Source organism: Bacteroidota bacterium, from assembly GCA_017303905.1.
Classification (GTDB): domain Bacteria; phylum Bacteroidota; class Bacteroidia; order B-17B0; family Aurantibacillaceae; genus JAHEYG01.
In genome coordinates, this window is record JAFLBH010000003.1 from 57,672 (window position 1) to 519,044 (window position 461,373).

Below are 461,373 nucleotides of genomic sequence, written 5' to 3' on the forward strand. Positions count from 1 at the left end.
TGGATAGAATTTGAGTTTCTGGAGGGAGTCATCGACGCTTTAAAATCATTAAACACTCGCTTCGGAACTATCGTTGTTGTAACCAATCAGCAAGGCATTGGAAAAGGTTTATATCGTACCGAAGATCTGGAACTCATTCATAAAAACATGATTTATGAAATTGAATATTTAGGCGGACGCATTGATAAAGTTTATTTTTCGCCTTATTTGAATTCAGAAAATCATCCAACACGCAAACCCGGAATTGGTATGGCATTAGCAGCTAAAAACGATTTTCCGAGTATTGATTTTACGAAATCCATCATCGTTGGTGATAGTTTAAGTGATATGGAATTTGGTAGAAATGCCGGCATGAAAACCGCTTTCATTTCCGAGGATAAAACAAACGATGCAAGAATAGATTTTCAGTTTTCTTCATTAGCTGAATTTAATAATGCCTTAATATAAATGAAGATTTCCATTATAACCGTAACCTACAACAGCGCGGCAACGCTCGAAGAGACAATTTTATCGGTTATAAACCAAACCTATCAAAACATAGAGTACATCATTGTGGATGGGAAATCAACAGATTCTACACTCTCCATTATTGACAAATATAAAAACCGTATTGCGAAATTTATTTCTGAAAAAGACCATGGCATCTACGACGCATTGAACAAAGGAATTAGTATGGCTTCCGGAGATGTTGTTGGCATTCTGCATTCGGATGATTTTTATACGTCCAATGAAGTGCTTCAGAAAATTGCAGAACGTTTCAATAAAGATAATTGTGAGGCTTTATATGGCGATTTGCTCTATGTGTCAAAAGACAACACAGACAAAATTATACGCAAATGGAGAGCGGGAGAATTCAAATCAAATTCATTTCTTTTCGGCTGGATGCCTCCTCACCCCACCTTCTTTGTAAAAAAAGAAGTTTACGAAAAACACAAAGCCTTTAATCTTGATTTTAAAACTTCCGCCGATTATGAGCTGATGCTTCGTCTGCTTTACAAGCACAAAATAAAAACTTCATACCTGCCTGAATTCATCGTTAAAATGCGCATGGGCGGACAAAGCAACGTAAGCACAAAAAACCGTATTATCGCTAATCTCGAAGACCGTAAAGCATGGGAAGTAAACGGAATAAAACCTTATTTCTTTACTTTATTTTTCAAACCGCTAAGGAAACTTTCGCAGTTTTTATAAAATAAAAAAGGCGAAGATTTTTCTTCGCCTTAATTACAACTCAAAAAATATCTATCTGAATAAGCTTAGGGATCCTTGCTTTTCAATCACTTTATCATCAAAGCCTGTAGCTTTTACGAAGTAGAAATAAGTTCCAGCTGAAGCTTCGTTACCAGGACCCATCATTCCATCCCACGCTGCTTTTGCACCGGTGAACTCATACATCTTCTGACCCCAACGGTTAAAGATTTGTAATGAGATTTCTTTTACTCCGGAAGATTTGATGGTAAACACATCGTTTACGCCATCGTTATTAGGTGTAAATACATTCGGAATTTCGATACTTAGTCCTTCGTCAACAATAATCACCATACTTGCCGTGTCGCTGCAAGAACCGGATGAAGCAATTAATGTTACGGTATAAGTTCCCCAAACATTAAACACTTGTGTAGGATTTGTTAAAGTAGAAGTACCAAACGGACCGAAGTTCCAGTTATAATTGATGGCTCCGGTACTTTGATTTGTAAAGTTAACCGTTAATGGATTTATACCCTGAGTTACGTCAGCAGTAAATGACGCTGTCGGAACTCCGTTAATAACAGCAACAGTACTTGTTGCCGTACAACCTGTTGTTGGATTGGTAACTGTTACAGTATAAATACCCGGCTGGTCAATAACCGGAGTTGCCGTATTTGAACCGGAAATAATACTTGGTCCGCCCCATGCATAAACCACTGTTGAAGGTGTAGCAGATGCATTTAAAGTTAAAGTTGTTGTAGTTGAAGAACAAGGTAAAACCACCGAAGCAGCTGTATTGATTGTTGGCGTTACAACACTATTATCTACGGTGTATTGTACCGCAACAGAACAAGAAGTGGAAACATCAGTTACTATTACAGTATAAACACCCGGAGCGGTAACTGAAATTGTTTCAGTAGTAGCGGATGTAGACCAATTATACGTTACGCCCGTACTTGGTGTAGCATTTGCAGTTAATACAATAGTTGAAGTAGAAGGTGTACATCCAATTCCAATAGAAGATGTTGATGTAACACTTAATGTTGGAGGGGTTGATGTTCCTACTACAGGAATCGTAATTGCTGTTGACGTACATCCGGTTAAGGTATTGGTTACGGTGACGCTGTAATTTCCATTTTGATTTACTGTAACACTTGCATCATTAGCAGTACCTACTATACCAGGACCAGTCCAAGTATAAGTTAATCCGGCAGAAGGACTAAATGTAGGGGCAATCACTACCGAAGGATTTAAACAAGAAATTGCAGAAGCTGTTCCTGTTCCTGCTACAACTGAAGGTGCAAGAGTTGCATCTGAAACACTTACAATCGCATTTGAAATACAACCGTTATTAGCAGTGATTACACCTGTATAGGTTCCTGCTGCAGTAAATGTAACAACGCTTGATGTTGAAGATCCGGAAATACCCGAAGCCGGTGTCCAAGAATAAGAAGTAATTGGTACAGTAGAAGTAATCGCCACACTTACTGTTGGATTACTGCTTAAACAAGTAATGCTTGGACTAGAATTACTTAATGTAAATGTAGGGGCGTCCGTGTTCGGAACAACTGTAGCTTCAGCTGCCGCGGAAGGACAACCGTTAGAACCTGCAACAATTACACTATATGTACCTGAACCGGAAATGCCGGCATTAGCCGTATTTGTTCCACTAATAATAGAGCCTCCTGAAGGAGCAATCCATGTGTAAGTGGTAGCACCGGTTGCTGTTGCTGTAAGCACAGTGGTTGGCGTAGCACAAGACAGCGTGAAAGTGGAAGGGTTAATAGCTACACCCGTTGGGGTTGCAGTATTAGTAGCTACAGAAACTGTTCCGGTACCTACACAACCATTTGATGTATTCGTAACAGTTACTGTATACAATCCGCCTAAACTTGCAGTTGCAGAAGATAATGTATTTGTTCCAACTACACCCGGGCCCGACCAATTATAGGTGTAAGAACCGGAACCGGCTGTTGTACTAATGTTAGCTGTTGTGGTTAAACAGGTGATTGTTGTAGATGCGGTAGTAGTAGGAGTTACGGCTGCATTATCAGCAGTAACACTATTTGTAATTGTAACCGAACAAGAGTTTGAAGTATTTAATAATACAAGCGAATATGTACCACCTGCATTTACGACAATTGTAGGAGTTGTGGCACCTGATACTATTCCTGTTCCTGTCCAGTTATAAGTAACAGGAGAAGAAGTTGAAGTTGCCACTACCTGAACCGTGGTTGTTGAACAAGTAATGGTTCCTGTATTTACCACTGTCGCTGAAGGAATAGAGCTGTTTGGCACTACTGTTGCAACCTGAGGTGTTGAAGGGCATCCATTCGCTGGGTTAGTAGCAATGTAAGTGTATGTACCCGGCGCACAGGCTGTAGCGATATAAGAGTTTGCACCTGCACAAACTCCACCTGTCCAAACAACGGTACAAGATGATGGGTTTGCACTTCCAATTAAAGTAACCGAAGGGCTTGCACACGTAATTGTTTGTGTTGCCACCGGCGTAATTGTTGGCGCAATTGTATTGTTTGAAACAGAAGTACTAATTGAAGCAGTACAACTGTTCGCTGTACTCTGAACTAATAATGTATAAGTTCCGGACTGATTTACGTTTACTGTTTGCTGATTAGATGCGCCAACAATTCCGGAACCTGTCCAAGTATATAATACACCGGAAGCAGGGCTACCATTTAAAGTAACCAAAGTGTTCGTACAAGTAATGGTAGGATTATTCGTTACTGAAGGGGTTGGAGCTGTTGTATTTGAATTAGCAACAACTGTTGTAGCAGTAGAGCAACCGTTAGTTGGATTTGTTATGGTAACAGAATAGGTTCCTGCTCCCGATCCAGTAGCGTTTTGTGAAGTTGCTCCTGAGGTGATAGATGAGCCTAATGGTGCGGTCCAGCTATAAGACATCGCTGCCGGAGAAGAACTTAAATTAATTGCTGTTGACGCGCAAGTTACAGTTCCGGTTGTAGATGCTGAAACTGGAGATGGTGTTACTGTATTAATGTTTGCTGTTACAGTTGCTGTACGTGAACATCCGTTTATTGGATCACGAACTGTTACAGTATATGTACCGCTTCCGTTACCTACTGCATTCTGAGAGTTTGTACCTGATGAAATAGAACTTCCAGCGGGTGCGGTCCAGGTATAATTCATACCGGCAGGCGCAGACGTTAAGTTAATGGTTGTTGTCGCACAAGTAACAGAACCGGTTGTACCTGCAGAAGATGAAGGTTGAACTGTGTTAATATTCGCTGCTACAGTTGCAGTTGCGGAACAACCGTTATTGGTATCTACAACTCTAATCGTATAAGTACCAACTCCGTTACCAACCGCATTTTGCGAGTTAGTACCTGAAGAGATGGAGCTTCCACCCGGAGCAGTCCATGTATAAGTCATACCGGCAGGACTTCCATTTAAATTGATTGTTGTAGTTGCACAGGTTACAGAACCGCTTGTAGCTGCAGCCGCAGCCGGCGCAGTAGTATTTTGAATAACAGCAACAGTTGATGCGGCTGAAATACAAGAAGCGGTGGTAACTGTTAAACTGTATGTACCAGGGCTGCTAACCGTTGGGTTTTGTAAGTTAGAAGAAAATGCGCCAGGACCTGTCCATGTATATGTTGTTCCTCCTGTTCCATTTATGATTGTTGTTGTTTGAACACAATTAATAGTTTTTGTTGAGCCTGCATTTGCAGTAGGTGTTGTATTTACAGTAATATTTCTTACTTGTGATGCTCCACAAGTTGCACTTATTCCTACAGAGTAAGTTACAGGAAATGTTCCGGCTCCTGAAGTACCAGGACAAAACTGATTCGAACTAACACCTGTACCACTAAATGTTCCGCCTGCCGTACCCGAAACCTGTGGATTTAAATTTAAACAACCAAATGCAGTACATTGAACCGTTGGTGTAGTCCAGGCAGCATTATATGGATTACCAACAACTACAGTTTGTGTTGCTGTTATAATCGGACATGCTGCATTTTGTGTATTGAAAGTATATGTTATAGTATATGTTCCCGCCGGCATAACCGAAGGGGTTATCGCTGCATAACCATCGCCGAAGTTAGTAATAGCACCTGCAATAGCAGGACTAATTGCAAAAGATGCAGTACCAATAGGACTATTAGCCGGAATGGTTACAGTTTGACAACCTAAAGTATTTGTAGTCCAGACACCGGTTGCTAAAGCAGCATTATCATAACAGCTGGAAACAGTATAGTTCATATTTGGAGTCCATGCAATCACATTACAAATCACATATTGGTGATTCAGTGTAGGATCCATATAAGAAGCAAACAACTGATAATTTGAATTATTAGGCATAGGTCCAATATTGGCAGTACAGGTTCCTACAGGCCCGGTACAACCAATCAGGTTCCCATTTTCATATAATGTAATTGAATTATCAGTTGAAGAAAAAGCATTGGTAGGATTAACCCGGAAGCGAATACATGGCGTGTTGTATTGATTAGTAGGACTCCCCCCACCTGGCTGATTCACTCTAATATAATACGGCCCTGTATTACAAGACATGCTAAAGCTTGGTACTGTAGCAAATGAACTGTTATACATCGTGAAATTTAACGCGCCCGTATACAAGTTAACACACTGTGAAAATACTGAGTTGAAACTCAGAACCACCATCAAAACACTTAAGTAAAAATATTTTTTCATGTTAAATTTTTCTAATGATTATTTCTGACTTTCTATTATTTTTTTTCTGAATTCAGGATTTAATAAATCGAGATTGCTTTTGTACCAAACATTTATTCTGTTTTTATATGCTTCAACAGATTCCGTTTTTTCATCAAACTCAGGAAAACCTGCCGGAATTTGTCGCTTTATCAAAGCATCAACAATCTCTTTCTCCAAATTGCCGTATTTTGAAACGACCACTTCGGATTTAACTGCCATTTGATTTGCTTTAAGAGCATTATGCTGCTCTTTTAACTCGCGTTCGTTTTGTGCATTCGCGCAAAAAAACGAGAAGAATGAAAAACTAAGAATTAAGGCTCTTTTCATTTTAAATTAAGGTTTCGACAAAGATATAAAATCGAGCGACGAAAAAAAGAAAAAAGTAGCGACTTGACAATTGATTATCAACAAAATAGGCATAAGAACTTCTAAAATAATTTAGATGCTAGCTACCAAGCCTTTTTATGGAATTTAACCTCCAAATCTGTCACAAAATCGTTCACAGTTTGGTTATTTGGGTTAATTGTCAAAGCTTGCTGGTAATATTTTATACTATTAAGTGTATCCCCGGCTTCAAAATAGGATTTCCCAAGTAAAACATTTAAGAATTCCTGGTGATACCCTTTTTGGAGTTCTTTGGTAAAATAGTTTACACCCTCATTTGGATTTGTTTTCATATACAAATCCTGTAATACTTCATATGGAACTGTAAACTCATGACGGACATCCAATTCAATAGCCTTGATAAGATATTTTTTAGCGTCTAGTGGTTTCCCTAATCTATACAAGGCAATACCAATATTACAAGCTGTTTCCTTTTTGGTGGAATCACGATTAAAACCTTCCATAAGATAAGGCATCGCTGAGGCAGGATCGTTTTCTACAGACAATAAAATATGAGCAATGTTATTATAGCAAACATCACAGGTAGGATCCACTTTAATTGCATTCAACAACACTTTCTCCGCATTTCTCACTTTCTGCAATTTCTGATTATCCGGAATAACATCACTCTTATCATTGATATGAATCATTACCTGAGCACTCGATAAGAGCGATAATTTTACTGAATTAGGATACTTTTTCACATCGCTTTCAAATAAAACTAATTTTGATTTCCACTCACTGTTTCTCTTCACTATCATGCCGGCGAAAATAAGTAAGCACACCAAACCAACTAACTTTTGGGTAGATTTTAAATCTTTGTGCTGTGTTACTTTGGCATTGGCATTCTTGTAAAAATATAGTCCGAATACTGCCATCAAACAAAAACCAATCGAAGCAAAGAAAACAAATCGATCGGCCACAATACCTGCTGCCGGCGCTACAATATTTAAGTACATGGAGATAGAACCACCAAAAAATAAAATACCATACCAAAGCATATCCGGCTTATGAAATCGCTTATAAAATTGCCAAAGCAACCATGCACCACCCACTATACCAACTAAAGCATAAACGGAAGTTAAATCATAAACCGGTATAGTATTGAAACCGTAATAACATGCCATTTTTATTGGTAAAAACAACATTAAGACATAAAAACCTAATGAATTAAACCCTGCTGTTAATCTATCTACAAACTCAAATTTGAAATAAAGAGGGTTTTCGAAATATTGATAAATTCTAGAGCCCTTCACTTGCTCTTTATCAAACATTAAATTCTTTGTGATTTTGTAAGAATAATAGGCAGCAACAAAAAACACAATTATCAAGGCAATAATCTTAAAGTCAATTTTATTTCTTACATATCCAACAAAAGGAATGATTGCCAGAAATGGCAACACATCGAATTTGCTCAAAAAGGCCAATGCCAAATATAAAAAGGCAAGCACTAAATGATACCACTTTTTTAAATCAAAAAATTTCAAAAAACAGATAAATGCCAAAACAGAAAAGATAAAACTTAGCATCACATCTCTGTTTTTTAAACTGGCAACAACTTCTGAATGAATAGGCAAAAATTCAAACACCAATACCACAGAAAATATCACAAACTCACTTGTATTTACGAGTATTAATTGCAGTAATTTGAAGAGTAACAGAAGACAAACTGCATATAACACAATATTCACTAAATGACTCATGAATACATTTTGTCCCCATAAACCACTTTCAATGGCAAAACTCACCTTTACCATCGGACGGTATTCGTATTTATTACCACTCTCATCAATAACGTGAAATGTTTTAAAAACACGAGGAATGGCTTGAAACCCCTTGGCCGTAATGTTTTTCGGACCGGTTACAAATTCATCATCTAAGCTATAACCATTAAAAAGAGTGTTACCGTATAAAACAAAGGCAAATAAAACCAATAATAGTTTATAGGGATGTTTTGAAAGAAAAGCCTTTATCATTTGCAGCTAAGTTACATTTTTTTTACTTTTGATAGACTATGGGACTCTCTATTGATAAAATAAGCATTCATTTACCGGAGCTTGTTTTATCAAATCAAATGCTTGCAAAAGAGTTTAATGTTTCTGAAAAAGAAATTTTAAAACGTACCGGTATCGAAACCAGATACATTTCAGGAAAAAACGAAACCGCTTCTGATTTAGCTTTTATGGCGGCGCAAAAGATTTTTGAGAAAGAGCCTGAATTAAAATCGAAAATTGATTTTCTTATTTTCTGTTCTGATTGTTTCGATTACATAGCACCTGCTACCAGTTGCATTTTACAACACCGCCTCGGATTACCACAAACCACTGCCTGTATTGATTTGCCTTATGGATGTTCAGGTTATGTTTACGGCTTAGGCATGGCTAACGGTTTCTTAAAAAGCGGCATGGCTAAAACAATTTTATTTTTAACCTGCGATACTTCAACAAAAACACTTGCACCGGATAACTTAGAACAACGTAGCATTTTTAGTGATGTTGCCACCGCAAACATTATCACCTATTCGGGCAACCTACCTGATAATGAATTTATTTTCGGAAGTGATGGAAGCGGTGCGCTAGACTTGTACATTGAGAACAGTGCCTTTAGAAAACCCATTGAAAAAAGTGCCTGCAGAAATGAAACAAATCCGTTAGGACAAATGGTCATGAATGGCACTAACGTATTTACATTCGCGTTAAAAACCGTTCCTAAACTAGTAAAAGAAACGCTGGATAAAAACAAATTAGGCATGGAAGATATTGATTTGTTTATTTTCCATCAGGCAAATGGCTTTATGCTTGAAACCCTTAGAAAAAAACTTAATATTCCGGAAAACAAATTTTACACCAACATTAAGGATTATGGCAACACCGTTGCTTCTACCCTTCCGCTAGCACTCTATACCGCTAAAGAAGAAAAAAAGCTGCAAAAAGGCATGAAAGTTCTGTTGGCAGGCTTTGGTGTAGGAAATAGTTGGGGTGCAACTGTAATAAATTATTAAATTTGTTCTATGTCGATAAACGAATTCATACAAAAACTGGAAGCCGAATTTGAAGATATGCCACAAGGCACTTTAAAACCGGATACAGATTATCGCAGCATCAAAGGCTGGAGCAGTATGCACGCACTTATCATTATCGCGTTTATCGACATAAACTTTAATATTACATTAAGCGGGGCAGATTTAAAATCAACTCAAACCGTACAAGACCTGTACAATCTCGTTCAACAAAAAAAATAAGCTTGAGCATTTTTAAAACATCGGGCATTTCCATCAAAGGTATTTCTGTTTGCGTACCCAAACAGATTAAAAGCACGTATGATTACAATCACATAAGCAAAGAAGAACAAGAACTATTTCATAAAACAGTTGGTATTAAAGAAAGAAGAGTTGCGGATGATAAAACGACCTGTAGCGATTTGTGTGAGAAAGCCGCCAATTATTTTTTCGAAAATAACATTACCAATCGCGAGAATATTGACATCATCATTTTTGTCTCGCAATCTCCCGATTATTTTCTACCATCGACTGCTATCATTTTACAAGATAAACTAAAGCTCAAAAAAAGTGTATTGGCTTTTGACATTACACTTGGTTGCAGCGGTTATGTATATGGTTTAAGCGTTTTGGCCGGCTTTATGCAAAGCGGACAATTCAAGCAAGCATTATTATTGTGTGGTGATAAATCTACCATCTCTACCTTTGAAGGCGATAAAAGCGCTTACCCTTTGTTTGGTGATGCAGGAACAGCCACATTAATCGAATACGATAAAAATGCCTCCGAGCTTACCTTCAATTTAAATAGTGACGGAAGCGGAAAAAATGCCATCATCATCGAGCACGGTCATTCTCGTCACCCTTACGATTCTTCCTCAGAAACTATATACGAACCAGAACCAGGTATAAAACGCGCTAAAAAACATTTAGCTTTAAACGGACAAGACATTTTTACATTTGCGTTGAAAGAAGTACCGCCAAACATTAATGAAACATTAACTGCGGCTGGTAAAAACAAAAGTGAAATTGATTTTTTCATCTTACACCAGGCTAACAAACTCATAAACGAAACCGTTCGCAAAAAGTTGGGAATTGAAAAAGAAAAATGTCCATCTTCCATAGAACTTTTCGGTAATACAAGCTCGGCCTCCATACCATTAACCATGTGTTTTGGATTAGAGCAACAACTTACGAAAGAAAGTTTAACTTTGTTATTGTGCGGCTTTGGGGTTGGTCTTTCGTGGGGAAGTGTTGTTATAAACACATCTGAATTAAGTTGCGCCAAAATTATTGAATTATGATCACCTTAAATAATAAAACAGTTTTGGTTACCGGTGCCTCATCCGGCATTGGCAGAGCCTGCGCTGTTTTATGTGATCAGTTGGGTGCTCAGGTTATTATTACTGGAAGAAATGAGGCTGAATTAAAGGCTACAGCTTCTCAACTAAAAAACAAGCATCAAATAATAGTAGCTGATTTAACCAATGAAAATCAATTATCGGAATTGGTAAAAAACTGCAACAACCTTGACGGATTAATTAACTGTGCAGGTATTGTAAAACCATTGCCTGTAAAGTTTATTAAGAGTAAGCATATTTCCGAAATGTTTGAAGCTAATTTCAACTCCACAGTAATCTTATGCAGCGAGTTAAGCAGTGCTAAAAAATTCAACAATCATGCTTCTGTTATTTTTCTCTCCTCTATTTCATCTTTGCATCCATACATAGGTGGAGCATTATACAGTGCTTCGAAAGCGGCACTGGAAGCATTTTGCCGTTCTTTTGCAATCGAACATGCTACTAAGAAAATTCGTGCGAACGTAATTGCACCTGCATTGGTAAAAACAAAAATATTTGATGAAACCGAGCTAGCCACGTCTGAAGAGGAAATGAAAAATTACGAGGCACAATACCCATTAGGTTTTGGCGAACCAATAGATATCGCAAATTGCGCGGCATTCCTTTTATCTGATGCTTCCAAATGGATAACAGGCACCACAATCAAAATGGATGGAGGTTTATTATTAAGCAGTAAAAAATGAATCCGGAATATTCTATAATTATACCTGCTTATCATGCAGCAAATAGCATTGAGAAATTGTATCTTGAATTACAACAGTTTTTTAATTCTATAAATACATCATTTGAAACCATTATTGTGGATGATGCAAGTGCAGATAACACATGGGATGTTCTTAAAGGTTTAAAAGCAAAAAACCCAAACATTAAAATCATTCGTTTTGCAAAAAACTTCGGACAGCATTCAGCTACGCTATGCGGTTTTTCATTTGTAAAAGGAAAATATGTTATCACAATTGATGATGATTTGGAAGTTCATCCTTCACAAATTTCAAAACTAATTGAAGAGCAAAAAAAATCCGACAACGATGTTGTGTACGGCGAATACAAAAAAATTAATCAATCCATACTTCGTTCTGCGCTTTCCGGTTTTTATAAATTTGGCTCTAAAATAGAAGGGAAGAATAAAGGAAAAGGTTCTTCATTCCGATTAATAAAAGCCGAATTAGCTTTAAAATTGGCAAAAGAACATCGTCATTTTACTTTCATTGACGAATTACTGCTTTGGTACACCGAAAGGATTAGCTTTTTAAAAGTAGAAGCCAACAAGAATTTTATTGAACGAAAACGCTATTCAATCGGAGGCTTGTTCAGAATGACCGGAAACGTGGTTATGTTTTCATCCACTGTTCCGCTCAGGTTTGTAACCCGTGTTGGTTCTACACTTGCAATTATCAATTTTTTAATTGGTTCATTTTATCTATTAAAGAAATTTCTATTTAAAACTCCGGTACCGGGATTTACATCCATCATTGTAAGCGTTTTATTCTCCACCGGTCTCATTGTTTTGAGTATTGGCGTGGTGGCGCAGTATATCAGTAAAATCCTGAAGGATGTAAACAACAAACCTTCCTATTATATTTCAGAGAAGTTTGCTGACGATTAAACAATATGGTGTTACGTTGAGGCGTATTACTCAAAACGACCTCGAACTATTACGCTACTGGCGCAACCAGCAGTCGGTAAAAATGTACATGGATTATCGCGAATACATTACACCGCAAATGCAGCAGAAATGGTTTGAGTCGGTTAACAATAAATTCAATTACTATTTTATCATTGAGTTCGAAGGAAAGCAAGTAGGATTAATCAATGCGAAAAATTTCAGTTATGAAAACGGCTTTGGCGAAGGGGGTATTTTTATTTGGGACAGCAATTACATTAATTCATTTGCTGCAGTGTTTAGCACCTTATGCTTGCTTAATTTTGTTTTCTTCAAAGTAAAATTATGCAAACTCTCACATGCCCGTATATTAAGCGATAACGATAGAGCCATTCATTACAATCAGCTTATTGGTTATAAATTAGCCGCCGGCCAGGAAGGAATATACAATCAGCTATACGAATTAAGTATGGAGGATTACATAAAAAACGGAAGTAAACTCAATAAAGCGGCTGAGCAATTAAATAATGGCGACGGTGAATTAATTTGTACAGGAACACTATCAGAAAACAATCTGGATGAAATAAATAATGTACTTAAAAATTAAAAGCTCATCAAAGGAAATTCTCCTTTAGAAAAAGCTTCCAACCATCTTTCCTTCGTTACCATCGACAACAAAAAAGGATCATCGAGATTTTCAATTTTATATTTAGAAATCTGATGCGCGGAGTAACCCCATAGCGGATTTGGAATGTCAAACATTAATACAACTCGATTTTTGTCGCTTTTATTCCAAGCCTCATGATCAAATGAATCATCAAACACCATGAGTTTACCTTCCTCCCACTTTCTTGTTTCGTCACCAATCCGGATGGCGCAATCACCTTCGGGAACAATCAGAGGCAAATGACAACGCAAAACCATGCGCGTGTAACCTTTATGTGGAAGAATATGTGTGTTAGGTTTTAGAAACGAATAATCACAGGAAATAATATCAGTAATAGAATAAATCAATTCAGCTGTCTTAGGACACAATTTAGCGTTTTCAGGAAATTTCATTGAGAAAAAAATGAAGGAAAAAACCTTCCAAGCCTTCTTGTTTTCCGACTCTACATAATTCGGAAACGTTTCGAGCCATTGATTTTCCTTATTCTTTTCAATTAGATTTAGTAATTCAGATTTTATAACTGCAAAATTTTCAACCAAGGGGTTTAAGAATGGGAAGTCCTTTGCCTCATAAAAAAATTGAGGATTCTTTTCAGTTATGTTATGCTGGCTCATTACTGACTAAAACTAGATATAATTTTATTTTGCACATACTGTGAACCTGAATAAATAGTAAACGCTAAGAAATCGCGGTAATCACGCTCAATACCGTTTTCACTTAAATAACCATAAGCTCCAGTAGCTTGTTGTAAGCTGCGAATCAACTTCTCACCATTATCGGCAACGAACGATTTAGCAATAGATGCTTTTAAAAACGATTGCTTAGGAAATTGATCCATAGCAATTGCGGCATCACTTATTTTCTCCCAGGCCTGAGTTAAAAACGAATTGGAATTATTCATCAGTGTAATAAATTCCAGTTGCTCATTCAATTTTTTTCCGCCCCTCGAATTTTCTTCTCCGAACTTATGAACTTTCTCTATTACTCTAATAACGATTCCAAGATTTAAAGCACTTAAAATGGTTCTTTCCCATGTCATGGCTTCATTGAACATTGCAGTAGCACTTCCCTCCTCACCTAACCTAGCAATAGCCTTCACATTTTTCAAATTCACGCCTCCCATTTGTGCTGTTCTCAAACCCATTTTATCAATCGGACCAAGCACTTTCACACCTTTTTCCTTTGCATCAACTAAGAATGCACTCAATCCCCCAATACTTCCTTTCTGTACATCGGTAAATGCGTAAATCAGAAAATAATCTGCAACGGGTGCATTCGTAATGTAATATTTAGAGCCGTTTAATATATAATCGCTTCCTGATTTAACAGCCGTGGTTTTCATATTATAGGCATCCGAACCACTTTCCCTTTCTGTAATTGCTGATGCAATTACAATCTCACCTTTAACAGATGGAATTAAAAACTGATTACAGAGAGCATCATTTCCATACTTCAACAAAGGAACATTTACAGAAAAAGCTTGTGCACCGACAGAAAAAGTTATACCATTGTTCTGACAAGATGCCCCTAATGCTAAATAAGCAACAGCTGTATCCATTGCTGATAATTTTCTACCTCCAAATGAATCCGGTATGTGCAGCGCATTAAAACCAGCAGCGTTTATTGCGCGAAAAGTATTTCTGTTGTATGCTGCAGCTTTATCCTCTTTCATAACATCAGCCTCAGAACAAATTTCTGCCGCCAGCTTATGGTAAGCCTTGTAAATCGATTGATGATTATGATTTAAATGATTGAGCATACATTTTTCTTAAAGCAGTTTGGTCAACTTTATGATTTAAATTTACCGGAATTTTTCGTAAAACCATTATTAAATCCGGCACCATATATGATGGTAAGTGGCTTAAGCAGAAAGATTTTAAAGCTAACTGAGATAAATCATCCGCTGATTCCACAAAAGAAACGATTTGACTATCTTCTTTTATAAATAAAGATTCGCATCGACCAATACTTGAATGTTTTTGCAATGCTTTATTAATTTCATTTAATTCAATCCGAAACCCGTTACGTTTAACGAGATTATCTTTTCGTCCAATAAAATTTAATAGGCCATTTTTATCGCAAGTAACAAAATCGCCAGTTTTATAAACCGAATTCCTTCGGAGCGCTTGATACCCCTTATCATTAATATAGCCTGACATCAAGAGTTTTCCCTTATATAACAGCTCACCTTGTTTGCTAAGTTTTATATTTCCTTTAATGATGGATTTACCAATCGGAATATACTCCCCGCTTAGCTTTTTAAAGTCAATTTTATATGCGCAGCAAACATTGGTTTCCGTTGGTCCGTATAAATTATAAAACGTTGCTTTTTTAAAATGCACTTTTAATCGCTTTACTAAATCAGATGATAAAGCCTCTCCGGCGATTAAAATAAGTTTAACGTGTTTGAAATCGTACGCAGATAATTTACCGGTTTGTTCCAGCAGATTCAAATATGAAGGTGTTGTATATAACGATTCGATTTTATGATCGTTCACATACTTTGCAAATAAGCGCGTGTTTGATATGATGGATGAAGCAGGAACAAACAAGGTGGATGTATTAACTATAGGATGAAAAACATCAAAGACCGACAAATCAAAATTGAGAGGTGCAATAGATACGTGGCGTTTAATTTTATAGCTTTTAAATTCCTTCAAACACCATTTCAAAAACGTGAATGCACTTTCATTCGTATGTACAATTCCCTTTGGATATCCTGTAGAACCGGAGGTAAATAAGATATAACTTAAGGCTTTGGGTAATCGGATTTTTCGGATTGATTTAAAGCTAAAAAGATAAAAGTTTCCGTCAATTCGAACCATGGTAAATTGTACTCCCATCTCATTCAACAGATCGGAAGCAATGGAGCATCGATTTTCATCCACAATTAACGTGGCGGTACCGGTATTTTCCAAAATAAATTTTACCCTGTCGGAAGGCCAATCATTGTTAATTGGAATGTATCCGTTCCCTGAAGATAAAATCGCTTGAATCATAACAATGGCATTTACTGATTTCTCAGTCCAAATTGCTATGCTTGAATTCTGCTTCTCTAATCCTAGTTGTGAAATATTCTCTTGAAATTTATTGACTGCTGATGCCAAATCAGAGAATAACACCATCTGCCCTTCTTCATTTATCAAGTAAGGGAGTGTACTCCTTTTTAATTGAGGACTCTTAATTATTTTGATAATTTCTTTAATAGGAAGTCGGCGATAATATTTACTGTATCTAAATTTTCAACGCTCACTTCGTGTGCCGCGAATTCAGTTTTTGTCTTTTCTTCCAAATAATTCACCATACTCAATACCACAATTGAATCAATGAGGCGTGAACTAATCAGCTTAGTATCATCCGTAAAATCACCGGGTAAATTTCCTTTAAACATTTTATTCGCAATAAAACCCCGAACCTCTTTCTTTAATTCATCTCTATTCATGTGATTGTTTATTTAATCCTGTTATTATTTGATAAAATCCACCAGCGATCAAGGTATGTCCTAACGCATTAGGATGAGAGTCAATTGAGCTAACCGCAAGCGTTTTTGGACTTCTGTTTCCGTAAATGTTTTGGAGAGAGTACACTTCAAACCCTGCCTTTTGAGCCAATTGCCTTAAATTCTCGTCTGCATTCACATCTGTTATGTTTTGCGTTGTCGTAGGTATAAAAACCCAAACCGCTTTCATATTGTTTTTATGACAGTAGTTTACCATTTCTTTATAGCACCATAAATACACAGTGTTAACATAAGGTTGCATCCGATATTTGATTTCGGGAGCACTCATTTCCTTTTTCACACCGGATTTCTGAATAATAAATTTAAGAAAATCTTCTTCAAAACTGAAACCACTCTTAACTAGACGTGAAAAACTATTAAGCATACGTTGCTCTTCATTTGTATGAGAAAACAACACAGCTACATCCACATCAAATTTCTTGATTTTATTTTCGCACACATACTTACTCTGCAAAATGGTGTACATGGGTACCGCGAAATTAATCAACTCATACTTTCTGCCTGAATACGCATTTAACCATATTTCAGTTTGCTGTTCAAACACATCTTCATCATTTACTCCGGTTCCCATTTCGTACGAACCTCCCAAAATAGCAATGCGCTGTACTGACTCATCCTTCTTTAACGCGTATTCTTTATCACGTTGTCCATGACTATTGGTGCTTATTTCAGTGCCATTAAAACTAATCAGCGTATTTGGTGCAAGTTCCTGCTGCAAGATGCTATTACTCTTAACACCCGCCTTTTCTAAGGGCCTCAATCGGTTTACACCCTCCTTACCCATTTTTGAATTATTACTTGAATTGAGAAGTTTGGCATAATACCCTTCTTCCTTGGCATCCGCATCACTTGTTGGTGCGTTGCCATAAAGCACATCAATAATTCGTCCGGAACTTGAATGTGGTAAAAAACTTACGGCAATTATTGTCGCTAAAAAACATACCGATATGATATTTACACTTTTTGAATTAAAAAGAATTTTCTCGATGTGAGGTCTTAAGAACAGGGCTATAATAATTATCAACCACAGCAGAATAAAATAAACAAAAATCGCTAAGTCAAAACTATTACCCTTTTTAAGAAAGAAGAAAAATTCACTCAAGCTATTGCAATTCCATAAAAAAAACAAAAAGGACATTACACTTTGCACAAGTAAAACATTCAATGAACGCTTTAACAAGCCCGGCTCGTGGATTACACCGTCATTCTTATTAAATGTTTTTTCAAACCTGATATTACTCCAGTAAACCAAAAAACCTAAACACATCCAATACACAATATCATTCAACTTCAAATGGAAATATCCTGAAGACAGGTATAGCTGATAAAAATGAAAAAAGCTTGAAAACAAAAATGTAACGATAACTACCGAAAAGGTTTTAAATGGCCAATTCGTTTTACGTAACTTAAAATACAAAGGATAATATATCAACTTCAATAAAAAATCACGCCAGTAGCGGTTTACATCCTTCCAATAATCTCTAAAACCTGCAGCTAATGGAAAAAAGCCAAAGGCTGAAGGTAAATCAATGCCGAACATGGTCAAAAATCCCAAAGAAAACATAAACAATCCGCAGATTTTGATGAGCACGGTTAACTTAAATAATACTGCCACAAACAAGTGACTTACTGTATACAGCTGCAATACATCCAGATTGGAATAAGCATCGGAAATTTTATAAACCGTAAACAAAAACAAACCGGTTACAAACTGACGAAATGCCTTTTGCCACAACACTGTAACATTAGTTGGGTTTGAGCCATTCACAAATAACTTAAAATCTATAATCGGCATGACAGGAAAAAACAACTGCGGAAAGGAAAACAAATAGGCAAAGGATGCAGCATAATTATTTACTACATGCGCATGTTTAAATTCATATAACAGTAAAATACCTCTAAACATGATAATGCTTAGCAGAAACGGAGCCATGAAATTTACAGGATACACCTGAACTACATCTGCTAACAGTAAAATCATGAAACCAAAAAACAACAAAGCGGAAATTAATTTTAAAAAGTATGAAGATTTTGTGAACATAACTGTTCCGAACAAAACGAGTGATACAATTAATACCAAAGCTGTGAGCGGAGTAAATACCATAAAAGCCAAGGTCATAAACAGAACCGGAAACACAAACATTTTATGAGCAGGCTTTAAAAAATACTGAACCATAAACAGTCCGATTAAAACCGGACTAAAAGCAGCCATATCAAGTGCTTTGTCGAAGTTAATAAGGTAAGCCGCATAAAACACCAAAGCATAAGCTAAAGAATAATACAACAACTTATTTATTGAGTCCTTATTTTGCAAACTGAAATTAATTAATAATTCATTTGCTAAGATATAATTAATACATTTGATAAGTAAATTTTAAAGGCAAAATGAGCGGGTTAAAAAAACAATTTCAGTTTGTACACATACCAAAAACCGCGGGTACAACATTCGCTCTTATATTAACTCGTCAGTTTAAGTGGGCTAAAAAATTATCCTTTTACTCGCCAAAAGCGCGTCTGAAATACCCCACTCTAACGCCGGAATACAAAAATAAATTTGATTTAAGTTACGGCCATATTGGCTTTACAGCTAATCAGGGATTAGAAAGAGGGATAGAATATTTTACTTTTTTGCGTTCAGCACGCGAAAGACTTCTTTCTTCCTATCGGCATATTAAAGGCGACGGTAATCATGTTATAAAAAAACAAATTAATGTAGATGATTACACCTTAAAAGATTTTTTGAAACAAGGTTTGGTAAGAAATTTCGATAATTTAATGGTACGTTATTTGTCAAATACCATTCAAAAAAATTTTTTAACCGTTAATGAAGAAGATCTGAAAACCGCAATCAAAAACTTTGACGAACATTTTCACATTTTCGGTTTAACCGAATATTTTGATGAAAGTTTAGTTTTACTCTCTGATTACATGAACTGGCCGCCTTTGTATTATGTAAAAGAGAATAAATCATCTTATAAAATCGACAAATCGGAACTGGATGCTGAAACTGAGGAGCTAATTAAACTTTGCAGCAAATATGATGAAGTTCTATTTCAACACGCTTTAAAAAAATTCAAAGCTCTAATGGAAGAAAAGAAAGAGGTGATTGAAAAGGGCTTAAAGGAATTACATGAGGGAAATAAAAAATACGCAACCATCATTAAAATACGTAACAATGTTAATTTAGCGTATGCCCGGTTAAGAAAGCTGTTTGCTACCATATGAAACAGGAACATATATTTATTCCGGAAGCTGTTTTTCCTATTGGTAAAAAACGATTATTAATGCAGTATTTGCGTTGGCTGCCGGCAAAACTTGGACTTATTAATAAAACTGCTTTTCTCTTTCAGATCAGAAAAATAAACCCCGACGACATTTTTTTGGTGTCTTATCCAAAATCAGGTAATACTTGGTTGCGCTTTATACTTGCCTACTTAAAAAACGGCACCTCCGCTACGATTAATTTTCACGAACTTGAAACTATAGTACCGGATGTTTATGTTTCAAAAGACATTATTGACAACCAATCTTCGGGAAGAATTATCAAAACGCATGACATCTTTTTTGAGGGATATCCGCGTGTGATTTATATACACCGTGATTATCGGGATGCTTTAATTTCCTATTATCATTTTGTATTGGCCTACAAATTTTTTAGCGGTACTTTCTCTGAATTCATCCGTAGTAATATTGTATTACGTCATGGCAGTTGGAAACAACACATTAAAGCCATGAAAATGTACCAAAAGCAACATCCCGATAAAATCCTTGTGCTTTCTTACGAATCGCTTTTAAATAATTTTAATGAAACCATTTTAAGTATTAATCGCTTTTGTGGTTTTAAAAATCCTGTAAATATTGAATTATTAAAAGAGAAAACCTCCTTTACTGAACTAAAAAAAATAGAAAATGAGTTTGGCAGTCGGTTTATGTCGAATACCAAACAAAATTTTGTTCGTGAAGGTAAATCCGGCGGATGGAAAAGCTTTTACAGTAAAGAAGATTTGGAATTTCTGTATTCCGATAAAGAATTGGTATCTTTAATGAACGAATTAGGTTATTCAGTTGAATGAGTTTTTCATTTGTCCATATAGTGAATGCTGTTTCAGAAAGTGAAAACAAATCACTTTTTGAATTACAAAATCTCACTTTGGCTTCCATGCAAAAAGCCAAATCTTACAGCAGTTATTCAATTGAACAAGTCTTGTGCTATCACAAAGACTATCCGGTGAAAAACGACGCATTTAAACAATATCCTCCACTTGAGAAAAGCATTCAGGATATTGGCACTTTTAGTAATAAAAAGAAATTACCACTGCTAAAAGATATCCTGAAGCTTGCGTACGAAAACAGTCAGGCCGATTACATCATTTATTCAAATGCGGATATTGGTTTAATGTTACCTTTTTACAATGCGATTGGAAAATACATTGAACAAGGGCATGATGCTATTGTGATTAACCGAAGAAGAATCAAAAGCACACTTAACAAACCTGAATACTTAGACCTTATCTATACAGAAACAGGAAAAGAGCATTTGGGATTTGATATGTTTGTATTCAAGCGTGATTTATTTCCGAAGTTTATTCTTAACAACACATGCATTGGTATTCCATTTGTAGGAAATGATTTATTCTACAATTTATTCTGCTTTGCACAGAATCCCATTTTACTGACAAAACAACATCTCACTTTTCATATTGGTTTGGAATTAATAAAAGATTGGGGCGGTGCTGATATGAAAAATCACAATTACAGAGAATTCAGAAAAACAACAAAAGCCCTTTTGCCACACATGCAAATCGCAAAATTTCCTGGTGCTGAATTGAGTTTTTTTAAGCGTCACATCAAGTGGCTTATGAATCCAACTCTTAGTTACCCTGAAATGTGTATCACCGATTTAAAACAATTGGGAGCTAAGCGTCATGCCAAAAAAGTATACGACCCCAATTACAAAAAGCAAAGCTATTACGAATGGCTTTTAAAGAAAGTTAATTTCGATTAAGCAAACTGCTTAACATCTTTATCGCTGATTTCCTTACCACCTAAAATCACTAAACGCTCAATTACATTACGAAACTCTCGGATATTTCCTGTCCAGCTGCGTTTTTGCAATTCCTTTATTGCTTCATTGGAAATCGACTTTACAGGCATGTTACCTTCCGTACAAATTTGATTTAAGAAATGTTTAGCCAAGAGAGGAATATCATCTAATCGTTCATTTAAAGACGGTACATGAATTGGGATTACATTTAAGCGATGGTATAAATCCTCTCTGAAATTTCCCTTTTCGATTTCGGATTTCAAATCCTTATTCGTTGCTGCCACCACTCGAACATTCACTTTAATCTCTTTATCGCCACCCACACGCGTAATTTTACTTTCCTGTAAAGCACGTAATACTTTGGCTTGTGCCGACTGGCTCATATCTCCAATTTCATCCAAAAACAAAGTACCGCCTTCAGCCATTTCAAATTTACCCTTACGTTGTGCGATGGCACTCGTAAATGATCCTTTCTCATGACCGAACAATTCGCTTTCAATTAATTCTGATGGAATAGCAGCGCAGTTTACCTCAACAAGCGGTCCGGCAGCACGATTGCTTTTCTCGTGTAACCAGCGAGCCACTAATTCTTTCCCGCTACCATTGCTACCTGTTATTAAAACACGGGCCTCTGTTGGAGCTACTTTTTCAATTATATCCTTGATATCCTTAATTGCTTTCGATTCGCCAATGATGTCAAAAGTTTTACTGATTTTTTTCTTTAACTGTTTAGTCTCCGTAACAAGACTCGATTTATCCATCGCATTTCTAACGGTCACCAGCAAGCGGTTTAAATCAATGGGCTTAGCTAAAAAATCGTACGCACCCTTTTTAACGGCTTCCACCGCGGTATCAATGGTTCCATGTCCGCTCATAATAATTAGCGCACTGCCCACCCCCGATTCAATAAGTTTATTTTGTAACTCCATGCCATCCAGTTTTGGCATTTTTATATCACTTAAAATAACATCGTAATTATTTTTCTGTGCCATGGAAAGTCCTTGCACACCATCTTCCGCTTCATCCACAGAATATTTTTCAAACTCCAGAATTTCCTTTATGCTTCTGCGAATGGCTTTCTCATCGTCTATTACTAAAACTTTAATCATAACTTATGTACTAAAAATCACTCCTTCTTTAAGAGAGTATGTTGAAACTCGTAACTGTTTTAAATTAAATTCACGGATTATGTAATTAACAAATAAACATGAAATAGCTATCATATCCACACGCATTTCTATTAGGCCTTTCACCTTTAAGCGCTCCTGGTAAGACATGCGGATAATTTTTTCTGATAGGGGGAAATATTTATCCAAGTCAATCAGATACTCCGTTTTATTTTCAGTAATGTTAGTGGTTTGATATTCGCCGGCCATCATTTCCACGATACTGTCAAAAGCCCCTGAAGAGCCTACCAATTCATAAACACCATGTTCACGAATGGATTGTTTAAGCGATCCGAGGGATTTATCAAAATGACCGTATAAACTTTTTATCTCGGCTTCCGATATCGGATCGGAGGGTTCGATGTATTCTAATAGACGAGCAGCGCCCAGTAAATAACTTTCCTTCCAGATTAAATCCGAATTATTGCCAATAATAAATTCAGTGCTTCCTCCGCCAATATCCATGATTAATGAATTACGGTGATCCATTTTCACAGCTGCGCGATTGCCAAAATAAATGAGTTCCGCCTCACGTAAACCATCAATTATTTCAATATCAATCCCGGTTTCAGCTTTAGCTTTTGCCACAAAATCCTTTCCGTTTGAAGCACTACGAATAGCTGAAGTGGCAAGTGCCAGCACCTTTTTTACTTCATTTTTATCAATGATTTTACGGTATTCCTTTAAAGCATTAATACCTCTGGCAAATGGCTTTTCAGAGATGAAACCCTTATTAATGCTCCCCTCTCCCAGCTTGACCGGAATCCGTGCTGATTCGAGCTTTTTATAGGTAAAATCGCCGTTTTTATCTACAATAAGCAGATTAAAAGTATTAGTCCCTAAATCGATAACGGCAATCCGCATACAAACCTAAATTTCTCTAAAAATAAGCTTCCTTCTACTTATTAACAAGCCAATTAATTTTGCACGGGGTATTGACTTTCATCAATTATTGAGCTATTTTTAATACTCTATAAACAAACACACGAACACTAAAACACACTAACAACATGAAAAAACAATTATTCTTCTGGATAACCGTTTTGAGCTTTTGCTTTTATAACGGCTATTCGCAAAACGCTGTGCCTGGTTGTGTAGATGGAGAAATCTACTTAAAATACAAACCGGGAACAGTGGTTAAATACAAAACACCAACCGATATTAACCCTATGGTGATGCCGGGAATGAAAACATTAATTGGGAAATATGGTGTAACAGCTGCACAAAAACCATTTTACCAGGCTATAGACAGTAAAGATTTACAATTAGTTTATAAAGTTGCTTTTTCAAATATTAATGATGTTGAAAATTTAATCAGCGATTTATCGTCACATCCTTCGGTAGAATATGCTGAGAAAGTTCCGTTATGTGTAACTTCTTATACTACCAACGACCCCCAAGGACCAACTTACAGTACAAATCAATGGTTTTTAAATACAATTGGTGCTCAAAACGCGTGGAATGTATTTAATAGTACTTCTAATGGGACTTCAACCATTACTGTTGCGGTAGTGGATAATGCCATTGCAAGAACCCATCCTGATTTGAGTGCAAATATTTGGACAAACACCGGAGAAATTGCAGGTAACAACATCGATGATGACGGAAATGGTTATGTGGATGATATAAATGGTTATGATGTGGGTGATAACGATAATAGTGTGTTACCCCCGAATACTTCTTGGAGTCACGGAACTCACTGTTCCGGAATTGTGGGCGCAAGAAATGATAATGCGGTCGGGATTTCATCCATTGGACATAACGTAAAAATAATTCCTGTTAAAGCAACTGCGAACTCTGCAGGGTCAAATGCTGTAACCAACGGATACGGTGGAATCGTTTATGCCGCTCGTTGTAATGCAAAAGTAATTTCATTATCGTGGGGTGGAACAGTTTCATCAATTACCGATCAATCTGTGATTAATTATGCCTGGGGAAGAGGTTGTATCATTATTGCTGCAGCCGCTAATGATGGTAATAATGTGTTACATTATCCAGCAGCTTATACCAACGTTTATGCTGTTGCCAACACAACACAAACTGATACCAAAAACTCTTCTTCCTGCTATGGAACATGGGTAGATATTTCAGCGCCCGGTACAAACATTTATAGTACAGTTCCGAACACCAGTTATAACTACTTAACAGGAACCTCTATGGCTTGCCCGTTAGTTGCTGGCCTAGCAGGTTTAATGCTTTCGAAAAATGCATACATGACGCCAACTCAGGTATTGAATTGTATTTCTTCAACAGCAGCTAATATTTATACCATCGCAGCAAATTCTTCTTACGCGCCAAATCAATTAGGTGCCGGACGTATTCAAGCATATCAAGCGATGTTATGTGCATCCGTTACGCCTGGAAATGCGCCAACAGCTGATTTTTACTCGGACATTCAAAGTACTTGTCCAGGACAACCAATTAAATTCTTTGATGTTTCTACATTATATCCAACCAGCTGGAGCTGGACTTTCCAAGGCGGAACACCTGCTACCTCAACTGTAAAAAACCCTACTGTTACTTATGCAGCAGCGGGAACCTATTCAGTTGCTTTAACAGCAACCAATCCATACGGTAATGGTTCGGTAACTAAGATTGCTTATATCACTATTACTAACCCGGGTTCTTTACCATTAGTGGAAGGGTTCCAGGGAGCTGCATGGCCTCCTGCAGGATGGGTTAATGATAACAAATTTCAAGATTCTATTAAATGGGAAAGAGCTACCAATGCCGGTGGATTCGGAACCAGCAGTGCCTCTGCCTTATTTGATAACTATTATCATGATGCCGGAGGAATTCGTGACGGTTTAATGGCGCCAAAGTTAAATTTTGGTACAGTTTCAAACGCTCGCTTACGTTTCGACGTAGCTTATTCACGATACGATGCTACATACAGCGATACATTAGAAGTTAAAATCTCTACTAATTGCGGTAATACCTGGACCAGCGTATACATGAAAGGCGGTACAGCTTTATCAACTGCACCGGATTACACTGTTGATTTATGGGTTCCTACTTCTACACAATGGAGAAGAGATTCAATTGATATCTCGACTGTAGTTGCCGGGCAAGGAAATGTATTGATCGATTTTGTAAATCATGGTCATTACGGACAAGGCATCTATATGGATAACGTCAATTTAGTTTACACTGTTTCTGCATTGCCTCCTGTAGCGAATTACAATTACCCAAGCAGTATTTGTACAGGCGCTTCAATTACATTTACTGACATTAGTACAAACGTTCCAACATCCTGGAGCTGGAATATGCCTGGAGCATCGGTTTCTACATCTACACTTCAAAACCCTACTGTGACTTATAATACCGGAGGAGTTTATAATGTAACATTAACTGCAACCAATGGTAGCGGAAGTAACAATAGCGTAAAAACCATAACAGTTACAAGCACACCTACTGTTACAACAGGTGGAACCAGCACTTTGTGTTCCGGAACTTCAGGAACAATTACAGCGAGTGGTGCTACAACGTATACTTGGCAGCCTGGTGGTTTAACAGGGTCGTCAGTTGTCGTTTCTCCGTCAGCAAATACAACTTATACAGTGACAGGTAAAAATGGTAATTGTTCAGGTAACAACACAAAAGTAATTACAGTAAATCCAACACCAACCGTTAACGTAAACAATCCAACTATTTGTACAGGTGGCACAGCTACTTTAACTGCAAGTGGTGCTACAACTTATTCATGGAATACCGGAGGTACTGGCGCAAGTATAAATCCTGCTCCTGCTTCAACAACAGTTTATACAGTTACCGGAACAACAGGAAGTTGTTCTAGTTCCAAAACTGCTACAGTTACCGTTGCTCCTGCACCTACAGTGGCAGTAAACGCTGCAACCATTTGCGCAGGAAGTTCTGTAAACTTAATAGCAACCGGCGCTGCTTCTTATACATGGAATACTGGAGCAACAACTTCATCCATTGCCGTTTCTCCAACAGTTAACACAACTTATACCGTAACCGGAGCAAATGGAACTTGTGTAAATACAAGAACAACTTCCGTTAATGTAAATGCTTTACCAAGTGTTTCGCTTGCCGCATCATCAAGCACTGCTTGTACAGCATCAACCGGCGGAATTAATGTGACGTTAACTGGTTCGCCATCCGGTGGTGTATTCTCAGGAGCCGGTGTTAGCGGCGGTACATTTACCGTGCAACCAACTGCCGGTACATATACTGCAACTTATACATTTACCAACTCCACTACAGGTTGTTCCAATAGTGCCGCTACAAACATTTTAGTGAGCGTATGTACAGGCGTTGGAGAAGTTAATTTATTAGACGATAATATTAATTTATTCCCTAACCCTAATTCAGGTATCTTCACTCTTCAAGCTAACATGGAGAATGCTTTTGATGTAACTATTTACAACAATATCGGACAATTAGTTTACAGTAAAAACGCATTGAAAGGTGCCAATGAAATTAACTTAAGCGAATTTGGCCGCGGTATTTACAACGTAGTAATTAAAGTAGATACCGATTACAAAACTATAAAGGTGATTATCGAATAATAATTGCCCATCCCCGAAAGAGGCCCTCGCAGTCCCGATAGCTATCGGAAGCGGGGGCTTTTTGCTTTATACATAGTAGAATATCAATGCTTCTCTTAACAAGAGTTGGATTAAGAGTCAATTCTAACAATGAGAATGCATCTAAAAAGGATCTACATCCACTTGCACCCAGAATTTTTCGTTACGATAATACAAATGCAGATTATTAATTTCATTATGCAGCATTTGACGAATTTGGTTTGGCGGACTAGCTTTATCTACTTTTAAAATGATTCGCTTATAGTAATTGTTCTTTATTTTACTCACCAATGGAAATTGCGGTCCCAACAAATCTTTTCCGAAAAAACTTTTTAATCGCTTAGCTAATTCGGTGCTGATGTTATTGACAAGATTCACATCCTTACTTACCACATTTAATTCAATTAAACGACTGAATGGAGGATAATGGTAATTTTTTCTTTCCATCAATTGGTTATTATAAAACAGGCGCATATCGCCATTCAATACATATTGCAACACCGGATGCGTTGGCTGAATGGTTTGAATATAAACCTTTCCATGCTTATGCTTACGCCCTGCCCTGCCACTTACCTGGGTAATTAACTGATACGCTCTTTCGTGAGAACGGAAATCCGGAAAACTCAACAAGCTATCGGCATTTAAAATCCCAACCACACTTACATGATCAAAATCGAGGCCTTTGGTTACCATTTGCGTACCAATTAAAATATCGATGTGCCGTTCTTCAAAATCATCAATGATTTGCTTGTAGGCATGTTTGCTTCGCGTCGTATCCAAATCCATCCGTCCCACTTTAGCCTCCGGAAACATTATCTCAATATCTTCCTCTATTTTTTCGGTACCATACCCTTTATATCGCAAATCGTTATGTCCGCATGCACCGCAAGATGATGGAGGGGCAATGGTATATCCGCAATAATGGCACATGAGTTTATTAGAGTGCTTGTGATAAATTAAAGCTACATCGCATTGGGTACAATGCGGCACCCAGCCACAAGCGGTACATTCGGTATAAGGCGCAAAGCCCCGACGATTCTGAAATAAAATAATTTGTTCTTTGTTATGTAAAGCTTGTTTGATGGCAGCATGCAATGGTGGCGTTAGAATAGATTTCTTTTGATGCTCATACTCCATCTGTTTGATATCACAAATAATGGTATCGTTAGCCACATTATGATGAAAGCGCTCTGCCAACTCTATAAAACCATATTTACCGGTTAAAGCATTTTGATACGATTCCATGGAAGGCGTTGCTGAACCTAACAACACTTTACAACTATGCAGAGTAGCTAAATAGATGGCGGTATCGCGTGCATGGTAACGCGGTGACGGATCCTGTTGTTTAAAAGAGTAATCGTGTTCTTCATCAATAATTATCAATCCTAAATTTCTAAAGGGTAAAAACAATGCCGAACGCGCTCCCATTACAACACTGTAGTGCTGATTTTCATTCTCAGGACTATTTAAAACTGCATTCCATATTTCAACACGCTCATTCTCGCTGAATTTACTGTGATACACGCCTACCTTATCACCGAAATAAGCCCGCATACGTGTAATGAGCTGTGTTGTTAATGCTATTTCAGGTAATAAGTACAACACCTGTTTACCGCCGGCGATGGTTTCTTCAATAAGCTTGGCGTAAATTTCTGTTTTACCACTTCCAGTGACACCATGTAATAAACTTACCTGATGCTGATCAAAACTCTCCTTAACTTTATTTAATGCTAATTGTTGTCCTGCACTTAGTTCCTTTTTATAGGTTTCTGAATGATGATGCATTAAGCGTCCAACTTCAAATTGCTGCTCCTCTAAAATTTCTTTTTTAATCAGCGCATTCACCGGATTGTTATCGAACCTTGCCAGTAAATCTGCTTTTTTTACCCATTCGTTGTTTTTTACCTCATCCGTTTTTGAGAGATGCAAAAACAACAATAAAACCTCAGCTTGTTTGAATGCCTTTTTCTCCAATGAATTTAAAAGATCCCTGAGTTTGTTTTCGTCTTTATAGGTTTCATAAAGCTTTACAAAGCTTAATAATTTAGGTTTGTATTTATCTTTTACTTCTTCATACACCAATACAACTCCCTTTTTAATTAAACTATTAATTAATCCGTGTGGTGTTTTAACTTTAAGAATAGAAGCCACGTCATCGAAGCTCAATGTTTCTTTGGCTAACAAGGCATCTATTACGGAATGTTCCCGCTCATTAAAGAAATCGTGTTCGCATTCTTCGAGATTAAAATCGGGATTTAACTGAATGTTAGAAACACTGCTCAATTTCAAAGAAGAAGGTAAAGCAGCATTCATTACTTCGCCGGGTCCGCACATGTAATAGTAGCTCATCCAATCCCACATCTTCAATTGCTTTTCGGTAACAATGGGCTTTTCATCAATGACTGAATCAATGTATTTAGCCGTATAAGCAGTGGGAGCCTGAGAATGTACGTTATGAATAATAGCTGAATAAAATTTTGATTTACCAAATTGCACAAGCGCACGCTTACCTATTCGCACCTCATCATTAAACTCCTGAGGCACGCGATAGGTGTACTTTTGGGGTAAAGCCAAAGGCACAATCACATCCACAAACAAATCGGTACGCGCTGCCATTTACTTTTTAAATATTAAAATTAAACGCTCGGATTTATCCGCGTCAAAAGAATTTAAATGATAATCCCCAAAAACATTCTGCAAACTCAGTCCGGCTTTTACAGCCATATCGGTGAAGTTTTCCTTATTCAGCAGTGCCACTTTCTCCTCAAAAAAGTAAGTTTCGCCCTTATCGTCAAACTCAATTCGCTTGACTATTTTTCCATCTTCCACTTTTTTAAAGATTTCGAAACGGATTCCCTCAATGGTTTTAATTTCATGAGGAATCAAACAATCTGTTACTTTTTTGCAATTAAAGAAATCAAGAACAAAGCATCCATCCGGTTTTAAAGCCTGTGCAACATTTTGAAAAACTTTGTAGGTATCTTGGGGTCTATCGAAATAACCGATACTGGTAAAAAGATTAAATACAAAATCGAAATAATTAATCCGGAAAGGTGTACGCATATCGTGCACAAAAAACTCCAGTCTTTCATTCGCCGATTTTAAAGCTTCTTCAATACTGTTTTCGGCCAAATCGGTACCAATAACCTGTATGCCCTTTGAATTTAGGTAAACCGAATGCCTACCTTTTCCGCAGGCCAAATCCCAAACTTTATGAGATGGATTTATGTGAAGGTTTTCAATGAGCTGACTAATAAATGCGGCGGCCTCTTTATCATCTCTATTTTTATACAAAACATGATAATACGGAGAGTTAAACCAGTCTTTATACCAAATCTTTTCGCCCATAGTACTCAAAGTTAGCAATACCCCAGCGAAAATAAAACCATTGTTAGTAACAAGAAGTAGCTACAGCTCACTGCATTTCGTAAAACAAAACACCCCGGCTAAACCGGGGTGCTTATTTATTGAACAATTCGTGCTTTTACGTATTGGTATTTTTCGAAGACCTGTCGGCGTTCAATATGGTCGTTATGCCATGCCGGTCCGCCAACTGAAGAATGCAGGGTGAACTTTAAACGCTTAACATTACCACCGCGAGCTTCTACAGCCTCAATGATTTTCTCTTTTGTTCTTGCAGCTCTACTAGCAGCAAGTTCTTTATTGTTTTTAAATGAAATCATGGTAGGCACTTTAGAAGCACTTGCTTCAATAGCAACAGTCACTGCTTTCTTTTTCGACACCATTACTAATTTATTAATAAAGCCATCCCATACCTCTTGTGCAGAATCCAGTTTGTTTTTATTGTAAGTGAAATAGTATTCGTATTTGTTTACAGTAAATGGTTTCGTGCTAACCGGAGCTCCTTCTAAGAACAAGGTTTTCTTGTAAACTTTATTAGCTTTAGTGTTATTGGTAGTAAATAAGCTTTTCTCAGAAGTAGCATCGCCTGATTTAGCGGTTAAATTGTAATTCACATCTGTTTCTAAAGCAATTCCGGTTAATTCACCTTTCTCGTTGGTTGTACCTTCATACTTACTGTTATCGTTACCAACTAAAATAATATTAGCGTTTGTAACAGGCGTTTTGTCGCTTTCACTTTTATAAACTACTACATCTAAACTAAGTGCGTAAGCAGATGTTTTTGTTTTGCCATCGAGGTATAAAATCTGAGATACTGTTTTGTTACCTTTGATGCCTTTAGTACTTACGGTAGCTTCTGTTTTCTTTCCGCCGAATTCCGTTACAATCGTATAATTATTATCCGGTTGTAAAATGATTCCATCTTTCTTTCCTTTATCATTGGTTGTGTAAGTTTGAGTTTTGCCATCTTTATCTTTCACAGTGATGGTTGCTCCTTCTACACCTTTTTTCTCTTTCGCATTATTCAATACAATTGTATTTAATAAAATACCTTTATCGCGAACTTTAATTTTACCAAGTAATTTAACCGGTTCAAGATTTACTTCACGTTTGATCTCTTGATAAGTTAATTCATTGGTTACATAAATATCTTCGTTATAAAACTCTTCTCCTTTTGGAGCCTGATAAGAGAAATTGTATTCTTTGCCGGGAGGTAAGATAACAGCGAAAGTTCCATTCGCCATTTTTGGTTTGTAGGTTCCGATGTTTTCACCGGTTAATTTATCTGTTACCACAATTACTAAATCTTCAGGTAAAGTTTCGCCTTCCGCAGGTACAATTTGTCCCTTAAATAAAGCTAATTGTTTTTCACCTACACCTTGAATAGATATCATGTAAATATCTTTTTCGCCATAACCTCCATCTTTTGCTGATGAGAAATATGCACGACGTCCATCCGGTGAAGTGGTATAAAACACGTCATCATCAGGCGTGTTAATAGGATGCCCTAAATTAAACGACTCAGAAAACTTTCCGTTCTCATCTACTAAACAAAACATTAAATCAAATCCACCCATTGATTTATGTCCTTTGGATGCGAAGAAAAAAGTTTTGCCATCCGGATGCATGAAAGGAGAATCCTCATCATATTCTGTATTGATGCTTGCTCCTAAGTTTAAAGCTTTACTCCATTTTCCATTCGGTAATTTCACACAACGATAAATATCGCGACCACCAAATCCACCAGGACGATCAGAAGTAAAGTATAACACCGTTCCGTCTACATTAAAACATGCATGTGGCTCCCAATGCTTAGTATTAATATCAGATCCAAAATCCTGCAAGCCACCCCAGGTTTTTCCATCCCATTGTGAGTAATAAATATTTCCATTACCACCATCATCCTTAAATACTATTAATGTTTGTCCGTCAGCGCTCAAAGCCACTGAAGCCTCATGACCGTTGGTGTTTACATAATCGCTTAAAGGTTTTGGAGAACTCCATTTACCATTATCATCTTTATACGAAACAACGATATCTTCGAAGAATTGTCCGTCAGGCGTTTTTTCTTGTCCGGTACTATTAGGACGACGAGTTGTATAAATAATTGTTCTTTCATCTGCACTTAATACCGGTGAGAAATCAGGATATTCACCGTTAATGCTGTCACCCAAATTTGTAATTTGTACGTTAATAGGTGTTGCAATTTGTTCCTTAGCGTAATTAGCCTGACGTTTATAATATTCGATTTCCTTTTTCCATTGTTTATCACCCTCCACATATTTTTCAAATTTTGCATAATTTGCTATTGCTTCATCGAATTTATAATTGATATGTAAAGCTTGTGCGTAATAGAAATAAGCTAAAGGAGGAGCGCTTTTTTCTGTAGGATCATCCATTCGGTAATTCTTAGCCACATTAGCAACCGCTTTTACTAATTTCGCTTCCGCATCCGCTTTTTTAGTTGGTGATTTTAAATAACACACCCCAACATTATAATTAATATTCGCTGAAGACGAATCTAACTCATAAGCGGATAAATAATTTTTCAATGCCAGTCCGTAGTTTTCTTCCAGCATTAAATAATTACCTTCTTTAAAATATTGAGCGTAGGTTCCATTTGCAATTTGTGCCTGTGCAAAATTTGCGACAAGGAACAGAATAAGCCCTAGAAGTTTCTTCATTTTTTACCTTTTTAAGAGAGCAAAATTATTCAAATAATAGACAAAAACTAGCTTTTTGCCGTTGAACCTGAGAATAATACAAACAAAAGCCCGTTAATAAACGGGCTTTATCTATTTAGTAAGATTTTGCTTTAGATTGAGCGAGTGGTATCCCATGTCTCAAGGTAATCAGCTACTTTACGTAAGAAGCTTCCGCCTAAAGAACCGTCTACAACGCGGTGATCGTATGAAAGGGATAAGAACATAAAGTGACGAACACCAATCATATCACCTTGTGGTGTTTCAATAACTGCCGGTTTCTTTTTAATTGTTCCAACGGCCATAATAGCCACCTGAGGTTGTAAAATGATTGGAGTTCCCATTACGTTACCGAAGTTTCCTACATTGGTTAAAGTAAAAGTACCACCTTGAATTTCGTCGGGTTGTAATTTATTGGCACGAGCACGTGTTGCTAAATCATTCACCGCTTTGGTAATGCCGATTAAGTTTTTCTCATCCGCATTTTTAATAACAGGCACGATTAAGTTACCGGTTGGTAAAGCTGCTGCCATACCAATATTAATATTCTTACGCTTAATGATTTTAGTTCCGGTTTGATCAACGGATACGTTAATCATTGGGAAGTCTTTAATGGCTTTAGCTACAGCCTCAATAAATAATGGAGTGAACGTTAACTTTTCGCCTTCACGCTTTTCAAATTCTTTCTTCGCTTTATCTCTCCATAATACCAAATTAGTTACATCCGCCTCTACATATGAAGTTACGTGTGGAGAAACATGCTTACTAATTACCATGTTATCGGCAATAATTTTACGCATGCGATCCATTTCGATGATTTCATCACCGGCACCTACTGAAACAGCAGGACGATTAACAATAATAGCGTTATCACCAACTGAAACTGATTTTGAAGTTTCACTGGTAGTAGTGGTAGTAGTGGCAGTTTTTTGAACCGGAGCAGTTTGCTTGTTACGGTTTGGTAAGTAAGCTAATATATCTGCTTTGGTTACTCGTCCGTCTTGTCCAGTTCCTTTGATGTTATCTAATTCTTCTAATGAAATTCCTTCTTCCTTAGCGATGTTTTTCACCAATGGAGAATAAAATTTATCCGATTTACTGAAATCAACATTCGCTGAAGCAACAGTTGCCGTTGCACTCTTCGTTTCAATCACAGCAGCGGTTTTTGTCTCAGCAACAGGAGCTGTTGAAGTAGATGTAGTTCCGGCTGCAGCATCAGAAGAAATATGAGCGATTACAGCCCCCACTTGAACTACGTCACCCTCTTTAAATAATTTTTTAACCAATACACCTTCAAATGGCGAAGGAATTTCACTGTCCACTTTATCGGTAGCGATTTCTAAAACTGTTTCGTCAGTTTTAATTTTATCACCTTCGTTTTTTGTCCATTTAATAATCGTCGCTTCTGCAACACTCTCACCCATCTTGGGCATAATTAAATCAAACTGAGCCATTTTGTATTGTTATAAGAGACGCAAAAATAACTTATATCTGCTTTTATGCAAAGTTATTTACCAATAAATAATTAGATTTTAACCCCAATAATGAGGATATCGTCGACTTGTTCGAGCGGACCGCGCCACGACTCGATGGTATTATCAAGATATTTTTTCTGTTCTGCCGGAGGCATAGAACTGATTTCCAGAAGTAAATTACGGAATGTTCCGGCCATAAATTTCTTTCCTTTTGGCCCACCAAACTGATCGGCATATCCATCGGAAAAGATATAAACCACATCGCCTTTTTGAAGCTGAACTGTATTATTGGTAAACTTTCTAGGCTCACCGATAAAAGCGCCAACAGGGAATTTATCGGCTTTATGCTGAATGAGCTGTCCGTCGCGGATGATATAAAGCGGATTAAACGCGGCAGCAAACTGCAATTCCATTTTTTTATAATTGATGGAGCACAATGTCATATCCATACCATCTTTCGCATCCTTTTCTCCTTGTCCAACATGCAAAGTACTGGCAACACCTTCATTCAATTTATCCATTATTTGTGCAGGAGAAGTTAAAGAAGGATTATTAAAAGCATCCTTTAATAAGTTAGAACCCACCAAACTCATAAATGCACCCGGCACACCATGACCTGTGCAATCTACGGCAGCAAAATACACGTCGTCGTTTTTAGTATCCATCCAGTAAAAATCACCGGAAACGATATCCTTCGGCTTATAAAGCACAAAAGAATTTGGTAAATGCTTTTGAATTAATTTATCAGGTGGTAAAATTGCTTCCTGGATACGTTTTGCATAATGAATACTATCGGTTACCTGCTTATAGAGACTTTCCAACTCTTGATTCTTATTCTCAATTTCTTCCTTTTGACGAACAACTTCCTCAGTACGTTCAATCACTTTTTGCTCGAGTGAACGCTCGTTTTCCGCTAAGTCATCACGCATTTTCACAAGTGCTTGTCCTAAACTGTCGTATTCACTTAAAGGTTTATAATAAGCATCGAAATTACCGGCACCCGTTTGTTTAGCAAATTCGGTGGTACGTTCCATCGACTCAATGAGATTATTAAGAGCAGTACCCATTTCACCGATTTCATCCGTGCGGTATTCGATACGTTCTTTTGGTAAGATACCAAGCCCCATGGATAAGAGCATTTTCTTCAGTTGCTGTACAGGCTTTACGATAGAGCGAACGGTAAATAATGCTACTAAAATTCCACCAAACACCAATGCAAAACCAATGTATTTTACAAAACGTTCTAAGAAATTAAATGAGGAGAACATCTGGTCACGAACATCCTCTGCGTTTTTTTGCTTCGATTGGATTAATTGATCTAAATCTTCATACAAAATCTTTAAATCATTTTCAGCTGTAGATAACGCATCCTGTGCGATAAAGTAAATAGAAGCATCTTCATAAGCTTCCAAGGAATTCAATGGAGCCATGATATCTTGCTGGTACGTAAAGAAAATTTTCTCTGTTTTATTTTTTATGTTTCTCCACGTTTGTAATTCCTTTTCGTTTGTCCACTTTTTCGAAAACTCATGAATCTCTTGACGCTTTTTAGGATAATCGACAGTAATTAATTTATGGAGCTTATCACGACCAGGATCGTTCACATTTTTACTATAATACCATTTCGATATTAACGTTTGTGAACGTTGCAACATAAAGTTGAACTCCTTCAATGCCGCTACAGATGGAGCTACCTGCCCTACCACTGTTTCGGTTTTAGTTTTGCTATCAGTTAAGGTAAAAAGTGTAAGTACAAAAGCCACTACCGTTAATGCAATTAACGTACCGAAGCCAGTGCCTATTTTTCTACCGATTGTAAACTTAAATGCCATACACCAATGCCCTACTACTTATCGCTTCCGCCGCGTGCGTCCAATAATTTTTTATTAAACTCTTCCTTCTTCGCGTCATCGTTTAAGGCCTGATAGATCTGACGAAGACTTTCTAATGCTTTAACGTTTTTAGGATCGAGCTGATAAACCTTAGTCATAAATGGTAATGACTGTTTAAATAATTTCACCGAATTATCCTGAATAGCCTCTAATTTATCCAGTGGCGTATCGATATCCATTGAATTAATAAGGTTTACACCTTGGTTATAATAAATGATACCCAAGTTAATGTTAGCACTTACGTTTTTAGGATCTAACTCAAGCACTTTCATTAAGGCAATCTTACCATTCTCTCCAAATTCTGTTTTCGTATTATTCGCATTAAATAAATCGGAGAAATGCGAACCTACAGCCGAATAATACTCGATATCCTTAGCCTGGAAGTTAAACGATGAATCAACCATTAAATACAATTGCTTATAGTTCTTATAAGACGCGCTTGAACGTTCGTAGTTTAATGAATCATACAAATATTTAATACACATATTATAGTACAACTCAGAATGTTTTTTGATGATAACTAAATCACCATCACGAATACCTGCATCCGGTTTTAATTTTAAGGATGTTTTTGCTGCGTTAATTGAAGTATCGCGGAAAGCCGACTGAATATTATACTTATCCTTTTTCGCTAATTCATAATAAACAAAGGCACGCATGTATTGTGCTTGTGCATCAGTATAAGCTTCTTTAGCGAGGAATACAGAATCGATACTTTGCTTAGCGCAAACAGCATCTTTAGCCTTTAAACACTCTTGCACGCGCTCTAATTTATCAAGCTGCGCAAAAGCATTGCTGCTTAGCATCAGGCTAAAAAGTAAAATCACATATGTAATATTTTTTACTTTCATGTTAATCTATCGCAATGGCAAGGGCTTTAAAATCCTCGCTGGTTTTTAATCCCGCCTTTACGGCACTTGTTTTACTGTATTCAAATTTTTGTTTATTGTCTATTACCACAAAGTTGATAGCGGCTCCTGTTTTGGCGGCTCCGTCTTTTTCGGCAATAATTAAGGCGCCTTTGCCTTTCATTTTAGCAACAATATCATTTAATGACTTACTGGCATCCGGTAAAATAAATAACATATGAGGTTTGGTTCTACCATCAAAAGTTGGCGTGTTAATGACCTCCATTTTTTGATTACCCACCATTTTGCTCTCTGCCATTTTATTGAGTTCTTTCAATAAGGCTTCGTTTTTACCCACCATGTGAATGATGAAGTTGCCGGTTTTCTTACCTTCCGGCCATTCAAAATAACGAGTAAAATTGTAAAGGAATACGGCTTTGATTTTGGCATTGGTGTCAAAGTTTTGCATAAAACCGAAGCTCACGGTTATGCACAATGCAACAATTAAATATTTACCAAATTTTGCCAATTAAACGTAATGACAGCAAACTTCCTGCCACAATAACCTACAAATATAACATTTGAGTGTTGCCTTTACAATTTAATAATTATTAAGTGAAAATTGTGTTAATTTCTTTGATAATTGACTAATTTAGATGTCGGATGCTATATAAAGCCGAATATAATCAACTAGATGATAACGAGCTAATTAGAAGGTATTGCGAGGAGGATAACACCAACTATTTAGGCATACTTTTTAAACGTTATTCGCATTTGGTATTAGGTTTATGCATTAAGTATCTTAAAAATGAGGATGAAGCACAGGATCTTGTGATGAATATCTTCGAGAAACTAACAGCCGACCTCAAAAAGCACAAAATCGAATTTTTTAAAAGCTGGCTTTACACTTATTCCAAAAACATGTGTTTGATGGAACTTCGTAAAAAGCAATCGCAGCTTAAAAAAGACATTGAACTTCAGGACAATAAAGTATTGTTTATGGATTCGGGTTCGGATTTACATCTCAATTCAAACGATGAGAAAGAAAACACGATCTCGCAATTGGAAACGGCTCTCAGCACTTTAAGTAAAGAGCAAAAACAATGCATCATCCTGTTTTACTATAAAAACAAATCGTATAACGAAATTGTGGATATAACAGGATTTAATGCAAATGAAGTAAAGAGTTATATACAAAACGGAAAAAGGAATTTGAAAAATAAAATAACAGAATTACAAAATGGCCAATAAGCTGAATAAACATACACCAAGCAGCGATGAGTTGTTGAAGCGTTTGGAAACAAACGACTCAGCCGGCCTCGATGATTTTGAGAAGGAGGCTCTCGAAGGTTTCGCTTCTCTCGAAAATCCGGAATTGGCTCGTTCTTTACAAGCTAAACTGGATGCGCGCATTAGTGAAGAATATTCTCAAAAGAAATCAGGGAACCGCACTTTCTTTTATTTAAGCATGGCGGCCGGATTAATTTTAGTCATAGGCCTCACCGTAATTTTTTACAACTCGCTTAATTCTAACAAAGCTGAATTAGCCCTTAGCGAATCGGCAGAACAAAAAGAAAGTGTTCCCGGAGAATTAGCACCGGTTGACGAATTAAAAAAGGAAGCTGATTTATCTCCAGCAACGGAAGAGACTGACGGTTCTTCAGCCACCGAAAAACCAGCTGAGAAAGAAAACAGACTTGAACGTAAAGGAAATGCTTCCGGAGAAACTGACACGAAACCTACGGATGTAACAACAAAAAGTACAGCAGCAACCGGAGCCGGCAGCGCCATGGATGATATGGTATTAGCTAATAAACAACAAGAATCGAATAACGGTCCGGTTACAGCGGCTGTTCCTCCTTCACCATCCGAAGATCAAAAAGATTACAGAAGAGATGAGAACCTTTCGGAAAAAGAAGCGGTGCAACCTGTTGTTTTGGCAGATAAAAAAGAAGAAGGCGTAAAAGCCCGCAGCACGGTAGGCGGATTAAAAAAGAAAGCAAAAGACAGTGAGTATAAAAACGAGCCCGGAAAAGCACCTGCTACTGAAGCTTTAGCAAGTGAACAAACAGCAAGTGCGCCAAAATCTTCATTTACTGAAGCTGCAGGAAAAGCGGATTTAGATAATTCGGGCGATATGATTTCTCAGCCTACATTCATTCAAAAACCATATGTAAACGCACAAGCATACATTAAATCGGAAATTGATAAGAATGCCACTTTAAAATCAAATGTAAAGGAGTTTAAAGCTAAATTATCGATTGATGAAAACGGTAAAATCACTAAAGTGAAATTTTTAAACTCTTTCGCTAATTGCACTAACTGCGAAAAAGATTTAGAATCGATTCTCTTAAAAATGCCGAATTGGAAACCTGCACAAAAAGGTGGTAAGGCAATTAAAGAAACGTTACACTTCGTGTATCCTTAAAACAAATCAATACCTACATTTAAAGTTTGTTGAAGGTACATGTCATTGTCGCCATTCTTTATTTTATAATCTAAGTGATCGGATGTAAAGCGACCCAATGCCATATTATATCCTATGTTAATATTATCGGTTAAATAATATTTAAAACCGAACCCAACATTAAAGGAATAATATCTTCCGGGCTGAACACACTTCATTTTCATTACATCTACAAGTTCTACTACCGAAGCACCGGCATAAATGTAAGGACGAACCGGGAAATTTTCATTCAACAAAAATCCATTAGCGAACTTAAACTTAGCCATTGCTCCTGCCGAATACAATCTTGCGCTTACGTTACCAATTCCCTTTCTTCCGAAGCATCCTGGACAACGGTCGTCTGATAAGACCTCCTTCATCTTTATATCATCAGGCTGACTAAAACCATAATTACCTGCAGTAAGAAAAACTCCACCGTCAAAATACTTATTCAAATAATAAGAAAACTGAGCACTGTAGGTACCGTACCAACAATTATTTTTTAGGGTAAAACCATTGCCTAAATCGCCTTTGTATTTTTGAGAACCAGCGCCAATAAAAATACCAAAACGATTATTTTTATTTTGAGAAGTAAGACTTATCGAAAAAGTAATTATTACAATAACAAGAATATTTTTTTTCATTTTATAAATTTTATATAAATAAATATAATGAAAAAAAACGAAACCGCTAATTAAGCGTAAATCTCTTTTTTAGCAGCTAATAGCGTGTTTTTTATTAATGAAGCTATGGTCATCGGACCTACACCACCTGGCACCGGTGTGATATAAGAACATTTTGGAGCGCAGCCATCAAAGTCTACATCGCCAACAAGTTTATACCCTTTAGGCAAACTCGCATCATCAACACGATTAATTCCAACATCAATTATTACAGCGCCCTGCTTTACCATATCCGCTGTTACAAAATTTGGTTTGCCAATGGCAGCAATAATAATGTCTGCATTTAAACAATGTGCTTTCAAATCTTTTGTACGACTGTGACAAAGGGTAACGGTGCAATTCGCGAACTTATCGTTTTTCGCCATCAAAATACTCATTGGCGAACCAACAATGTGACTGCGACCAATAACCACACAATTTTTACCGGAAGTTTCAATGTTATAGCGTTCCAATAACTGTGTAATTCCAAAAGGTGTAGCGCTGATATAAGTCGGTAAATCTAATACTAATCGCCCTACGTTAATCGGATGAAAACCATCAACATCTTTGCTTGGTTTTACGGCTTCAATAATTTTATGCTCATTGATGTGTTTTGGCAAAGGCAATTGTACAATGTAACCATCAATATCATTATCATTATTTAAAACATCCAACTCATGCAATAATTCAGCTTCTGAAATAGTTGCCGGAAATTTTTTGAGTGTAGATTTAAAACCCACTTTCTCACAGGTTTTTACTTTAGAACCAACATAAGCCATCGATGCGGGATCGTCGCCAACCAATATTGCCGCCAAATGAGGTACTTTACCTCCGCCTGAAACAAACTGTTTAACTTCTGCAGCAATTTCATCCTGAAGTTGCTGTGCGATTTTTTTTCCGTCGATTAGGCTCATGGCTTTAAATTTATTGTTTTGTATTTACATTTCTGATGGACTATCTGAAAACTAAAACAAAAGGAATAAGTAATTCTATTGTCCAGGCATTTTAGGCATATTACGCATTAATTTACTCATAGCGTTTTTATCGTTCATCATGCGCATCATTTTACGGGTATCTTCAAATTGCTTCAGTAATTTATTTACCTCACTGATGTTTTGTCCGCAACCCTTCGCAATTCTTTGTCTTCTGGAACCATTTATTAACTCAGGCTTACTCCTTTCGGCAGGAGTCATTGAATAAATAATTGCTTCAATGTGCTTGAAAGCATCTTCATTTATATCGGCATCCTTCACTGCTTTTCCAATGCCAGGAATCATGCCTACTAAGTCTTTGATGTTACCCATTTTTTTAATTTGTTGTAACTGACTTAAGAAATCATTTAAATCAAATTGATTCTTGGCAATCTTCTTCGATAATTTTCTTGCTTCCTCTTCGTTATACTGTTCTTGCGCGCGCTCCACTAATGTTACAACGTCACCCATTCCCAATATACGATCACTCATACGCTCAGGATAGAATACATCCAAAGCATCCATTTTTTCGCCTGTACCAATAAACTTAATCGGCTTATTTACCACCGATTTAATCGACAAGGCCGCACCACCGCGTGTATCACCATCTAATTTGGTTAAGATAACACCGTCAAAATCCAATCGGTCATTAAATGCTTTGGCTGTGTTTACTGCATCCTGACCTGTCATGGAATCCACCACAAACAAAATCTCATTTGGTTTAACTGCCTTTTTTAATTCGGCAATCTCCGTCATCATCACCTCATCCACCGCTAAACGACCGGCAGTATCTATCAGCACAACACTGTTTCCATTTTCTTTGGCTTGCTTAATAGCAGCTTCTGCAATTTTAATCGGATTCTTTTCTTCTTTATTGGAAAAAACCTCCACACCAATTTGCTCGCCTAATACGTGCAATTGATCAATAGCAGCCGGACGATACACGTCGCAAGCTACCATTAAAGGTTTTTTACCTTTTTTAGTTTTTAAATAATTGGCGAGCTTTCCTGTGAAGGTTGTTTTACCTGAACCTTGTAAACCGCTCATTAAAATAATAGTTGGACTTCCACCGAGATAAATCTCTTCTTTTTGTCCGCCCATTAATTGCGTTAACTCATCGTGTGTGATTTTAATGAGGAGTTGACCCGGAGAAATGGCTGTTAATACATTTTGTCCTAGCGCTTTTTCCTTAATGGTATCTGTAAACTGCTTAGCAACTTTATAGTTAACGTCAGCGTCTAATAAAGCTTTACGAACCTCTTTTAAAGTTTCAGCAACGTTTATTTCTGTAATCTTTCCATGACCTTTTAAAACTTTAAAGGCCCTGTCTAACTTATCACTTAAATTATCGAACATAATAGGTAAAAATAGAAGGTAAATTTACAAAATTAAGAGTGAAAAAGCCATCAAAAGATTTATTGTTGGTTAAATTTCAAATAATTCAGTAAAATTGAAGGACTTTACACATGCAAAACCACGATAAATACATGAAACGCTGCCACGAATTGGCCTTAAACGGACTCGGCTTCGTGGCTCCCAATCCAATGGTGGGATGTGTAATTGTAAAAGGAGGCGAAATAATTTCGGAGGGCTGGCACAAAAAATACGGCGAAGCCCATGCTGAAGTAAACGCCATCAAGAATTTACCCGATCATTTTGATTATAGTGACTGCGAATTGTATGTGAACCTCGAACCATGTTCGCATCATGGAAAAACACCTCCTTGCTCCGATTTAATAATTGATAAAAAAATCAAGAAAGTAATTATTGGAAACTTAGATACGAATCCTTTGGTGGCAGGAAAAGGAATTGAAAAATTAAAGAAAGCCGGTATAGAAGTTGTATCGGCCATTTTAGAAAAAGAAGGGCGTGATTTAAACAAACGCTTTTTTACTTTTCATGAGAAAAAAAGGCCTTACATCATCTTAAAATGGGCGCAAACAGCGAATGGATTTATCAGCCGATGGCCGCTTTCGGATATAAAAGAAGATAACTGGATTACGTGCCAAAACTCAAAATTACTGGTTCACGAATGGAGATCGCATGAACAAGCGATTATGATTGGAACTAATACGGCCATTAACGATAATCCCGAACTAACGGTGAGGCATGTAAGAGGCAATAACCCAATACGTATTGTTATTGACCGACAATTAAAATTGGACAGTCGGTTAAATGTATTTAATAGCGATGCAAAAACGATTGTGGTTAGCGAAAGAGAAAAGGAAAATCATAACAACATAAGTTATTTAACTTTAGACAAAGCTCATTTCAACGTCAAAAACATTTTTGAATCAATAGCAAGACAAAACATATCCAGTGTATTTGTTGAAGGTGGCGCCATGTTACTGGATTCAATTATTAAGTCCGGATTATGGGATGAAGCACGTGTTTTTGTAAATCCGAATTTAGAATTTAAAAACGGAATTGCTGCGCCTGAATTTGATTTAAGTAAAGGTGTAAAAAGTAATTCAGGAACAGACTTATTATTCTCTTTCACCAATAATTCATAAGTGATTTACATTCTACTAAATATTCTTGCCAGCGTAGTACTACTTGTCATTTTTAAACTGTTTGATAAGTTCAAAGTAAATTCGCTGCATGCTATTATTGTGAATTATATCACCGCTTCAGTAACCGGACTTTTATTCTCCAAACACAGTTTTGATTTAGAAACGCTCTATCATTCCAAGTGGATATTTGTAAGCATTCCTCTCGGCTTTTTACTCATTTCTATTTTTAACTTAATATCACTTACCACTCAAAAAATCAGCATATCAACAGCATCGGTTGCAAATAAAATGAGTGTAGCAATGCCTGTGTTATTCTCAGTTCTTGTATTAAATGTAGAGCTTACCATTATTAAGGTCGCTGGAATCGTATTGGCACTTGCTGCATTATATTTCGCTACACGGTCTCATGATGAAAACAAACATATCGATAAAAAACTTATTTGGTTGCCCTTGCTTGTGTTTTTAGGCAGCGGATTAATCGACACCGCCATAAATGCCACGAATGCGTTTTACATTCACAATGAACAAGACAGCGAGATGTTTACGATTTCTTCTTTTTTCTGTGCCTTTGTGATAGGTGTTTTTGTTTTAATCTTTACATTCTTTAGGCATAGATCACAAAAAAAAGAAACAACTTTCTTCGAACCAAAAAGTATTCTCGCCGGTATTATTCTTGGTATACCTAATTATTTCAGTATTTTTTTTATTATTAAAGCCCTTGAGTCGAATGTATTAAACAGCGCTCAATTGTTTCCGGTGCTTAACATCTCCAATGTAGTTCTTTCAGCTCTTATCGGTGTTTTGATTTTCAAAGAAAACTTATCGACTCAAAACAAAATAGGATTAGCGCTCGCTGTTGTCGCAATTTTCTTGATCACATTATAAATGAAAAAGCCGCTTCTTTTGGAAGCGGCTTTAAAGTTTTTATATCAATTATTTGATAAGTGTTACGTGACCTTTTAACTCGTGTGCTTTTCCAAATACACTCACTGCATTTATCAACCAGGTATAAGTTCCTTGCTCGCAAATATTATCTCCACGTCCCGCGAATTTTCCATCCCATCCCTTTTCAAATTCCTTGGTCTCAAACACTCTTTCACCCCAACGGTCAAATATTTGCAACTGGTATTTTACAACACCAAATCCTTTTGGCTGGAACACATCATTTAATCCATCGGCATTAGGCGTAAATGCATTTGGAACGTAAATTCCGAAGTCTTCACCTACCTCAACAATTCTCACTAATGTATCAATACAGCCTTTATCACTTGTAACAACCAAGGCTACTGCATAAGTACCCGGATCAGAATACATAAACGTTGGGTTTTGTTGTGTCGATGTATACTGTGCGGTATTCATGAAATACCATTGCCATTTAACAATCGAATCTCCATGTGAAGCATCTGTAAATGTTACTTCAGGATCAATATTAATGATTGGTTTAATTGGTGCATGGTTAAAGTCAGCAACCGGTTGAGGGAATACTTCAACGGTATAAGTAGCGCTATTGGTACATCCAATGGCATCAGATACAACTACATTCACTGTGTAAACACCGGTAGTACCGTAACATGTTTGTTGTGTGGCTGTATTTCCTGTGATTCCGTTTCCTAAATTCCAATTGTAGGTTTGTACACCCGGACTCGTACTTAAATTAAATGAAGTACAGAAAGGCGCACAGCCTCTGTTAGGAACTGCATTAATTGCTACACTCGGAATTGGATTAATAGTTGCTGCTGTTGTAGCAGAAGCTGTACATCCATTAGCATCCGTAATTGTAAGCACGTAATTTCCTGAGTAGGCTGTTGAACTTGCATTGAAGTTTGGATTTTGAGAAGTAGAAACAAATCCATTTGGCCCTGTCCAGCTATAGCTCACTCCACCCGAACCGCTTAAACTTAACATGTTGTTTACGCAAATTGGACTATTGTTATTAATTGTTGCTACAGGAGCAGGATTCACAATAATGGTTGCTACCGCTGTATTTGTACAAGTATTTGCGTCAGTTACTAATACTGTGTATTGTCCTGATACATTCAATTGCGCATTTGACAACATTGGATTTTGGCTATTAGAAGTAAAACCATTCGGACCACTCCATGAATAAGTTACTCCACCACCCGCGCTTAAAGTTGCATTGCCGTTTTCACAAACGGTAGCACCGGTTGCATTTACATTTGGTAATGGATTTACCACCACATTCTGAGTGGTTGAATTAGTACAATTATTTGCATCAGTAACTGTTAACACAAAGGCTCCATTATTAAACATTGTGGCAGCAGGAATTGAAGGGTTTTGTGTGTTATTAATGAAGCCCGGACCATTCCAGCTATAAGTTACACCACCACTACCGCTAAAGTTTAAAGCTTGTCCAACACACACCGGAGTATTCACTACGATTTGAGGAGTTGGCAGCGGATTAATAACAATAGTTGCAGTAGTACTTGCTGTACAGGTTCCTGAAGAAACCAATAAAGTATAAACGCCGGCTTCTGCCAATGTTACGTTTGCTATTGTTGGGTTTTGTTGAGCACTTACAAATCCATTCGGTCCGGTCCAAGCAAATGTTGCACCTCCACTTCCTGCTAACATTAACGCGTTACCCACACAAACAGGTGAGTTACTGTTGATTTGAGGATTAGGCAATGGTAATACTTGTGCGTTTGTGGTGGCAGTTGACACACAGTTATTCGCTGTAGTTACAGTTACCGTGTATACACCCGACATAGATGCCGCTGCATTGGTAAGAACCGCATTTTGCTGGTTTGAAGTAAATCCGGCAGGACCACTCCATGCATATGTTGAGCCACCAGTTGCAGATAAAGTAAATGAAGTATTCAAACAAGTTACAGGGCTGTTAACCGTTATAACAGGAAGCGGATTTACAACCACATTTACAGTTGTAAAGTTAACGCAGTTGTTAGCATCGGTTACCGTTAAAGTATATGTACCGGCATTTGCAGCAGTTGAAGAAGCTATTACCGGATTTTGTTGATTAGAGTTATAAGCAGGGCCAGTCCATGTATACGTTGTTCCGCCTGAACCTGTGAATGTAATTTGATCGTTCGCACAAACCGGACTATTACTAATTGCGTTTGGAACCGGCAATGCATTCACAACAACGTTGGTTGAAGCTGCTGCAGTACATGAACCAATTGAAACTAATAAATTATAAGTTCCACTCATTGCAGTTGTTGAAGCAGCAATAGTTGGGTTTTGTAAATTAGATGTAAATCCACCCGGACCTGTCCAGCTATAAGATGTTGCTGCACCACCATTTAATTGAATAGTTGCACCGGCACAATATGGTCCGGTATTAGTAGCAGTTGTTGAAGGCGTTAATACCGCAACGTTAGTTGTAGCTGTTGATGAACATCCTAGTGAAGTTACAGTTACTGTATAAACACCTGCATCAGCTGTTGTAGCGGCTGCAACCGTAGGATTTTGCAATGTTGAAGTGAAAGCGTTTGGTCCGCTCCATGCGTATGTTGTACCGCCACCTGAAGTTAAGTTTAGTGGTGCATTCAGACATATTGGACTATTACTATTAATTACAGGTACAGGCATTGGATTTACCATTACCTGAGTTGTAATCGTAGCCACGCAACCTAATGCATTAGTTCCACTAATGGAGTATACTGTTGTAGCAGCAGGGTTGGCAGTAACGGCCGGACCGTTAGTCGTATTTAATCCGGTACCCGGACTCCAAGTATAAGTTGCAGCACCATTAGCGGTTAAATTAACTGAGCTACCCGCACAAATGGTTCCGGCATTAGCCGTAATAGTTGGTCCTGAAGCCGCGTTAACTGCAACAGTTGCAGTTCCGGTTTTGCAACCTGTAGCGTCTTTTACATTTACAGTATAAGTACCTGAAGGCATATTAGTGATACTTTGCGCATTTCCACCGGCAGGGCTCCACGTATAAGAATAAGGAGCAGTACCGCCGGACACGTTAGCGGTTGCAGAACCGGCAGAACAAGAAGATGACGTAATAGCAGTAACTGTAAGATTAGAAATCGTACATACGTTACAAGCTGTTCGCCAATACATACCGGCAAACACCAGATTCCAACAGTCGCTTGTATTTTGAACACCGTAAGTTGCGGAGGTTTGTCCTGCTACAGCAGCGCCACCGGGTTGTTGAATGTAATCATATACTTGCTGACTTGCCACCGGCTGAGTAAAATTAGCGGTAGCTGAGTTAAGGTAAACAGGAGTAGCTGCGATTTTCTGTAAATCGGTAACAGCCATAAAATTTGTTGTTAAAGAAGTTGGTCCGCAAACATTAAAGCCGGTAAGATTAGCAGTTTTAGTTCCACCTTTCATTACCATACAACCATCACCAATCATAATACTGCCTGTGTAGGTTTGATTTGGATCAGAATAAATAATAAATAAAGTAGCGCCATCCATATCCATTGTTTTGGCAGTAGCATTTACCGGAACTCCGCTTATAACATAATTACCGTTCCCGGAAATCAAAGCAGTTACATCACAACGGTAATTGTATGTACCCGGGAAGCTCCAGCATTTGTCTACGTCACTTCCAATAATGGTAGCTGGAACTGTAGAAGCAGTTGCAGCCGGATTAGTAAAATTCACATTAAAAGCGCTACCGTTTCCGGAACCACCTATGTATAAAAATGCTTTTAAAACCTGAAAACATGCAGGCATCCCTGAAATAGCCATTGTGGCTGGTTGAGCAAGACCTGTTGCAGGTGTAACTGCACCAAACGAGCGGGCATGCAATCGAACACTCGCTGTCGTAAAGTTTAATCCGCAAGCTGTAGTTGTATAACTTGTCGCAATTGTTGCGTTTCCGTTTTGAACTGAAGCAGGAGAACCTTTTTGAGTATTCCCTACAGGCTCTAAACATTCTTTACATGGTGTACCCCAAAGCGGTTCACCTTTTGTTTGGGCATTTACCACGTTTACGGTTAACATAGTAAATACAATGGCCGAAAGTTTAATAAGATTCTTCATGGGATGGAGTTTTGCAATCATTGTATTAAATTTAGTGAAATAGAGGCGTAATAACCCTGTTTTCAAATAAGGCAAGCCTAGGTTTCACTCAATAGAATGGCTAGTCTGCTATAATTAACAGCTTATGAACAGAATTTGAAGGGGATTCTTGAACTATTCTACTGAAAATAAATATTTTAGTTAGGTGCTGCCCCCTTGCAGATTATTTACTGTTTCATGTGGCATTTATTGATAAAATTAACTTGCTTTGCGATATAAATAATGCTCTTCGACGACTCATATTTTACCATCCAAAAAGCATCAGAAGGAATTTATAAAGACAGAGGCAGTAAATTTTTAGGCTTTGTATTCCCGGTTAAAACAGAAGCTGAAATCAAAGAAATCATTAGTCAATTAAAAAAAGAACATCATGGGGCTAATCATCATTGTTATGCATGGCGATTAGGTGCCGATAAAGCTGCTTATAGGGCTAATGACGATGGTGAACCAAATAATTCGGCCGGTAAACCTATACTAGGACAAATACAATCCAAAGATTTAACGGATGTTCTGATTGTTGTTGCCCGATACTTTGGCGGAACATTACTTGGTGTTAGTGGTTTAATTAATGCCTATCGCGAAGCAGCGGCAGATGCTCTAAAAAATGCCGAAATCATTGAAAAGCATATTTTATTTCAATATAGAGTAGAGTTTAATTTCGAGCAAATGAATTCTGTAATGCGTATCTTGCGTGATAATCACTGTAAAATAATTTCAAATGAATACGAATCAAATTGCGTGATTATATTTGATGTAAGAAAAAGTTATAATGACCAAGTTGAAGAACAGATCATGAAGCTTACACCGATAAAATTTAAGTATCTAAAAACGCACTAATGACAAAAACAAAAAACTCCGATTACGAACTTGTAAAAACAATGTGCTCCATTCACGCTCCTTCTGGAAATGAAGTGGCCATGAAAGATTTTTTATTAGAGTACATCAAAAAAAATAAAAAAAACTGGAAGCATCAGCCTAAAATTTTTCACGGTAAAGGCTTTCAAGATTGTATTGTATTAATTTTCGGAAAACCACGTACCGCTGTTTTTGCGCACATGGATAGCATTGGCTTCACCGTTAGATATGGAAAACAGTTAGTAAAAATTGGCGGACCACTTTGCAAAAGCGGATTCAAATTAGTGGGAGAAGATTCGATAGGAAAAGCAGAAGTGGAACTCGATGTTAAAAAAGATAAGCATGGCTACTCTACTCTAGCTTATAAATTCAAACGCGATTTAGAAAGGGGCACCGAACTTACCTTTAAACCTAATTGGCGAGAAGATAAAGATTACATTCAGTGCTGTTACATGGATAATCGATTAGGAATTTACAACGCTTTAAAAACTGCCGAAACTTTAAAAGACGGAGCCATCGTGTTTAGTTGCTGGGAAGAACATGGCGGAGGCAGTGTTACATTTTTGCAAAAATTTTTAGCTGAAAAATACAATGTGTTTCAAGCGCTCATTTCAGATATATCATGGATATCCGATGGAGTTCATGCCGGTAAAGGCGCTGTTATTTCCATGCGCGATAGTTTGGTACCGAGAAGAAGCTTCGTCAACAAAATCATTCATATTGCTAAAAAACATAATATTCCGCATCAACTGGAAGTAGAAGGAAGCGGTGGCAGTGATGCAAAAGAATTACAAATGTCGGAACATCCATGGGATTGGTGCTTTGTAGGCGCCGGAGAGCAAAATGTACACACACCGGATGAAAAAGTACACAAGAAAGATATTGAGAGCATGTTATCGCTTTACAAAATGTTAATGAAAGAACTCTGATTTATTTCTTCTCGAGATTATTCAATGCCTCAATAGCCATCTCGTAATTTGGCGTAACTTGTAAACACATGTTATAGTCGGCTTTTGCATTTGAAATATCCTTCAATACTTCATAACAAACTCCTCTCGCAAAATAGGCTTCGGTATATTTTGGATCCACAGCAATGGCTTTTGAAAAATAATCAACCGCTTTCTCTGCATCTTTCTTTCTATCCAAATAAATAGCACCCATGTTATAAAGCACCATCGTATTATCTTTATTGATAGCCAACATTCTTTCATATTCAGCAATGGCTTCCGGAATTTTATTCATATCCTGCAAAAGTTTTGCCTTTGCATACATTACATTATCATTACCCGGCTTTAAGCGAAGGGCGTTATCGAAATATTGAAATGCGAGAGGATTTTTCTTCACTGCATAAAGCAACCCTACATCCACAAAAGCGTCAAAATATTTGTTATCCTGCTCAATGGCTGTTTGCATACTCGAGATGGCTTTGGTTGTATCGCCCATCTCTTTAAATACAGAACCTTTCAAATAATAGGCGCGAGCCATGTTCTCATCAATCTTCAATGCTTTATTAATTTGCGTTAACGCACTTTCATATTGGCGCACTAAAAAGAAGAGCTCTCCTAATTTTAAAAGACCTTCTATGTTATCAGGAAATTTTTTTGCTACTAACTCCAATGTTTCCTTTGCCTGACGCGTTTTGTTATCTGCAAAATAAGCATCTACCAACGTAAGGTGATAGTTGGCATTCGTACTATCAATTTTCAATGAGCGTTGTGCATCACCAATGGCCGCATCGAACTGCTTTAAACGAATATAAATCTTAGCGCGTTCATTATATAATTCGGCATTATTCGGATCGTTCTTTAATTTTTCATTCACTGCTTTTAATTCAGGTGAATTTAACTTGTCGATTAACGAATCTTTGATTTCTTGTTTAACTACTTCTTTGTTTTCGCCCGATTTACAGGAAAACATCAAGAATGCGGCAAGAATTACCGTAACTGATTTCAAAATTTTCATGCTATTAAAATTATATTGCCCGGGGAAAAGCAATTGGTTTTATAAATCGTTGGCAGTTGCGATAAGTTCAGCAACATCCAATACTTTTGTTTTATCCTCTTTATTAAAATGTTTAACGCCATCTGTCATCATGGTATTGCAAAACGGACAACCAACAGCAATTACATCCGGATTTAATGCTAAAGCCTCCTCTGCTCTTTCGGTGCTTACTTCCTTATTTCCTTTCTCTGCTTCCTTAAACATTTGTGCTCCGCCTGCTCCGCAACATAATCCTTTTGCTTTACTGCGTTTCATTTCTGCCAATTCTACGTCTAACTTTTGAATCACCTCACGCGGCGCTTCATAAACATCATTGGCTCTTCCTAAGTAACAAGGATCGTGATAAACAATTTTCTTTCCTTTAAATGAACCACCGTTCACTTTCAATTTACCTTGATTGATTAAATCCTGTACCAACTGTGTATGATGCACCACTTCGTATTTACCGCCTAATTCAGGATATTCATTCTTTAATGTGTTGAAACAATGCGGACAACCGGTTACAATTTTCTTAACATTATAATTATTAAGTACAGTTATGTTTTGGAAAGCCTGCATCTGAAATAAAAACTCATTGCCGGCACGCTTTGCCGGGTCGCCTGTACATGTTTCCTCAGTTCCTAAAACAGCAAACTTAATGTTAACATGATTCAAAATTCGAACGATCGCCTTCGTTATTTTTTTTGCACGATCGTCGAAACTTCCTGAACATCCCACCCAAAATAAAATCTCAGGCGTTTCACCATTAGCCATCATCTCGGCCATTGTTGGTACTTTAATTGGCGTATTGCTCATTGTAAAACTTTATTAATTCTGAAATACTTGAATCGTTGTTTCTTTCTCTACTAAGTCTGTAAATCTCCCAGTGTAACGTGTTGCACGCACCATATGGTTATCCACCCAATGATAATTTCCACCGCGAGGTTTTCCCATTAATAAACCATGGTATTTAAATCCGTTATCTTTCAACCATTGTTCAGTAACCGCTCTGTGTTCTTCTGTACGACTGGTAAAAAACGTAATGATATGTCCTTCTTCAAACCATTTGTTTAAAGTTATTAAAGCTTCGGGATATAATTGTGCGGTAGCCATTCTTTCCGGTTCTTCATTGGGAATATCATCACAAATAGTTCCATCGATGTCAATCAAATAATTTTTAATATGCTCAGGTAAAACCGGACTTAATTTCTTACCGTTCTCTTCAATTTCAATCAACTTACTCATATTCCTTTTTAATTCTCGTTAATCCAATTAGCGCGATCAGCAGGTGAAAACTGCCAAGGAGCGCCGTTATTTTCTAAGTTACTGAACATACCGTTTAATTCGGTTGGTGCAGAACTTTGTTCTAATACTAATTGATGTCTTAAATCCATGATGATAGATAATGGATCGATATTCACCGGACATTCCTGAACACAAGCATTGCAGGTGTTGCATGCCCAAATTTCTTCAGATGTAATATAATCTCCTAACAATGATTTTCCGTCATCTACAAATGTTCCGCCGTTCTTATCGATGTTCTTTCCAACTTCCACTAATCGGTCGCGGGTATCCATCATAATTTTACGTGGAGACAATTTTTTACCGGTGATATTCTGCGGACAAGAACTGGTACATCGTCCGCATTCGGTACAGGTGTACGCATCGAGTAATTGTTTCCATGTTAAATCGGTAACATCTTTAGCGCCGAATTTTACCGGAACATTAGGGTCTAATTGTGGTTGATAAGCAGGATCGAAATTTGGTTTCACCACATCTGTTACTTCAAATAGATTTTTGAAACTTCCCTTTGCTTTTAGATTAGAGAAAAATGTATTAGGGAAAGCCAATATAATATGGAAATGTTTAGAATATGGTAGCCAATTTAAAAACGCGAAAATTCCAATGATGTGGAACCACCAGCAGAATCGCTCAATGAAAATTAATGTACCATCCGATAAACCTGCAACGGCCGGAACTAAAATCTGACTTACCGGGAAAGAGCCGGCTTGGTGATAATGATCGTGTCCGCGAAATTGCAATACCTGATCTGCGGCGTTCATTAAAAACAATGCACTCATTAATAATGTTTCAGCTATCAAAATAGCATTGGCATCAAAACTTGGAAAACCTTTTAATTCATTATTAAGGAAACGTTTCACCTTCACCACATTTCTTCTGAACCAAAAAACAACGACACCAATAAAAACGCCAAGCGCTAAAATTTCGAAGAATCCGATTAAGAAATTATAAAAACCTCCCATGAAAGAGAACGCGCGGTGCTGATGAAAAATTCCATCTACAAACATTTCCAACACTTCAATGTTAATTAGAACGAAGCCAACATAAACCAAAATATGCATGGTAGCCGAAACCGGACGAGTTACCATCTTACTTTGGCCAAGGGCAACCATGGTCATTGTTTTTATACGCTCAGCGCGATTATCACTTAAGTCGATGTTTTTCCCCAGTAAAATATTACGGCGAACTTTGCGAGCATTGTAAATAAAAAAAGCTGTTGCGGCAACAAACAGAATAATAAAGGCAATAGAACTTATCATACTACTAGTCTTTTGGTTTGTTTTTTTCCTTCCTTCCGAATACTGAGAAGTGGATATAACGTTCCGGATTAATACGTAAATCTTTCATCAACTTATCTAAATCTTCACTGGCTTTATTTAAGTTATTATACAAAGAATCGTTTTTTGCTAATTTACCCAAAGTACCTTGTCCGGCATTGATTTGTGCTACCAAAATATTTAATTCCTTTAGAGTTTTATCGGCATTATCAATAGCATCTTTTAATTGTGCTTTCGCTAAACTATCGGAGAGATTATTAAAGTTGGTAAGAATATTATCAATCTTCCCGGTATTCTGTTCTAACATTCCTGCCACAGAATTTAATTTAGAAAGGATTGATGAAATTTTTGATTTTTCGGTAGCTACTAAATCATCTAACTTGTAACATGTTTGTTCTAAACTGGTGATTGCTTTCTTAATACTTTCGAATGACTTACTTAAGTTATCGCGTGTATTTGCGTTTAACACCGTTTCAACAATTACCATTACAGAGTCGATTGAAGATAATAATCCTTCCGCTTTCTTTTGCAAAGGTGTTAATCGTTTGTCAACGGCTGTTTTTAAATCTTCTTCTGACGCCGCCAACAATGTATCACCTGATTGAACAAATTCTGTTTCGTTACTGTAAATAATTTCAACCGCTTTTGATCCCAATAAATCGGAGCTCACCGCTTTTGCAATGGAATGCTTTGGAATCTTTACATCTTCGGTAATTAAAAATTTAACCAACACCTGATATTCTCCGTCTTTCTTAATCAAAGTAATTTGGTTAACCTGTCCGATTTTATACCCTTTCACCATTAAAGGATTGGCCTCAATTAAACCATCAATTTGAGGATAAACGGCATAAAGTACATTTTTGCGTGAAAGTATATCGTAACCCTTTAAGAAATTTAAACCCCATATAAATGCGGCAATTGCGCAAATAACTACGGCCCCTATTTTAAATTCTTTACTAATCTTCACAAATACAAATAATTAAATAGAAAATTAAAGCTTAAAGATAGCTATTTTTGCCCTATGCAAAAAATAAAAAACGAAGATTTAGGACGTAAAAGCATTGAGGAATTTAAACAGGCTGAGAAAACACCAATAATTCTGATATTGGATAACATACGCAGTCTCAATAATGTAGGTTCCGCCTTTAGAACTGCTGACGCTTTTTTAATTGAAGCTATCTATTTATGCGGTGTAACAGGAACTCCTCCTAACAAGGAAATTGAAAAAACAGCTTTGGGAGCTACGGAGACCGTTAGTTGGAAACATTATGATAATACCGTGGATTGCGTAAATGAATTACAGAAAAACGGTTATAAAGTTTACGCGATCGAACAAGTTGAAAATAGTACTTACTTGCAAGAATTCAGAAACACGGATAATTCCAAATTAGCGCTTGTGTTTGGCAATGAAGTTTACGGTGTTGAACAAGATGTAGTGAATATTTGCAATGGCAGCATCGAAATTCCACAACTTGGAAGCAAACACTCGTTGAACATTTCCGTTAGTTTAGGAATTGTTGTGTGGGAATTAGTAAAAAACAATTTAACTAATAAGTCTTCCAAGTAGTATCAACCCGCTACTTATAAAAAACCCATTTACTAAGCTCCTTCCAGCTAACTTTTTTACCGTACATTAAAATTCCGGTACGATAAATTTTACCGGCTAGCCATGTTGCTCCAACAAACGAAACATACAACAGAGTAACCGATAACGCGATTTGCCAGAGCGGAACTCCGAAAGGTAAACGTGCCATCATAACTATCGGGGAAGTAAACGGAATGATGGAACCCCAAAACGCCAATGCACCTTCGGGATTTGTCATCATTTTTGCCGCAATGAAATAGCCCGCCATCAATGGCAACATCACCGGCATCATAAATTGTTGCGCATCCGATTCGGCATCAACGGCACTTCCTATCGCCGCTAAAATAGAACTAAAGAATAAATATCCTCCAATGAAATAGAGCAAGAAACAAATCGCTATTTCCATGAAATTTAATTTTTGCACCTGCTGAAGAATTTCAAAGGTCTCTAGTTTATCCTGCATCTTATCGTATTTCTCTAAATCGGCACTTGCACCATTTTTAAAAACTTCTTGCTGCTGCTTCTGAAATTTAGCCAAGTCGGATTTCACATCCTTTAATAAAGTGGCTGATAAAGCAGTGGTGAGAATTGTGGTGATGATTCCCATAACGATAAACTGACAAATACCTAGAATGGCAATTCCCAATATCTTTCCAAGCATTAACTGAAAAGGCTTCACCGACGATACAATAATTTCCACAATACGATTGGTTTTTTCTTCCATTACACTTCTAAATACCATCATACCATACATAATGATAAAGATGAACATTAATGCGCCACTCAAAAAACCAAACAAGCTGGCAAATCCTGTTAATTGCTCGGCACTCTCCCCCTTTTCGTTTACCTTTTCCGTAATCATTTTTACGGATTGCTTAGCATTGTGAATAATAGTGGGATCAATGTTATTCGCTTTTAATTTATACTCGTATAACACCTTCTCAACTTGGTTCTTTATATCTGTTTGAACCGCAAAACCCGGAGCTTTCTTGTAGAAAACCTTTATTGTTCCCCCCGCTCCGCTAATTAAATTATTAGGAATGTAAAGAATACATGTGTTTTCGGAGGTATAGAAATCCGTGAGAGCATCATCTAATTTCCGATCCGAAAAAGTAAACGTGATGTAATCATTACCGGCTAATTTATCTCTGAAAAAAGTGGTTTCATCAATCACTAAAATTTTTTGATCTGCCTTATCACTCATGCTTAACCAAATAATCATGGCAAAAAAACCTGCAATTAGCACAGGAGCTAAAAAGGTCATGATAATGAAAGTTTTGTTTCTTAATTTGGAAACAATCTCTCGTTGTATAATTAATCCAATCTTTCCCATAATTATTCTGTAAAATTACTTTGAGTTCCAATGACACCATTTTCCGAATTTACCTTTGAGATAAATATATCATTCATGCTAGGTATGACTTCGTTAAATGAAACTATCTCGCAAACCGGCAATATTGATTGTAACAACTGACTTGATTTAACTTGCGGCGCAATTTTAATTAAAGCCCAATTTATCTCTTCATCATCTTTACCTTTATCTAACAATTCAGCGCCTGTCCATAATGCATTCGTAAACCCAAGCATATTTCCTTTGAATGAAATTTTGTAGGTATTACTTCTATGCGTTTTCCGAATTTCTTTAACCGAACCATCTAAAATATTTTTTGAACGGTTAATCAGAGCGATATGATCACACAATTCCTCAACACTTCCCATATTATGCGTGGAGAAAATAATGGTTGAGCCCTTTTTTCTCAATTCTAAAATTTCATTACGAATTAATTGCGCATTGATAGGATCAAAACCGCTGAAAGGCTCATCTAAAATAAGCAATGAAGGCTCATGTAATACAGTTACGATAAACTGAACTTTTTGCTGCATCCCTTTACTCAACTCTTCAATTTTTTTATTCCACCAGGTTTGCATTTCAAATTTCTCAAACCAGTAGAGTAAACGTTTCTTAGCTTCCGCTTTCTTTAACCCTTTTAATTGCGCTAGGTATAAAGCTTGTTCGCCCACCGGCATTTTTTTATACAATCCACGTTCCTCCGGTAAGTATCCAATTAAATCCACATGTTTAGGATTTAGCTTTTCTCCATTCAGAAACACTTCACCCGAATCAGGTGCAGTTATCTGATTGATGATTCGAATCAGTGATGTTTTACCCGCGCCATTTGGTCCTAATAGACCGAAAACAGACTGACGGGGGACAGTTAAACTCACATCATTTAAGGCAATGTGATTCGAATATTTTTTGGTAACATTTCTTACCTCTAAAATTGGCTCCATAATTTGATAGGTAAAGATAAGTTGTATTTGAATGCCATATTTTAAATTTTATGAACGGTTCCAATTGATTATTTCCCGCAGATTTCGCGGATTATCGCAAATGCTTAATTGTTGTAGCGATTCCAGAATTAGAATTTTTTAATTTGGCAGAATTAGATTTTCTTTGTGTTGATTATGGAAGGATATAATACCGAATTAACCCTACGCATTGATTGGAGCGAAATGGATCTTTACGGACACGTTAACAATGTGTCCTTCTTTAAATACATACAAGCTGCCAGGGTAAATTATTGGGAAAAAATCGGTTTGAATCATTTACACAATATGCAAAACCTTGGACCTATTCTTGCTTCTACCGGTTGTCAATTTAAAAAACCTTTGTTTTTTCCGGGGAATATTACAATTAAAAGTAAAGTAGGCTTTATAAAAAACACCAGCTTCTCCATTCAGCATGTTATCTTAAATGATCAACACGAAATAGCCGCCGAAGCAGAAGATATTATTGTAGTTTACGATTTTAACAAAAATGAAAAAGCCGGTATTCCCGGCTTTTTAAAAGAAAGTATTGAAAAAACGGAAGGAAAAACCTTCTAAGCGTTTTGTCTTAATTTATTCATTTCCTCAATTACCAATTTACGTTTGGCTGTGAAGTCTGCAATTTTTTGCTTCTCAGCATCCATCTTTTGATTTACATCTTTAAATAATGGATTATCACTTTTTGCATTTTTGAAAAAGCCCATATTGTTATCATAGGTTTTGATATTATTGTTTGCTTCATCGATTTGCTTTTTCAAATAATCCGCTTCGCGTTTTAATAATTCAGAAGCATTTTCGGCTGAAACAAGTCGTTCGATTTTATTTTTAAACTGCATCATGAGCTTCTCTGATTTATTCAGATTTAACTTCTCGTACAATTCATCTAATTTATTATAAAACGCTTCATTCAATCGTTTACGTTCTTTGAACGGAACTTGTCCGCCTGAATTCCATTGCGTAGAAAACTCCTTTAATTGCTTAAGGTTTTCAGATGCATCTTCACCTAAAGTGAATGCATTGATTTTTTCCACTAATTCTTCCTTAGCCTTTACATTACCTTCCATGGATGCGTTAATGGCATCATGATGCGCTTTTTTAGCATCAAAAAAAGTATTGCATGCTTTTCGGAAACGGAAAAACATTTTCGATTCTTCGCGTTCATTTACAAGATGATGTTTTTTCCATTCATCCTGTAAGCGAATCATATCCTGAGTAGTTTTTTGCCAATCAGTACTATTTTGAATAGCCTCAGCCTTTTCAATTAATTCATTCTTCTTTTGTTTTACAGAACCTTGTTGTTCATGCAACACATTGAAGTATTCCTTCTTTCTTGCGAAAAAAGCATCGCATGCCTCACGGAATTCCGACCAAACTGCATCATTCTCTTTTTGATTGGCACGCCCTATGGTTTTCCACTCATTTTGAGTTTCAATAATTTTGTCCGTGTTTTCATTCCAGGATTGAACCGACTTTAAATCCAAATCTAAAATAGCTTTTACTTTCTCCACGAGGGCTTTCTTAGCAGCTAAATTCTCTTCCTTAATTTCCTCAACCGAATTATAATATGCTTTAATCTTAGCATAGGTATCATCTAAAACAGCTCTATATTCACCTTTCAACTCTTCCCACTTTTCATTTGGCACCGGACCGATATCTTCCCAATCGTTGCGGTATACTTTTATCAATCGCTCAGCTTCTTTAATGTTATCAAGAGATTGAACGCCTTTCATTTTTTCAATGAGTTCTTTTTTCAATTCATAATTCTTTTTCAAATCATGATCCTGAAGCTCTCTGAAAATTTTAAGATTATAATAGATGTTTTCAACGGCCTTGCTGTACTCAGCCTGAATTTCCTTGTATTTATGTGAAGAAACTGCGCCTGTTTCTTTCCATTGCGTTTGTAACTCCTGCAGTTTTTTCACAACCGCACCTACATTACTATTCACTTCACTCAGGTCGTTTATCTTCGCTACAATTTCCTGACGTATTAGAAAATTCTTGTGTTGTTCTTGCGCCACCTTTTGCTCTTCATCTTTTTTCAGCTTATTGAATTTCTCAATAAGATCTCCGATGCGCTTATCTTCAGCACTCTTTTCGTAAATAAATTCTTTTGCTTTACCGCCCTCGTCGATAAATGCCTGCTTCGCGGTTTCAAATTCGGCGGTCCATAACTTTTGGTACTCCTTTTGCAGAGTTCGCACATCGTTAGCAACTTCACCTGCGCTTTTTGAAAGCAGCTCTTCTAATTTTGCAATAATTTCGTTCTTCATTTTACAAAGTTTCAAATAATCATCAATTTCATTTTTTATTATTAAACCAAATTTAACCGAATATTAAGTTAATTACAAACTCAAAATAAAATGAAATTACTTGTAAATAAGGAGAATAAAATTAGATTAGGGCCTTTAGAATTGGAAGTAAATAAACGGCTGCATTTCGTCGCTCATTAACTGGTATAAAACAAACACAACCGCGAATATCACTAAACCCATGGCATAAAGGGGTAAACCCGCAAACCATGAACGGTATTTCTCTTTGTAGTTAGCCGGAATCCAATGAATGAGGTAACCCAATAAAATTAACGATAACACTCCGGCATATCCCTGTAAAATTTGAAACGTTAATTCAATTCCGAAATGGTTACTCAAACGATCAAATAACAAAACTACCGTATCCATGGTTTCACTTCTAAAAAATACACGGGTGAAACTGATGAATAAAAGTGTTATCAAAACATTAAATGCTTTCATTAAAATGGATTTACGAGAATCCTTCGGAACTACTTTTAACCACAATTTATGTATGACTAATCCCAATCCGTTCAATCCGCCCCAAATAATGAACAACCAACTACTGCCATGCCACAAACCTCCGAGCAACATGGTTACCATCAAGTTGATGTTTGTATTAATGGATTTACGAAATGAAGCACTGAAATAAGCTATTAATGCGAATACAATAGCAACACCAAATAATACCAACAGCAACCATAATTTACCTGTTAACATAACTAACACTATCGATAAAATTGAGATAGCAATATAAGAGCCAACAGTACCTTGTCGGTTTCCTCCAAGAGGAATGTATAAATATTCCTGAAGCCATGATGACAATGAAATATGCCAACGCTTCCAAAAGTCACTTACGTTTTGCGCTTTGTAAGGTGAATTAAAATTAGTTTTTAAACGGAAACCAAGAAGTAAAGCAATACCAATCGCCATATCGGTATATCCTGAAAAATCTGCATAAATCTGAAGGGAATATCCTAAAGTACCAAGTACCACTTCTACACCTGAGTAGTAATTAGGATTATCAAAAATCCGATCGATGAAATTTATTGCGATATAGTCGGCGAGAATTTTCTTTGCTAAACCGTTTACAATCCAGAAGGCAGCCATTCCGAATTCTTTACGCTTTAAATCGTAAGGCAAATAAATCTGATAAACGAAATCATGCGCCTTTACGATCGGACCTGCCACTAAATGTGGGAAGAAGCACACGAAAAAGCCATAATCGAAAATGTTTTTTACTAGTGTAACATTTCCCCTGTATAAATCAACCGTATAGGAGATTGATTGAAAGGTAAAAAATGAAACACCAACCGGTAATATTAATTTATCTACTGAGAAATGTGTACCGAAAAATGTATTGGTGAAATGTGAAAAATGATTAAAGAATTCTATATCCGTACTAAATAACTGATTGCAACTGTCTGTGAAGAAATAAGCGTACTTGAAATAACTGAGCAGTAAGAGGTTTAAAGTAACACTTATGCCCATGAAGATTTTTTTGGCACGCTTGGTTTTGGCTTGATAGATTAATCGTCCCCAATTATAATCGCTGCAGATGGTAAAAATTAAAAGAATCAGAAAAACTCCGCTGGTTTTGTAGTAAAAGAAAAAACTAACCGCCAATAAGTAAATATTCCTTAGGGCAATTTTTTTATACACCAAAGAATAAAAAAGTAACACAACGGCAAAAAATCCCCAGAAAAATAATTGCGTAAACAACAGCGGCTTTCCTTCTGTGAAAGAAAAAACGTCGTGCAGATATTTCAATACGCTTTCTCCCAATTATTTCAATTTAGAATTGGCTTTATAACTTTTATCAATGGCATCAAACATCATTTGCCCTAATATTTGATATCCCCTCGGACTAAAATGTACTTTGTCTTTTGAGGCTAAACCAACTCTGTACCATTTGTAAATAGATTTATAACCTCCCATGATTGCATATAAATCCCAAACGGAAGTTTTATGCTTCTCCATCATTTCAAACATCGCATCTTGCGCTGTTATCGGACGCTTATTCGCTGTTTTTCTTCTGATATAATTATCACTGGTTGTTGTTAGAAGTATAGCACAATCGGGCGCTACTGCTCTAACAGCCGTAATTAAACTATCATAATTCTCAATGTAATCTGCCTTTGAGAAATCCTTTCCCTGAGTATCATTTACGCCTAATGAAAATATTACGAGATCAGGTTTAATTGTATTTAATTGGTCGGCGAACAAATTGCACTTTAAATACGAACTGCTAGATGCTCCATTTACACCAAAACTTGCATAATAAAATCCGGGTTTCGAATTTTCCAAACTAAATCCGTACAACATAAAATCTTTACGCAAGGTATCCTTTCTCCATAAAATAAAATTTACTGAATCAATAAAATCGTCGAATACAAATTTGGTAAATCCCTTCTCTACACTATCGGTGCGCGAACAAATTGAAATCCCCGGAGCTAAAACAAAATCGAAACTCTCGTTAAAATTATGATAAACTTTTACCGTATTAAATTTTTCATGATGTTTGTTCTTGGTCAATTGCACACCGAATGTATTGGCACTATCATTAGTTACAGCGGCAATTCCTGCCATGCCTAAGTTTACACACATTTCCTTATAGGTAGCGCAACGGAAACGTTTCCATTTACCTGTTGTGTAAGATTTAAAAAAATGCGGGCTATTTGTTTTTGCAATTTTATATGGAAATGCCCATATACCTCCGCCTTCAAAATTTCCCATTGACTGAAAATTAGAAATATATTTATCACCCCAGTTTCCCGCCTGAATGTGTGAACCTCCATAATGGGCAATAACTACTCTATTACGTTTACCACTTCTCAATTCATCCACTTTATTGTAAAAGCCCAATGTCAAACTACTATCTTTTGAATGAGACAAATAATTTTTATTGTAATTGATAAATGAATACGTTTTAACAGCACCACTTTGCTGCCCTTTCATAATCACGGTTCCTAATACATATAAACCGATTACTATTTTTAAAATCTTACTGTGCACTTCTTACAAATGTGTTATAATCGTTAATCAATGATGAATATAAAAGCGTGGCGATTTTACGCGCACCGCCCGGACTAAAATGAATATAATCCTTTGCTGCTATACCAGCCTCTACCCAACTTACCATACTGTTTCTGCCACCCATACAATCGTACATATCAAAAAAAGCGCAATCCATATCAAACGCTGCTTTACGAATAGCATCTCTCAAATCTTCGAGTAATGGATGTGTTACATATTCAGTTCCTTCCTTTACACTCATATCCGCCGGACCTATCACTAAAATGGATGCATTTGGAGCAATTTTTTTTACTGTTGCTATCTGGGCTTTTAAATAACCTCCATAACTTTCAGCCATGGCTTTGTCTTTTAAGTAAGGCAACGTGTTGCCACCAAATTGAAGAATTACTAAACGAACATTCAAATGATCATAGAATTGTTTTAACTGTCCGTAATTAATCTGATTAAAAAATGTTCCGGAACTCCCGCGTAAACCAACATTATCCACCATAACGCCTTTATTTCCCTCAAGTGATACGCCATAAAAATCCGGGCTATCTACCCCGCTAAACTGAAATTCATGATTTAAAGAGCCGGGAGTAACTGCATATTCTTTAATATTGAAATTTCCGCCTGCATTTAAACTATCACTGGCTTTAAAAACACCGCCGTCATAAAACTCACATAACACTTTTGTCTTAGCACCGCCATAATACATCTTTAATTTATTGTAAGCCGCTGCTTTTGGTCCGCCTGATTTAGTTGTTTGAATTTTTACCCAAGCTTGTTTTGTATTTGAGGCGCTATCTCCTACTTGCTTATAACTGCAATAACGACATAATTGCGCCATGGCTCCAAAATTATTATGAGGAACGCGCTTGTCTTTAAATGCAAATACGCCATAACGGTCCCAACCACTGCTACAGGTGATTTTATTAATGACACTTGGAGCAATTGGCATTAAAGAAATCAAACCCGGGCCTTCACCACCAAACTGATTTTGTAATTTCATTCGGAGATAATCACTGATGCGGTCGCCTTCAATTTGTGAATCGCCATAATGTAAAACACGAATACTTTTACTTTCACCCGCAATGTTATTCAATGAATTAAAAAAATTAATCATGGCAGTTTTAGCTGCATTTTTATACTGAATACTTGTATTTAATCGAACGGTAGAATCATTTCCATAAGGCGTATCATTAGGTACCGGGCCTTTTTTAGCAAACGACTTAATGCTGTCTGCTTTTTCTGGAAGATTAATTTTCGAAGTATCCACTGCCATCAGACTGTCGCTCATTTTATCCTCGGCATCAGCTAAAGCAATAATTTTAGAAATATCCGCCTTTTTGGTTTTCTCATTTTTGCCAAATAAGCTTTGAAGGGAAGGAAAATTGATAGCCATTCCGCTGCCCAGACTTAATCCTTCCTTCGGAAACACGAACGACACTATGCCCATAAAGGCAAATACCGCTACAAGAAAAAACAAAGTATGATGAGGGCGATGGCTCATATTAAGCTATAATATTAGCCAAAAGACTTACTGATAAGATAAATGAGATTTTAACTTTTTCACAATGGGATTTTGATAAGGTTATATTTTTACGTTACTTTTTGGTTCGCCAAAAGATATCTCCTTTACTTTTTTCCTTGATGAAAAAAGTAAACAAAAAAATCAAGACGCCGAAAGGCATTGCGGCGGGAGCCGCACCGTTCCAAAAAGCAGGCCCCAACTCGGCTGTGCCGAGCCGGGAGCCCCCCCTGCTTTTTGTTCACTATGCTGCCCGGCGTCGACTCCTCCGATTATCATTTTCCTCCATTTTGAGAAACCGTTCCCAATATTCTAACATACTCCATTCGGAGATGCCCTCGAAGACGATATCAACGAATGTCGGCCTCATTTTATACGGTTTTTTATGCGCAACAAATTGCGTTAAGCCAAATGGGAAGCTCCGCAGGCGGGCCAAGGAGATCACCCATTTGGTAGCAATTTGTAAGCATAAAAAATTATGACCGTAGGGAGTAAAGCATAAAATGAAGCCTTGATTTCTTTTGTTTCTTTTCTGCATCAAGGCAGAAAAGAAAAATTAAAATCCTTTGATGGCAGCAAAAAAGAAACTATAATTTAAAACCTTGACTTCTTTCATCAAGTAAAAAAGTAAAAGAAAGTAGTTACTGACGTAAAAGAAAGAAATAAAATTACAACTGTGATTTGATATCGTTCAACTTGTCTTTGATTTGCTTAAGCTTTTCGATCACTTCCAGTTTAACGCTATCAAGCTCCGGCGAGCCGTTTTTAAGTGCGTCTTTCGCTCCACTTAACGTGTAACCTTTTTCCTTCACGTAATGCACGATTAGACGAAGATTTTCAATGTCTTTTTGAGTGAAAAGACGATTTCCCTTCTTGTTTTTGGTGGGCTTTAAAATATCAAACTCCTTTTCCCAGAAACGGATGGTTGAAGCATTTACTTCAAACATATCAGACACTTCGCTGATAGAATAATATAATTTATCGGTTTGCTCTTTTTGTAAAGACATAACCAAATGTAAAATAATTAGCCAAGAAGGGCTAATGGAGTTATTAACAAGGTTTTAACTTAGCTCTACTTCTTCTTACTCGCGTAGATAATCACGTCTTTTTTGCTGCCCCAGTGGTAACCTAAATGGAATGGTAACTTACCGATTTTAGCACTGTCCTTTTGGTAGGCTTCTTCTAAAGGTTTTTGCATACTTAAATAAGTAAAATCACTCACAGGCTTGGTGTATTGTCCGTATAACTTCATCTCCCAATTATTATTCTCGGTAAAGAATTTATAAGGAATACCTGTGTCATCCTGTATCACATAACTTGAATTATTTAAAATCAAATCGCGCATGTTGCTCATGAAATTATTATGCAGCAAATAAGAAGCGCTCTTAATGTAAGTAACTACATTCTTGCTTTTGTTGATGTAATTATAAAAAGCACAGGTATCATTAAACTTTTTATTGCTTACGTCGTATTTAAAATAATACACCGATTTGTTTTTGCCATCCTGCACAAAATCCACTCTTACTCCGAATGGTTTTTTAGTACCTCCGTCTTCAATGTCGGGCATTTTTACATCATAAGGTCTTTCTACAATTGAATCTTGTTTATAACGGTATACATACTTAATATCGGAAATCTCATGACCTGTCTTACGAATAAAGAAAGTTAAAATGGGCAATAAACCATTTACTTTTTGAGAGCTGAAATCCTGTAACATTTTACGGGTAATAAAATAGCTCTTCACAAAAATATCGCCTAAAGATTGCTTAAAGTGTGCCGAATAAACTGTGTGATCACCCGGTTTGAATTTTTTGAATTCAGGTAATTTCCCAACGGGTTCCAATCCCAGCATAATGTATTTATCGGCATTAGGAAAAAATGTTGTCGCCGTTAAAAAATCAGGACCGGAGAAAGGATAGAAAACAGTTTTACAAATGGTGTTAGGTGTAGAAAACTCCGTAGCCGCCCAATTGCGCATAGCTTTTAATCGGCGTGCTTCTAGTTTTTTCCAGCTGCTGTCAACATAAAATTGATGGCGACTCCAGGCCACCGAATCAAACAAATAATTGAATTTGTGTGCCTGACCTTTTAGTCCGCTTAATACTGAAGTAACGTTATTAAAATAGTTGTCGGCGTTAAATGGAATATAATTTAATGCCGGCTCACTACTTACAACTTCATTCGTTTCTACGATTGAATCCTTAACAGGCTCAATTTCCTTTTGTGCAGGAATAACTGAATCTTTTTTTGAAACTTGATTTTTGTCTTTATCCTTCACTTCTTTGGATGTGCAGGAAAGAAATATGATAATGATAATGGCTAATAATGTTCTCATAAACAGGTGGCCAAAGGTATTGATTTTATCTAATGCCCGTCAAATAAATTAAACTCTTTTAAGTCGGGAATAACCTTTTTTTTACGTTGGCGTTCTAAATCGTATAAGCTAAGCGAAAGATCGCGCAAAAAAGGCAAACCCTTCAATTCATACTCGTACCTTCCGCCGCCAATATCATTACGCTGATTGACAAAAACAGCAGCAGTCAGCAAAAATTCAATCTTGTTTTTATAATCAACGATGTAAGCACAATCAATCAAAAATCCGTAAGCCCTACCTACGATGTTAAATATGCGTAGACTATCGCCTTTAATAGCGGCTACCGAACTTCCATAAATGAAATACTTTTTATAAGAATCATAATACTGCTTTTTGTTGTATAATGGCGACTCACTTTCTCTTGGCGTCATACCCGCTTGCTTTAAAACAAAAAGACGATCTGAGTTACTAATTGGAAATTGTTCTTCCGGTTTTAAATAAGGGTTAAAAACCAAACGCTTCATCATTTCATGCAGATCCTCGATGTGAAAATAGTTATGAAGGGAAAAATCTTTCGGACCAGCTTGCTTTTTACCTTTGGGGTTTCGGTGTGTGGTTCCTGCTTCTGATTTTGCGATAGGATGCGGTTCCTTATAGGCAGCGGGAATGAATGCCTGCTTGTAGATGGTATCGCCATTTGGAGACAGGAAAACTATTGGCGGTGAAATTTTCGCTGTATCTACCTCACAGGATATATCCAATTTATTATGGATACGTACATTTTTGAATCCATAATTACTTAACTGTTTATGCAGATAATCGCAACCCACAAATTCATACACACGTGCACAGGAAAGATTATCGCTAACCAACCACATTTTTTTCAGGTAGTTTTCTAATGACGGAAGTTTTGAGAAAGAGCTTGTATCCTTTGTAACTTTTCGATGGCAAGGGAAAATACTATCGGTAAACATGGGGCTTTGCAATGAAAGCTTCGTGTCTTTGAGTTCGTTTAACTTAATCAGTGCGCCTAATGTAACAGGTAATTTTACAGTGCTGGCGGGATAAACGTAAGCTTTGAAGGGAATGTAACTGTAAGTTTTAAATTCGGGTTGATTGTTTTCATCACGATTGATTTGCGTATAAACAATCTGCAATTTATGTGTCTTAGGATTATTCAGAATCGAGGCATGCTGCGATAATGTAGCCTTGAGATATTCTTGAAAATTAAAGGGCGATTGAGAATAAACGAATGCACAGTGAAAGCTGATGAAGCTTAAGAAAAATAATTTAGTTATCGTTTTGCTTGTATTTTTCACTAATCCAATACACTAAAAAACCAAAAGCTACAGTTCCTAATCCAAATAAGGATTCCATGGTTTTATTCTTAAAGATAAAAAATAAAATCCATCCGCTAATCAGTAAAAACAAAATAGGAGGTATCGGATACAAAGGTGTTTTATACGCGGTTTGAATGTCTTTATGTTTAGCTCTCAAAATAAAAATACCGAATACAGTGAGAAAAGTAAAAAGATTAAGCGTGAAACCTACATAAGTAATCAACGATTCAAAAGAAGAAGTGAGAACTAAAACAATTGAAATCACCGACTGAAATATTACTGCTACATATGGCACATTGTTTTTATTAGAAATAGAAAATATCTTTAATTGTCGGATGTCGTTGCCCATGGCATGCATGACTCTTGGTCCGGCTAAAATCATTGCGCTTACCGTAGAAACAAGCAGCAAGGCAATCACTAAACTCATGAATCTTCCTAAATCGGAACCAAAGATTTTATTGGCACTCAGATAACCAACTTCCACTACACCCTTCAATTCATTAATTGGCACCGAATACAAGAAAATAAAATTTAAAGCAGTATAAATCACCATCACAATGAGAGTGCCCCATATCAGTGCCTTTGGTAAATTTTTCTGCGGCTCACGTAAATCACCGGCAATATAAGCCGCCGCATTCCAGCCCGAATAAGCATACGTGACGAATACTAATGAAACAGCAAAAGCCGATGACATCATTTGCGAAAAGCTTTCACTAGTAGGAGAAAAAGAAACGCTGTGTTCGGGATGATGAAACAATCCAAATCCAACAAACATCACTATTATCACCACTTTGATAAGTGTAAACGCGCGTTGAACGGCACTTCCCAATTTTAAATTGATGGAGTGAACAATGGTAAGCAATAAAATTACCGATACTGCTAAAATTTGTGGATTTACCGAGCCGTAAATTTTATTTACATACAAACCTAATGCAGTGGATGCGGCAGCTACCGGCGCTGCAAATCCAACAGTAACGGAAACCCAACCCGATAAAAACCCAACCGAAGGGTGATATAATTTAGAAAGATAATTATACTCTCCTCCACTCTGCGGAAATGCAGAACCAATCTCTCCGTAAGTTAATGCACCGCATAATGACAGAATACCGCCTACAATCCACAACATCATAATAGCGAAACCAGATTCGATATCCAACACCTGAAATCCTAAACTTGTAAAAACACCGGTACCAATCATATTGGCAATTACCAATGAAATAGCAGTCGCAAAACCAATTTTTTGTGTATTTAAAGTATTCATGAAGTGAAGTTAAATTTGTTAACCAATAATTCATCTATGACAAATTTACACTTCACTTAGTCGAACGATTGGGTTGACTTAGAAGACATTTCGAGCATAATTTGATATTGCTCCGGCGTTAAGTCGTTATAGTAAAAGTTAATCGGATTCACTTTCTCACCATTTTTAATTACTTCATAGTGAACATGTGGCGCCGTACTTAAACCTGTGCTTCCCACATAACCAATGAGCTCTCCGCGTTTAACTGCCTTACCAACTTTCACTGCCATTTTACTCATATGACCATATAAAGTTTTATATCCAAAACTATGATTTATCACCACGTGATTACCGTAACCTTGTGCATTGGCATCGGCCACTTCCACTACACCATCACCGGTAGCGTAAATTGGTGTTCCCTGCTCAGCCGAGAAATCCATTCCCGGATGAAACTCCGGTGTTTTGTAAATGGGATGCGTTCTCCAACCAAATCCGCCCGCCTGGTGACGTAAATCTTTATTATTGATAGGCATTATGGCAGGAATAGAAGCTAAAAGTTTTTCCTTATCACGTGCCATTTTCACCACTTCGTCGAACGATTTGGATTGAATGTATAATTGCTTGGTGATTTTATCCAAACGCTCTGTGGTACGCTTTAATAAATCAGCATTTTCGTAATTTTCAAAAACCTCGTAACGCTCACTGCCTCCAAATCCCGCATTACGAATGGTATTCGGAATAGGTTCCGCTTCAAAAATCACACGGTAAATATTATCGTCCCTGTCTTGCATATCGTTTAAAACAACCTGCACCTGATTCATTTTTTTATGCAATAAATCATATTGAAGTTGTAAGGCCTCAATCTCACGACGAAGCATTTTTTCCTTTGGGGAGTCTAAAAATTTAAAAGCTAAAATAATAGTAACTGTAGCGAATACAAGTCCGATTGCCAAATACGACATAAAACGCCATAACCGTTCAGAAAAAGTAACTTTTACTTTCTCATAAGTGAGCGATTTGGTATTAAATCTATACTTAACCTTTGACATAATTTAAATGCGTGACAAAAATAATATTTATCACCTGCCTTAAACGTTAAAAAACCTTTACAATATAGGGCAAAAATCCCAATTAAAAGGTTTAAAATGTGGAAAATTTAGTCCTTAAAACCTATGCTTTTTGTTATCTTAGCACTCTTTTTCTAATACGCATGGAAGCAAGTAAAGTACGTCAGACATTCTTAGATTTTTTCAAAAGCAAACAGCACGAAATTGTGCCATCTGCGCCTATGGTTGTAAAGGGTGACCCTACTCTAATGTTCAACAATAGCGGAATGGCTCCGTTTAAAGATATTTTCTTAGGAAATGCGCCTATCAAATACCCTCGTATTGCGGATACTCAAAAATGTTTGCGTGTAAGTGGTAAGCACAATGATTTGGAAGAAGTAGGTGTTGACACCTATCACCACACTATGTTTGAGATGTTGGGAAATTGGAGCTTTGGTGATTATTTTAAGAAGGAAGCTATTGAATGGGCATGGGAATTATTGACCAAAGTTTATAAAATTGATCCTTTCCGCTTATACGTTACCGTTTTTGAAGGTGATGAGAAAGAAGGAATTCCATTTGACCAGGAAGCTTATGATACCTGGAAAAAATACATTTCTGAAGACCGCATTTTGCGTGGAAACAAAAAAGATAATTTCTGGGAAATGGGTGATATGGGACCTTGCGGACCATGCAGCGAAATTCATTGTGATATCCGTAAACCGGAGGATCGTATGTTGGTGCCGGGAAAACAATTGGTAAACACCGGACATCCGCAGGTAATTGAAATTTGGAACAACGTGTTTATGGAATTTGAGCGTAAGGCCGATGGATCCTTGGTTAAACTTCCGAAACAACATGTGGATACCGGTATGGGCTTTGAACGCTTATGTGTTGTATTACAGGGCAAACAAAGTAATTATGATACGGATGTATTCATGCCTATCATCAATAAGATTGAGGAGCTGTCCGGTCACCGTTATAAACCGGAAGAAGAAGAAAAACATAAGAAACAATTAATAATCAATATTGCCATGCGTGTGATTGCTGATCACATTCGTGCGATTTCATTTTCTATTTCTGACGGACAATTACCAAGTAATACAGGAGCCGGTTATGTAATCCGTCGTATTTTACGTCGTGCCATTCGCTACGGTTATCAGTCATTGAATTTAAAAGAGCCGTTCATGCACCGTTTGGTACCAACATTGGCGAATCAAATGGGACAAGCATTTCCTGAATTAGTAAGTCAGAAATTATTGATTGAAAAAGTAATTAAGGAAGAAGAAATTTCCTTCTACAAAACATTGGAAATCGGATTAAAGCGAATCGATCAGGTTTGTATTGATTCAGCCAATTCTAAAAAAGGGAATGTGATTGACGGGAAAATAGTTTTTGAATTGTATGACACCTTTGGTTTCCCGGTGGACTTAACTTCATTGATTGCGCGCAGTTATGATTTAACCATTGATGAAGCAGGTTTCAATAAATATTTAGAAGAACAAAAAAACAGATCGCGTGCTGCCACGAGTGTAGATACGGAAGATTGGATTTATACAGAATTTGGAAAAACACTGCAAGGCGAAAACGAAACCAATTTTGTTGGCTATGAAGAGCAGGAAATTCAGAGTAAAATTGTCCGCTACCGAAAAGTAAAAGCAAAAAACAAAGAACAATATCATTTGGTGTTAAACAAAACACCATTTTACGCAGAGAGTGGCGGTCAAGTGGGCGACACAGGTGTTTTAGAAAGTATCAACGAAAAAATAGTGATTAATGATACCAAAAAAGAAAATGGTGTGATCATACATTTTTGCGATAGATTACCTGAAAACATCAATGCAGAATATTTTTCGAAAGTTGATAAATCAAAACGTTTATTAACTACCAATAATCATAGTGCAACGCATTTGCTTCACGCAGCCTTAAGATCCGTATTAGGTACACATGTGGAGCAAAAAGGAAGTTTGGTTAACGACGAGCATTTACGTTTCGACTTTTCACATTTCTCAAAGATTACCGATGAAGAAATTAAACAAATAGAACGTATTGTCAATAATAAAATCCGCGAAAACATTGCTTCCAACATACAGTTGATGGGCATTGAAGACGCGAAGAAAACCGGCGCGATGGCTTTGTTTGGAGAGAAATATGGTGATGTTGTGCGCGTGGTAACCTTTGATAAAAATTACTCAATAGAACTTTGTGGTGGTACACACGTTCCGGCTACAGGACAAATTGGCTATTTCAAAATTGTAAGTGAAGGTGCGGTGGCTGCCGGTATACGCCGTATTGAAGCTGTTACCTCTGAGAAAGCTGAAGAATATTTTGAAAATCAAATTGCCGTTCTAAATGAATTAAAAACAGTATTAAAAGGCAGTAAAGATGTGGTGAAGAGTGTGAATGGTTTATTAGAAGAAAACTCTGAGCTTCAAAAACAATTACAGCAACTTTTAAAAGAAAAAGCCGGCATGATTAAAAAAGAATTGGTGGCTAAAATTCAAAAGAAGGACGGCATCAATATTATTACTGAAAAAATTTCGTTCGACAGTGCGGAAGAAATCAAAAATTTATTGTTTGAAATAAAGAACGAAGTAGAAAACTGTTTTGTTGTTTTAGGAGCAGAAGTAAAGGGTAAGCCAAGTATTTCAGTTATCATCAGCGATAATTTAGTAAAAGAAAAGAATCTGAACGCCGGAAATATTGTGCGCGAGTTAGCCAAAGAAATTAACGGCGGCGGCGGCGGACAAGCATTTTACGCGCAAGCAGGTGGCAGTAAAGCTGAAGGATTAGACAGCGCTATCAATAAAGCAAAAGCAATAATATAATGGCAAAAATCACCATCATAGGCGGGGGAAACTTAGGCACTGCCATCGCTGAAGGATTAATCAGCTCAAAGCATACTAAAGCAAGTGATATTACTGTTACCCGCAGAAATGTTTCCTTGCTAGATGCATTAAAAAAGCAAGGTGTAAAAATTGAAAGTGATAATAGTAAAGCGGTAAAGGGTGCCGAATTGATTTTGTTGTGTGTAAAACCATTTCAGATAAAAGATGTTGTAAAAGAAATTGCACCTTCCCTCCACTCTAAACAAATATTAATTTCGGTGGTTAGCAGTGTTAGCATTCAGGATATTGAAGACATTCTTCGTAAGAAACAAAACGAATCGGGCATGTCGATCTTCAGAGCTATGCCAAATACAGCAATAGCCATTTCGGAAAGCATGACTTGCATTTCTTACAACAACGCCAACTCCAAACAAATTCAAACTGTTTGTCAGCTATTCGATAAATTAGGTAAGACCGTGGTAATAGAAGAGAAATTAATGGAAGCTGCTACGATTATTGGTGCTTGCGGAACAGCCTTTGCCATGCGTTATATCAGAGCGAACATACAAGGCGGAATCGAAATAGGGTTTGATGCGAATACCGCAAGAACCATTGTTGCTCAAACAGTAAAAGGTGCTGCCGATTTACTCATCAAAAAAGGCACACATCCTGAGCAGGAAATCGATAAAGTTACAACACCAAAAGGCGTAACCATTACCGGATTAAACGAAATGGAGCATAACGGCTTATCCTCTTCTCTCATAAAAGGCATTACGGAAGCGTATAAAAAAATTGGGAAGTAATTCTTTTTTTTTATACTTTTATTAGTATGAAAAAAATAGTATTCCTTTTATTCAGCCTACTTTCGATTCATTCATTTGGACAATTCGCTAACAATTGGCAAGTTGGAAATGGTATTGGTATCAATTTTAGTGGGTCAACGCCTAGTTTAACAGCTTCTTCAATAACCGGACACCCGGATAATTCCAGTGCAATTTCAGACGCAAGTGGAAATCTCCTATTCTATACAACAGGAGTTAACGTATGGAACAAAAATCATGTTATTATGCCGAATGGAACAGGCTTACAAGGAAGTTACACTGGCGGACAGTGTGCGCTCATCGTTCCTATCCCCTGTAACCCGAATCGTTATGTAATTTTTCATACGACTCTGTTTTCTAATCCGGGATATTTATCCTACACAGTGGTGGATATGAGTTTAAATGGTGGATTAGGTGATGTTGTAACAACTCAAAAAAACATTTCTTTAGGTACAGGCTGGACAGAAAAACTTTGTGCTTATTACAATCCTGCCGGAAATTTTTATTGGCTTTTAACTCACAAGTGGGGGAACGATCAATTTGTGGCTTTTAAAATTGATGCAACGAGTATTGCAACAACATCGGTTGTAACGCCGATAGGCTCTAACCATACTTGTGGAACTTTAGGTGGTGCACATGATGCAATGGGTCAGTTAACTATCTCGCCTGATGGCAGCACAGTAGCTAACGCCTTAACCTGTCAAGATAAATATGAATTATTTCAATTTAATTTAGCAACAGGTGTATTATCAAATTCTATTGCTATCCCCGGAAATACCGGTAATGCCTGGGCAACGGCTTTCTCTCCGAACAGTAAAAAGCTATATACAAATACTATTTTTACAGGCGATATTTTCCAATATGACCTTACCAGCTACAATGCATCATCTGTGGTGAGCTCAAAAACGAATGTTTATTCAACTGGAGTTGGTGGTTATAATTTTGGGTATATGGAATTAGCAGCAGATGGGAAAATATACGTACCTAGACCAAATACAAATTTCTTTTCTGTAATTGGTTCTCCAAACAATTCTGCAGCAACCAGCGGATTTAATTTTAATGGTATTTCTTTAGGTTCTGGTACTGCACAATGGGGTACATCAAGAATTGCTTATAACATTCCTACTTCAGTTACAGTAACTCCTACCTTCTCGCTCACTGTATTTAGTAACAGTGCCACCTGTAACGGTTCTGCTAATGGCTCTGCCGCAGTTTTCGCCAGCCCTTCGGCATCTTATTTATATACATGGACGCCTGGAAACTATACTACTTCTGTGGTTAATAATTTATCTGCCGGTATATATTCAGTTCATGTTTCTGATGGAGCTTGCAGCAGTTTAACTACAACCGTTTCGGTTACTCAACCTTCACCCATATCAATATTTATTGATCCATTACAAATATGTTTAGGAAATCCCGGAACGCTTAATCCGATGGTGAGTGGCGGAACACCTGCATACACATACAGCTGGAGCCATGGAGCCAACACTCTTGGAACTGTTGTCAGCCCGAGTGTGACCAGTAATTTTACACTTTATGTTACAGATGCGAATGGATGCACAAGTAATGCATTAACAACAGTAACAGTTGATATTTGTAATGGCATAAATGAGTATGATAAAATCAGTTCAGGTATTTTGTTATATCCAAATCCTGCAAGTGATATAGTTAAAATTAAATCAAAAACGACTTACTCTCATGTTATCATCACTAATTTAATTGGTCAAAAAATTAAAACCGTATACACAAATGACGGTTTAATTACCATTTCTGATTTGACACAAGGAGTGTATTTCATCGAAGTTTTTGATAAAAACAAACTAATCGGAAATGCAAAATTGATTAAAGAATAAAATCAATTTTGTTTGTACACATCATTAAAGAGTTGTCCTACACTTTCTTCATTGTACTTTCTCGCTTGCTGCGCGATGGAAGCATGATCGTAGTTAACCTTTAATAATTGATTGAGGTTTTGTATCCAGTCTTCTATTGTGTTCTCAGTCACATATCCGTTAGTATTGTTGATCAATTCCGGAATCGCTCCAACATTCGATGCTAAGACAGGAGTTCCGGTAGCTAAAGCTTCGGCAATAACAATTGAAAAAGTTTCAATGGTACTGGCATGTAAAAAATAATCACTCTCTTGTAAGGTCTTTGCTAAATTTTCAGGCATTAAATTGCCAAGGTAATTTATTTCAAAATTCCATTTAAGTGGCTTCAACTTCTCTAATAAAATCCCTTCTCCTACCACATTCAGCTTAATATTCTTATTCGATTTTTTCGAAATCTCATTTAAAGCGTTAAATATTAAATCAGGTCTTTTCGGATTCGTCCAATGAGCAACGCAGGTAAACACAATGGAGTTTCCTTTTACCTTAGGAAGAAAAGTGAAAACTTTCTGATTAATAACATTTGGCACAATCTTAATACGTGACGTATCAGCGATATGTTTTGAAATACTTTTCTTCAAAAAATCAGAAACTACCGTAACGGATTTGGCATTATTGTAAGCTTTTTTACCAATGTAACTGAACAAACTTTGCGACATGAATTTATCCACTTTACTCCAGTGTTCAGTAATAACATGCGGTAAATTGTATCGCTTTGATAACTTATAGGCCAAAATTCCAGCAGGATAAAGCACATTGGAATGTATGAGCTCCGGCTTAAATGTTGGTATAACCGATTTCTCAACATACTTGCTAATGGCCCGATATTGAAAAAACAGATTTAAATGAATCCATTTATAAAACCTTGAGTTGATTTCGATATGGTGAGTTAAAATTCCATTTTCATCGGTTTCTGAATAAATTTTCCGTTCAAAGGTTTTCGATGAATCACTAATGGTAATGGCTACTACCTGAATTTCATTACCTGCTGCTTTGATGGCCGCCGCGTGCTTTTTTACGAAAATACCCTTTAACGGATGAACCGAATTAGGATACCAAGCCGAAATAAAAAGCACTTTCATTTAATCAGTCGTTTTTTTGTAAATTAGAGCCTTTAAGCAATTCAAATTTAAGCAATAAAGCCAATACTATGGGATTAAAGCAGGCCATTTTAGAAATACCCTTTGTTAAGAACTGGAAACGTAATCAGGAAAAGAAGAAATTTCAGGGATCTGAAAAATATTGGGACGACCGTTATCAACGCGGCGATAATTCAGGAACTGGTTCCTATGACCATCTTGCCGAACACAAAGCAGATGTGATAAATGATTTTGTTGCGAAGAACAATATAAAAACCGTGATGGAATTCGGTTGCGGAGACGGTAACCAATTAAAAATTGCAAAATACCCTCAATACATCGGATTAGATGTTTCTCCAACTGCCGTTAAATTATGTTATAATATTTTTAAGGCAGACAAAACCAAAAGTTTCTACGTTTATAACAGCATGGCTTTTGTAGATAACGCGCGTTTATTTAAAGCGGATTTAACCATGTCGCTTGACGTATTGTATCATTTGGTGGAAAGAGAAATATTCGAAAACTATCTAATACATTTATTTGCAGCCGCTGATAAATATGTGATTATTTATGCCTCAGATTACAATCAGGCAGAAGAACCTATTCATCAGCACGAGAACCGTAGAAGCTTTACCGACTTTGTAAACAAAAACATTACAGGATGGAAGCTTAAAGAAATTATAAAAAATAAATATCCGGTTTCAACGCACAAAGAAAAAGGTTCATTATCGGATTTTTACATTTACGAAAAGATTGCCTGATTAAGATACGGCAAAACCAATGATAAGTAAATCGTTTTTAAAATCATCTATTATTTACACCATTGGCGGAGCTCTACCAATGGCGGCAGGTTTAATTCTGCTACCATTCTACACCAATTACCTTAACGATTTACATTTTACCCAAGTCGCTTTTTACATCAGTGTGTCATTGCTGATGCAGATTTTATTTTCTTATTCAATTGAAAGCTATTTCGGGATAAAATACTCTAAACTTAAATCCGATCCGCAACAACAAAAACGCTTTATCGGAACTGTTGCTATTTTACTTTTAGTAATTGGTGCGGGTTTGCTCCTTATTTCAGCTGTAAGCGGCACTTACATTTTTTCAAAAGTGTTTAATCCCGCTTTTCAAATGGAATTTTGGCCGTTTGGATTTTACTCCGTTTTAACTGCCTTTTTTAATTCCTATTTTAAAGCCTCCACTAACGCGCTAATTTATTTAAAGAAACCGGGTTTATTCTTCACAGCAAACTTAATTAATTTCATTGCCACCATTGGTATTTCAGTGGGTGGTTTGTTCCTGTTTCCGGATACAATTATTGGTCCAATTTACGGACGATTACTTTCCGGCGTTATTATTTTTACAATTGCCAATTACATTTATCTGTCGAATGGTAAGTTTAAATATGAAAAAGATTTTATTGGCGATTTAAAAGCGTTTTGCACGCCATATGTAATTTATGTATCCTTTGTTTGGTTATTGAGTTACACTGATCGATACATGTTACAAGAATTCATTCCGAACACCGATCTTAATACTTACGATCTTGTATTAAAGTGCTTTTTCGGAATTGAATTTCTTCAGAATAGTTTAACCGCAATCATCTATCCGAAAATCTATGAAATATGGGCAGATCAAAAAGAGCTGCACACTTCTAAAGAAACGAACCGATATTTTAATGTATTTACAGCCATTAACATTTTGCTTCTCATTGTTTTTTGCATTACTATTCCACTCCTTTACAAACTCGTTATTAGCAACGAAAAGTTTTATGAAAGTGAGAAATACATAGGGATTTTAGCAGCAGGTTATGGTTTAAGAAGCATTCTGTACTTTTATTTGGCAACTATTCTCTATTCCAAGAATATTAAAATACTTCTCAAAATATTTGGGATTAGCGCAGCTTTTCAATTGGCCGTTACCTATTTTGTAGTGAAGGATTATGGTTTGATGGGCGCTATTTACACCGGATTAGGAGTAAAAGTGCTTCAGATAATACTCTCTTATTTATTCACTAAAAACATTTTCAGATATGAATTTAATGGAATGAAAATTATCGGAATACCCTTTTTATATCTTGCGTTAAACGTTGCCCTCTTCTACTTTCATCCTGAATACAGCTTAACGCTTTATATTGCACAACTGGCAGTATTCAGCATCATCTTCTTCTTAATTTTCAATAACGAGATTAAGGCAGTGTATAAACAATTTGCAGGAAAGAAAGCTTAGTTCTCGAACACAATATCAATTGTGTTTTTATTTAAATCGTAGGTTAATTTATCCTTTAGCACATTCATAAAATCATCGCCCCATTTTGCATAATGAGCCGCGAAGTTTTCTACACGCTCTTGAGGAACGCCGTTCGGATATAATTTTGATTTGATGTTTTTTATTTGATTCACTTCAGTATCGGATTTTGCCTTTATCGCACGCGTTGCTTTTTGCTCTAAAACCGATAATGAATTCAGGTTTTTTTGTTTCTCAGCTTCTGCCGATGAAACCAAAGTTTTATCAATCTTATTCATTTCAGATGAGATGCTCTGAAATAAATTTTCAATTGATTTTTTATACTCCTCCAGGTTAAAAGATTTGTTGTTTTTCTCTAAATACAACTTAATCATCTCTTGTTCGTTTTCCATGATATTCTCCATTTCCAACCCTAATTTACTTAATTTATTCAATGAATTTATATCCAAAATAGTAACAAATTTTCGAGGTGTTAACACCGGAAAAAACAGTCCTAATGCCTCAAACATTTCTTTATACTCTAACCAATAAGCCAACTCTCCGGGTCCGCCCACATACGATAAATTGGGCAAAATATACTGCTGATAACAGGGGCGCAAAACCACATTGGGACTGATTTTTTCGGGAGATTTGAAAATCAAGTCTTTAAGCTGAGTTTCCGAAAATGTAAGTGAAGTGTCAATTACCTTATATGAATTTCCTGACTTTTCTATACGGGCCCGAAGCCCATTTTCCATATAAAAACAATTGATTTCACGGGGATTCACCTGCGCTTCATACTTGCTTTGTGTTAATTTCTTTATACTGGAATCAACCTTTTGAAATGGGGTATTTTCGAAAATATCCTTTTCAAAAAAAGCAGCAAAACTCTTTTTTAAATCCGCACTGTTACCGTCCAAAACAATCAAACCGTACTTCCCAAAAAGTTCATTCACCAAAAAACGCGTGGCCAATGCCAGATTGGTGTGTTTTAAATAAGCTTCTTCAAACAGGTGAATTAATCGGGAGGCATTTACGCTATCACCAAGAATTTCTTTCAACTGCACAACCACTTCTTTTAGTCCGGCTGTAGAAAAATCACCCACGGCCCCTTTTTCATCTGAATTCCATTCCAGCTTTTTACCGTACACACTCAGATGATTCACCTCAGCAAAATCATGATCTTCCGAAGCCATCCAATATACCGGAACAAAATTATAAGCAGGGAATTCTGTTTTTAATTTTTCAGCCAGATTAATAACCGAAAAAATTTTATAAATAAAGTAAAGCGGACCAGTAAACAAACATAATTGATGTCCGGTAGTAATTGTAAAAGTTTTTTCGTTGAGTAATAAGTCTAAATTGGTTTTTGACTTTTCAGACGTATTCGCTACTGACTCGTTTTGCTTTTTTATTTCAGACACCAATAACTGACGATCGTATTTGAATGTTGATATTTGCTCAATAGCATTTTTAAAGCCGTCTTTATCGGGATAAAAAGAATAAAATTCCTTGAGTCCTTCATGGCGACTTAAATAATCATACATCAAACTGCTGAACAGTTCTTTTTTAATTGGTAAGGTTTTATGCGCTAGCATTTACTATAACTTATTTCCAAATGCCAAATCTCCGGCATCACCCAAGCCCGGAACAATATACGCGTGCGCTGTTAACTCTTCATCAATGGCACCACACCATAATGTAAAATTAGTATCCGGCATATGTGTTTTTACATAATCAACACCTTGCTTGCTTGCAATAAGCGAAACCAAATGTGTGTGCTTTGGTTTACCGCGTAATAAAAGTTGCTTATAGGTTAAAGTCATGGATGAACCTGTTGCCAACATCGGATCACATAGAATAAGTACCTTATCATTTATATCGGGAGCTGCAACGTATTCTAATGCAATTTCAAACGAATTATCCTTATGATGTTTGCGGTATGCGCTGATAAATGCATTTTCTGCTCTGTCGAAAAAATTCAAAATACCAAAATGAAGAGGTAAACCTGCACGCAAAATGGTAGCAATGATTGGCTCTTCCTTTAATTCGAATGATTCGGCTACACCAAGCGGCGTAGTCGTTTCGCAGGGAACATATTGCAATGTTTTAGAAATTTCATAGGCATAAATTTCGCCCATTCTCTCCAAATTCCTTCTGAAACGCATGGAGTCTTTCTGAATTTCTTTATCTCTGATTTCGTTAATGTAACGAGTAAACAGAGAGTTGGTTTGTGACATGTTGTGTACCATAAGTCTTACTTTTTAAGTTCAATTACTAAATTCTTTTGTGATTGATAAGATGATTTATCGTAAATCTGAATTGGTAAAGTTAAATTTTGGAAACCGGGAGCTTCCACATTTAAATTATATTTTCCGGGAGGTAAAATGATGATACATCTCCCATTCGCAGGATTTGGCATGTAATTACCGATGACCTCATTCGTTACCATATCATTCACGGTCATAAAAACATCACGGTAATTAATTTCTGATTTGTCTTTCGATGTGAGTTGTCCGATTACAACGGTATAATCTACATCTGCATCATTAAATGAAACGCGGTAAATATCGTTATCTCCCGTTCCACCTCCGCGAACAGAAGCTAAATAGCCATACTTACCTGATTTGGAAATACGGAAATTCATATCATCATAAGAGGTATTGATAGGATATCCCAAATTCCTTGGATTAACAAAGCGCTTTTGTTCCTCATCTAAAGTGGCTTTAAAAATATCGTAACCACCCATACTTGCATGGCCTTTAGAACTGAAATAAAGTGTTTTTCCGTCAGGAGATAAATTAGGAAAATCTTCATTCATGGGAGTGTTTACTCCTACTCCACAATTTTTAATATCACTCCATTTACCGTTTGGTAATTTACGACATACGTAAATATCGGTTCCGCCAAATCCTCCCTTTCGGTCGCTGGCAAAATAAATTTCGTTACCATCAGCCGAAATACAGGCAGCAATTTCATCACCTTGTCCATTAATTGGCTCAGGTAATAAATCCGGTTTAGAGAAATAACCCTGCGCATTCATTTTACTGATATAAATTCTTCCCTTGCCGCTTTTATCCGCTTTATAAATGAGCAATATATCTCCCTTGCCGCTCATGCCAATTACTTCTTCCCCGGTATTACCTTCACAAATCGGTTCACCAATAACAGTAGCCTCTGCATAAGAACCATTCACTACTTTCGATAAAAAAATGGAGTTTTGATATTGAGCATTCTCTAATTTCTGAGCATCTTTTTTTACGGGTCGCTTCGAATTAAAAACCATGTAAGCTTCATCATCGGTAACAAATGGATAATAATCTGAAAAAGGCGAATTAATGTTTTTACCTAAAGATTGAAACATCACATCCACTGGAAACTTAATAAGCTCCTTTGCATTTAAACAGTATTGAATTTCCTGCTCAACGGCACTTAAATTATCAGAAGAACCTTTTGATAATTCCTTGAATTTATTAAAACTCTGAATGGCATCCTCAAAACGATTTGCATATTGGTAAGCGCGTCCTAATAAAAAGTCGGCATTGGGATTATGCTTTTCCTTACGTGTCACTATTTCCAAATAAGGCACCGCCTTGGCTTTATTAATATTTGTATTTAGATAACATACTCCCGCGTTATAATTATAAATCTCGTTCTTCGCGTCGCCGGAAAGTAACTGTAAATAGTCTTCCAGGGCATCCTCGTAATTACCTGCCTTCATTTTTTCTTCTGCTTCCACTGCAAGAGACTTATCTTCGCCGCTCTGAGCAAACACATTTGCGGCAAATAACATCCCAACAAAAAAGCCAAATTTTCTCATCATTTTTCCGGTTTTTATTTATTTAAAATACCTTAGTAAATATACACTTTTACATAGACAAAAAGCCTCATTTTTGAAATAATAAGATTATCTTTATGAGCCGATTATATCTTGTTGAAATCTTTTAAATATGCAATTTGGGGAATAAGTGTATGCTTAGAGGAAAGGAATTTTAAAATTCATCTTATTGCCGCTACTTTAGTCATTATTGCAGGCACTTATTTTAAGGTAACTTCTTTTGAATGGCTGATTCTTATTTTAAATATCGGCTTAGTCCTTTCCCTCGAAATGATTAACACAGCTATAGAAAGATGGGTGGATTATGTAAGTCCGGAGAAAAACAAAATTGCAGGCCAAATAAAAGACATCTCTGCCGGCGCTACTTTAATCGGAGCTATTATTGCCGCGTTTTGCGGAACCATCATTTTCTATAAATACATTATTGATTTAATTAATACATAACATTATGAGATTTGCGGAAACCGAATTGATTTTAACGGAAGACAAACGTGTATATCACATCAATTTGAAAAATGAAGACATTGCCGATACGGTTATTGTTGTAGGTGATCAGGGACGCGTAGCTCAAATCAGCAGCTTCTTCAGCAAAATAGATTTTAAAACCGAACACCGCGAATTTATTACACATACCGGTTGGTTTAACGGAAAACGAGTTACCGTACTTTCAACAGGTATAGGAACTGACAATATTGATATTGTCATGAACGAACTGGATGCTGCTGTAAATATCAATCCGGAAACACGTGAACTAAACCCTACTCTTCGCAGTTTAAATATCATTCGCTTTGGAACCAGTGGGGCTTTACAGGGAAATATTCCGGTGAATGGAATTGTTGTTAGTTCGCATGGATTAGGATTAGATGGATTACTGAATTTTTATGAAGGCTGGGAAAATGTTTGCGAAAACAACATCAGTGATGCTTTTATTAAACATGTGAACTGGCAGAGTAATTTACCTTATCCTTATTGCGTGAAGGGCTCCGAAAAATTACTCGAACTTTTTAAAAGCGGAAACCATGTTGGTATAACCGCCACCGCGCCCGGATTTTATGGTCCGCAAGGTCGCGAGATTCGTTTAAAAGCCAGTTCCAAAAATCTGAATGACTTGCTTACTGCCTTTAATTATAACGGTTTGCAGATTACCAACTTCGAAATGGAAACCTCAGCTATTTATGGTTTAGGGAAGATGTTGGGTCACAATTGCCTAACAGCTTGCGTCATTATTGCCAACCGAGTAAGGAAAGAGTTTACCAAAGATTACAAGCAAAGCGTAGAGTTATTAATAAAAAATAGTTTAGAGCGATTAACAGCCTGATTGTTAAAAAATAATAAACTGCTCTTCAAATGGCCCAAGCACTTGGGCTATTTTTGTTTCTGTTAAACTATGAGAGCAGGTAAAAACCAAATGAACTTAAAGGAAGTAATTGCCTTAATTACTTTGCTCGACGACCCGGATGAAACCATCTATACGCAGGTAAAAGAACGTTTCATTATGCTTGGCCCTCCGGCCATCCCACATTTAGAGACTGCCTGGGAAAATAGTTTCGACATGCTGATGCAAAAACGCATCGAAGGCATTATCCACAACATCAATTTTGAAGCTTTAAATAAAGCACTTCGTAATTGGGCCGAACACGAACAAGAAGATCTGTTTAAAGGAATGTGCATTTTAGCACGTTACCAATATCCTGATTTGGATGAAAACAAATTAAAGAAGCAACTTCAGCAAATCAAACAAGATGTGTGGTTGGAAATTCATGATGATTTAACCGGACTTGAAAAAGTTAAAATCATTAACCACATCTTATTTGAAGTACATCAGTTTAGTGGCAATATCACTAATTATCATGCTCCGCAAAATTCCTTTTTAAATGTAGTGCTTGAAACTAAGAAAGGGAATCCGGTTATGTTAAGTGTTGTTTATGCCTTGGTGTGTAAAGAGCTGAATATTCCGGTATACGGGGTTAATTTACCTCAGCATTTTGTTTTGGCTTATGTAAACGATTTCGCTAATCTGTACGACACCAATCATAAGACTTTATCCGATAACATTTTATTCTATATCAATCCATTTAGTAAAGGCCTTATCTTTAATCAAGGCGATATAGATTCCTTCTTAAAACAACTTAATATTGAACCGGAGAACAAATATTATCTTCCGTGCAGTAACCTCGATATCATGAAGCGCATGCTTCACAATCTGGTTTATTCTTATGAAAAACTAGGTTATGTTGAGAAAGTAAACGAGCTTAAGTCGCTTCTCAAAAACATTTAATTGCCACTCACAATTTTCTGAACAGTACGTGTAATGATGGTTAAATCGGTTAACAATCCCGTTTCCTCTATATAACGCATGTTTAGTTTCAGTTTAGCAGGCATGATTTCCTGAATATAGGTTTGTTCAGGGTTCTCCGACTTTGCCAATAATTCATTTTCGTTGATGTATTCCAAGGAGGCGTAATCGGTAATTCCTGGCTTTACTTCTAAAACCCTTTTTTGTTCTTCGTTATACATCTCCACATATTTACGGACTTCCGGTCGTGGTCCTACTAAACTCATGCTTCCGAATAATACATTAAAAAGCTGAGGCAATTCATCCAATTTAAATTTCCGCAAATAATACCCAACCGGTGTTACTCTAGGGTCGCGACCTCCAACAGTTAACAATCCCTTTTTATCGGCATCAGTACGCATGGTTCTAAACTTAAATAATTTAAAATCTCGGTTATTCTTCCCGACTCTGGTTTGGAAATAAAAAATCGGGAACCCGGAATTAATAACGATAGCCAAAACTATGATAACAAATACAGGGAAGAGGAATATAATCCCGACTAAAGAACAGATAATATCAAATAATCTTTTTAGCACAACACCTTATTTACCGCATGTAGTACTGCTTTAATTACCGTGTCTACCTTGTTGTTATCCAAGTCGTAATACACAGGCAAAGAAATTTCGCAACTGTAATTTTTATACGTTTGCGGATAGTTTTGAATGGAATATCCCAGGCCTTTATAATAACTCATGCTTGGCACGGGAATAAAATGCACGTTCACCGAAACATCCTGATCAAAAATTTCTTTTATGATTAAATCACGCTGCTCTTCAGTTATATTTTTAATCCTTAAAGGATATAAATGATAACATCCGGTTTTTTCTTTGGTTTGATAAATAGGTAAGATAAACCGTGTATCGTTTTTAAAACCATCCGAATAGCGATCAAAAATTTCGCGGCGACGCACTAAAGTATCATTATCATATCGCTTTAATTCAATTAAGCCGATAGCTGCAGCAATATCCGTCATGTTGCATTTATAGCCGGCTTCAATCACATCATATTTCCAGTTCCCTTTTTGTGTTTTGGCTAAAGCATCTTTGTTTTGTCCGTGAAGTGTTTTAATGCATAAGTATTTATATACCTCTTCATTATTAAAAGGAGCCGGAAGGTTTAAGGCAACAGCACCGCCTTCGGCAGTTGTTAGATTTTTTACGGCATGAAAAGAAAACACAGAAACATCACACAAAGAGCCGGTTTTCTTTCCTTTATAGGAAGCGCCAAATGAATGAGCAGCATCCGATAATATTAAGATGCGTCCGAGTTGTTTTTGGATATCGTTTGCTGCAATAAACTTTGAACGATACTTCTCAGATAGATTATTAATCGCATCAAAATCGCTAGGCCATCCTGCAAAATCAACCGGCATAATTACTTTTGTTTTTGACGTAATAGCCTTTTCGATCGCCTCCACATTGATATTAAAATCACTTTCATTAACATCTGTAAATATCGGAGTTGCACCACAATGCATAATTACATTTGCAGTAGCGCTATAAGTATAAGCAGGAAGAATAACCTCATCGCCCGGACCAACACCAAACCATCTTAATATGATTTCAAGACCAGCTGTTGCGGAGTTTAAACAAAGCGTGTTCTTGTTACCGCAGTAGGAAGTAATTTGCTTTTCAAATTCTTTGGTGCGCGGACCTGTTGTAATCCAACCCGACTTAAGAGCAGCGACTACCTCGTTGCAAATTTCATCATCGATGCGTGGTGGCGAAAATGGAATCATACCAATTGTTTTGTAATGCAAATTAACGAAAATTAAAGCAGCTAAACCCTCATCGAAGGGTGTAAAGTTGAATCGGAAGCAATCAACTTTATTAACAATCGATATTTAATTACAGATGCACTTAATTAACATTAACGTGTTGAGACATAATTATTCGCAAAAGGTTTCGCCTTGATATCTTATCTATTTTTAGCAAAAGTTAATTAACAATTTCGCAAAAAAATATAATCGCATGAATGCAGAAAATTTAAAATCCGATTTAAAACAAGTTTTCGATAATGATTTAGCTCTTAGAAAAGAGTATAATGATTTGAAACGTTCTTTAAGTGATTACCGTAATCAACTGATTGAACGCGACGAAGACTGTAAACGTTTACAAGTAACCATTGATGTATTAAATACGAAGATGGAAGTGCTTGATCGCGATAATCAGAATTATAAAGCTGAATTAGCTGCATTTAAAGAACTACGCGCAAGCATTAAAGAGCAATTACAAGCCAAACAAGAAGAGATAAATAATTACTTAAGCGAAATTGAGTCGTTAAAATCTCAAATGGATGGAATTGCTGCGGAATATGAAGCGCGTATAGAATCGGTAAAAACAGCTTCGTATGAAGAATTAGATGCGGTTAAAAAAGAATTAACTACACAAATTGATGAATTACGTTCTAATGGCCACTACCGCGAAATTGGCATACGTGATGAATATGAATTAAAGATTAATGAGCTTAGCCAGCTTTTATTAGATAAAGAGATTGAATTAACTTCAAAGCACGAATCAGAAATCAGTAACTTAAGAAGTGAATACTTCCAGCAAATTGAGACTATTAAGTCTAACTACGAAAGTCGCATTTCTGAAACATCAAGTTCAACTTCTTCACAAATTGAAACCTTAACAAACGAGTACGAAGGCAAATTAAAACGTTTGGAAGACAGCTTAACAGCTTCTTTAAACGAAAGCACTTCTTCGTATGAATCCAGAATTTCTGAATTAGAGTCGGCTATCGAAAATCAAAAGAGCACTTTAACATCAGAATATAACAGTACTATTGAAAGTTTAACTTCTGAGTTTACTAATAAGGAACAAGAATTGATTTCAACTTACGAAGGGCGCATTGCAGAATTAAATGCTTTGGCCGAAAGTAATATGGAATCTTTAAAAGCCGGTTTTGAGAGTCAGATTAATGAGTTAAAGTCTTTAGCAAGCTCGGATGTAGAGTCAGTAAAAGCTGAATATGAAAGCAAGCTTTCTAATACATTAATACATTCGAATAAGCAAAACAGTAAATTAACTGAAGAGTTAAATAAGTTTGTGATTGAGAATGAGCATTTCAAGGAGAAAATCCGTGAAATGATTCACCATATTGATGGGCAAAACACAAAAATTGAAGACTTAGCCCGTGAAATTGAAATCAAAAACTCTGAAATTACTGCTCAAACTGAAAAGTATAACAGCCTAACTTCTGAATTTGAAACTTACAAAGCTTCACAATTACAATCGCAAAGTGAGCAAGTTCAAAATTTAACGGCTGAATTATCCCGTTTAACAGAAACTATTAGTGCATTAGAGTCAGATTTAGAAGTTAAAAACAATACGATTGCCGAATTAAATTCAAGTGTTTCATCAAAATCGGCAGAATTAGGATATACTAAGTCTGAAATCGAAAGATTAAATAATGAATTAAGTAAGAACATTTCTGAGTGGAGTGAAAAAGAAGCGTCGTTTGAGAGTTTCAAAAACGAATTGGAAATCATTACGCAACAACAATTACAAAATAAGGATATTGAGTTCCAGAAATTATTAAATGAAAATACTAGCTTAATCTCAGAAATTGATTCAGCCCAGGAAAAGTTGGAAGCTCAAGAATCTGAATTAGCCTTATTAAAAGCAGAATTAGAAGAATCTAATTCCGGAATTGAATCACGTGTTTCAGAATTAAAAGAAGTATTAAATTCTAAAAACTATGAAATCACTACTTTATCGGCTAACAATGCCGCACTAAGTAATGAGTTAACACAAGTAAAATCTGAAAACATCGAACTTGTAGCTAAATTAGAAAGTGCTTCATCATCTGCAGAAGAAATTTCAAACTGGGAAAACAAGTACAATACTATCAGTGCAGAAAATGAAAGCTTAATCTTTCAATTAGAAGAGTTAAACTCAACAGTAGGTAACTTTAAATCTGAAATTGAAAATCTAAATTCTAAAATTTCAGATTACGAGAGTAGAATGGCGGAAATGACTTCTTCAACTACTAGTTCAAACGATCAGGATGAATATATCGATCGCTTATTCAAACAAATTGATGCATTAAATGATGAGCGTTTAAATTTGTTGAATGAGAAGGAACAAATGGCTGAACAGTTGTTAAAAATGAATGATGTGATTAGTGGTATTTCTCAACATGTTGATAGTCAGAATATTGATGTTAACGATTTGAATAATCACAGGAAGAATATTATATTAGCAAAGTCTTCCAATGGTAACTTGAGTGACAGCAGTTCCATGAAGAAACAAATTAACGAATTGGTGCGTGAAATTGATAAGTGTATTGCTTTACTAAGTGCTTAATTTTTAACGCCCTAACTGTTTTCAATGAATGAGGTTAGTATAAAAGTAGAAATTGCAGGGGGATTATATCCCCTGAAAATCAAAGCCGAAGACGAGGAAAACGTAGTAAGGGTTGTTAGTTTAATAAATACTAAAATTGATGAGTTTGAAAAAACTTATGCAGTTAAGGATAAAAAGGATGTTTTGGCGATGGTAATGTTGCAGCTTGTTTCTCAATATTATCAGAAAGCTGAAGAAGCCGAAAAAGAATTAAGCCATTTTAAGATACTATTAATTGATGTGGAGATGATGTTACAAGAACATCTCGATAGCATTAAAAAAATAGACGAATAATAGCCACGGGCTACACAATTTTATCACGCACAAATTTTATTATCGTTTCATCGAAATAAAGTTTGTGCGTTTTTATTTTGTGGGATTGTGAGGTTGATTGCCGAAAGGTTGTACTAAAACTAAAAATTTAGAAAAAATGAATTTAGACTTAAACATTATAGAAATCAGCATTATTGCCGGGGGCCTTATCCTCGGGCTGATTGTTGGCTTTATAATTGCCAACTCGCGCCTTAACCGAACCGCGCAAAAAGAAAAGGAAAACATTATTAAGGAAGCTGAAGTAAAAACGGAAGCTCTTAAACAGGAGAAAATTTTACAAGCCAAAGAAAAATTCCTTCAACTTAAATCTGAACATGATAAGTCGGTGCAAGAAAAAAATCACCAGATTTCACAAACAGAAAACAAGTTAAAGCAAAAGGAAAACGAGCTTTCGAAAAAGATTGAAGAGAATAACCGCAAAGATAAGGAGCTCGAAAATTTAAAGAATCAGGCTAGTCAGCAAATCGAACTTTATAAGCAACGTAACGAAGAGGTGGAAAAATTACACCGCCGACAAGTTGAAATGCTTGAGAAAGTTTCCGGATTAAAAGCCGATGATGCAAAAGCTCAATTAGTGGAAAGTGTAAAAGCCGAAGCAAAAACACAGGCTATGGCTTACATTAAAGATATTATGGATGAAGCGAAAATGACCGCTAACAAAGAAGCGAAGCGTATCGTTATTCAATCCATTCAGCGTGTTGCCACTGAAACTGCTATCGAGAATTCAGTTACTGTTTTCCATATTGAAGGTGATGAAATGAAGGGTAGAATCATCGGACGTGAAGGTCGTAACATCCGTGCCCTTGAAGCGGCAACCGGTGTAGAGATTATTGTAGACGATACTCCGGATGCTATTACTCTTTCTTGCTTCGATTCTATCCGTCGTGAAATTGCCCGTTTAGCTTTACATCAATTAGTAAGCGACGGACGTATTCACCCTGCGCGTATTGAAGAAGTAGTTGAGAAAACGAAAAAAATGATTGAAGAAGAAATCATTGAAACCGGTAAACGTACTTGCATCGACTTAGGTATTCATGGTTTACATCCTGAACTAATCCGTATGGTGGGACGTATGAAATACCGTTCTTCTTACGGACAAAATTTATTGCAACACTCACGCGAGGTAGCTAATCTTTGTGCTATCATGGCTAGCGAAATGGGACTCAATCCTAAGGTGGCGAAACGTGCTGGCTTATTACATGATATTGGAAAAGTACCTGATGATGAGCCTGAATTACCACACGCAATCCTTGGTATGAAACTCGCTGAGAAATACAAAGAGAAAGCGGAAGTTTGCAATGCCATTGGTGCTCACCACGACGAAATTGAAATGACTTCATTATACTCACCAATCATTCAGGTGTGTGATGCTATTAGCGGTGCCCGTCCAGGTGCCCGTCGCGAAATTGCGGAACAATACATGAAGCGTTTAAAGGATCTGGAAGCACTTGCTTTATCCTACGATGGTGTAGAAAAAACATATGCTATTCAGGCCGGCCGCGAATTACGTGTTATTGTTACAAGTGAAAAAGTAACCGATGCTAAAGCAGAAGAGTTGGCATTTAATATTTCTCAGAAAATTCAAACGGAGATGACATATCCGGGTCAGGTAAAAGTAACTGTGATCCGTGAAACAAGAGCAACTTCTTACGCGAAATAATGCTGAATAAATTTAAACAATTAAGAGGAGAAAAGGCCGTTGTGCTTTTTCTCCTTTTTATTTTACAGGCTTGTTCTTTTCAGGAAATAAAAAATCCCTTCCCTCAAAAAAATGAAATAAAACAAGGAGAAAAATTCTGCGTTATCCTTCCTGAAAACCACAATGAGACTTCGTTTTGGCACGCTACACAAAAACAATTTGTAGCCGTTGAAGCTCTCAATTCGGTTTGGCACGGAAATGAAAAAGGCATTTATTTTAATTTCTTGGCAAAGAATAAAGGAACAGATACGCTTTATTTTTTCAAGCGTCAACAACAAGACACCATTCAGCAGGAAAAGTTTATTGTAACTGTGGTAGAATAATCACAGACCTTTTACATCCATTTCATTACCACACTTGAAATGTCCTTTAGGGCATGATTTATATCCGTGTAAACCGCAAGGACGGCAATTCAGATTTTTCACCTCAACAATTTTTGTCTGATCAGACAAAGGCGTAAATCCAAATGCTGGAACAGTAGAGCAAAAAAATGAGGTAACAGGCGCGTTCATGGCAGAACATAAATGTAAAGGGGCGCTGTCGTTTACATAATTCATTTGCGCGTCCTTCATCAACGCTGCAGATTGCAATAAATTTAATTCGCCTGCTAATACTTTTGTGTTGGCCCTGCTATCTTGCGATTTAATTCGATTGCACAATTCAATATCCCCTTTGGCTCCTAACAAATAAACAGTAACATCTGATGACAGAAGATTAATTAATTCAATCCATTTTCCCTCGGGTAATTGCTTGGTAAACCAAACCGACGAAGGTGACATGCAAACATATTTACCGATTTTATATGCAGCTACTTTGTCAAAATCTTCCTTTGATGGATATAATTTTGGTCGCGCCACACGCTTATCAGTAATTTCTTCGATTAAAGAATTATAACGTTCAGTTTCATGTCGTCCGTCACCAATAACATGCTTTACTTTTTTTGTAAATAAAAATGAAAAAGGGTTTTTATCAAATCCGGCTTTCATTTTCGCGCCTGAAAATGTGGTAAGAAATCCGGAGCTCGCATAACGATGCAAATTAATCACCGCATCGTAATGATTATTTTTTATTTGCTTTCTGAGTTTGAAAAGGGATGCGTATTTACCTTCTTGCTTATTCCAAATCAGTACTTCCTTTAAATAAGGATGCTGAGTATAGAGAGATTCATTTCCTTTTCGCACCAAAATAGAGAGTGACGCGTTTGGAAAAGAAGCATGTAATTTTTCAAGTACCGAACTGGCTAAAATAGCATCGCCGATAAATGCCGTTTGTATAACTAAGATATTTTTAAAATCGTTTTTCAAATTACTAAATCATGTGGATAAACGTTTTTACTGCATATAACGTTCCTACCAAACATAAATTATGTATTAATTGATCTAATCCTATCATCACAAAAAACAAACGGTAATTTTTCGACTCCCAGAATTTAGAAGTGATTTTTGACGTAATGAAATCTGTTACAAAATGTAAAGCCACGTTACCAATCCACCATGCAAAGGCCATGTAATAATTATCAAGAAATTTTGCCAGGATAAAAAAGCTTATCAATGAAACCAAAGCATAAACACCAACGTGTATACTCAGCCATTTTAAACTTTTACTTTTCCCGGTTGCCATTTGTGATGTTTGAAACACAAAGTCGGCCAAGAAATGCACTATGAATATACCAAGCAAAACATATACCATTACACAGCTACATTATGCTCACGAAGAGCATCATTTAAGGAGGTTTTTAAATCTGTACTTTCTTTTCTTTTACCAATAATTAAAGCGCATGGCACCTGATATTCACCTGCGGCAAATTGCTTTGTATAAGAACCCGGAATTACAACTGATCGCTCCGGAACAAAGCCTTTCGTTTCAATTGGCTCCTTACCTGTCACATCAATAATTTTTGTCGACATCGTTAATACCACATTCGCTCCCAAAACCGCCTGCTTCCCTACTCTTACGCCTTCTACCACAATACAACGCGAACCAACGAAACAATCATCTTCAATTATTACCGGAGCAGCTTGCACCGGCTCTAACACTCCGCCAATTCCTACCCCACCACTCAAATGAACATTTTTTCCTATCTGTGCACAACTTCCCACTGTTGCCCAGGTATCCACCATCGTTCCGCTATCTACATAACCGCCGATGTTTACATAACTTGGCATCATAATTACGCCAGGTGCTAAATAAGAACCATATCGTGCTATAGCATGAGGCACTACACGCACACCTAACTTCGCATAATCCTTTTTAAGCGCCATTTTATCATGAAACTCAAACGGACCGACCTCAATAGTTTCCATTTTTCTAATTGGGAAGTACATAATAACTGCTTTCTTCACCCAATCATTAACCTTCCAACTACCATCGCTCAATGGCTCAGCCACACGCAAAGTACCTTTATCCAATAATTCAATTACCTCGTTAATTACTTTTTGAGTGGAGGCTTCTTTTAATAATTCGCGGTTAGTCCAGGCCGCTTCAATAACTGATTGCATAGTATAAATTTCGATGCAAGTTACTAAATATTTAGCTTTTATGCCGATGAAACAAAAGGTAATTTATAATATTGTACTTAATTGAAAAAAGCCTTCTACATATTTATATCTGTTCTTGTGTTTAATCCATTTCATTCGCAGATTTTAGTCATAGCACACAGAGGAGCCAGTGAAATTGCACCTGAGAATACACTTCCGGCATTTGAAGAAGCCATTAAAGCCGGGGCAGATTATATTGAAACGGATGTGCATCAAACTTCAGACGGGAAAGTGGTTATCATGCACGATTTAAGTGTTAACAGAACCTGCGAATTGCCGAATAAAATCAATAAGAATAAAAAGGTTTTGATAAAGGAACTAAAGCTTAGTGAATTTTTAGAGTTAAAAATAAAAGGGCAAACGTTTTCTCCTCCTACACTCGATTCAGCCATTAAGCTCATCAATGGACGATGTAAATTATTAATAGAATTAAAAAAGGGCAACGCGTATTATCCGGGAATCGAAAAAAACATTCTTGAAATTATTCAGCAAAACAAAGCTGAGAGTTGGGTGGATGTAATTCATTCCTTTGATAAAAAATCTTTATTACAGTTACAGGAACAAAAAACCGGAGCTAAGCTGCAAAAATTAATCGTTTTCAGATTGCCTTTGGGAAGCTTTACCTTTTCAGGAAGGTGGGATAAAGACAATTTTAAAAATTGGCAGGGCGTTAATTCCTATTACAGATTCACCTCCAAGCGACTGATTCGTAAACTTCATAAGGAAGGGAAAACCGTGTACGCCTGGACGGTAAATAATGCCAAATGGGCCAGAAAGCTGAAAAAGAGGAAGATTGATGGCATTATCACAAATAATCCGGCCATGGTTAAGGAAATTCTTGCTATCAACTAGAAAATAGTGTATATTTGCAGCCGATATTTTTGGTTCTGTAGTCGCGAGGTTAACTTGCGATGGCGAGTAATACCTCGCCACTCAACGAATCTTAAAAATTGGTTCCGTAGCTCAACTGGATAGAGCATCTCACTACGGATGAGAAGGTTTGGGGTTCGACTCCCTACGGTACCACAAAAAACGGCTGTCTTTTAGGCAGCCGTTTTTGTTTTCATTTAGTGAGGCATTTAACCCTGTTAATTCTTCTGATTTTTAAACTTTCCTTTACTTTTTCGAATGTTTACGGCCACAACTTTGTACTCCGGACACATAGCCTCAGAATCATGTACGCTTGAAGTAATATTATTCATCATGATTTCAGGGAAGTGAAAAGTAGAACTTAAAATGCCCGGCTTTACCTCATCGGTCAAGCGTGCTTTCACATCCACCTTACCACGAGCACTGATCACACACACCATATCCCCATTATTAATTAAATGTTTTTTAGCGTCTGAAGGATTGATCATTAAATAATCTTCCTTTAATATTTTTGCATTATTGGTACGACGCGTCATAGCACCACAATTATAATGCTCTAACTCGCGATTGGTTGTAATGATATATGGAAATTCATTACCGTTCTCCACCAACTCTTTGGTTTCTGACCAACTGTTATGAATGAATCTTCCTTTTCCGCGCTTAAATTCGTTAATGTGCAATAAATCAGAATCAGTTCCATCTTTTGCTACCGGCCATTGTAAGCCATTATCACCAAGTAATTCCCACTTAACACCGGCAAAGAATGGAACAATCTTTGAAATTTCATTTTCCAATAAAGTGGCCGGATTGTAATCTTCCTGCTTGTAACCCATGCGGTTCATGATGTCTACAATAATTTGTCCGTCGGGCTTTGTGCCTTCAACCGGCTCTACTACTTTTTGCACGCGTTGTATTCTTCGCTCACCATTGGTAAACGTTCCGCTCTTTTCCAAGAATGATGCACCCGGTAATACTACATGTGCAAGCTTGGCTGTCTCAGTCATGAATAATTCCTGCACCACAAATAAATCGAGTTTACTCAATGCATTTACCACATGATGTGTGTTAGGATCGGTTTGCGCCATGTCTTCACCTATGGCCCATAAAGCTTTCAGTTTTCCTTCTAATGCCGCATCATACATTTGCGGAATTTTATAGCCGATATAATCCGGTAATTTCGCTCCATAAAAATCTTCATACAACTTATGATTATTCGGATCGGTGACATCCAAATAACCTGCTCCTTGATGAGGCTGACATCCCATGTCCGCTGCACCTTGTACATTGTTTTGTCCGCGCAATGGATTAACACCAACACCACGTTTACCAATGTTTCCTGTTATCATGGCTAAGTCGGCAATTAACATCACAGTATAAGTTCCCTGAGAATGTTCTGTAACACCTAATCCATGAAACGACATGGCACGCTCTGCCTTCGCATAAGTTATCGCTGCCTCACGCACTAATTCTTTTTTAACGCCGGTTACTTTTTCAAGTTCATTAATATCTTGTTTTAATACTTGCTGTTTAAAGTCGTCATAACCTTCCGTGCGTCCACTTATAAAATCTTTATCTTCTAATCCTTCTGTTATGATGTAATACAACATCATATTAAGAAGTGCAACATTCGTACCCGGGCGTAATTGTAAATGGTATTGAGCATATTTTGCTAACTCAGTACGACGAGGGTCAATCACAATTAGTGTTTTACCCTTCATGGCTTGTTGCTTAATTTTCGCGCCTGTTACAGGATGCGCATCGGTTGGATTAGCACCAATAACCATGATGCAATCCGTGTATTTCAAATCTTTAATAGAATTGGTAGCAGCGCCTGTTCCAAATGTTCTTTGCATACCTAATGCGGTTGGCGAGTGACATACACGTGCACAACTATCGATGTTATTCGTGCCAATTACGGCGCGAATAAATTTCTGCATTAAATAATTTTCTTCGTTAGTACAACGTGCGGATGAAATTCCCGCAATGGCATCTGCACCATTCTTATTTTTTATTTCAGTGAGCTTATTGGCAATAAAATCATACGCCTCATCCCAAGTTGCCGATTCAAATTTACCATTACGTTTAATTAACGGTGTACGTAATCGCTCCGGATGATTATAAAACGAAAAAGCAAAACGACCTTTCAAACAAGTATGACCTTGATTCGCTTCTGCTTCAACCGGTGCCTGAATGGATTTCACTTTTCCTCCCTGTGAGGCCACTTCCAAATTACAACCTACACCACAATATGTACATACCGTGCGTGTCTTATTCAGGTTCGCTACAGACTTTGATTCAAAAATATCTGAGATGGCTGAGGTAGGACAAGCCTGTGCACACGCACCGCAACTTACACAATCTGATTTTTCGAAAGTTGTATCTAATCCTTTAATGATATGCGCATCAAAACCACGACCTGCCATGCTCAATACAAATTCTCCTTGCACTTCATCGCAGGCTCGCACACAACGGAAACAGTTAATACATTTAGAAAAATCGGAAGTCATATACGCATGACTTAAATCTTTTTTTCTATCTAGATGATTTTTGCCTTCCGGATATCTAACGTCGCGCACCCCTACCTTTGCGGCTACCGTTTGCAGTTCGCAATTATTATTTACTTCACACGTTAAACAGTCAAGCGGATGATCCGTTAAAACTAATTCCACAATATTTCTCCGCAATTTCTGAATGCGTTCTGAATGCGGGAAAATGTATGATCCTGCCATCACCGGTGTATGACAAGACGCTTGTGACTTCACAGGACCATTTTCCTTCAATGCCACATCAACACTGCAAACACGGCATGAACCAAAGGGATCAAGATTAGGCGCATCGCAGAGTGTGGGAACATAGTCCTTTCCGAAATTTCTTTTTAAAAACGCAAGAATCGTTTCGCCTTCGTTAATCTCGTAAGGCTTATTATCGATGTAGGCAATGTTTTTGCTCATAGCGTAATTTATTTAGTGAAATATTGTTTTAATTCTTTATCGAAGTATTGCAAAGCATTTTTTATTGGTAATGGTAATCCACCTCCTAATGCGCACAACGACCCGGTCTCCATGGTTTCCAATAAATCATTAAGCAATTCTTTTTCAATTTTGTATTTGGAAGTACGTGCTTTGTTGATGAGCTCATATCCTCGGGTAGAACCTAAGCGACACGGGAAACATTTTCCACAACTTTCATGTGCCGTAAATTGAAACAGATGCTCAATGTATTTTATGATAGGAAATTTTTCAGGTAAACAAACTACTGAAGCATGACCTAATAAAAATCCATTTTCCGCAAAGGATTCAAAATCTACCGTTAAGTTTTTCACTTTAGTTAATGGAACTAACCCTCCTAATGGTCCGCCAATGTGCATGGCTTTTACTTTTCTATTAAATCCTCCGCCTAACTTTTTAAAAACTACGTCGAGTGGAGTACCCATATCCACTTCATAAACGCCGGGTTTATTAAAGAAACTATCCAGAGAAACTAATTTAGTACCGGTGGATCTTCCGCGGCCAATCGAAGCAAATTGTTTACCGCCGTTTTTAATGATGTACGGAATGCATGCTAATGTTTCCACATTGTTTACTACAGTTGGTTTATTAAATAAACCTTGCTGAGTAGGAAACGGGGGACGAACACGAACTTCTGGACGTTGTCCTTCAATTGAATTTAATAAAGCAGTTTCTTCGCCGCAAATGTAGGCGCCTTGTGCACGGATAATCTTAAAATCGTAATTGAAATTTGCACCAAGTATATTCTCGCCCAGTAATTTTTTCGTGCGTAAATCATCAATCGCTTTTTGCGTTATTTCAATCGCTTCCGGATACTCGGCACGGATGTAAAGAACTCCGGTATTTGCACCAGTGATATAGCCGGCAATCATCATTCCTAACAATACAGAATGCGGTTGTTGTTCTAATAAATAACGATCGGAATAAGCGCCCGGATCACCTTCATCGGCATTACACACAATGAATTTTATTTTTCCTTCTGTGTTTTTGCACGATTCCAATTTAAAAGATATTGGAAATCCGGCACCGCCTCGTCCGCGTAACCCTGAATCTTTTAACTCATTCAGTAAATCATCCGGTGAACGTTTCAGAGCTTCACCTAATGTAAAATAATATTCATCAATACCCGGAAAATGTCCGGTTAGAACTTGAGTACCGATGTGAGTGGTATTGTAAGTACCTTCACTCTTAAACTTACCCTTTTTTATTTGCGCAATTTTAGAAATGTCGGTTCCTGAGTAATTTTTTCCATTATAATTAAACGTGTTGTTTTCGTGACAACGACCCATACAACACATCTCTCCTATTTCATCTTTTTTGAAATTACGTTCTAATTTTTTTCTTAATCCTTCCTGAGTTCCCGCTGTTAAACAAGAGCTACCATTGCATATATAAACTTTCTTTCCCTTGTTCTCTTCTCTCAAAAAATCATAGAAGCTGGCAGCACCGTATACATTCGCTTTACCAATTAAAAATTCGTTAGCCAGTTTTTCCATTTCGGCTTTTGAAGGTGTGCCGGTGCGTTTAGCAGCAACGCCCAATTCCTCAAACAAGTTTTCGGTTAAACCTTTTCTTCCGGATAATTCACTTAAGTTTTTTGACATATCAATATTTTTAAATGGCCTTTAGCCAATTATTGTTTTCTTTTAAATCCTTTATTTTTTCGGGATGACTATAAACCGTAAAGTAATTGTTTCGGCAAAAAGCCATTAACGTAATACCAAGTTCCTTTGAAAAATCTACAGCCAAAGATGATGGTGCAGATACAGATGCTAAAAATGGAATTCCGGCGATGAAGCATTTGCTTACAATTTCATAGGAGATGCGTCCGCTTACAATTAAACATTTGGCCTCATTTAATTTTTTTCCAATCAGTAAGTCACCAATCACTTTATCAACGGCATTATGTCTGCCAATATCTTCTTGCAGACTTAACAATTCTCCATGTAGAGTAAATGCAGCGGATGCATGAGAACCGCCCGACTGCTTGAAAGTACTTTGTCTGGAATTCATGCTGTCAAACATTTTTCCAACTAAGGCCGGATCCAACTGAGCAGACGATAAAACGGAAGCATGTGAAGTGTTGTGTAAATCTTCTAATTCGGTTTTACCGCATATACCGCATGAAGTAACGGATAACAGATTTCGTTTGTTTAAATAATTGTCGCGAATTTTCTCCGGATTAATTTTAACATTCACTTCCACCGGATGATCTAGATTATCTTTCTTAAGAATTTCAATTACCGGATTTTCGTTTTTATCCTTATAAACATCTTCCGTAAAAAGCAATCCTCTAACCAATTCTTCATCGTTACCCGGACAACGCATGGTAATGGTAAAAACTTCACCATTAATAAATATTTTAAGAGACCCTTCAACCACTAAAGAATCATTTACCTCATGAAACTCTTCATGAGTGTATTTAATTCCTTTATAGTTGAGTGTACTCATATCATATCTTAAGATAAACCCGTGATTTTTCCGTTTGCATCAATATCCATGCCTTCAGATGCAGGAATGGCAGGTAAACCAGGCATTCGCATCATTTCACCTAAAATTGGAATAACAAAACCGGCACCGGCAGCAAATTCAAACTCTCGGACAGTAATATTGAAGTTACGTGGCCGGCCTATCTTAGTTTCATTATCGGAAAACGATTTTTGTGTTTTCGCCATACAAACAGGCATTTTATCGTAGCCTAACTCTTTAATATTCTTCAATCCGGCACGAGCTGCCGCGGTGTATTCTACGTTGTCCGCTCCGTAAATTTCTGTAGCAATAGTTTTGATTTTATCTTCAATTGATAAATTCCAATCGTAAAGTGGTTTAAATTTATTTTTACCTGATTCAATGGTTTCAACCACCGCTTTTGCTAAGTCGGTAGTACCTTCTCCACCCTTTGCCCAACATTCGCTAAGTATACATTTCACACCTTTATCAGCACATTGTTGAATAATATAATCCGTTTCTTCTTTTGAATCGCTGATAAAACTATTGATTGCAACAACAGGAGTAATCCCGAATTTCATGCAATTCTCCATGTGCTTTTCCAAGTTTTCGAATCCCTTTTTAACGCGATCTAAACTTGCTGTGTTATATTCTTCTTTTTTAGCGCCGCCATGATGACGTAATGCGCGAACGGTGGCCACTAATACAATTGCATCCGGAGCTAAATTACCATAACCACATTTTATGTCCATAAACTTTTCAGCACCTAAATCAGCACCAAAACCAGCCTCTGTTACAACATAATCACCTAATGATAATCCCATTTTAGTAGCGATGATTGTATTGGTTCCCTGAGCAATATTAGCAAACGGTCCGCCATGCAAAATCGCAGGATTTCCTTCAAGTGTTTGAACTAAATTAGGCTTAATAGCATCCTTTAAAAGTATGGCCATTGCGCCTTGTGCATTTAAATCACGCGCATAAATCGGCTTTTTATCGAATGTAAATCCAATAAAAATATTACCGAGTTTAGTTTTTAAATCTTCGAAATTCTTCGACATGCAAAGAATCGCCATCACCTCAGAGGCAGGCGTAATATTAAATCCATCCTGACGAGGAATTCCATTAGCGGTACCACCCAAGCCAATTACAATGTCGCGAAGTGAACGATCGTTCATGTCCATAACACGTTTCCATACAATGGTACGCGGATCGATATTCAAATTGCGGGTTTTACTTTGAATGTTATTATCGATTAAAGCTGATAATAAATTATTCGCTTTTTCAATGGCATTAAAATCACCGGTGAAATGCAGATTAATATCCTCCATAGGAATAACCTGAGAATATCCGCCGCCGGCAGCGCCACCTTTAATTCCGAATACAGGCCCTAAAGAAGGTTCGCGTAAAACAACTATTGTTTTCTTACCGATTTTATTCATTCCCTCTGTTAAGCCAATAGAGGTTGTTGTTTTTCCTTCACCTGCAGGAGTAGGACTAATAGCAGTAACCAAAATTAATTTCGCCTTTTTAATTTTCTCCTCATTAATAAGTGAAAGCGGTAATTTCGCTTTGTATTTTCCATAATGCTCGAGATCGTCAACGTTAATGTTGATTTTTTTAGCAATGTTATTGATATGATCAATTTTTGCACTTTGTGCAATCTCAAGATCTGATTTTGGTTTTGCTGTCATATTAATTTTGGATTTTTATAATCGCTGGTGTTTATGTTGTTTTAAATCGTTGAACTTTGCTTTATAGTATTATGATGAGTAAATAACGATGAGTAAAAATAAATCAGACTTAAATTAAAAGCAAGTAATCTAATCATGAAAAAGAAACATTGATTTTTATACCTTCAATATTGCGAAAATTATCCGAATCTCAAAATAAATACGCTAAAAAACGCTTCAAAAAAGCTATATTTTAACCTCCTTACCAATTAACCTCAAATCTCCCAAAAGTTTAAGCTTTGCCTTAGTGCCATGTATAAAACAAAAAACCCCGAAAAATTCGGGGTTCTTATAATTGTTTAATTGGTAATTAAGCGCAATTAATTGTAGATGTTGCGGTAATAATTACTCTTCTAACGCGTTCAATCGTAATCGCACCGGTAACAATACCACCTCCATTATCGTTGCCGATAATTAAACGGTTAGCATTATTAACATTAATGGCTCCTTTAATAACACCTTTGTTCACCACTTTTAAAGCAGAACCGTGATTTACGTTAATAGCCCCCTTAATTACACCGCCTTTTCTGGCTACTACATTACCCTGATTAGTAACAGATACATCACCTTCTACAGTGCCTCCGTCTTCAACAATAAGGTTGGCGCTATTTACTGTAATCGCACCTGTAATTTTTCCTCCTCCTTTTACTTTTAATGTTTCTCCATTCGCTACATTATACGGTCCAGCTACCGGAGTAGTAATTTCTGTGGTAGTTGGTACATACTTTTGCAAATTCGTTGCAATTGGATTATCTACAGTGTAGTCAATATCATACGTTACCGGATCTCCAACTTGTAATCCTTTTGTCGCGAAATCCTTATCGTTATACGGATACGTTTTTCCGCTCTCTGCTTCTGCAACTGTACCTACTGACGGGTCTGCTGCATCAATTGTTTCTACTGTTCCTAATGCCATAATGTTTATGTTTTAAAATTAGTTATACAGCAATAATAAAAATATAAACTTAAACTAAAAAATATTTTACTATATTTATCGTGAGTCCTTTTATGCGTTGTCTGTTTTCGCTCATAATTCTATTAGCGCTTAATTCTGCAATTAGGTGTCAGAACATTGATTCTATCGAACGTATAATAAAAAACAGTCCGGATGACTCTGTTAAGGTTTCTAATTATATCAACAATATTATTAATCCATTAAAAAATAATGGAGATTTAGAACAAGCTGAAAAATATTGTATTAATGTTACAGAAAAATTCAGCCAGAACTCCCGTTTAAAATTAAGCATTGGTATTGCCCACGTACAGGTACTCATTGCTGCTGAAAAATTTAATGAGGCTAGCGATCTAATTACTAAATTGATGATTAAAGCAATTGAAACCAAAAATAAAATTGCACAAGCCATGTGCCTGAAAGAAAAAGCCTTTCTACAACTTTATTCAGGTAATTACGAAACGGCGGCCGAATTATATTATGATGCTTTAAATAAATGGAAAGAAACCAATGATTTAATACGAATTGCTGTGGGCTACGGTGATTTGGCCATGATTAATTATTACCTCGGGCACTTTAAAGAAGCCTCTGAATACTGGCAAAAAAGCGTTGATATTTATACTATTCAAAATGATAAAGTAAAGTTATCCGGCGATCTTGGTAATTTAGGATTAGTACATATTGAATTAGGTGATTTATTTAAAGCAGAACAAAACCTTAAAAAATCGCTTCAGCTTTCATTAGAAACTAATTCTTATAACTTAATTGCCAATGCTTATAATAACCTTTGCAAACTGGAGTCTCATAAAAACAATCTTTCGGCTGCCATCGAATACAATAAAAAATCAATTGAATACTATCAAAAAACCGGAGACATAGAACATTTGATTAACTCGTACTCAAATAGTGCAGAATTATGCAGAAGATTTAAAAATCACAAAGAAGCTTTGGATTATATTAACAAGGCATTTGAATTAGAAAGTCAACGAAATAATAAAACCAATCTGAATGTACTTTTGCTCAATCGAGCCGCCATCTATGCGGATATTAAAAAACATAAGGAGGCATATGAGGATATCTTACAACATATGCAAATTAAAGATTCTTTAGTTAACTCCGAAAATCAATTGGCTGTTTCTGAACTTGAAAAAAAATACGAACTCAGCGAAAAGGAAAACGAAAATAAACTACTAAGCGAAAAAATTAAAGTGAAAGATGTAGAAAGTGACAGACAAAAATTAGCTATTTCCTTAATTGGAATTGTACTATTGTTTGTCGCCGGTGCTGCATTTATTCTAATCCGACAAAACCGCGAAAAAAACCGAATCAATACGCAGTTGGCTGAAAAAAACAACATCATCGAATCACAACATAAAGACATAAAAGACAGTATACAATACGCCAAACGAATTCAGGATGCCATTCTTCCCCCACTCTCACATATTCAAAACTTTCTCAAAGATTCTTTTATCTATTACAAACCAAAAGACATAGTTGCGGGTGATTTTTATTGGATGGAACATAAAGACCATTTAGTTTTTATTGCCGCGGCTGATTGTACCGGTCATGGTGTGCCGGGTGCTATGGTAAGTGTGGTATGTTCGAATGCACTTAATCGCGCGGTTTTAGAATTTAACTTAACCGACCCCGGAAAAATCCTCGATAAAACGCGTGATTTGATTTTGGAAACTTTTGCGAAAAGTGATGCGGATGTAAAAGACGGAATGGATATTTCTTTATGCGTGGTTAATAATGTAACAAAAACAGTTTCATGGGCAGGTGCCAATAATCCGCTTTGGTTTACCAATGATAAAAACATGATTGAAATAACGGCCGACAAACAGCCAATTGGTAAATCTGATCACCCGAAACCTTTCGCCACACACGCAGTACCGGTTAAAAGCGGGGATTCTATTTTCCTATTTACCGATGGATATGCCGATCAGTTTGGCGGACCAAAAGGAAAAAAATTCAAATACAAACAATTTCAGGAACTTCTATTAGCTAAAAACAACGAAAAACCTGAAGTTCAAATGCAGGCTATTCACGATACGTTTATGCAATGGAAAGGACCGCAAGAACAAATTGATGATGTTTGCGTAATTGGCTTCCGCATCTAATCCCCCTTTATGGGGTAATTTGACATTTCTCAGTGGATTTTTATTGGAAAAAAGGTCTATAAATACTATCCTTGTATCCGTAAAAATTCATCCCTATGAACTCAAAAAAACTAATTATTCCTTTTTGTCTGGCTTTAGCCCTGAGCTCATGTCAATCCGACAATAACGAATTATCTGTGCTTGAAAAAAAAGCAAACGTAAGCGATACTCTTAAACCTGAAGAAGAGTTTAAATACATTGCAGAGCAATTTGCTGATTTACGTGTTTTACGTTATAAAGTAGAAGATTTCGACCAGCTTTCGCTGCAACAAAAAGAACTTTTATATTATTTATATGAAGCGGCCTTATGCGGACGCGACATTACGTGGGATCAAAACTATAAGTATAATCTTACTATTAGAAAAATTCTGGAAGCAATCGTTGACGGTAGCAATAACAATGCAAACGATCCTGAGTTTCAGAAATTCTTAGTATATGCAAAACGCGTGTGGTTTAGCAGCGGTATTCATCATCATTACAGCAGTGATAAATTCATTCCTGAATGCTCTAAGGAATATTTTATCGACTTGATTAAAAAAACGGATCCAAAAAAATTACCATTAATGAATAATGAATCGGTCGACAACCTCGTTGGTTTTATTATTCCGATTATTTACGATACAACTATTTCAGTTAAGAAAGTACAGTTAGATCCGAGCAAAGACCTTGTTTTATCATCGGCTGTTAACTTTTATGAAGGCGTTAATCAAGCTGAAGTAACTTCTTTCTACGAAAAGCAAACGGATAAAACTTCCAAAACTCCGGTGATGCAAGGTTTAAACAGCAAATTAGTGAAAGAGGGTGACAAAATTGTAGAGAAAAAGTGGATGGTTGGAGATATGTACACCGCAGCTATCGAGAAAATTGTGTTTTGGTTAGAAAAAGCGGTTACTGTGGCTGAAAATGCCGCGCAAAAAGAAGCGCTTGAAAAACTAATTAAGTTCTATAAAACCGGTGACTTAAAAGATTTTGATGAATACTGCATCGCTTGGGTAAAGGATACCGAAAGCGCTATTGATGTGGTAAATGGTTTTATTGAAGTTTATCAAGATCCATTAGGCCGCAAAGGTTCTTTTGAAGCGGTAGTATCTGTAAAGGATATGGAAGCCAGTAAACGTATTGCTACCATTGGAGCAAATGCTCAGTGGTTTGAAGATAATTCTTCCATATTACCTGAACATAAAAAGAAAAGTGTAAAAGGAATTTCAGCTAAAGTAATTAATGCTGTGGTGGAATCAGGTGATTCCGGACCGGTTACGCCTATTGGAATTAATTTACCAAACAACGAGTGGATTCGTGAAACTCACGGTTCTAAATCCGTTAACTTAGGTAATATTGTGGAAGCCTATGAACAAGCAGCGGGCGGCAGTGTAGTAGATGAATTCTATTTCACACCTGAAATCGCTGAGCGCGTAAAAAAATGTGCCGGTCTGGCTGACAAATTACATACAGATATGCATGAGGTAATTGGTCACGCAAGCGGACAAATTGAAGAAGGTGTTGGACAACCACACGAAACATTAAAGAATTACGCCAGTGCATTGGAGGAAGGCCGCGCGGATTTAGTAGCACTTTATTATTTAATGGATCAGAAGTTAGTTGACTTAGGTGTAATGCCTTCTTTAGATTATGGAAAAGCAGCGTATGATGAATACATCACTAAAGGCTTATTAATTCAAACTTCTCGTATCAAACTTGGTAACAACATTGAAGAAGCACACATGCGTAACCGTCAAATGGTGGCTTTGTGGGCATATGAAAACGGAAAGAAAGATAATGTGATTGAGAAAAAAGTAAGAGATGGAAAAACATTTTTTGTAGTAAATGACTATGAAAAACTACGCACTTTATTCGGCGATTTATTACGCGAACTTCAACGAATTAAATCAAAAGGTGATTATAAAGCGGGACGTAATTTAATTGAAAATTACGGTGTAAAAATCGACCCTGCTTTACACAAGGAAGTTTTGGATCGTTACAGCAAATTAAATATCGCTCCGTATGCAGGATTTATCCAACCAAAATTAACGCCTGTTATGAAAGACGGAAAAATAATTGATGTGAAAATTTCTTATCCGGCTGATTTTTCTACTCAAATGCTTGAGTATGGAAAAGATTACGGATTACTTCCCGCTATTAATTAAAAAACAATCAACTGATTTTAAAAGCCGCTGAATTATCAGCGGCTTTTTTATTTGAGGTAAGAATAAGAAACAGGATTGGTCATCTCATAAAATGCGCGGTGAATTCTTCCGCGAATATGAAGCTTAGTAAGTTTGTTTTGCTCGGCATCAGGATAAACACGATTCGATAAGAAAACTACAATCAAATTATTTTTAGGATCAGCCCAGGTGAATGTTCCGGTAAATCCGCTATGACCATAACTATCTGCGCTGCATAATTCAGTAACCGGACTTTCCTTCTTAGGATCTGTTTCCGGCTTATCAAAACACAATCCCCTTCTGTTTGTACCGCAAAAATGACAACCGGTAAAATCTTTCACTACATTACTATCCAAATACCTCACGCCGGCATACTCTCCTTTGTTTAAATACATTTGCATGAGAATGGCTAAATCAGTTGCGTTTCCAAATAATCCGGCATGCCCTGCTACTCCACCCAACAACGCTGCTCCCGGGTCATGAACATAACCTTGCACAATTTGCTTCCTGAATTTTACATCATTTTCTGTTGGCGCAATTTCATTTGCCTTATGAGATTGTAATGGTAGATATGTCAACCCCAATCCCATTGGCTTATAAAATGTATTCGACACATAATCATTCAAGGGTTGCTTGGTGATGTTTTCTACTACGCGCTGAATAAAATAATATCCCAAATCACTGTAAAGGTATTTTCCTTTATTCTCCACCTTACTATTGATAATACGGCTGAAAATACTGTCTCTGAATTCTTTTTTTACGTATAAATTTTCGGCTACTTGCACAGAGTATTCCTCGGTACGCTTGTCGCTATAAATTCCCGGCTTATAATTTCCTTGTTTATCGATGGTACGAAGCCAAAACGGAATCCATGCTTGTAAACCCGCCTGATGTGTGAGCACTTCCTCAATCATCATATCCTCTTTATTACAACTTTTCAATTCCGGTAAATATTCACATAAGGTTTTTTTATAATCAAATTGTTTCTCGCCGGTTAAGCGCATGAGAGATAATGCCGATGATGCAATTTTAGTTACGGAAGCTAAATCGTAAATCGTAGAATTACTCACTTTTGGCGAGCCCGCTTCGTAAGTGTAATTTCCGTATGATTTTTGGAAAAATAATTTGCCATCTTTAATCGCTACAATCTGACAACCCGGAAATGCTTTCTCCGTCATCGCGTAATTTACGATACTGTCTATTCGATCAAGATTTTTTTTTTTGAACGCCTATTTGCGCCGGCGTTACAAATTGTATACGTATCGGATTGAGCTCTATTCCGGTGTTGTATTTAAACGTTTTGGTTGTGACAGGTAATTTTCCATTTACTTTAATGGCACCCATGACAACTTCTGCTGCTGCTTTCTGGCTGTAGTTCGTGTACTCATAAGCCATAACAATGGATTTCAAATTTTGGGTTGAATTCATAGCGTTTAAAACATACGGACTTCCAAAAACAACCGCTGTTGTTGGTTTTAATTTGGAAATGGAATCGATAACCGCCATACTTTGAGCAGATACTCCAAAATTACCTACCGGCTTCAAGTTCGTTTTATTGATTTGCAATATTACAACATCGAAATTTTTCAATCGCGCAAAAAGTGAATCGACTTCCTTCTTTGGTGAGTCATGCTCTATTCCAAAATGCTTAACAGAAGAGTAGTTCATTAATGATTTGGTAAATACATTTTCCTCTTTAACACCAATCGATACTTCAGCGACTTTCAATTTATCTAATTGCGTTAAAGGCAGTAATCCCCCATCATTTTTTAATAAAGTCATGGTAGCCTCCGCTAATTTAGCGATGATAGCCTCCGCTTCCGGCGTATTCAGCTCTTCATAAATATTTTTTAATTGAACATGCTGTCTTTGATTTAATCCGCACCAATATTTGGCTTTTAAAATTTTCTTACAGCGTTCATTAATTTCCTCTTGTGTAATTAATCCTGAAGCAATTGCTTTTTTAATCTCTTCCATTGCCACAGGTACACTTTCTGAAAATAACAGCACATCGTTACCCGCTAACAATGCTTTCACATCCACAACACCCGGCGGAAAATACTTTGAAGCACCTTTCATATTCAAAGCATCGGTAAAGACCAGGCCATTAAAACCCATTTCCTTCTTCAGCAAATCTGTTACCACTTTAGGAGATAAAGTTGAAGCTAAATTTTGAGTTGTATCCAATGCCGGAATACTCAGATGAGCCACCATCACACTTGCTAAACCTCTTTCAAAGAGATAACGGAAAGGATAGAGTTCAAGGGAATCCAATCGCTCACGACTGTGTTTAATGGTTGGTAGTGCTTTATGTGAATCTACGTCCGTATCACCATGTCCAGGAAAATGTTTTCCATTGGCCATTACATGTTCGTCCTGCATTCCTTTCATATACATGTACGCCTTTTCCGCCACCTTATATTTATTTTCTCCAAAACTTCTTATTCCAATAACAGGATTTTCAGGATTATTATTCACATCAATAACCGGCGCAAAATTTACATGCAGTCCCACTCGTTTACATTCCTTTGCAATCTGACGCCCCATATAATAAATTAAAGAATCATTTTGGATGGCGCCCAATGCCATTTGACGAGGATAACGAGGTGTACTATCCAAACGCATGGCTAATCCCCACTCACCATCGATACTCAGTAAGAGCGGTGTCTTTGCCATGTTCTGATAATAATTCACAAGCTTAGCATGACGGAGTGGTCCGCCCTGCATCATGATGAGTCCGCCAATATTATATTTCTGAATCAATTCCCGCACTTCACGAACGTGTTTCATGTCTTTATTGCTGTAAGCAGCCACCATAAACAATTGCGCAATTCGCTCATCGGGACTTAGAGCATCAAATACTGAATCCACCCAACGCAATTCACTTTGCAAAAAATCCGGACGATTGTCTTTAGGCGGCTTAAAGGATGCGCCTAAAAACAATAAAAAACTAAGCCCTATGGCTGATAATACAATTCTCACAGTTCCTAAAGTTACCCAATAGAGCAAAAAGGTTTTTTAGCATGTATAAATGTTTTTAACAGAGGATTTTTAATCAATTATGGTTTTGAATCAAGATTATAGTATATTTGCTTCATGAATTTTAACAAAGCATATTATTGGTATTCTCAATTATCCGGCAGAACCGATATGCTTTATCATTATTGATTATTCACCTTTTTTATATAATGCTAAACCCGGTTCACAGCCGGGTTTTTTATTTTTTAAACCAATCAAACAACCATATGAAAACTTACAATTTAAAACCAAACATGAAACAAGACTACGACACATACAGCACTGAAGATAAAGCTGTATGGTCGACACTGTTTAATCGCCAAAAGGAACTTTTGGAAAAAAATGCGGCACCCGAATTCCTAAGTGCTTTGGAAGAAATTAAATTCAGCTCTGAAAAAATTCCCGACTTTAGGGAAGTTGATGCCATCCTCATGGCTAAAACCGGCTGGAGCCTGGAGGTCGTAGAGGGTATTATTAATGAATACGACTTCTTTAATTTACTTTCCAATAAAAAATTTCCGGCAACAACCTGGTTGAGAAAACTAAATGAATTGGATTATCTGCCTGAACCTGATATGTTTCACGATGTGTTCGGGCATGTTCCGCTTTTAGTAAATAAAGAATACACTAACCTCTTTGAAAGAATTGGTCGTTTAGGCGTAAAACACAGTGATGATGCCAAGATTCTTCATCAATTAGGAAGATTTTACTGGTTTACCATAGAGTTCGGGCTGGTAAAATTTAAGGGCGAGCTAAAAATATATGGTGCAGGAATTATTTCCTCCAATGGGGAAAGTAAATACGCACTCAGCTCTACGCCTCAACATTTGCCTTTTGATGTACATGCAATAATAAATACGGATTTTGAAAATGATAAAATCCAGGATAAGTATTTTGTTCTTGATTCCTTTAAGCAATTATACAATTGTATGGACGAGCTGGAACGTCTTATCCATGAGGAATCATTTAGCAAGGAGAAAAGTTATATTGGATAGTCGGCAAAAATTTATATATTTGCTGTGTTAATGGTTCTTTTTTAAAAAGATTAATAGGGAATTGCGTGAAGAGCAATCTAATTCGCAAACAGTACCCGCTGCTGTGATTCTCAAATGATTTCGGTAATTCTACGCCACTGTTTTAAACGGGAAGGCTACCGAAAGAGATAAGTCAGAAGACCTGCCACTAACAACAAATTTGTAGCTTTCGGGATGTGAAGCCACAAGGCAATTAAAGTATAATTGTTTTTTATTTCCCGTATTGATGCAAATGATTGTTCGAATAGAATAATTATTTGTGATGATTTTATGTAAAAACAACATATCTGTTTTTAAAGTATGCATTTTATGCCTCGCTTTAAACTGTCTTTGTACTTCATTAAAAGCACAGAGCAAAGACAGTTTACGCGTAGATTTGAATGAGGTGACCATTACCAGCATCAAACCAAAGCAATTTAATGCCGTTAAAAAAACACAGATGTTCGATTCTATAACATCAAAAAACTTTCTCCAACAAAACCTGTCTGATATTTTATCCGTTAATTCCCCAGTATTCATTAAGAATTATGGTCCCGGTAATTTAAGTTCTGCTGCTTTCAGAGGAGGAAACGCTTCACAATCGCCTGTGTTATGGAACGGCTTTAACATTCAGAATCCTATGTTAGGACAAAATGATTTCTCGCAATTACCGGTTTTTATTTTTGATAAAATCGGAATTGAATACGGTGGTTCCGCCGCCACTTGGGGAAGCGGTGCGATGGGAGGAAGTATTCATTTAAATAACAACAATGAGTTTGAAAAAGGATTCCGCACTTTATTAAATCTCGGACTAGGCTCTTATGCAAATAAAAAATTAAACTCATTATTACATTTCTCGAATAGAAAATTCAGTAGTAATACAAAGGTTTATTTTAATGAAGCCCAAAATGATTTTGAATTTAAAGACAGTACGTTAAAAAGACAGTTACATGCGAATTATGTAATAAAAGGATTTCTGCAGGAAATAAGTTGGATGCTATTGAAAAATCAATCCATCAATGTAAAAGCCTGGTACCAACAAAGTTTCCGCAACCTACCTCCTACTCTGGGAAATAAAACAAGTAAAGCCTCACAGGAAGATGACAACTTAAAACTAACTGCCGATTGGCATTATACAGGTAAAAACATCACACCGTCGGTACGCGTTGCTTACTTTAATGATCAACTTAACTACACCGATAGCCTCGCAGGAATTTTTTCAAATAGCAAAACAAAAACCTTTATAGCGGAAGCAGACGCTAAATATAATTTAGGAAAACTACATCAGATTTACATGGGTTATAACTTCACCAATTATAATGCTCAAACAAATAACTACATTCAAAACAATCCCGAACTTACTAAGCAAGCGGTTTTATTAGGTTACCAATTGAATATGCTGAATGGAAAGTTGGTATATGAATTACATTTAAGAAAGGAGTTTTCAGATGCATTTGAAATTCCGTTTACGGGAAATACCGGTTTATACTTTTTAGCATTCAAAAATCTTAAGTTAAAATTAAACGCCGCCAAGATATATCGTCTGCCAACACTTAATGATTTATATTGGGCCAATGGCGGCAACCCGGATTTAAAACCGGAAGAAGGTATGACTTACGAGGGAGGATTTGAATTCAAACAACAAACGAATGATTTTATACTACAATCAGAAATGACCTACTTCAATAAAACCATCAGTAATTGGATTGCCTGGGTGCCGGGTCCGGGAGGAAATCCAACGCCTATCAATTTAGCAAAGGTTTACAGCAGGGGTACAGAAACATCAAACTTTATAGCCTACAATCATAAATCGCTACTATGCAAAATAGGGTTTAACAGCGCTTATGTGTTGTCGAACGTTATTCAGTCTAATTTAATTAATGATGCTTCGGTAAACAAGCAATTAATTTACACACCACGTTACAATTACGGTGGAAGTTTTATTTTAGCCTACGAACAATTTACACTTTCTTATTATCATAATTACATTGGATACCGTTTTACAAGCAGTGATAACAACAGCTGGCTGCAACCTTATCAGGTAGCCAATTTTAAAATGAGTTATACTTTTAAAATAAATCACTTAAATGCAACTACCGCTATTCATATTAACAATCTGTTTAATTCAGATTACAAAATAATTGACCAAAGACCAATGCCGTTGCGCAACTATGAATTTGGATTAACTCTTAATTATTATAAACCAAAAAACAAAAACAATTCAATATAAAAATCAAGCTTATGAAAAAAACAATTACTTTATTTTTAGCTTTCTTCCTTGTGCAGACTTATGCTCAGACTGTAGCCGATTTCGAATCTTTTAGCTTACCCGCTGATTCATTTTATTACAACTCTACAACAAAAGACTGGCAAACCAACAATGCAGTATTTCAATATGAGTGGGATACCAACTTTGGTGGCTTTTGGAGTAAGGGATTTTCCTATACCAACAAAAACGATACTGCCAATGGAGGATTTATGAATCTATACAATTGCGCCGCAGGAAAAGGTTATAACAACTCCAATTATTATGTAAGCGCGCAAAACAATGGAATCATTCGTTTAAAAACATCTACCGATAACAAAGTAGACGGATTTTATATTACTAACTCAACTTATGCCTATAAATCAATGAAAAATGGTGATGCCTTCGCGAAAAAATTCGGAGGAACAACAGGCAACGATCCGGATTGGTTTAAGATTACCATTAAAGGTTTTTTAGGCGGCACCATGAAAACAGATAGCACAGAATTCTATTTAGCGGATTTTCGTTCAAGTAATAATTCGTTAGATTACATTTTAAAAACATGGCAATGGGTAAATTGTAGTAATCTCGGTGTGGTTGACAGTATTCAGTTTTTTATGTATTCAAGCGATGTGGGAAGTTTTGGAATGAACACACCTGCATTCTTTAATATCGACAATTTCACGACCAGTAAAGTTGTGGGGATAAAAGAAAACACTTTGTTTGCTCAGTTTAATTCCTACCCGAATCCTGCATCTGACAACATTTACTTTTCTCTTATTTCCAACGAAACATTTGATGCGGAAATAAAAATCATCAATGCGCTTGGAATTGAAGTAAGGAAAGAAAACAAAAACATTCAAGCCGGACCAAACAATTTCCAATTAAACATCAGCGAACTGACAAGTGGTTTATATTTCATCGAAATGAATCATCAGGAAAACAAACACACTTATAAATTGATTAAAAATTAATGAAGTCATTACTCCTTACTATATTTACTTTATTCGCGCTTGTTTCCTCGGCTCAATTTCATGGACCGGTGGGAAGCGCTAATTCAATTGCCATGCATACAGACAGTAATGCATTTATTGCATGGGCAAAAGAATGTAAAGTAACTAGGGGTTATCAAGATATTTCCAATACAAACTTAGGACTTGTTACAGTAGGTGATAGCTCCTTTGCCATTGGAAAAGCCGATGCAGGAATTGTAAGTTTGGGTGACGGAGGAAGTGCCATCATAACATTTAGCGCTCCAATTTCAAATGGTCCGGGTTATGATTTTGCAGTTTTTGAGAATGCGTTTAACGATTCATTTTTAGAATTAGCTTTTGTTGAAGTAAGCAGCGATGGTATCAACTTTGTGCGCTTTCCATCGGTTTCTAACTCGCCTTTAAATCCGCAGTTCGATAACAATGCGAATATGGATGCGACTAAACTTAATAATCTGGCAGGAAAATATCGTGCATTATACGGAACACCATTTGATTTACAAGAATTATCCTCATCACCGCAATTAGACATTGACAATATAACACACGTTAAAATCATTGATGTAATTGGGAATGTAATGCCTCCTTACGTTAGTTTTGACTCCAACAACAACGCGATTAACGACCCCTGGCCAACGCCTTTTCCACAAGGAGGATTTGATTTAGATGCTGTAGGCGTGATCCATCAAAAAGCGGTTGGTATTCATGAACTAGAAAATAATTCCTTGTTTAGTTTCTACCCTAACCCTGCAAAAGACCAGATAAACATACAATTGAAAGGTGTTAACGAAACAGCTTCTGTAATTTTAACCGATGTACTTGGAAATATTCGCATGGAACATGAATTCAAATCTAATTTGGCAGTGCTAAACATGAGCGAACTCAGTTCAGGTATTTATTTTATCAGTATACATTCAGGAAATCAAGTTTGCTCTAAAAAAATCATTAAGGAATGAGAATAACCTTTTACATATTATTCTTTGCTCTTCTTACTTCTTGTGTAAAAGACAAACCGAATGAACAATTGCAACCGGAAGTATCATTAGGTAATGGCGCCAAAGTGTACATTACTAACGAAGGCAATTATGGTAGCAACAATGCTTCGGTAAGTTTATATGAAGCAGAGAGTGGAAATGTTATTCAGGATATTTATAAAACACAAAACAATAATGCGGCACTTGGCGATGTTTGCCAGAGTATGATAAAAATAAACAACCACTATTATATTGTTGTAAACAATTCTGGTAAAATAACAGTCGTATCTCCTGACAATTTCAAACATCAATTAACCATTACCGGATTTAATTCGCCGCGTTATATTCTGCCTGTTTCGCCGAACAAAGCATATGTAAGCGATTTGTATGCTAATTCCATTTCTATATTGGACTTAAATTCCAATACAAAATCAGGCAGCATTCCTTTAAATGGCTGGAATGAACAAATGCTTTTACTCTTTAACAAAGCTTTCGTCACAAATTTGAAGTCGGATTACTTATATGTAATTAATACCATTACAGATCAAATCAGCGATAGTATTTTAGTTGGCCCCAATGCAGGAAGCATCGTCTTAGATAAAAATTCGAAACTTTGGGTATTAAGCGGAGGAAACAGCAGCACAAGCACCTTAGCAAAACTTACCAGAATAAATCCGGTGAACTTACAAATTGAAACAGCGTTTACATTTAACGGTTCTGACAAACCGGGGAATCTTTGCATTAATTCAACACGCGATATTGTTTATTTCCTTAATACGCATATCTATAAAATGGGTATTAGTGATACTAATTTGCCGACTTCATCGTTTATTAGCGGTAGCGGTCATACTTTTTATGGGCTTGCCGTAAATGTAAACAATAATGATATTTATGTTAGCGATGCCATTGATTACATTCAAAAATCGACTATTATGGTTTATTCTTCAGCAGGAAATCAAAAAACCACATTTAAAGCCGGCATCAATGCTTCAGGTTTTTATTTTGAATAAACGCAAGTTAAATCAAAACAAATCTCCTTTTTACCTTATATTACTATTAATTATGGCTATATTTACTTAGCTTAAATTAAAACGTATCATCAATTCTGTAAACATAATTTCCTTCGACATTCCCTATCCTGCCAATTATGGCGGTGTAATAGATGTGTTTTATAAAATAAAACAACTGCATCAAAACGGAATAAAAATTCATTTACACTGTTTTGAATATGGAAGGGCGCATGCGAAAGAGTTAGAAGCATTATGTGAGAAAGTATATTATTATAAGCGTAAGACAGGTATCATGAATATCTTTTCTTTGTTGCCTTATAACGTGAAATCAAGGCAATCGGAGGAATTAGCGCAAAATTTATTGACGAATAATTTTCCCATCATTTTTGAAGTACTTCATACATGTTATTTAATGAGTGATGTACGATTCGAAAAACGTTTAAAGATCTATCGCCACAGTAATATCGAACACGATTATTATTATCACTTAGCGCAATCAGAGAAAAAAGCTTTCAAAAAAGTATATCTGAATGAAGAAGCAAGGAAACTTAAGAATTTTGAAAAAGTCGTTGAACATGCGAATCTGATATTGGCAGTTAACGAAGATGATACCTCCTATTTCAAAAAGAATTATCCGAAAGTACCATGCGAGTTTTTACCCAGCTTTCATCCGAACGATACGGTTTCTTCACTATCCGGTAAAGGAGACTATATTTTATACAATGGCAACCTCAGCGTTTCAGAAAATTACGCGGCTGTTTTATGGTTGCTTGAAAATGTATTCAATAAAATAAACTCACCGATTATCATTGCCGGATTGAATCCGCCCGCTTTTTTATATGATAAAATTAAAAAAATGAAGCATGTGCAACTAATTGCCAACCCTTCCGAAGCACAGATGAACAAATTGATTGAAGAGGCGCATATTCATGTACTTTACACCGAACAGGCAACCGGACTCAAATTAAAACTAGTGAATGTGCTATTTAAAGGCCGCTTCGTGGTGTGTAACGATAAAATGCTGCAAGGTACCGGAATTAATAGCAACTCTACGCTGGCGATTGGTAATAACCCACCAGAAATGATTAAAGCTATTGAATCATTAATGGAAATGGATTACAATGCGACTTTCATGGAAGAAAGAAAAAAACAAGTAAGCCGTTTTTCCAATCAGCAAAATGCAGAGAAATTGCTCTCACTGATTAATAAACCAACGGCGTAAGAAGCATTACTTACTCACAATATTCATCTCTTGTAAGAGATAACCCGCACCTGCAAATTTATCAATGATAAACAGCGTGTAACGAACATCCAGCACAATATTGCGGCACTGATTTGGATTATACATCACATCACTCATCGTACCTTCCCAATTCCTGTCGAAATTGGTTCCAATTAATTCGCCTTTGGCATTTAAAACCGGACTACCGCTGTTACCGCCTGTAGTATGATTAGAAGCAATAAATGCAACGCGTAACTTTCCGTCTTTATCGGCGTACTGACCATAATCTTTCTTCGTATACAACTCTTTCAATTTTGGAAACACATTAAACTCGTCATCACCCGGCTTTTCCTTCTCCATGATTCCATCTAAAGTGGTGTAATGCTTATACGATACGCCGTCGCGTGGTTCGTAATCATTCACTTTACCATAAGCGACGCGCAAGGTTGAATTCGCATCCGGCCAAAACTTTTTATCCTTCATCAAATCGCGCATGGCTTTTACATATTCCTTTTGTAATTCATTAATATGTAACTCATCGTAATTGGCCTGAGGTATAACAGCCGTTTGATAATATTTTACTATACCGGCAGTCATTTTATAATACGGATCGCGTTCGTATAAAGCAGCATTCTGCTCGAAATCATCCAGCATCGCTTTCGCTTTAGTATTATCGATAAAACTGGAGTTCTCATATAAAAACTTAGCAACGGAAGCACCGTCGTTGTTGTGAGCCGACAATAAAGAATCCAAATAAAAAGGACGATTGATTTTCTCTACACCTTTCACATATTCATTTAACATGGCTGTACAAAGTTTAATATCCGTTTCCTTATTCATATTCCGGAAAGGAATCGACTTTTTAATAGTCTTCAATAAATCATCAAACTTATTGTCTTTTCCTGCATTTTTCTTTTTCAGTTCGTTAAAAATATTGATGAAATTCATTGTGAAACGTATACCGTCAATTCCCATCAAACACTCGCTGTAATAATCCATCTGTTTGCTGAGAGTGGAATACTCGGCGTAAATCTTCTTAAACTCGTTAAACATATCATCGAGTTTACCTTTGTAAGCTGAGTTGGCATTGGCCACTGCCAAAAATTCTTTTTCAAATTCACGCTTTTTCTCAACTGCATTATAGCTTTTCAAGCCTTGCATTTCGCCGTACCATTTTTTGTAATAGTTAGCAACACCTGCGTAAGCATTCGCGTACATTAAACGAACTTCATTACTTTTCTTCATATCCTCTTCCATGATAGCCAAACGCTTCTCACGTAAGGCAACACGACGAGGATTGGTTTCATTCACCAACATTTCAACCGCGTAAGAGGTTAAATACTCCTGAGTTCTTCCCGGAAAACCATACACCATGGTAAAATCGCCCTTCTCATAACCTTTAATAGAAACAGGTAGTGAATGCTTTGGCGTATAAGGAACATTATCAGGAGAAAAATCAGCCGGCTTATTGTCTTTACCCGCGTAAATACGGAACAATGCAAAATCCGCATTATGTCGCGGCCACATCCAGTTATCGGTTTCGCCGCCAAATTTACCAATGGACGCAGGAGGTGCGCCAACTAAACGAACATCGCGAAAAGTTTCGGTAACAAACAAATAATATTCGTTGCCATAGAAAAACGGACGAACAAAAGCACCATAATGTGTTCCTTTAATAGCGTCCGCTTCGATGATTTTAATGTTGGCTTTGATAATGGAATCACGTTGTAACTCGGAAGCGTTTGCATTCATGTTATTCATCACGCGGCTTGTCACTTCTTCAATGCTTTTTATAAATGTGACAGTCAAATTAGGTGTATAAATTTCTTCGTTCTTATTCATCGCCCAAAAACCATTGGTTAAATAATCTTTGGTCACCGTACTGTGATAAACGATGGCGCCATATCCACAATGGTGATTGGTTAAAACCAATCCTTGCTGCGAAATAATTTCAGCTGTACAACCGCCGCCAAACTGAACGATAGCATCTTTTAAACTGGACTTGTTAACGCTGTAAATTTGCTCGGCTGTTAATTTGCAGCCGTTCTTCTTCATGTCTTTAATGTTTAAAGCATTTAAAAGTTGCGGCAGCCACATGCCTTCATCGGCAAGAGATACAAAACTTAAGAAAATGAAAGGAAAAATTAATAGCGCTTTTCTGAGGTTCATGGTTTTATTTTGAGAGTATAAATATACTAAGGAAATATGTATGTGTTGTCCCCAATTTGGGGGAGATTTTAACCGAAAACTCAATATAAATAATAACCTATCCCAACAGCACAATTTAATCCTGAATTTGGTAATCTTGAAGTGTTAATATAACCTGAACTTACCATAAAGTCCTTTTTCCATTTTTCATTGATCAAATCATAATCAAAATCAAGATTAATAGAAATGGTAATTCTTTTAATTATAAATTTCGGCTGCATGGATAATTTAGGCGAGAAAAATGGTTTTATTTGGGAAAACGCATCTTTTGAAATTATTTTCAAATTTCCGGTATTAAAACCTAAAAAAACACCCAAATTGAAGTATTTATTTTTTTCTAATAAGGTCTTTCCGTAACCAACATTTACTGAAAAACCTTTGAATTGGGCATTTACTGTATCGCTTATTACGATGTTTTTGGGGATAAAGTAATTGTAATAAAATTGCCCCGCTAAACTGTGTCTAGGATTTATCGCGTACGAATTAATTAGGATTCCTACTCCAACAAAATCAGACGGTTTATTAAAATCCAAGTTTGAAAGCGTACTGAGCTGATTAGAAAAGTCTTTTAGAAAATACCTGTGGCCATAAAATGCATTAAATGAAACGTTATAACCATAACTTTCCTTTTTCTTTTTAGATTTTTTCTGGCCATAAATTATTAAACTCAAAAACGAAAAGAATATAATCAAAATAAGCCTCATGATAATTAATCATTTCATCCCAGCCATTTTCATGGCATCCAATTTAATGGCTGAATCGAGCGGAATTTGCAACTCGCTTGATTTTTGAGTGGCTTTCTTTAACAAGCCGGGTTGGTTACGGATTTGCTTCGCATACGTTTGAATGGTTTTGTTCTTCTCTACCCTTGCCCAATAGGTGGCCGGCGAAGTATACATTTCATAAGCATCCTGAATAAATGTGTTACCAAATGCGCCTAAGTTACCATCGCTATACAATAACATTACCACATTATTTTTCTTCTCAATTTCTTCCTTCAGATTTAACTCCCATACTTCCACTTTTTCGCCGGGAATTGGTGAAGGTATTACCTTATTGAAATAATACCAGAATTGTCCGCCCGCAAAACACTGTGTTGGCACACCCATATACACCGGTCCGTACCAATAACTATCGCTAATGGTTAATACACGTGTGCGGTTTTTTAAACTGTCATTTTCAAATAATAATTCCGGATACGCCAGTTGCATATTTTGATCGGGATTAGTATAAAGATTCATACTCTTTAACACATCGGCATCACGACTGCGGGCTGTATCCACTACATCTGTTTTCTCCCAGAATATCTCCGGCATTTGCGTGTTGTGTAATACTTCTATGTGACGAATGATGGTATCAACCGCAAGCACCTCACCGTAATAACTCCAGTGGTGACCAAACTTTGGAAACAAAGGATATTTGGTGTTTGGTTTAAGCAAATTAAAATACGTGTATAAATCCAGATGATTAACGCCATTCGATTTACACTGCTTTACAAACTCAGCGTGGTTGGTGTTTTTAATCGGATGTTTGTATTTATCTTCCACCTGCTCGATGCAATATTCGCCTTTACCCGGTGCAAACACAAGCAATAAATCCACACCGTGACGTTTCAAACTATCTTGCACCACCTTGGCCTTTTGCATTTGCGTTTTAATTCTTTCCTCTCCAATAAAATCATCACCAAAAGCTGAGAAAATGTAACTCTCACTGTACACATAATCATCCTTGCCAATCACAAATCCGTTAACACGAATCTGATTAAAGGCTTTATAGTAAAACTGATTGTTTAATCGTACGCTAATTTCTTTGAGTGACCAATGATCATTGTTGTAATCATCCATTTCTGTTTGATACACACCGGAGAGCCAGTTTTCCTTATTCATCTCCGGCTTTTTATCGCTGATGACAATCCCTGTTAAATTAGGTTTGTTATCCTTCTTCACAAAAGCATAGAGCATAGGAAAACTCAAAGCTATGAAAGCGATGATGATTTCCTTGGTGTATATTTTACTCTTTGCCGCCATTAAAATCTGAAATAAATAAATGGATTAAAATCTAATGCTGATATATAAGCTAATGAAATATAGAAAAGAGCGATGCTGGTCAATAATAAAGCGTTTTTAGTTCCTGAAGTAAATTTCTCACCGTAAACGGTATCCTGAATGGCCTGTGTTTTTGGCAGGAAAGCAAAGAATGAAAAAACACAAGCCAAAGTACATGAGAACCAAAAATCATTGTTCAATGCAAATTTTCCGTCGAAGAAATTGAAACTATACATTTGCTTAATGACATGAGAGGCCATGGATAAATCTTCATTACGGAATAAAACCCAGCCGGTAATCACAATAATAAATGTAATTAGTGTTGAAACGGCCTTGCCGATTTTTTGATATACATTATTTAAGAATAATCTTTCAAGCACTAAGAATAATCCGTGGAAAGCGCCCCATAAAACAAAATTCCAGCTTGCGCCGTGCCACAAACCACTTAATAAAAACACCACCACTAAATTGCGGTAAAGTTTGGCGGGTGTTACTTTATTTCCTCCTAATGGGATATATAAATAGTTTTTCATCCAGGTACCGAGGGTCATGTGCCAGCGGCGCCAAAACTCGGTGATGGAAAAAGAGAGATAAGGATTTTTGAAATTCTCCGGCAATTTAAAGCCCATGATTTTTCCCAAACCAATAGCCATATCACTATAACCACTGAAATCAAAATAAATCTGAAATGTATAAGCTACTGCGCCTACCCAAGCTGCAGCTGTATCTATTTGCTCCGGTGCCAATTTAAAAACTGCATCTGCTTGCATACCTAAAGTATTGGCAATAATTACTTTTTTAGCCAATCCAAAACAGAAAATAAAAAAGCCGCTTAATTTAATATCGGTGGTATAATTCTTTTCACGGTTGGTGATTTGGTCGGCGATATCATGGTATCTCACAATCGGACCGGCAATTAATTTAGGGAAGAAGATGATGTAAGTTTGGTAGTGCCAGAAATTTTTGAGTGGTTTATGAATGCCTCGGTAAACATCTACCACATAAGTAATGCTCTCAAACGTATAAAACGAAATTCCGATTGGTAACAATACTTTGGTCCATTGAATATCGGCTCCGAATAAGGCATTCACATTATCAATAAAGAAATTGCAGTACTTGAAATAAAAAAGCAAACCCAAATTCATGGCCAGCGAAATAATCAATAACTGTCGCTTGGCTGATTTTGTTTTTGCATTATGCATGGCATTCACCAGATAGAAATCCAGAAATGTGGTGCCTAAAATAACAAAGATGAATTTTGGTCCGCCCCAGGCGTAAAAAATAACGCTAAAAATTAAAATGCAAGCGTTTTTGAATTTATTAGGAGTGAGATGATAAGCCAGCAAAAACAATGGCAGGAAATAAACCAGAAATGTAATGCTGCTGAATACCATTTATTGCTTTTTAACGCAGAACAAATTTAAGAGAATAATGTTTATATAAAAGACTAAACCTGCTTCTCCTTCAATTCTCCATTTTCGCATACTAAAGTGCGAGATTTAAACTTCTGATAGGCCAACATATCGTGTGTAGCAAGTAAAACAGAGCTTCCCCCGTCAGCAATAGCTTTTAACAATTTTAAAATTTCTTCTGAAGTCTCAGGATCCAGGTTACCTGTTGGCTCATCCGCTAAAATAATTTCAGGTTCGTTCACCAAAGCACGGGCAATACTTACACGTTGTTGTTCGCCTCCCGATAACTCATGCGGCATTTTGTTTTCCTTATTCTCCAGGCCAACCTTCTTTAACACTTCAAAAATGCGGGTTTTAATTTTAGTTTCGTCATCCCATCCTGTAGCTTTCATCACAAAACGTAAGTTCTCATAGATATTTCTATCCCCAAGCAATTGAAAATCCTGAAACACGATGCCAAGCTTTCGGCGTAAATAAGGTATATCACGACTTTTGAGGCTCGTTAAGTTATAGCCGGCAATTGTTCCGTTTCCATTAATTAGAGGTAAATCGGCATAAATGGTTTTAAGCAGGGAGCTTTTACCGCTTCCTGTTTTACCAAGCAGGTAAACGAATTCACCCTTTTGTATTTCCAAATCCAAATTCCCAATCACAGGCCTTTCATCCTGAAAAATGGTAGCTTTTTCAAACTTAATTACTGTACTCATGTTTAATTCTGCACTAAATTACATTTAATGTAACCTTGAAAGATTTATCCGTTATTCCAATATCAACACTATCGGGTTAATAACTGCAATTGAACAACATAAAAGGTAAAACAAGCCAGCCTAACTTTATTGAAAATTTTTTACGCTGAATTTTAAGATTAACATGATGCTACGAAAGTATGGTGTAATTGCTGTTTTATGTTTAGGCATGTCCTTTGGATATGCACAAAAAACAGCAGCTTACCTCGATAAAGAAAGCTTACTGAAAGACGGGCTTGAATTGTTTGATAAAAAACAATTTGTTGCAGCGCAAAAAAGTTTCTCCGATTATTTGGCTTTAAAAACAAGTCCTTCACTTTTAAAGACGGATGCTGAATATTATGCGGCGGCTTGTGCGATTGAATTATTTCACAAAGACGGAGAGTGGCGTATGCGCGAATTTATTAACGAACACCCTGAAAGCAATAAAGTAAATGGCGCCTGGTTCTATTTAGGAAAATCAAGTTATCGGAAGAAAAAATACGAAGAGACCATTAAAAATTTCGAGAAGGTTGATATTTATAAATTAACGAAAGAAGATTTAGCTGAATTATATTTTAAGCGTGGTTACAGTTATATTGAAACCGGCGCGCAGGATAAAGCTAAAGCTGATTTGTACGAGATCAAGGATGTAGACAATAAATACATCTATCCTGCTCTTTACTATTTTTCTCATATCAGTTATAACGAGAAAAACTACGAAACCTCTTTACAGGGATTCACCAAGTTGGTTGGAAACGAAACATTTGGTCCGGTCGCGCCTTATTATATTACACAAATATATTTTGTACAAGGAAAATACAAACAGGTTGTTGAAGCGGCACCGAAATTATTGAACGATAGTAATCAGGTTCAAAAGAAAAGTGAGATTAACCGCATGATTGGTGAATCGTATTATAATTTAAAAGATTATAGTAATGCGATTACCTATTTAAAACAAACTGAATTAGCGAGTAATTTAAATCCGGAAGGGAATTATGCTTTAGGATATTGTTATTACAAATTGAAGGATTACAATAACTCCATTACTTATTTTGAAAAAGCCGTTACCAATGAAGATAGCTTGGCGCAAAGTGCTTATTACCATCTTGGAGATTGCTTTATCAATGCTAATTTGAAAAGTAAAGCGAAAAATGTTTTCTATCTTGCAACGACACATGATTTTGATAAGAAAATCACAGAAGATGCCTTATTTAGCTTTGCAAAACTCAGTTACGAATTGGATTTTAGTCCGTTTAACGATGCCGTAAAAGCCTTTTCGAAGTATTTAAAGCAATATCCTAACTCTCCTCGCAAAGATGAAGCCAGGAAATATTTAATTAACGTATACTCTACTACTAAAAACTACGACAGAGCCATTGAGAGTATTGAAAGTTTAGACAGTCAGGATCCAATCATTAAAGCGAATTACGAAAAACTGGTTTTCTTTAAAGCCATTGAACATTTCAATAACTTCGAATTAGATGATGCGGAAAAACAATTTAAAAAAGCCATTTCAATCAATTCCGATTTAACTTATAATGCTTTATCTCAATATTGGTTAGGAGAAATATCCTATATAAGACGCGACTATTCTACTTCCATAGAGATCTGGAAAAACTTCTTATTAACACCGAATACCATATCTCTTAAGGAATTTGAATTAGCTCATTATAATTTAGGGTATGCTTATTTCCAGCGAAAAGAGAAAAATGATTACACCAATGCGAATCTGGAATTCAGGAAGTATTTAATGGCAAAAACCAATGATGATTATAACAAGATTGCCGATGCCAATGTAAGAGCTGCGGATTGTTATTTCATGAACAGAGATTTTAATCAGGCAGCTGAATATTATGAAACTGCTATTGCGCTAAATAAGGTAGACGTTGATTATAGTTATTATCAAAAAGCATTGTGTAACGGATTATTAAAAAACTTTAAGGAGAAAATAAATGATTTGAAATACATTGAATCACATTTTCCTAATTCAAACTACTTAGGCGCCGCTATTTTTGAAATCGCTGAAACTTACAGTAAAGATTTAAATGACGGTGATAATGCTTTAGTGTATTATGATCACATTCTTAAAAACTTCCCGAAATCATCGTTTGTTGATCCTTCGTTATCCGGTATGGGATTGATTTATTACAACCGTAAGCAGGATGACAAGGCCTTTGAATATTTTGACATCATTGTAAAGAAAGATCCTAAGAGCGCTGAAGCCAGAGAAGTATTACCAATGATTAAGAAAATATTTATTGTGAAGGGTGATATCGACGGTATGGAAAAATACTTTGCCTCTAACGGAAATCCATTAGCGATTAATCAAATTGAGATGGCTTTGTTTGAAAGTGCACGTGAAGCTTATTATAACGATGAAAACTGTGATGTAGCCTTACCTAAATTTGAAAGTTACATTAGTAAGTTTCCTGACGGGAAATATATTTCAGAAGCGCATTTCTGTTTCGCGGAGTGTTCTTACAGTAAAAATCAATTCGAGAAAGCTTTACCGTCTTACTTATACATCGTAAATAAACCAAGAAGTATTTACAGCGAGGTTTCTTTAACTAAATCGGCTTATTTATTGTATAAGGACAAAAGATATTCTGAAGCATTGCCTGTCTATAAACAAATGCAAGAGCTTGCAGAAAGTCCTGCCAATAAATTAACGGCTAAAATTGGCGCTACGCGTTGTGCTTTTAACACTTTGCAATATGAAATTGCTTTAGAAGAAGCGAACAAAGTATTAGCCAGCGAAAAACTAACACCTCAACAAACCAGTGAAGCGAAATACATAAAAGCAAAATCATTATTTGAAACCAATCGCTTGGATGATGCTTTAACCGAGTTTAAGTCGATTGCCAAAAACTCCAAAAATGTAAGTGGTGCAGAAGCTATGTATCATATCGCTAAAATATACTTTAACAAACAAGACTATAAAGAAGCCGAAAAAAGTATCAATAACTTAATCAGTTTCTCGTATACAAACGACGATTGGAATACCAAAGGCATGCTTTTAATTGTTGATTGTTATTTAGCGAAAGGCGAATTAGATGATGCGGAAGTTATTTTACAAACCATCATTGAAGGCAAACCAAAAGAAGAATACTTACCGGAAATTAAAAAACGCCAGGATGAACTGGAAGAAAAGAAAAAAGCAAGAACTGCCGCTCAAGCTATTGTTCAGCCTGAAATGAAAGTAGAGTTTAATACAACGGAAGGTGATAAAAATTTATTTACGCAGCCTAAGCCTACAACTACTGATAGTATCAAAGTAAATACTCCTGTTGAAATTCCTAACCAAAAACCTGAATAAGAAAAATGCTTAATAGTGTTAAAATAGAAAAAAAGACAGGCGGTTGGCGTAATACTTCTTCAATTACTTCTTCCTCTGTAACCGAAAACGCAGCGCTAGATAAACGAAAGCGTATGCTAAGATGGTTATTTGTGATTGTACTTCTATTTGGTTATATCGTTGCTACAATGGCACAAACCGGTATGAATGATATCAATTTTCAAGCGGAAAGTGAGTTTCAACCTACCATTAAAGATGCTATTAAATTTGCTGATGTTCCGGAAATCAGAGATACTGTAAAACGCATTAACAATACGACGTATGGCATTGCATCAAATCCATTGTTTCCTAAATATGAAGTAGCGCCTATTAAACCGGCAAAAATGCAGAACGAACCGCTGAGTAAATTATATCGTTCGTTAATTAAAGTTGGTTACGGTCCTATTTATAACATGCCTTACGGAGAGCTTTGGGTAAACAGTTTGCGTTCGCGTGAAGAAGCTTACGGCGCACATTACAAACATTTCTCTTCTATGTCGCATTTAAAAAATACCGGTTACAGCGGTTTTGTAGACAATGAAGCAGAAATTTTCGGTAAGAAATTTTACAAAAAACATACGCTAAGCGGTGAATTTAACTACAAACGTAATCGCGTGCATTATTATGGTTTTGACACCACCATAAATCATATTACGGATAAAAATTACACCAAGCAGTATTATCAGTTATTTGAGCCTGTTGTTCGTTTGCAAAGTCATTATACCGATAGTAATAAAATCAATCACGATATTCGTTTAGCTTATTATAATCTGGGAGATTTCTACAACTCCTCTGAGAATAACATTAAGTTAAATACAGAGCTAAGTACCTATATCAACAAAGAACATTTACACGTAAAAGTTTTAGCGGATTATTACAACCACAAACAGCAAAAAGACACCATTAATGATTTTATTTTCTCTTTGAATCCGTATTTTGAAGCGAATGGCAAAAAATGGCATGCTGATTTAGGATTAAATGCCACTGTTGATGCATTTAACGGTAATACCAAATTTTATTTCTATCCTCAATTGAATGCTCATTACGATGTTTACGAGAATATCATTGTGCCTTACATTGGTGCTTCGGGTGGATTAATTAAAAATAGTTTTAGAAGTTTAAGTAATGAAAATCCGTTTATTAATCCGAATGTGCATTACGCGAACACACATAATAAATACAATGTGTTTGGCGGTTTAAGAGGTAATTTGAGTTCTTCTACCAGTTATGATGCTAAAGTGAGTTACGGGCAATACGACAGCTTGCATTTCTTTGTGGTTGATTACAGCGATTTAACGCAGTTAGATAATAAGTATAAAGTTATTTACGACAACACTTCGTTATTGAATGTAAGCGGACAAGTGAAATATCAATACAAAGAAAAAATTCATTTTATAGCTAAAGGAAATTATTATTTGTACTCACCTAAAAATCTCGAGCGTGCGTATCATAAACCCGACTTCGACATTACTTTATCTGCCATCTATAACTTAAAGAGCAAAATCATTATTAAAGGTGATGTTTTCGTAATTGGTAATCAATGGGCATTAACCAAAGTAGGTGAAAACAGTGAATTTGTGTTTACCGAATCGAAACTTTTGAATAACCTGGTTGATGCTAATTTAGGTGCTGAATATCGCTATAGTAAAATGTTGAGCTTCTTTTTAAAGTTCAACAATATCGCCAATATGCGTTATGAGCGTTGGGAAAAATATCCTACACAGCGCTTCAACTTCATGATTGGCTTGAGCTTTATTCCCTTTTAAGCACTTTTTAGGTGATTTTTATTAGATTTTGTACTCTTTTCCTTTGAAAAGTGGTATAATTTTGTATATTTGATTAGTCGTTTCTTATGAGCCTACTCAAACACATAATTATCGTTTGTATCCTGATTTCAAATTTAAGCTGGGCTCAAAACAATTCTTCTATAAAGTTAGATCCTGCAAAAGTTCAAATTTTCGAAAAGTACCTTTCCTTCCGACATAGTTTCGAGCCCGGTGGTTTTATTCAGTGGAAAGCAAATAATCCCGAGCTTTACTCAAAAGAAATGTGGTATCAAAGCGAATCGTTTTACATAAAACGTAATCACTTAGAAAGCGGTTTAACAATGAATGAAGGCATGATTGATGTGTGTCGTTTTGAATATTTGAGAAAAGAAAAAGAGGAAGTTATTGTTCCTTTCCCAGGTTTTAAAGATGTGATGGTTTTACTTCCTAAAAACAAACTTATATACGTTACACCATAACCTAATTGAAGAGTTTTGTTTACATAATTAAGTTTTTTTTAAGCTCCCTTTTCATATTTGGATTGGGCTTAAGCATTTATTCTCAACCCGGTGTTGGCCCCGCTCCATACGGTAATGTGGGCTACAATAATGTTCCGTGCAATCAACCGAATGCTTCCAATAATGCGGCCAATTCCATCAATGATTTTATTCATAGCTTCAATACAACCGGTGCTGTAGTTAACATTACCAATAATAATACAGGATGTAATTCACAAGTGATTGCTACTACTTCCGGAAATTACTATTTTGTTGGTTGCCCAACCTATTTACGCGTAAATGCCGGACAAGTAATCACCTGTAATTTCCAATCAGGTATCATATTTGATCAAGGATTTGCAGTTTGGATAGACTGGAATAAAAACAATGTGTTTGATATTTGGTCTGAGCAAGTTTGTGCACCTGCCGGTGTACCAATAGCTGCCACTTGGGCTTCAGCTAACTTCGTTGTTCCGGCGGTAGCAGCAGGTACTTACAGAATGAGAGTTAGATGTGCTTATGCAACAAATGGCCCTTCAATTTTACCTTACTGTGTATATAGTCACGGCGAAACGGAAGATTATAATTTAGTAGTTGGTGCAGGGGTTATTTGCCCTCTTCCAGTTCAGCTGGTATTTTATGATGCCATAATTAAAGATGATAATATAGAGATTAACTGGAGTACTGCTTCTGAGGTAAACAGTGATTATTTTACATTGGAACGAAGTTATGACAATCAAGAGTTTGATTTAATACATAAAACAACTGCCGCCGGTAATAGTTATGAAGTCAATGAATACAGTTTTATGGATACAGACGTAAAATCAAATACTGTTGTTTATTACCGTTTAAAGCAATTTGATAAGGGAAAAAGTGAACCGGAATTCACGAAAACTATTTCTGTTTATTCTACAAATCATCAAACAGGCTTCGAGATTTACCCTAACCCAGTTGCCTCCAATTTGAAATTACTTTTTCCGGATAAATTCATTGGGCAAAAAGTAAAAGTAACTGTATTTGATAATATGGGCACTCAAATTTTGAGTTCAGAAATGTCCTTATTAAGTGAGACTCCTAATTATGAAATTAATACGAGTGCGTTAAAATCAGGAGTTTATTACGTGAATGTATCTGACGAATCAGGTGAAAATTTCAATAAATTATTCTTAAAGGAATAATCCTAAATCTCGAGTTGTTTCATTGGATCCCAAAAATGTTTATCGAAGTTGATGATTTTATCATCTTTCACCTCTACTCCTTCTTTTTCCAATAGTTCCTGCATTTGATATGGTGTTTCAAAATGATGCTTTCCTGTTAATTCGCCATTACGATTTACAACACGATGCGCAGGAACCTTAGGTTTTTGTCCGTGCGCTGCATTCATCGCATACCCCACTACCCGAGAAGAACCGGCAGAACCTAAATATTTGGCAATGGCACCGTAACTGGTAACACGTCCTTTCGGAATTAACCGCACTACCTGATAAACCATATTAAAAAAATCTTTGTCCATTAGTCAATCATTAAATTACAACCACGAACATCACTGTTATCAAACCGACCCATTACTTCAAATTTATTGCCTGACAGGCGGCCTAAATCTTTCGTGGCTATAAACGAACAGGATTGCCAGTTAGCTAAATCTATGACATTAATTCCTCCTGTTTTATTTTCTCCAACCAGACTTAACGGATCCTCTGCATCACGAATTAAAATTCTCATCCAGGGCGGACATTCAAAGATACCGTCTCCTTTTGAGTAAGCCTGTGATAAGAGTTCAGTCATACCGTATTCACTGTGAATGGTGTTTATTCCTAATTTTTGTTTTAAGAAAGCATGCAACTCCTCCTTTATCATTTCTTGTCGCTTCCCTTTCATTCCACCGGTCTCCATCACAATAAAGTTATCACTCAATTTAATGCCACGCTCCGACAAATCCAACAATGCATAAGTAACACCAATCAATATTGTTTTTTTACCGTTAATCTTTAACGACTTAATTACTTCAATCAATTCATCATAATTATGAAGAAAAAATCCGCTATTGATATCCGCACTTAATTTAATTAAGCGATCAAACATATAAACCAAAGACGAACCGCTCCTCTCCAAATAACCCGGTAATAAAGCCAGAATACAATAATCCTTTGGCTTACCATAAAACAATTCAAAACCTTTTAAAAAGCTCTTCTCATACACGGTGATATCATTCACATAATGCTTTGATGGGGATTGGGAAGTGGTTGTACTACTTGTGAAAACGATGGTCTCATTTGATTTTGGCACCGATAAAATCTCATGCGTCTTGAAAAATTCAACCGGTAAAAACGGGATTTGAGAAAAGTGCTTAATCGTTTCTATTTGAATTCCCAAACTATCAGAAAACCGACGATAAACCTCACAATTCTGATATTGAAATTTAAAAACCTCCAGACAAAGATTGTTAAATTCTTCTTCCGTTTGAATATCAAACACTCTATTAAATTTCTGTGCTGGCATTTTTACAAAATTATGCTTAATTTTATAGTATCAGACATGAATTTTAAATTAAAACATATTGTTTTATTCTTGGCAATGGGAAGCCTCTACATGGCTTGTGTTAAAAAGAAAAAGTATTCTCTGAGTCCTGAAATAGAGTATAAATCTTTCTTTCCAACCGGTGATTATTCCGCTATTTTAACCATTGGCTTTTCGGATGGTGACGGTGATATTGGAAAAGAAAAAGAAGATAAGACGTACAATTTATTTACTACCTACTATTTCTTCGATACTATTACCAATAAATTCAGAGCATTTTACGATGCTTTCAATAAAGACACTTTAAGAACACCGTATACAGTAAGAAAACCAAGCGATGACTATTCGGGAAAACCAATTTCAGGTGAATTGAGTATTGACATGAACGAATACCGACCTACTACCAGTCACAAACGTATCAAGTATGTGATGTATTTAGTGGATAATGCCGGAAATCAAAGTAATGTATTAACTACTCCTGAAATTAATGTGCCTTAAGCACTTTAATCATTTTCTCAGCTAAAAATTTACTGATTTTATAATTTGATTCGTGGGTCCAACCGGCAATGTGCGGACTCAATACCACTTTGTCGCTCTTAATTAAATATTGCATTGGCTCCGGTAAAGAAGACACATCGATATTCTCAAAGGAGACAGCTTCGTATTCCAAGACATCCAAACAAGCCCCCTTTACTTTTCCTGATTTTAAAGCGTTGGTAAGCGCTTCAGTTTTTAAACATTTACCTCTGGCTGTATTGATAATATAAATTTCCTTCTTGAAAGCGTTGATGAAATTTTCATCAACCACATAATGATTATCGTTGTTATATGGAATATGTAAACTCACTATATCACATTCATTATACAAGTGCTGCATATCGGTCTCTGAGATGTTATCAGTCCCAAAACCTTTTTTAAATTTATCATATACCAACACCTTACAACCAAATCCGAGTAAACGCTTAACAAACGCGGAGCCCATGTTTCCGTATCCTATTACGCCCACTGTTTTACCGCACAACTCAACGCCGCGGTTCTCATGACGCAACCATAATCCCTTTCGCACCTCTTCGTCGGCTCTCTTTAAGTTATTGAATAACATTAAAAGCATACCTAAAGCGTGTTCAGCCACAGCATCAGCATTTCCTTCAGGAGCATGCACACATTTTATTCCTTTACTCTCGGCATAAGCTACATCGATATTTTCCATGCCGGCTCCTGCTCTACCAATACATTTTAATTTTGCGGCTGAATCAATAATCGCCTTATCGATTTTAAACTTGCTTCGAATCACCAACGCATCGTACTCAGGAATAATTTTTTTCAATTCATCAATCGGTTTTTCCCAAAATAAATCGCAATGAAAACCTGCCGCTTGCAAAGTTTCATGTAATACAGAATGGTTAGAATCAATTAATAGTACCTTCATCATTGCCCAAAATTACATAAAGCCTTTTGCAAAAAAATTTTTATTAAAAAATTATCACAGCATATGTTTAAAACTAAATTCGGGCTAATTAACAATTCACTTTGTTGTTAATTATGGTTATGAACAATTCTAAGCCTAGTCTTCAAGCAGTTAAAAAGTATTGTTGAGACAGTGTTAGCTATTGTGTTAGCCGCCATTTTTTCGTAACTTAATTGAATAATTGCACATTTGCCTCCCTGCTTAATTATGAATCAAGATAATCAAAATAAAACCCGCAAACGTATTGTTACTACCACCACAGGTGTACCCGTATCTGAAATAGGAAAACTGCAACCACAGGCTGTTGAATTGGAAGAAGCTGTATTAGGTGCGATGCTATTGGAAAAAGAAGCATTGAGTACTGTGATTGATATTCTTTCACCCGAAAGTTTTTACAAAGAACAAAACGGAAAAGTATTTGCTGCCATCGTTAATTTATTTAACCGCTCCGAACCGGTAGATATCTTAACTGTTACACAAGAATTAAAACGCACCGGCGAACTGGAATTTGTTGGTGGTTCTTATTATGTTTCTTCACTTACCAATCGAATTGCTTCCTCGGCGAACATCGAATTTCACGCGCGTATTGTTGCACAAAAATATTTACAACGCGAGTTAATCCGCATTGGTACCGAAACCATTAAAACTGCTTACGAAGACAGTACCGACGTATTTGAATTATTAGATAACACAACTAAAAATATTTTTGAAATTCTCGACTCAAACGTGCGTAAACAGCACGATAAAATGAGTACGTTAATTGCAAAAGCTATTGATGAAATTGAAGCGGCCGCCAACCAAACCGATGGTTTATTAGGTGTACCTTCCGGCTTTACCGCTCTCGATCGTATTACCGGCGGGTGGCAACGTTCCGACTTATTAATTCTCGCAGCTCGTCCCGGTATGGGTAAAACCGCCTTTGTTGTTACCATGGCGAAAAATGCGGCTGTAGAGTTTAATAAACCTGTTGCCATATTCTCTCTCGAGATGTCATCCATTCAGTTAGTAAAGCGTTTAATTTCGAGTGAAACTGAATTAGCACAGGATAAAATCCTGAAAGGGAATTTGGAGAATCACGAGTTTGTTCAGTTAAATGAACGCATTAAAAAATTAGCGACAGCTCCACTTTTTATTGATGACACCCCTGCTCTTTCTATTTTTGAATTGCGCGCGAAGGCTCGTCGTTTAAAAGAAAATCAGAAAATTGAATTAATCATCATTGACTACCTTCAGTTAATGAGTGGCGGTCCGGATGGAAAAGGAAACCGCGAACAAGAAATCAGTACGATCTCCCGCGGGTTAAAAAGTTTGGCTAAGGAGTTAGAAATTCCAATCATCGCTCTTTCTCAGTTGAGTCGTCAGGTAGAAAATCGTCCCGGCGGAAGTAAACGTCCTCAACTAAGTGACCTTCGTGAATCCGGAGCTATTGAGCAAGATGCGGATATGGTAATGTTTATTTATCGTCCGGAATACTACGGACTAGAAGTGGATGAAAACAATGAACCTACCCGCGGCCGTGCCGAAGTTATCATTGCTAAAAACCGTCACGGCGCGCTTGAAACTGTTAAACTTCGTTTCATCGGACAATACGCTAAGTTTGCTGATTTGGATTATAACGAAGGTCAGGACACATTTTATCAGGGAGCAAGTAACAAACCGTTAGAACAAAACAATGATTTTTTAAGTAATAGTCCTACCAAAACCGTTCAATCCAAAAACTGGGATAATATTGAAGAAGGAAACAGCGATATTATTAAACGTAACGACATTGAAGACATTAACGACGCATTTTAAGCTATGAAAAAGATTTTTTTAACCCTTATCGCATCAGTAATTTATTTATTAAGTTTTTCTCAATCCTTTCACAAAAACGCTTTGGTATTTGATGCTAAATTGGGAATTGACATTTATAACACAAAATATTATTATCAATTAAAAAGTACCGGACAAGATACAACAACAGAAGATAAAGCCGGAAATCGTAATTTTTCATTTGGACTTGAATATGGAATCTTAGACCGATTAGGCGTAGGTGTACGCGCAAAGTTCAATCGTTACTTTGCGGAAGCGGATAAAACTACAGGAAAAGAACCTTATCATACTTCTTTGGATTATATGGCAACCGTAAATTTTCATGCTGTCAAAAATAAAGTATTAGATTTAGCACTTGGATTCAATATTGGCGGTTCTAAACTAAATCTTGTATTCAATGATATTTCGGAAACTGAGGTATACGGGAGCGGACTTTACTTCGATTTACATCTAACCCCAAAAATTTATATTAAACGTTTTGCATTTCAATTCGACTTGGGTATGCCATTTGTGAAGTACAACAATTTAACAACCAATTACGTTAATTTTAATAATGAAGTACTTGCTAAATGGTCGGGATTAGGCTATAACTTTGGCTTAGGTGTTGCTTTCCGCTTTTTAAGTCCGAAAGAAAGCGCTTCTTCCAATACAAAAACCACCAATTAAGGCGTTTTTTTATCAGACCTCAATTTTGTATCTTTGTATAAATAGTTTTTCAAATGATTACCGAGATGCAAACCACAACAAAAGGCCAATATTTAATTGATTTAGAAGATAAACACGGAGCACACAACTACCATCCTTTACCGGTAGTTTTGGAGCGTGGCGAAGGTGTTTTTGTTTGGGATACAGAAGGGAAAAAATATTACGATTTTCTGGCAGCATACAGTGCCGTAAATCAGGGGCATTGTCACCCAAAAATAATTAACACGTTAACCGAGCAGGCTAAAAAATTAACTTTAACCTCTCGCGCTTTTTACAATAATGTTTTAGGAGAATACGAAAAATTCATCACCGAATTTTTTGGTTACGACAAAGTATTACCAATGAATACAGGTGCTGAAGGTGTGGAAACGGCGATTAAACTCGCGCGTAAGTGGGGTTACGAAAAGAAAAAAGTAAGTGAGAATGCTGCAAAAATTATTGTGTGCGAAGGTAACTTTCACGGACGCACCATTAGTATCATTTCAGCCAGCACCGACCCGGATTCCTATGGAAATTTTGGTCCGTATACACCTGGGATAGTAAAAATACCTTACAACAACACATCCGCACTAGCAGAAGCACTAAAAGACAATAACGTTGTTGGTTTTTTAGTAGAACCAATACAAGGTGAAGCCGGTGTTAATGTTCCGGATGAAGGTTATTTAAAAACCAGCTATGAAATGTGTAAAGCCGCTAATGTTTTATTCATAGCCGATGAAGTACAAACCGGCATTGCCCGTACCGGTAAAATGTTAGCCTGCGATCATGAAAATGTAAGGCCCGACGTTTTAATATTGGGAAAAGCTTTAAGCGGCGGTGTTTATCCTGTTTCAGCAGTATTGGCTGATAATGACGTAATGTTGTGTATTAAACCCGGACAACACGGTTCTACCTACGGCGGAAACCCACTGGGATGCAAAGTGGCCATTGCTGCCATGCAAGTAGTAAAAGATGAAAAGTTGGCTGAGAACTCACAAGAGTTAGGAGAGATTTTAAGAAAAGAACTACGGGCCATTAAATCCGATTTAATTACCTTAGTTCGTGGTAAAGGACTCTTTAACGCTATTATTATTAAGGAAAAAAATGGTAAAACCGCTTGGGATGTTTGTTTGAAACTGGCAGAAAATGGCCTATTAGCCAAGCCAACTCATGGCGACATTATTCGCTTTGCACCGCCTCTTGTTATTACCAAAGAGCAAATTTTGGATTGCGCACGTATTATCCGCGAAACCATAGAGAACTTTAAATAACTTAATTTTTAGTTAAGAATTGTAAATAAGACTAAAATCATTTTGGTAATTCGCATATTACTGTATTTTTGTCCGGTTGAAACTCTTTAATCACATATTTTGTTTCCTTTTTATTTCGGTAATGGTATTTACCGTTTTCCAATACATTCCATTGATTGAAGAAGAAAATTCTGTACATTCAGAACTCTGTAAAAAGGGCAAAGAAAGTAAAGAGTCGGAAAGCGGTAATGAAGGAGGAGAGGAAAAAGATTCAGACGAAGATTGCTCTGATTTTTTGATTGTCTCAGAGCCACTTTTCCATTTAAACAACCTTTTCTCTGTAAAAATTCAACAATCTGAGCAGCTCAAGCTCAGTACTTATTACTCCGAAATCACCACCCCTCCTCCACAGGCATAATAGTTTATCTCTTTTTAAACTATTAAATCAATTTTATGAACCGAAGCATTATTGTGCTTCCAAAAAAATCAATTATGCCTGAATTGTATAAGCAAATATTTGAAAACAATAAAAAGTGGGTTGAAGAAACCAAAAAGAACAATCCTAAATTTTTTGACGAACTAGCTAACGGACAAAAACCTCCCATTTTATGGATTGGCTGTTCGGATAGTCGTGTTCCTGCCAATGAAATTACCGGCACCAAACCCGGAGAGATTTTTGTACACCGTAACATTGCTAACATGGTAGTGCATTCAGATATGAATATGCTGAGTGTTTTAGACTACGCCGTAAATGTTTTAAATGTAACACACGTTATTGTGTGCGGACATTACGGCTGTGGCGGTGTGATAACGGCCATGGGCAATAAACAAGTTGGAATTATTGACAACTGGTTACGTCACATCAAGGATGTTTACCGCTTACATTTTAACGAGCTTGAGGCAATTAAAGACCCAAAAGCAAGAGCCGACCGCTTTGTTGAATTAAACGTAATCGAACAAGTATTAGATTTATCTAAAACTTCCATTGTACAAAATGCCTGGAGAAGCGGACAGAAACTATTTTTACACGGATTAGTGTATGATATCGCGAATGGCTATTTGAAGGATTTAGATGTAACCATGGATGATCCTGATAAATTACCAAGCTATTACTTACTCGATCAAGTTGCCGTAGTTAAATAAAATATACAATATGACCAATAACAAATCATCCTTTCTTGAAAATTTTAAAAATGATGGTCCTGCCGGATTAGTAGTTTATTTGGTAGCATTGCCTCTTTGCCTAGGTGTAGCATTAGCCTCCACCGGACGACCTGACTTATTATTCTCCGGTATCATTGCAGGATTTATAGGAGGGATTGTTGTTGGGTTATTTAGCGGTTCACCTTTAGGTGTATCAGGACCTGCTGCCGGTTTAGTTGTAATTGTTCTTACTGCTTTAAAAACACTTGGCAGTTTCGAGGCTTTGCTTCTTGCCGTTGTTATGGCAGGAATATTACAACTCATTGCCGGATTTTTAAAAGCAGGTGTCATTGGGTATTACTTTCCTTCATCGGTTATCAAAGGAATGTTAGCAGCCATTGGTATTACGCTTATACTAAAGGAAATTCCACATGCTGTAGGTTACGATAAAGATTTCATGGGTGATGAAGGTTTAATTCAAGCTGATGGCCATAATACATTTACTGAAATCTATTATGCGTTAAAGTATAACAGCGTTGGCGCCATCATTATTTGCGCCATTTCCATTGGTTTACTTTTACTTTTTGATATGCCTTTTATGAAAAAAGTAAAACTGTTTAAATTTTTGCCGGGTGCTTTATTTGTAGTTCTCAGTGGAATTTTAATCAATTACCTTTTCATGCAATTTGCCCCACATTTAGTTTTAAGCGGAGAACATGTGGTGCAATTACCTGTTGCAAATTCGGCCGAAGAATTCATTAGTTTCTTTAAGTTCCCTGATTTTTCCGCCTTATCGAATCCGCAAGTATATGTTGTAGCTGTAACTATTGCCATTGTGGCAAGTTTAGAAACTTTACTTTGTGTTGAAGCCACCGATAAACTCGATCCTTATAAGCGAACAACTCCTACTAATACCGAATTAAAAGCGCAAGGCCTCGGTAATATAGCTTCCGGATTAATAGGTGGTTTACCAATTACACAAGTAATTGTAAGAAGCTCAGCTAATATAGGTGCCGGCGGGAAAACCAAAATAGCCACAATTACCCATGGTGCTATTTTGTTATTATCTGCCTTACTTATTCCACGCTTTTTAAATTTGATTCCCTTAGCGAGTTTAGCCGCCATTTTATTAATGGTAGGTTATAAACTCTCTAAAGTTTCGCTTTATAAATCCATGTTCAAATTGGGATATGAGCAGTTTTTACCTTTCATCATTACGATTATTGCCATTCTGGCTTCCGATTTATTAAAAGGAATTGGTGTGGGCATGGTATTTGCTATTTACTTTATTCTACGGAAAAACTACAAAAACTCGTATCACATTAAAAAAACAAATACCGGTGAAGAAGAAACTGTAACTATTACGCTCTCTGAAGAAATGACCTTTCTCAATAAAGCAAGCATACAGGAAACACTAAATCACTTACCTCCTAATTGTAAGGTTATTATTGATGGTGCTAAGTCTACTAATATCGATTATGATGTTTTAGAGATTATTCAGGATTTTAAACTCTATAATTCTAAGCTTAAAAACATTACTGTGGAAACAATCAACATTCCTGAAGTCAGCCTTTCAGGAGGCCACTAAAAAACGAACCCGGTTTATTCCGGGTTTTTTTATAAATAGCTGTGAATAGTTAGATTCATTTTTTACATTTGATAAAAGATTTAACAGAATGAAAACAGCCTTAATTACCGGAAGTACCAGTGGCATTGGCTTAGGCATTGCCCGTGAATTTGCAAAAACCAAACAGTATAATATTGTATTTAACGGATTAGAAGCAAACGGACAAGAAATTGCCGATAGTATCGGGAAAGAATTTGGTATTGGCGTTATGTTCTCTAACGCCAATATGCTTAAACCGGAAGAACTTCGAAAAATGGTTGATGATGCCGTTGCTAAATTCGGGCGTATTGATGTTTTAATTAATAACGCAGGAATTCAGTTTGTATCGCCTATTGAAGATTTCCCGGAAGAAAAATGGAACGCCATTATAGGTATTAACTTAACTTCTGCTTTCCACCTCACAAAAGCGGTTTGGAAAGGAATGAAAGAACGAAAATTCGGCCGTATCATTAATATCGCATCAGCACACGGACTTGTAGCCTCTGAATTTAAAAGTGCTTACATTGCCAGCAAACACGGTATTGTAGGTTTCACAAAAACTATTGCCTTAGAGGGTGCTCCTTTTAATATTACAGCCAATGCAATTTGTCCGGGTTATGTAAAAACTCCGCTTGTAGAAAAACAAATTGCCGACCAAGCTAAAGCCCATAATTTATCGGAAGCTGAAGTGGTAAGTAAAGTAATGCTGTACAAACAAGCCGTTAAAGATTTCGTTTCCCTAGAAACATTAGGTCAAACAGCATTGTTGTTAGCAGCCGATCACGCATCTACCATTACCGGTACAGCCATTCCTGTTGACGGAGGTTGGAACGCGCAATAAGCTTTTTCACCTCGTAAAGAATTTGTAATTTTAAAATAAAAAGTACCGTGCAACCAAAAGTTATATTAGAAAAAAATCAGTTTGAAATAACACTTCAACGTTTATGCCATCAATTAATTGAAGTGCATAGCGATTTTAAAGACTCTGTGATAATTGGATTGCAACCTCGCGGAACTTATTTAGCACATCGCATCACCGAAGAGCTCAAGAAAATTTTAAAAACTAAAAAAATTAATTGCGGTGATTTAGATATTACTTTTTACCGCGACGATTTCCGTAAAAAGGAATTAATTCCTAATCGCACCAACATCGATTTTATCATCGAAGATAAAAATGTGATTTTAGTGGATGATGTTTTATTTACCGGCCGTACAATTCGTGCCGGATTAGATGCTATGTTAGCATTTGGCAGACCAAATGATGTAGAACTATTAGTATTGGTAGACCGCCGATTTGCGCGTCACGTTCCAATACAGGCAAAATATGTAGGTTTAACCATCGACTCCATCGAAACTCAGAATGTAAAAGTAGAATGGAAAGAAACAGATGGCAAAGACAGAATCACTCTTTTAAGCAAATAAAAAATGCGACCGGCTAAAGGTACCTATCCTTCTTTTCTTGAATCTTATATTGCAAAAGCAAAGGGTAAAAATTTGCACGAAGCTCTCATTCACAGCACAGAGGAGTTAATGGAAACATTAACTATGATTCCTGATGATAAGGGCGATTATGCTTATGCAGAAGGTAAATGGACCATTAAACAATTATTGATTCATATTTCGGATGCCGAGAGAATTTTTGCTTACAGATTATTACGATTCGCGCGGAACGATCAGCAACAACCTCTTCCCTTCGAAGAAGATGATTATGCAAAAACCTGTAATGCTGATAAAAGAAGTTTAAGTTCTGTCATTGAAGAATTAATTGCCGTTAGAAATGCGACAGCTTCATTAATTGAAAGCTTACAACCTGAAGACTTTAATAAAGAAGGAAACACAGCGGCAGGAAAAACAACCGTGAACGCAGTAGGATTCTCTATTTGCGGACATTGCAATCACCACATCTCTGTGTTAAGAGAAAGATACCTTTGATTTTTAGTATAAGCCTTGTAGGTTTGTGAGACCTTCAAATGCGTCACAGTTAAAACACAAACATAATTCAGATTGCTTCACTGCGCTCGCAATGACGATTAATTAAAACGGTAAGTGCATATAACCGTATTTCCAAAGCAAGTACAATACACCACCCACTAAGGCTGAAATAATTAAAATAGCCGGAAGGATTGGACGTTTCTTTTTCGTGAACGGATCGTTTAAATTAATTTTTGCACCTGCAGGTAAAGTTGCTAAATGCGTTAATACATTTCCAAATTGAATATTTACGTTTGCCTGTGCATTAATAGCCCATCCGTTTGCATCTAAGATTGGTGCTAAATTGCGTTTGCGTAATTTCAAAAAAGCAATGATCATACTTGGACCTGATATCAATAAAATTATTCCAAGAACCGCAATTGGCATTTGCCACCATTTTAATCCGATAAATCCGGCAATGGCAGAACCAATTGCAGAACCAATCGCACCAACCGCTAAGCCAATAGCGGCGAAAATCCCAACAAACTTTCCGATATCGAATGGTTGTGGCGCGGGCTTCTCCGCTTTTTTTGCTTCCTCAACTTTTGCAGGCACACCTTCCACACTCTTCATCATGTCTCCTGTTACCTTTTCATCCTGACTTGCGGCAAATTTATTTACTTGCGTTTCAATGAATCTTGAAACCTTTCTGTAAGGGGAAAAGAAAGCCTGGCGAATACTAATGGGATTGTCTACAATTTTAATCACAGTTGCGTCCCAATCCATGCTATTTCTATCATAAAACAACGCATTTCTTCCTACCACTAAATTATCAATATCGCCATTTGTTAGAGCAGCAACAATCGTCATCTTTTCATTGGTAGAACGGCTGGTACAATCACAATAAATTAAAAACATACCACTAAAGGAAACCATCGTACCGTGCTTTGGCATATCGCTTACCTTAATACACAAATCGCAACTACGTTGATCAATGTATAAAGTTCCAGCCTGGAAAATGGCTTTTTGTCCCGGCATGTAAAAATCATAGAAAGTCACAAAGTTTTTAAGCAGCGTAAAAATATCGCGATGATAGCGCACCATTTGATCCACTAAAAAAATATTATTCGCTTCCGCTTCTACCGCTTTATCTTGCGCAATCAAATCAGTTAATTTAGTTTTCGCATCACTGCCGAGAATAGCGCGTACTCTTTCCAATCCCAATTTTTCTACTTTAGCGCCTTCCTTTTCAGATTTCCATCCCGCATAAGCTGTAAACGAATTCACGATAATATTCCAATCCTCTTCACTTAAATTAGATTTGCCTTGTAATAATTTAGAAACAACAAGACTTTTTAACTCATTTATTTTTGATTCCCATGCCGGATTTATTCCTGTAGCAAGTGGCAGAGATAATCCAGCCTCAATTTTTGCCAATGGATAAGCAGCAATTTCGTCTAAACACGTAGATAAATCTTTAGCGGTGATGCTTTCAACACGAGCAATTTGCAAGTTTAAAACAGTAGTCGTTTGTGTATCGAAAGCAGCCAAACGACAACGTAAAAAATAATCATCAATTTTTGATTTAACCGACAAAAACAACTGATGTGCTTTTTCAGTATCCTCTCCATAAGGGAAAATCGCAGAAACATTCGCTTGCTTTTTTGCATACCATGCCGAGAATTTTTCGCACTCTGTAAAAAACTCGCTCAATAAAGCTTCATTAATTCCGGCTTCTCCTCCTCTATCGTGAATTTCGCCCACACATGCTATCATCTCTTTCACTAAGGCTTTTAAAGTATCATCCTCTGCAGTATCAGGCGTAATTACCCCATCGCCATTGAAACGCGTAGCAGCGAAGATTTTCTTAGTATCAGATGTCTCTTCAACTGTTAAAGCATTCGCATGGCCTTTACCCAAATTTTTTAAAATCACTTTTGCGGAAGCCAATAATGTTTTACCCAGCTCTGTTTGCTCGTTAATCGATGCTAACTGAAACACCTTTTCTTGCTTAATTAAATCACCCGGATTTTTCAAAATGGAAGTAATCCACTTAACTGCCGCAATAATTTCAGGAACGCGGATTTGTCCGTCTTTATCTTTATCTATTAATTCTAAAGTTTTGTGATCAATTTCCAATCCCTTCACCGGACAGCTTAAGGCGGTCCAAAGCTTTGGATCGAGGTACTCAAGGTTAATTAAATCTGCACCTGTCTCAATATTTACTCGCTTAACGCCCCCAACAGTTGAGAAGCTCCATACATGTTTATTCTGACTCATAATTTCTGTTTTACAGAGGTAAATTTACTTAAAAGCCTTGTGGCTTGTTACAACACTTAATAACCTGTTAATTAAAATTTCGGGGTTGGGCATATTTTTACTATATTTGACTTTTGAAATCACAGTTTCAAAAAAGTAATGAGCCATCTTAGCGTTAACCACCTCCTCGGAATTAAGCAAATCAACAAAAACGACATTGAATTAATCCTCAGTACTGCTAAAAATTTCAAGGAAGTCATTAACCGTCCCATCAAAAAAGTTCCCTCATTACGCGACATTACAGTAGCCAACTTATTTTTCGAAAACTCAACACGCACCCGCTTATCTTTTGAACTTGCGCAAAAGCGTTTAAGCGCCGATATCGTTAACTTCTCCGCTTCTAACTCCTCTGTAAAAAAAGGAGAAACCTTAACGGATACCGTCAATAACATCTTAGCCATGAAAGTGGATATGGTGGTGATGCGACACGCTAATCCGGGTGCAGCGGTTTTTTTAAGCAAAAAAATTAAAGCGAAAATTGTAAATGCCGGTGATGGAGCACATGAACATCCTACGCAAGCTTTATTGGATGCTTTTTCGATGCAGGAAAAATTGGGTGACCTGAAAGGAAAAAAAGTAGTGATTGTTGGTGATATCCTTCACTCACGTGTAGCACTCTCCAATATCTTCTGCTTACAAAAACTAGGTGCAAAAGTAAAAGTATGCGGTCCACTTACCTTAATACCGCGCTACATTACCAGCTTAGGCGTAGAAGTTGAAACAGATTTAAGAAAAGCGTTGGAATGGTGCGATGTGGCGAACATGTTACGCATACAATTAGAGCGCCAGGATATAAAGTACTTCCCAACTCTGCGCGAGTACTCGATGCTTTACGGCTTAAACAAAGAAATGTTAGATAGCCTGAAAAAGAAAATCATCATCATGCACCCGGGTCCAATTAACCGCGGTGTGGAAATTACCAGCGATGTGGCCGACAGCGACCAATCCATCATCTTAGAACAAGTTGAAAACGGAGTGGCAGTAAGAATGGCTGTGATGTTTTTACTGGCCGGAAGACAGGGTGATTAATTAAACACCTTCCTCCACTTCACCAACACCCACCATTTGTAAAGTAATTTAATTTCATTGGCACCAGCAGTGCCGGATTCGAATTTTTGTTTGAGCACAGAAGTTTTCGCGAAAGTAAAATTCGCTGCTTCCACTTCTTCAAAAATAGTTTTGTAATTGCCACCTATCCATTTATTCATAGGTGTTTCGAAACCCATTTTATCATAGCGGGCATAAATTTCATTTGGCAATTGATCCTTTACCGCTTCGCGTAATAAATATTTGGAAATGCCTTTCTGCATTTTACGATTTCCATTTATAGAGAACAGTAAATTGATTAATTCAATATCATCACTAAACGGTGTACGACTCTCCACACTGTGCCACATGCCACAACGGTCTTCACATTTTAAAAAAGCCTTTAAGCGCGCGTCGGTAATATCATAAGCCAGCTGATGATTCACCTTGTCTAAATATTTAACCGGATTTACCGTCTCATATTTATGAATGAAGTCACTTGCAAAATAAGGCGCATTATTTTTTAAATAGGTATTGTAATTCGCTTTGATTTTTTCTTTGATGAATAAAGAAAAGGGAGAAGTTATGGTCTTTTTACTTTGACTCATATCACTAAGCATTCCAAAAACATTCCCATAACTCAGCATATAATTCCATTTGGCCACAAAGTGATGATGATAGCCTGCAAACAATTCATCCGCGCCTTGTCCGTCTAACACCACCTTAATGTTATTTTGTTTGGCGAGTTCCATCACTTTATACTGTGCGTAAGTACTCGTATCCCAAATCGGAACATCCTGTGAATACACCAGGGTTTCGAGTTCTTTCATTAAACCCTCTTCGTTTGGCTCAATCGTTTTATGAATTCCTTTAACGTGTTTTGCCATTAAGTCGGCGAAGTAACTTTCATCGCCTTCTTTGTTTTTAAAAACAGAAGTAAAAAAGTAAACCGGATTTGACTGATTCTTGCTCATCAAAGCTGCCAAGGCCGAGCTATCCACTCCGCCACTCAAACAAGAACCCACCGGTACATCACTCCGTAAACGTAAATTCACCGCGTTGACCAACTTTTCCCTTACCTGCGCGATAAGTTCATCGTTACTGAGTAAATCTGTTTCGTAATCGTAATCCGGCTCCAATTTAAAATAACGATACGTATGGGTTTGATTTGATTTAAGATTGTACATCAAATAATGTCCGGGCCACAATTCCTTTACGCCTTCGAAGAAATTATTTTCTTCGGGCTCCATACGGTTATTGATTAAATAATTGTGCAATGCCTTTTCATTCATCTCCGCTTTAATCAATCCGCTTTTTACAAAAGCTTTTTGCTCGCTCGCAAAGGCGAATACATTTTGATTATCCACGTAGTAAAAAGGCTTTACCCCAAAGCGATCACGGGCGCAAAACAGCTCATGCTTTTCCACATCATAGATGCAAAACGACCACATGCCGTTGAACTTTTCAAGACAATCAACACCCCAGTTTTTATAGGCTTGCAATACCACTTCCGTATCGCTCGACGAAATAAATTTTACACCTTCAAGTTCCAATTCCTTTTTTAATTCGAGGTAATTGTAAATCTCTCCGTTATAGGTTATCCAATATTTACCCTCATTCAAAGCCATGGGCTGATGACCAGTTTCACTTAAATCGATAATGGATAAACGGCGATGCGCGAAGGCTAAGTTGAACTCTCCATTTACTTCAGAAATATTTTTTTGAGGAATATAATTAAGTTCGGAAGCCTTAAACGAAGGCGTATCCTTTGATGAAACCGGAATTGTAACGAAGTCGTTCGCCAATAAAAAACCTTCCCCATCCGGTCCGCGGTGTTTAATGCTTTGCGACATAGCATGAATGGTCTCTTTTAAATTAAAAGTGACACTACGTTTTAAAGCTATTCCGGCAATTCCGCACATATAAAGTTTCAGGTAATTTATAACGTATTAAATTATTTAATAGTATAAATCACCGTTTGAATTTACGGCTTTTTACTGAAATTAAGGCTCACCCATTACACTCTTACGCCAATCACCAGAATATCATCCACCTGCTCAGTGTTACTCTTCCATTGGCTCATGAAGTTTTTAAGATAGTCGTGTTGTTCGTTAAGCGGAAGTGCGCTTATTTGTATGAATATTTCTTTGAGTCGCTTGGTAGTTAGTTTCTTTTGTTTCTCGCCTCCAAATTGATCGGCATAACCATCGGTAAACAGATACAACATATCTCCACTTTCAAATTCAAACTCATGTTCCTCAAAAATCTGATTATCGGGTGTAAATCCTCCAATAGCGGTTTTTGTCGCGCGGATTTCTTCAATCTCGTTGCTGCTTTTTCTTTTAATCCAAAGCGGACGATTAGCACCGCTGTACCAAATTCTATTTCCTTGCTTTTTGATAAGCGCAATATCCATTCCGTCGCGTGTGGCATCCTCCTTTGTGTTTTGTTTTAAGGCTCGTTTAATGTTTCGGTTCAATTCGCCGAGTATGCCTGCAGGCGAAGCCGACACGTTCAGCGACTTATCCAGATTTTCCTTCCCAAGCAAACTCATAAACGCACCCGGAACCCCATGACCGGTACAATCGGCGGCGGCTAAAAGAGCAGGATTAAATGAAGCGGCGATGTTTTCCTCTTCCAGATTCTCTTCTTCATACAACCAATAAAAATCGCCGGCAACAATATCCTTTGGCTGATAATAAACGAAACTTTGAGGGAAGCTTTTATGGATATCCTCTTGAGGCGGAAGGATAGCCTCTTGAATGCGGCGAGCGTAATTAATGGAATCGAGAATTTCTTTCTTTTTCTCTTCAATAATTACATTTTGTACATGCAGTTTATCACGTTGCAATTCGACATGTTGCTTTTGCTGGGTTATTAAATCCTTCGCGCGCTGATTCTGACGATAACTTTTCAGTACCACAATCATTAATACAATTAATAAAGCTAATCCAACAGCGATGGCGATAATGGCCTGATTGCGCTTTTTAATTTCAGCATCCTGCAATTCTTTATCTTTCTCCAAATTCTGTATTTGTAAACTTTGCTTTTCGGTTTCATAAACTGTTTGCAAATGAGCCATTGCTGAAGCATTTTCTCCTGTGAACAAAGAATCTTTCAGTGTTACAAATCTATCCTGGTATTCCTCCGATTCTCTTCCCTTTCCCAAATAGGCTTTTATGTTTGCCATGAGACGATATGTTAAGAGTAATTGCTGAAAGTTATCGGGTGTGGTTAACTTTAGAATCTCTTCTGATAGTTTTTCCGCCCCGCCATAATCTCCGTCCTGCATTAACACATTGCTTAAATTATGCTTATACATTAAAGCTCCTTGTGTATCTCCTGCTCGTTGCGACAATTCAATCGCTTTTAGATAATACACTCTACCCTCTTTCGTATGACCTAAGAGACGATGCATATACCCCATGTTGTTATATACCGCAGCAACCGTTAATGTATCACCGTATTGATAATAGGTTTTAATTACTTCATCAAGTAATTGAAAGGCTAATTTGGATTGATTGTGCTTAATGTAATAAGAGGCTAACGCGGTTTTAGCATTTGCTGCACCATAATCATCACCTACCTCGTTGCACAATTTTAAAGATTTTTCCGCATACACTTTTACCATGTCGAGTTGATTAAACTTTTCATAGAGCTGACTAATGTTATTATATAACAAAGCCATTTTTGGTTTATCATTCAGCTTTTCAAAAATACTGAGCGCTTCCAGCGTTGCACTTAAAGCATTCTTCAAATCACCCGATTCGGTATATACGGCACCCATTTTTGCCAAGGAAGAACCCACCAAATCAATTCGATTTAATGTCTTTCGTATTTGTAAAGCTTTTTTATTATACACGAGAGAGGAATCGAACATACTCAACTTAAAAAAAGCGATGGCAATATCGTTACAAGCTTGTGCTTTGTAAACAGGTTTTAATTGGGAAGCTAATTGCAGTTCACGATAACCGACATTCTTTGCCTTATTCGGATCGATTCTACTGTATAACCAATTAAGATCGGAGAGTGCCTGGAACTTTATGGTATCATGAGAAGTGCTTTCGGCAATCTTGTTTAAAGAATCAATTTGATGCTGGTCAGCCTGAGAGTAAACTGAAAACATCAATGAGAAAAACAATAAAGAAAAAAGCCATACCTTATTCATAGAATAAAAGTATGGCTTTGATTGTTGTTTGGAAATACCCAGTAGCCCTTATTTTAGCGGTTTATTAACTAAATGCCAATTTTCGAATTCACAATTTTTAAAATCTCTGCCTCCAGAGCAATGGTTTGTTCCTCAATTTTTTTACCCTTAGCAATGATATCATTTACGAAATTTTTATCATCATAACCGGTACCATTAATACGCACATTCATGTAAGCGCCTATGACAGCACTACGGGCACACAAGGCGCCAACACCTGCATCCGTCACTGAATTTGGATTCCCCATCTCAACCATTGCTTTTATAACCTCCATACTTTCGTATGTGGTTTGCATGACTTTAAACGGAATTTCAATCGCAAATTTTGTTGCATCCTGAATTGCCTGAGTACGTATCTTCTTTTCTTCATCGGTTCCCTTCGGCAAACCAAAAGCCGTCATAATCATATTGAAAGCTGCAGTATCCTGATCCACCAATCGAATTAATTCGTCTTTGTAGTAATTTCCCTTTTCAGCCCAATTACTGAATTCTTCCCAACGATCATCCCATCCTTTTTTATGAGAACTCAAATTAGCTACCATAGTTGCTAAGGAAGCACCTAAACTTCCAACATAAGCAGAAATAGAACCTCCGCCCGGCGCCGGACTTTCACTCGCTGTTTCATTGGCAAAATCAACGAGTGTCATGCTTACCAATTTACTATCGGCCTTCTCCTTTAATAAATATTCAATAATACGCTCTTCCGGTTTAAAAGGCGCTAATTCATCCAAGCCCATTGATTTGATGGCAATTTTAATGAGTTCCTTTTCACTCACACCAATAGAACGCTTTTGTTTGCGCAGAAAATACTTTCCGGCATCTAACATAGCCTTCAAAGGAATTAATCCCACCAACTCAGAACCTGTTACACGAATACCTCTTTCATTCGCTTTTTTACACACTTCGTCAAAAGCCACATGAACCGGCGTAATATTTATGTTTGTAAGATTCATGGAGATTTGAGCCACACCGTATTCCTCGATAAACCAACCGATGGCCTTCACACTTTTCAATGAACCCGGAATTGATTTAGGCGTACCGTCCGGATTTGTGACAATTTTTCCTGTAACCGGATTTCCTTCACGCAAAACACGACCCGCTTCACGCACATCAAAAGCTATTGAATTGGCGCGACGTGTAGAAGTCGTATTTAAATTTACATTATACGCCACTAAAAAATCGCGGGCACCAATAACCGTAGCACCGCGCTTGGCATCAAACTCAGCAGGACCAAAATCAGGTTTCCACTCCGGTAATTTTATTTTCTTGAAAAATCCTTCGTACTCACCTGCGCGTATAACGGAGAGATTATTGCGGCTTTTATCGGATTGGGCGGCTTCGTATAAGTAAACCGGGATTTTCAATTCTTCACCAACACGCTTACCTAATTTCTTCGCGTATTCGGCGGTTTCTTCCATGGAGATGTTACTAATAGGAATAAGCGGACAAACATCAGTGGCGCCCATTCGCGGATGTTCGCCTTTGTGTTTACTCATATCAATTAACTCACCGGCTTTTTTAATTGCCAAAAACGCCGCGTTTATAACGGCCTCCGGCTCTCCAACAAAAGTTACCACCGTACGATTGGTAGCTTTACCCGGATCGACGTTCAATAATTTCACGCCCTCAACACTTTCAATTTCGTTGGTAATTTGCTTAATGATATTCAAGTCGCGTCCTTCTGAAAAATTAGGAACGCATTCAATTAATTTTTTCATCGTTTGGTTGGTTTAATAAGTTCGTTATAACGTGGACAAGAAATTAAGTGATCGTTTACCATTCCTGCTGCCTGCATATAAGCGTAACAAATGGTAGTGCCACAAAATTTAAATCCGCGTTTTTTCATATCAGCAGCCATTTTATCCGACTCCGGTGTAGAGGCCGGAATTTCATAGCTGAATTTATGTTTATTAATAATTGGTTTATAGTTTACAAATTGCCAGATGTAACGGTTAAAGGAGCCGAATTCCTTTTGCACTTCCATAAACAATTTAGCGTTGGAAATAGCCGCTTCTACTTTTAATTTATTTTTAATAATACCGTCATCCTTCATCAAGCGAGCCACGTCCTTTTTAGTAAAAGCTGCTACTTTTTTGTAATTGAAGTTGGCAAATGCCTTTTTAAATCCTTTACGGCGGTGTAAAATAGTTTTCCAGCTTAATCCCGCCTGAAAGCTATCCAAAATAAGATATTCGAAATGTATTTTATCGTTTAAAACCGGCACGCCCCACTCTGTATCGTGGTATTTTTGCATTTGGTCGTCGCCTGTTGGCCAATCACACATTTTATATGGTTTTGATAGCCAAATTTAATGGTTTTTTAATGGCAAATGCCATTTAAATAGTACTTTTGTTTAACAATGAATCTGGCACCTATTAATAACTTAATCAAAAAGGAATTTCTTCTTGAATTCAGGCAAAAAGCGAGTTTGGGAGGGATGCTGGTGTATGTTGCAGGCACTGTGTTTGTAAGTGCATTATGCTTTACAGGTAAGATTCATACACACGAATGGAATGCTTTATTCTGGATCATTTTGTTATTTGCCTCTGTGACGATTAGTTCTAAAAGTTTCTTGAAAGAAAGCAAAGGCATGGGATTATTTAACTATGCTTATTATTCACCAAGACATTTTATACTTGCTAAAATCATTTTTAACATGGCTTTAATGCTTGTTGTCAGCTTGTTTACCCTGTTTTTTTACATTTGGTTCGTGGGTGGAGCGATACAAAACTTCCCATTATTTTTTGTCACGCTGGTATTATCTTCGACCGGTTTTGCGGGTGTATTGAGTTTGATGAGTGCCATTGCGTCTAAAGCCAGTAATAATTTCGCACTCATGAGTATCTTGAGTTTTCCTGTATTAATGCCTATGATAATGGTTTCTATACGCTTAAGTAAGCAGGCCATCGACGGTTTAAACTGGGCGGTGAGTTATGATTTTTTGTTAATATTAGCCGCCTTAAACGTATTGGTAATAATGCTCGCCAATCTATTATTTCCTTATCTTTGGAACGATTAAAACAGTTCGTAGTTCGTAGTTAAGAGTTCGTTGAATTTCACCTCTCTGAACTACGAACTATCAACTATCAGCTAACATGAAAAACTGGTACAAAATACTCTCTGTTCTTCTTATCCTCTACACCATTTTTTGGGGATTGCTCGGACCTGTACCTCGTTTGGATATTCTAAATGAAACTATTCGTAATGTATATTATCACGTTCCAATTTGGTTTGCGATGTTATTCCAAATGAGTGTTTCCATTTGGTTTGCGATTAAATATTTACTGAGTAATAATCCTGATGACGACATGAAGAGTTTCAACGCCGCAAAAGTTGGATTTTTCTTCAGCGTTCCCGGAATATTAACAGGATGTTTATGGGCTAAATACACCTGGGGTACTTACTGGACTTTCCAGGATCCTAAATTAAACGGTGTTGCGATTGGCATTTTAATTTATCTCGCTTATTTCATTTTACGTAATTCTATTATTGACGAATTAAAAAAAGCAAGAATATCATCGGTATATAACGTATTTGCTTATGTGATGCTGATTGTTTTTATCATGATACTCCCCCGATTAACTGATTCGTTACATCCCGGTAACGGAGGTAATCCGGCTTTTGCAAAATATGATTTAGACAGCAACATGCGACTTGTGTTTTATCCTGCAGTAATTGGATGGATTATGCTAAGCTGGTGGATATTGGAGATTAACAATCGCTTTTCAAAATTAAAATCGAAACAAAATGATTAAAAAAATCCTTTTCATACTTTTTACGCTCATTTCTGTTGTAACCAATGCTCAGGAATCTAACGGTCCGCAAATGGCAGACAGCTGGCGTGAAGACGGTAAAATATATGTGGTGATTGCCGTGTTGTCAATTATCTTTGCTTGCGTGATTATTTATTTAGCAGTCATTGAACGAAAACTAAAGAAACTGGAAGAAGAATTAAAGAACAAGAACTAATGAAAAAGATTCACATTGTTGGAATAATCGTAATTGCCGTAGCCATTGGGGTTATTATTACCTCTTTGAAAAATACGACTACCTATGCCGATTTTAATGAAGCCATGGCTAATCCTGATAAGGAATTTCATGTTGTAGGTAAATTAGATAAAGAAGAGCCTTTGATTTATGACCCAAAAATCAATCCTGATGAATTTATTTTCACCTTAATTGACAATAAAGGCATGGAAAAAAAAGTGGTGCTTCATAAAAGCAAACCGCAGGATTTTGAACGCAGTGAACAAATTGTAATCATTGGTAAGATGCAAGGTGAAGAATTTCACGCCAATGATATTTTAATGAAATGTCCTTCTAAATATAACGACGGTAAACCACAGATGTAAAGCTGAGTTGGTAGTTCGGGGTTCGGAGAAACACGACGAACTGCAAACTACGAAACCACACTCACATGAACGAATTAAATAACATAGGCGAACATATCTGGATAGGGAAAATCGGAAACGGATTTGTTGTCTTATCTTTTGTTGCCTCTCTTTTAGCACTCATCGGCTTTTACTTATCTACCAAAAACAAGGACTATTTAAGATTTGCACGAAATGCATTTTACTTGCATGGAATTAGCGTAGTTGGAATTGCATCTACACTCTTCATTATGTTGTTTAGTCACTATTATGAATACCAATACGTATACCAACACAGTAATAATGAAATGCCAATGCGTTTTATTATGTCGTGCTTTTGGGAAGGACAAGAAGGCAGCTTTTTATTATGGACATTTTGGAATGTTGTATTAGGACTTATTTTACAACGCTCCCTTAAAAACGAATGGGAAGCACCAGTGATGGCAGTATTTTCTTTGGCGCAGGTTTTCTTAGCCAGTATGATTATGGGTATTTACATCGGCGATTATAAAGTGGGAAGTAATCCGTTTTTATTATTGAGAGAGCATCCTGATTTCATTAATCTACCTTTTCTACAGATTCCGAATTACCTTGAAAAAATTGACGGCCGAGGATTAAATCCACTACTTATGAATTATTGGATGACTATACATCCTCCAACTTTATTCTTAGGTTTTTCTGCTACACTACCTCCGTTTGCATTTGCCATTGCCGCATTATGGAATAAAAAGTATCACGACTGGCAAAGTATTGCTTTACCATGGACCTTCTTCGGGATTTTAATTTTGGGTGTAGGTATCTTGATGGGTGGTGCCTGGGCTTATGAAGCATTAAACTTTGGTGGCTTTTGGGCATGGGATCCGGTAGAAAATTCATCCTTGGTACCATGGTTAATTTTAGTTGGTGCAGGTCACGTGATGATAGTTAATAAAAACAAAGGCGGTTCATTATTCACCACGCATTTACTCTCCATTGGTTCTTTCTTATTGGTACTCTACTCTACGTTCTTGACGCGAAGTGGTATACTTGGAGATTCATCGGTACACGCGTTTACGGATTTAGGCATGCAGGGACAATTAGTCCTTTACGTTTTAACATTTATGTTATTATGCGTTGCTCTGCTTATTGAAAATGATTTATTAAGAGTATCCTATATTCTCGGTTCTTTATTAATCGCTTTCTTCTCGGGAATATACGGTCATAAAAAATTGGCTTTATATGTTTGGTTAGGAAGCAGTGCATTCTTAACCGTATTCAGCTATAACAAATACTTTCCAAAAGAAAAGGACGAAGAAGAATTGTACTCCCGTGAATTTTGGATTTTCCTTGGCTCCTTAGTATTTTTACTTTCATCGTTAATCATCACCTACTTTACGTCTATTCCGGTATTAAATAAATTATTCGGATTAAATAAAGCTCCTGTTAAAGTGGCCGATTATAATTTATGGATGACGCCATTCGCCATCCTACTTTTGATTTTAATTGCAGCGGCACAATTTTTGAAATATAAAAAAACAGACTCAAAAGAATTTTACAAAAAACTACGTTTCTCTTTTATCGCCTCTCTTATATTTGGATTAGCTTGTAGCATTCCACTTTACTTAGTTAAAGATTTTTCAGCAGCTGAAGGAATCGACAAATGGAATTTAATTTCTTACAGCCTGTTATTTATTGTTGGAGTATTTGCGGTTCTCTCCAATAGCGAATACTGGTTGCGTGTTTTAAAAGGCAAAATCAGTAAATCAGGAGCATCCATCGCACACATAGGTTTCGCCTTAGTACTTATTGGCGCTTTAGTTTCGATTTCCAAAAAACAAACCATTTCCAAAAACACTTCCGGAAAAAAAGTAGAAGGTTTAGGAAAAGGTTTTGATAATAACAGAAGTTTATTTTTACAACAAGGCGATACACTACCACTTGGTCCGTATTTAGTTTCGTTTGAAAGTAAAGAAAGAATTGGGATTGATGTTTATTACAAAGTGAACTACTTTACTCCGGATGAGAATGGAGATCCAAAGTTTGCATTTCAATTGATTCCTAAAATTCAGGACAACCCCCGGATGGGACAAGCAGCTGAACCTGCCACGCGACATTATCTGGATCGTGATGTGTATACAGTAATTACTGCTGCTGATTTAAATGTGGTTGATCCAAAGGCTAAAGATGCTTACAACACTCCAAAAAACTACATTGGTCATATTGGTGATACCATATTTGCCAGCAATGCCATTATTGTTATTGATTCGCTTAAAACAAACCTAACGCAGCAGGAATATGAAAAAACGGATTCATTGTTGGAAGTAACGGCTGTATTGAAAGCCTTTAACTCGAATGGCGATGTTTTTAAAGCATATCCTAAATATATCATTAGAAAAAGTATGATCGTTCCTGAGGTAGATATGATTGAGGAATTAGGCTTGAAATTTTCGTTCTGGAAAATAAATCCGGAAGAAGGAAGTGTTGAGATTACCATGTCGGAAAAAGTAAACAACTCAAAAGATTTTATTGTGATGGAAGCGTATATATTCCCTTATATAAATATTTTGTGGCTGGGATGTTTTGTCATGGCCTTTGGTACCGGCATCTCTGTTGTTGAGCGCTATAAAAAACTAAAATCAAAATCCGAAGCAAGTGGCGCTTAAAAAAAATAAAAAGATAAGAATTACTATCATCGGCAGTGGAAATATTGCCTGGCATATTGTATCGCATTTATCTTTTTTTAAACGTTTCGATATTACAGTTTACAATCGATCTGTAACCCCGCGCCTGAAACAACTTCACAAAGAATTCAAAGTAAACATTATTACTGAGTGGAAAAAAGTGAAAGAAGACAGTGATGTTTTTTTTATCTGTAGTGGTGATAATTCTATTAAACAAGTGGCAACTAAAATAAAAAAGCTTAAAACAAAAGCTTTGGTATTACACACTTCCGGAACCACTGATTTTAAAGAATTAAACGGCGCCTCTAAAAACATTGGCGTTTTTTATCCGTTACAAACTTTTTCATTTGGACAGAGCGTTAACTGGCAGGAAGTTCCCATTTTCATTGAAGCCTCTAATAAAAAATCACTTGATTATTTAAGCAGTTTAGCTCGACTCTTTAGTAACTCTGTGGTGAAGTTAAATTCTGCAAACCGACTTAAACTTCATTTGGCTGCCGTAATAGCAGGAAACTTCAGCAATGCCATGTATGCTTCGGCATATTCTTTTCTCGATAAAGAATTAAACAAATCTTTTTTTAAGTATTTAGGTCCGCTCATTAATACCACAGCAAAAAAGGCTGTTTTCGGAAATCCAAGTTTAGTGCAAACCGGTCCGGCTGCACGAAAAGATAAAAAGACATTACAAAAACATAATGCCCTGTTAAAAAAGCACAGCGAGTTAAAACGCACCTATAAGTCAATCAGTCGTCTCATTGCAAAACAACAAACCAATGCAAAACTTTAAGGAGAAACTTAATAAAATAACTACTCTGATGTTTGATGTAGATGGCGTATTTACAGATGGCAAAGTATTGGTGATGGAGAACGGTGAAGTAGTACGTAATGTATTTTCAAAAGATGGTTATGCCATACACTTAGCCGTGCAGAAAAAATACAAATTGGTCATTATCTCCGGCGGAAATAATGTAGCCATAAAAAATTTACTTACCCGCTCCGGCATAGAACATATCTTCATAAATCAACACGATAAGCTACAATGTTATAAAGACTTCATCTATGAACATAACATTAACGATGAACAAGTGATGTATATGGGGGATGATTTGCCGGACTATGAGATTATGAGCCGCGTGGGCGTTGCTGCTTGTCCGAATGACTCTGCTACTGAGATTAAATCGATCTGCTCTTACATTTCGCCGAAAAATGGCGGAGAAGGCTGTGTACGCGATATTATCGAACAAGTTATGCGTGTACAAGGCCAATGGGAAATTGCTAACTGGTAATTTGATATATTTGTATTAATGACCAACCGATTATTGCAAAATAAGTTTTTTGCCTTTTTAAAATTAATAAGGTTTGAAAATTTACTGATTATGGTTTTCACCATGAGCAGCATTCGTTATTTTGTAATTGAGCCTGTAATGGAGCAAGTTTATTTCTCAGAGTTCCATTTTTGGATGCTTGTATTGAGTACAACACTTATTGCTGCCGCAGGATACATCATTAATGATTACTTTGATGTAAAAACCGATCATATTAATCATCCCGAAACGGTAGTAATTGACGTTGTGATTAAACGACGCACAGCCATGTTATTGCATTTAATATTTAGCGGATTAGGGTTGATTTTAGGGGCCTGGTTAGCTTATCGCTGCTTTGCACTCAGATTGGTTTTGTTTCAAATTATTGCCATTACTTTGCTTTGGTTTTATTCAACACATTTTAAAAAACAACTTCTCACCGGTAATTTAGTAATTGCTGTATTAACCGGACTTATTCCGATGATGCCTTACGCTTATGAAGTTCTAAATGGTGTTCATGTGAATACAGCCTACTTTGATCAAAACTCGCTTAATTTAAAGCGACTTTTAATAATCACCGGATTATTTGCAGGATTTGCTTTCTTAACTTCATTGATTAGAGAGATTGTAAAAGACATGGAAGATTTCAATGGGGATATTCAAACGGGAGGAAAAACAATGCCAATTTCTTGGGGCATCATCACCACAAAAGTGGTCACCTTCTTTTTAATCATCATTACATTGGGGATTTTAAGCTTCTCTATTCTCAAGCTTTGGATGTGGCAACAAAAAATCGCTTCCTTCTATTTAATCATGACGGTCTTTATTCCTTTACTGATTTTGATATTTCAAACCATCCGAGCTAAAACACCTTTTCAATATAAAGTAGCCAGTTTACTATTAAAGTTCATTATGCTTTTTGGAGTGGCCTTTACATTTATGATTAAATTGATTTATGAATAGCATTGACAGTCTTCTAAAAGAGTTTCCATATAAAATTATTTTAGGCTCCGGTTCTCCGCGCCGACAAGAGTTATTAAAGAGTTTGGGATTTGAGTATCGGCTTATGCCAATTAACGCCGATGAATCGTTCCCTTCCGATTTACAGGCGCAGGAAATTCCGCTTTATCTGGCAGAAAAAAAAGCAGATGCTTTTCCCGATGAATTAAAAGAAAATGAATTATTAATTACAGCCGACACCATCGTTTGGTGCGAAGGAAAAGTATTAAACAAACCTGCTAATTTCAAAGAAGGAAAAATCATGCTTGAAACATTAAGCGGAAAAATGCATGAAGTATTTACCGGTGTTTGTTTGAAAAGTGCAAATAAACAAACTGTTTTCTTTGATGCCAGTAAAGTTTATTTTAAGTCACTTAAAAATGAAGAAATTGAATATTATTTAACAAATTATAATCCATACGATAAAGCCGGAGGTTATGGTGTTCAGGATTGGATTGGCTATATTGGTATAGATAAAATTGAAGGTAGTTTTTATAATGTGATGGGATTACCGGTAAAAGAATTATTCGAAGAATTAATAAAGTTTTAATATGAAAAAACTTCTTATAACGGCATTCGCGGCTTTTAGTCTTCAGTGCTTTTCGCAAGACGGATATGAAATCCTTATTTACGAAACAAACGTAGATCATTTCGATGTGTATGGTAACGACGATTACGAAAAACACAATCGCAGCAATAATGATATTACAGAGTATTTAATTCCGGAAGGAGTTGTTAAAGATAAAGCTGAGCCCATTGGTCCTGATAATTTCGAAGCAAAAAACATGTTCGATGGAAACATGAAAACATGTTGGCTCACCGCTTGGGATGGTAAAAATGAAGTAATTGAAATTGTAATCGATATTGAGGAAAATGCAGAAGTTCCCAGTGCGGAGATCAGAAGTATTTATTTTGCTAACGGCTGGAGAAAAGACATGCAAACCTGGAAGAACTATTCCCGCCTCAAAAAAGTGTCGATGAGTATTAACGAAAAACCGTATGCCGAAATCACATTTGAAAACACTTACAAAATGCAGGGCATTGATATCGATAAATTAAAAATTGAAAAATCACGTCGATACAGGATTCGCTTAAGGGTTCTTGAACTTTATAAAGGTGATAAATTTGACCAATTAGCAATTAGCGATATTCAGCTCAACGGAAAAATTAAAAAGTAAAGAAGAAAATAAATCCAATAAAAAAGCCCGAAATAATTCGGGCTTTTTTATTATGATGAGTTTATTAATCCACTCCTTTTTGTCGGATTAAGTTGGTTACATGTCCGATGTACTCATGAACAGTACCGCCTAAATCTTTCACCAGGATTCGGTAAACATACACGCCTTGTTCAGCTAATTTAGTTGAACCTTTCACTGTACCATCCCAACCTTTGCGGAATTCATCGCTGGTAAAGATAATTTCACCCCAACGATCAAAGATGTACATCTTATAGTCATCTTCATCAATTCCTACACCTTTAGGCTGGAATGTATCGTTTAATCCATTCCCATCCGGCGTAAATACATTTGGAATATACAAGGCATAGTCTGGAGTTATTTCTACAATTTGCATTGTTGTGTCCATACAGCCTTTATCATTGATTGCAACAAGATAAACCTGATAGGTTCCTGCTAATTCATACACATGATCAGGATGCATAGCTGTTGTGTTATTGAATGGAGAATTATAATCACCAAAATCCCAGAAATAGCTCGATGCGCCTGTTGAAGTATTCGTAAAGTGAATTCCCGGATCCAGAATAGATGTCGATTGTGGACTTGGGAAGAAATCTGTTACAGGTACACCAAACACTTGAATGTAATTTTGATTTACATATTCCATCTTACAACCAAATTGGTTGGTGATGTTTAATTGTACTGTATAAACACCCGGATCAGTATAAACATTATTAATCGGACTACCCGAACCTAAACCATTTCCGAAACTCCAGTTTAGAACATCTGTTGTTGATGTTCCTATAGCACTAAAGTTCACACTTAGAGGTGCACATCCTGAAGTTACATCGGCAGTAATTGTACCACTCGGCAATGGATTCACATCCAAGGTATATAACGCAACCGCATTTGGAACTGAACATCCATCACTAATCGTTAATGTATAAATATTAGGTGTGGTTGCATAATTTGCCTGAACATTAATGTTTGATGAAGTTGACCCATTACTCCAGTTGTAAGTGTAAGGACCTCCATTACCCGGACTAGCTACTTGTGCACTAAATGAAGCCATAGCTCCATCACACTTGGTAACCGCATAACCGGTAGCCGTTAATTGTGGTAATACATTAACGATAATTGTTTTCGGTGATGTTGTACAATTGTTGATATCCGTTAAAAATACTTGATAAGACGCGCTGCTGGTCGGATTCACAGCATGAGGACCACCGCCAACCAAAGTGCTTGGAGTCCAGCTATACGTATATGGAGTAGTTCCACCCGAACCTGCCGCAAATATTTGCGCAGATTGTCCGTAACAAATCGTTTGATTCGCGCTCACATTTAACAATAACTGATTAGGCTGAATCACATTAACTACACCACTTACAGTACAACCATATGCATCGGTTACTGTTGCAGAATAAACACCAGCTCCAACACCATTCACAGTTTGTGTAGTAGATGCAGAAGGATTATTCCAATTAAATGTATATGGAGCTGTACCTGATGTAAAAGTAATTGACATTGCACCATTTTGCTGACCAAAACACAATGGAGCTGTATAGTTCATTGCCGCTAATACAGGTCCTGGTGCGTTAGGTACTGTTACTGATTGCGTAATGATACAACCGTTAGCATCTGTAATAATACAACTCCAGGTATTTGCTGCCATACCGGTTGCAACTGAAGTATTTTGAGGTGTTGGTGTATTCCAGTTATAATTATAACCAGGTGTACCTCCATTCACTGTAACTGTTGCACTACCATTTGCGTTTCCGCAAGTAGCTGGAGTAGCTGTTGCAGCAGATGTTAACTGAGTTGGTTGTGTTACAATATATACACCGCTCACAGAACAAGACTTAGTATCAGTCACTGTTAAACTATAAGTACCGGCAGGTAAATTAGTAATAATCGGATTAGCTGGTTGTGCCGGACTCCATGTGATAGAATAAGCAGGAGATCCACCGATTATTGTTGTATTAACTTGACCTGAATTATTATTAAAGCAACTTAAATTAGTTACAGAGAAGCTGCTTATTTGTAATGGATTTGGTTGAGAAATATTTACTGTTTGTGAAGTTGTACAACCATTAGCGTCGCTAACAGCACATGTGTAAATGCCAGGACCCATACTTACGGCCACTGATGAACTTTGAGAACTTGGTGTCCAAGTGTAATTATAAGCCGGAGTACCTCCATTAACTAACATTGTAGCAGTTCCATTATTAGCACCTGAACATGTTACCATCGTCACATTAGAAATTGCACTCACCAATAATGTTGGCTGTGTAATATTAACAGAGGCTGAAGCAACACATCCCGCACCGTCGGTAATTGTTATGGAGTGTAATCCTGCAGGTAAATTATTTACGTTAGCCACCGTTTGTGCTAAATGCGACCATAAGATACTAATTGTACCTACCCCACCAGAAATACTTACGTTAGCAGAACCATTGCTTCCACCAAAACAAGAAACCGGTGTTGTTGCAGTAACAACCACTGAAGGGCCTGCGATATCATTAATTAAAGCGACGCCCGAAGCGGTACATCCATTCGCATCAGTTACAGTTACTGTATATGAACCTGCAACTACGTTATTAATACATGAATTTGTAAATAAAGGATTACCTGTCCATTGATAAGTATAACCTCCTGCACCACCACCGGCAACAACACAAGCATTACCATTAGCTTGTGTACAGTTTGAATTACTTGCACTAACCACTGCCGTTAAAGCAGCAGGTTGCGTAATCAACGCTGTTTGAGTTGTGATACAACCTAAGTTATCTGTAATTTGAATGGTGTGAGTACCCGGAGGTAAATTATTTACACTTGAAGCATTATTAAGTGTAGGTAACCATAAGAAAGTATATGGACCAGTACCACCGCTATAAGCAACGTTACCTGTACCATTGTTTAATCCGTTACATGTGACGTTAGCAGTTGTTAAAGTAGATTGCAATGCTGCAGGTTGTGTTACAGTTGCAATTGCATTAGCAGTACAACCCATTGCATCTGTAATAACAGCCGTATAAGTTCCGGCAGTTAAATTGTTCACTGTAGAACCGCTACCTCCTGTTGGTAACCAGCTATAAGTATAAGCAGGTGTTCCGCCGGCAGGTGCCACTGTTGCAAAACCATCGTTATAACCGGCGCAACTTGCATTGCCGATTCCGGTAATACTAGCAGTTAATTGTGTAGGCTGCGTAATAATAACTGAAGCAGAAGCTGTACATCCATTTAAATCGGTTGCAACCATGCTATAAGTACCAGGACAAAGATTTGTAATGTTTTGTGTAGTTAATGGGGCCGGTCCGCCTGTCCAGAAATAAACCACCGCACCAATTGCATTCGATGTTGTAGCATTAGCCATACCATTACAAGCACCGAAACAAGTCACATTTGTACCCGTTACTGCAGCACTCATTTGAGCCGGATTAATTAAAGTTACAGAAGCCGTGGCAATACAACCGTTAGCATCTGTTACGGTTACAATGTGATTACCCGGACCTAATCCTGTTGGATTAGACACGGTAGATCCTGAAGGAACCCAAGCATAATTATATGCTGCTGTTCCTCCTAATACACCTGCATTAGCTGTACCATTGGTTGCATTAAAACATAAAGGATTTGTGCCTGAAGCAGTAACTGTTAACGCTGGTGGCTGAGTTATGGTAACACTTGTAGATGAAATACAACCATTATTATCAGTTACAGTAGCTGTATAAACACCCGCTTGTAAATTGGTTGCAGTTCCTGTTACTTGTCCGTTACTCCATAAATAAATATATGGAGTTGCTCCACCGGTAACAGTGGTTGTTGCTATACCATTATTTCCACCGAAGCAACTTACATTTGTTTGAGTTGCTAAGGAAATTGTAGGTCCTGAAGTATTAGGAATTGTTGCCGCCGCAGTAGTAATACATCCTGCTGCATCAGCTACTGTAATGGTATAAGTACCCGCTACTACACCACCTAAAGTAGCTCCTGTTGCAGAAGTACTCCAAGTATAACTATAAGCAGGAGTTCCACCCGTTGCTGAAACAGTTGCCGAACCATTAGCTTGTCCGCAATTTGCAGGAGTAACAGTTGAAGTAACTGTTACAGAAGTTGGTTGAGTTACAGTTGCAGATGTTACTGCGGTACATCCTTTAGAATCTGTTACAGTTACACTATAAACACCGGCAGGTAAATTAGAAGAAGTTGCTGTAGTTGCTCCTCCCGGAGCCCATAAATATGTTAAAGGAGGTGTACCGCCACCGTTATAGATTGCAGTAGCTGATCCATTCGATCCGTTAAAACAACTTACTGCCACAGTACCTGTCATTATATCTAAAGCACCAGGCTCGGTTAATGTACCAGCTACTGATGAAGTACATCCAAAAGCATCCGTTAAGGTAACAGTATACGTTCCGGCACCTAATCCCGTTGCTGTCTGTGTATTCTGACCGTTACTCCAACTATAGCTGATTGGTGCCGACATAGCGCCGGTAAATCCTGCTGTCATTGTACCATTGGTAAATCCGTTACAACTTGGATTAACGCTTCCTGAAATCACAGCGGTTCCACCTGGTGTAGAGTTAATAACTGCTACAGCTGTTGCTGTACAAGAATTAACATCAGTAACTGTTACAGTATATGTTCCTGCTACAACAGGATTGGTTTGTGCAGCAGTTCCACCACCACTTGACCAGTTGTAAGTATAAGCAGGACTGCCACCTGATACAGAAACAGAAGCAGTACCATTTGCAGCTGTACAATTTGCATTACTACTATTAACAGTTAATGTCATGCCCGGAGGCTGAGTCACTTGAACTGATTGGGTTAATGTACAATTATTAAAATCTTGAATAGTTACGTTATAAACTCCTGAAGAAACTCCTGCAAATGTATTACCAACTTGGAATGGTCCGCCATTTAAAGAGAACTGATATGGACTTGTTCCACCTCCACCGGTTCCTGTAATTGAACCGTTAGAACCTCCACTACATAAAGGTGGTACAGAAGATAATGTTAAAGTGAGTGCGGTTGGTTGTGTGATATTGACACTAACGGTCGTTACACATCCTGCAGCATCTTTCACATTCACAACATAAGCGCCCTGAGCAAGGTTAGTGTAAACACCTGTACCACTTGTAATGTTACCAGGAGTTAAAGTATAACTATATCCCGGAGTACCACCGGCTGTATTGATTGTAAATGTTCCATTAGTACCACCAAAACAAGTTACATTCGTTTGACCTGCTAAGTTAGAAACAGGACTTCCTGTGTTACCCACAACATAATTAATTGCAACCGTGCAACTATTCGCATCTCTAACAATTACTGTGTATGAACCTGCCGTTAAACTTCCAACGAAGTTGTTTGTACTGAATGGCCCTCCATTAAATGAATATTGATACGGAGCTAAACCTCCGGTAACCGCTGTAACAGTAGCGCTACCGTTAGCATTACCACAAGCAGCATTGGTTGTAACTACAGTTCCTGCAGTAGGGCCGGTTACTGTACCAATATTAAACGTAGTTTGGAATGTACAACCATTTAAATCACGCACCAATACAGTATGAGTACCGGCTGTTAAAGCTCCGGTTACACTTCCAGTACTAACACCATTTACTGAAAAAGTGTAAGCTGGAGAACCACCTGTTACACCTGTTATCGACATACTTCCGGCAGTACCTAAACAAGTAGCAGGAGAAGTAGTTAATGTAATTGCAGTTGGACCGGCAGCGTTAGCAAGTACAACAGTCTTAACGAAAGTACAACCTTTGCTATCAATAACACCAATAGTATAAGTTCCGGGACCAAGGTTTGTTAACGGAGGTGAAGTTGAATAAGCACCACCGTTTACATTATAAGAGAAAGTTGGTGTACCACCGGTAACACCACCTAAGGTAATACTTCCGTTATTACTTCCGCATGTTGGATTTATAGATGTAGTAGCTAATGCGGTTATAACAGGTGAATTGACAATCGTAGTTGTAAGAGTTACTGTACAACCAAAGTTATTTACCATGGTTACATTGTAATTCCCAGCTCCCAATCCCGTTGCTGTTTGAGTTGGTATAGCAGTACCATTAACAGAATATCCTGTTACAGTTTGTCCTGCTCCACTCGTATTTGTAATAACAATACTTCCGTTATTTAAACCGCAAGTTGCATTACTAGGCGTAAGTACACCTGTAGGTTGAGGGTTAACCACAACGACTCGAGTGGCCGTTCCAACACAACCTCCATTATTAATAGTGTGTGTTACGGTATATGTTCCCGGCGTTGTGAAAACAGCCGGACCGTAGTTAGCAGTAAATCCTGTTGGCGGTGCACCTGCGGCAGGATTAAAAGCATAGGTATGAGTACCCGCTGCTGTTGTCGCGTTGAAATTAAAACTATTTCCTTGTAAACATTGTGTACCGGTTGGAACAGTAAATGCAGGATTTATAGCACCAATGGTTATATTAGTTGTGACGACATTGGTACAACTTCCAATTGCGACCGTATGCGAAATAGTATAAACGCCGGCATTGGCAAAAGTCATCGAAGGGTTTGCTGAATTGACCGTTGTGACCGTAACACCGGCAGCAGGTGTTGCAGCCCATGTATGTGACACCCCGGCTGTACCCGTATGATTAAAGTTTACAGGAACACCTGTACATCCGGTTGAGTTAACAGGTGTAAATGCGGCACTAACGGCCGGCACCACTGTTACTTGAAGAGTTTTGGTTAGTACATTACAAGGCGTGGTGACAGTTGCCGAATAAGTTGTTGTAGCCGCAGGACAGACGACGACAGAATTTAATGTAGAACCTCCAGGTGACCAAAGTACACTTGCACCTGCTCCACAACCACCGGAAATACTATTTACACTTAATGTTGAACAACCCGGAGAACAGAACAATGTTGGACTGGCAACTACGTTAAAGTTTAACGGAACAAAAACACCCGGAACAACAAAAGAAGAAGGTGTTGTCCAAGGACCTACCGTATTAGTACCTGAAACCCACTCACGCGCAGAGAAAAAATAAGTTTGTCCCGGACACAAACCGGTATAAGGAATGGTTACAGGATGATATGGTTCAGTAGTACATTGATCAGGCCATGAACTCGCTATGTTGTAATTAGGAACATTTAATAAGGCATTATACCATGGAAAGTTAGCGTAAGTAACTCCAGGACCTGCCCAGTTTAATAAGTTTGTTTGCATGGTTGCAGGCGGCGTACCCGTTAATTGACCCGCTGTACAACGCAACTCAACTTGTAACCAATAAGGACCTCCACCGCACGTAGCAGCATTGGAACTCGCAGTAAAAGTTAAAGCCGTTGCACCAACAGTAAATGAAGGATTCACTAAAGCCATACCATGACTGGCGAATGAAGATTTTGAAACGACGAATGATAAAAGTAATGCTAAACTGAAATAAAAAAAATTTCTCATGGGGTTGATAATCAATATTGATGTATGCAAGATGGCAAAATTACTTGAGGTTAGGAAGATACTCGCTAATTTAAGCCCATCATTCACTCATTCAGTATTTTAAGAATAAAGGATTGTTCAATAAATGTTAATAAAATAGAGCTCTACAAACGGTTCTATTTTACGTTTTGAGGGGCACCCCCCTTTTTGGACATAAGAAACCTAAAAGGATAAAGAGTTTGTCCTATAAATGAGTTTGGAATGCTTTTTTGATCCGGAATTCCTAAAATGGGCTTCTTGTCCTTAGGCAAGTAAAAATAACCGAACAATAAATCCCAAATATTTAATATGCTGGCGTAATTGACGCCATGTTCACGCGGGATATTTTTTGCATGATGCCACATATGTGTTTCCGGAGTATTAATTATATAATTAAAAAAGCCCCAATTTATTTTCACGTTCATATGCGTGAAAAATCCCCAAACGTTTTGAACAGTGATTTGAAATAAAAAATAATCGGCCACGGAATAACCTACCATAGCGAACGGAATATAAATTAAAGGCTTGAAAACAAACATTTCTACAAAATGAAAATGTCTGGTTGAACCGGCACCCAACTCTTCTTGTGCATGATGTATTTTATGAAATGCCCATAGAAAATCAAATTTATGTAATAGAAAATGTGCCCAGTACTCCATGAAATCCTGAAACAAAAACATTATGAAAACCTGCAGAATCGGATTCCAATTTGTAATGTCAACTACTTTTAAAGAATGAATATCAAACAAACCGAGCAGCTTAAATAAAATCAATTCAGTTACAGCGCATAAACCAAATAAACCAATGATGTAAATTATGACATCATTAAATAATACATAAAAAGTGTCTAACCAAAAGCCCTTTCGGCTCAAAACACCATGCTTCCTTTGTTTTGGCAATATAATTTCTAGAAAAAAACAAAGCGAATAAGCTATGAGCACACAGTAATAAACATTATCAAAGGACGGATTTTTTAACTGATGAATAGTGTAGTTGTAAACAAGTTTTGTTTGTTCAACGAAAGTGGTAGCTATCTCATTAAAAAGTGCCAAATAAATTTACTCTACTATAAATTTAAATTTCTGTGTTTGCCGACCGTTATGATTCGTGACATTTATAACATATAAACCAGAAGACAATTCCGAAACATCAATGTTTTTTTGCATGAAAATCTCTCCACTTTTTAACTGCTTTCCTGTGATATCATAAATTTCATACTTAAACTGCTCGTTACAATTTGATTTATACAACAATAAATCTGATTCATAATTATAGGAAGTAAACCCATGACAACTGCTTAATTCCGAAGAAAAACCAAACCCGGTATTGATACTTCCCACTGTTTTGCAAGTAATAAATGCATCCTCCGTTCCGTTAAATATGTTTTGATATGGCGTTGACGAAACAGGATAATCAGCACTGCTGGTTGAGCCCGCTAACACAATTTTGTCTTTACTAAACGAAGCAATGTCGTGAGGAGTTTCCGCAGAAGTACCTCCAACATAGGTTGACCAAAATGGAATTCCTGTTGTAGAAAGTTTTATTACTGCTGCATCTCCACTCCCGTTATTTAGCGTTGTACTGCCTACTCCCATCATCGGGAAATTCGTGCTTTGCGTATTTAATAAAACAACTAATTCCTTATTGTTATTGATATGCATTCGCGTTAAAAAATCATTTGAAGATCCTCCTAAAAAAGTACTCCATTGCATAGCGCCGGTTGGTGATAAACTTAAACAGTAACAGTCGTTTTGTCCTGATTTTACCGATTGATAGGCACCCGGCGACGTGTAAAATGCAGCGCTATTTGTATGCCCACTGATATAAATGAAATTATTATTGTCTGTAGCTACTCCGTAGGCATCATCAGTTCCTGCATCTCCAATATAGGTTGAAAAAATACGTTGTCCGCTTGAATCCAATTTCAAAACATATACTTCCATCCCACCGTTTGTTGCAGGCTGATAACAGCCCGGACTTGTATTTAAATTAAAACTGAAAGAACCTCCTACTCCAATTATATTGCAGTTTTTATCCGTAGCAAGCGCGTGAATATCTTCGGCTCCGGAACCTCCGTAAAATGTACTGAATTTTAAATTTCCATTCTTATTAAATCGCGCAACAAAAGCATCAGTAGCACCCGCCTGAAACTGCTGAAACGAATTTGTATTTGTATAGAGAGCATTACTGGTACTCGTTCCTCCTATGATAATATTACTTAATGAATCTGTTATCACATCAAACGAAAAATCACCTTGACCAACTCCAAAATAGGTTAACCAAATCGGATTACCGGAGAGCGAAAATTTCCCTAAAAAACAATCGTAATTTCCATTGTTTGCAGACTGAAAACATCCTGGCGTTGTACTTAAATCAGTTCCATCGGTATAACCGCAAAAAACAATGGTATTATCCTTACTATATGTTATTTTTTCGCCGCTATCAAAAGTTGAAGTTCCTAAATAGGTACACCAAATCAAACTTCCGCAAGAATCAAACTTTGCCAAAAATGCCTCATAATTACCTTTTGCAGTTACTTGAAATGCTCCGGGTGTAACCGGTAAATCGGTATTGTAAGTATTACCTATTACATACACGTTTTTTTGCGGGTCAGTACATACGCCTCTTACCTCATCGTGTTGTAATTTTCCAAAAAAAGTAGAGTAATTTAGACATGGCTGAGAAAAAGACAGTCCTATAAAGCCAATCAAAAAAAACAGTATGAATACTTTTTTGAGCATGAAACAAGAAACATTGCCTGAAGCAACTTCTATATCAAATATAAATAATTATTAAGAATTAACATCTACAGATATTTAAATGCTGTAGCTTTGTAGTATTAATCTAAATTTAATCCATTATAATATGTATCCAGAAGCATTAGTTAAACCAATGAAAGCGGAGTTAACCTCTGTTGGATTTGAAGAATTATTAACCCCGGAAAACGTAGATAAATCCTTAAAGCAAGAAGGAACAGTTTTAGTAGTTGTAAATTCTGTATGCGGATGTGCCGCAGGCGCCGCTCGTCCGGGTGTGAAGTTAAGTCTTGCAAACGCAAAAAAACCATCAAAACTCACAACTGTATTTGCAGGTTTTGATACCGATGCAGTGGTTCAGGCGCGTAAGCATTTTGCACCTTATCCTCCATCATCACCTTGTATTGCATTATTCAAGAACGGTGAATTAGTTCATTTTGTAGAGCGTCACAACATTGAAGGCTGTACTGCACAAATGATTGCCGACCATCTAAAAATGGTTTATGACGAATATTGTTAATCAATAATCACTTTTTCTTTAGCCCGATTTATTCGGGCTTTTTTATGCGCTTAAATACAGCTTCAGTACAACTATATAAAACAAAAAGCCCCGCAATTGCGGGGCTTTTTAGTATAGAGAGTAAGACTATGCTTCTTCTTCGATTTCTTCTTTACTAGCCATTAAACGCTCGTATTCTTCCTTGCTTCCAACTACTAATTTCTCGTAGTGGCGTAAACCTGTACCTGCAGGAATTAAGTGACCAACGATAACGTTTTCTTTTAATCCTAATAAAGTATCTACTTTTCCGTTTACAGCAGCTTCGTTCAACACTTTTGTTGTTTCCTGGAACGATGCCGCAGAAATCCAACTGTTAGTTTGTAATGAAGCGCGCGTAATACCTTGTAAGATTGGATTAGCAGTTGCAGGAACAGCGTCGCGTGCTTCTACTAATTTTTGATCTTTACGACGTAATACAGAGTTCTCGTCACGTAATTTACGTGCAGTGATAATCTGACCGCGTTTTAATTCAGCTGAATCACCCGGATCCATTACAACTTTCTTACCATAAACATTGTCGTTTTCTTCCATGAAATCAACTTTGTTTACGATTTGTTGCTCTAAGAAAATAGTATCACCCGGATCAACAATCTCAACTTTACGCATCATTTGACGCACGATAGTTTCGAAATGTTTGTCGTTCAATTTCTGACCCTGTAAACGGTAAACCTCTTGGATTTCGTTTACTAAGTATTCCTGAACAGCAGTAGGGCCTTTAATCGCTAAGATATCGCCAGGAGAAGTCGCTCCGTCTGATAATGGATCACCAGCGCGTACGAAATCATTTTCCTGAACTAAGATATGCTTAGATAAAGACACTAAGTAACGACGTTGTTCGCCGGTTTTAGCTTCTACTACTACCTCACGGTTACCACGCTTAATTTTACCGAAAGTAACGATACCGTCAATCTCAGAAACTACAGCAGGGTTACTTGGGTTACGTGCCTCGAATAATTCAGTTACACGAGGTAAACCACCGGTGATATCACCTGTTTTACCGGTAACACGAGGAATCTTAACTAATATCTGACCTGGTTCGATTTTTGCTTTTTCGTTTACAACGATATGCGCTCCAACCGGAATGTTGTATGTTTTTAAAGACTCACCTTTTTTATCCACGATTCTAATTAATGGATTCATGGTTTTGTCTTTACTTTCAATGATTACTTTTTCTTTAAAACCTGTTTGCTCGTCAGATTCTTCACGGAAAGTTACATTTTCTTTGATGTGTTCGTATTCAACTGTACCACCAAATTCTGAAACGATAACAGCGTTATATGGATCCCAATCACATAATAAATCACCCTTCTTCACTTTTGAACCCGGCTTGATATATAATGCAGAACCATAAGGAACGTTACCTGTTGTTAAAGTAATTCCTGTGTTTGCGTCAACGATGCGTAACTCAGTTGAACGACCTATAACGGTGTTCACCTTAGCCCCATCAGTATTTACGCTTTCAACAGTTCTTAACTCATCAATTTCAACGATACCATCGTGTTTAGCAATCAATGAAGATGATGCAGCGATGTTACTTGCTGTACCACCCACGTGGAAAGTACGTAATGTTAACTGTGTACCCGGCTCACCGATCGACTGTGCAGCGATTACACCAACAGCTTCACCTAACTGAACTAAGCGCCCGTTAGCTAAGTTGCGTCCATAACATTTTGCACACACACCTGATTTAGATTCGCAGGTTAATACCGAACGAATTTCAACCGACTCAATCGGAGATTTTTCGATAGCAGCACCAACGTCTTCAGTAATTAATTCTCCGCCTTGTACGATTAATTCACCAGTAGTTGGATGATATACATCGTTTACGGCAACACGTCCTAAAATACGATCGTATAATGTTTCAACTACATCGTCGTTATTTTTTAATGCCGACATAGTTAATCCACGTAATGTACCACAATCTGCTTCGTTAATAATAACGTCTTGCGCCACGTCAACTAAACGACGAGTCAAGTAACCCGCATCCGCTGTTTTTAACGCCGTATCAGCAAGACCTTTACGAGCACCGTGGGTTGAAATAAAGTATTCCAAAATCGAAAGACCTTCACGGAAGTTCGATAATACCGGATTCTCGATAATTTCAGCACCGGTAGCACCTGCTTTTTGAGGCTTCGCCATCAAACCGCGCATACCACTTAACTGCTTAATTTGTTCCTTAGAACCACGAGCACCTGAATCTAACATCATGTACACCGCGTTAAATCCTTGCTTATCGCTGCTCAAAGTATCTAATACTTTCTTAGTTACTTTAGAGTTAGTGTGCGTCCAGATATCAATGATTTGGTTGTAACGTTCGTTGTTTGTAATGAAACCCATGTTATAGTTATTCATTACCTCTTCAACTTGTTCGTGAGCTTCTTTAATAATTACAGCTTTTTCAGCCGGAGTTTGAATATCACCTAAGTTGAACGATAAACCACCACGGAATGCAGTACGGAAACCTAATTCTTTGATATCATCTAAGAATTTAGCTGTCTTCGCCATACCTGTTTTCTTCAATACCATACCGATGATATCACGTAACGATTTCTTCGTTAATAATTCATTGATATAACCTACTTCGTGTGGTACAACCTGATTGAAAATTACACGTCCCACAGAAGTCTCAATTAATTTCTCAACTAATTTATCGCCTTCTAAAGCATTTGTAATTTTCACTTTTATTTGTGCGTGTAAATCAACTTGCTTCTCATTATAAGCAATGATAACTTCTTCTGCACTATAAAATATTTTTCCTTCACCTTTAACCTTATCATTCGGTAAATTTCTCTTCGACTTAGTTAAGTAATATAAACCTAACACCATGTCCTGAGAAGGAACCGCTACCGGCGCACCGTTAGATGGGTTTAAGATGTTATGAGAAGCCAACATTAAAATTTGAGTTTCCAAAATAGCTGCATGTCCTAATGGAACGTGCACTGCCATCTGGTCACCGTCGAAGTCAGCGTTAAACGCGGTACACACTAATGGGTGTAACTGAATCGCTTTTCCTTCGATTAATTTTGGTTGGAAGGCCTGGATACCTAACCTGTGGAGTGTCGGGGCACGGTTAAGCATTACGGGATGTCCTTTCAATACGTTTTCTAAGATATCCCAAACGATTGGCTCTTTACGATCAACAATTTTCTTTGCAGATTTAACTGTTTTCACGATTCCACGCTCAATCATTTTACGGATAATAAATGGTTTGAATAATTCAGCTGCCATTTCTTTTGGTAAACCGCATTCGTGTAATTTTAACTCAGGACCTACAACAATTACCGAACGAGCCGAGTAGTCAACACGCTTACCTAATAAGTTTTGACGGAAACGTCCTTGCTTACCTTTTAATGAATCAGATAATGATTTTAAAGCACGGTTAGATTCAGTTTTAACCGCATTTGATTTACGAGAGTTATCAAATAACGAGTCAACTGATTCTTGTAACATACGTTTTTCGTTACGTAAGATTACATCCGGAGCTTTAATTTCAATTAAACGCTTTAAACGGTTGTTACGAATGATTACACGACGGTATAAGTCATTTAAATCAGATGTAGCGAAACGTCCGCCATCCAATGGAACTAAAGGACGTAACTCAGGTGGAATAACCGGAACAATTTTCACAATCATCCACTCTGGCTTGTTTACTACGTGAGTATTAGCCTGACGGAATGCTTCAATAACTTGCAAACGTTTCAAAGCTTCGTTTTTACGTTGCTGAGAAGTTTCAGTTGAAGCTTTGTGACGTAATTCATACGATAAACTATCTAAATCCAAACGGGATAATAAGTCCTGAATTGCTTCAGCACCCATTTTCGCCACAAATTTATTCGGATCTGTTTCGTCTAATAAATGATTGTCTTTTGGTAAACCATCTACAATGTTTAAGTATTCTTCTTCAGTTAAGAAGTCTAAATAACTTACACCATTAGCAGCGGCAACACCGGCATTGATTACAACATAACGCTCGTAATAAATGATAGTATCTAACTTTTTAGTTGGTAAACCTAAGATGTAACCGATTTTGTTTGGTAACGAACGGAAGTACCAGATATGAGCAACAGGTACCACTAAGCTAATGTGGCCCATACGCTCACGACGTACTTTTTTCTCAGTTACTTCAACACCGCAACGGTCGCAAATGATACCCTTGTAACGGATACGCTTGTATTTTCCACAATGACATTCGTAATCCTTTACAGGACCGAAAATACGCTCGCAGAATAAACCATCACGCTCCGGCTTATAGGTACGGTAGTTAATTGTCTCCGGTTTTAATACTTCACCACTTGAACGCTGAAGAATTGACTCAGGCGAAGCAAGGCTGATAGTAATCTTAGAGAAATTTGATTTTAATTTATTATCTTTTCTTAAAGCCATTATAATTGCTGTTAGATTTTTACTTAGTTAATTAATCCATTGTTACATCTAAGGCTAAACCTCTCAATTCATGTAATAATACATTGAATGATTCAGGGATACCCGGTGTTGGAATGTTCTCACCTTTTACAATAGCTTCATAAGCTTTTGCACGGCCCATTACGTCATCAGACTTAACAGTTAACAATTCCTGTAACACATTAGCTGCACCGTATGCTTCAAGTGCCCAAACCTCCATCTCACCAAAACGCTGACCACCAAATTGTGCTTTACCGCCTAAAGGTTGTTGCGTAATTAATGAGTAAGGTCCGATTGAACGAGCGTGCATCTTATCATCAACCATGTGGCCTAATTTCAACATGTAGATAATACCTACAGTAGCCGGTTGGTCAAAGCGCTCACCTGTTCCACCATCAATTAAGAAAGTACGGCCGAATTGAGGAAGACCAGCTTTAGAAGTGTATTCATCGATTTGCTCCATTGAAGCACCGTCGAAAATAGGAGTTGCAAATTTCAATCCTAATTTCTGACCGGCCCACGCCAATACAGTTTCATAAATCTGACCTAAGTTCATACGAGAAGGTACACCAAGAGGATTTAAAACGATATCCACCGGAGTTCCATCTTCTAAGAATGGCATATCTTCTTCTTTTACGATACGCGCAACGATACCTTTGTTACCGTGGCGTCCTGCCATCTTATCACCTACTTTTAACTTACGTTTTTGTGCAATGTAAACTTTCGCTAACTGAACGATACCTGCTGGTAATTCGTCACCAACTGTTACTTGGAACTTCTCACGCTTGTATTGACCAAGTAAATCGTTATACTTAATCATGAAGTTGTGTAACAAGCGTTCGATTTGTTCGTTCTTGTCTTTATCAGTTGTCCAGTTGCTTGGATTAACTTCAGAGTAATCTACTCTTTCTAATAATTTTTGAGTGAATTTTGTTCCGCGAGGAATAATCTCTTCGCCTAAGATATTAGTAACACCTTGTGAAGTGCGACCATTTACTAAAACAAATAACTTATCAATTAATTGAAGTTTTAAATTATGGACATTCTTTTCATGTTCAGAATCTAATTTATCAATTAAAGGTTTTTCTTCTGCCTTAGCCTTTTTATCCTTAATAGCGCGAGAGAATAAACGCTTATCGATTACTACACCCTTTAATGATGGAGGAACGCGTAAAGAAGCATCCTTCACATCACCTGCTTTGTCACCAAAGATAGCGCGTAATAATTTTTCTTCCGGAGAAGGATCTGTTTCACCTTTTGGAGTGATTTTACCGATTAAGATATCACCTTCTTTTACATCAGCACCAACACGAATAATACCTTTGTCGTCAAGATCCTTTGTTGCATCTTCACTTACGTTAGGAATATCCGGAGTTAACTCTTCTAATCCGCGCTTTGTATCACGAACTTCTAAAGTATACTCATCGATGTGAATTGAAGTGAAGATATCATCACGAACAATTTTCTCAGAAATTACGATAGCATCCTCAAAGTTGTAACCTTTCCAAGGCATGAACGCTACTTTTAAGTTGCGGCCTAATGCCAACTCACCGTTTTCGGTAGCATATCCATCACATAATACTTGTCCTTTAGAAACCTTATCACCTTTCTTAACGATTGGCTTTAAGTTCATACAAGTACTCTGATTGGTTTTTTGGAATTTCGTTAACTTATAAGTTCTTACATCACCATCGAAGCTTACTAATTTTTCTTCTTCAGAGCGATTGTAACGAATCACAATTTCATTTGCATCAACATACTCAACAATTCCTTCACCTTCTGCATTGATTAATACACGTGAATCTTGCGCTACACGCGCTTCGATACCGGTACCAACAATTGGAGCTTGCGGACGCATTAAAGGAACCGCCTGACGTTGCATGTTTGATCCCATTAACGCACGGTTAGCATCATCATGCTCTAGGAATGGAATTAACGAAGCAGCGATTGAAGCAATTTGGTTTGGAGCGATGTCCATTAAGTGAATTTTCTCAGGCTCTAATACCGGGAAATCACCTTCATAACGCGCAACCACTTTCTTGCCAATCAAGTTTCCTTTTTCGTCAATTTCAGCGCTGGTTTGAGCAATGTTCTTTTGATCTTCTTCTTCCGCTGTTAAATAAACAATTGGTTTATTTACTTCAATCTTACCTTCTTTAACCGGACGGTAAGGCGTTTCAATAAATCCTAACTTGTTAATTTTAGCGTATACACATAATGAGGAAATCAAACCAATGTTTGGTCCTTCCGGTGTTTCAATTGTACATAAACGACCGTAGTGCGTGTAGTGAACGTCACGTACCTCGAAACCTGCGCGCTCACGAGATAAACCTCCTGGCCCGAGTGCCGATAAACGACGTTTGTGAGTAATCTCTGATAATGGATTGGTTTGATCCATAAACTGAGATAACTGGTTAGTACCAAAGAATGAGTTAATAACTGATGATAATGTTTTAGCATTAATCAAATCAGTTGGAGTAAACACCTCGTTATCGCGAACGTTCATACGCTCACGAATTGTACGCGCCATACGAGCTAAACCTACACCAAATTGAGAGTAAAGCTGCTCACCTACGGTACGTACACGACGGTTACTTAAGTGATCGATATCATCCACATCTGTTTTAGAGTTGATTAATTCGATCAAATATTTAATGATTAGGATCATATCTTCCTTCGTAAGAACACGGATGTTCATTGGGATATCGATTCCTAATTTTTTGTTAATACGGTAACGACCTACTTCTCCTAAATCGTAACGTTTATCAGAGAAGAATAACTTGTCGATAACACCACGAGCGGTTTCTTCATCCGGTGGTTCTGCGTTACGTAATAAACGGTAGATGTATTCAATCGCTTCTTTTTCAGAGTTGGTTGAATCTTTTTGTAAAGTATTGTAGATAATTGCGAAGTCAGCAGTATTAATATCTTCCTTGTGTAAGATGATAGATTTTACTCCTGCGTCAGCGATTAAGTCGATGTGTGCATCTTCTAAAATAGTTTCACGGTCTAAGATAACCTCATTACGTTCGATAGACACCACTTCTCCGGTATCCTCATCTACGAAATCTTCTAACCAGGTTTTTAAAACACGTGCCGCTAAACGACGACCTACTTCACGTTTTAAACCGGCTTTACTAACTTTTACTTCGTCAGCTAAACCAAATATTTCTAAAATTTGTTTATCGCTTTCAAAACCGATGGCGCGTAATAAAGTTGTTACCGGTAACTTTTTCTTACGATCGATGTAAGCATACATTACGTTATTGATATCGGTAGCAAATTCTATCCACGAACCTTTGAAAGGGATAACACGTGCACTATATAATTTTGTTCCATTTGCGTGACGGCTTTGTCCGAAGAACACGCCCGGCGAACGGTGTAACTGAGATACAATTACCCTTTCAGCACCATTGATTACGAAAGAACCTTTCGGTGTCATGTAAGGAATTGTTCCCAAGTATACGTCTTGCATAATGGGTTCGAAATCTTCATGTTCAGGATCGGTACAGTACAAATATAATTTTGCCTTTAAAGGCACACTGTACGTTAATCCACGCTCGATACACTCATCAATTGAGTAGCGAGGCGGATCGATATAATAATCTTTAAACTCTAAAACGAAGTTGTTACGTGCATCCGAAATAGGAAAATTTTCGGCAAACACTTTAAACAAGCCTTCTTTTTTACGGTTCTCAGGTGTTGTTTCTAACTGGAAAAAATCCTGGAAAGATTTAACCTGAATGTCCAAAAAGTCGGGATACTCAATTGGAAACTTATTGGATGAGAAATTAATTCTCGTTTTATTTTTTACTGTTGCAGCCAAGTTATTTAAAGTTAAGTTAGTTAAAGATTAAAGAACCAAAGTACGGGTTGAAATAAATACAAACAGGAAAGGGCCATAAATTATGGCCTTTTCCTTGTTATGTAATTAATTACTTAATTTCAACTTTAGCACCAGCTTCTTCTAAAGCTTTCTTAATAGATTCAGCTTCTTCCTTCGCAATACCTTCTTTTACTGCTTTAGGAGCACCGTCTACTAAGTCTTTAGCTTCTTTCAAGCCAAGTCCTGTTAAATCTTTAACAACTTTTACTACGCCTAATTTACCAGCGCCAGCATCAGTTAAAATTACGTCGAATGCAGTTTTTGCAGCAGCAGCATCGCCACCTGCAGCACCACCACCTGCAACTACTACAGCTGCAGCAGCCGGTTCGATACCGTAATCGTCTTTTAATATTTTTGCTAATTCTTGTACATCTTTCACTGTTAAGTTAACAAGTGTTTCAGCTATTGATTTTACGTCTGCCATTTTATTATGGTTTTAAATTTTTAATAATTGATTGTTTTGTTTTTGTTCTTTTTGATAATTGTTTTTGTTAACGATTACGCCGCAGTTGCTTCGTCGCCACCTTTTTTGTTTTCCAAGCCACCTAATACACGTTTGATTGGTGATTGTAATAACATAACGATGTCGCCGATTAATTCGTTCTTCGACTTCAATGAAGCCAAAGCATCTAATTGTGCATCTCCGATATAAACTGTTTCTTCAACGTAAGCTGCTTTTAAAGCCGGTTTAGAATCCTTTTTACGGAATTCTTTAATCGCCTTTGCAGGAGCGTTTGAAGTTTCGGTAAACATTAAAGCTGTTTCTCCTTTTAATGCAGGAATTAAATCAGCTAATTTGCTGTCGTTAGCACGCTCAATTGCTTTTTTAAGCAATGTGTTTTTAACTACAGTGATGCTTACTTTCTTTTCAAAACAAACCTTACGGAAAGCATTTACTTTTTCAACTGTCAACGATGAACAATCTGCTAAATAGATTTTATTGTTAGCGTTTAATTTTTCCACTAACTCATCTATCATTTTCGATTTTTGCTCTTTATTCATGCGATTTTTTATTAGTTGAATAATTTAGTATCAATGATAATGCCCGGGCTCATAGTGCTGCTCATAGTTACCGACTTCATGTAGGTACCTTTTGCGCTTGATGGCTTTAATTTGATGATAGCTTGAATAACTTCATTAGCGTTCTCTTCGATTTTTTGTGCATCGAAAGATACTTTACCTACGCTAGTATGAATAATACCTGCTTTATCAACTTTAAAGTCAATTTTTCCGCCTTTTGAATCCTGAACGGCCTTACCAACTTCCATGGTTACGGTACCGGTTTTTGGGTTTGGCATTAAACCACGAGGGCCTAACACACGACCTAAAGCACCTACTTTACCCATTACTGAAGGCATAGTAATAATTACATCTACATCGGTCCAACCGCCTTTGATTTTCTCGATGTATTCGTCTAATCCAACGTAATCAGCTCCTGCTGCTTTAGCTTCCGCTTCCTTATCAGGAGTTACGATTGCTAAGATGCGAACAGTTTTTCCAGTACCATGAGGTAATGAAACGATACCGCGTACCATTTGATTAGCTTTCTTAGGATCAACTCCTAAACGGATCGCAAGATCCACAGAAGAATCAAACTTAGTGGTAGTAATTTCTTTTACCACTTTAGCCGCTTCTGTTAGTGAATAGGTCTTGTTTTGGTCGAATTTCGCCAAAGCAGCCTTTCTTTTTTTAGTTAACGTTGCCATTTTTAAGCTAGTTTTTGATTAATAATAATTTAATTAAAAAGGTTTGTTACCTGTAACAGTAACGCCCATGCTGCGTGCAGTACCTGCAACCATGCTCATTGCACTCTCCACTGTAAAACAGTTCATGTCTACAATTTTGTCTTCTGCAATTTTGCGAATTTGATCCCATGAAATAGAACCAACTTTCTTACGGTTACTTTGGCCTGAACCACCTTTAATTTTGGTGACCTCCATAATTTGTGCAGCTACCGGTGGACGTTTGATAATGAAATCAAAAGTCTTGTCGGAATAAACATTGATGATAACAGGTAATACTTTACCTTGTTGTTCCTGAGTTCTGGCATTAAATTGCTTACAGAACTCCATAATGTTTACACCCTTGGCACCTAAAGCAGGACCAATTGGAGGCGATGGGTTAGCAGCTCCACCTTTAATTTGCAACTTTACAATTGCTGATAACTCTTTTGCCATTTTTATTTGTTTTTATTTGTTTAGTTGATAAAGCTAATGTCTCACCTATAACTTTATCGCTTTTATTGTTGGTCTTTCGTTTTGGATTCCGTTTCCGGAGATTTACTTTGAGTTGGAAGCAGCAAAGCGTCTCATGTTCCAAAATCTACTTAACCTTCAATGTTTTTATTCTCTTTCAACTTCTCCGTAACTTAACTCAACAGGAGTTTTACGGCCGAAGATTTTAACTGTAACTTTAATTTTCTTCTTCTCTTCGTTAACCTCTTCAATGATTCCGTTAAATCCATTGAACGGACCATTAATTACTTTCACAGATTCACCTACAACGTAATTTGTTGTTACGGTTCCTTCTGCCTCAGTTAACTCATCCACCTTACCTAATATGCGATTCACTTCTGATAAACGCATTGGCACCGGTTCTCCGCCTTTAGTTTCTCCTAAGAAACCAATCACACCGGTAATGTTTTTAATGATATGAGGAATTTCACCTACCAAAGAAGCTTCGATTAATACGTAACCCGGATAGAAAGAACGTTCTTTCGCGATTTTTTTTCCGTTACGAATCTGAATAATTTTCTCAGTGGGAATTAACACTTGCGAAACGTAATCGTTTAGCTTTAAACGGTTAATTTCAACCTCAATGTATTGCTTCACTTTTTTCTCCTGACCACTAATAGCACGTACCACGTACCATTTTTTAGTTGAAGTTGAAGTGTCTTGTTTTACTTGCGTTGCCATTTCTACAATCTTGTCTAATTAAAATTATAAGCCATTAATCATTTGGTAAGCTAATTCCATTAACTTTCCAAAAGCTGTATCCATAGCAAATACAACTAAAGCAATAATAATTGAAGCAACCATTACCACCATTGCACTGCCTTGTAGTTCTTGCCATGTTGGCCAACTCACTTTCGTTACCAATTCGTTGGTAGTTTCTTCAAAATATGTTTTTATTTTACTCATATCATTTCTTTTTTAGTTCGCAGTTTCTAGTTCGCAGTAAAACTCCGAACTAAGAACCACTTACTGTTTTGCACGGGCAGAGAGATTCGAACTCCCATCAACGGTTTTGGAGACCGCTATTCTACCATTGAACTATGCCCGTAATTTGGTTCAATGCTTATTTTTCGACCAAAATTGCCGGTTTTTCTACCAAAAAATACCAGCTTTTATAAACAGCAAAATGGCATCCCGCGAACGGGAGCCATTTTGCCTATATATAAACTATGGCAATTAATCTAAGATCTCAGTTACCTGACCTGCACCAACTGTACGGCCACCTTCGCGAATCGCGAAACGTAAACCTTTGTCCATTGCAATTGGGTTGATCAAGTTAACAGTGATAGTAACGTTATCACCAGGCATAACCATTTCGCGACCTGATTCTAATTCGATTTCTCCTGTAACGTCAGTAGTACGGAAATAGAATTGAGGACGGTATTTGTTATGGAATGGAGTGTGACGTCCACCTTCTTCTTTCTTCAAGATATAAACCTCAGCTTTAAATTTAGCGTGTGGTTTTACTGAACCAGGTTTTGCGATAACCATACCACGACGGATATCTTTTTTCTCGATACCACGTAATAATAAACCTACGTTATCTCCAGCCTCACCGTAATCTAAGATTTTACGGAACATCTCTACACCAGTTACAGTTGATGCTAATTTCTCAGCACCCATACCAATGATATCTACTGCATCGTTAGAGTTGATCACACCAGTTTCGATACGACCTGTAGCAACTGTACCACGACCAGTGATCGTGAACACGTCTTCTACCGGCATCAAGAAAGGCTTATCTTTATCACGTGGAGGAAGAGGGATATACTCATCAACCGCGTTCATTAATTCCATGATTTTATCAACCCATTTTGGGTCTTTGTTTAATCCACCTAAAGCAGAACCACGGATGATTGGAGTGTTATCACCATCAAACTTGTAGAATGATAATAATTCACGGATTTCCATTTCAACTAAGTCTAATAACTCAGCATCTTCAACCATGTCAACTTTATTCATGAATACAACGATACGAGGTACACCTACCTGACGAGCTAAAAGGATATGCTCGCGAGTTTGTGGCATCGGACCATCAGTAGCAGCTACCACTAAGATAGCACCGTCCATTTGTGCAGCACCTGTAACCATGTTTTTAACGTAGTCAGCGTGGCCAGGACAGTCAACGTGTGCGTAGTGACGTTTTTCTGTTGCATACTCAACGTGTGAAGTATTAATTGTAATACCGCGTTCTTTTTCTTCAGGAGCGTTGTCGATTGAAGAGAAATCGCGTAATTCTGCTAAACCTTTGTCAGCTAATACAGTTGTAATAGCAGCAGTTAAGGTAGTTTTTCCGTGGTCAACGTGACCAATAGTTCCAATGTTTACGTGTGGTTTGGAACGGTCGAATTTTTCTTTTGCCATAGTAGTTAATTTACTTGTTTTGTTATTTTTTGTTTATATATATTAGTTATTGACTAATCTTTTTAATTCGCTGTTTTCACAGTTTTTGAGCTGTTGATCGCGAGGTTTACACTCGCGACGACCTCTCAACTTTAGAGCTGTTGAGCAGGATTGAACTGCCGACCTCTTCCTTACCAAGGAAGTGCTCTACCACTGAGCTACAACAGCTAATTGCTCTCCTCTTTCAACACCAGTATTAAATGAACTTACCGTCTTTACATACGAAAAGTCCCGCATTTTGGGGACATCCAAAGGAATTGAAATCGTGATGCACAAACTTCGCTTCTCTTTGTCTCCGCAATCCGGAGGTATTTCTCTTCCCTTCTAACCTTCAACTCAGAGCGGAAGACGGGTCTCGAACCCGCAACCTCTAGCTTGGAAGGCTAGAGCTCTACCAATTGAGCTACTTCCGCTTGTAATAATGCAACAGTTAAATCTGTAACCTCTTGCATACCAAGTGGGGTAAGATGGATTCGAACCACCGAAGTCGAAAGACAGCAGATTTACAGTCTGCCCCATTTGGCCACTCTGGTATTACCCCCCAAATCAACAAAAAGAGCCGAAGAAGGGACTCGAACCCCCGACCAGCTGATTACAAATCAGCTGCTCTACCAGCTGAGCTACTTCGGCTTTTTGGTGTTTTTACAAAGAACATTTACCCTTTAAAAAGGGACTGCAAATGTAGTAACAAATTTGGTTGCTGCAAAAAAATAAGATACTTTTTTTATTTCTCTTATAACATACTGAAAAACTGAACTATACAGATGGTTTTTTACCAAGGTTTTAGGTTTAACTAATATTATATTTTATTGGCTTTGAGATTAAGCACGAAAGTAACAACTTTAAATGATTAAATTCTTTTAGATTTTTACGCTTCAAAAACATGAAAAAATTACTGTTCTTCTTTAGCCTTTTTGCTTCGCTTTTTAGCTTTTCTCAAGCGCCAAATCCTGTTAAATGGGAGGCAAGTTATTCAAGCATTAACTCCGATGAAGGTGAAATTATCATCACTGCTAAAATCGATAAAGGCTGGCATATTTATTCGCAAAACATTGCACCCGACGCAGGCCCCATTCCTACTACATTTAATTACACGCCTGGTGCAAATTTTGAGTTAGTAGGAAAAACAATTGAAGGAAATGCGCACGAGGTTTTTGATAAAGCTTTTGATACCAAACTTCTCATTTTCGACGACAAAGCTGAGTTTAAGCAAAAAATAAAATTAAAAAACAGCAAAGGATTTACCACGATTGTAAAACTTGAATTTATGACCTGTAACGATATGCAATGCTTGCCTCCAAAAACAATCGAATTAACGCTAAATATTACATCTAAAAAGTAGGAATATAATTTTAGGTGTTTATGGTATCAAATGTTACACGATTAAATCGCACTAAATCTTAATTTTGCCCACGTATCGCAAGTTTTAAATATGAAAAAATTCATCTTAGGAATAATATTATCAATTTTTAGTTTTGGAATTCTAACCGCGCAGGACAATCCGGTTCATTGGAGTTTCTCTTCCAAAAAAATCAGCGATTGCGAATACGATTTGATCTTTAAAGCTAAAATTGATGAACCATGGCATTTATATTCTTTAAACAAAGCCGGCGATGAAGGTCCAAACCCTACTGTATTTACATTCAAGAAAAATTCCGATTACGAATTAATCGGTAAAGTAAAACAAGGCAAACCGCTAAAAGAGTTTGACAAAGTTTTTGAGATGAATGTAGAGTATTATAAACATGAAGCCACCTTTACACAACGTATTAAACTTTTAACCGATAAGAAAATAAAAATTACCGGTAAATACGAATACCAGTCATGTACTGAAGAAAAGTGTATTTTCCCACCGGCTGATAATTTTGATTTTGAATTACAAGGAACAGCAGCGTGCAATACCGGTTCTTCAGCCACAGCAACAACACCTACTTTAACAGAATCTACAGTTAAGGACTCTACTAATGAGGCTGCTGTTCAGGTTGCCGAAAAAGATTCTGCCAATCAAGCAAACGCACAAACAGGTGCAGTGATAAAAGAAACACATTATGAAGATCAAAAGCCGGCAGCTACCTCTATGTCGTGGTTCGGAATATTTTTAGCAGGCTTTATTGGCGGATTCGCGGCATTACTTACACCTTGTGTGTTTCCAATGATTCCAATGAATGTAAGTTTCTTTACCAAGCAAAGTAAAACCAAACAACAAGGTATTCGTAATGCTTTAACTTATGCTCTATTTATCATTATTCTTTATGTTGGTTTAGGACTTGGCGTTACTTTAATTTTCGGTGCGGGCGCTCTTCATACGCTTTCTACTAATGTTTGGTTCAATCTCGCATTCTTTGTTCTTCTCTTGGTTTTTGCCGCCTCGTTTTTAGGCGCATTCGAAATTGTATTACCAAGTTCCTTCGTGAACAAAATGGATGCTAAAGCAGACAAAGGTGGCTTGATTGGAATTTTCTTTATGGCATTTACTTTAGCGCTCGTTTCATTTTCTTGTACAGGACCAATCATCGGTACGTTATTAGTTGAAGCATCTTCAACAGGAAATATTGCCGGTCCGTTTTGGGGTATGTTTGGTTTTGCATTGGCATTATCATTACCATTCGGCTTGTTCGCTGCTTTCCCTGGATGGTTAAACTCATTACCACAATCAGGAGGATGGCTTAATGCCGTTAAGGTTACGCTTGGTTTTTTAGAATTAGCACTCGCACTTAAATTTGCATCTAACGCAGATTTAGTTGTACAAGCCGGCATTCTTACACGCGAAGTTTTCATTGGATTATGGATTGTAATTTTTGGTTTATTAGGTGTTTACTTGATTGGGGGATTTAAAACTTCACATGACAGCGATTTAAAGCACGTATCTGTTACACGTTTATTTTTCGCTATCACATCCTTCTTCATTACGATTTATTTAATCCCGGGCATGTGGGGAGCTCCTTTAAAAATATTCAGTGGGATATTGCCTCCGTTAGAATATTCTGAATCACCGCATGGATTTGGAGGAAGCGGCAGTGCGCACACCGTTAGTGCTTCAGAAAATCCTGTCGACAAAGAATTTGCTCAGTACATTGAGGTGAATAAAAACGGTATTGTTCATTTCAAGAACGATTACGAACATGCATTAGCTTACGCTAAAAAAGTTGGAAAACCTCTTATGGTTGATTTTACAGGACATGCCTGCGCTAATTGTCGTAAAACTGAGGATTATGTTTGGCCGGATGGTGAAGTAACAAAACGATTAAATAACGATGTGGTTTTAGTTTCTCTTTACGTGGATGACAAGCGCGAACTAGCGGAAAAAGATTACATGAATGTGCATTGGTATGGTAAAGATCGCGTGATTACCGACATTGGGGATAAGTTTAAATACATGGAGGAAACTTTATACGGACAAAGCACGCAACCTCTGTATGTATTGTTAGACCATAATGAAAAGTTAATCGCACCGGTGCGCGGTTACGATCCAAACATTGCTGATTACGTGAAGTGGTTAGATGATGGCATCAACACTTTTAAATCCAAACAAAAATAGTTTTCAGACTATCGTATTTTTTTTCTTCTGTTGAGTACATTTGATAGGCATAATTGCTTCTATGGCTCAACGCATACAAGTTAAATCTGTTTTAAACAAAGCCAAACAAACCGATTCGTGGTTTTTAGATGGCTACACAATTAATCCTTACAGCGGTTGTTCATTTAACTGTTTGTATTGTTATATCCGCGGCAGTAAGTATGGCGAACATATGGAAGAGAAAGTTTCCATTAAGGAAAACACGCTTGAAATACTGGACAAACAATTACACAATAGAGCCAAAAAACAAGAATTTGCTTTTGTCGTTATCGGCACCGCTACCGATCCCTATTTGCATTTCGAGTCGGAAGAAAAACTAACAAGAGGAATTTTGGAGTTAATACTAAAACATCGCTTTCCTGCCCACATTGTCACTAAGTCTGAATTAATAACACGTGATTTTGATTTATTGGAAGAGATAAACAAAGTAGCCATTTTGCCAATGAATCTTGCACATAAGATGGAACGAAAAGTCGTTGTGAGTTTTTCTTTCTCAAGTGTTGACGACACAGTAGGAAAAATATTCGAACCCGGCGCACCACTACCCTCCTTAAGATTAAAGACACTTGAAACAACTGTAAAGAATGGATTTCTTGCCGGCGTAAGTATGATGCCAACTATTCCTTTCGTTAGTGATACGACTGAATCTCTTAACCAAATGTTTTCAGCCTTTAAACAACACGGGGCGCATTACGCGATGCCTTCTACAATAACTTTGTTCGGTAATTCAAGAGGCGATAGTAAAACCATGATGTTTCGTGCCATTGAAAAACACTACCCGCATCTTTTAGAAAAATATAAAAAGTGGTTTGACCAATCGGATTACATGCCTGCGTATTATAACAACGCGTTTAATAAAAAAATGAAGGAATTGAGTCAAGAGTTTAATTTACCCTTGCGTATTGTTCAATAAAAAAGGCTGCCTCGCGAGACAGCCTTTACTATGATTTAATAGAATTTTAATTCTTAATTACTTTTATAACCTCAGCTTTGTTTTTACCCGCTGTTAATTTCACAAAGTAAATTCCATTTGCAACAGAAGATAAATCAATCTCAATTGATTTCACTGAAGCACTTGGCTCAATAGTGTTTTTAGCGTGTACCTTTCCTAATACATCTACAACTTCAACAACCACATCAACGCTGTTTGCATTCAAATTAGCAACAGTAATTTTACCTGTTGTAGGATTAGGATAAACTGCAAACCCAGAGTTATTATTCGCTTCGTTAATACCTGTACAGGTAGAAACACTAACGCTGGCAACTGCCAAACCAGTACATGCGCCATTCGTTCCTGTTACAGTATAATTCGTAGAAGATGTTGGTGTGAATGTTGCTACGGATGATGTTCCACCACCTGAAGTCCAATTGTAAGTACTAGCTCCACTTGCACTGAATGTAACAGAGCTTCCAATACAAATTACTTGATTTGCATTAGCAATAGTTACTGTTGGTGTTGGATTTACTGTAACGTTAACCACAGCACTTGAAGCACATGTTCCGTTATTCCCTGTAACCGTATAAGACGTAGAACCTGAAGGTGAATAAGTAGCCGAAGCTGAAGTTCCCCCACCTGAAGTCCAGTTATAAGAAGCAGCTCCACTGGCATTAAATGTTACCGAACTTCCCGAACAAATTGCTTGGTTTGGATTAGAAACTATCACTGTAGGAGTGCCGCTAACCGTTACATTAACCACAGCGTTTGAAGAACATCCCAAAGAAGTTCCGGTTACTGTATAAGTTGAATTGGAAGATGGTGTATAAGTAGCGCTAGCACCTGTACCGCCTCCGCTTGTCCAAACATACGTTGATGCACCACTGGCATTAAAGGTTACTGAGTTTCCTGAACAAATGGTTTGATTTGCATTAGAAACAGCCACTGTTGGATTAGGATTTACTACAATGTTTCTTACAGCTGTACCAACACAACCATTCGCATTCGCTCCTAACAATGTATAGGTTGTACTTGCAGCAGGAGTCGGAGCTATTGGATTTCCTGTAATTGATCCCGGCATCCAAGTATAAGACGTTGCTCCGCTAGCGGTTAAGGTAGTACTTTGTCCGGCACAAATTGCCGTATTACTTGCTACCGCATTTACTGTAGGTAAAGAATTAACTGTAATGCTTCTAACAGCAGTATTTGTACAACCTGCAGTTGAAGTTCCGGTTACTGTATAAGTAGTATTAACTGTTGGAGAAACAGCCACACTCGCTCCGGTTAAATTCCCCGGCATCCATGTGTACGTTGATGCACCACTCGCAACAAGGGAAGCATTTGAACCAATACAAACTGCGCTACTACTTCCTGCGGTGCTCACCGTTGGAAGTGGATTTACACTTAAAGTTTTAACTGCCGTATTCCTACAACCGTTAGATCCGGTTCCTGTTACTGTATAATTTGTTGTGATAGTTGGTGACACAGCAATAACCGCTGTTGTTGCCGATGTATTCCATGTGTATGTTGTAGCGCCTGATGCTGTTAAATTTGTTGTGTTACCAATACAAACAGAATTAACACCGCTTACAGAAACACTTGGTAAAGCATTTATCGCAACGTTTGCTACAGCTGTTGAAGAACATCCGCCATTATTTCCGGTAACTGTATAAGAAGTAGGTGCAGATGGAGAATACGTTGCACTTGATCCTGTTCCTCCTCCACTTGTCCAGCTATACGCCGAAGCTCCGGATGCGCTGAATGTAACCGGACTTCCGGCACACACTGTTTGACTTGCATTTGAAACTAATACTGTAGGAGTGTTGTTAACCGTTATAGTTTGTGTTGTTAATGTACCGGGACCACTTCCGTTACTTGCCACCATGGAAACAACATATGTACCGCCGGTTGAAAAATTAACGGTTGGGTTTTGAGAAGCCGAAGTATTTACGGTAACACCTGCTGATGGTGTTACGCTCCAGCTCCAAGTAGTTGGGGCATTGCTCGACTGATCATTAAATACTGTATTTTGTCCGGCACAAATTCCGGCAGCAGCTACTGAAAAACTTGAAACAGGAGGAGCGGCAGAAATTACATCTACCATCCAAACACCGCGACCGTAAGTAGCTGCGATTAATTTTGTTGGATTAGCCGGAGATATTTCCATGTCAAACACAGGTGTATTTGGTAAACCTGTATTATAAAGTGTCCAAGTTGAAGATAAATTATCTCTATAATAAACACCAACATCCATTCCAACATATACCATATCATTCGTTCCAACCTGATAAACGGAACAATTAGCAGGAAGGTTTGGAAGATTGGATGTATAATTCGTCCATGTAGTTCCGCCATTAGTACTCATGAATACTTTATTTCCGGCTGAATAACCACTTAATGTAACCCATAATTTATTTGCATCCGTTGGAGAAACTGTAATGAATGTTGGCGCGCCGCTTCCTGTAGGAACGGTTCCTGTAATATTTGTCCAAGTAGCACCGGCATCCGTTGTTTTCCAAATAGCAGTTCCCTTTATTACATATAAAATATTTCCATTGGTTGGTGCAATTGCAAACTCAACTATAGTTGAAGTGCCACTCATACTACCTGCAGTTGCCGTAAAATTCACACCTTTGTTTGTTGAGCGGAACATTTGCTGGCGTCCGGCCCACACGTTATTCGCGTTAGAAGGATCTTGTTTCCAAGGCGAAACCCAGTTACCTGTACCGGATAATCCGCTTGGTGTATTCCAGCTTGCACCGGTATTTGTTGAATACCTGAATGCACCGCTATAGTACGAGGCAAACATATTCGCGTTATTTGTTCTGTCAATAAAACAATCCATTCCATCACCACCCATACGAGCCGCATAAGTTGTTCCATTCCAATAACTGGTTCCATTATCCTGATGTCCGGTAATCCAAAAATTAGCGGTTAAGGCTGATGTTCCAATTTTGTAGATTTGAGAAATATTCATTAAACCAGAAATCTCTTGCCAGTTTGTAGCTGTTCTTCTATAAACAGTTCCATCATTACAATTGAATAAGGTTCCTGCGGCATCATACTCTAAATCGTGATGATCGGCATGTGTAAAAGGCGCGCCGCTTCCTGTCCAATGTCCATACAACGTCCAGTTTGTACCGCCATTTGTAGTGCGCCACACGTTCACGCCACCTACTACAACTTCATCTTTGTTTAATGGAGAAGCTGCGACACACAAATCATACCAGCCTTGTCCACCGGTATCGCTTCCTGTGCTACTCCATCCCAATAAATTTGGAGATGTTGCCATCGTTGAAAAACTCACTGCACTGTTTGTAGAACGGTAAAATCCTTGAAAGCCACTATTAGAACTTAATGAAGCTAAAACATAAACATAATTAGGGTCGTTCGGTGTTACTGCAACAGCCATACGATTAACTCCAGTTGTTGGCAAACCTGCATTTACCGTTGCCCATGTTGCTCCACCGTCGTTAGAAATTCTGAATGTTGCGCCACCCGCGTAAACCGTATTCGGATTTCCGGGCTTGAACTCTAAATCATGAGTACTTGTTGTAAATACTTGCGTCCATGATGTACCGGCATTTGTGGTTCTGTATATTCCAACATTTGTTGCGGCAATAAGAATTTGAGGGTTGGTTGGGTTAATTATTAATCTACGAATAGTGCGTCCTTGATTAACAGTCCAAGCTAAACCTGTAGCTGCCCAAGTGTTTCCACCATCAATTGATTTCAATATTCCTGTTGAATAAGTATCCCCGGCATCACCATCACCTGTTGCTAAATACATAATGTTAGGATTGCTTGGATCAATTGCTAAATCAGAACATCCGGTAACCGTTAAGAAATCAGTGTTGGTTGTCCAACTTGTACCTCCATTGGTAGATTTCCATAAACCACCTGCCGGTGCGCCCACAAATAAAGTGTTAGAGCCGGCAGGATGAATGGTGATAAAATTTAAACGACCGGATTTTAAAAGCTGACCGCCTGCACTTCCGCTTATAGCTCCAAAAGGACCCACAGCCGTCCATGTAGAGGATGCGATCATATTTGGATTACTTAATTTTTGTGTAGAATTATTCTGAAGGAAAGTCTCAAAATTTTTCATGTTTTGAGACGGCAAGGTTAAATCCCCTGAAGGGTAAACACGCGGTTCCATGTAATTTTCCCAACGCTTAAATTGTTTCCAACCCTTACCCTTTTCGGTGGGGTCGTGAGTTGTAAAATAATTATTGAAAGCTGCTTGGATTGTATAAAAATTTGATCCAGGCTGTTCCATCATATCTACCCAATCTTGCGCAATAAAATTTAAGCTGTAAAAGCTTAAAATGAAAAAAGCATATAATTTTTTCATGTGTGGGGGTTTAAAGTTTAAGTAATAATACAAAAGCAAAAACTAAAAGTCAAGCCAAAGTTTTGAGCATTAGATTAAATTACACCTTTTTGCGACCAAAAATTGGAATGCTAAAACCCTCCTACAAATCCGATTTGAATGATAGGGTTAGAATAGGGAGAATATACACTTTGATTAAGATTCCAAAAACCACTGGCGATGGCATAGAAATTATCACTGATTGGATAGCGCAAGCCTCCACCTACTAAAATATTATCAATCCAAATTCTTGCATTGGGAGATTTAGAATAAAAATCATCGCGATTTATTCTATCCCATCCCACCTGAGCAAATACATTTTCCAAAATAAAATAACGCGCGTAAATTCTTCCTCCCCACAAATTAGTCCTGTAGGTATAATTAAAGTATTTGTAACTGTAATAATTATAAATAGCCCCCACACCCATCGAATACTTTTTGGTAATCTGAATGCCAACCAAAGGAGAGATATCTACGAATGTAGGATTACCAAACCAGGCGCCTAAATTTACTCCCCAAAACAAACGATCGGTAAACCGAATTTTATCATCCGAATTTTTCCGGCTAACTGTATCTTGCACATAATCGTACTGACTTAACATACGGCAAGGTTGTGCCAAACAAAACACAAGTATCAAAATTCTTATAATTTTATAAAAACGCATTGCCTTTTTAAACCGTATATTTACATACAAATTTACTGAATATGTTTATTGTTGTAACAGGTGCTTCCCGCGGAATTGGCTTAGAAATTGTTAAACAATTTCTGGCTGATGAGGAAAATACAGTTTTGGCTGTTTCGCGCAACGCCCGTGAATTAGATAAGTTAAAAAAATCAAATGCCAATCTGATAACTGTTTATGGCGATTTAACAAAAACTTCCGTGTTAAACAGTATTGCTTCACTTATTGATAAAAACGGGAAACGTGTTGACATATTAATTAATAATGCCGGTGCAATCGTCAATAAACCATTTGAAAAAATCAAATCCGAAGAAATTCAACAAGTTTACTCTGTGAATGTTTTTGCTCCGTTTCTATTAATTCAAAAACTTCTTCCGCGGATGGGAAAAAAATCGAAATCTCACATCGTCAATATCGGAAGCATGGGTGGATTTCAAGGCAGTTCCAAATTTGCAGGATTAAGCGCTTATTCATCTTCCAAATCGGCCATTGCAGGATTAACAGAATGCTTAGCTGAAGAATTAAAACCTAAAAACATTACCGTTAATTGTTTGGCTATTGGTGCAGTGCAAACTGAAATGTTAAGTAAAGCTTTTCCAGGATTTAAAGCGCCGCTTCAACCTCAACAAATGGCTAATTACATTGTTGAGTTTGCGTTAACCGGACATCAATATTATAACGGAAAAATATTACCTGTTTCATCAACCACACCATAACATGAAAACATTATTTTATCTTTTATTGCTTCCTGTCTTGACATTTTCTCAAGTGAAAGTAAATATTAATGTATTGCAAAAACAAACTTATTGTGGCGGCGCGCGACCAACACCTGAAATTACGGCCCAATATGAAAAGCCAATTCCGTATGCGAATAAGAAACTAATTATCGTTTCTTCCAATGGAAAAGTAGACTCGACCACAACAACATCAAAGGGATATTTAAAGGTGCGTTTAAAACCGGGTGCCTATAAATTATATGAGCCATGGCGTTATCATAAACAAACTCCAAATGGCAGCGATATCAAAAACTTTGATAAAGATTGCTTACAAAAACAATGGGAAAAGGTCGATATAATTATCGATGCGCAGAAAAAACGCCAGCAAATTACCATGGATATCGATGATACGTATTGTCCGCACACCTTACCTTGTGTTTTAAACCCTCAAATGCCTGAATAGTGAAACGCCTTTTTGTTTTATTCTTCTTAATCACATTTTCAGCGCATGCACAAAACTTAAAACAAACAGTGCGTGGTGTTGTGTTGGATAAACAAACTCAAAGTCCGATTCCGGGTGCTGTTATTACCATTTTAAATTCTTCACCGCTAAAAGTAGCCAGTTCAGATGAAGACGGAAAATTCCGAATCGATAGCGTTCCTATTGGAAGATGGAGTGTAAAAACAACACTTATTAGTTACAAAGAAAAAACACAAACCGTTATAATTACGAGTAGTAAGGAAATTGTATTAACAGTTGAGTTGGAAGAAAACGCGTTTCAGGCAGGGGAAGTTGTTGTTGTGGCCGAACAAGACAAAACTAAAACCAACAATAAAATGTCGACCGTTAGTTCGCGTGTGTTCTCCGCTGAAGATGCTTCACGCTATGCAGGTAGTCGTAACGACCCGGCGCGCATGGCTGCTAATTTTGCAGGAGTGAGTGGCGCGAATGATAGCAGAAACGACATCATCATTAGAGGAAATTCTCCACTAGGAATTTTGTGGCGATTAAATGGGTTGGATATTCCAAATCCTAATCACTTTGGATCGATGGGTTCAACAGGCGGACCCATCAGTATTTTAAACAATAACACACTTGATAATTCTGATTTCATGAGTGGTGCCTTTCCGTCGGATTATGGAAACGCTACTGCCGGTGTGTTTGATTTAAAAATGCGTACCGGTAACAATGAGAAATACGAATACTTGGCTCAAATTGGTTTTAATGGATTTGAATTAGGAGCTGAAGGCCCCTTCTCAAAAAAGAAAAAAGGTTCTTATCTCGTAAATTATCGCTACTCTACTCTAGCGGCTTTCAAATATATTGGATTAGATTTTGGAACCGGTGATGCCGTGCCGCAATATCAGGATTTGACATTTAAAGTAGATTTACCCACTGAGAAAGCCGGCAAATTTGCTGTTTGGGGTATAGGCGGACTCAGTTATGTGGAGCTTTTGTCGAGTCAACAATCCAAAAAAAATAATTTATATGGTTATAGCGGCAGAGATACTTATTTTAAAGCCAATGTTGGTGCCGGTGGTATATCACACACCTATTTAATTAACTCCTCCTCCTATACAAAATTCAACATTGGTGCCAGTGCGCAAGAAAATTTAATTATAGCCGACAGAGTTGATACAGCCTTTACACCTTGGAAAATAAATCCCGAATACCGCAACAATTCGCTTAATATTAAATACTCCGGCAACTTTACGTACAATAAAAAATTCAACGCCCGTAATTTTATTAATACAGGTTTCTATTATGATTTTTTCAATACTACATTTATTGACAGCATCAATAATTTTGACTCTCTCGGTTTTATAACCTTAAGAAATTACAGAGGAAATACATCGTTAGCACGTGTGTTTTTGCAATGGCAACATAAGTTTACCGAGAAACTCAGTTTAATAACCGGAGTAACTTATCAGTACTTATTGTTAAACTCATCGCAAGCGCCGGAAGCTCGATTAGGTTTAAAATATGAAATCAATAAAAAGCAAACACTGAGTTTCGGTGCAGGTATGCATAGTCAGGTACAGCCCTTGTATTTGTATTTCGCTACAGCCAAAACACCAACCGGAAATGTGGAGACCAATAAAGATTTAGATTTCACCAAAGCTTTGCATGGCGTTTTAGCGTATGATGTAAACTTATTTAATAGTGTTCGAATCAAAACAGAATTGTATTATCAATATCTGTACAAAATTCCGGTTCGAAGCAGAAAAGATTATTTCTCTGCCATAAATTTAGGCGCTGATTTTAATAGTCCGAATGTAGATAGTTTGGTGAGTGAAGGTACCGGCGAGAACTATGGTATTGAGATTACAATTGAGAAATTTTACAGCAAAGGTTATTACTTTTTGATTACCGGTTCTTTCTTTGAAAGTAAATATGTAGCAAGTGATAAAGTTTACCGTAATACAGCGTTCAATGGTAATTATGTGTTAAATGTTTTAGGCGGAAAAGAATTTAAGATAAAAGAAAAACATGTTTTGGCTTTGGATGTAAAAGCCACCTTTGCGGGAGGAAAACGTTACGTTCCTGTGGATTTAGCAGCCTCCATTGCTTACGGCGACGAAATACGCGATGGCACTCAAGCTTATGTAAAACAATATTCGCCTTATTTCCGACTGGATGTAAAACCAAGTTACCGCCTAAACACAAAACGTTTTACGCATGAAGTAAGTGTTGACGTACAAAATGTAACACGCCATGATAATGTGTTTCAGGAAATTTACGATTTAAACAGTAAGAGTATAAAAACCGATTATCAATTAAAGTTTTTTATAATTCCACAGTATAAATTGACGTTTTAGAATTGTCATTTCGAGTTTAGCCTCCGTAACGTAGAGGAGGATGCGAAAACGAGAAATCTCCTTGATTAGATTCCTCCCTGCGGTCGGAATGACATTTGCTGTTTCAGCTTTATTTCAAATTTAATTCTGCAAAAATCCGCGTTATCCGCGGGAAATAAAAATCTAATAAGCTCTCACGTTTTTACCTTCCATGTAATTTATGAAAGAGCGGTTGGCTACCTTATTTCCTCCCGGAGTTGGATAATTGCCGGTGAAATACCAATCGCCTAAATTATTCGGACATGACAAGTGTAAGCCTTCAATATTTTGATAGATAATTTCTAAATCTGATTTCAAATCAGCCGGACGAAGTAGCTCGGATATCTTTTGTGATATTTCTTCGGATGTAAACGTACTGTAAATTTCTTTTACCACATTCACCTGTTCTTCTTTCGGCTTTTGTACTTCAACTAATGCCTTCTCGTAAACCGATTTTAAAACATTTTCACGACCGGTTTCTTTTAAGAGCGCGATGGTAGCTTCGAACGCAATGAACTTACCTAAAACTGCCATATCAATTCCATAACAATCCGGATAACGAATTTGAGGAGCAGAAGAAACTACTACAATTTTCTTTGCGCCTAACCTGTCTAATATTCTTAAAATACTTTGCTTTAAAGTGGTACCACGAACGATACTATCATCCAACACCACTAAGTTATCTATACCTTTATTTACAATACCGTAAGTAATATCATAACCTAAGTTCACCAGCAAATCACGACTTTCATCATCAGTAATAAAAGTACGTTGCTTCGCGTCTTTGTATACAATCTTATGCACGCGTGGCTGAATCGACAATAATTTACTTAATTGTGGTTCCGCTACATTTCCTGTTTTAAGAATTTCAGTGGCCTTAAATTTATTTAAGTAATCATCCAAGCCTTCAATTAATCCGCCAAAAGCAACCTCAGCTGTATTGGGAATATAACTGAAAACAGAGTTTTCCAAATCGTAGTTAATGGATTTTAAAACAGCCGGTACAAGATAACGGCCGAGAGCTTGCCGCTCTTTATAAATATTGGCATCATTACCGCGAGAAAAATAAATCCGCTCAAATGAACAGGCCTTTTTTTCTAGAGGTTCGATAATTTCCTGTTCCGCGAACTCACCGTTTTTCTTAATGATAGCTGCATGTCCGGGTTTTAATTCTTTTACAGAATCATAATCCGCATTAAACACAGTTTGAATAACAGGACGCTCACTTGCAACAACCAAAACTTCATCATCCATATAATAAAAAGCCGGACGAATTCCGTTAGGATCACGCAACACAAATGCATCGCCATGTCCAATCATACCTGCCATTACATAACCACCATCCCAACGCTTACTACTCTCTTTTAAAATGGAGGTGATATCAATATTTTCCTGAATTTTTTTGGAAATAACCTCATTGGTTAAACCTTCTTCCTTAAACTGACGGAATAAACGATCATTTTCCTTATCCAGGAAATGACCAATTTTTTCCATTACGGTAACAGTGTCTGCTCTTTCAGTTGGATGTTGACCAAGTTCAACTAAATGTTCCAGTAATTCATCTACATTGGTTAAGTTAAAATTACCGGCAACAACTAAATTACGCGCCATCCAATTATTCTGACGACGAAATGGATGACAGGAATGAATGCTGTTTTTTCCGAAGGTACCGTAACGAAGATGCCCTAATACGAGCTCGCCACAGAAAGGAATATTTTCTTTTTGCCAATCGGCACTTTTGTACTGCTCCGGATTTTTTCGTTGCGCTTGTACAAACAACTCATTTACCTGTGAAAAAATATCCTGTGGAGCTTTTGGTGCAATGGAACGTAAACGATCAAGATAATTTGTGCCCGGTGCAGCATCTAATTTTATAGTTGCAATTCCAGCACCGTCTTGTCCGCGATTAATCATTTTCTCCATGAGCTGGTACATTTTGTGTAAGCCATAACGTGCCGAGCCATACTTTGTTTTGTAATAGGAGATTGGTTTTAATAACCTGATGAGTGCTACACCGCACTCGTGTTTAATTATATCGCTCATGGAAAAGAAAGTGCAAAGTTATTATTTTGTTATCTCTTAACGCAGTATTTAATTCAACAAGAAACCAACTTTCTCAACATTTAACACGTATTGGTAATTAAAGAGTCAAAGTCTTGAAAAGTGGATTATTTTCGGTAAGCAAAATTACGTTTTTAAGTCGCTGACTTTCAATATAATAAATTATTGTTTATTTAAGTAATATTAACTAAATTTGAGGTTTAGATGCAAAATTCATTTTTTATGATGAAAAGAATACTTCTTTTATCCTTTTTGGCCGTGCTTATCAATGTAGCCAAGTCACAAGTTGTTATCAATGAGATCTGTTATACGAACCCTGGTCTTGCCATTACAGATGGTTATGGTAATGCTTCCGATTATATAGAGTTATACAACGCAACACCTGGATTGCCGGTGAACATGGCAAACTATTATTTAACCAATGACATTAACAATCTTTACAAGTGGAAAATCCCTTCAACCATTACTATTCCTTCTTTTAGCTTTCAAGTATTCTTCTGTACCGGATTAAACAAAACAGATCCTACCGGATACATACATACTAATTTTGACATTGAACAGTGTAAAAATCAATGGGTCTTGTTAACCCGCTCTCCGGGTGTAATTGTGGATTCGTTTTTTGTTCGTCGTACCAAACCGGGTGACAATTGGGGAAGATATCCGGATTACGTTTCAATCACTAATCAATCTTGGAAATTATTAAATGGTGCTAGTACAGCTATCACCTCTTTCTCAACTACAAACGCAGCATATCCTGCTGCCAGTGCTTATATCGCTTACGCTCCTGTTCCAACCTTCTCAACAAATCCCGGCTTTACGCCTCCTGCATCCGGACAATATGATTTATACATTGCAGACACAGTCAATTTTCAAATCAACTATACCCAAGGTTTTTGCGGACAAATAGGAGGTTCTATTCCCTGCACAACATTAACAGGATGTGTTGGTACAACGAGTACTGCAACAACTTATACCTATGTGAATGGAATTGATGTAATACCTGCAATTGGTATGACCAATGTAATTACAGCTATCACTATTCCTAAAGGCACTTACTCATTAAGCTATTTGCCGAGTTTTGCCGAAACCAATACGTATTTCGACGGAGCCGATTTAGGAGGTTCTCCCGGATTTGGCTTACTCTCAACGGTTGTTGATACAATTTTCTTCAGAACAGCTGCACCTTCAACCATTCATGTGGAATATTTTGACAAAAATAAATTTTATTCTGAAGCCGGTGGTGGTGCCGTTCAACCGCCAAATGACGGATGGTTAAATGCTCAACGTGGATTTGATGTTAGCTTTGATGATAGAACAGGTTACGGTTGCTCTTTGAAAGGAAATGTATATAACGACGCAACCTTTGGTGTAAGTACACGAACTGTATTCACCAGCTTTGAAGTAAGTGCGGCAGGAAAAGATAACTTTTCTGCAATGACTCCTACTGCCTCTACCAATCCACCACCAAAAGGAGCACATATGCGTGATGCCTTTGCGCAAACCTATGCTATGAAGTACAAGTTAAATCTGGATGGTATGCACTATAAACCTATCCGTACTTTCGTGAATGGTTGTTATTGGGGTATCTATGAATTCCGTGAAATTCCTGATGAAGAATATTTAGAACATTACTATGGCATTCCAAAAGATTCTAGTGATATTTTACGTCAGCATGTTGTAGGCTCTATCTTTAATGGTTCTGACACAGGATGGGTAACAACACCTATGACCGGACCATCCGCTAACAACGATGGATTATTTAATTATGTAAAAACATTCCCTGTATTTAATAATCCAAGCCCTTATTATAACAATACCATGGCACGTTTAAGTCAATTTAGCTTCATGGATCACTTTATTTACAATAGTTATTTAGTGAATACCGACTTGACAAGCTTAAATACTACCTGGTGGAGAAAACGTAATAATGGTTTAACTGCACCAATTGCAGGCGCAGATACTCTCATGAAATGGCGTTATTTTATGTGGGATATGAATAACATTTTAGGATTGCGTGTTGCTCCTTCAACTTATACCATTTCAGGCACCGCTCCTATGATGACATCACCTTGCGTGTTTACTTCAACGATTTTTCCTACCAATCCTAACACCTACACAACAGTTACATCCAGTTATACCGGTCATACTTTAATGTTGAACCGTTTGTTACTGAATGCGAAATTCAAGAATGATTATTTGAATCGATATCAGGATTTACTGAACACGGTTTTAAGTTGTAATAAAATGCTCGCGCATTATACTTACTTCAGGAATATGTTTAATGCAGAAATACCAAACCATTGTGCATTTCCTAATTGGAATGTTCAGCAACCGGATTGGGATTTTAACATGGATACATTGCGTGAGCGAATTACACAACGTTGTACAAAAGCCGACTCCTTACTTTCTAAATGTTTGAATCTTGCCGGCCCTTATACTTTGAATATCGACGTAAAACCTTCAGGTGCAGGAACAGTTGATTTAAACAGTTTGCATTTAACTTCATTTGTTTGGAGCGGAGATTATTATCAAACCAAAACAGCACCTTATATGTATACTTACCTAGAGGCTTATCCTGTTGATACAAGTGTTTATGTTTTCGATCACTGGGAATTTACAAGCAGTACAAATAGTACAACGGCTGTCCCTGGAGATAAAAACAGTAATAATTACTTATTTAAAGATTCTTTATCCTTTGTTTTAACAGAGGGTGATTTTGTTACAGCCGTTTTTGCCGATAAGCGAACGGATGTTATTTTCCCAACCGGATTTACACCAAATGGTGACGGACAAAACGAAACATTCTCTCCATTAGGTGCTGCTGCTCGATTCTCTCAGAATTATGAATTACGCATTTGGAACCGTTGGGGTCAAGAAGTGTTCCGCTCTACCGATTGGAGTTTAGGTTGGGATGGTAATTATAACGGTCAGCTTGCACAGACAGGCGTATACGCTTACCTTCTAACGTATAAAAATGTACTCGGAGAAGATAAAATAGTTAAAGGTAACGTAACACTAATCAGGTAATCAGCATTTAGTAGCATTTCACATTTATGAAAAGAATAATAATAATTTCCTGTTTAACCCTTTCCGTGTTTACTTCCAAAGTAAATGCTCAGGATGTGCACATGGCGCAAATTCAGGAATCGCCTCTATACATTAATCCTGCCAATACAGGTTTCTTTGCAGGTTATTACAGGGTTATTGCCGGCTATCGTAATCAATGGGCTTCAATGGGCAGTCCGTATCAAACAATGGCATTATCGGTTGATGGTGGTTTATTTCGTAATCGTCATAAATCGGCCTTTTTAGGAATTGGATTAAACCTTTTTAACGATCGCGCAGGTTCTGCTAATATTCAAAATACGATTGCGAATTTAAATTTAAGTGCTATTCTTAAATTAAACTCGAAAAGTGCATTCTCTGCCGGAATCTATGGTGGTATTTCCATGAATAACGCCAACTACGCTAAATTAACTTACGCAACTCAATATAACGGAACAGAAATTGATCCTACCCGCCCTACCGGCGAAAGTGTGGCGTACCAATCTTTCACCGCCTCCGATTTGGGAGCAGGTTTAGCGTATGAGTTTGTTACCGATAAAAAAAGAAATGACCGTGATTATATCACCAGTTTAAGAATCGGTGTGGCGGCGTATCACTTAAACCGTGCTAAACAGGAATTTGGTAACTCACAAATTGATCCAAACACAGGTGCGCCTTATGCTGAGCCTTACCGTTTACCAACTCGTTATGTTGGTTCGGCCACTTTACGTTATGATGTTCCAAACAGTAAGGTGACAGTTAATCCAACAGTGATTTACATGATTCAAGGACCGGCTACTGAAATTAATGCAGGTACTTTTATTAAATACCGCTTTAAAAACGGAACTAAAGTAACCGGTGAAAAAGTTGAGAATTCTTTTGGTGTAGGATTATTTTATCGTGTTAATGACGCTATTATTCCTCAGATCTTATTGGATATGGGTAATTATGCAATTGGTTTATCATACGATGCAAACATTTCAGGTTACCGAAAAGCTTCAAGAACAGTTGGAGGATTTGAAATAATGTTACGTTATAACAAATTAGCAGACGCGTTATTTAATAAACGCAGTGAGTACACTAAGAGAAATTAACCCCGCCTCTTAGCTTAATTTATTTTTATTGTTTTTTATTTATGAAGAATAAGTCTTCTTTAATTGTCATTACTGCGCTCTGTGTTTTGTGCGCCATTTCCTTCTGGTTATATAAAAACAAAACCTCGGATTCAACCCTTAATAAAGAAGCACGTGATTTTGCCGTAAAAGACACAGCAGCAATTACGAAAATATTTTTAGCTGATAAGGAAGGTAGAAAAGTAAACTTAGAAAGAAAAAATAACGGATGGATTGTTAACGGTAAATATCCGGCCAGAACCGATGCTATCAGCCTTTTATTGTACACCATGAAAATGGTAGATGTAAAATCGCCGGTATCAAAATCGGCACGTGAAGCCGTGATAAAGCGAATGGCCACCAGTTCCATTAAAGTGGAAATTTATGAAGACGATGAGCTAATCAAACAATATTATGTCGGACATGAAAGCATGGATAATGATGGCAGTTATATGATTTTAACCGATCTAAGTTCGGGTGAAAATTATGATGAACCTTACCTCACGTTCATTCCGGGATTTACTGGTTTTCTGGGACCTAGATATATCACTGACGAAACCGATTGGCGCGACCGTATGATACTTAATTACATACCGCCGAACATCAAACAAATTAAATTAGAACTCACAGAAAATCCCGATTCATCCTTTGTGATTAATCTGAAAAGCACTACGCAATTTGAGTTAAATAAATTAAACGGACAACCAATCACATTTGACGAAACCAAGATGAAACAGTACCTCGCCTATTTTCAAAATGTGAGTTACGAAAAACTTCTAACTGAGTACAACAAAAAATTGTGCGATTCATTACGCTCGTCGGTGCCCTACATAAAACTGAGTATTACCGATACAAAAAACGAAACCAAAATATTTAACTTTCACCATAAAAATTCAAGTTTCGAGATTAATAAGAAATACGGCATCGATTACAAATACGATCCGGATAGATTTTTCCTGACTTACGATAATAACAAGGAAGTAGCCCTGGTACAATACTATGTATTCGGAAAAATACTGCCCACTTACGCCTATTTCCTCCCTAAAAACTCTGTTAAAAAGTAGTTCAAAACTAAAGGCACTTTAGACCCCTTATTTTAGAGGTAAACTTAAATTTGTTAGAGAATAAACAGGGCTTGCTCTGTTTGTTTTTTATTGTATTATTGAATCTATAAAAATAAGAGCATATGAATTTTGTTGTATCATCTATCACTTTATTAAAACATTTAAAATCTGTTGGAGGCGTATTAAACACAAACAACACCATTCCTATTTTAGATTGCTTTTTGTTTGAAGTGAGTAATGGCGAATTAACCATCTCCGCTAGCGATATGGAAACTACCATTACCACAAGTTTGAAAGTGGAAGCTTCACAAGGTGGAAGTATTGCTATTCCTGCAAAAACATTATTAGATGCTTTATCTAATTTACCGGAACAACCTATTTCATTCATCATCGACAACAAAAAATTCTCAGCGAAATTAAAAACTGAAACAGGAGATTATACTTTAACCGGACATAACGGTGAAGAGTATCCTAAAATGCCAAAGTTAGATTCACAAACTTCTATCGTTATCAAAAGTGACATACTTGCTTCTGCAATCAATAAAACAATTTTCGCAACAGGAAACGATGATTTACGTCCCGTTATGAGTGGCGTATATTGTCAGTTTACCGAAACTAATTCCATCTTCGTTGCAACTGATGCTCACAAATTAGTTCGTTATACACGTAATGATGCAAAAGCCGGTGCTTCTACTTCTTTCATTATGCCAAAAAAACCATTGAATGTTTTAAAAACTTTATTGGCCGGTGTAGATGATGCAGTAAAAGTAGAATTTAACAAAACTAACGCTTTGTTCTCTTTTGGAAACATCAACTTAGTTTGTCGTTTAATCGACGGCAAATACCCGAACTACGAAGCTGTAATTCCAAAACAAAATCCGAATAAACTCACCATCGATCGTTCATCTTTCCTTAGTGCCATTAAACGCGTGAGTGTTTTCGCTAACAAAGCAACGCATCAGGTACGTTTAAAGATAAACGGAAGCCAATTAATTGTGTCTGCTGAAGATTTAGATTTCGCGAATGAAGGTCACGAAAGTTTAGTTTGCTCTTACATTGGCGAAGACATGGAAATCGGTTTCAATTCTAAATTTTTGGTTGAAATGGTAAGCAATTTGGAAAGTGATGAAATTACCATTGAAATGAGCGCGCCAAACCGTGCAGGAATTATCGTACCGTCACAAAAAGCAAATCCGGGTGAAGATGTTTTAATGTTGGTAATGCCGGTAATGTTGAATAATTAATTTAAACGAATGAACTTTAAAATAAAATTCCTCTTAAGCCTGTTTCTTCTAACAGGCTTTTTTGTTAACGCGCAAACTGGCGTAACTGTTATTGATAGTATTTATTCCAATGGTATTTACCGTACTTATCGTTTATACAGACCAACAATTTACACAGGTGCTACATCAGTTCCGCTGATTTTAAATTTACACGGATACACTTCCACTTCCTTTCAACAACAATTTTACGGCAACTTTATGCCTATAGCTGATACGGCCAATTTTTTAGTTGTACATCCGCAAGGAACTAAAGACGGCAGCAATCAACCCTACTGGAATGCAGGTATCAGCACTATTGGAGCCAACGATCTTTTGTTTTTAAGTCAACTCATTGATTCTTTAAAAGCAACTTACAACATCGACAACAACTGTGTCTACTCAACTGGTATGAGTAATGGTGGCTTTATGAGTAATTATTTAGCGTGTAATCTCAGTAATAAAATTGCAGCCATTGCAGGCGTAACCGGTACCATTTTCACAAACTGGTTTTCGAGTTGTAATCCGGGCCGACCGGTTCCTGTTATGCATATTCATGGCACTGCCGATCCTACTGTGCCTTATGCTGGAAACAGTACCATGATTGCGGCAGATACATTGGTAAAAATGTGGCGCGTTAAAAACAATTGTAATTCAGTGCCTTCGTTTAGTAATGTACCAAACATCAATACAACCGACGGATGTACAGCTGAGCATTACATCTACACTGGCGGCAATAGCGGCTCGAGTGTTGAATTTTATAAAATAATAGGTGGCGGACATACCTGGCCGGGCGCGGCGTTTACTACGGGTGTAACGAATCAGGATTTTAATGCCTCTGTTCAGATTTGGCGATTCTTCAGAAAATACAAACTAAATACACTCACTTCTGTCAATGAAATTGCTAATTCAAGAAATGATGTGATGGTTTTTCCAAATCCATCGTCAGACTTTATTCAAATAGTAAGTGATGAAAAATTAAACTATGAATTGTTTGATGTAAGCGGAAAAAGAATCTCCATTAATGAAATTAACGCTAACACCATCGATATTTCTAAATTGGAGAATGGAATTTATTTTCTTTCTCTCTCCAATAATTCCTTTAAGGAAATCAGAAAAATTGTGAAGGTGAACTAAACGAGTTCTTTATACATTGGTATGTCGGGAAGGTATTTTAGTTTATTACCAAACGTATCTATTACTATTTCCTGCAAGCCATTTGTGAGTACCAAATAACGAACGCCCATTACCAAATTATATCGCAAAGCTTGCTCGGCAGTTTGCTCTGTTAATGCCACATCGGGCGACTTACATTCCACCAATAAAACAGGTTGCATTGCTGTATTGAATACTACAGCATCATATCTTCTTTTTGTACCATTTAATTCAATCTCCTTCTCAATGGATAAAAGAGAGGTGGGAAATTCCTTTGCTGTAATTATATAATTAATAAAATGCTGTCGTACCCACTCTTCAGGTGTAAGAACAATCCATTTCTTTCTGACTTCATCGAACACCAAGGCCTTTTTTCCTTCGTGCTTTATCTTAACATTAAATGTTGGATATTTTAAACCTGAGTCCAATGAATAATTAAATTTTTATAAATATATTTACATTAATACGATTTACAAAGACATATGAAAAGCAAAGAAGAGATTGTAAATAATTGGTTGCCTCGTTACACAGGTGTGCCTTTAGAAGAATTTGGTCAATACATTTTATTGGTAAATTTCAGCAATTACGTGCATATGTTTGCACAAATGAATAATGTGGAAGTACGCGGACTAGACCGACCTATGAGCAGTGCCACAGCCAATAACATCACTATCATTAATTTTGGAATGGGAAGCGCGAGTGCGGCAACCATTATGGATTTATTGAGCGCCATACAACCTAAAGCCGTTTTGTTTTTAGGCAAATGCGGCGGACTTAAAAAGAAAAATCAAATAGGTGATTTAATTTTACCGATTGCTGCGATACGAGGAGAAGGAACCAGTGATGATTATTTTCCGAGTGAAGTACCTGCCCTACCTTCCTTTAATTTACAAAAAGCAATTTCTTACACCATTCGCATCAGTGATCGTGATTACTGGACCGGAACTGTATACACCACCAATCGCAGGGTGTGGGAACATGACGATAACTTCAAAGAGTATTTACGTCAATTAAGAGCAATGGCGATTGATATGGAAACTGCTACCATTTTCACCGTTGGTTTTCATAATGAAATTCCAACAGGGGCTCTCTTATTGGTAACCGATCAACCCATGATTCCTGAAGGAGTTAAAACTGAACAGAGCGATAAAAAAGTAACCGATGGATTCGTGAACGAACATTTACGCATCGGCATCGAATCACTGAAAGAATTACAAAACAAAGGTATCTCTGTAAAACATTTACGATTTGAGTAATCCAACAAATACTCCCGAGTATTACATCAACGGAATTCTCTCCGGCGATATCACCGTTCTAAGCCGTGCCATTACGCTTATTGAATCGACAAAAGCGGAACATCAGGAATTAGGCGGAAAGGTGATAGACGGCATCATGCACAAAACCGGACAATCCTTTCGTTTAGGAATTACCGGCGTACCGGGTGTAGGAAAAAGTACCTTTATAGAAAGTTTCGGTTTACACTTAGTAAATAACGGTCACCGCCTTGCTGTTTTAGCCATCGACCCAAGCAGCCAGAAAAGTAAAGGGAGTATTTTAGGCGATAAAACACGCATGGAAAAACTCTCTGTTCATGCGAATGCTTTTATTCGTCCTTCACCCAGCAGCGGAACTTTAGGTGGCGTTACCAAAAATACATTTGAAACCATTTTGCTTTGCGAAGCGGCCGGATTTGATTTTATCATTGTAGAAACGGTGGGAGTTGGTCAAAGTGAAATTGCCGTTAGCCAGATGACGGATTTCTTTTTATTACTGATGTTAGCAGGTGCCGGCGATGAATTGCAAGGTATTAAACGCGGCATCATGGAAATGGCCGATGCACTTCTAATTACCAAAGCCGACGGAAACAATTTACAAAAAGCTAAAAACGCGAAAACAGAATACGCGCACGCCTTACATTTATTTCCACCCTCAGAAAGCGGATGGATTCCGAAAGTGGAAATCTGCTCCAGTATACAAAATGAAGGCATCAAAGAAGCTTTACAAATCATTGAATCCTATAAAAACTTAAGTATTACGAACGGTTACTTTTCATTGAAGCGTAAACAACAATTAAGTGATTGGCTACACTACAGCATCAGCGAGCAATTGAAAGAAAAATTCTACAATCATCCTTCCATCAAAGAAGAATTAAAGAATATTGAAAAGAATTTAGACAGCGGAAAAATTAATCCGTATCGCATCGCTTCCGAGTTAATTTCCAAATGGAAAAACTAAAATCGTTTTAGCTCTCAAAAAGCCAATAATTCCTTAACAATTACCTCCCATTTTCATTGATAAATAGCTTAATTTTAAGCTTTCCATTTTACTATGAAAAAACTTTTACTTTTTGTCTTTACCGCATTGTTTTTAGTAACGAATGCAAATTCCTTAATCGTTGAAAATCCTTATGCGAACAGCTTTAAAAAAGCGTATGCACTCTACCCTTCTGTTCCGAAAGGAGTTTTAGAAGCTGTGGCTTGGACACAAACCCGTTTCACGCATTTATCCAATGAAGAGAATAGTTGTATCGGAATACCGCAAGCTTTTTCCGTTATGGGATTAACGGAAGATGGGAAAGATTATTTCCGCAGCAACCTTTCCTTTGTTGCGCAACTTTCAGGATTTACTGAAAAAGACATTAAACAAAACGCGGAAACTTCCATCATTGCATATGCCGCAGCATTTAACAAACTGCAAAGTCTACATGCTAATTTTTCTTCCAATCCGGCAGATTACAAAAAAATATTGGTTGAGTTAAGTGAATTACCTGTTGTAAATAATCTCACCAATGATTTTGTGATGAACAGTCACCTTTATCAGTTATTCTGGTTTTTAAACAAAGGTGAATTTCAAGATGCTTATAATTTCCCGGATTATCATTTGAATCTCGAAGAAATTTTTGGTGATAATTATTCTGTCTTATCTTCTTCCTCATTAAAAGTTTCCTCTTCATCCGTATCTACTCCTAGCGGTCAGCAATACAAGTCAGGCTTATTAACCCTAGCCTCTCCCGATTACCCATCCGCAATATGGAATCCGACAACATGTAATTTCAGCTCTCGTTCAGGCACACAAATTTCAGCCGTTACCATTCACTTTGTTCAAGGTTCTTATGCCGGTTGTATTTCCTGGTTTAAGAATTGCAGTGCCAATGCATCTGCGCATTATGTGATTCGCAGTTCCGACGGACAAGTCACACAAATGGTGTTAGAGGCGGATAAAGCCTGGCATGTGGGCTCTGAGAATCCATACACTTTGGGAATCGAACACGAAGGTTATGTGAGCAGTATTTCCTGGTTTACTACAGCAATGTATAACTCCTCTTCAGCTTTAGTGAGAGACATGTGTACGAGCAACTCTATTAATCCATTACGTTGCTATTTTGGTCCAAGTTGCTCCGGCACCACCTCTCAATGCTTACAAGGTTCTTGCGTAAAAATTAAAGGGCATCAAATGTACCCTAACCAAACACACACTGATCCGGGACCAAACTGGGACTGGGAACGTTTTTACAAATTGCTTAACAATACATATACCGTAACAACGTATACTGCATCTTCCGGAAACTTTTATGATTCGGGCGGAGCGAGTGCTAATTACACTAATGACGAAAGAAAATTGTGGCTCTTCACTAAACCCGGCGCTACCAACATCACTTTAAACTTTACATCGTTTAATACTGAAAAGAATTACGATTATCTCTTTATTTACGACGGAGGTAATGTAAACTCTCCTCTCATTGGAAAATATTCAGGAACGGTTAGTCCGGGTCCTATTACTTCTACTAACGATAGTTTATTGGTAGAGTTCAGAAGTGATTGCGCTACTTTAGCACCGGGATGGGTTGCCAGTTATACAACTAACGTAGTGGTGACCTCCGCACCGGATGTAATCGCACCAACAACTTCTGTAGCTACATTAGGCGCGTGGAAAACCACCACCTTTAGTGCTACATTCACGGATTTAGATAATACCGGAGGTTCAGGCGTAGAAAAAGGTTACTATCAGGTAATTGATTTTAATGGCACCGAATGGCGCGCCAATTATACACGTGGTTTCTTCGCCGATAATTTTGATAATGCCATTCATCCTGAGTGGACACAAAAAGCAGGAACATGGGGCATCAGCAATAATTCACTCGAACAAAGTGACGAAACAAGTACAGCCGCAGGAAACACAAACATTTACGCTTCCTTAACGCAAAATTTATCCAATCGCTATTTATACCACTTCCTAGCTAAAATAGAAGGAACAGGAACAAACCGCCGCGCGGGATTGCATTTCTTCTGTGATAATGCCGACAGTACCAACCGCAACAACTCTTATTTTGTTTGGTTCAGATTAGACGATCAAAAAATTCAAATCTATAAAGTAGTGAACAATAATTTTGGTTTACCAAAAATTGATCAGGCACTTGCTTTTAACGCGGCGCAGTGGTACGACATTAAAGTAATTTACGACCGCATCACAGGGAAAATTTCCGTTTACATGAATAACGCTTTAGTTGCCACATGGACCGACCCATCGCCATACGCCAATGGAAATTTCATTTCATTCAGAAGCGGCAACAGTAAATTCAGTATTGATGAAATAAAAGTATACCGTTCTCGTGCAGCAACTACAAACGTAAGTGTTGGTCCGGGTAACGCGAATGATATCCGTTATCAGAATCCAAGTCCAACTCAATTCAGTGCCAAAGTAAAATCCATTTGCCAGGATTCGGCAGGAAACCTTTCTCCGATTTACTATCACGATTTAAATATTGACTGGACACCACCATCCAACATCACTTTTGTAAATGACGGAAGCGGAACGGATATTTCTACAGCATGTACTAAAGACTCCTTACTCGCTAATTGGAGCGCAAGTGCCGATACCAATTCATCCGTAACATTCTATTCATACTCCATTGGTACAAGTGCGGGAGCGACAGATGTTTTAAACTGGACCAATAACTGGGCTTCTACATCCACCAGCAGTCAGAGTTTAAGCTTAACGCACAACACCACCTATTATTTTAATGTAAGAGCTGAAAATGGAGCGGGATTATTAAGCAATGTATTCAGCAGTAACGGACAAAAAGTAGATACTACCTGTATTGGAATCGGCGTACAAGAAAATTTCAATGTATTGAACGTATCTGTTTTCCCGAATCCTTTCACCAACACACTACAGATTGATGCAAGCGGATTAGAGAATACGGAAATTTTAGCGGAAGTGTTTGATGTAACCGGACGCGAAGTATTAAAATATATGCTTCGTGGTAAAACGGCCGATAACAAACTTTCGATTAATACAAGCCAGCTTCAGCAAGGCGTTTACACTCTAAAACTAAGTGCCGGACAAAAAAGTCAAACTTTCAAGCTATTAAAACAATAGTTTTGGCGCATTTTTGGGGATTTCTCTTCTGAAATCTGATTTTTATCAGTAATATTACTGATAGGAATAGGTTATGAAAATTAACCTAAATCAGATCTTCGTAGCAATGATTAAAAACAAGGCATTCAATGATTTTTTAAATGAAGCCGGAAATATTTCTGCATTCACCGGTCGCTTTTTTAAGGAGTGTTTCAGGCCACGATATGAATTTGGTGAATTTTTAAAACAGTGTTATTTTATCGGTTATAAATCATTAGGCTTAGTAGGCGTTACGGCATTTATTATGGGTTTGGTAATTACCATGCAATCCCGCCCTACCTTAGTAGAATTCGGTGCAGAAGCCTGGTTACCCAAAATGGTATCCGTATCCCTCATTCGAGAAATTGCACCTGTAATTACAGCACTAATTTGTGCAGGTAAAATCGGCTCGGGAATGGGAGCCGAATTAGGTTCGATGCGCGTAACCGAACAAATTGACGCCATGGAAGTATCCGGCACCAATCCTTTTAAATATTTAGTTGTAACCCGTGTATTCGCTGCTATCTTAATGATTCCGATTTTAGGTGTGTTGGCAGATGCTATTTCTTTATACGGAGCCTATTTGGGTTGCAACATACATGGCGTGGTGAGCTGGCAATTATTCTGGAATCAGGTTTTTGAAACAAACGCGTACACCGATTTAATTCCCGCTGTATTAAAAACATTTTTCTTTGGTTTAGCCATTGGAATTATCGGATGCTACAAAGGCTACACCACCAGTAAAGGAACTGAAGGCGTTGGACGCTCAGCGAACTCTGCCGTGGTAATTGCTTCCTTACTCGTGTTTGTATTAGATTTAATTGCCGTACAAATTGCCGACTTATTAGGATTAACGTAATGCTGAAAGAAGAAACACAACATAGCACACAAACTTCCTCAGGCGATTACGTGATGAGCATTCGTAACCTTTACAAAGGTTTTGGAAGCAATAAGGTATTGAATGATTTCAGCTTAAACATTCCGAAAGGAAAAAGCATTGGTGTATTGGGAAAATCAGGTTCCGGAAAATCAGTTTTAATTAAATGCATCATCGGATTAATGCCTCCTGATTTGGGAAGTATTAATGTATTAGGACAAGAAGTTCCGAAATTAAATAACGAAGACTTAGATAAACTACGCGTAAAGGTTGGTTTTTTATTTCAGAGTAATGCTTTGTACGACTCCATGACGGTAAGAGAAAATTTAGAATTTCCTTTACGTCGTCACTGGATGAAAAAAGAAACACGCAATGTAAATGATTTGGTGATGGAAGCATTAGAGGCAGTTGGACTTGGCCATACCGTTGACATGATGCCTTCCGAATTATCGGGTGGTATGCGTAAACGTATTGCCATTGCGCGCACATTAATCTTAAAACCTGAAATTATTTTGTACGACGAACCAACTACAGGTTTGGATCCGATTACAGGAAGAGAAATCAGTCATTTAATGGTGGAAGTGCAAAAGAAATACAATACAACTTCTATCATTATTTCGCACGACTTAAACTGCGTAAAAATCGCGGCGGATAGTTTAGTGATGTTGATAGAAGGAAAAAATTACGCGGAAGGAACTTTCAATGAAATGAAAGCTTCTACTGATCCGAAAATAAAATTATTTTTTGAGTAACATGGCAAACGAAACAGGAAGAAATTTAAAATTAGGCGCCTTTGTATTGGCCGGTACATTATTTTTAATTGTAGTGCTGTACATGATTGGTGCTAAACGTAATTTATTTAGCAATACATTTACCATTACGGCCGATTTCTATAATGTGAATGGTTTAATGACCGGAAACAATGTGCGTTTCTCCGGAATTAATGTTGGCACCGTAGAAAGTGTAGAAATAATTTCGGATTCATCGGTGCGTGTGGTGATGTTGATACAAGATAAAGTAAAGCAATACATTAAAAAGAATTCAGTTGCTACGGTTGGAACAGATGGTTTAATGGGAAATAAACTCGTCAACATTAACGCCGCTAAAGATGGCAGTACAGCTCCGAGTATTGAAGAGGGCGATCAATTAAAAACATTAAGACCCATTGAAACAGATGAGATGATTCGTACACTAAGCACCACCAACGATAATATCAAAAACATCACCACCGATTTAAAAACCATTGCGCAAAAAATAAACAGTCGCAATACCTTATGGAGTTTATTAATGGATACAGTGGTGGCTGAAAACATTAAGCAAGCGGTGGTGAATATTAAAATGGCAGGCAACAACGCCGCCGTGGTAATTGGCGACTTACATTACTTAACAAAAGAAATGAAAGGCGGTAAAGGATTAATTGGAACCTTAATTACAGATACTACACTCTCTACCCGCCTCGACCATACCATGGTTAAATTAAACCTGGCAGGCGATAATCTCGCGGTGATAACAGGGGATTTAGGAAATGTATCGAAGAAAATAAACACCAACGAAGGCACCTTAGGTATGTTGATTATGGATACCATGTTTGTAAAGGATTTAAAATCGGCCATGAAAAATTTAGACAGCGGCACCGGCAACTTCAACGAAAACATGGAAGCCTTAAAACATAATATTCTTTTAAGAAAATACTTTAAGAAGAAGGCTAAAGAAGCTGAGAAGAAGAAGTAATATAATGAGTGTGGATTAAAAATTCGTGTGAAGGGGGAGATTAATCTTGGATTTTATTTACCTTTCCAGTGTTCTCTTATATATTTTAATAATTCACTCCCATGTAACTGCTCAGTACTTGCAGACCTTCTTATATAAAATTCCTCAGTACCATTTCTTTTCATAAAAACTTCTGCATTTGCCTTTTCAACTCTAACATAAGCTATTGTTTTCCCTTCAATTTCATAATAGTCAAAAAGAATTGACGCATTGCTATGTTTGCCAAAATGATTTGAAATAAGGTTATCAAAATGCTTCTTCAATTCATCCTGCTTGTTTCCCTTTGCGAATGAATTAAAGTCATCATCTATGCCAAGGATACTGCCGTCATCCTTAATGCCGATAAGCAAAACTCCTCCATCACTATTTAAAAAGCCAGCAATAGCCCTTAGACATTTATATTCGATTTTCGGTTCAATCCTATTTGCCGATAAGTCCCATCTAAATCTACTTTTAAACTCAACCTTTCTTCCTTCCCCACCTTTTATTAATGCAGGTATATCCATTTCAGGTTCAGGAACGGCTAGAGTAGGCCACTTAATTACTGGTTTTAGAAACTTACTGGTAACATCATCTCCAATCTGACAGAAACGATCATAGGTCCATGTTGCAACATTATGAAACTTCTTCGCTTCTGGTGCCATTGTACCAGACCAATAAATTTCATTATCTAATGCCTTTTTATCCTTAATATTGAAGATTTTAAGACTTGAGACTTCTTTAAGTTTTATAAGCTCTCCAGCGACTCTAACTTCAACCTTATTTTCGTTATAAGCATCAGCAAGAACCATTACTTCCTGATAACTTAAATTAAGAAGGTGTTTAGGTTTGTTTATCTCATATCTCACATTATATTTAAAGGATTGCAAAAGCAATTCTTCCGTAATTTGCTCGTCGCTTTTTTGGTACCTCATTATTGTTTCAGGCGTAAGCTGTGTTTTATCAAAAAACTCGAGAAGTTCTTGTGGGTCATCACCTTCATTCTGTGCAATTGATGATAAAACGAGTTTCATTTTTATATCCAGATCCTTTAGTTGTTCACTGCTAAACTGTGCGCTATTTAATCCTACTTTTCCAAGTACACGCAGAAACTTTAAACCTGCAGCTTGCATAGAAGGGGTAATTTGTACATTACTTTTAATCTTAATTTTACCAAACGCTCCGTATATCATCGATTCAATTCTATGAACCGAAGGGATTTGTTCAAGAGTAACGCTAGACGCAAGGTTTTCGATTAGATTTCTCAACAACTTTTCAGGTGTTCCGAGGCCCATAGCAATTGCAAATTGCCTAAGGTCTCTTTTTTCTTCGTTTGTAGTGAACCGCTTTTCTATTTCAGGAAGCAAATCCTTTACTGTAGCAATTATTTCATTTTTTGCTTGTTCATCCATAATTATACTGATAAATCATTTTCTATTAGAATGCTCTACTCTTGGAATCAACTCATCAATTGTTTTACCAGGATTATTTATCAAATCTTTGATTATATAAGTGCGAAGTGCTATCATAAAATTTATAAATTCATCAAGCCATATGGTTTCTAATTCCGGAATAATAAAATTGGAATGTTGAAATAGGTTTCTTTGAATATTACAATTTCTTAGCATTAGATAATAATGGTTATTTAATTCATGTTGTATGTTTTCGTGAGGAATCGCTTGAACTTTATCAAAAAATGATTTTATCAATGGATGATTAATTATTTCTTTTAAAGGCTCAATGGTTTCGGACTTTAAATTTAAGTCATTTAAAATGTTCCACCACTCCTCGCTTGTATAGCCAAGATCTTTGAATCTTTCATTAAGGAGGTATTCATGTAAATAAAAACTACATTGTTGAAATAATCCGTAATATTTATGATTATGAGATTTTGAAGAATAATATGAAAGAATACGGTCAATAATTCCCTCAGGTTTTTGATACCCATCAAAAAGAGATTCTATAAAGCGCCAAAAATCGCTAATCATATACGGATTTGAAGAAGCATTTACCGCTTCAAAAAATACTTTATCAAGATTCAAATAATTGGCAAAAATTGGATTGGACCTATTGTCCTCTAGAGTTTTTATTTCCTGCATAGCATCGATGCTCATCTTCTTTATTGGAATAATATATCTCTTTGTGAGAAAAGACCAAAAATCATTGATGCTTGCATACTCAGACAGATCCAAATAAGCTTTGGTTGATTTATTATTAAAATTGGAATCCGAATGAAGGTTGTAATTAAGATAGTTCAACGCTTCGCTTACTTTTCTTATTGATTTCTCTAAAGCCTGATTTTGATTACCTGAGAAAACGGATACCTCTGCAAAAATATAATTATCACTTTGCTTCAAATATTCCTTAAAGGACTTACGTGTATCCTTTTTTATATACGAATCGTAAAAAGAACTTTTAAATTTAACACCATTGCATTCAAACGCTAAAGCTTCACCTTGATTATCTCTGACCAATTGAGTGTTTCGGATTTTGAAAATAAATCGTCTTGTGTGTATTGATTGATTGTACAAATAAAGAATGTTTTGAAACTGTACTTTTAGGTTAGATTGCCTAAGGTGCTTTTTTACTTTGTTTTTATACTTTGTTAATGACAATTTGTTTTTCAAATTAAAAAGCTCTTCAGGAACTGGTATTTGATAAATTTCGTTCCTATACATTTTATCAATCAGCTCAAGGTTATATCTTATTGCATTATCAAAAACCTGCATTATTTCGACACTTGAATAACCGATTGAGTAGTATTCAGTTATAATAATATTCGCACACAACTCAATGATATGCTTATGATCATGCTCTTCCAATGATTTATCGCAATGAACAACCTTTATCAACTCATCAACAACCCTTTCTAGGTATTCTTTATCTAGCAAGGCAATTAATTTTTGTAAAGAATCAATTAATGGAGCACAATCATATGTATTATTTGTTAAATACTTATAGAGCTCTGAGTTTATTTTTTCAAAATAGTCCTTATAATAGTTTTTTACAAAATAGTCCTCTACCGGCGAAAGTAAACCCTTGTAATGACTTAAATGATGTTCAATATACCTTTTCTTCATCCCATTTGGACAAATAAGTAATTGATGTATAATTTTTAATAGAATTTTAGTGTTAATATTTTTATTGGCAAAGGGTGTGTTAAGCGATTTTGAAAGTAAATTTATAGAGTCAGCAAAGTACTTTATTTTCTCTTCTATATGAGGGGTATCGTGATTAATGCAGCTAATTAAATTAGCTTTCGGTTTTGCAACTGCAATAGTATTAGGTGTAATGCTCATACATTTAAAGTTACTAAATTAAACTTTTCTTATATAGGAAACCAAACAACACTTTGCTATAATTTGTAATACTTGGTTAAATAGAGAAATAATACCCTGATAATCAAAATCCAATTTTGTGACAAATAATGGAATTGAGCTGCGGACTACTATTGATTTATAGTTTGTTCAAAAACATCAATAAAACCGTAATATTTACCCAGCAACCGCTACTTTTTTTGCTTCCATATTTTTTAAGATATAAATGTTAATCGAATAAGTATCATTTGGCACATGATGTAGCAATAATAAATCAACTAAATCAAAAGAATCCATCTTAATCACAATTTATAGGAGACATTTGTATTACATACTTTATATTATTCTTTCTTATTCTCTTTGAGATTATCAAAATACTTATGAATCAATTGAGTAACTTCTGTAGGATTTTTTTCCTTAATCTCGATTTTTAACTGTTCAGGCATTTCCATTCTAATAGACATGAAATATCTTTCAAACTCATTATATACTTCATTCAACCAAACTTCCGTCTTTTCTTCTTCTGTACCGAAGAAATCCAAATGTTTCATGCTTAAAGGCTCCTTTTGATAATGAAAGGTAGCATTTCGAAATCGTCGCAAGCGTTCCAAATAGGGAGAAGATATTAGCTTGTCTATTTTTTCATCACTTAATTTTAACTCCTTCCATCCTTCAATAACCAAATAAATTCCTGAATAGGAGTATAAAAGATACAATCCTGCCTTTGAATAAAAAAAACCAATCAAATTTGCTTCATCGCCATCCATTGATTTAATCCAATCAGTTTTTGTCTCCATACGAAATAAAGCACGCATCTGAGCAGCATAAGCAAAATATCTATAAAGTGTTAATACTTCAAGTTTAATTTCCATTCCTCAATTTGTATTTTAAATTATTATCATACGCTATTGCCTTACTCTTATATAAAACCTCTACCTACTCACCACAACCTTTTTATTTTCTATTCCATTAGACGTGTAAACTTTTACTACATAGGTTCCATTTGGTAATTGAGAAATGTTTAATGTGTTCTGTTCTGTTTCATTCAGCAACAGTCGTCCCATTACATCGTACAATTCTAACTTCTCGATTTTATTTTCTTTAACCAAAACATTCAACACATCCTTGGCAGGATTTGGATATGTTACTACTCCACTCTCTTCGTTTTTGAATTCCGGAAGACCTGTCACTGTTACGGTTCCTGTTTTCATGCCATTTCCAAAACTGGTCACCCAAATTTCGGAGGTATTGTAAGGATTAAAAAACACACGCTCCGGTTGCTGAAACGGATAACTCGGCACCATCGAAAATGTAGGTGTAGCCGCATTTATATTATGGCTAATCCATAAACCTTGTCCTTCCGTTGTCAAATAAATCTGATTGGCATTATTGGGATTAAAGGTACATGAAGCCACTCTGTCAATAGTTGTACCTGTTAACTTCGTCCAGCTTGTTCCTCTGTTGGTTGTTTTGTACAGTCCCCCCAGACCGTTAGGTGGTCCGCCCCACCCGCTAAACACACCCACATACCATGTATTTTGTGTAGGATCATTCGGGTCCACCACAATATCTTTTGTCCAGTAATACATACCGGTATGCGATACATCCGTCCATGTATTAGAAGTTGGATTATAAATAAATACTCCGGAGCTCGCCGTAAATGCACCTCCCGATGTTCTTCTTCCCGAATAAGTACACACCATGTTACCGTCATTCAACACCACAATACTTGCCGGATGTTTTTCTGTACGCGGTGGATTTGGTAATAAGGTCCAGGAAGATGTGGCTAAATTATTTAAATCATTTGTCATGTAAACACCACCAATTCCTGCACCGGCATTATAATGAATAACGCTCGCGTAAGCACGGTTCGGATTATTAGGATCTAAGGCAATCCAAAAAACAGGATGATTAAACACACGTAAATTTTGCCAGGTAGCGCCATTGTTTGTAGAATACATAATTTTTCCATTCGCATCCGTTACATCCAAACGAGAATCCTGTAAATAGGTACTTTGATAAATATCGTGTATGTTAGAAGTTCCCATAAACAAAGTGCCGTTGGTTGGATGTTGTACAACACGATAAGCCGAATTCCCGGTATGCCCTGTATAATTAAACGACCATGAACTTCCTGCATCTGTACTGCGTATGCCTCTTATATCAGAAAAACACGACCACATATTATTCGAGTTGATCCAATGTACTTGCCAGCAAGTTGTGTTTTCAATTCCTATACTCTGACAATTTTGATTCGGCGGTGTATTCGCTCCAGCCGGATGTTGTCCTGCTGTATTGATATAAGCTTGTTGCCATCCTGTACCCGCGTTGTTTGTTTTATGCACAAAACCAAAATCACCGAAGATAACTGAGTTAGCATTATTGGGAGCTACTGCTAAAGCAAACGGACATTCACCGTAACTCCAACCACGATCGCCGCCTTGTCCGCTCCACCCTGTAATAATATTGGCATTACCCGTTGTATTAAATGTATTAGCCCATGAAGTGCCGGCGTTTGTTGTTTTTAAAACAATCGGTTCAGAAATGGAATTACTTCCGGCTACATATACCGTATTAATATCGTTAGTAGCCATTCCAACAAACATAGGATAGGTAGTTGTGAAATTGATACCCGTACTTTTTGAAACCCAATTACCGCTTCCATAATCTACTGAATAAATTCCTTTCGGATAATTGAAATAATCAGAACCTACAACGCCCACATAAATATCTGCCACATCAGCGGTGATGCAAAAGAATCGAGTCACCGCGCCAACTTTTGCTCCGGCAAAACTCCAGATGCGTTCGTTGGTTGGTAAACCGGTGATGGTAGCGGTTGCCCATGTTGTACCACCGTTAGTTGAAATTAAAACCCCATCGTTGGTTCCAATGTAAATGTTGTTGCCATCGAAAAACACACCTGCTACTACATTTCCGGCAGCTGTTGCCGCTGTGTGAATTTGTGTAAAGGAAGTGCCGCCATTATTTGAAAAATGAATTTCACCGTAATAGGAAATGATAACGCGGTTAGGATTATTATAATCTGCGTCAATAGAAAAAGTTTCTTCATTATTATCAGGATTACCGGGTAATGGCGACCAGGTTACACCATTATCTGTACTCTTCATTGGAACAACCATGTTGTTGGCATAGCTTACGGAATACAATAAACCCACGGAACTGGTAAAACATACTTTAGAGTTATGTCCTGCAATTAATTCAGTAAAATGAACTTGATTATAACTTAATCCGAAGTTAGTGGTATGAAAGAGTTCACCCATATCACAGGCAATGTAATATTCGCTATTGTTAGCGGGATTAATGGAGCAAGCAAAAAGAGCGCCGCCACCGCCAATGCCTCGTGAGGAAAATGAAGTAGGTTGAGCAAAAATTAAGGAAGAACAAATTAACAGGAAGCAGGTAATTGTCTTTTTCATAAAATAGGTTTTAATGCTTTAAGATAGAAAAAATAAAAAAACCATCCCTAATCTAGGAATGGTTTTAACAGAATTAGTTGGCTGTATTGATTTAGACTTAGTAACCTTTGTCACTTCGAGCGTAGTCGAGAAGCGACTCAACAGATAATTTATCCATGAACCGGTCTCGACTCCGCTCGACCTGACAGCATTTTCTGTAACCATTGTCATTTCGTGTGGCAGCGAGAAATCTTTTTGAATTAGATTCCTCCCTACGGTCGGAATGACATTCTATTCTTAATGTCACATCGAGCGTAGTCGAGATGTGGATTCAAAACCGGTCTCGACTCCGCTCGACCTGACAGCAATAGACGTTAGCTAAAGTAAAATTCTACCACTTAAAACAAGCTGTTGTATTTGTTACGCGGTTCCAAAACTTATAGCGTTTCATATCAAAGAGCTTTTTGAATTTCGGATGCGCTTTACTTTTTCGCTTGGCTTTGTGTTTGGTGAATGAAAAAATGCTTTTACGTTTTAATTTATCCTCGCGTGTATCCAATTTACTAATTGCTATTCCCTGCTCTTTACTTTGTTGGCGTAACCATTTTTCGTATTCTTCATCCGCTATCTTCTGGTATTTGTGACAGGGACAATTTGGATTGCGTGGATCATTGATATCGTACTTGGATTTGAGGGAATCTTTGTTGATGCTCTCTGCCTGCGAAAACATAAACACAAACATAAAAGATAAGAAGAGAAATAGTCTCTTCTTATCGCTTTGGTATGGAGTTTTTAGTTTCATTTTGTTTTTGTTTTCGTCATTGCGAAGGAGGCTCCGCCGAGTGAAGCAATCCTTTTTAAAGATTGCTTCGCTTTGCTCGCAATGACGATTATTTAACTCTTACTTATTGTTACTTTATCGGTAGCAGTCCATGTTTTGAATTCATTCATATAATACAAGTAAGCTGTAGAAGCGGGCGCATCGTACACACCGGGCATTTCAGCTTTTAAATCCAAATTGATTTCTTTGCTGGCTTTTGGTCCCATACCACGGTAGTAAATCGCGATGTTATTGCCTTTGATTTCATAATAATCAAACACTTTTTTCTCTTGCAATTCTTTTAGTTGCCATGGTTGCACGCTAAATCCTGCAGGAATTCCGATAATCGCCATTGTACTTGGCACTTCTTCATTCTTCTTGTTTGAGATGATAGAAGTTAAACGTACCGTCTCACCTACATTCGCTTTGTTGCTTGCCAATTTAGTTTGTAAATCAATCACACATTCTTTATCACTCTTCGGTAAAGAAGTACTCCAGTTAACGGCCACTGAATAAGGGAGCGGCGTTTTTACACCTACATATTTCACTTTTAAAGTATGTTTGCCATCGCCTTTAATGTGTTCTTCCAATCCGGCTAAAGTAATTTCACCTTTATCACCCGCTTTGTATTCTTTCTCTGCTACTTTCTTTCCATCAATATAAAGTACAATGGTTCCGTCTTCCGTGGTTTTCTTGCTGAACTTTGCAAACTCAGTCAAGGATTTCAAAGCTAAAATTGTTCCTTGTGTTGAGCTGAATACACCGGAGCCGCTGCGCGTGCTCGTTAAGAATTGTACCGCTTTGCTTAATGCACCTGCATTCTTCTCTTGTGACTTTAAAATCGCCATGATACTTAAGGCAGTCGTTTCAATCGTTAAAGAATTTCCTTGCGAATAAGTAATACTGTGTGTTGAACCTGTAAAGCTTCCGTCTTTATCTTGCTTGTTCAATAACAAATTCATCATTTCATTCCCTTTCGCGTTATCTTTTAAAGAATAAGCCGCGTTTGCTGCCATCGCCATCAAGTAAGGATCTTTGGTGTCCTTTGCTTTGTTATAAGCTGTTTCAAATTCTTTTTTGATATCCGTATAACCCGCTTCGCTTAATGCATACACAATATATCCGTTCAATACATCATCACTAATTCTTCCGAAATCATGGTACGCGTGTTTCTCTCTTGCAAATCCACCTTTTCCATCTTTCTGACCCATTAACCATTTAGCCGTACGCTCCAACATTTTCTCATCCACATCTTGTCCTGCTTTTTTCATATCCATAAATTCCATCAAACCATAAGCTGTTAAACCTTCGTGTGCGGGATTCGCGCCAAACCATTCGTAACCTTTGTTGCTCGCTTCAAATGTGGTTAAGCGTTTATAGCCACGGTTTAATAAATCGGTTGCTTTCGCTAATGTTTTTGTGTCTTTGCTATCGGTTGCGTTCATATAATCTAACACCATAGCATTAGGATAAGCAGTACATGAAGTTTGTTCGAAACAACCATAAGGTTCTTGTAAAATTCCTTCTACACCTTTCATTAAATCACTCACTACATTCGGGAAAGCGGTAAAAGTTGCCTTTAATGAACCATTCACTAATTTATTCACTTCAAAGGTATATTCCTTCTCTACTTCTTGTCCTGAGAAAGAAGCCTGAACAGGGAATCCCTTCGGTGCAATTTTAATTTTTTGTTTGAACTCATCGCCTAGTCCGCAGGCTTTGAAACCAATTACAAATTCACCGTAACCAATTTTATCTAATACTTTATAATCTAAATAAATGGTTTTTGCTGCACCCGGCATAATCGTTTGAATAGAAGGAATCGTTGCCAATTCTTTTAATCCATCAGGAGCGGTGATACTAATCACACCACCTAAAGGTCCGTTTGTATTATTTTTTAAAGTCAAAGGAATGGAAACGAAATCTTCTGTAGCCACTTCCACCGGAATTTTTGTACTCATAGCAAAAGGTAATTGCGTAAAGAAATTTTTCTCGGTACGGCCAATGGAACCATCGTTGCTTAATCCTTCGATAGTAGTGCGGAATGAAGTAATATCATCAGAAGTATAAAACTCTATTGTTTTTTTACCGCTGTAACCTACTTCTACATTTGGATTCCAATAAATGGTATTACGGAAATCCGTACGTGTTTCTACATTTTGTTGGTTCTCGTATTTTGGCGCGTAGTAAACACGGGCACGGTAATAGGTTTGAATTTGTTGTTGCTGTTGTTCAAATTCCATGTCATCTAAGGCTGCCTTTTTCTTGTTATCAAAACGACGATCGGCAACACTTGATGCAACTACTTTCGCTGCTTCTTCCTTCGCAACATCTTTATCGCGTTTTTGATCTGCCACAATTATATCTTGTGGTTTTGCATTTCCAACCGGACCATCTCCCTTCTTTAATGCATTACCGGGCATCATTGGCGCCTTTTCCATTCTCATTGCTTTTCCTTCCCCTGCTCCACCGGAAGCTTCTGATACAGGAACAGCAGCTAATTCATCCCAATCCTGAGCTGAAGAAGATTTAGTGCGAGAGCGATTTTTATAATAACCATAGTTGTAATTTTTCTTGTACATATACAAAGTCATGTTTTGATTGTAGTCGTACAAATATTGTGTTTGGGTATAATAACCATCATTATTAAAAGATAATGTAACGGGTGCCGTTAAATCCACTTTCTTTAAAAGGAATTTACCGTTAGCATCTGTTTCTACCTCCACACCATTATAAACTTTTACTTTTACGCCGGCTATTGGCGTACTGTTTTCTCCGTTATAAACCGTACCGGCAATTAAGGCGCGCTCACCTAAATAATTAATTACAGGTAATTCATCTTCCATTACTTTTTCCCAGGAAAAACGACGCCAACCTGAAGTCATCATCACAAAATCTAAGGCTTTATCCGCCTTTGGTTCTTTGTTATTAAAATAAAATGAGGGCTCCTCAATTTTTTCTTTGATGTCTTGCTGCAATAAAAGTTGAGATAAAATATTGCCTGATTTATCATCCGCAAAAGACAGTAACTGATCATTCACAACCGACATCGATAAATTAGCCGGCATCGGTAATCCTTTTTCATCACGAACTGTGATCGTCATTTTCACTTTCTCGCGTGGTAAATATTTTTCTTTTTCTGTTTCCACAGAGATTTTTAATTGGCGATCTTTATTCACAAAGCTTAAACGCTCAGCGCGTGCAATACCTTTTGAATCAAATAAAGTGATTTGCGCCACACCCACCGGAAAGTTTTCAGTAGAAAAAACAAATTTGTTGCTACCGGGTTTTGCATTTACTAAAGTGGTATAGTAAGATTTGCCACGCATTTGTGCTACAACAGCTAACTCTTCCTTTTCAGTGGTATTAACGTTCACCGTAACTTCTCCGGGATTTGAATTATCTACCGACAGAGCGTATCCACGATTTAATCCTTCCGGTAATTTATACGTTTCCTTTATACCTTCCGGCTTTGTGATTTTTACAAAATAGTCTTTTCCTAGAACAGGCGTAATATTAAAGGCTCCCATACCTTGATGAAAACTAGAGAAAGAAGTCAATTTATTTCCTTCAGCATCCACAACTTCACCTTCTACATCTGCAGGCTTATTGAATTCATTAAGCGCTTTAAAAGCTACACGGTTAGGCATACCGCATAACATATCGCCACCTTCCGGGAATAAAGTAAAATCAATTTTATTTAATACAATGGGAATAGAACGCGAAATACTTTCGGTACTTCCGTTATAATCAATCATCACATTTAATAAACCATCATTTGTTTTTAAATCCTTTGGTAAATTAAATTTGATATAGCGCATACCATTCTCATCCGTCACATCAGCTTTCTCCACAAATTTTTGTCCGTTTAAATTACCAACCACTTTAATCTTATAATCGGATAATGGTTTATTTTCATTGGTATTTAACTCCAACTTCGCAATAACTTCATCGCCGGCACCAAAGGCTTTCTTTTCAAAATCCAGTTTCATTTTTAAGTTCGGCAATACCACATCCTGCACTTGAATTTCTTTTTCAAAATAATTCTCGTTGCCTTGATTTTTCATCCAATTAGTGTACGCACGAATTTTATACAAACCACCTAAGGCTTCCTTATCTAAGGCAAAATCACCGGCTGCTTTACCGTTTTTAGCAATAATGTTGATTTTTTTCTCAACGGTTCCTTTCGGACTGATTAACTCCACATGCACGATATCGCTTTTATCCGAAGGCTTTAATGATAAACCATCACGCACATAAGCGGCCAACCAAATATCATCGCCGGGTTGGTAAAAAGGTTTATCCAATTGCAGATACACGCGGTCTTCAGGCGCGTGTGCATTATACTCGGTTAATTTCTTTTTTAATGACTTAATAAAGTCATTTTCGGCCGCCGCCTGATAAATCGAAGCAGGCGTAATCCAAGCCACAACGCTGGCAGTAATGGCTGCCACTGCAAAGATGTGGGTGAACTTTTTGGTTTTAGTGGTTTGCATATCTATAGTATTAAGGTTAAACTTTTCTATAGAGATGCAGGAGGCTTTAGAATTCCATAAACAGGCTCTAAAATATTTTTTATGAGAGGAGAAAAGACCCTATTTAAGCTTTTGGGCAGCTTCGGTATTGGAAGGGTTAAGCTTTACAACTTCCCGGTAATTTTCTTTAGCCTTAGCCGTATCGCCCATGGCTTCGTAGGTTTTAGCGAAACCTTGATAAATAGCCTCCGTTTCCAAACCGGCATCCAATGCCTTTTGGAACATGTTTAAACTTTTATCGAATTGCTTGTTTTGATTATAGTCGTACATCAATAAACCATACGCATTATAAAACGCGATATCCATGTCGATGCACTTCTTTAAATAGTACTCGGCACTGTCCTTGTGATTTGTTTCGCGCATCACTATAGCTTTATAATAGTATAATTCCGTATTCTCTTTATAGGCCAAAGATGCATTGATATGCGGCAAAGCTGCATTGAAGTCATTAATCAGATAAACCAACACATATGATAAATAATTTCTAGAGTTCGCATAATTAGGTTCAACTTCAATTGACTTTTCCAAACATTGTCGTGCCATTGATAATGCAGCGTTACGTTGTTCGGGTGTTGCCTGGGCTCCGAATTTTTCTACTTCTTTTACAATTTGCATACCCTTTTTATAATTCAGATAAGCGTTGTTTGGATATTTCGTCACATCCGCATCAACTATGGTATTAATATCTTTCCAGTCTGCCACGCGGGTAATAATAGAATAGGAAAACAATATCAAAACGATGATCCCAACAGCTTTTATGTTTTTAGGAAGATCTTTTGATTTAAAATAATTAAATAACAGTCCCACCGCAGCGATGGCAATTCCGGCTGATGAAAAAAACGCGAAACGATCGGCAACAATTCCTACTGCGGGTTTTACAAAATTTAAATACATAGAAGAAGAGGCGCAAAACATAAATAGTCCGGTGAATATTACTAAGTCTTTCTTCAAAAAAGATTTTATTACGCCATAAGCTAAAGCAGGAAAAGCGATAATTCCCAACCATCCATAGCTTCCAATTTTAAGAATTGTAATGGTGTCGTAGCCGTAATAACATACTTGCTTAATCGGATACACGCATTGCACGATGTAAAAACCGAGCGAGTTAAACATGGCAATGACGCGGTGCAGCATCCCTTTATTAAAGTACATAGGATTTTCGAAATAGTATAACACACGCTTGGTTTCTTCTATCGCAATCATGCCCTTCTTAGTTGCCTTAAATAAATACAATGAAACAATCATCGCCACAATGCTTAATGCGATCCATTTAAATCGACCCGAATCCTTCACAAAAAACACAGCAGGAATGATGGCTATAAAAGGTAAAGCATCAAACTTCGACAGAAAAGCCAGGTAAAAATGAACAACAGAAAAAATAAGATACTGCCATTTTTTAAAACCTGATTCGTAAAAATAATAATAGGCTTTAAATCCTGCCATACTAAATATAAAACTTAGCAGGATATCTCGATTCTTTAAACTGGCAACCACTTCGGTATGAATTGGCATGGCTGCAAACAACAAGGTTATATAAAACGGTAGATTCGGATTATAATCTTTGAATAAAAGTTGTAGTAAACGATAAAACAAAAACAAACTAATGACATAAAGCAAAAGATTAAAAAAGTGGGATGTGCCGGGCTTTACTTCAAATAATTCGTGCTCGATGGCATATGAAATTTTAACAAGCGGACGATAATCGAACTGATAATCTTCGGAGCTTCCGATATAAAATGATTTGAGAATTTTCGGAATTGCTTTTAGTCCTTGGGCGGTGAGATTCTCAGGTTGCGTAACAATCGAGTCATCCAACGAGTAACCATTTTTAAGGGCGTTAAAGTAAAGCACAAAAACAACCCCAAGAATAATCAGGCGTTCTTTATTGAAGTAAGATTTCAATTGTGCGATACGACTCATTTGTTAACGAAGATAGCCAATAATTTTAAGATAATTTAGCAATTAGCTTACTGCTAAAAATCATAAGACGAGCCTAGGAATTCGGCCTGTTTTTTACTAATTTTAGTAGACCAATGAAAACATTAAACGCAAATGCCCTCAGAGTTTTAGAAAGTCGTTATCTACTTAAGAATTCCGATGGAAGCATTGTGGAAACACCCGAGCAACTCTTTAAGCGAGTAGCGCATCATATTGCTAATGCCGAGCATCTACTTAACAACTCAGAACAACAGTTGTATTGGGAAAAGGAATTCTTTGCAGTTATGAGTCGCTTGGAATTTCTTCCCAACTCACCTACTCTTATGAATGCCGGTCTGCCCTTGAATCAATTAAGCGCTTGTTTTGTATTACCGGTTGAAGATAGTATTGCAGATATTTTTACCACATTAAAGAATACTGCCCTTATTCAACAAAGCGGCGGTGGTACCGGCTTTAATTTTTCAGCCTTAAGACACAACGGTGATTTTATTAATTCGAGCCATGGTTACTCTACCGGTCCGATTTCATTCATGAAAATTTTTGATGCTGCAACAGACAACATCAAGCAAGGCGGAAAAAGAAGAGGTGCTAATATGGGCATTTTGAATATTGACCATCCGGATATTGAAGAATTCATTGAACTAAAAAATGTGGAAGGTGTTCTCAGCAATTTTAATATTTCGGTTGGCATAACAGATGCATTTATGATTGCAGTAGAAAAAAATGCAGATTGGGAATTGAAACATCCGATTAGCAGAAAAAGCATCAAAAGTATTCCGGCGCGTGCATTATGGAATAAAATCATCTCTAATGCCTGGCTCACCGGCGACCCCGGATTAATCTTTTTAGACACGATTAACGAAAGCAACCCTACTCCGAAGATTGGAGCTATTACTTGCACAAATCCCTGCGGAGAAGTTCCTTTACTTTCGTATGAAGCCTGTAATTTAGGTTCGATAGATGTTGCCAAATTTTACGATGAAAAGAAAAACAAAATAGATTACGAACGATTAGAAAAATGTATTACAACGGCTATTCGTTTTTTGGATAATGTAATTGAAGTAAACAATTATGTAATTCCCGAAATAAAAACGATGGTGAAAGGCAATCGTAAAATAGGATTAGGCATTATGGGTTGGGCCGAATTACTTATTAAGTTAGAAACTCCTTATGCCTCCGAAAAAGCGGTGAAGCTAGGAGAAGAACTGATGGCATTTATCAATGAGAAAAGTTTTGATGCGTCTCAAAAATTAGCGGAAGAAAGAGGCGTATTCAAAAATTGGGATAATAGCATCTACAATGAAAATGTTAAACTTAGAAATGCAACAAGAACAAGTATTGCTCCTACCGGAACCATTTCAATCATTGCAGGAACCAGTTCTTCAATTGAACCATTATTTGCATTAGCAATTCACAGAGAGAATGTATTGAATAACGAAACCCTCACCGAAATAAATGAAGCGTGTTTAATTTATTTAAAACGGAAGAATTTATTAACGGATGAAATTGTTTCCGAAATAAAAAAATCAGGCTCCATTCAAAACACAGGTTTGCCGAATGAAATAAAAGAATTATTTAAAACATCCTTAGAGATTGAACCATACTGGCACATTCAACATCAGGTAGCCTTTCAGAAGCACACCGACAATGCCGTATCAAAAACCATTAATTTACCGGGCGGTGCAACAGTGACAGACGTTGAAAACGCTTATTTAACTGCCTGGAAAAATAAAGCCAAAGGAATTACAATTTATCGCTATGGTTCAAAATCGCAACAAGTTTTACATAGCGGAACTGAGGAAACAGAAAATCAAGGTTCGTGTAAAGTATGCGTGAATTAAAGTAAAGTTTTTGTATAAGCACACGCGCTTTTCATCACACAATCACCGCACTTTGGATTAGTTGGTCTACATATTTCCCGACCTAAAAAAGAAATAGCCATTCCTACTTCTCCCCAATCCTTCTCAGGGATATGCTGCATGATTTGCAGTTCGATTTTTTTTGGATCAGTTCCACTCGCAATACCAATTCGCGGTGCAACGCGCACAACATGTAAGTCAACAATAACGCCCTCCGCCTTCACACCTGCTCCTCGCATAATCACATTCGCCGACTTCCTGCCAATTCCCGGGAGTTTTGTAAGTTCTTCCATACTAAGCGGAATGTTTTTATCTGTCTTTACTATTTGAGCTAACTTAAGCAGCCAGTTTGTTTTATTACCAAAATTGCGCACTTTACCAATGAACGGATAAAGAGATTCAGCATTTGCTTTTGCAAGAGAAGGCATATCAGGAAAAGCCTTAAAAAAAGCCGGAGCAATTTCGTTAATGTGCTTATCTGAATCTTGCGCAGACAAAACTACCACAACCAACAATTGATATAAATTCTCGTAATTAAGAGGATGATGTTTACCCCTATATTTTTTTATTAAGGGCGCGAATGCTGTTTTCCAATCGGTGGCCATTTACTTTATTTTATTAATATCCAAAATGCTTTAATCGATTATCGTTGCTACGCCAATCTTTATCCACTTTCACAAATAGTTCAAGAAAAATTTTCTTTCCAAAAAACTTCTCCGCTTCCTCACGCGCCATGGTTCCCAATTTTTTCAGTGCTTCACCTTTATGCCCGATGATAATTCCTTTTTGACTATCACGCTCCACTAAAATATCAGCCTGTATACGAATAATGTTAGGCTCTTCTTTAAAAGAATTCACAATCACCTCAACACTATAAGGTATTTCCTTCTTGTAATTGAGTAATATTTTCTCTCGAATAATTTCACTTACAAAGAAACGTTCCGGTTTATCCGTTAATTGATCTTTATCGTAGAATGGCTCCCCGGGAGGAAGCAACTCAATAATTTTATTCATTACCTGATCAAGGTTAAACTTTTCAAGTGCTGAAATAGCTAATATTTGTGCATTCGGTAATTTAATCTTCCACTCTTCTGCCTTTTGGGCAACCTTCTCCTGGGTAGCGGCATCCACTTTATTAATTAGCAAAAGAATTGGCGTACTTGTTTTACGAAGCTTCTCAACGTACTCGGGTTGTAATTCAATATCCTCAAATACATCTGTTATAAGCAAAAAAACATCGGCATCACTAAGTGCACTAATTACAAATTGCATCATTTTCTCTTGCAACTTGTAATTTGGTTTGAGAATACCCGGTGTATCCGAAAATACTATTTGATAATTTTCACCGCTAACAATACCCATAATACGGTGACGGGTGGTTTGTGCTTTAGAGGTAATAATACTTAAACGCTCGCCAATAAGCGCGTTCATAAGGGTAGATTTACCCACGTTTGGACAACCTATAATGTTGACAAAGCCTGCTTTATGTGATTGTAGAGTGATGTTAATAAGATTTATTTTGTTTACAAAGAAAGTAAATATATCTTTGCCCCCGAATTAAGGTAACAACTTAATTTAAACAAGTCAGTTCTTTAACTAAAAATATAGTGCGGGATAGAGTCGCGAGGTTACACTCGCGATGGCGAGTAAACCTCGCCACAGGGGTTAGAAAACTAAAAAAAAAGTTCTTTTGAAATTAAAAATATAGTGCGGGATAGAGCAGGGGTAGCTCGTTGGGCTCATAACCCAAAGGTCGGGTGTTCGAATCACTCTCCCGCTACCAAAGAAAACCTAGGCAAAAGCCTAGGTTTTTTTATTTGGCTTACATAGTATAATGTATGGAATATGTAGTTTACATTTTATATTCACCAACATCCAAAAGAAACTATACCGGATATACCAACAATCTTATTCTAAGATTTGCCTCCCATAATATCTTTGGCAAAGACAGTACAAGACATTATCGACCTTGGATTGTGATACATGTTGAGTTCTTTAGCAGCAAAGAAGAAGCCCTGAAAAAAGAAAAATATTATAAATCCGGAAGGGGTTCAATTATTAAAAACACTATCATAAATGATTTTTTAACTCAATGGGCTCATACCCTTCCCTAATGGGAAGGGCGGGTGTTCGAATCACTCTCCCGCTACCAAAGAAAACCCATCGGAGTAACCGATGGGTTTTTTATTTTGAGCCTGAGCCAAGCTATGCTTGAGCGAAAGGCAAAAAATAAAAAACACAATCACGCTAGCGCGTGATTGGTTTTCGTTGAGTTAAAGCCTTTATTAAGTGATCAATGCTATTAATCACTCTCCCGCTACCAAAGAAAAAAACCCAGACAATTGTCTGGGTTTTTTATTTTATTCGTTTACCACTTCCCTCCCGAACCGCCACCGCCAAAACTTCCGCCACCAAAACCACCAAAACCGCCACCGCCGGAGCTTCTGCCGCTGCTAAACCCACCACCACCATAATATCTTCCACTGCTATACGTTGTTCCTCCTCCACCACCCTTTCCACTCATTATCCAAACAAAACCAATAATTACTAATATTATCATTATGGTTTTAAACCAACTGTCGGCACTTCTTTGTTTTGAATAATCCTTAACATCAATCTCGCCTTTGGCTAAAGCCATTAACTTATCGGTAGCGTTATTTATCGCCGTGTAATTTTCCCCTCTCTTTAAATAAGGGTACATCTCATCTTCGCGTATTCTTTTCGTGGCTAAATCAGGGATTGCTCCTTCTAATCCATAACCAATGGCAATAAATAAATCGCGACCGCCATCTGATTCGGTAGGCTTAATTAATATAACAATACCGTTATTAGCTTCTTTTTTACCTACACCCCACTCTGTCCCTAATTGAGTGGCGTAAGTTGCCGCATCCGTTCCACCGAAATCATCAACAATTACAACAACAATCTGATTACTCGTTTCACGACTGAAATTGACCAACTTTTGCTCAATCGTTTCTGCTTCTGAAGCACTCAGGAAGTTAGGAAACTCGGCAGATAAATTATTATATAACTTTTGCGGACTAGGACGAGGTGCTACCTGAGCTACACCCAGACAAGAGATAAATACAAGAAGTGAAAATATAATGCGCTTCATAGGATTAAAAGGAAATGGAGTCGCTTAATTCATTTTTATCATCACTTTGATAAGGAAAATATTGCTTAAGCTTTTCTCCGCACTCAATAATACCCTTCGTTAATCCGTCGGCCTTATGATTATGTGCAAACCCGTCAACAATTTCTTTCACTATTTTATTCCAATAGTCATTTCCCAATTGTTTGTGAATTCCTTCATCTCCTATCACCGCCATCTTCCGGCTCACCACCGCTATATAAATCAAAATTCCGTTGCGGTCTTTTGTGTTTTGCATTTCCAGCTTGCGAAAAACTTTTTTAGCTTTTTCTAGTGCGTCACCGAAACAAAAATTTTCGATGTGTACGCGAATTTCTCCGGAAGTATTTCTTTCGGCTTCGCGGATGGCATCAACAATACGTTGTTGCTCTTCTTTACTAAAAAAGTTTTTCGCTGCTGTAATCATTACTTTGAAATATTAAAACTCAACTTTAGGCGCTTTTTCAGCACCTGCTTCGGCTTCAAAATATGCCATCGGTGCAAATCCACCGGCTAGCAAACTACCCGGGAACATTTGAATGGCTTTGTTATAATCACGTGACAGATTATTATACTTCATACGCTCAGTCGCAATTCGGTTTTCGCAACCTTCCAATTCAACACGCAAATCAGAAAAAGCCTGATTCGATTTTAAATTCGGATAATTTTCGGTCACCATTAATAAGCGGCCTAAAGCATTACTTAATTCACCTTGAGCTGCTTTATACTTCGCGATAGACGCTTCATTGATGTCGTCTAAATTTACTTTTACTTGTGTAGCAGATGCACGAGCTGCCACCACTGCTTCTAATGTGCTTTTTTCAAAGTTAGCCTCACCTTTTACAGTAGCCACGATATTTGGAATTAAATCCATTCTTCGCTGATACTGACTCTCTACTTGTTGCCATTGTGCTTTTGCGTCTTCGCGTAAGCCAACAAATCCATTACGTTTATTGCAAGCCCAAAAGCCGCCAAACATTACTATTAAACCAAATACAATTGCTGTAATTAATCCTTTACTCATAATTTTAAATTTTAATCAAAATTACACTAAATAAAGATAGCTCTGACAGGAAATTCGGATAAACGGCGAAAAACATCAACGAATTATTTAAAGAATGTTAAGCCTGATTATTTACAATGCGCTCCGCGGCTTAAAGATTTTTATTCCGTAAATTTGCAAAATGCCTTTCAATCTAACATCTGAATTTCAACCTACGGGTGATCAACCGGAAGCTATCAGGCAACTCACGGAAGGCGTTCTCAACGATACAAAAAATCAGGTGCTTTTGGGTGTTACCGGCTCCGGAAAAACGTTTACAGCTGCCAACGTTATTAAAAATGTTGACAGACCTACTTTAATTCTGAGTCATAATAAAACTTTAGCGGCGCAACTTTACAGTGAATTCAAACAGTTCTTTCCGAATAATGCTGTAGAATATTTTGTGAGTTATTACGATTACTATCAGCCAGAAGCTTATTTACCAACTACCGACACATACATTGAAAAAGATTTAGCCATTAATGACGAAATTGAAAAGTTGAGATTGAGCGCCACTTCTTCTCTGCTTTCGGGCAGAAGAGATGTTATTGTTGTGTCTTCTGTGTCGTGTATTTACGGAATTGGGAATCCGGTAGACTTTAAGAAAAATGTTATCACCGTAAAAGTTGGGCAGTTAATTTCCCGAAATAAATTTCTGCATCAGTTAGTAAGTGCCTTATATAGCCGAACAACAGCGGAATTCCAGAGAGGAAATTTTAGAGTGAAAGGCGATACGGTAGATGTAAATTTAGCGTATGCCGATCATAGCGTTCGTATCTGCTTTTTTGGCGATGAGATAGAAAGTATTGAAACATTTGATCCCGCGAACGGATATGTGATTGAAAAATTTGAGGGCTTTAACATCTATCCTGCAAACATCTTCGTAACTGCTCCTGATACATTGCAAAAATCAATGCACATGATTCAGGAAGACATGGTGAAACAGGTAGAGTATTTTAAATCGGTTGGAAAAACTTTAGAAGCAAAACGTTTGGAAGAGCGTGTAAACTATGATTTGGAAATGCTCCGTGAATTAGGTTACTGCAGTGGTATTGAAAATTATTCTCGTTACTTCGACGGCAGACAAGCAGGTACTCGTCCGTTTTGCTTAATGGATTATTTTCCGAATGATTATTTATTGATCATTGATGAAAGCCATGTTACCATACCGCAAGTGCGTGCCATGTTTGGTGGTGACTTATCGCGCAAACAAAATTTAGTGGAATATGGATTCCGTTTACCAAGCGCATTGGATAACCGTCCGCTTAAATTTGAGGAATTTGAAACGCTCGTCAATCAAACCATTTATGTGAGTGCCACGCCGGCCGATTATGAATTACAAAAAGCAGAAGGAGTAGTAGTTGAACAATTAATCAGACCAACCGGCGTATTAGATCCGTTGATAGAAGTAAGACCATGTTTGAATCAGGTGGATGATTTATTGGATGAGATTCATAAAGTAGTAGAGAAAGACGAGCGTGTATTAGTTACTACGTTGACTAAACGCATGGCAGAAGAGCTCACTAAATACTTAACCAAATTAAATGTGCGCTGCCGTTACATTCATTCGGAAGTAGACACTTTAGATCGTGTAGAAATTTTAAGACAGTTACGCGTTGGTATGTTTGATGTATTGGTTGGAATTAATTTATTGCGTGAAGGCTTGGATTTACCTGAAGTTTCCTTAGTAGCGATATTGGATGCGGATAAAGAAGGGTTTTTACGAAATGAAAGGAGCTTGGTGCAGACCGTTGGACGCGCTGCAAGAAATGTGAATGGACGGGTAATCATGTATGCCGATAAGATAACGAAGAGCATGCAGTTTACCATTGATGAAACACAACGAAGAAGACAAAAGCAAATTGAATATAACTTTAAGCACGGCATTACGCCAACACAAGCCGGTAAAAAAGCTTTACTCACACCTAACTCCGGTGTTGAAGTAACGGTAGACGGAAAATTAATAAGAGCGTATGCAGAAAGTGAAGAAATTAATGTGGCTGCCGATCCGGTGGTTCAATACATGAGTGGTGAAGAACTTAAAAAACAAATCGCGAAAATAAAAAGCGCTATGTTGCGTGCTGCTAAAGAAATGGACTTTGCCGAAGCGGCAAGATTACGTGATGAAATGTACAGTTTGGAAAAATTATTGAAAGAGAAAGAATAATTGACTATTCTTCATCCAATTCAATTACATTAATTGGGTAATTCAAAATTTGAGAATAATCTTCTCCTGCCTCTTTTAATTCCACGTCATCTTTCTCATAAAACCAATTGAGGGTGGGCTTATGCTCAGTGGTAACCTTACGGAAGAATTTTGAAAGCATTTTTGATGAAACGGTATTGAAATAATCTAAACGTACGTTTATTTCAAGCTTTGCCGGATTTGTTTTTAAGTAATCGTCGACAGACTGAGTCACCTTTTCAAAAAAATCAATTGGATTTTCAGGTACCATTTTTCCATGCATACTTAAAGTACCGTTTAAGGTGTCAAATTCCACTAAAGGAGTTTGGTTAGTCTTTGGTATGATGTATTTATTGTCTGACATTGATACAAATATAAAATCTAAATCTGTTTAAAATCTAAATAAACGACGAAACACTCTAAAAATTGGACAAATCGCAACGTGCTGTAAATCAATTATTAACATTTGATAGAATAATGTTTCATCACATTATACGCTAATATCTAAAAAAGGTTGAGTTAAACTACCTTATAGATTTGAACAATTAGTTAATAAGGCTTCTTTCCTTCACCTTCACAGCCTTATTGCCGCTGTAAACAGAATATGACTCTAAAGTGCCTGAAGCTACCGAACCAACCGTTAAAACAGAATGTGTTTTCATGGTGGTGCCAGGACAAACAACTGCCTTCGCGCCTACCCAAGATCCGTCTTCCAGAATAATTTTACCTATTATTAAATCAAAACTGCTTTTTTTATAATCATGATTTCCGCAAAGCAGCATAGCACCTTGTGAAATACAAACATTATTACCTATCTCTACATCATCCAAATTATCTATCCAAACATTTTCACCAATCCATGTGTTGTTACCGATTTTTAAACGCCAAGGGTATTTAATATTTACTTTCGGTTTAATTACTACAGCGCTTCCGATTTTTGCGCCAAACATTCTTAACCAAAATATTTTAATGGAACTAAATGGCATGTAAGAATTAATAATGGTTGCATTCACGAAATACCAAATCATACGTGTAAACACATTCCCGCCCGGCTTATACCAGGAATTGTTGAATTTTGATAAATCAGTTTTGGTGCTCATTAACTAAACAATTTTTTGTACGCATCCTTATCCTTTTCGAAATTGGTGTGCTGCTCCATAAAATTAATGCAATTTTGCGACATTGAAGCATATTCCTTTTCGTCAGCTTGTATGGCGTCCAGTAATGCCTCCTTAAATTTCGTTTTATTCTTTAAATCTAATGCATAGCCACATTTCGCTTTATTTATACCATTCCAAGGCGTATGATCACTTATAATAACCGGACAAGCACTACGCAACGTTTCCGCTATAGAATGTCCGAAATTCTCATTTAAAGTTGGCAATAATAAAAAGTGATAGTTGGAGATAACGGGCTGTACTTCTTCAAAACTTAATTCTCCTTTATAGGTCACTTTTACTGAAGCAGGTAATTGCTTTATGATCTGTTCACACTCCTTCCAATATACCTTATCTTCCATTGATCCATAAATATCGTACGTTATATCAGCATCACTTGGCATGTCTAACAACATTTGAAGTGCATAATGGAGATTTTTTACTTTGGCGACACGGGATAAATAAAAAAATCTGACTGTCCCCCTATGCTTTGTAATGCTTTTGTTTTTTAGAATAGGTGTAGAATTAATATTAGCCGCTACTCTCACATTTGCCTTTCTGAAAAAACCTTTTATCTCCTTTTCTTCATCCATCATTGTGGCATGAAACACTACTTTTGAGTGCAGATTCACGAATTTTAAGAGAGACAAAAACAATTTCTTCTTCAAAGGTTTAATTGACAAAGCGCCTTTTCCTAACATACCACGAGGTGCCAAAACCAAATCACACTTCAACTTACCGGATTTTTCGGCACGCAACGGAAGCAATGAAAAATAATACGACCAAAAACTATTGAGATAAACAATGTCCGGGTGTAAAGAATTGATTAGCTCAATTAAATTCTTAGACTTTAATCCTTCCTTCGAGAAATAATAAACAGGAATACCATCATATGAATTCCATGAATTAGGTTTAATTCCTTTATAGGGAACGGTTGAGCCTAAATCATGATTGGTAGTGATAACCGAAAAGTTATATTCGTTCTTAAGTAAACTCAACATCGAGTACACCGATTTAACCGGTCCGCCTGCTTTGTTACCAGGCAAATACCAATCTATGAGTACAACTATGTTTTTCTTTTTCAAGTATTACTCGATTTGATTTGTTTGTAACCAATTTTCAAATACAATTAAATGCCAAAGGCGCGACCATGTTACTTTTTTATTGTCATGCAGAAATTGCTCCCATAAATCTATCACTGCACCTTCATTTACGAAATCGCGTTTGGAAAGTGCTCTTATTTTCTCCTCGCAAAATGCTTTCAATTCGCCTTTCATCCAATCTGACCACGGTAAAGTAAAGCCCATTTTAGGGCGATTAATAATTTCACCTGGCAACAAACTATTTAAGGAATCAATTAATAATTTTTTCGGGCTGTGCGGAAATTTGTGCTCATCATTTACCGATAACACAAACTCCACTAACTTATAATCTAAGAACGGCACACGTACTTCTAATGCAACTGCCATACTCATTTGATCGGTGTCACGCAATAAAATATTTTGCATGTACGTATTCATTTCCAATAAAGAAACGTAAGATAACAGATGATTAGCGTCTGGCTTCTTGATCATTCCGATTATATCCTTTAATGGATTCTCATTTTTTCTTAAGAGTAATTTTTCTTGCTGCTTAGAAAATATTTTTCTGGAAACAGGATACACCTCTTTCACTGAAAACTTTTCCTGCGTTAACACTTCAAATAGTTTATCACCTGCAACCGATTTGTTTTTAGCTTTAATCAGAGAGGCAGGAACAGCTCTTAACCATGATGGAAAAATATTCAAGTATGCTTTAGAGTCGACCGACTTCATTCGCTTAAACACATCGTAGCCGGCAAATAATTCATCGCCACCCAAACCGGATAGCGCCATGGTAATTCCGGCTTCCTTTGTTGCTTTTGAAACCACATAAGTATTAGGACCATCTCCTGAAGGATGATCAATAGCATTCAGTGCGCTTGGCAACTGATTTAAAAAATTCTGCGGTTTTAATTTAATTTCGTGATGTTGTGTGTTAAATAATTCAGAAACCTTCTTCGCATATTTAGATTCGGAAAATTCACTTTCATCAAATGAGACATTGAATGTTTCTACTTTACGCGAGGAGAGTTTACTCATGATTCCGACAACAGCACTGGAATCAATTCCTCCCGAAAGAAAAGCACCAAACGGAACATCAGCTACCAACCTTCTTTCTACGGCTTTAAATAATAACTCCTCTGTTTTCTTACAGGTTAATTTATAATCCAAAGCTTCGGATTCCTTCGCAAAATCATTACTGTTCCAATATCTGAATTGCTTTATTTCACCATTCTTCCAGGTCAAATACGTTCCAGGCATTAACATTTTCACACCCTCTATAATCGTATTAGGCGCGTGTACGGTTTGATAGAGAAAATACTCGTTAAGCACGGCCTTATTTAACTTACGCTGTACAAAACCCGAGTTTAATAAAGTTCTTATTTCAGACCCGAAAACCAATTGTTTATTATTGACACTGTAATAAAGAGGTTTAATTCCCATTCTGTCGCGCGCTATGAACAAAGAATTATTTTGAGTATCGTACAAAGCAAATGCGTACATCCCGTTGAATTTATCCAAGCAGGAGGCACCCCAACGACTGTAAGCAGCTAGTATAACTTCGGTGTCTGAATTGGTTTTAAAAAAATAAGCCTGCTCCTTACTACCGAACGAAACGCGCTGTAATTCTAACTTTAATTCACGGTAATTATATAATTCTCCATTATAAACGATCACATAACGTCCGTCGGCACTCAACATTGGTTGATTAGAAGCTTCACTTAAATCAATAATGGATAAACGAGCGTGTCCGAGATAAACCGAATCGTTGCACCACGAATTTTGCGCGTCGGGTCCGCGATGCTTCATGGCATTTACCATGGATGCTATAGCATCATTATACGAATTGGAAGAGGTTTGAGTAGTTGTGAATCCGGCTATGCCACACATGTTATTTCACACCTGTTAGTTGTAAGAATAAATCATCTTTCATCAGGTTTTTAATACCCTGTTCAAGCGTCACAAGCTCTCTACCCAAAATTTCACGCATTTTACTGTTGTCGGGTTGACGTCTTGTCATATCCCCTTCCTTTAAAGGCGGTAAAAATTCAATCTGAGATTTTGAACCTGTAATTGCAATAATTGATTTTGCCAAATCCAAAATGGTCATCAGTTTATCGCTGCCTATATTAACCACATCATTCTTTAATAAACCCTTATTAAAGATACTCATCATGGTTTCAATAGTATCATCCACATAAGTAAAGGTACGTGTTTGTGAACCATCACCGTAAATTGTAATATTTTGGTTCTTTAATGCTGCTGCCAAAAAGCGAGGAATCACAAAATCAGTACTTTGATTTGGTCCGTATGTATTAAAAAAACGAAAGATGGTATAAGGTAATTGATATTCCTGCCAGTAACTTCTAAAAAAACACTCGCCTACATTTTTCACCACAGCGTAAGGCACACGTGAATTCAAAGGTGTGCTATATTCGTTTTGCGGAATTTCAACAGGCTCCCCGTACACTTCAGAAGAAGACGAAAAATAAACATGTTTTACATTTCCGTTTTTTGAAAGGGTAAGAACATTTTTTATCCCGTCGATATCATTCAATACTAAGATAGGGTTTGCTTGAGTGCGTTGAACTCCCACCACTGCTGCCAAATGAAAAACATAATCAAAATTATTGGCATACATCACTTGAGAAAGCTGGGAAAAATCATTACAGTCCGCTTTTACGAAACGAAGATTATCGGCATGCGGAAGCTTTTCGATATTACCGGTACTTAAATTATCAACCACCACCACAAGACTTTCCTTATCTGTAATTAATCGTTTTACCAGAGCACTCCCGATGTTTCCGGCACCGCCTGTTACTAATATTTTTTTACTGTGAGGCATTACGCAATTAGTTTATATAAAGTTTGAGCCCAAATTGTCGGAGTGATTGTATTTGCCAATTTTTGACTTTCTGTACCCATACTCCTTAACGTTTCAGGATTTAAATTACACATTTTTTTAATCACTTCTTCCATAATTTGGATATTCCCTGATGGAAAAGAATAACCGTTCTTTCCATCGACCAGAAAGACCTCACAAGAACCCACGGCATCGCTTAAAATTAAAGGTAGGCCGGCTGCGGCCATTTCATGAACCACAACACCCCATGGTTCGAAGACACTTGGTAAGATAAAAATACCGGCGTTTTGTATTTCCTCTACCAACTCATCCGGTTGCTTGAAACCTAAATCTACTATACTTTCATGAACAGGAATTTGATAGGAACCTACTCCAATACAATGCAACTTCCAATCGGTCAATTCGCCATTACCTTTCAACTTAAGAAAGGTAGAACAAAGTTGATCAATCCATTTCTCCGGAGCATAACGTCCCACAAACAATAGCACTTTTGGTCGATCGTTATTTGAATTTGCCTTAGCGTATAAGTCGACATCCGCCGAATAAGCCCCCCTGATAATTTGATTTTCACAAAATCCCATTCTATCGGCTAAAACAGCCTGAGTTTTACCCGGGACAAAAGCATAATTAAAGTACGGAGTAATAAACACTTTTGAATAAATAACACCTGCTTGTTGTCTCAATGATCCATTCCAAGGAGTATCAAAACCTAATAATGTTTTACATTCACCATGCTTTAATTTACAAAGTTTAAGATAGGTTTTGTTGGTCCAACCGGCGCAGTAAATTAATTGAGGCTTAAGTTCCTTATACAATTTCAGGAGTTTTTCCAAATCATAATCCTGAGCATTGTGATAGTGAATGTTAGGATGGCTTAATTCGAACTTGAAAGGCGCTGCTTTATTTACAGGCTGTCGTAAAATATGTATATTTACATCGAAGGCTGTCGCTAATTCAGAAAAACATTTAACCGTATAATAAGCCAATTCGGTATAGAGTACGAGGATATTTTTCTGAGAAGGCATGCGCTATACAAATATACATTAAATTGTGACAAATAATTCTGACAACATACGTATTCAGCTCTATGAACCACACATGAAACAACAAGTGGCTAAATTATTTGAGCTTGAATATAAAATCTCAGATGTTGAGTTCGGTAAATTTATGTCACGTTTATATGATCACCCTTATCAAAAGGAAAAGTGCATACAGATTGTTGCGCTCGACGGCGAGAAAGTTGTCGGTTTCCAATCGTTTTTTTATTGGCCTTATTGTTACAATAATTCAACATACAAATCCTACCAATCCGGGAATTCGCTTGTACACCCTGAATACAGAGGCAAACGTTTATTTGCACGCATGCTGAACTTTATTCATGAAAATCCTATTGGGAAAGAGGTTGATTTTTTAATGGGATTTCCGGTGCAAGCCTCATTTAACAGTTTCATAAAAAACGGATGGGATAATCTATTCAATTTACAGTGGTATGTTAAGTTGATAAATCCGTTCGGGATACTGTTTTCAAAAAAGAAACTAAGTAAATATTTTTCTGAGACAAAATATCAATATGGATTTGACGCTTTAAATGCCATTCATTTATCTGAAGAGTCTGAATTCAGACAATGGAAGAAACAATTGGTATACGAGCCTGATAGCTATTACCAATATACTTACAGCAAGGGTGAGAAAACAGTTGTTTTTGATCTTAAAATACAGGTGAGAAAAAAACTAATCAATGAGTTGGTAATTGGCAGTATTCGATTTGATGAAAAAAGTAAAGAAGAAGTAAATAACGCCATTACTGAATTGATTAAAACAATATGGAAAACAGCCTGTGTATCGATGATATCTATTGCTATTAATGAAACTTTTCAAACTCCTGAAATACAAAAATACTTTCGAGACGCTGGTTTCAAAAAAATAGAAAATAAAATATTCTTCATTATAAAACCCTTAAAAAAAGAACTCCCTGTTACAAATGCTTCAGTGTGGAACATTGGCAGGGCTGACATTGACACCTGGTAAAATTGAATTTTAAGGCGCATATTCACGGGTATCCTCATTTGGCAAAAACCATTATTGGTCATTTGGAATTTCTTTTCACAAAACCAAAGGATAAACTATTTGTGCTTAATTTACACGGAACACCAAAGAAATTCATTAAGGATTTTGAAACCCAACTAGATTTTCTCCAAAATCACTTTGAAATCATTTCACCCAACCAATTCTTCGATTTATTATACAAAAAAGAAAAAACAAACGGCAACAAACTGCTCTTAACTTTCGATGATGGATTGAAGAATAACTTACGTGCTTTAGAGGTTTTAAACAGAAAAAATATTTCCGCACTCTTTTTTATTGTACCTGAATTCATTGATAGCAACAAACCGAAAGAATTTTATTTGAAAAACATCAGACCAACTATTAATCCGCATATTGATACGGAATCTGAAGATTTCACACCCTTAAGCTGGGAAGATTTAAAAACAATCAGCATAAACCATTTTATTGGTTCACATTCTCTGAGCCATACTATGTTAAAATCGCATCGCGATTCCGATTTTTTGGCATTAGAAATTGTAGGATCAAAAAAAATAATAGAAGAAAAACTAGGCATAACTTGTGAAAGTTTCTGTAGTATCAATAATAGTTTATTAAGCTTAAATGCATCTTCAAAAGCACTTATAAAAAAACATTACACTTATCATTTCACTACTATTGCCGGCTGTAATTATTTAAGCGGACCGCAATTTATAAAGCGAATAAATATAGAATCTTTTTGGACCATTGGGGCCATTAAATTTTCAATTGGAAAGATAAACATCAACCGAAACCTGAAAAAGATTTCGGAGTTTGAATCTATTTAATGATTTGTGCTTCCGCTGGAAACAACCGTTACTTTTTTCTTCAACTTAATAAAATAAGTTTCAAAATAACGATAGGACAACCAGGAAACAAGAATTGTGAGCCCAACAGATAGAGAATAAATTAAGAATTGCGAAAGTAACGAGTTATCCACTGCAATACCCAACTTTTCCATCAATAACATCACTGCCACAATCATTATCATATGATACATATAAATACCATAAGATATATTACCTAAAAACACAAACATTTTATTCTCCAATTTAAGAATAGTGTTTGGATTAGAGGATACATTAATTATAACAATCAAAAACAACACCGATTGTAAAATAAAAACTCCATCCTGTATAAATCCGGGCGTGAAATACACTGATATTAATATCATAAAAAGGGAAGCGAACATCAATGTATTATTAAGAATGAGGTCTAGGTACTTCTTATTATAAACGCACCATGCTCCTATTCCACCAATAGCCATACTCTCAAATTTAAGTGTAGCAATAAATGTCTTTACTTTTATGAGTGAATCATTTTCGGGATTATAACAAACTAACATTTGGAATAAAAATTTTAGCAGAAGGCAAACTGCAATAACTATAACTAATATTCTCAATAAGTTCTTGCTATGTTTTACCAACCATGGCCAGATGAGATAGAATTGTTCTTCTACACCTATGCTCCAGAGCTGTCCGATATGAGGAACCGGTTTAAACATTGCCAAAGCCAGATTGGGCAATATAAAAAGATACAGTAAAAAATTACTCCAAAAACTCTCCTTAAAAAAAGGTGTAAAATAAACGTGGTTAAAAGCAGGAAATAATGGTATAACAAAAAAACCGATAATCATCAAAAGAAAATACAAAGGCCAAATTCGTAAAATCCGACGTGTATAAAATTTCATAATAGAAATAGTTCCTGAATTTTCCTTTTCTTTTAATAATAGAAAGGTTATTAAAAAACCACTTAGCACGAAAAAGAAAACAACACCCAGACCTCCCAATTCGAAAATCAACTTATTATCATTCCATAAATTTGGCTTTGAATACTGTCCTTTTAAAAGTTCGATATGCGTAATAACAACCGCAAGAGCTGCAAAAAAGCGTAAACCATTTAAACCGGAGAAATAAATATGTTTTGTTGTGTTAATACTAAATTGAGTTTTACTATGTTTAGGAAACGGCACTCCCTGTAATTTTCACTTTATCCGTTGCTTCATTTTTCGAACCGTCTTCACTATACACCAAATAATTATAATAATACATCCACGCAAAAAGAAAAAATCCACCATAAGTGTAATTTCCTTGCCTTAATAGTTGTATCAAAATAAGAATAAGCAATGCGTTAGATATAACCCAATAGTCGTCATCTTCATTAATGGTTAAGCTTTTTGAAACATAAAACTTTGAAACAAAGAAAAAAACGAATAGTACGCCCATTAATCCAACCTCTGATAAAGTTCGTAAAAACATGGAGTTGGCATCTGCTGAATTAAACTCATAGATACCGGCCAACAAATAATTTAATTTATATTTCTTAAATGCAATTTCATGTGATCCTAAACCACTCCCGAAAAAAGGATTTTGCTTGAAATTTTCCAAAGCTACGTGGTAATTATTGTAAAGCACAAATGAAGAGCCATGAATTTTTGGCAAAATCCTACTAACTTTATATACACGTGCATAATGCTTCATATTTCCGGCCAACTCATTTTCTATAATATTATCAATGAATAAGGCTTTGGTTCCATCAACTCGGGCTTTAAAATCTTTTGACTGATTATAGGCAATGAAATATAATCCAATAACAACAGGGATTGCAACCAAAACGTATCGGATCAATCCATAATTTGCAGCTATAAGAATAACACTTAAGAATACACCTAAAAATGCCAATGATGAAAAACTCAAAATATAAGTCGATGCAATAATCAAACTCTTAGTTCGAGTAAGGAATTTCGGCCGATTCATTATAAGCTCATAAAATGCTATAAAAAAAGCGGGAGCCATAGTTGTACCAAAATAAGAAGGCTCACTAAACGTACTGTTAATGCGTAAACCTATACCTCCCGGACTTAACATCCATTTATTTAAGGTCATGAACGTCCGCCAATCATATCCCGGAGTAAAACGAATCAAATAACTTGTCCATTGTATAAGTCCTAACGCGGCGACTATAAAAGCAAATTTGAGGTAAATAGTAATAATACGCTTAATATCGTAATCGTAGTAATGCATTACATACCTGTAAAAAATCAAGTTAATAGCAATGTTCACTAATATCTTGAGAAGGTTTCCTACAGTATTATTATCTAGGTATACATTTAACAAACCTGTAATTAAGAGCGGCAAAATGATATAAAGTGTTTGTACCGGAAACTTATACTTGAAAATGAAAATAAAAAGTAAAATTATTAATGGAAGATACCCCGGATAAAACTCAAAAGGCAATACGCCTTTAAACATTACGTAACCCGTAAAGAATAAGTTTAAGAATATCCCAAAGTCGATTAAGTTCAATTAAATAATATTTACCTCGCGCTCGAGTTTAACTCCAAATTTAGCAAATACGGTTTGTAATACATGCTCCGACAAAGAATATATTTCATCGCCATTAGCGCCACCCTTATTCACCAACACCAAAGCTTGTTTATCATGTACTGCCGCATTTCCAACCTGATACCCCTTTAATCCACTCTGCTCAATAAGCCAACCTGCAGCTAACTTATAATTTCCATTTTCTAAAGGATAAGCTACAACATTCGGAAATTGCTTTTTGATTCGCTCATATTCACTCACCTCTACTTCCGGGTTCTTAAAAAAACTTCCGGCATTGCCCATCACTTTTGGATCGGGCAATTTAGAAGAGCGAATGTTTATTACCGCCTGCGACACATCATTTATTCCCGGTTGTTTAACACCCATACTTTCAAGCTCAGTGTTAATAGCACCATAGCTGGTATTAAGATTTATCTTTTTATTGAGTCTGAAAGTAACTGAAACAATCATGAATTTATTCTTTAATTCATGTTTAAACACGCTTTCACGATAGCCGAAATTACACGCTTGCTTCGTAAATTCTTTTAGGGTACCGTTCTTTAAATCTATAGCCTCCAAACAATCAAACACATCCTTAATTTCTACACCGTAGGCTCCAATATTTTGCATCGGACTTGCACCAACACAGCCTGGTATCAATGACAAATTCTCTAATCCTGCCAAATTTCTTTGAATACACCATTGTACAAACTCATGCCAAACTTCGCCCGCCGAAGCCTTTACAAAAACATAATCTCCCTCTTCCCTCACAACTTCAATTCCCTTAAGGTTATTCTTGATTACCAAACCATCAAAATTTTTCGTCAGTAAAATATTGCTGCCGCCCCCAATAATTAAATGTTTATTGCGTTTATACACATCAGAATCTAATAATGCATTCAAATCAGAAACCGAATTTATCTCCACAAAATGGTTACAGGAAGCCTCTATACCAAATGTATTATAGGGCTTTAACGAAACATTGTCGGCAATTTTAATCATATTTCAAATGTACGCATATAGGCAGGCTTAATTTTTTTAACTTTAGGGGCAATATCAACAAAAACCTTGTTTACAACTACAAATAAAACTGTTATCCTGAGCGTGATTAATGATCTGGCCACCGATCAACGTGTATTGCGCTCTGCTAATGTGTTAAAGGAACAAGGTTATGAGGTTCTTTTATTCGGACGGGAATTAAAAAATTCGCCGTCTGTAGCACATTTACCCTATAAAACAAAACGAATTAAAATGCTATTTACGAGTGGCCCCGCATTTTATTTGTTTTTTAATTTACGCCTGTTACTGTTTCTCTTAAAACAAAAAAGCACTTTACTTTTCGCTAATGATTTAGATACCATTTGGCCAAATTATTTTGTTGCCAAACTCAGAAAGCTTCCTTTGATTTATGATAGTCATGAAATTTTCTGTGAAGTTCCGGAACTTCAAAAAACACCGATAAAAAAGAAAATTTGGGAATCGCTTGAAGCGAAAATTATCCCTAAGCTTACTTATTGTATTACTGTTAATCAAAGTATTGCCGACTATTTCAATCAGAAGTATAAGATTAATTTCGTAGCGGTTCGCAATATTCCTGAAACCATCACCCAAACTCCGAAAACTAAAACGCAACTCGGAATGCCTTCAAACAAAACCATTTTAATTTTACAAGGAGCAGGAATAAACATTCAGCGCGGTGCCGAAGAACTCGTTGAGGCCATGCAATATATTGAAAAAGCGCATTTGTATATCATTGGCGGCGGTGATGTTTTTGAAACACTAAAAAAATCCGTTAAGCAATTAAACCTTGGGCATAAAATCACCATCAAAGAAAAAATGCCTAAATCCGAACTACAACATTATACATTCAATTCCGATATTGGAATTAGCATTGACAAAGACTCAAATCTCAATTATCATTATAGCTTACCCAATAAGTTTTTTGATTACACCCAAGCCAATTTGGCTGTTTTAGCCACTCGCTTACCTGAAATCGAGAAATTAATTAAAACTTACAATGTTGGATGTTTCATCAATCATCATGAACCACAACACATTGCTAATACCGTCAACGATATGATTGAATCCGGTCAACTTTCCGAATGGAAAAACAATTGTCAACGTTTAAACCAAGAAAATAATTGGGAGCATGAAAAACAAAAACTTATTCAAGTCATAACATCCATTCATTAATTTTTTTACTTTTAGGCATGGAATTTTCAGCACAACAAATTGCAGGATTATTAGGCGGAACCATTGAAGGAAATGAAAACGCCAAAGTTTCTAATTTATCCAAAATTGAAGAAGGAAAACCGGGAACACTTTCGTTCTTGGCGAATCCATTATACACGCCGCATATTTACGAAACGGATGCCAGCATTGTTATCGTAAACAAAACACTTCAACTCGATAAACCGGTAAAATCAACCTGCACATTAATTCGTGTGGATGATGCATACGGTTGTTTTGCCAAACTGCTTGAAATGTACAATCAGTTTAAACTGAACAAAACCGGTATCGAACAACCTTCACACATTTCAAAAACAGCCACACTCGGAAAAGATTGTTATGTTGGTGCCTTTGCCTATATAGGTGAAAATGTAAAAATTGGTAACAATGTAAAAATATACCCGCAATGTTACATTGGTGATAATACCACAATTGGCGACGACTGCACCTTTTATTCCGGCGTTAAAATTTACCACGATTGCGTAGTTGGAAAGGATGTTACCATTCACGCCAGCACAGTGGTTGGAAGCGACGGATTTGGTTTTGCTCCAAACTCAGAAAACAATTATAAAAAAGTACCGCAAATAGGAAACGTGATTATTGAAGACCACGTTGAAATCGGTTCCAATACTTCTATCGATCGCGCTACACTCGGGTCAACGATTATTCGCAAAGGGGTTAAATTAGATAACCTTATCCAAATCGCACATAATGTTGAAGTGGGAGAAAACACCGTTATGGCCGGAGGCGCGTTTATTGCAGGCTCAACCAAAATTGGAAAAAACGTAATGATTGGCGGACAAGCCGGTGTAATTGGGCATTTAAAAGTAGCTGACGGTGTGAAAATTGCAGGACAATCCGGTGTGGGAAGTAATATTGAAACAGAGAATGAAATTGTTCAAGGTTCCCCTGCATTTGGTATTGGAGAATATAAACGCGCTTATGTTTTATTCAGAGGATTGCCTAAACTAAACGAAAGAGTACGTGAGCTTGAAAAACAGCTTAAAAACTCTAAATAAAATCTCAAAAACGAGACCCTCTATTTAGCAAAAATTGCTTATTTTAGCCCTTAGCAGATTTTCTGCCTAATTCTGTATTTTTTATAATGAGCGATAAACAGCATACCATCAAACAAAAAGTATCGGTTACAGGCGTTGGCTTACATACCGGTAAAAAAGTAACCTTAACTTTTAATCCTGCACCGGAAAATCATTGGTTCAAATTTCAACGTACGGATGTAGAGGGTCAACCCATTATTGAAGCAGATGCCGATTTAGTGGTAGATACCTCCCGTGGTACTACTTTAGAAAAAAACGGTGTTCGTGTTCATACAACGGAGCATGTTTTAGCAGCCTTGGTTGGTTTAGGAATCGATAATTGCTTAATCCAAGTTGACGGTCCGGAAATGCCGATTATGGATGGCAGTTCCTGGAAATTCATTGAAGCTTTGGAAGCTGCTGAGATTGTTGAACAGGATGCAGAGCGCGAATATTTTGAATTGACTGAAAACTTAACCTACGAAGATCCGATTAAGAAAGTTGAAATGTTGGCGGTACCTCAAGAGACATTCCGTGTTACTGTAATGGTTGACTACAATAGTGAAGTTTTAGGTACTCAGCACGCGGGCATGTATCACATCGGTGAGTTTAAAGAAGAAATTTCAAAATGCCGCACCTTCGTATTTCTTCACGAATTAGAAGCATTGTTGGCTCACAATTTAATTAAGGGTGGTGATTTGGATAACGCCATTGTGTTAGTTGAAAACGAATTACCAAAGGAGAAATTGGATCATCTAAAAAAATTATTTAATAAAGAACATGTTGAAGTAAAAGGACGTGGTGTTCTCAACAACACCAAACTTCACTTCTATAACGAACCGGCTCGTCATAAACTGTTAGACATTGTTGGCGATCTTGCTCTTGCCGGAAAACCAATGAAGATTCACGTACTTGCTGCTCGTCCGGGTCATGCCGGAAACGTTGCCTTTGCAAAGAAAATTAAAGAGGTAATGAAAAAACAGAAAAACGAGCGCATGGTTCCTAAGTTGGATTTAACTGCTACTCCGGTATGCAACGTTCGTGATATTCAAACTATCTTACCTCATCGTCCGCCATTTTTAATGGTAGACAAAATTTTAGAATTAACCCCGGAATATGTGATTGGTGTAAAAAACGTAACCATGACAGAATTCTGGACAGCAGGCCATTTCCCTGATGAACCAATTATGCCGGGTGTACTGATTGTGGAAGCCTTAGCACAAACAGGCGGAGTGTTATGTTTAAAAACAGTTCCGGATCCGGAAAATTATCAAACGTATTTCTTAAAAATTGAGAACGCTAAGTTTAAACAAAAAGTAGTACCTGGTGATACACTTGTTTTCAGAATGGACTTGGTGGATCCTATTCGCCGTGGCATGTGTCACATGAAGGGCTTGGCTTACGTTGGAAATAAATTAGTTTGTGAGGCTGACATGACAGCACAAATTGTGAAGGTGAGAAATTTAGATAAACCGGTTGTTGCATAATTATGATTTCTAATCTCGCTAGCGTAAGCCCCAAAGCAAAAATAGGTAACAACGTAAAAATTGACGCCTTTGCCACTGTATACGAGGGTGTGGAAATTGGTGACAATACCTGGATTGGCCCGAATGCTGTTATTTTCCCAGATACAATAATTGGTCACGACTGTAAAATTTTTCCGGGTGCTTGTATTGGTCCGGTTTCGCAAGATTTAAAATATCGCGGTGAACCGGCTAATACCGTTGTAGGAAATAATACGGTGATTCGTGAGTACGTTACCATTCATAAAGGTACGGCAGACAGAATGACCACTAAGGTTGGCGACAATTGTTTATTGATGGCTTATGTTCACATTGCACACGATTGTATTATTGGAAACAATGTTATAATGGCAAGTTATGCAGGTTTATCTGGACATATCACCATTGAAGATTACGCTATTTTAGAAGGTAATGTTGGCGCGCAACAATTCACTTCGGTTGGCGCACATGCTTTTGTTGCCGGCGGAAGTTTGATTCGAAAAAGTGTACCTCCGTTTATCCGTGTAGCACGTGAACCATTACAATATATTGGTGTAAACTCAGTAGGATTAGCAAGAAGAGGATTTGATAAAGAAAAAATTCAGGAAATCGAAAATATTTACCGTACCATTTTTGTACACAACAACTCCATTACCAAAGCGCTTGAAATTGTGGAAGCTGAAATGCCCGAAACTGAAGTCAGAAACCAAATTATCAACTTCATCAGGGGTTGTAAAGATGGTGTTGTAAAAGGAGTTTAATTTGAGTTTATTCGTCATTGCGAGGAGGAACGACGAAGCAATCTGTTTTATGCCAAGTACTAACCTACACATACAATTAAACGACATTGGAAAGAAATTTGGTAAAGAATGGATTTTTAAAAACATTAATCTTACCATTGATTCAGGAGATAAATTAGTTATACTTGGTGGCAACGGCTCCGGAAAATCAACTTTACTTCAAATTATATCGGGTTACGTTTTACCAAATGCTGGGGATTTAAATTATAACCTTGACGGGAAATCCATCGACAAAGAAGAATACCAGAAATATATAAGTCTGGCTTCACCCTACCTTGATTTAATTGAAGATTACACATTGGAAGAAATCATCAATCATTGTGCGATTTACAAACCCTTTTTAAAAAACTTAGATACGGCAAGAATCATTGAATTAAGCGGACTAAGTGCTGCGAAAAACAAATTCATTAAAAACTACAGCAGCGGCATGCGCCAGCGCGTGAGGTTAACTTTAGCCATATTAGCTGATTGCGAAATTTTACTGCTGGATGAACCCGTATCCAACCTTGATAAAAATGCCATCGACTGGTTTAAAGGTTTAGTTAAGGATTACGCCTCGCATAAAACCATTATTGTATGCTCAAATTCTATTAAGGAAGAGTTTGAATTCTGCACAAAAGAGTTAAACGTAGCGGATTATAAAAAAAATTAACAAGCTAATTAGTATTTAGATTAGTATCTTTACCTCATGAATAAAATGGATCTCAGCGACTGGTTTATTATAGCATTTGTGGCTACCATTTTCTTTATTGGTGCTATTACCATTTATAAATTCATGCGTAAAAAATGATGAACGCTTTACATATTCTTTTCTTAAACCTTGGCGGCGGCGAAGTGGTGATGATATTGTTTGTGATTTTACTTTTATTTGGAGGTAAAGGCATTCCGAATATTGCAAAAGCATTAGGCAAAGGTATACGCGAATTTAAAGACGCCAGTGAAGGTATTAAACGTGATATTCAGGAAAGCACCGGTGGCATCACCAATCAGGTTCACGAACAAATTCAGGAAATAAAAAAAGAGATTGAGGACAAGTAAGGTTTACAAATAAAAACCAACTCCAAATCTAATCGCAAATTGGCGCAACAAGTACTTCGAATGCGCTTTCTTCTCGCCAAACACATCTTCATAATCCGGACGATTGTTTTTCGAAACTAAATCTGTAATTCCCATAGTATACGCAGGATTAAATAGTATAAACGCATTATCGCTAACTTTTGCTTTAATACCAAAACCGAGAACATAAGCTAAATTTACTCTGGCAGGCTCCATACTTAAGGTTTTATCATACTTATAACTTTTATAACCATAGTAAGCATCATCTTCAATTAAAAAGTAAACGTTGTCGAATGTAGTATGCGGATAGGCTCCTTTATTCTTAAAAGTTCCTTCCTGTTTGTTTTTTGCACTTCCCACAAAATTTATTTTAAAGCCTGCATCGATAAAAAACTGTACACTTGAATTTACCGGTGCTTGGATACGCAATTGTATCGGCACTTCACCGGTATGTACAGTTCGTGTATGTGTGTAATTGGCATCCGCTACCGCGTAATAAATATAGCCGTCTCTGTCGATTTGAGTTGACTCACTCCAAAACGCGCCTCTGTATTCGGTGATGTTCTTATAGCCTGAATATTCTAATCCTATTATAAATCCCAGGTTTTTGTTAAAGTATTTGCAATAATTAAAACCAAGATTAAACCAGTTTGCTCCGCTGGTTTTAGCGTACTTATCACTCTTTAGATTATCATTTATAATATTTGTAGAGGATTGTCCAACAAACAAAGAAAATTCTTTATCCTTAAACGAATCACTATCTTGTGCAAAAATCGAGATGCTTAAAAAAAGTAAGCCTGCCAGAATGCTATTTTTAGTATACATATTTCATTTTTTTAACAAATATAAAATATTTTATATAATGTTATTTATTGCTTCCGGAGTCTATTCACAACCCGATAAAATCAAAATAAAAAAAGAAGATTACTCTATTTACTTTTTTAATTCAGGCAAAAAAACAGACACGATTCAAAATACCAACAACACATTTGTTTTGAAACTTGGCGTATCACGTCGCTGCAATACTTTTATTGAAATAGAAAATGGTAAATTGGCTGAAACAGAAAGCGACAGTCTTTTTAAATTGATGTATATGCCGGGCATGAATTACCGTCATCTTTACCGCGATACTGTTGTGACTGAATTACCGGCAAAGAGTTCCATGGCCCCGGCCAAAACCAGAATATACCAAAAGTGTGGTTTGTTTACGACGCAAGTGAATGGTTCAAGTGGCAATGCGCAAAACCGAACCATCAGCATCAAATTCAAAAGCTTTCAAAACGATACAATTTACCTTAGTAATAAGTACTATTTTAAGTAGAATAGATTCCTCCCGATGGTCGGAATGACATTTATTTCAATTTGTCATTTCGAGCCTAAGCGAGAAATCTCAATAAAGAAAAGATTCCTGTTTACTCCCGATAGCTATCGGGACGGAATGACGTGACCTTTAAAATGCAGCTTTCCTACACTCCAAATCTGACATTTTTCTGTTATATTTAGCAAAACAATTTTATGAGCACAGCAACAGGAAAACATCCAAAAGGACTACCCTATTTGTTCTTTACCGAAATGTGGGAGCGTTTTGGCTATTACCTCATGATAGGCATTTTTGTTTTATATATGACCGATCTTCCTGGCAAAGGAGGATTAGGATTAGATAATTCTGATGCCGCAGATATATTCGGAACCTTCATTGCCTTCGTGTATTTAACGCCGTTTATGGGTGGTTTACTCGCCGATTTAAAATTAGGTTACCGTTTCTCCATTACACTAGGTGGGATTTTAATGGGTGTTGGATATTGCATGCTCGCTATTCCCGAAAAATGGGCTTTTTATGCTTCCCTCGGAACTATGATTGTCGGCAATGGATTTTTTAAACCAAACATTTCTACTCTTCTTGGGAATTTATATAACGATCCTCAATACAAAGCCAATAAAGATTTTGGTTTCAATATCTTTTACATGGGCATCAACATCGGTGCATTTGTTTGCAATTTCATTGCAGCTTTTATGCGTCATAATTTCGGTTGGGGCTTTGCTTTTATTTCAGCGGGCATTGGTATGTTCATTGGCGTCATTATTTTTTGGTTAGGAAGCAAACATTATGCGCATGCCGATGTTCGTAAAGAACCTAAACCGGAAGACAAACCTTTATTAATGCGCTTCGCGATGTTATTAGGTGTTGCGTTAGTATTAGGAATCATCGGATGGATTATTCCTGGCAATATAATGGGAAGCGACAGTACGGATGCCTTCTTCTTCGGATGTATACCGGTAATTATATTTTATTCCGGAATTTACAAGCAGGCCACTGCCGAGGAAAAGGTTCCTCTTGGCACCATGTTTACCATTTTCGTGATTGTTATTTTATTCTGGACTGTATTCAAGCAAAACGGTACAGCCCTTACCACCTACGCCGAGCATTATACCGATCGCGAAATGCCTACTTACATGGTTGGAGTATCTGATAAACTCCACATGATTGAGAAAAAGAAAGCGGCGAACGATAGCGTATATCAATTGGATGAACAGTTCAGAAAAATTAAAGATGAAAATGGCAAAGCACAATTGTGTTATGATTATCCAACCTATTTTAAAAACCTTCCTCCCGAAAATTATCCTAAAGAAGGAGAATCCCTGAACTTAATCTCAACTGAATTATTCCAATCCATTAACCCGTTCTTTGTTGTGGCATTAACTCCACTCGTTGTTGCCTTCTTTGTTTATTTACGTAAACGCGGTAAGGAACCAACTACTGCAACAAAAATCGCCTACGGTTTATTGATCAGTGCGCTTTCTACTTTAGTAATGGTTTTTGCAGTGTACCAAAGTGATAATGGTATGCATAAAGCCAGTGCCTGGTGGCTCATTGCCAGTTACGGCGTCATTACTATAGGAGAATTGTGTTTAAGTCCGATGGGATTATCCATGGTGTCAAAACTTTCTCCGCCTCGCTTTACTGCTTTAATGATGGGAGGATGGAGTTTAGCAACATCTATTGGAAATAAATTAAGTGGTGTGATGGGAAAGAATTGGGATAAGTTTGATAACAAAGCCAATTATTTCTATTTGAATTTTTTCTTATTAATGTTCGCCACAATAATATTATTTGTGTTATTGAAACGATTAAATAAAGCTTTTAAAGAAAACTAAAATGCTCCTCAGTTCGATAGTTGCTACAGGCTTAAATAACGAAATTGGCAAAGACAATAAACTGCTTTGGCACTTACCGGCAGATTTAAAGTTTTTCAAATCCACAACCATGGGTAGTCCGATTATTATGGGTCGTAAAACGTTTGAATCTATTGGCCGTGTTTTACCCGGACGAAAAAACATTATCATTTCGCGTAATACGGAATTAAAAATTGAAGGAGCTGAAGTGTATGCCTCCTTTGAAGAAATGATAAAAAACTGCGATGTTGAAAAAGCTTTTATCATTGGCGGTGCCGAAATTTACAAACTCAGTATGCCCTTCGTAAACGAAATTTACCGCACCCTGGTAAAATCAAACTTCGAAGCAGATACTTTTTTTCCGGAGATAAAATCGAATGAATTTGAATTGGTATGGGAAGAAGAACATTTCAAAGATGAGAAAAACAATTTCGATTACACCTACCAGAAATTTGTAAGACGGTAATTATCCTTTAAAAAACAAAGACAACTGAAATAAAATCTGCGCATTCTTCGGGACAAAAATAAGCCACTAATTTCACGAATGAACACAAATATTTTTTTCAGCACTCAAGTTTCAGAATAAACATATGCTCTGCGTCTTTGCGCCTCTGCGTGAAACAAAATTCAGCACGGAGAAACGCTCAGAGAAAAATAAGCCACCAAAACACAAAAGCACAAAACTGCACGGAAAACCTGGTGCACTTTGGTCATTTGGAGATTTAGTCGCGAATAAACTATGGAGAGAGTATTTCATTATGAAGCAACAGAAAACTTAAAGAAAAAAATCTGCGCCTATCCGCGGAATCTTCGGGACAAAAATAAGCCACTAATTTCACGAAAGAACACAAATATTTTTTTTTAACACTTAAGTTTCAGAATAAACATATGCTCTGCGTCTTTGCGCCTCTGCGTGAAACAAAATTCAGCACGGAGAAACGCTCAGAGAAAAATAAGCCACCAAAACACAAAAGCACAAAACTGCACAGAAAATCTGGTGCACTTTGGTCATTTGGAGATTTAGTCGCGAATAAACTATGGAGAGAGTATTTCATTATGAAGCAACAGAAAACTTAAAGAAAAAAATCTGCGCCTATCCGCGGAATCTGCGGGAAATAATCAGAACTCGAATTTGTAGCCGATCCCCTTCACGGTTTTAATGTATTCTTCGCCCAGCTTCTCACGTAACTTACGAATATGAACATCGATGGTTCTGTCGCCTACCACAACATCATCACCCCAAACTGTATCTAATATAACTTCGCGTTTAAATACTTTTCCCGGCTTGCTGCTTAATAGTAACAACAGCGCAAATTCTTTACGGGGTAAATCAATCACATCACCATTCTTATAAACTCGGTGCTGCTCTGTATCTATTTTAATGGCGCCCAAATCAACTACAGTTGCAACAACCGGTGTGTCGTTTTTATAACGTCTTAACAACGCTTTCACTCTGCTAATAAAAACACGCGGCTTTATTGGCTTCGTAATGAAATCATCAGCGCCCACTTCAAATCCTGTGATTTGTGTATACTCTTCGTTGCGTGCGGTTAAAAATGTAATGATGGTATTTTTTAAGTCCGGAATCTCCTTTAATTGTCGGCATGTTTCAACACCATCCATTTCCGGCATCATAATATCCAATACAATTAGATGCGGCTTTTTCTCTTTGGCTATTGCCAATCCTTCTGCTCCATTGTTAGCAGTATAAACCGTGTAGCCTTCTTTTTTTAAATTATAGGAGAGGAAATCAAGAATATCCGGCTCATCATCTACTAATAAAATGGTATGATTAACCGAATCACTCATATTAAATTAAATCAAATAATGATTCTACACCCGGGTATCTATTTACCGTAAATCCTTCTGCATAACGTGCGCCAATGGCTCTGCCCCAAATTACATTCTTGGATTTAATTGCCTCCAAAAATTCGGGACCGGAAATTGGCGTAACCGGTTCTTTGGATTTTGGATTATAAAACTGTGAAGAGAAAGCCATGATAGCTTCCATTTTCTTATCCATAAAATCGGTAATATCAATAACGAAATCAGGGTGAATGAAATTATCCTGAATGTAATGATAAAGAGCTTTTGGTCGCCAGCAATCCTGCTTCTTTCCTTTGTAAGTGGTAGATACTTTTATTAGACCACTATAAAAACATGCATCCGCTACTAATTTGGCGGCACGTCCATGATCAGGATGACGGTCGCTGATTGCATTGCATAAAACGATTTCAGGTTTATAGAGACGGATTTTTTCGATTATCTTCTTCTGAGTTTTTTCATCATTGGCAAAAAAACCATCCGACAAATTCATTTGATCGCGAAAAGAAACACCCATGAGTTTAGCCGCTTTCATAGCTTCCTTGGTTCGGATTTGTGCGTTACCACGTGTACCCAATTCGCCGCGTGTAAGATCAAGGATTCCTACCTTCTTTCCCTCGGCAATGTGCTTTAAAACGGTTCCGCTGCACGACAATTCAACATCATCAGGATGCACACCTATAGCTAAAATGTCGATTTTCATAGAAAAAATGAATTCGTACGAATATACGAATTTAACAAAAACAAAAATGCCCGATTTAGATAAACCGGGCATTAGAATAGTCTAATAAAGTGAGCGATTACTTCTTATCTTCTATCCAGTTAACGATTTTATTACAATCCGGTTTTCTTGCCGGCGATACACTGTCGATTAAGTGTCCTTCTTCATCAATCATGTATTTCTGAAAATTCCATTTCACCGAACTGTTCATCACCCCATTTTTCTCCTTTTGTGTTAACCATTTATACAGCTCGCACATATCATCGCCTTTTACTGAAACTTTTTCCATCATAGGGAAAGTTACCCCATAGTTTTTAGTACAAAAAGATTTAATCTCAGAATTTGAACCCGGTTCCTGACTTCCAAAATTATTGGCAGGAAAACCGATGATGGTGAAATTTTTATTCTTGTACTTTTCATAAACCTCCTGCAATTGTTTGTATTGAGGCGTTAAACCACATTCGCTGGCCGTATTCACAATAAGGATTTTCTTTCCCTTTAAAGAAGCAAAATCCAATTCGGCTCCATCAATGGTTTTAACTTTAAAACCATAAATAGTTGGCTTAGGGCCGTTATCCTTTTTAAATTTAAATGCAAAACCAAACAGCATAAGCGTGGCAATTAAGAGTATATTTTTTGTTTTCATGGTAGTATAACAATTCAAATATCATTATGTTTACACAAAGTTAAAATATATTATGAGCATTTGGCATAACACTCCCACTTTAACTGAAATTAACGCCCTAAACGAAGGCACCTTGGGCGAACACATGAGTATTACTTTTACTGAAATTGGCGATGATTTCATCAAAGCTTCGATGCCGGTTGACAATCGCACCAAGCAACCTTTTGGCTTATTGCATGGAGGTGCCTCCGTGGCTTTAGCTGAAACCATTGGTAGTGTTGCCAGTTGGTGCGCCGTTAATCGCGACTTATTTATTGGTGTTGGAATTGAAATTAATGCCAATCATGTAAAAGCGGTTACGAGCGGAATGGTAACAGGCATTTGTAAACCTATTCATGTAAGCGGAAAAAATCACGTTTGGGATATACGCATTTACAACGAACAAAATGAATTATGTTGTGTGAGCCGTTTTACCTGTACGGTCGTTGCAAAAAACAGATTTAACTAGCGAGGAAATCTTCTATTGCAGAATAAATCTCCTTTAATTCATCATCCGTAACACAATAAGGCGGTATCAAATAAAACACATTACCGAGCGGGCGCAGCAAAATACCTCTACTCAGAAAGTAAGTGGTGATTTTTTCAGAAACGTTGTTCAAATAATGCGTGTGTTCTTCAGTATTCAATTCAAAGGCCAGTATAGTTCCGCATTGCCTTACATCTTTGAGCTTATCATTCGATTTAATCTTTGATAAGAAACCGGCATGTAATTGTGCTATACGCTTTATACTATCAAATGTCTCCTCCTTCTCCATTAAGTCTAAGCTCGCTAAGGCAGCCGAACAAGCAGTTGGATTAGCCGTGTAACTATGTCCGTGAAAAAACGTTTTTGTTTTATCCTCGGAAATAAATCCTTTATAAATAAACTCCGCGCATGAAGTAACACCTAAAGGCATGTAACCTCCGGTTAATCCTTTTGATAAACAAATAATGTCGGGTTTGTTTTGTAAATAATCACTCGCAAAAAACTTTCCTGTTCTTCCAAAGCCAGTCATTACTTCATCTGCAATGGTGATTACTTTATTTAATTTACATAAGGCTAAAAGACGATCGAGATATTGCGCTTCATACATAACCATTCCTGCAGCACCCTGAACCAATGGCTCAAATATAAACGCGGCTACAGAATGATTCTGAAAAAGTGTAGTGAGTTGTCGCTCAATGTTGATTATATTTCCTTCATTCGGAATTGGAACATGCACCACATCAAATAACAATTTCTCGAAGGCATTATTAAACACATTTCTTTCTCCTACACTCATACCTCCAAATGTATCGCCATGATAAGCGTTTTCGAAAGCGATAAACAAAGGCTTTTCTTCACCTTGATTATTCCAAAACTGAAGTGCCATTTTGAGCGCCACCTCAACAGCTGTTGAACCGTTATCGGAATAAAATATTTTATTTTGATTGGAAGGAAGTTGCTTTAATAAGCGTTCAGCCAAATCAACAGCCGGCTTATGCGTAAATCCACTGAACATCACATGCTCCATATGGTTTACTTGCTCTGCCACTTTTTGCGAAATGTATGGATGCGAATGACCATGTAAATTCACCCACCAACTGCTAATTGCGTCCATGTATTTATTACCATTCACATCGTAATAATACAATCCTTTTGCACGCTCAACAACAATGGGCTCATCAGCATTCTTTAAATGGGTAAAGGGATGCCAAACAAATGCTTTATCTTTTTCACTCAGGTTCATTAAAACAAATAGATATTTAATTTGGAAGCCTGTTCGCTTATGAATTCTTTATTTGCATTTTTCGAAAAGGGAATTTCAGCAAGAACAGGAATGTTTTTATAATTAATTATTGCAGACTTAACATCTTCCTGAAAATCTCCGTTTAAAATTAATCCATGTATTTTGTAATTATGATTCAGCAAATAATCAATTGACAATAACGAATGATTTATACAACCCAAATAAGAACTTACGACTAAAATGACCGAAGCGTTGAATTGCTGTGCCAGTTCAATCACATATTCCTTTTCATTGATAGGAACTAATAATCCACCCGCACCTTCAATTATCATTTTATTGGAGGTATATGGTAATTGGATATTTCTCTTCTCAATCTTTACATCTTCCAATTTGGCAGCCAAATGTGGTGAAGCAGGCTCTTTCAACAAATAAGCTTCAGGATGAAAAACAGAAATGGTATTAGACACCAATGACCGAACTGATTCTTTATCGGTACCTTCACTTGTTCCGCTCTGAATGGGCTTCCAGTAATCGGCTGACAAAGCTTCGGTTAAAATCGCCGAAACAATGGTTTTTCCAACATTAGTACCTATACCGCTTACAAAATAGTTTTTCATTATAATAAATCTATCAGTCTTTTAATCTCTTCTTTTGTATTAAATGCATGTAAGCAAATACGTATTCTCTCGCTTCCTGCTTTTACAGTCGGACTTTTAATTCCCTTAACAAATAAGCCCGCCGCTTCAAATTTATTCTCAATCTCATTCACTTTGTTATTATCACCATAAACCCTACAATGAATAGCGCTTTTACTTTCAATGAATCCATCTTTCTCTCTCGCCAAATCGTTAAACCACTCAATATTCTCTTTCAACTTCGAGATAGTATTGGTTGATACTAATAAATCGTAAGCCGCAGCAATGGTGGCTATACTGTGTGGAGGCAAAGCCGTAGTATAGATAAATGAGCGCGCATAATTAATTAAATAGTCCTTCAATAACTGACTACCAACAACAGCGGCACCATGACAGCCCATTGCTTTTCCAAATGTATATACGCGGGCAAAAACACTGCTTTCAATTCCTAATTCATTACACAAGCCTCTGCCATTCTTTCCAAATACACCAATGGCATGTGCTTCATCTACAATTAAAAATATCTTTTTGTTATCACATACTTTTGTTAATTCAAGCAAAGGAGCGCAATCGCCATCCATTGAATACACACTTTCCACAACAATATAAATGTTTCCGGCAACGTCTGTATTCCTCTCTAACATTCGTTTTAAATGCTCAATATCATTATGCTTGATTTTATATGACTTCGCTAAACTTAAACGAATACCATCGTGTATGGAGGCATGAATTAGTTCATCATACAAAACTAAATCGTGCTTAGAAGTTATTGAGGATAGCAAACCTAAATTAGCATCATAACCCGAATTAAACACAAGTGCCGCTTCTGCCGAATGAAACTCCGCTATTTTGTTTTCAAGGTCTTCAACAATAGCCGTATGTCCGGAAATTAATCGAGAACCTGTAGATCCACTTTGAAAACCTTTATTTGAGATTCCGGATTGAAGAAGTTCTTTTTTAGCAAATCCCAAATAATCGTTACTGCTAAAATCGATGAGATGTTGGTAGTTTTTTAGGGAACGAAAAAGCCCTTTGCGCTTACGTTCTTCAAGCATCTGAAGTAAATGCAAAGGGCCTTTCACCATTTTGAAATTTGTTATTCTAATTTAAGTAGCACTTCTTTTCCGCTCGCACGTGCGCGAACCAATCCGCTTTCTTCGAATTTCAAATGCTCGTACTTCGGCTCGATAATAATTTTACCGCTAAAATCAATCACACCTTTAAACGGACCTTTGCAAATAATAGCACGGCCATTTTTAAAACCACTGATGCGCTCGTAATTTGGTTCAACCAACAAAGTACCATCGGTTTTAATTAAACCTACCTTTCCTTTTTTACGTGCATATCCTATTCCATCCTTTCCAAATCCGGTTAAAGATTCCCACTCAGGCTTGATGGTTTCCTTTCCTAAGGAATCTATTAATCCTTTTTTACCCGCTACTTCAACAATGGCATAACCATTATAGAATTTTCCGATACGATCGTATTTCGCGGATACTTCAGTCTGAGCGCTTAACTGAAACGCAACAAACAAACTCAATACAAAAAATAATTTTTTCATGATTTCGATTTTAAACTAAGGCTTCTTTTTCTTTATCTGCGAAGGCCTTTTTCGGACTCAAACCTAATATTTTAAACATTTCCATGTCCTGATTATAATCAGGATTCGGTGTCGTTAACAATTTTTCACCCGCGAAAATAGAATTAGCACCGGCTAAAAAACAAAGTGCCTGACCTTCCATACTCATTCCCTGACGACCGGCAGATAAACGTACCGCGGTATTTGGTAAAATAATTCGTGTTGTAGCAATCATGCGCACCATATCCCAAATTGGAACAGGAGGCTGATCTTCTAACGGTGTACCTTCCACGGCAACTAAAGCATTGATAGGAACTGATTCCGGTTGAGGACGTAATAGACTTAAAGTATACAACATCCCTACTCTATCCTCAATACTTTCTCCCATACCAATAATTCCACCCGAACAAACAGTTAATCCGGCCTTACGCACATTTTTAATTGTGTTTAAGCGATCGTCGTAGTTACGAGTTGAAATAATGTTGTTATAGTTTTCTTCCGACGTATCTAAATTATGATTGTAAGCATAAAGTCCGGCATCCGCTAATTTCTTAGCTTGGTCTTCTGTTACCATCCCTAAAGTAGCACAAACTTCCAAACCCTTACTATTGATGGTTTTCACCATATCTAACACTTTATCAAAGTCGCGGTTATCGCGCACTTCTCTCCATGCCGCACCTAAGCACATACGGCTGGCTCCACCTGCTTTTGCATTATCTGCCGCTTCGGTTACTTCAGCAACATCCATTAGTTTATGAACTTTTACCTCGGTATGATAACGCGCAGCTTGCGGACAATAGGCGCAATCTTCCGGACATCCGCCGGTTTTGATAGATAGCAAAGAGCTTACTTGCACTTCTCCAACCTTATGGTGTTGCTTATGCACTTCAGCTGCTTTATAAATCAACTCCATCAAAGGAGTATTATACACTTCTAAAATCTCTTCTTTAGTCCAGTTTTTAGTCATAAAAAACGCTTTAAACAAAGATAGTTATATCCCTTAAAACAGGCAATTTTATGCTTAAATAACGCTGAATGGTTAAAAACTAATCAGAACCAGGCTGTTAATTAGGCGGCTAAGTTCCGTTATTTGCAATATGCGTTGGATAATTATCACACTTTTAACAATTTTTACTTACAGTTTATTGCCGGCTCAAAACGACGCCATGATGCAAGGAAAGCGCAAACAAAAGAGGGTTTGGAGGCGCTGGAGGCCGGGTGAACGTAAAAACAAAACTGCCTATAATCCCTATTTGAAAAAGAAAAAAGGCGATCGCGTGAGTGATGACATTAACAAGGGAAATAAAAAAGAGATTCGCCGTCAGAGGAAAGTATACAAAAAACAATTAAAACAAGGCAAAAAGAAAACGCAGGATTAATGCTTAACCGAACGCTTTCTTTATACAAAACTTCATTTACGGGATTATCACCGCAAACCTGGACTTTATCACTTATTTTATTAGTTAACCGAAGTGGCACTATGGTGGTTCCGTTTCTAACCTTATACTTAACCACAAAGGAAATGGGCTGTACGCTAAGTCAGGCCGGAACGGTAATGGGACTTTTTGGTTTAGGATCGATAGTTGGTGCTTTTATTGGAGGAAAATTAAGTGACCGGATTGGCTTTCATAAAGTACAATTATTAAGCTTACTTCTCGGTGGTGTAATGTTTATTACACTCGGACAAGTAAAAGCTTACGAACTAATTTGCGTTACCACATTTTTCTTAAGTATGGTTAATGAAGCTTTCAGGCCCGCCAACTCTAGTGCCATTGCTTATTATAGCACAGCTGAAAACAGAACACGCTCCTACTCTTTAAATCGTTTGGCTATAAATTTAGGATGGGCAGTTGGTGCTTCGTTAGGCGGAATTATTGCATCCTATAATTACGAACTTCTTTTTTGGGTAGACGGAATGACTAATATTGCCGCGGCTACTTTATTGTTTTATACATTTAAATCACCGCGCTTAAAAAATAACGAAACGAAAGAAGAAGTTGAAGTGCCCACGGAAGAGTCGGCTTACAAAGACAAAACCTACTTGTGGTATATTATTTTGGTGATGCTTTTTGGTTTATGCTTTTTTCAATTGTTCACTACAGTTCCGAAATATTTCCGCGATGGATTATTCTTAAGTGAAAAATACATAGGTTTTTTGATGGCTGTAAATGGATTGTTGATTGTGATTTTAGAAATGGTTTTAATCTATCTGTTAGAAGGAAAACGCAACATTTCATTTTACATGGCAATCGGCACTTTAATTTGCGCCTTATCGTTTCTATGTTTATTAATTCCGGGTCCCGCAGCTATGATTAGCTTATTAATGATTTTAGTAATTACGATTGGTGAAATAATTGCCATGCCTTTTATGAATACATACTGGACAAAAAGAAGTAAACCACACAACAGAGGACAATATGCTGCCTTATTTACAATGGCCTGGGGTGTCGCTCAAACATTTGGCCCATACTTAGTAGCTTTAGTCATAGATCATAAAGGATATAATATTGCGTTTGTACTAGTATCAATGGTGTTTTGTATTTGCTCTCTTGGATTTACCAAACTCAAATAAGCCTTCACTTAATATTGAATTATCTATTCATTTGTGAAAATTAGTTAAGCGATACTATTTTTGATTCACATCAAAAAATTTCATTTTATTCCCCTCTACTTTTGAATCATAATTAAAAAACAAATTATGACTCAAAAACCCTCAAATGCCTTTATTGGCGCTTCATGGTTAGCGCTATTAACCGGCGGCATTTCTTATATCGTTGGATTATGGAATGCTAATATGTATTTGAATGAAAAAGGTTATTATTTTACTGTGCTAATGTTCGGTCTCTTTTCTGTTATTTCATTGCAAAAAGCGGTGCGTGATGATTTGGAAGGTATACCGGTTACATCCATTTACTATGGGATTAGTTGGTTTTGTACAGTACTGTCGATACTATTATTAGTGGTTGGATTATGGAACGCAGAGCTGGACAAAAGTGAAAAAGGTTTTTACGGCATGTCGTTTACATTGGCTTTGTTTGCCGCTGTTGCCGTTCAGAAAAACATTCGCGATAGTGTATCGGTAAAAAAAAGTAAACCAAAAGAAGAAGAACAAACTTCGAATTATTATGTTAACACGGGCGAATTAGAAAAGTAGATTAAGTTTCCACCAAAGCATTTCAAGTAATTATAAAATACCTGTAGGAACTGCTTTTCTACTCGAGGCTTTCAATTGCTTTTTAATTCCTGCTTCCGCATCAGGATTCCAATCTAATGTGGTATGCCAGGAATTTTCCGGCTTTAATTCTACTTCAATTTCCTGTAACACTTTATTTGCCACTTTAACAGATGGAATGATTGCAAAACATTCCGTATTAAGATTGGCACTGCGCGGATCAAGATTAAAAGTTCCGATTACCGTAATAGAATCATCAATAACCATCGACTTTGCATGCAAGCCAAACACGGGCGTATAATTTACTTTCTTTTGAAGTGCGCCTGTCATGATATCAAATCTGCACTTTGCGTCAGGTCTGAATTCATAAATCTCCACACCTGCTTCTAATAAATCTTTGCGGCAACGTTGGTATCCACTGAATGCTTCCAAATTATCGGTGGAGGCTAAGCTATTGGTTTGTATTCGCACCTTCACGCCTCTTTTTACAGCTGCCGCAAATAAATCTTGTCCAAGTTTTGTAGTAATTAAATAAGGAGATTGAATTGTAACCAAATGTTTAGCCTTATTAATGAGGTTCATTAATGCAGAGGTAGTAACACCTCCGCTCAAGCCGTCTGCTTTTTCAGATTTTCCGGGGATATCGGATACAAAATGAACTTCGTTGAGCCATACCAGTTCGCCTGATTCGCGAATGTGTTTAAATACCATTGGAAGTGATTGAATTTTTTCACGAACCTGTGGCCAAAAATTTTCAGGATTACAAGCGTATTGATGCAAACGCTCAAACCTGTTCTTTGAATCAAATTTTTCCTCCGGTTCGCTTACCAATTTTGCGGCAGGTACACTTAATGAATGATTCCAAAATTCTTCAAAAGACGTATGCATTTGACCGGTGACTTTCCCCAGCATTAAGACATCTCTGTCTCTGAAATTATATTCATGATCATAATCAAAATATTCATCCGCAATATTTCTTCCGCCCGTAATTGCTACTTTATCATCTACAATAAATGTTTTATTGTGCATTCGTTGATTTGCTTTCACAAAATCGAAAGCAAATTTTCCAAGTTTCTGAACTAAATTTTTACCAAGATTAACGCCGGGATTGTAGACTTTAATCTCAATGTTCTCATGCGAATCCATGGTGAGGATTTCGTGAATACCGGCTTCCACCATAATATCATCCACCAATATTCTCACCTTTACACCACGATCGGCTGCTCTTACCAAATAATCACAGGCTATTAACCCAACATTATCTACTGAAAAAATAAAATACTGAATATCGATAGTTTTCTCGGCGTGCTCGGCCAACCAAGCACGGGTTACCATGGCGCCATCACCATCTTCCAACACATAAATACCCGTTTTAGTTCGCATCGAATCCGCTAAGGGCTCCAGCTCCTTGCTTAAGGTAGCAGAATCCACGCTATGAATTTGCGAACAGAAATCAGCTTTTTGCTCAGGTACTTGATCCGGTTTTGAATCGGCACAAGAGAAAAAAACAAAAAGAAAAACTAATTTAAAAAGAGATAATTTAACAGGCGCTGTTTTCATTCAGAAATTACTTTCCAACCACTTTAAATTCGGTACGACGGTTTTTGGCTTTATTCTCAGGCGTATCGTTAGGTACTTTAGGGCGAGTTTCGGCATACCCTTTATAACTTAAACGTGCCGCGGCAATCTTACCGTTAGTAATTAAATAATCATATACTGATTTAGCACGATTTGTACTTAAAGTTTTATTCCAATCCTTTTTACCACTGTTATCGGTATGTCCGCCCAACTCAATTTTTACATTTGGGTTTTTAGTGAGGAATAAAACCAATTTATCGAGCTCGGCTTTACTTTCAGGTTTTAATTCCCATTTATCCACATCAAAAAACACATTCTTTAACTCAACTGTACTACCTGTATCAATTGGTTGTAAAGGAATATCCAATAGAAATGGTTTGTCAAAATCTGCCACTTTCCCTTTTAACGAAAAGTTATCGGAGTAAAACAAAAAGCCATCGCGATTCACATTCACAATGTAATTTTTGTTGGCAGTAAGTGTAACAAGGAATTGTCCCGCTTTATCGGAATAAGACTCTGTTACATTTTGCTGTGTTTCTAAATCGAACAATTCGAATTTTGCTTCGAGCGGTTCTTTGGTTTTAGCATTATACACTTTCCCTTTTACGTAAGTGAGTTTTTCCGGACGAACATCTTCCGGTAATTCAAACCAATAAATATCTAAATTACCGAAGCCTCCTTCGCGATTACTGGCGAAATAGGCAATTTTACCACTCGGATCCACCAGCAAACTATTATCGTCTTTATATGAGTTAATAGGATAACCTAAATTAACCGCTTCTCCCCAACTTCCATCCGCTTGCTTTTTACTCATGAAAATATCTAATCCTCCTAATCCCGGATGTCCATCGCTGCTAAAATACAAAGTCTGATTGTCCGGATGAATAAACACAGATTCTTCCTGTCCTGTAGTATTAACCTTATCACTTAATTTAATTGGCGTTGTAAATCGTCCGTCTTCTCCTATGGTGCTTACATAAATATCTTGTTCTTTAATATCACCACGACTAATTAAACCACGAATGAAATACAACGTTTTTCCATCACTTGAAAAAGATGGTTGAGTTTCCCAATTCGCTGTATTAATTGGCGGACCAACATTCACGGGTTTTGTCCATTTACCATTTACTTTTTGCGAATAAAAAATATCACAACTTCCATAACCTTTTCTGTCCGGTGAGCCATAGTCGCCACTCATCTCCATACAAGACGCAAAGAACATGTAGTTTCTATCAGCAGAAATAGAAGGTGCTCCCTCATTTCCGGGTGTGTTTACACCGGTCATGGGAAAAGCTTTTTCCCAAGCACTAGATCCTTTATTACTCATGTAAAAATCTTCCTGATGAATTTGTTCGCCTTCACGAATTTCACGCGTAAATAAAAACTGCTTGCCGTCGGCCGTTATGCTTGGGAAATATTCATTGAAATTAGTATTAACCCCTGCACCCATATTAACAGGCTTAAACGGCTTTGGATTTTTTACGGCATTTGCTCCAAACTTTGCATTCTTGATTTCATTCGCAGCAGCTTCCTTCATTTGAGGATTCACGCGTTCGATTTTCAAAAAGTTCTCGTACGTTGTAACAGCTTTATCATATTTACCGGCCATCATATAAGCATTGGCCAAATAATATTGGTTTTGAGGAAAGAACTTTGGATTAATTGCAATTGCTTTTTCAAAATGAGGAATACCTTCTTCAGCGCGACCATGCTCCATGAAAAGAAAAGCCAAAGCCGAATGTGCTTCCACAAAGTTATCATCTTCCTTTAAGCACTTTAACAGAACCTCTTCAGCTTCTTTATCCTTTCTTACTTCATAAAACTTTTTCCCCTCTTCGTAATATTTGATGGCTTTTTTATTCGTGCTTGTATAGCTGCCCGGGGGTAGAGACTGAGCATTTATTCCATAGTAGGATAATAAACAAATTACTATTAGAATTATTTTTTTCATAGACAATCGCATTCGTTATTCAATGCCCAACCATGTGCGGCGGGCTGTAATTTGTTTTTCAGTCGGATTCTTGGAAACATCAATGATATTTTTCTCAATAATCTTTACTTTCTTTACTTTACCACTCAGTTTTTTTAATTTATACTTTCCCTTTTTATCCTTACGGTAAACTTCAATTACCAATTTATCACCAACCGCAGTTGTAGACATAAAATCTCCAACAACTTCCCGCGCATTATCAAGCGTTAGCAATCGGTTATTAAAAGAGTAAAGCTCATCTCCTACTTTATACTTGAATTGTTTTCCAAATTCATCCACTTCATTCACATCAATCACAATCAAACGTTTTGTACTATCATTATAACCGATACCAAATCCACCCAATGTAATCGTTTCTGTTTCGCGTTCCTTAATTAAATCGAGACCCACCATTTTAAACACTTCCACCATTGGCAAAGGTTTTCGTCCTGCTACATGTTCATCTAAAAATTTACGAATTTCAGGGAAGGTTAATTTCTCTATATCATTAAATAAATCCGGATCCTTAAAGGATTTGTCTTTACCGTATTTTTTTGCCAAATCGCGCATTAATTCCTGAGTGCCATATTTACCGTCGCTATAATAACGAAGCATAATATCCAAACACATATTAATGAGCGCGCCTTTTTCATAAACGTTATTGTATTGTTTATGATAATGCTCCGTTAAAACATGCTTACTCATAAAAGTAAACGGCACCGTGTCGTTATATTGTTCGATAGAATTATTGTATTTATCCATCATCACCTGAAAGAAATAATCGTAGCCTATTAGACCGGCTAAAACCTGAGCATGGTGTGCTGAATACTCGGTTAATCCTTCGTACAACCAAAGATGTTCACTCATCTTAGGATTATTAAAATCAAAATCACCGATTTCTTCCGCGTGAATATTTAAGGGTGTAACAATGTGAAAAAATTCATGCGCGCAAACATCATTAAGCGTTTGAGCAATGGAGGCTGTATCTACTTCAGGTAAAACATAAAATGAAGAATAAGAATGTTCTAAAGCGCCCGAAGAACCGCTGAGTGTTGGTTTATCAGATAGATAAATCAAAAACGCATATTTATCCACCGGTAATTCTCCGTTTAAATAATCGCGCTGAGCGTAAAGAAGACGTTTTAAATCTCTGGCGACATACTTTGAACTAACTACACCATTGGGCGAATACACAGACACTAAAACCTTCGTGTTTGCCACCATTATAGTTGCCGTATCAGGCAAATTGTACATAATAGGAGAATCAACCAGAGAATTATAATCACTCACTTTAATTACATCTCTGAATTCACCTAAAGTTAAATCGCTCAAGCCTGTTGAAGGATAAAATCCTTTTGGTTTTTCAAACTCCAATACAAAATTTGCTTGTTTGTATCCTGTGAAATATCCAAAAAAGCAATGCGTATTAAATACAAAGTTTTTATTGTCTTCGATATTACTTCCGCCCGGTTCAAAAACAACTTTCTCTTTAATTTTTGTATCCCAGCTATCCTCTACCTCATATGTTATTTTTTGAATTTGTGAAGCCGGCGATAATTTATAAGAATCATCATTTAATTTCTGAACAGTAATTACGCTTCCGTTTTTACCAAAAGCTTTCAGATTACTTACGAATCTTCCGAAATTATACACCTCATACGTTCCAGGAACCATGGCAGGAAAATTAAACACCACTTCATTTTCACTCATGTTGGGCGGTGTTAACTCAATGGTGATTTTGTCATCCACTACCTTATTTAAATTAATAAGATAATGATAGTCTTTATCCGCTAAAGCCGTGATCGAACTTAAGCCACACAGAATAATTAAAAAAATACGCTTCAGCATAAAATTATTTAATAAGCAAGTTAAAATTTTTCCAGCGATATTTGAGCCAAAAAATGGTAAATGTAATCGCCGCTAATACAAACCATGTTAAAAATTCTCCTCCCGGATTTTCTGATTTAGCTACAAAAATCGCATCGGTTTTTAATACACCGTTTGGTGACGTAATCAATAAACTGGAAATTAAATTATTGGCGCAGTGTATTCCCATTGCTAGTTCTAAGCCCTCATCCAATAACGCCAAAGCACCTAAAAAGAAACCAAATATGGTGTAATAAGGTAACATAACTGCCCATCCAAAAGCAGAAGCCTCCGGATTACTCATATGAACCACTCCAAATAACAATGAAGTAATAATTAACGGAGAGATTCCGTTTTTAAAAACTTGCGACAAGCCTTGTAACATATACCCTCTGAATAAAATCTCTTCAGTACTCGTTTGAATGGGTAATAACAATACGGTTACGCCAACTAAAATAGCAAAATTTACAGGATCAAACTGAATAGAGATATCCTCGCTATTCATAAAATAACCCACTAAAGTTGCAATGATTATTAATAATCCCCAGATTCCAAAAGCAAAGAAGAAACGACCGAAACGGAATTTATCATAAGAGGTTATCACGGATAAAAAGGATTTGTAATGGAGCTTTTTTACCGCCAAATAAAGACCCAGCAATGCAAATACAAACATGCCAAACAGAAGCGCGAGTACTATGTTTTTATTCAGACCGATTTTATCGGGATTAAAAAGTATTTCGGGATCGGATTGAATTTGCGAAAATGTAATTCCGTTATTGATAGCGGCATTAATGAGCGGGAATAACATCACCACCTGAAATAAAAAATAACCCAGCATGGCAGCGCAAACTCCAAAGACATACATCCACCATTCGTTTTTCCCATTTACATAACCGGCATTCAAAAACAAATTATCAAAGGGTAGTTTTTTTTCTTCCTGTATTTCAGGATTTTCCATTGTGCTAATTTAATCGTTTTAGTAACATTTGTCACTTTTACAACCATAAAATTTAACTAGATTTACGACATGAGAAAGTTAATAATTATTGCCGCCCTTCCGGCACTCATTTCATGTAGTGATAATGAAGCCAAATTTAAAGAGGTATATAGTGAAGAACAATTAGGAGAACTGCTCTTTTTCGACCCGCTCCTTTCGAGTGATAGTACTATTTCCTGCGCATCCTGCCACAAACCTGAATTCGCATTTGCAGATAATACACCTACAAGTGTAGGAGTACACGGACGAAAAGGCGACCGTAATACACCGAGTGCCATGAACCAAAGCGCACGTAATTTTCAGTTTTGGGATGGCCGTGAAGAGACTTTAGAGGGACAGGCTTTAGGTCCGATTGAAAACCCTGTTGAAATGGATTTGCCTGTAAGCGCATTGATTGAACGACTCTATAAACACCCACACTACCCCCGCTTTTTCATGCGTGTTTATGGCAAAATGCCAAACCGCGATAATATTGCGAAAGCCATTTCTGCCTATGAGCGCACCCTTGAAACAAACGACACTCCTTTTGATGATTATATGAAAACCGGAGATACTACAGAATTTTCGGCTTCTGCACGCCGCGGACAAGAAATATTTAACGTGAAAGGAAAGTGTTTTGATTGTCATTTTGGTCCGGATTTTACCAACGATATGTTTAGAAACCTTGGATTATTTAACGGAAAAGATCTAAACGACAGTGGACGTTTTGAAGTGACCCGTAAACCGGAAGACATTGGTCGCTTTAAAACACCGGGCTTACGCAACATTGCCATGACAGCACCTTACATGCATAACGGGATGCACAAAACTTTACGCGAAGTTATCGACTATTATAATGAACCGGATAAATTTGTAAATAACAGCGTTAATCGCGATAGTTTATTGAATAAACCATTAGGCTTAACTGAAGGCGAGAAAAAAGATTTGGAAAATTTCTTGTTAACCCTAACTGACCGCAGATTCAAGAAAAAAGAAATTGCTTCGAACGAAAAAGCACATTAAAATTTATGCGCGTAAGTTAAACCGTAAATAAAATCACGATTGGTTTTATTAAAGGCATTTAACTCGTGTTGTAATAAAAAATAGCCCTCCAGGGTTATTTTTTTTGTCAAGTTGTATTCAACTCCGGCAGCACTCCGCGAGCGGCTTAATCCTTTATTCCGCACCTGATAAAACGGTAAATAAACCTCTTCGTAAACATATGCGGTAATGCGTTTATTTATTTCATATTTAAGCGTTAACTTATTTCTGTTCATGTAAACCGGAACAGTCCCATTTTCACTGGTGTAAATATCACGCATTCGTAACTGAAACATATTTCGGTATGAAATAGCTAATGAACCAAATTTCTTTTTAAAGGTTAGAGAGAAATTACCTCTGTGACGATTGCCGTAAGTACCATTGAGGTTACGCGATTTACCCCATCCATACTCCGCTTCTGCTTTTATGTATTTATTTACACTGTATGAAAACCCTCCAAACAAAGCGCCCAATCTATAATCAGATACATTATTATTAAAGCGATTCTTAAACTCAATATGCGCATCAATGTTATCGGTAATTTTCTTTTCGAAGTAAAAATTAAGCCATAGCGCGGCATCATCCTCAAAATCGGATTGTGCCACTACAAAAGAAGCAGAAAACAAAATGAGAACAGATACAATATGTCGTAAACTTTTATTCAAAATAAAAAATCTTAACAACTGCGGAATCCTTTAAAAAATCAATCTTTTGAACAGATACACGGTGTACGTTGATACCTGTGCGTTTTTTAATATCCTCAATCAATTCCTTCTCACGTGAAGTTTCAATTAAATTAATGTTTTCATACACTATGGTTTTAACCGACTCCTTCTTCATTAATAATTTGCTCTCTAAAAGATAGGCCACTATAATGATTAATCCGTTAATACAACCTACAAACATTGCTTCAGTTGAATCGGCTGTGCCTTTAATTTTAGTAACCGCCGAAATTAATCCGATTGCAATTACTAAAAACAAATAAGTCATGTCTTTAAGGCTGATATCCTCCGTGCGATAACGTAACATACTAAACACAGCGAATAAACCGAAGGCAGCTCCCATACTCAAATCAACTTTATTTAATAGGAAGCATATCATGAAAATCACAATATTGAAAACGAAGTAAGTAAAGAATAATTCGCGCTTTTTATAAATAGGGAAATAAACGAAACGAATTAAAATGAGTACAGATAAAAAATCGACAACAAACCTCAATCCAAGCTTTGCTGATATTTTATAAAAGGCGTCTAAGCCCGGACCTGTTGCTACTTCATCAGCTATTTGCAATATTAAGCCTGCTTCCATGTAGAATATTTTTTAACGATTGTAATTTTTCTTTAAAGTTATTTTTTTTCGCGTAAGGTTTAGTTAAAGCTATCCCCATACAATATTTACTGATGGAACCTTCTCTAATGTGCAATTCCTTCATTTTTGACAAGAACACAGAGGGAGATTTTTTATCTAATTTAACCTCAGCAATTACTAAGGAGTTTAAATTTTGTGTTAAGCCTTCGTTAATAAATTCCAAATCCACATCAATTGTTACGCGTTCGGTATTATTCTTACTTACTAAAGTTATTCGTTTGTAATTCACCCACAAAGTAGGCTTTAAAACATCCGGACTATATGGAGTTTTGGCAAGAAGAAAGTCACCCGTCTCTTTTTCCCAAGTCATTGGGGTCAATTTCTTTTTAATTCGTTCTTTAATAGTTCTTCCCTTATTGTTTTTAAACTTCACCTCCAAATAGCCGGTGTCGCTATCCACATAAGTACGGTGACGGATTTTGTATCGGTTTAAATGACCATTATGGTGATTCAGATACATTTTTAAATTGTCGGTATCGTAATACAAGGTTTTGTAAGCGCTCTGACGTTTACCTTCCACCTCCAAAACCTTATAATCATCTTTTACCATTAAAAGCACTTTCTCCAATTCGTTTTCAGTAAAAGTGAATTTAGTATCTGTGCGATCCATTAATTTTACGGTATCCATCTCTTTGAGACTGATAGGTTCGAAATGCATCAATATGTCTTGAACAGACTCCAAATTATTTATACTCGTAAGTATACTTTTTTACTGAAATTAAATTATTATTTGCGTCGAAAGATTTACGTTCTGTTTTTAGACCTTTACCATCGTATGTATAAACGTTCTTTTTTACCAACTTTCCGTTTGTATCTGTAATCGTTTCTTCAATCTTTTCCCCTAATGAGCTGTACTTGAAATTTCTTTTCTCCTTTAATGCTCCCTTCTCATCGTATTCAGCCTCTTCCAACACATCACCCTCGCTATTGTGCTTATATTTAATCGTTGTTTTTAGAACCCCGTTTTTATCATAATTAATTTCTTCAATGGCCTCACCGGTTGTACCGAACACCGTTCGACTATCATTAATGGTTTTTCCGTTTTCAGTATTGGAAACAGTCACTGCTTTTATTTTGTACTTCTTAACTTCCTTTTTCTTTTGAGCAAAAGAAATCGAGACTATACATATACATAACGTTGCAAAAAGTAAACGTTTCATTTTAATCAAAAATAGTAATGGTTCCTAAATCCGCCTTTTCCTTCTTGTCTTTTATCTCAATCTCTTTCACAACAACCGTATCACCGGATTGAGCTGTGAAGGTATTATCCTGAGAATAAACATACACTTTGTACTTACCTTTTCTTAAATACTTGAATTCAAATTCTCCTTTGTAATTTGTAGTTTGTTTATCACCATAATTGGTTTCATCACCATAAATTATATATACATCTACATCAGCTCCTGCATATTCACCATTTAAAACAGTAAAACTTGAGTTCCAATTCTCCACCCAAATTTTTCCTCTTATACTTGCCTTTCCGCCTTCTCCGGCGACCTTCTTACAAGATGCTATTGCAAAAATTAATCCCGTAAATAAAATCGCGGCTTTAAAGCACTTTGCTAAATTTTGCTTCATAAATTTTAATTTGTGATAATGATTTTTTTCGATGCGTTCTTGCTTTTCACAACATATAATCCCGGACTAAACCCTGATACATCAATAGTTGTTTTTGATTGAACGGTGGTCTTGTAAACCACTTCTCCTATAACATTTACTATTTCAATTGGAATTTCATTACTCAAAGAGTAACTTATTTGTAAAATACCTGAAGCCGGATTAGGATAAACGCTCAGAAGTCCTTGCTCACCATTCAACTCCTCCACGCTTATCGCGCAATTGGATAACTTAAAAGTTGGGAAAGCAGTAACAGTAAATGAACCTATGCCATCCGGACAGCGCGCCATGGACTTATCGGTTTGCTGCACCCCGTATGAAATACTATCTAATACTGCACCGGTTGAATTACTCAGCATAATTTGTTCGCCGGCGGCTGCCAATTTAAAATTGGCATGTACATACGATGCAGTTGATGGATTCTCATCCGCCCAAATAATCAAATAACCGTTCGGTTGAATGATTGTATTTTGTGGAATGGTAAATTTTGACGGACTCGCAAAATTATCCGTTAAAAACAAACCTGACAATTCAAGTGGTGTTGAAGTAGTATTATGCAATTCAATCCAGTCTTCATATTGATTAAATTCATTTTGCACATCATCTTGGTTGTCGGCCATAAACTCGTTTATTTTTACCTGACCTACGGTAGCAGTTTGAATGGCAACCAAACTATAAAACTCATGTTCTGCTCTCTCAGGTGCAAACTTACCGGCATTATTATTTTCGGCATACACATAATACTGTGCCTGACTGCCGGTCATAGTAAAAGTTACACCGAATACATTATCTCCTGAAGCACCATCATTATGTAGTCCATCATCATACATGGAAATACGTTGAAATTTTAAAGTATTCGCGAAACGATAACCCAAATACACTCCGTTTGCGTTTGAAACGTTTGCCGTAATCGTAACTGCTGCATTTAAACTTGGTGTAGCAATAGATGTTGCTGAAGTAATTGTTGGGGCTGTTACAGTAAATTCAGAAGTACCATTCAGATATGCGGCACGGGCATTCATTAACGTGCTTATTCCCGGAACCGAGTAACTTCCCACAGAAATGTTAGACGTCATGGCATTTTGAAACTGCGAATAAGTAAAGAATTTATTATTATCGGATTGAACCGCTGTATCAATCACACTTTGAAAAGCGGTTGCTTTTGTTGCATAAGCACCGGAAACAATCATTTCATTTAAAATCGTTTTCATATGCGCTATGTACATACGCTTATATTGCGCATTACTCATTATATTTTTAATAAGCGGCCAATACTGGTCAGTGCTGTGAATATTGGTTGGCATTTGTTGCAAGTTGGTAATGGATAAACTCGCCATACTTGAATTAGAAAATCCGAGATGTGGAAATCCTGCGAACGACATGTTTAAATCCCAGATAATCGGGTTAAAATGCCCCGTGTTATCTTTATAGAGATAGTAGTTTTGTGCAAATGCGCCACTGTAACTGTCTAAGTTCACGATTACATTATTATATGCCAACATCCAAATAGCACGATCTAAATCCATCACATTCGGAATACTATTAGCATTGTTAGTTACAGAGTCACATAAGTCTTTTAATTGATTCCATCCGTAATTGGATTTCATCTCATAAAAATTAAAATACCCGCTGCTGTCTGCGCCTGTGATATAACGAAGATTACTTTTGGTATTTGTAGTAGCCACGCCAATTGGATTACACTTTACAAACGTGTTATTCGAAGAATAAAAATGATCGGAAACAAACTTCTTGTCAATATTCTCTGCATTGGAATAAACTCCCATATATGTTCCATTAATATAAACCTGGGCAAAGTTCGCTTGAGGACAATGCATATAATTTTTCAAAATATCATACGCTAAGACCTCACGCACGAGCGAAGGGTCGGCATAACCATTACTTAGCTTAACATCTTTATAACCTTGATAAGATTGACTTTTGTAAGTATTCAATTCAATATGAATAGGGTTTTTCTTATAAGTTGAATCGTAAGAACTATTGCCTTTGTACTTAACACCAACACTATCAAAATAAGTTCCGTTTATCTTTACCCACTGAGCCATTATATAATTCTCTTTGCCAAGTTTGGCCGTATCGAGCATATAATCCCAGTTTGGTTGAGAAAATTGAACTTCTATCTTTTGAATATTAGCTGTATTATAAAAAGTTTGCGCTGTAACTGTATTTAAAATTACAGCTACAACGCAAACAAAAGCAATATGTAAACGATTCATTTAAAAGAAACTATTGAATAATAAGTTTGGAAGTCGATTTGGCATTTTGAGAGTTAATCACTCTTACTAAATAAATTCCGGATTTTAAATCATCTCTCTTGATTTCGATATTTTCTCCGTTAGAGCTGTTATAAGTTTGAAGAACTCTTCCGGATAAATCCATGATGGTTGCTTCGTAATTGGTTCCCTTGTCTTTAAACTCAAGTGTTGCACTACTTACCAATGGATTCGGGTACATTTTTATTCCGCGGATTTCACTGCTATACTCATATACACTCGCTAAGTTACATGTAACGCAAGCTTTATAACAAACAGTGGGTAAAATTGTATCAGCAATTAAGTTATGTGTACGATTATTATTGGTGGCGCAAGCAGAAGGAACTGTTTCAGCGTCACCGGCTGTATTACCATTGTAATATTTAAATTCATAATTTCCTGACGGAGCATAAGCAATCACTTCATATACACCACCGCCAAAACTGTAGAGTATGTTGTTTTTTGTATTCCATGTTTGTGTTTGGAAATTACCTGCAACGTGAACACCATTTGATGATACTGAAGTTTCATTAGACATATCCACTAAAAAGCGAATCAGTTTTTTACCTGCCGGCGCATTGCCGGAAAACGGAATAGCTCCTACAAAGGTGGTGTCATTTTTTAATGAATCTACATATAACCAACGGTTGTCGTTGAAGCTGTAACCAACACGCGATTGATCAGGCACAAACTCCGCTTCATAACCAAAAGTTCCGTTTACAAACTTAAATTCATATTTTGTAAATGCCGGAATATCTACAATAACACTATATATTGTAGATGAACCTTCCTGGATTAGGGCTAAAGTGTTGGGTTGCCAATCGCCGCCCGTCAAACCAAGTATAGATTGAAAATCACTCATTAAATGAATTCCGTTTGGACTTATAGTGAATGTATTCATATCCACCGCAAACTTCACCTTTTTAGCTTGTATGCTTGTAACAGATAATAAAACTAAGGCTAGAAATATATATTTTTTCATTTTAATTATTTTACTAATGATACACGTTTGTTAATTAACATTCCGTCTGCCGTTTGAATGGAGATAAAATAAACGCCACTATCAAACGATGATAGATCTAATTTGTTTTCATTCTGTGCGCTTAAGATAATTTTACCTTTAGCATCGATCACATTAACAGAATAACCAATTGATTTAATGTACCAATCATCTATAGTAACTACTCCATTCGATGGATTTGGATACACTTTTAAGTTAGCAGCAATTTGATTTTCTTTAATACCAGTAACTAATGTATAAGGATATCCTGCCGAATAAGCGTATACACAGCCGTTAGAATCCGTCACGCGAACCACATAAATTCCGTTTTGAGTAGGCGTATAATTCTGAGATGTTGCTCCCGAAATTAAATTACCATCTACATACCACTGATAGGTTACTCCGGTTGTTGATACCAAATCATTCCCGCTCACTGAAATACTAGGTTGAGCCGGTGCAGGATTAGAAATATAACATTGACTGTAACGATGCGACTGAGGACAAGCTCCGCCCGTAGTTTTGGTCCAAATAACATTTCCGGCCGGATCTATTTCATAGATAGTTCCTGACATAGCTAAACAAACCATTTGATTTCCATTTGGAAACTGATTTGAACTTCCCATGTTACTGGTGTAACCTGTTGAAGTATGACGTAAATTAAAAGTAGAAGGCGTATAGGCGCTTCCAAGCGCTAAAGTATAATTGTAGTTAGAACGCGGTACACTGATTTGATCCACTGTTGTTTTTGGTCCGGTTGAGCCTTTATTATTTAAACCTACTAAATAACCCGCATTTGTGGTGCCTTCTTTAATCCAATGCGCATCATGTGTAACGTCTAATATTTTTGTTCCGGTTGCCTGATAAGCTAAAGGATTTCCCCAACGGTATAAAATATCTCCGCCCATGCCTGAATTACCTCCACTACTTGTAGCTGCTTGAGCAGTTGTTGTACTGTGATCGATAATCCACCACTCGTTAAGGTTATGTGAGCTAACCACTATTTGATCTAAAATAGGGTTATAATCTATTCCATTCATGTGAACCCAATCCTTCTGTAAATTGTAATTGATGTTTACTTTACCAGGATTATTTACAATTGAGGTTTGATAATTTGCTCTGGTTGGATACAAGTTTTGCACCAAATGATCCCATAGCTTCCATTCCCAAACAACAATAGCGCTATTTGTACCAACCGGCTGAAGTTCCATTACCTTCTCCGACCAAACCGTTATACTACTTGTTGCTCCTGCATTGTAAGCATCAGTAGCGGTTTTTACATCATACGCAATAACTAATACGTTACCATTTGGGAGCGGACAATGATCATGGTGTAAACAATAAGTTGCAGAGGAATAAGTATAATCCCATAATTTGTTACCTGCATAATCCCATTTTTGAATACGGCCGGTCATACCACCACCTGTTAGTATATTTCCTCCCGAATTTGACACAGTTCGCCAAAGTATTCCACCCGGCATTAGGTGAGTTGAATAACCGGTACCACCTTGTCCGGTAAACGACCACACTTTAACGTTGGTGCTATTGGTATCAATTAAATACCCGCTGGTAGAACCATTATTACTGTAATAAGTTAGCCCGTTCCATTGTTGCGCATTTGTAGAAAATGCTAATAGCATTAAGGCCATGACTGCCTTGAATGTAAATTTTAAATTATTCATGTAAATTTATTTATATAACAATATTAAATAATTATTAAATAAATATACGGAATTTGAGGTAAACCCGTTGGGTTTTGAGGTAAATTTTAAACCAATTATGAACGCTTATTGAATGCGTCCTGAAAAGCGACCTCATAACTGCTTCCGATTGGGATTTCTGTCTCAGGCAATACAATTATCTTACCTTTAACCGCCTTAATGCTAGCCAGAGGTACGATAAAAGAGCGGTGAACCCGAATAAACTTATCAGGAGGTAATAATTCCAAAATTCCTTTCATGGTACTTCTGGCTACTATTGGCTTACGGCTTGGTAAATGAATCTTGATATAATCATCCAAACCTTCTATGTATAAGACATCCTTATACTCTATCTTATGAAGCGCATAATCCGCTTTAATATAAAAACACATTTGCTCTTCATTTTTCAAAACTGATTTCAGCTGTTTTACCTTTTGAACAGCTTGATTAAAACGATCTTTTGTAAATGGTTTTAACAGATAATCTACGGCATTCAAATCAAATCCCTCCACGGCATAATCGCTATATGCTGTGGTAAAAACAATCATTTTATCTTTTACCATTTTGGCTACGTCAATGCCGCTAATCGAGGGCATATTAATGTCGAGAAACAATAAATGAATATCATTTTCCTTTAAGTATTCAATTGCTTCGTGTGGCTTAGTAAAGGTTTTCAGCAACTCAATTTTATCAACTTCCTTACAAAAACTTTCTATGACTCTTAAAGCGAGTGGTTCATCATCTATGGCTATGGCCCTTATCATCAGGATTTGATACTTAAAGATACACTAAATGATGTTGAATTGTCGTCGATATTTAAATAATATTTGCCCGGATACAAAAGTTGCAGTCGCGATTTCGTATTCTCAATACCTAAACCACTTCTATTCTCAGGATCAGGGCGTATGTTAACTTTATTGTTTTTGACGAATAAATTTATAGCTGCTTCGTTTACACTTATCTCTATCTTTATTTCCGAATTTTCTTCAGCGTTTACTCCATATTTAAAAGCGTTTTCAATAAATGGAATTAAAATAAGAGGGGCAATTATTTTACCATTCGTAGATCCGTTAACGGAGACATGCAGCTTCACATTCGCATCGAGTCGTGTTTTTTGCAATTCAATATAATTATTAATGTAATCCAATTCCTTTTGAAGTGAAACAAATTCATTTTGTGATTCGGTTAAAACATACCGCATCATTCCCGATAACTTCACTACCGCATTCGCTGTTTCGTCTGATTTCTGAATCGCTAATGAATAAATACTGTTTAATGTATTAAACAAAAAGTGCGGATTTATTTGTGCTTTCAAGTAAGATAATTCGGCGTTGATTTTTTCTTTGTGCGCCTGCTTCAATCGCTCATTTATCTTAAGCATCAGTGATAATAATAACACACCTGAAAAAAGGAAAAAATGTCTCGAAACATCAATCCAGAATACGGTCTTTAAAAAGAAAGGCGGCGGTCCGGGATGAGGCGACTGATGAGGACGGTGATGAGGCGGGCCATGCATATCATCCGGCATTTGAAGTGGCGCATCATGCGGCATATGCATTTCATGATTAACCTGATGAAAATCGTGAATTAAGACGCGCGGTAAAATTTCCGCTATCAAATAACAGCCAAGCACAACTGCAAAGTAAAAAATGTACTTTTTTGAATAATAAAGCTTCGGTATCAAAATGTAATAATTCACATAAAAAAAGGTAAGCAGTAATAAATAGGTAAAAAAATCGCGAAGAAAAGGAGGAATGGTGAATAATCGTTCTATCCTTATTAAATCAGGAGAAATTAAAATTGGAACAGAAAGAAATAATATGATTCCTACCAAGTGCGCCAATACATATCTGTAATTAAGCTTCATGGTTTAAAAGTAATGAATAGACTTATTCCATTAATTATTTTGAGGTGATTACGCAGCTTTTGTCGGTGAATTAATAAACGGAGCCCATCATAACACTATCGTTTGTTATGCTTGCTTGGGTAAAAATAATCTTATCGAGCAAATTTAATTCGTTGGTTTTTATACTGGCCTCAATGGTTTTTAAATTCATTGTTTTTAATATTACTACAAAACCTTCGTAAGGAATATTAAATTTTTTTACCGTATTTGTGAAATACATATTTATACTTTCAATCACATTTCCTGCGTTTTCAGCATCTTTACTTAATAAAATGAGTTGACTGACCTCCTTGTGAATTAAGCTGATTTCGTCTCTATTTAATAATGAATCTGTTTGTTTTAGGATTTCATAGCGTCGGTTTATTTCCGCATCTACCAATCTATCATAATCATCTTTAATTGCGGGATTTCTTCCGCATGAAACAAAAAACAGAATCAAACTAAAAAAACGAAGTAATTTCATTGCTTAACGCATTATAACCATTTTACCCAATTCCTTGGTAAAATATTGATCGGCCTCTGTGGATTGATGTTCGATTTTTTGTCCGTTTAACTTCGTTTGAACTTTATATAAATAAACTCCATTTGCTAACTTATCACCGAAATCATCCTTTCCATCCCAGGCATACTCAGTAATATTACGACCAATGTGTAAAGGACCTAATTCATCCTTAGTAATGGTTTTTACAATTTTGCCGGTGATTGTCATGATCTGAATATTGAATGTTTCAGGCACTTCACTTCCTGTTAGATTAAACACAAAACGTGTAGAGGTACTGAATGGATTAGGATAATTCACAACCTGCGTTATACTTGGTTTATTCACTACTTCAAAAGTGATGCGATAATCAACTGCACCGGACTGGTTGTTACTTCTGTCTTTTGCCTGAACAATTAAAATATATTTTCCATCCTGAGGCAATTGCGGATTGTACTCAATCTTACAGCTGTTATTAGGTAATTGCGCCGGAATAAAATTCAAACCATTTCCAAAATAAATACGTTGTTCCTGTGTATCACTCGGACGTTTCATATAAACAATAAAATCAGCTGTATCATTCAGAGCTAGAAATTTATTCTCGTCTTTTAATGAAACTACAATAACCGGCTTTGCAGATACAACATCACCATTCATGATGCGAATCCCGTCAAACGTAACATCCAATAAAGGATTTGTGACATCTCTGCTTACAGAAAACGGATAACGCGCCACATTATTAAAATGATATTGCTCCCTTTGATATTTTGCATTTTGAGGTGGATTTACATCTACCCATAACGCATTGTTACCGGGAAACTCATAAGAGTTCACAACGATGGTATCAAAAATGATTGCGCCCGGATTAAACGGTTTTGCTTTCAATTTTTGAGGATAATAATGATTAACGCGATTCGCATCTTCAATCCAATAAGTAAAAACCAAGCTGTCGTTAAACGGAAGTGAGCCAATATTTTCAACCGGTAATACAATACTAAAATTATCCCCCTCTTGCATGGAATCCTTTATTGCAACAAATCCTTTTTTAGGATTAATGGCGCATTCAGGAGCCTCGTCATACAACACATACCAATGTTTTAATTGCGGTGAAGTTCTATGAATATTATCCTTCTTATAAGCGATAAGCTGAATATAAGAATGCACATTCGCATCCGCATAATTATATAAATCCAACACATTCAAACTATCTTCCGTAAATGTAACCAAGGTATCAATCTGTCCTGTTTTTCGAATACCCACCACTTTTATTTTTGTAGAGTCGCCCGCGGTGGCATCTAAACTTCTAACACGCCAATGCAAGCTATTCCATTTATAACCCGGACCGATTATTTCAGAAGCAACGTAACCGTCATTCCATCTCGTTTTGAGGGTATCATTTAATTCAACCGGAGTAAATGTATTTATTGCAACAACTTGATTAGCCTGACCCGCCGTCATTCCTTTTCTTCCGAAAATTATCACAGGTGTGCTATCACTAACCGTTTTAATATTGCCTCCAATTCCTTCGAATGCGCTTATTAATGATGGCGGATACGTTGGGATTTCATGTTTCTGTGCAGAATAGGCCAAAACATAACTATTAACAGGAATTGAATTTAAAAAGTTTTCCAAATCCAATTTCCAAAGTTTAGCCGCTCCACAGTAATTTGTCGAACCAAAATCATAAGAATACAAAGGTTGCGCTTGTGTTACACAATTACAATTGTTACTTGGACCAAAACCGGGAAGATTAGCTCCCATATTAGATTGCCAAGGCTTAGTTGAAATAGAATCAAACACGACAACACTCCAGCCATTCCATGCGCAATTCCATGTATGCTTAATAGATCCATTCAATGAATAAATGATGTTAGCTGGATCTATATTATAAATAATTCCTGTTCTGCAGAATAAGGAAATCCTATCATTTTCAAATGCAAATTGTCTTTGCGGTTTTTTATACTTCACAAATTGATAGCCATCGTTCTTAAATTGAAAAAAATGTGATTGTCCCCAACCATGTTTATTGGTGATGGTTTGGAATGAACTTTCGCGCCACACGTATGTATCATTAGGACCGGTTGAATCTTTACTCACTCTCCAAAAATAAACCGTACTATCTGCAAAAGGCAAGTTAACGGTCCACTCCACTACCCCACCGCTGCTTTGAATGACAGTTTGTTGAAGCGGTGAAGTAAAAGCATCTGTGGTATCTAATTGTAATTTATAATTACGTGATAAAGCGAAAGGATCGGATGTAGACGCTTTTAAAGTTATAGTTGGTGTGGATGGAACAACCGCGTATTTGTATGGATAGACAGGCACGAGATCACCGCCTTGAATAAACACATCCACTGTTCCGGTCGTTTTATTGTTATTCTCGTTCTCTTCAGCTACTCCGTTATAGGCATCAACAAACACCTTGAATTTATTTAAGCCTAAACCTCGTGTATAATCAATTGGAATGAAAAACTTAAGTGTATCCTTGTAAGCAGGCGACTTCATTCGCTTATAAACCGTTAATGAATCTCCATTCGGGAAGTATCGTTCAGTCTTCACAAAAAAAGTATCGGCTTTCGCAACACCCAAATTTGTTATATCAATAGAAACACCAATTGAATCAACATATGACTTCAAATCAAAGCTTACTTTGCTATTATCGATAAAATAATCCGGTAAACGGCCCACAGATATTTTCACGGCAGGATCGCCATGCAATGTCATGTCCAATGCTGTAAAATGCTGAATTGAATTACCAAGTTGTTGTGCCGACTTTAAACACGCTTCTTGTACAATTTCACCTAAACCCTTATTGTATTTTGTTTGCCCTAATGCCCTATAAATACTTCCGGTATAACTATCGAGCGTGTTTACAAATCCTAAATTACTTGCTGCCAGAAATGCAATAGTTCCCTTTTGTTTAATGATGACGAATTTTTCGGAATTACTAATGGCATTAAACGTATGAATATTTCCGGAGAAGCAAGAGTTTGCAATAAGAAACGGATACTTACCTGCATTGTTATATGCGTTAGGATCATCAATAGCCTGGTCGAATCCGGATACAGAACCATGCCCGAAAAACGTGACGAGTCCTACGCCATAATTAAAATGATTTTTAACAGAATCGGTAATCGTTATTTGAATTGGAGCCGTTGTGGTTTTTTTAAAATCAAAAACTTTACCTCCGTATAAGGTGTCTTGAATCACGTTTTTATAACCGTTCAAATAACTCTGAAACAAATTTTGTTCGCTGGTGTTTGTTCCTCCGGCAAAATGCAAGACATGCTTTTTCCATTCGGCCGGCGGTGAGCTTTCGTGCTGTTGAACTTTAGCAAGATACTCGGTAACATCGGTAGAAGTTTGCGCCGCTAATCGACCGATAGGAATCTCAGGCGTTACAAAATCATTTGTTTTTAACCCGGCTGTATATAAATTATCGGAAGGAGGAATACCCATTGAGGGAACTAAAGATTTTTTCCAGGCGGCAGCTCCCTGCGTTATCATTTCACGATGTTGTACTGACTTTCCGATTAAGAAAACATTACGCGGATAGGAAGGTAAACTATCCATCAAGTAACGACAAAAATTACGGATAGCTAAGGGATGTTTTTTTATACCATAGGCAAATTGATCATATAACTCTTCAACGTCGGCTAATACTGTATTATGAGAACCGCCCGCAGTACTTTGTCGGTAAGAAGCATAAGCATTAGCCTCCGACATAAATTTTGTTTGTGTAATAATTACGAAAGCGGAATCGGCTGTGTTTGACTTATAATATTTGAAATAACCCGTTTGATTTACCGGCTTCAAAGTATCAATCATCACAATTCCTTCTTCCGCACCCAGGTAACAACGCTTTTGCCCGCCTGAATTTGGCACTAACACTTTTACAAATCCGGCATTTATAACATTTTCTATGCGCTTGTTATTTGTAATGTCATAAAACAAAACCGAATTGGTAGTTCCGGTATTAACACTACTTAATTTCAAATAACTTTTCGGATTGGCAGCATCATCATCAACTACTAATTTGTAAAAGGAAGCATTATCTAAATCAGGAACCTGAGGATACTTATAATAAATATAATGAAGAACGGTATTATTGTTGTTGCCGGCAAAAATTGGATTATTGATAGAACTTACTTCCACGTTAGAATTATTACCAAGAGTATTAGACGTTAAACTGAATGAATAAACAAAAGGCAGATATCCTTTGAATATTGTATCAAATAAAGTAATTGGTGTAGATGAAGAATTGTAAATAACACCTTTGATTTCATGATCTTTTAGCAAAGAACCGTTTGTGCTTGCTCCGGAAAAACCAAATTTTAAATACACAGGTAAAGCTGCTGAGTTGTACATTCGGTAATTACTCAAATTAGGACCGAGAACAAAACCATTCTTAAGCGATCCTCCATAACCTTCTTCTTGCGTATAATGAGGGTCGCTCACATCAAATCCGTAAGACTCCACTTTATTGTACTCGCCCTTTCCCGTATAAATCAATTCATTGTAAAAATAAGCAGCCGGTGCTTGTAAGGCAGAAGCGGTATCGGTTTCAAGTGTAATACGTTTATTGGCAGTAGAATTATTCCAAGTTAAAAACGCGTAGATGGTATCGCTAAACAAAGAAATATAACGATTTGGCAAGTAAGTAATATTTCTATACAAAGTTGAATCGAAAGAACCATCATTCATTTCCGCGAAAAACTCAATGAAGTCATTTCCATTGAACACATTGTCATTTTCGCCTTTTATGTATATGTGTTTTTCCTGTCCTTTTAAAAACAGTTGAAAGTTCTTAGGATTGATGGATGACAAATTAATTCCGCTATTAGCGAGAGCAAGGGAATCGATTCGGTAAAAACCGGTTTTCTTTATAGGAAACTTGTAGTATTTGTTTGAAAAATTAATCCACTCATTATGATAAACCTGAGCTTTAAGTGAAACACCTAAAACCAAAATTATCAGTATAGGGATTAGCTTTTTCATTTAGGCTTCTTGTTAATATCGATTTTAAGAGAAATGATATGCGAATACAATGCCAAAGAGCGGTCGCCGATATCCGTATAAGCGTAATCTAAAGCAAAGATTTTATACTTCACTCCTGCTCCAATATTAGGCTGTATGGTTGTTGTATAAGCATTTCCCTTTGCGTTTAAAGCTTTTTGAATGTTTCCAATACCGCCTCGTAAAAAAACAATATTCTTATAACCAATTTCAGTGCCTAGCATAGGCTCCATACTCCACACATTTGTTTTAATAACAGTATTACGTTTACCATCGAAGGTGTTCACTAAATTTAATTCAGCTAAAATGGAAATGCGATCACTCCATACCATAAACTGACGGGAGGCACCTAAAATTAATTTCGGAACAGTTACCTCTACCGAATTGCTTGGAATTTCATTGCCTGTTACTTCAAATGTATTTTTCTCTTCATCAGTTAAAGAGTAACTCCATGCATTAAATGTTCCGGTAATATCTCGGCCCATGGCCGCGAATCTCCATTTTTTATAATCATAGATGGCGCCTAAATCCAAACCAAAGCCCCAGGCTCCTCCAAAATCTCCAAGCTTACGGCGAATAACTTTAAAATTACCACCCAACTTTACTCCTTTTAATTTTGGCATTGTACGAGCGTAAGACAATAAAACCGCTACATCTACTGCATTAAAACTCTTGATACGCGAATAATCTACATTACCATTTGCATCCACTAATTCCAAAGTATTAGGAATATTATCTACGCCAAAACGAATGAATGATAATCCGGCCACACTATTAGAGTCGATACGCTTCGAAGCTCCGATATAATCATACTTAGCAATTCCGGCAAAATATTCGGCGTGCATTAATCCAAGTTGTAAATTACTTTGCTGAAACAATAAACCAGCGGGATTCCAATACCCTGCAGTAACATCATTCGCCGAAGCTACATTGGCATTTGCCATAGATAGAGCTCGCGCACTTACACCAACATTTAAAAACTCGTTACTGTATTTGGCGACTTGACCAAATAATACCGTGGATAATGCAACGAATGCAACTGAAAATACCTTACGCATAGACTATCTAAATTTACTTAAAAAAGTGTGAATTAAACACTTACTTAACGGTATTTTTATTAAAATATTGTTGAAAAAACAAAGAGAATTCCTCAGTAAAAACACGAGCCCCCATCCCATTCATATGGTAATAATCAACAAAATAGCCCATTCTGTGAGAATATAGTCCCAATGAAAAATCAAAATACGGTATTTTGTTATTGGCTGCCAAAAACTTTAAATTATGAATCATTTGCGCTCTATTTAACATGGCATGTTTCACGTTTTTAAACATGGGCGAGCTTGTTAATACAAGCTCTATGTTTTTCGATTTTGCGAAATAAATAACCGAATCAATGTAGGCCCTTTCTGTTGGATGAATCCATGAATAATAGGGCGATAAATTATCGGAAGAAATTGTATCGCGATGCATAACATTGGTAAATCCTTTATAATAACTTTTGTCGTCAGTTGCCGGAATATCCAGCCATCCATGTAAGGAAGCAGCCAACAAACGAATGTTTGAATAAGGCAAAGAATGGAGGGGATTATACTTGAAACTTTTAAACCTGGAATCAATGGAATTGAATCCGTTCAATAATGTTTCATTATTTAAAAAAGCAAAATACCGCGGGAAGTGACGAATGGTATCTACTCCGAATTTCAGGAAATGATAATCTAAATCAAAAATCAGGAATTGTGGCACTTTGCTCTTTTCGCAATATGCTTTTAAGACTTGAAATGCAATTCGCGGAGTTGCTCCGGTTACGCCAATGTTAAATGAATTCATTCGTGTTATCGAATCAAAAATAGCCGTGTTAAAATGCATTTCTGCGCGGGATGATCCCATGAAAAGAACATTGTAATCATTCTGCTTTAAAAAAACAGTTTGATATTTATCGTAAAGTCCTGCTTTATTCTTGCGAATACCCATATAGATAATTTCACGCACTGCATAAAGCAACACTACAAATAAAACTACATATGTTACTATTCTCTTCACTAAAACTGAAAATAAATAAATTCATTAGCATTAAAATCGCCGAGTACAAAAATTAAGACAAGCAGTAAAACATACACGAATGGTCTTAGAGATGACTTAAACTTTTCAAACGAATCCGACCGTTTGTGCTCTTCCAGGTATTCTTTGACAAAAAGCAAAACCACCAAGGCCATACAGATATAAAAAAACAATCGGTCGGCAATTGCCAGTACATGGCTAATCCCATTATCAAAATTCATACTACAAAAGAGTTTATCGTAAATGTGCCATAAATCTTCTGTATTCAAGGCTCTGAATGCAATCAAAGAAATTGTATGAAAAAATATAAGATATAGCCAGCCTGCGAATGCGGGTGCTTTAAAATTTGGAAATTTTTTTGACACTAAAATTTCAATAATATAAACCACGCCATGCAAAGCGCCCCAAACTACAAATGTCAGATTAGCTCCATGCCAGGCTCCACTAATCAAGAATACAAGAAAAATATTGATCAACCAACGAGCATAAGAAACTCTGCTTCCTCCTAATGAGATATATAAATAATCACGAAACCAGGTTGTAATACTGATGTGATTTCTGGTCCAGAATTCATGCAGAGATTTAGACAACAATGGCCTTCTCCAATTAAGAGATAAGTTTATGCCGAATAACTTTGAAATTCCGGTGGCGATATCGGAATAACCGCTAAAATCACAATACACTTGCACAACAAATAAAAATCCGGCGAGTAATAACTCGATGGAATTGTACGACTCAACATTATTAAATACAGGAGTAACCAGCTTGCTTAAATTATCTGCAATGACCATTTTTTTAAAATAGCCCCAAATCGTCAGCTTAATAAAACTTTCCCAATCAATCTTTTTAAGGTATTGCACCACTTTAAACTGGGGCATTAAATCAGAATATCTTACAATTGGACCTGCCACCATATGCGGAAAAAACGAAACATAAAGTAAAAATTCATACAAGGTGTCTGAACATTTGTATTTCCCTCTGTATACATCTATGGTATAGCTTAAGGATTGAAATGTATAAAACGATAGACCGGCAGGAATAACCAAATTATTGAATAGCGTATTTTCAGCCCACACACACTCCGCTTTGTTAAACTCATAAATAAAATAATTAGCAATTGGAACAAAATACTTAAACGCGAATAAAACGCCGATATTCGTCACAACACTGGAGGTTAACCAAATCTTTTTTATACCCGGATTATTGCTTGCGTCTATCCTCTTCGCACACCAAAAATCAAAAGCGGAAGTCCCGAATAAAAGCAACAAAAACCAAGGATTGTATGAGAAATAAAAAAAGTAAGAGCTGATTAATAAATGTAGGTTTCTGAAACGCGTCGGCAATAACCAGTAAACCAAAAATACAATTGGAATGAATAGAAGAAATATAACAGAATTAAATAACAATCAAAATCTTTTTATGGTTGACAAAACATCCGACAAATAAGAAGTTCCGAATAATTTTACATGAACCAATAAGGGATATAAATTACAAATATCCGTTCGTTTTACATAATCTTTATCTAACGGGTAGTGATTCTCATAGGCCGTATAAAATTCAGGTCCAAAACCACCAAATAATCTTGTCATGGCAATGTCCATTTCGCGGTGCCCATAATAAACAGCGGGATCAAAAACAGCAGGTCCGCTTGTTGTATTCATTTTATTTCCACTCCACAAATCACCATGCAGCAAGGCCGGTTTTTCTTCAGGGAAAATTTCAGATAGTCGCTTATTCAGATTTTCAAACGATTTTAGAATAAGTCCGGAAATGATTTTTTCATCATACATCCATCTAACCAAAGGCTCTAAGCGGCATTCATAAAAAAAATCTGACCATGAATTTCTTTTGGAATTAAGTTGAGCAATACTTCCAATATAATTATCCTCAGCAAACCCGAATTGATCGGAGGTTATACGATGTAAACTTGCCAAACCGGTACCTAAAGTTTCGTAAAACTCTCCATCTTCAGGAATTGAAGACAAATGATTAAGTATTAAATACTGATCGTCATGAATCACTAAATCTGTTATTACCTTCGGAATGACTAGTTTGTTGGATTTAGCAAGTTCTTTTAAACCGCCTGCTTCCTTTTTAAACATATCAGGAAACCGCTTATAGCTGTTATGTTTTAAGAAAAAATTTTCGCCGGCGTATTTAAAACTATAGGCATCATTAATACTTCCTCCATGTTCTGTCTTAATTGAATGGATTTCGGATTCCTTCCCAAGAATACTATGCAGGGTTATTTGAAGTAGTTCCTTATGCTCTTTCGGAAACATTAAAATAGTTTTCTTCTGGATTGTTTAATGTCGCTTCTACGCTTTTTACCCTCGCTTCTTTTTATTCTTGACGCCTTTGTAGGTTTGGTGGCTTTTCTGGGTCTTTCGGATTGAAGCATTTTATTTAAGAGTGCAAACAAACGCTTCAATGCATTTTCTTTATTAGTTAACTGAGAGCGGCTATTATCTTCAGTGATTTTCAAAACGCCTTCTTCGCTTAAGCGTGAGGCCAGCTTTTTTAACAGTTTTTCTTTTTGCGTATCACTTAATACAAATGACTCCTTAATGTTAAAATACAACTCCACTTTAGTTTCCACCTTATTTACGTTTTGTCCGCCTTTACCGCCGGAACGTGTGGTTTTAAAGTAAAGCTCTTTTTTTAGTAATTTTATTTGCTCAATTGCTAACACCGACCTATTAATAATAAGGATGAAAGTACAAATTTACGACATCACCTTCACTATAAATTTGCCCTTTATGAGGATAATTTTTGCCGTCTTATTGTTAGTATCATTCCCGTTTCAATCTCAAACAATCGACGCGTGTAAGCAAAGATTTAATAAATACCTGAATCTTAAAGGCACCTTAGCAAAAGATGTTGTATTTGAAAATGACGCTTTCCATATTTTAGCTGCCAACAAGAGTAAAGAATTTTCTATCTATGAAAACGAGTTAAAAGTACTATCTGTATTTTTTGAAAATTCGAGTACCGATGATCAATTAAAGCTCTATAAGTTTAAAGGCACTAAAAAACTCAGTAAAGATCAACTCGACAGTATTTGGTTAAGCTTAAAGGATGAGATTAAAATGCCAAAAATCAATGGCAATAAATCATTACAAGGTTTACGAATTGCTTTAGATCCCGGACATTTCGCGGCTAATTATTCGGAATCGAAGATTGAAGGAAAATTTGTGAAACTTGTGAGTGAAGAAGCGCGCAACAAAGACACCATTACCCTTGTTGAAGGCCAGCTCACGTTTATGACTGCTGATTTATTGAAGCGCATGCTGGAAGATCAGGGCGCAAAAGTAATGATTACACGTGCCAAAGCCGGTTATACTGCTTTTGAAATTTCATACACCGATTGGTTTCGTTTCCACCGCTTCAGAGTGTTAGACAGTTTGGTGAACATCAAAGAAATTACGCCTGCCGAGTGTACGAATTATAAAAAATTGTCGAAGAATCAATTATTCTGGCAGTTTTTCAGAGATTATGAATTAGTAGAACGTTCGCGGAAAATAAATAATTTTTATCCGCATCTCTCCGTTATCATACATTACAATGTGGATGATAAAAATGCGCCTTGGACCAAAACCACACATCGTAACACAAGCATGTGTTTTATTCCGGGCGGATTCAATCCTGCTGATCTTAAAAAAACGGTGAATAAACTTCACTTCGTCCGATTACTGGTTAGTGATCAAATTAAAAAATCTGAACTCATAGGTAAACACACCATTCATGCGTTTCAGAAAAATCTTAAAATAAGTACAGCAAAACAAATGGATACTGATTACCTCATGAAAAACTCATTAGTTTCAGAGGGAGAAGGCGTATTCTGCCGTAATTTAATTTTAACGCGTTATATTAATTCACCGCTGGTATACGGAGAAAGTTTGTATCAAGACAATACCATTGAGTGCACCCTATTAAACAATTGCAATTACGAAAGCTATAATGTAGCTGTACCGCAAAGGGTTTATCAAGTATCAAAAGCTTATTATGAAGCTATATTAAACTACTTTAAAGATCCTCTTCTTAAAACTTCGGAACTGTAACCAATACTTTACGCGATTTGTATTTGGACTTTTGAGCTAATTCGTAGACAAGGGCCAATTCGTGCGCGCCAAATGTATTACTTACTCCTAGTGTTGAAATGGTTAAATCGAAACTATAACCAATTCGCAAATGTTTATTCGGAACTTCATAACCGAATAAAATAGCTAAGCTTTCATTATTTGCTTTTCCTTGGTATTTTTTAAATGGAATACCTCTGTACCATAACCCAACATTAATTGGCAAATGACAATAATAAAAACCTAAATCCAATTGATCATGGATTAATTGATGTCGGTAATTAAACGATACCGCTACATATTTTGTAAGAAAACTAGAATTAGCCCCTTTCGATTCGATGACATATCGATAACCTCCATGCACACCTACAAATAATGGCAATCGCTCTTGTTGTCCAATTACACTTACATTAGGCTGATTGAGATGTTTAGCCGCAACACCCAGCCACACTTTCGGGGAATTATATAAAGCACCTGCATTTATATCCACGTAATGTTTTGGCTGATAATTATTCGTTTCAACTGAAACTGCAGAACCGGTGATTAACTGATCATTAAAGGTTAATTTATTATAACTGATATTTTTATAGTTATACGATAGACCAATTCCTGCTCTTATTTCACGGAATTTTTTTACTGTAAAACGATAGGCGTAATTTATTCCTGCCTGCGTGTGTGATAAACCAGCGAATCCGATTTTATCTTGCATGATACAAATTCCGAGTCCGCTATTTACCTCCGAAAAATTATGATCATACGCGGCCATGTAAGTTTGATACGCACGCTTTATCCCCGGCCATTGATTCCGGTAATTAGCTACAAAGCGATGCTCTGCTGTTAAACCTGTAAAGGCAGGATTCAAATATTGCGGCGACGAATAGAATTGCGTGAATTGAGCATCCTGCGCTATTCCACGTGCCACAAAAAACAGAAACAAATATTTAAGCGACTTCTTTATTTTTTTGTCATTTTAATTATTAATTCACTAGGCTCTTTTTCAAATGCCATTGGATCGATTTCAATAACAACAGTATTAAATCCATCATCCTCCACAATAGCTCTGTAACTTTTTAAAGGGTTCATGAGTAAAATAAACTTACCGGTTCTTGAATTAGAATTATAAATACCTGCTATTTTTTTATTCTCATTATCGAGCAAGGTAATTTTTGCCTTACCCGGCTCACCATCTTTGTAAATAAAAGCGTGTTTAATGAGCATATCATTGTCGCCAAATCTTGTATCAATCATATAGATATCTGACAACCCTCGTGTATCTTCTTTTACAGAGGAATAATAACCGTGTTTACCATCACCACTCAATACAAAAAAACGATCGTTATTTACTGAATTGATTGGATAGCCTAAGTTTTCCGGCACAGCAAACTCGTTGATTTCTGTATTCAAAACAGTCTTAAACACGTCGTATTCTCCCATGGTGTTATGCCCATCCGAACTAAAATAAAGTGTTACTCCATCCGGATGCAAAAACGGATCGTCTTCATTGGCTGATGTATTCACTGCAGCTCCCAAATTATAAGGCAAACTCCATTTTCCATTCGGTAACTTTTTTGTACGGTAAATATCTTTACCTCCAAAACCACCGGGTCTGTTACTGCTGAAATAAATCTCACTCGTATCAGTGCTAAAACAAGCACTGGTTTCAATAAACTGCGAATTTATTTCCTTACCATATTTTTGCAAAGGCCCCCAATTACCGTCTGCTTGCAATGCTGTAACATACAAATCACCGGTTATTAAATCCGGAGCCGTACGATAAACTATCATATGTTGACCATCAGGATTTAAAGCAACGCATGCATCGTGTGTATCTGAATTAATTGGAGGACCTAAATTTTCCGGTGTTTGCCACTTACCGTCTTTAAACCTACTGATGTATACATCCTCATGATAATTCCCATACACGTCTTTTTTATTATTTGAACTTCCTTCTCTTCGAGAGGTAAAATACAACACGGTTTCATCCACTGTAATGAGAGGAACGTAGTCGGGATACGGAGAATTAACAGCATCTCCTAAATTAGAAATCAATGATCGATGTGGATTTGCAATCGCTTTCTTTGCATTCAGGCAAATATCAATCATACGGTTTGTTTCATCATTACTGATTTTTCTTTTTCTTTCATCAATTGCTTTATACTTATTATAATAATTAATCGCGTTATCAAAGTTTTTTAATTGATGGCTTACTTTACCCATATAAAACATAGCTTCGGGTATTTTTGAATTCTGAACAACTTCTAAAAAATCCATTACCGAATCAACCGGATGTCCTTGTTTAAATTTGCATATCAAAGCGTTCAATGAAGCGGTTTCATTCTTTTTATCATAACCTAAAATCCGTTTGTACTCATTATAGGCATTTAAATAATCTTCGTTCTCGAATAAGGTTGAGGCATTCTTCAACTCTGCGTTAATCAACTTCGCGTTCGTTTGCGCCTTTATGTTTCCAAAAAAGGTAATAAGTAAAAATATGTAAACAACCTTCTTCATCATCTTAACAACATTACATCACCTGTTTTTTCAATTATTTTTCCGTCAATGGTGATAGCACTCACTTTCCAGATATATACATCCTGATTACATAACTTCCCTTTATGATAACCATCCCAACCTATTGATGTATCTTTTGTTTCAAACAACAATTCACCCCAGCGCGAGTAAATACTAAACTGGTAACGTTGCTTATCCACTCCCCGAACTAAAGGATAAAACACGTTATTACTCAAATCTTTTGGATCATAAACTCCGTTCACAGAACCTTCCGTACTTGGTGTAAAAGCATTTGGTACTTGTACTGTGCTTTCATCAATCACATAAATATCACTTAAGGCAAATGTATCCTTACAACCTTTGTTACTCGTAACAATTAGAGTTGCCGTATATTCTCCTGCAATTGAATACTGATGCGTTGGATTTTGATCCGTGGATGAATTCCCGTCGCCGTACAACCACATGCTACTAACATAACCGGTCGACTGATTAGTAAAATTAACCATTCCTGCATTTGTAAATACAGTTGTCGGATCCGCGACAAAAAGAGCTACGGGCTTCGGGAATACTTTAATTATACGTGTACTTGTATCGGCACAACCATATCCATCGCGAGCAATTAACTGAACGGTATAAAGTGTGTTTGTACTCGCAGAATTCACAAAAACGTGGGATGGATTTTGAATGTTCGCATTTCCACCATCACCAAAATTCCAGGAATAGTTGATTGCTGCAGATGTATTAAAATTAACAGACAAATTCGCACAACCCGAGTCGCGGGAAGCAACAATATTAAAAGTAGGCTTTGGATGAATAATAACGGGAACCTTCAGTGTATCTGTACAACTTACTGAGTTTGTTACCACCAATTGCACGGTGTACGTTTGATTACTGCTTGTTGAATTAACATACTGTTGTGTTGCATTGAAAGAAGAAGAAGTATTACTATTTCCGAAATTCCAATTGTAGGATGAGCCTCCTTGTGCAAGATTTGTGAATGACAAAACTTTAGGCGAACAGGCAGGTGTATCAACAGTAAATGCAGATTTAGGTTTTGCAAGCAATGTCACGGTTTTTTGAACGGAGTCTTTACACCCATCAGCACTGAAAATAAGGAGTTCCACATTATAACCAACAGTGCCGGTAGTTGCACTTGTGGTAAATGTGTGAGACGTATTTATTCCGGTTGCTAAATTACCATCTGCGAAATCCCAATTATTCGCAACATTCAAAATACTCTGATTGGTAAAGTTTACATTTATTGGTGAACAACCTGAAGTCGGAGTAAAAGTAAAATCAGCTACCGGTTTTGCATAAACTGTTGGAAAAACATTTACTGTGTCTGAACAACCAAAACTATTCGCGGCAATTAAAGTAGTTGTATAAGTAATATTGACAGGTGCTGAATTTGTAAACGTATGCACCGGCGAAGGGAGCGTTGATGTTCCGCCATCACCAAAATTCCAATTGTAAGCAGAAGCACCCGTAATTGAAGGAAAATTAACCGTAAAAGGATGGCATCCTATAACAGGATTGATTGAAAGCGTATAACTTGGTTTCGGAAACATGCTGATAATTTGTTGCGCTGTATCCTTACAACCGTTTGCACTTTCTGAAATCAATTGCACCGAATAGTTTTGAGCAGAGGAAATTACAGAAGTATAGGTGTGACTTGGGTTTAGTAAGGAAGAGTTATTTCCATCGCCAAAATTCCATGTATAGGTTGCTGCACCGGTACTGCTATTAGTAAATGTAACTGCCAATGGTGCGCAACCTGAAACAACATTCGTTGTAAATCCTGACACAGGCAATGGGAAGACCGTTAGTGTACGGGTAGCCTGACTCGTGCATCCAAAAACATTCGTAGCAGTTAAATTTACAGTAGATGCAATAGAAGAGGAAGTAGAATTTACATATGTAAAACTCGGACTCGTTGCCACCGACGTTGCTGTAGGGGTTACTCCAAAATTCCAGAGATACGTAATTGCACCGGTAGATGTATTTGTGAAGTTGACATTTAAAGGTGAACATCCTGATACAGGACTTAGGGTGAAAGACGTAGTTGGTAATACATTTACAGTAAACGGCAATGAAAGTGAATCTTTGCAGAAAGCCGAACTCACCACCAGCTTTACCGTGTAAGTTCCGGCAGCCGTATAGGTATGTGCAGGATTTTGTAAAACAGAATTTAAAGAGCCATCACCGAAATTCCAATTCCAATTTACAATGGTGTTGGTAGCAACGGAAGTTGAATTATCCGTAAATGTAACCGCAGAATTTAAACAGACACTTGTAGGTGTAAATGCTGCCACAGGAGGTTGATAGACCGTAATTGAAGTAGTCTTTGTATTCACGCAGGTATTGGCAGCCGTCACTGTTAAAGAAGCTACGTAATTTCCGATAGTCAAATAATTTTGAAGCGGCGGCGCAGCAGAGGTGGATGTATTTCCATTACCGAAAGCCCAATTGTAACTTACCGCACCCACTGAAGCGTCTGTAAACAAAACATTATTCAATGAGATACATCCAATTGTTGGTGTATAGGTAAAATTGGCCGTGGGTGCCGGTAAAATATTTACCACCGTTCTTGCCGTATCTGAACAGCCGCCCGGAAAAAATGCGACCACTTTTACTGTATACGTTCCGGGTGAGGAATAAGATGTGGTTTGTGTACCGATAGCTCCCATTACAAAACCACCACCTGCACCAAAATTCCATTGGTAAAAAACACCCGGTGTGCTGGTATTTGTGAATGTTAATACCGCATTCTGACATAAAGTTCCGCTTGGCGCTGCAACACCTGCTGAAGTTGCATTCAAGAGTGTTACCGAAATCACTTGCTGACTAACTCCACACGCGTTACTGTCGCGTAACATAACTGTATATGTTCCCGCTGCAGAGTATGAAATAGAAATTGGTGAGGATGGCGGCCACGACCTCCAATTATAAATAGAATCAACACCTTTTCCCCAGTTATTACCGAAATTCCAAAATTCCTGTCGTGGAAAGTTATTTCCCTGAGCGGAACAATTTTGTGTTGAAGTATTATTGAATGTAAACGTATTATTTGGAATACATTTTAAGATAGAAGAAGGCGTAATTGAAGCCTGATCTTTACCAAATACATTAATGGGTGTAATGGTAGACGTTGAAGGATTTCCCATACTACAGTAATTCTGTGCTTGCAGTGTAACTAAGGTTTGACAGTTGACGGAACCTGTGTTGTATAAATGAGAAATAGTTTGTCCGCCATTTGTGAACGTGAATACTGATGAAGAACCATCTCCGAAATTCCAGGTAAACTTGGTGGTTTTGGAAACATTCGTACTGGCATTTTGAAATTGCAGATTTCCGGGAGCACATACAGTAGAGGTTCCACCAATCGGAATTTGCGCCAATGCGTTCACAGCTTGTTCCATCACCACCACTCCAATCATTGTACAACTTAAAGATGGAATATTTAATGTTACAATAAATGTATCAACCGTTGCAGTATACGTATGCGGAATAGACGAGTTAGCAACATAGGATGCGGCGCTGTGTATTGGTGAACCATCGCCCCAATCGATTGTGTAAGCGCTCCATGCTGTTGGTGACTGAAACTGTATGGTGTAGTTATTCCCTGTACAACTAATCCAATAAGGTTTAGAACTAAGATTATTCTGATAGTCGAGTACCTGCGGACATTGCGCTTTTGCAACAATGGCAAATAATACAAACAAAATAACTATAACCTTCTTATGCATTAAGCATTCTTCATTTTAAATATGCAGGTTTATAAGCCGGGTTCTGTTTCCTCTCTTCGCAAGCGAAGAGATATATCTATCATTTATCTAAGCGACCTACCCATTTCGGTTATCGCCGAAGCGAATAGAGCGGGACACTCTAAAACCGAAACCTATTTGGCCTTTCAACATCCGAGGTTTACCATATGCCGCTATCACTAACAGCACATGTGAGCTCTTACCTCACATTTTCACTATCACCGCGGGTTTCCCCGAGGCTACCTGGTCTCTGTGGCACTTTCTGTTATCCTGCATATTGTGCCGGATACCCACGTTTTCACGCGGCGGATCTCCCTGTGTTGCCCGGACTTTCCTCTATGAATTTTACTTCATAGCGATAGAACAACCTGCATTTAAATTTAGGTATTTTCCCCGAATTGGCACCTATAAAATTCGTGAAATAATAACAAGCAAAAGCTTATAAGATATTTACCTGAGTGGCTCCAAATCCGTAATCTTTATAGGAGGCATCCTGAAAGCTAACTCCCTTAGTGGATTTGAGGATTTTTTGAATTTCCATTTTTAAACGACCATTACCAACACCGTGTATAAAAACAAGCTTTTTCATTCCGGCATTCAGGGCCTTATCCAACTCCTTCTCTACCCTTTCCAATTGTATGGAAAGCATCTCGTGACTCGATAAGCCGGCTACATCATCCACCAATTCCTCAATATGCAAATCAATCTCCTTCTCAAGCCTTTTCAATTGCTCCTTATGTGACTTCGATTCACGAATGTGGGACTTAAATTCCTTGATAGTTTTTAATCGTTGGATATCCTCATTACTGAGTTCCTGCTCGATGTTTTGTGCCACAATAAATTCATCCTTCAACATAAAAGCATAAACCGGTCGTTTGAACTCGTGATGCTTGATAAGCTGATATTGATTTAGGTTGCTCGGATTAACAAACACAGTTTCAGCAATTGGAATTTGTGCGCGGTAATGTGTATTCTTAAATAAAATACATTCAATTTTTTGATAAGGATACTCTTTAAAGAATTCAATTTTCACTTGTTTCAGTAAAATTTTCTGGTAAGCCCCAACCTCGCCGTGTTTAAGAGTTTGGAAATAGGCGTCATCCTTGATGGAATAAGCATACATCAAATTATAGGAGGAAGAATTAAACAAATAAATCGAATAATCACTCACCAAAACCGGCAACTCATGATCCGGCTCTATGACGAAATAAACAGCATCCGCTATTCCGCTTTCAGGATTTAAATCCAGATTATCCGCCTCCGAACTAATAATCAGCTCGGTGTGAATTGGCACTAACTCCTTGATAAAATAGGGGATTTCAAATCCGTCGGGCATCTCCACAAAAGCATAGTTTTTATCTTTGAAACGCGTGATGGTTCCTTCACCGGTTTCATTCAAAAAACGTACTTTATCACCAATCCTCAATTTCATACTACAAAGGTAATTCTAAAAATCCGTTTTCACGGGTTGCATAAAAAGAAATATTCATCTTACTACACGACTGCTTTAATTGTTTAATTGTTTTGTAGTTAGAGGAGTCATCGGCAATTAACTGACTTATTCCTGAATATTTTAGGATCCCTTCATCCGGAATAACGTTATTACGAATCAGCACATAATTTGGTTTTAATGGCGCAATCAGTTTTAAATCTTCATCCGAATTAATAATTAAAAAACGCAATGCCTTAACAGAAACAAAATTAAATCTGCTGCTTATCTCATTTGGATAATTATAACTTGTAATATTATTCTTCACATGAAATTCATAATCAGACTTACTGCATATTGAATCCAAAAGCAATTTGTTGGTGTTTTTCAATTCAACAACTGAAGCCTTATTGATATGGTAAACAGACACCTTCACACTTTGTTTTTTATTAATTACTTCCAGCAAACTAAATGTTTGCCAAATGATGATTAGGCTTAACGCACCTAATGCCAAATGAAAACGCCGGTGCTTTATTAATAAAGTCATTAGTAAAATGATGCTACTCAAAAACAAGACATCTGTGAAGTTGAAATCTATCCTATCCAAATAACCCCATCCCGCTTTATCGGTTAGTCCTACTAAATAATAAACCAATTTAGTAAGCCAATTAATTAGTGTAGAAACAAAACTAAGTTTTAAAACCATCACTAAACCTAAAAACATAATGGCTGTGCACAATGGAATCACTAATAAATTTGAAAACACAAACCATAAAGGCAATTGGTGAAAAAAGAATAAAGTGATAGGTAGAGTAGAAATTTGCGCTGCCATTGAAACACTGCACAACTGCCAAACTCTTTTTAAAATTTCATTTTCACCTTTGTAAAAAGCCGTAATTGACGGTTCAAAAATCAAAATACCCAATAAAGCGAAATAGCTTAACAGAAAACCGGTATCAAATAAGATGTAAGGATTAAAAAGAAGTAAAACAAAAGCAGAGACCCCCATGATATTAATGGTGGCATTGGATAAATAATTATAGTAATACTTTCCGATCGCGATTAAACTTAACATGATGGCAGCTCTTAAAATTGGCGGCGAAAATCCGGCAATAAAAACAAAAAGCCATAGACTGATTAATAAAATCAACAGCTTAATTATTTTGAATCGATTATGTTTATCAAACCAATTTAAAATAAAAAGCAAAACTGCGAATAAGACGCCGGTATGCAAGCCCGATACCGACAAAACATGCAAAGTACCGGAATGCGCAAAAGCATTAATTGTTTCGCGTGAAATTTCATTATCATAACCGGTAATGAGTGCCGAACAAAGTTGAGCCGCCTCCATACTTAACATTCCGGAATGAAAGAATTCAACAATCCTGTGCTTCACGTGCATTCCCCAATATTTTATTCCACCCTCATACTCATGAAGTAAACTTACTGATCCGGTATCAACAAAAGTCTGGTAGTAGATTCCTTTATTGGCCAAATAATTTTTATAATCAAACTCATATGGATTTAAAGCGGCCGGCACTTCACTGATTACGGAGTTCACTTCTAATTTTCTTCCTGCAACAAATTCACTTTTGTTAAGTGGCTTTTTAAAATAAGCTACAATTTTTCCTGTAGTTTTTTGATTATTTACTGAATTAACTACAACGATGGCCTTCAGAAAATTTTCCTTCTCATTAATTACTTCATCCAATGTGCCTGCCCAGGTTGTTTCATTTGATGTGTTATAATATCCATAATAAGCAGGATTGTTTTTAGGCTGAACAAAATAACAGGCGAAGCAAGCCGAGATAAAAAGAAACACATCAGAAACTACTAAAAAATACGTTTTACCTGCACCGTTTCGTGAGAGTTTAGAGTAAGCGAAAATCAACACCAGTAAAACAAACGCGATTATCAAATACAGCGTAGGATTAAAACTCCAAGCGTTATTTAAATACAGGATGACTCCGACTACAAACGGAATCAATAAACGAATAAATGGTATTTTACTGAAATCAATCACCACCCTAAAAATAATAAAACTAAAATGCCCCGAAATTATTCGGGGCATTTTTTTATTCATCTTTTAAGTCGGATTTATCAAACGTTCGAATCAATTCTTTGTCGGTTACATTCTCCTGTGGAAGAAAAGAATCGATTGATTCATTTTTTGGCACATCTGTTCCCTTTCTTTCCCCATTATTATTGGCAGAACCTTGACCTTGCTTGTAATATGGATTATAAGGATCGCTATACGGATTAGGTTGATATCCGTTTCCATTATAATCATCATAATAACCCGGATTTTGAAAATACTGCAAGCTGTACCAAGCTAAATAATTAGCGCGTTCGGCATGATTATAAGCAGCACTATAATTACCCCACCAATATTGTTGCCTCGCGAAATTATAATGTCGGATCGCTTTTGCTAATAAAGGCGAATAAATATCGTGCCAGGTATTAAAAGCTACAGCCTCATTAATCATATGACCTGCTGACCTAATAGAATACTTCGCAGCCTTTTTTGCACTATGATATGGACTATAGCTATTGTAATATGGCATTGGCTGACCGTATGGATACGATCCAAAACCTATAGTAATGTTACCATATCCGTGAGGTCCCCAGTGTCCATGTATCCATTTATCATTTTCCACGTTATTAGAATTTGTTTGATTATTGGAATTGGCTTGAGCATGAGGCACCATAGTTCCGGGTTTTGGTCCGCCTTTTGGATAACCGGTTTTAACTTGAGCATTTAAAGTAGCACTTAACATTGCAAGAACTACTGAAATTTTAATGAAGGTTTTCATATTGTTCGTTTACAGAGATAGTTTCAATAGCTGTGCCAGAAAAAAGCTGAAATGGTTTAGAATATCCCTAGCTTAACAAGTGGTAGAAATAAGGTATTATCCGGTAGGAATTAAGCTTTATTAACAAGACGATAATTTTGCCTTAAAATGTTTATAACCTCGTTAAATATATCCTCAAAATTCACTCAATACACTTCTTAATATAAATACCAAATTTTATATTTGATAAAACTCTAGCTTATGATGAAGAAAGTATCTGCCACCGTACTGTTTTTATTTTTCATACTATTTACATTTAACATCAACGCACAAAAAGAAGGTCATTTCTCAGGTGATACCATTAAATTCCCAAAAGAATTAGGCGCTTACTTTTTCGAATTCGCTGCTGATAAAAAAGAAGCGACGCAATTTATATTGGATTTTACACCCGCTTGGAACAGTCCTGATTTTCCTTCATCCTATAAAACCATCATGATTGAAACATGTAATCAGTTTGTAAAAAAGAAACTGAAGCCTTATCCTTATTTCGCTGCTTACATAAATTCAGTTATTAGCTTTTTAGGATCAACGCAACCTGCTGAAAACTTTAACGACTGGCAAAAATGCGTAAATAAAATCATGGCCGGAAAATCTATCAGAGGTTTTGCAGAATTTTTAGAGATAAGCGGTAACATGTTTGAAGGAAATATGTTTTACAAATCTCCTACCTATACTTATAAAAGTCAACAAGGAACTTTTAAGTTTGAATATGACACTATTCCTAAAATCATTTTCAAGGATATCATTATGGTTGGACAAAATCCCCGTAAAGATTCAATGTACATCGAGCAAACTTCCGGTATTTTTTATCCAACCTTCGGTAAGTTTTATGGTAAAGGCGGAAGAGTAAGCTGGGCACGTGCCGGATTGGGCGACGAAGTTTATGCAGATATAAAACGTTACGTTATTGATTGTAAAAGCGGAAACTACACATCTGACTCTGCCGTTTTTATAGGAAAGCAATATTTTGATAAGCCTCAATTAGGAAAAATAACCGACCGAATCATAACCGAGAATAGCGCTGAATCCACCTATCCACGCTTCGATTCTTACAGCAAGAGACTATTGGTAAAAAACATTTATCCGGATGTGGATTATGATGGTGGATTTGGAATGCGCGGTCCGAAATTTGTAGGAACAGGTAACTCCCAAAATCCTGCTAAAATAATTTTCAGAAGAAACAACAAACCATTCCTAGAAGTTTCGGCAAGGGCTTTCGCCATGAATAAAGAACGCGTTGTTGCCAATCCCGGAACTATAAAGTTCTTCTTGGATAAAGACTCTATTTACCATCAGGGATTAAGCTTTAACTACGATGTGGAGAAAAAACGTGTGACCATTTTAAGAGGTGATGACGGACTGCAAAAAGCACCCGTTGCAAACTCATTTCACCGATTCGACATGTATTTTGAACAAATTGTATGGAACATCGAAGAACCAAAAATTAATTTTGGCTTCTTACCCAATAACCAACAAGGAGAAGCCTATTTTGAATCGATGGATTTTTACACCGGCGACAGAGCTTCAAATTTACGCGGTAAAGAAAACTTCAACTTAACGCATAAACTTAACGAGTTTAATGAAGCAAATGGAAAACAACCATTCACCGTTGTTGACCTCGCCAAATATTTAAAAGTGATGGCCGTTGATTTACGTCCGATTATTTTTAAATACGCTATTTACGGTTTGGTTTACTACGAACCCGAAACCGATTTAATCACAGTAAGACAACGCTTATTCGATTACATGGCGCATGCTAAACACACTTTGGATTATGATATTCTAACAATTTATTCGGTTGTGCCCGGACAAGATAATGCAGTTTTAAATTTATTGAATTATGATTTAACAATACAAGGTGTTAAAAATGTTTTACTCAGCGATACTCAAAAAGTTTTCATTTTTCCTAAGAATCGTGAGATAGTATTACGTAAAAACAGAAACATTGAATTTAGCGGTGTAGTAGCTTCCGGTAAGTTTGAATTTCACGGAAAAGATTTCGTTTTTGATTACGAACAGTTCAAAATCAAAATGAAAACTATCGACTCCATCAAAATTTATGTGGAGTCGTTTGAACCGGATGTGAACGGTAACATTCCGTTTAAGAAAGTGCAAACTGTCATTGAAAACGCGAATGGTGAATTAAGAATTGATGCGCCTAAAAACAAATCAGGATGGGGCAAAGCACCAACCTTTCCACAATTCCAAAGCTTTAAAGAAAGTTATTCATTTTATGATAGCCGAACCATTTTTAAAGGAGTATATAATCGGGATAAATTTTATTTCCGTTTAGATCCTTTTACGATGGATAGTTTGGACAACTTCCGTAGTGAAGGTTTAGTATTTGATGGTGAATTTGTCTCCGCAGGTATATTCCCAAAATTCAGAGAAAAACTAACTTTACAAAAGGATTATTCCTTAGGATTCATCCGACAAACCCCTCCGGGTGGATTCCCTATATATGGAGGCGTTGGAAATTTTGATCAGGAAATCCGTTTAAGTAATAAAGGTTTACGTGGTGGTGGAGATTTTACATTTAGTGCCAGTAAATCAAAAGTCCCTGACCTTATCTTTTTCCCCGACTCCGCAAACGGAATGGCCAGTACATTTGATATTAAAGAGCAAGAAGTGCCTGATGAATTTCCGGTTGCACATGGTGATACGGTACGACTTCATTTTATGCCTTACAAAGAACTATTACAATCGCACAATTTAAAAAAACCATTCAAAGCCTATAAAGAAGATGCGGAATTTAAAGGACGATTTGATTTAACTAAACGTGTGCTTACGGGTAATGGTAAAGTTGATTTTGGAAAAGCTGACTTGACATCCGGTAAAATTTTATTCATACGGCGAAAGTTCTTCTCAGATACGGCCGACTTCCACTTAAAAGCTTTTGATGAAGAAGGATTCACGTTTTCGACTGTAAACGTAAATGCAAGAATTGATTTTGAAAAACGTGAAGGAGAATTTATTTCGAATGGTGAAGGATCTTACGTAAGATTCGATAAAAATCAATATATCGCGTACATGGATCGATTTAAATGGTTTATGGACAGTGAGGATATTGAGTTGGGTGACGATCAAAAGAAACTCGACGAGAATGTGGAAAACGCACTCGATTTGGAAGGTCCGCAATTTATTAGCGTGCACCCCAAACAGGATTCACTCAGTTTCTTTGCGCCGGCTGCTAAATATAACTTAAGGAAATACATTATTCAGTGTTTGAATGTTCCTTTTATCAACGTGGCCGATGCGCGTATTTTCCCGGATAGCGGTAAAGTAATTATTCGTAAGAACGCTGTGATGGATACTTTAAAACGTGCTAATATTTTAGCGAACACTGTTACGAAACATCACCGCATACGTAACGTTACAGCGAATATTTTCAGTAAGCGAAATTATTTAGGTTCGGGTGAATATCTATATATGGATGAGAACGAAAAGAAATACATGATTAAGTTTTCTGTTATTAAACCCGATACCTCGGGAACAACAACTTCTGAAGGTGTTATCAGTGAAAAAGATCAATTCATGTTTAACGATTATTTCACCTTTGCGGGTAAAGTAACACTCCGAGCTATTAATCCATACTTATTCTTTGATGGCGGTACTAAAATTGTACATAATTGTAATCGAATCAGAAAAGCATACTTGAAGTTTAGCGGAGACATTAATCCTAAAGAAATATTAATTCCAATTGATCCGGATACTAAAGACATGTTTGGTGCTCCTGTTGTAAATGCTATTATGTATGCGTTGGATACCAATGCGGTTTATTCCGGATTTTTATCTCCTAAGTCAGGAAGAACTGATAAGAAACTAATTAGCGCAGATGGATTCCTAACGTTCGACAAAGAAAGCGGTGAGTATCAGATTTCAAATAAAGAAAAATTAGTGGAACAAAATCTCCCTGGAAATTATTTAAGCCTTAATACTACTAATTGTACCATGTATGGTGAGGGTAAATTTGATTTAGGAGCAGATTTAGGACAGGTTAAATTAAACTCTGTTGGAACAGCAACGCATGTAACTACATCTGACTCGGCACAAATTAATCTATTAACTACAATTGACTTTTTCTTTGATGATAAACTTTTAAAGACAATGTCTAGAGACTTGGAGATTTTCATTAATAATCTCGATCCTGTTGATTTTGGACGTCCGGAATATTTTAAAGGTTTGATGGAGATTATGGGCAAAGAGAAAGCGGATAAGGCCTTGGCAGATTTAAACTTATTCGGAAGTATTAAAAAATTCCCGGATGAATTAGAAAAAACATTCTTCTTTAATGATGTAAGCTTTAAATATTATCCTCAAATAAAATCATTTATTAGTCAGGGTAAATTAGGCTTGGGTAACATCCTTAAAAATGAAATAAACAGATATGTAACCGGATATATAAAGATTGATAAAATGCGTTCTGGTGGCGACAAGTTATTTATTTATATAGAAGCGGATCCTACAACGTGGTACTATTTTGAATTTTATAAGGGTTTAATGAGTGTTGTATCCAGCAACAATGAGTTTAACAATACTATTAAAGAGATGAAGCCGAAGAGCCGTAAAATGGAAGCTGAAAAAGGCCCTTCTTTCCAGTTCAATTTGTGCAGTCCTCAAAAGAGAACCATCTTCTTAAATAAGATGAAGCAAATTCTCGGCGAAACTGATGAGGACTCGGATGAAAACAAGGATAAGGAATAAAATAAAGGCGGGTAATTCCCGCCTTTATTATTTAAAATTCGATTTTATTTTTTCTGCAATAAGCATAAACTCCTCCTTAGACAATTGAAGTTTTGGATTTGAAAAATTACAATCATGCATGGTGGTGATTGGTATAAGATGAACATGTGCATGGGGCACTTCTAAACCAATTACCTGTAACGAAATACGATTACACGTAACAGACTTTTTAATTGCTTCGGCAACAGATTTAGAAAATGCCATTAAACCTAAATAAGTGGGATTGTCCAAATCGAAAATGTAATCCACCTCCACTTTAGGAATAACGAGTGTATGTCCTTTAGTTAATGGATTAATATCCAAAAAAGCCAAATAGTTTTCGTTTTCAGCTACCTTGTAACAAGGAATTTCACCATTAATAATTCGTGTAAAAATACTAGGCATGAATTATAAAGAGATACTTACAATTTCAAAGGGGATTACTCCTGCCGGTACAGAAATATCAACCTTATCACCTACTCGCTTTCCTAATAAACCTTTACCTATAGGCGAATCAACTGAAATTTTACCCGATTTAAGATCAGCCTCGTTTTCCGCTACAAGCGTATAAGACATGGTAGCGTTGTTTTTCAGGTTTTTTATTTTCACTGTAGTTAGAATGCTCACTTTAGAAATATCAATTTGACTTTCGTCAACTAATCGAGCATTTGCTATTACGTCTTTCAGTTTAGCAATTTTAACCTCTAATAATGCTTGAGCCTCGCGAGCAGCATCATACTCAGCATTTTCGCTTAAATCACCTTTCTCGCGTGCTTCTGCAACCGCGGCAGTGCATTTCTTTCTCTCAACAACTTCCAGTTGTTGCAATTCATCCTTTAGCTTTTGTAAACCCTCTTCTGTATAATAACCAACATTTGCCATAATTGTGTACTTTATAAAAAACAAAGAATCCCGATCGCTCGGGACTCTTTAAAACCGTAAATAATTAAATACTATAAATTAATTCTGAAACCAAAGCTATGTACGCCACCAAACGGATTAGTGAAACGATACGAATAATCCACACCAAACGTAGATTTCTTTTCGCCTAATGGAATTTCAACAGTTGCACCGGCACATGGTCCGGTAAATGCTGTCATACGTTGAGCCTTCAGATTATCATTTCCTTTGGTGAAGATGTATTTTTCAGTAGCTAATCCACCACGAATCATCACGATATCTTTCCATGAATATTCTAATCCGAATAAGAAGTTATCATAAGTAAATGAGTTAGATGTAAAGTTAGCTGCAAAAGTTACGCGATGAGTTCTTGAACGGCCTGTTGAGTCTTTCAACAAATAAAAGTCGTATGCACCGCCAATGTTAATTAAGGCTGGTAATTCGAATCCTGCTGAACGATTGCTCGCAGTAAACAAGTATTGATTCCCCTCAAAATTCTCTGTTCCAACTTGAAAGGATAAGCCATCGCCTTTGTAAGACATCTTCGGACCAACATTTTTCAACGAAATACCAAAGTGAATTTGATCCATCTTTCCAGTGTGATATTGAATTCCCGCATCAATTGCAACACCTCTTGCTGATACACTGGAAATTTGCTCAGATATTACCTTGATGTTAACTCCGCCATAAATATTATCAGAAAAACCTTTAGCATATGATAAACTAATATTATAGAAAGTTGGCGTAAAAGTACCTAAACCACCTTCCGGTTGTTCCTCTGTTGTAATATCGATTTTACCTGCATTTATTGACACAACTCCAAAGCCGATTGCACCAGTCTCTCCAACATGTTGAGTAAGACCAAATGAATTCATATAAATACCTGAACCAACTAACCAGTTGGTTCTTGAAAAATTCACCTCGGTCTTTTTCGTAAAAGCAGTACCTGCAATATTTAAAAACTGTGCTTCGATACCACGTGCACGTGACTGACCTGCTCCAGCCCATCCTGTACTACGTGCATAAGGATTCATCAGCAATTGTGATGCTCCAGCCTGACCTGCTCGCTCAGGATTACCCGCAAAAACTGAACCAGTAAACAAAGTAGACAATGCTAAAAGCGTTGCTTTGTATTTTATATTTGTTATCATACTCTTAAGTATTTATAGCATTAATAGTTTTGTAAATCCATTGGTCGCATAACGCCAAACCATTTTAATATCTTCTCGCCTTTATCACCCGCATCAATATGAATGATGTATAAACCACTCGCAATAGGTACACCATACTGATTCTTTAAATCCCAATCAAGATAAGGGGTCCGCTTAGATTGCTTCACATCATTAGTATTAGTAAATTCATCTTCTTGCCCTGACACATCACGTTTGAATGTTCGAATCAACGTTCCGTTCATGGTGAATATTTTAATCGTACAAAGGCTAGGAAGATTAGTGATACGAACACGATTATCTATCCTATTATTCTCGTATCTAGAAGTACCGTAATACGGATTAGGAACCACTCTCACGTAATCTAATGCATTCTTCGCCGTTTGTGCATCATTAATCATTGTATAAATATCCGCTGTTGAGAATTCATACATAGGCATGTTGTTATTTGAACGTGCGGTTGATGTATCAGAAGGTAAATTAGCATAACCTAAAGCGGTTAAATAGTTTGTCGAGTTCGCTACGTAATTAGTTGAAGTTACCGGAATTCTATTTGACCATTGAGTAGCAAGCCCATAACGATACGCTTTCTTAACTCTTAAACGAACTTTAACTTCACAAGGCATATTCGAAGGGTCTTTAAATGCGTACTCGCTACTTCTTAATCGAGGGATACTTACCCACATCGCATCACGCATGACGTTGCGTATAGGCCATTGAAAACCTGCAACTTGTGCTCCAAGATTTGTTGGCGTAGAGAACGTAACTTTGAGCTGATCATAAATTTGCTTACAGGCATCGTATCTTCCTGCGCCAATTGGCATATTAGCTAATGAAGCAATTCCTGAGAAACTACTATTCAAGGTTGGGCCATAGTTCGCTTTCTTGTTATTGCCGAATACATAAATAAAATGTCTTCCGCCCCAAGCATTTTGATAAACCGAACCATCATCGGAAGCTGTTGGATTCCAAATCATATCGTTACCATTATCTGTGTAATTGTAACTATCTTCACCGAAAGCCATATTTAAACGCTCACCGGTTTCAATATTAATTGCATAACCCGGGAACCAGCCCATACCTTTATCGGAGATATAGTTTGGAGCATTAGGGTCTGTACTTGCACCACTTCCAACTGTCGCATAATTGCCGTTTTTATCAACCGAGGCGTGATCGCGCAGAGCAAAATGACGAGTCACATTTTCCGATAATGTTGAGTCAGGTTGCATTTCCAATACCACACAACGTGTCCACTTGCTCTTATCCGGTGTTAAAACAATATCAACACTGGCCAAGAAACGAAGGTCGGTATCCGTTGGTTTATTTAAATCAGATGATGCAAAGAAATTACCATTATAACCAGGACCAATCGGTACATCAATTTGATTTGAAGAGTTTTTAGTTGTAGTAGCAACTAAGGCGTATGGTGCCCATGTTCCTCCTAAAATATTATCAAAAACTTCATCAGGATCACTTTCGTAATCAACGTAACTTCCCTGAACTCCAGGATCTGTTTTGTTACCGGAACGAACCCAGTTTGACGCGTCTTGATCATCAGAATCAATCACACCGGTTAACCACTGCTTAGTCGGGTCAGCAAATGTAATGGAGGCATCCAATAAATCTCCTTCTTGAGCCAAACCATTTGTAGAAAAAGTATTTGTAAAAGACGAACCAACATCAGCTACCTGTTGAATATTAACAGATAAACCGATTTCACTAAAGTAATGTTCTTCGCCAACTTTTATAGACTTTTTAGGTTGATACATAGCTCCCGTATTAACATCAGTTAAAACCCATGTAATTGAATCTCCTCTTAAAGCCCCTCCGTTAAATGGTAAATTAAAATTGGCTATGTTATTAGCATAGGTATAACCTAAATCCTTAGCACTTTGAGGATTACTTGTTGAAGTAGGTGCCGTTGCCCAAGCGCTTGGCATAGGGGTATTAGTTTGGTTATATGCCGTTGAAGGCATTTTTAAAAACTTAACCGTAAAAGTTGAGTTTGGAATATTTAATGGGTCAACAACCTTTACCTTAATTGGACCGCGACCATTTTGGTAAACCGGATTTTTTGCAAAACCGGTCGATAAAATTTCGTTAACGGTTTCATCAGTTAAATCCATAATATTAGCTCCATTACCTTGCCCTTCAATGCGCTTAATTTTAGGCCCGTAACCATAATTTGATTGAATAATAGTTCCGTCAAACTCAACAGTTGCTAAGTGAGGTATGCCGGCCGCTTTTTTAACCTTACGACCTTCTAAATAAGGACGCTTTTGACCATAGAAATTTTCACATGGATTAGCTAACGGGTCTCCGTCTTGCTTATAAGTTGCATAATTATTATAAGCATATGCAAATGCCATGAAGTAATAGGTTTTATTATTTATAAGTTTCTTACTTGCGCCTGTTGCAAAGGCATCTTCGGTAACTTTAAAAGTTGTTGTAATACCTTCATCCTCGCCTTCAACCTTAACACTAGGAACATCTGCACCAACTGTACCATCGAAATTATAATTAATAAGACGAGAAACTCCATTTTTTACGTCACATTGAAAAACCAATTTAGCTTTAGTAGGATCATCAACATCCGTTTGTGAAACAGTTCCATCTTTTACCTGATAAACTTTATAACCTTCGAAACGGTAGGTTTGATCAGGATTTGCTAAACAACTTGCAGTTTGACCATCAACCGCCAAAATAGTTACATCTTTCTCCGCGTAGGAATTTAAGTAATTATTACTTGTAGCCTTATTACTTAAATAAATCATTAATTCATTATTACTCTCTTGGATGGTCATATCAGGAGCTTCAGGGCCATCTAGAATTTTAAAACAATTATCAAACAATGATTGTGCTTTTTGATCGGCTGTTTTTAATAAAGCAACAGCAAAACGGTTATTATTTTTAATTGGTGAACGCGCCCAAGGTAAACCAAATGTTACATTATTAACCGCGCCAGGAAGTAAAGAGAATGGACCTGCTGACTGCAAAAAACGACGGTCACCCGGTAAGTTACCGGCACTAGTTTCAGTCCAACCAGCATCAGTAGGATACAATTCGCCAGGGTAAACATAATCAACAGGCGTAGACCCCCCATATGCATTACCACCTTGAGTAAATGGAGAACCATCCTTCCAAAAACCTGTCATGTAATTATAGAAATGCGATGCCAAAGCAGGATTAGTTGTTTGTACCGGAAATGATCCGATGTTATTATTATAATACAAAAACTTCGCCATACCAATTGTCTCACCTAATTCATCTATGGTTCCATCATAATCATTATCCTTACCATCATTAATATCAGCTAGAGGACCTTTAAAAAAATCGCAACCTAAAGCAGCAGGGAACTCGCCGTAACCTAAAGCTCCGGAGTAATCTTCATCATTACCATCACTGTTATAGATAAATCCTAAACCTTTATTGATGTCACACCCTACATAATCATCCACGTAGTTACCTAAATCGGCGTCAGTCCAAACAGAGAAATAAGTTTGATTTAAAGAGAATGTAGAGCGATTTACAACTTCATAGTTATAAAAAGTCATATTATTGATGTCATCGTTAGTTTTAAATCCGAATGCCTGAGCACGAACTTCTAAACCAATGGACTGACCACCTGTTTCAGTGTGAACATCACCTTTGTCGTTAAATACCCACCATAAAGTTGCATCACCGAATAATTTAGCCTTACAAACACCTAAGTTATCCTTCTCAGCCAAATTGTAAATGTCATAATAAGGATAGTCACCCGCATCAGGATCGTAATAACCAACGGTACCACCCACGTCAACAAATGGAGCTAAATTAGGGCGGTCGTTTTTGATACCATTACCAGGCCAGTTTTTAATCGCGTCTGTCATCACGCCGTTAAACACAAAGTTCTCAACTTCACTACGCGTCATTACGAAAATTTTATCGTAATCGTTACAAACTGTTTCATCAGTAGATGCAGTTGCAGGATCTAATGGCCCCGGCCAAAAATCATAACCGGTTTGACGATAAGTCATGGCGGCAATTTTTAACTGACCACCTCCATCTAGTCCGCCAATCCAGATAGAACCGGCGAAGTTGGAAGAAACACCTTGCGATTTGTCTTTTGTGGCAGGAATAATATAGTAGGCATTACCCGAACCGAATAAATCCCACCACATATCACCGCCCGTATAAATAATTGTACGAACATTATTAATCCATAACTCCTGACTGGATTTAGCGCCTTTACAAGCTGCCATCACCTTTGAAGAGGAAGAAACCTTTTCGGTCTCAATATTTACCTCAGCCCCTTGCTTCTCGCGAGAGGTTGCAGTCATAAAACTTAAAACTGCAATTGCTGTAAGTAATTTGTGCATCATGTTAACTGTGTGTTTCATATTTAATATTTTTAAAAGTCTAACTGTAAACCAATACGGATAACACGTGGTCTACCAAAATTATCCGGATTTCTCATATTGATTGTGTACTGATCAACAAATCCTTGAGGGCTATTCAAACTTTGCACGGTACTCTGTGATTGTGGCGATGCCAAGTAACCATCATCTTCAGGATCACCTGTGAAGTTATAAACACCTAAGACATTACGGTTATTAAACAAGTTTAATACTTGAAGGTAGATATTTAAGTTAGCATGTTTCTTTTCATCAGAATCCTTTTTACCCCAAGTTAATTTCACGTTTTTATCTACACGTAAATTAGCACGGAAAGTCCAAGGTTTGCTGCTTCCGTTAACTGAACCTACAATATTTGAACGTTGATTACTTCCCCTTGCAACAGCTAAATCCCAACGTGTATAAGGTGTTCCGGAACCAACTAAGAATTGTAAGTTAAACCCAACATCTTCCAATAACTGGATAGGATTTCCTGACTTACGTTTTATTTGTGGTCCTTTGTAATCCTTATCTGTACCAAAACGATAATCGTAATTTAATACTATTGAATGGCGTTGATCGTAATCTAAAGGCTGAGTTACACGTAAGTTAGGTTGACCTGATGCAGCTAAGTTAGCACCTGAGTTCGCATTTGAACCTGAACCTTCAGCAAATTGTAATGTATAGTTTGCATTTATACGTGAACCACCCGTTCTACGTAAATCAAATTCAATTTGTAAACCTTTTGATGTTCCGAAATCTTGGTTTACGTAAGTAATGTAAGAACGAGGGAAAGCTGAAACTACTTGCTTTTGAGTTAACATATCACGCATTTCACGATAGAAAGCTGAAATTTTCAAAGCCGCGTTTTTACGCTCGTTCAAAACCTGATTAAATCCTAATTCATAATCTACAGTACGTTCAGGACGTAAACCTGGATTAGCTAAACCAGGTGTGCTACTTTCAGCCTGTAAGAAATAATAATCTTTTGGATCGAAACGATTACCACCTGGGCGCTTAGTTAAAACATCGTAATGTGCAAAGAAGTTTGCTACGTCAGAAATAGGAAACGAGAATGCGATACGAGGCATAATATTCAGTTGTGCTTTGTAGTTTTGAAATGCATCTACTGAAAATGGAGTTCCTGAATTATAAGCTTTGTAAGCTTCTTCAGTCAGATAAGGATTTACTTTTCCTGAAGTACCAGCAAGAATTGTAGGGTCAGAAACCTCATTACCTTTTGAATCATACCATTGGTCGCCATTTCTATAACCTACTAAAGAACCACCGTCAAGTGCAGAAGTGTACACAACATAGTTATCACCCATATTTGATGGATGCGCAAATTCAGATGAAGTTTCAGCTACTGTCTTTGCATTATAAGTTAAGTATTGATCCTTTAACATCTTTTGATTAGCGTCATAACGATCCAAGCGTAAACCAACATTGAACTTAATGTCTTTAAAGTCAAATTTATCCTGGATGTAACCCGCCATATATATTGGACGGAAAGCACCAACAGGTAAAGTATTATATCCTTTTGCATCAGTCTTGTTTAAGAAACGATTTAAATCGGTTGCGTTTTTATCTACATTTCCGGTATAATCGTAACCGAAGTAATCAACAAATTGGTTACCGCTATTTTGCCCTAACAAATCTTCAGCACTAAACATGTTTATATTGAAGGTTGAAGGATCCATATCATCTATATTAATGAAGCCAGTATGATTCTCAGGTAAGCCTATTGCAGCCAATAAGTTCTTTGAAAACTCTGTTTGTGTTTCTGCATTATATAAATAATCATAATAATAAGCTGGATATGTTCCGGATAATTCAGATACATAAATCGGATTGTCTTTATCTAACTCTGTCGTATGTGAGTTAGCCAATAATCTCATACGAGTCCAAAGGCCTTGAGCAAAAAGAGAATACCCTCTTGATTCACGTTGATCATATTCAATACCAATTGTTAAAGCGTGATTTTTTATATCCGCGTTAAAGCTGGATGCTATACGAAACTGCGTAGCTCTACTTTTTGCGTAAGAACCATATTGATTTCCGGTAGCAGCCCATAAACTATAGATACTTGCAGGCTGATCACCATTTCTCAAACCTCCATAAGCTGAAATCCAATCCAATCCAAAAATATTTTCACTTCCTAAATACTCATATAAATAAGAGGTATAACGTGCCATATTGTAATTCATATCAGAAGCTTCAAAATCAACACCTACCTCTTGACGACCTTGATACTCCCATGCTTTAATAGTATCTCCTGCAAGTATCATTTTAGGATTGAATGCATAGTTGTAAATATTTTCTCTTTCTGAGAAACGACGATTGTATTTACCAATATAACCATAATCAAAAAACCTGTCTTTGTGAGTATCATCTTGTGTTTTAGACTGTGTTAACTCATAACTCGCCAAGAAACTAAAGAACGCATTTTTAATTACTGATTGATCTTTTTCCTTATCGTTAGAATTTTGATTAGAGTTGCCGAATTTTTGTGTTACACGAATGTAACTTCTCATTGTGCTACCAATGGTTTGAGGGTTGTTTTCTGCATTATATAATGAATACGAACCTATGAAACCGTGACCATTACTATATTCGTATGCACCACCTAAAGTAACATTAGTGTTCTTTGCTGCTTTAATATCTATTTTTCCGTTTAAAACAAATCCACGAGTTGCAACATTCTGACGAGCCTTGATTTCTTCAAAATCATCCGCTGTTACATATTCTAAGGCACGGTTGAAACCGGTTCCGGTTTTTGATGGAATCAATGGTTGTGCTTGAATTTCTTTTAACTTATCATCCTTTAATTTATAACGAACTAAATATGAAGGATTAGGATCTTTTTCATAAGTACCCTGACCCGCTAAGAAAAAACCTACAAGTGGCGTCTTAACACCGTTTGTGTCTGTTCTCTGTAAAATAGGACCGCCAATGCTAAATCCTAATGAGTTATAACCATATGCATCGGTTAATTGTGAAGAGATTAACTCTACTCCACCAAACATTTTGCCTTGAGGACCGCGAGTTGTTACCGAAATAACTCCCGATGTTGCATCACCATACATAGCAGGTAAACCACCGGTAATAACGTTAATTTGATCCACCCCTTGTTGAGGTAAACCTAATCCACCAATTACTTTAATACCATCAACGAAATAGGTTGTTGCTCCATCACGACCACCACGTACATTTAATCCCTTTCCTTCATCAGCTTGATAGATACCGGCAGTAGTCGCCGCTACCGAGTTAATGTTTTTGGTAGCCATATTTTGATAATCTTCACGGGTTACAGTTTGACCGGTTTTTGTATCCGGGTCAATTAAAGGAACTTGATATGTTACAACTTCAACTTCCGCTAAATTAACTCCATCACCACTCGATAAAGAAATGGTAACCGGTATTGTTTTACCTTCACCTACCACGACACCTTTTACTTCGGATGCCTGATAACCAACGTATACACCTTTTACATCATATTTTCCGGGTGTTAACGGTTTTACAACAGCCTCACCATCCATATTAGTCGTACCCACTCCTACCTGAACTCCGTTTTGGTAAACTACCACGTTTGCAAATGGAATGGCCTCATTGTTGGCTTTGTCCTTCAGGGTCACTTTTATCGCACCCGAGTTATCTTGAGCCATTGCGGTTAAACCACAAAATACAAGGCCTAATGCTAAAAGGTAAATTTTTCTAAACATATTGTTAAATTAACTTAAATAATCCGTTTTTTAAAGAGCTAAAAATATAAACGCCATATAACATCTGCAAATATTTTTATTTACAATTTCTAATACACTGATATTCAAACCTTATTTATGTTACAGTTGGTTAACATACTTTAACACAATATTAGAGAGAAAATCAACGTTATATTGACCGTTTTTAAAACTGGTAGTGAGAATTGGATAAGTGGATGAAATGAGGGATTATTTGGTTGGCTTTTGATTTAAGTGGCCTTACCACCGTGATTTTTCATCGCCTTTTTTTTGCTGCGTTTCATGCGCTTTCTTACCTCTTTTGTTTGGATTCGTTTGTGATGTTTTTTTATCGCCTTTTTTTCAGCTTTTTCTTTTCTTCGGCGCTCCTTAGATTCCTTCTTTAACTTCTTTCGAATTTCTCTTTTATTTTCAACCATTCCTTTTTTTGGAGCCTTGTCATCACTACCCGGATTCTGAGATTTTACCAATGAAAAAAACAATAAAAAGAAAGTAATCAGTAAATATTTCGTTTGAATTTGTTTCATTATTTTTCTGAACTATACTTTACAACCTCGACACCAAATTTTCGTAAAAAATCAACACCTTCATCGCTAGGAATATTTTTGTAAGAAGCGTAACTGTTTTTAAAAAAAACCTTGCGAATTCCAACCGAATAAATAACGCGGGCGCATGCAATACAAGGCGATAACGTTACATATAATGTAGAGCCTTCAATTGAAAAGTTATTTTTGGCGGCGTATAAAATGGCATTTTGCTCAGCGTGTAAAGCTAGAGAGCAACTGCCTTTGCTATCACGCGGACAACCTGTTTCAGGCCATTCCACATCACAATTGTGAGTACCGGAAGGAGGGCCATTGTATCCTAAAGAAATGATTCTTGTATCCTTTGTAAGTACCGCACCTACCTGAGCTTTAACACAATGCGATCGAGAAGCCAACTTTTCTGCTAACTCCATATAAATTTCATCAAAACTTGGTCTGCTCATGGTACTGCAATTTACAAAAAAAGCCCTTAAAAAGGGCTGATTTTTAATTTTGTACCCGGAATCGGGGTCGAACCGATATGATATTGCTATCACTGGTGTTTGAGACCAGCGCGTCTACCAATTCCGCCATCCGGGCATTTCAATTAACGGGCTGCAAATCTAGTTTTTGTTTTGATATATTGCAAAGAATTCGGTTTTTTTACTCAAAAATTACTTGGAACTATCCTTTAATTGCTTACTTTTGTAGCCCCAATTTTAATGGAAACTCAAGTAAGAATATTCAGCGGTAGCGCTTCAATAGATTTGTCAGAACAAATTGCCAAATCTTACGGTCAATCTTTGGGTAAAGTACAGCACTATCGTTTCAGTGACGGAGAAATACAAGCATCTTACGAGGAAAGCATACGTGGACAAAGTGTTTTTATCATTAATTCAACCATGCCTCCGGCTGAAAACTTGATGGAAATGTTATTAATGATTGACGCCGCGAAAAGAGCATCTGCAAAACAAATAATAGCGGTTCTTCCATATTTCGGATATGCACGTCAGGATCGTAAAGATCAACCTCGTGTTGCTATTGGCGCAAAATTAGTAGCTGATATGTTAGCGGTGGCCGGTGCAACACGTGTAATGACAATGGATTTACACGCCGATCAAATTCAGGGTTTCTTTAACGTTCCTGTTGATCATTTATACGCTTCAACTATTTTCTTGCCTTACATTCAAAGTTTGCATTTGCATAATTTAACGATTGCGGCTCCTGATATGGGAGGCAGTAAACGTGCCAATGCATATGCTAAACATTTGAAATGTGATATCGTTATTTGTTATAAGCAAAGAACAAAGGCAAACGTGGTTGATCATATGACCGCTATTGGTGATATTGAGGGAAAAGATATCGTGTTATTAGATGATATGATTGATACTGGTGGGACACTATGTAAAGCGGCAGATATGATGGTTGAGCGCGGTGCCAGCAGCGTAAGAGCGATGTGTACACATGCCATCTTATCCGGAAAAGCTTATGAAAACATTGAGAAATCAAAAATTAAAGAATTGATTGTTACTGATACAATTCCTTTACAACAGAAAAGTGAAAAAATAAAAGTACTTAGCGTGGCTGACTTATTTGCGAAAGTTATCAGTAGCGTTCATACTTACGAATCAATTAGTTCAAACTTTATAATTTAACCCGCAAAATATAAAAACTAAAAGCAACGAAATAAAGTAAGCGGGATCTTTATTAGTTGCACAAAAAACAAAAATGAAAACAGTATCATTGAGCGGTTCGCCACGTGCGAGCGTAGGGAAAACAGATGCGGCCTCTTTAAGGGCGAAAGGTCAGGTTCCATGTGTAATTTATGGTGGTAACGAACAAATCCACTTTTATGCTGATGAAAGAGCATTTAAAAACATTATTTATACACCGGATACCAACTTAGTAAACATTACAGTTGACGGTAAAAACTTTTTAGCTGTATTACAAGAAGCACAATTCCATAAAATCAACGATAAACTTATCCATGCTGATTTCCTTCAAGTAATAGATGGAAAACCTGTAACTGTACAAATTCCGGTTAAAACGGTTGGACAATCACAAGGTGTAAAAGAAGGTGGTAAGTTAACAGTTAAAATGCGTAAATTAAAAGTAAAAGGTTTGGTTAATAAATTACCTGAGCGTATCGAGTTAAACATCGAAACATTAGGAATTGGTAAATCAATTTCTGTTGGCGATATTAAAATTGATGGAGTAACTATTTTACACCCAAGTAATATTTCAGTTGTAAGTGTTCAAACAACACGTAACGTGGCTGCGGAAGAAACTACTACCTCAACTCCGGCTGCAACAACTACAACTCCGGCTGCAACAACTGCTGCTCCAGCTAAAAAATAATTTTATCATCCTTAATTATAAACCCCGGCTTTGGTCGGGGTTTTTTGTTAAAATCACTTAATTAAATAATGATAGTTAGCATTTTTTAAGGTTTTTGTGATTTTAACGGGTTTTTTGGTACTACATTTGCCATCATTAGATTATGAAACATTTACTTTATATACTTCTTTGCGCATGCACTTTCAATGTATTTGCTCAAGATCAAGACCCAAAAGCTAAAACAATATTAGATGATTTAAGTAAGGTCACAAAGGCCTATAAAACCATTAGTGCTGATTATGCTTTTACCATCTTCAATAAGGATAAAAAACAGGTTGAAAAACAAACCGGAAAAGTTCAGGTCAAAGGTCAAAAATTCAAGTTGGAAATTCCGGGAAGCAATATTGTTTGCGATGGCAAAACTATCTGGACTCACAATAAAGATGCCGGTGAAGTAACCATTAAAAACTTTGAGGTTAATAATGATGAACAATTGAATCCGAGCAAAATTTTCACCTTATACGAAACAGGTTATAAATACAAATTTGACAAAGAAGAAAAAATTGGAGCCACCATGTGTAATGTCATCGATCTTTATCCTACTGTTAAGCCTGAAAAGAAGAAATTTCACACAATCAAAATATACATCGACAAAGCAAAAAAACAAGTTGTTCAATTAAAAATGCTGATGAAAGACGGTGGCTCTCAGTTGTATGAAATTAAGACTTTCAAACCTAATCTGGAGCTAGCTGATGCGCTATTCGTGTTCGATACCAAAGCTTTTAAGCCAGATCAAATCATCGACGAGAGGGATTGATTTTAAAGGTTATATCGTCTAAACAATTAGATTTTGGCGAAATGGAACTTATAATGAGTTAATTGTTAATCTAATTTATTTAAAAAGAGGCATTTTGCATATCGGATGAGTATCTTTATCCTATGCACATTTTCCGTTATTTAAGAATCGCATTAGCTTTGTTTTTGCAATTCGCGGCAAACCTAGCGTTTGGACAAGGCGCGCCGTTCTGCCCTTCCATTAACGCACAATTTGGTACAGGTCCTAGCACCACCATTTGTCAAGGACAATGTGCTAATTTATCGGCGAGTGTTGTTCCCGTTAACCAAACTACAAGTTACTCAGTCACCACAATTCCATACGCGCCGTTTTCATTTACCAATGGAACATCCATTATTGCGAACCAGGATGATATTTGGAGTAGCGTCTTAAATTTAGGTTTTCCCTTTTGTTACTACGGTAATACATTCACACAAGGTGTTGTTGGTTCTAACGGACAACTTACTTTCAGTTTAGGTGTGGCTAATCAAACTAACGGTTGGTCCATTACTACTCCTATTCCCAGCTTAGTTGATATGCCCGGAAATACAATTTGCGCTGCCTTTCGTGATATCGATCCAACTTCAAGCGGTAATATTTATTTCGCAACATACGGAACGGCTCCTTGTCGTTCTTTTGTTATTTCGTGGAACAACGTTCCTATGTTTAGTAATCCCGGCTCTTGCTCAGGTATTCCTAACTCTACATTTCAATTAGTATTGCATGAAACCAGCAATTACATTGATGTATTTATTCAAAACAGCACAGCATGTCCTGGTTGGAATTCAGGGCGAGGAATTATAGGTGTACAAAATGTTAATGGAACTTTAGCAACATTTCCTGCAGGAAGAAACTCACCAGCTCAATGGACCGCCATTAACGAAGCCTGGCGATTCGTCCCCACAGGTCCGCAATCATATACCGTCAATTGGGCAGGACCAAGTGGAAATGTTGGAACAGGATTAACGGCTAACGTGTGTCCTGCTACAACTACAAATTACACGGCAACAATGAATATTACAAGTTGTACAGGAGTAAATAGCTCTTATACAAGCGCCGTAACTGTATCGGTTGTGCCTAGCCCTACACTAACTGTTAATTCAGCAACGGTTTGTCAAGGTACACCTGCCACTCTAACGGTTAGCGGGGGTACGTCATACACATGGCAGCCCGGAAATATAACAGGTTCTTCGGTTACCTTCACTCCCGCCGCAACAACTATTTATACAGTCACAGGTAGTCCGGGTGGTCCGGGATGTTTAGGAACCGCAACAACAAATATTAATGTAAATGGAGCTGCAGTTGCCATTCCCGGAAGTAATTCTCCGATATGCGCCGGCAATACACTCAGTTTAACTGTAGGAGCCGCGTTAAATTATACATGGACCGGACCGAACGGATTCAGTTCCAATTTACAAAACCCAACCATTACAAACGTTACCACCAACGCCAGTGGAACGTATACCATATTTATGAGTAGCGGTGGAACTTGTACAGCTATTGCTACTACATCCGTTACAATTTTCCCTTTACCAAATCCGGTTGCAGCCAATAACGGACCATTATGTGATGGCGCAACACTCAATCTAACCGGAGGAGGAAGTATCACGTATACATGGACCGGCCCGAATGGTTTTAGCAGCACGAATCAAAACCCATCGCTTACTAACGTTAACTCCCTTGCGGCAGGTGTGTATACCTTGATGGTTGGTGCAGGAAGTTGTTCAGCTTCGACTACAACATCATTAACTGTTAATCCATTGCCATCACCTACTATAATAAGCAATAGTCCGGTTTGTGAAGGACAAACAATTAATTTTACAGGAAGTGGTGGAACAAGTTATTTATGGGTTGGGCCCGGAAGCTTCAATTCAAACGCGCAAAATCCTAGTATTGCATCCGCATCCATGATTCATAACGGAACATTTACGTTAACAGTAACCGATGCTAACAATTGCAGTAATAGCACTACACATGCTTATGTAGTAAATTCACTTCCTGTGGTTAGCGCAACAGGATCATCCATTTGTGTGAATCAAACCATGAACTTGAGTGCCAATGGCGGAGTAACATATAATTGGAGCGGACCAAATGGATTTACTTCTAACTTACAAAACCCTAGTGTTACAAACGCTCAAACAAACATGGCGGGAGTTTATAATGTTACTGTAACAAATGCTAACTCATGCGTAAATACCGGAATGGCAACCGTATTGATTAATCCGGAGCCCACTCCTATTGCAAACAGCAATAGCCCTATCTGTGTAAATTCAATTTTAAGTTTAAATGGCAGTGGTGGCGTTAATTATTCGTGGAGTGGTCCTAATGGATTTTCATCTTCTGCTCAAAATCCAACATTAGTTGCAACCAGTGCAGGCATGAGTGGCAGCTATATGCTCACCGTTAGTGACGCGATTGGTTGTTCATCTTCTACCGCAATAACAGTGGTCGTAAATCCTATCCCATCTATCTCAATTACGTCTCAAAACATCAATGGATGCGCGCCTGTTTGTACACAGTTCTCAGCACAAACATCAAGCGGGGTTCAAAGTGTAAATTGGAATTCGGGAGGAGGACAGAGTGCCAGCGGTAATACTGTTGATTTTTGTTATTCGCAGGCCGGCAATTATTTAATTACAGCGCAGGCTGTTGATAATGCAGGATGTATTAATACCTCAACCTATGCAATTAATATAGTACCAAAACCTATTGCTGATTTTAACTACGCGCCTTATTATCCAACAGTAAACACTGACGGAACTGTAAAATTCACGGATGCTTCTCATACCGGAACAATTACTGCCTGGAATTGGTATTTTATGAACACTGCACAATATACTTCCACACAACAGCATCCTGAATTCACTTTCACTGAAGCAGGAAGTTATGAGGTTGTATTGGTAGTGAAAAACAACATTGGTTGCAGCGATACCATTATTAAAACAATTGTAGTGGGAGAAGATTACGGAATTTATGTACCAAATGCTTTTACTCCAAACAAGGACGGATTAAACGATTTCTTCCAACCAAAAGGTTTTGGAATAAAAAAATATCAATTAGAAATTTTTGACAGATGGGGAGAAAGAATTTTTGTTAGTAAAGAGTTTGAAAATGGTTGGGATGGAAAACGTCATAGAGGAATTGATTATGGCACTTATTGTCCGGATGGCGTTTATGTTTGGCGAATTACGCTCACCAATGTAAAAGGCGAATCGAAGGAATTAAAAGGACACGTAACATTAATTAAATAAATACAGCGATGATGAATAACTTAAAAAAAACATTAACGATTGCATTTGTTGCTATTGTAAATGTAATATTCGGACAATATTATCCAAGTTGCCCAAGCAATCTTGTGTATCTTCATACAAGTCCGGTGAAGGTTTACAATCCTGCATTGCCAATAAGTGCAACCAATCCTTCTAATACTCCTGTAACAACAGGTGGTGGTGGTTTAGCGCTTATGCCTAATTTAAATGCAGCAACTCCAAATCCAACTTTTTATACCATCATCAGTGGTAACGTTGCTTGGTGGAACGGTACAACCTGGGTAAACACAGGTCATGCCATTGGCAATACAGCCGCAGTTAACTTAGGTGGTTGTGGTTGTTATTTGTATAGTTTAGTGGGATCTAGTGGTCAGGTTTGGGTTTACAACGGTACGGGTCCAGGTACTTTGTTAACTACATTAACCGGATTCAGCGGTGGCGGTCCGTACGATATTGTAACAGACGCTAACTGTAATTTCTATATTTTAAAAACAACAAATCCACAAGCATTAACCATGTACAGTCCAACAGGATCTGTTGTTGCTACTTATAATATGACAGGTATGCCTAGTACTTCTGCAGGTGGAGGTTTTGCAATTATAGGCAACCAGGTTTTTGTTCATAATTCGAATGGATTCTTTTCAGGTAATATAACGGGCTCAACCATCAGCTTTACCAATGTCGCGGGAGTTGCAGGTCAGATGGGTGGTGGTGATTATGCTTCATGTCCTACCGGGGCTCTAGTTACCTCTTACACTGCAAATGCCGTGGTAACCGGTACGTTAGGTTGTTCCACAACTTCAGTAACATTAACAGCCAATACCAATCTTACTCCGGTTAACTCATATAGCTGGACAGGTCCGGGATTAACAGGACCAACTAACGCGTCTGTTGCAATAGGAACTGCTCCGGGTGTTTATAGTTGTACAATTTCAAAAACAGTTTGTCCGGTTGCATCAACTGTGGTAACTGCCACTGTAGTTTCCAACGGTACTGTAATTAGTCCTACTATTTCATTAACCAACACACTAACGTGCGCCAGCCCTACGGCATCTTTAAGCGTAAATCCTGGGCCTCCGGGTTATACGTATACATGGACCGGACCCGGTATTACAAGTGGAAACGGAACCGCAACGGTAGCAATCAATCAAGGTGGAACCTACACGGTCGCAGTGGCCAACGCCACAAATACTTGTCAAGGTTCACAAACATTAAGTGTTCCTACTGACACTACGCCTCCTACAGTTTCTTCAACACCTTCCGGAACAAACATATGTTTCGGACAAAGCACCAGCTTAACTGCATCAGGCGCCGTATCCTATTTATGGAGTACTGCCGCAACAACCAGTGTAATTAACGTTACGCCTAACACTACCACAACTTATACGGTGGTTGGCATGGCTGCTAACGGCTGTACAAATACTTCTGTCTCTACTGTTACAGTTATTCCTTTACCGGTTCCCGTAGCAACTAATAACGGACCATTATGTGTTGGTGCTAATTTGCAACTAAATGTAAACGCAGGCTCAACCTGGGCATGGGCAGGACCAAACGGTTTTATTAATATGACACAAAACCCAAACATTCCTGCTGTAACGATTAATGAAGCCGGTGTTTATACAGTGATAGCCACTGTTGGAAGCTGTACAGGAATTGCAACTACTTCGGTTACTATTAACGCTCTTCCGTTACCAACTGCAAGTAATAACGGACCGGTGTGCGAAGGCGTAGGATTAACATTTAATGGAAGCGGCGGCGTATTTTATAATTGGAGCGGACCTTCGGGATTTGTTTCAAATTCGCAAACACCGGGAATATTAGCACCATCCGTTACAAATAGTGGTACTTATACTTTAACTGTAACAGATGCGAATGGCTGTACTAATTTTACGACTACAACAGCAGTTGTAAATCCATTACCAGCTATTTCAATTTCCGGATCAACGGTGTGTGCTAACCAAACAATTAATTTAGGTGCAACTGGAGGAACAATTTATAATTGGAGTGGTCCGGGTGGATTTACTTCAAGTTCACAAAACCCTTCTATACCAAATGCAAATCCATCGATGGGGGGTGTTTATTCGGTAACTGTAACAGACGTTAATAACTGTAGCAGTACAAGTAACACCGTAGTAGTGGTGAATCCAATACCGACTCCAAATGCAAATAACAATTCTCCGGTTTGTACAGGACAATCCTTTGCCTTAAGTGCAACAGGAGGTTTAACTTATAGCTGGGTTGGTCCGAATGGTTTTACATCAGCAGCACAAAACCCATTAATTAATACATCCACGTCAAACATGTCGGGAACTTACTCGGTAACTGTATTTGACAATATTGGTTGTCCTGCGACTGCTGTTACCACTGTAACAGTAAATCCATTACCAAACCCTAGCATCATTGCTAACAACACATTTGGTTGCGCGCCATTATGCGCCACTTTCACCGTGCAAAATTCAACTGCATTACAAAGTGTAGTTTGGTCGGTGAACGGAGGCAATGGAGCTAATGGAAATACGTACGAAAATTGTTTTAATGCCGCCGGATTATTTACAGTGACTGCAGGTGTAACCGACATTAACGGCTGCTCAAATACCACTGCATATTTAGTAGATGTTTATCCAATACCGGTTGCTGATTTTAATTTCGCGCCAATTAAACCAATTGTAAATCATGATGAAGTAACCTTTACGGATGCTTCGCACAGCGCCAGCATTACTGCATGGAATTGGTATTTCTATAGTAACGCAACTAACACTTCTAACTTGCAACATCCAACCTTCTATTATCCGGAGGCAGGAACATATCCTATAACATTGGTTGTGAAAAGTGATAAAGGTTGCGTTGATACCATCACGAAAATAATTGTGGTTGGTGAGGACTTCGGTATTTATATTCCAAATGCATTTACGCCAAATGGTGACGGATTAAATGATTTCTTCCAACCAAAGGGTTTTGGTATTAAAGACTATGAATTAGAAATTTTTGATCGCTGGGGTGAGCGCATTTTCAATACAAAAGTGTTTGAAGAAGGCTGGGACGGAAAATATCACCGAGGAATTGATTATGGTAAATACTGCAAGGACGATACATACGTTTGGAAGATTAAAGTAGTAAATGTGTTTGGTGAAGCGAAATACTACACCGGCCACGTTACTTTACTTAAATAATTGATTGTACCTTAATAGATAATTAAGGTATTTAAAGGACAATACTTAATATCGTTTCTGGATGTCGTTTTCATTAAAATGTATTATTGCATAATACAATTGTTTATGCTCAAAACATCAAAATATTTAATTGTTTTATCAAGTTTCATTTTATCCCTTTCTTGCGTCAAAACCAAGGTAGTACAAAATGAATATCATTACCCACGACCCGATGAGTTGTTTGATTATTGTTACTTTAAACCCGGAACCTATTGGGTTATGGAAGACAGCTTAAGCAATAAGGTTGACAGCATTTATATTACTAAAGCCGTTGATGACATTTATAATGTTTCTAAAGATTTGGGGTGGTACTTTTATGGGACATTTTACAGATTTAACTGCGAAATGTTTAGTTCCTATGATAAATATTCCTATTCTAACTCTATTGATCAATCACAACAAAATATCAATGGAATGTCAAAAACATCTGTAAAAAGACAGAGGGTATCCACAATAAGCAGCAGTAACCCTAATGGAGAGGCATTTGTTTTTTCGGAAGAAAAATCTAAATCACTTTATTTAAATCAAAGCGTATCAAGCTTCGCTGGCAGTACTTATTCAATCACTATTAATTCCAATACTTTTTACAACGTACAAAAGTGGAGTATAAATACAAGTGGTATCGACGCCAATTCAAATGCTAATTATTATTTAAGTAAAAAAATCGGAATTATTAAAAGAGTAATTAATGATAGTAACCAAAATTGGAAACTTATCAGGTATAATATTGTGCAGTAAAGTTTGTTTACTTAAATAATTGATTGTACTCGTAAACGGTGATTAAGGTATCGTATCCGCGATAATTAAAATCCTTTCGCGCTGTTTTAATAGCTTCCTTTAAAGTTTTAATCGAGCTACTTTGTTTATCCTCCACAAAAGAATAAATAAAGTAGCTTTCTTTTTTTGAGGTACTGTCTTTTATTTGTGCAATTAAAGCCGCATTATCGAAAGCAATGGCATTAATTGAATTTTTACCGGTATAAACCTCGCCATTATCATTGATATTGAATTCAGACACATTAGCTTCATTATATAATTCAGCCGTCTCCAAAACATCATTGCAATGTAAAGAATAAGGATAAGTTAATGGCATACGGAAATAATTCATGTATCCGAAATAAACGTAAAACTCATCGGGTGCATTAACTGAATTATTGATGTGCTGAAATTCTTTAAGTCGTAATAAGGTTGGATTAGACACCAATTTACTGTACTGATAAGACGAATCCATTTTTTGTAATTCATCTACAGATTCCTGAATGGTTTCCTCCACCTTCTCACCAATATTTTTAACCGTATTGACTACTTTTCTGGTGAAAAGAAAAATTGAAAATATTAAAAGCAAAACAGAAATAATTGCCGCAATTAGCCAATTCCATTTTTGTTTATGGTCTTGTGAAATACGAACAATAAAAAACACCATACATATTAATAAAGAAAGGCCTGATACGGCAATGAATGCTACATAGGCCAATGCATTTAAGAACATGTGTGATGACTCCATTTATTATAAAGGAATATTTCCGTGTTTTTTTTGCGGTAATTTATCTACTTTATTTTCGAGCATTTTAAATGCGCGAATCAATTTCATGCGTGTTTCTTCCGGCTTTATCACCTCATCCACAAAACCACGCTCAGCAGCACGATATGGATTTGCAAACATAGTTTGATACTCTGCTTCCTTCTCTTTCCATTTCGCATCTTTATCTTTTGCCGCGGCAATTTCGTTTTTGAAAATAATTTCCGCAGCACCTTTAGCTCCCATCACTGCAATCTCAGCACTTGGCCATGCGTAATTCATATCCGCACCAATATGCTTACTGTTCATCACATCATAAGCTCCGCCATATGCCTTACGCGTAATAACTGTAATACGAGGAACAGTTGCCTCACTAAATGCGTATAATAATTTAGCACCATTCGTAATGATAGCATTCCATTCCTGATCAGTTCCCGGTAAAAATCCAGGAACATCTTCAAACACCAATAAAGGAATATTAAAACTATCGCAGAAACGCACAAAACGTGCTGCTTTTGTAGACGAATGAATATCCAATACACCGGCTAAAACTGCAGGTTGATTGGCCACAATACCAATGCTTTTTCCGGCTAAACGCGCGAATCCAACAACAATATTTTCAGCAAAATTTTTGTGTACTTCCAAGAAACTATCCGCATCAATAACTTGCTCAATCACTTCACGTATATCATAAGGCTGATTGGCATTATCGGGAATAATTGTGTTTAACACAGGACGCAATTCGTTTCCTGCTTCGTACGGAACAGATGGCGCATCTTCTTCACAATTTTGTGGTACGTAACTTAATAATTGTTTGATATGATTTAAGGCTTCTACTTCATTCGCGCAAGCGAAATGTGTAACACCGCTCTTAGAAGCGTGAGTCATGGCTCCACCTAACTCTTCACTGGTTACTTCTTCATGCGTTACAGTTTTTACAACATTCGGACCGGTAACAAACATGTAAGAGGTATTTTCAACCATTAAAATAAAATCGGTAATAGCAGGAGAATAAACCGCACCACCTGCACAAGGGCCCATGATTGCAGATAATTGTGGAATAACGCCACTGGCGCGAACATTACGGTAAAAAATATCAGCGTATCCGCCTAACGAAACTACACCTTCCTGTATGCGTGCACCGCCACTATCATTTAATCCAATTACAGGTGCGCCATTCTGCATCGCCAAATCCATAATTTTACAAATTTTTTCGGCGTGTGTTTCTGATAATGAACCTCCGAAAACTGTAAAATCTTGAGAGAAAACATAAACTAATCGTCCGTTTATATTTCCATAACCGGTTACAACTCCATCGCCTAAATAACGCTCCTTATCCAAACCAAAATCGGTACTGCGATGAGTCACCAACATTCCAATCTCTTCAAATGAACCTTCATCCATTAAGAGATGAATACGTTCACGTGCGGTTAACTTTCCTTTTTTATGTTGTGATTCAATACGCTTTTCACCACCACCTAATAAGGCTTCAGCTTTCTTTTGTTCGAGTATGTTTATTTTAGAGTCCATATGAAATTTTAAAATCTTTATAAATGTACTATTTAAATATTTATTGAGGATTGGTTTCGTTTGTTTTTTCATCTAAAGATGGAGAACGCAACTGAACAGCCTTGGAAGTCACCTTTCTAAAACGAAGGTTTAGAAGTTCCACCGTAAATGAAAAAGCCATCGCAAAATAGATATATCCTTTTGGAACATGAATGGTTTCAACATGCACACCCTCCACTACCAATAAAACAGCAATTAAAACTAAAAATGAAAGCGCAAGAATTTTAAAGGTTGGATGTTTATGAATGAATGCCGAGATTTTAGGCGCAAAATAAAACATCACCGCCATACTGATAACCACGGCAACAACCATTATGATAAAACTATTTGCCATACCGATGGCGGTAACAATACCATCGATGCTAAATACCATATCAATTAAAATAATTTGAACTACAATACTTTTATAGGTTGCCGGCTTTTTCTTTTCCTCTCTTAATTTTTCATCCGGATCTTCACCTTCCAGTTTATTATGAATTTCGAGTGTAGAATTTACCAATAAAAACAATCCGCCTGCCAACATAATCACGTCTTTGAGTTCAACCGGATGATCAAAAAGTGTAAATAAAACGTATTCACCTTTAATTAAGTAACCCAGTACAAATAAAAAAATCAAGCGCATGGCAATGCCCGTAAACATCCACACCACACCTGCCGATTTGGCCTGTTCTTTATTAAGGCGACTCAATACAATGGAAACAAAAATCACGTTATCAATTCCCAGTAAAACTTCCATTAATACGAGAGGAATCAAACTAAACAAAGCCTCTGTTGTAAAAATATTTTCCATAATTCAGATAATAAAAAAGCCGATTAAAAATCGGCTTTTGAAATTAAAATTTAAAACTAAAGCCTCCCGTGAGGTATGAAACACCATAACCCACTTCCGCAAATAAACCTACGTTTTTACTGAAATACCATCGTGCGCCGGCAAAAACCGACCAGGCAGGATAAACGAAACTGTTATTATAAATGTAAGGATCTTTTTTATCAGGATCGTTAGTTGAATAATTATGGATTTGAAAACGTAATCCTGCAATGACTCCACCATACACCTCAGCATTTTTTGAATTCAAAACATCCCAGTGATAAGCTGCACGGGCCGCCAACATAAAATAATTCCATTTATGATCTGAGTAATAAGTTGAAAACGCGCCATTGTTATCATTGTAACGGGTATAATCATAACGGAAAAATGAATATTGATGTCCGAGGTAAGCCCCAACACCCAAATAACCCGGACCTAATTTTTGTGGCCACGCTTGCTCGTAAGTTAAACTAATGGCAGGCGTGCTTCCTGATTTGTATCCCGCGCCCTTATAAACCGCATGATAAGTACGGCCAAAACCAAAACCGAGGTTAACGATATGAGTGCCTTCATCAAAACATTTTTCACCGCCGTCATTTTTTTTAGTTTGGATAGATGATGATTTTTTCAGAGGAGCATTATCCGCCAAAGTCGATAAGCTGAAACTTAAGGCTAAAATTAATGTGAGTGCTTTTTTCATAACAGTTGGATTTTAGTGAGTAAACATGTGTATTTAAATCCTGAGATTTTCGTTACAAAATTGGTGATTTTTTTTGACAAAACCCGCTTTGAATTTTGATGTTATGAATAGTTAAAAAAACAAGAAAATGTTATCAACATTTGTTAGTAAAAATCACTCGAAAAAGCACCTAAAAAAAGAGTGAAAATCGGTATATTTAAAGAATATTGTAAACGAAAAAAATTGGAAGAAAATATGTCAGAAAGCATCCCTACAGATCAAAAAAATTACGGCGCCGATAATATACAGGTACTCGAAGGTTTAGAAGCAGTAAGAAAGCGCCCGGCCATGTATATTGGCGATATTGGCGTAAAAGGTTTACATCACTTAGTTTATGAAGTCGTTGATAACTCCATTGACGAAGCTTTAGCAGGACACTGTAAAAACATTACGGTTTCTATTAATGAAGACAATTCCATTACGGTAAAAGATGACGGACGCGGTATTCCAACAGGAATCCACCCAAAAATGGGTGTTAGTGCGCTTGAGGTTGTAATGACCGTTTTACATGCCGGTGGTAAATTTGATAAAGACACCTATAAAGTTTCGGGTGGTTTACACGGTGTTGGGGTAAGTTGCGTAAACGCGCTTTCAACCCACATGAAAACCGAAGTGCATCGCGATGGTCAGATTACCGTTCAGGAATTTAGCTGCGGTAAGCCCTTATATCCTGCCAAAGTGGTTGGAGATACCACTTACAGAGGCACCATTCAAACGTTTAAACCCGATTTAAGCATCTTTACGGTTAGCGAGTATAATTATACTACCCTGGCTAACAGAATGCGCGAATTATCGTATTTAAATAAAGGAATTCGTATTGTTTTACAAGACATCCGTCAAAAAGACGAAAACGGTCAGCCTTTTCAAGAAGAATTTTTAAGCGAAGGTGGTTTAAAGGAATTTGTAACCTACCTGGATGGCGGAAAAGAAAATTTAATTGAAGAGCCTATTTATATTGAAGGAGAAAAAGGTGGTATACCGGTAGAGGTTGCTATGCTTTATAACAACTCTTTCAGTGAAAGCATTCAGAGTTATGTAAACAACATTAACACGCACGAAGGTGGAACGCATTTAGCCGGATTCCGTCGCGGGTTAACACGTACCTTAAAAAATTATGCCGATAAGAATGGTTTACTTTCTAAAGTAAAATTTGAAATCAGCGGTGATGACTTCCGCGAAGGCTTAACAGCTGTTATCTCGGTAAAAGTAGCCGAACCTCAATTCGAAGGTCAAACCAAAACAAAATTAGGAAACAGTGATGTAATGGGTGCCGTTGACCAGGCTATTAGCGAAGCGTTGGCCAATTATTTGGAAGAGCATCCGAAACAAGCGCGCATGATTGTAGATAAAGTTATTTTAGCTGCAACTGCCCGCCATGCTGCCCGTAAAGCCCGTGAATTAGTACAACGTAAAAACGTTATGACAGGTTCCGGCCTGCCGGGTAAATTAGCTGATTGCGCCAGTGGTGATCCGCATTTATCGGAGTTATTTTTAGTTGAGGGGGATTCTGCGGGTGGAACAGCGAAACAAGGACGTAACCGTGAGTTCCAGGCAATTTTACCTTTACGCGGAAAAATATTAAACGTAGAAAAAGCTTTAGAATATAAAATTTACGAGAACGAAGAGATTAAAAATATTTTCACGGCTTTAGGTGTGTTTCGCGGAACTACTGAAGATGAACGTGCTCTGAATATTGAAAAATTACGTTATCACAAAATCATTATCATGTGTGATGCCGACGTTGATGGTTCTCACATTACAACTTTAATTTTAACTTTCTTCTTCCGTCACATGAAAGAATTAGTAGAGCGTGGTTATGTTTACATTGCCACTCCTCCACTTTATTTAGTAAAGAAAGGAAAAGACCAACGTTACTGCTGGAACGAAGATCAACGTGATATTGCCATCAAAGAAATGGGCGGCGAAAAAACGGATAGCGTGAACGTACAACGTTACAAAGGTTTGGGAGAAATGAATGCTGAGCAATTATGGGAAACAACTTTAAATCCTGAATCAAGAACATTACGTCAGGTATCGGTGGATAATGCTGCTGAGGCCGATCGTATTTTTGCGATGTTGATGGGTGATGAAGTTCCTCCTCGCAGAGATTTCATTGAGAAAAATGCTAAATACGCTAAAATTGATGCGTAAAAAAAGGGAGCAAATGCTCCCTTTTTTATTTCAGTTAAACTATTTTATCCGCGTGCTTTATCCAACAAATCATTCATCGTTTTTATTTCAGAAGCGTTCAGGTTTTTAAATAGAGATTTATATTCATCATCAATGTGATCCAATGATTTTAATAATTCCAATCCCTTTTCAGTGATAAACACATCCACATTTCTTCGGTCGTTTGCGCATTCTTTTCTTTCGAGAAAACCCTTCACGTTTAACTTATCTACTATGCGTGAAGCGTCACTCATCCTGTCGAGCATACGCGCTTTAATTAATTTTAAATTACAAGGCTCGGGATGTTGTCCGCGTAAAATACGCAATACATTATATTGCTGTACGGTTATATCTTTATCCTTAAATTTTTGCTGAATTTGATAATTGAGCCAGTTAAAAGTGTAGAGCATATTAATGCCTAGTTTCTGTTGTTCACTTTTAAATTTTTTCTGTTGTATTGCGTCTTCGAGTTTCACAGTGGGGTAAAAATAAAAAAATCCCGGAACAATCCGGGATTTTTTTTCAATTGCGAATTATTTTTACGCTTTGGTTAATTCAATAGTACAATCAATCTTCACCTCTTCACTTACAACTACTCCACCTGCTTCAATAGCCGCATTCCACTTTAAGCCGTAATCTACACGGTTTAGTTTGCCACTCACTTTAAACGCGTATTTAGTATTTCCCCAAGGATCCTTAACCGGTTTAGAAGCGCCAATCGCGGTTAATTTTACTTTTTTTGTTACACCACGCATGGTTAAATCTCCCTCTAAATCATAAGTACCTTTAATTTTTCCAGGCTTCATGGATGTTGCTTTGAAACTCATTTTTGGGTGATTAGCCGCATCGAAAAAATCAGGACTTTTTAAATGTCCGTCACGTTTTTCATCATCTGTATTAATGCTGTTTACATCTACCGAAAATTCAATCTTTGCATCGGTAAAATCAGTCTCAGATTTAGAGCTAACGGTTCCTTCATATACTTTAAATTTCCCTTCTGTTTCGCTCACCATTAAGTGAGTTACCGCAAAACCTAATTTACTGTGAGAAGCATCCACTTTCCAGTTAGTTTGAGCTGTAGTTGCAGCAGCCATTAATAATAGTGCTGCGGCTAATGTGTGTTGTAGTTTTTTCATATCGTTTAGTTTTAACGATACAAATTTATACGTTATAACATATATTGTTGCAACAAATTATGTTAAAAGAAATTTCCGATACTCAAGAGGCTTTAAATCAGCTAAATAAAATTTATCGATTCGGGTACGTTTAAGCCTCGTTACCTTAAATCCCAGCTTTTTACACATACGGCGTATTTGCTTATTCTTACCCTCTGTTAACACGATATTAAAGACATGTGATGTGATTTTGGAAACCGTACAAGGTCGCGTAACATAAAAGCCAATATCTACTCCTTTACCCATGGCTTCAATAAATTCATCCGAAATTTGTTGGTCTACCTCCACCTCATATTCCTTTTCTTTATAAGCATCGGCTCGTGTTAAGGCATTTACCCATTTACCATTATTGGAAATAATCAATAATCCTTCTGAGGCTTTATCTAAGCGACCGGCCACAAAAAAACTATCGTTAAACGGAAACACCTTACTTAAATTATCTACAATCAAATTATAAAAAGAAGATTCTATGCCGGTTGGTTTATATAAGGCGTAATACTCGTATTGAATTGCCGGCTTAATGATTTGCCCCTCTAAACATAACTCATCCTCCTCATGAATTATTTCATTTGTTAAAACTACTTTTCCATTAACGGTTAATTTACCTGACGAAATCAAATCGCCGGCCGTTTTATTTGTGTAATTTAACGCATGAATTAAATGATGTTTTATTTTTAAACGAAAGCTCATTTTATTCCCGCAAATATAACATGGAAGCCATTATTAAAATAACTGATATCTCGCGATTATATCAAATTGGTGATGAAACTATTTATGCTTTAAAAAAAGTTGATTTAAATATTTTCAAAAACGAATACGTTGCGTTAATGGGACCTTCAGGCAGCGGTAAATCTACCTTAATGAATATCTTAGGCTGTTTAGATACACCAAGTACCGGGGAATATATATTAAATAATAATTCGGTTGCAAAAATGACCGACAATGAATTAGCTGAAATTCGTAACAAGGAAATCGGTTTCGTTTTTCAAACTTTTAATTTATTACCTAGAAGTACCACTTTAGAGAATGTAGCATTGCCTTTGGTTTATGCCGGCATTTCAAAAGCAGAACGTGAAGCTCGCGCGAAAGAAGTGTTGGAACAAGTTGGATTAGGCAATCGCATGAACCACAAACCTAATGAGCTTTCGGGCGGACAGCGACAACGTGTGGCCATTGCCCGCGCTCTGGTTAATAAACCTGCAATTATTTTAGCTGATGAGCCTACAGGTAACCTGGATAGTAAAACATCTGTAGAAATCATGGGCTTATTTGAAGAGATTCACAAAAACGGTAATACTATTATTCTAGTTACTCACGAAGAGGATATTGCATTGCACGCTCACCGAATTGTACGTTTAAAAGACGGCCTAGTAGAATCAGATACTCAAAACAAAAATATTACCACCTATAAAAACCGCATGGAAAGCATGAGTTAATTTTTTTAATTAACTTCGCACTTATGCGTAAACTGCTTTTAATTTTAATTTCCGTACACACTCTAAATTCATGGGCTCAAAGAGTTGCTGATACGTGCATGAATGTGCCTTTAATATCCGCGCATTTTGGCGGACATATGCCTTATGGAGATATGGAAAAACGTTTCGGAAACAACTTGGCTGTTGGAGGAAGTTTCCTTTTTAAATTCAGTAAAGGATGGACCATCGGATTGGATGGAAGTTATTTCTGGAGTAAAAACGTGAAGGAAGATATTACTTTACAGATGCGAAACGAAGATAATTTCATTATTGACAATGAAGGTTTTCCGGCAGATTTACGCATTACAGAACGCGGATTTAACGGTTTTGTTGTTGTTGGAAAAGTATTCCCGAAACTTGGTCATAATCCCAACTCCGGACTTATGATTAATTGCGGATTCGGTTACATGCAACATAAAATAAAATTGTATGACGCCAATCAAAAAATAGCCGCTGTTAAAGGTGATTTAGCTAAGGGATATGATCGATTAAGTGGTGGTTTGGCAATGCAACAATTTATCGGATACCTTTATTTAAGTAATAATCGCTTGGTAAATTTCATTGCAGGAATTGAGATTCATGAGGGCTTTACAAAAAGCTATCGCGGGTATAATTATGATACCGGCATGAAAGATGATAAGACGCGCATGGATATCATGATTGGCGCAAGAATTGGATGGGTACTTCCGTTATATAAACGTACCCTTGATTTCTATTACAATTAACATGTTACTATATAATACAGGCATATTTTTATATACCTGTGCCATTTATATCTCCTCCTTATTTAAGCCAAAAGCTAAACTTTGGGTGAACGGAAGAAAACAATGGCGCGAACGATTAACATCACAATTACAGAAATTACCGAACAAAAAAAGGGTATGGATTCATTGCGCATCCTTAGGAGAATTTGAACAAGGTCGCCCGGTAATAGAAGCTCTGAAAAAACAATCACCGGACACATTAATTATTCTTACTTTTTTTTCACCATCCGGATTTGAAATACGAAAAGATTATGAATATGCCGATTTGGTTTGCTATCTGCCCCCTGATTTCAAAAAAAATGCAGTTGATTTTATTGAAAGCTGCAATCCGCACACCGTTATATTTGTAAAATATGAATTCTGGTTAAATTACTTATTCACCCTGCATCATAAAAAGATTCCTACCTACTTAATTTCAGCGGTTATAAAAACACACCAGCCATTTTTTAAGTGGTATGGTAAAGTATTTTTAAAAGCCTTAAAAACTTACAAGAATATTTTTGTCCAGGATAAAGAATCACTGGATTTATTGGAGAAACTTGGAGTCAACTCGGGTATACTTTGTGGAGATACCAGAGTGGACAGGGTTTTACAAGGAGCAAAACACGCCTCAGAAATTGAAAAATTAAAGTCATTTTGTGGCACAAAATTATGTTTGATTGCAGGCAGCACTTGGGAAAGAGATGACCAAATTCTGATTGATAGTTACTTACAATTACTTACTTCATTTCCAAACTTAAAACTAATTATCGCTCCGCATGAAACGGATGAAACCTCTATAAAATCGCTAATAAACAAACTGGAATTAAAACGCATAAATTATACTTTGTATTTGAATCAAATTGATAATTCAGCGCATGTATTAGTGATCAATACCATCGGGCTTCTTGCTTCTGCCTATAAATACGGACACGTTGCATTCGTTGGTGGCGGTTTTAATAACGGAATACATAATATTCTGGAACCTGCTGCACATAAATTACCTGTGATTTTTGGTCCTAATCATCAAAAATTTAACGAAGCAAAGGAATTCATTAAGAATGGTGCGGGATTTGAGGTGAGTAATACTGAAGAGTTAACATCAGTGGTGAAACAACTTTTCAATAGTTCAGGTAACTTAGAAAGCGCCGCAAATGCGGCCTATAATTACCTTGAAAAAAACAGCGGAGCGACACTAAAAACACTCGATAAAGTTTTAAGCATATAAAACTCTGTATATCAATTGATTAATCAAAATATTAACTAAACTCCTAAATTTGATTAATTCACTAAATTTTGCTTACTTGCATTGATTTTTTAAAAACCAATTAAGTATTTTTTTCGATGAATCTAAGAAAGTATATGTTTAACACTAAACTTTTATCAATTAGTTTAGCGGCTCTTGTTATTTCTACCTCTTGTGGCGGAGACAAACCGAAGGATGATGAACAAAACAATGAGAATGTTGTGGATGTTGACACTGCAAAAACGGCAGTATTAAATGTAGGAGGGCAACTTTTCAGTATCCCTTCTCCAATACAAACCGCCATGTTAATCCAAAAGTCGGGCGTATCATACAATAAAGAGATTTTAAATCCGTCTAATAAGGTTAATACCTATTCAACTGATTACGTTCGTGCCTTAAATTTAGGAATTTACGGTGCTGACTTAGGTTATGTAAGTATGTACAATCAAACACAAGATGCAATTGGTTATTTAGCCGGTGTAAAGCAATTAGCTGATAAATTAGGAGTATCTGCAGCATTTGACGCAAACACAATGAAGCGTATTGAAACTAACATTGCTAACAAAGACAGTATGCTAATGTTAGTTGGCGTAGCTTATCGCGCCAGTGATGCTTATTTGAAATCCAATCAACGTACTGAAATCAGTTCATTAATCTTAACAGGTGGATGGATTGAGAGTATGCATTTTTCTATTACGGCTTTAAAGCAAAAAGCAAACGATGATATTAAATACCGCATTGCTGAACAAAAGCAAGCTTTAGAAAGTATCATCAAATTAATTGGTTCGCACAACTTACCTGATGCAAATACTTTGTCTGCTCAGCTTACTGATTTATTGAAAGTATATGAAGGCATTCAATTCAAATACAATTTTGTTGAACCTGTAACTGATTCATTAAAGAAAATGACTTACATCAATAGTACCAATGAAGTTTCAGTTTCAAATGAGCAAATCGAACAGATTGCTACAAAAATTCAGGAAATCAGAAATAATATCATCAACGTAAAATCTTAAGAGTTTTTAATTATATGAAGAAGTTATCTATCACCATATTAACCTTACTTTTCGCTTTAACTCTAAGCAACAAAGCAAAGGCTCAGTGCGATTCTATCGCGAATTTCTGTGCTAAGCATATTATTTCTACGTTTATTTCAGACGGGCAGCAATACCGTGCTTTATTATTAAACTCAGAAGAAACAGCGGAGTTCCATACAACATTTTTTGGCGAAACAATTTATCGCATCGCTGCGTGCAGTGGTTCTAATGATGGGAATTTGATTTTCAACATCTACGATCAAGATCGTCATTTGTTATTCTCAAACCGTAATTACAAAAATGCGCCATATTGGGATTTTAAAGTTAAAAACACTTTAGAATGTACCATTGAAGCGCAAATTGATGTTACCCGCAACCAAGGTTCGGGATGTGCCGTGATTTTAATCGGATTTAAACAAAAATAAAATTCAAGCATTTAGCTGAAAAAAAAGGATAAAGAACAAAGACTTTATCCTTTTTTTCTTTAAAGTATGAGCCAATTTATTAAAATATTACTTTTTGTTTTTTTGAGTTCTGCATTACTTTCTCAAAACTGTAATGATTTATTGGTTCCTGATAGTATCTACAAACCTAACGAACAAAAAAAAGTTCCGGGAAAAGTGATGACAACAAACCTCAAAAACGGAGGTAAAGTTCAATTGATTTCTATTGGAGGAAAATACATTCTTAAAATTACTCCTAACGAAAAATTAGGCTTCGTGGAATCAGGTCCACTAGAAATAAAATCTGGTAGTAAAAGTTTCTTTGTAAAAAATGCAACACTTTATGATATAAAAGAACAGAATGCGTATTTCATAGTTGATGTAATGATAAATTACATTGGCACTTTAAAAGACGATGGTATTACTTCAATACTTTTCAACACTAAGTTTGAATCAAAAATGCAAAAAGAAGATGTGAGCAACATTAAAAAAATGTCGCGCTGCTTCTACGAACTACATAAAAAATAATTGTACAAAAAATAACCTATGAGCGAACGAATATTACGAGCCTTAATGCAAATGTTTGCCATCATCGCAAAAGTTGATGGCGTTAACAATACCGGAAGGGCCATTGTGCAGTCTTTCTTGAAACAACAATTAAGTCAGGAACAAGTTGAAACTTACTTGCGCATTTTTGATGAGTATTTAGAAGCACATCATCAGGTAAGTAAAAAGAAAGATGGTTCAGCAAAACGTACATCGCTTAACTCTGTAAAAGTTTTGAAAATCTGTACTCAGATTAATCAGGAACTTGAACAGCCTCAAAAAGTCATCGTATTAATTCGTTTATTGGAGTTTATCTATTCATCAAACGAAATTTCAGAACAAGAATATGAATTTGTAATCACCGTAGCGGATACATTTAATATTCCTACAGAAGAATTTACACAACTCAAACATTTCGTTGAAGATAAAATTGAAGTAATTCCTAATTCAGAGGATGTTTTGATTATCAACAATAAACCTGGCGGATACAATAATGCCTCTAAACACATTCTCTGCGAAACTTTAAGTGATGATGTACGTGTATTGCAAATTAATAGCGTTGGTATGTATGCACTTCGCATTTACGGCAACATCGAATTACAGTTAAACGGACAAGGTATTTCAAAAGAGCGCGTTCATATTCTAACGCCGGGGTCTTCTTTAAGAAGTTCTAAAGTAAAACCTATTTACTATAGTGATATCATTGGCCGCTTCTTAGCTGATAGCAGTAAAGCGAAAATTTCATTTGAGGCAAAGAACATTGAATATAAGTTTAAAGGCGGAAAATTAGGTTTACGCGGTATTAACATGAGCGAAGAAAGCGGAAAGCTTATTGGTATCATGGGCGGTTCCGGTGCAGGTAAATCTACTTTATTAAACGTGTTGAACGGAATGGAAGTGCCTAGCGCTGGTGGTGTTTTTATTAATGGTAAAAATGTACACACCGATAAAGCTGCAGTGGATGGTGTAATTGGTCACGTAACGCAGGATGACTTATTAATTGAAGAGCTGACTGTATTTCAAAACTTATTCTACAATGCTAAACTTTGCTTCGGTAATTTAACCGACGAACAAATAACCGAAAAATGCCGCGCTTTATTAGCGGATTTGGGCTTATCTGAAACACGCGATTTAAAAGTTGGGTCGCCTTTAGAAAAAACCATCTCCGGTGGACAACGTAAACGTTTGAATATTGCATTAGAATTAATTCGTGAACCTTCCGTATTATATGTAGATGAGCCCACTTCAGGTTTATCTTCACGCGATTCGGAAAACATCATGGACCTTTTAAAAGAATTAGCATTAAAAGGGAAATTAATTTTCGTTGTAATTCACCAACCTTCATCCGACATCTTTAAAATGTTTGATAAGTTGATGATATTAGATGTAGGCGGTTATCCTATTTATTATGGAAATCCTGTTGATGCCGTGTCGTATTTCAAACGTTTAGTTAACCATGTGAATGCAGATGAAAGCGAGTGCTGGAACTGTGGTAACGTAAACCCTGAACAGATTTTCAACATTATTGAGAGTAAGGTACTAGACGAATACGGAAACTTAACACATAACCGCAAAACAAGCCCGAGTGAGTGGAATGTACATTACAAAGAATTAATTGAAAAACACATTTCGCAAAACGACCATCAAGGTGAAATTCCGGAAGCTATTTTTAAAATTCCAAATAAAATAAAACAGTTTCTTGTTTTCATTAAGCGTGATGTATTAAGTAAATTAACAAATACACAATACTTAATGATTAACTTTTTGGAAGCTCCTTTATTAGCTTTCATTTTGGCGTATTTGGTTCGTTACTTTAATACTGACGTAGATACAACACGTGGTTACATTTATCGTGAAAATGAAAACATGCCGGCTTATATGTTTATGGCGGTTGTTGTAGCTTTATTTATAGGATTAACAGTGAGTGCGGAAGAAATTATACGCGACCGTAAAATCCGTAAACGTGAATCATTCCTCAACTTAAGTAAATCAAGTTACTTATGGAGTAAAATCATCATCATGTTTGTTTTATCTGCCATTCAAACATTAACCTTTGTATTGGTAGGTAATTTTGTGTTGGGTGTACAAGGCATGTATTTAGATTATTGGATGGTTTTATTTACAACTTCATGTTTTGCAAACATGCTTGGATTAAATATTTCATCCGCATTTAACAGTGCAGTTACGATTTACATCTTAATTCCATTCTTAATCATTCCGCAATTATTATTAGCCGGTGTGGTTGTTAAGTTTGATAAATTAAATCCCACTTTAGCAGAGCAAGGTGGTGTACCGGTTGCGGGCGAAGTTATGGCCAGCCGATGGGCTTTTGAAGCATTAGCAGTCAATCAATTTAAAGAAAACAAATACGAAAGATATTTCTATCGCTATGATAAATCCATGAGTGTGGCTCAGTATAAAAAAATATACTGGAAACAAAAAATGGAAGCCAAGCTTACAAAAATTGCCAACGAATTAAGCGCCGGAAAAAGTTTATCGGAACTTAAGTCGCATATTGACCTTATTCGAAATGAAATCGACAAAGAAACCAAATCGAATAAAAAAGTGAAATGTAGTGTAAAGGCTGAAGATATTACTACCACTACATATAATAAAGGTACTGAGGCTGCTTTAAGAGCGTATTTAGAAAAAGTTAACGACTATTATAACAAAGTAGAGATTAAAGCCAGAAGAGATGCTGATTCAATTACAGCTTCATTAATTAAAACGCCTGCTGATAAAGAAAAATTTTTAGCTGTTCAAGACGAATACGAAAACGAAAGCTTGAACCAGTTGCTAAAAAATTCAAACCATATGGGTGAACGTTGCTTGGAGAAAGATGGCCGATTGATTCAACAAATTGATCCAGTGTTTCAAGATCCTACTGAATCAAAATTTGGTCGTGCGCATTTCTTTGCTCCAAGAAAAAATTTCTTAGGAACGCTTTATCCGACATACTGGTTTAATATTTTTGTTATCTGGATTATGAGCATCACATTAATGATCACTCTTTATTTTGATGTATTCAAAAGAGTACTGGATATTTTTGGAAACATTAAACTATCCAGAAAAAAATAAGTTACAACATCTATCACCAAAACCCGATTTAACAATCGGGTTTTTTTATTACAAGTTGTTGAAAACAGTAATTTAAAATATTGATATTCAAATATTTAAATACATATGCTAAAAAAACACAAAAGCCATGAAACTTTATAACTTTTAGTGAGTAAAAGTAAAATGGTAAACCCAAAATTCTGGCCGCATGATAATAAATTACCCTGCAACTATCTATTTTCATGATGCAACAGACATTGTTCGTCTAAATCTTTTGTGTCCCATTATTAATTTCTCTAAATCTGTAATTGTAGAATTACATCAACCTATTTAAACTAGTAATAAACCTATAATTCTCTCCGCATGAAAAAAAATTACTATTACTTCATCCTTCTGTTAAGTTTTTTGATCCCTCTAAGTGCAAGTGCTACGCATATTGTTGGTGGATCCTTAACATATACTTTTAATGGCGGTTCCAATTATACCGTAATGTTGAAGTTGTATCGCGATTGCTCCGGTGCTGCATTCCCTAATAACGTTACAATTGATGTAATGATGGCTAACGGTCAGGCATTTACCCCCAGCCGTAATTTTACAATGCCCGGCGGAAGCATCACTAATATCACTCCACTGCTTCCTCCTTGCGCTACATCGCCAACCCCAATGCCTTGTGTGGAAGAACGTATTTATACAACTACGGTTAACTTAGCAGCGCATCCGGGTGGCATGCATTTAGAATACGGTTTATGCTGTCGTAACAATAGTATTTCAAATATTCTAAATCCCGGTGGAGAAGGCGAAACATTCTATGCCTTCATACCGTGTTATAACAAAGCGTGGTCGGAAGATTTTACATTGGCTAATGGAACAATAGTAGATGCAGGAACAACTGCATGGACACGTACACTTGGTACTACACCACCCACATCCGCACAAGTTAATAACGGTATGTTTGAAGTTGTAGGATCTAATAACGGATCTGTCGAATGGATTTCACAATCCATAAATATTTCTGCATTTACCAACGGTGTAAACCTTAGTGCAAATCTTGAAAGAGCCGGAAACAACTTTGGTAACAACGACTCATTGCGTTTATTTTATTCATTAAATGGTGGACCAAAAGTTGCATGGCCCGTTAACGGTACTAACGTGGGCGCGTGGGCATCTCCAAGATTTGCTACCGCAACTGCCTTAGTAGGTAATACCATTCAGATTTATATTCGCTCGAAATTTAACGCGAACAATAACTCAACCGGTAAAACTTTCCGTGTTGATATGGTAAATGTTTACGACAACACTTTCATCAATAATAGCAGCCCGTACTTTAATGCTTTACCACCGCTATTATTGTGTGCAACAAACCCTTTTAACTTAAATATGTCGGCAACTGATGCGGATGGTGATGTTTTAGTTTACTCTATGTACACACCATACGATGATAATCCTGTACCAACTTATCCAAACAATTTATTTACTCCAAATACAGTTACATGGACTGCAGGTTTCTCTGCTATAAGTCCGTTTAATAATGGAGGTCCTAACGTTACGTTAAATCCTACAACAGGTTTTATGACTGGTGTTGCGAATACATTAGGACAATATGTATTCGGTGTTAAAGTACAAGAATTCCGTGGAGGTGTTTTATTAAGTGAAGTAGTGCGCGATTACCAAGTAAATACAGTAACGTGTCCGCCATTTGTTCCTGCTGCGCCAATAGCCAGCGCCAACTCTCCTATTTGTGCAGGACAAACGTTAAGTTTATCAGCCACTTTTACTGCAGGTGCTACTTATAACTGGACAGGACCTAATGGATTTACATCTACCCTATTAAATCCAACTATTGTTGGAGCATCTACACTTGCCGCAGGGGTGTACTCCGTTACTGCAACGGTGGCGGGCTGTACAAGTCCTCCCGGCACAGTGGCTGTCGTTGTGAATCCTATACCAACTACACCTACTGCGACAGCTAACTCTCCTATTTGTGCGGGACAAACTTTAAGCTTATTTTCAAGTACAGTTACAGGTGCAACCTATAATTGGACAGGTCCGAATGCCTTTACTTCAGCTTTACAAAATCCTACAATTGCCGGTGCAACAACTTTAGCAGCGGGTGTGTATTCGGTCACTTCCACTGTTTCAGGTTGTACCAGCGGTGCAGGAACTGTTAACGTCGTCGTCAATCCATTACCTGCCTCACCAACTGCCGGTGCGAACTCACCGTTATGTGCCGGAAACACACTTAGTTTAACAGCCAGTACAATCGCAGGGGCAACCTACGTCTGGGCGGGGCCGAATTCCTTTACGTCCGCCGTACAAAATCCAACGATACCGGGTGCGACCACATTAGCCGCAGGGGTGTACTCCGTTAGTGCTATTGTTGCAGGTTGTCCTGGGCCTATTGGAACTGTGAGCGTAACTATTAACCCTGCCCCTGCAGCGCCTACCGCAGGAAGTAACTCACCGTTATGTGCTGGAAGTAACATTAACCTTACATCCTCTGCTATTGCAGGCGCTACATATAACTGGACAGGGCCAAACGCATTTACTTCTACTTTACAAAACCCGACAATAGTTGGTGCTTCCACATTAGCAGCCGGTGTTTATTCGGTTCGTGCTACTGTTGCAGGTTGTCAAGGTCCTGCAGGTACCACCACGGTAGTTGTTAACCCAACGCCTGCTGCTCCAACGGCCGGAGGCACTGCTACTTTATGCGCAGGTGGTACAATTAACTTAACCGCTTCTGCCATTGCAGGCGCTACCTACAACTGGACAGGACCTAACTCATTTACGTCAAACGTTCAGAATCCAACCATTCCTGGCGCATCTACATTGGCAACCGGCATGTATTCAGTAACTGCAACAGTTGCAGGCTGTACCGGTCCTGCAGGAACATTCAGCGTTACTGTATTTGGAATACCGGGAGCTCCAACTTTAGGAAGTAATTCTCCTTTATGTACAGGAAACACTTTGAGCTTAACTGCAAGCACAATCGTTGGTGCAAGTTATAGTTGGACAGGTCCAAACTCATTCTCATCAACATTACAAAACCCTACCATTGCGGCAGCAACAACAGCTGCTTCGGGTACATATAGTGTATCAGTTAACGTTTCAGGTTGCGGAAGTGCAGTTTCTACTATTGCTATTGTTGTGAACCCTACTCCTGCCGCTCCTACCGCAGGAAGCAACTCACCATTATGTGCAGGACAAACAATCAACTTAACAGCAAGCAACATTGCAAGTGCAACCTATAGTTGGACAGGCCCTAACTCCTTCTCGTCTACTTTACAAAATCCAAGTATCACCGGGGCAACTACACTTGCCGCAGGTGTATACACCGTTAGAGCAACTGTTGCAGGATGTACAAGTTCAAACGGAACAGTAAACGTTGTAGTAAATCCAATTCCTGCTTCACCTACTCCGGGAAGCAATTCTCCATTATGCGTTGGTCAAACATTAAGTTTAACAGCCAGCACAATAGCGGGTGCAACTTATAACTGGAGTGGGCCATCAGGCTTCAACTCTGCTTTACAAAACCCAACAATTGTAAATGCAGTGGTTGGAAACAGCGGAACATATTCTGTCACTTCAACTGTTGCAGGTTGTACCAGCACTGCTAACGTAATTACGGTTACGGTTAATCCATTACCAGCGGCGCCAAATGCCTCTGCTAACTCACCTTTATGTGCATTATCAACCTTAAGTTTAAGTGCCAGCACAATTGCAGGCGCTACTTACAGTTGGACAGGACCTAACTCATTCACATCAACCACTCAAAATCCAACCATACCTTCTGTTACAACAACCGCGAGCGGTATTTATTCCGTAACAGCTAACGTACTAGGTTGTGCAGGTCCTGCCGGAACTGTTGCTGTAACTGTTAATCCAACACCTGCCGCTCCAACTGCCGGAGGTACTTCAACACTTTGTGCCGGAAGTAACATCAACTTAACTGCAAGCAATATTGCCGGTGCTACTTATAACTGGAATGGACCAAACGGATTTACATCTACTTTACAAAATCCAACTATCACAGGTGCATCAACTCTTGCAACCGGTGTTTATTCGGTAACTGCAACTGTTGGCGGTTGTACAGGACCTGCAGGCACATTTAGTGTTACTGTATTTGGAATCCCTAGTCCTCCAACATTAGCAAGTAACTCTCCAATATGTGCCGGACAAACTTTAAATTTAACAGCCACAACAATTGCAGGTGCAAGTTATAACTGGACAGGACCTAACTCTTTCTCTTCAACCTTACAAAACCCAACCATCAGTGGTGTAACATTAGCTGCTGCGGGTACCTATAGTGTATTGGTAAATGTATCGGGTTGCGGAAGCGCTGTGTCAACAATTACCGTATCAGTGAATCCTACACCTGCCGCTCCTACTGCCGGAAGTAACTCACCGCTATGCGCAGGTAGTACCATTAACTTAACAGCAAGTACTATTGCCGGTGCAACTTATAATTGGAGTGGACCAAACTCATTTACATCAACTACTCAAAATCCTAGTATTCCTGGTGCAAGTACCTTATCTACCGGTGTTTATTCAGTGAATGTAAACGTGGCAGGCTGTACCGGACCAAATGGAACAGTTAACGTTGTAGTGAATCCAATTCCATCAGCTCCAACTGTTGGAAGTAACTCTCCGTTGTGTGTCGGACAAACAATAAGTTTAACAGCAAGTCCGATATCAGGTGCATCTTACAGCTGGAGCGGTCCGAATTCATTTACATCTACTTTGCAAAATCCAACAATTCCGGGAGCTACTACATTAGCAACGGGTATTTATTCAGTAACAGCAACTGTTGCAGGATGTACAGGATCAGCAGGTACAGTAAGTGTTTCAGTAAACATTCCTCCTATTGCTCCTTCAGCTTCTGCTAACTCTCCAATTTGTGCAGGACAAACTTTAAGTTTAACTGCAAGTACAATTGCCGGTGCAACTTATAGCTGGACTGGTCCTGCATCATTTACTTCAACTTCACAAAATCCAACCATACCAACAGCTACCACCAGCTCAGCCGGAACATATTCAGTAATCGCATTAGTTGGCGGTTGTGCAGGTCCTGCCGGTGTAGTAACAGTAACTATCAATCCTGCTCCGGCAGCTCCAACGGCCGGCGGCACTGCTACTTTGTGTGCAGGAAGTAACATTAACTTATCTGCAAGCACAATCGCAGGCGCAACTTATAATTGGACAGGTCCTGATGGATTTACATCTACAGTACAAAACCCAACTATTACAGCCGCTACTACTTCCGCAACCGGTGTTTATTCAGTTACAGCAACCGTTGCGGGTTGTCCCGGACCAGCTGGAACAGTAAGCGTAACTGTATATGGAATTCCTGGTCCTCCAACATTAGGAAGTAACTCTCCTGTGTGTGCCGGTCAAACATTAAGCTTAACTGCTAATAGTATTTTAGGTGCAACTTATATTTGGAGTGGTCCTAATTCGTTTACTGCCACAGTTCAAAACCCAACACTTGCAGCTGTTACAATACCTGCATCAGGAACTTATAGTGTTGCCATTTCAGTAATGGGTTGCGGAAGCGCTTTAGCAACTACAGCAGTAACAGTTAATCCATTACCTGCTGCGCCTGTAGCAAACAGTAATGCACCGCTTTGTACAGGCGCAACATTATCATTAACAGCTAGCAATATTCCGGGTGCTACATCATATAGCTGGACCGGACCTAACTCCTTTACATCAACAACGCAAAATCCTACATTACCAACAACCACAACTCTTTCAGCAGGTGTTTACTCAGTTTCTGCTGTAGCATTAGGTTGTGCAGGCCCTGCAGGAACAGTGAGCGTTGCCGTTAATGACGCACCAAATGTGATTGCAAGCAGCAACTCTACAGTTTGTATTGGTGCCACATTAAATTTATCCGCATCAACTATTGCAGGTGCTACTTATACCTGGACAGGACCAAACTCATTCAGTGCAACCACGCAGAACCCAAGCATACCCGGCGCTACAACTTTAGCAATTGGTGTTTACTCGGTTCAAGCCAATGTTGGAGGATGTGTTGGACCAATCAGTACAACAAGTGTAATGGTAAGTCCTCCACCTGCTCCACCAACTGCCTCAAGTAGCTCGCCGTTATGTGCCGGTGATACTTTATTCTTAACTGCGAGTCCGGTTGCAGGTGCAACTTACACATGGAGTGGACCAAACAGCTTTACAGCTACTACTCAAAACCCGAATGTGCCTAACATTCCAATGGCAGGTGCAGGTGTTTATTCTGTAGCCGTAACCGTTGCAGGTTGTCAAGGACCTTTCGGTACTATAACTGTAACCGTTAATCCTTCACCTGCTCCACCAATTGCAAGTAACAGTTCTCCAATTTGTATAAGCGGTACATTAAACTTAAACGCAAGTAATATTGCAGGCGCAACATACAATTGGGTTGGACCAAATTCATTTACATCAACCACTCAGAATCCAACCATTCCCGGTGCCACCACAATTGCAGCCGGTGCTTATTCAGTTTATGCAACTGTAGCAGGCTGTACAAGTACCGCCGCGATTACAATAGCAACCATTACGATGCCGGCGACTTTAAGTGCCGGTAATAATGCAACTGTTTGTTCTAACAACGTTCCTTTAACAGGAACTTGTAGCACCGGTTCAGGTACATGGACTACCAGCGGTACTGGTGTATTTGTTCCGAATTCGTTAACAGGTAACTATGTTCCAAGTGCTGCAGATATTACAGCCGGTACTGTAACATTAACCTTAACCTCTACTAATAACGGTGCTTGTGCACCGGCAACATCAACAGTTCAGCTTACCATCTTGCCGGGTCCAACAGCGAACGCAGGATCTGATATTACGGTTTGTGCGAACAACGCAACAGTTGCCCTGACAGGAAGTGTAACACTTGCTTCAGGCGGACAGTGGTCAAGCTCAGGAACAGGAACATTCAGTCCGAATAACACGAGCTTAAACACAACTTATATCCCAAGTAGTGCAGATACTACCGCAGGTACAGTAACAATTTTCTTAACCACAACAGGAAACGGAATCTGTTCTGCCACTATTGATACTTTAGTAATTAATTTTAACTCTGCTCCATTAGTTGTTGCAGGCGGAACAATTTCTGTATGTAAAAATAATCCGGTTGCCGTATTAAGCGGATACTCATCTACCGGAAGTGCTACATGGACATCCTTAGGAACAGGAACCTTAAGCAGTACATCTGTATTTAATCCAACTTACACACCAAGTACAGCTGATACCACTGCAGGAAGTGTTCAATTAATTTTAACTTCAGGAAACAATGGAAATTGTAATCCGGTTTCGGATACAGTGACGATTGTATATTCGAGTCCTCCAACAATTACAGCAGGTTTAACACAAACTGTATGTTCGAATAACCCTATAGTTACTTTAAATGGTGTTTCATCTACTTCATCCGGTACATGGACAACCAGCGGTAGCGGATCCTTCTCTCCAAATACAATTAATGGTACATATGTTCCAAGTGCTGCGGATATCACAGCCGGTACAGTAACATTAACAGTCACATCTACTAATAACGGAGGATGTAATCCGGTAACAAGCACAGTGAATGTGTCGATTATTCCTGGACCAACTTCTGATGCAGGTGTTGATCTAACGGTTTGCGCCAATACCACATCCATTGCATTAAATGGTTCAGTTACCGTTGCAACAGGTGGTACATGGACAACCAACGGAACAGGTACGTTTAGTCCGGGTAACTCCTTAACAACAACGTATATTCCTAGTGCTGCTGATACAACTGCAGGAAGTGTAACCATTTACTTAACTACAACAGGTAACGGTATATGTTTACAGGTAGTAGATTCTATGGTAATTACCTTCCAAAGTGCTCCAAGCATCAGTGCAGGTAACAACATCTTTGTTTGTAAAAATCAAACCAGCGTTAACTTAAATGCAAGTTCATCGGTACCTAGTGTAACATGGACTACTTTAGGAAGCGGTTCATTTAATCCAAGCAATACAGGGTTAACCACCAGTTACATTCCGAGTACAGCAGATACCACTGCAGGAAGCGTTACTATCTATGTGACAGGTGCCGGCAACGGATTCTGTGCGGGTGCTGTTGACACAGTAACAATATTCTTCCAAGGCCCTCCATTAGCGAATTTCTTGGCGAATAATAAATGTGTGAATGCAGCAACAACATTTACCGATATGTCGACTGTAGCAACTGGTTCAATTATTTCTTGGAACTGGAACTTTGGTGCGGCAGGAACTTCTACAGTACAAAATCCTTCGGTAACATTTACAGCTACAGGAACACAAACCATTTCGTTAACCGTAAGCACAGGTTGTTTGGATTCTATTACAAAAGTTGTTTACATCAATCCTAATCCGGTTGCCAGCTTCTCGTTCACTGAACTGTGTCATGATTCAGCAGCCTTCTTTGGAATCGGCAGTGTAAATCCGGGTACGATTACAGGATGGAACTGGAACTTCGGTGATACAACAGGTTCTACATTACAAAATCCGATTCACCTATATCCTGATACAGGAAGTTACATTGTGACTTTAACTGTAATGTCTGATTCAGGTTGTGTGGCAGGAGCATCGGATACCATTCACTTGAAGAAATGCGGAACCGATATTACGGTAAGCAACCCTGCTGTTCCGAGTGGATTTACACCTAACGGAGACGGTAAGAACGATATTCTTTATGTGAAAGGCGGACCATTAAGCGAAATGAACTTCCGAATTTATAACGAATGGGGTAACGAAGTGTTTAAATCAACCGAACAAAATTATGGTTGGGACGGAACCTTCCGAAGTGCGCCGCAGCCCGCCGGACGTTATCTCTGGATACTCACAGGGAAAGTGATAGACGGACGAGATGTGAAAATGCAAGGGGAAGTTATATTAACAAGATAATTATTAAGCATTAGATAAAAACATTAAAACGAATTTTATGAAAGCAACAAAAATAAAAGTAGTAATGTTAATGCTTATAGCCTCTGTAAGCATTAAAGCGCAGGATTTTCACTTAGCGCAATACGAAGTAGCCTCATTATACCTTAATCCGGCCCATACAGGAATGTATGGTTTGGATAAAGGAGATTATAAAATTTATGTAGACTCACGTTCGCAGTGGCGTTCATTTGGTGTAAAACCATTTTTCACCACGTATTTAGCTTATGATATGCCTTATAAGATTAAAGACAATCAAATTGGTATTGGAGCTTACTTCATAAATAACCGTACAGGACCGGGCAACTTCAACACCACCGGATTTATGTTATCGGGAGCTTATGATATCTTAAATAAGAAAGCCTACGGTAAACATTATTTAACAACAGGTTTACAAATGGGATTGTTTTACAAATCTTATAATGCTGAGCGATTAAACTATGATGCACAATATTCACCGTCGTTAGATGGAGGTAGTTTCGATCAAAGTATCGAAAGCGGAGAGCCGGAAAACAACCGTTTAAACATCACTAAGTTTGATGCTAACTTTGGATTGTATTATAAATATGTTGACATATTAGCAAAATACCATCCGTATGTTGGTTTAGCATTATCACACTTAACCATGCCAAACGAATCCTTTATTGGTGAAAGAAAACGTTTACCGATTAAGTGGATGTTAAATGGAGGATGTGATTTCACCATCAATGAAGAGATTGAATTAACACCACGCTTTATTTACATGTATCAATCAGAAGCCTATGAAATAAACGCAGGATTTATTGGTACGTATAAATTAACCGAGAACAACACTAAATTATTGTTAGGTTGTGATTACCGTCATAAAGACGCGGTGATCATTCACTTGGGTGTTAAACAGGAAACATACGCATTGCGTTTTAGCTACGACATCAACACATCGTACTTAAAGAATTACACACGCAGTCGTGGTGCCTGGGAAATTTCATTGGTAATTACAGGAGAAAAAGGAAAATCCTTCTTCTCTACTTTACCGAAATTCTAGATTACTCTACCCAAAGAACCATTCCTTTTAAGTATTCACCTTCGGGGAAGAAAGGAATAACAGGATGGTCGGCGGGTTGATAGAGATAATGTAGTAAGCGAACATTGCGACCTGCTTCTATTGCCGCAGCATTAATGCTATTATAAAACAAAAATTTATCAATAACGCCCGAGCAGGAAAACGTAAATAAAATTCCGCCGGGCTTTATTTTTTTTAGAGCTAATGCATTTAATTTGATATAGCCTTTCACAGCATTATGTTTTACATCACGACTTTTTGCAAAAGCCGGAGGATCTAAAACTATCACATCATACACATCATCTTTATCTTTAAGAAAGTCAAAGGTATCAACAGCGAAACCTTCGTGATTATGAATGTTATTTAATTTCGCATTCTCGTTACACAATTCGATTGCAGGCGCTGAAGCATCCACCGAATGAACTAAATCCGCTCCGGCCAAGGCCGCATAAACCGAAAATCCGCCGGTGTATGAAAATGTATTCAGTACTTTTTTACCCTTAGAATATTTTGAAAGCAAAAAACGATTTTCGCGCTGATCCACAAAGAATCCTGTTTTTTGTCCCTTTTCCCAATCAATAATAAACTTGCAATTATTTTCCTTCACCTCTACTCTTCCTCCCGTACCAAAAAGATAACCATTAGTAACACCGGCAGCATATTGCTTTGGAAGTGATTCGGCACTCTTATCGTACACACATTTTAAATGCGCACCAAATGTTTTTTGTAGGGCCTTTACAATTGCCTCGCGGTTTTGATGCATAGCAATGCTGTGTGCCTGAAATACAATATTTCCGTCGTAATAATCGATGATGAGTCCAGGTAAACCATCACCTTCACCAAAAATTAAACGGCACACATTTGTATTTTCATTGAGGATATTTAAATCCTTACGGTACTGATAAGCCTTATTAATTTTCTCGAACCAAAAATCATCATTGAGCTCCGTTTTTTCAAACGAAACCAAACGAACAGAAATACTGCTATTGGTATAATGCCCTACTCCTAAGAATTTATTATCGAAAGAATAAACTTCAACAACCTCCCCTTCATTTAATTCATCTTTAATTTTAATGGCTCCCGAAAAAATCCAGGGATGTTTACGTAAAGGCGATTGCTCTTTACCTTTGTGCAGAATAATTTTTTTCATACAGGTTCGCAGATTAAGAATGCGAAGTTAAGGATTTATTTCTAGCCACGAATGAACACAAATGGACAAGGAAACAGTTAAACATTTTTTATTTCTTGTTATGTGTTATTCATTTCAATACTTAGCAAGAAATGATAAAGTATTTAGCCTTCTAATTATCCCTCCGTGTCCTCCTAAACCCCGTTACTCTGTGTTGAAAAATCACAACTCATATCCTCTAATCCAAAAACGATATAGTAACTTCGCATCTTCACCGGCGTAATCCACTCCTATGCGAGGACCTTTTAATATCTGAGATTTTTTTAATTGAACATTCTCATCCTCTAACCAAATTTTTCCTTGCGTTAAATCAAAAGCATTGTGTTGTGTTGTAATGCCAAGTGCTTTTGTAATTTTTCCCGGTCCAACACATAAATTAACAGAGAGTTTTGTCGCATTTCTTCTTTTTAAAATTTCCTCAATGCCTTTTAAGGGTTGAATGGCACGAATTAAAACAGCTTGAGGAACATCTTTGCTTCCTGTTACTATATTAAACAAATGATGCATGCCGTAACACAAGTACACATAACTGATACCTCCCTGTGCATACATCACTTCAGTGCGAGCAGTACGCTTTCCGCCGTAAGCGTGACAAGCCCGATCATGGATACCATCGTAGGCCTCCGTCTCAGTAATAATACCGGCGGTAAGCTTATTATTGAACTTCGTTACCAGTACTTTTCCGAGCATGTCTTCGGCCAGAGAGACTACATCCTCCTCTAGAAAATATGATTTTTTAACTTTCATCCCACCTAGTTATCAAGGGTTTAAATCTTTGTTTATTGGGTAATATTTTATAATTTGCGTCAAATTTACACACTATGAAATTAAAATTATTAATTGTATTCAGCTTCATGGCACTTAGCCAAATTTTTGCGCAGGTGGTTATGACCAATAACATCCCTACTAAATTACCGGTGGGTTCAGATGTGGTTATTGAAGTAAAAATTAATAAAGGCACCATTGCCAACTTTACCAAATATCATATGGATGTTCCGAATGGTATGGACGTATCTGAAGTAGATTCACGCACCGGAAATTTCACTTTCGAAAATAACCGTGCTAAAATTGTGTGGGTATCTGTACCGGGAGAAATTGAATTTACCATTAAAATGAAAGTGCATGTAAATACTCAAGCACCGGCGGAAGGAACAATTGCACAAAAATTTTATTTCCTTGATGGCGGTGTAAAAAAGGAAGTAGAAGCAGCTCCTATTACCATTCAGTTTGGTGGAGGTACACCCATAACAAGTGCGGGTTCCTCATCAGCTGAAACACCAAAAAGTACCAACAACACTACCACTCAAAATACCACCCCTCCTGCAACTACACAACCTGCTACCACTACAAAAGCGGAAAGCAAACCAACGCCTGTAGCGCAAGTAAGCAGTATTTCGGCACCAGCAGCAACGGGATTAGTTTACCGTGTTCAGTTAGCATCTTCACCTACCGATCCGGGTCGTGCTAAATACGCAGGCTTAGGGAGTAATTTTGACATTGTAAAAGAAGACGGTATGTATAAAGTTCTTTACGGAAGTTATAGCAGTAAAGAAGAAGCTTTAAAAGCAAAAGATGATTTAACTACCAAGGGCTTCAATGGATTTTTAGTAAAATATCAAAATGGCGTTCGCGTTAAATAATTACATGAAACAATTATTTATAGCATCATATCTGATTTTCATTTTTAGCTCATGCGCCAAAAAGTACGATTGGAAATGCACCTGCGAAGTTTACAAAGCGGATACTACCTATACCACCTTTAAAGAACTCACACATTTATCGCAAGCGGATGCTACTGAGCAATGCGCCAAATTCGGCGAATCAGAATCCGGTACGAATGGCGCACACGATTGTAATGCGCAGGTGAAATAGTTAAACTCTTTACGATTTTCAACTCACCCCGACCTCACTTTGTTCGGTCACCCCCTCTCTACGCGTAGAGAGGGGGAAAAGGCAAGCGTAGCGTACCTTGGGTGTTAGTAATATACTTACAAAAACAAAATCATTACAACTATTAAGACTCACCCCCGACCTCACTGCGTTTGGTCACCCCCTCTCTACGCGTAGAGAGGGGAAAAGGCAAGCGTAGCGAGCCTTGGGGGTGAGTCAAAGTTTTCTAATTACCTTAACAACTTCATCTATCTCTTCATTCTTAAAACGAATAACTTTTAATCCCAAGCCTTCAATAATTTCATCGCGATCTTTATCATATTCAGTTCTGAAATTATGTATTTCGCCATCTAACTCAATTACTAATTTTTTCTCGGCACAATAAAAATCAGCTATAAAAAACTTCAGATTAAAATTATCATTTCCATAGACAATAGGATGCTGACGATTAAATTTTAAACCCTCCACTTTTCTATTACGCAATTTTCTCCACAAGTCCTTTTCCGCTAAGGTACTTTTTGCTCTAAGCATCCTACACCTTTCAATTACTTCCCGCATATTCATACTACAAAATTATACTGCTTGAATTATTCCTGTTGCTATGATTTGTAGCTTTTGTAGACTCACCCCCGACCTCACCTTGTTCGGCCACCCCCTCTCTACGCGTAGAGAGGGGGAAAAGTCAAGCGCAGCGCGACTTGGGGGTGAGTATTATTTAAAAACATTATTCTCATTATAACTTGCCCCCGACTAGCCACCCCCTCTCTACGCGTAGAGAGGGGGAAAAGGCAAGCGAAGCGAGCCTTGGGGGTGAGTAAAATGTCACCTTGTCACCCACCCTGCCACCAGTCCTGTTAATAGCTTGTTATTTCCTGAAAAAATGACCAAAAACGCCTGTTTATGGGGGATTGGCACATTTTTAGCATACCTTAGCATGCTTAATTTATTAATTAATAAATAACCAATAAATACCAATTTTTATGGCAAAAGTGAGTGTAAAACCGTTAGCTGACCGAGTTCTGGTAGAACCGGCCGAAGCTGAGACAAAAACTGCTTCAGGAATCATTATTCCTGATACAGCAAAAGAAAAACCAATGAAAGGAAAAGTAATTGCTGTAGGAGCAGGTAAAAAAGACGAACCTGTTACCGTTAAGGTAGGCGACACTGTGTTATACGGAAAATACGCAGGTACCGAATTACAAATCGACGGTAAGGAATATTTAATCATGCGTGAAAGCGATATTTACGCAGTTATATAAATTGTTTGAGGTTTGACTGTTTTAAGTTTATTGAGGGCTACTGCCTAAACAACCAAACATTAAACACAAAACATCAAACATTAAACACAAAACATTGAAACATAAAACAACCAAACATTAAACATTAAAAAAATGGCAAAAGATATCACCTTCAACTTAGATGCACGCGACGCTTTAAAACGTGGTGTTGACGCATTAGCTAATGCAGTAAAAGTTACTTTAGGTCCAAAAGGACGTAACGTAATCATTGATAAAAAATTCGGTTCGCCGGCAATTACTAAAGACGGTGTTACCGTAGCTAAAGAAATTGAATTAAGCCACCCTGTAGAAAATATGGGCGCGCAGTTATTAAAAGAAGTAGCCAGCAAAACTGCTGATGCTGCCGGTGACGGTACAACTACCGCTACTGTATTAGCGCAAGCTATCGTAACTGCAGGTTTAAAAAACGTAGCCGCAGGCGCAAATCCAATGGATTTAAAACGCGGTATCGACAAAGCGGTTGCTGCTGTAGTAGAAAACTTAAAGAAACAATCTACACCAATCGGAAACGATAACAAGAAAATTGAGCAAGTAGCAACCATCTCTGCTAACAACGATAACGCAGTAGGTAAATTAATTGCTGAAGCGATGAAAGCGGCAGGCAAAGAAGGTATCATTACTGTGGAAGAAGCAAAAGGTACTGCTGACGAATTAAAAACCGTAGAAGGTATGCAATTCGATCGCGGATATGTATCTCCATATTTCGTAACCGATGCGGATAAAATGGAAGCTGTGTTAGACAATCCATTAATCTTAATTTACGACAAGAAAATTTCAAGCATGAAGGAAATCCTTCCTATTCTTGAAAAAGCCGTACAGACAGGAAAACCAATTTTAATTATTGCTGAAGATTTAGACGGAGAAGCATTAGCTACATTAGTAGTAAATAAAATCCGTGGTTCATTAAAAATCGCTGCTGTAAAAGCTCCGGGCTTTGGTGACCGTCGTAAAGCGATGTTAGAAGACATTGCGATTTTAACAGGCGGAACATTAATCAGCGAAGAGCGTGGTTACAAATTAGAAGCTGCCGAATTAAACATGTTAGGTAAAGCTGAAAAAGTAACCATTGATAAAGACAATACAACCATCGTTGGTGGTTCAGGCAAGAAAGCAGATATCACTGCGCGTGTGAACCAAATTAAAGCGCAAATTGAAAGCACGACTTCTGATTACGATCGCGAAAAATTAGAAGAGCGTTTAGCAAAATTAGCAGGTGGTGTGGCTGTAATTTATGTAGGTGCTGCTACTGAAGTAGAAATGAAAGAAAAGAAAGACCGTGTTGACGATGCGAAAGCAGCAACACAAGCAGCAGTGGAAGAAGGAATTGTACCGGGTGGTGGTGTAGCGTATATCCGTTCAATTGCAGCTTTAGAAAAAATGAAAGGCATCAACGAAGATGAAACTACCGGTATACAAATTGTAAAACGTGCGATTGAAGAACCATTACGCCAAATTTGCGCGAACAGTGGTTTAGAAGGAAGCATTGTTGTGCAAAAAGTAAAAGAAGGAAAAGACGACTTCGGATTTAATGCACGTACTGAAACATTTGAGAACTTATTGAAGGCGGGTGTAATTGACCCAACTAAAGTAAGCCGTGTTGCATTAGAGAACGCTGCGTCTGTAGCAGGTATGTTATTAACCACAGACTGCGTTTTAGCTGAGAAGAAAGAAGAAAAACCTGCAATGCCGGGCCCTGACATGGGAGGCATGGGCGGAATGATGTAAAATTGCTTCGCAATTTTATCGCGAGTGACCGTAGGGAACCTCGCGATAATGATAAAACAAAAAAAGCCTCGTAGAAATACGGGGCTTTTATATTTCGTCATTGCGAGGAGGAACGACGAAGCAATCTTTAGCTAATAAAAAAACCATATGAATAATTTAACTTTTAAACTTATGTCAGCGTGTCATTATAAATGATTGGCACAACATTTGCTTATTTTCTATTAAACTAATAATTATGGAAACAAAAAATCAAAATCCAAATTATCCAAGCACAACCGGAAATCCTTCAGGTAAAGGAAGAGGTAATGTGAAAAAGTAAAAATGAATTAGGGACTAAAATAACAGGTCCCTAACAACCCATTCTTTAGAGCCCCGCTAGTAATACCGGGGTTTTTTGTTTCTTGTCACGTCGAGTTTACCAACCGCAACGAAGTGTAGGTTGGCGGAGTCGAGACGAAGTAATATCACCAAACTTTAAGGGCTCCGTCATTTCGAGTGAAGCGAGAAATCTCCCCTCCTCTGCCCTGTCAAAAAGTAGTTCAAAAGTAGCGCCAAAATAAAAAGTAAAGTAGAAGACATTTTGTAAATTGTAGAGTAATTGATGTACTAACGAATTGAAACAATTATGTGCATTTGCTTGTTATACTCATAATCTTTTTACTCAAATTATTATTAAACAATTATTAGACAATAAAGAAAAAATATCATGATGAATCTTTTCAAGAAATTTTTTAACTCTAAAGAATTAAAAAACAATTCTGAAAATTCGAATTCAACAGAACTTGTAAAAACAGCAGAGATGCTTGATGAAGATTTGTTCTGGAAAATTATAGAAAAATCTCTAAAAAACACCTCGGACCAAGATAGTCAAGAACAATTTTTGATTAAAGAAATAGGAAGTTTAACACCTAAACAAATTATTGGATTTAGACTTAGAACTGATAAGTTGCTTTATGACACCTATAACTCGGAAATGTGGTGTGCAGGATATATCATGAATTGCGGTTGTTCAGACGATTCGTTTGAATATTTCAGAAACTGGATCATTTCAAGAGGTAAACAAGCATATTACAACGCCAAGCAAGAACCTGACACGTTAATTAATGAAGTAATTGAAGGTGTTGAATTCTATGATTTTGAAAGTTTTTGGTATGTAGCTCTAGAAGCTTTTCAACAGAAAACAGGGAAAGATTTATATGATTTTATAGATTACGATAATTTTAAGCATTGCGAAGGAAACTATCCTCCTATAAATTTTACATGGGAAGAAGAAAATGGCGAAAGCATGAGAAAAATCTGCCCAAGACTTTTTGCAAAATTTGCCGAAAATTTCCATTAAAAATTCGACTTCACAATTTAAATTAAGGAGCAAAAATCCAATAAATATTCTATCTTAGTAAAGATTTAATTTGAATATTTATTAATTCTCAATTTTTTCAAATGTCGAAACAACTCACAGGTCGCCAAAGAAGTGAAGCAAGAAGGCAAATTGTAATTTCCAATCCTTCTGTTTGTTATTATTGTAAGTCAACAGGATTAACTATTACCGATGCATTTTGTCCAAATTGCGGCTTTCCTCAGAGAGGAACTCAAGTGCAAATGAAAAAATTCATTTGGAATATTAATAACAAGCATGTACTTCTTGATAAACAAAAAAAGGCTATTAGTAAAGCGAGAAATATCCTGTTTGGTTTATCCATTCTATTCTTTGTTTTTTCACTTATATTAGGTTTAGGTGTCGAGTTTAATTTGTTTATTCTTATCTCTAACCTAATTGTTTCCGGTATTTATCTTGGTTTAGGATTTTGGAGTATTAAAAATCCATTTCCCGCTATCTTAACAGGCTTTTTCCTTTACATAACTTTAATTGTAATCAATGCTGTTTTTGACCCTGCCACACTTTTACAAGGTGCATTAATGAAAGGATTTGTTATTGCCGGATTTATATATGGTTATAAAGCCGTAAAAGAATCTGCTGCATTGGAAAAGGAACTAGAATCTATTAAAAAAGCAAAAGACTTAAACATCCCTGATGAAGTGTCAGAATTGTCAAACTGAGATAACAAGAGCAATTTCTTATTGTAATAAATGTGGCTCTAAACTAATAACAGAACCAGTTGATGATTACAGTAAATCTATTAATAGAACCAAAGTATTCTTCTTTGTATTATTGGGCTATATTGCCTTATTACACGTATTAAAACTAAACAGCAATTATGTCTATTCAATAATTGCAGATTTAATTTTTGCAATTATTGTAGTTACATTTCTCGTTTTAAATTTCAACTCTATAAAAGGCACTCTAATTCCAAAAATAACTGATTATAGATTATTAACTATATTATGTCTCGGACTTGTATTTTTAGCCTTTATCGTTTCTCATTTTGCAAATTACTTGAACGAAAGTGTATTCAACAACAGTAACAGTACTTATATTGAACACTATAAGGACTCCCCTTTACCACTTTTATTTAGTATAATCTCAGTTGGGGTTTTTCCGGCAATCTTTGAGGAAATAGCATTTAGAGGTATACTTTTTAACGAATTAAAAAACATTGTATCTACTAATTCTACAATCATCATATCAACTGTTTTATTTACCATACTTCATTTCTCGTTGATTTCCTTCCTATGGATTTTCCCTATCGGTCTTTTATTCGGCTATTTAAGATCTAAATATGATAACTTAATTTATGGAATAATTGGTCACTTTGTATATAACTCAAGCATTGTGATGATTGAGTTTATTAATGTCTAATTTGTAAAGAATCGAAATAAAATTACTTGTAAAATACATTCAAGCTTTATGAAAAAACCTCTCACTCTCACCCTACTCATCGCAAGCTCCTTCTTTTTTGGATTTGCGTTTAAGAGTCTGCTCGATAAAAAAAGTGAAGCAACACCTAAAAGAGTCACCGGTATCGGCGGCATCTTTTTTAAATGCAAAGATCCCAAACAAGTGAGAGACTGGTATCAGAAACATTTGGGTTTAAGCACTAATCAGTACGGCTCCGTATTTGAATGGTTTCAGGGTGCCGACAGTACTAAAAAAGGATTTACGCAATGGAGTCCGTTTAATGAAAAAACAAAATACTTTTTGCCCTCTACCAAAGACTTCATGATTAATTACCGCGTAGAAAATTTAAAATGGTTGGTGGATGATTTAAAAAAGAATGGCGTTACGGTTTTAGATACCATTGAAAGTTATGATTACGGAAAGTTTGTACACATCCTGGATATTGAAGGCAATAAAATCGAACTCTGGGAACCCAATGATGTAGAGTATGAAAAAATGGGTAAACAAATGGGAAGTAAAACGACAAAATGATTTTTAAATGATGAATTTTGAATGATGAATGTAGTCATTCTTTTAATTTTTGTTAATTCAATTCCATTTTAACAAAAGGATGATTACCCTTCATTAAAAAGCAAATATCTTTATATGGCATGAGAATCAAATTTTACTTAATCTGTTTTTTGCTGCTATTTGCCCGAGGCTGTGATTTTTATTCAACCGGACTTTGGTTTTTTGATCATCCGGAAGGAGAAACCAACCCTTTAGTAAGCGTTTTTCATTTGGGCTGGAATGGCTTACTGATTAGCAATATTATTTTAATTGGCTTCATTATTTACTGCTTTTACTATTACACCTTTAAATATTCGCGCACTATACCTACCAATAAGCCTACACGAATGAGTGATTATATTTCGGAATTGTACTTTAACGAAAAAGGTAAACTGTATCAGATTTTATTTAAAACACCTAAGAATAAAAAAATCGCTATTGCTCATTTCGGTTACATCGTCATTAGGGTCGCCATCATAGGAAGTTTTTTGGCTACCATTCATAATATCTGTCAGTATTATAATGTTTCATTCTACAATAACTTCAGGGAAATAGTTGGAAGACCCTTATATGTTATTTATGTTCTAATACTCGGCTCCTTTATTTATTACACGTATCGCTTATGGTTAAAGGAATATAGTTTAGCAAAAAACAACACAACTAATTAAATGTATTTTCGAAAAAAAACATATACTCATCTTTTGTTTTTTGCTACATCTATTTTATTAATTAACTGCCGCCAACAAGTAGAATCTCAGGTAAAGAATAGTTCTTCCGGTGTTTCCATTTCAAACACAGGGCGTCATGGTCGCCCTAAATTTGGCAACGATTCGAGTTGGTATGCTTATTTTAATATTACCACTACCATTAGAAATGACACGACTGTTCCTATTCAACTAGATTTACAATTCGAAACAGAATACAAGCATTTGAATAAAACATTTCGCTTGTTTTTACTTCCGCAGAACATGGATGTGGAAGCGCAAAAGAAACAGGAATATTTTTCGGATACTGTTGTGCCATTTATGAAATTACATGAGCACTACCCTACTACTATTAAAAAAGTACTGCAACCCGGAGAAAAATATTTAGTAAATATAAGTTACCACTCACCAAAAAATTCTGATTTTGGTCCGGGCCAATTAGCTGTTATTTCAAATCAGCATCCCTATAATTTTGCCTCCATACCCGACAACATAGTTAAACTACTCATGAAGGATGAAGAGAATTCAAATTTATACCTCGGACTCAATTTCTCGATCCTTACGGATTCTTTGTATGGATTTAAGTTGATACCGATAGGAAAAATTAAATACACAGAGTAATAAATAAAGGTTGATTTTTATTGGAAACAATGAATCAATCCTACCGTCATTAGACACTTTCTCACCACTTCTTTATAAAATACAGCCAGCTGTTAAAACAGAGATAAGACTATAGTTCTGCTTTCTAACTTTGTTGGAGTGAAGCTTATTTTAATATTTGTCGGATTACTTTTATGTGTTTGCGTAAATGCACAAATTGAAACGCCGCAAAAAATAAAAATCAAAAAAGAACCAGAAACGAATACCAATACTTATTCAACTGTCATATTAACAGCCGAAAACTCCTTCACGAATCAGGCTGAGTTTCCCGGTGGTTACTCGGCCTTAAATGAATTTATCAAGAAAAATGCTGTTGTACCAAAGTTTGATGATCTAACTTTAAACACTAAAGTATTTGTGCGTTTTACAATTGATGCCGATGGCACACTCAACAACATTGAGGTTATTAAAGGCTCACCGGATTGCAAGCCTTGTAATGATGAAGCTGTTCGTTTAATTAAACTTATGCCAAAATGGATACCTGCGGTTGCTTACGGACAAGCAATAAGTTCAACCATGGTAATGCCTATTCAGTTTAAATTGCAGTAATTTGGTATATATAACCTGCTAAATAAACGACAAAATTTTATATCTTTAATATAAATATAACCACTATGAAATATTTTTTACTCTCATTACTTATTATTGATTTTTTAGTTGGTAAGAGTCAGGCTCAGACTTTTCAGAAAACTTATGGCAGCACCGGATACGAAATTTCCTGTGATGTCATACAAACCGCCGATAAAGGTTATGCCATTTTGGGGAGTCATAATTACAGTGGTTTGTATATTTTAAAAACCGATTCGCTCGGAAATAAGCAATGGTCGAAAAGTTATGCCATCACACAACCCTACATGATCGGCAGAACATTTTCACAAACAGCAGATGGTGGTTTTATTATTGCCGGAAATCAATATGTTACCAATGGCTTTTACGGTGTTATCATTAAAACGGATGCCGCCGGAAACACAAGCTGGGTAAAACTTCAAACCGGCTTCAGCGATATTACTAGAATTAAACCTGCTCTTGGGGGCGGTTATATTGCAACAGGTAACCGCACACCTTTCGCTAATAGCAGAAGTACGCTTGCTAGATTTGACGGCTCCGGTAACCTAATCTGGTCGCGGAGTCTGCCAACCAGTACCACTTTAAATGACGTGATTCAATTGGCTGCCGACTCAAGTTTCATCACCTACAATACTAATACCACATCGAGTGTTAGTGTAACTTTTTCACGATGGAGTCAAAATGCCAATTTAATGTGGAATAAAACAGTTACAAGCACGTCTTTATCAGGAGGTGGTTTTAGTGGCCGCTTATATGAAAGTGGCAATGAGATTCAGATTTCTTTTAACGCAGCAACTTGTCCGGGCATTCTTAAAATCGATAAGAATGGCTCTAACGCGAAAATGATTGGCATGTCGTGTGCATTATTCAATTATGCTGTGATAGATGCTTACCCAACAGCAAACAAAGGAACAGCGATATTGGGGCAATACAATCCGGGTTCAGCCACCTACGGCACACGAAATTTATTTTTAGCAAGTATTGATTCAACAGGTACCCTACTATGGGCTAAATCTATTGGAGGAGTAAATGACGAAGCACCGGCTTCCATTAAAAAAACTAAAGACAAAGGATTTGTGTTGGTTGGAACTACTAAAAGTTTTTCTGTGTACATGGATGATATTTACCTTATAAAAACCGACAGTTTAGGTGTAAGCGGTTGTAATACTTCTAACATTACTTTCACCACTTCCTCATTAATTCTTAATTTAAATATCAACACACCGGTTATTGATTCTGTGTTCGGATCTCTTTCCAGTTCCTACACACTTAATGAAACAAATCCTACTGAGATTTCGTACAATGCCTGCGGTTGTGTGGCACCCGTTGCCAGTTTTACGCCAAGTACTACGGGCGACATGAATAATAACTCCACATGGGCTTCTAAATATTACTGGACCTGTACCTGTATGCCGGGCATTATTGATTCTACAATTATCAACAAAAGTTATTACGGTGGGCCATTTCCAAATGGAACCTACACCGTGTGTTTAAAAGTTAAGAACAGCTGTGGGATAGACTCTTTATGCCAACCTTTCAACTATACTTATTACCCGATAGGAATTCAGGAAACAGAAGAATCAATTTTTCTAATGGTATACCCCAATCCGGTTCATGATGAATTAATTGTTTCTTACCTTGGGCACACATCCAATGTGGATGCCACCCGCATGAAAATCATTAATTCTCTTGGCGCTTTAGTTTATTCAGGTATTATTAATAACCAAACAACAACCATTTCAGTTAGCGAATGGCCTTCTGGATTATACATTCTAGAACTAGTTCTAGGAAATAAAATTATAACGCGAAAGTTTGTAAAAGATTAACGTATTGAATATTTGTGCGGAGTAATTAAGCCGAACAAAACAAACAATCTTCGTCGTTATTCTGTTTCGCGAGTTCTTGCATTTTAACTTGTAACTCTGCTTCTATTTGCTCGGGAGTCCAATCGGGATGAGCAATTTTAATTGTTGCGCGCACGAATCCAATGCTTGGTCCGTTATTAGTTTGGGTTTGTTGGTTAGCTGCCATGGTAATTGATTTTAAATCTAATTTACAAAGCAGGTTCGCTAACAAAATGTTATTTTTTTCAAATCTCAGGTTTTCAAGACTTAACACAATTAACCGAAGTCGGTTAAAAAGATTATTTCTTTGTCACTTTTTGGGTCGCCAAAAAGTAACCAAAAAACTCTTGATGCCGAAAGGCGCCCCGATAGCAATCGGGGTTGCGCAAGAGGCAGGCGCAAACCGCGGTTAAAATTGCCGTCGGCTTAGGCCTCGGAGAAGGCAATTTTCCCGCTATCGCTGCCCGGCATCAACCCTCCGATTAACATTTTACTCCATTTTAATAGTTCACTCCCAATATTCTAACTTACTCCGTTCGGAGAGTTCCTTCGAAGACGATATTAACGTAATCCACCGCATCAGCCTCCGCAGTTTGGGCCCCATAGCATTTTATCTGCGTAGAAAGCTAAGCTGTCTGAGCGTAGCGAGTTCTTAGCTTTCAGCAGAAAAATGCGCGATGGGTAAACGAGGAGGCGAAGCGGTGACTTTTCTTTTGTTTCTTTTCTTTGCGTGGCAGGCAAAGAAAAGAAAATAAACTAATTCTGCTTCAAGGCAGAAAAGAAAGGAGATAATCCTTTGATGGCAGGAAAAAAGTAAAAGAAAAGACCTCATACGTCTCCTCCATGAGAAGAAATAGATTTCTGTATTTATCGTAACTCATATTCAAGAGCTTAGCGCTAATTTAACAAAACAAATTTGCGCAACCAATTAGTTGCATATATATTTGCAACCAGTTAGTTGCATTTTAAATTTAATCCCCTATGAAAAGAGATGTATTTCAGGCCATCGCCGACCCCACTCGCCGCGCTATTATCAGCTTAATTGCTTTTGGCGCGCTTACCCCTAATGCCATCGCCGAACATTTTGACAGCAGCCGACAAGCGGTTTCGAAACACTTACATGTTTTGGTAGAATGTGACTTAGTGAAAGCGGAACATCAAGGCCGCGAAATTTATTATCACTTAAACCCAAAAAAAATGAAAGAAATAGATAAATGGTTGGAGCAGTTCCGCCAGTTATGGGAAACTCGCTTTAATCAATTGGATAAAGTACTACATGATTTAAAAAATAAACGTAAATAAAACCTATATGAAAAAAGAAACGATTTACTCAAAAGATGTTGCGAAGAAGCAACTCAGTGTAACACGCGAATTTGACGCGCCGGTCGAATTAGTTTGGCGTGCATGGACCGATCCTGAAATTATAGACGAATGGTGGGCACCAAAACCTTGGAAGGCTAATACAATAAAAATGGATTTTCGTGAAGGCGGAACCTGGTTATATTATATGCAAGGTCCGGATGAAAGTCGGCATTACTGTTTAGCGGAATACACTTCGATTACTCCTTATAAAAATTACCAGGGATTCGACGCCTTTTGCGATGATAAAGGAAACGTTAATAAAGAATTCCCCCGAACCAAATGGAATGTTACATTTAAGTCGACCGAAACAGGAACTGCTGTATATGTAGAAAACACATTCGAGAAAATTGAAGACCTTGAGAAAATTATTGAAATGGGCTTCAAAGAAGGATTCGCGATGGCACACGAAAATCTGGATGCGTATCTTAAAGCCAAATTTCAATTACGTAATCAGTTAAGTATTGGCGCTCCACGCGTGTGTACGTATTTAAACTTTCCCGGCAATACTGAGGAAGTAATGAATTTTTATAAAAAAGTATTTAAAAGCGAGTTCAGCGGAAAAGGCATACAACGTTTGGGTGATGTTCCGCAACAAGAAGGTCAGCCACCCATTGCAGATAATGTAAAGAAAATGATCTTGCATGTAGAGCTTCCGATTTTAGGCGGACATATTTTAATGGCAACCGACGCTCCCAAAGAAATGGGCTTTACTGTTACTCCGGGAAATAACATGCACATCAGTTTAGAACCAACAACACGTGCCGAAACCAAAAGATTATTTGAATCTTTATCGGAGGGAGGAATCGTTGAAATTCCATTACAGGATATGTTCTTTGATGCTTATTATGCCGGCTTCCAGGATAAATACGGAATTAATTGGATGCTGAATTGCACAAGCAAGGATTAGCACCTTATATTACAATAGATTTCTTAGAGGTTTTGTGATTGAATTATTTTGATTATTTTAGAATCACAAAACCTCTTTCTTTTTATGAAGCATTTTTTACTCTCGTTCTGCTTTCTTTCTTGCTTCATGGTTTTTTCCCAAAAATCTAAAATTACCAATCATGGTAATGACACAATTGAAGTGATTAATTATCACAAAAACGGAAGAGTGAAAGATTCTGTTTGGAAAACCGTTGAAATTTTAGTTGGAAAACGTGAAAGTGTTGATCCCAAACATCCGGGAGATTCTATTGTAATGAACATTGAAACACCATTCGGTACCCAAAAGAAATATTATAAAAGCGGTAGATTAAAAAGCCTGACTATTTACGGAAAGAATGGTTTACCAAATAAAACCTGGGACTATCGAAAAAAAGGTTCACTGGCTGTATATAAAGAAACGCCGTATGGTTTAAAAAAACTCTACAACAAAAAAGGAAAACAAATTCGTGAGTCGGATTTCAATAAAGGCAAATACGCCAAATTACCTAAGACCAATAAAAAGCATCAGCACCTGGCGCACAGCAAATACGCCGGCAAAACGGAAAAGAAAACACTTATTCTGGAAAATGGCAAAAAGAAATTAAATATAAAACCTTACGCCTTATTCTCCTTACAATTACATTCAGACACAACGCCTCTGCGCCATTGCGTGTATGAAGGTGTGAATGAAGGAAAATTAGTTTTTAGTTCTTACAGTTATGATTTAAGTGAAAGCAAAAACAAATTAAAACTTGACAGTGTTTTCACGCTTGAATCTTCACAAGTCCATACTATTTATTACGCCTGCAGTAATATCCGTAAAAAACATTTTGGGGCAGCATTTTCCGAGCGCGCTGGATTTAGTATGATGCTGGTACCGCCAATCGGTGTTACACTCATTGCAGGTGGTTACTATTTATTACATCCTGTTACGCTTGGTGTAATTGCCGCCGGAGTACCCGTATTTATAATAAGTAAGGCACTGTATAAAAAAACAGTGCCTCATGCTTATCGATTAAACGAATGGAAGATTAAGCTCTAACGCAATTTAGCGTTCAATTTCTCTTTATAAGTGGTAATCAATTTTTGCATAATACCTTCGATTTGCTTATCGGTTAGCGTGCTCTCTTCATTTAACAGGGTAAAGCTTACGGCATAAGATTTTTTATCGGCGCCAATTTTTTCTCCTTCGTAAATATCAAACAAGTTCACTTCCTTTAAGAATTTACGCTCTGCAGTATACGCTAGTTCTTCAATTTGAGTATACTTCACCGATTTATCGAGTAACATCGCTAAATCGCGACGCACAGCCGGGAATTTCGGAATCTCAGCATACTCTGTTTTGTTCTTACGATTTAATTCAAATAAAACATCTAAATTGAAATCAGCATAAAACACCGCCTGATTCAAATCAAATTTCTTTAACTCAGATTTCGCTACAGCACCAATTTCCACTAACACTTTTTTCTTAGCAGTATAAACCATCGAATAAGCCATTGTGCTATTGTCGCCTTCACTCACCGCGTAATTTGTAATACCTAATTTTTTTAAGACATATTCCGCACAGGCTTTGATGTAAGCGAAATCTACATCAGCCGCCTTTTGATATGGATTCTCATTGATTTTTTTACCGCTGACAAACAAACTCAAATGTTTTTGCTCGGCGTATTTAAATTCAGCTTCACCATTGTAAGCATATGTTTTTCCAATCTCATAGAACTTAATATCGCTGCTCTTACGGTTGGTGTTATAAGCAATAGCTTCCAATCCACTATACAACATATTACCGCGCAGAACATTCAAATCCTGACTCAATGGATTCACTACTTTTACCAATGAAGCATTATCTTGATAAAGCGCTTCTTTGGTTAATGACAAAGACATGACTTCATTGAATCCATATCCAATCAATAAATCGGCAATTTTATTTTCTAATTCATTGGCAGAGGTGAACACATTTTGCTGTACACCAAATGAAATTTGATTGCTTATTTCAACATTATTATAACCGTACACGCGCATTACTTCCTCTATCACATCCGCTTCACGTGTTACATCCGTTTTAAATCGAGGCACATTCAACAATAAACCATCAGTTCCTTCGCTGGTAATTTCTATACCTAAGGCTGTAATAATATTCTTGATAACAGATTTGTCGATATTCTTGCCAATTAAATCGTGACAATTTTTATATGAGAAGGCTACTTTATAAGGCTCTAATTTCTCCGGATAAACATCAACAACATCCATACTTAAAGTTCCTCCGCAAATCTCCATGATTAAATTTGCAGCGCGCTTTAAAGCTGTTACGGTCATTTCAGGATCTGTACCTCTTTCGAAACGGAAACTTGCATCTGTTTTCAATCCGTGGTGCTTTCCTGTTTTACGGATATAAGCACTATCGAAATAAGCACTTTCTAAAAACACCGCTTTTGTAGATTCAGTAACACCACTATCGATTCCGCCAAACACACCGGCGATACACATTGGTTCGCTTTCATTGCAAATCATTAAATCATTGGCAGAAAGTTTTCTCTCTACTTCATCCAATGTTTTAAATTTAGTTCCTTCGGCACATGTTTTTACAATAACCTTATTGCCTTTTATTTTTTCCAAATCAAAAGCATGCAAAGGTTGCCCTAATTCATGCAATACAAAATTAGTTATATCCACTACATTATTTATCGGACGCAATCCAATTGCCTTTAATCGGTTTTGCAACCAATCGGGAGATGACGCAACCGTAATTCCACTCACCACCAAGCCGCTGTAACGCTTACAAGCATTGGTGTTCTCAATTTTTATTTCAACTGTATTTAATCCTGTGGCAGGAGGTAACTCACGAATACCAATAATTTTTGCTTCTGCTGAACTATTCGAATCAATGGTTTTTAATACAGCAGCCAAATCACGTGCTACTCCTAAATGAGAAGCTGCATCACTACGATTAGGTGTTAATCCGATTTCAAAAACAACATCGTTCTCCAATTTAAAATAATCAGCAGCCGGCATTCCTACTTTTGTATCCGCAGGTAAAACTAAAATGCCATCATGACTTTTCCCGACACCAATTTCATCCTCAGCGCAAATCATTCCTTCACTTACCGCACCGCGAATTTTTGATTTTTTAATTTCAATTGGGTCGCCTTCACTTGGAAACAAAGTACAACCAACGGTTGCCACTAAAACTTTTTGTCCGGCTGCTACGTTTGGCGCACCGCAAACAATGGAAAGTAAATTCTCTCCGCCTACATTTACCTTCGTTAAACTTAAACGATCAGCATCAGGATGCTTTTCGCGCTCCACTACTTCACCAACAACTACGCCTTTTAATCCGCCTTTTACAGATTCAAAAGCTTCCATGCTTTCTACTTCAAGTCCACAGTCGGTTAGCAAACGTGAAATATCTTCAGGTTTTAATTCGGTATTGATTAAAGTCTTTAACCAATTATAAGAAATCTTCATATGTATTTTAAATCAACAGAAAAAGCAGACTACCTTTAGCAGTCTGCTATAATTTTTATTCAACAATTAATTTACGAGACATTTTTTGTCCGTTTAATTCGAAGTGTACTAAATACACACCCGACTTTAAAGAATTATTTTCGTTTACGGTTAAGGTATGCTCACCAGGATTTGCGTTCATTGATTTTTCAGATTCAACGATACGACCGGTAATATCCGTAACATAATACTTCACGTCCGCGTTATCGCTTAAGTTAAACACAATACTAGCGCTTCCACTGGTTGGATTCGGGAACACATTAAATCCGATTGATTTAGTTAATTCGTTTACACCTAATGGTGAGTTGAAATTAATATCATCTAAGAAAATATTATTTCCAAATCCTCCACCCGGATCTTCCTGGAAGTAGAAACGAATACGAACATTACTTTGCGTTTTGTAAGTATTAAAAGCAGGATGCGATGTTAAAGTATACGTTTTAAATTGAGCAGGCGTTGGGAAAAAAGGAGTTGTTGTAGTTCCACCTGAACCTGAAGCCATAGTTGAATTAGATGGTGTGTAAATATCTTGCCATGTGCCACCACAATTGCTGCTGGCCTGTACTTTAAACACATCAGCATTAGTCGTGCTATAGCGAGCGTAAGCATATTTGAAAGTGAAGATTGCACCACTGTTAGCGGCAAAATCATAAGACGGCGTTTCAATAATATCTACAGCTCCATTTGGATTAATAGAGTTATTCATGTAATACGATTTTGTTCCGCTGGCTGCAGCACCGGTATATTGTTGCCAGGTTGTTCCACCTGTTTGGTTAATGATGGCCCAATTGGTTGGTAAACCTGTTCCTTCAAAACTTTCCTGATAAGAATTAGTGATGAATGCCGCGTTAGGTAAAACGTTCACGGTTTTAGTTTTTGTACTAGAGCCTTGTGCATTGCTTGATACCAAGGTAACGGTTTGCACCCCTGCATTAGGGAAAGTAATGGTAGTTGGTGAACCATTCACGTTTGAAATGGTAGCTCCACCGGTTGATGACCATGTGCGAGACGTTACCGCTGCATTATAAGATGCATCCACAAAACTCAAGCTTTGTCCGGCACAAATAGTATACAAATTATAAGTTACGCCTGAATAAGTATAAAAATCAGCAATTGGCGCGCACGGACCAAAAGTTGGATTCACACCGGTAGCAGTTAAATTTCCGCTTGAGGAAAGATTGTTACGTTGTGCAGTTGCACTCAACAATGCATTGTTCATACGAGTAGCCTGACCGGTAGTAAACATACGTGAGCAATATGAATAATCCATATAGTTCTGGTAATTTTCAACGATACCCGGATTACAAATCATTGCTGCTGTAGTACTGCTTGGACAAGATGAAAAACCTTTGGTGATAGGGGTATCACTTACACCTTCATCACCACAGGCAACACCCGGATTATTGGTACCACCCCAAACGTGAGGTAAGTTTAACCAATGTCCAACTTCATGTGTTAAAGCGCGAGACGTTCCTGCATTACCGGTTCCAATACTTCCAACATAATCATGCAAAATCACAATCGCATCACTGGCTAATGATGGAGAAGTACCCGGTAAATAAGTGTAACCGGCTGCACCACTTGCAATCGCTTTCACCACATAAATATTCATGTACATGTTGCGTGGCCATGAATAAACATAGTGTGATAAAGTGCTGGTCCAATTTGTGTTTGGATCAATATGACGGGTAATACCATTCGTGCAGTTTCCGGAAGGATCTTTAGTTGCTAAACGAAACTCCACTCTTGCATCGCCGATTAAATTTTTAAATTGAGTCACCACTAATGAAGTGTCTGAATTTAATTTTTGGTAATCGCGATTTAAAATATTAACCGCATCCAAAATTTGCGCATCGCTGATGTTTTCAGAACCTCCCATATGAAGTACGTGAAACACAACAGGAATCGTATAAATAGGAGCAGCCGTCATTTTTTGATCCGGATTTTTATATCCGTTTAAAAACGCGATTGAATCTTGTGTTTTTGCTTGTTGCTGCAGCGTTTGATACACTAAACGTGCAGAAGGATTCTTCTCAAACCAATCATTCATGGCCTGATCTGTTCCGCAATATTTATAATCCTGCGCATTTACAGTTAAGGCCGCAAATGCTGAAATAGCGAGTAATAATTTTTTCATGTTATTGACTTAAAATAATTCTCCTAAAATTAGTGAATTATAAGCCAAAATGAAAGGCTTTTAGTCGATAATTAACTTCTTTATGTAGAAATTGTCCACAGTTTTTAACCTTATCAGGTAAAAGCCCTTAGCCAAACCGTGAAGTTGCATGTTAATTCTGTTTTCTCCCGGTTGAATAGGATTGTTTTTAGATTCGAATACTGCTTTTCCGGACACATCCTTTATTTCAATATTAACTGTTTGCGCAACAAGAGAACTCACATGTAAACTCACAAATTCACTTGCCGGGTTTGGATAAATCTCCCAATAATTAATTGCGTTTAATTCGTTTATTCCGCTGGCGGATTCCAAATTAATGTCATCTAAAAAAATATTATTCCCGGGATTTAAACTGTCTTTCTTAAACTCAAACTTCAACAACAAATTTGTAACGGATGAATAGGAAGACAAACTCACAGTTTCCTTTCTCCATTGTGAACTCAAAGGGTTTTTAAAGGCTCCGCTCGCGTAATTTCCTGTACCTAATGTGTGTAAATTGGCGCCCGATTTACTATACACAAGCACCCAGGAATTGGCGCAATTGAACGAAGCGTAAACACGCAAACGATCATCACTTCCTCCCGCGTTTTGCGAATGTGCCACGTTAAAAGTAAGAGCAGGATTTGGCAAAGTACTGATGTCATACACCGGTGTATACAACAAACACGGATCACTCGGAGAATCTAAATAATTATCAATCATAACACACTTACTTCCTGTTGCACCAACGGTATTGGTTTGAATCCATCCCGAACCGATGGGTGGGTAATTCTTAATCCAGTTATTATCCGGAAACGTAATGGTTTCAAATCCTTGCGCAATATTATTGGTTCCACTACCCGGCCCCGGCAAAACAGTAACCAGTTTTTTAATTAATGAATCGGCACCAACACTATTACTCACTTTCAATTGCACCGGCACTAAACCGGATTGGGTAAAATTGGTAAATGCGCTTTGAAGTGTGGATGTAGCCGGACTTCCGCCTGCAAAACTCCAGTTCCAATTCGTTATAGCTCCGTTATAACTCAAATCAGTAAATGTTACTTTATCACCCAAACACGCTTCGGTTTTGTCGGCCATAAAATCAGGTTTAGGCGAGCACGGACTAATTGGATTGATAACACCTGTAGCAATTAAATTTGATGTAGTATGTAAATTATTTCTTCCGCCGGTAGGACTTAACGCAGCATTGTTCATTCGTGTTGCTTGTCCAATTGTAAACATGCGCCCGCAAAATGAATAATCCATGTAATTCTGTACATTTTCTTTAATCGGAGGATTGCAATTCGCTGCACCGGATAAATTACATCCTGTAAATCCTTTCGTTATCGGAGTATCACTCACTCCATCATCACCACAAGCTACTCCAGGATTATTGGTTAATCCCCATACATGTTGCAAATTGAACCAATGTCCTACCTCATGCGTTAATGAACGCTGTCCGAATGGAAAGGCTGTGCCAATACTTCCGGTATAATCGTGACGAATGACAATTGCGTCAGCCGACCATCCCACTGTACCGGGCAAAAAAGTATAACCCGCAGCTCCACTCGTAATGGTTTTTACCACATAAATATTCAAATAGCGCGTATTATCCCAGGTATAAACATAATTCGAAAAATCAGCCACCCAATTCGTACGCGCATCGTAATGACGCGTGATTCCATTGGTGCAATTACCGTTTTCATCCTTAGTGGCTAAACGAAATTCGAAACCAACATCGGCAGCCAATCCTTTAAATTCATTCACAATACTCGAAGTATCCGCATTTAATTTCCTGAAATCACGATTCAGAATATTTAATGCATCCTGTATTTGCGCATCGCTGATGTTCTCCGAACCATTTAAATGTATAACATGAAAAACAACCGGAATAGTGTAAACAGTAGCCGTGTTCATTTTTAACGAAAAACCATTCTTGCTCTGTTCTTCAGCCTCATTTTGAAGGACTAAAAATTGTTTAGCTTTTTCAGGATTAGCCTCCATCCATTGGTTCATGACTTCCGAAGTACCACAAATACGTTGGTTCTGCGAATGAGCCCAATAAACGCCTAAAAAAAGAATGGCTAAAAAATATAGATTTTTCATCGTTAAATAAGAGAGATAAAGTTAAGGAATTAAGTTAATTTCTGTTACTTTGTAGGACAATTTATTCTATGAATTCTTTCGATCCCCAACATAAGATTGGAATTTTAGGCGGCGGACAATTAGGACGCATGCTAATTCAAAATGCCATTAACTACAATTTAAACATTTCTGTACTTGATCCGGATGCGAATGCTCCGTGTAAAGGCATTTCTAATTTCACTAAAGGCAGTATTACGGATTACGATACCGTTTACAAATTTGGTAAAGACAAAGAAGTCATAACCATTGAAATTGAAAATGTAAATACAGAAGCATTAAAAGCGTTGGAAAAAGAAGGAAAGCGTGTGTATCCTCAACCGGAGTTAATTGAATTAATTCAGGATAAAGGTTTACAAAAAATGTTTTACCAACGCAATAACATTCCAACCGCCGATTTCTTTCTTGTTGAAACTAAAGAACAAATTTCTAAATACGCTGATTTCTTTCCCTTTTTTCAAAAACTAAGAAAAGGCGGCTATGATGGAAAAGGTGTTGTGAAGTTGAATAATCCGAATAACTTGGAGAAAGCTTTTACAGAGCCAAGTGTTCTTGAACGTTTGGTAGATTTCGATAAAGAAATTTCGGTGATCGTTGCACGCAATGCAAGTGGAGAAACAAAATGTTTCCCTTGTGTTGAATGTGAGTTTAATCCACAAGCCAACTTGGTAGAGTTTCTTTTCTCTCCGGCAAACGTTAAGAAAAGCATAGAAAAGGAAGCCTACGCCATCGCTACAACAGTGGCAGAAAAATTAGGTATTGTTGGATTATTAGCTGTAGAAATGTTTTTAACGAAAGACGGGAAAGTACTCGTGAATGAAATCGCTCCCCGTCCGCATAACAGCGGCCACCATAGCATCGAAGGAAATGTTGTTTCACAATTTGAACAGCACTGGCGCGCCATTTTAAATTTACCACTCGGTGATACTTCCATTGTAAAACCTGCGGTGATGATAAATTTATTGGGAGAAATGGGTTATGAAGGTCCTGCTAAATACGAAGGGCTTGAAGATGTAATGAAATTTGGCGGTGTATATGTTCACTTATACGGAAAAACAACTACCAAACCTTTTCGTAAGATGGGACACGTTACCGTTACAGATGATGAATTAGTAAAAGCGAAACAAAAAGCGAAAACCGTACAAAAAATATTAAAAGTGAAAGCTTAGCTCTATGAAAAAATTACTTGGGATACTGATTTTACTGAGCTTTGGTTTTTTACTGAGTGCACAGAATATTGATGAAAAATGGCTGAAAGAAAATTATTACAAGCGCGAATATAAAATTAAAATGCGCGATGGCGTTAGTTTGTTCACCGCCGCATACATGCCGAAAAATTCTTCCGAGAAACATCCCATTTTAATGGTACGCACACCCTACTCCTGCGGACCTTATGGCGAAGATAATTTCACATCACGTTTATGGCTCACTTACTGGAAAAATTATGTAAAGGAAAATTACATCATTGTGATTCAGGATGTGCGTGGTAAATGGATGAGCGAAGGTGAATTTGTAGATGTTCGTCCGTTTATTGCCAATAAAAAAACGAAGAAAGATATTGATGAAGCAAGTGACACCTACGATGCAATTGACTGGTTGGTGAAAAACATTCCGTTTAATAATGGTAATGTGGGTGTATTCGGCATTTCTTATCCCGGATTTTATAGCACCATGGCAGCCTTAAGCGGACATCCTGCATTGAAAGCCGTAAGTCCGCAAGCACCGGTTACCGAATGGTTTTTAGGCGACGACTTTCATCATAATGGTGCATTCATGTTGATGGATGCGTTTAGTTTTTATTCTGGATTCGGCAAACCTCGTCCTGCACCAACAACAATCGGATCGCGTGGTTTTGATTTTCCCATCCTTGATAATTATAAATTTTATTTGGAAACAGGTTCTATTAAAAACTTCACCAAACTCATGGGAGACTCCATAAAATTTTGGAATGATTTAATTGCACATCCCAATTATGATGATTGGTGGAAAGCGAGAGATGCCAGACGCGCTTGTTACAATATAAAACCGGCCATGTTGGTTGTTGGCGGAACTTTTGACGCTGAAGATTGCTATGGTGCCTGGAATTTATATAAAGCCATCGAACAACAAAGCAAAAACACGAACAATAAAATTGCGATGGGTCCTTGGTTTCATGGTGGCTGGGGAAGAGGAACCGGGAGTTATTTAGGTAATGTGAGATTTGGATCGCATACTTCAGAATACTATCAACAAAAAATAGAAATTCCGTTTTTTGATTATTACTTAAGAGGAAAAGGCGATGCAACAAAAATTTCGGAAGCCAGTGTATTTTTTACAGGCAGTAATGAATGGAAGTTTTTTGAGCAATGGCCGCCAAAGAATTTAAACAACACCAGCATTTATTTAAGCGAAAAAAACAAACTAAGCTTCAATGCACCAACTACAGAAAATTCCTTTTCCTATTATACGAGCGACCCTAACAAACCTGTTCCGTATACCAGTGAACCACATGCTCATCGGACAAGAGAATACATGACCGACGACCAGCGTTTCGCCGCTCAAAGACCTGATGTTTTAGTGTTTGAAACGGAAACACTGAGTGAAGATTTAACTTTAGGTGGGACGGTTACAGCAGATTTATTTGTTTCGCTAAGTACAACGGATGCAGATTTTGTTGTGAAGGTGATTGATGTATTCCCTGATAAATTTGAATACGACACAGCGTATTGTTGCGATGGCGTAAAAAACAATTATTTAATGGCAGGCTATCAAATGTTGGTAAGAGGCGAAATTATGCGTGGGAAATTCAGAAACAGCTTTGAAAAACCGGAAGCTTTTAAACCCGGTGAAATCACCAAAGTTAAATTTGACCTACCGGATGTTGCTCACACATTTAAAAAAGGACATAAACTGATGATACAAATTCAAAGCAGCTGGTTTCCTTTAGCTGATAGAAACCCTCAACAGTTTGTGGATATTTACCATTGCGAAGAAAAAGATTTCGTGAAGTCAGATATTAAAATTTATCATCAGAAACAGAACCCTTCAAACATATTACTACCGATATTAAAATAATGCAAGAGATAATAGTCTACATATTGGTTGGAGCAGCAGCGTTTTTTCTGGTGTTAAAACTTATTTGGCCAAAAAAGAAAAAGGATTGCGGAACAGATTGTAATTGTCATTAATATGAAAATATTCAGCGCACAACAAATAAAAGCCTGTGACAAATTCACAATAGAAAACGAACCCGTATCATCCATTGATTTAATGGAACGCGCGTCGTTAGCATGCATTAAATACATTGTCAAAAAATCATCGGTAGATGATGAATTTGCCATTTTTTGCGGAAAAGGTAACAATGGTGGCGATGGCTTAGCAATTGCCCGTCATTTAATTGTTCGTGGCTATGTTTGTAACGTATACATTGTAAATCATCAAGAAAAATATAGCGAAGATTGCGCCACTAATTTAGAGCGCTTAACCATTTTAAAACCGGAAGTAATTACCATTATCAATCATGAAGATCAACTTAATACTATTCCATTAAACAAAAATACAGTTGTAATTGATGCTTTGTTTGGTACCGGTTTAAATAAACCTATTACAGGAATTTGCGACAGTGTGGTTAATTTCATCAATGCCATCGGATTAAAAACCATTAGTATTGATATACCAAGCGGACTCTATGCTGATAAGCCAAATGAAAAAGAAGATACCATTGTTCGCTCCTCCATCACTTTAAGTTTTCAATTTCCAAAACTTTCCTTTTTAATGGCGCAAAACAAATATTTTGTTCCCGACTTCGAAATACTGGACATTGAATTAAGCAAAACATTTATTTCGAAAGAGAACACGCCATTCTATTTCATTACCAAATCAGATTTACAGCCTATTTTAAAATACCGCAATAAATTTTCACACAAGGGAAGTTTTGGTCACGCTTTATTATTATGCGGAACTTACGGTAAGATGGGTGCGGCAGTTATAGCAGCCAAAGCCTGCTTAAGAAGCGGTGCCGGCTTATTAACCGTACATGTGCCTTCTAAAGGCGTTAATATTATTCAGAACTCTATTCCGGAGGCAATGGTGAGTGCGGACAGCAATGAAAACTTCATCACCGAATTACCAAACATCGATAAGATAGCGACAGTTGGTGTGGGCCCGGGTTTAGGAACAGAATCAGAAACAGAAGTAGTCATTAAAAAATTACTCAACTACTCCTCTGCTCCTATCGTTTTTGACGCGGATGCCATAAATATTTTAGCTGCCAATAAAACCTGGTTGAGTTTTTTACCTGCTAATTCAATACTGACACCACATGTAAAAGAATTCGATCGACTCACAGAAAATCATCAAGACGATTTTGAAAGATTGAATAGTGCCAAACACTTTTCCTTAAAACACAATTGCATTTTAATTTTAAAGGGCACCTACACCTTAATTGCGATGCCCGACGGAAATTGCTTTTTTAACTCTACCGGTAATGCCGGTTTAGCGAAAGGAGGCAGTGGCGATACACTCACCGGAATAATTACCGGATTAATAGCGCGTGGTTATACGCCGCCTCAAGCTTCATTGTTGGGTGTATTTGTACACGGACTTGCTGCAGATTTGTGTTTAAAGAAAATAAATATCGAGAGTTTATTAGCAACAGATGTCATTGCTAAATTACCAAAGGCATTTGAAAAACTTTACGAATAACAACATTTACGCAGCAGTTTCACACCTAGTACTTAGCACCTTCAACGGCTAAATTAAATCCCGATTTCTTTACTTCATTTTGAAATGGTGCTAAGCGCAGCATTGGATTTGTATGATTAAAATGAATAAAAAACAATTTTGATTTTGTAAGTGAACTTTCGTTGCTGAATAAATTCATTGTTTCACTGACCAACGGATGAGGCACCTCTTCAATTTTCCTTCCCTTTAATTCATCCATTGAATAGAAAGTTGCATCCAAAAATGCATAATCCACTTTTTTAACTTCTTCTACAATATTCCTATTCCATTTTTGCCATTTATCAATATCGGGAATAAATAAATATTTTTTTTGTCCGGCGGAAAAACTGAACCCTGCGGTTTCACTGTATTCATCACGATGCGGAACGGTAAAAGCGCTAAGAGAGATAAAATTACCTATCGTAACAAATGCATCAGGTGTTAATTCCTTAATCAAAATGTTTTTTAAACTGACCAATTGACTCCAGGGCCCGTTTTCCTCCAGGAATTTTTTCATTTTAGGCAAACAGTAAACCGGAATTTCTTTGGTATTAAAAACTTCACGGCCCAAATTCATTAAACCGGTATAATGGCCAATGTGAGCATGTGTAATAAATATTCCCTCAGGTAAATAATTAAATTCAGACTTTGTTAAGTCCTTGAAGAGTTGTAGCTGCTTAGTAATATCCGGTGTAGCCTCGAATAACCACCATTTCTTTTCGTTTGGAGACACTAAAGCTAAAGAGACAATATTTCTCTTTAATGAATCGTTTTTCCATGCACTTTTGCAACATTCCTTTTCGCAACCCAAATGAGGATAACCACCATCCTGTGCAAGCCCTAATACTAACACGTATGGTTCTTGCGCATTCAACCTTACAACAAAAAAGAAAATGGCAATTATATTGAAGATAACTTTCAAGTTTTGTTTTATAAAATTATTTATGTTCGATTACATTACCTTCCGTATCTAAACTCAGAAACGGATTATAAGCAAACTCCCAATAGTTATTCTCAACGTCGGCTACATAACCTCTATAGCCTCCCCAAAACACTCTCTCCGGTGCTTTAACTATTTTGACGCCATTTGATTTGAATTTTTCAAAGAGTTCATCTATCTCACTCTCCGAATTCATATTTATCGCTAAGGTGAATTTTTTAAATCCAACGCCGTCATCCTTCACACCAATATCTTCAGCCAACTCGTGCTTTGGATATAAACCAAATATGAAACCATTTAATTTGAAGAACACTATTCCGTCGCTATCCTTCATCGGTGTCCAACCAAATTTATGGATATAAAAATTCTTCATGGCCGTTAAATCATGTACGCCAATGGTAAAAAAAGAAATTCTCTGTTTCATTTTATTGCTTATTAATCCAACGATCGACTTGCCAGGTGAGCAAACTCGTTCCAACACCTACAATGATACCGGCTAACACATCACTTCCATAATGCGCGCCTAAACGCATGCGTGAGTAACCAACTAATCCCGCATAGGTAAATGCAGGCACCGCTACATACCATTTTTTTGTACTCATGGTTAAAGCCGTTGCTGTAGCAAAAGCACAGGAAGTGTGTCCTGATGGAAATGAGAAACCGGATCTTCTTGTTCTTAATGTGATTTGATCCGGATAATCTGTATACGGACGTGGTCTTTTAATTGTTCTTTTTAAACCTTCTGTTATTGCAATGTTTGCTGCGATGGAAATAGCGGTTTTATACCCGTTGCGCATCATCGCATCATCTTTATCAATATATCCTTTGAGCCAAATTCCTCCGGTGCTCAACACCATAAACGGATAAACTCCGTCGGATGTCCAACGCATGGTTTCATCCCACATAGGATAATCCTTTGCGTTTACACTTTTTAAAATATCAAGATCGGTGTTTTGAGAGCGTAGAGAAAATACAAATCCAATAAAAAAAAGAATGACTATATGTTTTGCCTGAAAGATTGTTTTCACAGAATACCTCTTAATAATTATAAAAATAAGGAATCTGTTTAATACTGCGAAATCCCGAATTAAAATACTCCTACATCGTTGGTTTTTAACCAACCTTCATTACCGTTTTCTAACTTTATGAGTATCCAGTCGGCATTATACTCCATGATTTTTACACGGGTACCTTCATGCAAACTGAATTTTGATACCGATGTTGCGGATGGTTCCGGAAATATTTTAACTACCGGCGTTGTTATCACAGCGAAACTTGTTTGAACTTTCGCATTCACTGCAGACTTACCAAGGAAATAAACAATAAAGAAAGCCACTACCAAAACTATGGAAACAAAGAAAGATGCCCTGCGTATAACAGTGGTTGGTCCGGCGAAAAACAAATACAAAAACACAAACAAGAATGCACTTAAACCCACAGTGAACCAAGCCCAGGTGGTAGTTGAAAAAGAACTTAAGACATTTGTTTTTACGGCATTCACAAAAAAGTTTTCCTTCACTTCAATTTTATCAACGGTTTTAGAATAAGCCAACGTAATGTTGTTGATGACATCTTCGTTTTTAGGATCCAGTTTCTTGGCACGTTCATAATTATATATTGCTTTCCCTAACTGATTGTTCTTATAATAAGCATTTCCCAAATTATAATATAATCTCCACGAGCTATATCCTTTAGATGCCAGCTTTTCATATGCTTCAATTGCCTTCTTGTAATTTTTGGCTTCATAATAAGTTTCAGCCTGCGCTGCAAAATCCAAATCCGCCTTATCCGCTTGAGCCAATGACTTTACGGTTAGAAGAAAGAATACAAACGATATGTAAATAACCTTATGCATTTTTCAATTCACTTTCCATTTCAGAAATTAATTCCACAGTATCATTATATACCTTTTGCAAATCACCACTTACTGCTCCTGGCGCATACTTCGCCATTTCGCACACATTGATAGTATCGAATAATTTATTTTGTAAATCAGGTTTAATCATGCGTTGATTTAATTCCTTACCAATGTTTTCCTTTGATAAATCAGCCACCGCAATATTAAATTTATTTCCTAAGTAATGATTGATAGCATTAATGACTTCTGTATAAAACAATTCCTTGTTATTTTGCTTCATTTGCTTTTCCGCATTCACCAATTGCTTCTTTGCAACAGCAGCAGCTTTTCGTCCCTTTACTGCCACCACATCGCTATTACGCTTGAGGTAATACGAGCGATAACTCATTCCACCGGCAAACAATAACAATGGTAATACCATTAATAAAACATGCGTGGTAGAATTAAAAAACTCAGACTCATTTCGCGCTAAAAGTAAATCTCCCTTCTTAATATAACGGATGTCATTTTCAGTTTCCTTTACTTCATGCTTTAAATGATCAAAGACTTTTGCAGCGGCATCCCCTTTACCATCACCCGGCGTTACGGTAATTTTCATTTCAGCGGAAGGAATTGTAACATACTTCTTTTTTTCCGCATCAAAATAACTGAAATCCAATCCGCCAATTGTAAACTCTCCTGCCTCGCGTGGAATGATTAAATAATTATAGGTTTTAGAACCACTTACACCGCCGGCATTTGAAATATTCTCTGAAATTTTTGGCTCGTAGCTTTCAAAACTCTCCGGTAAATTTAATTTAGGCGGCTCAATTAATTTCACATTCCCCTTTCCGCTAATCGTGATTTTCAAATTAAAAGCGTCATTTGCTTTAACATTACTTTTACTGGCTTCTGCTTTGTAATTAAAACTTCCTACACCACCCAGAAAACCATTTGGTTTATTTTCCTCAGGTAAAGCTTGCACATTAATAACAATCGGCTTGCTCTTCACCTTAACCGCTACATCCTCATATCCTCCGGTTCCAAAAAACTGCTCAAAAATATTACGCGGCTTTTTGCTGCTTTGTTTTCTTACCACACATTCCAATTCGGTTGGATCAATCGTAAGCTGTCCGGTGCGCTGAGGGAAAACATACGTTCTGCTAAATTCACCAACGTAATAATTTACACCGTCTACATTCTCAATTTGTAACTGAATGTTTCCTGTATTCTCCTGTGTTTGTGACCAAAAACCATTGTAAGAAGGAAATTTCACGTTTTGAAACCCGCGTAAGTCTAATCGTGAATACACTTTTTGCGTTACAGTAACCTGTTCTCCTAAATAACACTTTGTTTTACTTACAGTAGTGCGAAGAAAAACATCTTCACCACTCACTTTCGTACTTACACCTCCATCATCACCTCCACCTGTATTACCTTGCTGCGTTTGGCCTGAGCTCGCTCCCTTAGAAGCCTCAATAGTAAGAGGTGCCGACTTTATGTTTTGTCCGCCAACCAACATGGTCATAGGACCTATCGTAATCTTACCTTCCCGTTTGGCAGCGATTAAAAATGAGATGGAGAATGATTGCGACATATTTCCGTTGATGTATTGCATACTCTGACTCTGATTAGGTCCGGAGTAAATATCGAAATCCTTAAAATCGGGAGGTGTGTAAGTAGACGGAGTAGAGTTAACGGTAAAGGCAATTTGAAAAGGAACACCCACTTGTACACGTGAGGAGCTTACTTGTACTTCTATCTTTTGAGCAAAAGAAAAAGCACAGGCAAAAACAAATAACGCAAGGGCTATTGTTTTAATTCTATTGCTTAAACTATTTCTCATTAAACTCATTCTTACTTCTTATACTTTAATTATTCTGTCTCCTACCAATCCTTCTCCGTTTTCACTTTCTGTCCCTCACCTTTCTTCTTCTTGCCCTGCAATTTTTGCTCTGCATTTTTTAGAGCGTTCAACATCTGTTCGGCTTGTTCCTTCGACATTTGAGGTTGTTGTTGCTGCTGTTGTTGCTGCTGTTGCTGTTGTTGATTATCCTTGTTCTGATTCTTTTGTTGCTCTTTCAGTTTTTTTAATGCGTAGGCTAAATTATAACGGGTTTCCTCATCTTTTGAGTTAAGCTTTAATGACTTTTTATAAGCATCCACAGCAGCTTGGTAGTTTTTTTGCTGCAAACGACAATTACCTAAATTATGGAGCGCACGATGCAAAGTGTCTTTATCAGATACTGTTTGTGAAATTAAATCGAACTGACCGGCTGCTTCATCAAACATGATATTAGCCAGGGAATCGGGCTTCATTCCCATGATAGGATTCTGATTCTTGGAGTTTTTCACTCCCATGGCCTCCTTATAAATCGCATCACCCAAATTAAAATTTGCCTTGCGGTTATCCGGCTTAGCCTTTAATGCTTCACGGTAGTTATTAATTGCCTGGATATTTCTTGCACTGTGATAATTATTATTGCCTTCATAGATAAGTTGTTTATCATTTTGAGCTGCCGCATCAATTGTACTTAAGGTTAAAAGCGCAAGTGCAGCTGTAGACTTTTTATCGGCTGTAACTTTATTAAAGAAATTACGGAACCAATTACTTACCCTTTCACTGATGAAAAATTCTAAGATCAAAAACAATAAAGCCAATCCCAAAAACCACTGAAACTGGTCTTCATAATCGGTAAACATTTTTGTATCAATCATTTTTTTATCCATCTGCGCTAACTTATCTAAAATAGCATTTAATCCAATATCCGCATTGGTTGCTTGAACAAAGATACCATCCGTCTTTCCTGCAATTTCCTGCAACACCTCTTTATTTAATTTAGTAACTACAGTATTACCATCTTTATCTTTTCTATAGCCTGCTACTTGTCCGCCCTGCATAATCGGAATAGGCACACCATTCTCGGATCCTACTCCAATGGTATTAATTATGATTCCGGCTTTGGCCGCTTCCTCTGCTGCTTCCACCGCTTCCGGTTCGTGGTTCTCACCATCCGTTATTACTACAATGGTCTTATTCTTTTCTTCATCTTTACTAAAACCCTCTAACGCTTTTCGGATTGCGGCACCGATATTTGTACCTTGAGTAGGCACCATTTCTGTATTAATACTTCCTAAAAACAACTTGGCAGCGCTATAATCTGTTGTGATTGGCAATTGAACATAAGCCTCTCCGGCAAAAACAATAATTCCCAAGCGATCGCCCTGCAATTTATCAATCATCTTCTCTAAAGCATATTTGGCGCGTTCTAAACGGTTCGGACTTAAATCCTGTGCCATCATCGAATTGGAAACATCCAAACACACAATGATATCAGCGCCTTCACGTTTTACTTCCTCGGTTTTACTACCGGTTTGCAAATTGCATAACGCTAAAATCAAACTACTAAAACCAAGCAATAACAAAATAAACTTTGTTACCTTTTTTGATTTTGATACATCGGGCACCAACGATTTTACCAGGTTATACTCGCCTAATTTTTTCAATTGCTTTTTTGTGCTGTATAAATACCAGATAAAAATTATCAGCATCACCGGCAAAATGGCAAAGGCATAAAAAAATATGTGATTCTCGAACCTGAACATTTTATGGCACTGATTTAAAAATGGTACGTTTTAATAGAAACTCAAGCAGTAAACTTATTAATGCTCCAAGAGCAAATGGTAAAAAATGCTCTGCCTTATTGGTGAAACTTTTTTCGCTAATAATGGTTTTTTCCATCTTATCGATTTCCTTATAAATATTAGAAAGACTTTCTTTATCTGTAGCACGGAAATATTTCCCGCCCGTCATTTGTGAAATCTTATTCATCACCGCTTCATCAATTTCAACATCTACATAATCATATTCTAATTGTCCGTTCGGATACATGGCCACCGGCTGTAAAGCTTTTCCTTTACTTCCAACACCAATTGTATAAACACGCAAACCATAAGTTTGCGCAATTTCTCCTGCCGTAAGCGGAGTGATTTCTCCCACATTACTCACACCGTCGGAAATCAAGATAATTACTTTACTCTTTGCCTTGCTGTCTTTTAAGCGGGATACTGCGCTCGCCAATCCTAAACCAATAGCGGTTCCCTGATCCAGCATACCCGCTTTAATTTCAGGGAACATATTCTTTAATACCTTATGATCTACAGTAAGCGGACATTGTGTAAACGCTTCACCACTGAAAATAACCATACCGATTTTATCATTCGGACGAGCATCAATAAAATCTAAAATAACTTCCTTCGCTACTTCCAATCGATTAGGTTTAAAATCCTTTGCAAGCATGGATAAGGAAATATCCATTGATATAACAATATCGATACCTTCTGTTTTAACGTCCTTCCAGCTGCTGCGCGATTGCGGACGAGCCAAAGCGAGAATTAAAAGAGAAATACCGATTAAACGTAACGCAAAGGTAGAATGACGAAGTTTAGCTTTTAATGAAGAACCAATGTTTTTAAAATTGTCGAAAGAAGAAAAATTCAACTCCCCCTCATAATTCTTTAAACGGATGAGATACCAAACCAACATTGCCGGAAGTAACAGAAACAACCAGAACCATTGCTTTTCGGCAAACTGTATGTCTTCCAAAAACGAAATCATGACGGTTGCTGAGTATTATCGTTCGTTTCTACTTTCACTTCTTCTGCCTGATATTCTTCCTCACGTTTTGTGCCATTTACAAAATCAATGGCATTTTGCAATGCTAAAGTATGCTCCTGTTCAATTGGAATTTGTTTAGCGAATTTTACAAGATCCGCGAGTACCAATAACTGTTGTAATTTTTCCTTGCTTAATGAGTCTACCACTTGCGATCTAAATGCTCGCATAATTTCATCAGTGGTTAACTCGAGTGCTTGTATACCAAATCGTCCTTCTATATATAAACGAATAGAATCCGTAATGGCTGAATAATATTCTTTTGTTTTTCCGTCTTTCCAAATTTGCTCCGCTTTAATTTTCTCCAGCTGTTCCAAGGCAAGAATGTGTGGCGGAATATCCGGTTTGCGTTCTACAATAGCCTCCGGTTTTTTGCGGGTTAATCGCATAATAATAAAAATGATAAGCGCCAAAATCAAAATGGCACCGCCGATTGTATACACCGTAGGCAAATACCATTTCCAATCAAAAGGTTCTTCAAAAGGAGGTTTGATATCCTTTACAGTGGCATCGGTAGTGTCAGTTGGAACAGTATTTACTTCTAAAAACAAAGCCTCCGTTAAATAAGGATTTGCTGTATCATCATTCACAATAAACTTAAAAGGAGGGATTGCGAAATAACCCGAATCGTAAGCTGAAACCACGAACTGCTGATGGTATTGAATAACACCCGGATTGCTTTTATCAGGAATAGTTGAATCGATTGGTGTTTTAGAAATAATCTCTACTTTACCTGAGATAGTATCTTCGAATGAGGGCCAATCTATTTTAATATTTTTTTGCGCATTTACATCATAAGTAACATACAAATCCAATTTAGTTTCTTCACCAATCCGGATTTTACTTGAATCAATAACCGCATTTACACGAATGTTTTGAGAATAACCCAAGCAACACAAGAGTGCAAAAAACGTCATAAGGAAAATATGTGTTATTTTAAATCTCATTCAAACTCTTATCGTCTCTTAAATAAATTCATTAATGGTTTAATATACCCTTCGTGTGTATATATATCGCAATAGTCTACACCACTGCGATTAAAATTTTCCTTCACGGCATCCTCACGTTTCAAAAGATTTAATTTAAATTGTTTTTGAAAAGAAGAGCTGCTAGTATCTACCCACATTGTCTTCCCGCTTTCATTATCTTTCAGCTTAATCAAGCCTACTTTCGGAATTTCCATTTCCGCTTTGTCATTCACTTTTAAAGCAATCACATCATGTTTTTTATTGGCAATTTTAAGCGCGTCAGAATAATTGGCCGTTGAATAAAAATCTGAAATCAAAAACACGGTGCTGCGTTTCTTAATCACATTCGTTAAATATTTCAGAGCCAATTCAACATTTGTTCCCTTGCTTTCTGCTTTAAAGTCAATCAGCTCACGAATGATACGAAGTACGTGCGATTTTCCTTTTTTAGGCGGAATAAACTTTTCGATTTTATCGGAAAAGAAAATAATTCCGATTTTATCATTATTGGTGGAAGCTGAAAATGCAACCACTGCACACAATTCGGTAATCAAATCTTTTTTGAATTGCTTTTGTGTTCCGAAAAATCCGCTTGCACTTACATCAACCAATAATACTACGCTGAGCTCACGTTCTTCTTCAAACACCTTCACATAAGGCGTATTGAAACGAGCTGTCACATTCCAGTCGATGGTGCGAACATCATCACCGGGTGTATATTCGCGAACTTCGGAAAACGCCATACCCCTTCCTTTAAACGCGCTATGGTATTCACCGGAAAAAATCTGGCGACTTAACCCGCGGGTTTTGATTTCGATTTTGCGTACTTTTTTTAGCAGCTCAGCTGTTTCCATTTTAGTTCGTAGTTGGTAGTTAGTAGTTCGTAGATGGCATTCGCAATTAAATTCTACGAACTACCAACTACTAGGGTACTTCAACAGTATTTAATATTTCGGTAATGATGTTTTCGGTAGTAATATTTTCTGCTTCCGCTTCGTAAGTTAACCCGATACGATGACGCATCACATCCGTACAAATTGCGCGTACATCTTCAGGAATTACGTAACCGCGGCGTTTAATAAAAGCGTAAGCTTTAGCTGCTAATGCAAGATTTATACTTGCACGAGGTGAACCACCGTAAGAAATAAGTCCGTCGAACTTATCTAATTTATATTCTTTAGGGAAACGTGTTGCAAAAACAATATCTACAATGTAGCGTTCAATTTTTTCATCCATATATACATCTTTAACAGCAGCACGTGCTTTAAGAATATCTTCAGGATTTAAAACTGCATTTGGTTTTGGCATTCCTTGCGGAGAAATGTTAGAAGCGATGATTTTTCTTTCATCTTCCTTGGTTGGATAGCCAATCACTACTTTTAACATAAAACGATCCATTTGCGCTTCAGGTAATGGATAAGTTCCCTCTTGCTCTACCGGATTCTGAGTAGCAAGTACTAAGAAAGGATTTGGTAAAGGAAACGTTTGATCACCGATAGTTACCTGTTTCTCTTGCATGGCCTCTAATAAAGCCGATTGCACTTTTGCCGGAGCACGGTTAATCTCATCAGCCAATACGAAATTGGCAAAAATAGGACCTTTACGAATGGAGAACTGTTCTTGCTTTTGATTGTAAATCATGGTACCGATTAAATCGGCCGGCAATAAATCGGGTGTAAACTGAATACGACTGAAATCAGCCTTCACACACTTAGCTAACGTGTTAATTGCCAAAGTTTTTGCCAAGCCCGGAACCCCTTCCAAAAGGATATGTCCGTTACTGAGTAAACCAATAAGTAATCGCTCCACCATGTGTTTCTGACCCACAATGACCTTATCCATTTCAACGGTTAGGAGGTCGACAAAAGCACTTTCGCGCTGAATTCTTTCGTTAATTTCTCTGATATCTACCATAAGTAAAAAATGTGTTCAAAATTAGCAATGACGCGGGTTTACGAGGGTAAAGGGCCTGTTAAAAGATGTTAACCCTCAGAGGGGATTAACGTTGTTTGGCTAAGGTTAATGAAAGGTTAAAAAAAGGGCTTATTTAGACAGGTTATAAATAACAAAAAAAATACCCTTTAATACGTAGTTTGAGATTCCAAATATTTCTTTATTTTTGGTAAAATTTTTAAAAATTCAACTATGAAAAAAATTACAATTTTAGCTGTTGCAGCATTAGCAATCAGCTTTGCGTCTTGCAAAAAAGACCGCACTTGTACTTGTACTAACACAAGTTCAAGCTCTAGTGGTTCAACAACTACTACTATTACAATCAAGAAAATTAGCAAGAAAGATGCTAAAGATGCTTGTCAAAAAAGAACTTGGACATCAACCACTTCTTCTGGGACAAATGTTAATACTCAAGATTGCAAATTAAGTTAATTATAAACAATTTTAAATATTATAAAATGAAAAAAGTATTTATTCCATTAATGTTGGTAGCTATAGTAAGCTTATCATCATGTCATAAAGCAAGAACTTGTACTTGTACAGTTACATCTACTAGTTCTTTTAGTTCAGCAAGCACAACTTCAACTGAAATTCAAACTTGGGAAAACGCTTCAAAACATGAAGCTAATTCTGCTTGTGCTTCTCGCACAGAAGTTACAACTGTTACAGGTGGTAGTTTTACAGACACTTACGATTGTAAATTAGACTAATTGTTTGACAATTGTTTTATAAATTAGGCGTTCAAAATTGAACGCCTTTTTTTGTTTCAATGAAAGAGAAAATTCTTAAAATAGTTTGGATTGTATTAAGCAGTTTAATGGGCTTACTTTTTATCTATTCAGGCTACACTAAATTATATCCTATTGAGCCTTTCGAATACACTTTTGTGGATTTAGGAATTGGAGGCTGGACATTTGCACCATTTATTGCCCGTTTTATGATTGGGCTTGAATTTTTTATTGGTTTAATGTTATTCTTTAATCTACACCTTAAGAAATTCACCATTAAACTTACTTCCGCTGTTCTTGTTTTCTTCACCGTATACCTGTTAATCATGATTTTGAGAGAGGGCAATAACGGAAATTGCGGATGCTTTGGTAATGCTTTGGCAATGACACCACTTCAGGCAATAATCAAAAACGTTATTATGATGGGGGTTTGTGGATTAATTTACAAAATGCATGAAGGTTTTACATTCGGAAAATTAAGTAAATGGTTAAGTATTACTTTTTTTGTTACTTCCATGGCAATGCCTCATGTTTTAAATTATGTTGATTTGGATTATTCTGAATCATACTTGAATAAACCTGAAGAAAATTTCGAGATTCCCTTAGATACTTTATACAACAATGCTAAAGTAAATATACCTCCCAAATCGCTATCTAAAGGTAAACACATTCTAGCGTTCATGAGTTTGTCATGTCCGCATTGTAGAATTGCCGCGAAAAAAATGAGAATTATGTTAGAGAAAAACCCCAACATAAGTATCTATTTTATTTTAAATGGTGAAGAGAAAAAAATGGAAGGATTTTATGAAGACACAAAAACACAAAACATTCCTTATTGCATGTTGCGTGCGAGACCGTTTATTTTTCTGGCAGGAACTAATCTTCCAACAATTTACCTCATTAACAACTCAACCGTTGAGCATTGGGTGAATTACATGGAGCTTGACCAGACGGAAGTGGAAAAATGGTTAGCGGAATAAGCTAAATATGCTTTAATATTTCCTTTTCTACTTCTTCACTATCCCACTTCTTTTCAATATCCGGCATCGCCATAATTTTTTGCATGATGGCTTCTTGTCGCGCACCTTCTTTTAATGCTGTGCTATAACGTATATGCGGACTATACGTCACCATACTGTAAAGCGGAATCCATTTATCAGGATATTTTTCATTGAAGCGTGCTTCAATTTTTTTCTGTAATAAAAATTTAGGATCGGCGGTTTTATCACGCATTTCAATAAAATTCGCAATCGCCAAATCAGCAATGGCATCACCGTCCGGTTTACGTAATGATTGGTACTCCGGTAAAATTTTATTCCAGTCTTCGTTGTATTTGGTTATTAATTCATTTAACACTACACAATCTTCAAATCCACAATTCATACCTTGTCCGAAAAAAGGAACAATCGCATGTGCTGCATCTCCAATTAATGCCACTTTGTTATCGAATACCCACGGAAAACATTTAACAGTAACAAGTGATGAAGTTGGATTATTGAAAAAATCATCAAGCAATGTTGGCATTAGTGGCACTGCATCCGGAAATTCTTCATTAAAAAATTTCGTCACATCCTCACGGGTTTTTAATTTCTCAAATGACTTCTCACCTTCAAATGGTAAAAATAATGTACACGTAAAATTACCATCCGGATTTGGTAAGGCAATCATCATGAAACTTCCGCGCGGCCAAATATGCAATGCGTTTTTCTCCATTAAGAAAGTACCGCCCTCTCCCGGAGGAATAATCAATTCTTTATAGCCCGCAGAAATATAATGTTGATTGTACTCGAAACGATCGTTGTTGAGCTGCATGTTTAAGCGTGAAGCCGCGAAGGCGCCATCTGCTCCAAAAATCAAATCGCTGCTTGAAACCGAAGTGTTTTTATTTTCCTCATTCATAAATGAGGCTTCCATCTTCACCCTGTCAACCGCAGTGCAACGTTCATTAAAATGAATTTTTACACCCGCTTCACGCTCGGCTAAATCCATCAACTTCATGTTTATCTCTGCACGAGAAACAGAGTAGATGGCTTGTTCCTTCTTTCCATAAGGCTGAAAGGCCGTTGATCCGTCGCGATTATGAATAAATCGTCCGTACATAGGTATCGCGATTTTGCGTACCTCATCGGCAATTCCAACACCTTCCAATCCGCGCCAGCCTCTATCACTTAAGGCCAGGTTTATTGATTTTCCGGCTGACATTTTTGTTTTACGCATATCCGGTCGGCGCTCATAAATATTAACCTTATATCCTTTTTTTGCGAGATAAATGGATAATAACGAGCCCACAAGGCCGGCTCCGATGATGTTTACGTTTTTATTCATAGGTTTTAGAATAAGCAAGTTTACATAAAAGCTTTGATTTTACTAAGGAAAAACAAAAAAATAAGCCATTTGTTTCCATCATAATTGAAAGTGAATGACTTTGCTTTTTAGTATATTTGTTTAATGCTCAGTGAATTTAAAGTTAGAGTTGAAAGTGCCGGTTTGTTTTCAAAAAAAGACAAACTACTCGTAGCATTTAGCGGCGGCGTAGATTCGGTTGTGTTAACGCATCTCTTAAAAGAAAATGGTTACAAATTTGAATTAGCGCACTGCAACTTTAATCTGAGAGGGAAAGAATCGGAGGCTGATGAGAAATTTTGCATGGCCTTTGCAAAAAAAATGGGCGTAAAAATTCACATTAAACAATTCGATACCAAATCATATGTGAAAATAAAAAAACTGTCGGTACAAATGGCAGCCCGCGAATTGCGTTATCACTGGTTTAAAGAATTGCGACACCAATGTCATTTTGATTTTATTTTAACTGCCCATCATGCCAATGATAATGTAGAAACCCTGCTTATCAATTTAACACGCGGTACAGGATTAAAAGGCTTGCAAGGAATTCCTGAAAAGCAAGACCATTTAGTGAGGCCGCTTTTATTTGCCTCTAAGAATGAGATTTTGAAATTTGCTGAGACTAAAAAAATTAATTTCAGACATGACAGCAGTAACGATGAAGTAAAGTATGCGCGTAATCTTCTTCGTCATAAAGTGATTCCGGCTTTGAAAAAATTAAATCCGTCCATCGAATCCACTTTTAATAATAACATTGTTTTATTTAAGGAGGTGAGTATAATTATTGATAATTACATTTCTGAAAAAACGAAACTGATAACAGCCAAGGACAAGGATGTATTTTACATTGATATTTCTAAGCTAAAGCTAGAATTATCCGGCGCTTTACTATTACATGAATGGTTGAGTCCGTTAGGTTTTAATTCTTCGCAAACCGAACAATTATTTAAGGGTTTAAAAGAAAATAATACTGGGAAAATTTTTAATTCAGCTACTCACATTTTGCTGATAGACCGTAACAGAATCATTGTAAAACCACAAACAGAAGTATCAGACGAAAACGAGTTTGTTATTCAGAAATTAAGTGATTTTACAAAAGCTTCACCGAAACTTAAAACTGAAACAGGTGAAAAATTCAAAATCACGGGTGACGAAAAAATTGCTTTACTTGATTATAATAAATTAAAATTTCCATTAACCATTAGAAAATGGAAGTATGGCGATAAGTTTATGCCTTTAGGAATGAAAGGATTTAAAAAACTGAGTGATTTTTTCATCAGCAATAAAATTTCTGTTTTTGAAAAGGAAAATACTTTTGTGCTTTGCAATTCGAATGAAGATATTGTTTGGGTTATAGGAAAGCGCATAGATGATAGATACAAAATAACAGAGGTCACTAAAAAAGTTTTAAAATTAAGTTTACTTAAACCGTGAGTAGCGAAATTCTATTTGAAGAAAAACAGTACATGGGGCATAATCGCCTTAGTATTATCTGGCGGATGCTATTGGCTTTATTTTGTTTTTTAGGCTATTACTGGAGCGAGAATCCTAAACCGGTTAAGGTGGCTGTGTTTTACATTGGTTCTTATCCTATACAAAACATACCAAATTCGGGTGAAATTTTCTTTTTATTAGGATTGATTATTTTGATCATTTCAGCGGGATTAACTTATGTATTACACACACATACACGGGTGTATAATGGTTATATGATTATTGATGGATTTTGGACGGCACGTAAAGTAAAAATTGATTTCAGTACAATTACTCATATCCGTAAAGGACGATACAAACGTAATATTTTCAGGCGTGCCGTTTATAATTTACACTCCAAAGGTGTCATCAGGTTTTATACAAGTGGTCATGATTTTATCGAAATGAGGGATACTGCCGGCTTTACTTATCGCATTGGAAGTCAGCACCTCAGTCAGTTTTTTGAAATTCTAAAGAATCAGATAAAAAGTTAATAAGTCACTGTAACCCGGGCCTGTATTTAGCGTATAATTTATACTAACTAACAAAAAATCACCTCCCCATGAATACAGCAACATTTGAAAAAATAGAGAAGGAAATGATTTCCGGCTTAAAATTTCCGGATGCAGAAGTTTTATCGGATAATGATGCTATTAAAGAGCGTTTAAGCGAATTAAACCGTGCCTTAACTTTAGGCAACCTCGAGCAAACTAAAATCAAAATTTTCTTTGAAGATGAAAAAAACTGTTACGTGGTTGAAACAACTGTGTGGGGTGTAACGGATAAGCGTGTGATTTTAAAACAAGGAACTGTGATTCCGATTACACGTATTCACCGCATTAAAATTTAAGCGTAAACCCAGCTTAAATAAAGCAACGCAAAAGGCGCAATAAACATTAAACTGTCAAAACGGTCGAGTATACCTCCATGTCCCGGCATAATACTGCCCGAATCTTTTACGCCGGCTTTTCTTTTTAAAAGAGATTCTGATAAATCGCCTAGTGTACCAATAAAAGATACTATTAAACTGAGCACCATCCAATGAGCTTTCGCTACCTCAGGAAACCAAGTGGCTACCAATAGTGAAGAGGCTAAAGTTAAGATAGCAGCTCCTATGGTGCCTTCCCAGGTTTTACCCGGAGAAACTCTCTCCAGTAATTTTCTTTTACCAATTAAACTTCCCACCAAATAAGCATAAGAATCATTTGCCCATATTAATAAAAGCAAACCAAGAACAATATGATTGTTGTAATTCGAATTAAACTGCAATGTTTCACTATGCTGAATGCTTTTATCAATACAAGGAATATAGAGCAATATCACAAAAGGTAAAACCGAATAAACAATCCCGGATAAAGTGTAAGCGGCATCATTCACCGCATTTTCGTGTTTCGAAAACAAGGCCGAAAAAAAGACCAACGAAAAACAACATAAGCCTGCAAGGTACAACCAAATGAAATTTAATTGGGTGAAACCGGCATTATGAATAAATGAAGCGGATAGTAAAAACAAAGCCGACACATACCCCGCAACTTTGAACGGCTTTGCGCCAAGCTTCTTGGCAATTTGAAAGAACTCGAATAATCCCCAAATCGCAACTATAAAAAACAAAGCTGCAAACGAAAAAAAACTATGATTAACCGCAGATAGTAAAACAGCCACAAAAACAGCGGCGGTAAGAGTGCGGGTAAGAAGAGTTTTGAAATGTAGCGCCATTTTTAAATTAAAAATCCCGATTCGAAAATCGGGATTAGCTTATTATTCGCTGATTTTTACAGCTTCGTAACATTTTATATCGCCCGCGGCTCCTAAATACTCGGCATCAATTCCAACAAGTCCAACTTTTTTAACTTGTTCTTTGCTTAAAGGCTTTGCAGGATACCAACGATCATCAACTAACTTTAACTCTACGTCCTTATTGCTTAAAACCTGATTTAATTGCTTTTGAGTTAAGAATACAACACTTTGATCATCATCCGATTCTTCATCTTCAGCCACGATAATATTTCCTACCAACTTTAATTTTGGTACATCCGGTTTGTACTTAAACTCTAAATCTTCCTGATTGTTAATCTCAATATACTGAATACCGGTTATATGAATCTCTGCCATCTTATTAAAAATTATGTGCAAGTTTACAGATATTAGACCCGTTTAGCAAAATTTTTTTTTAAGAATAACAGAGGAAATGTTAATAAATCATCGCGCTATAACCAACCGCTTTGTAGCTGTATGGTATTCGCTGTATACTTTAACAAAGTACAAACCGTTGCTGAGGCTTTTCACATCTATTTCCGAATACAAATAATTCAGGGCTTCCTTGGTGATGAGCTGACCATTCGCATTGTAAATTTCATAGGAATAACCTGCATGTGATAAATTCTTTAAATTAAGTTTTACCACATCCGATGCCGGATTCGGAAATAATTCAACATGAGCGTTAAAATCATCTATATCATGAATGCCTGCATAAGTATTACATCCTGCTGTACTTGTGGTAATGGCCATTCTATCCGGATTGGTATTTAAAAACGAATACATCCTTGCTTTTTGTCCTTTCGTAAACATCGTCATGCAACTATCACTGCTATAATCCATGTAGTTTTCTACCATATCCGGTGGATCAATTGTGCTCCAATACGAGTCTTCATTTGAGCAAGTATTTGTTGAAGTATTACAAGAACCGGAAGCAGATTGACTCTTACAATTAGGCGTATCTCCTACAAAATCGGTTGAGTCGCAGGTACCTTGCTGTCCGATACCCGGAGCATCATCAGCCCAGATATGACGCATGCCTAACCAATGGCCCACTTCATGAACCGTTGTTCTTCCTAAAAATTTAGGTTTAGAATACTTCCCTAAATAATCGTACTGAATAACAACACCATCGGTTTGGGGATTCATTCCGGGAAACTGAGCATAACCCAATACAAAAGTGAAACTGAATAAACTCATGTCGCAGGTCCAGATATTTAAATACTGATTCGCAGGCCATAAAGTATCCCCGCCTTTTGCAGGAGATTTTACAGCATCAAAGCCATTTAAAGGATCGAATGCTGCCGTAGAGGGTGCAGATTTACGAATAATTCCTGTGGTTGGATTTCCCTGCGGATCTTTGTCGGCCAAACAAAACTCAATTTCACAATCAGCGCCAATGGTATCAAAAATAGGACGTGTATTCGTATAATTCGCGTTTTGCTTACGGAAACACTCGTTTAATACTTGAAGCTGAGAAATAATATTTGAATCGGGAATGTTTTGAGCGGCATTCTTATACACCACATGAAACACCACCGGAATTTTGATGATGGCCTTTGTTTTATTGTGATGAGCGGCGGATTTATTATTTGCCAACCATCTATTTGCCAACTGTTCGGCCGTATAAAAAGAGGCTGCACCCGCGTTTGCTTCTATTCCCTTTTTTAATGCATATGATGTGGCACATTGCTCATGTTGTGCCTTAATCAAGAGGGAAAATACCAGAAAAGAAAAAAGTAGTAATTGTTTTTTCATGTTTATAGGTTTTTTTATTTTAAATTAAAGAGACCTGTTTAAGGTAAAAGTAAAAATTGTTCCCTCCCCTACTTTACTTTTTACACCAATGGTTTTTTGATGCGCTTCAATAATGTGTTTAACTATGGCTAAACCCAAACCCGTTCCGCCTTGCTCGCGACTTCTTCCTTTATCCACCCGATAAAAACGTTCAAATAAGCGTGGCAGATGTTCTTCTGAAATTCCGATGCCGTTATCCTTAATTTCAACAATCACTTCATCATCATACTGAGACAATCCTATTTCCGTTTTTCCGCCGTCTCTGCCATATTTTACACTGTTGGTAATAAGATTAACAAACACCTGACGAATCCTGAATTTATCAGCCAAAACATAAAGTGGTTTGTCCGATTTTTTAGTAAGGGTGACAGAAATGTTTTTCTTACGCGCCACCATATCTAATTGCTCAATGATATCTTTTATCTGAGCAATGATATCATACTTTTCATACTCCGGCTCCAATGAACCCGTTTCCAATTGAGTAATGGTTTCCAGATCATCAATAATGTGAATAATCCGCTCAATGCTCTTATCGGCCCTTTTTAAATAATCGAGATTAATAGTTGGATCGCTTAATCCGCCATCAATTAAAGTGGACACATATCCCTGAATATTAAACACCGGGGTTTTGAGTTCGTGGGAAACATTTCCTAAATATTCTTTACGGTAACTATCGAGATTCTTCAAATGTTCCAACTCCTTCTGACGCTCTTGCGCTATCTTTTTCACTTCATTTTCCAACTGCGTAATAGGGTCAATTTCATCAAGACTGAAATTAGTATCCGGAATTTCCCGTTGAGGAATAACTTTCTTCAATTCTTCATTCACCACTTTGATTTTATCAAATACAAAAGGATTGTAAATGAAGTAAAGAACAAAAAATGTAATAATAAAAAAAGCGAAGAATAATATGAGTACTGCCGCTAAATCAAAGCCTCCGCCCCACGACACTTGATAAACCGTAAGCGCAGCTGCACAAAGCAAAGCACTTAACAGGCTTAACCAAATGAGTAAGGTTGAAACTTTAAAATCTTTCATCTTATAATGCTGAAAGTTGTGCTTCCAGCGCCTTTATTTTTGCTTCCGCGTCGGCTTGCTTTTTCTTTTCCAACTCCACTAATTCCGGTTTTGCATTCGCTACGAATTTTTCGTTGCTTAATTTTATTTGTACCGACTTCAAAAAACCTTGGTTGTATTCAAGCTCCTTTTGCAAGCGTGCTTTTTCTTCGTCTTTATTTACATTAGAAGAAAGCGGAACAAAAAACTCGGTGGATTGAATCATGAATGAAAACGCACCTTCCACCTTATTCTTCGTGTACTCAACTTCACTTAAGTTAGCCAATTTCATCACTAACTTATCAAAATAAGAATGCGTAGCATCCGATTTTTCTATCAACTTCAATTTTTCTTTTGGTGATAATTGTTTTTGCGCGCGGATATTACGGATCATCGCCACAATTTCTTTCACTACTTCAAACTCCATCAACTGACGTGCATCGGTTGATTTTACTTGCGGCCACTTCGCCACAATTACACAATCCATTTCACTGCGTTCCTTTATCAAATGCCAAATTTCTTCGGTAATAAATGGCATCCATGGATGCATAATTTTCAATAAACTTTCTAAATATGAAATCGTAGCATCGTAAGTTGCCTTGTCAATTGGCTGTGCTTTGCCGTCTATAAAATCAGGCTTAATTGCCTCGAGATACCAAGCGCAAAAATCATCCCATACCAATTTGTATGTTGCCATTAAAGCATCGCTCATACGGTATTTCGTATAATGATCATTAATGATTTCCAATTGTTCGCTTAATTTATTCTCAAACCAGGTGATGGCTGTTTTTTGTGCCTCACTTTGTTCTACATTCCCAACTTCAAATCCTTTGATAAGTCGAAAGGCATTCCAAACTTTATTCGCAAAGTTTCTTCCTTGCTCACAATAACTTTCATCAAACATTAAATCATTACCCGCCGGAGAACACAACAACATTCCTACCCTAACACCGTCTGCACCATATTTTGCTATTAAATCCAATGGATCAGGACTATTGCCTAAACTCTTGCTCATTTTTCTTCCCAGCTTATCGCGCACGATGCCGGTTAAATAAACATTGGTAAATGGTTTTTTTCCGGTATATTCTTTACCTGCAATAATCATTCGCGCCACCCAGAAAAATAAAATTTCGGGTGCCGTAACCAAATCGCTGGTTGGATAATAATATTTCAAATCCTCGTTTGCTTTTTCCCAACCATTACGAATTACGCCAGGGTCAAAAACAGTTAAAGGCCATAACCAAGAAGAGAACCAAGTATCAAGAACATCTTCATCTTGCGTAACATCATTTGTTTTTAATAACTGAATGGCTTCTTCTTTTGTTTTACAAACTACCGTGTTTCCTTTATTATCGTACCAAGCCGGGATTCTTTGTCCCCACCACAACTGACGGCTAATACACCAATCGTGTACATTTTCCATCCAATGTTTATAGGTGTTTATGAATTTATCCGGAATTAATTTTACGTCGTTATTAAGCACAGCATCCAATGCAGGTTTGCTAACCTTATCCATTTTCAAGAACCACTGCATGGATAATTTAGGCTCAATAACCGCATCTGTACGTTCGCTGTAACCAACTTTGTTTTTGATATCTTCCACTTTCTCTACCAAACCCATTTCCTGCAAATCTTTTACGATTTGTTTACGACATGCGAAACGATCCATTCCTACATAAGCGCCTGCTGCCTCCGAAATTTTTCCATCCGGTGTAAGTGCATCAATCGTTTGCAATTTATATTTCTGACCTAAATTGAAGTCGTTAATATCATGTGCAGGTGTTACTTTTAAAGCACCTGTTCCAAAAGTTGCATCTACATATTCGTCAAAAATCAAAGGAACCACGCGATTAACTACCGGTACAATCACATTTTTTCCTTTCAAGTGAGCATAACGTTCGTCTGTTGGATTTACACACACAGCAGTATCGCCCATGATTGTCTCGGGACGAGTGGTAGCGATGGTTACAAAATCGTTAGTACCTTCTATTTTATATTTTACGTAAACTAATTTGCTGCTTGATTCTTTATAAATTACCTCTTCATCACTTACGGCGGTTAATCCTTGAGGATCCCAATTCACCATTCGTACACCACGATAGATATGACCCTTATTATATAAATCAATGAATACATCTATTACCGCTTCACTCAAATCATCTTCCATTGTAAAGCGTGTACGATCCCAATCGCAACTGGCGCCCAATTTTTTTAGTTGTTCTAAAATAATTCCGCCATATTTTTCTTTCCATTCCCAGGCATGCTTTAAAAAATCCTCACGTGATAAGTCGGATTTTTTAACACCCTTATCCGCTAATAATTTTACAACTTTAGCTTCAGTAGCAATACTGGCATGATCTGTTCCTGGAACCCAACACGCATTGTAGCCAAGCATACGCGCACGACGAATTAAAACATCCTGAATGGTGTTATTTAACATATGTCCCATATGCAAAACACCCGTAACATTTGGCGGAGGAATAACGATGGTGTAAGGCTTCTTAGATTTGTCAACCACTGATTTAAAGAACTTTTTCTCCAACCAATAAGGGTACCATTTTTGCTCTGCGTCGTTAGGACTGTATGTTTTAGCTATTTCCATTGAGGGGTAATCAAATTTTTGTTAAATTTCGCAAAAATACTCGAATTAGACCAAGGCATTATTATCTTTGGTATGATTTTAGTAACTAAACAAAAACAAAACTCAAAAATATGAAAAAGCTCATTTTAACTTTAGGATTAGTTGCAGGCTTAACTGCATTCACTTTCGCTCAAGAAGTTCATTCTGCTAATGATGGCCATAATCATGGTGCTCAGGATCCTGCCGGAACTCCAGCCAGCTTAGCTGATATTAAATTCGACAAAACCACTCATGATTACGGAAACCTTAAGCAAGGTGATAATGGTGAATGTGAGTTTAAATTTATTAATAATGGTAAAGAACCATTAGTTATTACCAATTGCATGGGAAGCTGCGGATGTACAGTACCTCAATGTCCGAAAGAACCAATTTTACCGGGCAAAAGTGGTGTAATTAAAGTGAAATACGACACTCAACGTGTTGGTCCTATTTACAAAACGGTTACTGTAAACTCAAATGCTAAATCAGGTACTCAAACTATCCAAATTAAAGGAAACATTGAAGCAAAACCTGTTGAAGATGCATTCCCTGAGAACAAACCTTCACAAGGTGCGCCGGTAGAAAAGAAATCATAATACTATAATAGCACTTAACATGAAAAAAATTACAGCCATACTTGCTTTGTTTATGATGTTTGCCATCAGCGGCAATGCTCAGGAATCAGTGGTTCCAAATACTGACCCAAATGCACCTGAAATTAAATTTGAAAATGAAACTATTGATTTCGGTACAGTTGATTACGATGCTAACGGCGTTCGCGAATTCAAATTTAAAAATGTTGGAAAGTCACCATTAACCATTACAAGTGTACAAGGTGAATGCGGATGTACTTCAACAACTATCGACGGTAAACCGGGATGGCCTCAAGAACCAATTTTACCTGGCAAAACCGGTGTAATTAAAGTGAAGTACGATACAAAACGTGCCGGTCGTTTCGAGAAAAACGTAACGGTAACATCAAACGGTAAGTTTGCAACTGTTAAAGTGAAAATTAAAGGTGAAGTTAAACCTGCACCAACACCTGATGCAAAATAATATTGATAATACTTTAAAAAATCCTCCTGCTTTCAGGGGGATTTTTTATTTAAAAACCTTTTTGCTCACACTGCTAATTATTCTTGGCGGAAAAGATTTACAGGCTCAGGCCAAAATCAAATTTGAAGACGCTAAGAAAAACTTTGGGTTTGTGACAAAGGGAGAAATTGTAAGTATTGAATACAATTTTACCAACGAAGGAACAGCCCCTCTCATTATTACTGAAAGCAAAGTAGAATGTTCCTGCACCAGTGTTGAATTTCCAAAACAACCCATTGCTCCCAAACAAACCGGTAAAATCATCGTGAAATTTGATACAAAAACTGTTTACGACCGACAAGACCGTATTGTTGAAATAATTTCCAATGCTTCTAATTCTCCTGCTAAAATCCGCTTTAAGGGAGTTGTACTGAAAAAGTAATCAGAGTTTTATCTGCCGGAAAAATTCGGAACAAATAATGGAGGTAGCCATAGCTGCGTTTAACGACTCTGTTTGATTGGCTGAAGAAGCCGGAATGGTGATGGGGTGCGATATTTTTTTCAAATTTTCATCCGTAATACCGTTTGCTTCGTTACCTATTATGATTAAACCGTTCTGTAATTTTTGTTTATAGATGTTTTCGCCATTCAAAACTGCTCCATATAGCGGCGCATTCGAATCAGCTACTACCCTATCAAGATTCATATAATGAACCTTCACTCTTAAAAACGCACCCATCGCAGACTGGATTGTTTTTGGGTTATATAAATCGGTACTTTGTTCAGATACAAAAATTTCACCAATCCCAAACCAATCGGCAATGCGCAAAATGGTTCCGAGGTTACCGGGGTCACGAATATCATCGAGGTATAACGAAAATTGTCTAGTTATATCAATTGTCGGATTTTGTTTTGGAAACTTCTTGCAAACCGCCAACACTTGATTGGGAGTTTGTAATGTACTGATACGCTCGAGCTCCGCATCATTTACGCTAACTGTTTTTTCGCTTTTTCCAAGTACAGAAGCATTAGCTTTTATGAATTGGTCGGTTGCAAATAAGTGTTCGATCATGCTTGGATGTGAGTGAATAATCTCGCTCACAATTTTCACACCCTCAGCAATAAACAAGCCCTGTTCGTCTCTGAATTTCTTAAGATGCAAAGCCTTTACTTGTTTAATTTGACCTTTACTTATCATAATTTAGTTAAATTCGTAGGATATAAAAATAACCAATATTGGGCACTTTGTTAAATATGAGTTTTAAAAACAAAACGTTTTTTAAACTATTATTGGTTAGTCTTCTTTTATCCCTTTATTCATGTAACACCACCCGCCAGTTAAAAGAAAATGAATATTTAGTAACCGGCATCTCCATAAAGGGTGATTTAAAAAACAAGGTTGATAAACACGATATTGAACCTTACATCCGTCAAAAACCAAATCGGAAAATACTTTCTGTTCTGCCTTTTAATCTTTGGCTTTATACCAAAATAAATAAGGAAAAAATGGTACGGAAAAAAGAAAAGCGCGACGCACGATTTGATCGCAAAAACGAAAAACGTATTGCTAAAAACAAGGTAAAAAACGAAAAACGTACTAAAAAAGGTAAACCAGCCAAAGAACCGCGACTTAAAAACAAAGATAAACCAACCTTCAGAGAAAGTTTATTAGAGATTGCCGAAGAACCGGTTATATACGATTCCGCTATTACCAAACAATCGGCTTCCCAAATAAAACGATACTTATTTTCGAAAGGTTTTTTTTACGCGCAAGTAGATGATAGTGTCACCTTTAGAAAAAGAAAGAAAAAGGCACAAGTTGATTACCATGTAGTACCTGGACCGCGCTATTACATTAACAACATTACTTACACCTTCCCGGAAGAAGAACTTGCGTATTACGTAAATCGAGATACGGTTAACAGTAAACTAAATCACGGTGATCCATACGATGCCGATGTTATGCAATTAGAAAGAGAGCGTATAACTGCTCAATTAATGGATAATGGTTATTACTTCTTTGAGCAAGATTATGTGTTTTTTGAAGTTGATTCCACCATTGGAAATAAAAAACTTAACATCAATGTTTCCTTTAAAAAATTCCCGGCATTTATTGATCAAAATAAAGATTCTGTTTCTTATGTAAAGCACCCGCGCTATTACGTAAACAACATTTACATCATTACTGAAAATTTAAAATCTTCTTACAAAGACGAATACTTTAAAGACACCATTTCATATGAAGACTATAAGTTTCTATTAAAAGGTTCTTTAAAATTCAGGAAGAGTGTTATTGGTCACAGCATCGAATTTTTTAAAGGGCAAGTATTCCAAAAAACATTGGCGGAAAAAACCTACAAACGTTTACTAAATCTTGGTGTTTTCAGAACCGTGGTGATTCAGTATGTGAAAAATCCATACTATAACGATCAACTCGATTGCTACATCATTTGTCAGCCAATCATCAAACAATCTATTACCATCGAAACTGAAGGAACTAACACCTCCGGTAACTTGGGTATTGATGGCAGTTTATTATTTCAAAATAAGAATTTACTCAAAGGAGCGGAATTATTTGAATTGAGTTTAAATGGAGCGATTATCGCACAACGACAATTCAACACAGGACAAAGTGATATTAAAGATGTATCAAGTACATTTAACACCATTCAATTCGGACCATCCATGCGGTTCTCGGTACCACGTGCGGCATTTCCATTCTCGTTATTCCCATTTAAAAAAGATGCTTTTCCGAGAACTTATATTAATACCTCTCTGAATTATCAAAGACGTCCGGAATTTAACCGCATTATCACCAATATCAATTATGGTTTTAGCTTTAAAACACGCAAAACAAAATGGAAACATGACTTAGTTCCTTTTGAAGCGTATATGGTAAAAGCCAATTTACTACAATCGTTCCGCGACGAATTAATTAAGTTGAATGATTTATTTCTCTTAAATTCATTTCAAGATCACATTACAACTCTTTCGCGATATACAGTTGCCTACAACAATCAAATACAAACCGGCATTAACAACACCTCCCGCAAACCTGTAAGTTATGTAAAAATAAATCTGGCGTCTTCAGGAAATGTTTTAAGAGGAGTTTATCAATTAACAGATGTAAAGCAAGATACTTTAGGACGTTATTTAATTACAGGAATTCCGTTTGCGCAATTTGTAAAAATGGATATTGATTATCGTTTATACATTCCGGTTCGCAAAAAGAACAGAGCGGTTTACCGAACTATGATTGGTGTTGGAAAACCTCTACGCAACTTGAATGTTTTACCCTACGAACAAAGTTATTTTAGCGGCGGTCCGAACAGTGTGAGAGCATGGCGTGCACGTACTTTGGGTCCGGGTGGATATGACCCAACAAATACCAATTCTAAATATGATAAGATTGGCGATTTAATTATTGAAGGAAATATTGAATATCGTTTCCATATGTTTCGTTCGTTTTACGGCGCTTGGTTTGTGGATGCAGGAAATATCTGGTTACTGCACAAAGACGCGACAAAACCCGGAGGAGAATTTGAGTTGACCCGTTTCTATAAAGAAATTGCAGTAGGTATGGGTTGGGGCTTGCGTTGGGATTTGAATTTCTTTGTTCTGCGTTTGGATGCGGCGGCACCTATTGTTGACCCAAAATACCCTGAAGGAGATCGTTGGACCTTTGATAAAAAACCATTACGACAAATCACACTTAACTTTGGTATTGGTTATCCGTTTTAAGATATTTGTTTTGTACATATGAAAGTTACAGGCTTTACCATCATAAGAAACGCAATAAAATACGACTATCCGGTTGTAGAAGCGATTACTTCTTTATTGCCTGTATGTGATGAGTTTTTGGTGAGCGTTGGGAATTCGGATGATGGCACCATGGAATTAATTAAAAGCATTCCATCACCAAAAATTAAAATAATAGAAAGTGTGTGGGACGACAATCTGCGCGAAGGCGGTAAATTACTATCAATAGAAACCAACAAAGCGTTTGATGCCATTGACAAAAGCAGCACCTGGTGTTTTTACATTCAGAGTGATGAAGTGATTCATGAAAAATACCATGATTCCATCCGTAAAGGAATGGAACAATATGCCCATGATGAAAATGTAGAAGGATTATTATTCGACTACGTGCATTTTTACGGGAGTTATAATTATGTTGGAAATTCGCGCAAGTGGTATAGAAACGAAATCCGCATCATTCGAAATAATAAAAACATTCGCTCTTATAAAGACGCGCAAGGTTTTAGAAAAACCGATGATAGCAAATTAAACGTCAAAAAAATTGATGCTTCAGTTTTTCATTATGGCTGGGTGAAACCTCCAAAAGCGCAACAGGCCAAGCAAGAAAATTTTCATAAAATGTGGCACGATGATGCCTGGATGAAAAAGAATATTGAAGCAACCGAGGAATTTGATTACAGCAAGATTGATAGTTTAGAGGAATTTAAAGGAACTCATCCTAGTGTTATGCAATCGCGTGTAAAAGCTCAAGACTGGAATTTTAAATTTGACGCGAGCAAAATAAAATTATCGGTGAAAGATAAATTTTTACAAGTGATTGAGAAAAATACCGGATGGCGGCCTGGTGAATACAAAAACTACAAATTACTGTAATGAAAGAGCCGCTAAACGCGGCTCTTAAATTATTTATTCTTCAACTCCAGTAATTTCTCCTGCTCAATTTCCTTGGCTCTGTTTTCCTCTTCCTGTTTATCCCTTTTTCTTCTTTGCTTCAATTGATATTGTTCCTCAAGGGCTGCGTTTCTTACCCGTTTTGCCCGGATGCCACTAAAGTAATCCTTGGTAGTAACAACTACAACGCCACTTGTAAAATCACCATACATCGCGGGTACACCACCACTAATTAAACTCACATTTTCAAGAGCAGTAACCGGTAAACCATTCAGCGAACTAACCTTTACACCATCAATTAAAAATTCGGTAGCGTCTGCTCTTCCTCCATGCAAATGCCACTCGCCTTCACTGTCCTGCACCATTCCGGGAGAATTATTTGCAATCATATCCATAACACCATCATTACGATTAACCGATTGTGCAATTTCTTCGGCACCAATACTTGTTATATCAATAATTGTAGCATCAACCATTGGTTCAACAAAATCTTCAACATAAGCGGTAATATCGACTTGATCGAGTTGATTAATCTTCATTCGGATATCCACATAGGTAGCTTCAGACGGCTTCACCGGGATTTTATTCTTTATTGCGGTGACATGCATAGGACTCGTAACAGTTACTTCGTAATTACCCGGATCGAGTGGTTTGTATACGTATTTTCCGTTTTCATCGGTTGTAGTACCTCCTACTAAATACCCACCCTGTGTTATTTTCACAATCGCTCCAATAACCGGATTGTATTCGTCATCCTTAATCAAGCCCTTAATTTCGCCATGCGAATTTTGCGCCTTTAATGCAGTTAAACAATTCATCAAGAGTGTAACTGCCAAAATTGATAGTGTTTTCATGTTCTTTTTGTTATGGTTAAAAAATATTTTGGGGATCTTATAACTTAAAGACGAGGAATACGTATAATTCCACAAAACACCCCCCACAATTTATTTTTATGGATTAATTCAAGACGTGCGTCTTACCATAAGTATATGTGGTTATTCAATAAACATAGTGAGAAATCGGATGAAGAACTCATAGGTAATTACAGACTGAAAGGTGACAAGAACAGTTTTGCCGCTTTGTTTAAAAACCATGTGGCTACTATTTACGGTACTTGCTTATTTTATTTGCAAGACAAGGATGAAGCAAAAGATGCCGTGATGAATATATTTGAGAAATTATTGATAGAATTAAAAAAAGAAGAAATAAAAAACTTCAAGGGCTGGTTAAGTTTTGTTGTCAGAAATCATTGCATTAGTTTGGTAAGAAAAAAGAAGACCGTTCAAAAAAACGCGGCTTCTTACTTCGATTTTGAGTATAAAACACCTGTTTTAGAAGAAGAAATCAACATTCATTTGGTAGATGACGAAACCATGTTGTTAAACTTAAATGATTGTCTGCCTAAATTAAAAGACAAGCAGCGCATTTGCATCCAACTATTCTATTTAAAGAATTTAAGCTATCAGCAAATCAGCATACACACCGGTTATAGCATCCTTGAAATAAAAAGTTATATCCAAAACGGAAAGCGTAAACTGAAATTATTGTTAGAAGAATTACATACACAACCCCGCCATGAATAAGAAAACAAAAAATAAATATGAGCAATTAGCCGAACCGGATAAACGAAAAATTCAGGCGCGATTTCATGCCGATGAATTAAGTTATTTGGCTTCATACAGCTTTGAATCGGGATTGCTCACCGAAAGAGATTTAAAAACACTTTATCGTAAAATAGATAAAAAAACGAAAAGTAATAATACTTGGTTGAACCCGCTCATCTTACTTATTTGTGGTGCATTTATTGGTTGTAATATCGCGTTTTTCTATTATCAAAATCAGCTTACACATCCCACCATTCAAAGCACATTTGTTACAAAAATCGATTCTGTTTTAAGGGAAACAAATATACAGAGTGAACAAAAAGCTATAGGGATTAGTGCAAAAACATCTGTTGCGGAAGAGCATTTTCAAGTTTCAGAAACATCTAACAATGAGAATAAATATGAAATATTTGAAGATGCTCAGATAAAAGAAATCATGCCACTAGAGGTGAAAACTCCTGAATTTAAACCGGAAGAAAATTTCATCTACATCCCCAACGCTCCATTTATTTACTTACATAATTTAAAAGTGGCCGATTACGCGAAACTTTATTTCAGAAATAAAAAAGGAATCGACACTCGAGAGAACGGGATTTCTGCTGCTTACGCTAGTAAAGAAGAAATTAATGAATCATCTTCATCCATTTTTGCTGAGCAGGATTATTACGCGCATGAAATAATTAAAGACGCCATGTTAGCTTTTAACAAGAAGCAATACAGTCATTGCATTGAACTATTGGATTTGCTTTTAACTATTAATAAGGAAGATGTCAATTGCTTATTTTATAAAGGTATGTGTCACTATTATCTGTATCAAGTTTCTGAAGCAACAGATTATTTTGATCAAGTTTTAAAAAATAAAATAAATGTATTTTTAGAAGAGGCGGAGTTCTTTAGAGCATTGGCACTAAAAAGATTGGGTGCTACCGATGAGGCTAAAGTAGCTCTTCAAAGAATAAAAAATCAAAAATTATTTTACAGTGAAAGAGCTGCAGAGGAATTATTACTAATTCAACAATAAAAATTACTTTCCTGCCGCTTTTTTTCTGGCCTCCTGCTCCGCTATTTTTTTCTTGGCTTCTTCTAATTTTTTGAACTCAGCCAAATGCAACTCATTAATATCCTTCTTATATAAGCTATATGCTTTCCAAATTGGAGGTTTAGTTGCAAAGCAATCTAACAACATATATAATGGAGAAATTTTAAAGGAATAGAATGGCGATAACCAACGGTAACCTACACCAATTGAATCGGTAGCGTTTTTTACGGCATGCCAATAAAAAGGTGGATTCCACAAAATATCTCCGGGCTTAAGATGTACAGAATAACCATCAATATTTTTATATAACTCGAATGGATAATCATAATCCGGTTCGAAAGGATTGAAAGGACCCGTTTCTCGTTTACCGGGAGCGCTGCGGTAAACATTTCGTACCGGATGCGGATCAACTACAGGAGAATAATAATGCGAATACAAGACCCATTTTTTTTCGCCATAAACCTGTACAAACAAATTACTTTGATTAGCATTATGCAATGCAGTATATGACCCTTGACCACCAATAAAAACCTGAAAAGCATCAAACCAACAAAGTGGATTTCTTCTTTCCTTTAACCATTTATAGTCAAAATCATTTAAGTGCTCAGGATGGCGAGCCAATAGTGGATAAAAACGATAGTACTTACTGCCTCCACCTCTGATATTATCAATCACATCCGCTAAAGTTGTAAGTTCATAAGGATAACCCGGAATAGCCTGATCCACCAATACAATTTCGTCTTTTCCGTGAAGCTCCTTAAAATATTCGAGCGACCATTTCTGAACACAAGGCCAATCCTTTGCCGCACCTTCCATTACAACAGGAATACCTTTTTTTACATAATGACTCTTAAATTCCTCCAAACTTAAATCCTTTCGCCTCTCGATGGGCATAATTCTTCCCTCGCCATGCTTCGGCATTGTTTCATTCAGCTCCTTATAATATGGTGCGCGGTTAGAAAATAATTTCTTTCGCCCGATAAAATGGTCGGCTAATTGATAAATTCCATATCTGAATTTTTGACTAAAACTAAGGCTGCGTATAAAATCACGGTATTCGTTTTCGCTCATGTACCTAAAATAAAAAATTAGTTAGAAATATCAAATTATAATCTCGTCAATTGGCCTTTTAATGAGTGAATGACTTACACCACTTAGGTTATGCGTAATGTTAAAATAAACTCTGAGCTTCTTAATCTTACCTAAACTATGTATGCCTTCACCTGAATCTCTGTTATAAAGGTGGTGTGGAGCTCGTATGTATTTTAAAAATGCTAGTTGCTCTCCTCTGCTATTTCGAGTGTCAAAATATTGTTTCATAAAAGCGTCATAGCGAACCTTCCAAGTAGGACTATAACTATTCACTCCTTTTTTGTGAATGTAACTCAAAATACTATCGGGCTGAAGATTCGCTAATTCACGTTGAATGTTATAATCATGTGTGTATCCGAATCCACTCACCGGTAAAGTGTTTTCATTTACCAATCGTAAAAATTTATCGTATTGAATCCACTGATGATAAGGGTCAAAATCATTTTTGTGTATAGCTGCAGTGTGTCCTCTATCATCTATCGCTTCATAAGTAAAAAATTGATTTATGCATGTATCAAACCATCCGATTGGATATGGCCTTAACCAAATGAAAGAACTTACGATAATTATTAATGAAACCTTAAAAGTTTTGACAGAATAAAAACTTGTATCAAAGGTTTTATTTAATAATATATAAATCAGCAAAGCATCAATTGCCATCCATTTCCAAAACAACATACTGCCGGCTAGAAAAATACCTATATGCAATAGAATAAAGGCAATCAAACCAAGTATAGCCCACCGGCGACTAATCAGAATGCAAAACGCGGAAATTTCGATGAAAAGAGTACTCAGTTTAAAAACAAAATCTCCATTATCCAAAACAGAATTGATGCTATGAATTGTATCATCAGAGACATTAAACATCCAGCCGCGTTGATGCGCGTTGAGAAAAAAATCGCTCAATTTATTTTGCAAAAGCCATTCGTAACCTTGTGGCGACATAAATATTTTTGAAACACCGGTGGCAAAATAATTGGAAGCCACAATACATAAAACCAGTTGCACAAAATCGGGAGTCCTCCCTTTAAAATAAATTTTACTGTAAGTTATTGCCGTGAAGAGTATCAAAATATCAAACAACAACCGCTTATCAAACAAATCAAAGCCTTCGATTGGATAATTAAATTGCGAACGATACACTAATGCAATGGTAATGTACACCGGACTCAAAAAAGGCATTCGCCATAGAAGAAACGGAAAAATTGCCAATAAAATTCTATCCAGATAAAATGCATTATCCAAATAATAATTATAATTATAGGTACATAATTCCCATGATAATAATGCAGCGGAAAAAGTGACGAGTAATCGTTCAGATTGAGAAAATGAAAACGCTGCAATTTCTTTTTTATACTTCAGGATGGGTCGTATTATTAACACAAATCCAATTAAAAAAAGGGGATGCAAAAAGGCACTTAAACAAATTGAAAAATGATGATACGGCACATATGATAAAATTGCCTCAATGAATGACGAATTGAAATAAGAATTTATTTTAGAAAAATTAATTGTAAATCCGTTATAAAACACAAAAAGGGAAATTAGTCGGATACAGAGAAAAACTAAAAGAGTAAAAACTAATGGTGCGTATTTATTCTGACGTATTCTATTGTATACAGTCAAGGCGCCCAACATTATCTTGCTTCATTAATGTTTTTTGGAACCCTCATTAATAACACAAAGCCAATTACGAAAAAAGCGATTAAAGCGAGTACAGAATTTCGCATACCTCCGGTTACTTCCGCAATAATTCCGAACGACATAGTACCAAGTATCATTCCCATTTTTTCCATTACATCATAGAAACTGAAATAACTGGCATGGTCTTCAGTTTCGGGTAATAACTTTGAATACGTTGAGCGTGACAAAGCCTGAATTCCGCCCATTACAAAGCCAACCAGTGCTGCAACAATGTAAAAATGTATTGGAAGTGTAACCACAAAATAAGTAAAGGCGCAAATGAAAATCCAAATTAGAATTGCTACACTTAATGCCTTAATACTATCAGTTTTTCGAGCCAGCCATGAAAAAACAAAAGAACCTGCAATACCTAAAAACTGAATTAGAAGTATACTAATAATTAAAGAAGAGGTTTTGGTTTGTTCATCGGGCCATGTAATTTCCTTGCGTGCGAATAACACTGCCATTACCATAACGGTTTGCACACCCATGTTGTAAAAGAAATAAGCATAGAGAAAGCGTTTTAATTTTTTCTGACGGAGAGCCTGAAACACGACTATTTTTAATTCGGAAAAACCCTTTGAAAAAATATTATTTTTTTCACCGTGCTGATGTCCGCCAACAATATTAGGAAGCTTAGAAAAAGTATATTGAGCAAAACCAATCCACCACACTCCTACTAAAAGAAAAGAATATTTCGCCGGCCATTTAAGGACCATAATGGTTATTAAACAAACAATTAATAAGAGCGAACTGCCGAAGTACCCCATAGCAAATCCGCGTGCGCTGACCTTATCTTGATTTTCGGGTGAAGCAATTTCGGGCAAGTAGGAATTGTAATAAACCAAACTGCCCCAAAAGCCAATTGTGGCGAAAATGAAAGGAATAAAACTTAACTCGAGATGCTCACGGTTAAAAAAGAATAAGCCCATGCAGGAAAGAGAACCCAGGTAGCAAAAGAATTGAAGAAAGCGTTTTTTGTTTCCGAGATAATCGGCCACGCCACTAAGAATTGGAACAATTAGCACAACAATAAAAAGTGCAAACGAATACACATAGGAATAAATAGTTGTATTATGAATTTCATAACCAAATACATTTACCACATCGCCAATGAAATTTTTATTACCATCGTGCGACGTGATGTATTCGTAATAATTAGGAAAAATGGCTGATGTTATTACAAGCGGAAAAACTGAATTAGCCCAATCATAAAATGTCCAGGCACGAATAGTTTTTTTGTCGTCCTTTTTTATATCCATATTACTTTTTTACGATTTCGAATTCAACGCGTCGGTTTTTAATTCGTCCTTCTTCCGTATCATTGCTAGCGATTGGTTGATCGGAACCATAACCCTTAAAATACATTTTGTTTTGAACTCCCTTTTTAATCAGGTATTCGAAAACCTCACGCGCACGTTGTTCAGAAAGTTTTTGGTTCTTCTTTGCGCTACCTATATTGTCGCTATGTCCGCCAATTCTGATTTCCATATGGGGATTTCGAAGGAGGTACTGTGCCAATTTATTTAATTCCACATAAGATTCTGAAAGCAAGTAGTACTTACCTTCATCAAAAACAATATTTTTCAAGGTTACTTTTTCACCAACCTGAATATCCTTTTTTACTTTAAGAATTGAATCTTCGTCATTCTTAATACTCGCTACATATTCAATAGCCACTTTTTCACCGGGAGCCTTTGTAAGCTTTACATCGTCAACAAAATAATAAGCCTCTTTGAAACCCCTTTTAAGAATATTTATGCGTGGAAGTTCTTTATTGATATCGTGGAAGAAATTACCAATTGTTAAATATTTCTCTCCTCCATCCGCTTTGTACTTTCCTGAAATTTTAAACCATTGATATCCGTTTACGAATCCACCTTTCTTACAAATGGTATCAATGAGATTTGATTTTACGGCATCTCCTTGACTATGGTATCCACCTTTCGAGAATAAAGCACCAAACGATTTAAGCATGGCATTACTCCAATAAGCCATCCGAACATACATCTCGAACTCATAGACCGTTCCCCGGTGTAATTGCTCGGCTAAACGAACTTGTGCATATTCTTTATATCGTTTTTGAAAGCGCAAGCCGATGTATCCATCCCCGGTTCGGGCACCACGTTGAGCGGTCGTATCCTTTTCGGCAGGAGACTGATAAAAATCTACGGATGCGATTTGAGTCCAAGGTATCGCCTGACGAATACTGGAAGATTTCTTGCGGTAATTTTCAAAGCTTCCGTTTGGCACCAGGTTTTTTTCAGGTGGTGCATCCTGGCCTCGTAAGAAGGTGATTACCAAACATAAAAAAATTAACAATATATTATTTAACCTTCTCACAATAAAACAAATATAACCTATATAAGGGTTTAAACGCTTTCATCAATAATTATTGTTTTTAACACTTGGATATTCAAAAAAATGCTGTACATTTGCAGTCCCAATTTTGGGATTGAATATTTAAAACGTATTATAATGGCAAATCACAAGTCGGCAATTAAGCGTATTCGTGCTAATAACTCTAAGCGTTTACATAATCGTTATTTTGCTAAAACGACCCGTACAGCAGTAAAAAAATTACGTACAGCTACAGCTAAAAAAGAAGCTGAAGCGTTGTTACCAAAGGTTTCTGCTATGTTGGATAAGTTAGCGAAGCGTAATGTTATACATAAGAATAAAGCTTCGAACTTAAAATCGAAGTTAGCGAAGAAAGTTAACGCTATTAAAAAATAGTATTTTACTAGAAATCAAGGATATACAACCCTGACAATTCAAAAGATTGTCAGGGTTTTTATTTTTAACAAAAACCCAATAAAAGCTTGGGCATAATAAAATTATTTCTATTTTTGCTCAGCTGTTTACTATATAAATAAAACAACCCAAACTATGAATTCAAAATTTTTAAGGACACTAGGTGCCGGTTTATCTGTAGCTGTTGTATTAACAGGCTGTAATGGATTAGGCAAAATGATTAAGAAACAAAAAGACATTAGTTATAATGCCACTCCAAACCCGATTGAGATGCATGGTGACAGTATTCAATTTAGCGTAAGCGGTAAGTTTAACCCTAAATTGTTTGCTAAAAAAGTAACCATGACTATCACTCCTGTGTTAAAATATAACGGTGGTGAAAAAGCTTTAAAACAAGTTGTTTTAGTAGGTGATAAAGCTACAGGCAGCGGACAAAAAATCAGCTTCGATAAAGGTGGTTCATTCAGCTATACATCTGAGAAGTTTTTATATGAGCCCGGAATGAAAGTGGGTAAAGTAGAATTACGCGCTCAAGGTCAGGTGAAGAAAAAAGTAAAAGACTTTACACCGATTGAAATCGCTGATGCAACTATCGTTACTCCGTTATTAGTTCGTAATGACGAAAAAGGAATTTACGGTAAAGATGCATTTGTAAAAACAACACCTGTAAATCAAGTAGCTCATATTTATTACGTAATCAACCAGTCAACTGTTCGTCCGGCTGAAATGAAGAGCGAAGAGATGAAAGCTGTTCAAGATTTCTTGAAAGCAAATTTAAACAACTCATGGTATGAGTTTAAAGGTATCAGCGTTTCTGCTTACGCATCTCCGGATGGTGAAACTGAAAAGAACGAAAACTTAGCTAAAGATCGTGCTTCTTCAGGATCTGCCGCTATGATGGGTGAATTCAAAAAAGACAAAAACAAAAATGTAACTTTTGGTAAAACTAAAGAACAATATGTTGTAGGTACTACTAAAGAAGATTGGGAAGGTTTCAAATCTTTAATGGAAGCATCAACAATGGCTGACAAAGATTTAATCTTACGTGTTTTAACTATGTACTCTGATCCTAATCAACGTCGTACTGAAATTAAAAACTTATCTAAGACTTATGTTGAGTTAGCTGAAAAAGTATTACCAAAATTACGTCGTTCTGAAATTACTATCAACGTAGATAAGAAATCTCGTACCGACGAAATGATTTCTGCTTTATGTACTTCTCACCCTGATAGCTTATCAGTTGAAGAGTTATTATATGGCGCTAATTTAACAAACGATATCAATACTAAAGTTCAAATTTACACGGCTGCTGAAAAGCAATACGGTTCTGATTGGAGAACTTCAAACAATTTAGGTGTTGCATTATTAATGCAAAACAAAGTTTCTGAAGCAGGTGAAGCATTCAAACGTGCTTCTGCAAATGCTGCAGGTAACCCAATTGTAATGAATAACCTTGGTATCATTGAAGCTAAAAACGGTAACCGTACAGCTGCTATGGATTTATACAACAAAGCAAGTGGTGCAGGTTCTGAAGTAAACTACAACAAAGGTATCATTCAGATCCGTGATGCTAAATACAGCGATGCAGTATCTAGCTTCGGTTCTTACAATGGATTTAACAAAGCATTAGCTCAATTATTAGCTGGTTCATCAGATGCTGTTAACGCAACAATTGATGGAAGCAACGAAAAAGGAATGGCATTAAGCTATTATTTAAAAGCTGTTGCTGCTGCTCGTCGTAACAATACATCTGAAGTTTTAATGAATTTAAAGACTGCTATTGAAATGGACGGTACATTAAAGCAAGCTGCTAAAGATGATGCTGAATTCGTAAAATTACGCGCTGAAGGTGGTTTCACTTCTTTAGTGAACTAATCTTTTAAATAGATTAAATAAAGCCCTCGTAGAAATGCGGGGGCTTTTTGTTTTATGTATCCTCAAGGGCCGAATCTTCGTATAAGTACGTGAAAACAATGTTTGAATGATTATATAAATTGTACGCGGCATTCAATTTGATTAACTTTATTACACTAAAACATTTATCATGAAAAAACTTATTGGCTTAATGACAGTTGCACTGATTGGTTTATCATCATGCAATAAAAACACGGACTGTGGTGTGAAAATTAAATGCAAAGACCAAAATGGCAACAATGTTGATAACGCTAAAGTGGAATTGTATGCGACAGTGAAAAATGAAAATAGCAGTTCCTTTATTGCTGATATAAAAGCAAGTGGTGTTACTGACGGAAACGGTGAGAGTAATTTTATCTTTAAACTTCCGGCGATTTATGATGTAAAAGTTACTTCGGGAACAAAATCAAGCAAATCGATTGTTAAGTTAGAGGAAGGTAAAACCGTTACCGAGGAGATCATAATTCAATAATTACGCATTAATTAAATTAAAAAGCCTTTCCAAAATTGGAAAGGCTTTTTAATTGGTAGCGGAGACGGGAGTTGAATCTACCTGGCTAACGCCAGTTAGACAGGCCCGTGATTTTTAAGTAATAAATTCAATTTACGTTTACCTGCAGCCGATTTATAATATTTCTCTGCTACTCTAGCTTTATTGCGATCAATAAAACTTTCCTGATATATTAATTGGAATGGTTTATATGGTTTAGTGCTTTTGTTTAATCCGGAATTATGTTCATGTAATCGACGCTCCAAATTATTGGTTTGTCCTATATACAACCAATTCCGAACTTCTGATTTTATAGCATAAACAATTATCATAACAACAAAAAAGCCTCAAATTGAGGCTTTTTAATTGGTAGCGGAGACGGGAGTTGAACCCGTGACCTCAGGGTTATGAATCCTGCGCTCTAACCATCTGAGCTACCCCGCCATGATTTAAAAAAAAGAACTTTATTAGTCGCCGCTCTAATGGCGAGGTTTTCACTCGCCATCGCGAGCATAGCCTCGCGACCATCTGAGCTACCCCGCCATTTAGGGCTGCAAATATAGTATTTTTTATACGTCGCAAAAACTTCAAGAAAAAAACCGTAATTAGATATAATTCATAATTAAGTTAAAATACTGTTTTTCAGTAGTTTAAAAGAGTGCTCATTAGGGGTCGGTAAAATAATTTTTAAGGCTTTCCTTTTATTTAGTAAAAGCAATTGCGGGACAAAAAAAATTTTCTATATTTCAAAAAAAATTGGTGCTATGTCGAAGAAAAAGAAGGTTTCGTCAGGAAAAACTAAGGCAAAGTCGGCTTCAAAACCTGCTAAGAAAAAAGTAGTAAAGTCGGCAAAAGTTGCGCCTAAGAAAAAGGTTGTAAAGAAAACGAAAGTAAAACCTAAAGCTAAGCCGGTTAAGGCTGCAAAAAAAGCAAATAAACCTGCTAAGAAAGTTGCCGTTAAAAAAACTGTCGCGAAAAAAGTTTCAAAGACGACACCAAAAATTTCAGCTAAAGATTTTAAAAACAAAACAATTGTAAAAGGTTCGATTAAAGAATATTCGAAACCAATTGAGGAAATTAAAAATCCTGTTTTGTTAAAAAAAGAAGATAAACCAATTCCTGAATTCCAACCTATTATTAAACCAACAGTTAAAGAAGAGGTTAAACAAAAAGATAATTTTCCTACTGCCTTAAAAAGTACTTCTGCCAATTCATTTTTATCTGCTGCAAAGAAAAACGAGGCTTATTCGGTGAAACCTGAAAAAGAACCTCCGGGAAAATTTGAAATTGAAATGGTTATCCGAGCTTCCGCCGAATTACTCTATGAATTCTTAGTAACACCAAGCGGATTATCGGAATGGTTCTGTGATGATGTAAATATCCGTAATGGTATTTATACCTTTATTTGGGACGGACAAATGCAACAAGCGCGTTTATTAAAAACCATTGAAGAGCAATTAGTACGTTATCAGTGGGTTGAAAAAACGGATGGCAGCTACTTCGAATTCAAGATTCAAAAAGATGAATTAACGAACGATATTTCTTTAATCATTACAGATTTTGCCGTTGATAAAGGCGAACAAGAATCTTCCAAATTATTATGGCATAGCCAAATCGATAAATTACTCCATGTAATGGGGTCCTTTTTCTAAAATTAATTTTTGTAATTTCAACCCTGAAGAAATCCACTTCAGGGTTTTTTATTTTATCATGAAAAGAATTTCCATTTTACTTTTGTTGGCAACTGCCATTTCTAATGCTCAAACCATTTCAGAATCGAACTTAAAAAAACACATCAGCTTTTTAGCTTCCGATAATTTACACGGAAGAGGTACCTCAACCGACGATGAAAAAAAAGCTGCTGACTATATTGCGAAAGAATTTAAAAAGTATGGACTTACTCCCGGAAATTCAAATTCTTATTTCCATGAATTTACCTTCCGCAAAAATTTAAATCCACACGACACGTCCACAATAAATATTCCTGAAAGAAAAGGAACGAATGTTATTGGATTTCTTGACAACAAGGCACCTTACACCATTGTGATTGGCGCACATTACGACCATTTAGGATTAGGTCATGATAAAAACAGTTTGGATGCAAATCCTACAGGTAAAACACATAATGGTGCCGATGATAATGCGAGCGGAACCGCAGGCGTTTTAGAATTAGCAAATTACTTCTCCTCTAATAAAACAACCGAGAAGTTTAATTTTCTTTTCATGTGCTATTCAGGTGAAGAACTTGGATTGATTGGCTCTAAAAAATGGTGCGACAACCCTACCTACCCTCTTGATAAAATTAATTATATGTTAAACATGGATATGATTGGCCGACTGAACGACAGCACTCAAAAATTAATTATTTATGGTGTAGGTACATCTCCGGTTTGGGTGCCAATGATTGATAGTATAAAATCTGGACTTAGTATTAAAAAAGACAGCGCGGGTATTGGTCCGAGTGATCAAACTTCCTTCTATTTGAAAAACATCCCGGTGTTACATTTCTTTACCGGACAACATAGCGATTATCACAAACCAAGTGATGATGCCGATAAAATAAATTATAAAGGTGAAGTGAAAGTTTTGGAATACATGTTGCGCGTTATTAAAAACACCGAGAGCATGGATAAACTGGCATTCCTTAAAACAAGAAATCCTGAAAATGGCAAAGGCGGATTTAAAGTAACTATGGGAATTATGCCCGATTACACCTTTGAAGGAAAGGGTTTGCGTGTGGATGGTGTGAGTGATGGAAAACCCGCCGCGAAAGCAGGCATACAAAAAGGAGATTTAATCATTAAATTAGGAGAATACCCAGTTAATAATGTAAAAGAATACATGAGTGCACTTGGTAATTTTAAGAAAGGCGACACGACAAAAGTAAAAGTGAACCGCGAAGGAAATATTATTGAGTTGGATGTTACGTTTTAACTAAACGCCTACCATCTGCTGTTTTTCAAAATCCCAAACTTTTAATTTAAAGCAAGCGATTATGTCTTTTGGTTTCAAAGATGTTTTCTTTGCATTCTGTAATTCCGGCAAAGCCTTCATTACTTCAGGTAAGCGGTAAAACGGAATACGCGCGTTCATATGATGTACGTGATGATAACCAATATTAGCGGTTACCCAATGCATGAATGGATTCAAATCCATGTAGCTCGAAGACTCTAATGCTGCGCCTTCGTAAGTCCACTCTTCATTTCCTTTAAAGGTAACACCCGGAAAATTATGCTGAGCATAAAACAAGTATGCACCCATAGCTCCCGAAATAAAATGCGGAATAACACAAAGTAAAATCCAGGTTTGCCAACCTAAAAAATAAATCACCGTGAACTGGTAAGCGAAGTGTACAATTAAAGCTACTAACGAATCAATGTGTTTAGAAAAACGATTGAGAATAGATTTGAAACACATGCCCCACATGAAAGCAAAGAAATAGCCGAATAAAATAGTTAAGGGGTGACGAATAAATAAATAATGTATCTTTTCCCAGGTACTGCATTTTTCATATTTCTGCTTAGTATAAATAGGATAAGAGCCAATAGCTGCGCTGTACAACTTTGAATTATTTTTATGGTGGTAATCGTGACTACGGCTCCAAATGCCTGTTGGTGCTAAAACATAAAATCCAAAAAGTGTAAATAAAATATCTGCCGCTGTTGATTTCTGTAAAATAGTTTTATGTTGATGGTCGTGATAAATAACAAATAAGCGCACAATCACCAATCCGGCCATAATGCTGCAAGCTAGTTTTAATATCCAATGAAAATTATATACCGTACCAAATAAAAGTGCAATTAAAATAAATAAAGTACTGAGGGTATGATACCAGCTTTTAAAGCGGTCTTCCTTCATAAAAGGCTTGGTAGCCAAAATCAGTTGTTTACCCTGTAACATAATCGTACAAATATACGAAGCGAATGGGTATAATTAAAGGGTAAAATCAGGCGGTGGGACGCTTATGTTTCCAGCGGCGGTGACTCCACAGCCATATTTCGGGTTGCTTTTTTATGTCTTCTTCCAGCCTACGGGTGTGTAATTCGGAAATTTCTCCCTCTTTGGTGCTTTTAGGCTCATTCACAAGAATTTCCGCATTTACTAAATAATGTCCGCGTTTAGGCCGACTTACCGTAACATATACAATAGGATAATTCAATTTTTGCGCGATTTTCTCTGTTCCCACAAAAACCGGCGTATCCTGATTGAGGAAAGTAGTCCAATAAGCACCCTCAGGTGGTGGTGTTTGATCGGCGATAAAAGCGGTAGCATTAATTTCATTTCTGTTTTTTATCATTTCGCGCATCACCTCGCGCATGGCATATAATTTATTTCCAAAACGAGTACGCATTTTGTACATCAGGTTATTGAATTGCTTATTAGTTAAGGGATGATAAATCACATACAGTTGTTGCTTCAACAATAAACTAAACGTATTACCGGCCCACTCCCAATTGCCATAATGTCCCATAACGATAATGCAACTTTTTTTCTCGTCATTTAATTTATTAAAGAGGTCGGTAGTTTGTTGAGTAAAAGCACAACGATTAATTGCTTCCTTTTTTGAAATGGTAAGTGTTTTAAAAGTTTCCAAAAACAAATCACAGAGGTAACGATAAAATTTTCTTTCGATAGTTTTTAATTCTTCGTGCGTTTTTTCGGGAAAAGAATTTTTAAGGTTTTGGTAAACAACCTTTTTTCTGTACCCAATTACATAATAGAGCAACACATAAAAGAAATCGGAAACCCCATAAAAAAGTGGGAACGGAATAATAGAAATTAAATAAATAAAAGGTAATCCTATGTAAAATCCTATAGCGCCCATTTGTTTTCTAAAATTACGAATTCTTTACAAAAGAAAAAGCCCCACCTTTCGGCAGGGCTTTTTAGATTAGAAATATCGATTATTCCTTCACCAATTTACCTTGTTTAATAGTTCCGTTAGTATTTGTTACTTTAAACAAATATGCACCGGATGCTATTTCTTTAGTAGAAATGGTCGTTTGATTATTTGATAATATCTCTTTCAAGATTAGTTTTCCATTTAAATCATAAAGTTCAAAATACGTATCGCTATATAATTCAGTTAAAACTACGGTTACAAAATGATTCGCAGGATTTGGGAATAATTTGAAATCAAAATCAGAAGCTATTTCATTTAAACCTGTACATGTATTAACTGTTACAGTTGCAGTGGCCATATTTGAACAAGCACCTGTTATACCCGTTACAGTATATGTAGTAGTAACTGACGGTGTAACTGTTATAGCTTGAGTGGTTGCTCCTGTATTCCAAGAATAAGTAGTTGCTCCGGTAGCAGCAACAGAAGTAGTTTGACCTGCACAAATACTAAAGCTTGTAGCCGCAACAGAAGGCGAATTAACTACACCAACAGTTACCGGAATTCTTCCGCTGCTGCAACCCGGTTTTCCATAACGAATCACGCCATTGAACACACGTGGTGTAAACGTTACTGCAAAATAACCTCCGCCATTTCCTTCTTTAAATTGTAAATCTGCATTAGAAGCATACACATTTCCTACAGCTGTACCATTGGTATAAGATACACCCGGACCACCATTAGTTGTTACGTAAAACGCGTATGTTTGTCCTGCAGGCACGTTAACTGTAAATGAACCCGGAATATTAGTAAGCATACCAGGACCGGCACTTGTTACGGTAGTTGTTAAAGCTTGTGTCCAACCAACATTCGAAGATTCGAATCCAACAAAGGTACCCGGACGATACCAAACTTCAATTGTAGAAACACCCGTTGCACTTAAGTGCATATCAAAACCATTTACTTCAATATTGTTAAGAGCAGTAATGTCAAACATATTACCTGATTGTCCGTTACCTGCAATCATAGTGGTTTGTAAAGAACCGGAAAATACTGAATTTGCTTCTGCGTAAAAAACAGTAGTAGTGGTTAATACAGGCGTTGCAAATATACTTCCGCTAGCAAGTGCTGTTGTTGATGTAGGTGTAGCATACCAAGTAATATTAGGCACGCTGGCATTCGCAGTAATTGAAGTTGTTCCAGGATAAGAGCAAACTGTTCCGCCTGATGAAGCAATCGTTGGGTTTGGAACAACTTGAACTGTTACAATAACCGGACTACTGATACAACTGATAGACGATGTACCTGTAACGGTATATGTAGTAGTAACTGAAGGATTGATAGCTATAGAAGAAGAATTAGAGCCTGTATTCCAAGTATAAGTTGCAGCACCACTCGCGCTTAATGTGCCGCCTGAACCTTGGCATAATTGTGTGTTTCCTGTTACAAGAACATTCGTATTATTTACTACCAATGTAGCTTGAGAAGTTACAGTGCCACCAACCGAATTAGTAGCCACACATTGATAAACGTAATTATTGTACGTTCCCGGAACATTCGTTAGCGTTAATGTTGGAGTATTTGCACCTGCGTATACACCACCATTGGTTACATTTACAAACCCGGTTCCGTTATTAACCATCCAAGTATAGGAAGTTGCTCCGGTAGCTGCCATCGCAAATGATGTGCTGCCATTTCCGCAAATAACTGTACTGTTTGGCTGCGACGTAATGGTAGGTGAACCTGCAATACTTCCTGTACAGGTTACAACTGTAGTACGACAGGCACTTTCAACACCGCAAGTTGGAGAATCTGCTACATGCAAACGGTATGCACCTGGTACACTAACTGTAACTGTTAACGGAGAATTACCAAATGCAAGAACTGTATTAGATCCATCTGTAAACGTAATGTAGTTTCCGATTCCGCCTGTTGAACTTAAAACGAACACACCATTAATATTGAATTGAATCGGATTAAATTCTCCGGCAAAAGTACAGGTATTAATAGTTTGAGAACCACACGCAGAGATAGTTCCGCTTCCATAAGTGTTAGGGCTAATGCAACCTTGCGCGCTTATGGTCGACGGCATACTAAATGCCAAGGTTAGCAATGCAAAAAACAAATTGTAGATTTTTTTCATGGTTATATTATTTAAATTTTGTGCAAATGTAGGGCAATTTTAAGAGCCCTTTTTACGATTAATATTAACATTTACAGTATCTAAAACAATAAAGTTAGCTATAAACAAAAAACCCCGAGTGTTACCTCGGGGTTTTTGATTAAAAAGAGTAATACAACTACAAATTACTCCTTAACTAATTTGCCTTGTTTGATGGTTTGGTTACCATTAACAATGCGATACATGTAAACACCGTTTGCTAATTTTTCGGCGTTAACGGTATTGCTCAAGGAATTTAATTTATCAGTTAACACAACACGACCCAGAGCATCTAAAATTACCAAAGTAGCATTAGTGTTTTCTTGATTTACAATTACATTGTATATACCTGTACTTGGATTTGGATAAACAATTACACCTGAATTATCAACTAATAACTGATCGATACCTGTACAAGTTCCTACTACCTGAGTTATGGTTGTATCTTTTGAACATCCACCTGCAGTACCTGTTAAAGTATAAGAAGTAGTAACCGTTGGAGAAACAATAATACCTTGTGTGGTTTGTCCTGTACTCCAGGAATAAGTTGTAGCGCCGTATGCAATTAAAGTTGCTGAGCTTCCTGCACATAAAACTGAATTAGTAGTAGTAACACTTAATGTTGGAGCCGGATTTACAGTAACCGTAACCGGAATACGAGGGCTCGTACAACCTACTTTTGTGTAATAGATATTACCATTAAACATACGTCCTGCATTTACACCACCAAATTGAGAGCATAATCCGGCACCGGTTTGAACTGAAATATCTGTGTTACTATAAAGGTTAGTACCATTAGTATAAGATGAAGGATAGTTAAAGAAAATACCGGTTAACTGACTAGCAGGAATAACCAATGGAGGATTGAAAACAACTCTGGAAGCATTACCACTACCCGCACTTACTGCTGTAACTGTATCCCATGCTGTCCATGCTGCTGCAGAAGTTTCATTTCCTAAATAAGTTCCTACTTTATAGAATAACATTAATTGGAATGTTGAACTCGCCGCAGTGGTTGTATTAACATCAATACTATCAATTTGTATACTTCCATTAGTAGGAGTTAAATCAAACATGGTTCCACCTCCACAACTATTTCCACCTGAGAATAAAGTTTGTAAACTTCCTGTACCTGTTGATTTAGCCTCTGCATACACTGTTGAGTTAGCAACTGCAGTTGTTGTGTACGTATTACCGGATGCAATTGGTGTGGTAGCGCTCGGTGTTGCATACCAATTAACAGGCCCGAATGCAGATGCTGTTAAAGAAACTGTAGTTCCTGAACAGGCCGCAACACCTGTTGCACTAATGGTTGGATTAGTTACCGTTACTGTAGAAATTTTTACAGCAGTACATGTTCCATCACTTGCCGTTAAAGTATAAACAGTGGTTGAAGTTGGATTCACTGCAATTGTATTCGTATTTGCGCCTGTACTCCACGTGTATGAAATTGCACTTCCTCCTGCTGTCAAAACAGTTGAGTCGCCCAAACATAAACTGTTTTTACCAATAATACTTAAGGAAGGGCTAACAGTTCTGTTAATTGTACTTATATCATTAAATGTGTTAACGTCGCCTGCTAAACCTGTTGTAGATGTGATAGTGTAAATTCCACTTACACTCATGTTAATTGTTCCAACGGTAAAGTTCGCGCTTGCACCTGAAGCCAAAGGACCAGGATAAGTATTCGTGATGGTTTGGCTCAATGCTCCACCCACATAAACACTTACAGGGACATTGGAGATTGATGCGGTACCAAAATTCCTAACTGTAACTACCATTGTTTCATTTGCAGAATAACATGCGCCTAAAGATGGTGTAACAATAGCAGTAACACCTGCATCAGTTGCTGATCCGTTATAAAGATTAATATTATCTAAATGAAAATCGTATGATTCTAAATCATCGGTTGGACCATCTTGCGCTAAGAAAGCAACAATAATATCTTGTCCGGCATAAGCACCTAAATTCACAACAAAATTTGTAAATAAAGTGGTTAAGCTGTTTGTAGCGCTTACTGTGAATACAGGAGCGTAGCTTAATCCACAATCTGTAGACACCATCACGCGAACCTTATCATCACTTCCCATGGCGCTATATGTATTCACCGAACCTACAGCTGTGATGGCTGCGTCAAATGAAATTTGAGAGTTTGCCGTTGCAGTAAACTTAGGACCTACTATCCACTCGTTACGACTAACCGCGAGTAAATTGATTCTTGCAGTAACATTACCTGCGCCGTTCAAATTGTTTTGAGAAGTCCATGCAGAAGTTGAACCTGTTGGAGTTGCAGAACCTGTTGCTTCACTCCATAATGGAAAATTAGCGGTTAAATTAGCGCCTGTAAATCCGGTGAAACTAACAGATGTAGGTAAGGCTGAAGGGCCAACAACAGTACGGGTTACAATAGCCATGGTATCGTTTGTTAAATTACCATCGCCACTTAATGCAGTATAAGCCGTAAAATTATAAATACCTGCAGTGGTCATATTAACTGTACCAACTGTAAAGCTTGCAGAAGAAGCAGGAGCAATTGTCCCTGTAAATGTAGCATTCGTAGTTTGTGACGTTGCTCCACTTACTAACACAGTAACCGGAATATTTGTTACAGGTAAAGAACCATAGTTATTAAGTGTAACAACCATATTTTCTGCTGCACCATAACAGCCTGTTAAAGCAGGCTTTGTTAATGTGCTAACACCGGCATCCTGCGGTAAAGCATTGTATAAATTAATATTATCCAAATGAAAATCGTACGTCTCTAAATTATCGATAGGGCCATCCGTTGCTAAAAACGCAACGATAATATTTTGTCCGGCATAAGCGCCTAAAGGAGCTACAAAATTAGTAAAACTTGTAGTTAAACTATTAGTAGCACTTACTGTGAATACCGGTGTGAATGAAATACCACAATCAGTAGAAACCATTACACGAACCATATCATCACTTCCCATCACACTTGGAGTAACAACACTGCCAACTGCAGTAACAGCTGCATCAAATGTAATTTGAGATGTTGAAGTAGCTGTAAACTTCGGACCAACTAACCACTCGTTACGTGTATTAGTTAATAAATTAATACGTGCAGTAATGTTTCCTGCACCATTTAATCCGGTTTGAGAAGTCCATAATGAAGTTGTTCCGGTAGGAACGATTGAACTTGTAGCCTCGCTCCATAATGGGAAGTTAGTCGTTAAGTTCGCGCCTGTAAATCCGGTGAAATCAACCTGTGTTGGAATAGTAGAAATAGGAAACACCGTACGAGTAGCAGTTCCCATTGCATCATTAGGGGCATTCAAATCACCCGCTAAAGATGTGTAGGCATTAAATGAATATGTACCTGCAGTTAACATGTTCAATGTTGCAACGGTGAAGTTAGCAGAAGCACCTGCGGCTAACGGACCGGGATAAGTTGCATTACTTGTTTGAGTAGCAGCACCTGATACAATTACAGTAACAGGGATGTTAGAAATAGAAGCGGTACCGTAGTTTTTAACACTTACCACTAAATTCTCTGCCGCGCCATAACAACCGTTAGTTGCCGGACTCACTAAAAAGGCAACGCCGGCATCAGTAGCCACACCTGCTAAACCGTCAAATTCATAGGCACCCATATCAGGATTTGTGTTCGCGTTCACACCGGTCTTAGGACGAGTAAACGCGTCATGATCGATACCTGTAACGGTAGTAGTAACAGCGCCTGATTCGATTGGTGTAACCGTATTATTAGCAAAATTTAAGTTTGTATTTGAAATGAAAGGAGCACCTGCATTAACAGGAGGAACAGAAGCATTATCGTTGGTAGGGTTATTTACCTGTGAGATAGCTGCCCAATTTGAAACAGTGGAATAGTTAACTGTTCCAACACGACCAACAAAATGCGCGGCATCGTTAGAAACCGTATAAGCATTATTATTAATACTTGCATTTAAAAAATTGTATGATGCAGGGAACCACATAGCCATAAACAATGGCGTTGTAACGGTTGAAGTCTGAATGTTATTGAAAATATTATTCTTCACTTCGATACCTGTAATTGCTGTTGAGGTTACCACAAAGGCAGCACTATAACAATTGGTTGTGCTTCCACCCGCTAAAGCACCGAATAAATTAACACTATTGTAAAAAATCTTATGTCCTGTACCGGAAGCTAAACGAATACCGAAAGCCTGAAAGGTAGTAGAAGTAGAATTGTAATTAGTAGTTATGATGTCGTAGATAACGTTATTTATAACAACGTGATTGTTACCACCTGCTAAATTGACACCGTATGCGCCCCATCCACCTGTGCTTGTAGACCAAATACCATAAATTTTATTACGAGAAATAGTAATTAAGTTAGAAGAACCTCCTAACGTAGAAATTCCGGCATTACTAATTGATGATGTAGCTTTTAATTCGAGTATTTCGTTTTGTGAAATAATTGAGTTAGTAGCATTGTTCAATTCAATTCCGCGATATGATAATTTTTCGGAAGTAATGGCGGAACCAAAAATATTATTGTTAATATTTAAGTTATCTGCAGTAGCTGTTGTTAAACCACCAATATACAAACCAAAGTAAGCACGGGTAAATTCGCAATTACTCACAGTGATATTATCGTAATCATTTCCAGTACCTGATGAAGTTAAATTAGCTGCGTTTGTACCTGCATATAAACCATAACTTGTTGTAACGGTACTACCACTCAAACCATCATTACCCGGAGTGCTACCCGCAATTTTACAATTTGTTATCGTATAATTAGTGGCGCCTAAACCTAAAGTTGCGCGACCGATTAAACGAATAGCTGCGGTAGCAGTAATGTTAGGAGCATTCGTGTTTTCAATGGTTAGATCGCGGTTAACCGGACCACCAATAATATCACCGTCGATGGTAATATTATCAGCACCATCAAACTCTAATACACCACGACCTGATGATGGAGCTCCGCTTATGGAAGCCACTACAGTTGGACGAATGATAATGGAAGTGTAGTTAGCCGCACCTTGTCCGCTTGCCGCCAAAGGTGTTGGTGTTAAAGGCTCAGTGGTGCTGGCCGTTATATCGATAGTGATGGCACCCGTGTGGGTACCTGCGTTAATAGCAGCGAAGGCCGCATTAACGTTGGAATAAGTAGCAGTTGAACCACCGGTTACTGTTACCTGCGAAAACAGTTGTATCGCAAAAAACGATAAAACCGTAAACATAAGTAGTTGTTTTTTCATCTTTCTTTAATTTTTCTATTACAACAAAGTTCTATATTAAATGTTGCAACAAATCATTTATTTGTTTTTTTAATACGTTTTTAAATAGTCATTAAAAGTTTTATTATATTAATTTACAATACTTTACAAAGTATAATTTTACATTTCAAATGTTATTTTCTAATTTAAATCCTTTTAAAACCACGACCAACTCCTTATTTTAACCAATAAACAATTAACAATGAGTAAGCAGATTGTTGATTTCATTCAAACACTCAATAAATCCGAAAAAAGATACATTCATTTGTATCTAAAAACATTTTCAGGTAAAGACACTATTAATCTGCAAGACTTTTTAGAAATCGAAAAAAGCACTGCCAGAAAAAAATACATCCCTAAAATAAAAGGCAACACAACTCGCTTATACTATAAATTGCTCGATATTTTAGCGGAATACCATCGTGAAAATTTAAACAACTACAACATTGATTACATTAACTTGAATCGCGCTAAATTGCTTTTTCATAAGGGAAATTCAGAAGAAGCCGAAAAACTCATTGGAAAAATACTGGAAAACCCTTCCGACACCAATCATCTCATTAAAGTAGAGGCTATCGAATTGCGATTGATGAACGCGGTTAATCATGGCGATGTAAACTATCTTGCGCAACAATTCGAATCCGATAAAGCACAACTTAAAGTTTTATCAGATGAGTACACCAACCTTATTAACTACGAATTACTTTGGGCGGCGTCTAAATACGAAAACTCTTCTTCCTATTTTTTTGAGAATCGGAATAATTACACCGATAAACAATATTCTGATTTTCTTACAAACGAGGAACAAGCAATTAGCCCGATGGCGAAAATACTCTACAACAAAATCAAAGGTTATGAATCCATAAAAAAACGTAATGTAGATGAAGCCGTAAAATACTCGAAACGAGCCATTGATATTTTTGATGAAAACAAAGAACTCATTAAAACAAATACCATTGAGTTTCTAAAATCCATTCGGAATTATTGTATAGCATTAAATCATAAAAACCAAATTAAGGAGGCCGAATCTTTACTTGATGTATGGCAACTTAAATTATCTTCCTCTATTCTCAATAAAAACATTGCAACGAAAATCGAAAGCTTTACTTTGTTTTCACTTATACGCATGGATTTAATTATTAACGCAAGGCTTTTACGTCATCGCATCGCGCAAGTAGAAGATGCAGAAAAAAAATTCAACGAGATTCGTGAATACCTTCCAAAAGATCAATTTTTGGCTTCTGCTTATCAATTCGTTCTTTTTAATCTGAGTGGTGATTATCCAAGAAAGGCTATTCGCTATATCAATCTCGTTTTAAAAAACTCCGACAGTACACGGAAAGATATTTATCAATTAACCATGATGGCCGAACTAGTTGTGCACTTTCGCTTGGGTAATGTCGAGTTACTTGAATCTAAGTTAAACACGTTTAAAAAATATCTTCAAAAGGAAGAACTTGTTTTTGGCTTTGCGCATCAGATACCTGTTTACTTTAGTAAATTAATACGCGAACCGGAAGAAAATAAACACTACAAAAATCTCATATCGGAAATTGAAAACAATTTGCTCAAAGAAAAAAAGGAATTCTATTTACACTTCAATCCTTTACTCTATTTAAAGAATTAAAAAAGCCCCGTGAAATCACGGGGCTTTTTAAAACTTAGTTCAATTAGAATTACTCCTTAATCAACTTTCCAACTTTTACGGCTCCGTTTACATTATAAATCTTGTAAACATAAATGCCGCTTTCCAGCTCACTTAATGATAAAGTTGTTCTGTTTTCATTCAATGATTTTATCATTATTCTTTTTCCAACAGCATCATAAACTTCAAGCTTCATTCCTTCTGTTACGTTGCTTACAATGATTGTTACATCACCTTGGGTTGGATTTGGAAATAAATTAATTCCATTGCTGTTAACTAATGTATTCTCTATTCCGGTACATGCCGATACAACCTGATTAATTGTTGTAGTAGCATCACAACCTGTGTTTGATCCGGTAACTGTATACACAGTTGTAGCAGTTGGTGTTACTACAACAGATGAACCTGCACCAACGCCTGTCCAAGAATATGTTGTAGCTCCGGTTACAGTTAAGGTTGCTGTATTACCTAAACATAACACAGTATCACTTGTACTTACAGTTAACGACGGAACCGGACTCACCGTGATGGTTACAGGCGTACGCGGACCAATTCCGCAACCGGTAGAGTCGGCTACATAATAAGTAGTATTTGCTGTTAATGTAGGTGTTGTGTAAACTGTTGATGTTGATACTACAGTTCCTCCTGTAGGAACATTATACCAGTACGGAGTTCCACTAACCGCACCCGAACTGATGGTGGCCGTAGTTCCTGTACAGATTCCTGTCGCCACTGGTGAAGAAGGAGCGGATGGCGTTGTACAGATATTAATGTTATCCAAATGGAAATCGTAATCCTCAATATCATTCACCGGTCCATCCGTTGCATAAAACGCTACAATGATATCTTGTCCCGCATAAGCACCTAAAGACACTGTGAAGTTGGTGAAAGTAGTAGTTAAACTATTAGTAACGCTAAGCGTGTAAATTGGAGCATAAGTAACACCGCAATCAGTTGACACCATTACACGAACCATATCATCACTTCCCATTGTAGCAGCTACAGTTGTACTATTCCAATCTGTTACCGCAGCATCAAAAGTAATTTGTGAAGAAGAGCCGGCAGTAATTTTCGGACCAACAATCCATTCGTTACGTGTTGTTGTGTATAAATTTATTCTTGCTGTAATGTTGCCTACACCATTCAATCCGGTTTGAGTTGTCCATAAGGATGTTGTACCACCCGGAGTTGGCGCACCTGCTGCCTCACCCCAATTTGGGAATACAGTATTTAAATTCGCGCCGGTAAATCCGGTAAAGTCTACCGACTGAGGAACTGAAACAGGAGCAACCTGAGTTCTGGTTACCTGCACCATGTTATCATTCGATGTATTACCATCACCCACTAAACCTGTTGATGCATCGAACGAATACGTTCCGGCTGTTGTCATATTTAAAGTCCCAACCGTAAAGTTAGCAGTCGCACTTGGTGCAATTGTACCTGTATACGTTGCATTAATTGTTTGACTAACCGCACCTGATACAATTACTGTAACAGGAATATTACTGATTGCATTAGATCCGTAGTTATTTAATGTTACCGCTACATTTTCAGACGCACCATAACAACCGATAGTACCCGGTGTAACTAGAGCACTCACGCCTGCGTCATTTGCCACAGGGTTGTAGATATTAATATTATCTAAATGAAAATCATAAGACTCAATGTCATTCACAGGCCCATCAGTTGCAAGGAAACCTACTATAATATCCTGACCCGCATAAGCACTTAAAGAAACAACAAAATTCGTAAATGTTGATGTTAAACTATTAGTAGCGCTAACGGTAAATATTGGGGCGTAAGTTGTGCCACAATCTGTTGACACCATTACACGAACCATATCATCACTTCCCATTGCACTATAAGTTGTTAATGCTCCTACACCTGTTATAGCTGCATCAAAAGTAATTTGAGAAGCTGATGTTGCTGTAAACTTCGGTCCTAAAATCCAGTCTTCTTTGGAAACAGCAAGTAAATTAATTCTTGCAGTAATATTTCCTACCCCGTTTAATCCGGTTTGAGAAGTCCATGTTGAAGTTGTACCACCTGGTACAACCGAACCTGTAGCCTCACTCCATAACGGGAATGGTGTAGCTAAATTAGCGCCTGTATAACCTGTAAAACTTACAGCCTGAGGTAATGAAGATACAGCGATTACTGTACGAGTAGTTTGAGCCATTGCATCATTCATAGTATTTCCATCACCTGCCAATGACGTAAAACCATTAAAAGAATATGTTCCGGCTGTAGTCATATTTAAGGTTCCAACGTTAACAGTAGCACTTGCACCGGCAGCTAAAGGACCAGTAAAGGTTGTATTTAATGTTTGACTAACTGCTCCTGAAACAACAACTGTTACAGGAATATTTGACTGTGCATTAGTACCATTATTCATGATGGTGGCAATTACATTTTCATTGGCACCATAACAACCTGTTGTTAACGGACTAACTAAATTTTGCATTCCTACATCGGTAGGAAGTGGAATATAACTGTAAACAATTCGAATATTTGGACGAGTAGATTGAGTAGTTAAGTTAGATGTTCCGGTTAAACTTGTAGATGCAGAAGTTCCTAATACCCGTCCTGTAACTGCTCCCCCATTCCAACCAAATCCACCTGTAGTTGGATTACCGGTTAGTGCTGAAATATCCCAATCTGTAAGTATTTCCAAAGCACCGCCGGTATATACAAATGGGGAACTGAGGTTAAAACTTAAAAACCCTGTAGTTGCAGGTATATTTTGAGATGTTGTAGCATAAGCAGTTGAAGCTCCTGTTGACAACACACCCCATGAGGTAGTACCTGTATAAGATGTTAGAGCAGAGTTTTTCATTAAGATATTAAATACAACCGCAGCCGAATTAGAGGCTGTAGCACCTGTTGTACTCTTATCCCACTCAACAGCTGTAATTGTTGCATTAGGCGGTAAGCCTGCCAAGCCTAACTCAGTTGCATCATATAAAAAGGCCGCACGGCTAAAGTCAAAAGTGCTTGATGTACTTGAGCGGTAAATTGGATGCCAATTTAGGCCCAAGGATGTGTTCACTCCTGTTCCGATTGATAGAGTTGCTGTTACCTGAGCTTGACTGCTCAAATACAGAAATATCAACAAGAAAAATGAAAAGTTAAAAGTAGATTTTCTCATATTTTATTAGTTATTAAAATGGACAACAAAATTAGGTCATTATTGTTTAGCTACCTCTAACTTTTTCAGTACTGTTAATAATTAAATGTTAAATCATCCTAATTAAAATAAAAAACCACCCCGTTTGCGGGATGGTTCTTTACTCATATTAGAATGGGATTAGATTATTTTAATTTAAATGCCTTTTTAACTTTTGGCACATAATCCAATTTTTCCCAAGTAAACAACTCCACCTTTTTTGTGATTGTTTTTCCACCCGGTACTCTGAATGTTTTATTTACTACCTCGTTCTTACGACCCATATGTCCGTAAGCAGCAGTTTCGCTATACATTGGTGTACGTAATTTCAAACGTTGTTCGATAAAATACGGACGCATATCAAATACCTGCTCAACAATCTTAGCAATTTCACCGTCACTCATTTTTACTTTCGCAGTTCCGTATGTATTTACATAAATACCACAAGGTTTAGCAACACCGATAGCGTAAGAAACTTGTACTAACACCTCATCGCATACACCTGCAGCTACTAAGTTTTTCGCGATATGACGCGTTGCATAGGCTGCAGAACGGTCTACTTTAGAAGGATCTTTTCCGGAGAAAGCTCCACCACCGTGAGCACCTTTTCCACCGTAAGTATCTACGATAATTTTACGACCGGTTAATCCTGTATCACCATGCGGACCACCAATTACGAAGTTACCGGTTGGGTTGATATGATACGTGATTTTATCGTTGAATAATTTATGTAAAGATGTTTTTAAACCTTTTAATACACGTGGAATTAAAATAGTTTTTACATCCTTCGTGATTTGCTCCTGCATCTTCGTTTGATTACCGTTTGTAAAATCATCGTGTTGTGTTGAAATTACAATTGTATCAATACGTACCGGTTGGTTGTTATCGTTATACTCGATAGTTACCTGTGATTTTGCATCCGGACGTAAATATTTCATTTGCTTACCTTCCTTACGGATAGCAGCTAACTCTAATAATAATCGGTGAGCTAAATCCAAAGGTAACGGCATGTAATTATCTGTTTCGTTAGTTGCATAACCAAACATCATACCTTGATCACCTGCACCTTGCTCTTCTTTCTTTTTCTTATCCACACCCTGATTGATATCAGAAGATTGTTCGTGAATAGCAGAAAGGATACCGCAAGATTTTGCTTCAAACATATATTCCGCTTTGGTGTAACCGATTTTTGCGATTACATCACGCGCGATGTCCTGAACATCCAAATAAGCTTTTGATTTTACTTCGCCTGCTAATACAACCTGTCCGGTTGTAACTAAAGTTTCGCAAGCCACTTTACTTTGCGGATCGATAGCTAAAAAGTTATCAATTAACGCGTCTGATATTTGATCGGCCACTTTATCCGGATGACCTTCAGAAACTGATTCGGAGGTGAATAGATATCCCATAATTTGTTTTTAGAATTGAGGTGCTAATATACTATTTAAGGTTTGAAATCAAAAAGGGTTTTTTTAAGAAAATTTAAGCCTTCAAGTCCTATACGGCGAATCCTTTAGTTTTCGCTTTTTTTGCCTACAAGAAGGTTATTGATGACAGACAATAACACATAAAACAAAATCACAAAAGGAATTCCCATGTATTGAAATACCGACAATAACACAAGCGCCAAAATCAGAAACACGAAACGGACTTCATTTCCTTTCCATCCGAAATTTTTAAATTTTAATGCGATGAGTTGAATTGGGGCTACTAATAAGATACTACAAACAATAGTTGTAATTATTAAAAAAGATGTACTATTAAACAAACTTACTATATAATAATAAAAGCTATAAGAGGCCTCTATTGAAGGAGCAATAGATGTTCTAAAATGTATTGGATATAAACTTACTATTAAAGCAACGGAACAAATCAAAATGGCATTAGCAGGTGTAGGAACTCCAATGAAAGAATCACTCTGACGGGTATCGTTATTAAATTTCGCTAAGCGCAATGCAGAAAAAACCGGAATCAAAAACGCAATATAAGACCATGGATTATTTATATATTGATTCTCCAAAAACGCACCAAAATCTCCATGACTCTCAATGGACAAATCCCATAGATTGCTCATGCGAATCATTTGAAACATTACCACACCCGGCACCACTCCAAATGTAACCATGTCCGCGAGGCTATCTAAATCTTTTCCAATCGCCGAACTTACTTTTAATAAACGCGCAGCAAATCCATCGAAAAAATCAAGCACGGCTGCTATACCAACTAAATAAGCTGCCCATACTAAATTACCATTAAAAGCTTGTACAATGGCTAAACAACCGCACACCAAATTACCGCAGGTGATTGCATTGGGAATATGTTGTTTGATTTTCAAAACTGATGTAAAGATACTATTTATCAAATACGTTTCCCTATTAAACCTTGGCTTTTACTATATTTAAACCATGTTTAAAACAAACAAAAACCATGTTATACTATTAAGTTCTGTAACGCTGGTGTTTCTTTTTGTTTGCGCGCGTGCCGTGAATCTGGATTTTACGCATGATGAAGCCTATTCATTTTTAAACATCAAACAATTTTGGTACGCGCAATTCTTATGTAACGCCAATTCGCATTGGCTCAACTCTGCGGCCATGAAAATCGCGTCTTTATTCGGTTTGGAAAGTGCGTGGGGATTACGTTGGTTCAGTATTGTGTGTGCCGGTGGACTATTAACCTTAGCATATGGGTTTATCAGAAAACTCGAAGACTACAGACTGCAATTTTTAGCCTTTACGGTTTTATGTTTAAATCCCTTTGTACTCGACTATTTTGTTTTGGCGCGCGGTTATGTTTCAGGAATGTTCTTCGAGTGCCTGGCATTTTATTTTTTTCTAAAACACAAAAAAGAGAGTTCCAATAAAAACGCATTTATTGCTTTAACTTCAGCAGGACTCGCCGCCATTGCCAATTTCAATTTCTTTTATTTTTTGAGTGCTTTTTCCTTAGTGTTTTTTTATGAGAATTACTTTCAGAAAGGACTCGCTTTCTTTAAAAACAAAAATTTCTATTGGCATCTTTTTATTGCAATGGGCTTTGCTCTTCTGGTTTTACGCGCGCTGTTATTTATCAAACGCTGTTCGAATGATTTATTACTAGGCACAAGCAATTTATTTGAAGGCGTTTTTGCCTCGGCCATCGACAGTTTGTTTTATTTAAATCTGGGAGAGAAGAATTCGCTTTTAATTATTCCTGCCGTCATGATGTTAGTTTGGCTGATTTTTTCGGTGGGAATCGGATTGTTTTTTAGAAAGAAACACCAAAACCAAATCTATTTTTACGCTTCCCTTATTTTGGTTTTATTTTTAGGTCTGCAAATCATTAATCATGTTTTTGCAGGCGTGATGTATCCTTATTACCGTTCAGCGCTTTCTTTATTTCCACTTCTTTGTATCAATCTGATTTGTTTTTGTAATTATGTATCACAACGCAACAAACCGCTTAATTATATTTTCCTTTTAATTGGTATCTTGTTAGCGTCGAACTTTATTAAAAACATACAGTTTACACATACGTTTGATTTTTATCATCAGAGCGAATCCAAACAATGTTTTGATCTAGTAAAAAAATTAGGAGCAAAGAATGTAGGAATGTGTCATGAACATTTTGGCGTTTTCATTAATTACTATCAGCCCAGCGATGATTATAAATATCCGTTCAAAGGATCGCAATTAAACACCTACGATGAAAGTAAAGAATGGATAGAAAAAGATTTATTGGATGATATGGATTATTTGATTTTGTATCCGCCTTACAATTTATCTTACTATAAAAAACGAGCTATTAAATTTACCGCCATAAAAATGTATCCGATAACTAAAACAGTTGTATTAAAAGTAAATTGATTGCTGCTAACCCCTCTGTCATAACCCCTCTGTCACTACGTGACATCTCCTCCCGATGTAAAATCGGGACAAGCTCTTAGCAGGGGAGAATTCAGTCGTGGTACTATTGAGTTTTTTAGAAACGGACAGCCTCTCCCCCTGCTAAGGGGGAGTCCGCGCAGCGGGAAGGGGTTTAATCTCAAACTGTTTTAAATATATAAAACCCCTCTGTCACTACGTGACATCTCCTCCCGATGTAAAATCGGGACAAGCTCTTAGCAGGGGAGAATTCAGTCGTGGTACTATTGAGTTTTTTAGAAACGGACAGCCTCTCCCCCTGCTAAGGCCTGTCCCGTCCCGATAGCTATCGGGATAATCGATGGAGGGGAGTCCGCGCAGCGGGAGGGGGTTAAACTTTATATCAAAAAGATGTCTCGACTCCGCTCGACATGACAATCCATCTTAAACTTCCTTTGCTTATAAGAAATTACTTGAAAATAAAAAAGCTGCTCCAAACAAAGAGCAGCTTTAAACACAAATAAACTAAAACACCAACGGTGTTAACTAGAACAATTACTTTAACAGTTCGCGGGAAATTACCAGTTTTTGAATTTCACTGGTTCCTTCACCGATAGTACACAACTTACTGTCGCGGTAATATTTTTCGGCCGGGAAATCTTTTGTAAATCCGTAACCGCCGAAAATTTGTACGGCTTCTGTACTATTTCTCACGCATACTTCCGAAGCGTAATATTTTGCAATAGCGCCTTCTTTCGTCATTTTCTGACCTTTATTTTTTAAGTCGGCCGCTTTAAACGTTAACAATTCTGCAGCCTCACACTCAGTTGCCATATCCGCTAATTTAAAGCTGATGGCCTGGAATGTAGCAATGGCTTTTCCGAATTGGTGACGTTCCTTACTGTATTTCAAAGCACACTCATAGGCACCACGTGCAATACCACAGCTTAATGCAGCAATACTGATACGTCCGCCATCCAATACTTTCATCGCTTGAATAAATCCTTCACCCTCTTTACCTAACATTTGATCTTTGTGAACGCGGCAATCTTCGAAAATTAATTCAGCTGTTTCGCTGGCACGCATACCCAATTTATTTTCTTTCTTACCTGATTTAAAACCGGGTGTACCTTTCTCAATGATAAACGCGCTCATACCGTGGCTGTCGCCTTTTTCGCCGGTACGAACAATCACCACCGCTACATTTCCGGTGATAGCATGTGTGATAAAGTTTTTGCTGCCATTAATCACATAATAATCGCCATCCTTGCGGGCAACGGTGTTCATCCCTCCGGCATCAGAACCGGTACCGGTTTCAGTTAAACCCCAGGCACCAATCCATTCGGCAGTGGCTAATTTTGGTAAATACTTTTTCTTTTGCTCCTCATTACCGAAAGCTAAAATATGACCGGTACATAAAGAATTATGAGCTGCCATCGATAAAGCGATAGAGCCGCAAATTTTTCCCAATTCAATAATAGCAGTTACGTATTCGGTATACGATAAACCTGAACCGCCATATTCAGTTGGAACTAAAACGCCCATAAGGCCCAGTTCACCTAGTTTTTTAAATACATCAACAGGAAAAGTTTGTGCTTCATCCCACTCCATCATTTGCGGATAGATATGTTCTTTTCCGAATTTACGAATCATATCAGCAATCATTTGCTGATTTTCGTTGGGCATAAAGCTCATGCCAACTTGTTGTTCTAATACTGTACCAGACATGTTATATTATTTGAATGTGATTTTAATTTTTCTTTTCCTTTTAAAAATTCGAGTTCAACAATGAATGAAAAACCGGAAACTTTAGCGCCGGCCATTTTTACCAATTCGGCAGCGGCCGCAGCGGTTCCACCGGTTGCTAAAAGATCATCATGAATTAAAACATTTGCGTTTTTTTTCAAAGCATCTTCGTGCATTTCTATCACCGACGAACCGTATTCCAAATCGTATTTGTAACTAATCGTTTTATAAGGCAATTTTCCCGCTTTACGAACTAAAACAAATGGAACATCTAATTTGTTCGCCATTAAAAAACCAAACAAAAAACCGCGACTTTCAATACCTATGATAGCGTCCGGTTTCAAAGGCGTTTGCGCAATCATTTCTTCCACCATGCGTGTACATAATTTTTGATTCTCGAAAAGCGGTGTAATGTCTTTAAACAAAATGCCCGGTTTAGGAAAATCAGGAATGCTCCGAATGGTTTGATTTATTTCTTCACGCAAATTCATGCTTTACAAAACTATTAAATAAATTTCGAATAATTCTGTTTAGGCATCGTAATTAAATTAATTTTATATTATTGTATTTCAATTATTTAAACAATTTTTAGTGATTTTGGGTACTGTAATAGTCGTTAAAAATAAAATGCTCAATTATAGTGGTCATTTTTTTGTTCAATTCGCTAATTATCACTATTATTGCTACTTGTTAGCGAAATAATGCTGATAATTTTTTTAACGATTATGAAAAATTTAAAAACACTTTTAATTGTTGCCATCATTGGTTTAAGCTTAAACTCTAACGCGCAGTTTTCACGTTGGTGGTATCAGTTTTCTGCGAAAATGCGTCAAACTCCTTGGGTAGTTGGTGGAGGTTGGAATGTAGTTGATGACGATGGTCGTCCTTTTAAAAGTTTATTTGATGTAAATAAATCTTGGAATATTCCTCCATATCCTAGTCGTTTGTTCTGTCAAAAAGTACTTGATAAGGAAAAAGGATGGGGTGTTGAATTGGGTGTTGCTTATAACAGATATGCGGGCGGAAATCGAATTAATAATAATGAGTTAGCAAGCGCAGGACAAATGTACATTGGTGTTGATGCTGCGGCGATTTATGATTTCAATAAATTATACGATTTAAATGCTTTAATGTTTGGTGAACAAGAAATTTTTCAACCATACGCTCATATGGGATTAGGTTACACTTACCGCGCACACGGTCCTTATTTCCATACTGCTTCTCTTAACTTAGGTTTAGGATTTAATGTGTGGGTTTATGAAGGCTGGGGAATTCAAGTTCAAAGCGTTTCAAAAATCGCATTGGCAGGTCCGTTTATTAAAACCGGAGCAAACTACATGCAACACTCTATTGGTGTAGCATACAAATTCCAACCCGCTCCTATTTCATTAGGTAAACGTTACAAATTCAAAAAGCACGAAATTAAAAAGGCACTTTAATACTAAAATGTATGATGAAAAGCCCCGAGTGTAAACCTCGGGGCTTTTTTGTTTGTACTCGCACTTTTTTAACTCACCCCCGGACTCACTTTGTTCGTCCACCCCCTCTCTACTTGGGTAGAGAGGGGGGGAATTCAGTCGTGGTACTATTAAGCTTCTTTAAAAGCGGACAGCCTCTCATCCTGCTAAGGGGGAGGGTCCGAAGTGCGAGAGGGCTATATACATAATATTAAAGATGTCTCGCTTGCCCCTCGACAAGCTCGGGGACCAACCTCGACATGCTCGGGGATCGTGTAGCGGAAGGGACTTTAACTTTATATAAAACTACACTGTCATAAACCCCTCTGTCCCCAGCCTGCTCCGCAACGGCTGGTAAATGCGTAACATCTCCTCCCGATATAAAATCGGGACAAGCTCTTAGCAGGGGCGAATTCAGTCGTGGTACTATGAGGCTTCTATAGCAACGGACAACCTCTCCCCCTGCTAAGGGGGAGTCCGCGTAGCGGGAGGGGGTTTAACTTTAAATTACTTTATATAAAACTACTCCGTGCTCTCTAATCCTCAAAAACTCTGTGTTGAAAAAATGTCTCGACTCCGCCCTACTTCACTGCGCTACGGAGGATAAACTCTAAATGACAGGTGTTCAAAAAACTACCCCGTGCTCTCTAATCCTCAAAACTCTGTGTTGAAATAAATGTCTCGACTCCGCTCGACATGACATTCCATAAAAAACCATGAAAAATCAGTTCTCTAAACTTTTTTAGAAAAAGAAATTTTCTATTTTTACTCTCTTTTTTGAAAATTGAATTTACAAAAGAAAATATTCAACTTTTTAAATTCACTTCTGCTTTGCTTCGTTCTCTTTCTGTTCTCTTCTAACATCAAAGCACAAGTGTATCCTGTGCAGCTTAGCACTCAACTCATCCCGCCTTACAGCGGCTACCTTCCCGATTACGCCGACCCTTCCTCCGAAAAATTAAAAATCATTTTACAATTCAATGATTTTCTCACACCTCAATATAACGTCAAATTAAAACTGGAAATAAAAGGAAATGGTTTTAGCATCGTCACCAAACAACTTTTTAATCCGCCTCCTATTGTCTTGCAACCGGGCATTCCCACCATCATCAGTGGTGTTGATCTGGCGCCTTATCTTAATTCTGCTAATCTCGATTTCATTGGCATTAATCAAGCGCAATACGAAAACAGAATGGCACTTCCGGAAGGATTTTATTCCATTTGTGTTACTGCTTATGATTATTATAATCCGGGAAAAATTCAAGTGAGTAATCAAAGCTGCAGCAATGCCTGGTTCACGCTTAGCAATCCACCTTTTTTAAATCTTCCGCTCTGCTCAAAAAACATTACGCCGCAAGTTCCGCAAAACATCGTGTTTCAATGGACACCCGTAAACATCGGTTCTCCTAATAGTGCCACGAGCACAGAGTACGATTTTGAATTATGGGAAGTGCGTCCCGATTCTTCTGTTAATCCCAATCAAATTGTTTTAAGTACTGCTCCTATTTTCAGTACAACTACCAATCTTCCTCTTCTTAATTATGGAATTGCTGAACCGCCACTTAATTTATACATGAAATATGTGTGGCGTGTACGCGCACGTGATTTAAGCGGAAGAGATTGGTTTAAGAATAACGGTTACAGTCAGATTTGCACCTTCGTATACGGAAATTTAAGTTCTGTATTGGGGAACGCGCTCAGCTTAACACTCAACGCGAATGGCATCACACATCGCATGGGACATTGTACCTGGAATACGCAAAGCATTTACACCAATTATAAACTACAAGTTAGAAAACAAGGCACACAAAATTGGTTTGACTACAATACCTCCGGCAATTTTGAAAAAGTAAATAATCTGGAACCTAACACCGATTATGAAGCACGCGTGCGCGGAGAAGGCAGCGCCTTAACCGGTGACTGGAGTAATGTGGCTACTTTCCGCACATTGAGCGAGCCGGTGTATGGTTGTGGCGATCAAACTTTTGCGCCGGACGTATTTCAGGCCCAACCTTTACCTGTGAGTAAAGCAATTCCCGGTTTAATCATACAAAGCGGACAATTTGAAGTGAAGGCTTCCCAAATTACACCTAACGGTCCGCAGGGCTGGTACAGTGGAAAAGGAACAGCCGAAGTGTATGGATTTCCAATAGCTGTCAAATTCAATAATATTTACATTGATGATAACAACCGACATCAACAAGGTATCATTGAAGCTTTAACCGAAGGCATTACTGCATGGACGCAGCAATGGGATCAGAATTTTGCAGAAGAAAACGCATCATACATTCCCGGGAAAATCGACAGCATTTGGGTGAGCGGTAATCAGATTTGTGTAAAAATACAAGGCGATGATTCTTGTTTTACCATGCCGCCCAACCAAAACATCGTGGTGGTGCGTGACGGAGAAGGCAATCAATATAACGTACAGACCACCCCTCCACCGCCAAAAATTACCGGTCCGTTTAATTATATCACGTATGGAAACGATAACATCGATGCCAAAGACAGTTGCATTGTGCACTTCGAGCAGAGCAACAATCAGCAATTCGGTTTCGATAAAAAACAATACGCGGCCTGGCTCAATAATTATGAAACTATTAAATTAAACAATGGCAAAACTTATTTTGTTCCTTATAAGAGTGTTGGTGAAAATGCCAGTGATAAAGTAAAGGCAGAGATAAAAATCATTCCCTTTGACGCGAATAAATTAAGTTTCAAAACGCGCGGCGGACAAACCTGTGTGCATACCTCAGCAGGAGCGAACAGTTTTGAAGTAACGGTGCCGGCCGATGCAGGTTGTGTGTACGCGTATTATGATTCTAGAAAAATCGGTAAGCTCAATGTCGTCACTTTAAAACAACAAAACCGAAAACTAGTATTAGTTCCGGTTAACAATGCCGCTTTAAGTGTAAGCAATGTACAAAATGAGCTGAATAAATTATTTGGGCAAGCCAATGTGAATTGGTCGGTAACCACTAAGAGCAATTTCAATTTTAATTTAGGAAATGACGGATTAGAAGCGGCCGATGCTAATTTATTAAGCAAGTACAGCACGGAGATGCGTGCTTTACGCGATGCTTACAAAAGCTACGACAGCTTATACGATAAAGAAGCTTATTATATTTTTGTAGTAAATAATTTCAACGACCCTGCCGTAAAAGGCTACATGGTGCGCGGACGTGGATTAGGATTTGTAGCGGCGAATGCTTCTGTTAAACACCTCGCGCACGAATTAGCACACGGCGCATTTGGATTAGAGCACAGCTTCCCTGCCATTGCCAAAAACACCAGCAACAATTTAATGGATTACAAAGAGCAAGGTGTGGAATTGAGCGCGATGCAGTGGGAGGAGATGCATAGCTCGCAGATGGTGTTTAATTGGTTTGATACGGAGGAGGATGCGGCTTTATCCGAGGCTGATTTTGCAAAATGGTTACAAAATATTATTGGACTTAATTGCTATAATACTTACAAAAATTATAATGGCATCATTCCCGAATGCACTTGGAACAACAATGTTTTGAATGCCATGCCGGATGGTGGTTACGGTTGTGCATTTGCATGTGGAATATTGGATGGAGTATTTCTAACTATAAAGGATGCGGTTAATTTAGTAGATCTAATTAATTGTTGGACACCCCTTGGCTACAATTCGACTACTTCCGGTTGTGCATTAACTAGAGAAAAAACAATAGAGACTATAAAACTTGTAAGAGAAATTTGTGGCAGTTCTGAAGGCTATAAAAAAATTTATAATGAATTGGTGAAATCTTTAGGTGGCTGGGCTAACACTACTTTTTGTAGTGATAGAACCTGTGCCTACAATCAAGGCAAATTAGTGTTTGACATTGTTTCTTTGTTTTATGGTGTAGGAGAAGTAAAAGCAGCGCTATCTACCGGGATGGCCGGAGCAAAAATCGCAAAAATCATTGCAGAGGTTGACAAAACAGCTGTAGTCGTTTCGAAAGCTTTTAGTCAAGTTGGTAAGAGTATAGTAAAAACAGCTGCCGGACTTCAATTATGTTTGAAATTAAATGGTAATCCAAACTTTGTTTTAGCTACCATTGATATAACAAAGAAAGCTATCAAATTTAATAATGCTGAATTACCAAGTTCTGTGCAAGGAACCATAATTGGAAAACTTGATAATGTAAATTATGTCGAAGATGTAACTGGCGCAGTTAAAAAAGGAGATATAGAGATTGTTCAATATGACGCCGGAAATAACACTGTTGTTGCAGGGTATAGGAAAGCATCATCTTCGCTTTCTTGGATTGATGAATTAGTGCCTCAATTACCAACCGGTGCAAAACCAAAAATAACCGAATGGATTAACAAAGGTTTAATTGATTCGAAATTGAAAACTGCCTTCTTTAATTCAAATAACAAGACAGAACTTTACAATAAACTTGCGAGCGCAAAAAGCATAAATCATCAACGTTCTATAATTAGTGACTTCGAAAATATACCGGGCGTTACTCCTGGTAACTTCATTTCTAATTCTGTTGATAACATCACCACTACAATTTACAAGAATCATTTCGGCAAACAATTCAACCTTACTTCTGCACAATCCAAAACATTTGTAAAAAATGCCGTTTTGAATCAAAGAAATGAAATAGAAGTGTTAGAAAATTTAAACAATGGGATTTCATTAATAAAAATAAAACCAGGAACCAAATTATATAGAGTATTCGACGGCTATAAAACATGGGATGATATAACAATGTCTGGTAATACTTTACCTAACGGATCGTTTTGGACATTTGAAAAACCAACTCAAATCACCGATATTATTGAAGGGACAGCAGTAATGCCGGAATGGAATGGAATGAGTAAGATTATAGAAATTGAGGTGCCTTCTTCAGGATTAATTGGTTGGTATGGCAAAGCGGCTAAGCAACCAGCATCTAGTAATACTTCAAGTTTCTTTTTAAAAGGAAATTCCGAACAAATAATAATTAATTTTTCACAAAATCAACAACAAGTATCTAATATCGTAACAAGTATTAAATTAGCTCCATGGACAAACTAAGAATAAAAGATTTATTTCGAAATAAGATTGATTTTTATTTAAACGAATTTTCAAATAGAATTACCAAATTACCGAATTGGAAAATCAATCAAACACTTCCATCATCACTGCATGACTCTACACTTAATGAAAAACAAGAATATCTAATTGAACGATTTAAGAAAGAAAATACGCTTTTAATAAAGTTACAAACTGACCTTGACCTAATAAATTCAAACGAACATTTTAATTCTTTAGATCAACTTAAATCAATTAATATAGATCCAAGGGAATTTGAAGGAATGGGATTTAGCGAAAGTCAAATAGAAGAATTTAACAATTTTATTGAGAAAGTACAAAGTGCATTTAATCAATCTTGAATTCTTTTAAATTTTAACCAAATAGCCCGCAAATAAATTAATTTATTGTGACAATTTTTCAACTAATTAAAACATATAAGTCTGAAAACAATTCACACAAGTATCAACTAATTCCTGATGCAGCAAATCTATTCCTAAATGATTTCCAATACGGAGTAAATACTAAAGAAGAACTCGAATTAGGCATTTTGCTATTGAACGAGTTAATTAAACTTAGCTACACAGGCAGCCTACGTGAATACGAAAACAACTTCGATTTACAAAATGAAATTCTCAGCAAAAAAATACGTGTGTTTAAAAAATGTATTCCAGAAAGTCACGCTAAACTAAGAGGCTACACTGAAATGCTTATTGGGATGAAAGAAAATGAATTAGGATGAAACTTTTAATTAATAAGGACTACAATTACAGTTTGTTTCATTTTAATAACAAATTATATCTGACCGTTATCTGCGGAAGTGTTGCCCTTTATGAAGTGACTATTGAATTAAATAAAGAAGAAAAAGAAAATTACCTAAAAAAAGAAGAAACTTATATAGACAAACTAGCTTTAGAAATACAATCAAATTCCAAAAGATTCGCCGGGAGATTTATTGAAAATTTTCAAAGATGATGAAGGAACTGGTATTAAAGAATATTGACAGTTTAATAATTTTAATTAAAGGACATTGTGGTAACTATCCCGCTCACTTATACAATTGCGACTTCTTAGTAAATGAATTCCTGAAATTAAAAAGTGCTCTTATCAACAATTCAGAAGACTTAAAAAATTTAATTGAATGGAGTGTGTGGTTCGCACCAAGAATAATATATGATGGAATCAACAATAAAGAAGCTCTAAGAAAACTTGAGGAGTTAAATGAACTTCTGAAACAATATGTTTGATAATAAAAATTTTTTAAGTTTTAATACTGCTAAAAAAGTTGTCGAATCTTATTTAAACCAACATTTAAATAATTTTGTGATCAATGAGGCTGAAAATTACGGCATGAGTTTTTCAATCATTTTTTCTTACAATAATAAAATTGTATCACTATTAAGCGATAGAGGTGATTTAACTTACAAGCTAATTATTAATAACATTGAAATTAACCTAGTAGGTTTTGAACCTTTACTAGTAAACATAGAATGGTTTAGTGAAAAAAATATTCTTTTTTTATTAAACACTATTAAAAGATATCTTGAAACTCTTTCGAATTAATATCATATCAAGAGAGCATTGATTCTATTATTTTGCGTTAACATTATAAATACTACCCCTCTGTCCTGCGGACATCTCCCCTTATAAAGGGGAGAACTAACAGCACGTTTTTTAATAAGCTGCATTTTACACCCTAGCATTAGTATTCTAATCTCTTCGCATAAATTAATTTCTTAGATAAGTTCATCCTTCTCCCCCTTGCTAAGGGGGAGTGCCCGAAGGGCGTGGGGGTCCTGACACATTACACAGCTCATGCCGGGAGGGGTATGTTACACCCCAGTCATGGAGTCTTGATACACCAGGACATGGGGTCCTGACACATTACACAGCTCACACCGTAAGTTGGATCACCCCCCTTATCAGAAAAACCGTATCCACTTTTTTCACTTTCTGCTTTTACTACAATTTATAGCAATCAATCTCTCATCTATCACTTTAATTTTGTCCGTATGTCTACTCAACTCTATAACAAAAAAGAAATAGAAGGCTTTCGGAAAAATTTACGAAACAAATCTACTCCCGCTGAATCGGTTTTGTGGCGCTCTCTTAAAAACAGACAACTGGAAAGAAAAAAATTCAGACGACAATACAGCGTTGGAAATTACATTCTGGATTTTTATTGCTTAGAAGAAAAATTAGCCATTGAACTCGACGGTGCACATCACTTTACGGAAGAAGGAATTAAACACGACCAAACACGTGAGGAGTATTTAAAGAGTATAGGTATTCGCATAATTAGATTTGAAAATTCCGCTGTTTTTAAATTCCATGAATCCGTATTAAATGAAATCAAAAATAATTTCAGAATAAATAAAAAATAATATTTTTACACCTCATTTAAGTTTAAGTTTAATTTATTAAAAAACAACTATATGAAACAACTATTAACATCCTGCTTTGTATTAAGTTTTATTTCACTCAGTTCACAAAATATTAAAACAAAAATGTGGACCATGCAATACGAATATCTTCCAACAGTACTGCCTGATTCCAAATACAACACCTATAAAATATTTCCCGAATCGCATGCAACCGATGGTGTTCCGTTAGACGGAAAATACATGTATGTTGCCGAACAATATATAGGTGGATTAAAAAATATAACAAAACCTGAAGTTAAAGGCGGAATATTAATCGGCGGAATGGTAGTTGGTGGTAAAGAAGTAAAAACTACTCCGGGAGAGGAAACCCAAGATCTAACTATTAATGTATCTTTTGGTAATATTGAAATTGTAGACAAAGTAGATTACAATTCTGCAACTACAAATCCACAGACTAATGCCACGGAAAATTTATTCGCTTCTAAAATCAGATTCAAATTTGAATATTCAATTAAAGTAACCGACCAAAAACAAAACAAAGTCATATTCGACACTATAATCAATGAACCAAAATTAACTGTATATCCTCAAGATTTTAAATATAATGCATATGGCGATAAAGCCGGCGCACGCGGATTTGCCAGCAAACCGGAATTAGATTTAGACTATAATCAAAACTCAAAAAACCTTTATGCTTTAGCCAAAAAAACTTTGGTTAAGAATTGCATGGATCAAATGGCAATGATTGTCACATCAAGATATGGTTATAAGTCGGCACCACTATCCATACATTACTATTGGGTGAAATCGAAAAATAAAATTTTTGATGCTTGCGACACAACCGTTGATCTTATGCGTGCTATAGTTGACACCATGGAGACAAATATAAAATACAATCGCCATCTTAATTGGCATTGTACCAGTGCCAAATCCAATGCACTTAAACTTATTCGTATTTGGGAAGCAATGCTTAATGACAGTAAATATCACACTGAATTTAAAGACGAAAAAGATTTAAATGAATTTAAAGCCAAAATGAGAAGGAATTTGGTTCTGGCTTATTTATTTAATGATGATTTTGAAAAAGCCATGAATTACTACAGCATCATCGAGAAAGAAACTAAGTATTTTACCGGAAATAATTATGCTACGGATGAACCAATGAAAATTTTAAAAAAATTAGTTGAAAGAGAAGCCTTGAATTACAATAAACACAAAGTCTTTTTTGGTTTTCAATAAACTCAAAGAATAAAAGTATTTCTTTTGAGTAACTTAAGGTGACACCTTTTTCACAAACCCTTCTGTCACTCCTCTGTCACTGCGTGACATCTCCCCTTAGTACCTTAATTACGCATGTCTTTAACCAAAGACATCTAATATTTAGTCGCATGTCTTTCAGACATTATTCAGATACCTTTTCGTGCCTCAAAGGTATACGCATGTCTTTAACCCTTTAATCTAATATTTAGACGCATGTCTTTTAACCTAATTCCAGATATTTATAAATATGAATCAAAATGCCTTAATAAAAGAATCAAAAGAAAAGCTAGAAATTCTTAAAAGTAATAACGATTTTGTAGGAATCTGTAAGGAGGTGGTTAAATATGTTAAAGAATCAAGGAATATAAAACCCCAATCAAGATTTAAACAATTCTTCTTCAACTTGTTTAAGTAAAGCCTCTTCATAAGACTCCAGAAGTTCTATATGTTTCTTGCCTTTAGCTACATTCTCAGGTATCTGATACATGTTCGAATAAGTTAACTCTATTAAGGTTTTCAATGTGCCTTTAATGATATGTTTATCCATTTCCGTCATAACATTTTTATTTAAAGTTATAAATTCCTTAAATAATAATCCAGAGATTCGTGAATTAAACTTACACGTGTCTTTCAGACATTATTCAGATACCTTTTCGTGCCTCAAAGGTATTCGTATGTCTCTTAATAAAACTTTCAATGCTCTGATAAGTTACACATATCTAAAACGCAAAATTTTTATGCGCTAAAGTTGGATTATTCTTCAGCCGCTTCTTCGTAACCGTCTACTTCATCATCTGGATGTATAAGAATATCACTAATGTCACATGAGGCGTTTTTCCTAAGAGCAAGTCTTAATTGCTCATATTCACCTACGGTTAAACTTCCAGCTTTCTTTACGAGTTCTCCTTTTTGGTATTTTTTCTTCAATACCCTCCCATTAATCTCAAAATTTTGAGTACAATCAAAAAATGTTGTATTTCTTAAACCATGTTCAGGTTTTTCGAAAGCTGGAAACATTGAATGGTCATGTCCATTATGTTTTATTTTTCTTTCAATTGTTTCTTGTTGAGAAGTTCCACCTACAGTATAAAACCAATCATCTTCTATTGCTACTATAATGTGAGGATGGTTTGGATTTTTGCTACTGGCTGTTTCAATATTTTTATACCAAAGAATATCTCCCACCTTAAGGCTGCTTGTGTCAAAATCTTTTCTAGGACGAGCGGTCTTAGCCATAGTGAGAAGTAATAAACGCGGTGGATAATGCTATTTATAAAATGGGTATTGCTACTACCTAAACTTGCTCGAATTTTTTTCTAAGACCTATTGTAGCTTTTGATTCTTCAATCATTTCTTTTGGAATTGAATGAAAAAAACTTGCCATATTTTTCCCAGTTGGTTCAGGTAAATTGAAGAAATCATTTAAATTCATTTTATAACTGTTCGGACGATTAGCATCATTTAATCTATCCTCGAATTTTTTCCATTCTGGATACTCGTGCGTGATTTTCTCTAACTTGAATTGGTCAAATTTTCCGAATTCTTTCCAAACTAAATCTAATACTTCTAAATCTGTTTTCGAGAATAACGATGCGTCAAAGTCTTTTAATGCTTTGATTGCATGCTGACCTGATTTTTCAATGTATTCACATACATATTCTTCTGTACAATGCGAAATGTCTTTTGTATCACTACATACAGGACCATGAGGTAATGCATGATAATTGTCTTTTAAAATTGTTCTACCATACTTCAATAAGTGATATTTATCTGCAATCCATAAAAGCTTTATTGCTTTCATTCTGTTGATAGATTTATCATCAGTCTTATTAGCAAGATAACTTAAAGCTTGTAGTGACTTTTTTCTTCGTCTTTCCATTTATATATTAAAATTAGTCAATTGAAATGTTAAAAATTGGAACCACTTCACCTTTTTTATACAATAAATATAGTAAAAAGGTAGAAAGTTAGATACATTATGTAAGGTTGAATCTGGCAAAATACTTGATAATATTTGACATATCCAATAGGTAAAATTACCCTATTTTCCGCATTTAACGCCAAAAACAGGGTGTTAAATGCAATTTTTTTGTGTTTTTTACCATAACCTCTCAAGTCTTTTTAAACTAATTCCTCAATATCTTATCAGCGTATTCCATGTAATATTTAAAGGAACCCAATAAAGGCTGTTCAACTTCTGGTATTTCTTTTTTGCTGAAGACTGCTAACATTAAACATAGTGCTGCCTCATACGCAATAAACCCTTCAATACAAGCATAAAGGTTCTCCAACCGTTTTGTCAAGGGTTCTCTTGTTAAATGAAAGTAAAGTAAACTAAAATGGTCATACTTGGAATAATAT

Annotated in this window: 365 protein-coding genes, 9 tRNA genes, 1 other RNA gene and 1 riboswitch (2 of these 376 running past the window's edge); of the genes, 171 read left to right on the plus strand and 204 right to left on the minus strand. The window is 37.0% G+C overall.

What is annotated here, in order from left to right; translation table 11 throughout:
• Together J0L69_11030 and J0L69_11035 are read left to right on the plus strand one after the other, a co-directional pair.
• Window positions 1-447: the 3' portion of an HAD family hydrolase gene (locus J0L69_11030; GenBank protein ID MBN8693722.1), read on the plus strand. Its footprint begins 99 nt before the window's first position; the window shows 447 of its 546 coding nt (coding positions 100-546); its start codon lies beyond the left edge, outside the window; the stop codon is at window positions 445-447.
• The gene (locus J0L69_11035) at window positions 448-1,191 is read left to right on the plus strand and encodes a glycosyltransferase (GenBank protein ID MBN8693723.1); all 744 of its coding nucleotides are present in this window, start codon (window positions 448-450) and stop codon (window positions 1,189-1,191) included. It abuts the gene before it with no gap.
• A 51-nt stretch (window positions 1,192-1,242) separates the two neighbouring features.
• On the opposite strand, the gene J0L69_11040 is transcribed toward J0L69_11035, so the two are convergent.
• From J0L69_11040 to J0L69_11050, 3 genes are all read right to left on the minus strand, one after another.
• Window positions 1,243-5,880 carry a gliding motility-associated C-terminal domain-containing protein gene (locus J0L69_11040; protein ID MBN8693724.1) on the minus strand — a complete coding sequence of 1,546 codons (4,638 nt, stop codon included), beginning with the start codon at window positions 5,878-5,880 and terminating at the stop codon, window positions 1,243-1,245.
• An 18-nt stretch (window positions 5,881-5,898) separates the two neighbouring features.
• Window positions 5,899-6,228 (minus strand): hypothetical protein, encoded by a 330-nt coding sequence (locus J0L69_11045; GenBank protein MBN8693725.1) that lies wholly within the window; start codon window positions 6,226-6,228, stop codon window positions 5,899-5,901.
• Between the two features lie 122 nt (window positions 6,229-6,350).
• On the minus strand, window positions 6,351-8,261 hold the full coding sequence (locus tag J0L69_11050) for a hypothetical protein (protein ID MBN8693726.1): 1,911 nt from the start codon (window positions 8,259-8,261) through the stop codon (window positions 6,351-6,353).
• Between the two features lie 38 nt (window positions 8,262-8,299).
• On the opposite strand from J0L69_11050, the gene J0L69_11055 reads away from it, so the two are divergent.
• Genes J0L69_11055 through J0L69_11080 form a run of 6 tightly spaced genes read left to right on the plus strand, consistent with a single transcriptional unit; the run spans window position 8,300 to window position 12,851 of the window.
• Entirely contained in the window at window positions 8,300-9,286 is a 987-nt protein-coding gene (locus tag J0L69_11055) for a ketoacyl-ACP synthase III (GenBank protein MBN8693727.1), read from the plus strand.
• 9 nt (window positions 9,287-9,295) lie between these two features.
• Window positions 9,296-9,526 (plus strand): acyl carrier protein, encoded by a 231-nt coding sequence (locus J0L69_11060; GenBank protein MBN8693728.1) that lies wholly within the window; start codon window positions 9,296-9,298, stop codon window positions 9,524-9,526.
• Between the two features lie 2 nt (window positions 9,527-9,528).
• Window positions 9,529-10,584, plus strand: a complete 1,056-nt coding sequence (locus J0L69_11065; GenBank protein MBN8693729.1) for a ketoacyl-ACP synthase III — start codon at window positions 9,529-9,531, stop codon at window positions 10,582-10,584.
• Entirely contained in the window at window positions 10,581-11,324 is a 744-nt protein-coding gene (locus J0L69_11070) for an SDR family oxidoreductase (GenBank protein MBN8693730.1), read from the plus strand. Before J0L69_11065 ends, J0L69_11070 begins: the two co-directional genes overlap by 4 nt.
• On the plus strand, window positions 11,321-12,247 hold the full coding sequence (locus tag J0L69_11075) for a glycosyltransferase (protein MBN8693731.1): 927 nt from the start codon (window positions 11,321-11,323) through the stop codon (window positions 12,245-12,247). Before J0L69_11070 ends, J0L69_11075 begins: the two co-directional genes overlap by 4 nt.
• On the plus strand, window positions 12,234-12,851 hold the full coding sequence (locus J0L69_11080) for a GNAT family N-acetyltransferase (protein ID MBN8693732.1): 618 nt from the start codon (window positions 12,234-12,236) through the stop codon (window positions 12,849-12,851). The genes J0L69_11075 and J0L69_11080 overlap by 14 nt, the downstream gene beginning before the upstream one ends.
• Here the strand turns inward: J0L69_11080 and J0L69_11085 are convergent.
• The 5 genes from J0L69_11085 to J0L69_11105 are packed head-to-tail and all read right to left on the minus strand — an operon-like array spanning window position 12,848 to window position 18,745.
• The gene (locus J0L69_11085) at window positions 12,848-13,525 is read right to left on the minus strand and encodes an aspartyl/asparaginyl beta-hydroxylase domain-containing protein (protein ID MBN8693733.1); all 678 of its coding nucleotides are present in this window, start codon (window positions 13,523-13,525) and stop codon (window positions 12,848-12,850) included. The two genes, J0L69_11080 and J0L69_11085, sit on opposite strands and share 4 nt — an antisense overlap.
• Entirely contained in the window at window positions 13,525-14,670 is a 1,146-nt protein-coding gene (locus J0L69_11090) for an acyl-CoA/acyl-ACP dehydrogenase (GenBank protein MBN8693734.1), read from the minus strand. Before J0L69_11090 ends, J0L69_11085 begins: the two co-directional genes overlap by 1 nt.
• Window positions 14,648-16,057: an AMP-binding protein gene (locus tag J0L69_11095; GenBank protein MBN8693735.1), complete on the minus strand. Its 1,410-nt coding sequence runs from the start codon at window positions 16,055-16,057 to the stop codon at window positions 14,648-14,650. The genes J0L69_11090 and J0L69_11095 overlap by 23 nt, the downstream gene beginning before the upstream one ends.
• Window positions 16,058-16,095: 38 nt before the next feature.
• The gene (locus tag J0L69_11100) at window positions 16,096-16,353 is read right to left on the minus strand and encodes a hypothetical protein (GenBank protein ID MBN8693736.1); all 258 of its coding nucleotides are present in this window, start codon (window positions 16,351-16,353) and stop codon (window positions 16,096-16,098) included.
• Window positions 16,346-18,745, minus strand: coding sequence for a hypothetical protein (locus tag J0L69_11105; protein MBN8693737.1), 2,400 nt, complete (start codon window positions 18,743-18,745; stop codon window positions 16,346-16,348). Before J0L69_11105 ends, J0L69_11100 begins: the two co-directional genes overlap by 8 nt.
• A 71-nt stretch (window positions 18,746-18,816) precedes the next feature.
• Here J0L69_11105 and J0L69_11110 point away from each other — a divergent pair, with 71 nt between their 5' ends.
• Genes J0L69_11110 through J0L69_11120 form a run of 3 tightly spaced genes read left to right on the plus strand, consistent with a single transcriptional unit; the run spans window position 18,817 to window position 21,436 of the window.
• A complete protein-coding gene (locus tag J0L69_11110) occupies window positions 18,817-19,656 on the plus strand; it encodes a sulfotransferase family 2 domain-containing protein (protein ID MBN8693738.1) in 840 nt (279 codons plus the stop codon).
• On the plus strand, window positions 19,653-20,504 hold the full coding sequence (locus tag J0L69_11115; protein ID MBN8693739.1) for a sulfotransferase domain-containing protein: 852 nt from the start codon (window positions 19,653-19,655) through the stop codon (window positions 20,502-20,504). Before J0L69_11110 ends, J0L69_11115 begins: the two co-directional genes overlap by 4 nt.
• Window positions 20,501-21,436: a hypothetical protein gene (locus tag J0L69_11120; GenBank protein ID MBN8693740.1), complete on the plus strand. Its 936-nt coding sequence runs from the start codon at window positions 20,501-20,503 to the stop codon at window positions 21,434-21,436. The genes J0L69_11115 and J0L69_11120 overlap by 4 nt, the downstream gene beginning before the upstream one ends.
• Here the strand turns inward: J0L69_11120 and J0L69_11125 are convergent.
• Together J0L69_11125 and J0L69_11130 are read right to left on the minus strand one after the other, a co-directional pair.
• Window positions 21,433-22,584, minus strand: coding sequence for a sigma-54-dependent Fis family transcriptional regulator (locus J0L69_11125; protein MBN8693741.1), 1,152 nt, complete (start codon window positions 22,582-22,584; stop codon window positions 21,433-21,435). The two genes, J0L69_11120 and J0L69_11125, sit on opposite strands and share 4 nt — an antisense overlap.
• Before the next feature lie 3 nt (window positions 22,585-22,587).
• Window positions 22,588-23,505, minus strand: a complete 918-nt coding sequence (locus tag J0L69_11130) for an exopolyphosphatase (protein MBN8693742.1) — start codon at window positions 23,503-23,505, stop codon at window positions 22,588-22,590.
• A gap of 146 nt (window positions 23,506-23,651) precedes the next feature.
• Between J0L69_11130 and J0L69_11135 the strand changes: the two genes are divergently transcribed.
• Window positions 23,652-27,173: a S8 family serine peptidase gene (locus tag J0L69_11135; protein ID MBN8693743.1), complete on the plus strand. Its 3,522-nt coding sequence runs from the start codon at window positions 23,652-23,654 to the stop codon at window positions 27,171-27,173.
• Between the two features lie 141 nt (window positions 27,174-27,314).
• On the opposite strand, the gene priA is transcribed toward J0L69_11135, so the two are convergent.
• From priA to J0L69_11170, 7 genes are all read right to left on the minus strand, one after another.
• Entirely contained in the window at window positions 27,315-29,807 is a 2,493-nt protein-coding gene (gene priA / locus J0L69_11140; GenBank protein MBN8693744.1) for a primosomal protein N', read from the minus strand.
• Window positions 29,808-30,539, minus strand: coding sequence for a class I SAM-dependent methyltransferase (locus tag J0L69_11145; protein MBN8693745.1), 732 nt, complete (start codon window positions 30,537-30,539; stop codon window positions 29,808-29,810).
• Between the two features lie 116 nt (window positions 30,540-30,655).
• Entirely contained in the window at window positions 30,656-33,238 is a 2,583-nt protein-coding gene (locus tag J0L69_11150; GenBank protein ID MBN8693746.1) for a PD40 domain-containing protein, read from the minus strand.
• A gap of 131 nt (window positions 33,239-33,369) precedes the next feature.
• Window positions 33,370-34,710: a 2-oxo acid dehydrogenase subunit E2 gene (locus J0L69_11155; GenBank protein MBN8693747.1), complete on the minus strand. Its 1,341-nt coding sequence runs from the start codon at window positions 34,708-34,710 to the stop codon at window positions 33,370-33,372.
• A gap of 71 nt (window positions 34,711-34,781) precedes the next feature.
• Window positions 34,782-36,563: a SpoIIE family protein phosphatase gene (locus J0L69_11160; protein ID MBN8693748.1), complete on the minus strand. Its 1,782-nt coding sequence runs from the start codon at window positions 36,561-36,563 to the stop codon at window positions 34,782-34,784.
• Between the two features lie 14 nt (window positions 36,564-36,577).
• Window positions 36,578-37,474, minus strand: a complete 897-nt coding sequence (locus J0L69_11165; protein MBN8693749.1) for a hypothetical protein — start codon at window positions 37,472-37,474, stop codon at window positions 36,578-36,580.
• Between the two features lies 1 nt (window position 37,475).
• Window positions 37,476-37,955, minus strand: a complete 480-nt coding sequence (locus J0L69_11170; GenBank protein ID MBN8693750.1) for a YfiR family protein — start codon at window positions 37,953-37,955, stop codon at window positions 37,476-37,478.
• Window positions 37,956-38,134: 179 nt separating this feature from the next.
• Here J0L69_11170 and J0L69_11175 point away from each other — a divergent pair, with 179 nt between their 5' ends.
• Both J0L69_11175 and J0L69_11180 read left to right on the plus strand, forming a co-directional pair.
• Window positions 38,135-38,722 carry a sigma-70 family RNA polymerase sigma factor gene (locus tag J0L69_11175; GenBank protein MBN8693751.1) on the plus strand — a complete coding sequence of 196 codons (588 nt, stop codon included), beginning with the start codon at window positions 38,135-38,137 and terminating at the stop codon, window positions 38,720-38,722.
• Window positions 38,712-39,899: a hypothetical protein gene (locus tag J0L69_11180; protein MBN8693752.1), complete on the plus strand. Its 1,188-nt coding sequence runs from the start codon at window positions 38,712-38,714 to the stop codon at window positions 39,897-39,899. Before J0L69_11175 ends, J0L69_11180 begins: the two co-directional genes overlap by 11 nt.
• On the opposite strand, the gene J0L69_11185 is transcribed toward J0L69_11180, so the two are convergent.
• The 3 genes from J0L69_11185 to ffh form a co-directional block, all read right to left on the minus strand.
• Entirely contained in the window at window positions 39,896-40,561 is a 666-nt protein-coding gene (locus J0L69_11185; GenBank protein MBN8693753.1) for an outer membrane beta-barrel protein, read from the minus strand. The two genes, J0L69_11180 and J0L69_11185, sit on opposite strands and share 4 nt — an antisense overlap.
• A 50-nt stretch (window positions 40,562-40,611) precedes the next feature.
• The gene (gene folD, locus J0L69_11190; protein ID MBN8693754.1) at window positions 40,612-41,493 is read right to left on the minus strand and encodes a bifunctional methylenetetrahydrofolate dehydrogenase/methenyltetrahydrofolate cyclohydrolase FolD; all 882 of its coding nucleotides are present in this window, start codon (window positions 41,491-41,493) and stop codon (window positions 40,612-40,614) included.
• 75 nt (window positions 41,494-41,568) lie between these two features.
• Complete coding sequence (gene ffh, locus J0L69_11195; GenBank protein MBN8693755.1) at window positions 41,569-42,906, minus strand: signal recognition particle protein; 1,338 nt, start codon at window positions 42,904-42,906, stop codon at window positions 41,569-41,571.
• A gap of 110 nt (window positions 42,907-43,016) precedes the next feature.
• On the opposite strand from ffh, the gene ribD reads away from it, so the two are divergent.
• Both ribD and J0L69_11205 read left to right on the plus strand, forming a co-directional pair.
• A complete protein-coding gene (gene ribD, locus J0L69_11200; protein MBN8693756.1) occupies window positions 43,017-44,063 on the plus strand; it encodes a bifunctional diaminohydroxyphosphoribosylaminopyrimidine deaminase/5-amino-6-(5-phosphoribosylamino)uracil reductase RibD in 1,047 nt (348 codons plus the stop codon).
• Complete coding sequence (locus tag J0L69_11205) at window positions 44,064-44,948, plus strand: EamA/RhaT family transporter (GenBank protein ID MBN8693757.1); 885 nt, start codon at window positions 44,064-44,066, stop codon at window positions 44,946-44,948.
• A gap of 48 nt (window positions 44,949-44,996) precedes the next feature.
• Here the strand turns inward: J0L69_11205 and J0L69_11210 are convergent, their stop codons facing one another.
• Window positions 44,997-49,067, minus strand: coding sequence for a gliding motility-associated C-terminal domain-containing protein (locus J0L69_11210; GenBank protein ID MBN8693758.1), 4,071 nt, complete (start codon window positions 49,065-49,067; stop codon window positions 44,997-44,999).
• 240 nt (window positions 49,068-49,307) lie between these two features.
• On the opposite strand from J0L69_11210, the gene J0L69_11215 reads away from it, so the two are divergent.
• Entirely contained in the window at window positions 49,308-49,922 is a 615-nt protein-coding gene (locus J0L69_11215; protein MBN8693759.1) for a YigZ family protein, read from the plus strand.
• A 41-nt stretch (window positions 49,923-49,963) separates the two neighbouring features.
• Window positions 49,964-50,869 carry a M20/M25/M40 family metallo-hydrolase gene (locus J0L69_11220; protein ID MBN8693760.1) on the plus strand — a complete coding sequence of 302 codons (906 nt, stop codon included), beginning with the start codon at window positions 49,964-49,966 and terminating at the stop codon, window positions 50,867-50,869.
• 1 nt (window position 50,870) lies between these two features.
• On the opposite strand, the gene J0L69_11225 is transcribed toward J0L69_11220, so the two are convergent.
• The 5 genes from J0L69_11225 to J0L69_11245 are packed head-to-tail and all read right to left on the minus strand — an operon-like array spanning window position 50,871 to window position 55,466.
• The gene (locus J0L69_11225; protein MBN8693761.1) at window positions 50,871-51,902 is read right to left on the minus strand and encodes a tetratricopeptide repeat protein; all 1,032 of its coding nucleotides are present in this window, start codon (window positions 51,900-51,902) and stop codon (window positions 50,871-50,873) included.
• A 39-nt stretch (window positions 51,903-51,941) separates the two neighbouring features.
• Window positions 51,942-52,736 (minus strand): (Fe-S)-binding protein, encoded by a 795-nt coding sequence (locus J0L69_11230; GenBank protein ID MBN8693762.1) that lies wholly within the window; start codon window positions 52,734-52,736, stop codon window positions 51,942-51,944.
• 12 nt (window positions 52,737-52,748) lie between these two features.
• Window positions 52,749-53,165 (minus strand): phosphoheptose isomerase, encoded by a 417-nt coding sequence (locus tag J0L69_11235; protein ID MBN8693763.1) that lies wholly within the window; start codon window positions 53,163-53,165, stop codon window positions 52,749-52,751.
• 8 nt (window positions 53,166-53,173) lie between these two features.
• The gene (locus J0L69_11240) at window positions 53,174-54,481 is read right to left on the minus strand and encodes a (Fe-S)-binding protein (GenBank protein ID MBN8693764.1); all 1,308 of its coding nucleotides are present in this window, start codon (window positions 54,479-54,481) and stop codon (window positions 53,174-53,176) included.
• A gap of 4 nt (window positions 54,482-54,485) precedes the next feature.
• Window positions 54,486-55,466: an MCE family protein gene (locus tag J0L69_11245; protein ID MBN8693765.1), complete on the minus strand. Its 981-nt coding sequence runs from the start codon at window positions 55,464-55,466 to the stop codon at window positions 54,486-54,488.
• 54 nt (window positions 55,467-55,520) lie between these two features.
• On the opposite strand from J0L69_11245, the gene J0L69_11250 reads away from it, so the two are divergent.
• Window positions 55,521-56,066 (plus strand): RNA methyltransferase, encoded by a 546-nt coding sequence (locus tag J0L69_11250; GenBank protein ID MBN8693766.1) that lies wholly within the window; start codon window positions 55,521-55,523, stop codon window positions 56,064-56,066.
• A 10-nt stretch (window positions 56,067-56,076) separates the two neighbouring features.
• Here J0L69_11250 and J0L69_11255 read toward each other — a convergent pair whose 3' ends face one another.
• Window positions 56,077-57,417: an ABC transporter permease gene (locus J0L69_11255; GenBank protein ID MBN8693767.1), complete on the minus strand. Its 1,341-nt coding sequence runs from the start codon at window positions 57,415-57,417 to the stop codon at window positions 56,077-56,079.
• Between the two features lie 2 nt (window positions 57,418-57,419).
• Window positions 57,420-58,376: an ATP-binding cassette domain-containing protein gene (locus tag J0L69_11260; protein MBN8693768.1), complete on the minus strand. Its 957-nt coding sequence runs from the start codon at window positions 58,374-58,376 to the stop codon at window positions 57,420-57,422.
• Between the two features lie 174 nt (window positions 58,377-58,550).
• On the opposite strand from J0L69_11260, the gene J0L69_11265 reads away from it, so the two are divergent.
• Window positions 58,551-58,970: an acyl-CoA thioesterase gene (locus tag J0L69_11265; protein ID MBN8693769.1), complete on the plus strand. Its 420-nt coding sequence runs from the start codon at window positions 58,551-58,553 to the stop codon at window positions 58,968-58,970.
• Here J0L69_11265 and J0L69_11270 read toward each other — a convergent pair.
• From J0L69_11270 to J0L69_11310, 9 genes are all read right to left on the minus strand, one after another.
• A complete protein-coding gene (locus J0L69_11270) occupies window positions 58,967-60,682 on the minus strand; it encodes a DUF349 domain-containing protein (GenBank protein ID MBN8693770.1) in 1,716 nt (571 codons plus the stop codon). The genes J0L69_11265 and J0L69_11270 overlap by 4 nt on opposite strands.
• A 135-nt stretch (window positions 60,683-60,817) precedes the next feature.
• Window positions 60,818-62,470, minus strand: coding sequence for an MBOAT family protein (locus tag J0L69_11275; GenBank protein ID MBN8693771.1), 1,653 nt, complete (start codon window positions 62,468-62,470; stop codon window positions 60,818-60,820).
• Window positions 62,471-62,485: 15 nt separating this feature from the next.
• Window positions 62,486-63,715, minus strand: coding sequence for a hypothetical protein (locus J0L69_11280; protein ID MBN8693772.1), 1,230 nt, complete (start codon window positions 63,713-63,715; stop codon window positions 62,486-62,488).
• Entirely contained in the window at window positions 63,705-65,228 is a 1,524-nt protein-coding gene (locus J0L69_11285) for a hypothetical protein (GenBank protein MBN8693773.1), read from the minus strand. The genes J0L69_11280 and J0L69_11285 overlap by 11 nt, the downstream gene beginning before the upstream one ends.
• A 686-nt stretch (window positions 65,229-65,914) precedes the next feature.
• Window positions 65,915-66,253 (minus strand): MerR family transcriptional regulator, encoded by a 339-nt coding sequence (locus J0L69_11290; protein ID MBN8693774.1) that lies wholly within the window; start codon window positions 66,251-66,253, stop codon window positions 65,915-65,917.
• A 65-nt stretch (window positions 66,254-66,318) separates the two neighbouring features.
• The gene (locus tag J0L69_11295; protein MBN8693775.1) at window positions 66,319-67,581 is read right to left on the minus strand and encodes a hypothetical protein; all 1,263 of its coding nucleotides are present in this window, start codon (window positions 67,579-67,581) and stop codon (window positions 66,319-66,321) included.
• A gap of 29 nt (window positions 67,582-67,610) precedes the next feature.
• Window positions 67,611-68,717 carry a serine hydrolase gene (locus tag J0L69_11300; protein ID MBN8693776.1) on the minus strand — a complete coding sequence of 369 codons (1,107 nt, stop codon included), beginning with the start codon at window positions 68,715-68,717 and terminating at the stop codon, window positions 67,611-67,613.
• A 133-nt stretch (window positions 68,718-68,850) separates the two neighbouring features.
• Window positions 68,851-70,161, minus strand: coding sequence for an amino acid permease (locus J0L69_11305; GenBank protein ID MBN8693777.1), 1,311 nt, complete (start codon window positions 70,159-70,161; stop codon window positions 68,851-68,853).
• A gap of 56 nt (window positions 70,162-70,217) precedes the next feature.
• Window positions 70,218-71,189: a M23 family metallopeptidase gene (locus tag J0L69_11310; protein ID MBN8693778.1), complete on the minus strand. Its 972-nt coding sequence runs from the start codon at window positions 71,187-71,189 to the stop codon at window positions 70,218-70,220.
• Window positions 71,190-71,350: 161 nt separating this feature from the next.
• Here J0L69_11310 and alaS point away from each other — a divergent pair, with 161 nt between their 5' ends.
• Genes alaS through J0L69_11325 form a run of 3 tightly spaced genes read left to right on the plus strand, consistent with a single transcriptional unit; the run spans window position 71,351 to window position 76,688 of the window.
• Entirely contained in the window at window positions 71,351-74,014 is a 2,664-nt protein-coding gene (gene alaS, locus J0L69_11315; protein ID MBN8693779.1) for an alanine--tRNA ligase, read from the plus strand.
• On the plus strand, window positions 74,011-74,817 hold the full coding sequence (proC, locus tag J0L69_11320; protein ID MBN8693780.1) for a pyrroline-5-carboxylate reductase: 807 nt from the start codon (window positions 74,011-74,013) through the stop codon (window positions 74,815-74,817). The genes alaS and proC overlap by 4 nt, the downstream gene beginning before the upstream one ends.
• A 26-nt stretch (window positions 74,818-74,843) precedes the next feature.
• Window positions 74,844-76,688 carry a T9SS type A sorting domain-containing protein gene (locus J0L69_11325; GenBank protein ID MBN8693781.1) on the plus strand — a complete coding sequence of 615 codons (1,845 nt, stop codon included), beginning with the start codon at window positions 74,844-74,846 and terminating at the stop codon, window positions 76,686-76,688.
• Between the two features lie 2 nt (window positions 76,689-76,690).
• On the opposite strand, the gene J0L69_11330 is transcribed toward J0L69_11325, so the two are convergent.
• A complete protein-coding gene (locus J0L69_11330) occupies window positions 76,691-77,806 on the minus strand; it encodes a glycosyltransferase (GenBank protein ID MBN8693782.1) in 1,116 nt (371 codons plus the stop codon).
• 68 nt (window positions 77,807-77,874) lie between these two features.
• Between J0L69_11330 and J0L69_11335 the strand changes: the two genes are divergently transcribed.
• Together J0L69_11335 and J0L69_11340 are read left to right on the plus strand one after the other, a co-directional pair.
• The gene (locus J0L69_11335; protein ID MBN8693783.1) at window positions 77,875-78,564 is read left to right on the plus strand and encodes a hypothetical protein; all 690 of its coding nucleotides are present in this window, start codon (window positions 77,875-77,877) and stop codon (window positions 78,562-78,564) included.
• 19 nt (window positions 78,565-78,583) lie between these two features.
• Window positions 78,584-80,035, plus strand: a complete 1,452-nt coding sequence (locus J0L69_11340; GenBank protein MBN8693784.1) for a lipopolysaccharide biosynthesis protein — start codon at window positions 78,584-78,586, stop codon at window positions 80,033-80,035.
• On the opposite strand, the gene bshC is transcribed toward J0L69_11340, so the two are convergent.
• From bshC to J0L69_11355, 3 genes are read right to left on the minus strand one after another with little or no spacing between them, the layout of a single operon-like run.
• A complete protein-coding gene (gene bshC, locus J0L69_11345; protein MBN8693785.1) occupies window positions 80,032-81,630 on the minus strand; it encodes a bacillithiol biosynthesis cysteine-adding enzyme BshC in 1,599 nt (532 codons plus the stop codon). The genes J0L69_11340 and bshC overlap by 4 nt on opposite strands.
• A gap of 3 nt (window positions 81,631-81,633) precedes the next feature.
• Entirely contained in the window at window positions 81,634-82,284 is a 651-nt protein-coding gene (gene upp, locus J0L69_11350) for a uracil phosphoribosyltransferase (protein MBN8693786.1), read from the minus strand.
• A gap of 5 nt (window positions 82,285-82,289) precedes the next feature.
• Window positions 82,290-83,855 (minus strand): PD40 domain-containing protein, encoded by a 1,566-nt coding sequence (locus J0L69_11355; protein MBN8693787.1) that lies wholly within the window; start codon window positions 83,853-83,855, stop codon window positions 82,290-82,292.
• A 105-nt stretch (window positions 83,856-83,960) separates the two neighbouring features.
• Here J0L69_11355 and J0L69_11360 point away from each other — a divergent pair, with 105 nt between their 5' ends.
• The 3 genes from J0L69_11360 (at window position 83,961) to J0L69_11370 (ending at window position 86,148) form a co-directional block, all read left to right on the plus strand.
• On the plus strand, window positions 83,961-84,314 hold the full coding sequence (locus tag J0L69_11360) for a diacylglycerol kinase family protein (protein MBN8693788.1): 354 nt from the start codon (window positions 83,961-83,963) through the stop codon (window positions 84,312-84,314).
• Between the two features lie 4 nt (window positions 84,315-84,318).
• The gene (locus J0L69_11365) at window positions 84,319-85,188 is read left to right on the plus strand and encodes a nucleoside phosphorylase (GenBank protein MBN8693789.1); all 870 of its coding nucleotides are present in this window, start codon (window positions 84,319-84,321) and stop codon (window positions 85,186-85,188) included.
• Window positions 85,189-85,278: 90 nt separating this feature from the next.
• Entirely contained in the window at window positions 85,279-86,148 is an 870-nt protein-coding gene (locus J0L69_11370; GenBank protein ID MBN8693790.1) for a transglutaminase family protein, read from the plus strand.
• On the opposite strand, the gene J0L69_11375 is transcribed toward J0L69_11370, so the two are convergent.
• On the minus strand, window positions 86,145-86,741 hold the full coding sequence (locus J0L69_11375) for a sugar transferase (protein MBN8693791.1): 597 nt from the start codon (window positions 86,739-86,741) through the stop codon (window positions 86,145-86,147). The two genes, J0L69_11370 and J0L69_11375, sit on opposite strands and share 4 nt — an antisense overlap.
• Window positions 86,735-87,943: a DegT/DnrJ/EryC1/StrS family aminotransferase gene (locus tag J0L69_11380; protein ID MBN8693792.1), complete on the minus strand. Its 1,209-nt coding sequence runs from the start codon at window positions 87,941-87,943 to the stop codon at window positions 86,735-86,737. The genes J0L69_11375 and J0L69_11380 overlap by 7 nt, the downstream gene beginning before the upstream one ends.
• Before the next feature lie 232 nt (window positions 87,944-88,175).
• Here J0L69_11380 and J0L69_11385 point away from each other — a divergent pair, with 232 nt between their 5' ends.
• The 4 genes from J0L69_11385 to J0L69_11400 all read left to right on the plus strand — a co-directional run bounded on the left by J0L69_11385 (window position 88,176) and on the right by J0L69_11400 (window position 92,909).
• The gene (locus J0L69_11385; GenBank protein ID MBN8693793.1) at window positions 88,176-90,515 is read left to right on the plus strand and encodes a hypothetical protein; all 2,340 of its coding nucleotides are present in this window, start codon (window positions 88,176-88,178) and stop codon (window positions 90,513-90,515) included.
• Between the two features lie 24 nt (window positions 90,516-90,539).
• Entirely contained in the window at window positions 90,540-90,848 is a 309-nt protein-coding gene (locus tag J0L69_11390) for a cell division protein ZapA (protein MBN8693794.1), read from the plus strand.
• 136 nt (window positions 90,849-90,984) lie between these two features.
• Window positions 90,985-92,547, plus strand: a complete 1,563-nt coding sequence (gene rny, locus J0L69_11395; GenBank protein MBN8693795.1) for a ribonuclease Y — start codon at window positions 90,985-90,987, stop codon at window positions 92,545-92,547.
• The gene (locus J0L69_11400; GenBank protein ID MBN8693796.1) at window positions 92,547-92,909 is read left to right on the plus strand and encodes a hypothetical protein; all 363 of its coding nucleotides are present in this window, start codon (window positions 92,547-92,549) and stop codon (window positions 92,907-92,909) included. Before rny ends, J0L69_11400 begins: the two co-directional genes overlap by 1 nt.
• On the opposite strand, the gene J0L69_11405 is transcribed toward J0L69_11400, so the two are convergent.
• From J0L69_11405 to J0L69_11415, 3 genes are read right to left on the minus strand one after another with little or no spacing between them, the layout of a single operon-like run.
• Entirely contained in the window at window positions 92,910-93,890 is a 981-nt protein-coding gene (locus J0L69_11405) for a glycosyltransferase family 9 protein (protein MBN8693797.1), read from the minus strand. It abuts the gene before it with no gap.
• Window positions 93,891-93,894: 4 nt separating this feature from the next.
• Entirely contained in the window at window positions 93,895-94,245 is a 351-nt protein-coding gene (locus tag J0L69_11410; GenBank protein ID MBN8693798.1) for a DUF3307 domain-containing protein, read from the minus strand.
• A gap of 29 nt (window positions 94,246-94,274) precedes the next feature.
• The gene (locus J0L69_11415) at window positions 94,275-95,084 is read right to left on the minus strand and encodes a 2,3,4,5-tetrahydropyridine-2,6-dicarboxylate N-succinyltransferase (GenBank protein MBN8693799.1); all 810 of its coding nucleotides are present in this window, start codon (window positions 95,082-95,084) and stop codon (window positions 94,275-94,277) included.
• Window positions 95,085-95,165: 81 nt separating this feature from the next.
• Between J0L69_11415 and J0L69_11420 the strand changes: the two genes are divergently transcribed.
• Together J0L69_11420 and J0L69_11425 are read left to right on the plus strand one after the other, a co-directional pair.
• Window positions 95,166-95,975, plus strand: a complete 810-nt coding sequence (locus tag J0L69_11420; GenBank protein MBN8693800.1) for a glycerophosphodiester phosphodiesterase — start codon at window positions 95,166-95,168, stop codon at window positions 95,973-95,975.
• A 100-nt stretch (window positions 95,976-96,075) separates the two neighbouring features.
• Window positions 96,076-96,149, plus strand: a tRNA-Arg gene (locus J0L69_11425).
• Between the two features lie 62 nt (window positions 96,150-96,211).
• Here the strand turns inward: J0L69_11425 and fdhF are convergent.
• The 5 genes from fdhF to J0L69_11450 all read right to left on the minus strand — a co-directional run bounded on the left by fdhF (window position 96,212) and on the right by J0L69_11450 (window position 104,098).
• Entirely contained in the window at window positions 96,212-98,944 is a 2,733-nt protein-coding gene (gene fdhF, locus J0L69_11430; GenBank protein MBN8693801.1) for a formate dehydrogenase subunit alpha, read from the minus strand.
• 8 nt (window positions 98,945-98,952) lie between these two features.
• Window positions 98,953-100,605, minus strand: coding sequence for an NAD(P)H-dependent oxidoreductase subunit E (locus tag J0L69_11435; GenBank protein ID MBN8693802.1), 1,653 nt, complete (start codon window positions 100,603-100,605; stop codon window positions 98,953-98,955).
• A gap of 10 nt (window positions 100,606-100,615) precedes the next feature.
• A complete protein-coding gene (gene fdhD / locus J0L69_11440; GenBank protein MBN8693803.1) occupies window positions 100,616-101,452 on the minus strand; it encodes a formate dehydrogenase accessory sulfurtransferase FdhD in 837 nt (278 codons plus the stop codon).
• An 8-nt stretch (window positions 101,453-101,460) separates the two neighbouring features.
• Window positions 101,461-103,143, minus strand: a complete 1,683-nt coding sequence (locus J0L69_11445; protein ID MBN8693804.1) for a formate--tetrahydrofolate ligase — start codon at window positions 103,141-103,143, stop codon at window positions 101,461-101,463.
• A 349-nt stretch (window positions 103,144-103,492) separates the two neighbouring features.
• Window positions 103,493-104,098, minus strand: coding sequence for a hypothetical protein (locus J0L69_11450; protein ID MBN8693805.1), 606 nt, complete (start codon window positions 104,096-104,098; stop codon window positions 103,493-103,495).
• A gap of 80 nt (window positions 104,099-104,178) precedes the next feature.
• On the opposite strand from J0L69_11450, the gene J0L69_11455 reads away from it, so the two are divergent.
• Together J0L69_11455 and J0L69_11460 are read left to right on the plus strand one after the other, a co-directional pair.
• Complete coding sequence (locus J0L69_11455; protein ID MBN8693806.1) at window positions 104,179-106,254, plus strand: tetratricopeptide repeat protein; 2,076 nt, start codon at window positions 104,179-104,181, stop codon at window positions 106,252-106,254.
• 95 nt (window positions 106,255-106,349) lie between these two features.
• The gene (locus tag J0L69_11460) at window positions 106,350-108,437 is read left to right on the plus strand and encodes a dihydrofolate reductase (protein MBN8693807.1); all 2,088 of its coding nucleotides are present in this window, start codon (window positions 106,350-106,352) and stop codon (window positions 108,435-108,437) included.
• A gap of 47 nt (window positions 108,438-108,484) precedes the next feature.
• Here the strand turns inward: J0L69_11460 and J0L69_11465 are convergent, their stop codons facing one another.
• Both J0L69_11465 and J0L69_11470 read right to left on the minus strand, forming a co-directional pair.
• A complete protein-coding gene (locus J0L69_11465) occupies window positions 108,485-109,633 on the minus strand; it encodes a serine hydrolase (GenBank protein ID MBN8693808.1) in 1,149 nt (382 codons plus the stop codon).
• A 28-nt stretch (window positions 109,634-109,661) separates the two neighbouring features.
• Window positions 109,662-111,437 (minus strand): glycoside hydrolase family 3 C-terminal domain-containing protein, encoded by a 1,776-nt coding sequence (locus J0L69_11470; GenBank protein ID MBN8693809.1) that lies wholly within the window; start codon window positions 111,435-111,437, stop codon window positions 109,662-109,664.
• Between the two features lie 263 nt (window positions 111,438-111,700).
• Between J0L69_11470 and J0L69_11475 the strand changes: the two genes are divergently transcribed.
• The 6 genes from J0L69_11475 to J0L69_11500 all read left to right on the plus strand — a co-directional run bounded on the left by J0L69_11475 (window position 111,701) and on the right by J0L69_11500 (window position 118,929).
• On the plus strand, window positions 111,701-112,468 hold the full coding sequence (locus J0L69_11475; protein ID MBN8693810.1) for a phenylalanine 4-monooxygenase: 768 nt from the start codon (window positions 111,701-111,703) through the stop codon (window positions 112,466-112,468).
• A gap of 14 nt (window positions 112,469-112,482) precedes the next feature.
• Window positions 112,483-112,672, plus strand: a riboswitch (cobalamin riboswitch).
• A 97-nt stretch (window positions 112,673-112,769) separates the two neighbouring features.
• The gene (locus tag J0L69_11480; GenBank protein ID MBN8693811.1) at window positions 112,770-114,716 is read left to right on the plus strand and encodes a TonB-dependent receptor; all 1,947 of its coding nucleotides are present in this window, start codon (window positions 112,770-112,772) and stop codon (window positions 114,714-114,716) included.
• Window positions 114,717-114,727: 11 nt separating this feature from the next.
• Window positions 114,728-115,705 carry a DUF4465 domain-containing protein gene (locus J0L69_11485; GenBank protein MBN8693812.1) on the plus strand — a complete coding sequence of 326 codons (978 nt, stop codon included), beginning with the start codon at window positions 114,728-114,730 and terminating at the stop codon, window positions 115,703-115,705.
• Window positions 115,705-116,679, plus strand: coding sequence for a T9SS type A sorting domain-containing protein (locus J0L69_11490; protein MBN8693813.1), 975 nt, complete (start codon window positions 115,705-115,707; stop codon window positions 116,677-116,679). Before J0L69_11485 ends, J0L69_11490 begins: the two co-directional genes overlap by 1 nt.
• The gene (locus J0L69_11495) at window positions 116,676-117,707 is read left to right on the plus strand and encodes a hypothetical protein (protein ID MBN8693814.1); all 1,032 of its coding nucleotides are present in this window, start codon (window positions 116,676-116,678) and stop codon (window positions 117,705-117,707) included. The genes J0L69_11490 and J0L69_11495 overlap by 4 nt, the downstream gene beginning before the upstream one ends.
• A gap of 85 nt (window positions 117,708-117,792) precedes the next feature.
• Entirely contained in the window at window positions 117,793-118,929 is a 1,137-nt protein-coding gene (locus J0L69_11500) for a glycosyltransferase (GenBank protein ID MBN8693815.1), read from the plus strand.
• 6 nt (window positions 118,930-118,935) lie between these two features.
• Here the strand turns inward: J0L69_11500 and J0L69_11505 are convergent, their stop codons facing one another.
• The 5 genes from J0L69_11505 to J0L69_11525 form a co-directional block, all read right to left on the minus strand.
• Entirely contained in the window at window positions 118,936-121,098 is a 2,163-nt protein-coding gene (locus J0L69_11505; protein ID MBN8693816.1) for a S46 family peptidase, read from the minus strand.
• Between the two features lie 80 nt (window positions 121,099-121,178).
• The gene (locus J0L69_11510) at window positions 121,179-121,808 is read right to left on the minus strand and encodes a hypothetical protein (protein MBN8693817.1); all 630 of its coding nucleotides are present in this window, start codon (window positions 121,806-121,808) and stop codon (window positions 121,179-121,181) included.
• 42 nt (window positions 121,809-121,850) lie between these two features.
• Entirely contained in the window at window positions 121,851-123,164 is a 1,314-nt protein-coding gene (locus tag J0L69_11515; GenBank protein ID MBN8693818.1) for a hypothetical protein, read from the minus strand.
• Window positions 123,164-124,576, minus strand: a complete 1,413-nt coding sequence (locus tag J0L69_11520; protein ID MBN8693819.1) for an MBOAT family protein — start codon at window positions 124,574-124,576, stop codon at window positions 123,164-123,166. The genes J0L69_11515 and J0L69_11520 overlap by 1 nt, the downstream gene beginning before the upstream one ends.
• Window positions 124,577-124,629: 53 nt before the next feature.
• Window positions 124,630-125,301 carry an ATP-binding cassette domain-containing protein gene (locus J0L69_11525; protein MBN8693820.1) on the minus strand — a complete coding sequence of 224 codons (672 nt, stop codon included), beginning with the start codon at window positions 125,299-125,301 and terminating at the stop codon, window positions 124,630-124,632.
• Between the two features lie 163 nt (window positions 125,302-125,464).
• Here J0L69_11525 and J0L69_11530 point away from each other — a divergent pair, with 163 nt between their 5' ends.
• From J0L69_11530 to J0L69_11545, 4 genes are all read left to right on the plus strand, one after another.
• Window positions 125,465-128,638, plus strand: coding sequence for a tetratricopeptide repeat protein (locus tag J0L69_11530; protein ID MBN8693821.1), 3,174 nt, complete (start codon window positions 125,465-125,467; stop codon window positions 128,636-128,638).
• A gap of 5 nt (window positions 128,639-128,643) precedes the next feature.
• The gene (locus tag J0L69_11535; GenBank protein MBN8693822.1) at window positions 128,644-130,422 is read left to right on the plus strand and encodes a hypothetical protein; all 1,779 of its coding nucleotides are present in this window, start codon (window positions 128,644-128,646) and stop codon (window positions 130,420-130,422) included.
• An 86-nt stretch (window positions 130,423-130,508) separates the two neighbouring features.
• Complete coding sequence (locus J0L69_11540; GenBank protein MBN8693823.1) at window positions 130,509-130,901, plus strand: hypothetical protein; 393 nt, start codon at window positions 130,509-130,511, stop codon at window positions 130,899-130,901.
• Window positions 130,902-130,963: 62 nt separating this feature from the next.
• Complete coding sequence (locus J0L69_11545; GenBank protein MBN8693824.1) at window positions 130,964-132,097, plus strand: T9SS type A sorting domain-containing protein; 1,134 nt, start codon at window positions 130,964-130,966, stop codon at window positions 132,095-132,097.
• 2 nt (window positions 132,098-132,099) lie between these two features.
• On the opposite strand, the gene J0L69_11550 is transcribed toward J0L69_11545, so the two are convergent.
• Complete coding sequence (locus J0L69_11550) at window positions 132,100-132,432, minus strand: MGMT family protein (GenBank protein MBN8693825.1); 333 nt, start codon at window positions 132,430-132,432, stop codon at window positions 132,100-132,102.
• Entirely contained in the window at window positions 132,432-133,418 is a 987-nt protein-coding gene (locus J0L69_11555) for an acyl transferase (GenBank protein ID MBN8693826.1), read from the minus strand. Before J0L69_11555 ends, J0L69_11550 begins: the two co-directional genes overlap by 1 nt.
• A gap of 36 nt (window positions 133,419-133,454) precedes the next feature.
• On the opposite strand from J0L69_11555, the gene J0L69_11560 reads away from it, so the two are divergent.
• The gene (locus J0L69_11560) at window positions 133,455-133,934 is read left to right on the plus strand and encodes a hypothetical protein (GenBank protein ID MBN8693827.1); all 480 of its coding nucleotides are present in this window, start codon (window positions 133,455-133,457) and stop codon (window positions 133,932-133,934) included.
• Here the strand turns inward: J0L69_11560 and J0L69_11565 are convergent.
• The gene (locus tag J0L69_11565; GenBank protein ID MBN8693828.1) at window positions 133,921-134,865 is read right to left on the minus strand and encodes a hydroxyacid dehydrogenase; all 945 of its coding nucleotides are present in this window, start codon (window positions 134,863-134,865) and stop codon (window positions 133,921-133,923) included. The genes J0L69_11560 and J0L69_11565 overlap by 14 nt on opposite strands.
• A 246-nt stretch (window positions 134,866-135,111) precedes the next feature.
• Between J0L69_11565 and dnaB the strand changes: the two genes are divergently transcribed.
• The 9 genes from dnaB to J0L69_11610 all read left to right on the plus strand — a co-directional run bounded on the left by dnaB (window position 135,112) and on the right by J0L69_11610 (window position 143,331).
• On the plus strand, window positions 135,112-136,698 hold the full coding sequence (dnaB, locus tag J0L69_11570) for a replicative DNA helicase (GenBank protein MBN8693829.1): 1,587 nt from the start codon (window positions 135,112-135,114) through the stop codon (window positions 136,696-136,698).
• Window positions 136,699-136,701: 3 nt separating this feature from the next.
• On the plus strand, window positions 136,702-137,382 hold the full coding sequence (locus J0L69_11575; protein MBN8693830.1) for a hypothetical protein: 681 nt from the start codon (window positions 136,702-136,704) through the stop codon (window positions 137,380-137,382).
• A gap of 65 nt (window positions 137,383-137,447) precedes the next feature.
• Complete coding sequence (gene rocD, locus J0L69_11580; protein ID MBN8693831.1) at window positions 137,448-138,671, plus strand: ornithine--oxo-acid transaminase; 1,224 nt, start codon at window positions 137,448-137,450, stop codon at window positions 138,669-138,671.
• Window positions 138,672-138,822: 151 nt separating this feature from the next.
• A complete protein-coding gene (locus J0L69_11585) occupies window positions 138,823-139,068 on the plus strand; it encodes a hypothetical protein (protein ID MBN8693832.1) in 246 nt (81 codons plus the stop codon).
• Between the two features lie 74 nt (window positions 139,069-139,142).
• The gene (gene can / locus J0L69_11590) at window positions 139,143-139,793 is read left to right on the plus strand and encodes a carbonate dehydratase (GenBank protein MBN8693833.1); all 651 of its coding nucleotides are present in this window, start codon (window positions 139,143-139,145) and stop codon (window positions 139,791-139,793) included.
• Window positions 139,794-139,803: 10 nt separating this feature from the next.
• Window positions 139,804-141,381, plus strand: coding sequence for a SulP family inorganic anion transporter (locus J0L69_11595; GenBank protein MBN8693834.1), 1,578 nt, complete (start codon window positions 139,804-139,806; stop codon window positions 141,379-141,381).
• Between the two features lie 88 nt (window positions 141,382-141,469).
• Window positions 141,470-142,240: a 3-hydroxybutyrate dehydrogenase gene (locus J0L69_11600; protein MBN8693835.1), complete on the plus strand. Its 771-nt coding sequence runs from the start codon at window positions 141,470-141,472 to the stop codon at window positions 142,238-142,240.
• 47 nt (window positions 142,241-142,287) lie between these two features.
• Window positions 142,288-142,821: a bifunctional pyr operon transcriptional regulator/uracil phosphoribosyltransferase PyrR gene (pyrR, locus tag J0L69_11605; GenBank protein ID MBN8693836.1), complete on the plus strand. Its 534-nt coding sequence runs from the start codon at window positions 142,288-142,290 to the stop codon at window positions 142,819-142,821.
• A gap of 3 nt (window positions 142,822-142,824) precedes the next feature.
• Window positions 142,825-143,331 (plus strand): DinB family protein, encoded by a 507-nt coding sequence (locus tag J0L69_11610; GenBank protein ID MBN8693837.1) that lies wholly within the window; start codon window positions 142,825-142,827, stop codon window positions 143,329-143,331.
• A gap of 102 nt (window positions 143,332-143,433) precedes the next feature.
• Here the strand turns inward: J0L69_11610 and J0L69_11615 are convergent, their stop codons facing one another.
• Window positions 143,434-145,590, minus strand: a complete 2,157-nt coding sequence (locus J0L69_11615) for a hypothetical protein (GenBank protein ID MBN8693838.1) — start codon at window positions 145,588-145,590, stop codon at window positions 143,434-143,436.
• Between the two features lie 138 nt (window positions 145,591-145,728).
• Here J0L69_11615 and J0L69_11620 point away from each other — a divergent pair, with 138 nt between their 5' ends.
• Window positions 145,729-146,658 (plus strand): aspartate carbamoyltransferase catalytic subunit, encoded by a 930-nt coding sequence (locus J0L69_11620; protein ID MBN8693839.1) that lies wholly within the window; start codon window positions 145,729-145,731, stop codon window positions 146,656-146,658.
• On the opposite strand, the gene asnB (J0L69_11625) is transcribed toward J0L69_11620, so the two are convergent.
• The 4 genes from asnB (J0L69_11625) to J0L69_11640 form a co-directional block, all read right to left on the minus strand.
• Window positions 146,655-148,577: an asparagine synthase (glutamine-hydrolyzing) gene (gene asnB / locus J0L69_11625; protein ID MBN8693840.1), complete on the minus strand. Its 1,923-nt coding sequence runs from the start codon at window positions 148,575-148,577 to the stop codon at window positions 146,655-146,657. The two genes, J0L69_11620 and asnB (J0L69_11625), sit on opposite strands and share 4 nt — an antisense overlap.
• A 95-nt stretch (window positions 148,578-148,672) precedes the next feature.
• A complete protein-coding gene (locus J0L69_11630; protein MBN8693841.1) occupies window positions 148,673-150,823 on the minus strand; it encodes a SpoIIE family protein phosphatase in 2,151 nt (716 codons plus the stop codon).
• A 68-nt stretch (window positions 150,824-150,891) separates the two neighbouring features.
• Window positions 150,892-152,580 (minus strand): glutamate formimidoyltransferase, encoded by a 1,689-nt coding sequence (ftcD, locus tag J0L69_11635; GenBank protein ID MBN8693842.1) that lies wholly within the window; start codon window positions 152,578-152,580, stop codon window positions 150,892-150,894.
• A complete protein-coding gene (locus J0L69_11640) occupies window positions 152,577-153,146 on the minus strand; it encodes a DNA-3-methyladenine glycosylase I (GenBank protein MBN8693843.1) in 570 nt (189 codons plus the stop codon). The genes ftcD and J0L69_11640 overlap by 4 nt, the downstream gene beginning before the upstream one ends.
• Window positions 153,147-153,221: 75 nt before the next feature.
• On the opposite strand from J0L69_11640, the gene J0L69_11645 reads away from it, so the two are divergent.
• The 10 genes from J0L69_11645 to J0L69_11690 all read left to right on the plus strand — a co-directional run bounded on the left by J0L69_11645 (window position 153,222) and on the right by J0L69_11690 (window position 161,373).
• Complete coding sequence (locus J0L69_11645; protein ID MBN8693844.1) at window positions 153,222-153,881, plus strand: heme exporter protein CcmB; 660 nt, start codon at window positions 153,222-153,224, stop codon at window positions 153,879-153,881.
• A gap of 76 nt (window positions 153,882-153,957) precedes the next feature.
• On the plus strand, window positions 153,958-154,617 hold the full coding sequence (gene ccsA, locus J0L69_11650; GenBank protein ID MBN8693845.1) for a cytochrome c biogenesis protein CcsA: 660 nt from the start codon (window positions 153,958-153,960) through the stop codon (window positions 154,615-154,617).
• Window positions 154,610-154,831 (plus strand): CcmD family protein, encoded by a 222-nt coding sequence (locus tag J0L69_11655; protein ID MBN8693846.1) that lies wholly within the window; start codon window positions 154,610-154,612, stop codon window positions 154,829-154,831. The genes ccsA (J0L69_11650) and J0L69_11655 overlap by 8 nt, the downstream gene beginning before the upstream one ends.
• Entirely contained in the window at window positions 154,831-155,214 is a 384-nt protein-coding gene (locus J0L69_11660) for a cytochrome c maturation protein CcmE (protein ID MBN8693847.1), read from the plus strand. Before J0L69_11655 ends, J0L69_11660 begins: the two co-directional genes overlap by 1 nt.
• A gap of 65 nt (window positions 155,215-155,279) precedes the next feature.
• Window positions 155,280-157,874 carry a cytochrome c biogenesis protein CcsA gene (gene ccsA / locus J0L69_11665; protein MBN8693848.1) on the plus strand — a complete coding sequence of 865 codons (2,595 nt, stop codon included), beginning with the start codon at window positions 155,280-155,282 and terminating at the stop codon, window positions 157,872-157,874.
• A complete protein-coding gene (locus J0L69_11670) occupies window positions 157,864-158,679 on the plus strand; it encodes a DUF2520 domain-containing protein (protein ID MBN8693849.1) in 816 nt (271 codons plus the stop codon). The genes ccsA (J0L69_11665) and J0L69_11670 overlap by 11 nt, the downstream gene beginning before the upstream one ends.
• Entirely contained in the window at window positions 158,666-159,178 is a 513-nt protein-coding gene (locus tag J0L69_11675; GenBank protein ID MBN8693850.1) for an HAD hydrolase family protein, read from the plus strand. Before J0L69_11670 ends, J0L69_11675 begins: the two co-directional genes overlap by 14 nt.
• A 90-nt stretch (window positions 159,179-159,268) precedes the next feature.
• Window positions 159,269-160,159: a geranylgeranylglycerol-phosphate geranylgeranyltransferase gene (locus J0L69_11680; protein MBN8693851.1), complete on the plus strand. Its 891-nt coding sequence runs from the start codon at window positions 159,269-159,271 to the stop codon at window positions 160,157-160,159.
• The gene (maf, locus tag J0L69_11685) at window positions 160,152-160,745 is read left to right on the plus strand and encodes a septum formation protein Maf (protein ID MBN8693852.1); all 594 of its coding nucleotides are present in this window, start codon (window positions 160,152-160,154) and stop codon (window positions 160,743-160,745) included. Before J0L69_11680 ends, maf begins: the two co-directional genes overlap by 8 nt.
• Window position 160,746: 1 nt before the next feature.
• Window positions 160,747-161,373, plus strand: a complete 627-nt coding sequence (locus tag J0L69_11690) for a hypothetical protein (protein MBN8693853.1) — start codon at window positions 160,747-160,749, stop codon at window positions 161,371-161,373.
• Window positions 161,374-161,437: 64 nt separating this feature from the next.
• Here J0L69_11690 and J0L69_11695 read toward each other — a convergent pair whose 3' ends face one another.
• From J0L69_11695 to J0L69_11705, 3 genes are all read right to left on the minus strand, one after another.
• The gene (locus J0L69_11695) at window positions 161,438-168,802 is read right to left on the minus strand and encodes a gliding motility-associated C-terminal domain-containing protein (protein ID MBN8693854.1); all 7,365 of its coding nucleotides are present in this window, start codon (window positions 168,800-168,802) and stop codon (window positions 161,438-161,440) included.
• A gap of 155 nt (window positions 168,803-168,957) precedes the next feature.
• Window positions 168,958-169,872 (minus strand): sterol desaturase family protein, encoded by a 915-nt coding sequence (locus J0L69_11700; protein MBN8693855.1) that lies wholly within the window; start codon window positions 169,870-169,872, stop codon window positions 168,958-168,960.
• 6 nt (window positions 169,873-169,878) lie between these two features.
• Entirely contained in the window at window positions 169,879-171,417 is a 1,539-nt protein-coding gene (locus J0L69_11705) for a T9SS type A sorting domain-containing protein (protein ID MBN8693856.1), read from the minus strand.
• A gap of 268 nt (window positions 171,418-171,685) precedes the next feature.
• Between J0L69_11705 and J0L69_11710 the strand changes: the two genes are divergently transcribed.
• Window positions 171,686-172,096 (plus strand): BrxA/BrxB family bacilliredoxin, encoded by a 411-nt coding sequence (locus J0L69_11710; protein ID MBN8693857.1) that lies wholly within the window; start codon window positions 171,686-171,688, stop codon window positions 172,094-172,096.
• A 126-nt stretch (window positions 172,097-172,222) separates the two neighbouring features.
• On the opposite strand, the gene rpoC is transcribed toward J0L69_11710, so the two are convergent.
• From rpoC to J0L69_11780, 14 genes are all read right to left on the minus strand, one after another.
• A complete protein-coding gene (rpoC, locus tag J0L69_11715) occupies window positions 172,223-176,518 on the minus strand; it encodes a DNA-directed RNA polymerase subunit beta' (GenBank protein ID MBN8693858.1) in 4,296 nt (1,431 codons plus the stop codon).
• A gap of 31 nt (window positions 176,519-176,549) precedes the next feature.
• The gene (rpoB, locus tag J0L69_11720) at window positions 176,550-180,362 is read right to left on the minus strand and encodes a DNA-directed RNA polymerase subunit beta (GenBank protein MBN8693859.1); all 3,813 of its coding nucleotides are present in this window, start codon (window positions 180,360-180,362) and stop codon (window positions 176,550-176,552) included.
• A gap of 109 nt (window positions 180,363-180,471) precedes the next feature.
• Window positions 180,472-180,846: a 50S ribosomal protein L7/L12 gene (gene rplL / locus J0L69_11725; protein MBN8693860.1), complete on the minus strand. Its 375-nt coding sequence runs from the start codon at window positions 180,844-180,846 to the stop codon at window positions 180,472-180,474.
• A 74-nt stretch (window positions 180,847-180,920) separates the two neighbouring features.
• A complete protein-coding gene (locus J0L69_11730) occupies window positions 180,921-181,424 on the minus strand; it encodes a 50S ribosomal protein L10 (GenBank protein MBN8693861.1) in 504 nt (167 codons plus the stop codon).
• Between the two features lie 11 nt (window positions 181,425-181,435).
• On the minus strand, window positions 181,436-182,128 hold the full coding sequence (locus tag J0L69_11735; protein MBN8693862.1) for a 50S ribosomal protein L1: 693 nt from the start codon (window positions 182,126-182,128) through the stop codon (window positions 181,436-181,438).
• Between the two features lie 33 nt (window positions 182,129-182,161).
• Window positions 182,162-182,599 carry a 50S ribosomal protein L11 gene (gene rplK, locus J0L69_11740; GenBank protein MBN8693863.1) on the minus strand — a complete coding sequence of 146 codons (438 nt, stop codon included), beginning with the start codon at window positions 182,597-182,599 and terminating at the stop codon, window positions 182,162-182,164.
• Between the two features lie 165 nt (window positions 182,600-182,764).
• Window positions 182,765-183,337: a transcription termination/antitermination factor NusG gene (gene nusG, locus J0L69_11745; GenBank protein MBN8693864.1), complete on the minus strand. Its 573-nt coding sequence runs from the start codon at window positions 183,335-183,337 to the stop codon at window positions 182,765-182,767.
• A gap of 24 nt (window positions 183,338-183,361) precedes the next feature.
• Window positions 183,362-183,562 (minus strand): preprotein translocase subunit SecE, encoded by a 201-nt coding sequence (secE, locus tag J0L69_11750; GenBank protein ID MBN8693865.1) that lies wholly within the window; start codon window positions 183,560-183,562, stop codon window positions 183,362-183,364.
• 71 nt (window positions 183,563-183,633) lie between these two features.
• A tRNA-Trp gene (locus J0L69_11755) sits at window positions 183,634-183,704 on the minus strand.
• A 128-nt stretch (window positions 183,705-183,832) separates the two neighbouring features.
• A complete protein-coding gene (tuf, locus tag J0L69_11760) occupies window positions 183,833-185,020 on the minus strand; it encodes an elongation factor Tu (GenBank protein ID MBN8693866.1) in 1,188 nt (395 codons plus the stop codon).
• Between the two features lie 135 nt (window positions 185,021-185,155).
• A tRNA-Thr gene (locus tag J0L69_11765) sits at window positions 185,156-185,227 on the minus strand.
• 172 nt (window positions 185,228-185,399) lie between these two features.
• Window positions 185,400-185,472 (minus strand) — tRNA-Gly (locus J0L69_11770).
• Window positions 185,473-185,517: 45 nt separating this feature from the next.
• Window positions 185,518-185,600: transfer RNA gene (locus J0L69_11775), tRNA-Tyr, on the minus strand.
• Window positions 185,601-185,616: 16 nt separating this feature from the next.
• A tRNA-Thr gene (locus J0L69_11780) sits at window positions 185,617-185,689 on the minus strand.
• A gap of 253 nt (window positions 185,690-185,942) precedes the next feature.
• Here J0L69_11780 and J0L69_11785 point away from each other — a divergent pair.
• The 3 genes from J0L69_11785 to J0L69_11795 all read left to right on the plus strand — a co-directional run bounded on the left by J0L69_11785 (window position 185,943) and on the right by J0L69_11795 (window position 189,549).
• The gene (locus J0L69_11785) at window positions 185,943-186,401 is read left to right on the plus strand and encodes a hypothetical protein (protein ID MBN8693867.1); all 459 of its coding nucleotides are present in this window, start codon (window positions 185,943-185,945) and stop codon (window positions 186,399-186,401) included.
• A 90-nt stretch (window positions 186,402-186,491) separates the two neighbouring features.
• Window positions 186,492-188,597 (plus strand): thioredoxin family protein, encoded by a 2,106-nt coding sequence (locus tag J0L69_11790; GenBank protein ID MBN8693868.1) that lies wholly within the window; start codon window positions 186,492-186,494, stop codon window positions 188,595-188,597.
• A gap of 61 nt (window positions 188,598-188,658) precedes the next feature.
• Window positions 188,659-189,549 carry a radical SAM protein gene (locus J0L69_11795; GenBank protein ID MBN8693869.1) on the plus strand — a complete coding sequence of 297 codons (891 nt, stop codon included), beginning with the start codon at window positions 188,659-188,661 and terminating at the stop codon, window positions 189,547-189,549.
• Window positions 189,550-189,595: 46 nt separating this feature from the next.
• On the opposite strand, the gene J0L69_11800 is transcribed toward J0L69_11795, so the two are convergent.
• The gene (locus tag J0L69_11800; GenBank protein ID MBN8693870.1) at window positions 189,596-193,924 is read right to left on the minus strand and encodes a T9SS type A sorting domain-containing protein; all 4,329 of its coding nucleotides are present in this window, start codon (window positions 193,922-193,924) and stop codon (window positions 189,596-189,598) included.
• Between the two features lie 110 nt (window positions 193,925-194,034).
• On the minus strand, window positions 194,035-194,544 hold the full coding sequence (locus J0L69_11805) for a hypothetical protein (GenBank protein MBN8693871.1): 510 nt from the start codon (window positions 194,542-194,544) through the stop codon (window positions 194,035-194,037).
• Window positions 194,545-194,648: 104 nt separating this feature from the next.
• Between J0L69_11805 and J0L69_11810 the strand changes: the two genes are divergently transcribed.
• The 3 genes from J0L69_11810 to J0L69_11820 are packed head-to-tail and all read left to right on the plus strand — an operon-like array spanning window position 194,649 to window position 198,161.
• Window positions 194,649-195,341, plus strand: a complete 693-nt coding sequence (locus J0L69_11810) for an SDR family oxidoreductase (protein MBN8693872.1) — start codon at window positions 194,649-194,651, stop codon at window positions 195,339-195,341.
• 1 nt (window position 195,342) lies between these two features.
• On the plus strand, window positions 195,343-195,804 hold the full coding sequence (locus J0L69_11815) for a hypothetical protein (protein MBN8693873.1): 462 nt from the start codon (window positions 195,343-195,345) through the stop codon (window positions 195,802-195,804).
• Window positions 195,801-198,161, plus strand: a complete 2,361-nt coding sequence (locus J0L69_11820) for a TonB-dependent receptor (protein ID MBN8693874.1) — start codon at window positions 195,801-195,803, stop codon at window positions 198,159-198,161. Before J0L69_11815 ends, J0L69_11820 begins: the two co-directional genes overlap by 4 nt.
• Window positions 198,162-198,323: 162 nt before the next feature.
• Here the strand turns inward: J0L69_11820 and J0L69_11825 are convergent, their stop codons facing one another.
• Window positions 198,324-200,222 (minus strand): amidophosphoribosyltransferase, encoded by a 1,899-nt coding sequence (locus J0L69_11825; GenBank protein MBN8693875.1) that lies wholly within the window; start codon window positions 200,220-200,222, stop codon window positions 198,324-198,326.
• Window positions 200,223-200,462: 240 nt separating this feature from the next.
• Here J0L69_11825 and J0L69_11830 point away from each other — a divergent pair, with 240 nt between their 5' ends.
• The 5 genes from J0L69_11830 to J0L69_11850 all read left to right on the plus strand — a co-directional run bounded on the left by J0L69_11830 (window position 200,463) and on the right by J0L69_11850 (window position 207,857).
• Window positions 200,463-203,267, plus strand: a complete 2,805-nt coding sequence (locus J0L69_11830) for a CotH kinase family protein (protein MBN8693876.1) — start codon at window positions 200,463-200,465, stop codon at window positions 203,265-203,267.
• 26 nt (window positions 203,268-203,293) lie between these two features.
• Window positions 203,294-204,379, plus strand: coding sequence for a PorP/SprF family type IX secretion system membrane protein (locus tag J0L69_11835; GenBank protein ID MBN8693877.1), 1,086 nt, complete (start codon window positions 203,294-203,296; stop codon window positions 204,377-204,379).
• A gap of 41 nt (window positions 204,380-204,420) precedes the next feature.
• The gene (locus J0L69_11840) at window positions 204,421-205,461 is read left to right on the plus strand and encodes a DUF4340 domain-containing protein (protein ID MBN8693878.1); all 1,041 of its coding nucleotides are present in this window, start codon (window positions 204,421-204,423) and stop codon (window positions 205,459-205,461) included.
• Between the two features lie 122 nt (window positions 205,462-205,583).
• Window positions 205,584-206,705, plus strand: coding sequence for a DNA polymerase III subunit beta (dnaN, locus tag J0L69_11845; protein ID MBN8693879.1), 1,122 nt, complete (start codon window positions 205,584-205,586; stop codon window positions 206,703-206,705).
• A gap of 9 nt (window positions 206,706-206,714) precedes the next feature.
• The gene (locus tag J0L69_11850; protein ID MBN8693880.1) at window positions 206,715-207,857 is read left to right on the plus strand and encodes a T9SS type A sorting domain-containing protein; all 1,143 of its coding nucleotides are present in this window, start codon (window positions 206,715-206,717) and stop codon (window positions 207,855-207,857) included.
• Here J0L69_11850 and J0L69_11855 read toward each other — a convergent pair.
• Window positions 207,854-208,303 carry a type I restriction enzyme HsdR N-terminal domain-containing protein gene (locus J0L69_11855; GenBank protein ID MBN8693881.1) on the minus strand — a complete coding sequence of 150 codons (450 nt, stop codon included), beginning with the start codon at window positions 208,301-208,303 and terminating at the stop codon, window positions 207,854-207,856. The two genes, J0L69_11850 and J0L69_11855, sit on opposite strands and share 4 nt — an antisense overlap.
• Window positions 208,304-208,357: 54 nt before the next feature.
• Here J0L69_11855 and J0L69_11860 point away from each other — a divergent pair, with 54 nt between their 5' ends.
• The 6 genes from J0L69_11860 (at window position 208,358) to J0L69_11885 (ending at window position 215,880) form a co-directional block, all read left to right on the plus strand.
• Entirely contained in the window at window positions 208,358-209,131 is a 774-nt protein-coding gene (locus tag J0L69_11860) for an AMP nucleosidase (GenBank protein MBN8693882.1), read from the plus strand.
• Complete coding sequence (meaB, locus tag J0L69_11865) at window positions 209,115-210,110, plus strand: methylmalonyl Co-A mutase-associated GTPase MeaB (GenBank protein ID MBN8693883.1); 996 nt, start codon at window positions 209,115-209,117, stop codon at window positions 210,108-210,110. Before J0L69_11860 ends, meaB begins: the two co-directional genes overlap by 17 nt.
• Window positions 210,111-210,203: 93 nt before the next feature.
• Window positions 210,204-213,254, plus strand: coding sequence for an N-acetylmuramoyl-L-alanine amidase (locus tag J0L69_11870; GenBank protein ID MBN8693884.1), 3,051 nt, complete (start codon window positions 210,204-210,206; stop codon window positions 213,252-213,254).
• 106 nt (window positions 213,255-213,360) lie between these two features.
• Complete coding sequence (locus J0L69_11875; protein ID MBN8693885.1) at window positions 213,361-214,131, plus strand: ABC transporter permease; 771 nt, start codon at window positions 213,361-213,363, stop codon at window positions 214,129-214,131.
• On the plus strand, window positions 214,131-214,901 hold the full coding sequence (locus tag J0L69_11880; GenBank protein ID MBN8693886.1) for an ATP-binding cassette domain-containing protein: 771 nt from the start codon (window positions 214,131-214,133) through the stop codon (window positions 214,899-214,901). The genes J0L69_11875 and J0L69_11880 overlap by 1 nt, the downstream gene beginning before the upstream one ends.
• 1 nt (window position 214,902) lies before the next feature.
• Window positions 214,903-215,880, plus strand: coding sequence for an MCE family protein (locus J0L69_11885; protein ID MBN8693887.1), 978 nt, complete (start codon window positions 214,903-214,905; stop codon window positions 215,878-215,880).
• 53 nt (window positions 215,881-215,933) lie between these two features.
• Here J0L69_11885 and J0L69_11890 read toward each other — a convergent pair whose 3' ends face one another.
• The 7 genes from J0L69_11890 to J0L69_11920 form a co-directional block, all read right to left on the minus strand.
• Complete coding sequence (locus J0L69_11890) at window positions 215,934-217,310, minus strand: ATP-binding protein (GenBank protein MBN8693888.1); 1,377 nt, start codon at window positions 217,308-217,310, stop codon at window positions 215,934-215,936.
• A 15-nt stretch (window positions 217,311-217,325) separates the two neighbouring features.
• Window positions 217,326-219,197, minus strand: coding sequence for a hypothetical protein (locus J0L69_11895; protein MBN8693889.1), 1,872 nt, complete (start codon window positions 219,195-219,197; stop codon window positions 217,326-217,328).
• Window positions 219,198-219,556: 359 nt separating this feature from the next.
• Window positions 219,557-220,012 (minus strand): hypothetical protein, encoded by a 456-nt coding sequence (locus J0L69_11900; GenBank protein MBN8693890.1) that lies wholly within the window; start codon window positions 220,010-220,012, stop codon window positions 219,557-219,559.
• A gap of 135 nt (window positions 220,013-220,147) precedes the next feature.
• Entirely contained in the window at window positions 220,148-222,652 is a 2,505-nt protein-coding gene (locus tag J0L69_11905; protein MBN8693891.1) for a T9SS type A sorting domain-containing protein, read from the minus strand.
• A gap of 370 nt (window positions 222,653-223,022) precedes the next feature.
• Window positions 223,023-223,433 (minus strand): hypothetical protein, encoded by a 411-nt coding sequence (locus tag J0L69_11910; GenBank protein ID MBN8693892.1) that lies wholly within the window; start codon window positions 223,431-223,433, stop codon window positions 223,023-223,025.
• 92 nt (window positions 223,434-223,525) lie between these two features.
• Window positions 223,526-227,947 carry a hypothetical protein gene (locus J0L69_11915; GenBank protein ID MBN8693893.1) on the minus strand — a complete coding sequence of 1,474 codons (4,422 nt, stop codon included), beginning with the start codon at window positions 227,945-227,947 and terminating at the stop codon, window positions 223,526-223,528.
• Between the two features lie 99 nt (window positions 227,948-228,046).
• Window positions 228,047-229,906 carry a hypothetical protein gene (locus J0L69_11920; protein MBN8693894.1) on the minus strand — a complete coding sequence of 620 codons (1,860 nt, stop codon included), beginning with the start codon at window positions 229,904-229,906 and terminating at the stop codon, window positions 228,047-228,049.
• A 113-nt stretch (window positions 229,907-230,019) separates the two neighbouring features.
• On the opposite strand from J0L69_11920, the gene J0L69_11925 reads away from it, so the two are divergent.
• On the plus strand, window positions 230,020-231,765 hold the full coding sequence (locus J0L69_11925; GenBank protein MBN8693895.1) for an adenosylcobalamin-dependent ribonucleoside-diphosphate reductase: 1,746 nt from the start codon (window positions 230,020-230,022) through the stop codon (window positions 231,763-231,765).
• Here J0L69_11925 and J0L69_11930 read toward each other — a convergent pair.
• A complete protein-coding gene (locus J0L69_11930; protein MBN8693896.1) occupies window positions 231,762-232,388 on the minus strand; it encodes an endonuclease III in 627 nt (208 codons plus the stop codon). The genes J0L69_11925 and J0L69_11930 overlap by 4 nt on opposite strands.
• 13 nt (window positions 232,389-232,401) lie before the next feature.
• A complete protein-coding gene (era, locus tag J0L69_11935; protein MBN8693897.1) occupies window positions 232,402-233,286 on the minus strand; it encodes a GTPase Era in 885 nt (294 codons plus the stop codon).
• Window positions 233,287-233,491: 205 nt separating this feature from the next.
• Between era and J0L69_11940 the strand changes: the two genes are divergently transcribed.
• Window positions 233,492-233,566, plus strand: a tRNA-Met gene (locus tag J0L69_11940).
• 55 nt (window positions 233,567-233,621) lie between these two features.
• The gene (locus J0L69_11945) at window positions 233,622-233,897 is read left to right on the plus strand and encodes a GIY-YIG nuclease family protein (GenBank protein ID MBN8693898.1); all 276 of its coding nucleotides are present in this window, start codon (window positions 233,622-233,624) and stop codon (window positions 233,895-233,897) included.
• A 254-nt stretch (window positions 233,898-234,151) separates the two neighbouring features.
• On the opposite strand, the gene J0L69_11950 is transcribed toward J0L69_11945, so the two are convergent.
• Genes J0L69_11950 through J0L69_11960 form a run of 3 tightly spaced genes read right to left on the minus strand, consistent with a single transcriptional unit; the run spans window position 234,152 to window position 235,937 of the window.
• Window positions 234,152-234,898 (minus strand): TPM domain-containing protein, encoded by a 747-nt coding sequence (locus J0L69_11950; GenBank protein ID MBN8693899.1) that lies wholly within the window; start codon window positions 234,896-234,898, stop codon window positions 234,152-234,154.
• 4 nt (window positions 234,899-234,902) lie between these two features.
• Window positions 234,903-235,337, minus strand: coding sequence for a TPM domain-containing protein (locus J0L69_11955; GenBank protein MBN8693900.1), 435 nt, complete (start codon window positions 235,335-235,337; stop codon window positions 234,903-234,905).
• 15 nt (window positions 235,338-235,352) lie between these two features.
• Complete coding sequence (locus J0L69_11960; GenBank protein MBN8693901.1) at window positions 235,353-235,937, minus strand: LemA family protein; 585 nt, start codon at window positions 235,935-235,937, stop codon at window positions 235,353-235,355.
• A 160-nt stretch (window positions 235,938-236,097) separates the two neighbouring features.
• On the opposite strand from J0L69_11960, the gene uvrB reads away from it, so the two are divergent.
• The gene (gene uvrB, locus J0L69_11965; protein MBN8693902.1) at window positions 236,098-238,122 is read left to right on the plus strand and encodes an excinuclease ABC subunit UvrB; all 2,025 of its coding nucleotides are present in this window, start codon (window positions 236,098-236,100) and stop codon (window positions 238,120-238,122) included.
• Window positions 238,123-238,126: 4 nt separating this feature from the next.
• Here the strand turns inward: uvrB and J0L69_11970 are convergent, their stop codons facing one another.
• The 6 genes from J0L69_11970 to J0L69_11995 form a co-directional block, all read right to left on the minus strand.
• Entirely contained in the window at window positions 238,127-238,504 is a 378-nt protein-coding gene (locus J0L69_11970; GenBank protein MBN8693903.1) for a DUF1987 domain-containing protein, read from the minus strand.
• A gap of 181 nt (window positions 238,505-238,685) precedes the next feature.
• Window positions 238,686-239,240: a WcaF family extracellular polysaccharide biosynthesis acetyltransferase gene (locus tag J0L69_11975; GenBank protein MBN8693904.1), complete on the minus strand. Its 555-nt coding sequence runs from the start codon at window positions 239,238-239,240 to the stop codon at window positions 238,686-238,688.
• Window positions 239,240-240,382 carry a glycosyltransferase gene (locus J0L69_11980; GenBank protein MBN8693905.1) on the minus strand — a complete coding sequence of 381 codons (1,143 nt, stop codon included), beginning with the start codon at window positions 240,380-240,382 and terminating at the stop codon, window positions 239,240-239,242. The genes J0L69_11975 and J0L69_11980 overlap by 1 nt, the downstream gene beginning before the upstream one ends.
• A 3-nt stretch (window positions 240,383-240,385) precedes the next feature.
• Complete coding sequence (gene asnB, locus J0L69_11985; protein MBN8693906.1) at window positions 240,386-242,269, minus strand: asparagine synthase (glutamine-hydrolyzing); 1,884 nt, start codon at window positions 242,267-242,269, stop codon at window positions 240,386-240,388.
• A gap of 1 nt (window position 242,270) precedes the next feature.
• Window positions 242,271-243,224: an NAD-dependent epimerase/dehydratase family protein gene (locus J0L69_11990; GenBank protein ID MBN8693907.1), complete on the minus strand. Its 954-nt coding sequence runs from the start codon at window positions 243,222-243,224 to the stop codon at window positions 242,271-242,273.
• The gene (locus J0L69_11995; protein MBN8693908.1) at window positions 243,224-244,267 is read right to left on the minus strand and encodes a glycosyltransferase; all 1,044 of its coding nucleotides are present in this window, start codon (window positions 244,265-244,267) and stop codon (window positions 243,224-243,226) included. The genes J0L69_11990 and J0L69_11995 overlap by 1 nt, the downstream gene beginning before the upstream one ends.
• A gap of 25 nt (window positions 244,268-244,292) precedes the next feature.
• Here J0L69_11995 and J0L69_12000 point away from each other — a divergent pair, with 25 nt between their 5' ends.
• Both J0L69_12000 and J0L69_12005 read left to right on the plus strand, forming a co-directional pair.
• The gene (locus tag J0L69_12000; GenBank protein ID MBN8693909.1) at window positions 244,293-245,270 is read left to right on the plus strand and encodes a GNAT family N-acetyltransferase; all 978 of its coding nucleotides are present in this window, start codon (window positions 244,293-244,295) and stop codon (window positions 245,268-245,270) included.
• 38 nt (window positions 245,271-245,308) lie between these two features.
• The gene (locus J0L69_12005; GenBank protein MBN8693910.1) at window positions 245,309-246,112 is read left to right on the plus strand and encodes a polysaccharide deacetylase family protein; all 804 of its coding nucleotides are present in this window, start codon (window positions 245,309-245,311) and stop codon (window positions 246,110-246,112) included.
• On the opposite strand, the gene J0L69_12010 is transcribed toward J0L69_12005, so the two are convergent.
• From J0L69_12010 to murB, 3 genes are read right to left on the minus strand one after another with little or no spacing between them, the layout of a single operon-like run.
• A complete protein-coding gene (locus J0L69_12010) occupies window positions 246,109-247,296 on the minus strand; it encodes an acyltransferase (protein ID MBN8693911.1) in 1,188 nt (395 codons plus the stop codon). The genes J0L69_12005 and J0L69_12010 overlap by 4 nt on opposite strands.
• On the minus strand, window positions 247,283-248,629 hold the full coding sequence (locus J0L69_12015; protein MBN8693912.1) for a hypothetical protein: 1,347 nt from the start codon (window positions 248,627-248,629) through the stop codon (window positions 247,283-247,285). The genes J0L69_12010 and J0L69_12015 overlap by 14 nt, the downstream gene beginning before the upstream one ends.
• Window positions 248,630-249,649, minus strand: coding sequence for a UDP-N-acetylmuramate dehydrogenase (gene murB / locus J0L69_12020; GenBank protein MBN8693913.1), 1,020 nt, complete (start codon window positions 249,647-249,649; stop codon window positions 248,630-248,632).
• Between the two features lie 66 nt (window positions 249,650-249,715).
• Between murB and J0L69_12025 the strand changes: the two genes are divergently transcribed.
• From J0L69_12025 to J0L69_12050, 6 genes are all read left to right on the plus strand, one after another.
• A complete protein-coding gene (locus J0L69_12025; GenBank protein MBN8693914.1) occupies window positions 249,716-250,840 on the plus strand; it encodes a glycosyltransferase in 1,125 nt (374 codons plus the stop codon).
• 17 nt (window positions 250,841-250,857) lie between these two features.
• Window positions 250,858-251,895, plus strand: a complete 1,038-nt coding sequence (gene lpxD, locus J0L69_12030; protein ID MBN8693915.1) for a UDP-3-O-(3-hydroxymyristoyl)glucosamine N-acyltransferase — start codon at window positions 250,858-250,860, stop codon at window positions 251,893-251,895.
• 86 nt (window positions 251,896-251,981) lie between these two features.
• Window positions 251,982-253,400, plus strand: coding sequence for a bifunctional UDP-3-O-[3-hydroxymyristoyl] N-acetylglucosamine deacetylase/3-hydroxyacyl-ACP dehydratase (locus J0L69_12035; GenBank protein ID MBN8693916.1), 1,419 nt, complete (start codon window positions 251,982-251,984; stop codon window positions 253,398-253,400).
• A 2-nt stretch (window positions 253,401-253,402) separates the two neighbouring features.
• Complete coding sequence (gene lpxA, locus J0L69_12040; GenBank protein MBN8693917.1) at window positions 253,403-254,176, plus strand: acyl-ACP--UDP-N-acetylglucosamine O-acyltransferase; 774 nt, start codon at window positions 253,403-253,405, stop codon at window positions 254,174-254,176.
• A 49-nt stretch (window positions 254,177-254,225) separates the two neighbouring features.
• A complete protein-coding gene (locus J0L69_12045; GenBank protein MBN8693918.1) occupies window positions 254,226-254,867 on the plus strand; it encodes an ABC transporter ATP-binding protein in 642 nt (213 codons plus the stop codon).
• 137 nt (window positions 254,868-255,004) lie between these two features.
• A complete protein-coding gene (locus tag J0L69_12050; protein ID MBN8693919.1) occupies window positions 255,005-255,253 on the plus strand; it encodes a twin-arginine translocase TatA/TatE family subunit in 249 nt (82 codons plus the stop codon).
• 3 nt (window positions 255,254-255,256) lie between these two features.
• Here J0L69_12050 and J0L69_12055 read toward each other — a convergent pair whose 3' ends face one another.
• Window positions 255,257-256,096, minus strand: a complete 840-nt coding sequence (locus J0L69_12055; GenBank protein ID MBN8693920.1) for an outer membrane beta-barrel protein — start codon at window positions 256,094-256,096, stop codon at window positions 255,257-255,259.
• A 37-nt stretch (window positions 256,097-256,133) separates the two neighbouring features.
• On the opposite strand from J0L69_12055, the gene J0L69_12060 reads away from it, so the two are divergent.
• From J0L69_12060 to J0L69_12070, 3 genes are all read left to right on the plus strand, one after another.
• Window positions 256,134-256,592, plus strand: coding sequence for a hypothetical protein (locus J0L69_12060; protein MBN8693921.1), 459 nt, complete (start codon window positions 256,134-256,136; stop codon window positions 256,590-256,592).
• Between the two features lie 194 nt (window positions 256,593-256,786).
• Window positions 256,787-258,427: a peptide MFS transporter gene (locus tag J0L69_12065; GenBank protein ID MBN8693922.1), complete on the plus strand. Its 1,641-nt coding sequence runs from the start codon at window positions 256,787-256,789 to the stop codon at window positions 258,425-258,427.
• Between the two features lies 1 nt (window position 258,428).
• Entirely contained in the window at window positions 258,429-258,911 is a 483-nt protein-coding gene (locus tag J0L69_12070; GenBank protein MBN8693923.1) for a dihydrofolate reductase, read from the plus strand.
• 653 nt (window positions 258,912-259,564) lie between these two features.
• Here J0L69_12070 and J0L69_12075 read toward each other — a convergent pair.
• The 3 genes from J0L69_12075 to J0L69_12085 form a co-directional block, all read right to left on the minus strand.
• Window positions 259,565-260,254, minus strand: a complete 690-nt coding sequence (locus J0L69_12075; protein MBN8693924.1) for a response regulator transcription factor — start codon at window positions 260,252-260,254, stop codon at window positions 259,565-259,567.
• Window position 260,255: 1 nt separating this feature from the next.
• Window positions 260,256-260,972, minus strand: coding sequence for a bacillithiol biosynthesis deacetylase BshB1 (gene bshB1 / locus J0L69_12080; GenBank protein MBN8693925.1), 717 nt, complete (start codon window positions 260,970-260,972; stop codon window positions 260,256-260,258).
• A 97-nt stretch (window positions 260,973-261,069) separates the two neighbouring features.
• Window positions 261,070-261,636 (minus strand): glutathione peroxidase, encoded by a 567-nt coding sequence (locus J0L69_12085; GenBank protein ID MBN8693926.1) that lies wholly within the window; start codon window positions 261,634-261,636, stop codon window positions 261,070-261,072.
• A 52-nt stretch (window positions 261,637-261,688) separates the two neighbouring features.
• Between J0L69_12085 and J0L69_12090 the strand changes: the two genes are divergently transcribed.
• On the plus strand, window positions 261,689-262,123 hold the full coding sequence (locus tag J0L69_12090; GenBank protein MBN8693927.1) for a hotdog fold thioesterase: 435 nt from the start codon (window positions 261,689-261,691) through the stop codon (window positions 262,121-262,123).
• On the opposite strand, the gene bioA is transcribed toward J0L69_12090, so the two are convergent.
• From bioA to bioB, 5 genes are read right to left on the minus strand one after another with little or no spacing between them, the layout of a single operon-like run.
• Window positions 262,116-263,384 carry an adenosylmethionine--8-amino-7-oxononanoate transaminase gene (gene bioA / locus J0L69_12095; protein ID MBN8693928.1) on the minus strand — a complete coding sequence of 423 codons (1,269 nt, stop codon included), beginning with the start codon at window positions 263,382-263,384 and terminating at the stop codon, window positions 262,116-262,118. The two genes, J0L69_12090 and bioA, sit on opposite strands and share 8 nt — an antisense overlap.
• Window positions 263,384-264,001: a dethiobiotin synthase gene (gene bioD, locus J0L69_12100; GenBank protein ID MBN8693929.1), complete on the minus strand. Its 618-nt coding sequence runs from the start codon at window positions 263,999-264,001 to the stop codon at window positions 263,384-263,386. The genes bioA and bioD overlap by 1 nt, the downstream gene beginning before the upstream one ends.
• Complete coding sequence (locus tag J0L69_12105; GenBank protein ID MBN8693930.1) at window positions 264,001-265,104, minus strand: 8-amino-7-oxononanoate synthase; 1,104 nt, start codon at window positions 265,102-265,104, stop codon at window positions 264,001-264,003. Before J0L69_12105 ends, bioD begins: the two co-directional genes overlap by 1 nt.
• Before the next feature lie 11 nt (window positions 265,105-265,115).
• Window positions 265,116-265,580, minus strand: a complete 465-nt coding sequence (locus J0L69_12110; protein MBN8693931.1) for a WG repeat-containing protein — start codon at window positions 265,578-265,580, stop codon at window positions 265,116-265,118.
• A 10-nt stretch (window positions 265,581-265,590) separates the two neighbouring features.
• Window positions 265,591-266,565, minus strand: coding sequence for a biotin synthase BioB (bioB, locus tag J0L69_12115; GenBank protein MBN8693932.1), 975 nt, complete (start codon window positions 266,563-266,565; stop codon window positions 265,591-265,593).
• A 130-nt stretch (window positions 266,566-266,695) separates the two neighbouring features.
• On the opposite strand from bioB, the gene J0L69_12120 reads away from it, so the two are divergent.
• The 3 genes from J0L69_12120 to J0L69_12130 all read left to right on the plus strand — a co-directional run bounded on the left by J0L69_12120 (window position 266,696) and on the right by J0L69_12130 (window position 268,752).
• Complete coding sequence (locus tag J0L69_12120; protein MBN8693933.1) at window positions 266,696-266,977, plus strand: hypothetical protein; 282 nt, start codon at window positions 266,696-266,698, stop codon at window positions 266,975-266,977.
• A complete protein-coding gene (locus J0L69_12125; GenBank protein MBN8693934.1) occupies window positions 266,977-268,170 on the plus strand; it encodes an MFS transporter in 1,194 nt (397 codons plus the stop codon). The genes J0L69_12120 and J0L69_12125 overlap by 1 nt, the downstream gene beginning before the upstream one ends.
• Window positions 268,171-268,296: 126 nt before the next feature.
• The gene (locus tag J0L69_12130; protein MBN8693935.1) at window positions 268,297-268,752 is read left to right on the plus strand and encodes a YiaA/YiaB family protein; all 456 of its coding nucleotides are present in this window, start codon (window positions 268,297-268,299) and stop codon (window positions 268,750-268,752) included.
• 30 nt (window positions 268,753-268,782) lie between these two features.
• On the opposite strand, the gene J0L69_12135 is transcribed toward J0L69_12130, so the two are convergent.
• The 4 genes from J0L69_12135 to J0L69_12150 are packed head-to-tail and all read right to left on the minus strand — an operon-like array spanning window position 268,783 to window position 275,141.
• Window positions 268,783-270,330, minus strand: a complete 1,548-nt coding sequence (locus J0L69_12135; protein MBN8693936.1) for a phospholipase D family protein — start codon at window positions 270,328-270,330, stop codon at window positions 268,783-268,785.
• 7 nt (window positions 270,331-270,337) lie between these two features.
• Window positions 270,338-272,299, minus strand: a complete 1,962-nt coding sequence (locus J0L69_12140; protein MBN8693937.1) for a PD40 domain-containing protein — start codon at window positions 272,297-272,299, stop codon at window positions 270,338-270,340.
• A 15-nt stretch (window positions 272,300-272,314) separates the two neighbouring features.
• On the minus strand, window positions 272,315-274,165 hold the full coding sequence (locus tag J0L69_12145; GenBank protein ID MBN8693938.1) for a peptidase M61: 1,851 nt from the start codon (window positions 274,163-274,165) through the stop codon (window positions 272,315-272,317).
• A gap of 4 nt (window positions 274,166-274,169) precedes the next feature.
• Window positions 274,170-275,141 carry a CPBP family intramembrane metalloprotease gene (locus tag J0L69_12150; GenBank protein MBN8693939.1) on the minus strand — a complete coding sequence of 324 codons (972 nt, stop codon included), beginning with the start codon at window positions 275,139-275,141 and terminating at the stop codon, window positions 274,170-274,172.
• A gap of 69 nt (window positions 275,142-275,210) precedes the next feature.
• Here J0L69_12150 and J0L69_12155 point away from each other — a divergent pair, with 69 nt between their 5' ends.
• A complete protein-coding gene (locus J0L69_12155; protein ID MBN8693940.1) occupies window positions 275,211-276,182 on the plus strand; it encodes a cytochrome-c peroxidase in 972 nt (323 codons plus the stop codon).
• Here the strand turns inward: J0L69_12155 and J0L69_12160 are convergent.
• The 17 genes from J0L69_12160 to arfB all read right to left on the minus strand — a co-directional run bounded on the left by J0L69_12160 (window position 276,179) and on the right by arfB (window position 296,284).
• Window positions 276,179-276,865, minus strand: coding sequence for a DUF2490 domain-containing protein (locus J0L69_12160; protein MBN8693941.1), 687 nt, complete (start codon window positions 276,863-276,865; stop codon window positions 276,179-276,181). The two genes, J0L69_12155 and J0L69_12160, sit on opposite strands and share 4 nt — an antisense overlap.
• Window positions 276,858-277,508, minus strand: coding sequence for a DUF4956 domain-containing protein (locus tag J0L69_12165; protein MBN8693942.1), 651 nt, complete (start codon window positions 277,506-277,508; stop codon window positions 276,858-276,860). Before J0L69_12165 ends, J0L69_12160 begins: the two co-directional genes overlap by 8 nt.
• Window positions 277,477-278,196 carry a polyphosphate polymerase domain-containing protein gene (locus J0L69_12170; GenBank protein ID MBN8693943.1) on the minus strand — a complete coding sequence of 240 codons (720 nt, stop codon included), beginning with the start codon at window positions 278,194-278,196 and terminating at the stop codon, window positions 277,477-277,479. Before J0L69_12170 ends, J0L69_12165 begins: the two co-directional genes overlap by 32 nt.
• Window positions 278,197-278,251: 55 nt before the next feature.
• Window positions 278,252-278,728 carry a hypothetical protein gene (locus J0L69_12175; GenBank protein ID MBN8693944.1) on the minus strand — a complete coding sequence of 159 codons (477 nt, stop codon included), beginning with the start codon at window positions 278,726-278,728 and terminating at the stop codon, window positions 278,252-278,254.
• 1 nt (window position 278,729) lies between these two features.
• Window positions 278,730-279,146 carry a hypothetical protein gene (locus J0L69_12180; GenBank protein ID MBN8693945.1) on the minus strand — a complete coding sequence of 139 codons (417 nt, stop codon included), beginning with the start codon at window positions 279,144-279,146 and terminating at the stop codon, window positions 278,730-278,732.
• Between the two features lie 5 nt (window positions 279,147-279,151).
• Window positions 279,152-281,419 carry a CotH kinase family protein gene (locus J0L69_12185; protein MBN8693946.1) on the minus strand — a complete coding sequence of 756 codons (2,268 nt, stop codon included), beginning with the start codon at window positions 281,417-281,419 and terminating at the stop codon, window positions 279,152-279,154.
• A gap of 10 nt (window positions 281,420-281,429) precedes the next feature.
• Window positions 281,430-282,437, minus strand: coding sequence for a T9SS type A sorting domain-containing protein (locus tag J0L69_12190; protein MBN8693947.1), 1,008 nt, complete (start codon window positions 282,435-282,437; stop codon window positions 281,430-281,432).
• A 5-nt stretch (window positions 282,438-282,442) separates the two neighbouring features.
• Window positions 282,443-284,134: an aryl-sulfate sulfotransferase gene (locus J0L69_12195; protein MBN8693948.1), complete on the minus strand. Its 1,692-nt coding sequence runs from the start codon at window positions 284,132-284,134 to the stop codon at window positions 282,443-282,445.
• A gap of 95 nt (window positions 284,135-284,229) precedes the next feature.
• Window positions 284,230-284,916, minus strand: a complete 687-nt coding sequence (locus tag J0L69_12200; protein ID MBN8693949.1) for a response regulator transcription factor — start codon at window positions 284,914-284,916, stop codon at window positions 284,230-284,232.
• Entirely contained in the window at window positions 284,916-286,019 is a 1,104-nt protein-coding gene (locus J0L69_12205; protein ID MBN8693950.1) for a histidine kinase, read from the minus strand. The genes J0L69_12200 and J0L69_12205 overlap by 1 nt, the downstream gene beginning before the upstream one ends.
• Before the next feature lie 70 nt (window positions 286,020-286,089).
• Window positions 286,090-286,521 (minus strand): hypothetical protein, encoded by a 432-nt coding sequence (locus J0L69_12210; GenBank protein ID MBN8693951.1) that lies wholly within the window; start codon window positions 286,519-286,521, stop codon window positions 286,090-286,092.
• A 3-nt stretch (window positions 286,522-286,524) separates the two neighbouring features.
• Window positions 286,525-291,534 carry a hypothetical protein gene (locus J0L69_12215; GenBank protein ID MBN8693952.1) on the minus strand — a complete coding sequence of 1,670 codons (5,010 nt, stop codon included), beginning with the start codon at window positions 291,532-291,534 and terminating at the stop codon, window positions 286,525-286,527.
• Window positions 291,531-292,610 (minus strand): PorV/PorQ family protein, encoded by a 1,080-nt coding sequence (locus J0L69_12220; protein MBN8693953.1) that lies wholly within the window; start codon window positions 292,608-292,610, stop codon window positions 291,531-291,533. Before J0L69_12220 ends, J0L69_12215 begins: the two co-directional genes overlap by 4 nt.
• Window positions 292,611-292,650: 40 nt before the next feature.
• Window positions 292,651-293,592 (minus strand): hypothetical protein, encoded by a 942-nt coding sequence (locus J0L69_12225; GenBank protein ID MBN8693954.1) that lies wholly within the window; start codon window positions 293,590-293,592, stop codon window positions 292,651-292,653.
• On the minus strand, window positions 293,592-294,878 hold the full coding sequence (locus tag J0L69_12230; protein ID MBN8693955.1) for an MBOAT family protein: 1,287 nt from the start codon (window positions 294,876-294,878) through the stop codon (window positions 293,592-293,594). The genes J0L69_12225 and J0L69_12230 overlap by 1 nt, the downstream gene beginning before the upstream one ends.
• Before the next feature lie 138 nt (window positions 294,879-295,016).
• The gene (locus tag J0L69_12235) at window positions 295,017-295,892 is read right to left on the minus strand and encodes a fructosamine kinase family protein (protein MBN8693956.1); all 876 of its coding nucleotides are present in this window, start codon (window positions 295,890-295,892) and stop codon (window positions 295,017-295,019) included.
• On the minus strand, window positions 295,892-296,284 hold the full coding sequence (arfB, locus tag J0L69_12240) for an aminoacyl-tRNA hydrolase (GenBank protein ID MBN8693957.1): 393 nt from the start codon (window positions 296,282-296,284) through the stop codon (window positions 295,892-295,894). Before arfB ends, J0L69_12235 begins: the two co-directional genes overlap by 1 nt.
• 85 nt (window positions 296,285-296,369) lie before the next feature.
• Here arfB and J0L69_12245 point away from each other — a divergent pair, with 85 nt between their 5' ends.
• Window positions 296,370-297,671, plus strand: a complete 1,302-nt coding sequence (locus J0L69_12245; GenBank protein MBN8693958.1) for an N-acetylmuramoyl-L-alanine amidase — start codon at window positions 296,370-296,372, stop codon at window positions 297,669-297,671.
• On the opposite strand, the gene J0L69_12250 is transcribed toward J0L69_12245, so the two are convergent.
• The 7 genes from J0L69_12250 to J0L69_12280 all read right to left on the minus strand — a co-directional run bounded on the left by J0L69_12250 (window position 297,652) and on the right by J0L69_12280 (window position 308,206).
• Window positions 297,652-298,611 carry a PorP/SprF family type IX secretion system membrane protein gene (locus tag J0L69_12250; protein ID MBN8693959.1) on the minus strand — a complete coding sequence of 320 codons (960 nt, stop codon included), beginning with the start codon at window positions 298,609-298,611 and terminating at the stop codon, window positions 297,652-297,654. The two genes, J0L69_12245 and J0L69_12250, sit on opposite strands and share 20 nt — an antisense overlap.
• Window positions 298,612-298,643: 32 nt before the next feature.
• Window positions 298,644-300,203, minus strand: coding sequence for a PD40 domain-containing protein (locus tag J0L69_12255; GenBank protein ID MBN8693960.1), 1,560 nt, complete (start codon window positions 300,201-300,203; stop codon window positions 298,644-298,646).
• On the minus strand, window positions 300,200-303,946 hold the full coding sequence (locus tag J0L69_12260; GenBank protein ID MBN8693961.1) for a PKD domain-containing protein: 3,747 nt from the start codon (window positions 303,944-303,946) through the stop codon (window positions 300,200-300,202). Before J0L69_12260 ends, J0L69_12255 begins: the two co-directional genes overlap by 4 nt.
• Before the next feature lie 16 nt (window positions 303,947-303,962).
• Window positions 303,963-304,339, minus strand: an RNA gene (gene rnpB, locus J0L69_12265) — RNase P RNA component class A.
• Between the two features lie 64 nt (window positions 304,340-304,403).
• Window positions 304,404-305,396, minus strand: a complete 993-nt coding sequence (locus J0L69_12270) for a Smr/MutS family protein (GenBank protein ID MBN8693962.1) — start codon at window positions 305,394-305,396, stop codon at window positions 304,404-304,406.
• Between the two features lies 1 nt (window position 305,397).
• Entirely contained in the window at window positions 305,398-307,464 is a 2,067-nt protein-coding gene (locus tag J0L69_12275; protein ID MBN8693963.1) for a ComEC/Rec2 family competence protein, read from the minus strand.
• A gap of 4 nt (window positions 307,465-307,468) precedes the next feature.
• Complete coding sequence (locus tag J0L69_12280) at window positions 307,469-308,206, minus strand: hypothetical protein (protein ID MBN8693964.1); 738 nt, start codon at window positions 308,204-308,206, stop codon at window positions 307,469-307,471.
• Between the two features lie 240 nt (window positions 308,207-308,446).
• On the opposite strand from J0L69_12280, the gene J0L69_12285 reads away from it, so the two are divergent.
• Window positions 308,447-312,949, plus strand: a complete 4,503-nt coding sequence (locus J0L69_12285; GenBank protein ID MBN8693965.1) for a hypothetical protein — start codon at window positions 308,447-308,449, stop codon at window positions 312,947-312,949.
• Between the two features lie 27 nt (window positions 312,950-312,976).
• Here the strand turns inward: J0L69_12285 and J0L69_12290 are convergent, their stop codons facing one another.
• The 8 genes from J0L69_12290 to J0L69_12325 all read right to left on the minus strand — a co-directional run bounded on the left by J0L69_12290 (window position 312,977) and on the right by J0L69_12325 (window position 324,273).
• The gene (locus tag J0L69_12290; protein MBN8693966.1) at window positions 312,977-313,372 is read right to left on the minus strand and encodes an HIT family protein; all 396 of its coding nucleotides are present in this window, start codon (window positions 313,370-313,372) and stop codon (window positions 312,977-312,979) included.
• A gap of 3 nt (window positions 313,373-313,375) precedes the next feature.
• Window positions 313,376-313,849, minus strand: a complete 474-nt coding sequence (gene greA / locus J0L69_12295) for a transcription elongation factor GreA (protein MBN8693967.1) — start codon at window positions 313,847-313,849, stop codon at window positions 313,376-313,378.
• Between the two features lie 71 nt (window positions 313,850-313,920).
• Window positions 313,921-315,018: a PorV/PorQ family protein gene (locus J0L69_12300; GenBank protein MBN8693968.1), complete on the minus strand. Its 1,098-nt coding sequence runs from the start codon at window positions 315,016-315,018 to the stop codon at window positions 313,921-313,923.
• A 20-nt stretch (window positions 315,019-315,038) separates the two neighbouring features.
• Window positions 315,039-319,415: a hypothetical protein gene (locus J0L69_12305; GenBank protein ID MBN8693969.1), complete on the minus strand. Its 4,377-nt coding sequence runs from the start codon at window positions 319,413-319,415 to the stop codon at window positions 315,039-315,041.
• An 11-nt stretch (window positions 319,416-319,426) separates the two neighbouring features.
• The gene (locus J0L69_12310) at window positions 319,427-323,131 is read right to left on the minus strand and encodes a carboxypeptidase regulatory-like domain-containing protein (protein MBN8693970.1); all 3,705 of its coding nucleotides are present in this window, start codon (window positions 323,129-323,131) and stop codon (window positions 319,427-319,429) included.
• Between the two features lie 248 nt (window positions 323,132-323,379).
• Window positions 323,380-323,676 carry a hypothetical protein gene (locus J0L69_12315; protein MBN8693971.1) on the minus strand — a complete coding sequence of 99 codons (297 nt, stop codon included), beginning with the start codon at window positions 323,674-323,676 and terminating at the stop codon, window positions 323,380-323,382.
• Entirely contained in the window at window positions 323,676-324,137 is a 462-nt protein-coding gene (locus tag J0L69_12320; GenBank protein MBN8693972.1) for a dCMP deaminase family protein, read from the minus strand. Before J0L69_12320 ends, J0L69_12315 begins: the two co-directional genes overlap by 1 nt.
• A gap of 52 nt (window positions 324,138-324,189) precedes the next feature.
• Window positions 324,190-324,273 (minus strand) — tRNA-Leu (locus tag J0L69_12325).
• Window positions 324,274-324,395: 122 nt separating this feature from the next.
• On the opposite strand from J0L69_12325, the gene J0L69_12330 reads away from it, so the two are divergent.
• From J0L69_12330 to J0L69_12355, 6 genes are all read left to right on the plus strand, one after another.
• Window positions 324,396-325,328: a ribose-phosphate pyrophosphokinase gene (locus J0L69_12330; protein ID MBN8693973.1), complete on the plus strand. Its 933-nt coding sequence runs from the start codon at window positions 324,396-324,398 to the stop codon at window positions 325,326-325,328.
• A gap of 73 nt (window positions 325,329-325,401) precedes the next feature.
• On the plus strand, window positions 325,402-326,031 hold the full coding sequence (locus J0L69_12335) for a 50S ribosomal protein L25/general stress protein Ctc (GenBank protein ID MBN8693974.1): 630 nt from the start codon (window positions 325,402-325,404) through the stop codon (window positions 326,029-326,031).
• Between the two features lie 142 nt (window positions 326,032-326,173).
• Window positions 326,174-326,827: an outer membrane lipoprotein carrier protein LolA gene (locus tag J0L69_12340; GenBank protein MBN8693975.1), complete on the plus strand. Its 654-nt coding sequence runs from the start codon at window positions 326,174-326,176 to the stop codon at window positions 326,825-326,827.
• A gap of 122 nt (window positions 326,828-326,949) precedes the next feature.
• Entirely contained in the window at window positions 326,950-330,096 is a 3,147-nt protein-coding gene (locus J0L69_12345; GenBank protein MBN8693976.1) for a gliding motility-associated C-terminal domain-containing protein, read from the plus strand.
• Window positions 330,097-330,104: 8 nt separating this feature from the next.
• A complete protein-coding gene (locus J0L69_12350; GenBank protein MBN8693977.1) occupies window positions 330,105-333,284 on the plus strand; it encodes a gliding motility-associated C-terminal domain-containing protein in 3,180 nt (1,059 codons plus the stop codon).
• 105 nt (window positions 333,285-333,389) lie between these two features.
• Window positions 333,390-334,061 carry a hypothetical protein gene (locus J0L69_12355; protein ID MBN8693978.1) on the plus strand — a complete coding sequence of 224 codons (672 nt, stop codon included), beginning with the start codon at window positions 333,390-333,392 and terminating at the stop codon, window positions 334,059-334,061.
• A gap of 7 nt (window positions 334,062-334,068) precedes the next feature.
• Here J0L69_12355 and J0L69_12360 read toward each other — a convergent pair whose 3' ends face one another.
• The 4 genes from J0L69_12360 to J0L69_12375 are packed head-to-tail and all read right to left on the minus strand — an operon-like array spanning window position 334,069 to window position 337,919.
• On the minus strand, window positions 334,069-334,827 hold the full coding sequence (locus tag J0L69_12360) for a hypothetical protein (GenBank protein MBN8693979.1): 759 nt from the start codon (window positions 334,825-334,827) through the stop codon (window positions 334,069-334,071).
• Window positions 334,828-334,830: 3 nt separating this feature from the next.
• A complete protein-coding gene (locus tag J0L69_12365) occupies window positions 334,831-336,372 on the minus strand; it encodes an acyl-CoA carboxylase subunit beta (protein MBN8693980.1) in 1,542 nt (513 codons plus the stop codon).
• Between the two features lie 40 nt (window positions 336,373-336,412).
• The gene (locus J0L69_12370) at window positions 336,413-337,201 is read right to left on the minus strand and encodes a TerC family protein (GenBank protein MBN8693981.1); all 789 of its coding nucleotides are present in this window, start codon (window positions 337,199-337,201) and stop codon (window positions 336,413-336,415) included.
• Between the two features lie 43 nt (window positions 337,202-337,244).
• Window positions 337,245-337,919, minus strand: coding sequence for a hypothetical protein (locus J0L69_12375; protein MBN8693982.1), 675 nt, complete (start codon window positions 337,917-337,919; stop codon window positions 337,245-337,247).
• Window positions 337,920-338,165: 246 nt separating this feature from the next.
• On the opposite strand from J0L69_12375, the gene gyrB reads away from it, so the two are divergent.
• The gene (gyrB, locus tag J0L69_12380; GenBank protein MBN8693983.1) at window positions 338,166-340,109 is read left to right on the plus strand and encodes a DNA topoisomerase (ATP-hydrolyzing) subunit B; all 1,944 of its coding nucleotides are present in this window, start codon (window positions 338,166-338,168) and stop codon (window positions 340,107-340,109) included.
• Between the two features lie 44 nt (window positions 340,110-340,153).
• Here gyrB and J0L69_12385 read toward each other — a convergent pair whose 3' ends face one another.
• From J0L69_12385 to J0L69_12395, 3 genes are all read right to left on the minus strand, one after another.
• Window positions 340,154-340,603 carry a MarR family transcriptional regulator gene (locus J0L69_12385; protein ID MBN8693984.1) on the minus strand — a complete coding sequence of 150 codons (450 nt, stop codon included), beginning with the start codon at window positions 340,601-340,603 and terminating at the stop codon, window positions 340,154-340,156.
• Window positions 340,604-340,666: 63 nt separating this feature from the next.
• A complete protein-coding gene (locus J0L69_12390; GenBank protein ID MBN8693985.1) occupies window positions 340,667-341,263 on the minus strand; it encodes a YceI family protein in 597 nt (198 codons plus the stop codon).
• Window positions 341,264-341,320: 57 nt separating this feature from the next.
• Window positions 341,321-341,992, minus strand: coding sequence for a pseudouridine synthase (locus J0L69_12395; protein ID MBN8693986.1), 672 nt, complete (start codon window positions 341,990-341,992; stop codon window positions 341,321-341,323).
• A gap of 29 nt (window positions 341,993-342,021) precedes the next feature.
• Between J0L69_12395 and J0L69_12400 the strand changes: the two genes are divergently transcribed.
• The 9 genes from J0L69_12400 (at window position 342,022) to J0L69_12440 (ending at window position 359,810) form a co-directional block, all read left to right on the plus strand.
• The gene (locus tag J0L69_12400; GenBank protein MBN8693987.1) at window positions 342,022-342,738 is read left to right on the plus strand and encodes an ABC transporter ATP-binding protein; all 717 of its coding nucleotides are present in this window, start codon (window positions 342,022-342,024) and stop codon (window positions 342,736-342,738) included.
• Window positions 342,739-342,761: 23 nt separating this feature from the next.
• On the plus strand, window positions 342,762-343,502 hold the full coding sequence (locus J0L69_12405) for a hypothetical protein (protein MBN8693988.1): 741 nt from the start codon (window positions 342,762-342,764) through the stop codon (window positions 343,500-343,502).
• Between the two features lies 1 nt (window position 343,503).
• Window positions 343,504-344,748 carry a 3-deoxy-D-manno-octulosonic acid transferase gene (locus J0L69_12410; GenBank protein MBN8693989.1) on the plus strand — a complete coding sequence of 415 codons (1,245 nt, stop codon included), beginning with the start codon at window positions 343,504-343,506 and terminating at the stop codon, window positions 344,746-344,748.
• Window positions 344,749-344,882: 134 nt separating this feature from the next.
• Window positions 344,883-345,782 (plus strand): hypothetical protein, encoded by a 900-nt coding sequence (locus tag J0L69_12415; protein ID MBN8693990.1) that lies wholly within the window; start codon window positions 344,883-344,885, stop codon window positions 345,780-345,782.
• Window positions 345,783-345,796: 14 nt separating this feature from the next.
• The gene (locus J0L69_12420) at window positions 345,797-346,228 is read left to right on the plus strand and encodes a hypothetical protein (GenBank protein MBN8693991.1); all 432 of its coding nucleotides are present in this window, start codon (window positions 345,797-345,799) and stop codon (window positions 346,226-346,228) included.
• 66 nt (window positions 346,229-346,294) lie between these two features.
• Complete coding sequence (locus tag J0L69_12425; GenBank protein ID MBN8693992.1) at window positions 346,295-346,774, plus strand: hypothetical protein; 480 nt, start codon at window positions 346,295-346,297, stop codon at window positions 346,772-346,774.
• An 18-nt stretch (window positions 346,775-346,792) separates the two neighbouring features.
• Window positions 346,793-349,870, plus strand: a complete 3,078-nt coding sequence (locus J0L69_12430; GenBank protein MBN8693993.1) for an ATP-binding cassette domain-containing protein — start codon at window positions 346,793-346,795, stop codon at window positions 349,868-349,870.
• A 342-nt stretch (window positions 349,871-350,212) separates the two neighbouring features.
• On the plus strand, window positions 350,213-358,750 hold the full coding sequence (locus J0L69_12435) for a gliding motility-associated C-terminal domain-containing protein (GenBank protein MBN8693994.1): 8,538 nt from the start codon (window positions 350,213-350,215) through the stop codon (window positions 358,748-358,750).
• 37 nt (window positions 358,751-358,787) lie between these two features.
• Window positions 358,788-359,810 (plus strand): PorP/SprF family type IX secretion system membrane protein, encoded by a 1,023-nt coding sequence (locus tag J0L69_12440; protein ID MBN8693995.1) that lies wholly within the window; start codon window positions 358,788-358,790, stop codon window positions 359,808-359,810.
• A 1-nt stretch (window position 359,811) separates the two neighbouring features.
• Here the strand turns inward: J0L69_12440 and J0L69_12445 are convergent, their stop codons facing one another.
• The gene (locus tag J0L69_12445) at window positions 359,812-360,978 is read right to left on the minus strand and encodes a class I SAM-dependent rRNA methyltransferase (protein MBN8693996.1); all 1,167 of its coding nucleotides are present in this window, start codon (window positions 360,976-360,978) and stop codon (window positions 359,812-359,814) included.
• 201 nt (window positions 360,979-361,179) lie between these two features.
• Complete coding sequence (locus tag J0L69_12450; protein MBN8693997.1) at window positions 361,180-361,764, minus strand: DNA-3-methyladenine glycosylase; 585 nt, start codon at window positions 361,762-361,764, stop codon at window positions 361,180-361,182.
• Between the two features lie 74 nt (window positions 361,765-361,838).
• Between J0L69_12450 and J0L69_12455 the strand changes: the two genes are divergently transcribed.
• Both J0L69_12455 and J0L69_12460 read left to right on the plus strand, forming a co-directional pair.
• Window positions 361,839-362,657, plus strand: a complete 819-nt coding sequence (locus tag J0L69_12455; protein MBN8693998.1) for an SPOR domain-containing protein — start codon at window positions 361,839-361,841, stop codon at window positions 362,655-362,657.
• A complete protein-coding gene (locus J0L69_12460) occupies window positions 362,638-362,889 on the plus strand; it encodes a hypothetical protein (protein ID MBN8693999.1) in 252 nt (83 codons plus the stop codon). The genes J0L69_12455 and J0L69_12460 overlap by 20 nt, the downstream gene beginning before the upstream one ends.
• Before the next feature lie 234 nt (window positions 362,890-363,123).
• Here the strand turns inward: J0L69_12460 and J0L69_12465 are convergent, their stop codons facing one another.
• A complete protein-coding gene (locus tag J0L69_12465) occupies window positions 363,124-363,471 on the minus strand; it encodes an endonuclease domain-containing protein (protein MBN8694000.1) in 348 nt (115 codons plus the stop codon).
• Between the two features lie 416 nt (window positions 363,472-363,887).
• On the opposite strand from J0L69_12465, the gene J0L69_12470 reads away from it, so the two are divergent.
• From J0L69_12470 to J0L69_12515, 10 genes are all read left to right on the plus strand, one after another.
• On the plus strand, window positions 363,888-364,166 hold the full coding sequence (locus J0L69_12470; GenBank protein ID MBN8694001.1) for a co-chaperone GroES: 279 nt from the start codon (window positions 363,888-363,890) through the stop codon (window positions 364,164-364,166).
• Window positions 364,167-364,298: 132 nt separating this feature from the next.
• Window positions 364,299-365,930: a chaperonin GroEL gene (gene groL, locus J0L69_12475; GenBank protein ID MBN8694002.1), complete on the plus strand. Its 1,632-nt coding sequence runs from the start codon at window positions 364,299-364,301 to the stop codon at window positions 365,928-365,930.
• 709 nt (window positions 365,931-366,639) lie between these two features.
• Window positions 366,640-367,269 (plus strand): DUF4240 domain-containing protein, encoded by a 630-nt coding sequence (locus J0L69_12480; GenBank protein ID MBN8694003.1) that lies wholly within the window; start codon window positions 366,640-366,642, stop codon window positions 367,267-367,269.
• A gap of 101 nt (window positions 367,270-367,370) precedes the next feature.
• Entirely contained in the window at window positions 367,371-367,988 is a 618-nt protein-coding gene (locus tag J0L69_12485) for a hypothetical protein (protein ID MBN8694004.1), read from the plus strand.
• The gene (locus tag J0L69_12490) at window positions 367,963-368,688 is read left to right on the plus strand and encodes a CPBP family intramembrane metalloprotease (GenBank protein MBN8694005.1); all 726 of its coding nucleotides are present in this window, start codon (window positions 367,963-367,965) and stop codon (window positions 368,686-368,688) included. The genes J0L69_12485 and J0L69_12490 overlap by 26 nt, the downstream gene beginning before the upstream one ends.
• 117 nt (window positions 368,689-368,805) lie before the next feature.
• Window positions 368,806-369,258 (plus strand): VOC family protein, encoded by a 453-nt coding sequence (locus J0L69_12495; GenBank protein MBN8694006.1) that lies wholly within the window; start codon window positions 368,806-368,808, stop codon window positions 369,256-369,258.
• Window positions 369,259-369,377: 119 nt separating this feature from the next.
• Window positions 369,378-369,944, plus strand: coding sequence for a hypothetical protein (locus J0L69_12500; GenBank protein ID MBN8694007.1), 567 nt, complete (start codon window positions 369,378-369,380; stop codon window positions 369,942-369,944).
• The gene (locus tag J0L69_12505) at window positions 369,945-370,601 is read left to right on the plus strand and encodes a hypothetical protein (GenBank protein MBN8694008.1); all 657 of its coding nucleotides are present in this window, start codon (window positions 369,945-369,947) and stop codon (window positions 370,599-370,601) included.
• A 138-nt stretch (window positions 370,602-370,739) separates the two neighbouring features.
• Entirely contained in the window at window positions 370,740-371,189 is a 450-nt protein-coding gene (locus J0L69_12510; GenBank protein MBN8694009.1) for a TonB family protein, read from the plus strand.
• A 65-nt stretch (window positions 371,190-371,254) separates the two neighbouring features.
• Window positions 371,255-373,033 carry a T9SS type A sorting domain-containing protein gene (locus J0L69_12515; GenBank protein MBN8694010.1) on the plus strand — a complete coding sequence of 593 codons (1,779 nt, stop codon included), beginning with the start codon at window positions 371,255-371,257 and terminating at the stop codon, window positions 373,031-373,033.
• Window positions 373,034-373,058: 25 nt separating this feature from the next.
• On the opposite strand, the gene J0L69_12520 is transcribed toward J0L69_12515, so the two are convergent.
• A complete protein-coding gene (locus J0L69_12520; protein MBN8694011.1) occupies window positions 373,059-373,238 on the minus strand; it encodes a hypothetical protein in 180 nt (59 codons plus the stop codon).
• A gap of 794 nt (window positions 373,239-374,032) precedes the next feature.
• Here J0L69_12520 and J0L69_12525 point away from each other — a divergent pair.
• From J0L69_12525 to J0L69_12535, 3 genes are all read left to right on the plus strand, one after another.
• Window positions 374,033-374,353, plus strand: a complete 321-nt coding sequence (locus J0L69_12525) for a winged helix-turn-helix transcriptional regulator (protein ID MBN8694012.1) — start codon at window positions 374,033-374,035, stop codon at window positions 374,351-374,353.
• Between the two features lie 7 nt (window positions 374,354-374,360).
• Window positions 374,361-375,320, plus strand: a complete 960-nt coding sequence (locus J0L69_12530; GenBank protein MBN8694013.1) for an SRPBCC domain-containing protein — start codon at window positions 374,361-374,363, stop codon at window positions 375,318-375,320.
• Window positions 375,321-375,404: 84 nt separating this feature from the next.
• Window positions 375,405-376,382, plus strand: coding sequence for a hypothetical protein (locus J0L69_12535; GenBank protein ID MBN8694014.1), 978 nt, complete (start codon window positions 375,405-375,407; stop codon window positions 376,380-376,382).
• On the opposite strand, the gene J0L69_12540 is transcribed toward J0L69_12535, so the two are convergent.
• From J0L69_12540 to J0L69_12550, 3 genes are read right to left on the minus strand one after another with little or no spacing between them, the layout of a single operon-like run.
• Complete coding sequence (locus J0L69_12540) at window positions 376,379-378,805, minus strand: phenylalanine--tRNA ligase subunit beta (protein MBN8694015.1); 2,427 nt, start codon at window positions 378,803-378,805, stop codon at window positions 376,379-376,381. The two genes, J0L69_12535 and J0L69_12540, sit on opposite strands and share 4 nt — an antisense overlap.
• Window positions 378,806-378,860: 55 nt before the next feature.
• Window positions 378,861-380,981 (minus strand): T9SS type A sorting domain-containing protein, encoded by a 2,121-nt coding sequence (locus tag J0L69_12545; GenBank protein MBN8694016.1) that lies wholly within the window; start codon window positions 380,979-380,981, stop codon window positions 378,861-378,863.
• Window positions 380,982-381,041: 60 nt separating this feature from the next.
• Window positions 381,042-383,108, minus strand: coding sequence for a T9SS type A sorting domain-containing protein (locus J0L69_12550; protein MBN8694017.1), 2,067 nt, complete (start codon window positions 383,106-383,108; stop codon window positions 381,042-381,044).
• 68 nt (window positions 383,109-383,176) lie between these two features.
• Here J0L69_12550 and J0L69_12555 point away from each other — a divergent pair, with 68 nt between their 5' ends.
• The 4 genes from J0L69_12555 to J0L69_12570 are packed head-to-tail and all read left to right on the plus strand — an operon-like array spanning window position 383,177 to window position 387,827.
• Window positions 383,177-384,313 (plus strand): 5-(carboxyamino)imidazole ribonucleotide synthase, encoded by a 1,137-nt coding sequence (locus tag J0L69_12555; protein MBN8694018.1) that lies wholly within the window; start codon window positions 383,177-383,179, stop codon window positions 384,311-384,313.
• Window positions 384,314-384,317: 4 nt separating this feature from the next.
• Window positions 384,318-386,198: a CocE/NonD family hydrolase gene (locus J0L69_12560; GenBank protein MBN8694019.1), complete on the plus strand. Its 1,881-nt coding sequence runs from the start codon at window positions 384,318-384,320 to the stop codon at window positions 386,196-386,198.
• A complete protein-coding gene (locus tag J0L69_12565; protein MBN8694020.1) occupies window positions 386,198-386,311 on the plus strand; it encodes a FeoB-associated Cys-rich membrane protein in 114 nt (37 codons plus the stop codon). The genes J0L69_12560 and J0L69_12565 overlap by 1 nt, the downstream gene beginning before the upstream one ends.
• A gap of 1 nt (window position 386,312) precedes the next feature.
• Window positions 386,313-387,827, plus strand: a complete 1,515-nt coding sequence (locus J0L69_12570; GenBank protein ID MBN8694021.1) for an NAD(P)H-hydrate dehydratase — start codon at window positions 386,313-386,315, stop codon at window positions 387,825-387,827.
• A 25-nt stretch (window positions 387,828-387,852) separates the two neighbouring features.
• On the opposite strand, the gene J0L69_12575 is transcribed toward J0L69_12570, so the two are convergent.
• From J0L69_12575 to J0L69_12620, 10 genes are all read right to left on the minus strand, one after another.
• Complete coding sequence (locus J0L69_12575) at window positions 387,853-388,779, minus strand: pyrroloquinoline quinone biosynthesis protein PqqB (protein MBN8694022.1); 927 nt, start codon at window positions 388,777-388,779, stop codon at window positions 387,853-387,855.
• A 4-nt stretch (window positions 388,780-388,783) separates the two neighbouring features.
• Window positions 388,784-389,209: a VOC family protein gene (locus J0L69_12580; GenBank protein MBN8694023.1), complete on the minus strand. Its 426-nt coding sequence runs from the start codon at window positions 389,207-389,209 to the stop codon at window positions 388,784-388,786.
• A gap of 1 nt (window position 389,210) precedes the next feature.
• Window positions 389,211-389,813, minus strand: coding sequence for a phosphatase PAP2 family protein (locus tag J0L69_12585; GenBank protein MBN8694024.1), 603 nt, complete (start codon window positions 389,811-389,813; stop codon window positions 389,211-389,213).
• 59 nt (window positions 389,814-389,872) lie between these two features.
• Window positions 389,873-390,640 carry a tetratricopeptide repeat protein gene (locus tag J0L69_12590; GenBank protein MBN8694025.1) on the minus strand — a complete coding sequence of 256 codons (768 nt, stop codon included), beginning with the start codon at window positions 390,638-390,640 and terminating at the stop codon, window positions 389,873-389,875.
• Entirely contained in the window at window positions 390,633-392,477 is a 1,845-nt protein-coding gene (locus tag J0L69_12595) for a protein BatD (protein MBN8694026.1), read from the minus strand. Before J0L69_12595 ends, J0L69_12590 begins: the two co-directional genes overlap by 8 nt.
• Window positions 392,478-392,509: 32 nt before the next feature.
• A complete protein-coding gene (locus J0L69_12600) occupies window positions 392,510-394,228 on the minus strand; it encodes a VWA domain-containing protein (protein ID MBN8694027.1) in 1,719 nt (572 codons plus the stop codon).
• Window position 394,229: 1 nt separating this feature from the next.
• Entirely contained in the window at window positions 394,230-395,240 is a 1,011-nt protein-coding gene (locus tag J0L69_12605) for a VWA domain-containing protein (GenBank protein MBN8694028.1), read from the minus strand.
• Window positions 395,237-396,214: a hypothetical protein gene (locus J0L69_12610; GenBank protein MBN8694029.1), complete on the minus strand. Its 978-nt coding sequence runs from the start codon at window positions 396,212-396,214 to the stop codon at window positions 395,237-395,239. The genes J0L69_12605 and J0L69_12610 overlap by 4 nt, the downstream gene beginning before the upstream one ends.
• A gap of 38 nt (window positions 396,215-396,252) precedes the next feature.
• Entirely contained in the window at window positions 396,253-397,119 is an 867-nt protein-coding gene (locus J0L69_12615) for a DUF58 domain-containing protein (protein ID MBN8694030.1), read from the minus strand.
• A gap of 70 nt (window positions 397,120-397,189) precedes the next feature.
• Entirely contained in the window at window positions 397,190-398,179 is a 990-nt protein-coding gene (locus tag J0L69_12620; protein ID MBN8694031.1) for an AAA family ATPase, read from the minus strand.
• Between the two features lie 231 nt (window positions 398,180-398,410).
• On the opposite strand from J0L69_12620, the gene J0L69_12625 reads away from it, so the two are divergent.
• From J0L69_12625 to J0L69_12635, 3 genes are read left to right on the plus strand one after another with little or no spacing between them, the layout of a single operon-like run.
• Window positions 398,411-398,650 (plus strand): hypothetical protein, encoded by a 240-nt coding sequence (locus J0L69_12625; protein MBN8694032.1) that lies wholly within the window; start codon window positions 398,411-398,413, stop codon window positions 398,648-398,650.
• Between the two features lie 26 nt (window positions 398,651-398,676).
• Window positions 398,677-398,928 (plus strand): hypothetical protein, encoded by a 252-nt coding sequence (locus J0L69_12630; GenBank protein ID MBN8694033.1) that lies wholly within the window; start codon window positions 398,677-398,679, stop codon window positions 398,926-398,928.
• A 59-nt stretch (window positions 398,929-398,987) separates the two neighbouring features.
• On the plus strand, window positions 398,988-399,926 hold the full coding sequence (locus tag J0L69_12635; protein ID MBN8694034.1) for a hypothetical protein: 939 nt from the start codon (window positions 398,988-398,990) through the stop codon (window positions 399,924-399,926).
• A 1-nt stretch (window position 399,927) separates the two neighbouring features.
• Here the strand turns inward: J0L69_12635 and J0L69_12640 are convergent, their stop codons facing one another.
• A complete protein-coding gene (locus tag J0L69_12640) occupies window positions 399,928-401,271 on the minus strand; it encodes an FAD-dependent monooxygenase (protein ID MBN8694035.1) in 1,344 nt (447 codons plus the stop codon).
• A 123-nt stretch (window positions 401,272-401,394) separates the two neighbouring features.
• Here J0L69_12640 and tilS point away from each other — a divergent pair, with 123 nt between their 5' ends.
• The 3 genes from tilS (at window position 401,395) to J0L69_12655 (ending at window position 403,612) form a co-directional block, all read left to right on the plus strand.
• Window positions 401,395-402,723 carry a tRNA lysidine(34) synthetase TilS gene (gene tilS / locus J0L69_12645; GenBank protein ID MBN8694036.1) on the plus strand — a complete coding sequence of 443 codons (1,329 nt, stop codon included), beginning with the start codon at window positions 401,395-401,397 and terminating at the stop codon, window positions 402,721-402,723.
• Window positions 402,720-403,256, plus strand: a complete 537-nt coding sequence (locus J0L69_12650) for a hypothetical protein (protein ID MBN8694037.1) — start codon at window positions 402,720-402,722, stop codon at window positions 403,254-403,256. Before tilS ends, J0L69_12650 begins: the two co-directional genes overlap by 4 nt.
• Before the next feature lie 68 nt (window positions 403,257-403,324).
• On the plus strand, window positions 403,325-403,612 hold the full coding sequence (locus J0L69_12655) for a hypothetical protein (protein MBN8694038.1): 288 nt from the start codon (window positions 403,325-403,327) through the stop codon (window positions 403,610-403,612).
• Here J0L69_12655 and J0L69_12660 read toward each other — a convergent pair.
• The 5 genes from J0L69_12660 to J0L69_12680 form a co-directional block, all read right to left on the minus strand.
• Window positions 403,609-404,478, minus strand: a complete 870-nt coding sequence (locus tag J0L69_12660) for a phosphatidate cytidylyltransferase (GenBank protein ID MBN8694039.1) — start codon at window positions 404,476-404,478, stop codon at window positions 403,609-403,611. The genes J0L69_12655 and J0L69_12660 overlap by 4 nt on opposite strands.
• A 42-nt stretch (window positions 404,479-404,520) precedes the next feature.
• Entirely contained in the window at window positions 404,521-404,874 is a 354-nt protein-coding gene (locus tag J0L69_12665) for a hypothetical protein (GenBank protein ID MBN8694040.1), read from the minus strand.
• Window positions 404,875-404,961: 87 nt separating this feature from the next.
• On the minus strand, window positions 404,962-406,275 hold the full coding sequence (locus tag J0L69_12670; GenBank protein MBN8694041.1) for a T9SS type A sorting domain-containing protein: 1,314 nt from the start codon (window positions 406,273-406,275) through the stop codon (window positions 404,962-404,964).
• A 24-nt stretch (window positions 406,276-406,299) separates the two neighbouring features.
• On the minus strand, window positions 406,300-407,352 hold the full coding sequence (locus J0L69_12675) for a sensor histidine kinase (protein MBN8694042.1): 1,053 nt from the start codon (window positions 407,350-407,352) through the stop codon (window positions 406,300-406,302).
• 1 nt (window position 407,353) lies between these two features.
• Window positions 407,354-409,972, minus strand: coding sequence for a valine--tRNA ligase (locus J0L69_12680; protein ID MBN8694043.1), 2,619 nt, complete (start codon window positions 409,970-409,972; stop codon window positions 407,354-407,356).
• 110 nt (window positions 409,973-410,082) lie between these two features.
• Here J0L69_12680 and J0L69_12685 point away from each other — a divergent pair, with 110 nt between their 5' ends.
• From J0L69_12685 to J0L69_12695, 3 genes are read left to right on the plus strand one after another with little or no spacing between them, the layout of a single operon-like run.
• Complete coding sequence (locus tag J0L69_12685; GenBank protein MBN8694044.1) at window positions 410,083-410,586, plus strand: DUF1573 domain-containing protein; 504 nt, start codon at window positions 410,083-410,085, stop codon at window positions 410,584-410,586.
• 19 nt (window positions 410,587-410,605) lie between these two features.
• Entirely contained in the window at window positions 410,606-411,046 is a 441-nt protein-coding gene (locus J0L69_12690) for a DUF1573 domain-containing protein (protein ID MBN8694045.1), read from the plus strand.
• Window positions 411,036-411,467 carry a DUF1573 domain-containing protein gene (locus J0L69_12695; GenBank protein ID MBN8694046.1) on the plus strand — a complete coding sequence of 144 codons (432 nt, stop codon included), beginning with the start codon at window positions 411,036-411,038 and terminating at the stop codon, window positions 411,465-411,467. Before J0L69_12690 ends, J0L69_12695 begins: the two co-directional genes overlap by 11 nt.
• Here J0L69_12695 and J0L69_12700 read toward each other — a convergent pair whose 3' ends face one another.
• Window positions 411,468-412,223: an RNA methyltransferase gene (locus J0L69_12700; protein MBN8694047.1), complete on the minus strand. Its 756-nt coding sequence runs from the start codon at window positions 412,221-412,223 to the stop codon at window positions 411,468-411,470. It lies immediately after the preceding gene.
• A 56-nt stretch (window positions 412,224-412,279) separates the two neighbouring features.
• On the opposite strand from J0L69_12700, the gene J0L69_12705 reads away from it, so the two are divergent.
• Entirely contained in the window at window positions 412,280-414,766 is a 2,487-nt protein-coding gene (locus tag J0L69_12705) for a BamA/TamA family outer membrane protein (protein MBN8694048.1), read from the plus strand.
• A gap of 18 nt (window positions 414,767-414,784) precedes the next feature.
• Window positions 414,785-415,657 (plus strand): glycosyltransferase family 2 protein, encoded by an 873-nt coding sequence (locus tag J0L69_12710; protein MBN8694049.1) that lies wholly within the window; start codon window positions 414,785-414,787, stop codon window positions 415,655-415,657.
• Between the two features lie 29 nt (window positions 415,658-415,686).
• Here J0L69_12710 and J0L69_12715 read toward each other — a convergent pair whose 3' ends face one another.
• Complete coding sequence (locus tag J0L69_12715; protein MBN8694050.1) at window positions 415,687-416,529, minus strand: carboxypeptidase regulatory-like domain-containing protein; 843 nt, start codon at window positions 416,527-416,529, stop codon at window positions 415,687-415,689.
• 135 nt (window positions 416,530-416,664) lie between these two features.
• On the opposite strand from J0L69_12715, the gene J0L69_12720 reads away from it, so the two are divergent.
• Both J0L69_12720 and J0L69_12725 read left to right on the plus strand, forming a co-directional pair.
• Window positions 416,665-417,258 carry an RNA polymerase sigma factor gene (locus J0L69_12720; protein ID MBN8694051.1) on the plus strand — a complete coding sequence of 198 codons (594 nt, stop codon included), beginning with the start codon at window positions 416,665-416,667 and terminating at the stop codon, window positions 417,256-417,258.
• A complete protein-coding gene (locus J0L69_12725) occupies window positions 417,251-418,300 on the plus strand; it encodes a hypothetical protein (protein MBN8694052.1) in 1,050 nt (349 codons plus the stop codon). The genes J0L69_12720 and J0L69_12725 overlap by 8 nt, the downstream gene beginning before the upstream one ends.
• Before the next feature lie 3 nt (window positions 418,301-418,303).
• Here J0L69_12725 and J0L69_12730 read toward each other — a convergent pair whose 3' ends face one another.
• From J0L69_12730 to J0L69_12745, 4 genes are all read right to left on the minus strand, one after another.
• The gene (locus J0L69_12730) at window positions 418,304-419,389 is read right to left on the minus strand and encodes a cupin-like domain-containing protein (protein ID MBN8694053.1); all 1,086 of its coding nucleotides are present in this window, start codon (window positions 419,387-419,389) and stop codon (window positions 418,304-418,306) included.
• 30 nt (window positions 419,390-419,419) lie between these two features.
• A complete protein-coding gene (locus J0L69_12735; GenBank protein ID MBN8694054.1) occupies window positions 419,420-420,793 on the minus strand; it encodes a hypothetical protein in 1,374 nt (457 codons plus the stop codon).
• Window positions 420,794-421,047: 254 nt separating this feature from the next.
• Complete coding sequence (locus J0L69_12740) at window positions 421,048-422,355, minus strand: MFS transporter (GenBank protein ID MBN8694055.1); 1,308 nt, start codon at window positions 422,353-422,355, stop codon at window positions 421,048-421,050.
• Between the two features lies 1 nt (window position 422,356).
• Window positions 422,357-423,397, minus strand: coding sequence for an OmpA family protein (locus tag J0L69_12745; protein MBN8694056.1), 1,041 nt, complete (start codon window positions 423,395-423,397; stop codon window positions 422,357-422,359).
• A 174-nt stretch (window positions 423,398-423,571) separates the two neighbouring features.
• Here J0L69_12745 and J0L69_12750 point away from each other — a divergent pair, with 174 nt between their 5' ends.
• The 3 genes from J0L69_12750 to J0L69_12760 all read left to right on the plus strand — a co-directional run bounded on the left by J0L69_12750 (window position 423,572) and on the right by J0L69_12760 (window position 426,233).
• A complete protein-coding gene (locus J0L69_12750; protein ID MBN8694057.1) occupies window positions 423,572-423,829 on the plus strand; it encodes a 30S ribosomal protein S20 in 258 nt (85 codons plus the stop codon).
• 153 nt (window positions 423,830-423,982) lie between these two features.
• Window positions 423,983-425,722, plus strand: coding sequence for a hypothetical protein (locus J0L69_12755; protein ID MBN8694058.1), 1,740 nt, complete (start codon window positions 423,983-423,985; stop codon window positions 425,720-425,722).
• Between the two features lie 169 nt (window positions 425,723-425,891).
• Window positions 425,892-426,233: a hypothetical protein gene (locus J0L69_12760; GenBank protein MBN8694059.1), complete on the plus strand. Its 342-nt coding sequence runs from the start codon at window positions 425,892-425,894 to the stop codon at window positions 426,231-426,233.
• A gap of 95 nt (window positions 426,234-426,328) precedes the next feature.
• On the opposite strand, the gene J0L69_12765 is transcribed toward J0L69_12760, so the two are convergent.
• Window positions 426,329-426,583, minus strand: a complete 255-nt coding sequence (locus J0L69_12765; protein ID MBN8694060.1) for a GIY-YIG nuclease family protein — start codon at window positions 426,581-426,583, stop codon at window positions 426,329-426,331.
• A 35-nt stretch (window positions 426,584-426,618) separates the two neighbouring features.
• Window positions 426,619-426,695 (minus strand) — tRNA-Met (locus J0L69_12770).
• 848 nt (window positions 426,696-427,543) lie between these two features.
• Here J0L69_12770 and J0L69_12775 point away from each other — a divergent pair.
• The gene (locus J0L69_12775) at window positions 427,544-427,903 is read left to right on the plus strand and encodes an SRPBCC domain-containing protein (GenBank protein ID MBN8694061.1); all 360 of its coding nucleotides are present in this window, start codon (window positions 427,544-427,546) and stop codon (window positions 427,901-427,903) included.
• Between the two features lie 58 nt (window positions 427,904-427,961).
• On the plus strand, window positions 427,962-429,185 hold the full coding sequence (locus J0L69_12780) for a M28 family peptidase (GenBank protein ID MBN8694062.1): 1,224 nt from the start codon (window positions 427,962-427,964) through the stop codon (window positions 429,183-429,185).
• Here the strand turns inward: J0L69_12780 and J0L69_12785 are convergent, their stop codons facing one another.
• The 4 genes from J0L69_12785 to J0L69_12800 all read right to left on the minus strand — a co-directional run bounded on the left by J0L69_12785 (window position 429,186) and on the right by J0L69_12800 (window position 438,459).
• A complete protein-coding gene (locus J0L69_12785; protein ID MBN8694063.1) occupies window positions 429,186-430,151 on the minus strand; it encodes a fatty acid desaturase in 966 nt (321 codons plus the stop codon).
• 46 nt (window positions 430,152-430,197) lie between these two features.
• Window positions 430,198-431,076, minus strand: coding sequence for a lysophospholipid acyltransferase family protein (locus J0L69_12790; GenBank protein ID MBN8694064.1), 879 nt, complete (start codon window positions 431,074-431,076; stop codon window positions 430,198-430,200).
• Window positions 431,077-431,155: 79 nt separating this feature from the next.
• Entirely contained in the window at window positions 431,156-433,234 is a 2,079-nt protein-coding gene (locus tag J0L69_12795) for a T9SS type A sorting domain-containing protein (protein MBN8694065.1), read from the minus strand.
• A gap of 164 nt (window positions 433,235-433,398) precedes the next feature.
• Window positions 433,399-438,459, minus strand: a complete 5,061-nt coding sequence (locus J0L69_12800) for a T9SS type A sorting domain-containing protein (GenBank protein MBN8694066.1) — start codon at window positions 438,457-438,459, stop codon at window positions 433,399-433,401.
• A 220-nt stretch (window positions 438,460-438,679) separates the two neighbouring features.
• Here J0L69_12800 and J0L69_12805 point away from each other — a divergent pair, with 220 nt between their 5' ends.
• Window positions 438,680-440,104: a hypothetical protein gene (locus tag J0L69_12805; GenBank protein MBN8694067.1), complete on the plus strand. Its 1,425-nt coding sequence runs from the start codon at window positions 438,680-438,682 to the stop codon at window positions 440,102-440,104.
• A gap of 49 nt (window positions 440,105-440,153) precedes the next feature.
• On the opposite strand, the gene J0L69_12810 is transcribed toward J0L69_12805, so the two are convergent.
• The 3 genes from J0L69_12810 to J0L69_12820 all read right to left on the minus strand — a co-directional run bounded on the left by J0L69_12810 (window position 440,154) and on the right by J0L69_12820 (window position 445,623).
• The gene (locus J0L69_12810; GenBank protein ID MBN8694068.1) at window positions 440,154-443,270 is read right to left on the minus strand and encodes a T9SS type A sorting domain-containing protein; all 3,117 of its coding nucleotides are present in this window, start codon (window positions 443,268-443,270) and stop codon (window positions 440,154-440,156) included.
• A 164-nt stretch (window positions 443,271-443,434) separates the two neighbouring features.
• Window positions 443,435-444,697, minus strand: a complete 1,263-nt coding sequence (locus J0L69_12815; GenBank protein MBN8694069.1) for a methionine adenosyltransferase — start codon at window positions 444,695-444,697, stop codon at window positions 443,435-443,437.
• Window positions 444,698-444,801: 104 nt separating this feature from the next.
• Complete coding sequence (locus tag J0L69_12820; GenBank protein ID MBN8694070.1) at window positions 444,802-445,623, minus strand: CDP-alcohol phosphatidyltransferase family protein; 822 nt, start codon at window positions 445,621-445,623, stop codon at window positions 444,802-444,804.
• 70 nt (window positions 445,624-445,693) lie between these two features.
• Here J0L69_12820 and J0L69_12825 point away from each other — a divergent pair, with 70 nt between their 5' ends.
• Window positions 445,694-447,133, plus strand: coding sequence for a glycosyltransferase family 39 protein (locus J0L69_12825; protein MBN8694071.1), 1,440 nt, complete (start codon window positions 445,694-445,696; stop codon window positions 447,131-447,133).
• A gap of 552 nt (window positions 447,134-447,685) precedes the next feature.
• Here J0L69_12825 and J0L69_12830 read toward each other — a convergent pair.
• Both J0L69_12830 and J0L69_12835 read right to left on the minus strand, forming a co-directional pair.
• Window positions 447,686-448,825, minus strand: coding sequence for an acyl-CoA dehydrogenase family protein (locus tag J0L69_12830; protein MBN8694072.1), 1,140 nt, complete (start codon window positions 448,823-448,825; stop codon window positions 447,686-447,688).
• A gap of 14 nt (window positions 448,826-448,839) precedes the next feature.
• Window positions 448,840-449,367 (minus strand): adenine phosphoribosyltransferase, encoded by a 528-nt coding sequence (locus J0L69_12835; GenBank protein MBN8694073.1) that lies wholly within the window; start codon window positions 449,365-449,367, stop codon window positions 448,840-448,842.
• Window positions 449,368-449,601: 234 nt separating this feature from the next.
• Between J0L69_12835 and J0L69_12840 the strand changes: the two genes are divergently transcribed.
• The 9 genes from J0L69_12840 to J0L69_12880 all read left to right on the plus strand — a co-directional run bounded on the left by J0L69_12840 (window position 449,602) and on the right by J0L69_12880 (window position 458,991).
• Entirely contained in the window at window positions 449,602-450,315 is a 714-nt protein-coding gene (locus J0L69_12840) for a hypothetical protein (GenBank protein MBN8694074.1), read from the plus strand.
• An 802-nt stretch (window positions 450,316-451,117) separates the two neighbouring features.
• Entirely contained in the window at window positions 451,118-455,371 is a 4,254-nt protein-coding gene (locus J0L69_12845; protein MBN8694075.1) for a fibronectin type III domain-containing protein, read from the plus strand.
• Window positions 455,359-455,730, plus strand: coding sequence for a hypothetical protein (locus J0L69_12850; GenBank protein ID MBN8694076.1), 372 nt, complete (start codon window positions 455,359-455,361; stop codon window positions 455,728-455,730). Before J0L69_12845 ends, J0L69_12850 begins: the two co-directional genes overlap by 13 nt.
• A 47-nt stretch (window positions 455,731-455,777) precedes the next feature.
• On the plus strand, window positions 455,778-456,110 hold the full coding sequence (locus tag J0L69_12855; GenBank protein MBN8694077.1) for a hypothetical protein: 333 nt from the start codon (window positions 455,778-455,780) through the stop codon (window positions 456,108-456,110).
• Entirely contained in the window at window positions 456,107-456,343 is a 237-nt protein-coding gene (locus J0L69_12860; GenBank protein ID MBN8694078.1) for a hypothetical protein, read from the plus strand. Before J0L69_12855 ends, J0L69_12860 begins: the two co-directional genes overlap by 4 nt.
• Window positions 456,340-456,615, plus strand: a complete 276-nt coding sequence (locus J0L69_12865; GenBank protein MBN8694079.1) for a hypothetical protein — start codon at window positions 456,340-456,342, stop codon at window positions 456,613-456,615. Before J0L69_12860 ends, J0L69_12865 begins: the two co-directional genes overlap by 4 nt.
• Complete coding sequence (locus J0L69_12870; GenBank protein ID MBN8694080.1) at window positions 456,608-456,931, plus strand: hypothetical protein; 324 nt, start codon at window positions 456,608-456,610, stop codon at window positions 456,929-456,931. Before J0L69_12865 ends, J0L69_12870 begins: the two co-directional genes overlap by 8 nt.
• A 449-nt stretch (window positions 456,932-457,380) precedes the next feature.
• Window positions 457,381-457,752: an endonuclease domain-containing protein gene (locus J0L69_12875; protein MBN8694081.1), complete on the plus strand. Its 372-nt coding sequence runs from the start codon at window positions 457,381-457,383 to the stop codon at window positions 457,750-457,752.
• Window positions 457,753-457,803: 51 nt separating this feature from the next.
• Entirely contained in the window at window positions 457,804-458,991 is a 1,188-nt protein-coding gene (locus tag J0L69_12880; protein MBN8694082.1) for a hypothetical protein, read from the plus strand.
• 397 nt (window positions 458,992-459,388) lie between these two features.
• Here the strand turns inward: J0L69_12880 and J0L69_12885 are convergent, their stop codons facing one another.
• The 4 genes from J0L69_12885 to J0L69_12900 form a co-directional block, all read right to left on the minus strand.
• The gene (locus tag J0L69_12885) at window positions 459,389-459,568 is read right to left on the minus strand and encodes a hypothetical protein (protein MBN8694083.1); all 180 of its coding nucleotides are present in this window, start codon (window positions 459,566-459,568) and stop codon (window positions 459,389-459,391) included.
• Between the two features lie 197 nt (window positions 459,569-459,765).
• Window positions 459,766-460,248, minus strand: coding sequence for a hypothetical protein (locus J0L69_12890; protein MBN8694084.1), 483 nt, complete (start codon window positions 460,246-460,248; stop codon window positions 459,766-459,768).
• Window positions 460,249-460,306: 58 nt separating this feature from the next.
• Entirely contained in the window at window positions 460,307-460,891 is a 585-nt protein-coding gene (locus J0L69_12895; protein MBN8694085.1) for a SocA family protein, read from the minus strand.
• A 247-nt stretch (window positions 460,892-461,138) separates the two neighbouring features.
• A protein-coding gene (locus J0L69_12900; protein ID MBN8694086.1) for a hypothetical protein crosses the window boundary here: on the minus strand, window positions 461,139-461,373 show its 3' portion. It continues 611 nt past the right edge of the window; 235 of the gene's 846 nt are visible here — the last part of the coding sequence; its start codon lies off the right edge, out of view; its stop codon occupies window positions 461,139-461,141.

What these genes read in the sequence shown, in the direction of transcription:
- J0L69_11035 (MBN8693723.1), top strand. Translation starts at nt 448, where the DNA reads ATGAAGATTTCCATTATAACCGTAACCTACAACAGCGCGGCAACGCTC.
- J0L69_11040 (MBN8693724.1), bottom strand. Translation starts at nt 5,880, where the DNA reads ATGAAAAAATATTTTTACTTAAGTGTTTTGATGGTGGTTCTGAGTTTC.
- J0L69_11045 (MBN8693725.1), bottom strand. Translation starts at nt 6,228, where the DNA reads ATGAAAAGAGCCTTAATTCTTAGTTTTTCATTCTTCTCGTTTTTTTGC.
- J0L69_11050 (MBN8693726.1), bottom strand. Translation starts at nt 8,261, where the DNA reads ATGATAAAGGCTTTTCTTTCAAAACATCCCTATAAACTATTATTGGTT.
- J0L69_11055 (MBN8693727.1), top strand. Translation starts at nt 8,300, where the DNA reads ATGGGACTCTCTATTGATAAAATAAGCATTCATTTACCGGAGCTTGTT.
- J0L69_11060 (MBN8693728.1), top strand. Translation starts at nt 9,296, where the DNA reads ATGTCGATAAACGAATTCATACAAAAACTGGAAGCCGAATTTGAAGAT.
- J0L69_11070 (MBN8693730.1), top strand. Translation starts at nt 10,581, where the DNA reads ATGATCACCTTAAATAATAAAACAGTTTTGGTTACCGGTGCCTCATCC.
- J0L69_11075 (MBN8693731.1), top strand. Translation starts at nt 11,321, where the DNA reads ATGAATCCGGAATATTCTATAATTATACCTGCTTATCATGCAGCAAAT.
- J0L69_11085 (MBN8693733.1), bottom strand. Translation starts at nt 13,525, where the DNA reads ATGAGCCAGCATAACATAACTGAAAAGAATCCTCAATTTTTTTATGAG.
- J0L69_11090 (MBN8693734.1), bottom strand. Translation starts at nt 14,670, where the DNA reads ATGCTCAATCATTTAAATCATAATCATCAATCGATTTACAAGGCTTAC.
- J0L69_11100 (MBN8693736.1), bottom strand. Translation starts at nt 16,353, where the DNA reads ATGAATAGAGATGAATTAAAGAAAGAGGTTCGGGGTTTTATTGCGAAT.
- J0L69_11110 (MBN8693738.1), top strand. Translation starts at nt 18,817, where the DNA reads ATGAGCGGGTTAAAAAAACAATTTCAGTTTGTACACATACCAAAAACC.
- J0L69_11115 (MBN8693739.1), top strand. Translation starts at nt 19,653, where the DNA reads ATGAAACAGGAACATATATTTATTCCGGAAGCTGTTTTTCCTATTGGT.
- J0L69_11120 (MBN8693740.1), top strand. Translation starts at nt 20,501, where the DNA reads ATGAGTTTTTCATTTGTCCATATAGTGAATGCTGTTTCAGAAAGTGAA.
- J0L69_11125 (MBN8693741.1), bottom strand. Translation starts at nt 22,584, where the DNA reads ATGATTAAAGTTTTAGTAATAGACGATGAGAAAGCCATTCGCAGAAGC.
- J0L69_11130 (MBN8693742.1), bottom strand. Translation starts at nt 23,505, where the DNA reads ATGCGGATTGCCGTTATCGATTTAGGGACTAATACTTTTAATCTGCTT.
- J0L69_11135 (MBN8693743.1), top strand. Translation starts at nt 23,652, where the DNA reads ATGAAAAAACAATTATTCTTCTGGATAACCGTTTTGAGCTTTTGCTTT.
- priA (MBN8693744.1), bottom strand. Translation starts at nt 29,807, where the DNA reads ATGGCAGCGCGTACCGATTTGTTTGTGGATGTGATTGTGCCTTTGGCT.
- J0L69_11145 (MBN8693745.1), bottom strand. Translation starts at nt 30,539, where the DNA reads ATGGGCGAAAAGATTTGGTATAAAGACTGGTTTAACTCTCCGTATTAT.
- J0L69_11150 (MBN8693746.1), bottom strand. Translation starts at nt 33,238, where the DNA reads ATGAAGAAACTTCTAGGGCTTATTCTGTTCCTTGTCGCAAATTTTGCA.
- J0L69_11155 (MBN8693747.1), bottom strand. Translation starts at nt 34,710, where the DNA reads ATGGCTCAGTTTGATTTAATTATGCCCAAGATGGGTGAGAGTGTTGCA.
- J0L69_11160 (MBN8693748.1), bottom strand. Translation starts at nt 36,563, where the DNA reads ATGGCATTTAAGTTTACAATCGGTAGAAAAATAGGCACTGGCTTCGGT.
- J0L69_11165 (MBN8693749.1), bottom strand. Translation starts at nt 37,474, where the DNA reads ATGAAAGTAAAAAATATTACATATGTGATTTTACTTTTTAGCCTGATG.
- J0L69_11175 (MBN8693751.1), top strand. Translation starts at nt 38,135, where the DNA reads ATGCTATATAAAGCCGAATATAATCAACTAGATGATAACGAGCTAATT.
- J0L69_11180 (MBN8693752.1), top strand. Translation starts at nt 38,712, where the DNA reads ATGGCCAATAAGCTGAATAAACATACACCAAGCAGCGATGAGTTGTTG.
- J0L69_11185 (MBN8693753.1), bottom strand. Translation starts at nt 40,561, where the DNA reads ATGAAAAAAAATATTCTTGTTATTGTAATAATTACTTTTTCGATAAGT.
- folD (MBN8693754.1), bottom strand. Translation starts at nt 41,493, where the DNA reads ATGAGCCTAATCGACGGAAAAAAAATCGCACAGCAACTTCAGGATGAA.
- ffh (MBN8693755.1), bottom strand. Translation starts at nt 42,906, where the DNA reads ATGTTCGATAATTTAAGTGATAAGTTAGACAGGGCCTTTAAAGTTTTA.
- ribD (MBN8693756.1), top strand. Translation starts at nt 43,017, where the DNA reads ATGCAAAACCACGATAAATACATGAAACGCTGCCACGAATTGGCCTTA.
- J0L69_11210 (MBN8693758.1), bottom strand. Translation starts at nt 49,067, where the DNA reads ATGATTGCAAAACTCCATCCCATGAAGAATCTTATTAAACTTTCGGCC.
- J0L69_11215 (MBN8693759.1), top strand. Translation starts at nt 49,308, where the DNA reads ATGCTCTTCGACGACTCATATTTTACCATCCAAAAAGCATCAGAAGGA.
- J0L69_11220 (MBN8693760.1), top strand. Translation starts at nt 49,964, where the DNA reads ATGTGCTCCATTCACGCTCCTTCTGGAAATGAAGTGGCCATGAAAGAT.
- J0L69_11225 (MBN8693761.1), bottom strand. Translation starts at nt 51,902, where the DNA reads ATGAAAATTTTGAAATCAGTTACGGTAATTCTTGCCGCATTCTTGATG.
- J0L69_11230 (MBN8693762.1), bottom strand. Translation starts at nt 52,736, where the DNA reads ATGAGCAATACGCCAATTAAAGTACCAACAATGGCCGAGATGATGGCT.
- J0L69_11235 (MBN8693763.1), bottom strand. Translation starts at nt 53,165, where the DNA reads ATGAGTAAGTTGATTGAAATTGAAGAGAACGGTAAGAAATTAAGTCCG.
- J0L69_11240 (MBN8693764.1), bottom strand. Translation starts at nt 54,481, where the DNA reads ATGATAAGTTCTATTGCCTTTATTATTCTGTTTGTTGCCGCAACAGCT.
- J0L69_11250 (MBN8693766.1), top strand. Translation starts at nt 55,521, where the DNA reads ATGCAAAAAATAAAAAACGAAGATTTAGGACGTAAAAGCATTGAGGAA.
- J0L69_11255 (MBN8693767.1), bottom strand. Translation starts at nt 57,417, where the DNA reads ATGGGAAAGATTGGATTAATTATACAACGAGAGATTGTTTCCAAATTA.
- J0L69_11260 (MBN8693768.1), bottom strand. Translation starts at nt 58,376, where the DNA reads ATGGAGCCAATTTTAGAGGTAAGAAATGTTACCAAAAAATATTCGAAT.
- J0L69_11265 (MBN8693769.1), top strand. Translation starts at nt 58,551, where the DNA reads ATGGAAGGATATAATACCGAATTAACCCTACGCATTGATTGGAGCGAA.
- J0L69_11270 (MBN8693770.1), bottom strand. Translation starts at nt 60,682, where the DNA reads ATGAAGAACGAAATTATTGCAAAATTAGAAGAGCTGCTTTCAAAAAGC.
- J0L69_11285 (MBN8693773.1), bottom strand. Translation starts at nt 65,228, where the DNA reads ATGAGCCATCGCCCTCATCATACTTTGTTTTTTCTTGTAGCGGTATTT.
- J0L69_11290 (MBN8693774.1), bottom strand. Translation starts at nt 66,253, where the DNA reads ATGTCTTTACAAAAAGAGCAAACCGATAAATTATATTATTCTATCAGC.
- J0L69_11295 (MBN8693775.1), bottom strand. Translation starts at nt 67,581, where the DNA reads ATGAGAACATTATTAGCCATTATCATTATCATATTTCTTTCCTGCACA.
- J0L69_11305 (MBN8693777.1), bottom strand. Translation starts at nt 70,161, where the DNA reads ATGAATACTTTAAATACACAAAAAATTGGTTTTGCGACTGCTATTTCA.
- J0L69_11310 (MBN8693778.1), bottom strand. Translation starts at nt 71,189, where the DNA reads ATGTCAAAGGTTAAGTATAGATTTAATACCAAATCGCTCACTTATGAG.
- alaS (MBN8693779.1), top strand. Translation starts at nt 71,351, where the DNA reads ATGGAAGCAAGTAAAGTACGTCAGACATTCTTAGATTTTTTCAAAAGC.
- J0L69_11325 (MBN8693781.1), top strand. Translation starts at nt 74,844, where the DNA reads ATGAAAAAAATAGTATTCCTTTTATTCAGCCTACTTTCGATTCATTCA.
- J0L69_11330 (MBN8693782.1), bottom strand. Translation starts at nt 77,806, where the DNA reads ATGAAAGTGCTTTTTATTTCGGCTTGGTATCCTAATTCGGTTCATCCG.
- J0L69_11335 (MBN8693783.1), top strand. Translation starts at nt 77,875, where the DNA reads ATGGGATTAAAGCAGGCCATTTTAGAAATACCCTTTGTTAAGAACTGG.
- J0L69_11340 (MBN8693784.1), top strand. Translation starts at nt 78,584, where the DNA reads ATGATAAGTAAATCGTTTTTAAAATCATCTATTATTTACACCATTGGC.
- bshC (MBN8693785.1), bottom strand. Translation starts at nt 81,630, where the DNA reads ATGCTAGCGCATAAAACCTTACCAATTAAAAAAGAACTGTTCAGCAGT.
- upp (MBN8693786.1), bottom strand. Translation starts at nt 82,284, where the DNA reads ATGGTACACAACATGTCACAAACCAACTCTCTGTTTACTCGTTACATT.
- J0L69_11355 (MBN8693787.1), bottom strand. Translation starts at nt 83,855, where the DNA reads ATGATGAGAAAATTTGGCTTTTTTGTTGGGATGTTATTTGCCGCAAAT.
- J0L69_11365 (MBN8693789.1), top strand. Translation starts at nt 84,319, where the DNA reads ATGAGATTTGCGGAAACCGAATTGATTTTAACGGAAGACAAACGTGTA.
- J0L69_11370 (MBN8693790.1), top strand. Translation starts at nt 85,279, where the DNA reads ATGAACTTAAAGGAAGTAATTGCCTTAATTACTTTGCTCGACGACCCG.
- J0L69_11380 (MBN8693792.1), bottom strand. Translation starts at nt 87,943, where the DNA reads ATGATTCCATTTTCGCCACCACGCATCGATGATGAAATTTGCAACGAG.
- J0L69_11385 (MBN8693793.1), top strand. Translation starts at nt 88,176, where the DNA reads ATGAATGCAGAAAATTTAAAATCCGATTTAAAACAAGTTTTCGATAAT.
- J0L69_11390 (MBN8693794.1), top strand. Translation starts at nt 90,540, where the DNA reads ATGAATGAGGTTAGTATAAAAGTAGAAATTGCAGGGGGATTATATCCC.
- rny (MBN8693795.1), top strand. Translation starts at nt 90,985, where the DNA reads ATGAATTTAGACTTAAACATTATAGAAATCAGCATTATTGCCGGGGGC.
- J0L69_11400 (MBN8693796.1), top strand. Translation starts at nt 92,547, where the DNA reads ATGCTGAATAAATTTAAACAATTAAGAGGAGAAAAGGCCGTTGTGCTT.
- J0L69_11415 (MBN8693799.1), bottom strand. Translation starts at nt 95,084, where the DNA reads ATGCAATCAGTTATTGAAGCGGCCTGGACTAACCGCGAATTATTAAAA.
- fdhF (MBN8693801.1), bottom strand. Translation starts at nt 98,944, where the DNA reads ATGAGCAAAAACATTGCCTACATCGATAATAAGCCTTACGAGATTAAC.
- J0L69_11435 (MBN8693802.1), bottom strand. Translation starts at nt 100,605, where the DNA reads ATGTCAAAAAACTTAAGTGAATTATCCGGAAGAAAAGGTTTAACCGAA.
- fdhD (MBN8693803.1), bottom strand. Translation starts at nt 101,452, where the DNA reads ATGAGTACACTCAACTATAAAGGAATTAAATACACTCATGAAGAGTTT.
- J0L69_11445 (MBN8693804.1), bottom strand. Translation starts at nt 103,143, where the DNA reads ATGACAGCAAAACCAAAATCAGATCTTGAGATTGCACAAAGTGCAAAA.
- J0L69_11450 (MBN8693805.1), bottom strand. Translation starts at nt 104,098, where the DNA reads ATGGCATTAGGAACAGTAGAAACAATTGATGCAGCAGACCCGTCAGTA.
- J0L69_11460 (MBN8693807.1), top strand. Translation starts at nt 106,350, where the DNA reads ATGAACTCAAAAAAACTAATTATTCCTTTTTGTCTGGCTTTAGCCCTG.
- J0L69_11465 (MBN8693808.1), bottom strand. Translation starts at nt 109,633, where the DNA reads ATGACGGAGAAAGCATTTCCGGGTTGTCAGATTGTAGCGATTAAAGAT.
- J0L69_11475 (MBN8693810.1), top strand. Translation starts at nt 111,701, where the DNA reads ATGAAAACTTACAATTTAAAACCAAACATGAAACAAGACTACGACACA.
- J0L69_11480 (MBN8693811.1), top strand. Translation starts at nt 112,770, where the DNA reads ATGATTTTATGTAAAAACAACATATCTGTTTTTAAAGTATGCATTTTA.
- J0L69_11485 (MBN8693812.1), top strand. Translation starts at nt 114,728, where the DNA reads ATGAAAAAAACAATTACTTTATTTTTAGCTTTCTTCCTTGTGCAGACT.
- J0L69_11490 (MBN8693813.1), top strand. Translation starts at nt 115,705, where the DNA reads ATGAAGTCATTACTCCTTACTATATTTACTTTATTCGCGCTTGTTTCC.
- J0L69_11495 (MBN8693814.1), top strand. Translation starts at nt 116,676, where the DNA reads ATGAGAATAACCTTTTACATATTATTCTTTGCTCTTCTTACTTCTTGT.
- J0L69_11505 (MBN8693816.1), bottom strand. Translation starts at nt 121,098, where the DNA reads ATGAACCTCAGAAAAGCGCTATTAATTTTTCCTTTCATTTTCTTAAGT.
- J0L69_11515 (MBN8693818.1), bottom strand. Translation starts at nt 123,164, where the DNA reads ATGGCGGCAAAGAGTAAAATATACACCAAGGAAATCATCATCGCTTTC.
- J0L69_11520 (MBN8693819.1), bottom strand. Translation starts at nt 124,576, where the DNA reads ATGGTATTCAGCAGCATTACATTTCTGGTTTATTTCCTGCCATTGTTT.
- J0L69_11525 (MBN8693820.1), bottom strand. Translation starts at nt 125,301, where the DNA reads ATGAGTACAGTAATTAAGTTTGAAAAAGCTACCATTTTTCAGGATGAA.
- J0L69_11530 (MBN8693821.1), top strand. Translation starts at nt 125,465, where the DNA reads ATGATGCTACGAAAGTATGGTGTAATTGCTGTTTTATGTTTAGGCATG.
- J0L69_11535 (MBN8693822.1), top strand. Translation starts at nt 128,644, where the DNA reads ATGCTTAATAGTGTTAAAATAGAAAAAAAGACAGGCGGTTGGCGTAAT.
- J0L69_11540 (MBN8693823.1), top strand. Translation starts at nt 130,509, where the DNA reads ATGAGCCTACTCAAACACATAATTATCGTTTGTATCCTGATTTCAAAT.
- J0L69_11550 (MBN8693825.1), bottom strand. Translation starts at nt 132,432, where the DNA reads ATGGACAAAGATTTTTTTAATATGGTTTATCAGGTAGTGCGGTTAATT.
- J0L69_11555 (MBN8693826.1), bottom strand. Translation starts at nt 133,418, where the DNA reads ATGCCAGCACAGAAATTTAATAGAGTGTTTGATATTCAAACGGAAGAA.
- J0L69_11560 (MBN8693827.1), top strand. Translation starts at nt 133,455, where the DNA reads ATGAATTTTAAATTAAAACATATTGTTTTATTCTTGGCAATGGGAAGC.
- J0L69_11565 (MBN8693828.1), bottom strand. Translation starts at nt 134,865, where the DNA reads ATGAAGGTACTATTAATTGATTCTAACCATTCTGTATTACATGAAACT.
- dnaB (MBN8693829.1), top strand. Translation starts at nt 135,112, where the DNA reads ATGAATCAAGATAATCAAAATAAAACCCGCAAACGTATTGTTACTACC.
- J0L69_11575 (MBN8693830.1), top strand. Translation starts at nt 136,702, where the DNA reads ATGAAAAAGATTTTTTTAACCCTTATCGCATCAGTAATTTATTTATTA.
- rocD (MBN8693831.1), top strand. Translation starts at nt 137,448, where the DNA reads ATGCAAACCACAACAAAAGGCCAATATTTAATTGATTTAGAAGATAAA.
- can (MBN8693833.1), top strand. Translation starts at nt 139,143, where the DNA reads ATGCCTGAATTGTATAAGCAAATATTTGAAAACAATAAAAAGTGGGTT.
- J0L69_11595 (MBN8693834.1), top strand. Translation starts at nt 139,804, where the DNA reads ATGACCAATAACAAATCATCCTTTCTTGAAAATTTTAAAAATGATGGT.
- J0L69_11600 (MBN8693835.1), top strand. Translation starts at nt 141,470, where the DNA reads ATGAAAACAGCCTTAATTACCGGAAGTACCAGTGGCATTGGCTTAGGC.
- J0L69_11610 (MBN8693837.1), top strand. Translation starts at nt 142,825, where the DNA reads ATGCGACCGGCTAAAGGTACCTATCCTTCTTTTCTTGAATCTTATATT.
- J0L69_11615 (MBN8693838.1), bottom strand. Translation starts at nt 145,590, where the DNA reads ATGAGTCAGAATAAACATGTATGGAGCTTCTCAACTGTTGGGGGCGTT.
- J0L69_11620 (MBN8693839.1), top strand. Translation starts at nt 145,729, where the DNA reads ATGAGCCATCTTAGCGTTAACCACCTCCTCGGAATTAAGCAAATCAAC.
- asnB (MBN8693840.1), bottom strand. Translation starts at nt 148,577, where the DNA reads ATGTGCGGAATTGCCGGAATAGCTTTAAAACGTAGTGTCACTTTTAAT.
- J0L69_11630 (MBN8693841.1), bottom strand. Translation starts at nt 150,823, where the DNA reads ATGAATAAGGTATGGCTTTTTTCTTTATTGTTTTTCTCATTGATGTTT.
- ftcD (MBN8693842.1), bottom strand. Translation starts at nt 152,580, where the DNA reads ATGAAAAAATTAATTGAATGCGTTCCTAATTTTTCAGAAGGACGCGAC.
- J0L69_11640 (MBN8693843.1), bottom strand. Translation starts at nt 153,146, where the DNA reads ATGTGTGATTGGCCAACAGGCGACGACCAAATGCAAAAATACCACGAT.
- J0L69_11645 (MBN8693844.1), top strand. Translation starts at nt 153,222, where the DNA reads ATGAATCTGGCACCTATTAATAACTTAATCAAAAAGGAATTTCTTCTT.
- ccsA (MBN8693845.1), top strand. Translation starts at nt 153,958, where the DNA reads ATGAAAAACTGGTACAAAATACTCTCTGTTCTTCTTATCCTCTACACC.
- J0L69_11655 (MBN8693846.1), top strand. Translation starts at nt 154,610, where the DNA reads ATGATTAAAAAAATCCTTTTCATACTTTTTACGCTCATTTCTGTTGTA.
- J0L69_11660 (MBN8693847.1), top strand. Translation starts at nt 154,831, where the DNA reads ATGAAAAAGATTCACATTGTTGGAATAATCGTAATTGCCGTAGCCATT.
- ccsA (MBN8693848.1), top strand. Translation starts at nt 155,280, where the DNA reads ATGAACGAATTAAATAACATAGGCGAACATATCTGGATAGGGAAAATC.
- J0L69_11675 (MBN8693850.1), top strand. Translation starts at nt 158,666, where the DNA reads ATGCAAAACTTTAAGGAGAAACTTAATAAAATAACTACTCTGATGTTT.
- J0L69_11680 (MBN8693851.1), top strand. Translation starts at nt 159,269, where the DNA reads ATGGTTTTCACCATGAGCAGCATTCGTTATTTTGTAATTGAGCCTGTA.
- maf (MBN8693852.1), top strand. Translation starts at nt 160,152, where the DNA reads ATGAATAGCATTGACAGTCTTCTAAAAGAGTTTCCATATAAAATTATT.
- J0L69_11690 (MBN8693853.1), top strand. Translation starts at nt 160,747, where the DNA reads ATGAAAAAACTTCTTATAACGGCATTCGCGGCTTTTAGTCTTCAGTGC.
- J0L69_11695 (MBN8693854.1), bottom strand. Translation starts at nt 168,802, where the DNA reads ATGAGAAATTTTTTTTATTTCAGTTTAGCATTACTTTTATCATTCGTC.
- J0L69_11710 (MBN8693857.1), top strand. Translation starts at nt 171,686, where the DNA reads ATGTATCCAGAAGCATTAGTTAAACCAATGAAAGCGGAGTTAACCTCT.
- rpoC (MBN8693858.1), bottom strand. Translation starts at nt 176,518, where the DNA reads ATGGCTTTAAGAAAAGATAATAAATTAAAATCAAATTTCTCTAAGATT.
- rplL (MBN8693860.1), bottom strand. Translation starts at nt 180,846, where the DNA reads ATGGCAGACGTAAAATCAATAGCTGAAACACTTGTTAACTTAACAGTG.
- J0L69_11730 (MBN8693861.1), bottom strand. Translation starts at nt 181,424, where the DNA reads ATGAATAAAGAGCAAAAATCGAAAATGATAGATGAGTTAGTGGAAAAA.
- J0L69_11735 (MBN8693862.1), bottom strand. Translation starts at nt 182,128, where the DNA reads ATGGCAACGTTAACTAAAAAAAGAAAGGCTGCTTTGGCGAAATTCGAC.
- rplK (MBN8693863.1), bottom strand. Translation starts at nt 182,599, where the DNA reads ATGGCAAAAGAGTTATCAGCAATTGTAAAGTTGCAAATTAAAGGTGGA.
- nusG (MBN8693864.1), bottom strand. Translation starts at nt 183,337, where the DNA reads ATGGCAACGCAAGTAAAACAAGACACTTCAACTTCAACTAAAAAATGG.
- secE (MBN8693865.1), bottom strand. Translation starts at nt 183,562, where the DNA reads ATGAGTAAAATAAAAACATATTTTGAAGAAACTACCAACGAATTGGTA.
- tuf (MBN8693866.1), bottom strand. Translation starts at nt 185,020, where the DNA reads ATGGCAAAAGAAAAATTCGACCGTTCCAAACCACACGTAAACATTGGA.
- J0L69_11785 (MBN8693867.1), top strand. Translation starts at nt 185,943, where the DNA reads ATGAAAAAATTACTGTTCTTCTTTAGCCTTTTTGCTTCGCTTTTTAGC.
- J0L69_11790 (MBN8693868.1), top strand. Translation starts at nt 186,492, where the DNA reads ATGAAAAAATTCATCTTAGGAATAATATTATCAATTTTTAGTTTTGGA.
- J0L69_11795 (MBN8693869.1), top strand. Translation starts at nt 188,659, where the DNA reads ATGGCTCAACGCATACAAGTTAAATCTGTTTTAAACAAAGCCAAACAA.
- J0L69_11800 (MBN8693870.1), bottom strand. Translation starts at nt 193,924, where the DNA reads ATGAAAAAATTATATGCTTTTTTCATTTTAAGCTTTTACAGCTTAAAT.
- J0L69_11805 (MBN8693871.1), bottom strand. Translation starts at nt 194,544, where the DNA reads ATGTTAAGTCAGTACGATTATGTGCAAGATACAGTTAGCCGGAAAAAT.
- J0L69_11810 (MBN8693872.1), top strand. Translation starts at nt 194,649, where the DNA reads ATGTTTATTGTTGTAACAGGTGCTTCCCGCGGAATTGGCTTAGAAATT.
- J0L69_11815 (MBN8693873.1), top strand. Translation starts at nt 195,343, where the DNA reads ATGAAAACATTATTTTATCTTTTATTGCTTCCTGTCTTGACATTTTCT.
- J0L69_11825 (MBN8693875.1), bottom strand. Translation starts at nt 200,222, where the DNA reads ATGAGCGATATAATTAAACACGAGTGCGGTGTAGCACTCATCAGGTTA.
- J0L69_11830 (MBN8693876.1), top strand. Translation starts at nt 200,463, where the DNA reads ATGATGAAAAGAATACTTCTTTTATCCTTTTTGGCCGTGCTTATCAAT.
- J0L69_11835 (MBN8693877.1), top strand. Translation starts at nt 203,294, where the DNA reads ATGAAAAGAATAATAATAATTTCCTGTTTAACCCTTTCCGTGTTTACT.
- J0L69_11840 (MBN8693878.1), top strand. Translation starts at nt 204,421, where the DNA reads ATGAAGAATAAGTCTTCTTTAATTGTCATTACTGCGCTCTGTGTTTTG.
- dnaN (MBN8693879.1), top strand. Translation starts at nt 205,584, where the DNA reads ATGAATTTTGTTGTATCATCTATCACTTTATTAAAACATTTAAAATCT.
- J0L69_11850 (MBN8693880.1), top strand. Translation starts at nt 206,715, where the DNA reads ATGAACTTTAAAATAAAATTCCTCTTAAGCCTGTTTCTTCTAACAGGC.
- J0L69_11860 (MBN8693882.1), top strand. Translation starts at nt 208,358, where the DNA reads ATGAAAAGCAAAGAAGAGATTGTAAATAATTGGTTGCCTCGTTACACA.
- J0L69_11870 (MBN8693884.1), top strand. Translation starts at nt 210,204, where the DNA reads ATGAAAAAACTTTTACTTTTTGTCTTTACCGCATTGTTTTTAGTAACG.
- J0L69_11875 (MBN8693885.1), top strand. Translation starts at nt 213,361, where the DNA reads ATGATTAAAAACAAGGCATTCAATGATTTTTTAAATGAAGCCGGAAAT.
- J0L69_11880 (MBN8693886.1), top strand. Translation starts at nt 214,131, where the DNA reads ATGCTGAAAGAAGAAACACAACATAGCACACAAACTTCCTCAGGCGAT.
- J0L69_11885 (MBN8693887.1), top strand. Translation starts at nt 214,903, where the DNA reads ATGGCAAACGAAACAGGAAGAAATTTAAAATTAGGCGCCTTTGTATTG.
- J0L69_11890 (MBN8693888.1), bottom strand. Translation starts at nt 217,310, where the DNA reads ATGGATGAACAAGCAAAAAATGAAATAATTGCTACAGTAAAGGATTTG.
- J0L69_11895 (MBN8693889.1), bottom strand. Translation starts at nt 219,197, where the DNA reads ATGAGCATTACACCTAATACTATTGCAGTTGCAAAACCGAAAGCTAAT.
- J0L69_11900 (MBN8693890.1), bottom strand. Translation starts at nt 220,012, where the DNA reads ATGGAGACAAAAACTGATTGGATTAAATCAATGGATGGCGATGAAGCA.
- J0L69_11905 (MBN8693891.1), bottom strand. Translation starts at nt 222,652, where the DNA reads ATGAAAAAGACAATTACCTGCTTCCTGTTAATTTGTTCTTCCTTAATT.
- J0L69_11910 (MBN8693892.1), bottom strand. Translation starts at nt 223,433, where the DNA reads ATGAAACTAAAAACTCCATACCAAAGCGATAAGAAGAGACTATTTCTC.
- J0L69_11915 (MBN8693893.1), bottom strand. Translation starts at nt 227,947, where the DNA reads ATGCAAACCACTAAAACCAAAAAGTTCACCCACATCTTTGCAGTGGCA.
- J0L69_11920 (MBN8693894.1), bottom strand. Translation starts at nt 229,906, where the DNA reads ATGAGTCGTATCGCACAATTGAAATCTTACTTCAATAAAGAACGCCTG.
- J0L69_11925 (MBN8693895.1), top strand. Translation starts at nt 230,020, where the DNA reads ATGAAAACATTAAACGCAAATGCCCTCAGAGTTTTAGAAAGTCGTTAT.
- J0L69_11930 (MBN8693896.1), bottom strand. Translation starts at nt 232,388, where the DNA reads ATGGCCACCGATTGGAAAACAGCATTCGCGCCCTTAATAAAAAAATAT.
- J0L69_11945 (MBN8693898.1), top strand. Translation starts at nt 233,622, where the DNA reads ATGGAATATGTAGTTTACATTTTATATTCACCAACATCCAAAAGAAAC.
- J0L69_11950 (MBN8693899.1), bottom strand. Translation starts at nt 234,898, where the DNA reads ATGAAGCGCATTATATTTTCACTTCTTGTATTTATCTCTTGTCTGGGT.
- J0L69_11960 (MBN8693901.1), bottom strand. Translation starts at nt 235,937, where the DNA reads ATGAGTAAAGGATTAATTACAGCAATTGTATTTGGTTTAATAGTAATG.
- uvrB (MBN8693902.1), top strand. Translation starts at nt 236,098, where the DNA reads ATGCCTTTCAATCTAACATCTGAATTTCAACCTACGGGTGATCAACCG.
- J0L69_11970 (MBN8693903.1), bottom strand. Translation starts at nt 238,504, where the DNA reads ATGTCAGACAATAAATACATCATACCAAAGACTAACCAAACTCCTTTA.
- J0L69_11975 (MBN8693904.1), bottom strand. Translation starts at nt 239,240, where the DNA reads ATGAGCACCAAAACTGATTTATCAAAATTCAACAATTCCTGGTATAAG.
- asnB (MBN8693906.1), bottom strand. Translation starts at nt 242,269, where the DNA reads ATGTGTGGCATAGCCGGATTCACAACTACTCAAACCTCTTCCAATTCG.
- J0L69_11990 (MBN8693907.1), bottom strand. Translation starts at nt 243,224, where the DNA reads ATGCCTCACAGTAAAAAAATATTAGTAACAGGCGGTGCCGGAAACATC.
- J0L69_11995 (MBN8693908.1), bottom strand. Translation starts at nt 244,267, where the DNA reads ATGCCTTCTCAGAAAAATATCCTCGTACTCTATACCGAATTGGCTTAT.
- murB (MBN8693913.1), bottom strand. Translation starts at nt 249,649, where the DNA reads ATGATTAAAATTGCCGACAATGTTTCGTTAAAGCCCTATAATACATTT.
- lpxD (MBN8693915.1), top strand. Translation starts at nt 250,858, where the DNA reads ATGGAATTTTCAGCACAACAAATTGCAGGATTATTAGGCGGAACCATT.
- J0L69_12035 (MBN8693916.1), top strand. Translation starts at nt 251,982, where the DNA reads ATGAGCGATAAACAGCATACCATCAAACAAAAAGTATCGGTTACAGGC.
- lpxA (MBN8693917.1), top strand. Translation starts at nt 253,403, where the DNA reads ATGATTTCTAATCTCGCTAGCGTAAGCCCCAAAGCAAAAATAGGTAAC.
- J0L69_12045 (MBN8693918.1), top strand. Translation starts at nt 254,226, where the DNA reads ATGCCAAGTACTAACCTACACATACAATTAAACGACATTGGAAAGAAA.
- J0L69_12050 (MBN8693919.1), top strand. Translation starts at nt 255,005, where the DNA reads ATGAACGCTTTACATATTCTTTTCTTAAACCTTGGCGGCGGCGAAGTG.
- J0L69_12055 (MBN8693920.1), bottom strand. Translation starts at nt 256,096, where the DNA reads ATGTATACTAAAAATAGCATTCTGGCAGGCTTACTTTTTTTAAGCATC.
- J0L69_12060 (MBN8693921.1), top strand. Translation starts at nt 256,134, where the DNA reads ATGTTATTTATTGCTTCCGGAGTCTATTCACAACCCGATAAAATCAAA.
- J0L69_12065 (MBN8693922.1), top strand. Translation starts at nt 256,787, where the DNA reads ATGAGCACAGCAACAGGAAAACATCCAAAAGGACTACCCTATTTGTTC.
- J0L69_12070 (MBN8693923.1), top strand. Translation starts at nt 258,429, where the DNA reads ATGCTCCTCAGTTCGATAGTTGCTACAGGCTTAAATAACGAAATTGGC.
- J0L69_12075 (MBN8693924.1), bottom strand. Translation starts at nt 260,254, where the DNA reads ATGAGTGATTCGGTTAATCATACCATTTTATTAGTAGATGATGAGCCG.
- bshB1 (MBN8693925.1), bottom strand. Translation starts at nt 260,972, where the DNA reads ATGAAAATCGACATTTTAGCTATAGGTGTGCATCCTGATGATGTTGAA.
- J0L69_12085 (MBN8693926.1), bottom strand. Translation starts at nt 261,636, where the DNA reads ATGAAAACAAAAAATATACTCTTAATTGCCACGCTTATGCTGTTTGGT.
- J0L69_12090 (MBN8693927.1), top strand. Translation starts at nt 261,689, where the DNA reads ATGAGCATTTGGCATAACACTCCCACTTTAACTGAAATTAACGCCCTA.
- bioA (MBN8693928.1), bottom strand. Translation starts at nt 263,384, where the DNA reads ATGAACCTGAGTGAAAAAGATAAAGCATTTGTTTGGCATCCCTTTACC.
- bioD (MBN8693929.1), bottom strand. Translation starts at nt 264,001, where the DNA reads ATGAAAAACTATTTTGTAAGCGGTATAGGTACTAATGTTGGAAAAACC.
- J0L69_12105 (MBN8693930.1), bottom strand. Translation starts at nt 265,104, where the DNA reads ATGGTGAAAGGCCCTTTGCATTTACTTCAGATGCTTGAAGAACGTAAG.
- J0L69_12110 (MBN8693931.1), bottom strand. Translation starts at nt 265,580, where the DNA reads ATGAAAAAATTATTTTTTGTATTGAGTTTGTTTGTTGCGTTTCAGTTA.
- bioB (MBN8693932.1), bottom strand. Translation starts at nt 266,565, where the DNA reads ATGACTAAAAACTGGACTAAAGAAGAGATTTTAGAAGTGTATAATACT.
- J0L69_12120 (MBN8693933.1), top strand. Translation starts at nt 266,696, where the DNA reads ATGCGTTGGATAATTATCACACTTTTAACAATTTTTACTTACAGTTTA.
- J0L69_12125 (MBN8693934.1), top strand. Translation starts at nt 266,977, where the DNA reads ATGCTTAACCGAACGCTTTCTTTATACAAAACTTCATTTACGGGATTA.
- J0L69_12130 (MBN8693935.1), top strand. Translation starts at nt 268,297, where the DNA reads ATGACTCAAAAACCCTCAAATGCCTTTATTGGCGCTTCATGGTTAGCG.
- J0L69_12135 (MBN8693936.1), bottom strand. Translation starts at nt 270,330, where the DNA reads ATGAAAACAGCGCCTGTTAAATTATCTCTTTTTAAATTAGTTTTTCTT.
- J0L69_12140 (MBN8693937.1), bottom strand. Translation starts at nt 272,299, where the DNA reads ATGAAAAAAATAATTCTAATAGTAATTTGTTTATTATCCTACTATGGA.
- J0L69_12145 (MBN8693938.1), bottom strand. Translation starts at nt 274,165, where the DNA reads ATGCTGAAGCGTATTTTTTTAATTATTCTGTGTGGCTTAAGTTCGATC.
- J0L69_12150 (MBN8693939.1), bottom strand. Translation starts at nt 275,141, where the DNA reads ATGGAAAATCCTGAAATACAGGAAGAAAAAAAACTACCCTTTGATAAT.
- J0L69_12155 (MBN8693940.1), top strand. Translation starts at nt 275,211, where the DNA reads ATGAGAAAGTTAATAATTATTGCCGCCCTTCCGGCACTCATTTCATGT.
- J0L69_12165 (MBN8693942.1), bottom strand. Translation starts at nt 277,508, where the DNA reads ATGGAAGCAGGCTTAATATTGCAAATAGCTGATGAAGTAGCAACAGGT.
- J0L69_12170 (MBN8693943.1), bottom strand. Translation starts at nt 278,196, where the DNA reads ATGGATACCGTAAAATTAATGGATCGCACAGATACTAAATTCACTTTT.
- J0L69_12175 (MBN8693944.1), bottom strand. Translation starts at nt 278,728, where the DNA reads ATGAAACGTTTACTTTTTGCAACGTTATGTATATGTATAGTCTCGATT.
- J0L69_12180 (MBN8693945.1), bottom strand. Translation starts at nt 279,146, where the DNA reads ATGAAGCAAAATTTAGCAAAGTGCTTTAAAGCCGCGATTTTATTTACG.
- J0L69_12185 (MBN8693946.1), bottom strand. Translation starts at nt 281,419, where the DNA reads ATGAATCGTTTACATATTGCTTTTGTTTGCGTTGTAGCTGTAATTTTA.
- J0L69_12190 (MBN8693947.1), bottom strand. Translation starts at nt 282,437, where the DNA reads ATGAAAAAATATATATTTCTAGCCTTAGTTTTATTATCTGTTACAAGC.
- J0L69_12195 (MBN8693948.1), bottom strand. Translation starts at nt 284,134, where the DNA reads ATGAATAATTTAAAATTTACATTCAAGGCAGTCATGGCCTTAATGCTA.
- J0L69_12200 (MBN8693949.1), bottom strand. Translation starts at nt 284,916, where the DNA reads ATGATAAGGGCCATAGCCATAGATGATGAACCACTCGCTTTAAGAGTC.
- J0L69_12205 (MBN8693950.1), bottom strand. Translation starts at nt 286,019, where the DNA reads ATGAAGCTTAATTACAGATATGTATTGGCGCACTTGGTAGGAATCATA.
- J0L69_12210 (MBN8693951.1), bottom strand. Translation starts at nt 286,521, where the DNA reads ATGAAATTACTTCGTTTTTTTAGTTTGATTCTGTTTTTTGTTTCATGC.
- J0L69_12215 (MBN8693952.1), bottom strand. Translation starts at nt 291,534, where the DNA reads ATGAAAAAGCTAATCCCTATACTGATAATTTTGGTTTTAGGTGTTTCA.
- J0L69_12220 (MBN8693953.1), bottom strand. Translation starts at nt 292,610, where the DNA reads ATGCGTAAGGTATTTTCAGTTGCATTCGTTGCATTATCCACGGTATTA.
- J0L69_12235 (MBN8693956.1), bottom strand. Translation starts at nt 295,892, where the DNA reads ATGTTTCCGAAAGAGCATAAGGAACTACTTCAAATAACCCTGCATAGT.
- J0L69_12245 (MBN8693958.1), top strand. Translation starts at nt 296,370, where the DNA reads ATGAGGATAATTTTTGCCGTCTTATTGTTAGTATCATTCCCGTTTCAA.
- J0L69_12255 (MBN8693960.1), bottom strand. Translation starts at nt 300,203, where the DNA reads ATGATGAAGAAGGTTGTTTACATATTTTTACTTATTACCTTTTTTGGA.
- J0L69_12260 (MBN8693961.1), bottom strand. Translation starts at nt 303,946, where the DNA reads ATGCATAAGAAGGTTATAGTTATTTTGTTTGTATTATTTGCCATTGTT.
- J0L69_12270 (MBN8693962.1), bottom strand. Translation starts at nt 305,396, where the DNA reads ATGAAATTGAGGATTGGTGATAAAGTACGTTTTTTGAATGAAACCGGT.
- J0L69_12275 (MBN8693963.1), bottom strand. Translation starts at nt 307,464, where the DNA reads ATGCCCCGAATAATTTCGGGGCATTTTAGTTTTATTATTTTTAGGGTG.
- J0L69_12280 (MBN8693964.1), bottom strand. Translation starts at nt 308,206, where the DNA reads ATGAAAACCTTCATTAAAATTTCAGTAGTTCTTGCAATGTTAAGTGCT.
- J0L69_12285 (MBN8693965.1), top strand. Translation starts at nt 308,447, where the DNA reads ATGATGAAGAAAGTATCTGCCACCGTACTGTTTTTATTTTTCATACTA.
- J0L69_12290 (MBN8693966.1), bottom strand. Translation starts at nt 313,372, where the DNA reads ATGCCTAGTATTTTTACACGAATTATTAATGGTGAAATTCCTTGTTAC.
- greA (MBN8693967.1), bottom strand. Translation starts at nt 313,849, where the DNA reads ATGGCAAATGTTGGTTATTATACAGAAGAGGGTTTACAAAAGCTAAAG.
- J0L69_12300 (MBN8693968.1), bottom strand. Translation starts at nt 315,018, where the DNA reads ATGATAACAAATATAAAATACAAAGCAACGCTTTTAGCATTGTCTACT.
- J0L69_12305 (MBN8693969.1), bottom strand. Translation starts at nt 319,415, where the DNA reads ATGAAACACACAGTTAACATGATGCACAAATTACTTACAGCAATTGCA.
- J0L69_12310 (MBN8693970.1), bottom strand. Translation starts at nt 323,131, where the DNA reads ATGTTTAGAAAAATTTACCTTTTAGCATTAGGCCTTGTATTTTGTGGT.
- J0L69_12315 (MBN8693971.1), bottom strand. Translation starts at nt 323,676, where the DNA reads ATGAAACAAATTCAAACGAAATATTTACTGATTACTTTCTTTTTATTG.
- J0L69_12320 (MBN8693972.1), bottom strand. Translation starts at nt 324,137, where the DNA reads ATGAGCAGACCAAGTTTTGATGAAATTTATATGGAGTTAGCAGAAAAG.
- J0L69_12330 (MBN8693973.1), top strand. Translation starts at nt 324,396, where the DNA reads ATGGAAACTCAAGTAAGAATATTCAGCGGTAGCGCTTCAATAGATTTG.
- J0L69_12335 (MBN8693974.1), top strand. Translation starts at nt 325,402, where the DNA reads ATGAAAACAGTATCATTGAGCGGTTCGCCACGTGCGAGCGTAGGGAAA.
- J0L69_12340 (MBN8693975.1), top strand. Translation starts at nt 326,174, where the DNA reads ATGAAACATTTACTTTATATACTTCTTTGCGCATGCACTTTCAATGTA.
- J0L69_12345 (MBN8693976.1), top strand. Translation starts at nt 326,950, where the DNA reads ATGCACATTTTCCGTTATTTAAGAATCGCATTAGCTTTGTTTTTGCAA.
- J0L69_12350 (MBN8693977.1), top strand. Translation starts at nt 330,105, where the DNA reads ATGATGAATAACTTAAAAAAAACATTAACGATTGCATTTGTTGCTATT.
- J0L69_12355 (MBN8693978.1), top strand. Translation starts at nt 333,390, where the DNA reads ATGCTCAAAACATCAAAATATTTAATTGTTTTATCAAGTTTCATTTTA.
- J0L69_12360 (MBN8693979.1), bottom strand. Translation starts at nt 334,827, where the DNA reads ATGGAGTCATCACACATGTTCTTAAATGCATTGGCCTATGTAGCATTC.
- J0L69_12365 (MBN8693980.1), bottom strand. Translation starts at nt 336,372, where the DNA reads ATGGACTCTAAAATAAACATACTCGAACAAAAGAAAGCTGAAGCCTTA.
- J0L69_12370 (MBN8693981.1), bottom strand. Translation starts at nt 337,201, where the DNA reads ATGGAAAATATTTTTACAACAGAGGCTTTGTTTAGTTTGATTCCTCTC.
- J0L69_12375 (MBN8693982.1), bottom strand. Translation starts at nt 337,919, where the DNA reads ATGAAAAAAGCACTCACATTAATTTTAGCCTTAAGTTTCAGCTTATCG.
- J0L69_12390 (MBN8693985.1), bottom strand. Translation starts at nt 341,263, where the DNA reads ATGAAAAAACTACAACACACATTAGCCGCAGCACTATTATTAATGGCT.
- J0L69_12395 (MBN8693986.1), bottom strand. Translation starts at nt 341,992, where the DNA reads ATGAGCTTTCGTTTAAAAATAAAACATCATTTAATTCATGCGTTAAAT.
- J0L69_12405 (MBN8693988.1), top strand. Translation starts at nt 342,762, where the DNA reads ATGCGTAAACTGCTTTTAATTTTAATTTCCGTACACACTCTAAATTCA.
- J0L69_12410 (MBN8693989.1), top strand. Translation starts at nt 343,504, where the DNA reads ATGTTACTATATAATACAGGCATATTTTTATATACCTGTGCCATTTAT.
- J0L69_12415 (MBN8693990.1), top strand. Translation starts at nt 344,883, where the DNA reads ATGTTTAACACTAAACTTTTATCAATTAGTTTAGCGGCTCTTGTTATT.
- J0L69_12420 (MBN8693991.1), top strand. Translation starts at nt 345,797, where the DNA reads ATGAAGAAGTTATCTATCACCATATTAACCTTACTTTTCGCTTTAACT.
- J0L69_12425 (MBN8693992.1), top strand. Translation starts at nt 346,295, where the DNA reads ATGAGCCAATTTATTAAAATATTACTTTTTGTTTTTTTGAGTTCTGCA.
- J0L69_12430 (MBN8693993.1), top strand. Translation starts at nt 346,793, where the DNA reads ATGAGCGAACGAATATTACGAGCCTTAATGCAAATGTTTGCCATCATC.
- J0L69_12435 (MBN8693994.1), top strand. Translation starts at nt 350,213, where the DNA reads ATGAAAAAAAATTACTATTACTTCATCCTTCTGTTAAGTTTTTTGATC.
- J0L69_12440 (MBN8693995.1), top strand. Translation starts at nt 358,788, where the DNA reads ATGAAAGCAACAAAAATAAAAGTAGTAATGTTAATGCTTATAGCCTCT.
- J0L69_12445 (MBN8693996.1), bottom strand. Translation starts at nt 360,978, where the DNA reads ATGAAAAAAATTATTCTGCACAAAGGTAAAGAGCAATCGCCTTTACGT.
- J0L69_12450 (MBN8693997.1), bottom strand. Translation starts at nt 361,764, where the DNA reads ATGAAAGTTAAAAAATCATATTTTCTAGAGGAGGATGTAGTCTCTCTG.
- J0L69_12455 (MBN8693998.1), top strand. Translation starts at nt 361,839, where the DNA reads ATGAAATTAAAATTATTAATTGTATTCAGCTTCATGGCACTTAGCCAA.
- J0L69_12460 (MBN8693999.1), top strand. Translation starts at nt 362,638, where the DNA reads ATGGCGTTCGCGTTAAATAATTACATGAAACAATTATTTATAGCATCA.
- J0L69_12465 (MBN8694000.1), bottom strand. Translation starts at nt 363,471, where the DNA reads ATGAATATGCGGGAAGTAATTGAAAGGTGTAGGATGCTTAGAGCAAAA.
- J0L69_12470 (MBN8694001.1), top strand. Translation starts at nt 363,888, where the DNA reads ATGGCAAAAGTGAGTGTAAAACCGTTAGCTGACCGAGTTCTGGTAGAA.
- groL (MBN8694002.1), top strand. Translation starts at nt 364,299, where the DNA reads ATGGCAAAAGATATCACCTTCAACTTAGATGCACGCGACGCTTTAAAA.
- J0L69_12480 (MBN8694003.1), top strand. Translation starts at nt 366,640, where the DNA reads ATGAATCTTTTCAAGAAATTTTTTAACTCTAAAGAATTAAAAAACAAT.
- J0L69_12485 (MBN8694004.1), top strand. Translation starts at nt 367,371, where the DNA reads ATGTCGAAACAACTCACAGGTCGCCAAAGAAGTGAAGCAAGAAGGCAA.
- J0L69_12490 (MBN8694005.1), top strand. Translation starts at nt 367,963, where the DNA reads ATGAAGTGTCAGAATTGTCAAACTGAGATAACAAGAGCAATTTCTTAT.
- J0L69_12500 (MBN8694007.1), top strand. Translation starts at nt 369,378, where the DNA reads ATGAGAATCAAATTTTACTTAATCTGTTTTTTGCTGCTATTTGCCCGA.
- J0L69_12505 (MBN8694008.1), top strand. Translation starts at nt 369,945, where the DNA reads ATGTATTTTCGAAAAAAAACATATACTCATCTTTTGTTTTTTGCTACA.
- J0L69_12515 (MBN8694010.1), top strand. Translation starts at nt 371,255, where the DNA reads ATGAAATATTTTTTACTCTCATTACTTATTATTGATTTTTTAGTTGGT.
- J0L69_12520 (MBN8694011.1), bottom strand. Translation starts at nt 373,238, where the DNA reads ATGGCAGCTAACCAACAAACCCAAACTAATAACGGACCAAGCATTGGA.
- J0L69_12525 (MBN8694012.1), top strand. Translation starts at nt 374,033, where the DNA reads ATGAAAAGAGATGTATTTCAGGCCATCGCCGACCCCACTCGCCGCGCT.
- J0L69_12530 (MBN8694013.1), top strand. Translation starts at nt 374,361, where the DNA reads ATGAAAAAAGAAACGATTTACTCAAAAGATGTTGCGAAGAAGCAACTC.
- J0L69_12535 (MBN8694014.1), top strand. Translation starts at nt 375,405, where the DNA reads ATGAAGCATTTTTTACTCTCGTTCTGCTTTCTTTCTTGCTTCATGGTT.
- J0L69_12540 (MBN8694015.1), bottom strand. Translation starts at nt 378,805, where the DNA reads ATGAAGATTTCTTATAATTGGTTAAAGACTTTAATCAATACCGAATTA.
- J0L69_12545 (MBN8694016.1), bottom strand. Translation starts at nt 380,981, where the DNA reads ATGAAAAAATTATTACTCGCTATTTCAGCATTTGCGGCCTTAACTGTA.
- J0L69_12550 (MBN8694017.1), bottom strand. Translation starts at nt 383,108, where the DNA reads ATGAAAAATCTATATTTTTTAGCCATTCTTTTTTTAGGCGTTTATTGG.
- J0L69_12555 (MBN8694018.1), top strand. Translation starts at nt 383,177, where the DNA reads ATGAATTCTTTCGATCCCCAACATAAGATTGGAATTTTAGGCGGCGGA.
- J0L69_12560 (MBN8694019.1), top strand. Translation starts at nt 384,318, where the DNA reads ATGAAAAAATTACTTGGGATACTGATTTTACTGAGCTTTGGTTTTTTA.
- J0L69_12565 (MBN8694020.1), top strand. Translation starts at nt 386,198, where the DNA reads ATGCAAGAGATAATAGTCTACATATTGGTTGGAGCAGCAGCGTTTTTT.
- J0L69_12570 (MBN8694021.1), top strand. Translation starts at nt 386,313, where the DNA reads ATGAAAATATTCAGCGCACAACAAATAAAAGCCTGTGACAAATTCACA.
- J0L69_12580 (MBN8694023.1), bottom strand. Translation starts at nt 389,209, where the DNA reads ATGAAACAGAGAATTTCTTTTTTTACCATTGGCGTACATGATTTAACG.
- J0L69_12590 (MBN8694025.1), bottom strand. Translation starts at nt 390,640, where the DNA reads ATGCATAAGGTTATTTACATATCGTTTGTATTCTTTCTTCTAACCGTA.
- J0L69_12595 (MBN8694026.1), bottom strand. Translation starts at nt 392,477, where the DNA reads ATGAGTTTAATGAGAAATAGTTTAAGCAATAGAATTAAAACAATAGCC.
- J0L69_12600 (MBN8694027.1), bottom strand. Translation starts at nt 394,228, where the DNA reads ATGTTCAGGTTCGAGAATCACATATTTTTTTATGCCTTTGCCATTTTG.
- J0L69_12605 (MBN8694028.1), bottom strand. Translation starts at nt 395,240, where the DNA reads ATGATTTCGTTTTTGGAAGACATACAGTTTGCCGAAAAGCAATGGTTC.
- J0L69_12610 (MBN8694029.1), bottom strand. Translation starts at nt 396,214, where the DNA reads ATGACGTTTTTTGCACTCTTGTGTTGCTTGGGTTATTCTCAAAACATT.
- J0L69_12615 (MBN8694030.1), bottom strand. Translation starts at nt 397,119, where the DNA reads ATGGAAACAGCTGAGCTGCTAAAAAAAGTACGCAAAATCGAAATCAAA.
- J0L69_12620 (MBN8694031.1), bottom strand. Translation starts at nt 398,179, where the DNA reads ATGGTAGATATCAGAGAAATTAACGAAAGAATTCAGCGCGAAAGTGCT.
- J0L69_12625 (MBN8694032.1), top strand. Translation starts at nt 398,411, where the DNA reads ATGAAAAAAATTACAATTTTAGCTGTTGCAGCATTAGCAATCAGCTTT.
- J0L69_12630 (MBN8694033.1), top strand. Translation starts at nt 398,677, where the DNA reads ATGAAAAAAGTATTTATTCCATTAATGTTGGTAGCTATAGTAAGCTTA.
- J0L69_12635 (MBN8694034.1), top strand. Translation starts at nt 398,988, where the DNA reads ATGAAAGAGAAAATTCTTAAAATAGTTTGGATTGTATTAAGCAGTTTA.
- J0L69_12640 (MBN8694035.1), bottom strand. Translation starts at nt 401,271, where the DNA reads ATGAATAAAAACGTAAACATCATCGGAGCCGGCCTTGTGGGCTCGTTA.
- tilS (MBN8694036.1), top strand. Translation starts at nt 401,395, where the DNA reads ATGCTCAGTGAATTTAAAGTTAGAGTTGAAAGTGCCGGTTTGTTTTCA.
- J0L69_12655 (MBN8694038.1), top strand. Translation starts at nt 403,325, where the DNA reads ATGAATACAGCAACATTTGAAAAAATAGAGAAGGAAATGATTTCCGGC.
- J0L69_12660 (MBN8694039.1), bottom strand. Translation starts at nt 404,478, where the DNA reads ATGGCGCTACATTTCAAAACTCTTCTTACCCGCACTCTTACCGCCGCT.
- J0L69_12665 (MBN8694040.1), bottom strand. Translation starts at nt 404,874, where the DNA reads ATGGCAGAGATTCATATAACCGGTATTCAGTATATTGAGATTAACAAT.
- J0L69_12670 (MBN8694041.1), bottom strand. Translation starts at nt 406,275, where the DNA reads ATGAAAAAACAATTACTACTTTTTTCTTTTCTGGTATTTTCCCTCTTG.
- J0L69_12675 (MBN8694042.1), bottom strand. Translation starts at nt 407,352, where the DNA reads ATGAAAGATTTTAAAGTTTCAACCTTACTCATTTGGTTAAGCCTGTTA.
- J0L69_12680 (MBN8694043.1), bottom strand. Translation starts at nt 409,972, where the DNA reads ATGGAAATAGCTAAAACATACAGTCCTAACGACGCAGAGCAAAAATGG.
- J0L69_12685 (MBN8694044.1), top strand. Translation starts at nt 410,083, where the DNA reads ATGAAAAAGCTCATTTTAACTTTAGGATTAGTTGCAGGCTTAACTGCA.
- J0L69_12690 (MBN8694045.1), top strand. Translation starts at nt 410,606, where the DNA reads ATGAAAAAAATTACAGCCATACTTGCTTTGTTTATGATGTTTGCCATC.
- J0L69_12695 (MBN8694046.1), top strand. Translation starts at nt 411,036, where the DNA reads ATGCAAAATAATATTGATAATACTTTAAAAAATCCTCCTGCTTTCAGG.
- J0L69_12700 (MBN8694047.1), bottom strand. Translation starts at nt 412,223, where the DNA reads ATGATAAGTAAAGGTCAAATTAAACAAGTAAAGGCTTTGCATCTTAAG.
- J0L69_12705 (MBN8694048.1), top strand. Translation starts at nt 412,280, where the DNA reads ATGAGTTTTAAAAACAAAACGTTTTTTAAACTATTATTGGTTAGTCTT.
- J0L69_12710 (MBN8694049.1), top strand. Translation starts at nt 414,785, where the DNA reads ATGAAAGTTACAGGCTTTACCATCATAAGAAACGCAATAAAATACGAC.
- J0L69_12715 (MBN8694050.1), bottom strand. Translation starts at nt 416,529, where the DNA reads ATGAAAACACTATCAATTTTGGCAGTTACACTCTTGATGAATTGTTTA.
- J0L69_12720 (MBN8694051.1), top strand. Translation starts at nt 416,665, where the DNA reads ATGTGGTTATTCAATAAACATAGTGAGAAATCGGATGAAGAACTCATA.
- J0L69_12725 (MBN8694052.1), top strand. Translation starts at nt 417,251, where the DNA reads ATGAATAAGAAAACAAAAAATAAATATGAGCAATTAGCCGAACCGGAT.
- J0L69_12730 (MBN8694053.1), bottom strand. Translation starts at nt 419,389, where the DNA reads ATGAGCGAAAACGAATACCGTGATTTTATACGCAGCCTTAGTTTTAGT.
- J0L69_12740 (MBN8694055.1), bottom strand. Translation starts at nt 422,355, where the DNA reads ATGGATATAAAAAAGGACGACAAAAAAACTATTCGTGCCTGGACATTT.
- J0L69_12750 (MBN8694057.1), top strand. Translation starts at nt 423,572, where the DNA reads ATGGCAAATCACAAGTCGGCAATTAAGCGTATTCGTGCTAATAACTCT.
- J0L69_12755 (MBN8694058.1), top strand. Translation starts at nt 423,983, where the DNA reads ATGAATTCAAAATTTTTAAGGACACTAGGTGCCGGTTTATCTGTAGCT.
- J0L69_12760 (MBN8694059.1), top strand. Translation starts at nt 425,892, where the DNA reads ATGAAAAAACTTATTGGCTTAATGACAGTTGCACTGATTGGTTTATCA.
- J0L69_12765 (MBN8694060.1), bottom strand. Translation starts at nt 426,583, where the DNA reads ATGATAATTGTTTATGCTATAAAATCAGAAGTTCGGAATTGGTTGTAT.
- J0L69_12775 (MBN8694061.1), top strand. Translation starts at nt 427,544, where the DNA reads ATGGTTATCCGAGCTTCCGCCGAATTACTCTATGAATTCTTAGTAACA.
- J0L69_12780 (MBN8694062.1), top strand. Translation starts at nt 427,962, where the DNA reads ATGAAAAGAATTTCCATTTTACTTTTGTTGGCAACTGCCATTTCTAAT.
- J0L69_12785 (MBN8694063.1), bottom strand. Translation starts at nt 430,151, where the DNA reads ATGTTACAGGGTAAACAACTGATTTTGGCTACCAAGCCTTTTATGAAG.
- J0L69_12790 (MBN8694064.1), bottom strand. Translation starts at nt 431,076, where the DNA reads ATGGGCGCTATAGGATTTTACATAGGATTACCTTTTATTTATTTAATT.
- J0L69_12795 (MBN8694065.1), bottom strand. Translation starts at nt 433,234, where the DNA reads ATGAAAAAAATCTACAATTTGTTTTTTGCATTGCTAACCTTGGCATTT.
- J0L69_12800 (MBN8694066.1), bottom strand. Translation starts at nt 438,459, where the DNA reads ATGAAAAAACAACTACTTATGTTTACGGTTTTATCGTTTTTTGCGATA.
- J0L69_12805 (MBN8694067.1), top strand. Translation starts at nt 438,680, where the DNA reads ATGAGTAAGCAGATTGTTGATTTCATTCAAACACTCAATAAATCCGAA.
- J0L69_12810 (MBN8694068.1), bottom strand. Translation starts at nt 443,270, where the DNA reads ATGAGAAAATCTACTTTTAACTTTTCATTTTTCTTGTTGATATTTCTG.
- J0L69_12815 (MBN8694069.1), bottom strand. Translation starts at nt 444,697, where the DNA reads ATGGGATATCTATTCACCTCCGAATCAGTTTCTGAAGGTCATCCGGAT.
- J0L69_12825 (MBN8694071.1), top strand. Translation starts at nt 445,694, where the DNA reads ATGTTTAAAACAAACAAAAACCATGTTATACTATTAAGTTCTGTAACG.
- J0L69_12830 (MBN8694072.1), bottom strand. Translation starts at nt 448,825, where the DNA reads ATGAGCTTTATGCCCAACGAAAATCAGCAAATGATTGCTGATATGATT.
- J0L69_12835 (MBN8694073.1), bottom strand. Translation starts at nt 449,367, where the DNA reads ATGAATTTGCGTGAAGAAATAAATCAAACCATTCGGAGCATTCCTGAT.
- J0L69_12840 (MBN8694074.1), top strand. Translation starts at nt 449,602, where the DNA reads ATGAAAAATTTAAAAACACTTTTAATTGTTGCCATCATTGGTTTAAGC.
- J0L69_12850 (MBN8694076.1), top strand. Translation starts at nt 455,359, where the DNA reads ATGGACAAACTAAGAATAAAAGATTTATTTCGAAATAAGATTGATTTT.
- J0L69_12860 (MBN8694078.1), top strand. Translation starts at nt 456,107, where the DNA reads ATGAAACTTTTAATTAATAAGGACTACAATTACAGTTTGTTTCATTTT.
- J0L69_12865 (MBN8694079.1), top strand. Translation starts at nt 456,340, where the DNA reads ATGATGAAGGAACTGGTATTAAAGAATATTGACAGTTTAATAATTTTA.
- J0L69_12870 (MBN8694080.1), top strand. Translation starts at nt 456,608, where the DNA reads ATGTTTGATAATAAAAATTTTTTAAGTTTTAATACTGCTAAAAAAGTT.
- J0L69_12875 (MBN8694081.1), top strand. Translation starts at nt 457,381, where the DNA reads ATGTCTACTCAACTCTATAACAAAAAAGAAATAGAAGGCTTTCGGAAA.
- J0L69_12880 (MBN8694082.1), top strand. Translation starts at nt 457,804, where the DNA reads ATGAAACAACTATTAACATCCTGCTTTGTATTAAGTTTTATTTCACTC.
- J0L69_12885 (MBN8694083.1), bottom strand. Translation starts at nt 459,568, where the DNA reads ATGACGGAAATGGATAAACATATCATTAAAGGCACATTGAAAACCTTA.
- J0L69_12890 (MBN8694084.1), bottom strand. Translation starts at nt 460,248, where the DNA reads ATGGCTAAGACCGCTCGTCCTAGAAAAGATTTTGACACAAGCAGCCTT.
- J0L69_12895 (MBN8694085.1), bottom strand. Translation starts at nt 460,891, where the DNA reads ATGGAAAGACGAAGAAAAAAGTCACTACAAGCTTTAAGTTATCTTGCT.